The organism is Caldicellulosiruptor hydrothermalis 108 (assembly GCF_000166355.1).
GTDB classification, from domain to species: domain Bacteria; phylum Bacillota; class Thermoanaerobacteria; order Caldicellulosiruptorales; family Caldicellulosiruptoraceae; genus Caldicellulosiruptor; species Caldicellulosiruptor hydrothermalis.
On record NC_014652.1, the window covers coordinates 1411028 to 1872400 of the forward strand.

Genomic DNA, 461373 nt, shown 5'->3' on the forward strand with positions numbered 1-461373 from the left:
GGGTAGCTCAGACTATGAGTTGATAGTTGAAAAATTGCTAGTGTCTTTTGTGGAATTCGATATTTCAGAAAAGCTTTTACCTGATGAAAGATTGATGCTAAAAATTAACAGTAGAGATAATATAATATAAAAATTTCCCATTTTATTTCTTATTTTCATGAGAAAACACTCCTTTTTCTATTTTTTTAATTCAAATTTTTAAACTCAAAATAGAATCTTTTGGTGTTTTCTTTTATGATGTTCAAGAAGTATCAAAGCTACAACAAAACATAACTATCATCCCTGTTTTATACATATATCTTCAAAACATAGTTATTTATGCTAAACATATTTACCACTCTTATTAATTTTAATTTCTTTTACTTATTAAAAACAATTTTTATTGATAAAACCTTTCTTCACTCCCATTTGATGTCTTTTTTTAACCTCCCCTCTAACTCAGCTTCTGATGGCTTTAATAAATCCTTGTTCATTTGCTTCACTCTCCTTTTACAATTGTGATTACACATATATTTTACAATAGTAAAAACCAATTTGTAAAGAAGTTTTTGAAAAGTTTTTTAAGACTTTTGATGCAGAGTCATAAGAGAATATGATTAATATTTGACAATCTATAACGATGCAGAAATTAGAATTAACACATAAAAAAGCTCCCTTTTCTTGGCATTTATTTTTATAATTCGTGAGCTATATAGCCAAGACAAGGGAGCTTCTTCTTGACTTTGTCAGACTGAGGCATTTTAAGATAAAACAATTTTTTCGAACTTATCAAGTGCCTCATATAAAATATCTTCATTAATTTCGTAACCTAAAACATAATCACATACATCCTTCAATAAAACAATTCTTATAGAAGAACTTATATTTTTCTTGTCATACTTCATAATTGAGATAATTTGGCTCTTCTCAAATCTTTGAGGAAGTTTTACACTATTCTTCTCCAAAATTCTTATTAAAAAATCTAAGTTTGACAAATCAAAATTAAATAGAATGTTTGAAAGTATCATTTCAGCAACCATTCCCAAAGTAACGAATATACCATGAGAAAAATAGTAATTGTAATACGTCTCTAATGCATGACCTACAGTATGGCCAAAATTCAGAACTTCTCTCAAAAGTGATTCTTTTTCATCCTTTTCAACAACTTTAACTTTACAGTTAATAGATTTCTTTATCAACTGCATAGCAAGTATTTCATCTTGAAAAATCCCAAAAACATCATTTTCAAATCTATCTTTCATATTCAATATACTTTTATCTAATGTAAATCCATATTTTATTATCTCACCAAAACCAGATAAAATCTCGCTTTTTGGTAATGTTTCTAAAAACTTAGGACAAATTATTATCATTTCTGGCTGATAAAATGTCCCAATCTGGTTCTTGTAGGATTTACAATTAATTCCAGTTTTGCCGCCAATGCTACTGTCAACCATTGAAAGAAGAGTTGTTGGAATGTGAATGAGTCTCACACCACGCTTATATGTAGATGCTATAAATCCGACTACATCACCAACAACTCCACCACCAATTGCAACAAACAATGCTCTTCTGTCCACATTTCTATCTAAAAGATAATCAATTGCCTTTAGGTAAGATTCTATTGACTTTGACTCCTCACCTTCATCAAAAAGGTAGAGGTAAGAGTAGGAAAGACTATCAATAAAATCTTTGTAGAGCCTGTAGACCATCTTGTCGGTAAATATTACAAGATTTGAGCAGTTAAAAGATGCAAGATATTCTCCGATTTTTTCTATTCTCTCAATAAAGACAATTGGAATGTTTTTTTCTTCTCTTTTTAAACTTAAGTAAATCCTATTTTCCATCCTACCCATCCTTTTTCACAGATTTTGTTAAATAAAAGACAAGCCGGTATTCCATACACCGGCTCATCTTTCTTTACGTTATTTACCTTTTACAACCTCATAGCACCTTGGACATACATTTAAACTTTCTTCATTCTTTCCAACCATTGTATCGAATTTCCAACATCGTTCACACTTTGAACCATCAGCCTTATAAACTTCTACTTTTATCTGGTCGCTATCGCCTTCTTCAACCTCAAGCTGAGAAACAATTAGCACTTCCTGAATAATGTCTTTGTTTTCTTCTATAAATCTTTTTATATCACCTTTTGCAAAAATCTTTACTTTGCTGTCTAAGGAACTTCCAATAAGCTTTTCATTTCTTGCAATCTCAAGCTGTTTTGCAACAGTGTCTTTTATTTCAATTATTTTATCCCACTTTTCTCTTAATGCTTCATCTCTTAATATACCTTCATTGATACTTGGCCAGCTTGTCAAAAACACTGATTCAGCGTCTTCTTCTTTGAAAGCAATATTCTGCCAAATTTCTTCTGCTGTAAAAGACAAAATTGGTGCGATAAGTTTTGTGAGTGCAATTAATATTTCGTACATGACTGTCTGTGCAGATCTTCTGTCAAGGCTTTCACTTTTTGATGCATAAAGTCTATCTTTGTTTATGTCAAGATACAAATTACTCATGTCAATTACACAGAAGTTATGAACAAGATGATATACCTGATTATAATCATACTCTTCGTAAGCTTTTGTGACCTTTTCAATCAACTTATACAGCCTTTGTAATGCCCACTTGTCAATTTCTTTAAGGTTTTCATATCCTACCTTATCTGTTTTCGGATCGAAGTCATAAAGATTGCCAAGCAAGAATCTTGCTGTATTTCTTATTTTTCTATAAATTTCTGTTAGCTGTTTTATAATATCCTTTGAAATTCTCATATCGGTTGTGTAGTCAGCTGAAACGCACCAAAGCCTTAAAATGTCTGCTCCGAACTCATTAATGATATCAAACGGTGATATCACATTGCCTTCTGACTTTGACATTTTCTTCCCTTCGCCGTCAACAACAAATCCATGTGTCAGAACAATTCTATACGGTGCTCTTCCTTTTGTTGCAACAGCTGTCAAAAGCGATGACTGGAACCATCCTCTGTACTGATCGTTTCCTTCTAAGTACATATCACATGGCCACTCTAAATCTTCTCTGCTTTCTAAAACATAAGCATGAGAAGAACCTGAGTCAAACCACACATCCATGATGTCGGTTTCTTTTTCGAACTCGCTACAGCCACAAATAGGACACTTTGCACCTTCTGGCAAAAGTTCTTTTACATCCTTAGAAAACCAAGCATCAGAACCTTCTTTTTCAAATATTTTTGCTATATGTTCAATTGTCTCATCTGTTATTAGCTCTTTCCTGCAATTTTTGCAATAGAAGATTGGAATTGGCACACCCCAGATTCTCTGTCTTGAGATACACCAGTCTTGCCTGTCTGCAATCATATTGTAAATTCTATCTCTTCCCCACTCAGGTACCCATTTGACATCATCTACAGCCTTCAGTGCCTCTTCTCTAAATCCTTTGACTGAAGCAAACCACTGCTCGGTCGCTCTGAATATAACAGGATTTTTACATCTCCAGCAGTGAGGATACTGGTGAGTTATCTTTTCAACACCAAGAAGATGACCTGAGCTTTCCAACTCCTTTGCAATCTCCTTGTTTGAATCTTCATAAAAGAGACCTGCAAACTTGCCAGCTTCTTTTGTCAAATATCCTTTATTGTCAACTGGAACAATTACAGGAATATTATACCTCTGGCAAACCTCAAAGTCCTCTTCACCATGGCCGGGTGCTGTGTGAACACAACCTGTTCCTGCTTCCAAAGTTACATGTTCGCCTAAAATTACCAAAGAAGTTCTATCCAAAAAAGGATGTTTGCATTTTACGTATTCTAAATCCTTGCCTTTAAACCTTGCAATCTCATGATATTGCTCAATTTTATTTGTCTTCATTACTCTTTCTACAAGCTCAGATGCCACAATTAAGATTTCATTCCCAACGTCAACCAAGCTGTAATCAAAATCGGCGTTTAGTGCAATTGCTAAATTACCTGGAAGGGTCCATGTTGTGGTTGTCCAAATTACAATGTATACCTTTTTATCTCCTATGGGCAAATTTGAAAACAATCCTTTGTCATTTTCTACTTCAAACTTAACATAAATAGAGTATGTCCTGTCTTCCTGATATTCAATCTCTGCTTCTGCCAATGCAGTTTCACACGACGGACACCAGTAAACAGGTTTTAGACCTTTATAGATATAACCTTTTTTAGCCATTTCTCCAAATACGCGAATTTGTCTTGCCTCGAATTTTGGGTCTAAAGTCATATAAGGATTTTCCCATTCACCAAACACGCCAAGTCTTTTGAACTGCTGTCTTTGTATGTCAATATAGCTGAGGGCAAACTCTTTACACTTTTTCCTAAACTCTACTGGATCAACTTCGTGTCTGTTTACACCAAACTTTTTGATAACCTGTTGTTCAATTGGAAGACCATGTGTGTCCCATCCAGGAATATAAGGTGTGTAATAGCCCTGCAATGATTTGTACTTGTTTACAATGTCTTTTAAAACTTTGTTCAGGGCATGTCCTAAATGAATGTCGCCGTTTGCATAAGGTGGTCCGTCATGAAGAATAAACTTTTTATTATTTTTATTTTTTTCGAGCATCTTTTTGAAAATATCATTTTCTTGCCAGAACTTTAGAAATTGAGGTTCTCTTTGTGCTAAGTTTGCTCTCATTGGAAAATCGGTTTTTGGTAAGTTCAATGTTTGACTCCAGTCCATCTCGTGTTTCATCCCCCTGCCAAAAATATTAGTCGTTTTGTAGTTCTTTGTCTACCATTTCAAGTGCACTAAGTTCAGTTTGTAGTAAATTCCTGAACTTGTTAAGAAAAAGTTGATATCTCTTTTTAAGCTCCCCATATTCATATGTTATTTGCAAAACTTTGCTATTTGCTTCTTCTATCATCTTTGAAGCCTTCATCTCGGCTTCTTTGATTATTGTCTCAGCTTTTTGATATGCGACCTTTTTAATCTCCTCTGCAGTTGACTGTGCAACAATCAACGTGTTTTGAAGCGTCTCTTCAATTGTCTTATAGTTTTGAATGTTCTCATTCAAAAGTGCAATCTTGTCTTTGAGCTCTAAATTTTCCTTGTACAAAGCCTCATAATCTTTTAAAACTTGGTCCAAAAACTCTTCTACCTCTTCAACACTGTACCCGCCTATATACACCCTTTTAAAGGTCTTAAATTCAATATCTTGAGGGGTTAACATCAATATTTTACCTCCGCAAAAAATTATGAAAATCTCAAAACTTCTATACTAATTCTTCCATTTTTCGTAGTGGACAATACCTTTTCGATTTTGAGTCGCCCATGATGACGTACCGAAACCAAATCCCCTTCCTTAACAGCATACGAAGGTTTATCAATGTATACCCAGTTGACTGCTACTTTCATCTGTTTGATTAAATCTGCTGCTGCTTCTCTTGAAATTCCAAAACCGTGGCTTATTACACTGTCAACTCTGAGCGATGCAACTGTATAAACAACTCTTTTACTGTTGTCGCTGATAAACCATTTTATGTCGATTTGATTGTTTTCAACAAGACTACATTTCACTTTCTCTTTGCCAATTTTGTCTATATTTGTTACAATATATGTTGCAATTTCATCTTTTACAAACACAAGCGCGCTATTTTCTTTGACCAGAATGTCACCTATTTTGTCTCTTTTGAGTCCGTTTCCAATAAAACTACCCAAAATTTGTCTGTGAGAAAGGTTATTCTTAGCTTCAATTAAAATTGTTTGTATTGGATATGTGAGATTTTCTGCATATTCTTCAAAATCACTGCTAAAAAGAGCCAATATATTTCTTTCGCTGCCTTTATACCCGCCCCAACTTCTGTGTAGAATATGATTTTGATTTTTTAATAGGACCTCGACTGCATACTTTATTGCAAACGGGGAAAGAAAGTCAGAATATTCAATTCCCCAGCTTAGCTTTTCTATCAAGTTTTTGAGTTTCAGCACTTCATGTTTGTTCTCTTCGGGAATATAAGTCATAGCCTGCTGCCCCATTTTTTTATATCAATATTATGAGAAGTAGTCGCAAAAGCCATCTTAAAACTTCTAAAAGAATTATAGCAATCATAGGAGAAAAGTCAATAAAACCTATCCGAATGTATCGCGAAGCTACCCTCCTCACAGGGTCAAGGATAGGATTTACAATAGTACCTAATATCCTCCTGTATTTGTTGTATGGGTCAACTATCACCCACGATAAGATTGCATCAACTATTATACAAAATTCAACAATCGAAATTGCCTTGTCTGCAAGTCCAAATAAAAATCTTATCATAAAACTCCCCCAAAAATTTTGTCTTGATTACTTCAACCAGGCAAATACACCTTTCGACCTGAACTCTTCTTTGAGCTGTTCATCAACCTCTAAATCAATACTTCTTGGAACAACAACAAATATCTTTTTGCTCACCTTATGAATCTTGGCATCCAGAACATAAACAGCCCCGCTTACAAAATCGATTATTCTTTGTATATGCTCCTCTGCTACTTGTTCTAAATTGAAAACAACTATCTTGTTTTCTCTCAGAGCATCGCAAACTTTAACAACCTCATCAAAGAGTTTGAGATTGTACACTGTAACTTCTGTCTGGTTTGCTTTTCCTATTGTCACTACCTTTGGCGTTTCATGCTTTGGTTTTGCGTTTTCCTCTTTTGTTTTTGAAATGTCCTGAGGCTTGTCCTCCTCTTCAATCTCAATGCCAATAAGGTTTAAAAATTTTCTTTGAAGGTTATCAAACATGACCAAAAAACCTCCCTTATTATTTTTTTGGTCTTTCCCCAAAGATTTTAGTTCCTATTCTAACCAAGGTGGCACCTTCTTCTATTGCCACCTCAAAGTCACCACTCATACCCATCGACAGCACTTCAATGTTAACATTATTATAATTTAATTTCTTATATTTTTCAAAGATTTCTTTCATCTTTCTAAAGTACCCTCTTAATTTCATCTCATCATCTTCGATTGGAGGTATTGTCATAAAACCCTTGAGAATGATATGTGGACAATTTCTGATTTTTTCAATCAAATGGTCTACTTTTTCTGGATTTATTCCGCCCTTTGACTCTTCACCACCTATGTTTATTTCTATAAGTACACTGCACATTTTTCCTGCTTTTGCACATCTTTTTTCAAGTTCATCAATTTGCTGAGGGCTGTCAATTGAATGAATGAGACTTATTTTATCGTAAATGTATTTAATCTTGTTTGTTTGAAGCCTTCCTATAAAATGCCATTCAAGATAAGGAAGTTCTTGAAACTTTGGCAAAAATTCTTGTACCCTGTTCTCACCAAAAATCTTTAGACCAAACTGGTTTGCAAGCTTTATAGTCTCGACATCTACTCCTTTGGTTGCACCAAGCAGGCTTACCTCACCTGGTTTTCTACCAGCTTTAATGCAAGCTCTTTCAATTCTTTCCATTACATCCTCAATATTTTTTTTAAGCGTCTCTTTGTCAACCATAAGTCATCACCCAGTTTATTCAAATATAATTCTTCCAAAATGTCCGCCAGCACCAAATTTAACAGTGTAGTCTTGATTCATAAATCTTACAAGTTTTTGAGCTATATTTTCATCAATGTTATAATTCTTAAAAGTACCATTATTTAGAGATTTAATAAAATTTATTTCATTTTCAAAAACATCGATTATTTTTTGGATTGTTTTTTGTCCAAATCCCTGTACAAGTTCAAAAGGGAAAGTGTAAAAATAAGGCGGTTTTTCAACAGGATTTTCTGTCTTGTAAAGCCACGAAATCCTGTCCTCAACACCAATTACAATGTCATTACTTTTGCAAAATGGACATAATATTAAATCTTGGCTTTTTAAATTAAATGAACTGTTACATTCTTTACAATACGATTTATGATATTTCCCTAGTTTTGGGTTCACACCATAGTTTGCCACTATTCTATTTTCCTTTATACTTTTTATAACATCCTTTGCAGAAACATATTCAATCTCAACTTCATTAAACTCTCTTGCAATATTTTTTAGTGAATGTGCGTCTGAGTTAGAAAGCAGACTCCTTTTTTGGACATCGCAAAGATAACTTACCATTTTTGAGTCTGCAGAAAGACCAAGCTCTATTGAAAAAACCTCTATCTTCTTAAAAACCTCCTCAACTCTTTGTGCTGCTGAATAAAAACCTTTATATGGTGTAAATGCATGTGCAGGCACAGCTAAAAGTCCAAAAGATGATACAATCCTTTCAAAATCGCTAATTTGGCCTCTGAAAACCGGGCAGCTAAAATCAATTTGATTAAAGTAGGTTTTAATTATTTTTCTGAAGTCTTTTAACTTTTCATAATCTTCGAAAAAGATAAGACAGTGAAAATCATTTGAACAAAACCTCAATTCAATCTCGGCTGCAGGTATTATCAAAAGCCCTTCAGAATACAAGCTTCCATCTTTCAATTCAAGCTTTCCTTTATCTAATAGCTTATCAGTTTCATCAATTACATCCTTGCATAAAAAATCGACAATACTAATCACATTAAGTCCTTTTTCATCTTTTGCTGTTTTTATAATATTCTCCAGTGTAAGGGTTTTTGAAGAAGGTACCTTTATATACCTTCCATTAGAAAATCCAATGTGCACGTGCAAATCGGCATATACCCTCATTTCTTCAAGCCTTGCTCCTGCAAATACATATTTGCAAGAAGAAGTCCTATTATTGTCTTTGCATCCCTAATCTCACCTTTTTTGACCATCAAAATAGCATCAGTCATCTTAATTTTTAGTACTTCAACAAACTCGTCAGCATCTGTATGAGCCTCTCCTTTGTAAAGGCCTGTTGCAAGGTACACATGTATCACTTCGTTTGAAAATCCTGGCGTTGTATAAATCTCGGTAAGTTTTATTAATTCTCTTGCTTTATAACCTGTTTCTTCTTCAAGCTCTCTTTTGGCACATTCAAGTGGATTTTCATCTTTGTCAAGTTTGCCTGCAGGAAGTTCTATTATTACCTTTTCAATTGGTTTTCGAAACTGTTTTACAAAGATGACGTTGTTCTCATCATCGACAGGAACAACTACAGCTGCACCAGAGTGAAGTACAATAGCACGCTGAGAGATATTGCCGTTTGGAAGTAAAACCTTGTCCACTTTTAATGATATAAATGAACCGTCATATATCAATGTAGAGTCTATGGTCTTTTCATAAAAATCCATCTTTAATATTCATCTCCTTTTAAGTTTTGTCGAGACATATTCAGCTGTAGCAAAAAGTTCCAAAAAGTATTCACAATCTTGCTCATAACTTCTCCCCATTGTGCTCATGATTGATTTATATTTTTCAACTATCATTTTATCTATTTCGTTTACCACAGCTACAGTATGCTTTGCACGGTAATTGTTTAATGTCTTATATATTTTTGCAAAAAATATTTTATCCTCAAAATCAAAAATCGGAATTTCTACAGAACAATTGACATAATTTAATATTGTAAGAGAATGATGACTTATAAATCTGTGCCGCTGTCTTTTTTCATTTTTCGATACTCTCACAGGAAACACTACTCTACCGCCAAACCTAACTACATCCTCAATAACATGTACAGCCTTGTAACTTGTAAATCCAAACTTTGTCCCTGTTCCCACAATTCCGGGCAGGGGAGAAATTATAGCAACATCACATCCCAAGTTTTGGGAAAAAGTAAGAGAATTTATTTCGTTTATACATTCAAATTCACCATTGAACGCTTCCTGGCATGTTATTATGTAGTCCACAAATTTGTTTTTCTTTAAAAACTCTAAGTTGTGCGAAAGCTTTGCATTTAACATTCCCCAGTCATTTAATATAACAGAAATATTTATTCCTTTTACTTTTTCTTTAAGGTAAATACATAGAGGCAAAAGCATGCTGTGAAGCTCACATACAATAACAATTATATCATTAAAATTTGGGACTTTATCAAAAAGGTCAGGATTTTTTTCTTCTTCTGTTAGCACAGAAAATTGCAGTGGTGTGTATCTGAGCTTCATTATATGACCTTTTGACAAATTTTTAAAAGCCTTAAAAGGCAAAATATAATCATATCCGCCAGTCCCAAGCTGAAGCACTCTTGCTGTGGTGTTCACTAAAACCTCTTGTCCCTCTTTTACCTCGTGATTTATATCTAAAAAGTTTATAGCTATACCTACATCGCCGTCTTGATATTTTACTTCAACATACTGGCAAAACCCTGTGGTATTTATCTTTCTTGTCACAATCCCTTTTTTTATTTCAAACACTTTGTCTTATTGCTCCCCTTTTATCATACTTCTTGCAATTCTATCACAAAGATTGTTAAGTTCATTGTCAGCGTGACCCTTAACTTTCTCAAAAGTTACTTTGTGAATTTTCAGAAGTTCTATAAGTTCATTCCACAAATCAATGTTTTTGACCTCTTCCTTTTCAGATGTCTTCCATCCATTTTTCTGCCATTTTTCTATCCAATTTTGATTGACAGCATTTACAATATAAGCAGAGTCTGAATAGATTATTACTTTGCACGGTTCCTTCAACGCCTTTAGAGCTTCCACAACCGCTTTGAGCTCCATTCTGTTATTGGTTGTATACCTTTCAAAGCCTTTTAACACCTTCCTGATTCCTTTGTATATGAGTATAGCACACCATCCGCCTGGTCCAGGATTTCCGCTGCAAGCACCGTCGGTGTAAATTGTCACTTCTTTCATCACTTTAACACCTACAATATATTTTTGGCTCTTTCAAACGCCTTGAGTATTCCATCTATTATTGCCCCTTTTACCGCTCTTCTTTCAAACTCCACAAGCCCTTCAATTGTTGTACCTCCAGGAGATGTTACCATATCCTTTATCTGCTGTGTAGTTAACATATTATTTTTCATGTTAACAACAGTACCTTCAAACAATGCCAAGATCAGTTTTAAACTTTCTTGTCTTGAAAATCCGAGTTTGACTGCTGCATCTACGCAGCTTTCAATAAAGTGTGCAACAAATGCTGGACCACTTCCAAACAAAGCTGTTATTGCATCCATATGTTTTTCATCAGTAGCTATAACCTCACCCATACTTTTGAAAAGATTGAGTATCTTCTCTTTCTCATCAGCTGCTACTGTTTCAGAAAAACATATTCCCATAACGCCTTTCTGTACGCTTATATTTATATTCGGCATTACTCGCACTATCTTTTTGTCCCCTACAACCTCTTTAATTTTTGAAATCGAAATCCCCGCTGCAATAGAAACTATTATCTTTTCAGAGATGCCATCTTTTATTTTCTCAAGCACATCAAAGATGTCTTTTGGCTTTACAGCAATTATGATTATGCTGCTGCTTTCTACAGTCTCAATTTCACTATTCATCTTGGTGGCACCATAAACTTGGGAAAACCTATTAGCCTTGTCAATGTCTATGTCATAGCAAAAAAGTTGAGCTTCAATAGATTGTTTTATTGAATGTGCGATTGAACTTGCCATGTTTCCACAGCCAATTATTCCTATCTTCATTTCCTTTTCACCTCAATGATAAATTCTTTTATTGTTGAAACCTTCAATATACCGAACATAAAGGCACACATAAAATATACACATGCACAACAAGTTATCATAACTACACCTTCGATAAAGACAGAGGTTTTGAGAATGTTAAGTATTGCTCTGCCTACAATAACCATTATAGCACTTGAAAGGACAATATAAAACATCTTTAACATATTAAAATGGGCAAAATCAAAGGATTTTAACTTATCTAAGTTTATCACAAACACCACAAAGTAACACATGATATTAGCTAAGACAAGCCCTGATATGTTTAGATTGTATATCACGATAAACACAAACATGCATATAATCTTTATAATCACACCTGTTAGGATACTTTTTACAGGTGCTATAAAATGTCCAGTTGCTTGCAGCACCGACGTTGTAAACTGAACAAGAGAGATTAAGATGGTAAGAAAAGCAGAGATTTTTAGCACGCTATCTCCTGTAGTAGCGTTGAAAAATACAATTTTGAATATGGTATCAGAGAAAAAATAAAATGCTGCACAACAAGGCAATGTCACAAGAATGATGTACTCAAAAGCAGTGCAAATGAGCTCTCTTTTTTCTTTTTGCTGTTTAGCAGCCACAACATATGAAACTATGCTCACAGCCATTGACACACTGAATGTAAGTGGCACATGTATAAGAGTCATTGCCTTGCCTGAAAATATTCCAAAAAGCTGTGAGATTATTCTATCCTGATACCCTCTCATATGCATGAAATATGGAAAAAGCAAAGAGTCAACAATTGATATTACTGACATCAAAAGCGACGACAGTGAAAAATAAATAGTAAGCAAAAGAATATTTTTAGATTCTAAGATTATATCACGGTATACTTCTTTATTTTCGGCATTATTTTTGGTACTATTTATAATCTCATCTTTTTGCAAAGCAAAAACAAGATAGATTAAAGAAAATAAAGCGCCTAAATTGCTTCCTGCAAGTGCCCCTGCAACCGAAAAGTGAACCCCTTTTTTTAAGAGCAAAATGCATATCAAAAGTCCAAAACAAACTCGTCCCACCGACTCTATTATCTGGGAGATTGATGTAATGTACATCTTTTTAACACCGTTAAAATACCCTCTGTACGACGCTTGCACAGAGACAAGAAAAAGTGCAGGTGCTAACGACAAGTATGGAATATAAGCCTCTTGTGGCCACTTGAAGATTTCTATAATCTTTTTAGATAAAAGCACATATGCAAGCGAAAATATAAAAGAAATAGCTGTTATAACAATCAAACCTGTGTAAAATGTGAGTTTACAAGCCCTGTAATCTTTTTCTGCATGAGAGGAGGAAATCTGTTTTGAAACTGCGAGTGAAAAACCAGTCATTGTGAAAGTCAAAACGGTAGTATAAATGGGATAAGGCAGCTGATACAACCCTATCCCATAATCGCCAACGATATTTATAAGAGGAAGTTTTAAAAACACACCAACAAACTTTGCAAAAAGTGACCCCACTGTCAGGATGATTGCTGAATATATTAATCCTTTTTTCATAAACTTAAGCTTTCACATCAAATTGTTGCTCCATATTAAAAGTGTATGTAAATTATCCTGTTTTAAATCCTCGTTTATTTTGCTTGGGAAGACTTCTTTATCTTGAGTCTTAACTTGTCGCTTATCATGGCTATAAATTCAGCGTTAGTAGGCTTTCCTTTATCCTGTGACGTGGAATACCCGAAATATTTATAAAGTGTGTCTGCCTTGCCCCTTGTTGATGAAATCTCTATTGCATGTCTTATTGCTCTTTCCACTCTGGTTGGTGTTGTGTTGTACTTCTCTGCAATCATAGGATACAAAACCTTTGTGATACCATTTAAGAGGTCCGCATCCATAGTTGCTGCAACAATTGCATCTCTCAAAAACTGATACCCTCTTACATGCGCAGGGATTCCAACCTCTTTGAGAATTTCTGTGACCTCGGCTTCTAAGTCCACTTCGCTCACAGGTTTTTTCTCAACAGATTTTGAGAAATTTACATCTACAGTCTCTGACTTTGAAGATGTGCTGAATAAAAGCTGTCTCACCCTTTCTATCATAATATTCAAATCAAAGGGTTTAACAAAGTAGTAAAGAGCTCCCATATTAATTGCTTTTTGTGAAATATTTTCCTGGCCAACTGCAGAGATGACAATTATGTTTGGGCGTTTTTCTACACTTGAGAGATTTTCTATTACACCAATTCCATCAAGGTATGGCATTATGATATCCAGCATCAAAAGGTCTGGTTTCTTTTCTTCAACAACTTTCAAGGTTTCAACACCGTCATACGAATTGCCAACCACCAAAAAATCTGGCTGGGAATTGAAAACTTCTGTTAAAAGCATGTTAAATTGTCTGTTATCATCTGCAATTACTACCTTTAATTTTTCCATATATCTCCCTCTTTTTGATGTGTTATATACATAAAAATTCAACAGCTAACCGAAACTTCCTTTTAGTATTTTTTAATAAATTTATTTAATATATTTTGTGATGTTTAGCATATTATCAATAAAAACACCGTATCCTCTTTCTGGTTCCTTCAAAAATACATGAGTAACAGCTCCTACAAGTTTGTTATCCTGGATAATTGGAGAGCCGCTCATTCCTTGAACAATTCCAGATGTGAGCTGAAGAAGTCTTTTATCAGTAATCCTTATAACAAATGCTTTTGTCGAATTTCTGTAAAGAGGCAGAATTCTTTCTATTTTTATTTCAAACCTTTCAACATTCCCTGAAACCTCGCTTAAAATATATGCACTACCTACGTGAATATCCTGAAGTCGGGCAATCTCCATGCTTTGAAGGCTATTCCAAAAACTACTTTGAATTATTTTACCATAAATCCCGTATGGAGTATTAATAACCACATCTCCAACTGCGCAGTTTTCATTGATTTTGCCTACAACTTCGCCAATCTCACTTTTATCGTTTTTTCTTATATCAACTATTTCGGCTGAATAAATTTGTCCCTCTTTCACATCCAGGAGAATACCTGTGTCTATGTCTGATATGCCATGGCCAAGAGCACCAAATACCTTTCTTTTGGTATCTACAAATGTAACTGTTCCAATGCCGCTTGTGCCGTCCCTGACCCACAGTCCTATTTTGTACACACCTTCACTACTCAGAAGTGGTTTTACTTTGAACTGTTTATAGGTTTGCCCTCTTTTAATTACAAAAACTAAGAACTTGCCTCCTGATGAGTTTATGATTTTAAAAAGCTGACTGCAGTCTTTTACCTTCTGCCCATTTACATATACAATCTTATCACCTATTTGGATACCTGCTTCTTTTGCAGGAACTCGTGAAGTTGAATTACTACCATTATTTACGTAAGAATACCCTATAACAAGTATTCCGTCTGTCATAAACTTGATTCCTACAAATTTCCCAGAAACCCAGACCTTGTTTGATTCAAGAATAGAGATTTTTACCTTTTTGAGTGGTATTGAACCAATTTTTAGCTCGCATAAAACTGAAGAAACCTTCTTTGGGATATAAATCTTGTTTGTTCTGTAAAGAAATTTTATTTGCGTGCTGTTTTGAACATTCGAAGGACTTAGATTAACATTAACAAAAATAGGAGTTTTGATGGTAATAGCTTTGTCTGAGCTGTAACAAGTAAGACAATCAGGAGTAATGTAAAGATAGATGACAAAAAAGGTGGTAATTAGAATATAAAAAAGAAAAAGTCCACCTGCCAGTTTTTTCACCTGTTTAACACCTGTCAATTTAAAATTTCTAATAAGTTATCCTCTCCACCACCTTCTTAAAATATTCTTGAATACTTCAAACAAACTGAGATTTTAACTGCTTTGCATGAAGAAGAGAACTTTCTGTGACATTTTCTCCAGAAAACATCCTGGCAATCTCTCTTAGCTGCTCGTTTCCTTCAAGCTTTTTAATATTAGAAATTGTAGAGTTCTCCTTAACTTCTTTATATACATAATAGTGAGTATCTGCGGCAGCAGCAACCTGGGGCAGATGTGTAATACATATAATTTGGTGTTTCTTGGAAAGTTCTTTTAAAAGTTTTGCAAGTCTGTTGGCAACAACTCCACTCAGTCCGCTATCTATCTCATCAAAGATAATCAGCTCTATATCGTCTTTTTCTGCCACAATAGATTTTATTGCAAGCATTATTCTCGAAAGTTCCCCACCAGAAGCAATTGTATAAAGTGGCTTTAGCTGCTGACCAACATTTGTTGATATCAAAAATTCTACTTCGTCAATTCCCTCTTCGTAAAGCTCTCTTTCCAGAAAATTAACATAAAAACTTACATTCTTCATTTCAAGCTGGGAAAGTATCTCTAATACCTTTTTTTCAAACTCCTCAGATTTTCTCCGCCTGATATCCGACATCTTCTTAGAAATTTCCTCAAGTCTTTCTTTAGTTTTGCTCAAATACTCTTTTAGTTCAAGAGCTTGTTCGCTACTACTCTTAATTTGTTCCCTCTCTTCTAACAAATTTTTTCTGTACTCCAGTATCTTTTCAATTGTGCTGCCATATTTTTTCTTTAATCTGTTTATTTTATCAAGTCTGTCCACTATTTGTTCTATCTCATCTTTATTCACTTCGTAGCTCTGGCTTTTTTTGGATATAGAAAATGAGATGTCCTCGATTTCATAATACACGTTGTTCAGTCTTTCAGATATTGCCTCAAATTCCTTGTCAAACCTTGAATTTTCGTTAGCAAGTCTGATACACATCTCAAGAGAGTCTATAATTGTATTATTGATAGTATCAAGCATTTTTTCACTGTTGTGCTTGAGTTTCCAGCTGTTTTGAATAATCTCTTTTCTTTTTTCAAGTTCTGTATCTTCAGCTATTTGAGGGTTTACGCTTTCAATTTCATTTATTTGGTAGTTTAATAAATCAAGTTGTCTTTCCCGTTCCTCTTCTTTTGTTATTATCTGTTCATAAAGCCTTTTCTTCTCTTGATAGTCACGGTACAAATCCTTATACTCAGCTTTTAACTCTTCAAGTTCTTTCCCACAGAACCTATCTATGTACAAAAGTTGAATCCTTTTATCGTTTAGAAGATGAGTCTCATTCTGCCCATGAATTTCAAAGATGTGCTTGGTTATTTCTCTTAATGTTGAGAGCAATACAAACTGATTGTTAACCCTGCAGATGTTTTTACCACTGCTGTACACTTCACGGCTAACAAGCAAAAAATTATCTTCAAGAGAAATTCCCATTTGAATCAGTGCATCAAGAGTACTCTTTTTTTCAATTTCAAAAATTGCAGACACGCAGGCCTTTGAACATCCTGTTCTTATAATCTCTTTTTTAAATTTTGTTCCCAAAAGCAAGGATAAAGAGTCAATGATAATAGACTTGCCGGCACCAGTCTCACCCGTCAGTATAGTCAGACCTTTGTCAAACTCAATGTCAAGTCTATCAATTATAGCAATGTTTTCGATTAATAATCTTTTTAACATGATATCTACTCACCTTGGCTTATGATAGCTTTTATCCTCTCAACTATCTTATCAGCTGCTGCACTGCCTTTAGTTGCTATGAAAATGGTATCATCACCTGCAATTGTTCCCACAACCTCGGGCCAGCTCAGAGAATCAATGGCAGCAGCAGCACCCTGTGCAGCACCTGTAATTGTCTTTATAATAACCAGGTTATCAGCAGTGTCGTATTTGACTATTGACTCAGAAAAGACCTTGATAAGCTTTTCAGTAATATTTGCTTCTGGACCTGATAAAACTGCATATTTGTACTTCCCCGTTTCAGTCAAAACCTTGGTAAGTCTTAGCTCTTTTATATCTCTTGAGACTGTAGCCTGTGTCACATCATATCCAAGTGCCTTGAGTCTTTCAACAAGCTCTTCCTGTGTTTCTATATCTTCATTTTGAATTATTTCTAAAATCTTCTGTTGTCTTTCAGATTTCATAGCAAAATTTCACCTCTATCCTTTGCTATTACTCTTTTATTTTTTCTCTTAGAATTTCATAAAAGTTCCTTTGCTTAAGCCTTATAAGTTTTAACTTGTGTTGAGAAATCTTACATTCAACAAATTCTTCTGGCGCAAGCTCATCCACCAATCTGCCATCTACTACTACCTGAACATTTTCAGAAGATGAATTTTCCACTTTTATTGTTCTTGTGCTGCCTAGTACAAGACTTCTTGAACTCAAAGAATGAGGACAAATAGGGGTGACTAAAATCACCCCCAGCTGTGGCTCAACTATAGGTCCGCCTGCTGAAAGTGAATATGCAGTCGACCCAGTAGCTGTTGCTACTATGATACCGTCACTTCTATACTCCTGGGCAAACACACCGTCAATGTAAAGACACAGGTCCACTATGTTAAAAGTATTTCTGACAATACACACATCGTTCAGCGCAAAGAAAACCTTCTCTTTTACCTTTGCTTCAACAATGTGTCTCTCTTCAATAAAATACTCTTTCTTTAACAGATTGAAAATTGCCTTTTCAATATCATCTCCTACCTCTTCGGTAAGATACCCCAGCCTTCCACAGTTAATGGCAAGGACTGGTGTGGCTTCTATAGAAGCCTTTTCAACCACATTCAGAAGTGTACCATCTCCTCCTATTGTGATAAGGAGGTCAAAATTTTTTGCTTTTTTGTTCTCTTCATTTACCAGTAGCCAATTAACTCTGTTGTTGTTAAAAATTGATACAATATTTTCTAAGATTTCGCTACTGCGTTCTTTCTGAAAATTTACAAAAATTCCAACTACCATTTGCAAAACCATACTCCTTTATCATGGCCAAAGCAAATTGTTTATTTAACCAGCTGGCCAGGAAAATTTTCTGCCGCCAAGCAAGTGAAAGTGCAAGTGGTTAACAGTCTGGCCCCCATCAGCTCCACAGTTTACCACAATTCTGTATCCTTTCTCGTCAATTCCAAACTTTTTTGCCAATTCTTTTGCTACAACAAATACATGACCTATGAGTTCTTTGTGTTGCTGCTGGACAGCATTTAAATTTTCTATGTGTGTCTTAGGAACTATAAGGATGTGTACGGGTGCAGTGGGATTTATGTCTTTAAAAGCACAAACAAGCTCGTCCTCATACACAATCTCAGATTGAATCTCCTTATTTAAGATTTTGCAAAAGATACATTCACTCATTTTCAAGCACTCCCCTTTAATATATCTTTCAAAATATTCTCAGCTGTCTGCAATGCCATGTCTATCTTCAATACATCATTTCCACCGCCTTGGGCAAAATCTGGTCTTCCACCACCTTTTCCACCAAGTACTGAGCATACTTCTTTTACCACTTTTCCACAATCAACTCCCTTTTTAACTGCCTCTTTCGAACATGACATCAGTATTGTAACCTTGCTACCCTGCTGTATGATATTGAGCACAATTGCTTTTGAATCTCTTTCTTTAATCTTGTCAGTAAGAAGTTTTACATAGTCCATATCGTCTGTCTTTTTTCTGTTTACAATCAGCTTGAACTCACCATAATCAACCGCTTTGCTGTAAAGCGATGAAAGTTCATTTTCAACAACCAAAAGTTTATATTTTTCTACCTCGTTTTCAAGGTTTTTTATTTTGTTTTCAAGCTGTTCTATCTTCGATATTATCTCAGAATCAGTGCTGGCTTTCACTTTGCTTCTTAACTGTTTTAACGTCTGCTGGGTATTTAGAATAAACTCATAGACCTTGTTTCCAGTAATTGCCTCAATTCTTCTAACACCTGCAGCTACACTCGACTCAGATATTATCTTGAACATTCCTATCTGGCCTGTGTTATCGACATGTGTTCCACCGCACAGTTCCATACTAAAATCGCCTATTTTTATAACTCTTACCACATTTGAATACTTCTCGTCAAACAGAGCAGTTGCACCCATCCTCAAGGCACTGTCCAAATCTGTTACAATTTTTTCAACAGGGATAGCCTGTTGAATAACGTTATTGACCATCTTTTCAATTTCAATTATTTGCTCCTCGGATAACGGTTCATAATGAGCAAAGTCAAATCTGAGTCTGTCAGGGCTAACCTGCGAACCACTTTGTTGTGCGTGTTGCCCCAATATTTTCCTTAGTGCACTGTGTAAAAGATGTGTTGCTGTATGATTCTTCATTGTTGCAAGTCTCAGCTCTTCGTCTACTTTAGCAACTACACTTGACAAAACAGATATCTCACCTTTTAAAACCTTTACCTTATGAAGAATTGTTCCCCTTGGTCCTTTCTTGACATCTAAAACCTCTGCTAAAACTCCTTCACCTTCTAAAATGCCCTTATCTGCAACTTGTCCACCACTTTCTGCATAAAAAGGAGTTTTGTCTAAGATAACAAAACACACATCATCCTCTTTTGCATATGCTGTCTCTTCATTGTCCAGAAAAATCTTTAGTATCTTCGCCTCTTGTTTTAAAGTATCATAACCAACAAAAATTGTTTCAATGTCCTCATCAATGACAATGTTTATATCCTTCCACCCAGCATTTTCAAGTTCTTTTTGAGCAGCTCTTGCCCTTTCCTTTTGCTGCTGCATAAGCTCATCAAATCTCTCTTGGTCAACAATAATCCCCTTTTCTGCAGCTATCTCTTTTGTGAGGTCAAGAGGAAATCCGTAAGTGTCATACATCTTAAATACAATTTCACCATTTAAAATGGTTTCCTTGTTCTTCTTAAGCTTCTCAATCTCACTTTCAAGTATCTCAAGCCCAACATCAATTGTCTGATTGAACCTGCTTTCCTCGTTATAGAGCACTTTCTTTATATACTCAGCTTTTTGAACAAGTTCTGGATACGGATTTTTGTAAGACTCTACAACCGTGTCTACAATAAGGTGCAAGAACGCTTCTTTTTTACCAAGCATCCTACCATGTCGTGCAGCACGCCTTATAAGCCTTCTCAAAACATACCCTCTTCCTTCGTTTGAAGGCAAAATACCATCACCAATCATGAACACTGTGCCGCGAATATGGTCTGTGATGACACGAACCGATACATCTTTTTCTGCATCTTTTCCGTACTCATAGCTTGTGACTTCACATACCTTGTCACGAATAGCCTTCACTATATCAATGTCAAAAAGAGAATCAACCTCTTGCATAATTGCTGCAATTCTCTCAAGACCCATACCTGTGTCAATGTTTGGATTTTTCAACTTGTGGTATACACCATTTTCATCCTTGTCAAACTGAGTAAAAACAAGATTCCAGAACTCAACAAATCTGTCACAATCACATCCGATACCACAAGTGGGCTTGCCACAACCCTTTTCCTCGCCTCTATCAAAGTATATCTCAGAACATGGTCCGCAAGGTCCTGTTCCTATTTCCCAGAAGTTATCCTCTTTACCCATTCTTTTGATTCTATCTGGTTCTAAGCCTACCTCTTTGTGCCAAATTTCAAATGCCTCATCGTCTTCCTCATATATTGTAACCCATAACCTCTCTCTTGGAAGTTTCAAAACCTCTGTAACAAACTCCCACGCCCAGATAATAGCTTCTCTCTTGAAATAATCACCGAACGAAAAATTGCCCAGCATCTCAAAAAAGGTTGCATGTCTTGCTGTTTTACCCACTCTGTCGATATCTGGTGTTCTTATGCATTTTTGGCATGTGGTAATCCTTCGGCGAGGAGGTTCTTCAATTCCCAAAAAATATGGTTTTAGTGGTGCCATACCAGCGTTTATCAGAAGAAGACTTTTGTCATTTTTAGGAATAAGTGAAAAACTTGGCAGCCTCAAATGTCCTTTTGATTCAAAAAACTGGAGAAACTTTTCTCTTATCTCGTCTGTAGACATGTACATCTTTCAATCAGCCTTTCCTTTTGGTATTTTTTAGAAGGTAGTTTTTATAATTTTTCAATACAATCAAAATTTTATTAAAGCCAAATTACAAAGTCAACAATATTCACTCAATCTTCTCAGATTTTATCCTTTTCATGATGTTAATAAATATAATTTTTATTACTGCAGCAATAGGAATGGCAAAGAACATTGCAACAAACCCGAATATTTTGTTTGCTAAGATTATAACTATAATTATGGTAAGAGGATGAAGCCCGACTTTTGAACCAATAACTCGTGGGGATATGATAAAACTGTCAACTTGCTGAAGTAGGACTAAAAAAATTACAACCAATATAGCCTTTATGTAGGAGTCAGAAAGAGCTATTATCACTGCTGGAATACTGCTAAATATTGGTCCAAAATAGGGAATCAAATTGCCAATACCAGTTATTACACCCAAAAGAGCTGCGTATCTTACAGAAAGCAGGGAAAATCCTACAAAGCTGAGCAGTCCAACTATAAAGGCGTCAAGAAGCTGTCCTCGAATATACTGATGAAGAACCCTATTTATATCAGCAAAGATATAAAGCCCTTCTTTTCTGTATTTCTCGGGTAATAACCATTTTATCCACATGACTAACCTTTTCCAATCCCTCAGGATATAAAAAGATATAATAGGAATAAGAAGATAATACAAAATGTTAGAGGAAATACTCTTTACAATGTTTAAAAATATTGATAATGTTTGTTTGGAAATTCCTTCGATATTGATGGAATTAGCGTTTAGTATTTCTTTAATATCAATGTTTAGCTTATTCAAAAGTTTAGAATCAATCTCAAAAAACCACTTTTGAATGAGTGCTATATGTTCAGGAACGTTTTGGATAAGCTGCTTAGTTTCGCTAACAAATAAAGGAATAAAATATACAAAGACCATAATAGTGATACCAAAGATTATTGCAAAAGAAATCAGGATTGAAATATCTCTTGAGCGAACCTTTTTTTCTAAAAAATCTACCCAGGGTTTTAAGAGATATGATAAAAATAGTGCAATCAAAAACGGAATCAGAATCGGCCAGAATGCCTTCATATTAGCAAAAAAATAGATAACAATTGCAATTAGAGCTATGAACAATATGTCTGTAAAATATCTTTTCACCAAATTTATTATGTGCACTTTTAACACCTCAAATTAAAAATTATTTAAGACCTTGATAAGATATTAAAAAAGAGGGAAGAAAACCTTCCCTATCGCAAAAGCTTATTTACCATAGTCATCAGCTTTTTAGCAATCATTCTTTTTAAAAGTTTATTTTTCATGCTCCTTGGAGATGTCTGGGACAGCATGGCAGATATAATCCCGCCTACTATGCTTCCTATCAATACATGTTTTGCAGAAATTCTTTTCAAGATTTCACACCTCAGCTTAATATTTTATTTTCTCTTAATATTATTTCCTCAGGGCTCAATATTATTTTTTTATTTTTTATATAACTCCAAATACTCTCTGAAACCTGATATTCTGTTATTTTAAAGTTGTCAGAATCAAATACTATGTCAATTACAATCCCAATTAAAAACCCATTTTCATCTATCACTTCTTTCAAAAAAATTTCTTGTGCTCTTAAAAATGGAAAGCTGTCAATGGAAGTATGAATGCTGCGGACAATCAAAAGTTGATTGTTTATAGACTCAATGTCCTCTGTCGGCACATATGCGCACGATGGTATTTTAAATGAGTTTTTTACTCGTACCTTAAACCCAATCACCTTGTCATCTCTGAGTAACATGTCTTCTACTTTTCCTGTTATCTTATTATCTAAATTAAGGACGGGTTTGTTTTTCAAGATAGAAAATGAAATCTTCATAGGCTCTTAAAACATTAAATTTATTGTTCTAACTTTATATTCTTCACAAAATCAGCGAGTGTTATCACAAAGTCTTCGTTATGCTCAGTATCTATGTTTTCTTCTTCGTGCAAATCTTTTAAAGACAACGCAACCCTTCGCTTTTCTTCATCAATCTCTATAACCTTTGCTCTCAAGCTATCTCCAACTTTATATACGTTATGTGGTCTTTGGTTGTATCCAAGTGGAATATTTGAAATGTGAACAAAACCATCAACATCATGTTCTGTGATCCACACAACAAGTCCAAAAGGTAACACCTTTGTCACTTCACAGTCTACAAGCATTCCCAAATACAAGTTTTTAATCTTTTTTATCCACTCATCATCTTGAGTCTTTTTTATGCTAAGATAAATCTGTTTTTTATTCTTGTCTATATCAAGAATCTTCACCTTGACTTTCTCGCCAATTTCAAATAATTTTTTAAGGTCTGCACCTTTTTTCAAATATCCAACTTCACTTGCAGGTACAAAACCGCGCAGGTTCTCAAAATTTACCACAATGCCTTTTTGTTTTATCTCAGCAATAATGCCTTCATATTCTCTGGAAAAATCCAAAGATTCTATCTGTTTAATAAATCTCTCCTCTTCTTTTTGTTTTAGCAAAGATTTCCGACTACCAAAAGCTATCTTTTTTTCTTTGTTGACATCTGTAATTTCTATTTCAAATATCTTTCCTATATCCGAAGTTTGAAGGTCTTCACCCCACTGAGAAATTGGCACATACACATTTGTCCCTCTAAAGTCACAAACAATGCTTTTTTCTTTAATTGACTTTACAACCACTCTTACAGATTCTTTATTTTCATACTTCGAAAGCAGCTCTTCAAAACCATGAAGCACATCTGCCCGATATTTTGATAAAACCACATTTCCTTCTTCATCTGACTCTTTTATCACTACCGCTTCGATTGTCTCGCCTATCTTAAACAGGTCCTTCAAATTTACATTTCCATTCTTGATGACTTCATCCTTGTAAATTATACCCTCTGCTTTGTAACCAATATCAACAAGCACATAATCTTCCTCAACTTTTATTATCCTGCCTTTTACAACCTCACCTCTTTGCACTGTCAAAAAGTTTCTACCGATAAACCTCTCAAAATCTTTCAGACTCATTTCATTGAACTTCTCTTCCAGATGTTTTACCACCTCTTCAATCTGTTCAGGAGAAGTGGAAGCACCTGCTGTCACTCCAATGCTCTTTATATGGCTATCTAATTTTATTGAATCTAAATCTTCAACCTTGTCAATAAAAAATGTAGGTTTTATCTCCTTCAGAAGCTGATACAACTTGTTGGTATTAGAACTTTTCTTATCACCGACCACCAACATCATGTCCACATGCTTTGCAAGTTCTTGAGCTTCCTTTTGCCTGTTTATTGTTGCCTTGCATATTGTGTCAAATACTTTATAATTTGTATGAGTCTCCAAAAACTCTCTTATATCGCTCCATTTTTTACTGTCAAATGTGGTCTGACAGACAACTGCAGCTTTGCCTTCAATTTGATTAATTGCTTCTTTTACTTTTTCAATGCTATCTACAACAAAACATTTTCTATTATTGCTAACATGACCAACAATTCCTTTTACTTCTGGATGATTCATATCTCCAACAACAATTATGTCATACCCGTTTTCTGAATGTTCCTTTACTATTTCGTGAATCTTTTTAACATACGGGCATGTAAAATCATAAACTTTCTCTGCCCTTTTTTCAATCTCGGCATACTCCTCCATTGAAACACCGTGAGAACGTATAAAAACTATATCTTCCCTCCCAATTTGCTCAATATCCTCTATAACTTCTACACCTAAATCTTTCAATTTATCTATAACATAGCTATTATGTATTAACATTCCATACACCTTTATAGATTTTCCCTTATTTGCTTTTGCCCATGCCAAAACACCTTCTACTGCTCTTTGAACACCAAAGCAAAATCCAGCACTTTGTGCAACTTTAATAATCATTCTTTTTACTTCCCCTCTTTCATTATTTTAGGATAAGTTCTTTAATTTCATTCATAATTGTATCTACAATCTCTTGATTATCCATACAGTTATCTCTAAATTCCATTGGTCTTCCGATTCTCACTCTTATCCTACCAAATGGAACTATTTTCCCAGAAATACCAACTGGTAAAACTTTTACACCTGTTGCTTTAATTACAGTTGCAACTCCTTTTTCACCTTTTAAAATAATTTCTTTTGTCCTGTTTCTTTTTCCTTCCGGGAAAATACCCAGAATATTGCCAGATCTTATAACCTCTATAGCTTTTTTTATTGCTCCAATATCGCTTTTGCCTCGCTTGACAGGAAAAGCTCCAAACGCTTTGATGATTGGTGCAAGCCACCATATTCTAAAAAGTTCACTTTTGGCCATAAAATATACTCGCCTGTCGAATATAAGTATAATCAAAACTGGATCAAGATAACTTCTGTGATTTGCGCAGATAATAAAAGGACCTTCTGGTATATTTTCTTTCCCTTCAACTCTTATGAAAAAGATACACTTTAAAATGATAAAAGCAACTTTCCGAATAAGGTTGAGAAAAAAATTATACTTCATCTTTGACCACCTTGTAAAAAAGCTCTAAAACCTTTTGCAAGACCTCTTCAATTGAAAGAGAAGTCGAATCTATGACAATGGCATCCTCAGCTACTCTCAAAGGGGCAAACTCTCTTGTCATATCATTCTGGTCTCTTTTCTTTATCTCATCTAAAAGTTGATAATAGTCTACCTCATATCCTTTTTGCTTCAGTTCTAAAAACCTTCTCTTTGCTCTTTCCTCTGCCGTGGCCGTCAAAAAGATTTTTAACTCGGCATTTGGCAGAACATGAGTTCCTATATCTCTTCCGTCCATTATAACCCCTTTTTGTTTTGCTAACTCTTGCTGCATCTTTACAAGTCTTTCTCGTACTTCTCTTATTTTTGATACGTCAGATGCATACATTGAAACCTCGGGCTGGCGAATTTTTTCTGTGACATCTTCACCATCTAAAAAGACAAGCTGCCTGCCATCCACAAGTTTTATTTGTATATCAGTTGAGTTTAAAATCTCAACAATCTTTCTACTGTCATGCGGTGAGATATTGTTCTTAAGTACTTTGAGCCCAACAGCTCTGTACATTGCACCTGTATCGATATGAATATATCCAAGTTGGCTTGCTAAAAGCTTTGAAATTGTACTTTTTCCTGCCCCTGCAGGACCATCAATTGCAATGTTAATCTTCTTCATAAATCTTCACCTTTCTCATTAGTTAAGTCTTCTCTGAGTTTTGTTGCTTCTTTCAAATAAACATGTTTAGGAGTAAAGCTATTATCTCTTTGGATAAGCATAAGAAGCCTAATACACCTACTTAGCGCTCCTTCAATGTCAAGCTCTTGAGCACATATAAGAGGAATGTCCACAAATCCCATGAGTCTTGCTGCATATGCTGGAAAAGCCGATTTTAGGTCTTTGGTCATTGTAAACAAAATAAAAACAATCTCCTCTTTTTTAAGATTGTTTCTAAGCATAATTTCATTCAAAAGTTCTTGAGTACATCTGACAATCTCCTCTTTGCAATCATTCTCAACAGTTGTAGCACCTCTTATTGCAAAAACCAAGGTCATTCCCCCTACTAATCTTTTATCTTTTGCACAAAAACTTTTATATAACCCTGTGACCAAGTCCTATTGCCACCTCATTTAAATGTAAAAGTCCTATCCCAAAAAATATGGCAACTGCAACATGCTCTTCAAACCTTGCAATGCCAATCTTTCCACCCACATTAAGGCCAATTGCTTTTTGCATAATTTGAGATATCGCTTCTCTTGTTGCTCCTGCAACAGCGCCTTCCTCTTGATGTACCTCGTTTATAACACCTTCTCTTTTGGCAGCAACAACTGCTCTTTCAACAATTTTCATAACAGAGGTTATAAACTCTCCACCAAAATCTACTGCCGCACATCTTATTCCTACTTTAGAAAAATCTTCTTGAATCTTCTTTTCTTCTTGTCTGTTCTGGCTCAAGGCCATCAAAATAGCTGCTCTTGAAACGTCCTTGCTACCAAACTCCTTTTTTTCCACCACTTTATATACCCCACTTTTTATTTAAATTATTGGACGAACTTGTTCTGATGTTAAATGAGACATATCATTAAGAAGACTTAACATTGTCCTTTCTCCTTTTATATCAACAATACTCAAACTTGCATTCCCAATCCAGCACTTTTTGTAAAAATCAAGAGGAAGGTTCAAAAGATATATGATTGAAAGTTTTACTATCCCACCGTGAGTAACAACTACAATATTACTAAAATTCTTTTGCAAAATATCATCAAAAAAACTTTTAACTCTTCTCATAACAACATGCAAATTGCCTTCACCTGGGAATATGGCCTTATCGGGATTGTCTTTCCACATCAAGTATGTCTGAGAGTATTTCTTTTCAAGCTCATCAAAGCTCAACCCTTCCCACTCGCCAAAATTTATCTCATTGAGTTTTTCAGAAGTTTCAAATAAAGTCTGGGGATGATAAGATTTTATATAACTTGCCGTAGTATAAGCCCTTTTTAATGTACTTGAAAATATTATATCAATCTTTTTATTTTTAAGCCTCTCAGCAATCTTTTTTGCCTGTTCAATACCAGTTGAATTGAGTTCTGTATCGATTGAACCCTGAACAAGGTTGAGCTTATTCCAGTCGGTCTCACCATGTCTTACTAAATAAATTCTTTTCAAGCTGCATCACCTGTTTTCCTTTTCATAGACCTGAAACTCGTCCCATATTTCTTCAAGTTTTTCAAGTGTCTTTGCAACCTCTTCTTTTTTTCTAAGACCTGTCGCAACAATTAATGCGTTTATTACACTTAAAGGTGCTACAAGCGAATCAGCAAATGATACCATATCACTCCTGCAAATGAGAACATAGTCACTATACTTGCACAGAGGTGATATTTTGCTATCTGTAAGCGAAACTATCTTAGCACCCTGTTTTTTTGCGTACTGCAAAACCTTTAAAGTGCGCTTTGAATACCTCGGAAAACTAATACCAATTATTAAATCATCACTTGTAATTCTAAATACCTGTTCGAAAATATCACTGATGCCACTTGTTGTGATAACCTTGACATTATCCAAAATCATATTCAAATAAAAACCTAAAAAATCAGCCAGTGCTGCTGAACTTCTGATTCCAATAATGTATATCCTTTTTGCATTTACTATCTCATCCACAACCTGGTTAAAAATATTTTCGTCTATCTGCTCCAATGTCTGCTTTATCTTGTCCATGTCAGAAAGGAGAACACTTTTTAAAACCTCTTTTTCGTTTATTCTGCTTGCAGAAAGTTCTACCCTCTGCACTGATGTAAGCTTGCTTTTCATAAGCTCTTGCAAAGCTCGCTGGAACTCAGGGTAACCTTCAAAGCCAAGCCTCTCAGCAAATCTTACAACAGTAGATTCACTTACACCAACTGAATTGCCAAGCGCAAGTGCTGTCATATATGCTGCTTTTTCTCCATGTTCTAAAATAAACTGAGCAATTTTCTTCTGCCCTTTACTAAACTCTGGCATAAGCTCAATTATCCTGGCTTCTAAATCGTGGGTCATCTTACATTTCTCCTTATGTTTGGTATATGCTTATAACAATCTTATTGTGGCTTCTTGAAAGCCCCACAATAATATTTTTGTCTTTCAAGCTTTTGTTAAGAAAGTCTATTATCTTATAGATTGGAACATTTTCTTCAAATTCCATTGAAGAGATAAGTTCAAGTTTTTCATTTTCCATTTTTAAATCCCACATCCTGTTCTTTTTATTATTCTTTATTAATTATATCACAATGCTTATGTTCTTATAAGAGCATCTTTAAAAGAAAAAAAGGAAGAACACTATTTTTTGTCCTTCCTTTTTTACACAGGATACACTTTGTTACCCTGAACAAGATCAGCGTCAACCTTGTATTTTTTTGCGAACCTTAACTTGAAAAAATTTTCTGCAAGTTGAGGGAATAAACAGTAAGTTACCACATCAGTATCATTTTCAATATACTCCTTAATTTTTTCTTTTGCATTCTCAAGCTCTGGAGAAATTAAATCTGCAGGTCGGCAGGTTATCTCTTTTTCGTCTTTCAAGATTTTTCTTTTTACCTCTTCATTCACAGGAGCTGGAGGTTTTCCGTACTCACCTTTAAAATACGCTTTTGTTTCTTTTGTGACAAGCTTGTATCTCTCACCTGCTACAACATTCAAAACAGCTTGTGTTCCCACAATTTGACTCGTAGGAGTTACAAGTGGCGGATATCCAAAATCTTTTCGAACCTCAGGTACCTCTTTTAAAACCTCATCTAACTTGTCTTCCTGTCCTTGTTCTTTTAGCTGAGAAATAAGATTTGATAGCATTCCACCAGGTATTTGATAATGAAAAGCATTTATATCAACACTTAATACTTTCGGGTCAAGAAGCCCTTTTTTTATATACTCTTCTCTGAGTACTTTAAAATATTCGCTTGCCTCGTTTATCTTTTCTAAATCAAGTTTTGGAGAATATTCTGTGTCTTCAAGTGCATATACAATTGTTTCGGTTGGCGGCTGGGAAGTGCCCAGTGCAAGCGGAGATAAAGCCGTGTCAATACCATCCACACCTGCTTCGATAGCTTTCAAATATGTCATTGACCCAAATCCTGTGGTGTAGTGTGTGTGAAGATGAATAGGAAGTTTTACCTGCTCTTTTAACGCTTTTACAAGTTTATAAGCATCAAATGGAGAGAGAAGCCCAGCCATGTCTTTTATACAAATTGAGTCTGCCCCAAGTTCTTCTATTTGTTTTGCCAAATTTACATAGTTTTCAATAGTATGATAAGGAGAGACAGTGTATGATATGGCAACCTGGGCATGTCCTTTTTCTTTTTTTGTTACTTTTAGAGCCATTTCAATATTCCGAATGTCATTGAGCGCATCAAATATTCTTATAATATCAATGCCATAGTATATAGCCTTTTTTACAAACTCTTCAACAACATCATCAGAATAATGTCTATAACCAACAAGATTTTGTCCTCGAAGAAGCATCTGGAGCTTTGTCTTTTTAAAAGCAGTTCTCAGCTTTTTTAATCTTTCCCATGGGTCTTCATTGAAAAACCTCAGACACGCATCAAATGTAGCACCGCCCCAACACTCAACCGAATAATAACCAACTTGGTCAAGCACAGGAGCAATCTCAAGCATCTGTTCAGTTGTCATGCGCGTCGCAATGAGTGACTGATGAGCATCTCTCAGTATTGTTTCTGTTATTTTTACCCCCATTATTTTTAAAACCTCCAGAAAATTTTTCTTACTCTATTTCAAACAGCAAATCTCCTTTTGCTACCTTCTGCCCTTCCTTTACATGTATTCTTTTAATTTTTCCTTTGACAGGTGCAGTTATTTCATTTTCCATTTTCATGGCTTCAAGAATTAAAACAGGTTCATTTGCATCCACAACATCGCCTTCACTTTTCAGCAGCCTTACAATAGTACCCGGAAGCTGGGCAACAACCGAATTTTTATCAGAAGAAGGTACAGGGCTTTGTTTTGTTTTATCCTCATGTCTTTCCTGTTTTGGATCAAAATGGCCAATCTTAGGCCTTGGCACAACAGGAGTAGCATTTTCAACTCCTATTTCTTCCACTTCTACAACAAATTCTTGGTCATTAATCTTTACCTTGAACTTTCTCATCACAAGTTTTACCTCCATCTATAAAACATCTGTGACTGATTGAGTATCATCTCTCTCGCACCTTTGACCCACTTGTTTTGCTGTTTTGTAATATTGGTAATTTTATAATTCTCTTTACCCATCACAATGTGCAAGCAAGCACAAATACAAGCAAGTTCTTCTTTTGTAATGGTTGAAATAGTACTGACCTGAGCATACATTTTTAAAACACTCTCCTTTTTTTACAAAAATACATTTTATAATGGAATATTGCCATGCTTTTTGGGGGGCCTTTGCTCTCTTTTTGTAATGGAAATTTTGAGCGCCTCAATGATTTTGTTGCGGGTAAGCTGCGGTTCAATTACATCGTCAACATACCCACGGGCAGCTGCAATGTATGGATTTGCAAACTTTTGAGTATACTCTTCTATCCTTCTTTTTCTTTCTTCTTCGGGATTTTGAGCGCTTTGTATCTCTTTTCTAAATATAATATTTGCTGCGCCATCCGGTCCCATAACAGCTATCTCGGCAGTTGGCCATGCAAACACAAAGTCTGCACCAATGTGTTTGCTGCTCATTGCAATGTAAGCCCCACCATATGCTTTTCTCAAAATTACATTTATTTTAGGGACTGTTGCCTCTGAGTAAGCATATAAGACCTTAGCCCCATGGCGGATTATACCATTGTGTTCTTGGTTAACCCCTGGCAAAAATCCAGGCACGTCTGTAAATGTTATTATAGGAATATTGAATGCATCGCAAAATCTAACAAATCTTGCTATCTTGTCTGACGAATCATAATCAAGCACTCCAGCGTTCACTTTGGGCTGATTTGCTACAATTCCTACGCTAAAGCCCCCTATTCTACCAAATCCTACAACAGCATTTTGAGCAAAATAAGGTTGTACCTCTAAAAATTCTTGGTTGTCTACTACTTTGTAAATTATTTCTTTTACATCATAAGCTTTGTTTGGCTCTGATGGAATTATGCCTTCAAGCTCGGGAACAAGTCTTTTTTCTGAATCAGATGACATTATAAAAGGTGGGTCTTCCATGTTATTCGAGGGTATAAATGACAATAAATACTTTATCATGTCAAGCAGGTGATACTCATCCTCTGCAATAAAATGAGCAACTCCACTCTTTGAGCTGTGGGTGTAAGCGCCACCAAGCTCTTCAAATGATATCTCCTCTCCAGTGACAGCTTTTATAACCTGAGGTCCTGTAACAAACATTTGGCTGGTTTTGTCCACCATAAAAATAAAATCCATAATAGCAGGAGAGTATACAGCTCCACCTGCACAAGGTCCCATGATAGCTGCAATTTGTGGAATTACACCTGATGCCATGGTATTTCTATAGAAGATTTCACCATACCCTGCTAATGCATCAACACCTTCTTGAATTCTTGCACCACCAGAATCATTTATACCTATCACCGGGCAACCATATTTTAATGCTAAGTCCAAAACTTTACAAATCTTCTTTGCATGCATCTCTCCAAGTGAACCGCCTATGGAAGTAAAATCTTGGGCATAAACAAATACTTTTCTGCCGTTGATTGTTCCATAACCTGTTACAACACCATCACAAGGAACAAATGTATCTTTCATATCAAATTCTTGACATCTGTGCTCAACAAACATGTCTATTTCATTGAAGCTTCCAGGGTCAAGTAAATATTCTATCCTCTCTCTACAAGTAAGTTTTTTGCTATCATGCTGTTTTTTTATTTTATCTTCTCCACCAAGCTTTAGTATTCTTTCTCTCTTTTGCTTGAGCTCTTTGAGCTTGTCTGTCATTAAAAATCCTCCTCAAAGGTGATTTATCATGTAGTATTAATATCTGGTATTAATATATTATGCTAATTTCTATTTTATAACATCCAAACATTTTTAGCAAGAAAAAATTGAAAAAATAAAATGAGGGTGTGGACTTTGAAAAGGTACTATTTTGTAAGTGGTCCACACCCTGTTATTTTTAAATGCATAACTTTAAACTTTTTATTCAATCATCAATATCAGCTCTCTTACTATCTTTGCAGCAAGTAGTGCTGTTCTGTCAGAAATATCATAATATGGGGCAACTTCCACTATGTCTGCTCCTATTATATTGAGGTCTTTTAATTTAAGTAAAATGTCAAAAAAATCTGAAGATAGAATTCCACCTGGCTCAGGTGTTCCTGTACCAGGGGCAAAAGCCGGGTCAAAAACATCTATATCTATCGACAGATATACCTTCTTGCCTTTTAAATCTTTAATAACATTATTAATTTCACACTTGTCAACAAAATAAAGATTGCTATTCTTTTTTGCAAATTCAATTTCTTCTTTAGACCCCGACCTTATACCAAACTGGTATATATTCTTAAAACCTATTACCTCACCCACTCTTCTCATAACAGTGGCATGTGAAAACTTTTCACCAAGATACTCCTCTCTCATATCAGCATGAGCATCAAAGTGAAGTACATAAAACTCTTTACCGTTTGAATTTGCCGCCGCTTTTATTAGAGGAAAACTGATTAGATGTTCACCGCCCAAGAAAATAGGAACTTTTTTCTCTTCAAACAGCTTACAAGCAAATTGATATATTGTCTCAATACTTTTTTCAACATTTCCAAAAGGAAGCTCTAAATCTCCCATATCACAAAATGTCTTATCATAAAGGGTTTTGTCTTGATAGATAGAATACTCCTCCAGCTCTATTGAGACTTCTCTTATCTTTGCAGGAGCAAAACGTGAGCCTGGTTTAAAGCTCACTGTGAAATCCATAGGAATTCCTGCTAAAACTATGGTACTTGCTTGATAATTTTCTGTTGCACATAGAAAAAAAGGTTTGTAGAGATTAAAGCCCATTTATTTTTACTCCTTTTTTATTTTATAATTTCCTGGACAAAAGTTGGCAGTGCAAATAGAGCTTTGTGCAACTCTGGATTGTAATATTTTGTATCAATTCTTTTTATCTTTGAAATATCTACCTCAAGCGGGTCATATTTTTTAGAACCAAGAGTAAAACTCCAAAGCCCGCTTGGATATGTTGGAATAAATCCAAGATAAAGTCTTGTTATTGGGAAAATAGACTTCACTGCATGAAATACATTCTTTATCAAGTCCTGGTCATAAAAAGGCGACTCGGTCTGTGCAACAAAAAGTCCATCCTCTTTCAAGCATTCAAATACTGCCTTATAAAAACTATCTTGAAAAAGCCCCACTGCTGGTCCAACAGGATCTGTTGAATCCACAATTATAACATCAAACATGTTTTTGTTCTCGGATACAAATTTTATTCCGTCGGTTATAATGACCTCTGCCCTTTCATCATCCAGTGCACAGCTTATCTCAGGAAGGTATTTCTTGCTTGCTTCTATAACTTCTCTATCAATCTCGATTAAATATGCCTTTTCGACCTCGTCATGTTTGAGAATTTCTCTGATAACTCCTCCGTCTCCCCCACCTATGACAGCAACCTTTTTGGGATTTGGATGGGTGAATAAAGGAACATGAGAAATTAACTCATGGTAACAAAACTCATCTGCAATTGTTGTCTGAACAGCACCGTCCAGTACAAGCATCCTACCAAACTGTTTTGTTTCAAGTATTGCCAAGTCTTGATATTGAGTCTTTGCCGTATAAATGGTCTTTGTTATCTTGCATGTAAATCCCAAGTCAGGAGTCTGTTGCTCGGTAAACCAAAGTTCCATCTCAACCAATTTCTATTTACCTCCTTGCCGAAAACTTTAAACAACAGTGAATATATTACAATATCCGACAAATAAATTCAAGTTATTAATTTTTCCGACCTAACATATCTATAAAATTTAAAAAGTTATTTCTTTCAATAACTTTTGAAAATGAGATGTGTTCAGATAAAACATTCAGTACAGAAACCACAAAAAACACAGTCCATATCAAAAACGAATTGTAACTTGCAGAAAAGTTATTTGTCAAAATGAGAAAGAAGAGATACCCAATCGCGTTAGAACCAGCGTCTCCAAGCATATAAAATTCCCTCAAATCACCCACAAAAAACGGAATAGTTAGAGTCAAAAGCACAACTGCTGTACTGTCAAGATGCATAAAAAAACTAAGTACCACAACGAATATCCATAGCACCTTTATGCATCTTCCAGGTCGAAGGTCAAATAGGTTAAATAGGTTAACACACAGCGAACCCAAAACAGCATAAAAAAGTGACTGCACTACTATTTTGTGCAAAATCATACTTGAGATAAAAATCACAGCTGGCACTGACACCATCTTTAACAGTCCAGTTGAAAATTCACCATTTTTTATAAATCTTATAACATGTCCTTTAAAACCTTTGCTTTTATTGTCACCAAAAATGTCGTCCAACAAACCTATAAAGGATATACACCACATCGAAATAGCCACAACTAACCATTTTGCATTTGAAGTACGAAAAAATATCTGTAAAAAGTATATTACCCAGCTAAGCGACAAAACAATCCCCATACAACACGGAATTTTTTTACCTCTAAAATTCTCTTTCAACAAAAGATTGTATTTTTTTAGATAAAAAGTGGAAAAAATTAGCACTCCTATTTCGAATCCACAAAAAATTAAATAATCCTTTACCAGATTTTTCACGCCCTCCATTTGGTAATAAAGACCCAAAATATATCCTTCATCTGTCGAATTTTATGTAATAAATCTTTCAAACTCTTTCCTTTTTCGTCGTGCGAAAAATCAAACTCAACCTCTTTTATTTCACAACCCATCTTAATAAAATCAATTAACATTGAAATGTCTACTCCATATCTATCAGGAATGTGTTTAATATCTTTTAAAACAGAAAATGGAATTATCCTCTGACCACTGAGACAATGCTCAACCTCTTTTCTGGTATAAATTCTCACTACAAACTTAGCAAACTTTTTCACAACTCCAAAACCCTTTTTTCTCACTTTTATAGGATAACCAATTACCACTTGTTTATCGTTTAGAATAAAAACTTTCTCGCAAAATGCTTGCAGCTCTTCTTTTTTTGTCTTCAGATCACCATCTAAAAGTATTATTTTGTCAAATGTCTTGTCTTTGAGATATTCAAATGCTGTTTTTAGAGCCGTACCCTTGCCTCTGTTTTTATCATGTCTTAGTATGGTGCACTTATCACAATTAAGTAAAATCTTTTTCTTAGAACCATCATCAATAACAAGTATATTTTTTATAAACTCTATGTTAGATAAGTCCAGAAGAAGCTTTTCAAAAGATTGTGGAGGATTGTATACAGGAATTACCACAACAATATTCAATTGTTTTCTTCCTCTCATGAGAAGTTTGCAAAATCAAATTCTTTATGGCATAACATTTGCAGATTGTATATTTTGATATTGTTCAAGCAAACTTTCCCTTCTTTTTTTTAATAAATTTTCTGAAACCTCAATGCTTAAAAAGGTATTAGGCATTAAGAGGTTTGCCTCTTTTTTAGTTCCATAATTGCCATTTCCACCTCTTATAAGCTCCATAAGCGAAACTTTTCCTGTCAGTTCATCAACGTTATCAACTGTATCCAAGCCCATGCTTTTGTACTTTTCACAATAGTTTATCTCACTGTACGATTGCTCAACCCCAACAATGTTGAGATCATTTATATTTCTCAACTTTTCAATAAATCTTCTATCAACTGCGTTAAAAGTATCGTTCTGAAGGGTATTTCCACCTGCTATTAAAATTGTATCGGCAATTTCTCCTGATAGTCTATTTATTTCTATATATCTTTTTTCTGTAAGTTTTGATAAAAGTTCATCCTTCATGTCAAATACCGCATACAACATTAGAGTATTTATCGCATCTTCCGGAAGTTTGTATTCTGGAAAATCGTTTGTCTTGTTATTCAAAACGTCCACAAACGTCCGTTTTATTTTAACAATTCTTGCTAACTTTATTTGGTTTTTTCTCAAAAAATCTATTAGGTCGTTGTATGAATAATCTGTTGAGGTTACAATGAGACTTACAACTGCATTACTTTTGCATGTTTTGAGGTATGCATTTACAAGAGTGTCATTTATTTTTCCCAGTTGATTTATCTGTGATTTGTACTCATCAATCTCTTTTAAAAGCCTGTCATTTTCTTTTTTTAACTCAACCAAGTTCTTATCTATGAGACTCAGCTGCTGCTGAAACTGTTTTTGAAGAAATTTTTCACTATTTACAGAAAATCCAATGAGAATGCCAACTCCAAGAGCAACAAAGATAGAAGCAATAGTAATAATAAAATATTTTATACTAACTCCATTCATTTTTTCCTACCTCAAGATTACTCTCAGTTTTAGTTGAATTAAATAGAAAAAGTATTGAAAAGGCGGCGTTATCATTAGAATTGCAAGTATAGGAATAAGTGCAGAAAACAACAAAACCCCGATATATTTGAAACTTACCTTTTCAGTATAAAGCTTAGACACACCTCGTGCATCCACAAGCTTTGAACCTATTTTTAGCCTGACCAGAAAAGTGCTGGACATTCCTTTTCGACCTTTCTCTAAAAAATCAAGCATACTGCTGTGAGAACCAACCGAAACTATCAGTTCTGCTCCCTTTTCATAAGCCAAAAGCAAAGCCACATCTTCACTTGTGCCAGGACATGCTATTGTTTTTGCAGTAAGTCCTAAAGCTTCTACTTTTTTAAGACCTGGTGCATATCCGTTAGGATACGAATGAACAATTATCTCGTCACATTTGTAAAGACTTTCTTCAGACACACTATCCATATCCCCAATTATAATGTTTGGTCTTATCTTTTCCTCAAGCAATGCATCAGCAGCACCATCAACTGCAATCACTACTGGTTTTACCTCTGTAATATAACCTTTTATTGCTTTTATATCCTTTTTAAAACTGCTTCCTCTTGTCACAACAAGCACATGTCTTCCGGCTATTTTGGTTGAAATGTCAGGGATTTCAAATTGTCCTAAGATAAATCCCTTTTCCTTTTTCGCATACTCTAAGGTATTTTCTATAAAATTCTCTAAAAGATTTTCCATTTCTTTGAAACTCTTTTGATAAAAAGATTCAAACTCTTCTTTAGAAAGATATTTTGCATCACACAGATAATTGCCGTTTAAAAATATCTTATCATCTTTGATTTCTATAATGTCCCCTTCTCTTATTCGATTAAATACATCTTCCCCTAAATTATCAATTATAATCACATCGTGTGAAAGAAGAATCTTCGCACCAACTGCTGGAAACTTCCCGGTAAAAGACTTAGCACAGTTGATTACCACCTTTACTTTCTTTTCTAAGAGAGAATATGCAGCTACCTCATCAATATCCTCGTGCAATATGACAGGTATCTCCCCTGGTCTTAGTCTTTTAACTAAGTTCTTGGTCCTTCTATCAATCCTTACCTTGCCTTTTATCATCACTTATCACTCTTGTTTTTTTGCAGTTTTGGATTTACAATTTCACGCCATGATAAGTCTCCTCTATCAAGAGCTTTTATCAAGAGTTCCGCTGTTGCAATGTTTGTTGCAAGAGGAATATTATGGACATCACAAAGACGCAAAAGTGCATTCACATCTGGTTCATGAGGCTGAGCTGTAAGCGGGTCTCTCAAAAATATCACCATGTCAATCTGATTGTATGCAATCAAAGACCCTATCTGTTGGTCCCCTCCGAGCGGACCTGGAAGGAATCTATGAACTTCAAGTCCTGTTGCTTCCTGTATTAACCTTCCGGTAGTCCCTGTTGCATATAATGTGTGCTTTGACAATATAAACTTATAAGCTATTGCAAATTGAACCATAAGTTCTTTTTTCTTGTCGTGGGCAATAAGTGCTATATTCATTCTCTTCACCTCAAAACATAGTTTTTATATTTTCCCTATAAATGCTTTGCACAATTCCAAGTGATGCCATGGAAGTAAGCATCGAACTTCCACCATAGCTTACAAACGGCAGAGGAATTCCAGTCACAGGCATTATCCCAAGAGTCATTGCAATATTGACAAACATCTGAAAACTAAACATTCCTGCAACTCCAGCAACAATGTAAGATGCAAGCTTTTCTTTGCATGTGGAAGCTATTCTAATAAGGTTCAGTATAAGCAGCGCATATACTGTTATTATAATTATACATCCTACAAACCCAAGTTCTTCACCTGCTACACCAAATATAAAGTCAGATTCTTTCACAGGAAGATAATCAAGTCTGTTGATTGTTCCCATAAATAAGCCTTTGCCAAATACTCTTCCTGACCCTATAGCTATCTGAGAGTATATTACCTGCCATCCTTTTCCCATCGGGTCAAGCTGAGGATTTAAAAATATTCTTATTCTATCTTTTTGATATTCATGAAGAACAAATTCCCATGCAATAGGAATAAAAACCAAAAGTGCACCAATTGCTGCATAGAAATATCTCAAGTCCAGCCCTGCAACAAATAAAATTGTAGCAATTATGGCGATGAACACAGAAGCTGTTCCCAAGTCAGGTTGTTTTAAAACAAGAACTATAGGAATTGCAGTGAAAATTAATACTTTGGCCAATGTTTTGAATTTATTAATATTTTCCTGCATCGTAACAACTTTTGCAAAAAACACTACCATGAGCAATTTAGAAATCTCAGACGGTTGAAACGAAAATGGTCCAATTTTTATCCATCTCTGACCGCCAAGCACATTTATGCCTTTTATGTCTACATACAAAAGCAGAATAACCATTATCATATAAATAATAACATAAAAGTTTGCAAATATTCTATAGTCAATTAATGAAAAAATGAAGTACAAGCTCAGTCCCAAACAAAACCAGATGACTTGCGAAATGACCAGTTTATATTTTCCTGTCTCCAGAACATTAGTTGCACTTGCAATTAGAATAAATCCAGTAAGACAAAGAATTATCATTAAAATGGTTATGACAACATTGAACCTTTTTTTTATTGTTTGCTCGTTTTGGACCATCATTTTAGTCATCAGCCTCGTTGTTTAAAATCTCAGTTTTCTTTACAGATTTTATAGGAATATTGGCAATAAGTGCAGGAACAAATTCACCTTTCTGCTCAGACGGTGTTCTGGTTATTTGAATTTCCAAGAGCTTGTCGTCAATCACTATGTATTTTTGTATAGCTTTTAAAATTTCATTCTTTATCAGCTCTAAAAGTTCTGGAGACACGTTTGCCCTGTCGTGAATAATAACAAGTTTCAACCTTTCCTTTGCAATATCCTTTGAAGATTGTTTGTTAAAGAACTTGTTAAAAAATTCAAACATTCTTATTCCTCCTAAGAATTATTTAACCCCAAAAACCTTTTAAGCCTACCCAAAAATCCTAAATTTTCTTCCTCGCTCACAATAGGGATATTCTCCCCCAAGATTCTTCTTGCTATGTTCCTGTACTCTTGTCCTGCTCTTGATTTTTCGTCCATTACAACAGGTTCTCCTTTGTTAGTAGAGATTATAATCTTTTCATCGTCAGGTATTATTCCAAGAAGTTCTATCGAAAGAATTTCGAGAATATCGTCAATATCCATCATATCTCCACGTTTTACCATATCAAACCTTATTCTGTTTATGATAAGCTTAGGATTGTGCAGCTCATATGCTTCTAAAAGACCAATAATCCTGTCGGCATCACGTACAGCAGAGACTTCAGGGGTTGTTACCACAATTGCTTTTTGTGCACCTGCAATTGCATTTTTAAAGCCTTGCTCAATCCCCGCAGGACAGTCAATCAAGATAAAATCAAAATCGTCCTTCAACTGTTCGCACAAAGCTTTCATCTGTTCAGGTGAAACAGCAGTTTTGTCTTTTGATTGAGCAGCAGGAAGCAAATAAAGCCCATCAAATCTTTTATCTTTAATTAGTGCCTGTTTGGGCTTGCATCTTCCCTCGACAACATCTACAATGTCAAACACAATTCTGTTCTCAAGTCCCATAACAACATCCAAATTTCTAAGACCTATATCAGCATCAATCAAAAGTACTCTTTTCCCTAAAATGCTCAAATATGTCCCTACATTTGCAGTGGTTGTTGTTTTCCCCACTCCACCCTTACCAGATGTAATTACATAAACCTCACCCATCTTCTAAAACTCTCCTTTTTTCGTTATTTTAAAATTGCGTAACAGGCTTAACAACTATCGCATCATTTTCTATATAAGCTATCTCAGCAACTGACTTTTCACGTTTATTTTCCTCATCAGGTGCCCTTGCAATTATATTGGCAATCCTGATTTGAACAGGGTCCATCTCAAGCGCAAAAACGACAGCATTTTTGTTCCCTGAAATGCCTGCATGTGCAATCCCTCTGAGCGCTCCCAGGACAATAATGTTATTTTTGGATATCACCTCTGCTCCGGGATTTACATCCCCTATAATTATCAGATCAGACTCTGAGGTTATAACTTGTCCTGAACGCAGAGTACCTTTGTGCACCTTTGCATTGAGCTTTTCTTCTTTTATATTTTCAACTCGTTCCTCTGAAGTTGAAATAAGATTATGAAAACTAATCTCGTCCCATGGAAATATTATATCATGCACTCCTCCAAATGTCTTCATTATCTCTATTAGCTTTTGAAGCTCATAACTGTTAAGCTTCCTTCCTATGAACTGGATAGGAATCTCATATCCTGAAAAAAAATTTTTGCCGTTTATAACTTTTTGCTTAAAGTGATCACAGATTGTCTCAAAATCACAACTGCTATCCAAAATGACAGCAATTCCTTTCCCAAACCCTTTTAACACAACAGGTTCATTCAAACCAAACCCTCCCCCTTTTATGGCCTCTCTTCTTGTTGCGAAGGCAAATTAAAATATGCATCTATTATATCCCTTGCAACATACGCGGCATATGAACCATGTCCACCATTTTCCAAAACTATAGCAAAGGCAATCTGGGGGTCATCATAAGGTGCAAAACCAACAAACCAGGCATGTGCAGCCGATGAGTTTGAATACTGGGATGTCCCTGTTTTCCCTGCCACTGTAAACGGCAAATCCTTGAACGCTTGTCTTGCTGTTCCTCCCTCTTCACTTGTAACACTTTTCATTCCTTCAAAAACTGCCTTTTTTGTTGATTCATACATCTTCACCTTGCTGAGTACTTTTGGTACAGACTTATAAATAACTTTGCCATTGGCATCCACAATCTTGTCTATGAGGTTCACCTGATATCTTGTCCCCCCATTTGCAACAGTTGCAATAAAACTTGCCATCTGGATAGGTGTAAATGCATTTATAGACTGACCAATAGCTGCTAAAACTGTATCACCAGGATACCAAGGTTGATTAAAGATCTTCTTTTTATTCTCTTCATTCGCAAGTATACCGTTTGATTCACCATCGAGTTGAACACCAGTTTTTCCACCAAGGCCAAATAGTGTTGCATACCTGTCAATCCTTTCTATTCCAAGTCTTCTTCCTGTTTCATAGAAAAATACGTTACAAGAAACTTTAAGAGCATCAACAACATTTACCCAGCCATGCGTGGTTCTATATCTATTCCACAGCCAACAAGCAGGAGTAAACCCTGACTTTGCGTAGTACAAATATCTACCTGTATCCAATATTTTTTCATCTGGCTTGATGACACCTTCCTGAAGACCTGCAATCGCTGTTAGTATCTTAAAAGTTGAACCAGGAGGATAAACCCCGGCAATTGCCCTGTTGAACATTGGTCTTGTGGGGTCATTAATCAGCTTATTCCATTCGCTGGTAGTGATGCCTTTTATAAATATGTTAGGATTGTATGAAGGATAACTTGTGAGAGCAAGAACATTGCCTGTTTTTACATCAATTACTACAGCAGCACCACTGTTTGCTTTTGGGAATCTCTCACCATAATCACCATTTCTTATCTTTTCTAAAACTTTTTTGAGCGACTCATAAGCAACTTTCTGAAGCTTAGAATCTATGGTCAGATAGACATTTGCACCCTTTGTTGGTTGTTTTTCTATCTTGACATCATTTATCCTTCCAAACTTGTCAACTTCGATGATCTGAAGTCCATCCTTGCCACGCAAATAATCTTCGCACCTTTTTTCTATTCCCTCAACACCAATTAAACTATCCTGAGAATATCCTTTGTCTTTTAGCATTTCGTATTGTTCTTGAGTTATTTTACCTATCCTTCCTACCACGAACGCATTGTATATTGCATCCTTGTAAACTCTTACTGCCTTTGCTTCTATGTTTACAAACGAAAAATCTCTGCGCCTTTCTTCAATCTCAGCAATAGTCTTCATGGAAATGTCAATTGCAATTGTAACAGGTTGATACATTTGATAATAGTTATAAAATAGCATATCTTCAATAGCCATTACCTGAAGAGTAGTTTGCAGGTCAAGATTTTCTGGAATATAAAATTTCTTTCTCAAAAATTCAAAAGCTTGCTGCGCAGAAAAATTCGAAGGAATGTCTCTATCTTTTTTCCATTGTATTTCTACTTTTTTTGCAAGTTTCTTGTCTGCAATACCAAAATTAAATCTGATAGGATTTATGTCAATTTTAAATTGATTTATAATTTTGTCTCCATTTTTATTTAGAATATTCACAATCTCTATTATCTTTTTTGTAAACTCTCTTTTCTGACTTTCAGTTCGAAGCTGCTGAGTTTTCATAATCTGGAGAACATAGGCAGGTCTGTTGTCAGCAAGTGGTCTACCATTTCTATCATAAATAATACCCCTTGGCGCTTCCAGGTTTGCTTTTTGCATCAACTTCTTTTCAGAAAGTTCATAGTAATAATCTCCCTTTACAAGCTGTAAATAGCTCAAGCGCACAGTTAGAATTAACACAAGGCATATAAAAAGTATGTACAAAAAAGTCCACCTATTAAATACGTTTTTTTCTCTTAACTTTTCTATAAACAATATCTTCATTCTTCTTTCAAATTTCTCCCCTTTTTGAGTTTCAGTAAGTATTTACTTTCTCTCAACACAGTAAAGTAAATGAATATTCCAAATACTGAGTCAAGAATAAATTGAATGATAGAATTACTCAAAAATACTGAAGGTAGAGGTATTCTATTAAAAGCAATACCTATTGTAACATATTGTAATAAATTCAAAGAAAAGATGTACATTAAAAGAAACAAGAGAAATATCTCAACCCTTTGCAGATAAATCTTTTCCTTTAGTCTATTTGAGGTAATTACAAGTAAAACCATTAAAAAGAGGTTTAAGAAAAAGCTATTTGTAAATAAAAAACAAAAAACAAAAATGATAAACAGATTAGCTATTATTGCATCTGAAAAATCAAAAAATATAGCGTTACTAACAATGAGTGGTAAAAAAAGTAATACAGTGTTTCCTTTTATTTGAATAACCTCTTGCAGTACTGTTTGAAAAAGAATTGCAATAACAATGTTTATCCCATGTAAAATCAGCTTATTTTTGAGCAATTTACTTAACACCTACCGACAAATTTATATCTTTTACCTGCTTTATTACCATTACATATTCCACATTTTCGATGTCAACTAAAGGTTCTATTAAAATGTTTTTGGTAAGCTCAAACCTGTCGTTTTTTATCTGCACAACCCTGCCAATGGCAATTCCTTTTGGAAATATCTCTCCCATCCCAGAGGTTATAACAATATCATTAACTTTAATCTTAGAATCTTTCGAGATATACCTCAGCTCACATAACCTCTTTGATAAAAGATTGACACTCCCTCTTACAACACCAATTTCTCTTGTTCGCACAACCATAGCAGATGCTGAAAAGTCAGGGTCAAGCAGCGTTATCACCTTTGCCCAGTTTGCTCCAGCATCTACAACATATCCTATCAGTCCCTGGTTGTTGATAACAACCATGTTTTTCTTTACGCCGTTTTTTTCTCCTTTGTCTATGACAAAAAAACTAAGCCATGCTTCTTGAGACCTCTGAACAACTCTGGCAATTTCAAAACTTGTGGCCAATCCGATTTGTTCTTTGAGTCCCAAAAGTTCTTTTAATTTTATATTTTCACTTTTTATCTCTTCAATGGTAATTTTATCAGTATTTAATTTGTTCAGCTCTTCTTTTAATCGCTTGTTCTCAGCAATGATTTGGTTGAGATGAAATATTCCGTTTATATATTCTCTTATATCTCTTATAATCTTAACTACTTGGGAATTTGCAGGAACATATCCCTCTTTCAATTTTCTCGAGACAATATTTGAATCGTAGTTTTTGAGGGATATTACAGTTGCAGCTATACTAAATAAAAATGCAAACAAAACAACAATGGTTAACAAAATGTTTCTTTTCAAAATATTTCATCCTCCACTACCTTGAGCTCCTGTTAATCATCACCTTTTGCAAGGTTTCAATTTCTTCCAACGCTTTTCCAGCACCTAACGCAACACAATCAAGAGGTCTTTCAGCTATGTGAACAGGAAGACCAGTTTCTTTGCTTATAAGTTTGTCAAGCCCTTTTAAAAGCGCACCACCACCTGTCAGCATAATCCCTCTTTCCATAATGTCTGCTGCAAGCTCTGGTGGAGTTTTTTCAAGAGTTTGTTTTATCGCATCAACTATTGCCATAACAGGTTCTTTTAAAGCATCTCTTATTTCTGTGGATGAGACCTTTATAGTCTTTGGAAGACCTGTTATAAGGTCTCTTCCTTTTATTTCGTACCATTCTTCCTTTTCAAGAGGATATGCAGAGCCAATGTTTATTTTTATCTCCTCTGCGGTTCTGTCACCTATCATTAAGTTGTATTCCTTCTTTATATAGTTTGAAATTGCCTCGTCAAACTCATCACCAGCAATTCTGAGGGATTTACTGGTGACAATTCCACCTAAGGATATCACAGCAACCTCTGATGTACCACCACCAATATCTACCACCATGCTGCCAGACGGCTCATCAACAGGAAGTCCTGCACCAATAGCTGCTGCCATGGGTTCTTCCATTATATAAACCTCTTTTGCTCCTGCCTTGTAAGCCGATTCTTCCACAGCCCTTCTCTCAACTTCTGTCACACCTGATGGAACACATATCACAACTCTCGGTCTTAAACCAAGAAATGATTTTTTGTATGCTTTTTCCATAAAATACTTTAACATAACCTGAGTTGTATAAAAATCAGCAATAACTCCATCTTTCAATGGTCTTATTGCCACAATGTTGCCAGGTGTTCGGCCGATCATCTCTTTTGCTTCATTCCCGACTGCCAAAATCTTTCCAGTGTCTTTTTGAACAGCCACAACAGATGGTTCATTTACAACAATGCCTTTTCCACGTAAATGTACAAGAGTGTTTGCAGTGCCTAAGTCAATTCCCAAATCTCTGTAGAGTGATTTTAAAAGTCCCATCACAACTCTCCTTTCATTAAGTCATATCCAAGTTTTCGTAGCATGATGTTTAGTCTGTACAAGGGAAGACCAACTACATTGTAAAAACAGCCCTCTATCCTTTCAACAATTAAGCTTCCAAAACCTTGGATTGCATACGCCCCTGCTTTATCAAAAGGCTCTTTTGTTGAGATATATCTTAATATCTCCTCATCGGACATATGCTTTATATAAACGTTACTTTTTTCGTATTCCACCAAAATTCTCTCCCTTGGTCCATCAATTATACATACACCGGTGTAAACACTATGCCACTTACCGCTTATTTTTCTGAGCATCCAGAAAGCTTCATCTTCATTTGAGGGCTTCCCCAGGATAACTCCTTCAACAAACACCACAGTGTCAGCTGCAATAACCAAACTTTGTTTATTATCTTCCCCAAGTTTATTAAAAACCTCTTGAGCTTTCTTTTTAGCAAGCTGCATTACATTTTCTTCAACCGACAGACTTTGATCTATACTTTCATCAAGGTTTGATGGAATTACTTCAAACTCAATGCCAAACTGCTTTAAAAGCTCTATTCTTCTGGGTGATGAGGATGCAAGAATTACTCTTTTCAATTTTGTCAAGCATAACCCCTTTCATACACTGTGTTTTGAATGTGAATTTTGTGTAGTCTTTCTTGGCTCTCTGATATTCTATTATATCATTAATATGTTACAAAAAAAATAACTTTTGATAAAAAAAGAAGCTGGCAAATCAATATTACCAGCTTCTTTTTCCTAAGATTTAAATTAAGCTCAGTACAGTGGTCTTTTCTTATAGTGTGTATGCAGAATATGATGAGCTTTTTCGCTATTTGGATGGCCTAAGAACTCTTCATATAATCTTTTTACAGCAGGGTTTTCATGAGACTTTCTTATTGGCAGGGACCTATCCTCATCGTATATTGCGCTTGCTCTGAGCTTTGCAACATCTACTTTCTCCTTGACCTTTGCAGGAACAATTGGCTGTCCACCACCCATTATGCATCCGCCAGGGCATGCCATGATTTCTATAAAGTGATACTCTTTTTCACCGTTTTTGACCATCTCAAGAAGTTTTTTAGCGTTTGCAAGACCATGTGCAACAGCTGCTTTAATCTTCATACTGCCAACGTCAATCTCAGCCTCTCTTATTCCTTCAAGACCACGAACTTGAGTAATTTCGACATTTTCAAGTGTTTTTCCTGTTAGCACTTCATATACAGTTCGCAGTGCTGCTTCCATTACACCACCTGTTGTTCCAAAGATGACACCTGCACCTGTTGCATCTCCCATTGGGTCATCAAAATGGCTATCCGGCAGGTTCACAAAGTCAATTCCCGCTTCTTTTATCATTCTTGCGAGCTCTCTTGTTGTCAATACTGCATCAACATCTGGATATCCACTTGCAGCAAGTTCTTCTCTTTGAGCTTCGAATTTCTTAGCGGTACATGGCATGACAGACACAACAAACATGTTCGCAGGGTCAATTCCCATTTTCTGTGCAAAGTATGTCTTTAAAATAGCACCAAACATCTCATGTGGTGATTTGCAGGTAGATAAATTATCTAAAAATTCTGGGAAGTAGTGTTCACAGAACTTAATCCAGCCCGGAGAACAAGAAGTAATAAGAGGAAGTTTACCGCCATTTTTGATTCTATTTATTAGCTCTGTACCTTCTTCCATAATGGTAAGGTCTGCGCCTGTGTCTGTATCAAATACCTTGTCAAATCCAAGCATCTTGAGAGCAGTTACCATCTTGCCTGTAACTCTTGTGCCTATTGGAAGTCCAAACTCTTCACCAAGCGCAACTCTGACAGCTGGGGCTGTTTGAACAACCACATATTTGTTCTTGTCTGCAAGTGCCTTCCACACAATGTCTGTTGAATCTTTTTCTCTTAAAGCTCCAACTGGGCAAGCCTGAATACATTGACCACACATTGTACATGCAACATCATTTAGACTTCTGTCAAATGCAGTGGATATAACTGTTCTGAAACCTCTGTAATTTGCGTTTATAACTCCAACCTCTTGAACATTCCTGCAGACATTTATACATCTTTTACAAAGTATACACTTATTTGGGTCTCTTACAACAGAAGGTGAAAAATCATCAAGAGGTCTTCTTATATTTTCGCCTTCATATCTAATTTGCTTAACATTTAAATCTTCTGCAAGTTTTTGAAGTTCACAGTTTCTGCTTCTGACACATGTCAAGCAGCTCCTGTCATGATTCGAAAGAATAAGCTCAAGATTGACCTTTCTTGCTTTTCTTACCCTTTCACTGTTTGTGATGACCTCCATGCCTTCTGACACAGGGTAGACACAAGCAGCTTGCAAGCTTCTTGCCCCTTTTACTTCAACAACGCACATTCTGCAAGCACCAATTTCATTTATACCTTTGAGATAACAAAGGGTTGGAATCTCAACTCCTGCTTTGCGTGCTGCCTGAAGCACTGTATAATCCTTTGGCACCTGAATCTTCTTGCCATCTATTGTTATATTCACCATTTCCATTTGTCATACCCTCCCTTGATTATGCCTTCTTGGAGATTGCTTTAAACGGACACTTCTCTATGCAAACGCCGCATTTGATACATTTGCTCTGATCAATCTCAAAAGGCTTTTTAATCTGGCCTGTGATAGCATTTGCAGGACAGTTCTTAGCACATATGCCACAGCCTTTGCAAAGTTCTTTGTCTATCACAATTCTGAGCAGTGCCTTGCAAGCACCTGCTGGACATCTCTTTTCTTTTACATGTGCCTCATATTCATCTCTAAAGTATCTTAGTGTACTCAAAACAGGGTTTGGTGCAGTCTGACCAAGTCCACAAAGAGCACTGTCTTTTATTGAGTATGCAAGCTCTTCTAACTTTTCTAAATCCTCTTCTGTGCCATTTCCGCTTGTTATCTTCTGCAAAATTTCAAGCATTCTTCTTGTCCCTATTCTACATGGTGGACATTTTCCGCATGACTCATCAACTGTAAATTCTAAGAAGAACTTTGCTATGTCAACCATACAGGTGTCTTCATCCATTACAATCATTCCGCCAGATCCCATCATTGTACCAAGTGCAGTCAAAGAATCAAAGTCAATTGGTGTGTCCATAAGCGATGCTGGAATACATCCACCTGATGGTCCACCTGTTTGAACTGCCTTAAATTTCTTGCCGCCAGGAATTCCGCCACCAATATCCTCAACTATCTCTCTTACAGTTGTTCCCATTGGAACTTCAATAAGTCCTGTATTATTAACCTTTCCAACAAGTGCAAAAACTTTTGTCCCTTTGCTTTTTTCTGTTCCAATTGATGCAAACCACTCTGGTCCCTTTAGAATTATTACTGGAATGTTTGCGTACGTCTCAACGTTATTAAGTAAAGTAGGTTTTCCCCACAAACCTTTTACAGCTGGGAATGGTGGTCTTGGTCGTGGTTCTCCTCTGTGTCCTTCAATTGATGTCATCAGCGCTGTTTCCTCACCACAAACAAATGCACCAGCACCAAGCCTTATTTCGATATCAAATTCAAAGTTTGTACCCAAGATATTCTTGCCCAAAAGCCCGTACTGCCTTGCCTGCTCTATGGCAATTTCAAGTCTTTTTACTGCCAATGGATACTCTGCTCTGACATACACATAACCTTGCTTTGAACCAATTGCATACCCAGCGATAGCCATCGCTTCAATTACAGAATGCGGATCGCCTTCCAAGATACTTCTGTCCATGTACGCTCCGGGATCACCCTCGTCAGCGTTGCAAACAACATACTTAACATCACCTGGAGCTTTTGCTGCAAATTCCCATTTGAGTCCTGTTGGAAAGCCACCGCCACCTCTTCCTCTAAGACCTGACCTTTTTACCCAGTCAACCACCTGTTCAGGTGTCATCTCTGTAAGTACCTTTGCTAAAGCCTTGTAACCATCATACGCGATATATTCTTCGATATTTTCTGGATTTATAACACCGCAGTTTCTGAGAGCAATTCGCATCTGTTTTTTATAGAATTTGACCTCATTTAACGATTTAATCTGACCTTCTTCTATCGACTCTTTATATAAAAGTCTTTTTACTATTCTTCCTTTTAAAAGATGCTCTTCAACAATCTCTTTTACATCAGAGTCTGCAACCTTGCTATAAAATGCTCCTTCTGGATAAACAATGACAATTGGACCTTCTGCACAAAGACCAAAACAACCTGTACGAATTACCTGAACCTCATCTTTTAAATTCTGAGCTTCAATCTCTTTTAAAAATGCATCATATATTCTATCTGACCCACCTGATGTACAACCTGTCCCACCGCATACAAGAACGTGCGATCTGTACAATGGCATGTTAGCCTTCCCTCCTTTTAGTTATTTGCCTCTTTATTTTCTTCATAGCCAATTGTGTATTCATATACTGGTTTTCCATTGACCAAATGCTCTGCAACAACCTTTAAAACTTTTTCAGGAGTCATTTTAACATATGTGACCTTTTCTTTATTTGGTTCATAAACCTCCACAATTGGTTCATACTTGCAAAGCCCAATACAACCCGTCTGAACAACTGTGACGTTTTTTAAATTCCTTTTTTGAATCTCTTCAACAAACTTTAGCATGACAGGTCTTGCACCTGCTGCTATTCCACATGTTGCCATTCCAACAACAACTCTTATACCTTCGCCTTGCTGTTTTCTGAACTCAAGCTCTTCTAACGCCTTTTTCCTTATTTCTTCAAGCTCTTGAATAGACTTAATCATTTATTTTACACCTCCGGTTAAATTTGATAAACCACTTTCTAACTGACCACGAATAAAGTCAAGAACGCTCAGAGTATTTAAAGGAATATCATCACCCAGAACGTCTCGGATGCTTCTTGTGTCAAAAGTAAACTCGTTTCGGTCTTTTTTGTAACAAAACTTAAAATCCAAATCAGGTGCTCCGGTTATAAGTGCAAGTAAGGTCTCGGTTATATTTCCAAGAGGAGGTCTATCTATATGAGAATGTTTCATCTTAAGCACTATTTTAGTGCCTTTTTCAAGCCTTTCAATAGTGAAGCTTCCTTCACAGTCCATTGCAAGTTGTTTTGCTAAAGAAAGACCAAGTCCTACCTTTCGCGTTTTTCTTGTGGTGTAAAAAGGGTCTGTCACTTTATCAATAACATCCTGTGGAATTCCTCTGCCGTTATCCTCTATTGTAATGGTAAAAAGATCCTCTTTCAAATCTTCGGCAATCTCAATCTTAACCAAACTTGCATCTGCTTCTATCGAATTTTGCACAAGGTCAAGGATATAAAGCGAAAGCTCGTTCAATTAAATCACCTTATATTTTCACCGTTGTCAATTTGTTAAGTTAATATCTTAACAAGATATCTTCAACATCATCCACACTCAATTTCCCGTAAACAGTATTGTCAATCACAACAACCGGTGCCAATCCACAAGCTCCCAAACATCTTGTCGCTTCAATTGAAAATTTACCATCTTCTGTTGTTTCACCTACATCAATCTTTAAAAGTTCTTTTAACTTATCCAAAATCTTGTCTGCACCCTTAACATAACAAGCTGTACCCATGCATACACTTATCTTATGGTCCCCTGTCGGCTTTAACGTAAAGCGTGTATAAAATGTTGCAACACCGTAAACCTCTGCCATGGGTATATTGAGTCCTTCTGCTATTCTTTTCTGAACTTCATATGGCAAGTATCCAAAAAGTTCCTGTGCCTCATGCAAAACTGGGATCAAAGCCCCTCTTCTTGATTTATTTTTTTCAATAATCTCATCAAGCTTTTTGAAATTTTCTTCTGTCAAATTTTTCCCTTGACAACAAGACATGAATCTGCATCCCCCTTCTATTGTTAGAAATTTAACATACTGAGTTAAAACTACTGTTAATATTGTAACATACAACGGGTTATAAATGAAGTATAAATTTTGAAGAATTTAATCGAAAAATATTGTATACAGTATATCACTTTCAATAAAAAATTCTCTTTCGTTTATTTCCCATAGATGATGAGCATCTGAGGAGTGGAGAAAAATATAATCTCTGTTTTGAGGAAGAAACTTGGTAAATTCTATTTCAGTGGTCTTATATACCTCTAAAAAGGTCAAATCAGTTAGCTCTTCAGGCAAAAAACCAAGCCTTCCAATTACACCAAAAGATTGTCTGTTTATGTGGGCAGGGACAAAAATCATATTGTAGAATTTGGAAACCTCATAAACCTGTTTTAAGTTTAGAGTAAGTGGTTGAAGAAGAAGTTTTTCATAGCTTCCGATTATATTGTCCTGTGTATCAACAATGTATTGATTACCATAAATGTCTTCTCTGAGCTTTACAAAAGGCAGATGTTTGTCAATAATGCTCTGAAATTCTCTTATAATTGAAACATCTTTGTGCTTAAAATACAGCAGAACATGAATCTCCTCTTCTGTTTCAATCTCAACTCCAGGTATAAACAGAATGTCAAGTAAACTTGCCACTTCTAAAAAACTTTCAAGGTTTAATGAGCAGTTATGGTCTGTCACAGATATAACATCTAATCCCTTTAACTTAGCCATATTTATTATATTATGTGGCGTCATATCATTGTCTGCACACGGAGAAAGCAACGAATGAATATGAAGATCATAATAAAGCTTCATTTTTATCTTCCTTTTTTTTGAGAATCAACAGCCTTGCTGTTTCAAAATGTGAAAGTTCTGTTGTAAAAATTGGAATTTGCTGCTCTATTGATTTTTGAAGCATATCAGAGTCGGGTTTTACTCCTTCTGTCAAGATTATTGCTTTTACTTCTCTGAGAGTTGCTATGGCAACCACATTCACATTGTTTTGAATGGTAATCCATATACTGTTGTCCTTAATATGCGATATTGCGAAACTCAAAACATCACCAATGTACACATTTTCATACTGCTCATCCTTTACAATCCCATTTGCCAATTCAAAATACCTGCCTAAATTCAAAATGCTTGGCACTACTCATCATTCCTTTCAAGTGATGGTGGCAGTTTATTCGAAAGCTCAACCATCTTGTTTGCAAGCTCTTTTATGTTTTCCCTAAGAATAAAGATACAATCTGTGTCATTGGCAAAACCACGCACTATATCCTCGGCAAGAGTTTTGCATGTAGGTGAACCACAAGCACCACAGTCCAAACCCGGCAACATATTGAGTATATTATTTACCTTTTCAAACTTTTCCATAGCTCTTTCAATGTCAGAGTCAAGTTCAAGCACAGGATTTGTTTCTAATTCTTTTTCAAAAAGAACATCCTCAAGCTTGAGAGAAAAACTATTAATAATCTCCTCTGTCCACGCTGAAAGACTCTCTTCTTTGTCTTTTAATTTGGAAGACAATCTTTTAATACGATTTTTGGCAACATACGGATTTTCTACTGCAAGAGGTCCTCCAACACACCCACCACTGCAAGCAAGACCTTCAAAATATGTAATGTCTTTGAGTTTGCCATTTTCAATCTCCTCTAAAACTTTGGCCACGTTGTGAATACCATCTACATTTACATACTCTTCAATTTCCAACGCCAAGCTTTCACCGCCTGAGGCTGCCCATCCAATACCTTTGCCTGAGGCAATCGAAAGAGGCTTTACATCTTTTATCTCTCTGAGCTTGCTTCTTACAAGTCCATAAACATCTTTTATCGCTATTACTCCATCAACATATGAACGCTCAAAACCAAGAGGACTATTTACATATGTCATCTTTGCCGCACATGGAGATATAAAAAAAGCTCCTATTTTGTCTTCTTCAATCCCCTTTTCCTTATGTATCTTTTTCTTAGCAATATATGCAGCAACTTCCATAGGCGAGGCAAGTGGCAGGATATTCTCTATTAGGTCTGGAAATTTTGTCTGGATGAGCCTGACAACTGCCGGACATGCAGAGGAAATTATTGGTTTTTTGTTTTTCTCAGATAGAATAAACTGTTTTGTAAAGTGGGTTACTATTTCTGCTGCTTTTGCTACCTCAAATACATCATCAAATCCAAGTTCAAGCAAAGCATACAGTAGCTTATTTACATCATCAACCTCAAATTGAGCGTAAAATGAAGGTGCAGGCAGTGCAACCTTATATTGAAATTTATTGATTTCTTCTAAACTGTCAGTAATGGCATATTTTGCGTGGTATGGACATGTCCTTATACATTCCCCACAATCTATGCACCTTTGGTCAATAATCCTTGCTTTTGAGTTTCGAACTCTAATGGCTTCAGTTGGACATCTTTTAATACAGTTTGTACATCCTTTACATTTCTCTTTGTCAAGCATTATAGAATGCAAATTTTTCATTTATAATTCACTTCCCTACATTTCAAAGATGGTCATTTATTGTAAATAATCATATATACCCTCGTACCTTTGCCTTTTTTTGAATCAATCTCAAAATAATCTGAGTACTTCTTCATGTTTGGAAGACCCATACCCGCTCCAAATCCCAAGTTTCTTATCTCTTCGGGAGCGGTGGAATACCCTTCTCTCATTGCAAGCTCAATATCTTCAATGCCAGGTCCATTATCTTGAGCTATTACTTCAATCTTGTCCTTTGAAATTATGGCTTTTAAAATCCCACCAACAGAATGTATAACAATATTCATCTCTGCTTCATAAGAGACAATAGCAACTTTTTTGAGTATCTCTGGTTTTACACCAAGTTTCTTTAAAGTCTCTTTAATCTTAGAAGAAGCTTCACCTGCCAATATAAAATTGCCCGGCTCAATCTCAAATTCCAGCTCAAGCAGCATCTTTCTCAGCAGCACCTTTCTTTCCCAAGTCCGCTTTCATAAAGTATTCCGCATGCTTGAAACATTGGATAATCAGTCCCAAGAAGAGCTATACACTTTTCTTTTGCAAGTTTTAACATCTCTTCCGACGGTTGTTTGCCTCGAACAATTATCACAGCTTTTATATCCATCATCTCTGCAGTCCTTATTACTTGAGGATTTACAAGACCTGTCAATAAAATCACCTTTTCTTTCACAAATGCCAAAACGTCGCTCATAAGGTCAGAACCACATGCATTTAAAAACTCCTCGCTGCTTACCTCTTCCGGCTCGAAATAAACCTTGCAATTTAAAAGTTCTTTGATTTTTATTAATTTCATTACAAATAACCTCCAAATTATTACTTTTTCTCACCCAATGTTTCAAAGGCTTGGTTGACAATTTCTTCTATTGAAATGTCAACCATGTTATTTTTGGTCTCATCCTCCATTTTAATATAGAGGAGATATTCTATATTTCCCTCTGGCCCTGTGATTGGCGAATATGTCAGACCCTTGATTGAGATTCCGAGCGAAAAATAGTGATCAATTACCTTTTTGATCACATTTTTATGAGTTTCCTTAGACTTTACAACTCCTCTTTTTCCAACCTCCTTTCTTCCTGCTTCAAACTGGGGTTTTATCAGCAAAACGCCTTCTGTACCATTCTCCATGAACTCTTTTACCTTCTCTGCAATTAGGTTCAAAGAAATAAAGGAGACATCGCATACTATAATATCAATTTTATCCTGAATACTTTTTCTATCAAAGTACCTAAAATTAGTCTTTTCAAAATTTACTACTCTCGGGTCCTCTCTTAACTTCCATGCAAGCTGACCATATCCAACATCTACACAGTAGACCTTTTTAGCACCATGTTGAAGCAAACAGTCTGTAAAACCACCTGTTGAAGCTCCGATGTCAAGGGCAATTTTGCTTTCAACAGAAATTCTAAAAAACTCTAAAGCCTTTTCAAGTTTAAGACCGCCTCTGCTGACATATTTTAGTGGCTCTTTTATTATTATCTGGCTCCTTTCATCTATCATTTCCCCTGCTTTTTCTATTTTTTGATTATTCACATATACGTTGCCACTCAAAATTAATGCTTTTGCCTTTTCACGTGATTCTGCCAGTCCCTTTTCAACAAGAAGTATATCAGCCCTCTTTTTCAACTCTCTATCAACTCCATAATTACTTTTGTTAAGCTTCCTTTATCCATTCCAAGCATTGAATAAAGCTGAGAAATTGAACCATGAGGAATAAATTTATCAGGTATAGCTATGTGCTTAATCTTCGGTAACCTTTCTTCAGCTGCAATACTTTTTATTTTTTCACCAAGCCCCCCGATAACACTGTTATCTTCCACAATCAGAACTTTCTCGTGTATCCTCACTATTCTTTTTATAATCTCAGTATTTAGGGGTTTTATAAATCTTACATTTACCAGTGTTACATCCAACTTGTTTTTGCTAATAATATCATATAACATTGAAACATGTCTTCCAATAGAAAATATGGCCAGATTCTTTCCTTCTTTTAATATCTCTGGTTCAGAAAGTTTAATTTCATCATAAAAACCTACCTGTTTGCAGCTCCCACGCGGATATCTTATTGCAATAGGTCCGTCCTGATAAAAAGCTGCAAATTCCAGCATCATTTCAAATTCTTTTGTATCCTTTGGCACCATCAATGTCAAGTTTGGAATTAGGCTCAAATACGATATATCAAAACTTCCATGGTGTGTCTCTCCATCCTCACCAACAAGACCTGCTCTGTCTACACAGAAGACCACATTCAAATTTTGAAGACACACATCATGAATAATCTGGTCAAAAGCTCTTTGTAGGAAGGTTGAATATATGGCAACAAACGGTTTAAATCCCTCTTTAGCAAGAGCACCTGCAAAAGTGACCGCATGTTCCTCTGCTATTCCAACATCAAAAAACCTTTGAGGATACATCTTTGCAAACTTGCTAAGACCAGTACCATCAGGCATTGCAGCGGTGATTGCTAATATCTTTGGATTGCGCTTGGCAAGCTCGCAAAGTTTATCACCCAAAACCTCAGAAAATGTCTTTGAAGTATTGTCAGATAAATGATTCCCAGTTTCTATGTCAAATGGCGGAACACCATGGAATTTTTCTGGAAACCTTTCAGCATGTTCATATCCTTTACCCTTTTGTGTAACCACATGAACCAAAACAGGTCTTTCAAAATCTTTAACACTTTTAAATACTTCACAAAGCCTTTCTATGTCATGACCGTCAATAGGTCCATAATATTCAAATCCAAGCGCTTCAAACAAAGTCCCAGGAAAGAAAAAATATTTTAAACTTCCTTTTACTTTTCTCACAAACTTGCTCAAGTTTTTTCCAACAACCGGAATTCCTTCTACCAAGCTATCAGCAGCCTTTTTCAATTTAAAATAACGTGGTTTTGTTCGTACCTTTGATAGATATTTTGCAATCGCACCAACATTTTTGGAGATTGACATGTCATTGTCATTCAAAATGACAAGAAGTTTACCATTATATCTGCCGGCATTATTGAGTCCTTCATATGCGAGTCCTCCAGTTAAAGCTCCGTCTCCTATAACCGCAATCACATCGTAGTCTTCATTTTTAAGGTCACGTGCAACTGCAAATCCCAGAGCAACAGAAATAGATGTAGAGCTGTGGCCAGTATCAAACGAATCATAAATGCTCTCTTTTGACTTCGGAAAACCGCTCAAACCACTAAATTTCCTCAAGGTATTGAACTTTTGCTTTCGTCCTGTCAAAATCTTATAAACATAACATTGATGTCCTACATCCCACACAATTTTATCTTTTGGTGGGTCAAAAACCTTTAGCAGAGCAAGGGTAAGCTCAACAACCCCTAAGTTTGCCGCCAAGTGTCCACCTGTATTGGCGATGTTATACAACAGAAATTCTCTTATCTCTTCAGCAAGTTCATAGAGTTCGGATATACTCAATCTTTTTACATCTTCAGGATAGTTCACCTTTTCTAATATACCCAATACCTCTCACTTCCCAAGTTACATTTTTAAAAATATTCCAAGGACTTTTCCACTTATTTTTACAATCTCATTACTCTTTTGGATTGCAAAATATTTTCCGATTGACTTGCCAGATATTGTTATAGCAGCAACCATTGCAGTCAGAAGTATGGAAAGAAGAATGGGATTGGCTTTGCTATTTTTTGCTATATAAAATACAATACTTGCAGAAAGTGCTCCACTCAATATTCCGCATATATCTCCTATAACATCGTTGCAAATAGAAGATACTTTGCTTGCATTTTTTATGAGCCATACACTCACCTTTGCACCTTTTACTTTTTTTGCAGCCATTGCGTGAAAAGGGACCTCATCAGCTGCAGTTGTAGCGATACCAATTATGTCAAAGATTATTCCCAATAAAATTATACAAAATAAAAGTATGAATGAAATTGTCACAGGTAATCTTTCTGATACATAGCTTGAAATGTAGTTTAGAGTAGCTGACAGTAAAAACGATAAAATAAACAATATTAGTGTCCATTTGAAATATTCTCTCTTTTTATTCTGCATTTTTTTCTTGTTTTTCATTTTCATCTCCCGAAAGTTACTTTTTGAAAAATATATTGAAAAATATATAAATTTATTGGGATAGGGTGATTTTACGAAGGGTAAATTTTGCGGCTTAAGGTCTGGTAGGATTTCCCCCAAACTTACCTCCCGTCGCCAGGAGGCGGTTTCCCTTTAAAAGTTTGGGTGTGCGGTTGCCCAACACACAACCAGATCGCCACTTAGTCCGCACTTTAATCCCCTTCGTAAAGCCAATACATGGCACAGCCTAGGAGCTTTCCTCGACAGAGGGCATGCTTTCTAGCCTCTTTTGCGAAATAGATTTCAGGCCTCAAGACCTTCCTAAAAACGGGCCCTATTTCTAGGAAGGCCAGAAATTCGGCCATCCGTCTATTCCGCTCAAGGCAGGCTACACTACCCCAAGCACATCCTTTCTCAAAAAGGACGCACCTGGCGGTAGGTTTTACTAACGCACAAAAAGCTTCTTTCTTTTTGTGCGTTAGCCTCCACGGGAAAAGGGGTGCATCCTGCATGCCATTGCAGGACTCCCTTAACCCTTACTCCCAGCTTCAACCCCTGACTGGGCGTCAGAAGCCGAAACCAGGAACTTCATCGGTGTGCCCTTTGGCGGATTTTTAGGCCCGCCTTCGAAAGCAGCCACTCTGACTAGGATACTGCATCACCCTATCCCATCTTCACATTCTTGATTATTCAGTTTTCAGAATAATATTATATCACAGCTTTTGTTTTGCTTCAAATCATTATTGTGGCAATTAATATTCCAACTATGGCTCCTGCAAAGACTTCTGTAGGTTTGTGACCTATGAGCTCTTTTAGTTTATATTGAGGCTTGTAATGTGGTGAAAGATACATCTCAATTATCTCGTTCAAAGTCTGTGCCTGTTTCCCAGCCTCTCTTCTTACTCCTGCCGCATCGTACATCACAATTAAAGTAAATGTTAATGAAATAGCAAAATTGGTTGAGCTAAAGCCATCTATAAGCCCCACAGCAGTTGAAAGCCCACTTGCAAACGCTGAATGAGAACTCGGCATCCCTCCGGAGCTTATGAACCATTTGAGGTCAACTTTTCGTGTTATGATAAATGCTATCACAATCTTTAAAAACTGTGCAGCAAACCAGCTGACAACACCAACCTCAAGCGCCTTATTCCTTAAAATCTCTAACACAACCTCTTTCATCTTTCCCTCAACCAATCCTTTTAAGATTTGCATAGGACAGAAGTAGCCTTTTCTGACCAATCTTTTCAAAATCTACTACTACCTCTTTCATATCATCTGAAAGCCAGATAACTTTTCCAACTCCAAACTTTCCATGCTGGACCTTGTTTCCAACTTGCAGATTGCTAATAGAAGCATCTTCAGTTTGATTAATCTTGGCAGAAAATGTTTGGTGAGTTTTAGTAATAGGACTATAAACAACTTGAATGTATTTTTGAGGAATCTCCTCAATGAAACATGACTTTTGTCGTGAAGAAAACCTGCCAAATACTCTTCGATTGTTAGCATATGTCAGAACAAGAAGCTTTTTTGCTCTTGTAATTGCTACATAACACAGTCTTCTTTCTTCTTCAAGTTCCTTTTCAGCCTCAACAGGTTCTTCTGCCCTAACAAGCGGAAACAGTCCTTCTTCCAACCCTGTAAGGAAGACAACTTCAAATTCCAATCCTTTTGCAGCATGAACTGTCATAAGCGAAACTTTTTCTTCTTTTTGAGTATCTTCCTCTTCAGAGCTCAAAGTAATAGAATTTAAAAAGTTTTGCACAGTAGGCTCCTCATTTTCTTCTTCAAAAATAGCTGCAGCGCTTATAAGCTGCTCAATATTCTTAGCTCTCTGAAACTCCTCTTCACTTTTGCTACTGAGCAAACTTTCTAAATACCCCGTCTTGTCAAGCACAAGTTTAATGGTCTGACTTACAGACAAATTTTCTGCCTCAGCTTTTAAATCTTCTATCAGAGATATAAAGCTATTCAGCTTTTCATATGTCTTCTTGTCAAAATCAATCTTTGCTCGCTCAAGTAAAACTGTATACGCTGAAACGCCATACTCTTTACTCAAAACTTTTATTTTCTCTAAAGTACTGTTCCCAATTCCTCTTCTGGGAACATTAATAATCCTAAATAGACTCAAATCGTCATGCGGATTTGTAATGAGTCTCAAATAAGCAATAATATCTTTTATTTCTTTTCTTTCATAAAATCGCAAAGCACCTACAACTTTATATGGTACAGAATAAGCCGAAAGTGCATTCTCAAAGTTTACAGACTGAGCATTTGTTCGGTAGAGCACTCCTATTTCTGATGGTGAAAGTCCGCTTTCAATAAGATTTTTCACACTCGATGCAACAAACTCTGCTTCATTTACTTCATCAAAAGCTGAGTATAGAAAAATCTTTTCACCCTCAAGGTTGTCTGTCCACAACCTTTTAGATTTTCTATAATAGTTGTGTTTTATAACCTCATTTGCAGCTGAGAGTATTGTCTTTGTAGACCTATAGTTTTTTTCTAATTTTATTACCTTGGCATCGCTAAAAACCTTTTCAAATTCCAAAATATTTTTTATATTTGCTCCTCTGAAACTGTATATACTCTGGTCGTCATCACCGACAACACAGACATTTCTGTGTTTCTGTGAAAGTAAATAAATAAAATAAAACTGAGCATGATTTGTGTCCTGATACTCATCTACCAAGATGTATTTAAACTTATTCTGATACTTTTCCAGAATGTCAGGGTTTGTTTCAAAAAGAACTACAGTGTAATACAGAAGGTCATCAAAGTCAAACGCATTGTATTCTTTTAAAAGTTTATTGTAAAGTTTATACACCTCAACAACACGACCATCAACATCACCATATCTGTATACCTCAGAGGGTCCAATTAGCTGATTTTTGAAATTGCTAATCTGCCTTGATACATGTCTGATATCAAGCCTCTCTGAGTCGATATTCAGCCGATCAAAGCACTCCTTTAAAAGCTGCTGTCTATCCTGTGTATCAAATATTACAAAGTTGTTTGAAAATCCTATATTATGAGCTTCCATTCTCAAAATCCTTGCACACGCAGCATGAAAAGTAGACACCCACATCTCTGAAAATGACTGGGTGCTAACAAGCCTTTTTATCCTTTCTTTCATCTCATCAGCAGCTTTGTTTGTAAAAGTAATTGCAAGGATATTGCCCGGATTTGCTAACCCCATATTCAATATATATGCTATTCTATATGTTATGACACGAGTTTTCCCTGAACCTGCACCAGCCAATACTAAAAGCGGCCCTTCTGTTGAAAGAACCGCCTCTTTTTGCTGCTCATTTAGTTCTTTTAACCATTCCATCTCTTTCTACTCCCGCAAACTTATATTGTAGTTTTTAAGCTCATCCAAGACTTTCTCTTGAATCTGGTTAATATCACTATCTGAAAGTGTTTTTGATTTTGACCTGAAAACTGCTTTATAGGCATAGCTTTTGAAACCTGGCTTTATTTGTTGTCCTTTGTACACGTCAAACAGACGAAACTCTTCTAAAATGTCAGAGCTATATTTCTTGAAGATTTCTTCAATTACCCTGCTTTCTACATCATCTGGCACAACAAATGCATAGTCTCTCTCAACAGCTGGATATTTTGGAAGTTGAACATACCTCTTTTCTTTCTTCTCAGCCTCAAGCAGCTCATCTATAAAAAGTTCTGCATATACAACTCTTGTGGGTATGTCAAACCTTTCTAATATATCCGGATGGACTTCTCCAATGTAGCCTATGAGAAAACTTTCCTCGGTATAAATCTTTGCTGAACGTGTAGGATGCAAATTTGGATTTTGATGTTGCGATGAAAACTTAACATCTTTTATTCTCAGCATGTCAAAAAGATTTTCAAGTACACCCTTTAAAGAATAAAAATCCTGAGCCGAACTTCCTATTGCCAAAACAAGTTTTTCTTGCGGAAGTTTTTCGTTAGACTTTTTAAATACTGTAGATAGCTCAAATATTTTCACATCTTTTATATTTCGCGATATATTGAGATAAACTGTTTTTAATACGGAAGACAAAAGCTGCATTCGCATGATAGAAAAATCTTCACCGAGTGGATTTGAAATCTTGACAGCATCATCCAAGTTATACCCTTTTAAAACCTCATAAACCTTTGGCGATTCAAATGAATATGAATAAATTTCATAATAACCACTGTTGGCAAGAAAATTTTTTATATTATTTACCATTCTTTGCTTTTGGGTAAGACCAGAAGATATAGCATTTCCCATGAAAACCCTTGAAGGTAGTTTATCATACCCATATATTCTTATCACTTCTTCAGAGATGTCGGCCATATCTTCAATGTCAGTCCTAAAAGGTGGTATTATAAATACTTCTTTTTCTTTATCATACTCTATTTCAAGCCTGCTAAGAATATTCAAGACCTCACCTTTTTCAATCCTAAGACCAAGAAGCTTCTCTATATATGAAAAATCAGCTTTCACTTCTACTTGCTGCCATGGGTCAACATAGGTATCTACAGCTCCTTTTACAACCTCGCCTGCTCCTATTTGTTCAATCAAAGCGCACGCTCTTTGAATTGCGAGTTCTGCAAAGTATGGGCTCAAACCTTTTTCAAACCTGTTTGAAGCCTCTGTTCTAAGCCCTAAATATCGTGCTGTCCTTCTTACCATTGCAGGATTAAAAGTTGCAGACTCTAAAAGTACAAGTGTTGTACTCTCATCAACCTCAGTATCTAATCCCCCCATCACTCCTGCAACTGCTATAGCCCTTTTCTCATCTGCAATAACAATGTCAGATGGCCGCAAAACCCTCTCCACACCATCAAGAGTTACAATCTTTTCGCCATCGCTTGCAAGTCTTACAAAAACATTTCTGCCACAAATCTTGTTGAGGTCAAACGCGTGAAGAGGCTGACCCATCTCGAGCATTACATAATTTGTCACATCAACAATATTATTTATTGGCCTTACACCGCAAGCCACAAGTCTTCTTCTCAGCCACAGAGGCGACTCCTCAATTTTTACGTTTTTTATCACCCTTCCCATATATCTTCTACAAATCTTTTTGTTCTGAATTTCAATACTATCTATATAATTTTTTACCGGTTCATCTGTCTCTTTGAAACTTAAATTTGGAAATTTAAGGGGTTTGTTTAAAATAGCAGCTATCTCTCTTGCAATACCCACAACGCTCAAACAGTCGGGCCTGTTTGAGGTTATTTCAAAATCAATTATCACATCATCTATTCCAAGTGCAATCTTTATGTCAGTCCCTATCATGCTGTCATCCATACCTTCAAGAATAAATATGCCATTCTCATCAGCATATGAAAACTCGCCGCGGGTAAGCCCAAGCTCCTCCAACGAACACAACATTCCTTCTGATACTATCCCCTTGAACTCAAGAACATCAATTGTTTTGCCATTTGCCAAGACAGCACCTGGCTTTGCTAAAGGGACATACAAGCCTGGCTTTACATTCTTTGCTGCAGTTATTATTGTAAGTATTTTATCTCTTGTATCTACTTTGCAAACAAAAAGATTTTGGTTATGAGGGTGCAAAGAGATTTCTAAAATTTTACCTACTACTACATTTTTAATATTCTCAAGTCTCTTTTCATATCCCTCTACCTTTGTTCCGCTCATAGTAAGTTTATCAACAAGCTCATCTACCGAACAATCTATGTCAACAAAACTTTTTAACCATTCCAACGAAACCTTCAATACCTTTCACTCCTTTTGTATCAAGTTTTTTATCTGAATTGTTTCAAAAATCTCAAATCATTTTCGTAAAAAAGTCTGATATCTTCAATCTCATATCTCAAAAGCGCTATTCTCTCAACTCCCATACCAAATGCAAAACCAGTATATACATCTGGGTCAATTCCACAGTTCAAAAGAACCTTTCTGTGAACCATTCCTGCACCAAGTATTTCTATCCAGCCTTCACCCTTACACGTTCTGCATCCTTTCCCACCACAGAAGATACATGAAATATCAACCTCAGCCGACGGTTCAGTAAACGGAAAATGGTGCGGTCTGAACCTGACCTTCGTCTGTTCACCAAAAAATCTCTTTGCAAACACTTCAAGTGTCCCTTTCAAATCAGCCATTGTAACCCCTTTGTCAACAAATAGTCCTTCTATTTGATGAAAAATGGGAGAGTGTGTACTATCCACCTCGTCCGACCTGTACACCCTTCCCGGCGAAATTATCTTAATCGGGGGTTTTTGGCTCTTCATGACCCTGATTTGAACAGGGGAGGTATGCGTTCTCAAAAGCACGTCATCCGAGATATAAAAAGTATCTTGAGTATCTCTTGCAGGATGGTCAGCTGGGATATTCAGTGCTTCAAAGTTGTAATAATCAAGTTCCACCTCTGGTCCTTCTGCAATTTCATATCCCATGTTCAGAAAGATTTCAGCTATTTCATTTTGAACCTGGGAGAGGATGTGAATGGCTCCTATTTCTACTCTTTTGCCAGGTATAGTAACATCAATGCGTTCACTTTGTATCCTTTTTTGTTTTTCTTCCTCTAAAAACCTTTTTCGCAGGGTAGCAATGTTTTCCTCAAGGTACTCTCTTAGACTATTTAATTCTTTTCCCATTTGAGCGCGGATTTCTGGTTCAAGCTTTGATAGCTCTTTCAGTTTACTTTTCAAAATGCCTTTTTTGCCCAAATACTTGACCTGAAAATCTTCAAGTTCCTGCAAACTTTTGATTTTTGATAGTTCTTCCACACATTGGCTTTTTAAATTTGCTATGTCAGTGTTCAATATTACACACCACCTTTTTGTATTTTTATTGAATTATTTCTCCTTTGACATATTGTTCATAAGCCTGTGTAATCTTAACCTTGTAAATTTCACCAGATACTATCATATTACTTTTCCTTATTAACGTACGGATATAATTTCCTGAATACCCTTCATAATATCCGTCAAAATCAGAATCCTGTTCAATTAAAACCTCTAACCAATTGCCAACAAACTTCCTGTGAAATTGATATGAAAGTCTCGCTGCCACTTCTTTCATTACTTTACTTCGTCGTTCTTTTTCTTTGCTATCTACTTGGTTTGGCATCTCATAGGCTTTAGTACCCTTTTTTGGCGAAAATCTAAACACATGAATTCGTGAAAAACCTATTTTCTGAACAAACTCTAAAGTAGCATTGAAATCTTCTTCTGTTTCGCCTGGAAAACCCACTATAATATCAGTGGTGAATGCTACATCCTCCCATTTTTCTCTTATTCTATCTACTATACCTTGGTACTTTGCTGTAGTGTAATGTCTGTTCATAAGTTTCAATATTTTATCACTGCCACTTTGAAGGGAAAGATGCAAATGATGGCACAGTTTGTCAAAACCAAGTAACCTCTCTATAAATTCATCATTCATTATAACCGGCTCTAAAGAACTTAGTCTAATTCTTTTAACACCTTCAATCTTATTTACCCTCTCAATAACATCTATAAGTGTTACCTTCCCATCCAAATCCTTCCCATAAGATGAGATGTTAATTCCTGTTATAACAAACTCTTTGTATCCCTTCTGAACAAGCCTTATAACCTCTTCTTCTATACTTTTTAAACTTCTGCTTCTAACTGCCCCCCTTGCATATGGGATTATACAATAAGAACAAAACTGGTCACAACCTTCTTCTATCTTTATAAAAGCACGGCTACGCTCATTAAATTCTGATATCTTAAGCTCTTCAAATGCTTCTCTTTTATATTCTCCATCTATTGCTACAATTTTCTTTTTGTCTTCCAAATATTGTCTAACATAATCAACAATTCTTTGTCTATCTTTGGTGCCAATTATAATATCTACATCTTCTATCTTTTCAACCTCTTGGGGATACACTTGCGGATAGCATCCCATCACAACCACAATACTTTGCGGAGAAAGTTTTTTAGCCTTTTTTATTGCCTGTCTTGACTTTCTATCGCTTATGTTGGTAACTGTACAGGTATTTATCACGTACACGTCTGCCTTGCTGTCAAAGTCGACAATCTCAAACCCGCTTTCTTTAAAAAGTTCAGCCACTGCCTGGGTTTCATACTGGTTGACCTTACATCCAAGTGTATAAAAGGCAATCTTCAATTTAATTTGTTCACCTCCACATTTAAGTTATATTATAATATTTAGCAGCCAATTAGTGAAGAGCTAAAAATATATCTTTAATTGTTATTTTTCTATGAAAAAAGGGTATAGAAAATGTGTAAGGAGTTAATTGATTTAAAGCTCATAAACATGATATGATAAATAATGAGTATTATTTTTGTTGTGAAGGGAGGAATTTAAAATGAAAACAGTAACAGTAAAGCTGAACACAATTGATGCTGTCAAGAACTTTGTCAACATTGTTAGCAAGTACCCATTTGATATTGACCTTACATCAGGAAGGTATGTTGTTGACGCAAAATCTATCATGGGAATATTCAGTTTAGACCTCAGCAAACCTATCAAGGTAGAGATTCATTCAGATAACTGCGATGAACTGCTCAAAGAGCTCGAACCGTTTATGGAAAAATAAGAAAAAATAAATTTAGCGTGGATTTTACGTCCACGCTAAATTTATTTTTGTCTCATTCTCTTTTCAAACAATTTTTCTTTTATTCTGTCCCATAAAGATTTTCTTGGGCATTCTTGTAATGCTACAAGTGGAAGGCTCTGTTTTTCATTTTTAAGATACACATTCAACCTACCAACCACCTTGTTTTTTTCGATAGGTGCCTCTGCTGCCTGCAAAAGTACCTCTAATTTTGGCAGACAACTTGATTCCACTACCCAATAACACTGATATGTTGTTCCAACTTTTACCCAATCACTTTTTCCGTTTTTAACTTTTGCATAACCTATTTCGCCAGGTAGAAGTTTTACCACTTTAAAATTGTTATAACAATAGTCGAGAATCTTTTGTGTATCATTCCACATATCCGGAGCATTTAAAACCACACATATGACTCTAAAATCATCTCTGCAAACAGAAGTGACAAGACACCTACCAGCCTTTTTTGTAAATCCAGTCTTTACACCTTCAGCCCCCGGATACAATCTTAACATCTTGTTTTTGTTCTTCAAGATTCGATTGTAAGGTCTTGTAGTCCATGGTACTTCTCTTTCTGTGGTTTTTACTATCTGTCGAAATATTGGATTTCTCATAGCGTATGCGGCAAGTTTTGCCAGGTCGTGAGCTGTTGTATAGTGCTGACCTTGTTCCAAGCCATGTGGAGATGAAAATACAGTATTCGAAAGTCCAAGCTCTTTTGCTTTCTTGTTCATAAGTTTAACAAATCTTTTTACATCACCAGCTGTTGCTATTGCCAAGGCAACAGCAGCATCATTCCCAGAAGAAAGCATAAGTCCATACAAAAGGTCTATTATTTTCAATTTTTCTCCTTTTTCAAGGTACATCGATGACCCTGGAACTCCCACAGCCTGTAGCGGAATTTCAATTTCTTTATTTACATCACAGTTTTCTAACACCAGGATTGCTGTCATTATTTTGGTTGTGCTTGCCATTGGAAGTTTTAAATCCTTGTTTTTTTCAAAGAGAATCTTTCCTGTTACCCATTCAATAGCTATGGCAGATTTAGAGCTTACCTGTGGTAAATTCTTTTTTTCATTTGCATAGCATATCTTACCAAATGTTGTAGTTATTATTAACGCAAATACAAGAACAAATGCCCTTGCTTTCATTACAAAAAAACACCCCCACATCTACTTAGTATACCCATGGATGTGAGGGCATATGTATTTTTACCCTTTATTATAAATTCTTTTGAAAGTCTCTAACATAGTCTTAGCAGAATCTCCTCCTAATCTTTCTATTAAAGCATTTGCCAGAACATATGCAATTGCCGCTCTCATAACAATACTTCCTGCCGGCACAGCACATGTGTCAGATCTTTCCACTGCTGCCTCAGCAGGTTGAAAAGTTCTTATATCTACACTTTTGAGAGGCTTATAGAGCGTTGGAATTGGCTTGAAAGCAGCCCGAACAACAATATCCATGCCGTTTGAAATTCCGCCTTCTATACCACCTGCATTGTTTGTCTTTCGATAAAAACCTCTCTTATCATCATAATAAATTTCATCATGAACTTCAGAACCAAACCGCCTTGCCGCTTCAAACCCCATACCAATTTCAACACCTTTGACAGACTGAATACTCATCACAGACTGAGCAATCTGTGCGTCAAGTTTTCTGTCCCAGTGAACATGGCTGCCAAGACCATATGGAACATTTTTGCAGATTACCTCGGCAACCCCACCTACGCTGTCACCCATTTGTCTTGCTATATCAATCTCCTGTTTCATCTGCATTTCAGCTTCTTTGTCAATACAAAACAGCTCTGAAGAAGATAAAGCCTGTTCAAAAAGCTCTGTGTCATCAAATGAATACGATTTTGTAAGCCGTACCCTACCAATCTCAACAACGTGGTTGTAAAGTTTAATGCCAAACATTTTTAAAAGTTCTTCACAAACAGCTCCAACTGCTACCCTTATAGCAGTTTCTCTTGCACTGGCTCTTTCCAATACATTTCTTGCATCATCAAACTCATATTTTAAACAGCCAGCCAAATCTGCATGACCAGGCCGTGGAACTGTCACTTTTTTGGTATCTACATCACACTGCATTGCATCCATAAAACTTTTCCAGTTTTCGTAGTCTCTGTTTTCAATCATCAATGTAATAGGGGCTCCTGTGGTAAAAGAGTTTCTGACTCCTGATAAAATTGTTACTCTGTCCTTTTCTATTTCCATTCGTTTTCCTCTGCCATAACCTCTCTGGCGTAGTTGTAAAAGATGGTTTATATTTTCTATGTCTATTTTTACATGTGCAGGAAATCCTTCTACTATGGCTATCAAAGCTTTTCCATGTGTCTCACCAGCGTCTAAAAATCTCATTGTTTCACCTCAGTTTCTTTTGTTTTTTGTATCAAACAAATTACTCTTCTCAAATATAATGATAATATACTAAACATTATCGTTTTTTAGTAGAAAGAAAAGATGAAAAGAAGACTTGTTCGCATACTCTTCACATTATTAGCGGTTTATATAATCTTGAGCATATTTATCATTAAAAATTCGGATAAACATATATACGTATACCATGAACCTTCTAATTTATCCATCCGCTATGGAGAATCACAATACTCAGTGATAGTACAGAATATAAAAGTAAGTCTTGAAAAAGTGACAAAAGAAAAATTTTATATCACATACTCACAGGTTACTGGAAATCAGAGTTATTTTGGTTTAACTCTTATTATAGAGAACTTAGAAAAAAAGAAGATTAATAAGGCTGCCTTTGAATATATTTACATTGAAGATACAACCACAAAACAAAAATACTATCCAATTCCTTATTTTGAGATAGAAAATTTTCCTCAAGACCAACCTCTGTTGTATAAAGCAAAATTCTACGCTAAATTCCAGCCATTGCCACATGATATTTTTACAATAAATATCTACTTTAAATTTGCAGGTAAACTGTTTACTCTTAAAAACGTTGATATAAGATAAACTTTCTTTTTAGTAATCATTCAACGCAAGGCTGAGAAGGTATCTCAGTTCTTCTAAATTCGAATTGAGAGCAAATAGCCTTTCTGGAGAAATAGCAGAGTTTTTTATACCTTCTTTTAGCCTATCAAGTTCATATTCAATCTCCTCAATCTGAGCAAGTACTGAAAGATTGATAAATGAAGGAAGTTCTGAGAATAACCTTTCACTTGGCGCAACATACTCAGGTGCAATTTCGTACATCTCGCCACGTGCAGGGACAATGACATCTGTGTTAAACCGGTTTTGCAGTTCTTTTGCAAATTCGAGCTGGATTTCCTTTTCGCCATGGACCACAAAAATCTTCTTTGGTTTTTCGCTCATCTGTTCAATCCACGAAAAAAGCCCACTTTTATCTGCATGACCAGAATATGCCTCGATATACTCTATCTTTGCTCTTACTTCCACCTCTTCACCAAATATCTTTACCTTCTTCTGTCCATCCAAAAGCCTTCTTCCAAGCGTGTTTGGTGCCTGATATCCGACAAAAAGCACAGTGTTTTTCTCATTCCACAAATTATGCTTAAGATGATGTTTTATCCTTCCTGCCTCACACATCCCGCTCGAAGAAATTATTATACAACTCTTGTCATACTCATTTAACCATTTGGACTCATCAACAGATTTTATAAACCTCAAATTAGGTGGCTCAAGGGGATATATACCATTTTTTATGAACATAGCTGCTTCACTATCAAAATAGTCTATATGTTTTTTGTAGATGGCAGTTGCAGAAGTTGCAAGCGGGCTGTCAACAAAAATCTCTACATTTCTTATAATTTTAGCTTCTTCAGAATCAGTACTAATTTCTTTTGCAATCTCATATAATATTTCCTGTGTTCTTCCAACTGCAAAAGATGGAATTATAACCTTTCCGCCATTTGAAATAGTTGTACAAATGATATCTATAAGTTTTTTAAATTTGTTTTCAACGTCTACATGAAGCCTATTGCCGTAAGTACTTTCAATGAACAGATAATCGCAACCATCTATTATGGTAGGGTCTTTCAAAATAGGAACATTTCTGTTCCCTAAATCACCAGAAAAAACAAGTTTGTACTCCTTACCATTTTCTTTTATATAGAGCTCAACTATAGCTGAACCAAGCATGTGTCCTGCATCTTTAAAAACAAAACTCAAATTTTTGTCTATTTGAATTTTCTGACCATATTTTACGCCTCTGAAATGTTTCAAGACATTTTCGGCATCTTCTAAGGTATAAAGCGGCAGCAGCTGCTCTTTCCCTTCTCTTTTCCTTTTTCTATTCTTCCACTCAATCTCACTTTCCTGAATATGAGCGCTATCTGGCAACATAATACTACACAGGTCCATTGTCGCATCTGTTGTGTAAATTACTCCTCTAAAGCCATCCTTATAGAGTTTGGGGATTCTTCCACTGTGGTCAATATGGGCGTGAGAAAGAATGACAAATTCAATTTCTGACGGATTAAAAGGAAATGATTCATAGTTGAGCAGTTCTTCAGTCAAACCACCTTGAAACATACCACAATCTACCAGAAATTTTTTGCCTTCAAGCTCAAAAAGGTAGCATGAACCTGTCACACTCTGAGCTCCACCTATAAAAGTTATCTTCAAATTTTTCCTCTCCTCTCATTCAATCTTAACCTTACCATACTGCGGTACAATCTCAAACCATGTGTTCCCTTTTAAAAGCTTAATCTCTTGCCCATTTTCATCTTTTAATATAAATGAATTCTCCATATTAAATTCATAAGTGATTGGAATAGTTTTTCCCATTTGCAGAACATACCCTTTTCCTTTTGAAAAATCCACTTCCTGTCTACCTTTGTCATCGTTTTTTATTGTGTCATAGTGAGCAAATATTATTACCAAGTTTTTTGCAGTCAGCTGAACACCTGTCTCTTTGTCAAGATGAGGTTTTTCTTTGATAAACCTTTTGTAAACTTTTTTCTGAGCATCATATTCATACCTAACATAATACCATCCTGAAAAAGTAATTTTTATCCTGGTGTTTTCTGAATTCCATTTATTCACAACATCATCTGTTAAAGGATATGTTTTGTAAGTTTTCTGCGTTGTGTAACCCTTTTTATCAAAAAAAGCTGTAAGCTTCTCCATAGAAGAATAAAGATTATGCGGTGCTTTTCTATCTGAGGTCCTGAAAAAAATTCCGCCACCTGTGTATATGGCATCAATATGGGGTATAAAATTCTGTTTGAAAAGCCTGTAAGCTTGTGGACTGCCACCACAATGTACAAAGTAAGCATTAAGCGATTTTGCTATCTGCATAAAATACGGTCTTGCACTTCTTATAGGACCTACTTTTTTAGGATATGTATGGTGATATATTGCCATAATTCGTGTTGCTCCACCCTCAATCAAAGCTTCATAAAGGTACTCAGCCTGATTTAACGAAGATTGAGGGATTGCACCGGGTTCATTATTAATCATAACTGCTATTATTTGATGTTCATCTTTTTGGTAAATGGCATCTCCAGTGAATCTGCAAAGATAGTCAAACTGCTGAGCTTGACTATTGTCTTTTCCTTCTTTTTTATCTGTTTGTAATGTTTTACTTGTTTTTGAGATTTCATTCTTGGTCTCTTTTTTGCCACATGCTGACAAAGAAAAAATTATCATTCCTATTATTATAAGCGATAAAATCTTTTTTAAATAAACTCCTTTTTTGTCTTTCATAAAGGTCCCTCTTTCATTTTATCTTGAATATCAAAAGGGTTACAAGAACTCCAATAATGGCACCTACAAGTGTCTCCCAAACTGTATGAATCTTTGCTTCTATCCTGCTCTCAAGTACCAATAGAGCCAAAAAAAGAGCAAGTGATACTATTATGAGGTTGTTAGTGAGCATTAAAATAGCAGTTGCCGCAGCAAAAGCCAAAGCAGAATGACCGCTTGGCATTCCGCCCTGCATAAACTTTGTTCTATTTGTAATAGCCTTAACAACTATTATGACCATTGCAACAATTATAAGGGATAAAAACACTACATGAAAAGAAATACCTCTTATATGTTTAAGTGTTAACTCTATCGGCAGCTTTATTTTATCATAAAAAAGAAAATACCCTATAGTCAATGACATCAAGGCAGATACCAAAACAGCTCCCGCTGCTACGTCTTTTGCAATTTTTGCTTTCGGTTCAAACTCTTTTGCTATAAGGTCTATGGCATTTTCTATTGCGGTATTTATAAGTTCTGTTGTGATAACTAAACCAACGCAAATTAGCACTAATATGGTTTCAATTTTGTTAAGTTTAAAGACAATAGTTAAAAAGAGAATTGCAAAAGCTATTATAAAGTGAATCTTCATATTTCTCTGAGTCTTAAAAGCAATTATTATTCCGTTTATTGCATTGTCAAAGCTCTCCAGCAATGTTCTTCTTTTGTTCATCTTGTCAACCCCATGCTATCTAAAATCTGCTCTTCATATTTTCTCATTACTTTTCTATCATCTTCTTCTATGTGGTCAAAACCCAAAAGATGCAAAACAGAATGCACAGTTAAATATGCAACTTCTCTTTCCAATGAGTGACCAAATTCTTTCGCCTGCTGTGCTGCCTTTTCGATTGAAATTACAATGTCACCAAGCGGAATTTCATCCTCCATAATTACTATATCTTCTAAAAGCTTCCCATTTTTAAATTCAAATATAGGAAAAGATAGTACATCTGTTTCTTTATTGACATTTCTATAATTTCTATTGAGTTCCTTTATGAAGTTGTTGTCAACTATGAGTACGCTTATTTCAAAGTTCTCTTCTTCCAAGAAAACCTTAATGGTATTTACAATCGACTCTTCAATTATCTTTGAAATGTGCTGGTCAACATCAACCTTATCCTGCTGATTTTGAATGAATATTTTCACTTCTTACTATCACCTCATCTGGTTTGTTTGAAGAATCTTCAAATATATTATAACTGACCCTCTTGTGAAAAACACCAGTCAAAACCTTGATAAAACTTTCTGATATAATCTCAAGTTCTTTAAATGTCAAATCGCTGTTATTTAGCTGCCCATCCAGAAGCTTTTCTTGGATAACATTTCTTATAGTAGCTTCAATCAGCTGAGGCGTCGGAGAAGAAAGAGCCCTGACAGCTGCTTCAACAGAGTCAGCCAGCATAACAATTGCAGCTTCTTTACTCTGTGGAATTGGTCCATCATACCTAAACTTTTCTTCGCTCACTTGCTGATTTTGACTTAGCGCTTTTCCATAAAAAAATGCCACCTTAGTAGTACCATGATGCTGTTTTATAATGTCAAGAACCTGCCTCGGTAGCCTATATTCCTTCCCAATCTCCACACCATCTTTTGTATGTGAGATTATTATAAGAGCTGATAAGGTAGGAGTTATTCGATTGTGAGGGTCTTCTTCAATAATCTGATTTTCTTTAAAATAAAAAGGTCTTTTTAGCTTTCCTATGTCGTGATAATAAGCACCTATGCGGGCAAGAAGGTAATTGCCACCAACCGCCTCACATGCAATCTCAGCTAAATTTCCAACTATTAAACTGTGATGATAAGTACCTGGAGCTTCAAGTAAAAGTCTCTTCAGCAACGGATGGTTGGGATTAGAAAGCTCCATAAGTCTAATCGGGGTGGTAAAATCAAACAAGTACTCCCACACAGGTAAAGTTCCATATGCAATAATAAACGAAAGAGCCGTACCAATAAAAGAGTTTGCTGAAGTGGTCAACACCTCAGCTCCATTTATTTTAAATACCAGTTCAGCTGATAAAACAAAAAGCGAGGATATTAAACTGGCCAAAAATCCGTGAGATATAAATTGTAGTCTATTATGAATACTGTGTGATACAATTGCGCATAAACTTCCTGTCACAAAAAGATGAAGAGCAAAACTGAGGTTATCCATCCCCACAATTAGCAGGGTTACAATTGAGAGTACCATATTAAAAATAATTGAAACTCTAACGTCAACCAAAAGAGAAATCAAAATAACCCCTACAAAAGCCGGCACAGCATATGTTGGTATGGGAAGAAGAAACTTTATTAACAGAAGATTTAAAACTATAATAGCGCTTGTTGCTGCCATATCCCTGCAGCTGTCTATAAATTTTCTTTCAAAAAGATAAAAATACACTCCCATTATGAGAGAAAGTATCAAAATTAATAAAATGGCAGCTGACAAATCACCGGCTATTCTAAATTTAGAATATTTTATATCAGGATTAAAAAATCGAAAAATTTTATTCCAAATTATAGGTGTTCCTTTTCTTTTAGACAGTGCTATCAATAGCAACGAGGTCCCAAAAAAAGAGCAAAAAAGAATAAATCGATAAAAATAAATCTTTTTTCTCTCATGCCATCGTCCAAAAATTTTTAACATGGTCTATGCTTTTTGTTTCTCCTTTCGTTTTTCTTCATACCTGTTGTAAGCGTTAATAATCTTTTGAACAAGTTGATGACGAACAACATCCTGATATGTTAAAAAAACAAATTCTATTCCCTCGATATCCCTAAGTATCTTCGTTACCTGAACAAGACCAGACTCAACACCACTTGGCAAGTCAATCTGAGTAATATCACCAGTTACCACTGCCTTTGAACCAAAACCAAGCCTTGTCAAAAACATCTTCATCTGCTCTGAAGTTGTGTTTTGTGCCTCATCTAAGATTATAAAAGCATCATCTAACGTCCTTCCGCGCATGTATGCAAGCGGTGCAACCTCAATTACTCCTCTTTCCATATACCGTTGGTAGGTTTCTGTGCCAATTAAGTCATGAAGTGCATCATAAATTGGTCGCAAGTATGGGTCTACCTTTGTTTGCAAATCTCCAGGTAAAAACCCTAATTTTTCACCTGCTTCAACAGCCGGTCTTGTGAGAATAATCTTGCTTACCTCTTTCTTTTTGAGGTAATGAACAGCCATTGCCATAGCCAAGTAAGTCTTACCTGTACCTGCAGGTCCAATGCCAAATACAATTGTATTGTTCATAATTGCATTTATATATCGTTTTTGGCCAAGGGTTTTAGGTTTTACCTGTTTGCCTCTATGAGTTATAAAGATAACATCATTTTCTAAGCTTCTTATTTCTTCATCTTCTAAAGTCTCTACTATATAGCGGATGGTATGTTCGTCAATATCTAATTTTTTCTTCTCCATGTCATGTAATATTTTTATCGTTTTTTCAGCCTTATTTATATTTTCTGGACTGTTGCCTATGATTTTTATGCTGTTGTCTCTAAAGACAATATTTACATTCAAAAGCTCTTCTAACGTCCTTACTTTGGAATCAAACTCACCAAATATATTCCAAAGCTCTTGGGTGTCTTCAATGCTTAAAGTTGAAATAAGTCTTTCTTCCAAATATTTCTAACCTCCTATGATTTTATTTTTTTATGCCAATCTCTTCTAAGCATTCATAATTTCTTTGGCATTCAATTTTCCTTATCTCACCTTTTTGCTTTATCATTTTTATATATGTGCGAACTGACAAAATGTTTAATATCTTTTTATTTTTCGTAAGTGCTATAAACTTTTGGTCACATTCTTTTCTAACCTTTTCTTTTATTTGAGCAAACGTAGGTACAAATCTTTTCAGCTTGTATCTTTTGACTTCATACACTCCCACCCAAATAGCCAAAGGTGAAAGTTTATACTCTTTTATTTTAATTTTATCACAATTCTCGTTTTTAGTAACTATATTTTTAAGTTTGATTTCATAATTACCAACTTTTATGTATGGAACTGTTGCTTTTGAAATGTATTCTTTTTGATATAAAGGAATAGTAAAATCTGCAGGAATGGTATAAAATGTGATTGCTTCAATTTGAGCATTTGCATCTTCGTAATATTCAATTCCATCCTTGGAGGTCACTTTATTATCTACAAGAAGCTGTCCACACACTACAGTATCACCTTCTTTGACAAGTAAATTTCCTGATTTTAAGATTATTCTTTTAATAACTCCGCTACTTGCTGCAAATATCCGTCCTTTCTTGTTCTCTATTTCTGCCGTTTCTCTTTTTACATACTCTACAAACAGACGAGCACCTTCTCTTTTCACCTTTACCCACATCAAATCATCCAAATCAGCAAGAAGTTTGCTTTCAAGTATTTTTTCATCAATTTTATTTTTCAGCATAAAAGGCTTTATATTGTACTGGTAAAGTTTTTCTTTTATTTTTTCATTCAACAACATGTCTGCAGAACCATGGTTTAAAATAGCTATGTCAAAAATAAACTGATTAAAAACTATTAAAATAAAAATACATACTCCAACTGTAATTACTTTCCATAACGTTAGCTCCTTTAAATAAAAATACATTCCATTTTTCTCTAAAATGCTTATTTTGCACTTTGTTCTTTTTGCTATCTTTATTACTTTTTTAAAAATTTTGGTTGAAATTCCTATAATAATGGTATTGTCCTGTTTAGAATACAGTTTAAGTAAAATCTTATTGAAAATAAGCATATTTAAAAATTTGTTTAGATTCTCTCCTTCTACTTTTAAAACAAGTCTTCCACTGCACATCTTTCAATCACTTCTCCCTTGTTCGGGATCAAAAAAATATTTTACAGACTTTATTCTTCCCCTTATAATAATTGTTTCGCTGTCCATTCTTTCAATTACAAGTTTATCTCCTTCAATTGCAAGAGGAGAGATATTTGTGTTTATTTTAACAAAAGTGTCTTCATAACTAATGAGTCCTTTATGGTTCTCAACAACAATTTCTTGGTCACCTATTAAAGTAATTCTTGGCTGGTCTGTTATAACTTCCTGGGGAAGCTGAGATAACAAAGCAAACTGTCTTAAATCTTTCTTTGACATCTTTGGCATAAACGCCTTATTTAAAAATTAAGGTTCACCTCTATTTTATTTTTCCTCAAATTTTTTTATAACTTATCCAAAATAAAAAAGTGACCTTCTGCTTTTGCATCAAGAAGGCCACTTTTTATCTTTCAATTATTTTATTTACTGTTGTAAATATTTTTTAACAATCTCACTTACAACTTTTCCTTCTGCTCTGCCACTTACCTTTTTCATAACCTCTTGCATTACTTTCCCCATATCTTTCATTCCATTAGGTTTTATAATTTCTATAGTTTCCTTTACAAGCTGCTCTATTTCTTCTTCGCTGAGCATGGGTGGAAGGTAAGAAGTCAAAATTTCAATCTCTCTATTTAACTCATCAATCAAATCCTGTCTGCCACTTTTTATATATTCAGGTAAACTGTCTTTTCTCTTCTTAATCTCCTTCGCAATGACACTCAACACACCATTGTCGTCAAGAACCACCTTGTTGTCCTTTTCAAACTGCAATATAGCAGCTCTCACCATACCAACAACATTTTTTCTGACAACATCCTTTTCTTTCATAGCAGTTTTATAATCTTCAAGGAGCTTATCTTTGAGACTCAACAAAAACGCCTCCTACTCCTTATCTGCGCTTTCTCCTACGTGCAGCTTCTGATTTTTTCTTTCTTCTAACGCTTGGGCTTTCATAGTGCTCTCTTTTTCTGAGCTCAGCTAAAACCCCAGCTTCTGCACATTTCTTTTTAAATCTTCTGAGGGCACTATCGAGTGATTCGTTCTCACCCACTCTTACCTCTGACATCAATTTCCCTCCCCTCAAACCAGGCTCAAAAACACTACCTCAGGATTATGGTATTATTATAACTCACTTATTTAAGATATGTCAAACAGTTTTAAATATTACAATTTGTCTTCCACCCACAGCTTTTCAAAATTCAAAAACAAATCCCTGTTTTTTTTCTGCAGATTTATTGGTTTAAAATTTTTATCTACAAAGGCATGTTCTGTAAAACCTGTTGCACACAAAACTCCATCTCTTTTAACTTCATAGTAAAATTTTATTCTCGTAGGTGTTAAATTATTAACCTTTGCACTCACCGTTATCTTATCCTCGTAAAAGCAAGCTCTCTTAAAATCGCAAGAGCAGCTTATAAGTGGCAGATACACTCCAAGCTCATTTTCAATCTGCGAATAACAGATACCCACCTTTTTTATAAGCTCTGTACGAGCTGCTTCAAACCACACAAAATAATTTGAGTGATGTGCAATACCCATTCTATCTGTTTCAGCATACCTAACTATTAATTCTATTTCTATCATTATTTGTTACCCCTAAAACTTTTATTCTTCTGTCTTCTGCTCTCCACTAAATACTATTCCTTTTTGAGTATCAATTGTAACCACAATCCCTGTTTTTAATATCTCCAATGCATTTTTAGCATCTGTGATTACAGGGATATCAAGTGCAGCACCTACAATTACTGCATGAGAGTTCTGTCCACCCTCTTCTGTGATAATTCCCAAAGCCCTTTTCATGTAAGGTATAAACTCATTATTTGTCTGGCTTGTAACTATTATATCTCCATCTTCAAAATTCTGCTTAAGCTCATTAATGTTTTTCACAACGCATACCCTGCTTGTCACCTTTCCACTTCCCCAGCCTCGCCCTTCAACCAGAACATGTCCTACAACATGAACTTTAAGTATATTTGTTGTTCCACTCACGCCAACAGGAACTCCAGCAGTAATGACAACCAAATCTCCATTTTTTACAATTTTGGATTTCACAGCTATCTCAACAGCATTGTCAAATATATCATCGGTTGAACTCTTGTACTCTGCCAAAAATGGATACACACCCCATGACAGATTCAACTGTCTCCTTACCTTCTCACAAGGTGTGGTTGCAATAATCGGACAAGCAGGTCTGAATTTTGACACCATTCTTGCAGTGTTGCCTGACTTTGTCACGGTTATAATAGCCTTTGCGCCAAGGTCATGTGCGGTTGTACAAGTTGCGTGCGAAATAGCATTTGTCACATTAACAGGCATATCAAATACCTGAGACTGAAATCTCTTGATATAATCAATCTGATTTTCCACTCTCTCGGCAATCTTTGCCATTGTAGCAACACTTTCAACGGGGTATTTGCCCATTGCTGTCTCGCCAGAGAGCATTATTGCAGAAGTGCCATCAAATATGGCATTGGCAATATCGCTAACCTCTGCCCTGGTAGGTCTTGGATTTCGTATCATAGATTCAAGCATCTGTGTTGCTGTTATGACAGGCTTTCCTGCTTTGTAGCATTTTTCAATGAGCATTTTTTGAACAAGGGGGACTTCCTCAAAAGGAAGTTCTACCCCTAAATCTCCTCTTGCAACCATAATTCCGTCTGCAACCCTTATTATTTCGTCGCAGTTGGCAACACCTTCTTGAGTTTCTATTTTGGCAATTATTAAAATGTCCTTTCCACCATTTTTGTTCAGAAACTCTCTGATTTCAACAACGTCACTTGCCTTTCTTATAAATGAGGCTGCAATAAAATCTACATCGTTTTCTATCCCAAACAGAATATCCTCTTTATCCTTCTGGGTAAGTGCAGGAAGTCTTATGGGTATGCCCGGTACGTTTACCCCTTTCTGGTTGGTCAAAACTCCTCCATTTTTTACCTTGCAGATTATGTCCTTTTCTGTCTTGTCCTCAACAATAAGCTCAATAAGTCCATCATCTATCAGAATTTTATCACCTGGTTTTACATCCTCAACAAGTTCTTTATAAGTTATACTCACAATCTCTTCATTTCCTAAGATTTCTTCCACAGTCAGCACAAATTTCTGACCCTCTTTTAGTTCTACTTTGCCGTCCTTAAAAAAACCTATTCTTATCTCTGGCCCTTTAGTATCAAGCAAAATGGGAATAGGCTTGTCAAGTTCTTCTCTTATTTTTTTTACCATGTCAATCTTTTTCTTATGCTCTTCATGAGTACCATGAGAAAAATTTAATCTCACAACATCCATTCCATTTTCAACAAGTTTTCTTATTATCTCCTCTGAGTCGGTCGCTGGACCCAATGTACAAATTATTTTTGTTTTTCTCAAACTCAAACCCTCCACAAAAAGTTATAAAGAAAGGATAGTAGCTAAATTGTACATGTATTCATCAATTGTCTTTTGCATAGAAAGTGCTTCGTCAATATCATAATCAACAATCTTGCCATCCTTCATTGCAATTATCCTGTTCTGCTTACCTTCTTTGATAACCTCAACAGCTTTTGCCCCCATCAAACTTGCAACAACTCTGTCATACGCAGTAGGCGAGCCGCCTCTCTGAATATACCCAAGGATGGTTGCTCTTGTCTCTATTCCAGTTGCTTCTTCAATCTCCTTTGCAAGCTCTGTTGCTCCACCAATTCCCTCAGCCAATATAATCAAGTTGTGAAGCTTTCCTTTGTTTTTCCCATCAATTATTCTTCTTATTATCTCATCCTTGTCAAGACCTTTTTCAGGAATCACAATCGACTCAGCACCGCCTGCAATACCACTATAAAGAGCAATATACCCGGCATGACGTCCCATTACCTCAAGAATACTAACTCTTTCATGAGAGGTTGCTGTATCTCTTATCTTGTTAATTGCATCCTGAACAGTATTCAATGCTGTATCAAAACCAATAGTGTAGTCTGTACATGCGATGTCATTGTCAATGGTTCCGGGAATTCCAACAACATTTATACCAAATTTACTCAAGTCTCTTGCCCCTCTGAAAGACCCATCTCCACCAATTACAACAAGAGCATCTATCTTGAATATCTTGCACATTGAAGCAGCTTTTTTGAGTCCATTTTCTGTCATGAACTCAGGAGACCTTGCAGTCAAAAGTATGGTTCCACCACGTTGGATTATATCTGAAACAGACCTTAAGTTCATCTCAAAAATATCGCCCTCAATAAGACCATTATAACCCCGTCTTATACCCATTACTCTAAATCCATAGTATATACCAGTTCTCACAACAGCACGAATAGCAGCGTTCATTCCTGGTGCGTCGCCACCACTTGTCAAAACACCAATAGTTCTCACTTCTGGCATGTATTCTATACCCCTTTCTTTTTAGTTTAAAATCCTTTTTCGATTATTATGTTGTGGGCTTCATTGACCTCTGTTTCTGGCACTATTATTTCAAAATAACCTTCTTTGCCTTCTTGAGAAATAGATTTGACCTTTGCAAGAATCCCGACCTTCTCAAGCTCCTCTCTGATTTTGTTGGCAATCTCACTATTTGAGGTTATATAAACAACTTCCCACATAAAAACACCTTCTACACCATCATTTATTCTGGGACTCTGAAACAATAAGCCCAAACTTTGTATAGATCTCTGCCCTACCTCTTACCTTAATTGCCGACGTAACTTCAGTAAATTGAGCAAGTAAAACTTCACCACTGTCAAGTTTTTCTGTGTGATGAAGTTTTGTGTCCTTGCCTCTTGTAAGCCCTATGACATTTACTCCGTTTTCAAGTGCCTTGACTACTATATAGTCACCATTTTTGTATTCGTATACATTTTCATTTTCCATGTCTCAATCTCACCTCTTTTCAAATATTATAACAAAACGGTCTAAAAATCAAGAATCTATATCTTCTATCCAAACATTTTCCTCGCCAAACCACTCTTTGAGCTGTTCAATCACAGTAGGATTTATTTCTATGCACAAGTTTGACTTGGAAATTAGCCTTTTTTGGTTATAATAAAGAACTATCTTAGACTTTCCTGCAAAGAACTTTACAAATGCTAAGAACTTTTTTGACTTTAATATTGTATCATCACTTACCCTTATTGCAATGGCTTTTTCGCCACTTCCTTGACCTTCCTGATGCTTGTCATTGCCCAGCCTGTCTACTTTTTGAGCAATAACTTTTACCCCTTCGTCCTCTCTGAATGTTGCCTTTGCCTCCATTATCACAATCATATCTTCCTTTATCAAATGAGAATACTTCTCATAAACGGTCGGGAAAAACAACACCTCAACAGAGTCTGTCAAATCCTCTAACTTTGCAAATGCCATTGTCTGGTTGTTCTTTGTAAGTTTTACTTTTACCTCTTTTAATATTCCACACACAAGTATTTGTTCAAACTTGTATTCATCTTCTTCAGACATAGCAGATATCTCAGAGAGAGGAGTTACATTGTATTTTGAAATTTCCTCTGTATACCTTTCAAGTGGATGACTGCTTATATATATTCCAATCGTATCCTTTTCCATTTTCATGAGTTCCTGAGCAGTTGGTTGAGGCATATTTTTGTATTCAAAACTTTCATTTTCGTTACCGGATATCTCAAAAAAACTAAACTGATTTGCATTCTTCTTTTTAGCTTGTTTTATCACAAGAATATCTTCTACTGAAGCTAAAAGCGAATTTCTGTTGATACCTGTAAAGTCAAATGCACCCGAGCGTATCAAATTTTCAATAATCCTTTTGTTTACAGTATTTGTGTCAACCCTCATTATAAAATCATACAAATCCTTAAATTCCCCTTTTTCCTCTCTCTCTTTTAAGATGTGGGCAATGACGTTCTCTCCCAAGCTTTTTATAGCTCTCAGTCCAAATCTTATACTATTTCCTTCAATTGTAAAGTCATAACTACTTTTGTTTATATCAGGCGGCAAAATAGATATTCCAAATTTTCTGCACTCTTCAATATACATTCCAACCTTCTCATTCGAGTTCATAACACTTGTAATTAAGCTTGTCATAAACTCGATGGTATAATACTTTTTCAAATATGCTGTCTGATATGCTAATATAGCATATGCAGCAGCATGTGATTTGTTAAATGCATAACTTGCAAAATCTTCTATAATGGCAAAAATCTTTTCAGCTGTTTCTTTATCTATTCCATTTGCCATAGCTCCTTCAATGAATCTGTCCTTTTCTTCCATCAGTATATCGGCTTTTTTCTTTGCCATTGCTCTTCTCACAAGGTCAGCTCTCCCAAGCGAGTACCCAGCTAGTGTTCTGAAAATTTGCATAACTTGTTCTTGATACACAATACATCCATAGGTGACATTCAAAATTGGTTCAAGGCTGGGATGGAGGTATTCAATTTTCTCTCTGTTATTCTTGTTCTGGATATAAACTGGAATCTGGTCCATTGGTCCAGGTCTAAATAGGGATATTCCTGCAATAATATCCTCCAAGTTTTCAGGTTTTAGCTCTCTCATAAACTGTTTCATGCCACTGCTTTCAAGCTGGAACACACCGTTTGTGTTTCCTTCTGATATAAACTCATAAACATTTTTGTCATTATAGTCTATCCTATCTAAATCAATCTCTATGCCTCTATTTTTCTTCACAAGCTCCAACGTATTTTGAATGACAGTGAGTGTTCTCAAACCAAGAAAATCCATCTTCAAAAGTCCAAGTTCTTCTAAAGTTGTCATTGGAAACTGAGTAACAATAGCATCATCAGTCCTTGCCAACGGCACCAAATCTGTAATTGGACAACTTGAAATCACAACACCGGCAGCATGAACAGATGCATGTCTTGGCATACCTTCAAGATTTCTTGCTGTATCAATTATTCTTCTTACCGTATCATTTTGTTCATAAATCTTTTTAAGGTCATGGTTTATCTCAAGTGCCTTGTCAATGGTCATCCCGGGAGAAAACGGAACCATCTTTGCAATCTCATCCACCTGAGAATATGGAACTCCCAGAACCCTTCCAACATCTCTGATTGAAGCCCTTGCTGCCATTGTTCCAAATGTTATTATCTGACTTACTCTGTCCTCGCCATATTTGCGAGTGACATAGTCAATCACTTCCTGTCTTCTTTGATAACAAAAGTCGATGTCTATGTCGGGCATAGAAACTCTTTCTGGATTTAGAAATCTCTCAAAAAGAAGGTCATACTTTATTGGGTCAACATTTGTAATACCCAGACAATATGCCACAATACTTCCCGCTGCAGAACCTCTACCAGGACCTACCATTATGTTGTTTTGTTTAGCATAGTTTATAAAGTCCTGAACTATTAAAAAATATTCAACAAATCCCATATCTTTTATCACTTGAAGCTCCATCATAAGCCTGTCATATGCAGCTTTGTCATCATTTTTATATCTTTTTTTGAATCCTTCTAAAGCCAACTCTTTAAGGTATTCAAATGCGTCATTTTTGCCTTCTGGCAGTTGAAATTTCGGAAGGTTAATCTTACCAAACTCAAACTCAACATTACATTTTTCAGCAATCTCCAATGTATTTTTCAGTGCTTCTGGAATGTAACCAAAAAGCTGTTGCATCTCTTCGGGTGACTTGAGATAAAATTCATCAGTTGGAAACTCCATGCGGTTAGAGTCACTTATAGTTTTTCCTGTTTGAATGCAAAGTAATATATCATGAAGGTTTCTATCTTCTCTCCTCAAATAATGAACATCATTTGTTGCCACAAGCGGGATTTGATATTTTTTTGATAGCCTCATAAGTTCATTATTTACAAATCTTTGCTCATCAATGTAATGATATTGAAGTTCAAAGTAAAAGTTCTCTCCAAACACCTCTTTATAAAAACTAATTGCATCATACAGTTTTTCCTTTTGCTCTCTCAAAATTAGCTTGGGAATCTCCCCCGCAAGACAACTTGTAAGTGCCACAAGCCCTTTTGAATACTTGCTCAAAACTTCTCTGTCAACCCTTGGTTTATAGTAAAATCCTTCAACAAATCCAATTGAAACTATCTTGGAAAGATTTCTGTAGCCATCATTGTCCATAGCAAGAAGGACAAGGTGGTGGATATCATTATCGATATTTGGTTCTTTATCAAAGCGAGTCCGTGGAGCTAAATATACCTCACATCCAATTATAGGTTTGATGCCATTTTCCTTGGCAGCTTTATAAAAATCTATAACACCATACATTGCTCCATGGTCAGTTATTGCCACAGCATTCATATTTAGCTCTTTTACCCTTTCAAAAAGCCTATCAATCCTACAAGCTCCGTCCAACAAACTATACTCAGTATGAAGGTGAAGATGAACAAAACTCATTTCTCTTTTGCACCTTTCTTCTTTCCTGGTTTTATATCTCTAAATCATCTAACACATCAACAATATAATAGTGGAAATTCAAAGCCAAATCTATATCCTTGCGAAATGCAAGCCTTTTACCTTCGCTATCATAAAAAATTCTAACAATTGGTCTGGATGGAAACTTGGGATTGTTGTGCACAACTATTCCTTTTTCTCGAGTATTTAGTACAACCGGTGTTCCAATTTGAAAAAGAGAAATAAATGTGACAAACTTGGAAACGATATAACTATCAAAATGTGTTGAACATGAATTTAGCAGATATTCAATTGCCATGTGAGGTTTTAATCGCTTTCTAAATTCTCTGTCACTAACTAAAGCGTCAAACACATCTGCCACAGCTACAATTTTAGCCATTTGCGGAATTTCATCTCTGGTTTTGCCAAACGGATAACCACTGCCATCTAATCTTTCGTGATGGAAAAGTGCAATCTCTGCAACATTCTGTTCAAATTTGTACTCAGAGCTCAAGATATCATATCCAACAATTGTGTGCATCTTTATCATCTCATATTCCTTTTCCTGAAGAGGTCCTCTCTTGCTCAAAATATTTTTGGGAATTTTTATCTTACCAATATCATGAAGTAAAGTGCCCATACCAAGTACCATGAGTTTATCAAAATCATATCCCAGCTTTATCCCAATCAGAATTGAGAGCACTGTTGTGTTGAGTGAATGAAAAAGTGTGTAGTTCCCAACTGTGCGTATATCACATAGGTTTAAAATAATCTCTTTTTGGTTTAAGAGAGAAGAAATTATTTTGCTAACAAGCTCCTTAATTTCCGGAGTAATCTCTTGAGTATTTATATATTTTGATGAAAAAACATCATTTACAATCTCAAATGCTTCTTCTTTTATCTCTTTGGTTATAACATCCTCTATGTAAATCTCGGTATTGTCATCTACAATGTAAATGTCATAAACTCCAAATTCTTTTAACCTTTTTATAACACTATTTGTGAGTTTCTGACCACTTGCAATCAAAACCTTTCCATCTTCACTGTATATGTCCCGTGCAAGCACCATACCCTCTTTTGCATTTTTAAGTAGTATCCTTCTCATCATATTCTCCCCTATATGCATTTTTTTTCAACAAGACAAGCCTGTCAGTCACAATTACATCAAGCTTTACGTCATGCTCCTCTGCTTTGATTCTTTTTACCTTTTGAAAATGGTAAGCAACCCCAACTTTTATACAATGCGGGCCTACATCTTTCAAAAACCTATCATAGTAACCTTTGCCAAACCCCACCCTGTTTAAATCCTTGTCAAACGCAACAATGGGTACAATACAGACATCTATTTGTGATGGAGGTATCTGCTGTGTGCTTGACGGCTCTAAGATACCAAGCTTATTTCTGTGAAGTTTATTCTCTCTTTTATACTCACATGCCACCATTTCTGCACTATTTACAACTCTGGGTACATACACCTTTTTATTTTTTTTGATAAGATATTCCATAATTTTTTTGGTATCAACTTCATATGGAAGGCTCATGTAAATGAAGATGGTTTGAAACTCAAAGGTTGAAAGAAGTTTTTTTAGGTTTCTGTATACCAATATATCAAGATATAACTTTCTCCTTGGTTCAACTAATTTTCGCCTGATTCCTATAACCTTTCTTATTTTTCGTTTGACCAGTTTTTATCACCCTTTTCTATTAATTTATCACTTTTTTATTACAATTGAAATACCTTTTATGGACTCAAAGTAAAATAGCCCTGAAAATAAATCAGGGCTATTTTGTTAGTCTTGGTTTACAACTTTTCTATTTCTATAATACCCGCAATTTGGACATACCCTGTGAGGAAGTTTCATCTCATGACACTGTGGACACTCTGTAAGATTTGGAATTTCCAATTTCCAATTTGCTCTATGTTTATGTGTTCTTTGTTTTGACCATCTTCTTTTTGGTTGTGCCATTTCCTTTCACACCTCCTTTTTCTCATCTGTGTCCAGTTGATTGATAAGGGTTTTTAAAATGCTCAGTCTCGGGTCAATATCATCTTTTTCACATGAACATGAGCTCACATTTAGGTTTGTTCCACACACAGGACAAAGCCCCTTGCAGTCTTCCCTGCACAGGTACTTCATCGGCAGATACAGAACAATTGTTGCAACTATGCTATCATCAAATTCAATGACATCATCTTCAAACCTAATTACTTCATCATCTGTAGTATTTTCTCTATTGGAGTACTCTTCATAAAAAGGAACATCAACTTCAACATAAGCATCATCTGTACATCTGTAACATATAGTTTTTAGTTTTGTTTTGACATTGCCACTGACCTCAATTAAATTTCCCTTCTTTGTAGCTACTCCATAAAAATAGACAGGTTCAACAAAAAATAAAATATCACCTCTAAATTCGAGCTTTTCCCAAGATTCACAAAATTCAAACTCTTCAGAGTCACCATTTGTTTTTAATTTTGACACATCTAATCTCATCTTTACAGTCACCTCGTATCATAACGGTTGTATTATAAACTTTTATTTGAGTTTTGTCAATTGATTTATTTCACTGTGATGGAATCCTTAATACTCTCGAATATCTTCTCCCCGATACCGTTCACGTTTTTTATCTCCTCAATACTTTTAAATGGACCATGCTTTTGTCTATATTCTATTATCCTTTCAGCAAGTTTATCACCAATTCTATCAAGAGTTTTCAACTCCTCCTTTGTGGCAGTATTGATGTTTATTTTTCCTTCACCTGCAGACACAGTCTCTTGTGCTGTCCCACCTGTAGAAGAAGACAAACTACTTTGCGACTGCACTTCGCCCATCTTTGGAATATAAATCTTTTGCCCATCAGAAATTTTCTCGGCAAGATTAATTGAATTCAGGTCACTTCCAGGCAAAGCTCCACCCGCCAAAATCAAGGCATCGTTTATTCTGCTGCCTGGCAAAAGCTCATAAACTCCTGGATTTTTTACGTTTCCGCACACATAGACAACATATTTTTGCTGAGAATCTTGGATATTTGTCTCAGCTGTTTTTCTACCTTCATTGTTCGTAATGTCATTGTCGCCTTCTTGTGACTCAAGGGTAACCACTTCTCCGGTGCTTTTGTCCGAAAAACTATTGTGTGTAAAATACTGGTATATATTGAGCATAAGAAGTACAGCAATAATCACAATCATAACCTTTTCTCTTTTTGTAAATGCAGGCATTTTATTTCACCTTCTTTTTTTGATTGTAGTACTTGACAGGAGAATAAAAAGTTTTGCCAGAAGTCCAGCAATTGACATAAAAGCTGGTCATAATATATACTTATTTTATCACATGCAAACAAAACTTTTAAAGGCGGTGACAGTATTTAATGTCTCAGTTTCTAAAAAAGGTAGTCTTATATCTAATTATCTCAGCACTTTTTTTTGCAATACTTTTTACATACCCCTTGTATACATACTCACAGCAAGAGTCCACAGACAAACTTGGCTTGAGCGCAAAGTCAGCCATTTTAGTTGAAGCACATACGGGGCAGATTTTATTTGAAAAAAATCCGAATTTAATATGCTTTCCTGCAAGCACTACGAAGGTTCTCACAGCACTTGTTGCTATATCATATGAACATGATCTTAACAAGATATTTAAAGTTTCTTCAAAAGCCACAATGATTGAACCAGGAAGTAGCAGTTATTATTTGAATCCAGGTGAGACTATATCTTTCCAGGACCTCCTTTATGCAATGCTTTTGATATCTGCAAATGACGCAGCTAACGTGATTGCTGAAAATATAGCAGGTAGTATCCCCGAATTTGTTGAGAAAATGAACGAATACGCAAAAAGTATTGGTGCCGAGAATTCTCATTTTGTAAATCCAAATGGACTTCATTCGCCACAGCACTATACAACTGCTTATGATTTGAGCCTTATTGCAAGACAGGCTTATCAAAATGAAATATTAAGAAAGATATTTTCTACAGTTGAATATAGAATAACAACTGCTTCAATGCATAAAAAACCTGAGTGGCAGATAATTTATAATATAAACAAGCTTTTGCGAAAAAACTCTAAATATTATTACCCATATGCAACAGGAATAAAAACAGGGTATACAGCCCAGGCAAAAAGATGCTTAATTGCCTCTGCTAAAAAAGACGACATAGAACTTATTGCTGTTATTCTCTCTTCTGAAGATGCTTTTTCAGACGCAATTAAGCTGTTTAATTACGGCTTTAACAACTTTAAAAGAGAGAAACTTTTTTCAGAGAATCAAATTGTCGGAAAGGTATTAATAGACAAAACAAACCATAAATGGCTGGATGGGTATCTCAAAACCCCTGTTTATGTCCTTCAAAATGTTTATTCTCCAGCAGAATCTGATTTAACATACACTGTAGACTTTTTAAAGGACCTGAAAATCCCAATATACAAGGACACAGTAATCGGGAATGTGTATGTGTACAGCAAGGGATATCTCATCAGTTCCATTCCTGTTCTTTCATATGAAAGCTATGAAATGCAAACTTCAAAGAAAATTTTACAGAATGTAAAAAAGGGATTGATAAAGGGTACTAAAGTAGTGATAGAAATCTTGGCAGGAGTTATTTTGTGTGTGTTACTATTTACAATAATAACTATAATTAGGTTTAAGCGTAAAAAAATGAGACTAAAACTCAGGTCGACAAAAACAATAGATTTTTCAACACTACAAAACAGAAGATTAAAATAAAGAGGGCACAACTTAAATGCCCTCTTTATTATCTCACTACAATGTTAACAAGTCTATTTTTCACATACACAAACTTAACTATTTCCTTCCCATTCAAAAGCGCTTTAAGTTTCTGGTCATTGATAACTGCCTGTTTCACTTCTTCTTCTGTCATATCCACAGAGATGTTCATCCTTGACCTTACCTTGCCATTTATCTGAATAGCAATCTCTACGTTCTTTCGAACAAGAGCAGCTTCATCGTACTGCGGCCAACTTACCTCTTCAATGTCCTCACCAAACCCCATAATCTCCCATAGCTCACATGCAATGTGAGGTGTAAATGGATAAATCAATATTAATAAATTCCTGAGTGTATCTATAATTAAATCTTTATTTAATTTTCCATTCTCCTTATACTCATACAAGAAATTTAAAAGTTCCATGATAGTACTGATAGCAGTGTTAAAGTTGAACCTCTCTCCTATATCCTCTGTGACCTTTTTAATTGTATAATTTAATCTATATCTTAGTTCATCGTCAAGTTCAGACTCACCAATAAGATTATCATCTGCAAGTTTGTTTTTAAGTTCTATATAAAGTCTCCACAGCCTATTTAAAAACCTAAAACATCCCTCAACCCCTTGGTCTGACCACTCTAAATCTCTCTCTGGCGGTGCAGCAAAGAGTATAAACAGCCTTGCTGTGTCAGCTCCATACTTTTCTACTATGTCTTCAGGACTGACTATATTTCCAAGCGATTTTGACATCTTTGCTCCATCTTTTAACACCATGCCTTGCGTCAAGAGGTTCTTGAAAGGCTCTTCAAAAGGTACATAGCCAAGGTCATATAGCACCTTTGTAAAGAACCTCGAATACAGAAGATGCAATATAGCGTGTTCAACCCCGCCAATATACTGGTCAACAGGAAGCCAGTAAGAAACAAGCGATTTTTCGAAAGGTTTTTGATCATTTTTGGGGTCTGTGTATCTAAAATAATACCACGAGGAACATATAAATGTGTCCATTGTATCAGTTTCTCTCTTTGCAGGCTTCCCGCACTTTGGACATGTAGTGTTGACAAACTCTTCACAGTAAGAAAGTGGTGACTGGCCTGTTGGTTTGAACTCAACATTGTAAGGTAGCAAAACAGGCAAATCTTCCTCAGGTACAGGAACAACCCCACATTCATCACAATATACAATAGGAATTGGAGCTCCCCAATAACGCTGCCTGGATATTAACCAGTCTCTGAGTTTATACGTTACACATGCCCTGCCAACACCTTTTTGTTCCAGGTACTGTGTTATCTTTTTCATGGCCTCTGTGTTTTTAAGCCCATCAAAAATTCCAGAATTAATCAAAACACCTTCGTCTTCATAAGCATTTTGAAAATTTTCGATGTCAACACCCTCACCTTTTATTACAACTTTAATAGGAAGATTATATTTTTTTGCAAACTCAAAGTCCCTCTGGTCATGGGCTGGAACACCCATCACAGCCCCTGTTCCATAATCAACCAGCACATAATTTGCAATGTATATTGGCACTCTTTCACCTGTTAGAGGATGAATAGCATATCCACCCGTAAACCTTCCTTCTTTTTCTGTTTCTGTAGAAGTTCTTTCAATCTCATTTAGATATTGCATCTTTTCGATAAACTCAAGACACTCTCTCTCTTGAGGTTTTCCTGCTATTATCTCCTTTGTTAAAGGATGTTCTGGAGCCAAAACAAGGTATGTGACACCAAAAAGGGTATCAGGTCTTGTTGTGAATACTTTTATCTTTTTATTCAGTCCTTCAATTTCAAACTCAATCTCTGCACCTTCACTTCTTCCTATCCAGTTTTTCTGCATTATCTTTACCTTTTCTGGCCAGCCATCAAGCTTTTCTATATCACGAAGAAGTCTTTCTGCATAGTTGGTAATTCTGAAAAACCACTGCTCTAAATCTTTTTTACCAACAAGTGATTTACATCTTTCACATCTACCATTTACAACCTGTTCATTTGCAAGCACTGTCTCACATGATGGACACCAGTTCACATATGACCTCTTTCTATAAGCAAGTCCAGCTTTATAAAACTGCAAGAACATCCACTGAGTCCATTTATAATAATCTGGATGACATGTGGCTACTTCTCTATCCCAATCATAGCTAATTCCAAGTTCCATAAGCTGCCTTTTCATATTCTCAATGTTTGACCATGTCCAGTCAGAAGGATGAATTCCATGCTTTATAGCAGCATTTTCAGCGGGAAGACCAAACGCATCCCAACCCATCGGATGCAAAACGTTGTAGCCCTTTAACCTCATAAAACGTGCAAATACATCACCAATCGAATAGTTCCTAACATGTCCCATATGAAGTTTTCCTGAAGGATATGGAAACATCTCAAGGACATAATATTTTGGTTTTGGACTGTCCTCTGATACTTTGTATTTGTTCTGTGAAAACCATTTTTGCTGCCATTTCTTTTCAATTTCTTTAAAATTATATTCCATTTCTCATACCCCCATTGATTTTTTCATTTGAATCAGTTAGTTATTACTACAATGCTGCAATCTCAACCTTTTGAGCATCTATCCACAATCGTTCAAGGTTATAAAATTCTCTCTCTTTTTCGTGGAAGATATGAAGAATTATATCACCAAAATCTATAACAACCCACCTGAAACTTTCTTTTCCTTCAACTCTCAATATATGCACTGGTTCTTTTTCCTCTATTTCATCTACAATTGCTTTCACGTGCTGAACATTTGATGCACTGCATATAATAAAATAGTCAGCTATTATGGTTAGCTTTGAAATGTCCAAAACCACTATATCCTGAGCTTTTTTGTCAGATAGGAGTTTTACAATCTCATATATTTTTTGTTCCAATTTGCTTTTTTCACCCCTTTTTTTATTTTACTTTAATATAAATATCATACTTTTCCTCATAGTCTGGTGAATAAACCACCTGAAAAGTTGAAAGGTCAATGTCATTTCTTAATTGCTCAAGATATTTTCTGTTAATTCTCTTTAGCTCAATTGTAGAATTTTGAATACTCTTTTGACTTCCCAACCCCACATTTACATATCCTCTTGACTCAAGCTCACTTTTAAGCAAAGCTGCCTTTTCGCTACCACTTTCTCCTATCACTTTTATTCTGATATTCTCCTTTATTATCTCTGGCTCATTTAAATCTTCAACAAGCTGTTTGCATTTCTCTTCATCCAATATATAGTAAGAAACATTATCAATATACTTAGGATAGCCCGGTAGTACAGCTGTCATTATATTTTGGCTACTGAATTTACCTGCATTTTGGACAAACCAAATCATCTCATTTCTTGTAAAATTGTGGTCCACGTACTTTGTAGCTGTTTGGATAATACTTGGAAGTTTTATAAGGTTTTGTGGTTTTAATACCTTTTCAATCAAAGCAAACACAAATTTTTTCTGCATCTCAATTCTACCCAAATCTCCGCCTCTGCCATACTCTTTGCCGTTTGAATTGTGTCGCCAGCGCAAAAACTCAACTGCCTTTTCCCCATCCAAATGTTGAAGACCTGCAGGGATATCTATAAAAAGCTCTTTGCCCGGTGTTGTATCTTTGTAATATAAATGAAAAGGAACTTCAACATCCACTCCACCAACTGCGTCAACAATTTTTTTGACCGCTTCATAATTTAGGGCAACATATCTGTCAATTTTTACGCCCAGAAGATCTTCTACAGTTTTTATGGCCAGCTTTGACTTGCCATAGGCATATGCAGCATTGATTTTTGAATATCCTCTTATACCCTCTATCTTTACTCTTGTATCCCTTGGAATAGAAATAATAACTGGTTGGAAATCTTTCTGGATACGGACAAGCATTATGGTGTCTGACCTTCCACCTTCTTTTTCATCTCCTCCAAGAACCAAAATGTTCATTGGCAAATTATTCTCAAGCCCGTTTGTCTCAGTATTTGTAACCTTTTCAATGAGACTATTTATTATTGGCGGAAGTGCCTTTGTATTTTTATAATACAAAGCTGTTGCAACAATGAGCAAAAATATAACTGCTACAGTAGCCAAAAAAGATGCCAAAAACATTTTTGCTTCTTTCTTGATTCGTATCTTCTTCACCTTACTTCCCCGCTTTCTCGTAATATAAGCCAATTTCTTGCATAAATAGTATTGGGATGTATTAATCCACCACGGTCAATTACATACTTTAAAGTATTATCCATAGCCATCACAACTGCTTTTTCTAAATCTTCAAACGATTTTTCCCTCAGTTTTTCTACCTGTTCAAATTGTCTTGAAGGCTCAATCAAATCTGCTACATATATTATCTTTTCTAACTTTGACATATTTTCTCTTCCAGTTGTATGATATGCAATAGCATTTAAGATGTCAACATCTTCTATTCCAAAGAGCTTTCTTGCCAAATAACTTCCAGCAGGACCGTGTAAAAGCTCTATTTGACTTCGCATAATGTTATCTATAACTATACCAGATTTCAAGGCACAATTCAACAACTGCTGCTTATCAAGGCACTTTGCAACATCATGAACAAGACCTGCAATCATTGCTTTTTGTACATCTTCGCCAAACCTTTCAGCAAGCTTTACTGCACACTCCATTGTTCCAATCGAATGCACGTACCTTTTCTCATCCAAAAGTTCTTTTAATTTATCTTTAATCTGTTCAATTTTCACCTTTTGTAAAGCCCCTTTCTCTTAATATATTCTTCCACCTTTGGATGAACCATATATCTTATACTTTTGTTCTGGCGAATTAGTTTTCTTATCTCTGTTGAAGATATATCAACAATAGGCATCTGAATCAAAGTAATCTCTTGAGCATATTTAGAAGAAAGCTTTTCTATTTCCTTTTTTATCGCACACAAATCTCTTTCTCGTGGAAGAACAATAAGAGGGTATCTTCTTAAAATCTCTTCTGCCTTGTACCACTTCACTATCTCTGAAAGATTGTCGCTTCCAATAATAAAATATACTCTTTCATAAATAGATGAAAAATACTCAAGCGTATCTATCGTCCAGCTTGGTCCACTTTTTTTGATTTCAAAGTCGCTTATATCAAAATATGGATTATCTTCTATTGAAAGCTTAACCATTTCAAACCTGTCGCTCGCATCTGCTACATCTTCAATCTTGTGCGGAGGATGTCCATTGGGGACAAATATAACCTTTTGCACTTGCGAAAAATTCAAAACATACTGAGCCATAATTAGATGTCCAATGTGAATGGGATTAAAAGTACCACCAAACAAAGCTACCTTCATTCACAGACTCCTTGAAAAATTCTTCATATCTAAGATATTATAATAAAATAAATCCCTTTAAATCTCAAGAAAATTTAAGTTAGCTCATTGCATAATTATTCATTTAGGTGTATAATTTTATAAAACCAATTAAATCATGTGAGGGGAGATAAAGAAAATGAAACTGAACAAAGTGGTCTTGGCATATTCAGGTGGACTTGATACCTCAGTCATTATTCCCTGGCTTAAAGAAAACTTTGACTGTGAAGTAATTGCCGTGGTTGTTGATGTAGGACAGGAAGATGACTTTGAAGCCATAAAAGAAAAAGCTTACAAGACGGGTGCTTCAAAAGTTTACATCGAAGATGCCAAAGAAGAGTTTGTGAATGAATATATATTCCCCACTTTGAAAGCTGGAGCTATATATGAAGGAAAATATCTGCTTGGAACATCAATGGCAAGACCTTTAATTGCCAAGAAACTGGTCAATATCGCGAAAAAAGAAAACGCTGATGCAATAGCGCACGGTGCAACAGGAAAAGGAAACGACCAGGTAAGATTTGAAGTGACAATTAAAGCGCTTATGCCACAAATAAAGATAATAGCTCCTTGGCGAATTTGGAATTTAAAATCGCGCGAGGATGAGCTCAATTATCTTGCCCAAAAAGGAATTGATATTCCTTTTAAAAAAGAAGAAAGTTACAGCATGGACGGGAACATATGGCATCTTTCTCATGAAGGGCTTGACTTAGAAGACCCATGGAACATGCCTGACTTTGATAAGGTATTAAAGATTACAAAAAATCCTCTTAAACTTGCTGACTCTCCAGAGACTGTGGAGATTGAATTTGAAAAAGGAATTCCTGTGAAGGTAAACGGTCAGCAAATGAATGGAGTTGAACTTTTGAAAACTTTGAACAAAATAGGGGCAAATCATGGAATTGGCATTGCGGACATAGTTGAAAACAGGCTTGTTGGAATGAAATCGCGCGGCGTGTATGAAACCCCTGGCGGAACAATTCTTTATTATGCTCACAGGGAATTGGAATACCTCTGCCTTGACAGAGCTACTTTGCATTTTAAAGACATGGTTGCAATTAGATTTGCTGAACTTGTTTATGATGGGCTTTGGTTTTCACCGTTAAGAGAAGCACTTTCAGCATTTGTTGACAAAACCCAAGAGGTTGTAAATGGCACAGTAAAACTCGTGCTGTACAGAGGTAATATTTACTCTGCTGGTTCAAAATCACCAAATTCGCTATATATCAAAGACCTTGCAACCTTTGAAGAAGACCAGATGTACAATCAAAAGGATGCGGAAGGATTTATAAACCTGTTTGGCTTGCCTTTGAAGGTATTTGGAATGGTGAACAGAAAGGAGGATGAGGAGAATTAAGCTCTGGGAAGGCAGGTTCTCAAAGTCTACAGCGCAGATTTTTGACCTTTTTAATGCTTCTATCATGACTGATATAAAACTCTTTGAATACGACATTCTTGGGTCTGTTGCCCACGTTAAAATGCTTGCAAAGTGCAATATTATCCTTGAGGATGAGGCAAAACTTATCATAGATAGTCTCTATCAAATATTAGAAGACTTTAAATCAGGTAAAATCGAATTTGAAATTTCTGATGAAGATGTCCACATGCTGATTGAAAAAGAGCTCATAAAGAGAATAGGAGAAGTTGGCAAAAAGGTTCACACAGCCAGAAGCAGAAATGACCAAGTTGCTCTTGATGAGAGATTATTTTGTCGTGAAAAGAATTTGTATCTTCAAGAACTGATAAAAACGCTAATAAACACCATTGTAAACTTAGCCGAAGAAAATATTGATGTAATTATGCCAGGGTTTACTCATCTGCAAAAGGCTCAGCCCATACTTTTTTCTCATTATATTCTTGCATATGCTCAAATGCTAAAAAGAGATTTGTTAAGACTAAGACAAAACTACAGCATGACAAATTACAGCCCGCTTGGCAGTGCTGCTTTGGCAGGAACCACATTTGAAATAGACAGATTTTTTGTGGCAAGTGAACTTGGTTTTGAAAGCGTGACAGAAAACAGTATCGACACTGTCTCTGACAGGGATTTCATCCTTGAAATGTTATTTTTACTTGCCATGATTCAGATGCATTTGTCACGACTTGCAGAAGATTTTATCATTTTCAATACTGATGAATTTAAATTTATTGAACTTGACGATAGTTTCTGTTCAGGCAGTAGCATCATGCCTCAAAAGAAAAATCCTGACGCTTTAGAGCTAATACGTGGCAAAACAGGAAGAGTATATGCAAACTTGATTGGACTTTTAACAGTACTAAAGGGTCTGCCTCTTTCATACAACAAGGATTTGCAGGAGGACAAAGAATTTTTATTTGATTCAATTGAAACAGTAGAAATGAGTTTAGTAATAATAAATGAAATACTCAAAACTCTCAAAATTAACAAAGAAAACATGGAGCGTTCTTGCAAATCTGGATTTATCAATGCAACAGACCTTGCAGATTACTTGGTGACAAAAGGAATAGCTTTTAGAGATGCCCACTTTATTGTGGGAAACATTGTAAAGTACTGTATTGAAAGCGGCAAAACATTAGAAGACTTATCGTTAGAGGAATATAAAAGATTCAGTGAGAAGATTCAAGAGGATGTATGTCAATTTATAAAGATTGAAACCTGCGTAAACCGGAGAAAAAGCTATGGCGGAACTTCGCTGGAGAGTGTAAGAAAACAAATTGATAATCTAAAGGAATTTTTGAATAAATTAAAGTAATATATTTAATTTGACATTGAAACAAATTACAATAAAAAAGAAAGGTGGTACATTTTGTTTGTTGTTGCCACCTTTCTCTTTTTGTAATTTCATATAGGTCACATTTTTTAATCTTTTCTGGGTGACTATGCATTTGAAGAAGTCTCTTCTTTTTTCTCCTCTACCTCTGGCTCTTCTGTAATCTCGCTTACATCAATTACTGCAACAACTTCATCTAAATCTTCTGTTATTTTGATTCCCTCTGGAAGTTTTATATCTCTCAACTTTATAGCTGTAGGCTTTTCATAGCCCATCAAGTCAATTACCAAATGCTCTGGAATATCCTTAGGAAGCCCTTCTATCTCTACTGTGTCCATCTGTCTTTGCAGCACAAGTCCTCTTGACTTCAAAATCTCTGCGTTTTCAAATATAATTGGCACCTCAACATAGATAGGCTTGTTTTCGGAAAGTATCTGAAAATCCACATGAATTATATTCCCTTTTGTATAATGGGTCTGAACCTCTTTTATAAGAGCAGTTCTCTCTTTCCCATCAATTGAAATCTTTATTTTACCAGCCAAACCTTTTTGATGATATAATTTTTCAAACTCCTTTTTAGAAACATATCCAGGAAGGCTCTTTATGTCATCACCATACGCAACAGCAGGGATATATCCTTCTTTTCTGAGTCTATTTAAATTGCTCTTTGTAAATACGTCCCTTCTGTTGTAGACAAGTACTGGTTCCATAAAGAAGCAACCTCCCTTCGCATATTAAATTTTCGCGCAGTATTATATATTATACACTATCTTTGCTGTTGCTGTCATCATCTTTGCCGGAAGAAAGTTCAGTATTTTCTTGACTTTCAAGCTGTTCTTCAGATTCCTTTTGAGGATTGAGATATATCCCGAAGATGTAGTTTGTGTAGAAATTCTGGGCAAGCCCAATTATGCTCACCCATATTAAAGGATAAAGAAGCAGCACTGGTATAAATCGTGTCACAAATAAAAGTAGGAAAGGAATTAGCCATACTGTTACTAATAACAAAAACATTCCAATAGTATGAGGAAGTTTTAAAATGGTGAAGATAAAAGCATTTTTATAAATGTGTCTCACTTTCAGGTTGTATGTTACCATCATAGGGTAGATATATATATGCATCATGAAATAGATAAAAAGTGTAAATATCAAAAAGTACTTTATAATTCCTACACTGGGATATTTAAGACTTTGAACTGAATAAAATCGTATAGCTACAGAAAATATCCACAACACCAACAAATCTGTTATAAAACTTGTTATTCCTTCTTTGAGGTTCTTTTTTGTATGTTCAAAAAAATCACTTGTAACCCACGCATGTTCTTCCCTTGCAAAGTTCCTCACAATATACGTAAAACCTGCAGTTGTTGGTCCTATACCAAACACCATAAACCCACTTAAAAGTGTCAAGCCAAAAGCTGTCATCAAAAAACCTTGCAGCGATTGAATATCTTTTATGTTTCCAGCTCCCTTTGTTGCAGATTGGATAATAGGATAAATATAATCACCAATAACAAAATAAAGTAATATTAGTATCGGCAACGAAACAAGAAAATACAAGATATTTAGCCAAGACAGTTTCCAAAACTTTCTCGCAAGTACTTCAAAAAACACTATAAACTTTGATTTTGGAGGCTCGTTTTCCGGCACACCCGGCCCAGGCTTTGTATAATCAAAGAATCCAAAAAATCCTGCCACCAAAAACTTCCCCCTTACTCTGCCGTCTCAAGCTCAAATAAAATACTATCAACCATCCTCTCAACTTCTTCAATGGCAAGACCTTTCGCAAGTCCAAGCTCACTTACTAAAATCTGTTTTGCCGTGTTGAACATCATCTTTTCGTTTGTCGAAAGTCCTTTTACCTTTTCTCTCATTGCAAGCATCTTTAAAACTTCTACAACGCAGTAAATATTTCCGCTCTTTAGCTTTTGCTGATTTTCTCTTATTCGCTTGTTATAATTTCCGCAGCCATTTATGTCAACCTTAAAACTGTTGTCTTTCAAAAGTTCAAATACCCTGTTTGCTTCCTCTTCTGAAATAACATTCCGGATGCCAATCTCTGATGCGCTTTTGACAGGCACCAGTACCTTCATTCCATTGTACAATATCTTTACCACATAATATTTCTGAACACTATCGAAAACCTTCTCCTCAACTATCTCAACTATCCTACCTGCTCCATGCAAAGGGTGTATTATAGTATCTCCCACCTTATACATTCTTTGCCACCCCATGCTATCTTACAATAACTTTACATAAATAAAGTATATCCAATTTAAAAACTTTTGTCAAAAATTCTTCCTACCTGACCTCACTATAAACATTTGTATTTACATCTGAGTCTGTAGAGGGTGAAGAATCACTTTGGACTGATGAAGTCTGACCTTGATTTTTGTACAAGCTATCTTGAGTATTTTCGGGTGGCAAAGTTTGCTGACTTTCCAGTGCTTGCGAAGATTGCTGAGCCTTAGCAGTAGTATCCCCAGTTGAAGGATTATCTGAATTTTGTGCAGGCAAGGAAGTATCAATTGAACTACTTTGCTGAACTTGTCCTTCTGTTGTTTTCTGGTGTTCTTGGTCTGCAACCTGTGAATTTTTCTTCACAGTTTTTTGGGAAGAATTACTGGTTTTATGTTTTACAATCCGCGGTACATATTTAAATCTTTCAGGAAGCTGAAGGTCTATTTCAATGTCATAGCCAAGTAGGTCCTTTACAAGCTTTTTTATCCCTTCATAATCTGGTTTCCAGTAGCTCACTCCCGCATAGTTAAAATAAGTGCCAGGAATACTCTCAAATACCATGTCTTCTTTATTCATGCTCTGGGCAAAATAAGCAAGCGATGTTATCTGCTGAAGAGAAAGATTGGTAAAAAAGTGTTTTCTTATCTTCCAATATATTTCTGGCAGTTTTATTATCTTATTACTTTCTTTAAGCTGCTGAAAAACCGAAAGAATTAGCTCTTTATCTCTTTTTATCCTGTCTATGTCACCACCAGGAGTTTTTCTCCAAAGAGCGTAATAAAGAGTTTCTATGCCATTCAGTTTCTGATACCCCGGTTTTAAATCAATGTCCACCCACTTTGTCTTTACCCTCACTGGCACCTCAACATTGACATAAACACCACCCAATATGTTTACAACCTTTCTTATAGCATCAAGGTCAAATCCAACGTAATAATCCACCGGCATCCCGCCCAAGAGCTTACTCACAGTTTCCATTGTATATATAAAACCTTCTTTTTTCTCTCCTCCTCCATAACCAAATGCACTGTTAATCTTATCCCATTTTTCAACTTTGTATATTTGTGTAAGTGTGTCTCTTGGAATAGAAATTCCTCTAACCTTTTTATCTTTGAAGTTAATGTTTATAAACAAAATTGTGTCTGTTCGGTGCATATCGTACACTGTTCTATTGCTTGCCTTGTCAAGTCCAACAATCAAGATGTTCACACTACTGTCATCAAAAGGATACTTTAAAGAGGAGATTTTTGATGTTTGCGTTTTTTTTGTGAAAACCTTCTCAATATGTTTTGCATCAATAACAAAAACCTTGTAAATGTACCCACCCACAGCTACACTTATAAGCAAAATCGAAGCTATAATTGAAAGCACAATTTTTTTATTTCTTGCCCTGTTCATACCAGTCTTGTTTCTCCTTCCCCCGCACTTTTTCAATACTCTTCTATCCTTTTGTAAAATTGAAAAAGCTTTTTCTCCTCTTCAGACCAGTTGTACTTTTCTATAAACGCCCTGTAACCATTTAAGCCTTTCTTTACTATTTGGTCTCTGTTGTTGTAAAAAAACAATATAGCATTTTTGATATCCTGAAGATTTGTAGGATCAACTAAAATACCACAGTCACTTTCCTCAACTATTCTTCCCCAAAGTTCAAAGTTTGAAGCAACGACAGCTACCTTTGCAGCCATATATTCAAAAAGTTTTAAAGGAAGCGAAGTTTTATACCGCGAAAGTGGTAGCAGCGTCACAAATCCAACATGAGCACTTTTTAAAATTCTAGGAATATCTTTTTTAGGCACTCTTCCCCATATCCTTATTTTTTCATCTTCGTATTTCTTTATCTCTTCAAAGTATTTTTGATTTTCAGCAGGACCAACAATGTCTAATCTTATGTCAAGTTCGTGCAAACTTTTCACTGCTAAAATCAAGTTTGTTATTCCTCTGCTCTGCGAAACGCTTCCTATATATATAAGGTTTAAGGTTCCATCAACAGTGCCATCTTTTTCTTCCAAAAATGTCTCAGCAACAGGATAATTTTTGATAACCTCCTTGTTCTTGCAATTAAATTTTAAATATATGTCTTCTGTAACAGTCACAACACCGTCTAAAAGTCTGCTTATAGTTTTTTCGGCCAGATTAAAAAGTATTGAAAACAACATGGTAAACGGCTCTGGAAAATACTTCCTGTCTTTAAAAGCTAAAGGATAGTCCTCATGCACGTCGTATATCACTTTTTTCTTTAAGAAAAACTTAAAGTACAAGGATAAAACCAAAAGGTCAGGGTCATGAAAGTGAATGATGTCAGGTTTAAATTCCTTAATTATCTTTATGATTTTTAAATAATTTTTATATCTCTTTGAGCGTGGCAATTTTAGAAGCCCAAAAATCTTTATCCCGTCAACTTCAAAAAATTGCTTGTCTGCAACAGCACATAGGGCTGTTTCATACTTTTTCGAAAGACTCTTTGTTATCTTGTTGAACACTCTTTCATCATCCCATGGATGGGCAGAAGACAAAACCAGCACCTTTTTCAAACTCAATACTCTCCTTTTTCTTCTTTTGACTTTGCTAAAACAAACAGCGAAAGTGCAAATACAAACCACATTATCCTCATCTCAATCATCTTTGATGAACTTATGCTTGATATAAAAAAGGCAGAAATAGAGCTTATTAAAGGGATTGTTGGTGGGTTTAAAGTATTACTGCTCTTTTTTATTTTAAAAAGATTGTAAAGTATATAGACTATCCAAATAAGATACAAGATGAATATTACCAAGCCGTAACACACAAGAACATCCAAAAACCAATTATGAAGTTCAACATTTACAGTATACTGTTTTACCTTTTCCATCAAAACCCTGCTGTTGCCTGAACCAACTCCAAAAAAGAGATAGTCATACAAAAACGAAAGACCATACACAATCAAAAGTTCTCGCCGCACATTAGATGAAAGATAAGTCTGGGAAAAATCAACAAGCGAAGAAATCTGAATTTTTATCATTTCAACTGCCTTATTAAACGCTCCAAAATCCAGTCTAAAACCTATTATAAGCATTAAAAAAACTAAAAATATAGCTCCATACTGTAGAAGACTCTTTTTCTGGTCTTTACCAGCCAAAAGAAAATAAACAAACAAAGCTATTAAAAATCCTATGTAATTTGCTCTGCTTGTGGTAAGAATCAAAAGTGGGATAGCCAAAACTGCGCCTAAAAAGGCTGCCCACTTTTTGAAAAAATTATTTCTACTTTTGTTTATCGCAACAGCTAAAATAAAAGGCAAATATAAAACCAAATAAGTTGCAAAATCGTTTGGATTTGCAAAAAAGGTTGAAGGAGTTCTATGAAGATTGTATAAAGGTACCTTAGATGTCCACAAATGTTTGTCAGTCACTACTTCTAAATAGCCTACAGCAAGATGGATGATAAATGAAATCAATATTATGTTTTCAAAAACATCCCATCTAAGATATTTTGAGTAATACATAAATATCAGTATCACAAATATATTGATGGTTAAAAAAACCTGGTCCCTCACTGCACTTTTTATATCCTGAGCCCATAAAAAACTTAAAAGTGAGTAGGCACACCACCCTATTAGAAAAAAAGTCGAAAAGTTAAGAAAACTCTTCAGCTCAATCCCATTTAACATCAAGTCGATAAAAATGAGAAAAAACAAAAATGCCAAAAATATTCTATATGCAAAAAGGTAACTTAGCTTTGGATACGCAAGAGTACTCCCAAAAAAACCACTCAAAAAGGTCAAGTACAAAATAGCTGGAATAACCTGCTGCTTCAATCTAACTCTAAATGCATTCTCCATCTATAGCTCTCCACCTTTTAAATCTGTAAATAGGCAAGAAAAGATAAAATGTATATAGCATGTTAATTAATAGCATCCTACTATTTGTAATTTCAGCCATATCAAACATCTGAAAAATGGTTATAAGAATAAATCCAATAAGAATATTTCTATCATATTCTTCTTTGTGTTTAAAAAAATTATATGCAGAAAGAAAAACCGAAAAATAAACTATAAAAACTAAAATCATATATCCTATTATACCATATTCAATAAGGGCATTTAAAAACAAATTATGTGCCGAGTGAAGGGCAACTATACCAGGCGCTTTTAACTTTCTAAAAAATAGCTCAAATTGACCTGCGCCAATTCCTTCAAACAGGCTTCTGTGTGAAAAATATCTCAAAACAAATTCAATCACAAAAACTCTCTGCCCAACAGCCGTTTTAGGATTTGTTACATCACTTAAGCTTGGAATTCTATAGAGAATCTTAGGAAGGAAAATAGTCAATATACCAGCTACTGCTAAGAAAACCTTTAAGATATTTTTTCTGATAAGGTAAATATTTATAAGAAAAAACTCGAATATATATACTACAAACCCTGTCCTTGAACCAGAAAGTAAGATTTCTATAAATATTAAGAACGATACCAAAAGTTTTGACTTTTCATCTTTCAACTTGTTTATCACAAGTGGGTAAACCATAACTAAAAAAAACGCAAATGTGTTTGGATTAAAAAAGATTGAAATAGTTCTCTCTCTAAAAGTTTTGAAAGCTATATAATACAAAAATTCAAAACTACACACAACTGAAGCAATTGCTAATAAAAACAACCATATTTTTTCTATTTTCAAAATGCAATCTTCGTTACATGAAATGAGGAAGATATAAAATATTGCTGGGAATATGAAAGCATTTATTACACCTATAATAGCCTTGTCCTTGTCTAAACTGACATTTAGTAACAAGAGAGAAATCAATGCAAGGCTCACATAAAAAAACATAGGAACAAAATTCAAAATGTCAAATCTCATTTTTGGTTTATAGACATAAAAGGATATAAAAAATAGCGCCAATAAAAACAAATATACAGGAATATACGAATACCTAACAAACTGCAGGCAAACAGCAGTGCTTGCCCCAAGCAAAAGCTCATATTTATTGGTTTTCAAGTAACTGATCAGCCGGTACATCTTTTATCTCCCTTGCAGGATTTCCCACAACAATCTTTCTTGGCATGACATCTTTTGTAACAACACTACCGGCACCTACAAACCCTTCTTCTCCAATCACTTTTCCGGGAAGCACAGTTGCATTTGCACCTATCCTGCCACCTCGTTTCACTGTAACACCTTTGAAATACTTTGCCCTGTCCTTCCCTCTTCCCGCAAAATTGTCATTTGAGGTCACAACACACGGTGCAATAAATGCCCAATCCTCAATCTCTGAAAGAGCAGTGATATATGCATTTGTCTCTATTTTACAACGGCTTCCAATAATTGTTTTGTTTTCTATGCTAACACCACGACCTATAATGGTATACTCACCAATTGTCACATTTTCTCTTATTGTCACAAGATCAGCTATAAAGACATTGTCTGAGATTACAGCACCCCTGTAGATTATGCTATTTGCTCCAATCTTGACGTTGTTACCTATTTTAGCGGGTGGAAGAACAATTTCTTCTGTGGTCTTGCTCGCAATAGCCTTTTGAGGAGATTTTCCTATAATTGTCCCATCAGAAATTTCGACATTGTCTCCTATAATGCTTCCTTTTTTTATAATTACGTTGTGACCAATCTTGCATCCGCTACCTATCTTAACATCATCTTCTATCACAACAAAATAGCCTATTTCAACGTCTTCAGCTATCTTTGCTTTCTCACTTATAAATCTCATCTTACCAACCTCTGCCTTTCATAAACCTTTTTCATATCCATTGTTGAAAAGTTAGTAAGTGGCAGTTTTATTGGCCTTTTTTCAATTGCAGATTTATAAATACCCAGGATTATCTCAAGCGACTTTTTACCTTCCTCTCCAGTTACCAGTGGATTCCGTCCGCTTTTGATGGCTTCAATAACATCCCTGAAAAGAGGAGTGTGACCAAACCCGTATACATTGTCTGGATTTTCGGCAAACTTTTCTAAAGCCTCTTTTTCATCCTCATCAGGCACACGCCACACAACAATTCTGTTAACCGATGTACCACCAAGCACTGCTGTGCCTGTTTGACCAAATACACTGAGCGTCTCTTCCAAATTTGAAGGCCAAACACATGTAGTCCCTTCAACAATTCCTCTTGCCCCACTTTTGAATTTCAAGATAGCAAATCCTGTATCTTCTGCTTCAATCGGTCTTAAAAATGTTTCTATATCACCATAAATCTCGTCAACCTCAGAACTTATTATCCATTGTAAAAGGTCAATGTTGTGGGTACATTGGTTCATAAGCGCACCACCATCTTGTTCCCATGTGCCTCTCCAGCTACCTTGTCTGTAGTATTCATTGTTTCTATTCCATCTAATACTTGCGACAGCGTACAGTATCTTGCCGAATTTGCCACTGTCGATGGTACTTTTAAGTTTTTGCACACTTTTATTAAACCTGTTTTGCAGACATACACCAAGTACTTTTTTCTTTTCTCTTGCTTTTTTAATCATCAAATCTGCATCTTCTATTGAAAGTGCCATGGGCTTTTCTACAATCACATGCTTGTTAAAATCCAAAGCAACAAGTGTCTGCTCAGCATGGCACCCACTGTATGTTGCTATGTCAACTATGTCACATTCTTGTTCTTTTAACATCTTTATATAATCTGTGTATATGGGTATATCCTTTTTTATTTCAATTCCTTTGGTTGCAAGCAGTTCATAATACTTTTGTCTTGTCCTCAAAGCTTTCTGGCTATCTAAGTCACAAAATCCCACAACCTCAAGCTGGTCATAGTTGTTGGCATAAGCCTCAGCATGTTTGAATGATATTCTCCCACATCCAACAAGACAGATCTTTAACTTGTCCATCAACAAATCCTCCATTACATTGAATTTTTTTATAGTTTATAAACTTTGTCTGATTTTATGCTTTTTGTTGCGTTTCTTGTATCAAAAATGAGGTTAGCATTCTCTACGATAAACTTATAATCATATTTTGAGTGGTCTGTTGTGATAACAATTATATCATACTTTTTGAGCGACTCTGCTGTAAAATCTACCGAGAAATATTGTTTGCCATTATAAGTAAAACTCGGTACATATGGGTCATTGTATTCTACCTCTGCATTCTCTTTTTCAAAAATCTCGATAATTTTCAATGCAGGTGACTCTCTTATATCATCAATATCTTTTTTGTATGCCACGCCTAAAATTAAAATTTTTGAGCCGTTCAAAGGTTTTTTGAATTTGTTGAGGATTTTCATAACTCTTTCAACCACGTACTCTGGCATATAGTTGTTTATTTCACCAGCTATCTCAATGAGCCTTGTATGATAATCATATTCACGCGCTTTCCAAGTAAGATAAAACGGGTCAATCGGTATGCAATGACCACCAAGCCCAGGTCCGGGATAAAATGCCATAAATCCATATGGTTTTGTCTTTGCTGCTTCAATGACCTCCCAAATATCAATGTTCATCCTTTCGCACAAAATAGCCATTTCGTTTACAAGGGCAATGTTTATATTTCTGAAGGTGTTTTCCAAAATCTTTTCCATTTCTGCAACTCGTGGAGAGCTAACCTTGAATACCTCTCCTTCTAACACATTCTCGTAAAGCCTTGCAGCTATCTCAGTACATGTTTTTGTCACACCGCCTACAACCTTTGGTGTGTTCTTTGTGTTATACACCTTGTTGCCCGGGTCAACTCTTTCAGGTGAAAAAGCTAAAAAGAAATCCTCACCGCATTTTAGCCCACTTTCTTCCAAGATAGGTTTTACCACTTCTTCAGTTGTCCCTGGATATGTAGTACTCTCTAAAACAACCAACATCCCCCTGTGAAGGAATTTTGCAATCTCCCTTGTAGAATTTACAACGTACGAAATGTCTGGCTGTTTGTATTTATCAAGTGGAGTGGGAACACATATAGCAACAGCATCAACATCACTAATTTTGCTGTAGTCAGTTGTGGCAAAGATTCTACCTTCCTTTACAAGATCAGCAAGTTCTTTGTCCACAACATCGCCTATATAATTTTGGCCTCTGTTTACCATGTCAACTCTCTTTTGCTGTATATCAAATCCAATAACCTTGTACCCTGCTTTTGCCTTTTCGACAGCAAGCGGAAGCCCTACATACCCAAGCCCCACAACTCCAATCACTGCTGTTTTGTTCTCAATCTTCTCAAGAAGTTTTTGTGCAATTTCATTCATTATAAACTCCCTCCAAATTGATTTATTGAAGTTGTTATATACTCTATCTCTTCATCTGTCAGTTCAGGAAACATTGGAATTGCAAATAACTTTTTGCAAAGCCTTTCAGCAACCTCAAAATCACCTTCTTTATATCCCAAAAAACTCAAAGCTTTAGTAAGATGTAATGGCACAGGATAATATATGCCTGTTGCAATTCCTTTCTGGGCTAAATATTCCATTATAAGCTCTCTTTTTTCATGTTGTAGAACATACAGATGATATATGTGTCCAAACTCAAAACTATTGCACTTTTTGGGGGTGACAAGTCCATCAAGCTTAAGCTCTGTAGAAAACTTTTGAGCTATTTCTATTCTTCTTCTATTCCAACTGTCAATATATTTGAGTTTAACAAGAAGTATTGCTGCCTGCACTTCGTCAAGCCTGCTGTTAAATCCTATCATTTCGTTGTAATACTTCTTTTTAGAACCATGCTGTCTGAGCATCCTTGCTTTTGAGGCAATCTCGTCAGAATCTGTTACAATCAGACCACCGTCGCCAAACCCGCCTAAGTTCTTTGTAGGAAAGAACGAAAAACATCCCACATCTCCAATTGTGCCTGCTTTTTTCCCTTCAAATTCAGCACCAAATGCTTGGCAGGCATCTTCGATAATATACAAGTTATACTTTTTGGCAATTTGTACTATTTTCTTCATGTCACACACTTGACCAAATATATGGACAGGAATAATAGCTTTTGTGCGCTCAGAAATCTTCTCTTCTATCTTTTCAGGGTCTATGTTGTACGACAGAGGGTCAATGTCAACAAAAACTGGTTTTGCACCCACTCTCACTATTGCCTCAGCTGTTGCAAAAAAGGTAAAAGGAGTGGTTATAACCTCATCACCTTTTCCTATACCAAGGCTTTCAAGTGCTATGACAAGGGCGTCTGTACCATTTCCAACACCTATTGCGTGTTTTACATTCAGATATTCAGCACACTTTTTCTCAAACTCTGCAACTTTTGGTCCTAAAATATACTGTCCGCTTTCAAAGACTTCTTTCACACGTTCTATTATTTCCTGTGAAATGCTTTTGTACTGTCTTTTCAAATCAATAAGCGAAATCATTTTTAGTCCTCATCTCCATTCTAATTTTGATATTTTGAAAAAATTATAAATTCTGGATAATATATTTTCTCTCTCTATATATTACATACAAAATTGCCACAATCACACCTGCCAGCATTCCAGCAACAACTCTCAATGCCTTTTCGAACTTGCTTCCAGCAGACTCATATACCTTCACCTTTCCATATTGATAAATGGCACTCTTTAAATCAATCACTTTGTTGTAATGTCCATTCACCCACTTGATAAGACTTATAGCAGCTGAAATCTGGCTTAGTTGTTCTTGTTCACTTCCAGTTAACCTTGTCTTTTCATATTTGCTTCTTTCAAGCAAAAGCTCATCCAAAAGTTTTTGAGCAGCTTCTGACTTACTTTTCAAATCTGAGATTACCTGGTTATCCAAACTTTTGAGATATTCATTTAGCATATTCTGAGCAGCAGTCTGTGAATCTGCAACAGCTTTTACAACAACATAGTTTATACCACTCTTTGAAGCTTTAGGTTCAATAAAAACCCCAAATCTCTCATCTTCACCATATCTGCTTGTGACATAGTCAATAAAAGGAGGGTTTAGCGCCACCATCTCTAAGTATTCTTTGTTCAAATCCAATGCAGTCACGTTAGAATACAGACCTTGCACCATATTGGAAACGTCGGGTGATGAAGTATTGAAGTTGAATGGATTCAAAAGATTATTATCAAGCCTTAGGTTTGTCTCAGCCGTCCACAAAGTTTTTGTAAAAAATTGTACAATCACAGCTGATAGTATCAAAAATAAGATAATTATTGCTGTCATTTCCTTAATCCTCTTTTTAAATATATAAATCATTTTTCAGCTTTTCTCCTTTCTATCTCTGGGTGATGAGTTTCAATGTGCCATCTGGGAATATCAGTGCAGCAATGTTGCCATTTTGTTCTGTTGTAAATATTTTAACTTTAAATTTCTCCAATCTCCTTATTGTGGATGAGTGCGGATGACCGTACGGATTGTCTTTTCCCACACTTATGATAGCCACTTTGGGATTTACCTTTTCTAAAAATAAACTTGAAGTTGCAGCATAGCTTCCATGATGAGAAACCTTCAAAACATCTGCCTTTATATCATGAACATTCCTTACTACGTCATATTCCACATTCTTTGAAATATCGCCAGTAAATAACACCCTTTTTCCCGCAAATTCAAGCATGACAACCACACTTGAATCATTCAAATCATCATAATCTTTAAGAGGTGACAAAAAAGTCAATGTAACACCATTTAATTTCAGTCTATCAAATGGTCTTGCAATTGAAATCTTTAGGTTCTTTTTCTTCAGTGCGTTTAGCATATCCTCAAATGTCTGAGTATTTGTTGTTTTATTGTTTGTATAAAATCTTTCTATGTCATATTTAGAAATAATCTTGTCCATATTGCCAATATGGTCCTCATGCGGATGAGTTGCAATCACCACATCCAATTTTTTGACATTTAATCTATCTAAGGTTTGTAAAACATCCTGTTCAGCAGAATTCGGTCCTGAGTCAATCAATACAAACTTATTTTCGGGTGTTTTTATCAGTATACTATCTCCCTGACCTACATCCAAAAAAAATACACTACATACTTGCTTATCTAAAAACTGGGCTGAATTTGTTCCCCAAAAGTCAGAAGTTTGAAATAGATACGAACATCCACTTAAAAAAAGAAAGAAAGCAATTGTTATTAAAAGAACATATACTGAAAATTTTCTTTGCATTACTTAAACTTCCTCCAGTGCACCTCAAAAAATCAGCAGCCTTTGAGCCTACTTTTAAAAGCTTTTATAAAACTTTTCATAATAGAGGTAGCATCTGCTACAATCCCGTAATGAGCAATTTTAAAAATCTGCGCATCTTTGTTTTTGTTAACTGCTATTATGAGTTTTGGATTGCCAATCCCACAAATATGATGGGCTGCACCCGAAACACCAAAAGCAAAATATATCTGTGGTGATACAATCTTGCCACTTTGACCAATTTGATATTCTTTGTCAATCCAGCCCATGTCAACAAGCGGCCGCGTGACACCCACCGCACCGTTTAAGATATTTGCAAGTTCAAAAGCATATTTTAAATTTTCCTTGTCTTTGATTCCCCTTCCTACACCAATAACTATTTTAGCACTTTCAAGTTTGTTATCAATACTCTGAGCTAAATTTTTTTCAATAATCTTAATTCTGCCAGAAAAAGGCTCAAAGTTCTCAAAGAGACTTTCAACAATCTCTACTTTACTATCAATGGTCTCAAAAGAACATTCAGCTACATTTTTTATCTTTAACGTAGCAAAGACAATAGAAGAATTTTTGACTAAAATCTCAGCGTTTATATTTCCTGCATATGCAGGCTTTAAAAAACTGTAGTTATGAGTACTCTCATCAAAAATAAGGTCTGTACAATCAACAGCAAACCCACATGAAAAGCGTGCAGCAACTCTTGCTAAAATTGACTTTATAAAATCGCTTGATATTGAAATGACAGCATGAGGTTTTATTGTATTTATATGCTGGGTTATAGCTTCGATGTAAGGCTGTTCCCAGTCTGAAAAAAGTTCATTTTCATAGATGACAATTTGACTTACTGGAAGTGTTTTCAGGTAATTTATATCTTTATCTTCCACTTGCCTATTCGAATATAGGTATAAAATAATCTTTTTATCTTTAACTGTAATTCTGCTCTCAATGAAAGAAAGAAGAGAAGCAAGTTGTGAGATTTCATCAACATGATAAATTGCCGGCACAAATATCACATGTTCCATTTCTCTTTTTAGTCCCCCTTATGAAATTGAAATTTAACGTTTATAAAAACCTCATAACAAGGTCGGCTATACATTCTATTTGAGCAGCTTCAAGGCCTTCATAAATCTCACATTTAACATCTTCAAAGCTTTGTTCAACAAATCTATCGACCGAGGTCTTTGAACCTTCTGCTCCTACTTTGCTAAAATCAAAGTTTTCTAAATCATCTAAACTCAAGACTTGAGGAGTATAAGAAAGAGCTTTTATCATAAGGCTCAGTTTTGGAAGCCTAAGAAATGCACTATCTTTCTTAACAGAAACCAGTGCTGGTAGTTTAACCTCAAACCTAAATAGTTGATTTTTAAATTTTCTTTCAATTTCAATGCGTTGCAAATCAAAAACTTTTATATTAGTTGCAAATGATATGTGAGGAATATTAAGATATTCCGCTATCTGAGGTGGGACAATAGATGTCTCACCATCTAAGGAAGACTCACCACACAGTACCAAGTCAAAATTGCCAAGCTTTTCAATAGCCTTTGCCAGCGCATACGCAGTAGAATACGCATCAGAACCAGCAAGTCTTTTGTCGCTCAAAAGTACACAGCTGTCACAACCAACCTCTATAAGTTCTTTTATTTTGCTTTCACACTCAGCAGGACCCATTGAAAGGGTTGTGATATGAACATCTTTATAAACATCTTTTATTCTAAGAGCAAATTCTAAAGCGCTAAGGTCTGCAGGATTGTTCATCAAATGCTGAGCATTTCTTTTTATTGTCCTGGTTTCAGGATTATACTCCACCTTTTCCGGATCAACGACTTGTTTTATACACACAAGAATTTTCATCTTTCAAAAACTCCCCCTCAAGTCTTAAAGATTTAATACTCTTTTATGATTTCAGACGCGATAATATTTCTCTGAATTTGATTTGCGCCTTCAAATATCTGAGTTACTTTAGCATCCCTCATCATCTTTTCAACCGGATAGTCTTTAACATATCCATTTCCACCCATAATCTGAACGGCATCAGTGGTGACCTTCATAGCAACATCAGATGCAAAAACCTTGCACGCTGAAGATTCCTTTGAAAAATCCTTTGCACCACTATCAATCATTCGGCATGTTGAATAAAGCATAGCTCTTGCAGCTTCGATATTTATGTACATGTCAGCCAGCATATGCTGGATTGCCTGAAAGGATGAAAGAGGTTGTCCGAACTGGACCCTTTCTTTTGCATACCTGATTGCATACTCATAGGCACCTTGAGCAATTCCAACAGCCATTGCAGCCACTCCAGGACGTGTCCTGTCAAACGTCTTCATTGCAACAATAAACCCTGTCCCTTCACGACCTAAAAGATTTTCCTTGGGAACTTTACAATCTTCAAATATAAGCTCTGTGGTAGAAGATGCTCTTATGCCCATCTTGTCCTCTTTTTTACCACAATAAAACCCTTCATATCCCTTTTCTACAATGAAAGCTGAAATTCCGCGCGGTCCTTTTGATTTGTCGGTTACTGCAAATACCACATACACGTCAGCTTCACCGCCGTTTGTAATCCAATGCTTGCTACCATTTAAAATATAATAATCTCCTTTTTTCTCTGCAGTTGTCTTTATACTGCTCACATCACTTCCAGCATCAGATTCTGTCAATGCAAACGCGGCTATCAACTCTCCTTTTGCTATTTTAGGTAAATACTTTTTCTTTTGTTCTTCTTTACCGTAAAGAATTATAGGATATGCACCCAGAGCTGTTGCAGCGTATGATACCGCAACACCTGCACAATTTCTTGAAAGCTCTTCTACAACAAGGCACATTTCCATAACACCGCCACCAAACCCACCGTACTCTTTAGGAATGTATACACCAGTGAGCTCTGTGTATGCTAAAAGGTCCAATATATCTCTTGGGAATATACCTTCTTTGTCATATTTTATTGCAACCTTTGACACGTATTCATCTGAAATCCTTTTTGCAAGTTTCTTTATAATCTTTTGTTCTTCACTTAAAAAATATTCCACCTTAAAAATTCGCCCCCTACTTTTGCAGTATCCTTCTTCATTAGTTTATCAGATGAAATTCTCTATTGTCAAACAATCATAAATTTTTTACATTGATGGGTTTATTTTGTAACAATAATTGTTGTATTGCGTGATTATTTTTTGATATCATACTTCATATAAAAAAACTGTCCTGGGGAAGGATTACAAAATGAAGGTTGCTGGAATAGTAGTAGAATACAACCCTTTTCACAATGGACACCTGTACCATCTGCAAAAGACAAGAGAAATAACAAATGCAGACATAGTTGTGGGCGTAATGAGCGGTAACTTTATTCAAAGAGGAGAACCTGCAATTGTAAACAAATGGGCAAGGACAAAGATGGCTATTTTAAACGGAGTAGATGTCATCTTTGAGCTTCCATTTGCATATGCCTGTAACAGCGCTGAAATATTTGCATACGGTGCAATATCCATTTTAAACCAGCTTGGCGTTGACTTTATTGTTTTTGGCTCAGAATGCGGTGATATAGATAAGCTTAAAGAAACTGCTAAACACTTGGCATTTGAAGAAGATGATTTCAAGTCAAGTTTGAAAAGTTATTTGAAAGAAGGGTATTCCTTCCCAAAAGCTCGTGAACTTGCTCTTATCAAAACATGTAAAACCAATATTGAATTTTCTTCTAACAACATACTTGGAATTGAATATATCAAATGGATTTACAGGTTAAGTTCAAAGATTGAACCATTTACTATAAGAAGGATAGGTACCTCTTATAATGACCCCAACCTCACACAAGACACATACGCTTCAGCTACTGCTATAAGAAGAAACATAAATAACCTGCAGGCAATCAAAAACAAAATGCCATCTGCTTCTTATGAAATACTGATAGAAGAATTTGAAAGCGGAAGAGGACCTGTGTTTCTTGAGGATTACTTTAAGCTCTTTATCTACAACGCTATCGTTGTACCAGATTTTTTGAAAGACAAAATTGATGTCAAAGAAGGGCTTGAAAATAGATTTGAAAAGTACATTTTCAATTCTCCATCAGTGCAACATCTTCTTGAGAATGTAAAAACTAAAAGATATACCCTTACAAGACTTCAGAGAATATTCATACACGCTATTGTGAGAAACAATTTTGACCAAAAAACTCTTCTTTCCATTACACCTTATGTGAGAGTTTTGGGATTCAACCATAAAGGAAAAGAATATTTAAATAAGATAAAAGACAAAATTGAGTATATCACAAAACTAAATCAGCAGTGGTTAAAAAACCCTCAATACAAAGAGCTTCTTGAACTTGAAATAAGGTCTTCAATGCTGCATGCCCTGCAATATAAAGATTTTCACAAATATCTGCAGACAGAATTTAAATCATCTCCTATCTATATCAGTTCAAGAAGCTAAATTCTTTAAGTTTTCTAACTCCTCTTCTGCCCTTTTCTTTCCTCTTTGATACGCCTTTTCTACATCGGCAAGGGTATATGGATTTATATCCTCAAGATCAATCTTTATAAGATAGTCAAGATAACCTTGTTTGAGTCTGAATATCTCCTCTCCCATGATATCAATTGTTGTCATTATCATTTCTAAAATATTCTTGGGTTCTTTGAGCAAGCCTTTGCCTGAAACATCAACACCAATTACAAATTCACAACCGTTTTCTCTCAAGACCTTTCCCGGCACTTTGTCTACTACCGCTCCATCAACCAGCACAGTATCCCCTATTTTATATGGTGGAAGAACACCAGGAACAGATATGCTGCTTCTTACAGCATCATATAAACTTCCCTCGCTGAAGACCACCTGCTCACCTCTTAAAAGGTCTGTTGCAACAACATAAAACGGATATTTCAAATCAGAAAACCTTTTATCTCTCAAAAAAAGCTTTAAAATCTCTTCTATATTTTTACCTGAAATGAGAGCATTTTTTCTTACTTTAAAATCTATAAGTATGTCATTTCTTATTTGCTTTGCCACCTTATATATAAGGCCAAGGTCATATCCAAGACAGTAAAATGCGCCTATAACAGCACCAATGCTTGAACCTGAAAAAGCTTCAAATTTAAACTCCTTTTCCAGAACTTCTATAACCCCTATGTGTGCAAATCCTCTCATTGCACCAGAACCAAGTGCAAGCGAAACTTTTTTCATTTTACCCTCCATACAGCAATAATATTTTAAGTAGAATACCATTTAAATATGTATTGGAGCAGAGCACTTGAGAGAGATATTTAACTTTACCGTAATAATATTATGTATACTCTATTTTTTATCTATACTTTTAAATCCTCAGCTTATCATTCAATCAACAACTAAATCAGTAATCATATGGTGGGAAAAAGTTTTGCCTTCTCTATTTCCGTATTTTTTAGTTATAAATATATTAATTGAATCAAAGCTAATAAACTATCTTTCAAGTATCTTTTATTTGCCTTCTAAAAAATTTTTTAAACTTTCACCAAATGGCTTTTTAGCAATGATAATAGGAATGCTAACCGGATATCCAGTCGGTAGCAAGATGGTATGTAACTTATATAACCAAAAATTAATCAGTAAAAACGAAGCTGTAAGGCTCCTTTATTTTGTAAATAATTCTGGTCCTCTTTTTATCATTGGAACGGTTGGAATTAATCTGCTTAGCTCTAAAAAGTACGGATATATGCTATTTTTTGCTCATATACTCGCAAGCCTGATAATAGCTTTGTGTACTTCTCGGCTTGCACAAAGTGAAATACTGTCAGCTTCCGCACCTTACAAACTTTTAAATTTTGACATTGGAAAGGTTCTATCAAAATCAGTCAAAGACTCAGTTGAGTCCATACTCATTATAGGCGGTTTTATAACTCTCTTTTTCAACTTGAATAACGTTCTCGAATATTTCAAAATTTATCACACAATATGTAGTCTCTTCAGATTTACAGGTGCAGATGCTACTCTTATAAAAGGACTTTTATATGGCTTGTTTGAAATAACAAACGGTAGTATGCAAATTAATACAAACTCTCTTCCTGTCTGGCAAAAATTGATAGCATCTGAGCTTATTATTTCCTGGGGCGGACTTAGTGTACACTTTCAAACCATATCCTTTTTGAGCGCAGCAGGTTTACAATCTTTTCACTATATCATTGGAAAATTGATTCATTGTACCTTATCTACAGCTATCATTTGTGTGGTTCTAATAATTATACCACTATGAATTTTTCTGTCTTATTTGGTCAATATTATCGTTTAATTCTTTTACAATATTTTCAATAGTTTTCTTTGTCTGTTCCAAAAGCTCAATGGTATAACTTTGGGCCATGAGTCTATATTCTTTTGCATGTTCTTTTGCTTTTTGGATAATCTCCTCTGCCCTCTTCTCTGCCAATTTGACAATCTCTGTCTCATCCACAAGACCTTTTACCTTGCTCTCCGCATCATTTATGATTGCTTCTGCTTCCTTTTGAGCTCTCTCTAAAATCTTCTTCCTCTCTTCTTTTGCCCACTTGACTTGAGAAAGTTCCTGCGGCAGTAAAAGCCTTATTTCTTTTATTATCTCTAAAAGCTCATCCTTTTCCACCATAACCTTTGATGTAAACGGTATTGATTTGCTATTTTCTATTATTTCCTCCATTCTCTCTAAAAGCTCTAATATGCTCAGCTCACCCATCACTTATTTTCCTCCGTTTCTGCATATTTCTTATTCAATTTTTTCATTACCTTTTTAGCAATCTTTTCAGGGACTAAGTCCTCTATGCACCCGCCAAATCTTGCAACTTCTTTGACCATGCTTGAACTGAGGTATGAATACTTGCTATTTGTCATCATAAAGATTGTTTCAATCGAAGGTTCAAGTTTTTTGTTCAAAAGTGCCATCTGAAATTCATATTCAAAGTCGGACACTGCCCTCAATCCCTTTACTATAACCTTGGCATTTTCTTGTTTCATGAAATCAATTAAAAGACCTTTAAAAGCTTTTACCTCAACATTCGGCAGATGCTCTGTTGTCTCTTTTAAAAGTTCAACCCTCTCTTCAATGTCAAACACAGGAGTTTTATTTGGATTGACCAGAACAGCCACAATTAATTTATCAAAAATTTTCGAAGCCCTTTCAATTATATCAAGATGACCATTTGTAACAGGGTCAAAACTTCCCGGATATACTCCTATCTTCAACTTCTCTTACCCCCAAAACAGAATATTGTGATTTTAGTATCACCATATTCTCTCTCTCTCAAAATAGAAAGGTTTTCATCTTCATACTGAAACTCTAAATTAGATTCAACAATTATAAGACCATTTTCATTGATTCTGTTATTTTCTATTATTTCAGAAATACACTCTTTTGCATAATCAGACTTGTACGGTGGGTCTAAAAAGATAATATCAAATACTGGACAGTTTTTAGACTTCAAAAATCTTATTACATCACCTTTTATTATCCTCGCCCTTTTCAACAAATCCAAATTTTTAAGGTTTTCCTTTATTAGATTAATGCACCTCACATCTTTTTCAACAAATGTAACTTCTCTGACACCTCTTGACAAAAACTCAATCCCCACATTTCCCGTCCCTGCAAAAAAATCAGCTACAATAAGCTTTTCATTCAAAAAAGGTGCTATCATATTAAAAATAGCTTCTTTTACTCTATCTGATGTGGGTCTTAACCCTTCAATATTTGCACTTTTTAATTTTCTACCTTTTTGCTGACCGCTTATAACCCTCATCTTTTAAGCAACTTCTTACAATTTGTTTATATATTGATTATATAAAAATCCCTCTAAAAAAACAACAACGAAGAGACTCAAAAAGTCCCTTCGTTGTTGGTAAATTTTTAAACACCTCGCGGGGTTATTTTCCAGCTGCTCTATTTTCATAATCCTGAATCATTCTCTTTACCATATAACCACCAATTGAACCTGCCTGTTTTGCTGTCAAATCACCGTTGTAACCTGGCTTGAGTGGTACTCCAATTGAACTTGCTACCTCTGCTTTTAACTGGTCAAGAGCCTTTGTTGCTTCCGGAACAAGCTTTCTATTTCTTGCCATGGCCTTCAACCCCCTTTTTTTGTTTGAGACTTTTCTTTTTTCACTATTTAATATGCTCTCTTTTTAAAAACATTATAACAAGAAATTTTTGAAAAGGGTTAAAGGCCAATATTTTCTATATTATTGTAAAATTGTTTGTTGATTTTCTCTAAAAGTTTGTTATCAACAAGATTGAGTCTAATCGTCTCTTCTGCAGCAATTCTCGCTTGCTTTAAAATATCCATATCATTTATGATATCGGCTACTTTAAAGTTCATGACACCATGCTGTTTTGTTCCAAATAAATCACCAGGTCCTCGAAGTTTTAGGTCCATTTCAGCAATTTCAAATCCGTTCTGACTTCTTGTTATAGCTATCATCCTTTTTTTGGTAATCTCTGAATCGCTTTGATTAAACAAAATACAGTACGACTGGTGCTCGCCTCTGCCAACTCGCCCCCTTAGCTGATGCAGCTGGGCAAGTCCAAATCTTTCAGCATTCTCAATCACCATAACTGTGGCATTTGGAACGTTTATTCCAACCTCAACAACTGTGGTTGAAACTAATATATGGATGTGTCCATCTTTAAAATCATTTAAGATTTTGTCTCTCTCTTTTGCAGAAAGTTTTCCGTGTAAGCAACCAATATTGTAGTCTTTAAAAAATCCTTCTTTCAAAGATTTTGCAAATTCAACTGCCGATTTTGCATTCAAAGTTTCTGACTCTTCAATCAGAGGACATATCCAGTAAACCTGCCTTCCTTCATCTAACTGTTTCTTTATGAAATTGTACACCCGCTGGCGAAAACTCTCATCAACAGCGTATGTTAAAATCTTTTTTCTGCCGGGAGGTAGCTGGTCAATAATAGAAATATCAAGGTCTCCATACAAAACCAAACTCAAAGTTCTGGGTATTGGAGTTGCTGTCATAACAAGAATGTTCGGTGAACTTCCTTTTTTTGTGAGTTCTACCCTTTGGATAACTCCAAATCTGTGCTGTTCATCAGTGATTGCCAAGCCAAGGTTTTTAAATTTTACCTCATCTTGGATAAGTGCGTGAGTCCCAATGACCATTTTGCAAAGTCCATGTTCAAGCTCTTTTAAGATTATTTCCTTTTCTTTTTTTGGAGTTGACCCAATTAGAAGTCTTACATTGAATTTATTACCAAAGTATTTCTTACATTCGTTATAATGCTGCAAAGCTAAAACCTCTGTTGGTGCCATCAGTGCAACCTGATATCCCGCTTTTATTGTTGCATATGCGCTTGCCAAAGCTACAACCGTCTTTCCGCAACCAACATCGCCTTGGATAAGCCTGTTCATCTGTTTTGTACTCTCTAAATCCTGTGCAATCTCTGCCAGCACTCTTTTTTGTGCCTCGGTCAACTCAAACGGAAGAAGCTTTTCAAACTCTTTTAAGCTACTTTGCACATTTTCAATTTTTATTCCTTCGTTTTTTTCTATGTTTTCTTTTAGAAGCAAAAGGGAAAGCTGAAGAAGATAAAATTCTTCAAACACAAGCCTTTTCCTTGCAAGTTCTAAGCTCAATTTGTTTTCTGGAAAATGAATATTTTTTATTGCAAAATTGATTTCACTCAAATTATATTTTTGCCTTATATAAGGCGGAATTATATCTATAAGCATTCCATCAACTTGCTTCAGAAGATTGTTCACAATATTTCTAATCACCTTTTGAGAAAGACCTTCTGTAGAATTGTATACAGGAACAATCCTGCCTGTATGAAGAAGATGTTGGTCATATTTCTCAAATTCAGGATTTTTGACCTCAATATAAAAGCCTTTTCTCTCTATCTTCCCAGAAAAGCAGAATATCTCTCCTTCTTTCAAAACGTTTTTTATATAGTCCTGGTTAAACCATACTGTTGTAACAACGCCTGTACTATCTTCAACAGGAATTTTTATTATCTTTACTGACTTTGTTTCTATCTCCACAGGCTTGCCAGCAACCTTTGCAACAAATGACTCTATCTCACCATCACAAAGCTCTCTTATTTTCTTTAGCCTACTATAATCAAGATATTTTCGTGGTATGTGCCAGAGCAAATCCTCGGCTTTTTTTATACCCAGCTTTTTAAATAGCTTTTCTCTGTTTTCTCCAACACCTTTTAAGAATCTTATGTCTTTTTCAAGAACATTCATTTTACCATCACATCTCAGCCACAATAATTAATTGATAAATTTCATTTCCACTTTCATAGCTCTCAATGTCAATTTTCGGGTATCTTTCTTGTATGTTTTTAACAAGCACCTCTATATCTTCTAAGGCCACATCTTTGCCATAGTAGATACTCAAAATCTGGGTTGTAGAATCAACAATTTTTTTCACACAAGCCAGAGCTACTTTTTGCATATCTTTGTCGCATGCCACAATTTCTTTTTTTGAAATCCCTATAAAATCGCCTTCTTCAATCTCAAACCCGTTTATTTTTGTATTTCTCACTGCTTGAGTTATTTCTACAACCTTTACTGAGTCTATAGCTTCTTGCATGAGCTTTATATTTTCTTCAATACTCTTGTTCAAATCAAACTTTATCATTGCAGCAATGCACTCGGGAATGTTGGTTGTCTTCATAATCACTACATTTTTATTTGTATTTACCAGCTGTAAAGAAAGCTCTGCAGACATAATCACGTTTTTATTGTTCGGGAAAATAAATACATTTTTGGCTGGTACATTCTTTATAGCATTTACAAAGTCCTCAGCGCTTGGATTCATAGTCTGTCCGCCTTCAATTATAAAATCAACACCCAAGCCTTTTAATATTTCATTGAATCCTTCTCCCTGTGATACAGCTACAAAACCATATTCTTTTGTAATAACTTCAGCCTGTGTTTGAGCTTCTGTCTCAAGGTTTTCTCTTTTACTTATAAACTCCTGGTGCTGATATTTCATATTATCAATCTTTATATTTATAAGCTCACCATACTTCAAAGCCTTTTCTATTACCTTGCCAGGCGAATTTGTGTGAACGTGAGTTTTGAGAATGTCACCATCCTGGATTACAATAATTGAATCACCAATTGTCTCAAGATATTCCTTAAATTCTTTTTCAATATTCTTTTTCAAACCGGTAATAAAAAACTCTGTACAGTAAGTAAACTTAATATCTTTAGGTTTAAAAGTGAGGGCTGTATAAACTTCCTGCTGTGATGGCTCTTCAAATACCATCCCTTCTTTTAAGAATTTATACATCCCTTCAAAAATTATGACAAGACCCATACCGCCACTGTCAACTACATTTGCTTCTTTTAAAATAGGAAGCATCTCTGGTGTCTTTGCAAGCCACTTCTTTCCGCTTGAAACGCACACTTCCAGCAAATCCTCTATTTCGCTCACAATGCCTTCTGCCACTTCTTTTTCAACATCCTCTGCAATCCCGCGTGCAACTGTAAGCATAGTCCCTTCTGTAGGTTTCATCACTGCTTTGTAAGCACTTGCAGACGCAGATTTTAAACAAGCAACAAATGTTGGTATATCTATAACATCTTTGCCTTTTAGCTCTTTGGCAAATCCGCGCAAAAGCTGAGAAAGAATAACTCCAGAATTGCCGCGTGCACCTTTTAAGCTGCCAAAAGCAACTGCATTCATAAGTTTGTCCACATCTTCAAAAGTCTTCCCGTTTATCTCTTTTATGCTGCTGTCAAGAGTCGCAGACATATTGGTGCCTGTGTCACCATCTGGTACTGGGAAGACGTTTAAAGAATTTATTTTATCTATGTGCAATTTTAAGTAGTTATTTGCAGCTTTTAACATATCTTTCAATACATCTGCAGTTAAAAGTTTCATAGTCCAATCCTCCTCAGCAAGTTACAAACGAATACCATCTACAAAGATATTTATAGCCCCCGGTTTTAGACCTGTGTATTTTTCAATAGCATATGAAACTCTTTCTCTGATATTTTCAGCAATAACAGGAATTCTGGTACCGTACTCCACAATTATGTGGATATCAACATTAACAACACCATTTTCTGCCAAAACCTTTATGCCTTTTTGCAAGTTTTCCCTGCCAAGAAGTGTAACTATCCCGTCTGCTACACTCTTTGATGCCATACCAACAACACCATAGCTTTCCATACACGAAAGCCCAATTATTGTAGCAATGCAATCATTGGTAATCTCTATCTTTCCAAATTCATTTTCAAAATGAACGCCCATAATCTTCATCTCCTATCTTTTTACTATCTTCGACAACCTTTTATAAAGGACAAAAGTAACCACCGAAATAATTGTACCTTTTACCAAATTAAATGGAATTATTGAAAACAAAATTAATGTAAACTTATCTGTCACAAGACCATTTACCTTCGCAGCAATTTTTACTATATCTGAGATTGGAAATTTCAAAGCCTTTTCGTAAAGAGGAAGAAGTATAAAATAGTTTAGCAAGCCTGCCCAGATAGAAAATGCAATGGTAGAAATAATAAGAGCTACTGCAGCACCTTTTTTAGTTCTATTCTTGGCATATATGTATCCCGCAATGTACACAAAAAAGCCGCCAATCATAAAGTTAGCAAACTCGCCTATCCCAGCCGTTTTGGTAACAAACAGATGAAGTACATTTTTCAAAAATTCAACACCCATACCCCAAGCAGGTCCAAGAGCAAACGAAATTATCAATGCTACACAGTCACTAAAATCAAGCTTTAAAAAGTCCGGAAATATCCCTAAAGGAAACTCTATAAGCATTACAACAAATGCCAAAGCACCAAAGATTGAAACCTTAACAAGATTTTTTAACTCAACCTGTTTCATCTTTCAATTACCTCTCCTCTCTTTTTACTTACCAAACACCAAATAAGCCTCTTCTTCTTTCATCACCCTGTATTCACCCGGTTTTAAACTTTCGTCTAAATTAAGACCTCCTATTCTCAGGCGTTTTAAGTCCACCACCTTATTTCCAATTGCTTCGAACATCCTTTTAACCTGATGATATTTACCTTCATATATACACAATTTGACTGTGGTACTATCAATAATAGTATATTTTGCAGGAAGTGTCTTATAACCATCATCTAAAATAATACCATTTTCAAACTCTTTTAATCTTTCCTCATCCACCTCTTTTTCAAGCCTTACTAAATACTCTTTTTCAATTCTTTTTCTGGGTGAGATAACTCTGTGCGTATATTCACCATCATCTGTAATTATCAAAAGACCTTCTGCATCTTTGTCAAGCCTTCCAACTGTATGCAAATCTCGATACTTTAAATTATCAGAAATAAGTGAGAACACTGTAAGTGATGCCGGGTCGTCATTTGAGCACACATAACCTTTCGGTTTGTTCATCATGATATAAATCCGTCTACTGAACTTTACAATCCTGCCATCGACTTCTACTACATCTTCTTCGGGATTAATCTTAAAATCAACTTCTACTATTCGTTTCCCATTTACAGTCACAATTCCTCCTCTTATTAGTTTTTTAACCTGACTTCGTGAACCAAATCCACAGTGAGTCAGAAACTTGTCAAGTCTCATTTTTATTCCAATCTCCATCCTTTTGGAAAATAATTTTTTATTATATGTCCCTCTGCTTTACCCCATCCAAGGGTAAAGCCGTCTACACATATTCCTACAAATCCATTTAGATTTTCTTTATTCTCTATTGTCTCACCTTTTAAATACCTCAACAGCCTTTCATCATCTTGAGAAAAGTTAATAGCAACCTTGAGATTTTCGCACTTTAAACTCGCAATCAAATGAGCAGAAGGATAAAATCTTCCTTTGTAAACTTCTCCCAGCAAAAGACCATTTCGAAGCGGTGTTATTTTATCAAAAGGTCCGTCAAAACCCAAATACAGTTTGCTTGCTTTTTTATAAAACACCCTATCCTTGAAGTGACTTAAGTCTATGTTTAAGTATTTATTGTAAAATTTTTCAAAAATTTTCAATTCCTCGCTGTCCACCTCAAATCTTTGTGGCTGAAAAGTCCACTCAGCTCCACTTTCTCTCACCTTTTTTAGCTTGCAAATAAAATGTCCCTCGCCTCTGACCCTGTGTGGGTAAATTCTCACCGCTTTTTTCAAATTTTTATTGCCATTTATCTCAATCCCATCCGAAAAACCCTCATATTTTTTTATCTCAATAACTTCATAGTTTTTATGTTTTTTCAAGAACCAGTCAATAATTCCTTCATTCTCTTCTACTTCAAACGTACAGGTAGAATATACTATCTCGCCACCCACTTTTAAAAGTTCATCTACCTCTGTCATGATACTTCTCTGCAGATTAACATACTTTTCAGGGTGATTGGAAGTCCATTTTTTAGCTGCCGTCGGGTCTTTGCGAAACATTCCCTCACCAGAACAAGGTGCGTCCACTAATATCTTGTCAAAATATGCGCCATAGCTTTCAGCTATCTCTTTCGGCTTGTTATTCAGAATTACAACATTTGTAAGCCCGAGATTTTCAACATTCTTTACAAGCGCCTTGATTCTTGATGGTTTTACATCATTGGATACAAGCAAGCCATTTTGACCAAGTCTTGCTGCTATCTGAATGCTCTTTCCCCCAGGTGCTGCACACAAATCCAAGACTTTTTCGCCTTCCTTTACATCCAAAGCCTCAACCGGAAACATGGCAGATGGTTCCTGAATATACACAAGCCCAGCAAAATAGTATGGGTGTTTGCTCAGTCTTATCTCTTCAGTGTAGTAAAAACCATCTTTACACCATGGGACCTTTTCAAATTCAATTCCCATTTTCTCTATAAACTCTTCGACTGAAACTTTGGCAGTATTGACCCTAAAACCTTTATAACTGTCAAAGTCGTATACTTTTATAAACTGGTCAAACTCATCATTTAAAATCTCTTTCATCTTTGACAAAAATTCTTCTGGCAAGTTCAATTTAAAGTTAGACCTCCTTGTAAATCTTATAAAACCTGAAAAATAAAACATTTGAGGTACAAAGACTCTTCATAGTTGATAAGATATGGATGGTCTTTTGCCTGTGTTCTGTACTCAATAAGTCTTAATGTCTTTTTTGCATCTTTTGCAGCATCTTTAATAACCTCAAAAAACAGGTCTGGCTTCATATAATGTGAACATGAACAGGTCACAAGAATTCCACCTTTTTTGAGTATCTTCATAGCTCGCAAGTTTATCTCTTTATAACCTCTTTTCGCATTTTCCAAAGTGTGTATGCTTTTTGCAAATGCAGGAGGGTCAAGTATTATCATATCGTATTTTTCTTTCTTGTCGTCAAGTTCATTCAGATAATCAAAAACATTTGCAACCACAAATTCACATTTTGATTCAACCCCGTTTAACTTAGCATTTTTTACTGCCTGTTCAATAGCTGTATCTGAGATATCAACACCTATGACCTTTGACGCACCGAACTTAGCAGCGTTTATTGTAAATCCTCCTGTGTGACAGAAACAGTCCAAAACCACTTTATCCTTTACAAAGTTCCTTATTGCAACCCTGTTCTCTTTCTGGTCCAAAAAATATCCTGTTTTTTGTCCATTTTCTATATCCACTATCATCTTAATACCATTTTCCTCTATCTCAACTTCCACAGGCGAGCTGCCATATAAAAATCCTTTTCTCAAATCAAGTCCTTCAATTTCTCTTACCCTTGCATCATTTCTCTCATATATAGCTTTTGGATTGACAATCCCAACTAATATTTCTACCAGCTTATCTTTAAACTTGTCAACACCTTTTGACAATGTCTGCATCACAAGAACATCGCCAAATTTGTCAACAATAAGTCCAGGCAGGAAATCAGCCTCAGCAAATATGAGCCGGCAATTTTGTGTATAGCCTATACTTTTTCTGTAATCCCAGGCATCTTGAACTCTTTTTCTAAAAAAGTCAATATTAATCTCCTCATTTTTGCGTGTAAGAAGTCTTACAAGTATTTGAGACTTGGAATTTATAAATCCCTTTCCCACAAACTTTCCTTTAAAGTTCAACACATCAACAATCTGACCATCCTCGAACTCCCCATCTATCTTCTGTACTTCATGCCTGAAAACCCATGGATGACCGCTTTCTACTCTCAGTCCTTTCCCTTTTGCCAAAAACACTTTCGCCATACTCTAAACAACACCTCTTTTTTAGTTTATTTTCTTTCGTACAAGGTACTCATATACAAGATAAGTAGAATAGAACCTAAACTTGCCCCAATCACCCCAAAAACCTTTTTGTTCTTTCAAGATATCACAAAGATTTTTTAATCCATCCAAAGATATTTTTATTGTCTCTGAAATCTCACCATCAGTTTTTGCAAGATTATCATTTTCATACTTTTCAATTAAAAATACAAACGAATAAAAATCGAAATGTTCTTGCAACCAGACAAGATTATACTTTATCGCTCCAATCAGCAAAAAAGCTTTAATATTCAGTGCAAGCTCTTCTTTTACTTCTCTTTTCAAAGCCTCATCCACATCCTCGTTAAGACCGATACCACCAGAAGGTATCCTGTAAACCTTATCAGGATACTCTTTTTGCCTCACAACAAGCACTTCTTCACCATCTTTTATTGCAAACACCACTTCACCTATTCTATCAACATTTATTTTGCTTTTAACATATTCAAAGAACTCTCTATCTTCTATTGTTACAGTAACCTCTCTTACAATCAAATCTGAAGCAATTGGTATTCTTCCTAAATCAAACCTGGTTTGAAAGATTCCTTCTAAGCCTTTCATTTGCCTCCTCCAAATCAGATTGAGTATTTATGTTTTTAAAACTTTCTAGACAAGGGTCGAATCTCAAAATTTCGTTAAGCTCAATCTTTTTTATATTTGAGCTTTGTAAGATAGCAGAAAGAGAAAATATACCTTTGTCTATAAAATCCAACGCTTTTTCCAAAAATGCTTTGCTATATACACAAAAAAGAGGCTCAAAATAGCCATTGTAATAAGGAACAACTGCATCGTACCCATCAAACCCAAGCATGTACTCTACAAGTTCTTTTTTGGTAAACGGCATATCGCATGCTATTATAAAATTCTTGTTTGTTCTGCTTACCATTAAACTTGTTAAGACACCTGCAACAGGTGCATCTATTTCAATTCTATCTTTTACTACTTCAAACCCTTCAAACTCTATATACCCGTTTTTTACCACAATAAACTTTTTGTCAAAAAGGCCCCCTATACTCTTGTCTATTAATTGTATAACACTTTGATTACCAATCTTAAGATATAATTTGTCAAATCCAAGCCTTTTTGACTTTCCACCCGCCAAAATAAATAAATTTTTCATGTTGTCACCTTTTCCACAAATACAAAATTTGAATTAAATGCTGCTTGACTTTCCATCTCTGCTGTCTTGGAAAAAATGCAAGAGTTTATTGTCTCAATATTTTGGTCTTGATAACCTTCTTCAACTATTATATACCCTCTTTTTACATCCTGCCTCAGAATTGCTTCAACAACAAAACCTCCACAGCCATTGTAAAGAAGCACTTTATCGCCATTTCCAATTCCAAGTCTCTTTGCATCCTCAATATTAAAAATAGCAACTGGTCTTCTTTCAAAAAACTCCTGGGAATGCAATGTTTTTTGAGAATGAACGGTCACAAGTCTGAGCTGATTTTTTAATACCTTATTTTCATCTATAGATGGCACAGCTACATCTATCTTTTCATCTTCAAATTCAAATTTTTTGCTCTTTGTTGCAAATATTTTATCTTCCCACGGAACATCTATTTTGGTTGCACGCACAAAATGCTTGTCAAATTTAATGTTCAAAGCTTTCTCAAAATGAGCTTTTACATATTCTACCCATTCTTTTTCTGATTTTATAGGAAAATCTAAATCAAGCCTTTTTGCAAGCTGGTTTATTATTTCAACCTCTGACTTTGACTCACCGATGTTTTCAATAACCTTCTCAGAAACCCCAATATAATCATGCCACATATTTGGTACAAACACATCCTCTTTCTCAAGAAAACTTGCAGCAGGAAGTATAATGGTTGCTGCCTGGGCTGTTGCTGTCAAAAACATGTCAACAACAACCACAAATCTTTTTTGAAGTTCTCTAAATACCAAATCTGAGTCAGGACACTGTGAAACAGGATTTCCGGCAGATATATAAACCATCTCAACCGGCGGATTTTGCTGGTCTTTTAGATATTCGCCAAGTTTTGCTTTGTTATAAAAACGCTTATTCACAGCCCTGGTATCGTCTTTGAAAACGGAAGCTATATTTTGAGTGAACCTGTGAGCAAAGTTTGAACCTCCGCCTTTTATTCCCACATTACCTGAGATTGCAACAAGATAGTCAATTGTTCTTATTGTATTTACTCCATTTGTATATCTTTGCGGCCCGTACCCAATAAAAGTTGACACAGGTTTTTGAATATAAATATTTGCAATGTTCTCTATATCTTTTTTATTTACACCACACCTTTTCTCTATCTCTTCATATGTTAATCTACTTGCAATCTCCTTTACCTTTTCAAATCCAACAGTATACTTTTCGATAAATTCTCTGTCTTCCTTTCCATTTTCCAATATATACTTTATTGCTCCATAGGCAAGGTAAGAATCAGACCCAGGATTTATAATCAGACCAATATCAGCTATCTTGAATGTTTCGGTAGGGTAAATGTCAATCACTGCTACTTTTTTACCTTGTTTTTTTGCCATATGGACAAAATAAAAAAGGTGAAGATTTGTCCACAGAGCGTTTCTTCCCCAAAGAACAATCCAGTTAGAATTAAAAATATCAAACGGTGAATGACAAAGCGAATTTCCAAAATCCATTTTCTGTGCAAGAAGACCTGCTCCCCAGCACAAACTCCCTTCAGAGTATGTCGCACCACCCAAATAATCAAAAAACAATCTTTCAATATTTCTCAAATACCCTTCATACCCATCTCCACTATAGTATAAAATGGCACTTGAGTTGTACTTCTTTAAAATCTCTTTTATTTGCTCCGCAATCATGTCAAGAGCTTGATTCCAGGAAATTTGGTGAAATTCATTCTTGACCCTCAAAAGAGGAGTGGTTACCCTCTCTTTTGAATAAACCTTCTCAAGCAATCTATAACCTTTTGGGCACAAAAAACCATTGGTGATAGGGTGGTTCTTATCACCATAAAGCTTTACTGCTTTCCCATCTTCAACCTGAGCAACAATCGCACAGCTGTCAAAACAGTCAAGTGGACAAAATGTCTTTTTTTTCATAAGAGTTTTCCTCCAAAAAACTTTAGTCTACAAAGTCAAGGCTAATATCAAGGCTTTTTACTGAATGGGTAATAGAACCAACAGAAATAATATCAACACCTGTTTTTGCAATCTCCTCAATGTTATCAATATTTATATTTCCCGATGCTTCTATTAAAACTCTTCCTTCAGCTTTCTCAACAGCCTTTTTCATCTCATCAACTGTGAAATGGTCAAGCATAATTATATCTGCACCAGACGCCAATGCCTCTTCAAACTCTTGCATATTACGCACTTCTACTTCAACCTTCATTGTATGTGGGACATTCTCTTTTGCCCTTTTTACAGCCTCTGTTATACTCCCAACAGCCTTTATGTGATTATCCTTAATTAGCACCGCATCAGACAAAGAATATCTGTGATTTTTCCCACCGCCAACAAAAACAGCGTATTTATCAAGCATTCTCAAGAGAGGAATGGTCTTTCGAGTATCAGTCACAGTCGCCCTATACCCTTTTATCTTTTGTGCAAGCATATTTGTAAATGTTGCAATGCCGCTCATCCTTTGAAGAAGGTTTAAAGCAAGCCTTTCACCCATCAAGATTGCTCGTGTTTTTCCTTGTATTTTGGCCAAAACATCACCTTTTTGAATATTGTCTCCATCAGTTTTTAACTTTTCAAATTTTATGCTGCCATCTAATATCTCAAATACCCTCTTTGCCACATCTATTCCACATAAAATTCCATTCTCTTTAGCCAATAAAACAGCACTCGACGTGCTCTCTTGCGGAATTAATAAGTCTGTTGTAATATCTCCATATGGCATATCCTCTACAAGTGCATCCTTAATAATTTTATCAATCACCAAAAAATTCAGCATTTAAAAGATTTCCTCCCATCCATAAATGTTTGAGTATACCAAATGCTTCTTCCAGTTAACATCGTCCTGGTACGGGAAATCTTTTCTGTAATGAGAACCCCTGCTTTCTTTTCTCATCAGTGCAGCATTTGCCAAGATGTACCCTATCATAAGCATGTTATAATATTCTATCTCTTTTTGCGTGCTGAGTCTCATTGTATTCAATATTTCTAACCTTGAGACAATGTAATCTATCAATTTTTCAAGTCCTTCTTTTGTTCGCACAATCCCTGCATACTCACTCATTTTACTTCTCAAACCTTCAATCTCGGTAGCTACGTTCAAATCAAACTCCTTTTTACTCAAGCTTCTATGGCAGATTGCTATATGTTTCACATTTTTTTGTAACCTGCCATTGATATATTGAGCTATTCTTCTTCCAAAAACAAGACCTTCTAAAAGTGAATTTGATGCAAGCCTGTTTGCTCCATGAACACGTGTCCCTGCTGCCTCACCACATACAAAAAGGTTTTCCACAGTGGTTCTGCCAAACTCGTCAGAAAGCACCCCACCCATACTATAATGCTGCGCAGGTGCAACAGGAATTCTCTGTTTTGTAATATCGATACCAAGTTCCAAACATTTTTGATATATATTAGGAAATCTCTTTCTTATAAAGTTAGCATCAAGATGAGTAATGTCGAGAAATACGTTTTCAGAACCTGTCCTTTGCAGCTCAAAGTATATACTACGAGAAACAATATCTCTTGGTGCAAGCTCTGCAAGAGGATGGTACTTGGGCATAAATCTTTCACCGAAACTGTTGTAAAGAAGACCGCCTTCCCCTCTTACTGCCTCTGATATTAAAAAGCTCTTGTTTTTTTCATGATAAAGCACAGTGGGATGAAACTGTACAAGTTCCATATCCACAACCTTTGCTCCACACCTTACAGCTGCAGCACAGCCATCGCCTGTTGTCACCTCAGGGTTTGTTGTGTATTTGTACAAATATCCATAGCCACCAGATGCCAGAACAATGTTTTTTGCAAATAAAATGACATTCTTATTCTTTATCTTTAGCAAAACTCCTATGGCAGTGTTCTGCTCATCGGTGAGTATATCAACCAGAAAAGCATTTTCAAATATTGTAACGTTTTTATATGACTTAACTACATGTCCTAAATGCTCAGACACAATTCTTCCTGTCGCATCTCCACTTGCATGAATTATTCTTCTTCGGCTGTGTGCTCCTTCCTGACCTAAAATAATCTCCCCTTCGTCATCTAAATCAAATGGAATATTCATCTTAAGCAAAATGTTTATATTTTCAATAGCCTCGTCAACCAAAATTCTTACCATGTGCGAATCACAAAGACCGCTGCCTGCTCTTATTGTATCCATATAGTGTATGTCAGGACTGTCATCATGGCTAAGTGGCGCTGCAATCCCGCCTTGGGCCAAATTCGTATTGCTAACCTGCATGGTTTCTTTTGTTACAAGTGCCACTTTGAGCTTTTTATCCAAATTAACTGCCGTATATAGCCCTGCAACACCTGTTCCAATAATCACTACATCAAAATTTAAAACTTCATCGCTACCAGAGTCAAATTCAACACAAAACCTTTTAAACTCTGCCAAACTAACCATCCCCAATTTACAAATTAACCCATCTCAAGCATCTTAGCAAGTGCTCTTTTCGCACCTTGCATAATTTCTTCTTCAACTTCTATCTGGTATCTCTCATACAACAGAGCATCTCTTACCGATTGCAAGGTATTCTTCTTCATATTAGGACAAATCATCCCTGGATGAAGAATATAAAACTTCTTGTCGGGATTCAGCTTCTTTAAACTGTACAGCACTCCCATCTCTGTTCCGATAATAAACTCTTTTTCTTTTGAAGCAGTAGCAAAATCTATTATCTGTTTTGTACTTCCGACAAAGTCAGCAAGCTCAACCACTTCTGGTCTACACTCAGGATGGACCAAAACCAAAGCATTTGGATGTAAAGATTTGGCCTTTTCAACATCTTCTTTTTTTATCTTGTAGTGTGTAATGCAAAATCCTTCCCATAAAATGATGTCTTTTTCAGGCACCTGTTTTCTAACAAAACTTCCTAAGTTTTTGTCTGGCAAAAAAATTATTTTGTCATTGGGAAATTCCCTTACAATTTTCACAGCATTTGATGAAGTACAGATAACATCTGATTTTGCTTTGACAGAAGCAGGAGAGTTAATATAACACACAATTGAATAATCAGGATATTTCTTTTTTAAATTTTCAACATCTTCTGCAGTCACCATATCAGCAAGAGGACATCCAGCATCTATCTCTGGCAACAACACCTTTTTATGGGGTGAAAGTATCTTTGCACTCTCAGCCATAAAATGAACTCCACAAAACACTATAACTTCTTCAGGACGCTCAGCACATACTTTGCTCAGATAAAAAGAGTCGCCCACAAAATCTGCAATCTCCTGCACTTCATCAATTTGGTAATTGTGAGCAACTATTAAAGCGTTCTTTTCTTCTTTTAGCTTGTAAATTTCATTTTTAAGCACTTCTATATTCAATAATATCACTCGCTTTTCTTGGTAAGATTTTTATCATTAATATACCATTTAAGAAGACCAAAATCAACATACACAAAAGATTCTTAACTTCCGTTATAAAAATCAAGATACCCCTGGAGAATATAAACTGCTGCAACCTTGTCAATTACCTTTTTCTTTCTTTTCCAGTTCAATTCTCCATTTATCACCTTTTCAACAGCTTTTGTTGAAAATCTCTCATCCCATTTTACAATCTCTACATTGTATCTGCTTTTAATCTTTTCAGAAATCTCATCAATTTTTTTGAGCTTTTCATCTTTCTGGTCAGGATGCAGCTTAGAAAGAGGATAGCCTATCACAACCTTTTCTATACTGTATCTTTGAAATATCTTGTCAAGCTCCTCAAACAAATCTTTATTTCGTAGCTCAATTGTCATAACTGGCTGGGCAGTAATTTTGAGTGGATCTGAAATTGCAACACCAACTCTACTGTTTCCCATGTCAAGACACAGAATTCTCAATTTGCAACCACCCTTCTATTTTTCCAATTTGCTTCATATTACTTTTAAAGCAAAAAACTTGCAATAGCTACTGCAGTATCCACAACAAAGACATTTGGAGTAGTCAACAAACACCTTTCCATCTTTCACAGACAATGCATTTTGGTGGCAATGCAAGACACATTCTCCACAGCCTTCACACCAGCTTTCAACATGAAGCTTTTTTGTTTTTATATTTTCTAATAATTCCTTTTCCAAGTAAACCTTCTTTTCCTCAAAGCATCTAATATTATAATCAACCTCAAATATACTTTGCATACCTATTGCAACAGAATGAAGATAAGGAAACTCAAATATAAATTCAAGTGCTCGCTTAAAATTGGAAAGGAGATTACCACCACCAAATATTTTCATAGCAAAAATTCCTTTGCCATGTATGTAGGCTTGTTTTATCGCCTCTGCCATCTCATCAACTGTACCATCTACAATTCCGATTCCTTTGTAGTTAAATATTGGATGGATAACTTCAATTTCTGGATATTTGAGGGCATCTTTTACCGCCTTTACATAGTGGGTAGAAATGCCAAAATGTTTTATATACCCTTTTTCTTTTGCTTTTAAAAAATATTCAACTGCTTCATAATGTCCTTTGAAAGTATGCTCACCTTCCTGTTCATGGAGCATAAATAGGTCTATGTAGTCAACATCCAGCTCTTTCAAAGCCTTATTTAAAGAAAACTCTGCTGTTTTTTTATCATAAGCATATGATTTTGTAGATATTACCGGTCGTATTCCGCTTATCAGGATTGACTTTCTTATATACTCATATGTCTCATACAGCTCAGCAGTATCAACAAAATTTATACCTTTTTGATACGCGTACGCCAAAAGCCTTGCTCCATCTTCAATAGATAATCTCTTTTGAAGCGGTCCTAAAGTCAAGGTACCAAAACATATTCTGCTCACATAAAGTGATGTACTTCCAAGTTTAATTGTTTCCATACTCTTTCACCAGCTTTGCAAGGTATATACTCAAGTTTAAAAGTCCCAATAAAAGACCTACAATTATCGTACCTGAATCGTTCAAAAGCCATGCAAACATAGTGATTATAATAAACAATTTTATCTTTTCTCTTTCAAGTGATCTCAAAACCAAAATTTTATTTTTGGTCAAAGCTAAGATACTTAAAATCACAAAGCAACTAACAAGCAAAATTGTTAATGGATAGGATACAAAATAAGAAAGGTTCATGAGCATTTTTCTTTTTATTGTATCAAGCAAAACCTCAGTGTTTGAAAAAACATTAAATAGATAGCTATTCTTGAAGATAGCAAAAACTATCAAGATTGCAACTGGTAACAACAAAAAAATCATCTTTTTTTTATTTCGTGAATTTATAACTGAAAACAAAATAAAACCTAAAAGTATGGAAACAAGCCCGCCAAAATTTATACCATAATATGGAATAGATAAAAATACAGCCAAGGCCCCAAGTATTATATAAAGATTTTTCAAAGGAATCTTAGTTACAATTGAAAATACAAATGTAAAGCCCAATAAATAAGCAAAAAATTCATTGCCTATGCCATAAAACCTATTTGCAAATGAAGGATGATATCCTGCAGTAGAAATAAGTTGCAAATAGTTGTCATAAAAAATAGCCTGAATCAAAATAGAGAGGATTCCAGCCAAAGCAACTCCAGTTTGAGTTTTTTCAAAACTGAAGTATGATAATATTAACGAGGTTGCAAAAAACAGTAATAAAAATACAAAAATATGGTTAATATACTGAACTATTATCGGTGAGTAGATAATAAAAAGGTACGAAAGCAACACAGTGGTAGGAAATAATTTTATAATATACATGTGCATACCATTTGATAAATCTATCTTAAAACCACCAAAATAAATTATTGCTTCTAATATTGAGAAAATAATGATAGCAGCAAAAAGCAATATTAAATATCTATTAAGATACATAAGCTGATAATTCAATATCCAAAAAAATTTCCACAAGTATTGTAAAAAGTCATTTGCTACTAATATTTTAGCATCTTTATTAAACTTGCCTTCTAATATATCCATAAACTCGCTGTCCAGCACAAGCCCTGTTCTTTTAGTGTGAACTGATTTGAAAGTAAAAAAGCCTTCATCAGAAAGGTTATTGAGCACAAAGATTAACCTGCCATCACCACTGTATAAAAAAAATAAGCCCTTTTGTTTCTTTTTTACTTGTGATAGATTATCAATGTTTACACCTTTTTTGCTAAGATACTCTTTAACCATTTGACTTTTTTCTTTATCTTTTAAAACTACAATCACTGCCCAACCTTTTTTGCTGCTTGAGATAACTTTTTTTACAGAGGTAAAAAAATGTCTATCAAGAAACTCTTTCCCATTAAACTTGTAGAAACTGAATGCAAAAGCTGAGCTGAAAATTAAACTACTCAATGTTATTATCAATATAAAACTTAACAATTTCTTCCAATATTTCATCTCTTTCAATTCTCCTTATTATAGAGCGGGCATTCTTATGATTAGTAATATAAGTTGGGTCGCCCGATATTAAGTATCCTACAAGCTGAGCAATTGGATTGTAACCCTTTTCTTTCAGTGCACTGTAAACTTCACTCAATATCTCTTTAACCTTTTTTTCCATACTCTCTTCAAATGAGAAATGTTGAGTTTTATCGTTCATTTCTTATACCACCTTTTAATTAATTTTTAAGCCCTCATCCACAATTTTAACTCTGGATGAAGGCTTAAATTCTATCTTTTTCTCAATTCATACAACACAATTGAAGCTGCCACCGCTGCATTTAAAGACTCTGCTTTGCCAGCCATAGGGATTTTTATCTTTCTTGTTGCCACCTTTGCAAAAGAATCGCTAACTCCTTCAGACTCATTACCAATAACAACACAAAATCTTTTGTCAGGAACAATTTTTGAAATTTCAATATCACCATACGGCGTTGCCACATAAACTGCAAAGCTATTATCTTTTAGGATTTTGATTAATTTTCCCTCTTCAGCCTCTCTCATAATCTGCAGATGAAAAAGTGAACCCATTGTGGCACGTATTGTCTTGGGATTGTAGATATCAACTGTTCCCTTTGTTGTTACAACAGCATCAAATCCAAATGCATCAGCACATCTAATTAATGTTCCCAAATTGCCAGGGTCCTGTAGCTTGTTAGCTACAACTACTCTTCTCAGATTTTTTATAAAATTTATGCCTTTGTCAACAAAGTTGCACTCAGCTAAAATACCTTGTGGTGTAGAAGTTGTAGTAATGTATTCAAACAGCTTATCAGGAACCTCAATAACTCTTTCTATTTTCCCATCTTCTAAAAGACGCTTGCACTCCCAGTAAAATTCTTGATACCTATCTTTCGCATGTTGAGAAAATATCACCAAGTTTATACATTCAATCTGATAGTCAATAGCTTCTCTTACCAGCTTTAAACCTTCAGTTATGAAAGACCTAAACTCTTCTCTGTACTTTTTATCATGCAGCTTTTTTAGTCTCTTTATACATTCGTTCTCTCGACTGCTAATAAACTCAACTTTTTTTGTGGACATCTTACCAATAGCCCTTGTTCAAAAAAATCAAAATTTAAATACTTTACTGAGCATTTATTTGCTTTTTGGCAATTTCAACCAGCTCAGCAAATGCTTTTTGATCATTTACAGCCATATCTGCTAAGACTTTCCTATTAAGATTAATTCCTGCTTTTTTAAGACCATTCATAAACTTGCTGTACGAAAGACCATTTTGTCTTGCTGCTGCATTAATTCTTGTTATCCACAGCCTTCTAAAATCTCTCTTTTTAAGCCTTCTACCTACATATGCATATCTTAAAGACCTCATTACAGCTACATGCGCTTGTTTAAAAATCTTGCTCTTTGCACCAAAATAACCCTTTGCAAGTTTTAGCCATTTTTTATGTCTCTTTCTTGCCCAAACACCATTTTTTATTCTCATTTATAACTCTACCTCCTGCTCAAAATTGTTGTTTATAGGTACGGCAAAAGCTTTTTGACTGCTTTAACGTTAGTAGCATCAACAACCACCGTCTTTTTCAAATTTCTCTTTCTCTTTCTTGACTTACCGCTCAAAAGGTGACTTTTACCTGCTTTCTTTCTCAAATATTTCCCACTTCCGCTAATCTTAATTCTTTTTGCAAGACCTCTATGTGTTTTTAGTTTCGGCATCAAAAAACTCCTCCCCATCAAAAATTTTTATTGCTGTTTTGGCGCAATGACCGCTGTAAGGTTCTTACCATCCAATTTTGGCTTTTTCTCAACAACTCCGTACTCTTTTATCTTTTCTATAAACTTGTTTATAATCTCTTCACCTATTTCAGGATGCAAGACTTCACGACCCCTAAAGCGAATAGATACCTTTACTTTGTCTCCATCCTGTAAAAACCTAATTGCATTTTTTATTTTTACGTTAAAGTCATGTTCTTCAATTGTGGTTGTAAGCCTGATTTCTTTTACGTTAATAACCTTTTGATTTTTCTTTGCCTCTTTCTCTTTTTTGGCAAGTTCAAACTTATACTTGCCATAATCCATTATCTTGCACACAGGCGGATTAGCATGAGGAGCAATCTTAACTAAATCAAGCTTTTTTTCCTCAGCAATCCTCAGTGCCTCTTTTATGCTCATAATTCCAAGTTGAACACCGTTCTCATCAATAACTCTTACCTCTTTGTCTCTTATCTGCTCATTAATGAGCAAATCTTTATTATTTATATTAAAACACCTCCTGGAAATAAATAACCCTAATTCCTAATTTAAACAAAAAGTGGATAGAAGCATAGTCTATCCACTCCCTTAACTCTTTTTGAGCCATATTAAATGGCTCAAAAAGCACTATTGACCCTCCGAGTCATTTCTCGGAAAGGTGAGAAGCGATAGACTTCTACTTCTTTTTCACCTCTATAAGGATACCATATATACTTTGAAAATGTCAATATCAAAAAAGAAAAATTTGAAGTTTATGGCTTTAGCATAAAGTTAAGTCCCCACGTTACTCCAAACTTATCGGTTATAACTGCATGTAGCGCACCCCAAAATGTCTTTTGTAAAGGAAATCTTACTGTCCCTTCCTTTGAAAGATTATTATAAATCATTTTAATCTCCTCTTCTGAGTCACATTCAATCACAAGTGTAATGTTGCTTCCTTCATTAGTGTTATTAAATTGGTCTGCTAAATATATTACGCATTCATCAGATAAAAAAAGTTCTGCATGGAGTACCTTACCTTTGGAATTCTCAAAACCTGGAACGTTATCAGCCATCTGAACATTTTTTACTTCTGCTCCAAACACATCTTTATAGTATTCTATTGCCTGTGCACAATCATTGAGATGAAGTTCAGGAATTACTTTTTTCATTTTTTTATTTCCTCCTTTCAAATCAAAAAAAATATAATAGCCTTTTGCAAAAACGCTCAAGATGAGCGTTATCAAGCTTTACATAGAATCAAAAAAGACTGGTCACCCTCCTCATAATTGTAGTAAAATATGATTATATAAAACAAATTTTCTACTATGAGGAGGGTTCCAAAATGTTCAACACCAAACCTAAACAACTTTCTTTCATAGACCTATTCTCCCACCTAAAGGCTTCGGCTCTCTACAAGCCTGAAAGCCTCTTGGGCTTGTTCAATAAATTCATTGACTTGTCACATTATATACCTTCTTCTTTCTACAATGCCTACTACAAATATTTCGGTAAGCATAGATACTTCTCTTTAGAATCTATGCTTTGTTGCTTCCTCGTCCAAAAATTGCTCAAACTCAATACTTTAACTCAGCTTCGTGCTGTCTTACTCAACTCATTCGAACTTCGCTCATTTTGTAATCTTCATGGCAATGTCCCTTCTATCTCTACTCTCTCTCGCTTTAGAAAAATATTTGCAAGTGAAATCCATAAACTTTTTCAAAATATCTCTATCCATGCACATAATATTTCCATCCAACAATGCCCTCAAGATTCTTCAATCTTAATCTTCGACACAACAGGTATTGTCCCAAAAGGTTCGTGAAAACAATCCTAAATTCATTCATCTACTGCTGAAAAATACCTCAAAAGCTAACCCTGAACTTCCCTCTGAAAAAGTCTACTCTCTCGTTTATTCTTCTTTGCCTAAAACTGCTAACGCTAATTCTAACATCCGTCTTATGTTTGTAAATGGCCATTTCTGCTGGGCTTTAAAATTTGCAGTCATTACCAACGCTCTCGGTATCCCTTTAGCTTTAGTACCTCTGTTTAACTATGATTCCCCTTCCTCTGACCCACAAGAAGCAAAAGCTATCTCCGACTCTAAAGGTTTAATTCCTTCGCTCGAAACTTTATTCTCTTATATCCCCAAAAATTTCTCCACTTTCATCGCCGACAGTGCTTTGGATTCCCACAACATATACTCCACTTTAAAAAATACCTTTAACTTCTCCAAAATCGTTATTCCACTAAATACAAGAGCTTCTAAAAATACTACACCTACATCAGACCCCAATATCGTTATTTCTGAAGATGGTATCCCTATCTGCAAAAAGTTCAACAAACCTTTTAAACCCGAAGGCAAATGTCAGGGTAAAAATCGCTCTTTGCGCCTTAAATGGACTTGCCCTATGTCACAATACAAAGATGGCAAACGCATCTGCTCTTGCCCTCAGCCTTGTACTACCTCTAAATCGGGTAGAATGTTCTATACATACCCAGATAACTTTCGCTCTTTCCCAGGTATCAACAGAAATTCACAAGAGTTTTTTGACCTCTACAAAAAACGTGTCGCTGTAGAGCAGACTATTTACCACCTGAAATCCTACATGGGCTCTGATACTATCTCTACTTATGACCATATTTCTATTTTCTCTGATTTCTTGCTATCTGCCATTACTTTCTCGCTCTTGTTTATCCTCGCTCACAATATCAAACTCTATTGCTCTAAATTGACTATCAAAAAACTTAACAAGCTCAAAAAACTTATCGCTTAATACTACTATTTTTTAAATCTATTTCTTACAAAAAATTTCTGGTTTTGTTTTTACTTAACCTTCTAAAACAAGGAGTTAAGAAGGCTTAGGATATTATTGTCTTTTTTGAAGTTGTTAATTTTTGTCATATGTTTGTTGCTGATTATTTTTGTTGGTATTGATAATATTTGGTTTTCACTTCTCTTTTCTTTTTGTATCTTGATTGTATTTCATGTTAGTATTGGTGCCTTTTACCTTCAATCACCACCTATTTTGCAAACGCCTAAATCAAAAAAAATATAATTTTTATACACACTTCATTTTAATACAAAGTTCACAAATTCAAATTCAAACTCAAATTCATACTCCCTGTTCTGTACCCCTCTAAATCTAAAGTAATATACAAAAAACCTAACTCTTTAAACTTATTCCTAACACTCTCTATTAACTTAATATCTAAAAACTTCTCCATCTCATCCTTACCTATTTCTATTCGTGCAAGTTTATCTTGATGATACCTTACCCTCACCTGCTTAAACCCAAGTCCAAGTAAATATTCCTCAGCTTTTTCTATCATGCTTAATTTTTCTTTTGTTATTCTTTCTCCGTAAGGTATGCGTGAAGAAAGGCATGCAAAGGCAGGTTTGTCCCATGTTGGAAGTCCCAACTCTTTTGACAATTTCCTAATATCCTCTTTTGTAAGCCCAGCAACTTTAAGTGGACTTACAACGTTAAGCTCACATGCCGCCTTCATGCCAGGTCTAAAATCGTTCAAATCATCAAAGTTTGAACCATCCGCAACATACTCAATTCCATGTGCCTTTGCTACTTTCCATATCTTTTCAAAAAGCTCCTTCTTGCAGTAATAGCATCTATCAACAGGGTTTTTATTGAATCCCTCAATTTCAAGCTCTTCTGATTCTATGACTATGTGTTTTGCTCCTATTTGTTTTATGAATGTTATTGCATCATTGAGTTCTCTTTTTGGATAGGTTGAGGATGTTGCAGTCACGGCAATAACTCTATCTCCTAAAACATCATAAGCAACTTTGACTAAAAAGGTACTATCAACTCCACCTGAATAAGCAATTGCAAGGCTTCCTAAGCTTTTGATATAGTTTTTTAATTTTTCATATTTTTCTTGTAATGTTTCATCTATTATGATATCCATAAAATTACCCTCCTGTATGTTATTGTACTAAATTATTTAGATAGATTTAGTATAAATTTATTTTACACGTCTCCTTTTATTCTATCAACATCTTTTTAAACACTCTAAGTTAACTACAAGACGTTGTTCTTATCATTTCCTTTTTGAAGAGCAAAATTCCTCAGCAATTTCAACGAATTTTTCTACATCATTTTCGCTATGTGCTACAGATAAGAACATCGCTTCAAATTGAGAGGAAGGAACATAAATATGGTTTTTTATCATATATTCTGCAAAACTTCTGAACAAGTCTAAATCGCTCATCTTTGCCATCTCGAAATTTTCTACCTTTTCAACTCCAAAGAAGATTGTTAGCATTGAACCTACCCTGTTTATGCAAAAAGTTAAATTGGAATTAGAAAAGACTTGTGTCAACTCTTTTTCGAGTTTTCCTGCTAACATCTCCAAATTACCATAAAAATGAGGATTTTCTTTAAGCTTTTTGATAGTAGCGTACCCTGCACTCATCACAATTGGATTGCCCGACATAGTACCTGCCTGAAAGACATTTCCTTGTGGTGCTAAGCACTGCATAATCTCTTTTTTGCCACCAACTGCGCCGCAAGGAAGCCCCCCGCCAATTATCTTTCCAAAAGTTATAAGGTCCGGCTCAACATCATATAAAGCTCTTGCACCTTTCAGTGAAAGTCTAAAACCGGTTATTACTTCATCAAAAATCAGAAGACTGCCGTGGAGGTTGCAAATTTCTCTTAGGGCTTGCAAAAACTCTTTTTTGGCAGGTACAACACCCATATTCCCTGCCACAGGCTCGATTATAACAGCTGCTATCTCATCTTTGTTTTCTTTAAAAGCTTTTTCTACTGAATCTAAATTGTTGTATTCAACCACAATTGTATTTTGTACAATATCTTCATCAATTCCCTTTAATCTTAGCTCGGCTACTGCTGACCCTGCTTCTTTCAGAAAGATGTCATGATGACCATGATAACAGCCTGCAAACTTTACTATTTTTTTCTTCCCAGTATAACCTTTTGCAAGCCTTACAGCAGTCATTGTAGCTTCTGTCCCTGAATTAACAAATCGAACCATATCAATTTGGGCTGTCTCACACACAAGCTTTGCCATCTTATATTCAATTTCTGTTGGTGCTCCAAATGCTATTTGATCTTCCACCACTTCTTTTATGCTATTTACAACATCAGGGTCACAATGTCCTAATATCATCGCACCCCAGGACAGAACAAAATCAATATATTCATTGCCATCAATATCAAATATACGGCAGCCTTTTCCTTTTGAGATGACTGGCGGGGTAATACTCAAATTTTTAAAGGCACGAATTGGACTGTTAACCCCGCCTGGTATATATCTTTTGGTCTTGTCAAATACTTCTTTACTTTTGTCAAGTCTCATTTTTAAAGCTCCTTTCCATTCAATATCCTTGCAGCTTCTAAAGCATGGTATGTTATAATCGCATCAGCACCTGCCCTCTTTATTGCAGTCAATATCTCAATTACAACCTCTTCTTCATTCAAAAAACCCAATTTGCCTGCACTTTTTACCATGGCATACTCGCCGCTAACATTATAAGCTATAATAGGAATATTGAATTTCTCTTTTGCCACAGAAATTACATCAAGTGATGTCAAGGCAGGTTTTATAATTACAGCATCGGCGCCTTCTAAAATGTCAGCTTCTATCTCTCGCAGAGCTTCTCTTTTGTTTTGATATGGCATTTGATAACTTTTTCTGTCGCCAAAAGCAGGCCGTGAGTTTGCTACATCTCTAAATGGTGCATAAAGTGAGGAGGCAAACTTTGCACTGTATGGTATGATGGGAGTATAAACAAATCCGTGACTGTCAAGCTTTTTTCGGATAGCGGCAACCCTTCCGTCCATCATATCAGATGGACAAATTATGTCTGCCCCTGCTTTTGCATAAGATAATGCTATCTCGCCTAAAACCTCTATTGTCTTATCATTATCTATTTTATCACCTTTCAAAATACCACAATGTCCATGTGATGTGTACTCACAAAGGCACACATCTGCAAACACCAATATATCTTCGGAATATTCTTTTATTTTCCTTATTGCCTGCTGGACTGCCCCATCATCCTTGGTAGCATAACTGCCCATCTCATCTTTCTGTGAAGTCACACCAAATAAAATTACACCGCCAATGTCAGCTTTCTTGATCTCATCCAAAATTTCATGTAGTCTGTCAACAGATACCTTCACAATGCCATCTAATTGCGGCATTCTTTCAAACACGTTTTTACCATCATCAACAAACAGGGGAAAAATAAACCCTTTGCTGTAAAGTCTTGTTTCATAAAAAAGTTCTCTTAAAGCCTTAGTCTGTCTTAACCTTCTCAATCTTTTAAACTCCATTTTTGACCACCTCTAAAATCTTATTTACTATTCCCTCATCGGTTGCCTCATTACTAATGATACTTTTAATACCGAAACTTTCCAATGTCTTTTGGGTATGCTCACCAATTGAAATAACTATTTTATTAGAAAGCACTTCAACCCCATAGCATTCTATAAAGTGTCTAAACATTCCTGAGCTTGTGAATACAAATATGTCTGAATCGTAAACTGCATCATTTGGGTTTTTAGTAAATTCCATTGAATATGCAAAGATGGTATCAACCTCAAATCCCAAGCTTTCAAGGGAATTTTTGAGGTAATCTCCTGCATTTTTTGACTGCACAGTCAATATCTTTTTGCTTTTATCAACTTCATTCTCGAAAATCTTGATCAAACCATCTGATGAATGTTCATCTGGAATATATTTTACCCTAAATCCTCTCTTTTGGAGTGAAAGTGCAGTTTTTTTACCTATTGCAGCAAAGTCACCTTTAATATTTCTCACATCTATATTTTTTTCAATCAAGTAGTCAAAAAAACTATCAACACCATTTACACTCGTAAATACCAATATATTGTATTCAGGCAAAGAGTTTAAAATTTTATCAATCTCCTCCCTATGGAGAACCAGTTTTGAGCAGCAACCATCAACAACGTCCGCACCAAGACTGAATAGCAAACTTTTTATATTCCTTGAGACATTTTTGGGACGTGTGATACAAACTCTTTTACCAAATAAAGGCAAATTCTCATAAAAAGAAAGCTTATTTCTAAATTTTATAACCTCACCTATCACAAATACCATTGGCGATGCAATTTGATTTTTAGACTTTCCACTTGCAAAGTCTTCTAAATACCCGCTAATTACTTTCTGCCGACCAGTTGTTGCATTAATTACTGCTGCAGCAAGAGTTTGAGGCTGTTTGCCGTGTAAAATCAGTTTTTGTGAGATACTTTCAATATTTTCGGCAGACATGAGAAATATTAAAGTTCCATCAAGTTTAGAAATTATGTTCCAATTCAGTTCTTTATCATCGCACGTGTGCCCAGTAAACACATGAAATTCACGTGCAAGCTTTCTATACGTGATAGGAATACCCGCAAAGGTTAAAGCAGAGTAAAATGAACTAACACCAGGAATAATCTCAAAAGGTATGTTATTTTCAAATAGTTTTTCTGCCTCTTCTGCTCCCCTTCCAAATATATATGGGTCTCCACCTTTTAGCCGAACAACATTAAAACCTTTTTTTGCATACTCTATCATCAAGTTTATAATTCTGTCCTGAGAAAGTACATGTTTTTTTGGTTCTTTACCACAGTAGATATAAATTGCATCATCTTTTGCAAGCTTCAACAAATTTTTGTTTATTAACCTATCGTAAATTATTACATCAGCAGTTTTTATAGCATTCAGACACTTTACTGTTATCAAGTCCTCCATGTATGGACCAGCCCCAACAATATATACCTTTCCAACTTTCAATATACTAATCCTCCTTTGGAAAATTAACTTCACACAAGTCTTACCATAAACTAACTTTCAAGCATCTTACTTAGCTTATTTGCAAGAGACAAAAAGTCAGCTTTGTCACCCTCAATACTTGCTTTTACTAATTTATCACCTCTTAAAAGGGAAGCAAATGCATAAATTTTGTCCTGGTCTGTTTTACAAAAAACACCAATCGACGAATGACACCCTCCTCCCAAAAACTTCAAAACAAGCCTTTCAAACTGGGTTTGGATATATGCATTAACATCGTTTATTTTACTTAAGATGCTTTTATAGGGACTATCTTTAAGGCACTCAATGCATATTGCCCCCTGACCAGGGCAAGGTGTAATTTCATTTATATCAAAAATATAACTTACATAAGAATCTAAGTTTAACCGCTTTAGTGCAGCATAGGCAACTATAACTCCATCAAGCCCTTCTGACTCAATCTTTGAAAGTCGTGTTTCTATATTGCCTCTTATATTAACAACTTGTATATCTTCTCTTAAATTTTTTAAATGTACCTCTCTTCTTAAACTACTTGTTCCAATTTTTGCGTTTGGCTTTAGCTGGTAGAATCCCACACCATCTTTTGATACAAGCACATCTCTGGGATCCTCTCTTTCAACAACTGCCACAATCTCAAAATTACTGTCTATTTCACAAGGCAAGTCCTTTAGACTGTGCACAGCTAAATCTATTTCCCTCGTTAAAAGTGCACGTTCAATCTCTTTTACAAATACACCTGGACTTTTAAAGTCTTTTAGGCTTTTTGTTTTGTCAATATCTCCTTTTGTTTTTATAGGAACAAATTCACATTCAATACCTAAGGTTTGCTTGATTTTTCTTGCCACAATATCAACTTGAATTCTGCTGAGTCTGCTGTCCCTTGCGCCAATTCTTAACTTTTTCATCTTGTCACCTCAAAATTTAAAACATCTTCGTAAAACAATTCTATAATCTTATTAGCATATCCTTTTTTGAAAAAATAATAAAAGTCATCTGAACAAACGAATTCCAATATTTGGTCCTTTTGTGGATGATGCTTTAATTTTTCTCTCAAATCAGTTGCCCATTTGCAGAACATGGCAAAACTCTGAAGAAAATTGAGAACTTTCTGTGTAAGATATTTCGAAAGTTTCGGATTTCCCCTATTTATTGACAAGCTAAAAACAAATTCATCAGTTCTTTTTTGAGCACCAAGTCTTAAGTTTCCGAGCTTATAATCTGAGCACACCAGATATAGTTTATTTAGTCTTTTGCAGTGCCAGATAATTCTTTTTTCAAGCTTTCTGTTTGACACCCCAATTACAACTATGTGCTTATCCTTTAAAAAACTTTTGCGAAATTTCCCTCTTTTGAGTTTTAGATATCCACTTTTCAACTCTCTGAAGCCTATATCAAACCTTGTCGATAAAACTTCAACCTTGCAACCAGCTCCTAAAAAGGTTTTGGTTTTTATCAAAGAAGCTTTTCCTGCTCCTATAACCCCCACCTTAATGTTATTTGCTACAAGTCCAATATGCATAAGATTTTCAAAGCCTGAATCTATTTCAAGAATATCCTCTTTATCAGGTTTGAGCAAATTTCACCACTTCCCTCTTTGTGTGCCTCTCTTAAAACCTCAATTGCCCTATCAATATATAGATTTGCCATCCTTATCAAGACGCTTTCAATTTTTTCTATTTCTTCGCTATCAACATTCTTTAGATACTTCACCTGCATTCTGCCCAATTCCTCTGCGTGCTTTTTCATATCCATAATTAAGCCTTTATATTTCCTAAACTCAAGCCAATCAATAAACTCATCAACATATTTCTCAATTATATGGTAATTCTCTTGCATCTTGGAAATCCTAAATTCCCTGTTAATGGTATCTATCTTATGAACTTGGTCTATATCAATCACTTTAACGTTCGGAAGTTTATACACCTCAACATCCACATCTCTTGGTACAGCAAGGTCAAATATGAGCAGATTTTTTCCCTCTGGTATATCATCTTTGTGGACAACTGCATGTGGCGCAGATGTTGAGCATATCAGGCATTGTGCTTCTGAGATTGCATCTTTTTTGTCGCTATACTCAAATTTTTCAGGATATAGCTTGACAAATTGGTCAATTCTCTCGTTTTTGCGCCCAATTAAAAATACTTTGTCCACATCTGAGTTTTTAAAGTAGTTGCAAAATGAAAATCCAATATTTCCAAGTCCAATTATAGCAATTTTTCTGATATTTGATTCTTTCAAAACCTTTCCAACAACTGATGCGATGGTGATGGGATGCTCGTTTAACCTTGACTTTGTTCGAAATTCCTTTGAACATTTTAAGGCAACCTCAAAAAGCCTTTCAAGGACTGGATTTTTACCGCCCACCTGCTTCGCAATCTCTTTTGCTTCTTTTACCTGAGCAACAATTTGTTCTTCGCCAATTAAAAGTGAATCAAAGCCGCATACAACTTCAAATAGGTGTTTTATACAATCTTTGTCTTTGTAAATATAAAATAAATGCATATATCTCTTATCCCAGTCAAGTTCAGTGAATATTTTTTCTATGTCCACATACTCTTCTGAAAAGAAGTAGATTTCTGTTCTGTTGCAGGTACTGAGAATTATGACTTCATTTGCTAATTTTTTTAAACTAATCAACTTTTCTTGTAACTTGGTCTTTGTCAGAGAAAATTTTTGTCTGGTATCAACTTCTACTTTGTGATTGATTCCAATGATCCATAGCACAAAACATCATCTCCGAAGGTTTTTGGATTATTAAGTGTTCTTATTAAAAAAGCCCTATGTGATTCTTGTTATAAGTTATTTTACTTTTTTCAATCTATCAGTTTGATTAACCTCTGGTATTTTTTTTGCGCTCTGTAATATGATTGCTATTAATTTCTTTTGTATCCAAATGCATCAGCCCCACCATCGGTTAAAACCTTAATTCTTTTGGATATTAAATTACCCTCAAGAGAAATTCTATCATGTTGCACATCTTAGTGCAATTCTCTTGAGGGACCAGCAAGCTTGAGTAAACACAGTTGCTGTAGACTATATAAAGATGTTGAAGTTACTCCCTGATGGCTTAAGCTTCTTTCAAATCTACCGTGTTTTTAATTTTCTGAGGAGAATCTTTAGAGGAGTTACTTTACCTTTTAGGATACTCGATGTCCAAATTAATATCAATTTTCTTCTTAGCCTCTCTTAAAAAAAGTTCTCCTTCTCTGGTAAGCTCATAATATGTGTGATTTCGATGCTTAACACTTTTTCGTCGACGATGGTAATATTTAACTATTCTTCTTTCCACTCGCTTGATAAGTCCTCTCTCCTCCAGACTTTGTAGTCGCTTTCTGGTTTCTTCCAAGGATAAACCCAGACGTATCGCCAGAAGTTTTGCGTATTCCGGTCCAAGCTTTTTGAGGTAGGCAAGGATTGTTAAATCAAGAAGTTCATCTTGGTCATTCTTGACCGGCATGCTTTCATCTCCTTCATTATGGATTTACTCCTTGCCGAGCGTTCAAATACCAAAAACTTCCTCAGCATTGTATCGTGAAATTCGACCAATGAGTTCTGAATAAGCTTGGTTTAATTCTAAGTATCGTACTGTCCTGGGCACGCTGAGAGGATCATTAGGTCTTAAATTGCTGTAATCGCTATTTAGTACACCTCGTTGGAAACGTTCCAGATAATTCAGCAACAGTTGAGGAGTAAGACCATCCTGGCGAATTGTAAGACCGGGCACAGCACCAAAGTCTTCGATTAAGTCAATAATATCTAAATTAGCATGGTCTATTATCACTTTTCGGGGTTCTATTCCTACCTTAGCAGCAATTTCAATTGTTTTATTGGTAATTTCGACCCTGTTCTCTGGAGGAGTATGAAGGATTACTGCAGCCCCATATTCCTTGGCAATCTTCAATTGCTCATGGAGGACCTCCTGCTCCCGCTTGTTTCCCTCATGTAGCCCAATCTCACCAAGACCAATTACACCACTCATTTTAAGGTAGTCTGGAAGAGCGTCGATCACTCTGGTCCAATCATCCGGTATTCCCATGGGATGAATTCCAATGGTAACGTAAAGCTTAATACCATTTTTGGCAGCAATACTCATAGAAAGAGTTAACATCTGATGGAAATGATCAAAGAGTGTTTCGGCATGTTTTGCTCCAAAAAATAGTGAGCAGCTAATAACTTTCTTTACTCCTGCCAGGGCCATATTTTCCCATCCCTCAAATGGAAGCAATGAAACATGTACATGAGAATCTACAAATTCTTTCATCATTCTTATTCACCTGCCTTATTTTAAATTTAAGACATATAAATCAAGGCTTGATATAAGCATACCCTTCTGCCTGTTTTCTTACAATTTCTGTTATGCCAGCTGGCACAACCCTTACAAAATCGGGAATGCTCTCTTCATCGATAAGCTGCGCTTTGAGAGCATTCCGGCATGCTGTAAATTTCACTCCTACCTCTGATAATTTCTCCATCTGTTCCAAAAGCGACAAATTAGTTGATACATTGCACAAACTACCACTTTCAGCTTGCTGGCATTTATTTTTAAAAATAGAAACTGCTTCGCCATTAATCACTACTTCAACGTTAGCATTGTTTTGCCCAACATCATTTAAAAAATTAGTGATATTAATGAGCACCATCTGCCACCTACTAGATTCGTTGATATGGAAGAGCACCTTTAATTCGTTCATCCACTCCCTCCTTTCTGTCATCTTTTCAGTTACCCATGCGAAATGTTAAAAATATCTTTCCAAATCTTTACTTTTTCGCTTTATTTTAAAATACCATTTTTTCTAAGATACTCTGGTAACTGGTCCCCATCAATAACAACCATTTCGCCATTTTTATTATATACCCATACTCTATCTTTTAAAACGACAACATTGTAATCTGCTTCCTTATCCATAGCACATGCATTACCACAACCACTGATAGTTATATTTCCTTGTAAATTGCCAGAGGATACTATGCGCTCAGCCATAGCATGGACATCACCAACGCCATTTTTGCAATAGCGCGCACCTATGCATGTCTTGATTCCTTCACTATTCCATGCTAATGCTATTCTGAGGAATGGTAAAAACCCCATGCGGTTAATAACTTCAGCCAATCGTTCGTTTTGTGCAACCTTAATATAGCCATTAACAATCCTTTTAACAGTGTCGATTAGATGTTCTTCTTTTATAACCACATCTAAGCGAGTACCTAATTGTGGCTGACGACCTCCTTTGCCTCCAAGGTAAATCCAATAGCCGTCTTTGACTGCAATGATGCCCAAATCATTTAGTTGTGCCTCAACGCATGAATTAGGACAACCATTTACAGCAATCTTAAATTTTTTCGGCGTTGCAAGCCCTGCAAGGCACTGATTGATTTGCGCCGCCAGAGGTGTAACGTCGCGAATTACACGTTTGCAATGCTCACAAGAACATACTTTAACATTTCGCACTACTGGCCCAATATCAGCCAAAGGCAAGCGAACTTTCTCTAACTCTTCAGCTATTTTGTCAAAATCCTCTGGCTTTATGCCAAAAATCATTACAGCCTGAGTAACTGTAAGCTTCGCACCTCCATATTGCTTAGCCAGCCTCCAGATAGTCTCTAACTGTTCTGGTTCAAGATACCCATTGACAGGATGAATTACAACAGCGTAACTGCCATCTAACTGCTGTATAAACCCTTTATTGACGTATTTTTTCTCCATGACTACTCCCCTCCTTGAAAAATTTTGGTAAAATATTTAAAACAAAGGGCAGAAGATGATAAAAAAGAGTGGACTACTATTATAGTAGCCCATAGGTTTTAGATTATTCAGAAGATGAATGTTAACGCTGGTTTACAGGTTTTAAGTTAAAGTTAGATCTATATTCGGTTTCTGTCCACAAAACTCTTTGAGCTACCATAGCTTCTGGGTTTAGTTGGACATCTTTTAATATCATTTCTTTAAATTTCTCATATCCCACTCTATCAATAAGGTGTCCGCCGTGGAGATATTGAGGCTTATTATTCAAAACATAAGCAGAAAATGCCTCCCAGTTTTTAAGTACCCCCAAAACCACATCTTCTGTAACCCAGTTTAAAAAGATTTTTCCCATACGAGGTGTTTGCTTTCCTGTTCTGCCGCCGATCAATACCCTGTAGAATTTTTTAGGGTTCCTGGTCCAAGCCCCGGTCGGGCACACAAGTACACATTCGCCACAACCGACGCAACAGCAATTGTCTTTGACAATTTTACCTTTCTCAACAGATAAAACCCCTGTTGCATGGCGTGCACATGCTTCCACACATTTTTTACACCCTATACAACGCTCATAATCGTATTCTGTTTTTGTGATACCAATTATACCGAAATCATTAAAGTGAGCTTTGCCACAGTCGTTAGGGCATCCTGATATACTTAACTTTATGTGATAATCGCTGGGGAATATAATCTTTTCTATCTTCCTGGCCAGATCTGTTGTGTCAATGTTAGCATATATGCAATGACGATTGCCTATGCAAGCCATTATATTACGAGCACCTATGGTCGGATATCCATTGTCATTAACTTCCATCTCAACTCCGCACAACTTTACTTCTATATCCTCAATATAAGACCTTATATATCTGTTAACTGCCGCTATATTTTCATATTTAATACCAGGAATTGAAATTGTCTGCCTCATTCCTAAGTGAATTTCACCATTTCCCCACGTTTCTGCTATATATTTAAACATTGGAAAATATTTAGCACTTACTACACCACCAGGAACACGCATTTGAAGCATAAATTCGCCTCGTACTTTTGACTGACGATAGCAGTTTCTACGAAGTTTTTCTACATCAATATCGTAACCCATTTTAATTCCTCCTCCTCATCAGTCCAGTAAATTTTTCGCCTTGGTATAATTAAAAACAGGGCCTTCTAAACAAACATATACTTCATTTATTTTACAATGACCGCACTTGCCAACACCACAGGACATTCTTCTTTCAAACGATACCCAAATTTTTTCTTCAGCTACTCCGTTTTTTAAACATTCTAAAGCAGCAAAGTGCATCATAACATGAGGTCCTACGATTACTACATTATAATCCTCAAATGTATTGAATGGTATTTTCTTAATGTGTTCGGTAACAAGGCCAACTTCAAAACCTTCTATTTTATCTCTATCAAGAGTATAAATTGTGTTAAATTTTGTTTTGAATTTTTTTAGATCCTCTCTAAACAGAATATTCTTTTCATCCCTAAATCCAGCAATAAAGTGCAGTGATTTTATTTCATCTGGATTTTCGTAAAAATACTTTAAAAAACTTCTCACAGGAGCAACTCCAGTACCACCGGCAATTACAACCAAATGTTTGCCCTTAAATTCCTCTATCGGAAATGAATTGCCGTAAGGTCCGCGCATAAATATCTTATCACCTGGCTTTAAATTGAATATCTCATTGGTAAGCTTACCTACTTTCCTTATAGTAAGCTCCACCCAATTTTCACCCATACAACTTACTGATATAGGAGCTTCTCCAATTTTAGGTATAGATACCTGAAAAAATTGTCCATGTTTAACTTTTGCGCTGGTTTCTACTCTAAAGGTATATACGTCTTCTGTTTCGGGAATAATGTCTATTATTTTATGTGGATGGGGAAGCATTATATTTTCGCTCATTTTATTTTCCCTCCTCAGTTGATTGTGCTTGTTCTCTTGTCCGGCTTACTTCTCCTTTTTTAAGTTTTTCCACCTCATCATATAAACGATTAATAGTAGAAGAAAAAGATATTAGTTTAGGACATCTTTCCTCACAACGTCCACAGCCAACACACATATGCTCCTCTTTAAAGCGAAGTTTATAGTCGTAGATCTTGTGCAGAGTTCTAAACCTCATCCGCTCTCCAGTAGTTTTTCTAAAGCTCCAACCCCCCGCCATTGTTGTGAAATCTTCGTGCATACAGCTTGTTTGGACCCTTCTTCTCTCTCCTACCCTTCCATTTTCGCTGTATATGATATCTAATGTGTTAAAACAGCTGCAAGTTATGCACACTGCGCTGCATGCTCCACAGCTTATACATCTTGAATTATAATTCTCCCACATGTCAAGGTTGTAAATTTTTTCTAACAACTCTTGGCTATCAATTTCAGGGATGTTAACTTTTGTTGGGTTAGAAGTAACAAATTCAGGGATAAATTCTATTTCTCTTTCATTGGAAAATAAATTGACAAATTCATCGTCTTTTACTTCTACCAGTATGTTATCCCCGTCAAATCTAACTGCTAAACTGTAGTCGTCTGTTTTATTGGAACCCATTGAGACACAGAAACAACTATTCCATCCTTCTTTGCATTCCATCAAAATAAACTTTATTTTTTCTCGTAAACGCTTGTAGTAGATATCTTCTGTACCACCGTTTTTGAGAAAAATAGTGTCAAGTCGCCTAAAACCGTTTATATCACAGGAACGGGCAAATATTAGAATCTTCTTGTCATCCACTTTGCTTTCTCTGTATTCATCTTCGGTAAAGTAGAATAGTGCTTGGGTAATCGGATAGATTACTTCTTTTGGTGAAAAATGTGATTTCTCGTCATAGACTACATCTTCAATCGAGTTAATTTCTGCATATCGAATTAAATCTGTGTCTGAATAACGACCTCGCTTTTCAAAACGCACAGGGGCATATATCTTGTAGTCTTTTTGTAATGCTTTTAAAATTTCATTCATTCTTTTAGTGCTTACACAGTAACTCATACTCTCTCTCCCTTCAATGTGTGTTAACCTAAGACTACTTACAATCACTTTGTCAAATAATTAACTTTATCATAAGTATAACACCTGTAAAAATCCCAGTCCAATAAGAAATGGTTATAACATTAATAATGATTTCTTATATATCTACAACTACCAATCTTTACATGTCCATTATAAAAGTCTAAAATAGAACTTACATCCGTTAAGAAGATAATAAAAATATTCATTTTGCCTTTGTTATTAGTAAAACAATATGGTACTATTATTCTTGATAACATTGTTGTTATATGAGGTGACAGGTATGACCCTTAGAGATATAGAGATTTTTGTCACCGTTTGCGAGCTAAAAAGTATGTCTGCTGCCGCAAAAAAACTCTATATGTCACAACCTGCTGTAAGCCAGGCTATATCACAAATAGAAGGAGAATTTCAGATCAAACTCTTTGACAGAATAGGCAAAAAGCTTAGCCTCACATACACTGGTGAGATACTTTACAGCTACGGAAGGCGTATACTCAATCTTGTTAAAGAAGCAGAAAATATCCTTTATGATGTGAGAAACATGAGGATGGGAAGACTAAATGTAGGAGCAAGTACCACAGTAGGAATTTATCTGCTTCCGAAAATAATTGGTGATTTCAGAGAAAAATATAGCGTAGATGTTTATTTTACAATTGACAACACAGCAGGAATAGAAAAGCTAATACTTGACAATGCTATAGATCTTGGTATTGTGGAAGGACCAGTGCATTCAAGGGACATTGTTGTAATACCTTATATAGATGACGAATTGTATCTTGTATCCTCAAAAAACCACAGGTGGGCAGAGAAAAGAAGTATCTCCCCTGAAGAGATTGAAAATGAGGATATAATCATGCGAGAAAAGGGAAGCGGAACAAGGGAAGTCTTTGAACAAACAATGGCAAAAAATAATGTGAGATACAGAATAAAATATGTGCTTAACAGTACCGAAGCCATAAAAAAGGCCATCGAAGCTAATATAGGCGTTTCAGTCATTTCTAAGCTGGCTGTGGAAAAGGAAATAAGAGATGGCAGGCTTGCGAAAGTTAATATCGAAAATATTAGATTTGAAAGAAAATTTAGTATCATTTATCATAAAGACAAGTTCAAATCAAACTTATTTGAAGAGTTTATAAAACACCTTTATAATTACACCGCAAATAAACAAAATTGAAAAAAGTATCCACCACCCCCTTCTATTAAGAGATAAAATAATGTCTATATCCCGAATCTGAAAGTTCTATTTTTAGATATATCAAACCACTTATTGGCAAACGTGGTTAAAAGGAAGTTATCTTTTTCATTTAATTGAACTAATTCGGCCTTAAAATTTTTAAATTCTTCGATTGAGTTTACTTTCACGTAAAAGCCCTCTGCTGTTATAATTGGCAGTTCACTATAGGTGTACCCATCCAAGTTTATTAAGTCACTCAAGCAACCTTTTCTAATTTTGGCAATGAGCTTACTGTTCAAATCAATAATATCAAAGCTGTCAGGATAAGAATAAGTCTCACTTTCAATAGGAACAGCATCTCCTACTTTGAATGTTCTGTGGTGTTTAGAATATCTTCTGATAATACCTTCGGGTAGCAAATAGTAATACTCATCAAAGCAGCTAACAATCATTTCCAAATCTTCTTTTACAAGCTTAGTTACCTCTTCTTTCAAATCTGCTAAGCCTGATACAATCCCACCACCAGAAACATCATAACCATCTACCAAAACAAATCTTCCTGTTGAAGAATTTGCTTTAAATTCATCAAAGCAAATCTTTTCCTTTGTTTTGATAGTTACTTCTGCAACATCGTTTGTTCGAACTTCATTAGCATTCTCAATAGTCTCAAGAGTTGTAGCGTCAATAACTTTGTCTATTGAAATAATTTCGCATTCTGTCTCTTGTGTTACAAGCTTTAGCTTATATGTTTTGTTTCTTACAAGATTCTTTTTCCCAAGCCAAAACAGATTTGCCCTGAATGTATCTGAAACATATAAAGTGTTATCATCTTTATGAACAATAATCTCTCCTCTTTTGTTAAAAAACTCATCTTCAATAGTAATCCCTACAGACATTCCTGCTATAACTTCATCCTTCTTATTGTTTTCTGGCCAAAATTCAATAGATTTGACTTTGCTAACCTTTCCTTCAGGCAGGATTTTTATCTCATCTCCCACTTTTAATCTTCCAGACTCAATTTTGCCAGCGATGATTCTCCTCTGATCAAACTTGTACACATCCTGTATAGGAAATCTCAAAGCTTTGTCTTCCAATTCTTTGTCTTTTTCAAAAAGATCCAAAGCCTCAAGCAAAGGCTCTCCTTTGTACCATGGCATTTTATCAGACTTTCTTGTTATGTTCTCTCCTAAAAAGCCTGATACTGGAATATACTTTTGAGGATATACGTTGAGCTTGTCCAAAAAGGTTGAGATTTCATATTTGATTTCTTTGAACTTTTCCTCTGAAAAACCTATCATATCCATTTTATTAACTATAACATATACCTTTTGGATACCCAAAAGTGATAGAATATATGCATGTCTTTTAGATTGTTCTTGTACACCTTCAGTAGCGTCAATAACAAGAAGTGCTGCTTCTGCATTTGCAGCACCTGAAACCATGTTTTTGAGAAATTCCTTGTGCCCGGGAGCATCTATAATTAAATAGTCTCTCTTTGGGGTTGAAAATTTTATCTGGGTTGTATCAATTGTAATTCCTTGTTTTTGTTCTTCTTCTAACGCATCTAAAAGATAAGCATATTCAAAAGGTCTGCCCTTTTCTTTACTTATTCTCTTTACTTTTTCTATTGCAGTCTCTGGGACAGATTTAGTATCATACAAAAGTCTTCCAATTATTGTTGATTTACCATGGTCAACATGACCTACTACTACAATCTTGAGCAGTTCTCTTGCTGTCATAACTTCAAATACCTCCTCATGCATAGTCTTACATGTACCCTTCTTTTCTCAGTTTTTGCATTGCATATGCATCTTCTTGGTCTTGAGCTCTTCCTGCTCTTTCGTTAATTTTGGTATTTTTTAACTCTTCGATTATCTCATCAATTGTTGTTGCGTTTGATTCAACAGGGAATGTGCAAGGTGCACATCCAAGAGATCTATACCTCTTACCATTTTTAGCAAAATACAAATCAATGACTGGGATGTTTTCACGTTTGATGTACATCCAAATATCAATTTCTGTCCAGTTAAGCAAAGGATGAACTCTTACATGGCTTCCTTTTGGAAAATCTGTATTGAACTGATTCCAAAACTCAGGTGGCTGATTTGTATAGTCCCATTCAGAATCCTCATTTCTCAGGCTAAAGAACCTCTCTTTAGACCTTGAACCCTCTTCATCCCTTCTGATGCCAAGGATCAAAGCTTCAAATTTGTATTTATTAATCACCTGCTGAAGTGCGTCAGTCTTTAGTGCTTTGCAGCAAACAAGTCTTCCCTTCTCAGGCCCCATCCCTTGCTTTAGTGCTTCTTCATTTATGTGGACAATTAAATCAAGGTTGTATTCTTTTGCTAATTTATCCCTGTACTTTATCATTTCTGGAATTTTATATGTGGTATCTATATGAATCAGCGGGAATGGGCAATGTCCAAAAAATGCTTTTTTGACCAACCACAAAAGGACTGTCGAATCTTTTCCTATTGACCATAGCATTGCTATCTTGCTAAATTTGCTATAAGCCTCTCTCAAAATGTATATGCTTTCTGCTTCTAATCTATCTAAGTGATCCATTTTATTCTTCCCTCCTAATATGTGGTGTTATCTTTGAGATTCTGTACAATCATTTCTTTTTCGCCGCTGGGTTTTTCAAAGTACCAGTACATAATCTCATCATTTTCTTTTTCTACATACATAGTTGTTCCATTTCCCCCAATGTCTGCACCTAAAAAATATCTGATTGCAGAAAATTTACACTCCTTTACACATGCAGCACAGCCCCAGCAATCACGTGGGTCTCTGATAAATGCTTTCTTATCTTCATCTATCACAATTAAATTGCCTGGACAAATTTCAGCGCATTTTCCACATCCAATACATCTTTGTCTGTCAATCCTTATGCTCATATACCTCATCCTTTTTTACTAAGCTTCTAAAAATTATCTTGACTTGGCCGTCTTCAAATCGGGAATTCACATACTTCAAAAAGTTTTCATCGTCCTTATAAGGATAATCAACAAATTCTTGGAATGCTCTCCATCTTGTTTCTTTCCTTGCTTCTAAATGATGTAGCAAAACTTTGCAAACATAGAGTCTATCAATAAGCTCATAAATTTTCATAAGCTGGTAAGTATCTTCGGCTCTTAATCTCTGAGCAAGTGTAAAAAGTTCTTCTATTCTTTCTTTAGCAATTTGTAGCCCTTTTAGATTGTACGCATAACCTGTCGAAATCCCACCAGCATAAACATCCATTACTTTTTGCATAGCTTCTTCTAATTCTTCTGTGGTGTACAAAGGAGAAGTATTGGTGAAAAATCTCTGCACCTCATTGATTTTTTGTTCTATGGAGGATATATCTAAGGTTTCAAACTCTTTATCTTTTATATACTCCAATGCAGAATTTGCAGCTATTTCAGCCTCTGCAAAGCAGCCTGTTACATATTTGTGAGGGCAACCACCAACAACATCTCCTGCTGCAAATAGGCCTTTTAAGGTTGTTTGCCTTTTTGTGTCTACCCAATAACCACTTGCTGAATGCCCACCAACAATATATGGCTCTGAGCCTTCAATTTCGACATTCTCAACCGACGGCCCTTTGCCACTGTCAATCCACTTAAGTGTCTGCAATGGTGCCATGTGAAGATATGCTTTTATTAGCCTCTGCTCGTCCTCTTTAGAAATCCCTACTGTTTTTAAATAACACGGACCTCGGCCTGCTTTCATTTCCTCAACTGTTGAAAATACTCTGTTGTATGTGGTAGGTCTTCCATATCTTTTTTCATAGTACTCACCTTTTGAATTGATAAACTCAGCTTTTACCTCTTGAGCTATTGTTCCTGTTGGCGCTAAAGTATCCTTGCAGCGAAGAGCTATAAATCTAACTTCATAACTTGTCATCTCGCAACCTGCTCTGATTCCCATTGCATATCCTGAACCTACATTAAAAGGTGGATACCACATCTTGTGTCTTGAAAATCCAAGGTTGTTAGGCCTGTAGAGCCCTGCAGCACCACCTGTTGCACAAATCACTGCTTTGGCGATGATAATGTAGAAAACATTACTATTTATAGAGAATCCATATGCCCCTATTACTTTACTGTCTTTGACGATGTAATCAATGATATTCACATGATTTAGCACTTTAACATTTTCTTTACTCTCAACTGCTTTTGCTAAAATTGGTTTTATATTTTCGCCGTTTATTTTTATGTTTCTTTTACCTCTTGCTAAATATTTTCCATTTGAATCTTTTAAGATGACAAGACCTATATATTCAATCTTCTTTGTAACCTCATTTAATCTTAAGGCCATAGTGTATACCAAATCTTCTCTTACGATATTTTCGTAATCCTCCTTGACATACTGCAGGTACGTCTCGGGAGTTTCTCCTTCTGTGATATAGGCATTGAGAGCATTGACACCTGCAGCAAGGCATCCGCTTCGCTTAATGTTTGCCTTTTCTGCAATTAAAACACTCACGTTTGGCGCTTTTTCAGCAATTGCTATGGCAGCAAAACACCCAGCTGTTCCACCACCAATTATGAGTATGTCAGTTTTTAGCATCTTCACTTCAAAGTTCATCTTACTTTATCACCCTTCTTTAGTTTTGGGAAACATGCCATTTTAAATCTTTTCAAGTGCCTGGTAAAAATCTTCTATTATGTCTTCTACATCCTCAAGGCCAACACATATTCTTATCATATCTTCATAAACACCCATAGCTTCTTTTTCTTCAGCGGAAAAACCTACATATATAGTTGATGCGGGATGTACAACAAGTGTCCTTACATCTCCTATATTGGTTGAGTTTATGGCATACCTTAGTGAATCTATCACTTTAAATGCATTTTCCTTGGTTCCAACCCGTATTGTTAAAATTGCTCCATATTTACCTCCAAACTGTTCTGTTGCAAGCTGATAATATATACTTTCCTCAAGCCCAGGATAATTTACTGAAACTACCTTTTTATTTTCCTTTAGGGCCTTGGCAAGACTAAGAGCATTTTCGCAAATCTTTTGCATACGCACACCAAGGGTTTCAAGCCCTATTGTGTTTAGAAATGCATTAAAAGGCGATATACAGGCACCAAAATCCTTCAGAAGATTATTTCGAAGTCTTGCGATATATGCAAATTCACCATACTTTTTGTAATCTTTTAGCAACGGATACTTATCGTAATCAATTTTCATGTTACCGCTTGCAACTACAATTCCGCCAATACAGCTGCCGCTTCCATTAATAAACTTTGACGTTGAATGAACCACTACATCAGCACCAAGTTTTAAGGGTTTTATAAGATACGGTGTTGTGACAGTGCTATCAACAATAAGTGCAATACCATGCTTATGCGCAAGCTCAGCTATTTGTCTGATATTTGGCACATCAAGTCTCGGATTTCCTATCGTTTCGATAAAAATTACTTTAGTTTTCTCTGTTAGATGCTTTTCAAAGCTCTCAAGGCTACTATCTTTTGCAAATCTGGTCTTAATACTAAGGTTTTCAAATGATCTGAACAATGAATATGTGCCACCAAAAATGCCACTTGCTGATACAATTTCATCTCCACTTCTTACTAAATTCAATATTGCTAAGGCAATTGCTGCCATGCCAGACGATGTGGCAACAGCAGCAATGCCTTCTTCTAAGAATGCTATCCTTCTTTCAAATGCCTCAACTGTGGGATTGTTAATCCTTGTATATATAAAGCCTGGCTTTTTGCTAGAAAAAACCTCTTCCAACTCACGTGCAGTTTCATATTGGAAAGAATTACATTGGTATATCGGAACGTTAATTGCCCCCTTATCTTCTTTGGGGCCAATATTTCCGTGAATTAAAGAAGTATTAAACCTCATTACAGCCCACCCTTTTTTACAAATATTGTATATGTCCCATCATTGTTATTTATCACCTTCAAAATCTCATGCCCTTCCTCTTTTAAGCTTCTTGGGACATTTTGAATGGGCTCACCCTCGTTCATTCTTATCTCTATGATTTGCCCTACCTCCATATCTTCCATTGTGGCTTTTGCTTTTACAAACGTCATTGGACATACAAGATTAGTAATGTCCAGAAAAACATCAGCCTTGATATCACTCATCAAAATCACTCCCTTTATTTTCTATTGCTTTTTCCAACTCTTTTTTAAATATATCCCATCCTACTCTCTCTAAGGTATTTCTGAACCTTTCGCCTTGCTTACCATATTTTTTGTAAAACTTGAGTGTAGCTTGAATGACCTTGTGAACATCCTCTTTTGAAAATAGTATTGGCAAAATTTGTTTTCCAAGCGCTATGTTGTTTCCAAACATACCACCAAAATAGAGAAGATAACCAGGCTTGCCTTTCCATGAATTAGTCGGGCACGACTTTACACACCTTCCACAATAGGTGCACTTGTCTCTATCTATGGTAATCTTCTTGTTTTTCTCATCTATTTGTATTGCTTTAGCCGGACATACAGCCTGGCAAAGTCCACAAAACGTGCAGCTACTCTCTTCCCACTCAGGTTCTATCGCTCCTTTTATACCTAAATCATTTTCCTCAGCTTTAAGGCAATTATTACCACAACCTGTTATGCCGATTTTAAACTTGTGCGGAAGTTCTCGAGCATAATATCTTTTGTCGCACTCATTGGCAAGCTCTGTTGTGTCTATAATTCCATTGGGACAAATGCTACTGCCTTGGCAAGCAGTAATTGTTCTTACTCTGGGTCCGCATGCACCAGGCTCAAGTCCTGCCTCTGATAATTCTTTTTTAACCGCTTCTATATCCTGTAACTTAATAAACGGAATCTCTACACCCTGGCGTGCTGTCAAGTGAACATATCCTTTGCCATATTTTTTTGCAACTTCGTATATTTTTTTTAGCTGCTCAGAAGTTAACCTTCCACCAACTACTCTTAATCTTAGTGAAAAATGGTCTTTTTGGACCTGTCGCATAAACCCCCCTTTTTTTAGTTCATTATAATTTACCTCTTTCACTTGAAATACCCCCTGCTTTTTCAAATGATTTGTATCTCTTCTTCTTCCACATAGCTTTCATATATCCTAAATGACTTCAAAACAGGATTTTTTTCGTCCATGAGTGATAATATAAGATAGCTCAAATCCCTGTCAAAAGCGAGTCTCTTGTCCTCTTCAGATGGCCTTGAAGGTGATGTTGGATGGCTATGAAAATTGCCAAGTAATACCCACCCATTTTTTCTCATATCTTTCACTGCTGCAAACTGTTCAAGTGGGTCCATTGAAAAATGTTCTGGACTTTGGTCTACATTGGTAAGCAAGTAAACTTTTTTGACAATTCTTTTTTCATCTTCAATAACTCCACCCAGAAGTCCGCACGCCTCTATAGGCAAGCTATTTAAACAATGAGTTAAAATTTCTTCATATAATGTTTTTGGTAATATTATCAATTTTTTTCGTCCCTCCTGTTTTTCAACGTCTGCTTTAACAACTTTTTCTTTAGCTTTTTAAATCACACTGAGGCTGTTCATAGTCAATTAACTCTTTTATTGTTGGATTTGGCCCGCATACCTCACAGCTTTCTCTCTTGTTTATCTTTACTTTTCTAAATTCCATCTTCAAAGCGTTGTAAATTAAGATATATCCTGTTAGCAGGTCACCAATTCCAAGCAAATATTTAATTGCTTCTGTTGCCTGGATTGTGCCAATTATACCACCCATCACACCTAAAACTCCTGCCTGTCTGCAAGTTGGAACTGCATCAGGTGGTGGTGGGTTTTGAAAGATACATCTAAAGCACGGCCCTTTCTCTGGCACATAAGTCATGGTTTGCCCATCAAATCTTATGATACCTGCATGGGAAAATGGCTTTTTTAGCATTACACAGGCATCGTTTATCAAAAATTTAGCTGGAAAGTTGTCTGTGCCGTCGATTATAAAATCATAATCTCTATCCTTAATGATGTCTATTATGTTCCTTGAATTTACCATTTCACGATAAGTTACTACTTCCACATCAGGATTCATTTGGTTTATCTTTTCCTTTGCAGAAAACACCTTTGGCTTGCCTACATCAGGTGTAAAGTGTATTATTTGTCTTTGAAGATTGGAAAGCTCAACTGCGTCAAAATCGACAAGCCCGATTGTTCCAACACCGGCAGCTGCCAAAAACATTGCAGCAGGGGAACCAAGTCCCCCAGTCCCAATGATCAAAACCTTAGATTCCAAAAGTTTTTGCTGTCCTTTTGCACCAACCTCGTTCAGGATGATATGTCTTGAGTATCTTTCAAGTTGGGTATCTGTTAACTTCATAATAGTCCCCCTCCCATGAAATATAAAAACTCAACCTCATCGCCATCTTTTACTGTAACCTTATCATATTCACTTCTGGGGATAATTTGACCGTTGAGCTGCACTGTTACGTATTCTTTCATTGAGACATTTAAAGCATCTAACATCTCAAAGATTGTCATCTCTCTTTCAATTTGTACTTCATTACCATTTGCCTTAATTTTCATTCTTTTCTACCTCCCTCATGAATTTTTCATATATTTTTAAGGCCCCATCTAATTCTTATCTGATTTTCTAAAGGGCCAAATATTGCCTTTTCTACCACAAGCCCGAAAATAATTGTTACTATCATCACGCTAATGACCTGACTCATATCTGCAAGGTCTCTCCCAACCATGAGCACTTGTCCCAAACCTTTCGTAGCAAAAAGCATCTCACCTGCCATCAATGCTCTGAATGCAAATGACCAGCCTTGCTTCATGCCTGAAATAACGTATGGAAGGCTTGCAGGGATTATTACATTTAAGTAAAGTCTTAATCCTGTTGCACCCATAGTCTTTGCTGCTTTTATATAAAGTGGATTGACATTTTTAATACCTGACTCAACTGCAAGTGTAATAGAAAAAATAGAACCTATTGCAGTTACAAATATAATGGCTTTTTCTGAAAGACCATACCATAATATAGCAAACGGTAACCAGCATACACTTGGCAGTGTTTGAAAACCAAGAATAAGAGGTCTTAAATTCTTATCTAAAAATTCAGACTTTACAATTGCAAGTCCGACAACAACTCCTATAACAACAGCAATCAAATACCCTATAAGCATTCTCCTGACTGTTGCTATCATTGCCACAGTTAAAGTATTGTCGCTTAAAAGTCTCACAAATGTCTCTATCACTGAGATAGGAGATGGAAAAACATAAGGTTTCCATATCTTAAAAAGCTCAACAAAAATCCTATAGACCAATTCCCAAGCTACTATCAGAGCTATATAAAACAGTGTCCTTTTCAAAACTCCAATCGCTATCGTATTCTGCTTTTGCAATCTTTTCCACCTCATCTTTTAACTCTTTCATAATAGCAGATATCATATAGACTATGTCAGGATTATCAATAAGTCGCGGCCTTGCAAGTCTTATTTCAAAAACCTTTTTGATTTTTCCCGGGTTTGAAGACATAACCACAACTTTATCTGCTAAAAGCACTGCTTCTTCTATGTTATGTGTTACAAATATAATTGTCTTTTTAGTCTCCCACCAAATTCGTTGAAGTTCAAGCAATAAGATATTTTTTGTCTGACTATCCAGTGCTGCAAAAGGCTCATCCATCAGCATTACTTCAGAATCAAGCGTCAATGCTCTTGCTAAGGCAACCCTCTGTTTCATTCCGCCTGATAATTGGTGAACATAAGCGTCTTTAAACTTTGTTAAGTGAACCATCTTTAGGTATTTGAGTGCTTTTTCATATCTTTCTTTTTTGGGGACACCGCGTAATTTCATACCAAACTCAACATTGTCAATGACTTTTAGCCATGGAAATAAAGCAGACTCTTGGAACATTACAATCCTATCTGGTCCGGGTGACAAAATCTCTTTACCGTTTAAAAAAACCTTCCCCTCAGAGGGTTTTTCAAGACCTGCTATTATATTCAAAAGTGTAGATTTGCCACACCCAGAGGGACCAAGAATGCATATAAATTCCCCTTTTTGTATTTCTAAATTTATTTTTTCTAACACAGTTATTTCTTTGTTTTTTGATAAAAATTTTTTGCTTACATTTTCAACCGCTAACGCCAATTTTTAATACACCTCTTTGTTCTTAATTCTATCTAAAATTTCTGTGTTTACTAACTCTTCTATATTTGGCTTTTCTCTTAAATATCCCAACTCAAAATATGACTCAATTGCTTTTTCTAAGGATTCTCTTTGTATTTCGCTTGAAAGTTTGATATTTTTGAAGGAGTCTTTTAGGATGTCTGCCGGCAGCGGCTTAGAAGTTATCTCAGAAATTTGGTTATTTATTATTTCATATGATTTTTCAGGATTTTTTTCAATAAAGTCTGTTACCTCAAGATGCGCTATGAGAAATTTTTCTACAATATCAGAATGCTCTTTTAAAAACTTTGTGGTAGTAATAATTACTGTTGTAGGAATATCTATGTATCGCCTTATTTGACTACTGTCAAGTACAACATTGCTATTTACTTCTTTTTTCAACCTTGTTCCCCAAGGCTCAGGAACCAGTGCAGCATCTATCTGATTTCTATCAAGCAAAGTTTTAATATCTGGATTTTCAGCCTGAATAATTTCAACATTTCCACCTTTAGTAGTATCTTTAAGTCCAGCTTTACTTAGTAATAACCTTAACACAATATCCTGAGTATTCCCATATTGAGGAACTGCAATTTTCTTACCTTTTAAGTCATCTAAACTCTTTATATTCAAATTGCGTCTTGAAACCAGCATCATTCCTCCATTTGTAGCTCCTGCAATAATCTTTATTTCTCCATTTGTCTTTGCAAATCCGTTAATAGCAGGTATAGGTCCAATATAACCTATGTCAACCTCATCTGCTAAAAACGCTTCTATCTCAGCCGGACCTGCATTGAAAACCTTATATTCAACTTTTACATCCTTGCCTATTCTCTTTTGGAAAATACCAAGCTCTTTCCCTACCAATGCTTGGGCATGAGTTATGTTAGGGAAAAATGCAATTCTTACCTTCATTTTTTTATCTTCTTTTCTTGCATAGCATCCTGAAAGGAGAAATAACAACACAACTGGCAATATTAATAAAGCAACCATTTTATAATATCTTTTTATTTTCATTAATGTTCCTCCCTAACATTAACTATTTATATCGAAATACTTCACATTAGGGTTATTTTTTACCTCTGCTCAAAAAGCTAAGAGCAGAGGCGAATTTTTAACTTTAAACTTATAAATTTCTATCTGTATACTTGGTTATTAAAATTATAATACATGGTAATTTTTATGTCAATAGTTTTTTTAATGTTTTTGAAGACCTCAAACTGCAATATCAATTTTTCTATTGTTCTTCTTTAAACTTCACTTCGTGTTCACATCTCTTCTTCTTTGTGGTATTGTATTATTTAAAATAGGTTTTAAATTTTTGAACTATGACAGCAATAAAGGAGAGAGCCTTCAATGATATACCTCATCACTGCCTTTTATTCTGAAGCCAAGGCTTTGATAGATCACTTCGGACTCAAGAAATTATACGAACCATCAAAATTTCAAATTTTTTCTGGCGATGAAATTCTTCTTATAGTGAGCGGAGAGGGAATTTTACAAGCTGCAATAGCAACCACATTTGCTTTGACAAAGTTTGGAGCAAGTGATAGATGTATAGCCTTGAATATTGGTATTTGTGGTGCAAAGGAAAAAAAACTTTCAAAAGGTGATGTGCTTTTGTGTAACAAGATAATAAACCATCACTCAAAAAAGACATTTTACCCCGATATTCTGATAACTCACCAAATGAAAGAAGCCTCACTTGAGAGTTTTTTGCATCCTGTAAAAAAAGATACCTTCTTTGGTGAGATTGAAGGGGATATAGTTGATATGGAAGGAGCAGGATTTTTTGAAGCAGCCTCAAGCTTTTTAGCCCCTCACAATGTTCAATGCATTAAAATTGTTTATGATTTTTTGGCATATGAGAAGATAGAACCGCAAGAAGTTACAATTCTTGTAAAACAATGTATGCCTTTTATAGAAAATTTTATAAATACTCTTGTTGATTTAAATCTTAAATTTTGTACCAATATTTTCGAAGAAGAAAAGCTAAGACAAATTATCGAAAAGCTTAAAAGCAGTCTGCGTCTTACTGCTTCTATAACATTTCAACTTGAGAAATTGTTAAAGAGCTATATAATAAGGCATGAAAATCTGCCAGAGGAAATCTCAGAATTTTTCAATGTAAATGTAAACTCAAAAAAGGAGGGCAAGCAATACTTTGAAAAACTCAAAAAACTCCTTATTAGCTAAACATTTTTCTCATATATACATTGAGAAAGAGATTATTTCCCATCCGATTACAAAAATAATTTTAGATAAATTCCCTAACTCTGTTCTAGTAGAAATAGATAACTACAAAGAAGTTTTCTCAAGACCAAGACAAAATTATAAACTTCAAGAGATTAGTAAAAAACTAATACTTGCTAAAAAGAAGGGTGAATTTCTATACCCTGGTCCTCCCCTGTGCCATGATTTTGGATACAATCATTTTTATTATACCAGTCTCATTTTTAATTGCATCTTCAGCTGTGACTATTGTTTCTTGAAAGGAATGTACCCTTCTGCTAATATAGTAATATTTGTTAATATAGAAGACTATTTTGAAGAGATTGACTCGGTTTTAAAAAGACATCCCCTGTACCTATCAGTGTCTTATGACACTGACATTATGGCATTAGAAAAAATTGTACCCTTTTTCAGCATGTTTATTGAATATGCAACTTCAAGAAAAGATTTAACAATTGAAATCAGGACAAAGACTGCAGACTATGAAGTTCTGCAAAGTCTAAAACCATCTGAGAACGTAATTTTAGCATGGACCTTATCACCCCAAGAAATTATAGAAAAGTTTGAGCATAAAACCCCAAGTTTGTCTGCAAGGCTTGATGCAATCAAAAAGGCTATAGAAAACGAGTGGAAAGTAAGACTTTGTTTTGACCCTCTTCTGTTTACTAAAAATTGGGATGAGATATATTTAAAATTTCTGAATCAGGTCTTTGAAGAAGTAGAGCCTTCTAAAATTGTAGATATTTCTGTTGGTGTATTCAGAATTCCAAAGGATTATCTCAAGAGAATGAAAAGGGTCTTTATCAATGAAATTACTCTTTTTCCTTATGAAGAAGACCAAAATGTGTGCACTTATCCTTATGATTTAAAAAAAGAAATGATGGATGTTTTTCTCTCAAACCTTAGAAAATTTGTCCACCAGTCAAAAATTTTTGTGATATAAAAAAAGGCACTATAATAGGTGCCTTTATTGCAAAAGTTTCTTTATCCATTTTGCTTCCTCCCAAGATACTCTTCATACCCAATATTTTCTAAGTTCTTGGCTTTTTCTTCTACCTCTTTTTTCATTTTCTCTTTATACTCAATTATCTTTTGCCTAATCTGAGGATATTTTATACTCAGGATTTGAGCTGCTAAAATTCCGGCATTTTTAGCATTATTAATTGCAACAGTGGCAACAGGCACTCCTGCTGGCATCTGCACAATTGACATAAGAGAATCCAGACCATTTAAAGAAGATGTTTTTACTGGAACACCAATGACCGGTAAAGATGAAATTGAAGCAACCATGCCAGGAAGGTGCGCAGCACCGCCAGCCCCAGCAATAATTACTTCTATACCTCGTAATTCTGCCTCTTTTGCATATTTGAACATCCTCTCAGGAGTTCTGTGAGCAGAAACAATTGTAATCTCATACTCTATTCCAAAATTTTCTAGAACTTTTGCTGCCTCTTTCATAACAGGAAGGTCAGAATCGCTCCCCATAATAATTCCAACAAGTGGTTTTTTCATTAAATTTACACCTCCGCTTTAATTTTGAGCACTTCTTTAACTCTCTTTGCTTTTTCAATTGCTACTTCTAAATTTTCATCAAGTATTGTCACATGCCCCATTTTTCTAAAAGGTGCTGTCATCTTCTTACCGTAGAAATGAAACGAAACTCCTTCTATAGACAAACTTTCTGCCAAGCCCTCTATCTTTGGTCTTCCTTTATAATCTTTTTCGCCCAAGAGGTTTATCATGACAGCCGGTGAAAGTTGCTTTGTGGAGCCGAGTGGCAAGTCACAGATTGCTCTTATATGCTGTTCGAACTGACTTGTCACGCATGCTTCTATTGTATAATGTCCAGAGTTATGTGGTCTTGGAGCAACTTCATTTATCAAAATTTCGTCATCCTTTGTCAAAAACAACTCAACTCCAAACACACCAACACCATCCAGCGCTTCAACCACTTTGATTGCTACTTCTCTTGCTCTTTGTGCTATCTTTTCGTCAATCCTTGCCGGTGCAACTAAAAAATCAAGAATGTTTGCTGACTGCTCAAAAACCATCTCAACAACAGGATAGCTTTTCACATCTCCTCTTTTGTTCCTGGCAACCATCACTGCCAATTCCTTTTTTATGTCAACTAACTCTTCTACAAAAGATTCTGTCTCAAGTACTTTATTTAAATCCTCTTTGTCATTTATTACAACAACTCCTCTTCCATCATAGCCGCCTTTTGAAGCCTTTTGGACACACGGGAAACCAAACTTCTCAAAAAAAGATACATCCAAATGAGTTACCTTTTCAAACCTTGGTACGGGAAGGTTTGCACTTTTGAACATTTGCTTTTGTTTGTATTTGTCTTGAATGACTTCCAAACAATAAGGCGATGGGTAAATGTGGTATCCCTTATCATAAAGATCTTTTAACACTGCTGTGTTGATATGTTCTATCTCATAAGTGGTGATATCGCTTTTTTCAACAAGTTCTTTTAACTTTTCAGGGTTGTAAAAATCACTTACAATCAGCTCATCAGAAACCGAAGCTGCAGGACACTCAGGGCTGGGATCTAAAGAGATGACATAAAAGCCCATCTGTTTTGCCTTTTGCGCAAGCATCTTACCCAGCTGTCCGCCACCAATAATTCCAATTTTCTTTATGGGAAAACTAAAAGTGCTGCGATGCATTTTGCTTTTCATCTCTCCTTTCCAAATATAGTTTACCACAAACTCTTCAAAAAACAATAAATGACCTCCCCACAAAATATTCTTTGCAGGGAGGCATTGTTTTGTCTATTTTATCAAAGATACATAGTCATCCAGGCTTCCATCATCCAAGCAGCATTCTATAATTTTTCTTCCAAGGGGATGTAAATCCAATGTTTTGAATTTTATAATCTCTTTCTTGAAAAATTCTGTCAAAATCTTTGCACCCTCCATATAGCCTTCTTCTCCAACCTCTTGCTGAAGGTCAACCTGGAGTAAAAACTTTGGTATATAAGTTCCTTCAACTTTCATGTATTCAAGTGCCCATCCCAAAAGCGGCAGCTTTGCAGGCTTTAGCTGGTCAGGTCTTAATTTTACATTTCCTCTTTTTGCTAAATACTCTCTTGTTATCCATTGCGGCATAAAACCAACCTTGTATGCACCTATGTGCTGGTTTGGAATGAGAATATACTGAGTTTTTGTAAACTGCAAAATCTGTTCAAGCAAAAGATTTGCTTGCTTTACCATAAGTCCTGTTGCAAATGGCCAGTAAGAACCAACTCCTTCAGAACTCAATGCTTCTGCCTGTGTTATGCTTGGATTTGCATGGCCGCGGGGGCTAACAAGCCTCCACAGCCATGCCAATGCAGGTGGTAAAAGGTGAAACATCCCTATAATACCGTAAGTCGGCTTTTGTTTAGTGCAAGGTGGTGTTCTCACTCCAAAGCTTCGTATGTCAACCTCAACAGGTTCATCCACAATGTTCGGAATAAACCTGCGAGGCAAAATAACCCTTGGATTAGGGCAAGGTTTTCCTGGCTCATCCATTGTGTGTTCCCATATAAGACAGGTTGAACCAGGCACACCTTCTAAGTTCAAGAATATTAACGGCTCCGGTGGATGAATGCAAAGCCTTTCAAGCTGTGGGTCTGTACCGTAATGTGGAATATTATCAAGTCTTACAAACCAACCTTGTTCTGCGTCTTTTACAACCATTTTTGAACCCTTTTGAAGGCTGGGATGAACAAGTGCTATATCGTCTGTCACGGGATGTATCTCGCAAGATTCTTTTATCTCAAGGTAAATTCTTTCTTTGGTTATAATATTTTCTCCAAGCAAAACTCTATTGTCTTTTTCTCTATGCATCTGCTGGCACATTTCACTCTTTCCGCCACCACTTGCTCCCTCGTGCATGATTGTTATCACGTTGTCATATGGTGTAACAATCCTGACTGTTGAAGCATGAGCTGCAACCCAGCCTTCCATTTCACCGATGTTCAAAAGCACACCATATACTCCCTTTTTAGCACTTGGTCCTGGGTACAAGTTATATGAAAATATTTCATGGACGCCATTTAACCTATTGTGCACAACCACTTGTTTTCCGTTAAAATGTGTATGTCTAAAAGGTGGAGCTACATATATCACTGCTTTTGGTTCAAAAACATCAATCTTTTCAAATTCGGTTTTTGGAATAAACCCCTGGATATCAGCAAGCGCAAATCCAAAAAATGCAGCATTGAGCGGAGCTATGACCAAAGCAGGATATCCATGTTCCTTTCCTCCAGCATAGAAACCGTATACTACCAATTCTTGTTTTTTCAGCCATTCAAATGTTTCTTTCCTCACTGTTTCAAAATTGTCTCCATAAATGTCTTTATATCGTTGTTTGTCAGTTTCACCATCATCACCAATAATTAAGCTATCTGGGTCTCTTCTTCTCATGTACACATCCGGATAATTTACAACAATACCATTTTTACATCTTGTAACTATCGCCTCAACTACTTCACCCTTACCTTCTACCTCATATTTCACCTCAAACACCATATTATCTTTTCCACCAAGGGATAAATCTATAAAATCAAGTCTCTTTTCTGGCATAATTATTCCCTTGCAGCTGCTTAAAATTTCATACACTTCATCTTTTACCTTTAAGTTTAGAAGCTTGATCATCGCAATATATACCTCCTATCAAGAAGAATTTTTCAATTACTCTCAATAAACTCAATCTTCTCAATCAAAAGTTTTAGAAGATATCTGTAGTTTTCAATTACTTCTTTGGTTTGCCTGAAATACTCTCCATTTTCTTTGAAAAATTCCACAACATAATACTCCAAACATTGCACAACAATTTTAAAGTCTTTGAGAAAATTTCTATCTTTCCTCATATAAAAGTTAAGGGTTTTGGTGTTGAGTCGAAATACATCCAACAAAACAAGTGGCAAGGCCCACAGGTCAATGTAACTTCCATCCCAAAAATATTTATAAAAGAAGCCTGTTAAAAAAGGATTTGTCTCACAGTATTCTTTAAAAAATTTCTCTATGAGTATAAAAAATGTTTTTCTTGTAAACAACTTTGACGCTAAGTCCTGAGTCTTGTGGAGGTTTGCTTCATAAATTTCAGCAAACAATACAAATACCTCCTTAATTTGTATTTATCACCTTTGCAGGGCATCAAAAAAGGCCAATATTTGCAAAGCCTTTTTTGCCCTGCAAATATTGGCCTACCTTGCAACTGGCCAATTTATTGGCCCTTTGCTTGGTCTGCCAAATTTTACTGACTTAATTTTTTTTCTAAGTTTTCATTTAGGGTTATTACAATTACTTTTTCACCATTTACTGTGTTCACATCTGAGTAAATGCCCGCAATATCAACATCAATTACCTGTTTTATTAAGTTTGCCAAATCATCTTTTGCATTCTCAAACAAAGTTGCTCTCACCTTTTTGATAAGTTCAATGCCTTCCTTAGTTTGTGCAAGCTTTTTTTCTGTAGGACTTAAAAAACCAATTAGTCTTACCACAATAATATCCTCTGTAATTATAGTTTTGATCTGCTTTGGCCCTCTGCCCATGTATTCTATTTCGAACTTGCTTACTGCCTCACTAATCTTTGCTTCAATCTGCCCTTTTGTCATTTTGTCAGTCAATAACCTTCCCTGTTTAACTTAAGTCTTGTTTTTAGTATAACAAAATGAAATTTAGATGTCAATATATTTCAATTAATTTTTCCTGTATGCTGCTAACCCCTTGATTATTCTTAATTTTAAAATTTCAGCTTTGTATAAATTGCAAGTTTAATTTTCCCATTATGCACCTTCAAATAATAAAAAGGCAGGGCTGTGTTTTTTTCTCACACAGCCCTGCCTTTTATTCTATTTCGCTTATTTTTTTGACAAAATTTCGTTCAAATCATTCTCTGGGTTTGAAATAGGTTTTATATTGAATCTCTCAACAAGTACCTGCAGAATATTTGGTGAAACAAACGCTGGGAGCGATGGCCCTAAGTAGATGTTTTTAATACCAAGGGACAACAGTGTCAAAAGTATCGCTACTGCTTTTTGTTCAAACCACGAAAGGACAAGTGTAAGCGGCAATTCATTTACATCAACTCCAAAAGCCTTTGCAAGTTCAATTGCAATGATGATTGCAGAATATGCATCGTTGCACTGGCCAACATCTAAAAGTCTTGGAAATTCAGCAACCATCCCAAAGTCTTTCTTATTGAATCTGTACTTTCCACATGCAAGCGTCAAAATAAGCGTGTCTTTTGGAGTTTTTTCAGCAAACTCTGTATAGTAGTTTCTACCTGGCTTTGCACCATCGCATCCACCAATTAAGAAGAAATGCTTGATCTGACCACTTTTTACAGCCTCAATTATCTTGTTTGCAACACCAAGCACAGTATTGTGAGCAAATCCAACAAGGATTTTCTTTTCTTCTTCGTCTTCCTGCCAACCACCAAGTTCTAATGCCTTTTGAATAATTGGTGTGAAATCCTTTTTGCCATTTACTTCTTCAATGTGTGCAACACTATCAAACCCAACAACACCCGTTGTAAATATTCTGTCTTTGTAACTGTCGCGTGGTTTTTGCAGACAGTTTGTGGTCATCAAGATACAACCTGGAATACCGTCAAATTCCTTCTGCTGGTCTTGCCATGCACCACCATAATTACCAACAAGATGTTTGTACTTCTTTAGCTCTGGATAACCATGCGCAGGAAGCATCTCACCGTGTGTATAAATATTTATTCCTTTTCCTTCTGTTTGCTCTAAAAGCTCTTTTAAGTCTTTCAAATCATGCCCAGAGACAATTATAAATGGTCCTTTTTTCTTGGAAATCAAAACTTCTGTTGGCCGTGGATGACCAAAAGTCTCAGTGTGAGCTTTGTCCAAAATTTCCATACATCTAAAATTCTTCTTTCCAAGTTCCATACAAAGGTTGTAAAGCTCATCTGTTGACAAGTTGCTGTCCAGCGTTTTTGCAAGCGCCGTAAAGAAGAAATTGTTCACATCATCATCCTTGTAGCCAAGCCTATATGCATGATGAGCATATGCAGCCATTCCTTTTAACCCATAAATAAGAAGCTCTCTTAAAGACCTGATATCCTCATCAATGTCATCTGCCAGAATTCCAACCTTTTTCCCATCTGCTATCATCTTTTCAACATCTTCTGGTGGTCGATAGTAAACAGCAGCCGGTAGATTATCTAAGTTTGAAACTTGATTTTTTAGATTTTCTTTCACGCTGTCTGCTTCAAGAATATACCTTACGAATCTTTTCTCATCAAAATTTACATTTGTAAGGGTAGAAAATAGAGCATCCATCATGAATTTGGTTGTACCTTCGTCAATCTTTTTCCCTTCAGCTAAAATTTTGCTACCCAAGTACGCAATACCTTTTAACTGATATAAGAGAAGATCCTGAAGTGTAGCAACTCTGCTGTCTTTCCCACAAACACCTACCTTTGTGCAGCCTTTCCCACCTGCTGTCTGCTCGCATTGGAAACAAAACATATCAGTTTGAATCATCACAAAATAGCACCTCCTAAAATATTATCAATTTCTATTTACCCCAAAATTATTCTTTTATACCACCATCGGTGGTAATTGTTACCTCTTGATACGGCAAAATCTTCTGTGCCTGAAGCATGGCCTTTTTAACTATGCTTGCAATACCATTGCAACAAGGAACTTCCATCTTGACAACTGTGATGCTCTTTATGTTATGACTTTGAATAATTTCTAAGATTTTTTCATAGTAGTATTCAATATTGTCAAGCTTTGGACATCCTATTATTGTCACTTTTCCTTTCATAAAATCTCTGTGGAAAGACGCATATGCATAGGCAACACAGTCAGCAGCAATGAGTATATGCGCGTTATCAAAAAACTTTGCATAAGGATTAACAAGATTTAGCTGCACCGGCCAGTTAACAAGTTCAGATAACTCTTCTTTGCTCTCTTGTACTCTTTGATTCTTCTCTTCTTGAGCTTCGAGCTTGCTACTTCTTTCAATTACTCTCTCCTGAGAACCAGGACACATACATGAAAACTGCTCACGCTGTTTTTTCTGATTGAGTCTTTCTTCCACAGCCTTTTCATTGAATGGTTTTGCTTCTGCTTCAATTATCTCAATTGCCCCTGTTGGACAAACAGGTAAGCAATTCCCAAGTCCGTCACAGTATTCTTCACTGACAAGTTTTGCCTTGCCATTTACAAGCTCAATTGCTCCTTCAACACAAGCATTCACACACAGTCCGCACCCATTGCACTTTTCCTCGTTGATCTTCACAATCTTTCTTATCATTTTCAACCATCCCTCTCTGTTTACTTGCAATTATATTTTATATGGTTTAGAATATATTTGCGGTAACATATGTTACAGCTTTATATCCATTTTAAAGAAGGTGAAAACCGATGCATCTTGAAAGGGTACGTCAAAGTAAGCTGTTTAAGATGATGGATCAAAGCGAAATAAAAGAGATATTGGATACCTTTCATATTCTTAAAAAGGATTTTGAAAAAGACCAGGTGATTGTACTTGAAGGTGACGAATGCAGCTTTATAGGACTTATACTCAGCGGAATGGTTGAAGTGAAGAAAAGCTCTGTCTCAGGCAAAGAATATACTATAACTACATTGTCACAAGGCGATACGTTTGGTGAAGCTGTCATATTTTCTTCGGCAAACACTTTTCCTGCGACAATTGTTTCAAAAACCAAAACAGAAGTTATATTCATTCCAAAGCATGCTATAATTGAGATGTGCAAAAAGAACGAAAAGTTTTTATATAACTTTTTAAATCTTCTTTCAGATAGAATCCTTCTTTTGAATGCAAAACTTAAAGAAAATACTCTTTCTACTTTGAGGCAAAAAATTTGTAATTTTTTAATTGAAGAGTACAAAAAACAGAAAACTACAAAATTAAAACTCAATTTTACAAAGCAAGAGCTTGCTAAAATTTTTAATGTGCAAAGGCCTTCACTTTCAAGAGAGCTTATAAAAATGAAAGAAGAAGGACTAATTGATTTTTGGGGAAAAGAAATTTGGGTCAAAGATCTGGAAAAAATAGAGGAGTGTATGTACGAAGATGCATAAAAGGCTGGAGCTATTCCTCCCCAGCCTTGTTGACTTTTATTAGCTTTCAAAAAGAGCATCCACAAATTCTTTTGCATTAAATTGCTGAAGATCATCTATCTTTTCTCCCACACCTACAAACTTTACCGGAATCTTGAGTTCATCACAGATGGAAATTACGATACCACCTTTTGCCGTACCATCAAGCTTTGTAAGTACAATTCCAGAAATATTGACTGCCTGGTTAAACTCTTTTGCTTGTACTAAAGCATTTTGACCGGTTGTTGCATCAATTACAAGCAAAGTCTCTTTTGCAGCTTCTGGCATTTGCTGATTTATCACCCGGTCAATCTTTTTGAGCTCCTCAATCAAATTTTTCTTAGTATGAAGTCTTCCAGCCGTGTCTACTATCAAAACATCAGCCTTTCTTGCCCTCATCGCCTGGATACCATCGAACACAACTGCTGCCGGGTCAGCACCTTCCACATGTTTTATAATGTCACACCCAACCCTTTTTGCCCAAATCTCAAGCTGTTCTGCAGCTGCTGCTCTAAATGTGTCTGCTGCCGCAATTAAAACCTTTTTACCATTTGATTTCAAAAGTTTTGCAATTTTACCTATGGATGTTGTCTTACCCACACCGTTTACGCCAACCATCAGGATTATAAGGGGATACCTTTCACTTAATTTGTTTTCAAGATTAATAATGTTCAGCATCTCCTCTTTTAAAAGTTCTTTTACAACTTGAGGATCAAGAATTCTTTCTTTTTTAACCCTCTCTTTGAGATTTTCTATTATTTTTTGAGATGTTTTAACACCAACGTCTGAGAGTACCAAAATCTCTTCAAGTTCTTCAAAGAGATCATCATCTACCTGCTTGAATGATTTTAATAAACTCTCCACCTTCTCAGTAAAATTCTTTTTAGTCTTTGAAAGACCTTCTTTAAGTCTATCAAAAAATCCCATCTTCTATCATCCTTTCTGTATTTTTTCAATGTTTAGCGATAAAACTTTTGAAACACCGCGTTCTTCCATTGTAACACCATAGAGAACGTCTGCAATCTCCATTGTGGGTTTCCTATGGGTAACGATAATGATTTGGCTCTGGTTATTTAAATTCTTTATATACTGGGCAAACCTTTGAACATTTGCCTCATCCAAGCTGGAATCTATCTCGTCTAATATGCACAAAAGAGAACCTTTAAACGTCAAAAAGGCAAACAAAAGTGCAATTGCTACTAAAGCCTTTTCTCCACCCGAAAGAAGATTTATATTCTGAAGCTTTTTGCCTGGAGGCTTAACATCAATATCTACACCAAGCTCTCCATCCTGACCTATGAGCTTCAAATCACAACTTCCTCCGCCAAAAAGTTCAATGAATATCTCTGAAAACAAACTCTTTATTTTTTCAAAGTTTTCTAAAAATATCTCTTTCATATTTTTTCCAAGATGACTAATAAGTCTTTTTAACTCATCTGTTGTCTTTTGCAAATCTTCAATCTGTTTTTGCAAAAATTGCATTCTTTCCTGTAGCCTCTTCTCCTGATCGATTGAATATAACTTTACTTCCCCCAGTTCAGAAAGCGCCGCTGTGCACCTTTCAAGCTCATCTTCCTTCTCTTTTGACCAAAAAACTTCTCTATTTGAAGTATTGATTTCTTCATTAAATGTTTCAAAATATTTTTCTTTTATATTCTTCATATAGTTTTCAAGATCATGCTTTTCAAGAGCAATTTGCCCAAGTTTTTTTTCTATCTCCTGAATTTTATTTGAAGCTTCATTTAACCTTTTTTGCTCAGAATTGTATCGGTCAGAAAGTTCAGAGTAATCTTTCTCAAGCTGCTGCAAATTATTTTTAAACTCTTCTGCTTTCTGTTTTTTCTCCTCTATCTCTTTAGAAGTTTGAAGAATTTGACCCTCAAGCTCTCTTATATTCTCTTCACATTTTACCTTCTCATTGGACCTGTACATTTTTTGATTCTCTATCTCAACCATGTTATAACTTTTACTTTCAAGCTTGTGTTTTAATATAGAAATCTCTGCTTCAATCTTATTCTTTTCTTCTATCGCTTTTGTGAACTTACCATCCAAAAAATTATAATCTTCTTTTAGTTTACTCAAAGCAGTTTTAAGATTTGAAATCTCTTTCTCCAATCCCTCTTTTGATTTTTTGAGATTTTCTAGGTTTTCCTGTGAAGACTTTATGTCGCATTCAAGTGTTATGAGTTGCTGACCTATCAAATTCTTTTCGTTTTCTAAAGCATCTTTGTTTTGGGCAAGCTGTTTTATTTTGTAGTCATACATCTCAATTTCTCTTTCAAGCTCACTCATTTTCGACAATAAATCATTTAAGTTTTCTTCCGCTTCTTGCTTCGCAGTTTTCAGATCATACAATACTTTACTACTTTCTATAATCAATTTATCCATTTCCTCAAGCTTGGATGAAAGGTTTTTAACATCAAGTTCCAGCTCTTCTTTCTCCACTTTCCTTTCCAGAAGAGAAAAATCAGCTTTCTTCTCACCACCAACAAAAACCCCACCGGGAGAAATTAGCTCTCCCGAAAGTGTAACACACCTTGCCTTATATCCTACCTTTCTTTGATACTCTATAGCTCTGTCGATAGTATCAAAAACTAAGGTCCGACCAAGCAAAAATTCTGCTACCTTTCTCAATTCATCATTTATATCAACAAACTCATCTGCAAATCCTAAAAAACCATCTGCGTTAATATCTTCTTTTTGACTTAAAACCGAAACGGTATCAACAGGAATAATTGTGACCTTGCCAATTTTCTCATTCTTTGCTATCTCTATTATCCTTTTTGCATCATCTTCATTTTTCACAACAAGGTGTTGCAAAGAACTGCTCAGTGCTGTTTCAATAGCCTTTAGATATTCTCTTTTGACAGATATCAAACTTCCCACCGTTCCATACAGGCAAATGGGAAGATTTTTTACTCGTTTGAAAATTTCCTTGATTGTTTTGCTGTATCCTTCATAGCTCTCTTCCATCATTTTCAAAACACTTAATTTTTCCTGCTTTTTTATCAGCTGTTTTGAAAGATCTTCCACTAAATTTCTGATGTTGGCAAGATGACCCTCTTTTTCTGATACCTGCTGGTTTAAATCTTCAAGTAAAATAACAAGCTTTTTCTTTTCATTATCTAATTCCACAAGTTTTGATTTTTTTGTATCTTGTGCAACGGTCAGTTTTTCAAGTTCACTTAAAATAGCATTTGTCTGCTCAATTACTTTTTCTTTTCTATTTTCTAAAGTACCTGATAAATGCAAAATTCCATTTAATTTTTGGTTAAACTTTTCTATCTGGGATATGCATTCAATTAACTCTGCTTCTTTCTTTTGGATTTCTGCTTCTACTTTTGTAATGCTCTCTTTTGAATCTGTAATCTGTTTTTGTAACTTCGCATGAGCCTCTAAAATGCTTCTATGCTCTTCTTCTTTTTCAGAAAGACTCTTTTGTAATTCTTCTATGCTCTTTTTTAAATCCTCTTTTTGCTCCTCAAGCTGTAAAATTTGCTTTGACAAATCGTCCTTAAGTTGCTGTTCGCTTTCAAGCTGCTTTTTTAAAAACTTTAGGCGAGTAGTAGCCTCTGTAAGTTCACTTTTTATTTCATCATAAGATAGTCTTGTTTTCTCTACCTCCTGGGTCAGCAGGTCCATTTGCAATTTGTTCTGATTTATACTTTCTTTAAGTTCTCTTCTCAAGTGTATTAACTTTTCAAGTTCCTCATTTAATTGCTTCTCCTTTATGAGAAAATCATGATATCTTCTGCCTGTCAAGTTATACTCATAAACATACTTTTCTTTTTTCAAACTTTGGAGTTTTTGATTTATTTGAAGATATGTCTTTGCCTTTTGCACATCAGGCTTAATTTCCTCCAGCTGTGTTCTCAGTTCAAACATTACATCCTGAAGTCTTTGAATGTTCTCCTCTGTTGCTTTAAGTTTTCTCTCTGTCTCTTCTTTTCTGTACTTATACTTTGTAATCCCACACGCTTCTTCAAAAATCCTATACCTTTCTACAGGCCTTGCATTTATTATCTCATCAACTCTACCTTGGGATATAATAGAATATCCGTCTTTTCCAAGGCCAGAGTCAAGAAAAAGCTCATATACATCTTTCAATCTGCAAGGAATTTTGTTTATAAAAAACTCACTCTCACCGCTTCTAAAAAGCCTTCTTGTTATCACCACTTCTTGATAATCGATGGGAAGAACCCCACTTGAGTTATCAAAACATATAGAAACCTCAGCAAAACCCTGAGATTTTCTCTTCTCTGTGCCGGCAAAAATAAGGTCTTCTTGTTTTGCTGCACGCAAAATTTTTAAACTCTGCTCTCCCAAAGCCCACCTTATTGCATCTGTAATATTACTTTTTCCACATCCATTAGGTCCCACAATAGCTGTAATTCCTTTTTGAAATTCAATCCTTGTTTTTTCACAAAAAGATTTAAAACCATAGATTTCAAGCCATTTTATGTACATCTTTAGCTCTTCCCCCATAAAGATTAAAACAACAATTATTTTAGCAAAAATATTGGGACAATTCTATATTACTGTTCAAAAGACAAGTATTTTAGAGATAAAGTAAAAAGGCAGGATTTAAAATCCTGCCCATATAACTTGTAATTTTTTGCATTTGTAATAACACTTACTAAATTATCTTTCTAAAAAGCAGGTATAACTGCACCTTTATACTTCTTATTAATGAATTTCTTTACTTCTGGAGAGTTCAGCGCTTTGGCCAACTCTTTTAGTTCAGGTCTGAATTCATCACCTTTGCGAACTGCTAATACATTAACATATGGAGAATTAGCATTTTCAATAAACAACGCGTCTTTTGTTGGAACAAGTTTTGCCTCTAAAGCATAATTAGTGTTTATAACTGCTGCATCAACATCCGGTAACACTCTTGGTAAAGTTGCAGCTTCAAGTTCAATGATTTTTATTTTTTTAGGATTTTTGATAATGTCACTTACCTTAGCTTTAATGCCAACATTCGGTTTTAGCTTTATTAACCCAGCTGATTGTAAAAGCAGCAAAGCTCTACCACCATTTGTAGCATCGTTTGGTATAGCAATTGTAGCCCCTTGTTTTAATTGGTTAAGTTTTTTAACTTTTTGGGAATATATTCCCATTGGCTCAATATGCACCTTAGCAATATACGTCAAATTAAGACGATGTTCTTTTGAAAAATCCTCGAGATAAGGAATGTGTTGAAAGAAATTTGCGTCCAGCTCTTTTTCCGCTAATTTAAGGTTGGGTTGAACGTAATCTGTAAATTCTACAATATTCAAGTTAATTCCTTTTTTCTCAAGAATAGGTTTTACAACATTTAAAATCTCTGCGTGAGGCACGGGTGTTGCACCAACTTTTATGGTTATTTTTTTCTTTACAGTAGTTTGTGTCTGTTTAGCAGAGGTATTTGCCTTCTTTGCGCCGTATCCAACAAGTGAAACTATTAAAAGTCCAAATATTAATAATGTAATCAAAATTCTTTTCCTAATAAATCTTTTCATAATTAAACCCCTCCTTCTACAATAAATTTTAATAGCCTTTTGCAAAAACGCTCAAGATGAGCGTTATCAAGCTTTACATAGAATCAAAAAAGACTGGTCACCCTCCTCATAATTGTAGTAAAATATGATTATATAAAACAAATTTTCTACTATGAGGAGGGTTCCAAAATGTTCAACACCAAACCTAAACAACTTTCTTTCATAGACCTATTCTCCCACCTAAAGGCTTCGGCTCTCTACAAGCCTGAAAGCCTCTTGGGCTTGTTCAATAAATTCATTGACTTGTCACATTATATACCTTCTTCTTTCTACAATGCCTACTACAAATATTTCGGTAAGCATAGATACTTCTCTTTAGAATCTATGCTTTGTTGCTTCCTCGTCCAAAAATTGCTCAAACTCAATACTTTAACTCAGCTTCGTGCTGTCTTACTCAACTCATTCGAACTTCGCTCATTTTGTAATCTTCATGGCAATGTCCCTTCTATCTCTACTCTCTCTCGCTTTAGAAAAATATTTGCAAGTGAAATCCATAAACTTTTTCAAAATATCTCTATCCATGCACATAATATTTCCATCCAACAATGCCCTCAAGATTCTTCAATCTTAATCTTCGACACAACAGGTATTGTCCCAAAGGTTCGTGAAAACAATCCTAAATTCATTCATCTACTGCTGAAAAATACCTCAAAAGCTAACCCTGAACTTCCCTCTGAAAAAGTCTACTCTCTCGTTTATTCTTCTTTGCCTAAAACTGCTAACGCTAATTCTAACATCCGTCTTATGTTTGTAAATGGCCATTTCTGCTGGGCTTTAAAATTTGCAGTCATTACCAACGCTCTCGGTATCCCTTTAGCTTTAGTACCTCTGTTTAACTATGATTCCCCTTCCTCTGACCCACAAGAAGCAAAAGCTATCTCCGACTCTAAAGGTTTAATTCCTTCGCTCGAAACTTTATTCTCTTATATCCCCAAAAATTTCTCCACTTTCATCGCCGACAGTGCTTTGGATTCCCACAACATATACTCCACTTTAAAAAATACCTTTAACTTCTCCAAAATCGTTATTCCACTAAATACAAGAGCTTCTAAAAATACTACACCTACATCAGACCCCAATATCGTTATTTCTGAAGATGGTATCCCTATCTGCAAAAAGTTCAACAAACCTTTTAAACCCGAAGGCAAATGTCAGGGTAAAAATCGCTCTTTGCGCCTTAAATGGACTTGCCCTATGTCACAATACAAAGATGGCAAACGCATCTGCTCTTGCCCTCAGCCTTGTACTACCTCTAAATCGGGTAGAATGTTCTATACATACCCAGATAACTTTCGCTCTTTCCCAGGTATCAACAGAAATTCACAAGAGTTTTTTGACCTCTACAAAAAACGTGTCGCTGTAGAGCAGACTATTTACCACCTGAAATCCTACATGGGCTCTGATACTATCTCTACTTATGACCATATTTCTATTTTCTCTGATTTCTTGCTATCTGCCATTACTTTCTCGCTCTTGTTTATTCTCGCTCACAATATCAAACTCTATTGCTCTAAATTGACTATCAAAAAACTTAACAAGCTCAAAAAACTTATCGCTTAATACTACTATTTTTTAAATCTATTTCTTACAAAAAATTTCTGGTTTTGTTTTTACTTAACCTTCTAAAACAAGGAGTTAAGAAGGCTTAAGATATTATTGTCTTTTTTGAAGTTGTTAATTTTTGTCATATGTTTGTTGCTGATTATTTTTGTTGGTATTGATAATATTTGGTTTTCACTTCTCTTTTCTTTTTGTATCTTGATTGTATTTCATGTTAGTATTGGTGCCTTTTACCTTCAATCACCACCTATTTTGCAAACGCCTACAATAAATTTTAATGTTACCTATTTTTTGATAGCCGTCGAACAAAAAAATCTCCTATAAGCTGCGTCAACTGCACCATAGCAATCAAAATTGCTACAGTCCAAAGCATTATGTCAATCATAAACCGCTGATACCCATACCTGACAGCCAAATCTCCTAATCCACCTCCACCTATAACACCTGCCATAGCAGAATATCCAACCAGATTTATGGCAGTTATGGTGATTCCTGAGACAATTGATGGCAGTGCCTCAGGAATCAGTACTTTAGTTATAATTTGAAAGGGTGAAGCTCCCATAGCCTGAGCCGCTTCTATAACGCCATGGTCTACCTCTCTCAAAGCTGTTTCTGTAATTCTACCCATAAAAGGAATAGCTGCAATTGACAAAGGCACAATTGCTGCAGTAGTTCCAATTGATGTTCCAACTATTAGTCGGGTAAAAGGCATAAGTACTATCAAAAGAATCACAAATGGTATTGAACGAAAGATATTGACAATGGTACTCAATATCTTATTTAAAATATCATTTTGAAGTATTTGCCCCTTGTCAGTCACCATAAGGAACACACCAAGTGGTATTCCCAGCACTGTTGCTATAAGTGTTGAAATAACCACCATGTATATAGTTTGCCATGTAGAAACTAATAACAGCTGCAAAGTTTCAGACATTATCTATCACCTCCACCTCAAGCCCCAACTCTTGCAGATATCTTAACACTCCTTCTATTTTATTGTTACCTCTCAATTCAACTATAAGAGTACCATAAGGTATGCCCTGGATATGATCAATATTTCCATAGAGTACATTAATATCCACGTCAAATTTTTTTATAACACTTGTCAAAATTGGCTCAGCTGTAACTTCGCCGAAAAAGTTAATCTTGACAATTTTCCATTCTAAATGACCACGGTGGAGGTTTCTTATCTTATCCTTTAACTCCTCTGGAAGTTCAGAAAAAGTCAGAGACCTCAAGAAATTTTGAGCAATTTTTGTCTTTGGATTTGCAAATATTTCTGTAAGCAATCCTTGTTCAACAATTTGACCCTTTTCCATCACTGCCACTTTGTTGCAAATTTGTTTGACAACATTCATCTCGTGCGTTACTACTACAATGGTAATTCCAAACTCTCTGTTAATTTCTTTAAGAAGATTCAAAATAGACAAAGTGGTCTCTGGATCTAACGCTGAGGTTGCCTCATCACACAAGAGTACTTTAGGATTATTAGCCAGTGCCCTGGCTATGCCTACCCGCTGTTTTTGTCCACCGGATAGCTGCGAAGGATAGCTATCTGTTTTATTAGTAAGCCCAACCAGTTCTAAGAGTTCTTTCACTCTATTGTCTATTGTCTTTTTATCCAAACCAGCAATTTCCAAGGGAAATGCTACATTTCCCTTAACGGTCCGGGATGACAGAAGGTTAAAATGCTGAAATATTATACCCACCTTTTTTCGCATTTCTTTCAACTCGGTAGGAGAAAGCTTTGTCATTTCAACCCCATCTATTTCTATTGATCCATGGGTAGGTTTTTCTAACATATTTATACATCGTATAAGTGTACTTTTACCGGCACCACTGGGACCTATAATCCCAAAAATATCTCCTTTTTCTATGTTTAAATTAACATTATCTAATGCCTTGATGTCTATCCCATTTGAATGGTAAATTTTTGTAAGATTTTTGATTCGGATCAACAAAACTCCTCCTCTGAAAACATTTGTCACAGTTTTACTTTAATTTTACAAAACATCTTGCTCTCCCTACAAGTTTCCCTTAAGATCTATTTCTTCAGCAACGCTTTGCATCTCTACAATGGTTTGTTCAATCTCACTTTTTGTGTATCTTTTTAAAAGCTCAAATGCTGACTCTCTGGTTCTTTGAGTTTCACTCATTCTGTTGCACCTCTTTCATTACTAATCCTGCAATTACATCGCTATGCGCCAATAAATTTCGAAGCGCTGTGAATTACTTTATCGATTCCAAGGTTATTAGACTTTTGAAGATTTTGTATTAATATCGACAAATTTGATACATCACTACAACAGTTTGCCACATTCCTATCTATATCTTTTATAAATAGTTTAACTAATATCAAGCATCCTCAAAAAGAGGGGTTGACAGATATCTTTCGCCTGTATCCGGGAGAATAACAACAATATTTTTTCCTTTGTTTTCTGGCCTTTTTGCAATTTGTGTTGCTGCATAAACAGCAGCACCAGATGATATTCCAACAACTAACCCTTCTGTCCTTGCAAGTTTCCTTACTGTCTCAAATGCTTCCTCATTCTTTACCTTATATATCTCATCTATAATAGACATATTTAATACATCAGGTATAAACCCTGCTCCAATACCTTGAATCTTATGCGGACCAGGATTGCCTCCGGATAACACCGGTGAATCATATGGCTCAACTGCAACAACCTTAACATCCGGTTTCCTTGACTTTAAAACTTCTCCTACACCCGTTATTGTTCCACCAGTTCCAACACCTGCAACAAATATATCTACCTGCCCATCCGTGTCTCTCCATATCTCCTCTGCTGTTGTCCTTCTATGAATTTCAGGATTGGCTGGATTTTTGAATTGTTGTGGTATAAATGAATTTGGTATCTGTGCTGCTAATTCCTCTGCTTTTTTTACAGCTCCCTTCATTCCTTCAGCACCCGGAGTTAATACAAGCTCGGCTCCCAAAGCCTTTAAAAGTTTCCTTCTTTCAATACTCATTGTATCTGGCATTGTGAGTATTAACCTGTACCCTTTTGCAGCTGCCACAAAAGCTAATGCAATCCCAGTATTCCCACTCGTTGGTTCAATAATAACAGTGTCTTTATTTATCAACCCCTTTTCCTCAGCATCCTTGATCATTGCGTATCCAATTCTATCCTTTACACTTGATGCTGGATTAAAATATTCTAATTTTGCTATAATTCTTGCTTCTAAATTATTTAACCTGTTATAGTTTGATAGCTCTAATAAAGGTGTATTACCAATGAGATCAGTAAGATTTTTTGCAATCCTTGACATAGTATTACCTCCTATTTTTTACTCCGAGTATTTTTATATAATTACTTGGTTATCTTTATTTTAATACCTTTAAAAATGTTTGTCAATAGATTTTAGAATAAAAATTTCAGTAGTTTATATCTAAATAATCCGAATTCATTTTGAAATATCTTTCTTCAACATAAGAATAGCTCAATAATAATGAAATGTTACTTTTTCAAAAGAGTATAAAACAAATAAAAAAGCAGGTAGTTTTTTCTACCTGCCCTAACTTGTAAAACATTGATTTTCCTTACCTTGCCTGAACAATAAACTTTATTGCAGTTCTTTCTTCACCGTCAATATCGATTTCGGAAAATGCTGGAATTACAATTAAATCAATACCATTTGGCGCTACTTTCCCTCTTGCAATTGCAATAGCCTTGACAGCTTGGTTTACAGCACCTGCTCCAACTGCTTGAAGCTCAGCAACTCTTTTTTCCTTTATAACTGCAGTCAGAGCTCCTGCCACTTTTTGTGGTTTTGATGTTGCAGCAACTTTTAGAACTTCCATCCCTTTTTATACCTCCTGAATATGATGTCGTGACTTTATTTAAACATAAAACCAGTTTTCTACTATATATAATTCTACACCATTTTAAAAATTCCTTCTTTAATTTATCCTCTTCCCAAAATCCTGTTATACCTTCGAATTATCATGTTTGCAAATGTATTTATTACAAACACAATTACAATAAGCAATGTCGCAGTAGCATATGAATTTAATTTTGAAAGCCCTTCTGAAGAAAGAATGTAAAGGTGCACAGACATAGTTCGCGTTGGACTGAATATGCTTGTGGGGAAATTTAGCGAACTTCCAGCTGTTAAAAGCACTGCAGCAGTCTCACCTATTGCCCTTCCAACTCCCAAGATAACTCCTGTCAATATCCCGGGCATTGCAGGTGGGATCACAACCTTAGCTATTGTCTGCCACTTTGTTGCACCAAGTGCAAGGCTCCCTTCCCTAAAAGACATCGGAACAGTTTTTATAGCCTCTTCTGAAGTTCGTATAATGGTAGGCAGAATCATTATCGAAAGCGTAAGTGCACCTGATAAAATGGACCATCTAAATCCAAGTGCAATTACAAAAAATGCAAATCCGAAAAGCCCATAAATTATAGAAGGTATTCCTGCCAATGTTTCTGTGCCAAATCTTATAAGCTCAACAACTTTTCCTTTCTTCGCATATTCAGTCAAATAGATTGCCGCTAATACCCCTACTGGTGCCGCAATTATGACTGCAAGCAAGGTTACATACAAAGTTCCTACAATAACAGGAAATATTCCTCCGCTTTTGCCCATCTCCTCAGGATACTGAAGAATAAAGCTTAAACTTATACCTTTTAGTCCATTAGAAATAATGTGAAATACTATAACAATTAATATTATCATAGTGATTAACGTAAAAAGTCCAATTATAGAAAATACAATACCCTGTACAACTTTATTCTTTCTTATCATTTCTCTTCACCAACTTTTCTTGCAATTACATTTGCAATGGTGTTTAAAATCATAATAATTACAAAAAGAACAATTCCGGTTGCAAAAAGCGCCTGAGCATGTTTACCAGATGCATACCCCATCTCAATTGCTATATTCCCTGTCAAGGTTCTCACCTGATCCAAAATGCTATTTGGTATTTTTGGACTGTTGCCTGCTACCATAATAACAGCCATGGTCTCGCCAATTGCCCTTCCCATGCCAAGAATTATCGAAGCAATGATTCCAGACTTTGCAGCCGGCAAAATAACCCCCTTAATTGTTTGCCAGTGAGTTGCACCAAGGGCCAAAGACCCTTCTTTATATTCTCTTGGTACAGACCTTATTGAAACTTCTGAGATATTTATAATTGTTGGCAAAATCATAATTCCTAAAATTATAGAAGATGCCAAAATAGAAAAGCCAGAGCCTCCTAAATATTTCCTTATTAGAGGAACCACAACAACAAGACCATAAAAACCGTATATCACAGATGGAATTCCTGCCAACAGCTCAACAAAAGGCCTTATAAGCCTTGATATTTTTTCATTTACAAGTTCACCCAAAAATATTGCTGTTGCAATTCCAATTGGTACACCTATAATAATTGCTCCCAAAGTAACATAAATCGAACCCAAAATCATTGGAAAAATCCCAAATTTGCCACTCAAAGGTGCCCACTTTTTACCTAAGATAAAGTTCCAAAGTCCATATTCTTTTATGATTGCAAAACCTTCTTTGAAGATGAAAACTGTTATTAGCAAAACAGATACTACTGAGAGTGCTGCTGCTACAAACAAAATAATTTCTATAGCACTTTTCTTCTTAGGCATAATAAATCTTACACCCCATTACAATAAAATACTATTTTACTTTGATATAATGATACTTTTCTACAATGGTCTGTCCTTCATTGCTCAATGCAAAATCAATAAACTCTTTCACAAGTCCTTGGGGCTCATCCTTTGTCAAAAATAAAAATGGTCTTTGAAGTTTATACTTGCCGTTTTTTACATTGTCCTCTGTAGCTTCCACTCCTTCTATTTTTACAGCTTTTACACTTGAATCCAACACACCCATTGAGATATATCCTATTGCATTAGGGTCTTGCGAAACAGATTGCTTTACTGCACCTGTCGATGGCTGAACAACTGCAGAATCAGAAATTGAACTACCACCCATCACAAGTTCTTCAAATGCACCACGTGTTCCAGACCCCTCTTCTCGTGTTACAACAACAATCTGCGCATCTTTGCCACCAACATCTTTCCAATTCTTTATCTTGCCTGTATATATATCCTTTATTTGATCTGCTGAAAGGTTATCAATAGGATTTGAAGGATGCACAACAATTGCAATTCCATCAATTGCTATCTTGTATTCATGAAGACCTTTTTCTTCTGGCTTTAGTTCTCTCGAAGATGTGCCAATATCAGCAACACCGTCTTTGGCCGATTTTATCCCAACACCAGAACCTCCGCCTTGGACCTCAATTTTGGTGTCTGGGTGTTTTTCCATAAACGCCTTTGCCAAATCGTCTGCCAATGGCTGAACAGAGGTTGAACCCGCAACTGTAATCGAATTTTTAGATTTCTGAGCTTCATTTCCCACATTTTTGCATCCAAAAAGAAGTAAACTCAAAAGAGATAATACAACTACAAGAGCAAAAGATTTTTTGAACATTCTTCCACTCCCCACTATAATTTTTTACATATTATTTTTACCCTTATTCTTTCTTCATATTATGATTTTACACAACTAATGTTAAATCAAATTAAAATGAATGTTAAATCTATGTTAAATACCCTCAAAGTCGGCTAATATCAACTACTGTCTCATTAGATTCTGTAATTATCTTTATCCTGTCAACCTGCTCACTGCTACATAACACTTCAATTTCAGCATGGGAAAAAAGTTGTTTAAACCTTTTGATATTACTTTTTTTCTGTCCTACAAATTTCGAGTAGTTCTTAGGATGTATCATAAACAAAATTTTAGAAAACTTTTGGTTTTGTAATCTTTCTACAACCCTTCTGAATATTATCTCTGAGTCTACAAGTTCGCCAAATGAAGGATGAAAAGGTCCTGCTAAAACTTTTGCATCGTAATTTATCTCTTCTGTTGGCTGAAGTCCAACTCTAATAACATTAATGCCCTTTTCTATAAATATGGATTTTATCTGGCTACATCTTTCTACTGCCTCATTTAAAGAAAGAGGCTCATATTCTCCTCTTCGGTACATCTTTGCAAGATAAGTACCCTCTATGACAAGAGTTGGATAAATCCTTGCAATGTCTGGCGAAAAACTGGTCAATATCTTTGCCGTTTCAATATCTTTTTCAGGTGTTGATTTTGGAAGCCCTACCATAACCTGAACCCCAAGTAAAAACCCAAACTTTTTTATCATTTCCATTGCATTTTTGCTATGCTGGGCGGTGTGTCCTCTTGCGCACGCATTTAAAACATCGTCAAACATGCTTTGTATTCCAAGTTCTATTGTTCTCACATTGTAAAGTTTTAATAATCTTAATCTCTCCTCATCAATACAGTCCGGCCTTGTGGAAATCCGAATACTTTTTATTCTCTCGAAACTATTGGCAAGTTCAAGCAATTTTTTTTGAAAATCTATATCGATAGCAGTAAAATTTCCACCGTAATATGCAAGCTCAACATCCTCATTTGGGTTAATCTTAAGTCCCTGTTCTATCTGCCTTTTTATCCTGTCCAAACTAACCTCTTCTTTTTCTCCAGATATTGTCTTTTGATTGCAAAATATACAGTTAAAAGGACAGGCATACTGGGGAATAAATATGGGTAAAATATTATGTTTCACTCCTCTTGTTCCCCCATTTCAAGCAAGAATTTATACGCTGCATCCTGCTGAGCTTCTTTTTTTGAGGTTCCGTATCCTTCAGAGACCTTTTTTCCTTCAACGAAAAGCTCTGACTTGAAATATTTCTTTTCAATTATTTCACAATCTTTGTACACAATCTTTTTTTTCCCTTCTCTTTGCACAATCTCTTGAAGCTTTGTCTTGTAATCGTAAAAAAGCTTGCCTGCTACAGCTTTTTGAATGTAAGGTTTAAGCAGATTAACAATAATCTTCTCAAGCTTATCGAAGCCAGATTCAATAAAAATTGCTCCAAAAATAGCTTCAAGTACATCTGCTAAAATTGATTTATTCTCATGAAATTTTTCCATTTTTTCTCGTTTCCCAAAGATTATATGATTTTTAAGATTCAGCTTTTCTGCAACCTCAGATAACGTCTGACTACACACAACTGCAGCTCTTATATTTGTAAGTTCACCTTCAGAAAGGTCAGGAAAATTGACAAACAAATATTTGCTCACAACAAGTTCCAAAGCTGCATCACCAAGAAATTCAAGCCTTTCATAGCAGTTTTTGTTGCTGTGTGTTGCCGACTTGTGAGTAAGCGCAAGTCTCAACAGATTTTTATCCTTGAATTTGTATCCTAAAGCTTTCTCTATTTCTTCCATCTTAATATCTGTTTTCTCCTTTCTCCAAAAATCTTTATGTTAACAAATACAAAATGCCCCAATTTCTTTCCTAAAATTGGGGCATATTACTTTTCTATTCTTGGTATTTTTTTAAAACAAGAACTGCGTTATGACCTCCAAAACCGAAAGAGTTTGTCATAGCATACTCTATAGTTCTTTCTTTGCCCTGATTAACAGTGTAATCCAAATCGCACTCTTCGTCTTTAGTTGCATAGTTGATTGTGGGTGGAACAAACTGGTTGTATATTGCCAATGCAGTTATCAATGTTTCCACTGCTCCTGCAGCGCCAAGCCAGTGACCTGTCATGGACTTTGTGGAGCTTATTGAAAGCTTATATGCATGTTCTCCGAACACCTTTTTAATTGCAAGGGTTTCAAATTTATCGTTGTAAGGTGTAGATGTACCGTGAGCGTTTATATAGTCTATTTTTTCAGGAGGAATTCCTGCATCTTTTATTGCCTTTTGCATTGCAAGCATAGGCCCTTCTCCTTCTGGGTCAGGCGCTGTAATGTGATATGCATCATCTGATGCACCATATCCCACGACCTCTGCATATATTTTAGCTCCTCGCTTTTTGGCATGTTCAAGCTCTTCTAAGATAAGTATCGCTCCACCTTCGCCCATTACAAAACCGTCTCTGTCTTTATCAAATGGTCTGCAGGCTGAATTTGGGTCAGGGTTTGTTGACATTGCCTTCATAGCACAAAAACCTGCAAACGAAAGTGGTGTGATTGCTGCCTCAGACCCGCCAGTCACTATCACATCAGCATAGTCTTGCTGAATCATTCTAAATGCTTCTCCAATTGCATGTGCGGAAGAGGCACATGCTGTGACAATTGTTTCATTTATACCTTTGAACCCATATGTTATTGCAATGTGTCCTGCTGCAATATTTGCTATCATCATTGGAACAAAGAACGGACTTACTCTCGATGGTCCTTTTTCTCTCAAGATATTTGCCTGCTCTTCTAATGTCTCAATTCCCCCAATACCACTTCCTATTACCACTCCAACTTTTGTCTTGTCAATGTTTTCTAAATTAAGTTTGCTATCTTCAAGTGCAAGTTTTGTTGCCGCCAAAGCAAAGTGTGTGAACCTATCCATTCTTCGTGCTTCTTTTTTGTCTATGTAATTTGTAGGGTCAAAGTTTACAATCTCTGCAGCAACCTTTGTAGGAAAGTTTGAAATGTCAAATTTCTCTACAACTTTGATACCATTTTTCCCATTTTTAATAGAATTCCAAAATGTATCTATATCAAATCCCAAAGAGGATATAACTCCCAGCCCAGTTATCACAACTCTTCTTTTCATTCAAGTTTACCTCCTAAACACTTAAAAGTTGAATACTTTACCCCTGCTTTTGGACTTTAAAAGCAGGGGCAAGTATTTTTTATTGATGCTCTTCAATATATTTTACCGCATCTGCAACTGTTCTAATCTTTTCTGCATCCTCATCCGGAATTTCAATGCCAAACTCTTCCTCAAGCTCCATGATAAGCTCAACAATGTCCAGTGAGTCTGCACCAAGGTCGTCCAAGAAAGAAGATTCAGGTGTTATCTTGTCTTCTTCAATGTCAAGTTTGTCTGCTATAATCTTTTTTACCTTTTCAAAAATTTCGCTGTTCACAAAAAACACCTCCAAAAATTTTGTATTTTTAATAATCGCTCTACTTAAGAATATTATTACATAATCATCCCACCGTCAACAACAATAACTTGCCCAGTAATATAGGATGAAAGGCTTGAGGCAAGAAAAAGTGCCACGTTTGCGACCTCATCAGCCTCGCCAAACCGACCAAGTGGGATGGAAGAAAGCATGGCCTCTTTTACCTTGTCACTTAAAACCTCTGTCATGTCAGTTTTAATAAAGCCCGGTGCTATTGCATTTACCCTGATATTTCGGGACGCAAGTTCTTTTGCAAGAGACTTTGTAAGACCTATTATTCCTGCTTTGGACGCTGCATAATTTGCCTGTCCAACATTGCCCGCAATTCCTACAACAGAGGATATATTAATTATGTTGCCAAACCGTTGTTTTACCATCATTCTGGCAGCTGCTCTTGCGCACAAAAACGCTCCTTTTAAATTTATTGCAATAACCTTATCAAAGTCTTCCTCATTCATTCTAAGAATTAGTCCATCTTTTGTAATTCCGGCATTGTTAACAAGTATATCAAGCCTTCCAAACTCCTTTTCCACTTGTGAGAACATCTGATTTACCTCATCTGCACTTGAAACATCACATTTTATTATCATCGTTTTTGTTCCTATTTTCTCTATCTCTTCTTTCAAATTTTCTGCTTGGGACTGACTTGACGAATAGTTAATAATTACATTTGCTCCGTTTTGAGCAAACTTTAAAGCAATTGCTCTTCCAATTCCACGTGATGCGCCTGTGATGAGCGCCACTTTATCTTTTAATAGTTCCATAATTTAAAATCCTCCTACAACAGAATCTTATGAACGCAAAGTTAAAGATTATTCATGTCTTCAACCTTGTTAATGTTTATAATTTTAACATCCTTTTTTATCTTCTTTACAAGACCACTTAAAGTGGTTCCAGGTCCTATCTCTACAAATGTATCAAATCCATCTTCCAAAAGCCTGTTTACACATCCAAGAAAGTTTACAGTAGTATAAACCTGTTTTTCTAAAAGGTCTACTATATCCTCTTTTTTCATATAATCTGCTGTAACATTCGATACAACAGGGATTTGAGGTTCTTTTATGTCAATTTCTAATAAGTGTTTCTTCAGCTTCTCTCCTGCACCTTTTATAAGGCTGCAGTGAAATGGCGCAGAAACGTTAAGTTCCACACATCTTTTTGCTCCCTTTTGCTTTGCAATCTCCATTGCAAAATACACAGCTTGTTTTTCTCCTGAAATCACTGTCTGTTCAGGAGAATTGATGTTTGAAATTTCAACAACTCCCTTCTCTTTTGCTATTTTGCAAACTTCTTTTACATCTTCTGCTGACAGACCCAAAACCGCTGCCATTGCTCCTACACCTTCAGGCACCTCATTTTGCATATACTCTCCTCTTTTTGAAACAAGCCACACAGCAGTTTTAAAATCAATACAACCAGATACAACAAGAGCAGAGTACTCCCCTAAGCTCTGACCAAATACAGCTTTAGGTTCAAGTTTTTCTTTCACAGTTTCATATATTGCAACTGAGGTTGTAAGAATTGCAGGTTGAGTAATTTTTGTAAGTTTTAGTTCCTCTTCTGGACCATTGAAAATAATGTTTTTTAAATCAAAATCTAAAGCTTCATTTGCTAAATCAAAAATCTTTCTTGCAGATTCAAAATTTTGATAAAAATCATAACCCATGCCAACAAATTGCGCACCTTGACCAGGGAACATCACTGCTAACTTTCCCACTGTATAACCTCTCCTTTCTATATCCATTTAACAGCACAAGATGCCCATGTAAGGCCTCCCCCGAATCCAACAAGTACAATCTTGTCACCTTTTTTTATCTTTCCTTCTTCTATTGCCTCATCAAGTGCAATTGGGATTGATGCAGCAGATGTATTACCATATTTGTGCAGGTTAACAAACACCTTTTCCATTGGAATTTTGAGCCTCTTTGCAGCACTCTCAATTATCCTTATATTTGCTTGATGGGGTATGAAAACATCTATATCTGAAGAAGAAAGCCCAACCTTTTCTAAAACTTTTTCAACTGCGTATGGCATTATTTTAACAGCAAACTTATAAACCTCATTGCCGTCCATATAGATTTTTCTAAAGTTTGGCATGTCTTTAAATTGAGAATAGCTCAAATCACTGAGCCCAAACGCATGACAGTAAAGCAAAAGCCCATTTTCACCATCACTTCCAAGCTCAAACCCTAAAATACCTTCTTCGCTTGAAGCTGTTAAAATAGCAGCACCTGCCCCATCACCAAAAAGCACACAGGTTGACCTGTCAGACCAGTTAGTTATCTTAGAGAGTGCTTCGGCACCTATGACAAGAGCAGTTTTGCAAAAGCCGTTTTGAATAAATTGAGTAGCAATTGCCATGCCGTATATAAAACCTGAACATGCTGCGGATATGTCAAAAGCAAATGCATTTTTAAGTTTTAACTCTTTTTGAACAAGGCATGCTGTTGAAGGAAAAAACATCTCGGGGGTTACTGTTGCCACAATCACAACGTCAATCTCATCCGGTAAAATCCCTGCCTTTTGCATAGCATTTCTTGCTGCTTGTACTGCTAAATCGGTGGTAGAAGTTCTTCCGTCAACTATTCTTCTTTCTTTTATACCTGTTCGCTGGGTTATCCATTCATCAGATGTTTCAACCATCTTTTCTAAATCATGGTTGGAAAGAATTCTCTCGGGCACAAATCTTCCTGTTGAAAGAATCTTGACATTCTGTCTCATTTTTTAGACCTCGCTTTCGGCTGTGATTTCTTCTTTAAGTAATGCTAATATATTATTCTTATAAAAAGACTTTGCTTGATGTATCCCGCTGAAAATTGCCTGGCTATCTGATGCACCATGACATTTCACTATTATTCCATCTATTCCCAAAAGAGGAGCTCCTCCTACTTCCTTGTAATCGTATTTACCTTTTAACCTTTTGAGGTATGGTTTTAACAAAAGTCCACCAATTTTTGCTCTAAAACTTGATTTTGCAATATCTTTTAGGATATCAAAAAACAAAAGTCCCATTCCCTCTGTAAGCTTCAAAACTATATTGCCAACAAATCCATCACACACAACTATATCAGGTGGTGAAAATGGCAAGCTTCTTGCCTCAACATTCCCCACAAAGTTTATGTTTTTTGCACTTTTTAAAAGATCATATGACTGTTTTGAAAGGTCATTGCCTTTATTTTCTTCTGTGCCTATATTCAAAAGCCCGACTGTCGGGTTTTTCTTGCCAAGTACCCTGCTAACATACACTGTTGCCATCTGAGCAAACTGCAAAATATTTATTGGTCTGCAATCTGTGTTTGAACCAACATCAATTAAAAGGTACTGCCCGTCTTTGTAGGGGAGCCGGGTGGTTAGTGCAGGCCTATCTATCCCTTTGATTCTTCCAACAATCAAAAGCCCACCTGCCATCAAAGCACCAGTGCTTCCTGCTGATACAAAAGCATCAATCTTGCCTTCTTTCAAGTACTGCAAACCCACTACAATAGAAGAACTTTTCTTTTGCCTTATTGCTTTTACTGGCTCATCTTCAAATTCTATCTTTTCTTTGCAATCTACTATTTCCACTTTATTGAGAGGTTGCACCTTTTGAGCACACTCTTTTTCAATAATACTTCTGTCGCCAAAAATTACCACTTCGTCATCCTGATTTTGATTTAAATAGAGTGCAACGCCCTCTATAACTGCATGTGGTGCGTTGTCACCGCCCATTGCATCAATACCAATCCTCATATTTTACTACACTCCCGTTTCCTATTGCGCTGAATTATTTCCTTCATTTAAAGCAACAAGAATAAATTTGCCCCTGAAAACCTCTTCATTATTTCTCTTGATAAATACCCACACTATATATTTATTGTTCCTTTTCTTTTTCAGCTCAGCTCTTGCGACAAGCCTATCATTTGCAAAAACTGGTGTTTTATACTTTATATTTGCCACCCCAATCAACGCTGCTTTTGCATCAATAACAGACATAGCAACCGATTCAGCAAAAGCATAGATGTACTGGCCCTTGACCATATTACTGTTGCTAAAGGTCATCCAAAGCTGTGGTTCAAACATTGCAATGGCAAAATTCTCAAGCTCTATGTCAATAATTTCCCCCACAACATCTCGCGGTGAGATAGTTTTGAGTTTAGATATGCTCTCTTTTGCCATTTCCTTTATTCTTTCTCGAACTTCTTTGATATCCAAAATCGCTCTGTCAAGCCTTATTGTCTGGACAGAACATCCAAATTCACTTGCTAACTCCTCATCTGTTATAAAAGGATTTTCTTTTATTCTTTGAAGCAAAAGTCTGTGTCTTTCTTTCCTTGATAGCTTTGCCATAATTTTATCACCATGATTTAATATTTGATATTAATATCAGGTATTAAATTCTTATGCCAATATTATATATAAATATGACTTAATTTTCAATAACAAAAAAGCCACTTTTTTGAAAGTGGCCAAAAAACTAATCTTAAATTTTTTCTAACTCGTTTAATTTCTCTTTATAATTCTTGGCATTTACAAGAGTAACAAGATAATTGTAAAAATCTTTGCCAATGTCTTCTCTTGAAAGAGCAATCTCGACTGTTGCCTGCAAAAAACCAAGTTTGTTGCCCACATCATACCTTTTTCCTTCAAACTCATAAGCATACATAGCTTCTTTTTTTGATAACTCTCTTAAAGCATCAGTCAATTGAATCTCGCCACCAACGCCTTCTTTTGTATGTTGTAGAATATTTAATATCTCAGGAGTGATGATATATCTTCCAAGCACAGCAATATTCGAAGGTGCTTCTTCCTTTTTTGGTTTTTCAACAAGGTCTTTTACCTTATAGATTCTATCTTCTATCTGTTTCCCTGCAATAATTCCATACTTGCTAACATCATCCTCTGGTACTTTTTGCACACCCAAGATGGTTGTCCTGTACTCTTCATACACCTCTATCAGCTGTTTCAAACATGGCTTTTCAGAAATGATGATATCATCACCAAGCAAAACTGCAAAAGGTTCGTTGTCGATAAAAAGTCTTGCACAGTATACTGCATCACCAAGTCCTCTTGGTTCTTTTTGGCGTATGTAATGGACATTGTAATCTGCTATTTTTCTTATCAATTGAAGATTGTCATAATCCTTTTTATTTTCGAGTGCAACCTCAAGCTCAAAAGACTTGTCAAAATGGTCTTCAATTGCTCTTTTGCCACGCCCTGTGACAATTAAAATGCTCTCTATCCCTGATTCTAACGCCTCTTCTACTATGTATTGAATTGTTGGCTTGTCCACAATGGGAAGCATCTCTTTTGGCTGTGCTTTTGTTGCCGGCAAAAACCTTGTTCCAAGTCCTGCCGCAGGAATGATTGCTTTTTTGATAAGTCTTCTCACTTATTTGTCACCTTCTTTTTATGATTTTATTTAATTAATTCCATTATATCACAAATTGAGAGAAAAAAATAAAGCACGACCTCAAAAATTGGCCGTGCTTTATTTTTCACTTACTCTTCATCCTCGTCATACATATCAAAGTCTTCCTCATCAAATCTGGACTGAAAGATTTCAAATACATTTTCAAGTTCTTCCTCGTCCTCTACACCCACGTATACCTCTTCACCGTCTCTGTCTTCGATTCTGAGAATTACAACCTCAGCCTCTTCGTCTTCTTTCTCCATCTCTTCTAAAGGAAGAAGTACTATATAGTCATTACCATTGTAATTGACTTTATCAAGCATCTCAAAAGATATCTCTCTTCCTTCCTCATCTACCAATGTTACTACATTGTCTGCAAACATATCCATAATAAATTCACCTCTTTTCTAAATATAGACTATTGTAATACAAAAATTGGCACATGTCAACACTCAAATTCATCTACAATATATTATCCCCACCAGATTTCATCATAACCATCTTCTTGGTCTTTTGGTCCTTCGTAAAAGTCCAAATAACAAATCTTGCCTGTCGATTTCTCAACCATTTTCAATCTGAACATAAAATCCGGATGCTCTATTTTATCAACTGCATCATAGTCATAGGCATTATCAGTGGCAACTTCAAACCCATAACTGCTAAGGTCGCTAATGACTTCCTGAATCTCATATTCAAAGTCAATATCAATCTCAGGGATATTCCCTTCTTTTAAAAGCTTTGCAACCTCATCAATTTCGCCTGTTTGATATCTAAAACCTCTCTTAATCATATTCCAAACAACCCCTTTTCAATGGCATTATGAAATATATGCTTTTTTATTATGATATAATGATACCCTCTATAAAAAGGGTTTAAACAGACCTATCAATAAAATATTCGACTGTTTTTTTCAACCCTTCCAAAAGTGAAAATTGTGGTGAAAATCCTAATACACTCTTTAAAAGATTATTTGAAAGACAGCTGTGTGCAATATCGCCGGGCCGTTTTGACTGATAAACAGGACTTCTTTTGTATCCTGTCAAGCCAGAAAGAATCTCAAACAGTTCATTTACCGATACATTTTTACCAGTGCTCAGATTAAATGTTCCTGACACAGAACTTTCCAGTGCAATACAGTTTGCTTCAGCAACATCTTCAACATATATAAAGTCTCTTGTCTGAGTCCCATCTCCAAATATAATTACATCTTTGCTACCCTGCATACGTTCACAAAAAATTGATACAACTCCGCCCTCCCCAAACGGGTCCTGCCGTGGTCCATAGACATTTGAATATCTGAAAATGATATACTCAAAATTAAAATTATGCGCAAACATCTTGATATACTCTTCTGAAGTAAGCTTAGACAGACCATAAAAAGATTCTGGTCTTAATGGGTGATTTTCGTCAATTGGAATATACTTTGGTTCTCCATAAACTGCTGCTGAGGATGCAAGAATAAATTTTTTTACTTTGTATTTTACACAATAATCAAGAAGATTAACCGTGCCCAAGACATTTATACTGCAATCAAGATAAGCATCTTTCATAGACTTTGCAACACTCACCTGAGCTGCCTGGTGTATGCAATATTCAATTTTGTTTTCTTCGAATACTTTTTCTAAATTATCACGAATATCAAGTTGATAGAATTTAGCCTTTGGATTAATATTACAAACGTTGCCGGAAAGAAGATTGTCCACAATGCATACATCATATCCTTTTTCAATGAGCTTGTCGACAATATGTGACCCAATAAAGCCAGCACCGCCTGTCACAAGAACTGCCAACAGACTTTGCACTCCTTTTTTATTTTGTATATAGAAAAAGTATATATCTAATTTATTTCAATTGCAAACTTTGATATAATTAGAGGATGAAATAAATTTAAACTTCAGGGGGTTTTTGAAATACAAAATGAAAACCAAAAAGATATTTCTATATAGTCTGCACATTTTGAAAAATCACTTTCTAACAACAGTCATATTTATAGCGTTTATGTACCTATATTTCTCCCTCTTCAGAGGAGTAACCTCACAGCTTATAAGTGGCATAGTTATCTGTCTACTTTATTTGTACGGCAATTTTTCGAGTGGCAGGTTTCACGCAAAAAAAAGAGATGCACTGTCTCTTTTAGAAGGTGCTGTAGCTATAGCTATAGCTTCACTTCCCACAATTATTTTAGCTATAATGGCAGCAAATTATGTATCTTTGAACGATAAGGGTTTTTTAAACTCTCACTGGGCAAATGTGGCGTTCAGACTTTGGAACTCCCCTTTTATTGGAGTGTATTCATACGCAGATGAGATTGCAAAAGCTAAGCATTCAGTCAACGTTATAATAACAACTTACTGGATAACTGCTTTGTTTTTACCAATTTCTTCCTGGACAGGTTATTTAATTGGAGTGCTGGAAAAGAAAGAATTAATAAAGCTTCCTGAATATACTTTTTTACCTAAAAAGAAGAGCCAAAATAAAAAGCAGGGCAAAACCGGTAAATCCTATTAAAGTTCCAATTGCAAGGTTTGCTATGTTAAATCCAATATGAAGACCATACGGTCCACACAAGAGATTAAAAAGGATAATAAAAGATGCAGTAAGAATAAATCTTATAATTAAATCAAAAAGTCTCATATATGGATTACCTCAGATTTGGCTTTTCTAAATATAAATTTATGTCAAATCAAAAATAAAAAGAACCCTCTTTTTTAGTGAGGGTTCTGCTTTAGGATTTTATACAGGTAGTTTAACCATTTTTCAGCAAGAATTTGTTGATAGATGGCTATTTCTATAAGGTCTTGGTCAGAAGCGAAATTAAAAATGGTGTTTGCCGAGGCAAGCAAGCCTTTTACATAATTAAGTAAAGATTCATAGTCATTTCTTTTTTGATCATCCATTTCTTTGCTAAGTTTATCTGCAAATTGGTCTGCGACAACATTTAAAATATCCACTTTCATCTTAAATTTACATTCAACCTCATTTATAAAGCTTCTTTTATATATTATGCACCAATATTTTATTTAATATACTACTAAATTTCTCTTCTTCCTTCTATTGCTTTGAGAATTGTAACCTCATCAGCATACTCAATGTCACCACCAACTGGAATTCCTCTGGCAATTCTTGTAACCCTGATACCCATTGGTTTTATAAGCCTCGCTAAGTAGGAGGCAGTTGCCTCACCGTCAACGTCAGGATTTGTGGCAATTATAACCTCTTTGATTTGTGGGTCAGAGAGTCTCTTCATCAGAACATCAATTGTAAGCTGTTCAGGGTATTTACCTTTGAGCGGGGATATTGCACCGTGGAGTACATGATAAAGTCCTTTATATTCCTTTACTCTTTCAAGTGCTGCAACATCCTGTGGCTCTTCCACAACACAGATAATGCTTTTGTCTCTTTTCTCGTCTTTACATATAGGACATACTTCATCTTCTGTAAAGTTACAGCACACCTTGCACAGTTTTGTGCTGGTTTTAGCACTCAAGATAGCATCAGCAAGTGCTTTGACATCTTCAGTTTTCATATTTATGATGTAAAACGCAAGTCTCTGGGCGGTCTTCTGGCCAATACCTGGAAGCTTTTCAAGCTGCTGAATGAGTTTTGATATAGAATTTTCTTTCTGCTGCATCTTCCTCTCAACCTCGTTTTAAAAAAGACCTGGAATACCAAACCCTGTAACTTTTTGCATCTCTTCTTCTACCATCTTATCAACCTTTCTTATAGCTTCATTTACACATGCAACTATCAAATCCTGCAAAGTTTCCACATCTTCCGGGTCAACAACCTCCGGTAATATTTGGATACTTTTTATCTCTTTTTTGCCATTAATAACAACTTTAACAGCACCACCGCCGCTACTTACCTCAATCTCCCTTTGATTTAACTCCTCATGCAACTTTTCTATTTCCTCTTGCATCTTTTTTGCCTGTTTCTGGAGCTGATTTATATTAAAGCCACCACCAAGCCCAGGAAACCTATTTTTTGCCATTAAAGTTTTACCTCCTTGTTCATCATTTATTTCTTCAAGAAATACTTTAATATTATACAACAAAAATTTTAGACCCTTCCATATCTTTTTTAACAACAATTCGCTGGTCAAATGCATCCATTAAATCCTCAATGTGGGTTATAACAAGTATAGTGTCAAACTGGTCTTTGATTCTATTCAAACATTCAACAATGTGGTCTTTTCCTTCTTCATCTTGAGATCCAAAACCTTCGTCTAAAATTAGCATCCTTATAGAAGCACCTGCTCTTTTGAGAAGTACCTTTGAAAGAGCAATTCTGATAGCAAAATTTATCCTGAAAAGCTCTCCTCCTGAAAAAAGCTCATAGTTTCTTGTACCGTTTGCATCAGAAATTTCTATCTGGAGAGTTTCTATTGTTTTTCCAGATGCCGTTTCTCTTTGGGTTTTAAAATCTATTGAAAATGCGCCGTTTGTCAGAATTTTTAAAAGTCCATTTGCTTCATCTTTTATCTGTGGCAAAGTATTTGCAATTATTTCGTTCTTTATTCCATCTGGTCCGGTGATATCAATTATTATGTCATATATTTCAATCTTTTTTTTCATCTCCTCTATTTCATTTTCAAGGCTTGAGAGCTTCTTTTTAGCCTCTCCAATTTGATTTAGTTTCTGCTCAATTATTCCCAATTCTTTCAAAACAGAATTGAGATTTTCTTGAAGATTTTTTATCTTATTTTCACAGCTCAGAATATCTGACTTTACTTTTTCAAGCATCATATCGTGTGCAACAGAAGATAAATTTGCTATCTCCTGCCTCAAATTCCCAAGCTTTTCAAAAAACTCTTTTTCTTGTTCTTGATACTCAAGTATCTCCTTTTTTAAATTCTCAGCTTTGACCTTGTTTATAGTAAGCTCATTAAAAAGGCTTTGATATATTTCAAGTTCTTTTTCTCTTTGTAAAAGCTGGGTGTAGTAATTCTCATCAAAATTTAAAACAGAAATCTCTCTTTTTATGCTTGCCATCTTTTCTTTCAGTCTCTCTACTTCATCTTCACAAAGCTTTACACTTTGGGTTATCTGGGCTATTGAATTTTGTAGATTAACAATGTTTTGTGTTTTCTGATCCACCTTGGCTTTCAGGTTTTCAAACATCCCGTGAAGCTTTTTTTCTCTTGCCCGAAGAAGTTCTTCAAGTTTTATTTTCTCTTCAAGCTCAGAAAACTCCTTTCTTAGAATTTCAAGTTTTTTGGTCAAACTATCTCTTCTTTGTTTAAATTCTTTTCCTTGGGCCGCAATTTCATTTTTTATATGTTCTTTTTCTTCTTGACCATTAATCTGGCGTAAGCATACTGGGCACCTTCCCTGATTTGCCTCTATAAGTCTGTAACTTGAAGCAAGCTCTTTTAATTTGTTTTCCACTACCTCTAACAATTTTTCATGTTTTACAATTTCCTCTCTTTTCTTCTCTTGTTCCTGTTTATACTGCTTTACTTTTTCCAGCTCATTTTCGACCTTCGAAATTTCTACCTCCACTTTTTTCATCTCTTCCTCATACTTTGAAATCTCAGAAGTTTCTTTATTCAGTTGTAAATTACTCTCTTCAATACTCTTTTCAAATATCTTTTTCTGATCCAGTTTGTTTTTTATATCCCTTTCATACAAAACCATCTTGTTTTTAAGCTCAATATACATTTCATAATCCTTTCTCTTAATCTCAACCTTTTCTTTTATCATCTCATACTCTTTAACCATTGCAGTTATCTTATCTTCTTCATTTAACTTTTCCTCAATTTTTAAAAGCTCTTTTCTGGCAGTTTCAATCTTATACCTTATCTCCTCAGCTTTTCTCTGATGTTCTGTCATTTCATTCTTTTTCTGACTCAATAAATGAAGTTTTTGTTCTATTTCAGACCTCTGCGAAATAAGGGCATTTAGTCTATTTCTCAAACCGTTTAATTCAGCTTCTATTGCGGTTCTCTTCTTTTCCAAATCAGCCATCAAAGATTTTATTGACTCTTCTTCTGACAAAATCTTATTTTCCTCCTCTATTTCTTTGTTCTTTATATCCAGCAAAACTTTTATCTCTTTTCGTTTTTCTTTTGCAAGTTCATTTATCCTGTCATATATACTCAGGTTCAGTATCTTTGCAAGAATTTCTCGCCTGTTTTCTGGCGAAGAAAGTAAAAAATCTTCTGTTCGTTTTTGAGAAAGATAGGCAGAATGCAAAAAGACATTAAAATCTATCCCTAAAATATTCTGAAGCTTTATTTGGGTTTGGGTGTAAGTTGCTTCATTGATAGGTATGAGACTGTCTGCTTTTCTAACAAAAAGCGAAAGGTACTTTTTCCCTCTTCTATCAAGTCTTCTCACAACTTTATATATGGTCTTATTCAATTCAAATTCAAATTCAACCTGCATATAATCCTTATGTGAGTTTATATACTCTGTTTCTGCAACTTTTCCACGCTTGCCTGTTTGAAGTCTTTCAAACTCACCAAAAAGCGCCCAGGCAATTGCCTCAGCAATAGAAGATTTCCCATTGCCATTTTTCCCTATGATACAGGCAACTTTTATATTACTAAAATCAATCTCGTTTTGAGTCTCTTGATATGATTTGAAATTTTCAATCCTCAAAAAAAGAGGTCTCAAATTTCATCCCCACCTCTTTATTCGCTTTCATTTTCCTGCACTTCATACAAAAGCTTTTTGAATTCTGATACAACTTTATCTTTATTCTCTATACCCGTGTATTTTTTGCTTGCTGATAAAAATTTTTCAAAGGCATAAACAGGGTCTGACTTCTCGTCAACCTCAGTTATTCTAAAATCTTTCTTTGAATCAACTACTTCAATTTCAATAGGCGCTAAAACAAAACATCTGTCTCTCAAAAACTTTTCAATAAGCCCAACGTCAATCTTTTCTTTTATCAAACTTTGAGTTTTTATTATGAGCTTTACAACCGAAACCTGAATACTACTTGAAGTATTTTGCTCAAACATTTGTATTTTCTCTTCTATTTTGTCAAGAAGCTTTTTATTGAGATTTTCTACTTCGTCTTCAAACACATCAATTTCTAACTGGCAAAAAGGTCTTACCTTAACAGGTTGAAACTCAAACCTAAAGCTATCTTTGCCTATCTCAAACACAACAAACCCCTTGCTGTCGCTTGCTTCAGAAAAATCTATCCTGTCAGGTGATCCACAATACAACACAGTAGGGTTTGCTGCATGTAAAATCTGAGGTTTGTGGATGTGACCAAGGGCCACAAATTTCAACTTTGCATTTAAAAGGCATGAAAGAGGCACTTTTACATCTTTGCCAAGCATAATTGATCTTTCACTGCCAATCTGCGCCTCTACCACAGTAAAATGCCCTGCAAGGATTGTTGGAATATTGTCTTCTAAAGAGTCTAAAATCTGGCCAAGCTTTCTCTCAAAAAAGTTAGCTGCTACCAGATCAAACTCTTCTGTATTTTGAGGAAATGTCTCATCCACAAACCTTTCAAGGTAAAGGTATGGCACAGCCACAATGCGAAGCTTTTCACTTCTTATTTCAAATTCTTTGACTTCAAACGGTTTGTCCATTACAACAATATTTGGCTGGTCGAATATCTCAAAGACCTTTATAGAATGGTCTTTTGTCTCAAATGGATGCATATCATGATTGCCTGGAATTATAATGACCAAAACACCTTCTTTCGAAATATCCACAATCCTCTTGTAAAACATATTCCTCAGCGTAGAGTTCGGTTCCCTGTCTTTAAAAATATCGCCTGTTATAAGCAAGAGGTCAATGCTGTTTTCTCTTATAAACTGCAATATTCTGTCAAATGTTTTGAAAAAGTCATGTACACGTGAGCCAAGTCCGTCTGGAGTCTCTTTGCTGTAAGTTGTCACACCAAAATGAAGATCTGCTGTATGAACACCTCTTATTGCCATTTTATTCTCCCTCTTGAAAAATTTTTAATAGTCCATCTCATCAAGCCACTTCTTAGATGCCTCTATCGTTTTTTCGTACTTTTCGTCCACCTCATGTTTTGGAGCATAAATTGAAACAAAATCATAAAAGCTGTTATCATACCCCCTTGTTTTGATTGCAATTGGCATTGGAACTGCATGACCTATCAGTAAAGCCTGCTGTTTTGAATCAAGTGACTCTATAATTGATCTTAGCTGTTTGCTATTTTTCATACCAGCAAGTGCACTTGTAATGTCAGCTTCATCAGAAAGTGCTAGAACCACCCTTGTTCCAATTTGTGATGCAATCTCGCTGTCTATCTGAGAAGGTCTCTGGTCTATACACATAAGGCTTACCTTTGCTTTTCTCATCTCTCTTGCTATTGTTCCAAATATTGTCTGCTTTGCAACATCGGGCGATAAAAATCTGTGTGCTTCTTCAATTGCAATCACAAGTGGCCTTGGAGGAGAATATTTTTGTCTGTTTGAGATATACCTTTCGTACATCTCCATATATCTTTGGTAAATACGTCTTGATAAGACGTTTGTAACAAAGAGGTAATTAAGTAATTTGTCACTCTTGCCAAATGTTATATCAACACTTATACCTTTTTGAAGATAGTTTAAAATAATATCAATTGAGTTTGTACCAGGTCGTCTATCATATCTAAGGTAGGGTAATTCTTTTAACACAGAAAGCTTTCTGATAAGTGCCAAAAGCGAACTTCTGTTGACTACTGCTTCGCTGTCTTTAAACCTCTCTGCTAAGTCCTCACCATTTGTAAGTATTTCTTCAAGCCAGTGTTTACCCTCTGTCTCCAACTTATTTTTCAGTGCAATCATAACCTGCTGTGCTGTCTCATTGAGGTTTAGTTCTTCTGCAATTGATAAAATATCCTCGATCTCAACATCTCTAACATCAATCTCAATCGGCAAAACACCTGCCATTGACGATAAATTTTCAATTGTCATTATCTGGACTTTGCTTCCAAAAAGACTTTTAAGCCCTTTAACAGGCCGGTTTTCCTCATCAACGCTGTCAGGTCCATGGTCTGAGTGAGCATCAAAAATGAGAAGCGATGCCTTATCACAAAGGATAATCCCTGCCATCAATAATCTTGCAATAAATGATTTTCCTGTACCAGTCCTGCCGTAAATGCCACTGCTTCGTTCAATAAATCTTTCCATGTCTATGCATACTGTAGAGCTTTCGTCCATGTCAAGAACACTTCCAACTGGAAAATAACGTTTTGGATTTTTTTCAAAACTCCCAAACACATCTGAAATATCATCATAGGTAGCTCTTCTAACACTTGAAGCATGAACGGGTATGTTTCTTATAGGCTGATTTTTCTTTTCCTCAAGGTCGTAAGAAAGAACTGGCTGTGCCTTAAACACGGTGTAAATAGAAGTCCCCCTTGTAATCCTGTTCAAAAGCAGGCTTGAGTTTCCTCGCGGAAGTTCTGACAAAGCTTGCTTGTTCATGCCCTCTATTACCATGTCGGTAAGCATACAGTAGTACTTTCTCTTTTCTGTTTGGCTAACAAGAATTGCTCCAATCCTTGTACTTTCCACCACAGAATCATCCTCGACCTTTATTGCAAGACCTTCTGAATACGAACCACCTATGATTTTGCCAATTCTGTTCTCTTCATACATACTACTTGCCATATCTCAATCACCCTTCTTGTACAGTCATTATCAGATTCTCTAACCTTTCAATTATAGGCTCAAGAAGATTGAGGTCATATTTAAGATAAGCGTTCAAGCTTTTTCCCATCTGTTCTATATAGTAATAGTCTTTTCCTCTTGCAAGATATGCAAAAAAGAGCATCCATGGAACAACCTCGATTATATCAATATCTTTTGCCTTTAGTACAGAATTTAGAAAAAGACCATTTTGAGTGGCAAGAAGAATTTCTTTTTGGTTTGCCAGTTCAACCAAACTGTGAAGTCTTATACTTTTGTCAGGAAGACATCCAACAAACTTCTCATCTACTATGTAACCAAGAACAACGCATTTAAAATAACCTTTCAAAATCTGGCTAATTTGTGGATACTGCTTTTTAATCTCTTCTGGTGATTTCCATAAAGCTCTCGGGTATCCTCCCTCAGATATGCTGCCGATATCATATCTTGTAACACACCCGACCACTGTGTAATCATCCAAATTAAATTTTATAAACCTTCCAGGTGTAGGTATGTTGTTCAAATCCTTTGCCTCACAAGTAAGCTGTGTAAAAGAGATATCTATTATCTCACCCACTATCATCACTAAAACTACTCCTTTTTATATTATTCTTTTTATCTTGTTGTTCTTTTTAGCAGAGTAGTGCACAAGATTATCTTCAAAACTTTGCAGCATGCTTTCTATCGAATCCTTGTCGTCTTTAGATATTACAGAAAATTCATGAGCATGTGTCAAAGATATGGGATAACCAAACCCCAGCTGACACTGATGGTAAATAGCACCAATAACATTTTCAAACCAAACCTTATCGTTCGCTATATAAAGCGGAAACTCTATTCGAGCTATTTCATAACCTGTATTCAAATAAACAAAGCCTATATCGGTCTTTTCAAACTCATCAAAAGCTCTACCTAATGTGTAAAAGATGTTTGAATACTCTCCTTCCCTAAGGCCGGAAAATAAAACGACATCCTTTATTCTGCCTATCTTTTCACACTCTCTTTTTTGCTCCTTTGGACACTCTCTACAGTTTATCCTTGGTTTTTCACACATATGTATTCTGTAAATATTAGAAATAATCGAATTTTTAGGGACAGAAATAAAACCGCACACGGCTATTTTCTTTTGCTCTGCCAGGATGAATATCCTTTCAAGAATAGCATTTGCTTTTCTGCCAAAACGCATACCTTGCCTGTCTTGCGACCAGTCAACAAGATTGCCGTCGTAAAGCACTATTTTGAGCTTATCTGTTTGAGTACTCTTTTCTATATACTCTAAAATTGCCTCAAACTCTTTTTGTTGGCGCTCTTGTGATATCTCAGAAGAATTTTTAAAAGTAACATCGTCTTTGTCAGAATATAATTCCTGGTCGAGGTAAATGTAGGGAAAAGTTCTGTACCAAAATCTACTTTCTTTTTCTCCATAGGCAATAAAGACACACGCTATGTTCAGCACATAGTAAGGTGTTAGATTATGTCTATCTATTTCTGTATTACTGCCATCTACTGCAAAGACCTCATACTCAAGATTCAAATGACATCTGTGAGATTTCAAAAATTCATCGTAATTGCTATAGTAGGGAAGGCAGAATAAAATCTCATTTTTCTCGTCCTTGCTGGGAATTTTTGCAAGAACACTTTGAATTTTCTTCTCATCTGCCGATTTTAAAAATGCGAACACATTTTCCATATTTGATTTTAGCTCTTTTTTGTGTTTTGCTAAAATCTCTTTCTTCTCATTTATCTGTTCAGATAAACTATAAAGGTCTAACATCTTATCACATCCAAAAAGTCATTCTTTACTTTAATTAAATTATATCTCTTTCTTATCATTATATCAAACATTTATTCGTAAATCAAAACAACTGCATATGCTGAAATCCCTTCTTCTCTTCCTTCAAATCCCAATCCTTCAGTTGTTTTTCCTTTTATATTTACCTGCGTACTTTCAATCTTGAGACAATCTGCAATTTTATTTTTCATCTCATTAGTATATGGAGAAATCTTGGGCCTTTGGCTAACCACCGTAGAATCTATATTCACTATTTTCAAGTTTTTCTCTTCTAAAAGCTTTGCAACTTCTTTTAAAAGAAGCAGGCTGGAAATGTCTTTATACTTTGGGTTGCTGTCAGGGAAAAGTTTCCCAATATCATTTTCACCCATAGCACCAAGAATAGCATCAATTATGGCGTGAATTAAAACATCCGCATCTGAATGTCCCAGAAGTCCCTTTTCGAATGGTATTTCAACTCCGCCCAATACAAGTTTTCTTCCCTCGACAAATCTGTGAACATCATACCCAATTCCCACTTTAAACATTTGATTTAAACTCTCCTTTCAAATATTACATCTTCAATCCCAAATCTCATTTAATCAGCCCTTCAACTTTTCCTCAAGCTCTATCAATAATGGCAAGTAATCACTTTTTATTCTATCAAATATTATTTTAGCAATACACTCATCATAGGTGCTGACCACCAAGCTCCTGTCTTCAATCATCTTTAGCCATTTTTCTTGATTTTCAATCAAGCCCACTGAAAATGCTTCTTTGAAAACTGCTCTGGGTGAAGAAATACTTACTATGCCTTGATATTCCAAATACGCCTTCAATAATTTCCAGGCAAGCTCATAGGTAAATTCAAATCTTTGAATAGTACCATCATACAAAAGAGGATTATCGCTTCTTTCTTCTACTACTTCTTTCAATCTTAAAAGTGCTTCTGAAAGTTAGCAAACCTTTCTTTAATTTTTTCCAAATTATTCATCCTCCATTTTCTTTTTGTCCTTTTAACATCTCGATATTTAAATTATATCACACATGAAAAAGAGCTCTTAGTCTTTCAAAAAAATTTGACATACAAAGAATCTTAATGGTATTATTAAATAAACACCACAAGTGAATAGCTCATAATATATTAATAGATAGAGGCGCGTCTTTTAAGAGTAGGCAGGTGGATGTGAAAGAAGACACAGATGAAACCTGCTGAAAGGAAAAGACGCCGAAGGGAGTTTCTTTCTTCTTGGAAACTACCCTGGGTGCATGGAGAATATCCATGCAACTGTCACCAATTGAAAAATTGGTGGAGCGCTATCTGTTAATATATTGTATGGCTAATGTACAATATATTAACAGAAGCTGGCTCAAAAACCAGCTTTTTTTAGTTTTACACAAACACATTGAAACACAACTTTAATTTTTGAAGAGGAGGTTTACAGTAAAGTGGCAAAGAAAATCAGAATGGCAATAGTTGGCGCAACAGGCATGGTTGGAAGAACATTTTTAAAGGTTTTGGAAGAGAGAAATCTGCCGGTTGAAGAATATTTCCTCTTTGCATCAAGCAGGTCAGCAGGGACAAAAGTTGAGTTTATGGAAAGAGAATACACAGTTGAAGAGTTAAAAGAAGACTCATTTGACAGGGGCATTGACATTGCTTTGTTCTCTGCCGGTGCTTCAACATCTCTTCACTTTGCTCCAATTGCAGCATCAAAAGGCTGTATTGTAATTGACAACTCAAGTGCATGGCGTATGGAAAAGGATGTTCCTCTTGTTGTACCGGAGGTCAACCCTGAAGATATTAAATGGCACAAGGGAATTATTGCAAACCCTAACTGTTCAACCATCCAGGCAGTTGTTGTTTTAAAACCTTTGCATGACAGGTACAAAATAAAAAGGATTGTGTACTCAACATACCAGGCAGTTTCAGGTGCAGGATATCAAGGATATTTGGATTTAGAAGAAGGATTAAAAGGTGCTCCGCCAAAGAAGTTCCCATACCCAATTGCAGGAAATGTTATTCCTCATATTGACGTATTTTTAGAAAATGGATATACAAAAGAAGAGATGAAGATGATAAACGAGACAAGAAAGATTTTACATGATGACTCTATAAAGATTACTGCAACAACTGTGAGAGTGCCTGTTTTCAACGGTCACAGCGAATCAATAAATGTGGAGTTCGAAAAGCAGTTTGATTTAGAAGAGTTAAAAGAAATTCTCAAGAGTGCTCCAGGCGTGGTTGTTCAGGACGACCCTGCAAATCTTTTATATCCGATGCCAATTTATGTTTCTGGAAAAGATGAAGTATATGTTGGAAGAATCAGAAGAGATGAGTCTGTTGAAAGTGGGGTCAATCTATGGGTTGTTGCAGACAATATAAGAAAAGGAGCAGCAACAAATGCTGTTCAGATAGCTGAAAAGGTAATAGAATATTTCTTTAGCTAACTGAAAAGTGGCTATAATTAAAAAGTTTGAATAAATTGGGAGGTTTTATAGGCTATGGCACTCTTTAAAGGTTCAGGTGTTGCCTTAATAACACCTTTTAAGGATGAAGAGAGTGTAGACTTTGAAACGCTTGGAAGACTTGTTGACTTTCATCTTGAACACAAGACAGATGCAATCATTGTATGTGGCACAACTGGAGAACCCTCAACAATGCCAGATGATGAGCATTTAGAAGTAATCAGATTTGTAATTGACAGGGTAGCTGGTAGAAAACCTGTTATTGCTGGTGTTGGTAGCAATCACACAAAACATGCCGTTTATCTTTCCAAAAAAGCACAGGAGCTTGGTGCAGATGGTCTTTTGCATGTAACACCATACTACAACAAGACAACTCAAAAAGGATTGATTGAACACTTTCAAAGAATAAATGAAGCTGTGTCAATTCCTATTATTGTTTACAACGTACCATCAAGAACAGGGCTAAATGTCTTACCAGAAACTATGAAAGAGCTTGCAAAACTGCCAAATATAAAAGCAATAAAAGAAGCAAGTGGCAACATCACACAGGTTGCTGAGATTGCTATGCTCTGTCCTGAAATTGATATCTATTCTGGAAACGACGACCAAATAGTACCCATTCTCTCTGTTGGTGGAATTGGCGTTATTTCAGTGCTGGCGAATATTCTACCTGATGAGACACATGACATTGTTGAATATTTCTTAAACGGTGAAATTGAAAAAGCAAGACAGCTTCAGCTAAAGCTTCTTCCAATAATCAAAGCACTCTTTATTGAGGTAAACCCAATCCCTGTTAAAGAAGCTATGAACATGATGGGATTTAATGTCGGAAAACCAAGGCTGCCGCTTACTACTATGACAGAAAAGAATAGAGAAATTCTCAAAAAAGCACTTGTTGACTATGGTATTTCGGTAAAGGAATGAGAATAAAATAATAACAAGGATTGGATGTGAGACACAAATGATTAGCATTTTACTTAACGGTTGCAATGGTAAAATGGGTCAGGTTGTTAGCAGAGTTGCTAAGAACTATGATAATATCAAAATTGTTGCAGGGGTTGATTTAAATACAGCAAAAATCTTTGATTATCCGGTTTATAAAAGTCCTGAAGAAGTGGTTGAAAACTTTGATGTCATAATTGACTTTTCTCTTTCTGAAGCAACAATGAAAATACTTGAGTTTGCAAAGCAGAAAAACAAACCAGTTGTAATAGCAACAACAGGCTTTACATCTGAACAGAAATCCAAAATTTTTGAATGTTCAAAACAAATTCCTATTTTCTGGTCTGCCAATATGTCTTTGGGAGTAAATCTTGTTGCAGAGCTCATTCAAAAGGCTTACAAAGCTCTTGGTCCTTCATTTGATATTGAAATCATTGAAAAGCACCACAATCAGAAAATAGATTCACCTTCTGGCACAGCCCTTATGCTTGCTGATGCAATAAACGAGATTGCAAATAATTCTTATGAGTATATCTATGACAGGCATACAAGGAGAAAGAAAAGACAGCAAAACGAAATTGGAATTGCATCAATACGCGGTGGAACAATTGTGGGTGAGCACAGTGTTATTTTTGCCGGCCCTGATGAGATTATCGAGATAAAGCACACAGCACTTTCAAAAGAAATCTTTGCAAACGGGGCAATCAAGGCTGCAATGTTTATGATAGGCAAAGGCGCGGGTATATATAATATGAAAGATTTGATTAATTCAATGTGAGGTGTTTTAAATTTGAAGCCTGTGACAAATTTAAATGTCACCCAGAACGTTGCAATGATAACCCTTGACAATGTCCCCAATAAAATTGATTTAATAGCCTCCATCTTTAATGAAGTGGCAAACCATGGAATAAATATTGATATGATAAGCCAAACAGCACCCTATAAAGGAAGTATAAATTTATCATTTAGCCTTGACGAAGAAAACGTACCAAAGGCAATATCAGCACTCAGCAAGTTCAAAAAAGAGATCCCTCACCTGAGAATTGATATCGTGTCGGGCTTGAGCAAGCTTTCTATCTTTGGTGAGGCAATGAAAGACATTCCGGGCGTTGCAGCATCACTTTTCACCACTTTGGCTGAAGCAGGTGTTGAGCTTAAGATGGTAACAACAAGTGAGGTTGACATATCATATTTGATTGACCAGAAAGATGAGGAAAAAGCTGTTCAGATTATAAAAGAAAGATTTGATTTAAAGTAGGTTGTGTGCATGCTGCCCAAAACTGCCTTTGAAGTTGGGGCAGCTTATTTTTTTTGACAGTATTGAATTTTGGTCTTCCACTTAGTATTATTGAAAAATAGAAGTGTTTAAAACTTAAACATCAGGAGGAATGCTGATTGGCAACAGGAGCAAAATACTATCACTCTTGCATAAATTGTGGTGGGATAAATACAGATACAAGAAACGAAAAAGGACTCCCATGCGAGGAGTGTCTGGCACAAGAGCAGCTTAATGAAAATATATTTGAGTCATTAAAAAAGAAAGGGTCCTTGAAACATTACCAACTATACTGGAATTTTCAGCAAATCTATAGTATGTTTGAAAAGTTTTTTGAGCTTATTTTCCACAAACCCATGACGGGATACCAAAGAACATGGGCAAGACGGTTTTTGCTTTCAAAAAGCTTCACGCTTGTTGCCCCAACAGGAGTTGGTAAAACCACTTTTGGACTTGTAGCAAGCCTTTTTTCAGCGCTACATGGTAAAAAATCAGCGCTTGTATTCCCCACAATCTCACTTGCCCAGCAGTCTTTTGAAAGACTCAACCAATTTAAATCAAAAATCCAAAACGCAGATGCCATTCGTATCTTGTTATTTAACTCTTCCATGACAAAGAGCGAAAAGGAAGAGTTTGAGCAAAGGTTTTTATCTCAAGATTTTGAAATACTCATTGTATCTTCTCAGTTTATTTCAAAAAGAAAAGATGTTCTCTCAAAAATGTTTTTTGACCTTGTATTTGTAGATGATGTAGACGCTATTTTGAAATCTTCAAAGAACATCGATACACTACTTCAGATGATAGGCTTTTCAGAAGATGAGATTGAAAAAGCAACCGAAAGATTGAGAAGCAAAAATAAAGAAAATGGGCAAGATACAGTTTCAAATGGTTCTAAAAATAAGGGAATGCTCATAGTATCCTCAGCAACAGCAAAGCCGCAGGGATTAAAGCCTCTTCTCTTCAGAGAACTCTTGGGTTTTGAAATTGGCAGATTTACATTTAATATAAGAAATATAACCAATATAAGAATCAAAAATAAGTCAAATGAAAAATTGCTTGAAATAATCAATATCTTAAAAGATGGTATACTTCTGTTTGTCAACACTGAGGAAGAAGGAAAAGAAATTGTTAAATTTCTTTTAGAAAATGGTATTAAAATTGGAGCTACATGGAATGATTTTGAGAAGGAGTTTGAATTTTTCAAAGAAGGAAAGTTGAATGTCATCTGTGGCGTTTCTTCTTACTATGGAAAGCTAATAAGAGGAATTGACTTACCTTCACGCATAAAATACTGTATCTTTTGGGAAACACCTTGTTTTAGATTTTTGATTGACATGGATAAAGCTCCTCGATTTGTACTTGAAAGGGTCTTTGTTGAATACCTTGATAATCATCCTAAGCTTAAGGAATATTTTAAAAACGTTGAGTACTTACAAACAGAAAAGCTTAGACAGCTTGTTTCAAAATATATATCTTATGAAGATTACAGCAAAATTGTAAACAAAATATTCTCGCACCTGAAATTAACCGACGATGGTAAATTAATTATTCCAGACGTTCCAACATACATCCAGGGTTCTGGAAGAACCTCGAGAATGTTTGGAATGAACCTGACAAAAGGAGTTTCAATTCTTTTTGAAGAAGATGATACTATTTTTGAGAGTTTAAAGTCACGACTTATGTTTTTGCTTGATGAGGAATGGATTGACGAAAGCGAAGTAAATCTTGAAAGTCTAATAATGGAGGTAGAAGAAAGCCGAAAAAGCCGAAATGAAGATTTTAACGTAAACGACACAAAATCAAGACTTATGATAGTTGAATCCCCAACAAAAGCTGATACAATATCAAAATTCTTGGAGAAAGCCTCAACAAGAAGATATGGTAAACTTTCTGTATATGAATCGATAACACCGGAAGGAATTTTGCTTATCACTGCATCAAAAGGGCATGTGTACGACCTTGAGACAAAAAAAGGGCTGCACGGTGTTGAGTACCATGATGGAAAATTCATTCCCTATTACAACTCTATTAAACGCTGCATGAAATGCAATACACAATTTACAGATGAGCTTGATAGCTGTCCCAAATGCGCATCCAATACAATTGATGATAAAAAAGAAATCTTAAAAACATTGCGTGAGCTTGCGCTTGAGGTTGACGAAGTATTGATTGCAACAGACCCTGATGTTGAAGGAGAAAAGATATCATGGGACATTTCACAGTATATAAAGCCTGCAAATAGTAATATCAAAAGAATTGAAATGCATGAAATTACACGCTATGGTCTTGACAGTGCCTTGAAAAACCCACGACAGTTCAACACAAACCTTGTAAAATCTCAAATTGTGCGAAGAATAGAAGATAGATGGATAGGATTTGAGCTTTCTTCAAAGCTTCAAGAAAACTTTAAAAGTTACAATCTTTCTGCTGGGCGCGTGCAGTCAACCATCCTTGGCTGGATTGTTGAAAGAGAAAAGGAATATGCAAAAAGTGAAAGAACATTTACCCTTTTAAAACTTGAAAATGGATATAGTCTTGAAATTGAAGGAGAAGAAGAGTGCGAAAGAGTAAAAGCAGAAGTTGTTGATCAGAAAATAGAAGAAATACCTGCACCTGCCCCATTTTCGACTTCTTCTTTGTTATCCTTAGCTTCACAGAAATTAAATTTGGGTGTGCAGCAAATAATGGAGATTTTGCAGTTTTTGTTTGAGCACGGCTTTATCACTTATCACAGAACAGACTCAACAAGGATTTCAGCAACAGGCCAGAACATTGCAAGAATGTTTTTGGAAAAGGTGGGTAAAAAAGAATTGTTTTTACCAAGAAGTGTTGGAGATGAAGGTGCTCATGAAGCAATAAGACCTGTAAAACCTATATCACCTGAGGAACTAAAAGAGCTTGCCTATGAAAAATATGCACAGGGTATATCACAAAATCACATAAAAGTTTATCAGCTCATTTTCAACAGGTTTATGAGCAGCCAAATGAAAAATCCTAAGGTTTTGGTTCAAAAAGTACATTTTAGAATCAATGATATTGAAATTGTCAAGGACATCCCTGTAAAAATAGAAGAAGAGGGCTGGCTGGAATTTCTTCCTATGCAGATTTACCCTTTGTTTGAAAATAAGGACTACAGCATCACTGACAAGCGAAGTTATAAAAAACATACTATTCAGCTTTATACCCAGGCAAGCCTTATTGACGAAATGAAACAGAAAAACATAGGAAGGCCTTCAACATATGCAAAGATGGTAGAAACACTTTTCAAAAGAGGGTATGTTTTTGAAGATAGCTTTAGAAGAATAAGGTCAACATCGCTTGGTAAGAAGGTATATTCTTATCTTTCACAAAAATATGGTGAATACGTAAATGAGCAAACCACACGCGAGCTTGAAAAGCTCATGGACATAGTAGAAGAGGGAAAAAGAGATTACCAGGAGATTTTACAAGAACTTTACAATGATATAAGTGTACTTTTAAACAAGTAAAAAAGATTGTGTTTTTTGCCTGTTTAATATTGGGTAAAAATATATTAGAAACACAAAAGCAATCTTAGTTTACTTAAAAGAGGAGGTATTGGTTTTGTTTAAGAATGTTAAAATAAGAACCAAGCTTGTTTTTCTCTTTTCTTTTATCTTTTTAGCTTTTATCATCACCTTAGAAGCTTATATCATCCCCTCTGTCATGACAACCATTGAAAATCAGGTAAAAAATAAACTGAAAAATATTGTTCAAGTAGCAGTTTCTATTTGCGAAAATGAGCATAAATTACAACAATCTGGTAAAAAATCGCAGCAGCAAGCTCAAGATACTGCAAAAGAGATAATTAGAAACCTAAGGTACAACACTACAGACTATATATGGATAAATGACTTGCAACCAAAAATGGTTATGCATCCTTTCAACAAAGAATTAGAAGGACAAGATTTGAGCAATTACAAAGACCCAACAGGATTTAAACTTTTTGTCGCAATGGTTGATATTGTTAAGAAAAAAGGAGAAGGATTTGTAAAGTATCAATGGGAAAAACCCAATACAAAAAAGCTCTACCCGAAAATGTCATATGTAGCATTGTTCAAACCATGGGGCTGGGTACTTGGTACAGGTATTTACATAGACGACTTGGTTGAATATCAAAACAAGATTAAAATGACCATTAGGTTAATCGCAGGTTTAATACTTTTGATAGCCATGCTTCTCATCTTCACAATAACATTATCACTTGGTCGAAGGCTTTCACAGGTTGAAAAGATGGCAGATCTACTTTCGCATTTTGACCTGTCTAAGACAGATGAACTTAAAACTATCAGCTCAGATGAAATTGGAAAGGTAACGAGTGCCTTTATTATGATGAGTAAAAATCTAAAGGATATGATAAAACAAATAAAAGATGTTGCAAGTTCAGTTTTAGATGCTGCAAAGGAGCTTACATCTGCATCAAGTGAGATTGCAAATGTGTCAGAGCAAATAGCACTTGCAATTTCGGATGTTGCAAAGGGAAGCTCTGAACAGGCAAGCTCAATTGAAAAGTCAAGTGAGAAGCTATCTTTCCTCTCAAATTCTGTACAGGACATTTATGAAAAAATGAAAGAGGCTTACTCTTCAGTCCAAGCTGTACATCAGACAATCAACTATGGGCAGGAGTTAATCTTATCCCAGGAACAAAACATGAACAGCGTAAAAGAAATATGGCAAGATGTGCAAAATATTATGACAAGATTTTCTGAGATGAGCAATGAAATTGTTAAGATAACCTCTTTCATAACAAACCTTTCAAAAGAGATAAACCTTCTTGCTTTGAATGCATCAATTGAGGCGTCAAGAGCTGGTGAGGCTGGCAAAGGTTTTATGGTGGTTGCAAATGAGATAAGAAAACTTTCCGAGCAGACATCAACCTCTGCAAAACAAATAGGAACGCTCTTAAAGGATATTTACGAAAATATCCAAACAATTTCTAATCAATTTGAAGTGTTTAACAAGACATTAGAAACCCAAGATAACATAACAAAACAGACCAAAGAGGTTTACTTACAAATTTTGCAGTTCTCAAAAGACTTAATTGAAATGATAAATAACGTGACAAAAAGTGCAGAAATAGCAAGCAGTAGCATCTCTGCAATATCTCAAGAAATTGCTAACATTGCAAGTATCGCTCAAGAAACTGCCGCTGCAACCCAGCAAACTGCCGCATCAACAGAAGAACAAACTGCAACAGCTCAGACAATTGCATCAACAATGAAAAACTTAGAAAACTTGGCTCAGCAAATGGCCAAAAAAGTTGAAATATTTAAGATATAGAAATTTAAAAAATTGGGGACTTTTACCTTCAAAGGTAAAAGTCCCTCTTTTATATATTAACATGCGATTCAAAATTAAGCTCATTTTTATATTTTTCAAGTATTGGTTTGACATATTCATCGTAATACTCTTGCACCTGCGAAGGTGCCCTTCCCACAAACTTCTTGGGGTCTAAAATAACCTCAATCTCCTCTTTTGAAAGTTTAAAACTTGGGTCATTTGAAATAAGCTCTATAAGATTATTTTCTTTCCCAAACTCTTTGACATTTCTTCCAGCTTCCATGGAATACTTTCTTATTCTCTCATGCAAATCCTGCCTGTCACCGCCACGCTTTACAGCTTCCATCAATATATTCTCTGTTGCCATAAACGGAAGCTCTTGCTGTATATGCCTTTCTATCATCTTTTCATACACAACAAGTCCACTTGCTACATTGTGGTAAAGATTCAATATGCTATCTACCGCCAAAAAGGCTTCTGGGATTGATATTCTTCTGTTTGCCGAATCATCCAATGTTCTTTCAAGCCACTGAACAGATGCTGTAAACAGCGGATTTTGAATATTCACCATGACATATCTTGCCAAGGCACAGATTCTTTCACTTCTCATAGGATTTCTCTTGTACGCCATTGCAGATGAACCAACTTGAGTTTTCTCAAAGGGCTCTTCAACTTCCTTTAAGTGTTGCAAAAGTCTTATATCGTTTGCAAACTTGTAACTGCTTTGCGCAATTGAAGCTAAAACTGATAAGACCTGAAAATCATATTTTCGAGGATATGTTTGGGATGTCAGCGGAAAACTTTTTTCAAACCCCATCTTTTTGCATACAAGCTTGTCAAGCATCTTGACCTTTTCTTCATCACCATCAAAAAGTGCCATAAAACTTGCTTGAGTGCCAGTTGTCCCTTTTACTCCTCTCAGATAAGTATGTTCCATAACATACTCCAAAAACTCTAAATCCATAACCAAATCTTGAACCCAGAGCATTGCTCTTTTACCTACAGTTGTCAGCTGTGCAGGCTGAAAATGCGTAAATCCAAGGGTAGGCATATCTTTATACTTTAGAGCAAAGTCGGACAAAACCTTTATGCAGTTTACAAGTTTCTTTCTGATAAGTTTTAACGCTTCGTACATAATGATAATATCTGCGTTGTCTGTGACAAAACAGCTTGTTGCACCAAGATGAATTATTGGTCTTGCCTTTTTGGCCTGCTCGCCAAACGCATGGATATGCGCCATCACATCGTGCCTGAGCTCTTTTTCTTTTTGCCTTGCTACTTCATAGTTTATATCTTCCGCATATCTTTTCATTTCTTCAATCTGCTCATCTGTAATATCAAGACCGAGCTCTTTTTGTGCCTCTGCCAGTGCAATCCAAAGTTTGCGCCAAAGCTTAAAACGTGTATCGTTTGAAAAAAGCCTTTTCATCTCATCACTTGCATATCTTGAATTTAGTGGTGTCTCATAAATATCGTTCACCTTACTTCACATCCCCATTACTTATCAATTCTTTAGCATTTGATACCATATATTATACTACTAACTTAGCTTTTCAACAAACCTCTTGATTCTCTCAAGCCCTTCTCTTATATTCTTCTCAGATGTTGCATATGAAAGTCTGATATGATTTTCCATTCCAAATCCTTCACTTGGAACTACAGCCACTTTTTCTACTTCCAACAGAAGTTTTGCAAACGTATTTGCCGAATCTATTAATTTACCCTCAAAACTCTTTCCAACAGCAGCAGATATGTCAACCCAGATATAAAATGCACCTTCGGGCTTTAGAGCAGATAAAAATTTTGTATCATTTACAAGACTGTAAATTAAGTCTCTTCTCTTTTCAAATTCGCATATCATCTTTTTTACGCTATCCTGTGGCCCTACCAGAGCTTCATACGCAGCATACTGAGCAATTGAATTCGGGTTTGAGGTTGTGTGGCTCTGAAGGTTTGACATAATCTTTGTAAATTCCTTGTTTGAAAGGGTATAACCAATTCTCCATCCTGTCATCGCATACGATTTTGAAACACCGTTTACAACAATTACAAACTCTTTCGCCTTTTCATTTATTGATGCCGCTGATATGTGTTTTTTGCCATCATAAATCAACTTGTCATATATTTCATCAGAAACAATAAATATTTCTCTTTCAATACAAAACTCAACAATTTGTTTAAGCTCCTCATATGTATATACCATACCGGTGGGATTAGAAGGTGAATTTAACACAATTGCTTTTGTTTTTGACGTTGTATATTTTTCAAGGTCAGATAAAGTTATCTTATAATTCTTTTCTTTTGTTGTTGGAACAACTACTACCTTCCCACCTGCAAGCTTTATAAGTTCTGGATATGTAACCCAATATGGTGATGGCAAAAGTACCTCATCACCATCGTTTAAAAGTGCAAAAAACACATTCATAAGAGAATGCTTTGCACCATTTGAAACAACCACTTCATCTGGAGAGTAATCTACCTCATAATTTTCTTTGTAATACTTTGCAATAGCTTCTTTTAAACAGCTAATCCCCGCAACTGGTGTGTATTTTGTATACCCTTTTACAATAGCTGAAATTGCAGCATACTTAATATTATCCGGAGTATCAAAATCAGGCTCACCCGCACCAAATCCAATTACGTTTTCGCCAGCTTCTTTTAATTTTTTTGCAAGGCTATCGATTGCAAGTGTTGGTGATGCTGAAATGTTAAGTGCTCTTTGAGAATATTTCATTTTTTATCGCTTCTCTCCTTCAAATCATTTTTGCAATACTATATCATATTTATATGCATTTTTCAATAGTATTGGTACAGAAAACTAAGACTTTTTCAACTAAAAACGCAAGATGCGGCTATAAAAATTTCATTTTAAAAATCTTTCAGTAAACCTTGTAAGATTAAAATAGCAAATGTCCATAATCTCTTTTTCAGAAAATCCCCATTTTTTAAGCTCTTCTTGTATGTTTGGCAAATCTTCAACTCCTCTCAAGCCATCTGTAAAATCATCTGCTCCATCAAAATCAGACCCAAACGAAATGTACTGTGCACCAATTAGCTCTGCAATATATGCTATGTGTCTGGCAACATCATTCAAATTAGCTTTACCTTCATCTTTTACAAATGGAGAATAAAAATTGATTCCTATTATGCCATCAAAATCTCTCACAATTTTTATCTGCTCATCTGTAAGGTTTCGTGGGTGCGGGCATAAGCTAAAACAATTAGAATGGCTAACTATAAAAGGTTTATTTAGATGCTTTACAACATCAAAAAAAGTCTTCTTTGATGCGTGTGCAAGGTCTATGATAAAGTTTTCTTCAAGTAATTTTTTTAAAACCTCCCGTCCTGTACTTGTCAAACCTTTATCTGAATATGCACCGCCGCAAAGTTTATTTTCATAATTCCATGAAAGTGTTGCACTTTTTACTCCTCTTTGTTTTAAAAGCTCTATCTCATATGTGTCATTTATAAAAGATATATCCTCGATTGAAAGTAAAACATTTATCATACCATCTTCGATTTTTTGGCTTAAACCTACATTGTTTATTTCATACTCATTTATTCTGTCCAAAAAATAAAAGGCATTTTTCAAAAAATCAATGCCTTCCTGACGAGTGTCTTGCCATATTGCCATGTATTGAAGTTTTAAATCAACTTTATTTGCTCTTTTAAAATCAAATTGACATGAATTTTTATAAAGATTTTCACCTTTTGAAAAAGCGGTGGTTACCGTATCATTGTGGGCATCTGCAAACATTTTTAAAACTCTCATATTTTTCTCTGTATATTAAAATTCTATTGTATCTTTATCTGCCGCAAGAACAACATTTTCAAAAACCTCTTTTGCAGACAGAAGATGTTCTTTTTCGTTGCATTCAGGCTTTAAATGGGTCAAAACAAGAAGCTTTGCATTTGCTTTTTTTGTAATTTCAGCTGCCTGTTTTGGACTCAAATGGAATCTCTTTTCAGGTTCAATTTTCTCCACTTCCTTGTCTGTGTATGCTGCGTTTAGCAAAAGCAGATCTGCATTCCTGAAAAATTCTATCAGTTCTTCTTTAAATCCTGTATCACCTGAGAATCCAAAAATCTTCCCATCCTCTTCAATTCTCACAGCAAAGCTTTTGTAAGGATGCTGACCTTCTAAAAACTTGATTGTAAGATTTCCTATTTTTGCTTCCATATTATTTTCAATATCCCTAACTCTGTACACTCCTTTTCTTATCAACTCATACTCTTCTTTTGGTTCAGATGGAATATAAAGGTCTATCTCTTTTCCTCTTGATGCAAAATAGTACCTCAAAACTCCCAAATCGCTTGTGTGGTCAGCATGAAGGTGGCTGCAGATGATAAATGAAATCTCGTCAAAAGAAATAAAGTTTAAAAGCCTTGTCAAAACTCCACTTCCACACTCAAGCAGAATATTTGCCTCTTTTGTCTTCAAAAGATACCCTGATGTAGGCTCACCCTTTGCTGGATAAGGTCCTCTTGCTCCTAAGATATTTAATATCATTTTATCATCTCCTCATTATAGAGTAATTTTAAAAATTCAGATATAATATCCCTGTATTTTTCCTCTTCCACCAAAAAAGAGTCGTGACCATAATCAGACTCAATCTCTTTGTAAACAAGGTCAACCCCAGCTTCTAAAAGCTTGTCTCTCATATATCTCATCTGAGATAGCGGAAAGAGTATATCAGAGGTTATGGCAATAAGTAAAAATTTAGCCTTTATTCGTCTTAAAGCCTCCTCTTCACTGCCATATGTCCTTCCCAAATCATAAAGGTCCATTGCGCGTGTGAGATAAAGATACGTGTTTGCATCAAACCTCTGAACAAGTTTCATACCCTGATAGTGTAAATAACTTTCTACTTCAAACTCAGTGTTAAACGACTCAAAAAAGCTCTCAACAGGGTCTTTCATTCGGCGGTTAAACTTTCTGTCCATGAGCTTGTCAGACTGGTATGTTATCATGCCAAGCATTCTGGCAATTGAAAGTCCCTGAGAAGGTCCTGTCTTGTCATAGTAATCTCCACCGTGCCAGTTTGGGTCTGCCATAATAGCCCTTCTCATAACTTCATTAAATGCAATTGACTGCGCGTTAAGTTTAAGTGGCGATGCAATGTTTATAACCCCATCCATAAAATCCGGATAGCTCACAGCCCACTCCAAAGCCTGCATTCCGCCCATGGAACCGCCAACAACACATAGTATATGGTCTATTTTTAACGCTTCTAAAAGCTTTTTCTGAACATTTACCATGTCTTTTATGGTTATTATAGGAAACCTTGCACCGTAAGGTTTTCCTGTCTCAGGGTCAACAGAAGATGGACCTGTTGTCCCCTGACAGCCTCCAAATACATTTGAACATATTACAAAATATTTATTTGTGTCAATCATCTTGCCAGGTCCAACAAACTTGTCCCACCACCCGGGCTTGGGGTCATCTTCTGAATGTTTTGCAACGTGAGAATCGCCTGTCAGTGCATGGGTTATAAGGACGATATTATTCTTTTCTTTATTTATTTCCCCATAGGTTTCATACGCAACAGTGATTGGTCCAAATGTTTTTCCACTTTCTAATACAAAATCCTTGTTGTGAGCAAATCGTACAAATTTTTTATAACCCTCTTCCCAGAACTCAAATTTTTCCAACTTTCCTTTACCCCCACTAAGAATATTAATTAAAATGAAAGATTGCCCCGTTTTCATTCTTAAGCATTGGTTTTTGGAGCAATCTTTCATTGCTACTTGAAATGTCAGCTTAAAAACTATTTTACACTTTATTCAGTGCACTCTCAATATCATATATTAAATCTTCAATATCTTCAATACCTACAGAGAGTCTAATCATCTCTGGCAAAACTCCAGCTGCCCTTTGCTCTTCTTCTGTCAGCTGCTGATGGGTTGTTGATGCAGGATGAATGATGAGCGACTTTGCATCGCCAACATTTGCAAGGTGTGAAAAGAGCTTTACATTGTTGATAATCTTCTTTGCAGCATCGTACCCGCCTTTTGGGCCAAATGTGAAGATTGCACCCGGTCCTTTTGGAAGATACTTCTTGTAAAGCTCATAATACTTGTTACCTTCTAAAGCTGGGTAGTTCACCCACTCAACCTTTGGATGGTCATTTAGAAACTTGGCAAGTTTCATTGCATTGTCAACATGTTTTTGCATTCTCAAAGAGAGCGTCTCAACACCAAGCAGTACTAAGAACGAATTAAACGGTGAGAGGCAAGCACCAATGTCGCGCAAGAGCGTAAGTCTTAGTTTTGCAATGTATGCAGCATTTCCAAACTCTTTTGTGTAAATAAGTCCATGGTAGCTTGGGTCTGGCTGAATTAAATCTGGGAACTTTTCATTCCACTCAAATTTACCAGAATCAACAACAATCCCTGCAATTGACGTTCCATGCCCGCCCAAAAACTTTGTCATTGAATACACAACAATATCTGCACCGTGTTCAATGGGTCGAAATAGATACGGTGTTGCAAATGTATTGTCTACAATAAATGGAATTCCATGCTTGTGGGCAATCTCAGCTATTGCCTCAAAATCAGGTATGTTTATATTGGGATTTCCAAGAGTTTCTACAAATATAGCCTTTGTTTTGTCTGTGATTGCCTTTTCGAATTCTTCTAGATAGTCAGGATTTACAAATTTTACTGTGATACCAAGTTTTCTTAATGTATGAGCAAAAAGGGTGTATGTTCCGCCGTATAAAGTGGATGCCGCAACAACCTCATCACCGCTTCTTGCGATATTTAAAATCGCATAAGTGATAGCAGCCTGCCCTGAAGATGTTGCAACAGCTCCAACCCCACCGTCAAGTGCTGCAATTCTTTTTTCCAATACATCTGTTGTGGGATTTCCTATTCTTGTATAGATATTTCCCGCTTTTTTGAGCGCAAACAGGTCTGCTGCCTCTTCAGGTGTCTCGAAGATGTAAGAGGTTGTCTGGTATATTGGAACAGCTCTTGATTTTGTCTCTCTGTCAACGAACTGCCCTGCATGAAGTTGAAGAGTATCAAAACCATATTTTCTTTCTTCCATCTTCTCTTTTCCCCTTTCGTTAATTTTTATAATATCCTGGTTTTCAAAAAGGATAAAAAAATAGTCTTCCTGCAGATAAGCTACAAGAAGACTTTTTTCAAAATCTTCTTACTTCTTATCTGCCAGGTATTTTAAAAATACCTGCTGGAATTGGCACCAAGAAAAAGGGCACCCCTACCTTTTTCCGGTTGCCGGGCTTCATTGGGCCAGTCCCTCCGCCACTCTTGATAAGAAGTAATTTTCTGATATTCAATTTTGTTGTTTTGATTATACCATTAATAATTCTATTGGTCAATACCCTACTTTTTAAATCTGAATTCTTGGATTTTCTTCAGACATTCTGTAAATAACAATTTTTCTACCAATCACCTGTACAGGCTCTGCGTTTAGTTTTTCGCATATATAAGCTATCGCTTCTTTCGGCTCTATCTCACAGTTCTTCTCAAGGGCAATTTTTATAAGCTCTCTTGCAGTGAGTGCTTCATCTATTTGTTTGAGCACCCCTTCTGTAATCCCTTCCTTGCCAATTCGAATAATTGCATCCATTGTATTTGCCATGCCCCTGAGTTTTGCTCTTTGCTTAGATGTTAGCAAGATATTTTTCACCTCTTTTTGAATTTAATTTTTGATAAAATATTTCTTTTTCGCTATTTATAAACTAAAACGGCAGAAAGGAACTTGCCTTTCTGCCGGCGTTTTTTTATTGTCTTTAGACCTCTACTTCTTTTCGAGACCTGCGCCGCTGCTTCTCGTACTCTGGATCCCCCTTTTTCCAACCGCTTCTTACCTTCTCAATCACCTTTTGTTTTGATACATCCACAACAAACCCGTTTTCCTTAAAACAAAAGTATGTGGTATTACCTACCTTGCAGTTCCCACAATTGATGCACTCCATTTAGAAAAGATAACCTCCAAACCTTTTAAGAATTTCTTTTTGCTTGTCAATTATTTTAACCCATTTTCACTGTTTTGTCTATATCCATTTTTATGATAAATCTAAAACTTATTCATAATATTCAAACTCAACATCAAGTATCCTCACAATGTCGCCATCCTGGATTCCCATCTCTCTTAACTTGTCAAAGACACCAAGCTTGTTTAAGAAATTTTGAAAATACCTGAATGAGTCATGGTCATTTAAAACTATGTTTCTTGCAACCTTCTCTACAACTGTTCCTTCTACAATATATATACCATTTTCTTTTCTGATAGTCAGTGGCTTTACATCCTTTTTCTTATAGTACACAAACGTCCGCGGCTTTGCATCCTCTTCGACATTTTCAGCTGCCTTTTGCTGCTTCAAAAGTTCATAAGCCTTTTTTAAAACCTCTCTTACACCCATGCCAGTTGCAGCAGAGATGGGATACACTTCATAGCCCATCTTTTCAATCTCTTCTTTGAAAAGTTCAAAATACGCCTGGGCATCAGGAAGGTCCATCTTGTTTGCTGCAACAATTTGAGGTTTTTGTGCAAGCTCTGGACTGTATTTTTTAAGCTCCTCATTGATTTTTATAAAATCCTCAACAGGCTCTCTTCCTTCACTTCCCGACACATCAACAATATGAATCAAAACCTTTGTCCTTTCAACATGTCGCAAAAACTGATGGCCCAAACCTGCTCCTTCGCTTGCTCCTTCAATAAGCCCCGGTATATCTGCAAGAACAAAGCTCTCACCCTCGCTAATATAAACAATTCCAAGGTTTGGATACTTTGTTGTAAATGGATAGTTTGCTATCTCAGGTCTTGCGTTTGTTGCAACGGACAAGAAGGTTGACTTACCAACGTTTGGATAGCCAATCAGTCCAACATCTGCTAAGACTTTTAGCTCCAAAATTACCCAAAGCTCGTCCCCTTTCTCCCCAACCTCAGCAAACCTTGGAACTTGCCTTGTGGCTGTTGCAAAATGGGCATTTCCTCTGCCACCTCTACCACCGTGCGCAACAATTGCCCTGTCGCCTTCTCGTGACAGGTCAGCAATTATCTCACCAGTTTCAGCATCTTTTATTACAGTTCCAACAGGAACCTTTATTATCAAATCCTCACCGTCTTTGCCGTGCATATTGTTAGGTCCGCCACGCTCACCGTTTTGTGCCTTGTAATGTCTTTTGTATTTAAAATCAAGCAGGGTGTTCAGCTCCCTGTCAGCAACAAATATAACATCTCCGCCTTTTCCGCCATCGCCACCTGCAGGACCTCCTGCTGGAACGTACTTTTCACGTCTGAACGCAACTATGCCGTCTCCCCCATCCCCTGCTTTGACATAAATCTTTGCTATGTCCACAAACATGAAAATCTCACCTCTTTTAAGAACAACTAAAAGATACAAAAAAAGAGACAAACCTCTTTTGTCAGTTTGCCTCTTTTTGAAAAGCGTTAAACCATAATAGATTTTTATTGAACAGCAACCATCTCTTCAGCTGGAATAACAGACACAACTTTTCTTCCTCTCTTGTTTTCAAACTTTACATACCCTGTTACTAAAGCAAAAAGTGTGTCATCTCCACCACGACCGACATTTTTGCCTGGGTGGAATTTAGTCCCTCTCTGTCTTACCAAAATATTTCCTGCCAAAACAAACTGACCGTCTGACCTTTTAACACCAAGTCTTTTTGATTCGCTGTCTCTTCCGTTTCTTGTTGAACCACCAGCTTTCTTGTGTGCAAAAAGCTGAATGTCAAATATTAACTTCATCCTCTTTCACCTCCACTTTAACATATTTTGGATATTGAGACTCTATCTCTTTTAACGCTAAATATGCTGTTTCAAGAAGAAGTGAACAGCCTTTTGTTACTTCTTCATTGTTATTTAACACTTCAAATTCCAAATAGCCTTCTTTTTGTTTCAACGAATGCTCAGCTTTCAATATCTCAATGCAGCCATTTACATTTGCAAGTACTATTGAAGAGACTGCACTGCAAACTATGTCTTTACCCTTTGGGGCAAAATGGCTGTGCCCTTTGACAACTATTTTATAATACCCTTTCTTTCGTGATTTTAAAAAAGTAGCTTCAATCATCTTTGGCAGATTAATTTACTTTGCTATTTTTGTTATCTGAATCTTTGTATACCACTGGCGATGTCCAAGCTTTCTGTGATAACCTGTTTTTGATTTGTAAGTAAATACTATGATTTTTTTGTCTTTTGCATGTTCCAAAACCTTTGCTTCAACATATGCGCCCTCTACGTACGGCTTTCCAACAACAAATCCATCATCGGACGAAATTGCCAACACCTTGTCAATCTTTACCACAGAATCAACATCAGCTTTTAATTTTTCAACCTTTAAAACATCGCCTTCCTGCACCTTATATTGCTTTCCACCTGTTTCAATTATTGCATACATCCTCTTCTTCAAACCTCCTGCTTTTAAGAAATTTTTCAAATCCACATGCACGCCGCTACGGGAGCAATTTGCCCTTTGCGAGCGCTCATAAAACAACATTCAATATTATAGCATTGAATATTGCCCATTACAATAGCAAATTTTCCTCAAAAGCCTTTAGGTCTTTATCGTTTTTTCTTTTGTAAAATCGCTCTTTTTCGCTGTAAATACAGCCGCAATATTTCTGCATATAAAGTCCTATTTCTCTTGCCTTCTGTCTTCCTTCCTTAAATCCTTCTCTGAAGTCTCTGTAGTAAAATTCAATTTCATATTTTTTAGAAATTGCTTCTCCAAGCTCTTTTATAAGTTCATGTTTCTGATAAGGACTCACCAGAAGAGTAGTTGTAAATGCATCAAATCCACTTTTCTTTGCAATTAGCGCTGTTCTTTCTAATCTTACAGAATAACAATAAATACACCTTGCATTTTCTCTAAAAGCACAGTTTCGCAAAAACTCTTCCAAAGGGTACTCATCTATTACAATGAGTTTTTTACCGCGCAGGTCATAAAAAAGCTTTGCTGAATCTAATCTGTTTTTAAACTCTGTATAAGGATGAATGTTTGGATTGAAAAAAAGCCCAAAAACTTCGTGCCCCTCTTCACTTAGCTTCTCCAAAGGATACACACTGCAAGGTCCACAGCATGTGTGCATAAGTAACCTCATCTTTTATCACCACTCTCTTTGAGCTTAAACTTTATCTTTGCTATATGATTTATAGCTTTTTGAGTTGCAACTCTTCCACGCGCAGTCTTTACTAAAAAACCTTCTTGAATCAAATAAGGTTCATAGATATCTTCAATTGTCCCTTCATCTTCGCCAATGGCAGCTGCAATTGTAGAAAGTCCAACAGGCCCTCCACCAAACTTGTAAACTATTGCTTCCAAAATGTTTCTGTCAACAAGGTCAAGTCCATATTCGTCTACCTCAAACATCTCAAGACCACTTTTTGCAACCTCATATGTTATACTTCCTGTATGCTTTACCATAGCATAATCTCTAAGTCTTCTAAGTAGCCTGTTTGCAACCCTCGGAGTTCCTCTTGAGCGCTTTGCAATCTCTATGCATGCTTCTTTTTCTATATCGCACTTTAAAATGCTGGCAGACCTCATAACAATCTGGCTTAGCTCTTCAACTGTGTAATAGTCAAGCCTTTCTATTATTCCAAACCTGTCTCTCAGCGGTGATGATAAAAGACCTGCCCTTGTTGTTGCTCCAATGAGTGTAAAAGGTGGCAAAGTCAATCTTATGGTCTTCGCGGACGGACCTTTACCAATCACAATATCAACCTTTTTGTCTTCCATTGCAGGATATAAAACCTCTTCGATTGTCCTGTTTAGTCTATGAATTTCATCAATAAACAGAATATTATTTTCGCCAATATTTGTAAGAATAGCAACAAGGTCGCCTGCTCTTTCTATTGCAGGGCCAGATGTTACTTTTATATCAACTCCCATTTCATTTGCAATGATGTTTGCCAAGGTGGTTTTCCCAAGACCAGGCGGACCATATAAGAGTACATGGTCAAGAGGTTCTTTTCTTTTTTTGGCAGCTTCAATAAAGATTTTTATCTTTTCTTTCACCTTTTGCTGGCCTATATAATCTTCAAGTGTCTTTGGTCGCAGTGACTCCTCATGAACATCCTCAATAGAAAATTTATTATCCAGTAATCTCTCCATTTTATTTCATTCCTCTTTGAATTGGTTTTTTCTCAAATCTTTGATAACTTTTTCAAAGCAAGTTTTATTCCATCTTCCAAAGAAAGTTCAGAAAAATCTTCGGATGAAAGAACCTGGTTCACTTCATCAATGTCATACCCCAAGGATAAAAGTGCCAAAGATATTTCTTCAAGTTTTTCGTAAGTTTTTTCTTCTTTACCTGAAGTAGAACCCACTTTGAACTCTTTTTTGAGTGTCTCTTTGAGCTCAAGAATTATCCTGCTCGCAGTTTTTTTCCCAATTCCTTTTACCTTCTCAAGTCTTGCCACATTTCCCTTTGCAATCTCAACAATAAGCTCTTGAAAGTCTATTGAGGAAAGAATCTGAAGAGCTAATTTGCTGCCAACACCGGTTACCTTCTGAAGCTTTAAAAAAAGTTCCCTTTCTTCCCTTGTCAAAAAGCCATAACATTCAATCTCTGATAAATTTTCGTTAAACTTTAGGCTAACATACACTCTCTTTTCTTTGCCTAAAAATTCAGAAAATTTTGTACCATTGCAAAATATTTTTATGTATATGTTATTGTAATTGAGGATAACATAATTATTAAATACCTCTTGGATGGTTCCCACAATAGAATCTATCATACTTCATCCTCCTGATAAAGTACCGAAGAGCTTGACAGTATATGACACATCGCAACAGCCAAAGCATCTGCAACATCATCTGGCTTAGGAATTTCAGAAAGACCAAGTAGACTTTTTACCATTTTTTGTATTTGAGTTTTATCTGCTCTACCATATCCAGTTATGGATTGTTTAACTTGCAAGGGGGTATATTCGTAAATGCTCAGGTTATTCTGAATACATGTGAGAATAATCACACCTCTTGCCTCACCAATTGTGATAGCAGTTTTGGAGTTTTTACTGAAAAAAAGTTCTTCAATTGCAACAACGTCAGGCTGATACAGCGAAATTATGCTACAAAGCTCAGTATAAAGATGTAAAAGTCTCATCGACTTTTTGAGACTGCTCGAAGTTTCTATTCTGCCATAGTCGATTACTTTAAACTCTGAGCCATTTTTAGACTCTATAATTCCATAACCAGTCAGCGCAATCCCGGGGTCAATACCAAGCACTCGCAACTTTTCTCAAATCCTTTCTCTATATTTCGAATTTTTAAACTCCACAAACATTGATTCTTTATTCATTTTAGCACAATTTAATTTTTTTATCCACAAAATATATGCTTGCATTTTTATTCTTTTTAACTTATAATTATGCATTGAAGGAGGAAAGAATAATGGAATTTGTGGTTCGAAGAGCAACTTATGATGATGTAAAGGCTATAAAAGAGATAACAAAAGAGGCATTTACAAAGTATTGTGAACTTGCAGGTATTGACCCTGCCAAAAATGCAGCTGTAAACGAAACAGAAGAGGATATAAAAAGGGATATTGACACAAAAGAGGTTTATGTTGCTTTTATGGATGGAATAATTGTAGGCACTATTAGAGTAGAGATATTTCCTGACAAAACAGCATATATAAGCAGGTTTGGAGTAAGACTCAACTATCAAAATAACGGTGTTGGAAAAGCTCTTATGAAGGTGGTAGATGAAAGACTAAAAGAACTTGGGGTCAAAAAGGTTTATCTTCACACAGCTTCAAAGGTTCGCGACCTTGTTCGATTTTATTATGCAAGAGGCTTTTACATTGTATCAACATCAAATGAAAATGGGTATATTAGAGCACTTTTGTGTAAAGAATATGATGAAGAAAACTAAAGGGCTTTGCAGGGCTCATTGTAAAAAGGGAATTTTGAGCTTCTTGTGCATGCAAAGCCCTTTTTGACTTTAATTTCTATATTAATCAATATTACCTATAAAACTTTTCTGGCAGCCATTCTTTTTCTGCTTCAAACATCTCATCAACCATCTGGCGTATTTGGTCTAAATCCAAAACAGCGCTTGTGAGAGGGTCCATCATAATTGCATGATAAACTGCTTCCCTATCACCCATCAAAGCAGCAAGAACAGTTAGCTCTTGAACATTTATATTTGTTCTGTTCAAAGCTGCAAGCTGTGGAGGAAGATCTCCAACATAAGTTGGCTGAATACCATTTTTGTCAACCAAACATGGTACTTCAACGCAGCATCCTTCAGGTAGATTTGTTATTAAACCTTTGTTTTCAACATTACCATTTATCACAGCTGGAGTATTTGTCTCTATGGAATGGATGATAGTTGCACAGTATTCGTTACTTCTTTTTGGGTCGATGTAGTCTGCCTCTGCCATTTTCTTCAGGTCATCAAGTAAAGTCTTCGCAGCATCTAAGCAACAGTGTAGATACATACCATTGTAATGTTCTTTGTGCCATGAATGTGTTTTATGTATTCTATTTATCCAATCGTCGCTCTTTCTAAAATAGGGAACATATTCAGACATGTGAAAACTTGACTCTGTTACATAATATCCAAAATGTTTTAGTATCTCAAATTTAGTCACATCTTGTGTGTAAATTTCCGGGTCGTTTGCCTTTTCTCTTATAAGAGGATATGCATCTTTCCCATTCCACTCAAATTTTAAAAACCATGCCATGTGGTTTATACCTGCACATAAGTATGAAACCTCTTCCATTTTTGCCCCAATAATCTTTGCTAAAAATTCAGCAGTTCCTTGAACACTGTGACAAAGCCCTACATTTTTTTTGTTCGTAGCTTTATTTAACGCCCAGCAGTTCATTGCCATTGGATTTACATAATTGAGCAAAAGTGCGTCAGGACACAGCTCTTCCATGTCCTTTGCAATGTCAAGTAAAACCGGTATTGTTCGCAGAGCCCTGAAAACTCCACCTGGACCTATTGTATCGCCAACTGCCTGTTTTACACCGTATTTTAGAGGAATGTAAATGTCATATTCGTAAGGTTTTAAACCTCCAACTTGTATTGTGACAACCACATATTTTGCACCTTTTAAAGCCTCTTTTCTATCGGTTGTGGCTTCAAGCCGGGTAGAATACTTCTCCTGGTCAATGAGTTTTTGCAGAGCTTTTCTCATAAATTCAAGCCTTATACTGTCAATGTCCATAAGCGCTATTGTAGAGTTTCTTAGCTCTGGATATGACAAAATGTCTCTTACCAAGTTTCTTGTGAAAACTCCACTTCCTGCACCTATGATAGCTATTTTGAGCATACTCTCATCTCCTTCCATGAATATATCTTTTATTTTAACCTTTCGGCCGCTGTATTTAAATCTAATAATTTTGAAACTTCTATTAGATTTTATAAAACAAACAAGACAGCTTCTTAAATTTTATACTCTTTAAGAAGCTGTCTTGCTTAGCTTTGCAATGTAATTAATTTTCTTTCTTCTTTAACCTGATAACATTCCATGAGAATTTGGGCAATATGGATGTTAAAACATTGCCTTCTATCTTTGAAATTCCACCTTTGTGGGGCACAACATTGTCAGGCTTATCTTGAGTGTTTCCTTTGTAAATATCATCACTTTCATATACAATATGCTCCACAACCTCAAAGCCTTCAAAACCATCAAGCTTAAATTCTACCTGCATCTCCTCTTCTAAATCTCTGTTAACTGCAAAGACTGTTATTTCATTCTTCTCCTCATTGTATGTTGCAACTGTTTCAATGTATGGAACATCAGTAAAGTCTTTTGAATCATATTTAGGAGAATTTACCTTAGGAAGCAGTGCAACTCCATGTCCAAAGTTTGCAGCATGCATGAAAGGATAATAGATTACCTGTCTGTAAGCAATTCCACCCTTTACAGTGGTAATTGGGGCAATTACATTTACAAGCTGTGCCATGCACGCCATCTTGACTCTATCACAGTGTTTCAAAAGCGCAATCAGCATGCATCCCACCAAAATTGCATCTTCGAACACATAATCTTCTTCAGCAATAGCACGGACTTGTGCCCAGGGTTCTGCTTTCTGGTCTTTCCCCTCAAGATGAGCATGGTACCACACATTCCATTCGTCAAATGAGATATTGACAACCTTTTTACTTCTCTTTTTAGCCTTTACATAGTCAATTGTTGATATAACTGTTTTGATAAACTCTTCCATTTCAAGTGATTTTGCAACAAAGTTCTTTGTGTCCTTTTCAGGATTTCCATAGTACACATGTAGAGAAACATAATCTACAAGGTCATATGTGTGGTCCAAAACAATTGCTTCCCACTCAGGAAATGTTGGCATTTTGGGACCTGAGCTTCCCGCTGCAACAAGCTCAATACTTGGATCTATCCACTTCATAACCTTTGCTGTCTCTCTTGCAATTCTGCCATACTCATGGGCTGTTTTATGACCTATCTGCCAGTCACCATCCATCTCGTTCCCAAGACACCATACTTTTATGTTGTGCGGCTGTTCATAACCATGCTGACGTCTCAAATCACTGTAGTATGTGCCGCCTGGGAAGTTGCAATATTCAACTAAGTTTCTTGCTGCATCAATTCCACGTGTACCAAGATTTACTGTCATCATAACAGAGGTATTAGCTCTCTTTGCCCATTCAACAAATTCGTTTACACCAACCTCATTTGTCTCGATGGCTCTCCACGCAAGCTCAAGTCTTCTCGGTCTTTTTTCTTTTGGACCAATACCGTCTTCCCAGTTATACCCCGACACAAAATTGCCGCCCGGATATCTTACAATAGGAACATTCAGCTGCCGAACAAGTTCTAAAACATCCTTTCTAAACCCCATTTCATCAGCCTGCGGATGGTCTGGTTCATAGATTCCTGTGTATATTGCTCTTCCCATGTGTTCCAAAAATGAACCGTAGATTCTCTTGTCTACTTGCCCGATTACGAACTCCTTATCGTAGATGACTTTTGCTTTTTTCATGTTTCTTTTCATCCTCCCTCAAAGTTAGTAATGATTTTAAAAATATTTATTTTCAAAGAGTCATACCCCGCAAACTTTTTTAAACTCGTATGACTCTTTACAAGCTCTTTATTTTACTTTCTTCCCCCAAACCGCAATTCCTTTGTTGCTAAGACCAGTGAAGACTAAGGTGGGCTTCCAGTTCTCCCAATCCCATGCTGGTATGATCTTGACAGTTTCAACTTCATAAATCTTTTTGGTTTTATCTTTGCACCAGTTTAGTTTTATCGTATTTGGAGAAACAAATGTCCAAAAGTCGCTACTATTTTCAGAATTTATCTTTCCACTCTTAAGAAGAGTAATTTTTACGGGCTCTGATTGGAGATAATCATACGGGTCAAGCACTATCCTTTCCCAAATACCAACAACCAAGTCTTTAGACAGAACCTGTTCTTTTTCACCCGCATATCTCTCAGGTGATACAACAGGCCATCCATCATCTGTCCAAAGGATTTTCCGTACATGTAGATAAGGCCAATTTTTATCTAAAGCTCCTCTTGCATGATGGATTATATAATAATCATTCCCATCTATCAGTACAGAGTTGTGTCCTGGTGCAATCCAACCATCATCATTTTCGAAATGGTAACCGCCCAAAATCTTAGTTCCAACTTCAGAAGGGGGAGATTCAATATCAGTCATAAGTTTGCCATTGTAATCTCTATACGGTCCAGTAATTTTGTCTGACCTTCCAACACGAACATTGTAATCGTTAAACAGCGAATCATATGAGACAAAAAGATAATATTTTTTAAATTTTGGATTGTAAATGATATACGGTCCTTCGATTGCATCTTGAACACTCATATCTCTTCTTGCAATAAGCTTTCCAAACCCTTTTTCAGCGGGCTTGCCTGTTTTTTTATCAATTTTGATTATATATATTCCCCCAAAGAAAGAACCATACACAAGCCAGGGCTGACCATTTGCATCAAATGTAAGGCATGGGTCAATTGCGTTGACAACATCACCCTGTTTTGTTTTTATAACCTCACCTTCGTCTTTCCATGGCCCTTCTGGGTTTGTAGCTGTGGCTAAACCAATATACGATTGATTCTTTCCAAATTGAGATGCAGCATAATAAAGGTAGTATTTTCCATTCATCTTTTTTATATCTGGAGCCCAAAGATTTGTTGCCTGGGTCCATTCATAAGCACCTTTTGGAATACCACCATAAACATAATCTTTTCCATTGAATACATATCCAACAAACTGCCAGTTAATCAAATCTTTTGATTTTCGAATTTGTATTCCTGGTTTTGGCACACCTCCAACTTTTACATCAGTAGAGTATATATAGTACCATCCGTTATCAGCTTTGATAATTGCAGGGTCATGAACATTGTTGACCGTCCACTTCTTTTCATCGTTTATAATTGACAGATCATATAAGGTTATTTTTGGAGGTGCTTTAGGGTAAGTTACTTTAATATTCTTAGCTGATGAAACACTAATATCTTTTTTGCCTACTGATGCAAATACCAATACATTTACTAAAACAACTATTACACAAAGAAGAATTAAAAGTCCACCTTTTAAAATCAAATTTTTATTTCCCACACTCATTTTAATCCTCTCCATCACTTTTTCGTCTTAATTCTTAAAACTGTAACCGAATATTTATCAAAAGTATAGTCAAAACTATTACTTATTCCCTTTATTTTCTTTGTCTTGGGAGTTATTAAATTTGGTTGCTCAAAGCTATTCTCATCTTCCAAATTAGAGGATGTTAGTACTATTGCTGTACCTTCTGGGTTAATCTTGTCTTTAGCAATCCCATTTAGATTGATTCTAACTTTTCTATTTGAGGAAGATATATTGACTACTTTTATTATAATGTCATTGTTTGAATCTATTGAGGCATTTGCATAAATGTCTTTGATAATCATGTTGTCAACTACATCATGAATCAATTTTCCATCAAGATAGCATTTAATTCTATTACCATCCAATTCAATTTTGATATCATACCATTTGTTGGGCATAACTGTAACATTTGCTGATTTTCCAACAATATACTTTGTACCATTTACACATCTTTCAATGGCTGTTGTTGTATTTCCCCATCCTCCAATGTTCCACCAATAATAATTGTTTGAATCCTTTAATCCGAATATAATCAAGAATCCTTCATTACCACTTACTTTTCTTGCCTTAACTTGAATGGTATAATTGCTCCAATTTGAATCTCCAGCAACAGCGTAGCAGTTTTCAGCATTGCTTGTCTGTGAAAATATCCCATTTTCTATATTCCACATTCCTCTTACAATTTGCCATTTGCCATATGAGTCTTTAAAATTATCAGCAAAAAGCGTTCTTCTACTTTTGTTGTCTATAACCTTAAAGTCTTTAAACTCGGCTTCTGTAATCCATGTACCAAGCCCGACCATGCCAGTAATATCTGCTGATTTATTAGATGATGTGGTTTTGAGAGTAATTGGTAATATATACTTTCCCTTATTTTCATTGAAAATTTTTTGAACATAATAATTTGGTGTTGCATAAGCCATTTCATTATTAAACTTAATAAGAGTTGGTTCCCATTGTGTGGCATATTGTTTTGCTAAAAGTGGTGCGTAAGATGCCATCAATACAACATCTGAATTTTTCTCTAAACCCAATAAATAAGCAGCTTCTGCAAGTGCAGCTTCTAAATTATTTCTCCTCCCAAGTCCATGCGCAGCATATTCCCCTACAAATACCTTCGGCCCTTTTCTGTCATATGTTGAGTATCTATCCGTATTCATCAAAAACCATTCGGGTGCCATATAATAATGCTCATCAATTATATCTGCCTTCTTCGTCGTTTTAGCCCATGTCCATGCATCATCAAATATCTTTCCACTTGGAGCAGGTCCAGCTGCAAAAATCACCTTTATGTTAGGATATTTCTTTTTGATTGCCTCATAGAACTTTTCATATCTGATATAATAATCTGTCCCCCATTGTTCATTTCCTATGGCTATGAATTTCAAGTTAAATGGTTTCGGATGTCCTAACTTAGCTCTCACAGATCCCCATTTTGTGTTTACATCCCCATTTGCAAACTCAATTAAATCTAAAGCATCCTGAATGTACTCATCTAGTCTATTTAAATCTATCATATCACCATTTCTTGCTTGACAAGCCATACCGCAGTTTATAACTGGCACAGGTTCTGCACCTATGTCCTCACAAAACTGAAAATACTCATAAAATCCTAAACCAAACGACTGATAGTATCCCCATAAGTTTTCTATTGTTGGACGCTCTGAAATATCACCTATGGTATTCTTCCACCTATATGCGGTTGCCATTGTTCTTCCTTCTACTATGCAACCACCGGGGAATCTTAAAAAAGCTGGCTTCAAATCTGCAATAAGCTTTGCGATATCATATCTTAATCCATTTTTTCTATTCTTCCATGTTTTCTGAGGAAATAGAGATACCATGTCCAAATCTAATATTCCTTCTTTAGCTACTTTTATTACAAGTTGACCATCTGAAATTGTATTAGCTGCTTTAAAGGTCAGCTCATATTGTTTCCAAGCATTTGTTATTCCCTTTACTTCAACCTTTGCCCCTATCTTTCCATTGTCATCTTCAATGGTTGCTATAATGGTATTGATTTTGTTATTTGGAGATCTTGCATATAAAGATAACCTATAGGATTCTCCTGATTTAATAGTTATACCATTGTAACCATAGTTAACTATCTTTACGCCTTTGTCAATTTTATTTACCTGCACTCGAAGGTAATGTGGATTTTTACTGCTAATACTACCTTTGTCCTCTACAGAAAACTCAACTTTATCATTTCCTATTGCGCTTATATCCCAACTTTGAAGACCGTCTGGAAATTCAAATGACCTATTTTGAACAAGCTCTGCATAAAGCCCTCCATCAGCACCTGAGTTTATATCTTCGAAAAAGGCACCATAGAGCATTGGACTAATAGCAATACCTTTTTTGTTTACATCTATTGATATCGATTCCTGGAAAATATTACTACTTGATGATCTTTCAGATGCTACGCTCTCTTGTTGCATCCAATATCCTCCTACTAAAATAGAAACTAAAAAAATTATCAAAACAAAAAAAATTAAATTTCTTCTTAATTTCATTGCTCATCTTGCACCTCACATGAGAATTTTTACCATATCCCATGACCCAACGTTTTCTTAGATATTATATTTGCACTTATTAACAACACAAAATTGATAACAGAATTGAATAAACCCACAGCAGTTGAAAAACTCCATTGAGCTCCTATTAGACCAAGTTTATAAACATATGTAGCAATAATTTCAGAAGATTCAATGTTTAAATTGTTCTGCATTAAATACGCCTTTTCAAAGCCAACAGACATAATATTTCCTATTCCAAGTAGTAGCAAAGTAATTACCGTTGGCATTATTGCTGGTAAATCAATATATTTGATTCTTTGTAATTTTGTTGCTCCATCAATTATTGCAGCTTCATGAAGTTCAGGGTCCACGTTTGTCAAGGCAGCCAAATAGATGATCGCATTCCAGCCTATATGCTGCCAAATATCTGACCATACATAAACATGTTTAAAAAGCGCAGCACTACCCAAAAAATTAATAGATTCAAGTCCTATCTTTTTTAAAAGCAAATTCACTATTCCTGTTTGATCTGTTAAAAAAACTTGCAAAATTCCTACCATTACAACTGTCGAAATAAAGTGAGGAGCAAATGTAACATTTTGCACCACTTTCTGAAGTGGTTTATTAGGTAAATAATGCAAAAGTAGTGCAAATGCTATGGTAAGAGGAAACCCTACAATAAAACCATAAACACTGAGAGTCAATGTATTGAATAACAACTGACCAAAGTTATATGCAGTAATAAAATCATAAAAATATTTCAAACCTACCCATTTACTTTTAATTATTCCTATTAAAGGATTGTAGTCTTTAAAAGCAATAATTACACCATACATAGGAATATACAGAAAGACAATTACATAAATTAAAGTGGGCAACAGCAAAATATATAATCCCAAACTATTTTTAAATTCTTTCAATGCAATTCTTTTTTTCTTTTGCTTTATTTCAAAAGCGCCTTTTGTTGGAATGGTTGTATCAGACATTTAGTATTCCCCTCTCTTCATCAACTGACTAAGCAAAAAATGTACATATTTGCTTAAGAGAGGCTGTCTCAAAAATGGATAAGACAGCCTCTCTCTATTATTATCAAACCACTGTAAATTGTTACTTTATTAATTACCAGAAGAGAATGCTTTAAGATTCTTCATAAATCTTTCATATGCGGCTTGATTTATTTTCAACCATTCTTGCAATTTCATCTTATTTAGTTCTTTAATGTATGCATTCCATTCTTTATCGATTGTACCTTTCATTATCCATTCAGCAGCTTTTCTATTTGCGTAATTTATCAAGTTGGTTTGAATCTGATTCATTTTATCAGCTTCATCTGCTGAATAGAATACTGGTGGCCATGGATCAGGATCTGCATATGGTGCTACATATTTTTTCATAAAGTTAACTTTCTGATCAGTATAGGTAAGTCTCAAGATCTTTGTATAACCCGGATCTTCAAAAACTGCCCAAGGAACGCTGTGTGCAGGGGATACTTTACAACGCCACTGTTGCTGATTCATACCAGCTGGTGGATCAGGAATATAGTACCACCCTTCTGGACTTTTCTTAAGTCTTACTCCAAATTCACCCTCAATAAGTTCAACTGACATCTTCTCATCATACATCGTGTCAATGTATCTAATCGCAACTTCAGGCATCTTACAAGCTCTTGTTATTACCGCACCCCATCTATCATATCCAGGATACGCCGCTCTGTACATAACAGGTTTCCTACCATTTGGTCCTTTGAGCGGAGGCATGTAATCATAGTAATCATGAGCTTTTTTGGACGAAAAATCATCATTTATATCCCATAAATCTGCATAACCAACAATGTAAGGCTGAGCGTTTAATTTTGAAGCTTTCTTAGCATAATCTTGGGTAAACCATTCTTTATCAATAAGTCCCTCTTTCCATAGTTTGCTCAACCATTTAATAGCCTCTTTGTATTCTGGCAATGTTCCTAAAAATACAACTTTTCCATTTCTAACATCAGCAAAATACCATCTCGCACTAACTCCAAACGAATCCATTAAATATCCCAATCCATGCATCTCCATCGGATTACCAATAGCTGTGATTGGTATCTCGTCAGCTTTTCCGTTCTTATTAGGATCTTTTGTCTTAAATGCTATCATCACCTTCTCAAATTCATCAATATTAGTAGGCATTTTAAGCCCCAAATCTTTAATCCATTTTACATTTATTACTCCAACTCCCATACCTTCTCTATACATCCATGGTCCTTCATTAACACGAGGAGTTGTATATATGTGTCCGTCAGGTGCAGTTACTAATGCTTTTGTTGCCGGATGTTTTTTGAATATATTTTTTAGGTTAGTAGTATATTGATCAATCAATTTTTCTAACGGTTTAAAAACACCCATTCCACCATACTTCGCTAACTCAAAATCTGTGCAACCAAATATAATATCTGGTAAATCTCCGCTTGCTAACATTAAGCTCTTTTTCTCAGCAAATTGGCTACCTGGCATAATCCATTTAATATGCACATTTGTTAGTTTCTCTAATCTTTTGAATTGATTGTACTCATTATAATCCTTGGGCATATCTGCGCTGTAATTATTTACTAAAATTGTAATTGTTACTTTATTTTTAACTATTGGAAAGCCAGTTTTGTTGAAATTGGATGATGCACTAACAAGCATCATTGTGGAGACAGCAATTATAGAAACAACAAAGCAAACAATTACACACCATGATAATCTCTTTAAAAACTTTTTCCTTCTCATTTCCTAAACCTCCTCCTCTTTTTAACCTTTAATAGCTCCCAACATAATACCCTTTACAAAATACTTTTGAACAAAAGGATAAAACACCAAAATTGGTAAACTTGAAATAATCATTATAGAATATTTAACAAGTTGTGCAGTTTTGAGACGCTGTGTTATATCACTTACATCTTGCATAGCACCTCCCATCGTTACCTGATTAGAAATTAAAATGTCTCTCAGAACAAGCTGCAGTGGATACTTTTCTGGAGATTTTAAATAAATTAGAGCGTCAAAGAAAGAATTCCATTTGCCAACAGCATAAAATAAAGTCATAACTGCTATAAGAGGAACTGATAGCGGAAGAGCAATCATGAAGAAAAACCTTAAGTCGCCACATCCGTCAATCCGAGCTGCTTCAATTAGTTCATCAATCCAACTGCCTTCATAAAATGACTTTGCAATAATTACGTTAAAAACTGATACGGCAGTTGGAATTATCATCACCCAGAATGTATCTAACAAACCAAGGCTTTTGACTAAAAGATATGTAGGAATTAAACCTCCGTTGAAGAAAAGAGTGAAAGTAAACATTAAAATTATAAACCTTCTACCGAACAAGTCTCGACGTGAAATTGCATACCCAGCTGATAATGTTAAAAAAACACCAACAACTGTGCCCACAATAGTATAAAGAATTGTATTTTTATATCCTGTCACAATTTGTGGATAGTGGAATAATCTTTGATATCCCAGAAGAGTAAACCCCTTGGGCCAAAACAACACTTCTCCTCTGTTCACTAAGTCAGGATCACTAAATGAAGCTATTATAACAAAATACATTGGATATCCAACTATTATTAACGTCATAATCATTATCATGTAATTAAAAAAGTCAAATAGTTTATCACTTGTTGTTTCTTTCACTGTCCCTTGCATTTTGAAACCCTCCAATTTACCTTTACTATCTTGCTCTCTCTTTGTCCTCTTATAGGGTTTTTAGATTTTCTTAAAATAATTTATTCGTAATTAAACTATCTATATTTTATTATAGTTCTATCATCTAATTTTGTCAAGTACATTTTTAAAATTTTTGTGAATAACTAATAGTAAATATCCTCTTAACTATAGAAACAAAAAAATCAATCGTTAGGTAGGCACTTCTAAAAAAGAGTACCTACCTACCATCAACCACATACATAATTAAATTTTCATTTTGTTTGAAACAATTTTTTAATTTCATCTTGTGACAAGGAAATATCATAAATTTTTAATTCATCTATCATACCTTTAAATGGAGCATCCCACCAATTTACCCCTAAGGTGAAGATTCCATCATAAGAATTAAATATGTTAGGTACGCCAGTTCCTTCAAATTTCTTTTCTCCATCAACATAAACTGTCAAATTTCCTCTCTTTACTGTAAAAGCTATATGGGTCCATGTATTAGGATTTATTTTTACACCAGTCCCACCATCTATCCATCTTTCACTTCCAGACCATACCATTATACTGTTATCTACACCGTTGTGACCATAAGGGACAACACTAATCCATTTCGTTTGGCTCATTGCCCCAAAAAATGTTGGTGTAAACATTGTGAGTTTTTCAGCGTATACCCATAGAGATACTGTATACTCATAACTTGAAATAAGCCCATTCGGCAATCGAACACCTGAATTTCCATCCAAATATACAGCTTTACCCACAACTCCTTCACCATAAGAAATCTGACCACCCGGTACATCAATTTTATTGCCTATTACAACTCCTTCATTGAAATTACCCGTAGAATCCTGAAGATTATCTTCAAATTTAAACCATGCAATTAAACCGCCTTCCTTTACTTTATCTCCTGCCAAAACTTTAATTTCATCTTGCAAGAGTGCTCTATCATATATTCTTAATTCATCGATTTTCCCTTTAAATGGCGGATCCCACCAGTTTACACCTAACGCAAAGATACCGCCAGGTTTTTTGCTAAATCTATCAGGGAAATTACTACCTTCAAAAACAAGTCTTCCATTCATGTAAACTTTCACTATACCATTATCTACTGTAATTGCTACATGAGTCCACTCGCCAATCTTTACGTTATTACTGCATATCCCATCATACCATGGGTCAGAACCTGACCAGAGGATACTGCTAGCGCCATCCCAACCACGTGGTGTAAAACTAATCCATGAGTTCTCATTATATGCTCCAAAAAAGGTAGTTGTAAACTGGGTTAATTGTTCAGCATAAACCCAGAAAGAAACAGTATAAGTCCAATCTTTAATCAAATCATCTGGTAATCTAATTCCTGATTCACCATCAAAAACTGCTGAATTACCTTTTATTCCTTCACTAAAGGTAATATTCCCACCTTCATTGTTTATCCTATTTCCTGTAACAATACCTGGACCAACCTTACCGGTTGCCTCATTTAGATTCCCGTCAAATGGATAATAAGCAATAAGACTTAAATCATTATCGGGGTCAAATTTACTGCCTGTAACAAGTACTTCAAATTGTTTTGTTCTTGTCACACCACCATAAGTTACAGTAGCTGTGAGAACAACTTTTGTTGAATTTTCAGGCCTTGATATAATTATTCCGGAATCTGATAAAATATCTGGATTATCACTATGCCATTGGATAGGAACATTCAAGTAACCAATTGTTGGTAGTGATATACCTTCGTTTCCAACAGTTGTTGGTATACTAATGCTATTAATTACAACATCAGCAAGAGCGCTTTTGTTGATTTGTTTTAACCAAATAGAAACTCCTTTTTGTGATAGTCCGCTAAATGTCATAACATAACTTTTGGTTGTTGGGTCCCAACATTTAACAAACACACCCTTATATATCTCTTGCGTTTTTACCCCATTTTCATTTGATTCGAGGACAATTTCACCATAATAATCCCCCTTCAAGTTCCATGTTCCATAAACATCGCCACTTACTGTTCCATCATTGTTGAGATTGATAATAGAAGCTCCTTTGATTTTTGGACTTATATCTTTCCCATGATTGATATACAAGTATTCTCCCACAATATCTTGAGTTTTTACTTTTACTGCTTTTTCTCCAACATAAGGAGAAGGAGCAACAACTGGCCACCCATCTTCATTGAAAAATAATTGATGAACTCTTACTTCATGTTGTTCTCCTTTTCCTGGAAATCTTGTATGGAATATTAAATAATATTTGCCTGTTTGTGGATCATAATATGCTGAATTATGTCCTGGTGAAACATATCCATAACCTGGTCCATTCACATTTTGTGGATTTGTATCAAATAGGAAATTACCAATAAGTTTAACTCCATAGGGCTCAATGGAAGCATCGTCAAAAAATGAACCTTCTTTTCCTTTACATTCTATCATGTCGTGTCCTTCTGAATCATAGTAAGGCCCATCAGGATTTTTTGAACGTGCAACTCTAATATTATACCCCCCATCAGAAGCAAGACCACCAAAGCTCAAGAATAAGTAGTAATAATCTGTTTGAGGATTGTAAAGTATAAACGGTCCTTCGATTCTGCTATGATTACCCCCTACTAACTTCTTACCGTAACCCTGACCAGGTAACGGCAACCCTGTTTCTGGATCCAGTTGTAAAATGAAAATACCACCCGAATACGATCCATATACCATCCACAACTTACCCTCTTTGTCATAGAATACATGTGGATCAACTACATTTGGATGCTTTGTCGCATCATAAGGAGTTCCGTCTTCACTGGTTCCTTTCATACCTGATTTCAAAATAATTCCAAGATTCCTGTATGGACCTTCTACATTATCTGCCACTGCTATGCCCAATGCAGAAAGTGGAGAATCTCCTTTGCATGCACAATAGTACATATAGAATTTGCCATTTTTAAGTTGAACAACATGAGGAGCCCATAATGTGTTTGTTTGAGCCCATTCAAATGTTTCTGCAAGCTCAGTAAATACATTGGGTATTATTTTATTATCGTTACGAACCCCAGAATCAATCAATTCCCATTGCATTAAATCTTTGCTTTTTGCTGCTGCTAAGTGAGAACCAAAAATATAGTAGGTATCATTTACTTTAATTACAGAAGGATCATGAACTGAGACATTTTTAAATGCAGGACTTTCAGGCAAATAAACACTTTCCTCGGTTGTTTGGTTCTCATTGTTTTGTTGAGAAGTCCCTGAGCTACCACTTGTCTGTTGATTACTACCTTGCTGAGTCTGATTAGTAGAAGAGGTTTGATTAGAACTTGTTTGTATATAAGTCACTATTGGATTTGTAGATAATTTTTCATCGGTTTGCTTTTCAGAGGCTTTTTTACCCTCTTCTTCTTTAAATTCATTTTTCTCTTTCTGAACTACCTTTACATTTACAACAACTTTACTCTTGTCTATTAAAGGTTCATTTTCCAAAATGCCATTTCCCGTAATTCTTACATTAGATGTAGCTTTTAAATTTACAACTTTTGTATTTGACTCAAGCTTTACCTCTTGTCGGTCCCCATTAATTTCAACATTCTCAAATTGTCCATTTAAAATAACTATCGAATTTGGTAGATTATTGTCTATCTTAATATTCAAAAATCCTTTACTTGATATTTTTTCTTCCTCTAAGATAGCTCCACTTTTAACAATTACGTTGGGAATATTAGTTTCTCCTATTGTAATAACTCTCACTGTCCCGTTTTTCTTATCTATAATTAATTGTCCTTCTAAGTTAACATTTTCAAGTTTAATACTGTTAATTCCTCCACCTTTTATAAGTATTCTACCTTTAACGTCAACATTTTTAAGATAGACTTCACCCTCACCAATACCCTCTGTTAAATACAAATCACCTTCCAGCCTCATATTATTGAGTTGAACATCACTTGTATTGACTACAATATTCCCTTTTACTTGACCTGAATATATTCCTGGTTTGTTCTTCAAATCAAACACTAAATTGTCTAACAATTTAACTGCTTCTCCTCTCGTTAAATATCCAAGAGGATCAATTTTCCTGCCTGGTTTTCCTCTCATGTATCCCAGCTGAACTAGTGAGGCAATACTGTCTTTGTATTCCTCAGCTATCTGTTGAGAATCACTAAATGCCTCTAATACTTTCTTGTCCCCTGCAGGCAAATCAAAAGCCTTTGCTAAAATATACGCTACTTCTTGTCTTGTTATATATCCATTTAGCATATAAACATCAACTATCTCTTGATCAATTAACCCTGCCCCAACTGCCTTTAAAATAAATTCTTTTTGCCAATTTTCTTCTTTAATTGCTTGGTTTAATTCTGGAGGAATATACTCGTAATTAAAAATTCTACATAGTAATGCTAAAAATTCTCCAATTGTTATATTCTTGCTGAGTTTTAAAGATCCGTCGGGATATCCTTTTAACACTTCTCTTTCTACCCACTTTTTAGCACTCAAATTTGCCCAATGACTTTCATTATCTACATACGCTAAGGCAGGAATGAAAAACAAAAAAATTATGCAGAATATTACTGTTATGGCACAAACCTTTACTAAAAATTTTCTTTTTGATAAAATCATATTTTTCCTCCTTTCTACTTATTTCTTTAAATGTAGCCTTTTGCAAAAACGCTCAAGATGAGCGTTATCAAGCTTTACATAGAATCAAAAAAGACTGGTCACCCTCCTCATAATTGTAGTAAAATATGATTATATAAAACAAATTTTCTACTATGAGGAGGGTTCCAAAATGTTCAACACCAAACCTAAACAACTTTCTTTCATAGACCTATTCTCCCACCTAAAGGCTTTGGCTCTCTACAAGCCTGAAAGCCTCTTGGGCTTGTTCAATAAATTCATTGACTTGTCACATTATATACCTTCTTCTTTCTACAATGCCTACTACAAATATTTCGGTAAGCATAGATACTTCTCTTTAGAATCTATGCTTTGTTGCTTCCTCGTCCAAAAATTGCTCAAACTCAATACTTTAACTCAGCTTCGTGCTGTCTTACTCAACTCATTCGAACTTCGCTCATTTTGTAATCTTCATGGCAATGTCCCTTCTATCTCTACTCTCTCTCGCTTTAGAAAAATATTTGCAAGTGAAATCCATAAACTTTTTCAAAATATCTCTATCCATGCACATAATATTTCCATCCAACAATGCCCTCAAGATTCTTCAATCTTAATCTTCGACACAACAGGTATTGTCCCAAAGGTTCGTGAAAACAATCCTAAATTCATTCATCTACTGCTGAAAAATACCTCAAAAGCTAACCCTGAACTTCCCTCTGAAAAAGTCTACTCTCTCGTTTATTCTTCTTTGCCTAAAACTGCTAACGCTAATTCTAACATCCGTCTTATGTTTGTAAATGGCCATTTCTGCTGGGCTTTAAAATTTGCAGTCATTACCAACGCTCTCGGTATCCCTTTAGCTTTAGTACCTCTGTTTAACTATGATTCCCCTTCCTCTGACCCACAAGAAGCAAAAGCTATCTCCGACTCTAAAGGTTTAATTCCTTCGCTCGAAACTTTATTCTCTTATATCCCCAAAAATTTCTCCACTTTCATCGCCGACAGTGCTTTGGATTCCCACAACATATACTCCACTTTAAAAAATACCTTTAACTTCTCCAAAATCGTTATTCCACTAAATACAAGAGCTTCTAAAAATACTACACCTACATCAGACCCCAATATCGTTATTTCTGAAGATGGTATCCCTATCTGCAAAAAGTTCAACAAACCTTTTAAACCCGAAGGCAAATGTCAGGGTAAAAATCGCTCTTTGCGCCTTAAATGGACTTGCCCTATGTCACAATACAAAGATGGCAAACGCATCTGCTCTTGCCCTCAGCCTTGTACTACCTCTAAATCGGGTAGAATGTTCTATACATACCCAGATAACTTTCGCTCTTTCCCAGGTATCAACAGAAATTCACAAGAGTTTTTTGACCTCTACAAAAAACGTGTCGCTGTAGAGCAGACTATTTACCACCTGAAATCCTACATGGGCTCTGATACTATCTCTACTTATGACCATATTTCTATTTTCTCTGATTTCTTGCTATCTGCCATTACTTTCTCGCTCTTGTTTATTCTCGCTCACAATATCAAACTCTATTGCTCTAAATTGACTATCAAAAAACTTAACAAGCTCAAAAAACTTATCGCTTAATACTACTATTTTTTAAATCTATTTCTTACAAAAAATTTCTGGTTTTGTTTTTACTTAACCTTCTAAAACAAGGAGTTAAGAAGGCTTAGGATATTATTGTCTTTTTTGAAGTTGTTAATTTTTGTCATATGTTTGTTGCTGATTATTTTTGTTGGTATTGATAATATTTGGTTTTCACTTCTCTTTTCTTTTTGTATCTTGATTGTATTTCATGTTAGTATTGGTGCCTTTTACCTTCAATCACCACCTATTTTGCAAACGCCTAACTTATTTCTTTAAATGTGCAAACTGCTCATTACGAGCAGTTGAAAGCTGTTATGAATACAAAAGCGTCACTCTCCATCCAAATGGCTTTAGTGTTAATTTTAAAAGACCAATACAAGAATACCCTACACCTAGCAGTAAAGATAATAATTTAAACTTCCATCTTAAATACAACTCTTTTCAAAAGAAAAACTGGAGACTTAATATTGTTTGAAACAATAATGGTGTATAAGATTTGGTGCTAATGTATTTTGGCTCCTTTTTGCAGCTGGTAACTAGTAATTTTAGGTATGTACGTTCCTTTATTTGTCGAAAATGTTAAATCCCCCTCAAGATGTATTCGATAAATTACTAATTTATGGGATCACTTGACATCATTATCCAAATACCTGAATTTGTAACCCCGTCATCTTAGATATCTCTTTGAGTATATATCATACTCAGCTGTTATGAACATTAATTACAGTTAGGTTATGATAAATCATATAATGTGAATTTAGGTAATGCCTTGGAATAAATAATTTTATTCATCTTCGAATCGCGATTTTCCCATAAGATTATCATTCACAGTGGTTATTTATATATCCAAATTAATATAGAAATCAAAACTAAATAGTTGCGGTTTCCAAAACTAATACTTTCTTCTCTAAAAATTCTATTATTATAAATTCTATTCTTTAATTCCACTAATCATTATTGATTCAATTATTTGTTTTTGGAAAATCATAAATACCACAATTATTGGCAACATCGAAATTAATGAAGCTGCCATAATTAACGGATAATCATTTTGAATAGCATAAAAGGAATTAAATGAAGCAATAACAACCTGTATTGTCATTTTTTCAGGGGAATTTAAATATATCAAAGGAGCTAAATAATCGTTCCAAATACCCACAAACCATAAAATTATTTGAGTAGCTACAGCATGTTTAACTAATGGTAAGATAATCTTGTAATACATCTTAAAATATCCACATCCATCAATTTTAGCTGCATCAATCAGTGAGTCAGAAATAGAAGTTATATTTTGTTTTAAGAAAAATATCATCATAACATTACCGAACATACCAGGAACAATTAAAGGCAACAAAGTATCTGTCCAATGAATTTTTGAAAACATAACAAATTGTGGTATCATTACTACAGGGTACGGAATCATTATTGTTCCTAATAACATCAAAAATATTTTATCTTTGCCCGGAAATTTTAATTTTGCAAACGAAAAGGCTGCAAGAGAAGAAGTAAATGTTCCTACACTTATTACTGTTGTAGCAACAATTAAACTATTTTTAAATCCTGATAAAATTGGCCCTTTTTTAAATACATTAATAAAATTATTCCATTTTATAGGATTTGGAATCCAACGAGGAGGAAGTAAAAAAGCGGCCTCCTTCTCTTTTAAAGCAGTAGATAACATCCATAATAATGGTAAGATCATTATTATCGCACCAGCAGTAAGTATTAAGTAAGTTAATAAAGCCGTTATCACTCTCACATTCTTTTTTGTTAAACCAACATTCATTGTATCTCTACTCCTTTTGAGCTTTTAAATTTAATCCATACCATACACCCATTTATTAGCATATTTAAATTGGATAAGTGTTACAACAAATATTATCGCCCCCAGAATCCAAGCAACTGCACAAGCATACCCCATATCATAGTTAATAAAAGCTTTCTGCCATAAATAAAATACCACTGTTGCCGCACTATATTCCGGTCCCCCATTGTTAGCTAAAATCTGAGGTTCAACAAACATTTGCAATCCACCTATGCATGTTGTTACAACTATGTAAAAACTTGTTGGCGTTAATAAAGGCAATGTTATATAAATGAACTTCTTTAACGAGCTGGCACCATCAATTTCTGCTGCCTCATAATAAACATGTGGTATATTCTGAAGTCCAGCTAAATAGAGAAGAGTTGAATATCCTAAGCCTCGCCAAACAGTTACAATAATAATTGCTGGTTTTACCCATGTTGTATTATATAACCAATTGGGCCCTTGTATATGAAACAACTTATATAGCATGTTATTTAAAATACCATAATCCGGATTATATATCCATTGCCACAAGATTGCTATTGCTACTAATGAGGAAATATTGGGAATGTAATAAATTACTCTATAGATGCTTATACCTCTTAATTTCTGATTCATAAGTATTGCTAATATAATTGACAAAAACATTCCTATAGGTATACCTATCATGTAGAAGATTGTATTATAAAGAGCTTTCCAAAATCGATCATCAAGTACAATTTCTTTATAGTTCTCTAATCCTATAAAACTTGGCTGGGTAAGACCATCCCAATCGGTAAAGCTGGCATAAAAGGAGTAAATTAATGGTCCCAACGCAAAGATAAAGAATTGGAGAATTGGCGCTAAAATAAATAAATATCCTACCACTTTCTCTTTGTTATAAATTGAAAATTTCATCTTTAAGACACCTGACCTTTTGAAATATATTCAAAAATAGTTGTTAGTATAATTCACTAACAATTCAAAATGTGCCACTCCAGAGGCAATATGTTAACCTCTGGAGTGGAAAAATCGTTAAATAATTTACTTCTTTGCTTTCTGATTTGCTTTATCAAGCAATTTCTGAATCTTAGATTTTACTTGTTTGCAATATTGTTCTGCTGTCATTTTTCCGTCCAGGACTGGTTGTAATCCACTATAGAAGGTATCATACCACTCTCTATCATAAGTGTATTCAAACGGGAACCTTCTTCCATAATCTTCAACTACACGTATAAATTCCATTTTATTATTTGGTTTTTCCTTCCATTTTGCATATTCATTTTTTGCCATATCAATTAAGTTTGGTATTTGTAATCCCATCTGGTAAGCCATTCTTTGTCCTTCTCTATCTGTTGAAAGAAAAGCAGCCAAATCCACAGCTTGTTGTGGATATTTAGTTGTTGATGCTACTCCAAAACCAAGCGAACCTAACCATGTTGCAGGCTTTTTAGTTCTTGGACTAACTGGAGGTGGTATCAAATCATACTCAAATTTAAGCTTATTATAAACTGGTACATCCCATGGTCCAACAGGGAAGAATGCTAATTGTCCATTTAACCATCTTTGGTATCCGCTTATAGATTGTCCTTGCACTGCAGTTGGAGTTACTTTATATTTGTTACGTAGATCTGCAAAAAACTGTAATGCTTCAATGAATTTTGGATCGTCAATTGTAACCTTAGTTTTTGTGTTATCTAACCAATCTGATCCATTGGACCATACAAACATATGAAGTGTCCAGTTAACATCCAAATCTGTTCCCCATTGATCTAATTTACCATCACCATTTGTATCTTTTGTAACTTTCTTACATATCTTGACAAATTCTTCCCACGTATATGGTTTCTTGGGATCTGGAAGTGGAATACCTTCCCTTTTAAACATAGTTTTGTTGTAACCAAATGCAAACGGACCTACATCCTTTGGTAAAGCGTAAATATCACCTTTACCTATAGTTTTACCATCATACATATAGCGTGAAATAGCTTGCGGCCATATATTATTTAGGTTAATTTCTTTTGATGCCTTAACGTATTTAGTTATTTTTAAGAGTTTTCCCGCATCAACCCATGCTCTTAAATTTTCGGGTGGAACATAAAATACATCCGGTAATTTTCCAGAAGCCATTGCAGCCTGAATTTTCATCCCATACTCTTGTCCGGGGGCAGTACAGATATAATCAACGGTGATATTTTTGTACCTTTCCATAAATTTTTTTACCAATTTAGTGTACAATTCTTTTTCATGAGGTTGCCCAAATCCCATCCATGTTATTTTTATTTTTGAGGATGCCTCTACTGACGAGTTGTTAATGTTGATGACAGTGAATAATGAAAGAAAAATGATAAGACACACAACTAAACTTAACGCTTTTTTAAATTTTTTTAACATGATGCTAACCTCCTTTGTTTTAATTTTTTCTAAAATAATTTTTATATAGCTAAACTTTGTAGTTTTATTATATAGATTTTTTATAAACTTGTCAATATATTTTTTAATTTTTTTATTTATTATCTACCTTCATTTTAGCTTTTTTTAAAAAACATTTAAAATTTTATATTGTACTTTAAGTTGCTTTTTGTTTTAAAATGATGTAAAATAAAAAAGGTTTCTCCCTAAATAAATTCAAGGGTGGTAAGACATATGAAACAAATAGACAATCTCAAAGAAGCAAAAATACTTTTTGAAGCCTTAGCGTCTGATGCAAGATTAGAGATTATAAACCTTCTGAGTAAGCATCGCGAAATGAATATGAATGAAATTGCGCAAAAACTTGGACTTACAAATGGCGCAGTTACTCAGCACATGAAAAAGCTAATTGCTGCTGGGATTGTTACAATCAGTGCGGCTGCAGGAAAACATGGCAATCAAAAGATTTGCCGACTTGTTGAAGACAAGATAATTATTAACATTGTCACAAAGCATCCTCAAAAATTATATGAGTGCGAAATCAAAGTGGGGAATTATTCTATCTTTGAGGTTTATCCAACCTGCGGACTTGCTACAAAAGACAAGTTAATTGGAGAGGTGGATGACCCCAAATACTTTGCTCATCCTGAACATGTTAACTGTGATATTATCTGGTTTACAAAGGGTTATGTAGAATATATAATCCCCAATTTTCTGCGCCAAAATCAAAAAGCTGTTGAAATTCAGATTTCATTTGAAATTTCCTCAGAAGCCCCAGGTGTTAGTGAAAACTGGCCTTCAGACATATACTTTTACTTAAATGGAGTTGAACTTGGTTACTGGACAAGCCCAGGGGATTTTGGAGGAGAGACCAAAGGAATCTTTACACCTGACTGGTGGTTTCCAAATTGGAATCAGTATGGACTTTTAAAACTTCTTTCAGTTTCAGAAGATGGGACATATATAGACGGATTTAAAATTTCTAATGTCACTATAAAAGATATCGACATAGAGTCCAAAAATGAAATAAGGTTCAGAGTTGCTGTGCCTGATCACGCAAAGAACATTGGAGGAGTTACTCTTTTTGGAAGAAATTTTGGAAACTATGACCAGGATATAAAGTTTCGAATATTTTATGAGGAAGTATAAAACAAAAGAGGGGAATGTTCCCCTCTTTCGAGCTCTCAAGCTTTTAATTACTTTCTATGTAAACTATGAAGCTCTCACAACTCTTTTTAAAAATCGAATATCAATTTCATGCTCAACTGTCATGTCACGTAAATATTCAAACCCTTCTTTTAATCTTCCTGTCTGCTGCTCTAAATTGTCAAATCTCTTGTACACCTCATCTCTGAACATAATCATCTCTGTTCGAAATTCAGTCAAGAATGCAACCTGGTCATATACAGCGTTCATTCTTCTTGTTAGCTCTTTGTCATTTTCTTTTAATATAACAATGTCCTGTTTGATAACCTGAACATCTTCTTCTAATTTTGCAACCCTCTCTTCAAGCTTATCCAATCTCATCTCCACAATATCAAGTCTTTTTTCTACTTTATCGAGTCTTTCTTCTACCTTGTCAAGCCTCTGCTCAACCTTGTCAAGCCTCTGCTCGACTTTGTCAAGTCTCTGTTCAACTTTGTCAATTCTCTGTTCAATCCTTTCAAGCCTCTGCTCAATCTTATCTAATCTTTTCTCAATAGTATCAAGTCGCCCATTAATCTTTTCAAGATTTGCAACTATAGCTTGCAAAACATCATTTTCTGGCATTTTTTGCCTCCTGAGTTTTCAAATTTTATAGTAAGATTATATCATATTTCTTCTACCAATTTTTCTTGTATTTTATTCCATATCTCTCATAACCTGAATCTGGTCTCTTGCAAGTTCAAGAATGTGAGGATTGTTTCGTGCTTCTTTGCTTGATATAAGCCTTGAAAACCATTTTCTTGCCTCGTCAAGGTCACCTACTCGTCTTGAAAGCTCACCTATCAAATACATGACCGTTGCCAAATCTATTTCATCAGCTGACCCTTCTTCATGTTCAAATGCATCCTTATATGTTTGAAGAGCAAGTTTTTGAAATTCAAGCTCTTTTTCTTTATCTTGACTTAGCCTGTAGAGCCATGAAATTCTCAGCAAAATTCCTGCAACTTCATATTTGTTGACTTTTTTCTTAGATGTCGCTGTAATCAAAGCAAGCTTATACAACGTAATAGCATCATCTACTGTTCTTTCAAATGGAATCTCTCTTTTTACCCACTTTGAGGCAACCTTTTCTTTTAATGATTCTACATCCCATTTTGTAAGTTTCCCAAAATTTTTGCTAAGCGCTGCATAACCACATTCCCCGCAGACAATAACATCATACAAAAGAGGATTGACGCCCTTGTAGTAAACACAAAGGTCAGTATCCCGGCTCTCTACATAAATTGCTGAACTTTTTACAAATGGTGCTTTGATTGTGCTACCGCATACAGGGCACTCTAATGTCTTTTCATAAATGTCCATTTTTCTTATCCTCTCCCTTTTACTCATAAACAGATGAAGAGACGGTCTCTTTTGCTTTTGTTCCAACCAGTATCACAGCATTTACAGGTTTATAATAGTCATAGGACAGAAGCTTTCTTTCTATTAACCTGCCATCTTTATAAACAAGCATATAAGTTTTTACCTTTAAGCCATTCTGGGGTTTATTGGAAAGCTTTTCTACTCCTTGAGGAAGTGTTGGATCATTTTTGTAGACTTTTTTATAAGGTACCCTTTCAATTATTTCCGATTCGAATTTGACAATTTCAGCCTTATGATTGTTTTTGCCATAGAGGTTGACTGTCACAGTATTTTTGGAAGTATAACTTTCAACATAGATAGGCGCATTTGTTGTATTTTTGAATTTAAAATCTATTGAACCTGAAGCAATTGTTGCATCCCTGCCAGGTGGCACGTACGAAATTAGAGCTGAATGTGGTGCTCTTTCCACAACCTTCAGCTGAGCCATCAAAACTGCATTGTACATAGTGGTTGCTATTTGACAAAGCCCTCCACCAACACCGTCTACAAACTCATTATTGACAATAACTTTTGCAATCTTAAAACCATTCTCAACTGTTACAGGTCCAATTACCTTTGACAGCGAAAATATTTCGCCCGGTATCACTAAGCTGCCATTTATCTTTTGGGCAGCCACCCTTATATTTTCGCTTCTTGCAACATTTGAACTATCAAACTTTGTGGTAAACGAACCTATTATTTCTTTTACTTTTGATAGTTCACTCGCTGTGATTCGCGGAGTTATTCTTAAAAATCTTGCATAAACCTTACCTTCTTGCTTGTTTTTAATCATGTCTTTCAATTTATTCATAAGATAGCCATAATCAAGTTTTTTCCCTATTCTCTCTGGAGTTATAACAAACTGGTCTCCTACTTTTTTGATACTTGCATTAACAGGCGATTGATAGTATGTGTTAAAAAGTTCATCTACAAACTTTTTAAGTTTGTTTTCATCATATTCGAAATTAAGTCTTATGACCACCGGATTTTCATAAACCTTTTTTATTTCTTTGAACCGTGTTGCAAAATTGCCCTTTCTGCCAATTGAATATGCCTTTTCTACTGCCTTGTCTATATCCATCTTTATTCCAAGAGAAGAATACTCAAGAAAATAGCTTTTGTCTTCAACTATAACTTCAATTTTTTTGTTCTGCAGTGGCTCAAAATAAGTCTTTTTTAAAAGCTCAAGAGCCTCTTCTGTGGTAAGTCCACCCAAATGAACACCCTCAACATAAACACCTTTATAAATCCTATCTGTATCAAGAACTTTCGTAACATTGCTATAAAGAGTATATCCCAGAACTGTGCTTGCTATCAAAAGCACCACTACAATCCCAATTAATATAAACCTTTTCACCTCAAATTTTACCCCCGTCCAGCAATTGCTTCAAAGCCCTTTTCAAGAGCCAAACAGTTTAAATTATAAATTTCTTCTGTTTTTGAAAACTCTCTTAAAACACCTTTTGCCTCGTCAACTGAAAAGTTTTGTTTTATTGCCAAATATGCACCAAACATTACGATGTTTGCAACTCGAACATTCCCTACACTTGAAGCAATCTCAGTTGCCGGAATATAATGAACATTTATATCATCTCTATTTGCACAGATATCCACAAGAGAACTGTTTACAAGTAAAAGCCCACTTCTCTTTATTGCAGGTTCAAATTTTTCAAGCGATGGTTTATTTAAAACAAATAATGTATCGGGATTAAACACAACAGGAGAACCAATCATATCACTTGAGATTATAACACTGCAGTTCGCTGTCCCACCCCTCATTTCAGGTCCGTACGACGGAAGCCATGACACATTAAATCCCTTTTTCATTCCAAGATGGGCAAATACCTGTCCTAAAAAAAGAACACCCTGTCCACCAAATCCTGCAATTAATATCTCCTCTGTCATCTTCAAATTCCCCTGCCTTTATCCTTGAAAATTCCTAAACTGTAGTATTTTAGTACTTCATTTTCTATTCTCTTCATGCTCTCACTTGGCGAAAGTCCCCAGTTTGTAGGGCAGTTTGAGAGCACTTCTATAATAGAAAAGCCTTCATTGTTCATCTGAACTTCAAAAGCTCTTTTTATAGCTTTTTTGGTAAACTCAATATTTTTTAAGTTATGTATTGAAGTTCTTGCAACAAAGGCAACACCATCAAGTGGCACAAGCATTTCACAAAGTTTTATATGATAACCTTGTACTTTTGGGTCACGTCCATATGGAGATGAAACTGTTACCTGTCCAGGAATTGTTGTCGGAGCCATCTGGCCACCTGTCATAGCATAAACTCCGTTGTTGACAAATATAGCTGTAAAGTTTTCTCCTCGGGTTGCTGCATGTATGACCTCAGATGTTCCGATGGCTGCAATATCCCCGTCGCCTTGATATGAAAACACAAGAGCGTCTGGAATACTCCTTTTTACACCAGTTGCAGCGGCTGTGGCTCTCCCATGAGCTGCTGCCACAAAGTCAAAATTAAAATAGTCATATATAAAAACTGCACATCCAACAGGTGCAACACCTATTATTTTACTCTCTTTGTAATCCTCGTCAATAACCTCAGCAATCAATCTGTGAATGATTCCATGACCGCACCCTGGACAATAATGCATACTCTCTTTTGTCAAACACTCTGGTCTTTTGAACCCCATCCTAATCATCTTCCTCTCAAATTTGGTGTACCTGACTTGCTACTTTTTAAGAGAATAATAAAAATCCATTATTTCCTGAATTGTTGGAACCATGCCACCTGTTCTTCCATAAAAGTGTACTGTTTTTTTCCCTTCCACAGAAAGCTTAACATCCTCAAGCATCTGTCCCAAATTCATCTCAATGTCAATAAAAAATTCTACTTCCTCTTTTGATGCATATCTTTTTAGCTCATTTTCTGGAAATGGCCAAAGCGTAATTGGTCTTACAAGCCCAACCTTCTCGCCTGCTTGTCTTAACCTGTTTACGGCACTTTTTACAATCCTTGCACACATTCCAAATGAGACAAAAATAACCCTTGCATCGTCTGCCAAGTACTCTTCAACCATTACCTCGTTTTCTTTTATTTTTTTGTATTTCTCCCTTAGCTTAAAATTATGCTTTTCAAGTTCCTCTGGAACAATATAAAGCGAATTTGTCACCCTTTTTTCTCTATTCCTGTCACCCGTCACCGCCCATGGTTTTTCTACCTTTTGTGGTTGATAGTTATCGTCGAACTCAACAACCTCCATCATCTGTCCGAGCATTCCATCACCTAAAATCATAACAGGGTTTCGGTACTTGTCTGCAAGTTCAAACGCCTTCATTGTAAGCTCTACAGCTTCTTGCACAGAAGATGGCGCAAGTACAATCACCTTATAATCTCCATGTCCGCCACCTTTTGTAGCCTGAAGATAATCAGACTGGGCAGCATTTATATTACCAAGCCCAGGTCCACCTCTCATAATGTTTACAATCACGCATGGAAGTTCTGCACCTGCTAAATATGATATACCCTCTTGTTTCAAGCTTATTCCTGGACCAGATGATGATGTCATAACCCGCTTGCCACAGCTTGATGCGCCATATGCCATGTTAATTGCTCCAACTTCGCTCTCTGCCTGGATAAAAACACCGCCACTTTTTAAAAGCTTTTTAGCCATATACTGCAAAAGTTCTGTCTGAGGTGTGATTGGATACCCAAAAAAACATTCACAGCCAGCTCTCAGTGCTGCCTCAGCAATAGCCTCATTCCCTTTCATAAGAAGTTTCAAAGCCTACTCACCTACCTCAAACACTATATCAGGGCAAACCTTATAACAGCTTCCACAGCCAATACATGAGTTTTGGTCTTTTACTTCAACAGGGTTATACCCTTTTTTGTTTATTCTGCTCCTGTCTATATACAAGATTTTCTTGGGACAGATTTCCACACAAAGTCCACAACTTTTGCACTTATCATATTCGATTTTGAGTTTCAACTTTTCAACCTCCATAATGGCTTCTTATCTTATTATATACCTTCTAATGGCATATACAAGAGAATATTTTTTTATCTCTTCTAAAAGCTCCTCTTCAAATAGATTTTCTTCTACCACAGTAAGAATATAGGGAATATCTTTCTTTTCAGCTACATTCTGGATGACATGAAGACTTCTCATAATATCTTCTGGCTTTGTTTCTGAAAGAAGATGAGAATTATTTATAATAGCTGTAATGTTCATCCCCAGAATGCTCTCAATTTCATGCATGTTCTGCAAGATTTCTTCCTCATTTGAATTAAACGGCCTGTATATGTTGGCAACATAAAAAACACTGTACCCTTTTTTGTCAAGCAACTCTTTGAACTGGCCAACAACTCTACTGCCAAGCTCATCTCCACCTACATCTATTATGTTGACTCCGTTTGAACTGCTCAGCGCTTCAAAAACCCTGCCAGAAAGAACCGGAAGATCTATGCTTTTGTCCTCAAAGTGTGTGGAAATAAAATTTATATTTTTATTCTCAATAATATGCTTAATACTTCTCAGGTTATAATAAAAATTTATTACATCTGCATCGATTAAATTCACGTTGAAAAACTCCCCAAGCTCTAAAGAAACATTCAGAGCTATCTCACTTTTGCCGCTTCCCGCCGTCCCAACAAAGATGTTTGTTTTCCTGTTGACAAAGCTCAAAGGTACCGTCATGCACATTCCTTTCACCCTCATCTCAGTCACAAATTTTTCTTAGCAAATCCTTGGTAACATTTCATAATAAAGCATGTCCAAAATTCTCGTGCCGCCAAAGGTAGTTGACAGATATACTCTCTTTTCCCTACTTTCCTCCACTGTTCCAATCTCACATGCAAACCCATTGTATTTTCTCAAAATCTCAATAGCTTTCTCTTTTTCATCACCATTTACTATGGCAACAAACCTACCTTCACAAGCAAGATAATAGCTATCCAGCCCCAGAATATCGCACAGAGCTTTTACCTCATCTGCCACAGGTATCTTTTCTTCCTCAACTTTTATATCAAAGCCAGACTTTTGGACAATCTCATTTAAAGCTGTGGCAAGCCCACCTCTTGTAAGGTCTTTCATATACGCAACATCTACCTCTTGCATCAGCTCTGAAATTACATCTAACAAAAGCCCACAATCGGATTCTATCCTGTCTTTAAACCCAAGGTCTTCATTGTGAGAATATATGCATGCTCCGTGTCTTCCTATATCCCCACTGACAATCACAACTTGATTACCTTTTATCCTTGAAATCGAAGGCATTTTTTGGGTATCTCTTGCAACACCCAATCCAGTCGTATTTATAAATATCCCATCTGCCGCACCTTTTTCTACAACCTTTGTATCCCCTGCAACAACCTCAACCTTTGCTAAATCTGCATATTTCCTTATTGATCTTGTAATTTTCTCTAAATCATCCATTGAAAATCCTTCTTCAATTATAAAAGAAATGGTAATATACTTTGGTTCAAGTCCTGCAACAGCTAAGTCATTTACCGTACCACATACCGAAAGCTTTCCAATATCTCCTCCTTTAAAAAAATATGGCTTTACTACAAATGAATCTGTTGATATTCCCACTTTCATACCGTTTAAAGAAAATACTGTTGAATCATCACCGCTTTTCAATATTTCAGAACCAAATATTGGCTTGAAAAGGTCGTCAATCAGCTCATATGTCTGTTTCCCGCCATTGCCATGTTCCTTGCGAATAGTCCTCATCATTTCCACTTCCCATATCTAAAGTATGCATTGCAAGAACCTTCTTGTGATACCATACACGCACCTTTTGGTGTCTGAGGTGTGCATACCTTTTCAAAAAGAGGACATTCAAAAGGCTTTAATTTGCCTGTTAGTACATCTGCACATCTGCACGCAGAATTAGAAAGACTTTCATAGTCATATTTAAGCTGGACTGAAAAGGCAGAATACTCACTTTTAAGTCTCAACCCACCCCCCTTAATCAAGCCAAGTCCTCTAAAATACGCATCAGTTCTTTCAAAAAATCTCTCTATATACCTTTTTGCAACTGTGTTACCCTCTTTTTTTACAACTCTTTTGTACTCATTTTTTACAGTAAAATCATTATCTAAGATACTTTGTGTTAAACTCAGCAAAGAAAGCAGAATATCATACTTTTCAAATCCAGATATAACAGAAGGAATCTCAAACTCCTCAACAAACTTAAATCCATCAACACCCAAGATTGTTGCAACATGTCCTGGCAGGATAAGTCCATCCACTTTTATGTGATCTTTTAAGAGAACTTTCAGCGGCTGGTCAATGGTTTTAAGCTCACATGCAAACTTGACATTTTTCAAATCCTTTTCCAATACCTTTTCCAGGCTCAGAGCAAAGGCTGGAACTGTGGTCTCAAACCCTACTGCAGCAATTATTGCTTCTTCATTTTCGGGCATATTCTCAACAGTATCAACCGGTGAGTACATAATTTTAATTTTGGCGCCTTTTGCTTTTGCCTCAGCTAAAGACATACTCTTTCCTGGAACTTTCAGTAGGTCTCCAAAAGTGTAGATAGTATAGTTCATTTTTGCAAGCTCAATGAGATTATCTATATACCCTTCATGAGTTACGCAAACTGGGCAGCCAGGACCTGAAATAAAATCTATATATTCTTTAAAAAGAGTATGAAAACCGTTTCGGTAAATTGAAACAGTATGGGTGCCACACACCTCAATTATTCTTAGCTGCCTGCCAATCTTTTCTATGTTGTTTTTTATTGTGTTAACAATATTATTTACAGCATCATGAGTTTGCATCTCTTACCTCACCAAAAAGTTTTTCTATTTCCTCGGCTTCTTTTTCATCTATTTTTTCAATTGCAACCCCTGAGTGAATAAGTAAATAATCACCCACAGCAAGCTCTTTTATGAGAGACACATTTATAGTTTTCTTCAAACCTAAATAGTCAACAATAGCTTTTTTGCCATCTTCTAAAATTTCGACTACCTTTGCAGGATACCCTAAACACATATTTTTAAAACTCCCTTAACAGTTTTTTAATAATTGGATTGTATAATATACTTGTCCAGCTGAAATTCCCCCATCGTTTATGGGAAATAAGGAATTAAAATAAACTTTAAACCCTTCTTTCTCAAGCATAGACACTGCCTTTTCAAGCAAAAGCCTGTTTTGGAATACTCCACCAGATAGTACTACAACCTCTTTATTATAATTTTCTCTCAACCTCTTTGCCACTTCAACAACTATTTTTGCAACGGTGTTGTGAAATTTCGCAGAAATCAAGCTTCTGTCAGTCTTTCTTTTAATATCATTAATGATTTGTTGTAGTATATACACAATATCTATTTCAATTTCATGTTCAAAATTCATAACAAAATCATAAAACCCTTCTTCTGTCTTATCAGCAATACTTTCTAAAATCATTGGAATCTGTGCTTCAAAATTGTTTTTCTCTCCACATCTTAAAAGTACACCCACAACATCAAATATCCTCCCAAAACTTGAGCAAAGAGGGTAATTCAGTAACCTTGCTGCCTTTACAATTTTTGAAAGAAAATTAGAATTTGCAAAATACTCTTCTGCAAAGCTTTTATCAATTTCATATGCAAAATAGTATGCCAGTCTCACAGGCTCTTTTATAGATTTTTCTCCGCCCACTAAAGGATAGTACTTTAGATGAAATGCTCTTTTCACATTGCTTTTATCAATTATAAATCCTTCACTTCCCCATACGTTCCCATCCAATCCCAAGCCTGTTCCGTCAAATGCAAACCCTACACAGCTATCTAAATTATTTTCAAGCATGCATGAAAATACATGAGCTATATGATGCTGAACATATACAATTCTTTTGTCATCTTTTGTAGCAATATCTTCGGCAAGGGAAGTTGTAAAATAGTTTTTGTGCAGATCACAGGCAATATAATCATATTCTAAGTTGTAAAGAAAAAGAAGGTCACTTAGCGCAGACTTATAAAAGTCTATATACTCTTTTGTGTCAAGGTCACCCAGGTATTGACTTACAATAACCTCATCATCTTTTTTCAAGGCAACTGTAGTTTTTTCATGGCCTCCTAATGCTAAAATATTTTTCTCTACAAATTTTGTTGAAGAAATCTTTAATCTTAGAGGAACAAAACCTCTTCCTGGTCTTGTCAGTACAAACTTATCTTTTACAACAAAACCTACACTGTCATCGCATCTTCGAACTATTTTTCTGTTGTGATAGAGCACATAGTCACAGATACCCTCAAGTTTTTGAATAGCCTCGCCTTCGTCAATAATCATTGGGATTCCTGAAAGGTTGGCAGAGGTTGCAATTAAAAAGTCCCTGCCAGTTTTTTTCAGGATATAGTCCAAAATAGGGGTGTACGCCCTCATTATACCGAGGGTGTGAAGATTGCCATTTACGTGCGAAAAATGCTCAGTCTTTTTTTCAAAAAGAATTATAGGACATCGTGGAGAAGAAAAAATATCTTCTTCCATCTTATTGACATGGCAATATTTTTTTACTACTTCAATGTCCTGGGCAACAAGTGCTAAAGGCTTGCCTTCTCGTCTTTTGCTTTCAAATAGTCTTTTGACTACAGTTTCATTGTACGGATCACACACCAAGTGAAAGCCGCCTATTCCTTTTATTGCGACTATATATCCCTCTAAAATTTTTTGAGAAACAAAATCTAAAAGTTCAATTCCCTCTCCATGGATATGTTTTTTTTCAGCAAATGAAAAAAGAAAAAGTCTTGGTCCACATACTGGGCAGGTTGTTGACTGTGCATTGAATCTTCTGTTGTCTGGAGTAGAGTACTCCCTTTCGCACTCATTGCAAAACTTAAATTGCTTCATAGATGTATTTTCTCTATCATACGGTAAAGTTTCAATAATTGTGTATCTTGGTCCGCAGTTTGTGCAGCTAATAAATACGTTGTGATAGTGTCTGTGAGATTTGTCATAAAATTCTCTTCTACAATCCTCACACATCCCTAAGTCATAAGGAAGGACTGTTGAAATCCTATTTTTTTCACTTTCAACAATACAAAACTCTTTTTCATCTACAACCGGTTCAATCTCATAAAACTCTATTTTCTCCAAATAAGCATTTTTAGGAAGGCTGGTTATAATATACCGTGTTATTTGCTCTGAAGTTGTATCCCCTTGAAACTCTGCCAAAACGCCTTCACCAGTATTTTTTACAAACCCGGTAAGTCCAAGTTTTCTTGCAATACTATAAATAAAGGGTCGGAAACCGACCCCTTGCACAAGCCCTTTAAATATAAATCTGTACCTTTTCATAAGCATTTTCCCCTACTTTTTGAAATATGAATCTAAAAGAGTATAAAAGTAATTAATGAGGCTTCCCACACCTTCTTTTGTCCTGAACGATACCTCAAACAGTTTTAAATCTTTTTCTTTTATAGCTTCTAAACCCTTTTTGTATCTTTGCATATCAAAACCAATGGCATCCACTATATCAATCTTTGACAGAACAACAACGTCAGCTTTTTCAAACATCATAGGATATTTATATGGCTTGTCATCACCCTCTGCAGCAGAAGAGACAACAACTCTCAAGTTTTCTCCCAAATCAAACGAAGATGGACAGATAAGATTGCCAATGTTTTCAACAAAGATTACTGTTTTGGGCATAGGCTTGAGAGTATCTATTGCTTCTGCAACACTATCTGCAACTAAATGGCAAGCACCACCTGTGTTTATCTGCAAAACTTTAACTCCATAGCTTGCAATAGCTTGAGCATCAATTGTTGATGCAACATCACCTTCAATTACTGCAATGTTAAATACATCTTTAAGATTTTCTATCATGCACTTAATGAAAGATGTCTTACCTGCACCAGGTGATCCCATCACATTTACAATATACCATTTATTTTCATCTGCTAAGCTTCTTATATTGTCGGCTGCGTTTTGATTCCGCTCTAAAATATTTTTTATTACCTTTATCTCCATCTCAATCATCTACCTCTATAGACTCAATATAAAATTCCTTACCATGTTCAGTAAGTTTGCCTAACGACAAACATTTTGGACAGGTAAAATCTTTTGTCCTCTCAAAATATTCACTGCATTTTTGACAGTACAAAAGAGCCTTTTTAGGAATTATTTTGAGCTGAGCACCTTCTAAGATTGTTCCTTTTGTTAGGATGTCAAAATAAAATTTTAGTGACTCGTCAATAATTCCACTAAGCTCTCCAACTACAACTTTAATTCTTGTAACCCTTTTAAAGCTGACATCTTTCAATTCATCTTCTGCAATCTTTACAAGCTGCTGTGTAACAAAATACTCATGCATTTTATCATTTTCCTTCCAATTGTGCTTTGAGCTTTAGCCAAAGTCTCCTATTTAACCATTAGTTGCAGCAGCCTGTGCCTTTGGCTGCACCTCATCTTTTACTTCCTGCTTTTTGATGTAAAACTCTTTATAAGTGGTTGGAACGTTAAATTGCTCTTTTGAAATAAGACACTTTTTAGGACAGGACTCAACACATACATTGCAGAGCACGCACTTGTACTGGTTCAGCTGCCATGTTCTTGAGTTTCTATCCACCACTATCGCATTTGAAGGACATTTTCTCTGGCAGATACCACAGAAGATACACTTTTCTATCTCTATCTCAAGGCTTCCTCTTGTATCTTTAAAAAATGGCCTCTTTTCCTTCGGATAAAGCCTTGTTGCAGGCTTTGAAAACAGGTTATCAAGAACATTTTTAAGCATTCCAAACATTTTACCATCCCTCTTTACAAAAACTTTTTTACCTTTCGGTACATGAGATACATGGGTCGATTGTCAAAACAAGCATTGGAACATCTGCAAAATCCACACCCTGAAGCATCTTCACAAGCGCAGGAATATTTGCAAAAGTTGGTGTTCTGATTCTGAGCCTTTCTAAATTCTTTGTCCCGTTTGCCTTTATATAATATACATCTTCTCCTCGTGGCTGTTCAACCCTTGAAATAACCTCACCGTTTGGAAATCCTTTGACTGGCGTTGAGATCTCACCTTCTGGCATTTTAAATATAGCCTGACGAATAAGGTCAATTGATTGATAGCACTCGCGAAGTCTTACTTTAAGTCTTGCATAGCAGTCCCCGTCATTTTCCACAACAGGTTCAAAATCAAGCTCACCATATGCTGCATACCCAAGGGTTCGCAGGTCCATACTGATTCCGCTTGCCCTTGCCATTGGTCCTACACAGCCAAGTTCGTAAGCCTCTTGCTTGCTCAGAACACCTACTCCTACAAGTCTTTTCTTGACTGTATAATCGTTCAAAAATGAACCCTCTATCTTCTTTAGCTCCTCTTCCAACTTTGCAAGATTGTCTAAAATGAACTTTTGTTTATCAGCATCTATATCTCTTCTAACTCCACCAATTATATTTGTGGAAATTATAACTCTTGAACCTGCTGTTGCTTCCATAAGGTCCATCACAAGCTCTCTATTTCTCCAGCACTGCATAAAAAGACTTTCAAAACCAAAAGCATCAGCTAATAGCCCAAGCCACAAATGGTGGCTGTGAAGCCTGTGAAGCTCTGCCCAAATTACTCTCAAGTATTTTGCTCTGTCGGGCACTTCAATGCCCATTAGCTCTTCAATTCCCTGGCAATAAGCCAAAGCCTGCTGAAAACTGCATATACCACAAACTCTCTCAACCACATATATGTTTTGATTTATATCCTTTTCCTCAGCAAGCTTTTCAAGTCCTCTATGAACATAACCTATTGCAGGTATCGCTTCAACAACTTTTTCGTCCTCTAAAACAAGCCGTAGCTGCAAAGGTTCAGGCAAAACAGGATGCTGTGGACCAAACGGAACAATCGTTCTTTTCCCCAAAGTCTTCTTACTCTCCTTTCTTTACTTTTACCACTGGCTTTTTGCGCATAGGAGATTCTAAGTCTTCAGTTATCATGAACTTTCCTTCGTAATCAATCAAAAGATTTTCAAATTCTATGCCAAACAAATCTTTTATCTCATTTTCAACAAACACAGCTGCAAAATATATATCTGAAATAGAAGGAACTCTTTCCTCAGCCTGTACAGTAATTCTTATATTTGTCAGTTGGTAATCCTTATCAAAGTGATAGATTATATCAAACCTTCCATCGCCCAAATCAACACATGTTGCTGTGACAAATCTATACCCATCTGCTTTTAAGGCTAAAACTTCTTTCCTCAAATCCTCTTTCTGAAGTTCTTTAAGATTTTGCAACATTCAAAATCTCACCCTTTTTCATATTCTTTTTCTTCTCTTCTAAAAGCTGTGCAGCTTTTAAGATTCCTTCCATGATAGCCTCAGGCCGTGGCGCGCATCCAGGAACATACACATCAACAGGAACAACTGTATCAGCACCGCCAAGAGTATTGTAACATTCTTTGAATATCCCGCCAGAACATGCACATGCTCCAATTGCTACAACAGCTTTTGGATGTGGCATCTGATCATATATTGTCTTTAAAACTCTTGCATTTCTGTGGTTAACAGAACCTGACACAACCAATATATCAGCATGTTTGGGATTACCTACATTTATAATTCCAAATCTCTCAACGTCATATACAGGTGTTAACGTTGCCAGTATTTCTATATCACAACCGTTGCAGCTGTTACAATCATAGTGAACAATCCATGGAGACTTTTTCAATGCCTTTCTGAATAACACTTTTTATTTTCACCCCTGTTTTTTATAATAACCTATACTTTATATATACCCAAATGAGATTGACAAGCGCAAAACCAAATGCTACTGACCAAGTAAGCCGTAGCATTATCTTCCATGTAAGCCTTGCTGAGATATTGTCAATTACAATCTCAATAAAGTAGCAAATCAAAATTGCTGCTATTGCTACAAAGATATTTTTTGCAAAAAACAGCCATACAAAAAGAAGCAAAAGCACAAGCTCGTACCAGTGACCAAGCTCAATCAAGCCAAGAACAGGTCCTGCAAACTCTGTTGTTATCCCCTTTACAAGTTCTTGATGACCATGGTGTGAAGTCGACAAATCAAATGGAGATTTTCGAAGCTTAATAGTTAAAACATAGCTGAATGCTATGAAGATAAATGGTAAATCTAATATCAAAAAGCTGTTGTGTTTCAAAATGTCTTCTATATTGAAACTCCCAGTTACAAAGTAAATTGCTACTATCATAGCAATTAAAACGGGTTCATATGCAAGCACAGATATCAATTCCCTGTGAGCACCTATCCTTGAATATGGCGAATTTGTTGCCATTGCTCCAAGAATGAGCGCTGTTGTAGCAAATGCAAGAATAAATAAAATCAAAAGAAGGTCCATCTTAAGCACAAACATCACAACTGCAACAATGTTAAATACCAAGAACAAAAATGCATACAAAATCTGAGTGTTCGAAACAACAATGGTCTCTTTTGAAAATAGTTTAAAAAGATCATAAAAAGGCTGCAAGATGGGCGGTCCAAACCTGTTTTGCATTCGCGCAGTTATTTTTCTATCAATTCCTGTTATAACTCCACCAACTAAAGGTGCAATTATGACAGTTGCCAGTGTAATCCATATTTCTTTCACTTTAAAATCACCCCAAACATTATTGCGATTAATGCAATTGAAAGAATATTTACAATAAGTGTTACTGTCTTCTCATTTGTGAGTGTTTCAAAATAATAATTTTTGAATTCAAACGGCACAACTCTATCTTTTTCGCCTCTGAAACCAAAATTGTCCGAATTTTCACATGACATATACACAGGTACATATCTTTTCGGCTTAAACCACCTATATATTAGAGTTCCCAGAACAACTGCTGCTACCAGCACACCAAAAAATACAAGCGGATTAAATCCAAAGAAATCTTTCACATATAATTCTTTTATATTGCTGCTGCTAACACCTGAATACCTTGCAAAAGAAGACTTGAAAAATGGCACAACAAAAGTATTTGTAAACTGGATCAAAAAGATGCTTACAAAAACTACCAATATTGAAATAGCCATCAACGGGATATGCTTTACAAATTCAAATTTTTCTATCTTATTTTTATCCTTTCCATCAGAAAGAATCTTGCCTATAAACTTTGTCCAGAAAACAACTGTAAAAGCACTTCCCAAGATTATTTCAAGCATTGCTACAATGTTTTGAGTTGACACCTCAATAGCAATCCATTTTGTAATTAAAACGCCAAACGGAGGAAGTAGCATTGACACACTTCCTAAAAGAGTCAGAAAAGCAACAATTGGCATTTTATACTTGATTCCGTCCATATCCTCTATGTTTCGCGAACCTATACCCTGTTCTATTGAACCAACGCACAAGAACAAAAGCGCTTTAGACACACCATGCAAAACTATCAAAAGTGCAGCTGCATATATAGCATACACATTTGCTATGGATGACAATGCAATTATAAGACCCAAGTTAGAAATTGTTGAGTATGCCAACACCCTTTTTGCATTTGACTGAAAGATGGCTAAAAGTGCTGCTGACACAAAAGTAAAAGAACCTGCTACCGCAACTATTTTTGACAGCCATGTATCAATAAATACCGGTGACAGCCTCAAAACTAGATATACTCCTGCTTTTACCATTGTGCTTGAGTGAAGCAGGGCAGACACAGGTGTTGGTGCCACCATAGCACCAAGTAGCCAACTCTGGAATGGCATCTGGGCAGACTTTGTAAATGCTGCAAGGACTAAAAAGGCAATTGGTATCATCAAAATACTGCTGTCTTGTGAAGATATAATCTCATTCAAAGCAACTGTGCCAGATTTATAGTACATAAATATTATACCTATAACAAAGCTAAGCCCACCTATCGAATTTAAAAGAAGAGCTCTTGTTGCATTTTTAATGCTCTCTTCATTCTGGTCATGAGAAATTAGCAGGAACGAACAGAGTGTGGTAATCTCCCAGAAAAAGTATACCCACAATATGTTGTTTGAAATCACAAGACCGTTCATTGCACCTAAAAATAGCATAATTATTGCAAAAAATATATTTTGTCTGCTCTTTTCAAGATGAAGGTGTTTCTCATGCTCTTCCATATAAGAAAGTGCAAATATTGCAATAAGCGGTCCTATTATGTTTATCAAAAGAAGCATAATAAAGCTCAAATGATCAACAAAAAATATATTTTCAACTTCTAATTTCCCTACTTTAAATTCAAACACGAACATAAAAACAAACTGCAAAATGGCAAGAAGGCTAATGAGCTTGTTTTTAAGTTTTGTACCAATCAAAAAAATGATTGCTAACAAAAAATAGTCGGCAAATGTTATGAGATATTCAAGTGCAAAATTTAAAGAATGCGAAAGTCTCAGTAACCTGTCACCCTGTGAAATAGAATAGATACTTGCGCTAATTAACACTGCAGACATCAAAAAAACAATAGCTTTTCTAAAATTGCTATTGTTAATAAGGTAGATAAAAAGTGCTGCTATCATGGGTAAAAATATTAGGAGTAAATAGATGTTCACCATCAGTTTCTTCCTTGCCCCTTTCTATTTGTGATGATAAACTATTGCTATTAAAGATTATAACATATAATCTTTGTCTTGTATACAGTATGCAAAAGTTAATTTGTTAACAAACTCCAGAATACTTGAAAAATAGCTGCTATTTTTTGTTCAACATTTTAAAAGAAGGTGATCAGTCTTGATAAAATTAATTGCGCTGGATATTGATGGAACCCTTTTAAATGATGCAGGTTGTATTCCTCAAATAAACAAGGAGTTTTTAAAAATTGCTGTAGAAAAGTATAAAATTGAAATAGTACTTTGTACAGGAAGAGGTGCTTCGGCCTTTAAAATTACAAAAGACCTGAATTTGCCATGTTCACTAATCTCGGCAAATGGCGTTTATGTTTTTGAAAATCCTGATTTTCCTCCCATCATAAAAAATTATCTTACAGAACGTCAGAAGAAAGTATTAATTGAGTTTCTTGATAATAATCATTTTGACATAGACTATTACATCGTACTGGGATATGACCAAGATTTTCACATGATTTATAAAGAAAGAACAAATCACGACAATTATTTTTTAAACTTTGTAAACGGCCGCAAACAATTTAAACCTACATACCCGGCAGAGAGGCTTTTAAAGTTTTTAGAATATCCTATTAGCCACATTGGAATTGTAGGCAAATACGAAAAACTTAAAGAGATAAAAGAAATCCTTAAAACACTTGAGTTGGATTGTAATATTATTCTCTACTATGCATCAGACAACAAAGAATATGGTTTCTTAGAAGTCTTGAGCAATGATGCATCAAAAGAGAAAGCTCTTTTGCAATTTATGAATTTTAAAAATATCTCATCTGAAGAATTGATATCAATTGGCGATAACTTCAACGACGTTGGAATGTTTAAAATCTCTGGTATAAGTGTAGCAGTTGCAAATGCACCAGAGGAAGTAAAAAAAGCTGCAAAGTTTGTAACCTGCAAAACTAACAACGAAGGTGCTGTTGCTGAAGCTATTGAAAGGTTCATAATGAAAAGGGATGGGTAAACCATGAACTGCCCATCCCTTTTTATTGCTACGCCTCTATCTATTGTAATTTTCATTTATATACTCCACGGCATCGGCTATAGCCTTTGCAACTGCATCTTTAAAACTATCGCTCAAAAGAAGGTCCAAATCTTGAGGGTTTGTCCCAAATGCAACTTCAACCAGCACAGCTGGCATAGAGGAAGTTCTCAGCACAGCCAAGTTAGGTCTTTCCACAATGCCCTTGTTCTGTGTACCAACCTGCTTGACTATGCTCTCAAGCACAATCTGGGCAAACTGCTTATCAGAAATAAGCCCATTTTGCTGTTTCTCTTTATACAAAACCATTGTTCCGCGCACAGATGAATTATCAATTGCATTGTTGTGAATGGAAATGAACAAGTCCGCATTTAAACTATTTGCCATCCTTGTTCTATCGTAAAGGTCTACATACACATCTTTATCACGCGACATATAAACTTCATAACCAAGGCTTTTGAGCTTTTCTCTCAGTCTTAAAGAGATATCTAAATTAAAATCTTTCTCATTATAAGTTACCTTTTTGCCATTTACCACTTTGGTGTATATAGCACCTGGATCAGAACCCCCATGACCTGGGTCAATGAATATCTTCAATTTCTTCTGAGGTTTTTGTAATTTTTGTGAAAAACTTATTGTAATATTAGTTCCACTTTTGCTTATGTTTGCTATGTAGTTAGGATTAATTTGAATGTAAACAATGCACTTGTCCTGCTGATAAACAGAATATACAGTGGTCACAACTGAGCCTTGTAAAGAATACACATCGTCTGCAATGGTTATAGGATACTGGCTTTCAAGTCTTATGGTGTTGCTGCTCTGGTCGTAAAAATAGTTTATCTGAGAGACAAAAGGCGAACTCAAAACAAGGCTTGAGGGCGGATTTACTCTTAAGCTTGAATACTGGTCAGCAAACACCACTTCTAACTTTCCATCAATTCTGTTTAAAACAAAAACCTTTGCCTTCGACGAAAAGATAATCTGACTACTATCCTGATCAATGTTTGAAAGAACATAAAAATCTACTCTACCATCATTTACTTGGTAAAGATTATTATTTTGAACTAAAAATTGGGCTCCCTTCAAATTCAAAACCACAAAAGACTCATCAGCTCTGTAAATATCACTTACAACTGTTGGACTAATTTCAATTTGGGCAAGAGTAAAGCCATCAGAAGGTATAACATCTATTTTTTGAATCATATATATTTGAGAAGGATAAGCTATTGAATTTTGAGAGCCTGGAGTTTGATAATCCTCGCTACTGTCAATATTTGTCTTTGACTCTATAACTTTTGGCAAATCTATTTCAATTTTGATTTGGTTGCCCTGGTTTATTACCTTGTAATTTTTTATCAAACTTGAATCATAATCTATTACAATGCGCGAAAATTTGTTGCCACTTGAATCAATGTTTTGTGCATGTCTTATTCTAAATATGCCATTTTTATTTATTTCTATTCTGTTATTTTGTAAATTATCAATACTATTTAAAACATCCAAAACTATTCTATCAGGATTAAAAAGTTTGTAGTCCTTATAAGACAAAGTTTGAGTTGCCGAAACAATCAGTATAAACTTATTATTTTCTATGGTATACTTTATGTCAGTAATATAATTTGTCTCCTGCACTGTTCTTGACAAATTGCTTCTTGAGGTTAAAGTATTTGAAATTTGATTTTTCGAAGAACTTGACTGTACAACTTGTGATTTTTTAGTATTTAAGCTTATCATCTTTTTTGTTTTATCAGTTTGATACGAGTAACCAAAAATTGATGCCAGATCTTTTGCCAGAATATAAGACTTTCCACTTTTTACAAAAACTTTGGCTGAAAGAGTTTTCTTTGTCTTATTGTAATAGTAAAATTCTTTATCAATATAAAATTCATATGTATCACTTAACCTTTTAGCCAAAACCTTCTTTGTTTTCGAATCATAAGACACATTAAACCCTACTAATTTCAAAAATTGAGCAAGAGCAAGATAAACATTGTCTTTACCTTCTAAAGCTTTTACCGATGATATAAATTTACTCTCAATATAAAGATTATAAGTTGTATCTTGAAAAGCATTGACTAAAGACGTCGTAATTCGGTTAGTATTAAAAACAACTATCATTCTGTTTTTATCGAACTGGCATAAATAATTAAAAATAGATGCTAAATCCTTTGCCATAATATAGGACTTACCCTTATTTATAATAATCTTAGCCAAAAGTTCTTTTTTTGTCTTATTGTAGTAGTAAAATGTCTTATCAACATAGAACTGATATGTATCCTTGGATTTTTTTGCTAAGATAGCTTTAGATTTTGAATCATAAGTAACACTAAATCCTTTTAGTTTGAAAAAGTCACCAAGTGCAAGGTAAACATTACCTTTACTTTCTAAAATCTTTACTGAGGATATTAGCTTCCCATCAATATAGAGTTTGTAAGAGGTGGCTGCAAAAACCGACATGAAAAGCAAAAAAAACACTATCACTATAGTCACTACATTCCTTATCTTATTCATGCCAGACCTACCCCGCAAAAAATGTAATTTATAGGTATATAATACCCCATTTTGTCGAACAAATCAATTTAAATATTTGCCAACGTATTGTATTTTTATACACTGTGGTGTATAATTATTTGCATAGTTGAAAACAAAACTTCATTAATACAAAGAGGAGATGACCAAGTTGATAAAAGCAAGCATTATAGGAGCATCAGGATATGTAGGATTAGAGCTTATTCGGCTTTTGTTAAGACACCCTGAAGTGGAAATTATATCTGTGATATCTTCAAGTAGCAATCAGCTTTCAATTGAGAAAACAAATCCTCAGTTTAAAAAGGTTTCAAATCTTGTATTTGAGGAATTTAATAGAGAAGCTATAGAAGAGGCAGATGTAATATTTTGTGCCTTGCCGCACGGTATTTCACAGGAATATGTCAAAATAGGATATGACCTTGGCAAGGTTGTGATTGATTTAAGTGCTGATTTTAGATACAAAGATTTGCAAAGATATGCAAAAGATTATACTGAGCATAAATACCCTGAACTTTTGCAAAAAAGCGCATATGGACTTTGTGAAATAAACAGAGGAGAGATTAAAAATGCTCAGATCATTGGAAATCCTGGATGTTATCCAACAAGTGCAATACTTGGCCTTGCTCCACTTTTGAAAAATAAACTCATAGACAAAAATAGTATAATAATAGACTCAAAGTCAGGCGTTTCTGGAGCTGGTAAAAAATCTGATTTTGCATATAGTTTTTGCGAACTTGATGAAAATTTCAAAGCGTATGGAGTTGCAAAACACAGACATACAAGCGAAATTGAAGAGAAATGTAGTTTGCTATTTGGTGAAGATTTGAATTTATCATTTACACCACATCTTCTGCCTGTAAAAAGAGGAATACTGTCAACTATATATGCTACTCTTGTTAAGAACATTGACAAGGGCGATCTTGTTGAAATCTATAATGAATTTTACAAAGATGAATACTTTGTTCGTATTTTTGAAGATGAACTGCCTGAACTAAAGTACGTAAGAGGCACAAACTTTGTTGATATCGGATTTGAAATTGACAAGAAAACAAATAGAGTTATTATAATCTCATGCATTGACAATCTCATAAAAGGTGCTGCCGGCCAGGCAATTCAAAATATGAATATAAGATTCTCTTTTGATGAAAAAATGGGACTTGTTATGGTGGGAGAATATTTTTAAAAACAACTAAGAATGAAGGGATGATGGTTTATGTACGAAGAAATGGACACTCTGATTGAAAAAGCAAGTATATTAATAGAAGCTCTTCCCTACATACAAAAGCTCTATGGAAAGACTGTTGTGATAAAATATGGCGGGAATGCCATGATAAATGAAAAGCTTAAAAACTGGGTTATGGAAGATATAACTTTGCTCAAATACATTGGTGTAAATCCAATAGTTGTTCATGGCGGTGGACCTGACATAAATTCAGTCCTTAAGAAGCTCAATGTTGAAAGTCAGTTTGTCAATGGGCTCAGAGTAACAGATATGCAAACCATGGAAGTTGCTCAAATGGTTCTGGTAGGAAAGACAAACAAAGAACTTGTATCAATGCTAAACCAAAAAGGGGGAAAGGCAATAGGTATTTGCGGAATTGATGGAAATTTAATTCAAGCACGAAAACATTATGAGTATGTAAATGGTGAAAAAGTTGACTTAGGTTACGTTGGAGAGGTTGTGTCAATAAACGCAAAGGTTTTAGAAATGCTTGCCAAGGATGAATACATACCTGTTGTTGCACCAATTGGTGTTGGAGAAGATGGCACAAGCTACAACATTAATGCAGATACTGTTGCTGCTGAGATTGCAAAGGCAATAAAGGCTGAAAAGCTCATGTTCATGACAGATGTTGAAGGATTAAAATACGATAAAAATAGCAAAGAAATAATCTCAGCAATAAGTGCCGATGAAGTTTTAAAGATGATTGATGAAGGAAAGATTGATGGTGGAATGATTCCAAAGGTTTTAGGATGCATTGATGCACTAAAGCACGGTGTCAATCGTACACACATACTTGATGGAAGAATTCCCCACTGTATTTTGCTTGAGATATTCACAGACAAAGGCATTGGAACAATGATTCATCTGTGAAAATTTTGTATGTCAGTTATAAATAAACGGGGCTTTATCCTTCTTTGACCATAGCCCCGTTTATTTATGGTACTTTCTCCCATAAATAATTGACAATCCTCTGTAAATTTGTTCATAAAGTAAGACTCTAAAAAGCTGATGAGGAAAAGTGAGTTTTGAAAATGAGAGAAGCAAATCAGCTCTTCTTTTCACTTCATTTGAAAGACCGTTGGAACTGCCAATGATAAAAGTAATATCCTTACTGCTATTCATGTTTTTCCTTAGAATCTCAGAAAATTCTTCTGATGAAAACTCAATTCCATTAACATCACACACTATTATAAATTCGTCTTTCTTTATAAGCTTTAAAATCTTATCAGCTTCTTTTTCTAAAAGCGTTTCGATATTAGAATATTTATTTTCATCTTCTTCTTTTATCTCTATTTCTTCGACTTTTACCCACCGCGAAAGTCTTTTTTTGTACTCTTCACATGCCTGTAGAAAATACTTCTCTTTTATTGTTCCAACACTGATTATTCTTATCATATATCATCCACTTTCGACAAAAGTTTGTCAAGAAGATAACTCAGTTCATCTCTGCACCTTCTGTACTCTTCGATATCCCCACCATACGGGTCAACAACATCCAATTCTTTTTTGTCATCCAAGACATACTCTTTTAGAGTAAACACCTTGTCCATAACACCAGGGTACATCTTTGTAATTACCTCTTTATGATACCTTTCCATTGTTAAGACAAGAGTGCTTTCTTTTATCATCTCCTCATTTATAAGTCTTGACACATGCGACGAGATATCAATACCAATTTCATTCATCACTAATATAGCATTCTTCGAAGCCTTCTGTGGGAAAAATGCAGAAAGCCCAGCTGATTCAACTTCAATGTCATCAATATTCATCTTTTTTAGCTTTTCCTTTAAAAGATGTTCTGCCATTGGACTTCTGCAGGTATTGCCTGTACACACAAAAAGTATCTTTTTCTTCAATATCACAACACCTCAACAATATGGTTTGCTGCTGCTTTGTAAAGTCTATTTTCCAGAGCAAGAAATTCTAAGTTAAATTCTCCCCACTCACAAAGTATATAATCAACACCAAGTTGGTTGAATTTTCTCAATATCGAAAACAGATTTCTCTCACACTCTTTTGCATCAAACATGCTCCCTAAAATGAGCTTGTACTGCGAATCAAAATTGTGGACTGTCTCATAAAAGCACAATATCCCAACCCTGTGTCCTTTAAACTCCAACTTCTTTTTCATCTCATTTATCTTGTCAATCCTTTTATCAATTCTTCCTTTTACTATTATGAGCTTGGCATCAGGTGCATAGTGCTTGTACTTCATGCCAGGTGACCTTGGCACAGTTCCAGTTAGTCCTTCCACCACCGCTTTGCTGTACTCTATATTGCCAAGCACCTCTTTCAAAGCAAAATACGAAATTGCACCAGGTCTCAAAATCACAGCTTTTTCGCCGCTCAAATCTACTACAGTTGATTCAAGTCCAAAAGAACATTTGCCACCGTCAATTATGATATCCACCTTACCCATCAGGTCCTCTATCACATGCTTGGCTTCTGTAGGACTTGGTTTTCCAGAGACGTTTGCTGATGGTGCTGCCACTGGTACACCGGAAAGTCGTATAAGTTCAAGCGCAATTTTATTTGCAGGCATTCTAACACCAACCGTCGAAAGACCTGCTGTGACGTTGTCAGCAATAACATTTTTCTTAGGTAGAACAATTGTAAGCGGTCCTGGCCAAAATCTTTCGATAAGCATATAAACTCTTTCATCTGTAATTTCAGCACACATCTCAAGCATCTCTTTTGAAGATACATGAACAATCAACGGATTGTCCTGAGGTCTTCCTTTAGCTAAAAAAATCTTATCCACTGCATCTTTTAAAAGTGCGTTTGCTCCAAGACCATATACAGTTTCTGTTGGAAATGCAACAAGCCCACCTTCCCTCAATATCAAAGCTGCTTTTTCAAGCTTTTTATAATCTATACCTTCCTTTGCGTCAATGATAATTGTCATAATTCCAACCACTCCAAAAGTAATAGTGCTATAATAATGCCTATCATGTTTGAGATTGTTGCCATTTTAATATTTTCTTTTCGACTATACTCTGGAATAAGCTCATTCATCACAACATACAACATTGCACCTGCTGCACAAGCAAGACAGCCTGCTACTACATATTTGTTAATATAGCTTATCATACTTCCAACTAAACACCCAATACCTGTTGGAACTCCTGACAATATTGCATATCTTAATATTTTTATTTTACTCTGCTTAGCCATCTTCAAAGGTAGCGAAAGAGCAAATCCTTCTGGAATATCATGAATTATTATCATAATTCCTACTAAAATTCCAAAACTCTTTTCTACAGCAAAACTGCTTCCTATTGCCAACCCTTCAGGAAAGTTGTGAAGAGAAAGAGCAACTAAAATAAGTATTCCACTCTTGAGATATCTGTTCTGTGAAAGTGAATATTTCATTGTCAATGCTCTTTCCAATATCCCAATCAAAAAATATGAAGCAATCAATGTTAAAATACATAAGAGCAAGTTTGAAATACTCACAGCTTCAGGGATAAGCCCAAAGCAAATTAAACCAAGCATAAGTCCTGATGTAAAACCAATTAAGGAGTCTTTCATATTCTCATCATTTAAAGGCAAGACCAAACCCGCCAGAGCCCCGACAAATGCTCCAGCTATCCCACAAAAAAAAGCAAAGAGGTTGAAAAATAAAAAATCTACTTTCAACAAAGCAACTTCAAAATTAACAAATTTCATTTAAATATTATGAGAATTTCATCCCTTTTATAAACACTTCAAGCACATGTTTTAGCAAATTCTCTTATCTTACAGGTTCAGCTTTGCTGTATACTGTTCTCAGTATCACAATTGTAACTCTTCTGTTGAGCGCTCTTCCTTCTGGTGTCTTATTAGAAGCAATTGGTCTGTACTCACCATAGCCAACAACAGAAAATCTTTCGGGCCTTACCTTTGAAACTCTTAAAATTTCCTGCAAAACAGATGTAGCTCTTGCTGTTGAAAGTTCCCAGTTAGAATAAAAGTATTTGTTGTGTATAGGGACATTATCCGTGTGTCCTTCAATTCTGATATTGTTATTCGGAACCTTCTCTAAAATCTTTGCAATTTCATGAACAACTCCCTTTGCCTGTGGTGTAAGCTTTGCAGAACCTGTGTCGAATAACACATCTTTAAGTAAAATTGATAATCCTCTCTCTTCCTGTATCACAAGCACCTTGCCTTCAATACCATGTTCTTTTATAAGCCCTAAAACCTGTTTCTGTATGTCATTTATGAGTTCTTCCTCAGTCATCTGCTTATTTTTTGTTGTCCCGCCAACATCAGTGTTTGTCCCCTTGACATTCTTTCCAGATAATCCTTCCAATATAGAGGGACCAGAGTTTTCAAAAATATAGGCTGTACCTTTCAAAACAGATGTTAGAGATTCTGTAAAGTTCTTAAATTTGTCCATGTCAAGCTTGCTCATGGAATACATGACAATAAAATATATGAGCAAAAGAGTAATCAAATCTGCATAGGTAATAAGCCATCGTTCATGATTTTCTTTTTCTGGCTCTGCCACTCTTTTTCTCCCCATCTATATCAACCCCCAATCGGAGCTGAAGCAGCCTCACCAGCTTGGGCTTGTTGTTGCTTCGCTTCTTTTAATATTCCGCCAATCTTTTCTCTGAGTATTCTTGGGTTTTCACCAGCTTGGATTGACAAAAGCCCTTCCACGATTATCTCATTTAACATTCTCTCCTGCTTTGCTTTTGTCTTTATCTTTTTACCAAAGTTGAGCCAGATAAGGTTGGCAGATGAAACACCATACAAAGTTGCAACAAATGCAACAGCTATAGCTGGGCCAAGCTCATCTGGATTTGTTAAGTTTGAAAGCACAGAAATAAGACCCATAACAGTACCGATGATACCCATTGTAGGAGCATATCCACCTGCTGCCTCAAATACCTCAGCTGCCTCTTTCAGCTCATCTTCAGCAAGGTAAACTTCCCTGTCCAAAATATCTCTAATCACTTCTCCTTCAATACCATCAACAACAAGTCCCAAACCCTTTTTCAAAAGCGGATTTTGAATGTTGGGAATCTCCTGTTCTAAAGCCAAAAGTCCTTCTTTTCGTGCCCTGTCAGAAAGCTGGACAAGCTGCTCAACAACACTTGCAAAATCAATTTTCTTATCCATAAAAACCAATTTAAAATGTTTCACAGCAGTTTTTATCTGTGACATTGGAAATGATACAAGCACTGCTGCAATTGTCCCGCCAAAAACAATCATGGCAGCTGAAATCTGTAATAGTTTTGCAGGATTACCCTTCTCAATTATAAACGCAGTTAAAAGAGAACCAAAACCCAATATCAACCCGCCAATTGAAAGAATATCCATCTTTTATCATCATCCCTTTTCTGGTTATAATTTTGCGCGCTCAATCATAAAGTTTATCGGCATTTTAACTTACTTCTTTTAATCTCTCTGTCTGAAAATGAGTAATCAGTGCATCAATAATCTCATCAAGCTCACCGTCTAAAACTTGCTCAAGCTTGTACAAAGTAAGACCAATCCTGTGGTCTGTCACACGTCCCTGAGGAAAGTTATATGTTCTTATTCTTTCGCTTCTGTCACCAGTTCCAACCTGGCTTCTTCTTTGACTTTCTATTTCTTTTTGCTGAATGCTCTGATAATAATCATAAAGCCTTGCTCTTAGTATCTTCATTGCCCTGTCCCTGTTTGCATGCTGCGACCTTTCGTCCTGGCAGGTCACAACAATTCCTGTTGGTTTGTGAACAATCCTGACAGCCGACTCTGTCTTGTTTACATGCTGACCCCCTGCACCACCTGCCCTGAATGTGTCTATCTCAAGGTCCTCTTCTCTTATCTCCACTTCAACATCCTCAACTTCTGGCAAAACCGCAACAGTTGCTGTTGATGTATGAATTCTTCCGCCTGATTCTGTCACAGGTACTCTCTGAACTCTGTGAACACCACTTTCATATTTGAGCCTACTATATGCACCTTTTCCGCTTATCATGAAAATTACCTCTTTAAACCCATCCAAATCACTCTCACTTGTCGACATCACTTCAACTTTCCAGTTTTTCCTCTCTGCATATCTTGAATACATCCTGAAAAGCTCGGCTGCAAAAAGTGCTGCTTCCTCGCCACCTGCACCTGCTCTTATCTCCATTATAACATTCTTTTCGTCGTTGGGGTCCTTGGGCAAAAGTAAAATCTTGAGCTGTGTTTCAACAATCTCTTTCTGTTCTTTTGCCCGATTTAGCTCTTCTTTTACAAGTTTTTCAAAGTCCTCGTCAAGGTCTGTATCTAAAAGCTCTTCAGCCTCTTTGATAGTATTTAAAATCCTTTTGTATTCTCTGAACTTTTCCACAATTGGCTGAAGATTGCTGTGTTCTTTCATGAGTTTTTGCCATTCCTGAGTCTGGCTTATTATCTCAGGGTCTGCAATCTTTTTCTCAAGTTCTAAATATTTTTCCTCAATTACTTGAAGCTTCTCTATCATTCAATCACCCCATCCAATATATTTTTACCCATTTATTGCAAAGATACATCTTTCAATATTATTCAAATCCTTTCTTGACTTTATATTCTCATAACCGTTTTGCTCTAAAATTCTCTTGACTTCTTCAGCTTGAGAAAATCCTACTTCAAAAATAATATAACCACCATCTTTGAGATATAGCTTTGCTTTGTTTGCAATCTCTTTGAAAAACCAAAGCCCATCCTCTTTTGAAAACAGAGCTATATGCGGCTCTTTTAAAACTTGCTTCTCAAGCTTGAACCTTTCACTTTCAGAGATATAAGGTGGATTGCTAAGTATGGCATCAAGTCTAAGATTTTTGGGAATATCTTCAAATAAGTTGCTTCTTACAAATGAAATCCTATTTTCTACACCATTCAATTTTGCATTCTTCCTTGCAACCTCAAGCGCTCTTTCTGAAATATCAACAGCTAAAACCTTGCAATCTAAAAATTTGCAAAGAGCCACTGCAATGCAGCCACTACCCGTGCCAATATCTAAAAAGTATAGATTCTTCCTACCTTTAAATATTTCTATAGCAACCTCTACCAAAACCTCTGTGTCAAATCGTGGAATCAAAACATTCTCATCAACATAAAACTCAAGACCCATAAAGAAAGCTTTATTCGTACAATATTGAAGAGGATAGTCTTGTAAATATTTGGAAATAGCATTTACAATCTTTTCATATTTGTCTTGTCCTACAGGTAAACCTTTATTTAGAATAACCTCTGTTTTATCAATATCAAGTATCTGCGAAACCATCATAAGAGCAATCTTCTTATAGTCTTCTTCCTTATTTTCACAATAATCTCTTAACATCAAAGCAGCTTCATTCAAAACCTCGCCAATGGTCTTTAACCTACCACTCATCAAGCTTTCTGTCCTCCGGCACTACCTCTTTTAATGCCTCAATTGCAACTTCTATCTGCTTTTCATCAGGCTCTTTTGTTGTAATGTTCTGAAGCCAAAGCCCAGGATATGAGATTATTCTTGCTAAAGCACTTTCACTTTTCCCAGCCCATCTTATTATCTCATATGATATACCAACAATTACAGGAAGAAGTAAAAGCCGTATTAGAGTCCTCATAACAACAGATTGCCAACCGGAGATAGTAAAAATGATTATACTGATAATTATCACAATGAACAAAAAGCTTGTTCCGCATCGCGGATGGTGTGTAGAATATTTTTTTATGCTTTGAATGCTTAACTCTTCACCATTCTCATAGGCAAAGATTGTTTTGTGTTCTGCCCCGTGATACTCAAAGACCCTTTTTATCTCCTTCATCTGGGATGCAAATAAAAGATAAAGAATAAAAATTATTACTCTCACTATTCCTTCTATCATGTTTTTCCAAAAGCTACTAAGACTAAAACCTTTCAGTGCCTCAACAGACCAAGTAGGAATATAAAAAAATAGAAGTGTTCCGAGAACTATGGATACAACTACAGAAAAATAAATAGCTATATCGGTAATACCAAGCTTTTGGAAAAACTTTTTTTCAAATAGTCTGTCCACAAAATCTTTCTGTTTTTCTTTTTCTTCATCTGGCAACTCTTCTAATGCAATGTCAGCAGATTTCATCAAAGCTTTTGTCCCAAGAATCATCTGCTCAAATAAGATAAATATTCCTCTTACAAAAGGAATCTTTTTAAGTTTGTTTGTATCATCAATGGTTAAATCTTTTACCTCTTTGTAAAGCTCTCCATTCGGTTTTCTTATAACAATTGAAATTTTTTTAGGTCCTTTCATCATTATACCTTCTATGAGAGCCATTCCGCCGATAGTAGTTTTTTTCATACTCATCTTCCTATCTTTGCTAATTTATAAAATAAAAAGGATTAGCACAGGCTAATCCTCTCCGGAAGTAGCACTCTTATCTATTTCTGGTCAAGTCCGTATTTTTTCATGAACCTTTCTACTCTACCAGTTGTATCAACAAATTTTTGTTTACCTGTAAAGAATGGATGGCATTTTGAGCAAATTTCTACATGGATTTCTCTTTTTGTAGAACCAGTTATAAATGTCTCACCGCATGCACATCTGACAACTGCATCATGGTAATATGTTGGATGGATTCCTTCTTTCATTGCTTTCACCTCCTACAAGATTTATACAAATTTTTGTTGTCTTCTTAAATCAACAACTTGCTCATATTCATAAAGGTGCAAAAATATTTTACAACAGTTATTCCCCTTTTACAAGAGTTTTTTCAAAACCGGCATTGAAAGATTAATCCTCTCTAACTAAAAAACACAGAATAAAAAATCCGAGTACCATGCAGATGAACGAAATTAAAAAGAGAATGTTTTTACCAAGAGTATCAATTATACCTCCAGCTATTATAGAATTAAAAGCAAAAAATGGTCCCATCATAAAGTTTCTAAGACCTATATAAGATGGCTGTTTTAATGGGTCCTTGCAAAGTTTTGCAGCCATATTACTTTCGTTTACGTTCCTTGCACTTTGAGCAACTCCGAATAAGGCAACAGAAAGATAATAAATGCTTACAGAACTCATAAGGTATGTAAAATATATTGCAGGCAAAAATATCAACGCAGAAATCAAAAGGGTACTTTTAAAGCCATACTTTGAACCGATTAATCCCCATAGCATATATCCTACTGTTTGAGAAAAAAGCAATATTGTGGTTGCTACTGCAACATGTTGTGTTGAAATACTCAGGCTATTTTTTGCAAATATAGTTTGAAAACCAAATGGCATTTTACCCAGTGCGCCAATAAATAAAACTGAAAGAAGATAATATGTAAAATTTCTATCTTCTTTCAGTATCAAAAACATGCTCCTAAAATAATGCTTATTGTCAATCTCCTTTTTGGGTTTCTTGATAGGAATCTCTTTTATCATAGAAGCTATGTACAATGAGAGCATCATTATCAAAAACGAAATTAAAAATAAAAGACCATAGTTATAAGGAAAGTGTAAAAGCCTTAATATCCTTCCCATCAAAAAGGCTCCAAATGTCTCACACAGTCCCCCTATCGATGACCTTATACCAAAAAACTTGCTCCTTTGTCTTTCAGGAACAAGCTTTAGTATAAGATTGAACCACGTTATATTGGCAAATGAAGCAAAAAAACCTTGAAGACTAAAAATTATGTAAAAAAGAATTATAAATAAGAGCTCATTCTTAGCAGCAAATACAAACACATCAATAGCAAGCAAAAACCACATAAGCCTCATAAGCAAAGCAACTTTTATAAAATATTCTTTATATGTTTCAAGCATCTCAAGTTTTTTAGCAACAAGTATCTGCGGAGAGTTTGACAAAAGTACATTCAAAGTTGTCAAAAGTCCAATCAATGTATTTGAGTGGACATAGTTTGAAATAAAATAAACTATCACAGTAGAGACTGGAAGCATACCGCTTCCTATTGCAAATACTGCTCCATCTGCAATCGAAATGATAGAATTTCTCTTTAAATTTTTATAGGCAAAAACCTCAAGTCTTTTAAGTTCCCGTTCTTGGTCTTCAGATGTCACTTTTAGGCTCATCTCCTTAAATAAAATCCTACAAGTTTTAAAAGTATAACCTTGAAATTTCTTGACTTCTTTTAATTAACTTTAGGCAATAAGCAAACAATATAATCTCATAAATGCCAACAATGGCAAGCGCTCCATAGACATTTAACATGAGCACAAAATCATAAAATCCATGCAAAAGCATAGGGATAATTAAAGAAGCCTTGAAATACCAATAACTTCTGCTCTCAGGTGCAAACTTTGCAAAGCCCAAATAGTATCCCATTACAATTCCAAACATAGCATGTGCAGGTACTGCCATCACACCTCTTAGAACAAGAACTGAAACTGCAGCATCATATGAGGCTTGAAAAGCTTGATACACATACCCTACATTCTCTATTGCAGCAAATCCAACTGCAGAGAATACACTATAAACTATTCCGTCAAATGGCTGGTTAAAATGAGGAGTGTCAAAAGCCACTCTTAGCACAACAAGCCTTTTGAAATACTCTTCTGTAAGGCCTGCAACAATAAATGCTTCAAATGCAATAAATGAGAGTCTGCTTGAGGCAGAAATACTCCCATATGCCATTAAAAAATATTCAATTGGCACAACAATAGAGCTAATAAGTATCCCCCATACAAACGTTTTCAAAAGAAGATGAAGAGGTTCTTTTTCGAATTTGTCCCTAAAATAGATATAAAGAGCTATGAACAAAGAAGGAGCTATGCTCAAAATAATCAGTTTATAAAGCGTCACAGCAATTTACCTCCATTTGTCACCTTGAGTTTATTTATCGCTATTTCTAATGTAGTGAAATAAAAAAAGCTGCGCATACCCAGCAAGTTCTCCAAACGACTTTATAAACTGCCTCAGCTGTTTTATATTTTCAATTCCATAATATTCTCTCAAGGCACGCTTCACCCACACATCCACAGGGAACACATCATACTTTTGCAATGAGTAAAGCAATATACAATTAGCAACCTTGTCTCCTATTCCTTTTACCGTTTTTAAAATCTTCCTTGCTTCATCAGAACTCAAAGACTCAAGACTTTCAAAGTCTATTTTACCTTCATCTAATTTAGCAATTGCATCTTTGATATACTCCGCTCTATAACCTAACCCTAAGCGTTTTAATTCTTCTGTTGAGATCTTTTTTAAATCCTCAATTTCTGGAAATGTCCAAGAAGAAAATCCTCTGTATTCTATTTTTTCCCCATAAGCCTGGCAAAGTCTTTCCACCAGAATTTGAATTCTTTTTATGTTGTTATTCTGAGATATAATAAAAGAAATCATACATTCAAAAGGTTCTTGATTTAAAAGTCTCATCCCTCTGTACTTCTCAACTGCTTTTTTCAAAATCTCATCATGCTCAGAAAGCTCTTTCAAAATCAAATCATAGTCTTTGTCCAAGTCAAAATACCAGTAAAAAAATTTTTTAAACTCGTCAGGTGAACAGTTGTATATATCAAAAGTATTGTTATCCTGCGGATATACTAAAACTATTTTTCTATTTACAACTCCTATGTATCCACATTCTGCCTTTTTCCATCTAAAACATTGCCCGCTAAAAAATGTTGCGTCAAAATTAATCTCTACTCCACTTATGCGAAGAAAATCAGTATACTCTTTTATGTTCAAAAAAATTCATTCCTTTCCAACTATTTATGTTGTAAAACAAAAAGAGCCAACTTATTCTTGGCTCTATTTTTAATTATAAGAATACAGCATTTTTTATGCTTTATCAATATTTTTTTGATAATTCACAATTCCCTTTGCAATTGCTAACGCAATTTGAGTCTGGTAATTTTGATTATTTAGCATCTTTTCTTCTTCAGGATTGCTCAAAAAACCGCACTCTATTAAGATTGCAGGCATTTTGGTAGCTCTCAGCACAAAAAAGTCTGCAAATTTAACTCCGCGATTTATGGTTTTAATTGACTCAACTATGCTTTTTTGTACCTCAATGGCCAGCAAAAATCCTCTCTGGCTGGTTTTGTAATAAAAAGTCTCTACACCTCTTGCAGATTCATTTTTACTGCTGTTGCAATGAATGCTGACAAAAATGTCCACTAAATTCTTGTTTGCTATATCACACCTTGCTTTTAAGTCCTCTTTAACACCTTTTTCTCCCCACGGCAAAATATCAGAGTCTCTTGTCAAAATCACTTTGGCACTTGTTCCATCTTCCAAGATGAATTTTAACTTCTTAGCAATTGCAAGTGTTATATCTTTTTCTCTGGTGTTGTTTTTCCCTATTGCTCCGGGGTCTTTCGCGCCATGACCTGGGTCTACACATACTTTCATCCTTTTCACCTCCTCAAAATCAGTGTATTCCAAATTCCGCATATTTGTGAAATTCAAAAAAAACGCTCAGAAATAAAAAAGTAGCTGCTATTTTGAGCAAAATAGCAGCTACTTTCTCCAAAATATCAATTGGATTTGTTCAAATCTCAATTTTTTTTAAAATTACTTTCTATTTTTATCTTAAATTTTGTAATATTTTTCTTATAAATTCTTCATTTGACTTTGTTTGGGAAAGCATACTTATAATTCTCTCTGTGGTTTCTGCTGTTCCAAAGTTAGAAAGTGCTCTTCTGATAGCATCAACAGCTGCTTTTTCTTCTTCAGACAGCAAAAGTTCTTCTCTTCGCGTCCCTGACTTGTTTATATCAATAGCTGGGAATATTCGTTTTTCAGAAAGTTTTCTGTCAAGGTGCAACTCCATGTTGCCAGTACCCTTGAACTCTTCAAATATAACATCATCCATTCGTGACCCTGTTTCAATCAATGCTGTTGCAAGGATAGTAAGACTACCACCTTCTTTAAGGTTTCTTGCAGCACCAAAAAACTTTTTAGGTTTGTGAAGAGCGTTCGGGTCAAGACCGCCAGAAAGTGTTCTGCCAGAAGGTGGTTCAACCAAGTTATAAGCACGTGCAAGCCTTGTCAAACTATCCAGCAATATGACAACATCTCTTTTACACTCAACAAGTCTCATAGCCCTTTCTAAAACCATTTCAGCAACTTTTATGTGGTGTTCCGGAGTTTCATCAAATGTTGAGTAATGTATCTCTGCTTTTATTGAGTCTTGCATATCAGTGACCTCTTCAGGTCTTTCATCGATGAGCAGTACAATCAAATGCAAATCATCATAGTTTGTCAGAATACTATTTGCTATCTTCTTTAATAGTGTAGTTTTACCTGCTTTTGGTGGTGCTACAATTAATCCTCTCTGGCCTCTTCCAATTGGCGCAATAAGGTCTATGAGTCTTACCGCTAAATCCTTAGGCTCATTTTTATTTTCCAAAATTATTCTTTTGTTTGGGAAAATAGGGGTAAGGTCTTCAAAAGGAGTGCGTTTTGCAACTTCTTCTGGTTTCATATCGTTGACGCTCTGAACATACAAAAGTCCTGCAAACTTCTCATTTTCTTTTGGAAGTCTAATGGGACCTCTAATTTTATCTCCGGTTTTGAGATTGAATTTTCTGATTTGAGATGGCGAAACATATATGTCGTTGGGGCCAGGAACAAACGAATCATCGCGCAAAAATCCGTAACCGCCACCGCCACCAGGCTCATAAATTATCTCCAAAACTCCTTCTCCTATACCGCCTATCTCCACTTTACCTTCAAGTTCTTTCAATTCTGGTGGAATTTCTATCTGCATCTTATCCTCTCTTTTTTCTTCTTTTTTAGGTTTTAACTCTATTACTTTACTCTCTTCTTTTTTCTCCTCATTCAAACTAACATCTGTTGGCATTTCAGTTTTTTCTTCTTCTTTTTGTATGTGCTCCGACAAAGACTGCTCTTTTATGTTATCTTCTTCTTTATTTTCCATTTCACTTGGTTTTGCCTCTTCCTTCTCTTCAGTCTCTTCAAGCTTTGATTCTTGCTCCTCGCTCTTTAATTCAAAAGTCTGCTGAACTTCTGCAGTTTCTGATTTCTTCTTTCTTCCTCTTCTACCTTTTTCTTTTTTACCTATGCCCTCAAGAACTGTCGCATCTTCTTCCGAACTTCCCAGAAAATTTTTAATAGCTTCCATCAATTCACCTTTTTTGAGCAGAGAATATTTTTGAATACCCAGACTTTTTGCTATTTCTCTAAGTTCAATAATAGACTTTCCCTTTAAAAACTCATCAAGTGACCCAGGCACTCTTTTCCCTCCTTGTCTACTGACTTCTCATTTCTTGTACTTATATTCTATTAACTTCTGTCTGGGGAAGTTAATTGCAAGAGATGACGTTTAACCTGACACCTTTTATTTTAAAAGTCCAACACTACTTTGTCAATAGTGACATTGTTGATTAAAGACAATGTTTCTATTTACAATGATCAGAATGAGAAAATAAAAAATCAGAGTTAGGCAGTAAAATTTTACCTAACTCTGTTCTTGACTCTTTATATACTTAACATAGACAAAATCCTTGATGTAAGCTCATCATCATTCAGATACATCCGAGCAACCTTTTGTTCCATTGCCTTTTTTGCAACTGCTAAAGCCACCTCAAAGGCTACTTTCTTGTCAAAAGGCTTTGGAATTACATAATCTTCTGAAAGTTCTTCCTCTGCAACCTTAGCTATAGCCTCTGCAGCTGCTATCTTCATCTCATCTGTTATCCTTGTTGCCATGACATCAAGCGCTCCTCTAAAAATACCTGGAAATGCCAGCACGTTATTGACTTGGTTATTAAAATCAGACCTTCCTGTGCAAACAATCCTTGCTCCTGCCCTTTTTGCAATATCTGGCATAATCTCTGGTATCGGATTTGCCATTGCCATCACAATTGCATCATTTGACATCTTTTTGATATCATCTTCATCCAGAACATTTGCAACAGAAAGACCAATAAATACATCAGCACCTTCAATTGCTCTGTGTAGCGAACCTTTTATTCCTTCTTTGTTAGTAATTTTTGCTATTTCTTCTTTGTACTTATTCATATCTTCTTCTCTTCCTTCATATATGGTCCCGTGCTTATCACAAACAACAATATTTTTTGCTCCATACTTTAATAAAAGCTTTGCAGTTGCAATTCCGGCAGCACCAGCACCGTTTATGACTATTTTTACATCTGATATTCTTTTCCCTACAATTTTGAAAGAATTTATCAAAGCAGCCAGTGCTACCACAGCAGTTCCATGCTGGTCGTCATGAAACACAGGAATATCAAGACTTTCTATTAGCTTTTGTTCAATCTCAAAGCATGCTGGTGCACCTATATCCTCTAAGTTTATCCCTCCAAAAGATGTTTCAATAAGCTTTACTGTCTTTACAATCTCATCAACATCCTTTGAAGCTATGCATATGGGGAATGCATCAACTCCGCCAAACTGTTTAAACAAAATTGCCTTGCCTTCCATAACAGGCAAAGAGGCATCCACACCAATGTCTCCCAAACCCAAAACAGCTGTACCATTTGTTACCACTGCAACCCAGTTGGATTTAGATGTATACTCATACACAAGAGATTTATTCTTTGCGATCTCTCTGCAAGGTTCTGCAACACCGGGTGTATAATATATGCTAAGGTCATACTGATTATTTACACAAACTTTGCTTTTGAGGGCAATCTTTCCTTTGTGTTGTCTGTGAAGCTGTAAAGCAAGCGTTTTTATATCCATTTTTTATTTTCTCCTCTCACGCTCTTTTTGTGCGTGCAAATTTTGATTTTTTAGCTATCAAACTGTTCTTTCAACTTCTTAATAAATTCAGCTATAAACTTTTCTTTTCCCATCTCAGTTGGAAAATAGTATCTTCTGCCAACAAGCTCATCAGGTAGATACTGTTGAGAAACCCAGTGATTTTTATAGTCATGAGGATACAAGTACCCAATGCCATGTCCGAGCTTTTCTTCTCCCTGTGTTGCCATTCTAAGGTGCATAGGAATACTTTTTATACTCACATTTTTAGCATCTTCTAACGCCCTTTCAATTGCCAAATATGCAGAGTTGCTTTTTGGAGCACATGCAAGATAGATCGTCGCCTCAGACAAAATAATTCTTGCTTCAGGCATTCCCACAAATTCACATGCCATTGCTGCAGAAACTGCGATTGTGAGCGCCATCGGGTCTGCCAAACCAATGTCTTCTGCTGCCAATATTATAAGTCTTCTTGCGATAAACTTTATATCCTCTCCACTGTCAAGCATCTTTGCCAAGTAAAACAGTGCTGCATCCGGGTCAGACCCTCTTACACTTTTTATAAACGCAGAAATGGTGTCGTAGTGCATATCTCCTGTAGCATCGTACAATGCTGTTTTCCTATTTGAAAGATTTATGACAGATTCCTGGGAAATATAAATCTTGCCGTCGTCTTGAGCTTGAGAAGAATACACTACAGCTTCTAAGATGTTTAAAGCAACCCTTGCATCTCCACCTGAGAGCTTTGCTATTAGCTTTTTAGCATCATCTTCTATTTGGATATTCAGCTCACCAAGTCCATTTTCTTTATCCGAAATTGCTCTTTCAATAATCTTTAATATATCTTCCTCTTTAAGTGGAAAAAGCTCAAATACCAAAGACCTTGACACAAGCGCTTTATTGACTTCATAAAAAGGATTTTCGGTTGTTGCCCCAATCAAGATTATTATTCCTTCTTCTACAGAAGGCAAAAGTGCATCCTGCTGAAGTTTGTTAAACCTGTGTATCTCGTCAATAAAGAGAATTGTCTTTCTACCTGTTTGAGAAAACTCAATCTTGGCTTCTTCTATAATCTTCTTTATATCGTTTACACCTGCAATTGTAGCATTTATGGTTTTGAAAGTCTTGCCTGTAGCGTTAGCAATCACATGTGCAATTGTAGTTTTCCCAGTCCCAGGCGGCCCATAGAGAATTATTGAAGTAAGTCTATCATTCTTAATCAGGTTATAAAGAGGTTTGCCCGGGCTTAAAATATGCTCCTGTCCTATAATTTCCTCAAGGCGTTTGGGTCTGAGCTTGTAAGCAAGAGGTGATTCTTTTTTCAACCTCTTTTCACCAAGATATTGGAAAAAGTCCATTTTAATTCACCTTAAGCTTATTCATCAAATTCTTTATACAAAGGATGTTTTTCGCAAAGAGCTTTCACCCTGCTCAAAATATTCTCTTTGGTATCAGAATTTGTCAAAGCATCATGGATGATATCTGCAACCTCAATCATATCCTCTTCTTTAAACCCTCGGGTTGTAACAGCCGGCGTCCCAAGTCTTATCCCGCTTGTTATCATTGGACTTTGGGTATCAAAAGGAATTGCGTTTTTGTTACATGTTATATTGTGCTCATCCAATATCTTTTCAGCATCTTTCCCTGTAATGCCTTTATTTCTCAAATCTACCAACATTAAATGATTATCAGTTCCACCACTCACAAGTCTGAATCCTCTTTCAATAAGTCTTGTACTCAGAGCCTTTGCATTTTTCAATATTTGAACCTGGTAGTTTTTGAACTCTTCTGTCATAGCTTCTTTGAGAGCAACAGCTTTTGCAGCTATTACATGTTCAAGCGGTCCACCTTGAATGCCAGGGAAAATGGTCTTATCAATTAATTTTGCATACTTCTCTTTGCAAAGAATAAGGCCACCACGTGGACCTCTGAGCGTTTTGTGTGTTGTGGTTGTAACAAAATCAGCATATTCAACAGGTGATGGATGAAGCCCTGCAGCAACAAGCCCAGCAATGTGAGCCATATCTACCATCAAATAAGCTCCCACTTCATCAGCTATCTCTCTGAACTTTTTAAAATCGATTACTCTCGGATACGCCGATGCGCCTGCCAAGATAAGTTTTGGTCTGTGCTCCTTTGCAAGTTTTAAAACTTCATCATAGTTAATTGTTTCTGTCTCAGGGTCAACTCCATATGAAACAATATTGTAAAGTTTTCCTGAAAAGTTCACAGGGCTGCCATGAGTCAGATGTCCACCATGCGAAAGATTCATTCCAAGGATAGTATCGCCCGGATTTAATACCGCAAAATACACAGCCATGTTTGCCTGTGCACCTGAGTGCGGCTGAACATTAGCATGTTCAGCTCCAAACAGCTTTTTAGCTCTCTCAATTGCTATAGATTCAACAACATCGATATATTCGCATCCACCATAATATCTTCTTCCTGGATATCCTTCTGCATATTTATTTGTCAAAGGTGAACCCATTGCTGCCATTACTGCGCTTGAAACAAAGTTCTCAGATGCAATAAGCTCAATTTTATTCTGCTGTCTTTTAAGCTCGCTCTTTATTGCCTCAGCTATTTCTGGGTCAGTGCCTTTCACTAAATCGTAAAAGTACATTTTCATCTCCCTTTCCGAATGTTTTGTTGCAAAGATATTCGAACGTTCATACTTTATGATTATACATCAATTTTTTCTTTGTGTATATTATATTTTAGCCCAATTTTAAAAGTCAACCATTTGAACATATTTGTGCACAAAGTTTAATGTTCACACACAACAACAAATACTATATAATCTTACTGTGAAAAATCAAGAAGATGGAGGCTATCTACTAAAAATGATGAGCTCGAAACAACTTATAGAGATTGCGCTCTTAGCAGGTGAGATAATGCTTACAAACGGTGCTGAAACGCACAGAGTGGAAGATACAATGGTTAGAATATGCTCAAAAGGAAAATTAAAGTTTGCCGAAAGTTTTGTAATACCAACTGTAATTGTAGCAACAGTTGCAGATGAAAATAATAATCTCGTTACTGTCTCAAAAAGAATTAAAAGTAGAACAATTGATCTTAATAAAATCTCACTTGTAAATCAGTTTTCCCGCGATTTTCAAATCCATGATTACACTTACGATCAAGCAATTGAAATCTTGAATAAGATTAAAAATAAAAAAGGATATGCTTCCTATTTGCTACCATTTGCAGCAGCACTTGTGTGTTGTTTTTCCACAATTTTGTTTGGAGGGAAACTTAGAGATGCAATTTCAGCTTTTTTTGTAGGTTTTGTCACTCAAACCATTTTGAATTTTATGAATTCCAAAAACTTTTCTTATTTTATCTCTTACATCATTGGAGGAGCTATAACTGCTTTGATAGCTATCATTACAGTAAATCTCAATATAGGTATTCATTTAGATAAAATAATCATTGGTTCTGTAATGATAATGACACCAGGTGTTGCAATTACTAACGCAATAAGAGACACTATTGCAGGTGATCTTTTATCCGGGGTTGCAAGAGGAGTTGAAGCTTTTTTAATAGCTGTGTTCATTGCAACAGGAGCCGGTATTGCGCTCAGTCTTTTTAGATAAATCTCAAAAGGAGGAAAAAATGTTGGAAAGAAGTTTGGTGTTTCAGCTAACTTCAGCGTTTATTGTAAGTTTTTCTTTTGCCATTCTTACAAACTCACCACGCAAAAGTCTGCTGTACTGTGGAATAAATGGAATGTGCGGCTGGCTTGTCAATTTATTGCTGCTGCGATTTGGATTTTCTCAAATTTTATCCGTTTTCTTCGCAGCGCTTGTCATAAATGTGCTGTCAGAAATATTTGCAAGATTTCTCAAAAATCCTGTGCCAATTTTTCTTATCCCGGGATTGATACCACTTGTGCCAGGAGCTGGCATGTATAATACAATGACAGCACTTCTCAAAAGCCAGTTTGAACTTGCTATCAAAACAGGTATGCAAACTCTGCTGATTGCAGGTTCAATTGCAGTGGCAATAATGCTTGTCACATCATTTAACTGGGTGTTCTCAGCTCTCAATAAAAAGTAAAGTAAAAACAAAAGAAAGCATAAGCCACTTGCAAATGGTTTATGCTTTCTTTTATTTTGCTTTTCTTGAGTATGTTACGTTCAGTGCTTCTTTTCGTGAAAGTGAAAGTCTGCCAAGCTTGTCAATCCCTATTACCTTTACAAGCACCAAATCTCCAACTTTTACAACTTCGTCTACAGATTTTAATCTTCTCTCATCTAACTGAGATATATGCACAAGTCCTTCTTTGCCAGGATATATTTCAACAAATGCTCCATAAGATGCAGTTCTTGTCACCTTGCCAAGGAAAAATTGCCCAACCTCAATCTCGCGACCGATTCCCTCAATCATGCTTATTGCCCTGTTACCAGAGATATCATCAGGTGCTGCAACAAATATTCTTCCATCGGGTTCTATATCAATCTTTACGTTTGTCTCTGCGATGATTTTATTTATCATCTTTCCACCTGGTCCAATTATGTCTCGAATCTTTTCAGGGTCAACTGTAGTTTTGAATATCTTTGGAGCATAAGGTGAAAGCTCGCTTCTTGGCTTGTCAATTACAGTTTGCATAAAATCTAAAATCTTCAGTCGTGCTTCTCTTGCCTGATAGAGTGCCTTTTCGATAATTTCTCTTGTAAGTCCATGGATTTTTATGTCAAGCTGAATGGCAGTAATACCTTCTCTGGTTCCTGCTACCTTAAAGTCCATATCTCCAAAGAAGTCTTCTATACCTTGAATGTCAGTAAGTAAAATAAAACTGCCGTCGTCTTTTGTAATAAGGCCGATAGAAATTCCTGCAACAGGCGCTTTGATTGGCACACCGGCATCCATAAGCGCAAGAGTACTGCCGCATACACTTGCCTGTGACGTTGAACCGTTAGATGTCAAAACTTCAGATACAAGTCGAATGGTGTAAGGGAATTCATCTTCCGAAGGAATGACAGGTTCAAGTGCCCTTTCAGCTAATGCCCCATGTCCTATCTCTCTTCTTCCCGGACCTCTTACAGGTTTTGATTCACCTGTAGAAAATGGTGGGAAGTTATAATGATGCATATACCTTTTTGCCTCTTCTTCTTCAAGACCGTCTAAAAACTGCATCTCACCTTTTGTACCAAGAGTTGCAACTGTCAAAACCTGAGTGTAACCTCTTTTGAACAGCGCAGAACCATGTGTTCTTGGCAAAATACCAACCTCAGCATAAAGAGGTCTTATCTCGTCAAATTTTCTGCCATCAGGGCGTTTTCCTTCCTCTGCAACCATCTTTCTGACAATCTCTTTTTCAAGGTTATAAAGCGCATCATCCACAAGTAAAAGAGTTTCTTCTGTCTCACCTTCGAAAGCCTTGAACACTTCTTCTTTGAGCTCATCAAGCTTCTTATCCCTCTCAATCTTGTCGGGTATCTGCACATACTGATAAACCTTGTCATATGCAATCTCACGTACCTTTTGTTTTATCTCTTCAGGCACAATCCTCTTTTGATATTCCATCTTAGGTTTTCCAACTTCTCTTACTATTCCTTCTATGAACTCAACAATCTTCTTTATCTCTTCCTGTGCTGTCATGATAGCCTCAAGCATTATATCTTCAGGAACTTCTTTCGCACCAGCTTCTATCATCATCACCCTGTCTTTTGTCCCCGACACAACAAGATGAAGTTTGCTCACTTCTCTTTCCTTAGCCGTAGGGTTTATGACAATTTTACCATCCACATACCCGACAAGCACAGAACCAGTCGGTCCTTCAAATGGTATATCAGAGATTGACAGTGCAACAGATGAACCAAGCATTGCGAGAACATCCGGTGGATTGTCAGGGTCAACTGACAGTACTGTAGCTATAACAGAGACATCATGATAAAAATCCTTTGGGAAAAGCGGTCTTATAGGTCTGTCTATTAGCCTTGCAGAAAGAATTGCTTTCTCGGACGGTTTACCTTCTCTTTTTATAAATCCACCTGGAATTTTACCAACAGAGTACAGCCTCTCTTCATAGTCAACTGTAAGAGGGAAAAAGTTTATACCTTTTCTGGGCTTTTCAGAAGCACATGCAGTGACAAGCACAGCTGTGTCACCATATCTTGCAAGCACAGCCCCGTTTGCCAAAAGAGCGTATTTTCCAATCTCAAAGCTGAGCTCTCTTCCAGCAAGTTCCATTTTATAAATTTTACTCTCCAATCCCTACCACCTCTTTCTAAAATAATGGAGCGGAATAATACCGCTCCACTTATTCTGCCAATTATTTTCTCAGTCCTAACTTTTCTATAAGCTCACGATACCTGTTGATGTCATACTCTTTGAGGTAATTGAGAAGTTTCCTTCTCTGACCTACCATCTTCAAAAGGCCTCTTCTTGAATGGAAATCCTTTTTGTGAACCTGAAGGTGTTCGTTGAGCCTGTTAATTCTTTCTGTCAAAAGCGCAATCTGTACCTCTGGCGAACCCGTATCAGATTCATGAAGCTGATACTTTTTGATGATTTCTTCCTTCTGCTGTTTTGTGAGCATCTTTTTACACCTCCCTTTCCTCCAAAAATGCCTGAATCTTTGTCAAAGGCTGGGAGCATCCTCTGACAATGACTCAGGTTAGCACATAGCATATTGTAGCAAAAATCTTCGCTTATGTCTATATACTTGCTTTTCAAAATAAAGCTTTTACGTACTCAACATCTTGCGCTATTTGGTTTTTAAGTTCATCTATATTTGAAAATTTTTTCTCTTCACGCACAAAATCGATAAATTCTATTTTAACTCGCTTGCCATACATGTCCTTATCAACACCCAATACGTGTGTCTCTATCTTTATATTTTCTGAGGCTGAAACAGTGGGGTTTGTGCCCACATTGGTTATGGAAAGATACCTCTTATCATCAATAATTGTATTTGTGACATATACACCTTTCCTTGGTACTACCTTTTCTTTATCAAATTTTATGTTAATGGTTGGAAAACCCATCTTTTTCCCCAACCTGTTACCTCTTTTTACAGTACCACTAATGAAAAAGTGAAAGCCAAGCATGCAATTTGCAAGTTTTATGTTCCCCTCAAGTATTAACCTTCGGATAAGCGTGCTGCTCACAACATGCTCTTGGTACATCACCGGGTCAATCACTATACACTTTCGACCAAACTGGTGAAGTTTTTCACACAGATACTTGCTATCTCCCTCTGCCATGTATCCGAACGTAAAGTCATACCCTACAACTACCACTGATACATTTAACTTATCAATTAGAATTTCCTCAATAAACCTATCTTTATCCATCTGCATTATCTTTTTATTAAATTCTATAAAATACACATCATCTATGCCATAATTTCTGAAAAATTCTAATCTTTCCTCGTTTGTAAGTATATACTTTGTATCAAAACCAAGAAGGTTGTCAGGATGATTTTTAAAAGTAAAAACAACTTTCTTTCTACCCCTGGAATTTGCATCTAAAACCTCAAACAGCCTTTTATGACCTATATGAAAGCCGTCAAAAAATCCAAGGGCAACAGCTGGGCTATCGTGTCTTTTTTCTACAATCTCATAAACATTCATCTGCAGTTTCCACCTTTAAAATATATTTGAATACATCCTTTTCTCTTTTGTATATAAAGACAACCTTATCAACCCAAATTTTATAAAAGTCTGCAAATACAGTGTCAATATCTATAATATCTTCTATATCCTGGTTTACAAGTGGATTCCCATTTAAAATCTTCTTATATGTTTTTCTGCCTACTTTTATCTCATTTTTAAATAGTCTGCACACAGGAATTATACTTTCTGTCCTAATATCACTAAGTAACACTGCATCTTTTAAATCAAAAAATCCACTTCTTATCCTTCTTAGCTCAGAAAGCAAACCTACAGTAGAAAGACTTTCTGCAATCTTTTCAGCTAAACTTCTTATATACGTTCCATGGCTACACTGAACTTTAAATTCAAGATACGGATATGAAAAGTTGATTATCTCTATATTATATATGATACTCTTCACCTTTGGAATTTCAATATTTATTCCTTTTCGTGCATACTCATAGAGTTTTTTACCCCTCAGCTTCTTTGCAGAAAAAATTGGAACATCAAGCTCAATTTCTCCTTTTAAATTTTTAAAACATTCTTCTATCTCTTTTTCTTCAACAATCAAATTATTTTTTTCTTTGATTTTACCAGTTATATCAAGTGTATCTGTCCTTATACCAAACTGCATTGTTGCTATATATGTTTTTTTTTGGCTTGTAAAGAAAGAAGAAAGCTTTGTAGCCTCCCCCAGCAAAATGACCAAAAGGCCAGTTGCAAACGGGTCGAGTGTTCCTGCATGCCCAGCTTTCACATTGAAGACTTTCCTGACAAATTCAACAACATCATGTGAGGTAATACCTACTGGTTTGTCAACAAGCAAAACTCCATTCATCTCAGATCACTTTTTAATCTTTTTAGTAGGTTTTCCTTTACAGCATCTAAAGAAGCATTTCTACTTGAAAACCCAGCTGCCCTGACATGTCCGCCTCCGCCAAATTCCTTGGCAACCTGGGCACAGTCAATATAGTATTTCGACCTCAAACTCACCTTTATTTTGTCTTCTTCCTCAATAAATATTGCAGCTACTTCAACATCTTCAATGTTTCTTGCAAAATTTATAATGTTTTCTGTCTCATCTCGTGACGCACCATTTTTCTTTAGCATCTCTCTTGTCACTGTCAAAAAAGCAATCTTGTTTCCCTCAAAAAGCTCTAACGTCTGCAAAACATCTTTCAAAAGATTGAACTTTGAAAGGCTCATCTCATCAAATACCTTGTTGATGATATACACAAAGTCAATCCCAGTATTTATTAAATCACCTGCAATCTGATGGGTTATTGAAGTAGTGTTTGAATATTTAAATCCTCCTGTGTCGGTAAAAATACTTGTGTAAAGACAGGTTGCAATTTCTTTGTCATTGTCAATACCCATAAGTTTGACAATCTGGTATATAATTTCACCTGTTGCAGCAGAGGAAGAATTTATATAAAACAGATCTCCTATCCCTTCGCTTGTCACATGGTGGTCTATATTTATTAGCTTTGAATAACAATTTTCAATGTTTTCAATTCCTGTCCTCTCAAGCTCACCTGTATCAAGTAGGATAAGAATATCAAATTTTTCGTCAATTTTGTCTACCACCTCTATTTTTTCTGCCGCAGGTAAAAACCTCAAATTCTTTGGAACATTATTCTTTAGAAACATTCTTGCATCTTTACCTTTTCTTTTAAGTGCCATATAAAGTGCAAGCATTGAACCGATGCAATCCCCATCAGGATTCTCGTGCGAGACAATAGCAATCGAATTTGATTCTAAAAGCTGCTGAATAATCTTGCTCTCTATCAATTTTCTTCTTCACCTTCACTTTCCTCAATGTTTTCATCTTCTTTTGAAATATTTAGTTGATTCAAAATCTGGGAAATTCGTGCACCATACTCAATTGAGTCGTCCAGCTCAAATGTTATCTCTGGAGTAAATCTCAAGCTTATCCTTCTTGATATTTCTCTTCGAATATAAGGTTTTGCATTTTCTAACGCTTTCATTGTAGTTTCAACCTTTTCTTTATCCTTGTCAAATATGCTAACATAAACCTTTGCATGTCTCAAATCCTTGCTCATGTTCACCTTTACAATGCTTATAAGCTCTGCACAAAGGCGAGGATCTTTGAGATCATGTTGAATTATATCGCTCAGTTCCTTTTTTATCTCTTCAGAAACTCTGTCTGACCTTTCAAATTGCATATTCTGATCCCCTCACCTTTTTATAATTTAGTTTTCCACTTTCTGCATTTCATATGCTTCCACAATATCCCCTTCTTTTATATCGTTAAACTTCTCAAAGGTCATACCACATTCATACCCAGCTGCAACTTCTCTGACATCATCTTTAAATCGCTTGAGAGACGCAAGTTTTCCTTCATATACAACAACACCGTCACGAATAATTCGCGCGTTTGCTGTCCTTGTTATCTTGCCGTCCAGAACATAACATCCTGCAATTGTGCCAACTGCAGATGATTTGAATATCTGCCTTACTTCTGCATGTCCTATTACTACTTCTTTATAGACAGGCTCAAGTAGTCCTTTCATAGCAGCTTCAATGTCATTTATTACATCATAGATTATCCTATACATCCTCACATCAACCTTTTCTTTTTCAGCAAGTGACATTGCACCAACCTCTGGTCTGACATTAAATCCTATTATAATAGCATCAGATGCGGAAGCCAAGGTGACATCTGACTCAGTAATTGCACCAACAGCGGCATGTATGACCTTGACAGTAACCTTGTCGTTTGAAAGTCTTTCAACAGCAGATTTTAAGGCTTCCACCGACCCTTGAACATCAGCTTTTATAATAACCCTTAACTCTTTCAACTGGCCTTTTTGAATTCTTTCAAAAAGCTCATCAAGGGATATCTTTGTGCTTTGCATCTTTTCTTCTTTGAGCTTTTCCTGCCTTATCTGTGCAACCGTCTTTGCTGTCTTTTCATCTTTCACACATACAAGCTCGTCACCTGCAATGGGCACGTCTTCAAGTCCCAAAATCTCAACAGGCATGGAAGGCCCTGCTTCCTTTATTCTCTGACCTTTGTCGTCCATCATTGCCCGAATTCTTCCCCAAGTGTTTCCAACAACAACATAATCCCCTACTTTTAATGTCCCTTTCTGAATCAATACTGTTGCAACAGGTCCTCTACCTTTGTCAAGTTTTGCTTCAATTACTCTGCCGCGTGCAGGTCTGTTTGGATTTGCTTTGAGCTCCATAAGGTCTGCAACAAGCAAAATCATTTCAAGCAGATGGTCAATACCTATCTTTTTCTTTGCAGAGACATTTACAAAGACTGTGTCTCCACCCCACTCCTCTGGAATAAGTCCATATTCTGATAGCTGCTGCTTTACTCTTTCAGGGTTTGCCTCTGGTTTATCAATCTTGTTTATTGCAACTATGATAGTAACATTTGCTGCTTTCGCATGATTGATAGCTTCTATTGTCTGTGGCATAACACCATCATCAGCTGCAACTACAAGCACTGCTATATCAGTAACTTGTGCACCTCTTGCTCTCATCGCAGTAAACGCTTCATGTCCAGGCGTGTCTAAAAATGTTATCTTCCTGCCGTTTACCTCAACAACAGATGCACCAATGTGCTGTGTAATTCCACCCGCTTCTTTTTCTGTCACATTAGTTTTTCTTATAGCATCAAGTAAAGATGTCTTTCCATGGTCAACGTGACCCATTACAACCACAACAGGCGGTCGTGGAACAAGGCTTTCTGGCGGGTCTTCCTGATCTTCCAAAAGAATCTCTTCTTCAGTCTTTACAATCTCCTTTTCCACTTTAAACCCATAATCTTCGGCTATTAAAGATGCAACATCAAAATCTATCTCCTGGTTGATATTTGCCATCACACCAAGCATTATAAGCTTTTTGATAATCTCTGGCGCAGGTTTTCCTATCAAGTTTGCAAACTCGCCAACCACAATCTTTTCTGGTATCTTTATTACCTCTTCTTTTTTCTCCTCTTGAGCTGGCTTTGTCTGTAGTTTCAAAACCTCTTTTTGCTCTTTTGACTTCTTCTTTAGTTTTTCTTTTCTACCGCGTCTGACATGCTTTTCCTGCAAGTATTCTTCTTCCAAAAGAGCATCTTCGACTTCTCTGTCAACCTTTTCAAGTTCTTCTCTATCCAATATCACTTCTTCATGATGTTCTTCTTCAATTGCAAAAGCCTGTTTTCTGTGTTTTGGAGCCTTTTCCTGCTTCTGTTTTGCTTGAGCCTTATCCTGAAACTTCTTCTCTATTTTCTGCTCCTTTGCAACCTCGTACTTTGGCTTGGAAACCTGTTTCTTCTCAACTTCCTGCTTGAGTTCAATCTCTACAGTTTTTCTACTTTCTTGCACTGCTGTTTTGTCTCTTGCCTCAGACTTTGCTGCTTTATCTTCTTTTTTATATCTCTCATCTTTCTGTCTTTCATCTCGCAGCTGTCTGCTTCTTTCTTTTTCTTCTACCTTTCTTTCATGACGAGGCCTTTCATCAAACTTTCGTGGTTTTCTGTCTTCTGGTTTTTGCCTCTTTTCTTGCATCTGTTGTTCCTTTGAAACAGTTTTTCTTTCTGCTCTTCTTTCAGCTTGTTGTTTGTCCTTCTCTTGCAAAATATATTCAAGTACAAGATTTATATCATTTTCTTCAAGAGCACTCATATGATTTTTGTGCTCAATGTTCAACTTGTTAAGTACATCCATTAAATCTTTATTTTGCATGTCAAGAAGCTTTGCAAATTCATATATCCTAAGCTTATTAGTCATTCCCACACCTCCGCATCAAAGCTTTTTACTGCTAATCTTTTAAAAATTCTTCAAGCTTTTCGTAAAAATCTTTTGGAATATTCACTTTTAGCGATTTTTCTAATCCTTTTTTCTTCATAGCAAGTTTTAAACACTCTAAATTTTTGCAAATATATGCTCCTCTTCCTGGCATTTTCTGTTTTGAGTCAATAAAAACTCCTTTATCTGTTTTGGCAATTCTCAAAAGCTCTTTTTTTGGTTTTATGCACATACAACCGACACATTTTCTATAAGGAATATACTCTTGCACATTTTCACCCCAATCAATCTTTACCCTTTATGTCTATTTTCCAACCAGTCAGTTTTGCTGCAAGCCGAGCGTTTTGTCCACCCTTGCCAATCGCAAGAGACAATTGGCTGTTTGGAACAAGGACAAACGCCTTTTTCTCAATTAAATTTAAATCAATATGGACAACCTCCGCAGGGCTGAGAGCATTCTTTATAAATTCACCAATGTCACTGCTCCACTTTACAATGTCAATCTTCTCACCATTCAAGTGCTTTAGTACATTCTGAATTCGTATCCCCTTTTCACCTATACAAGCTCCAACAGGGTCAACCTTCAAGCTGTTAGAATAAACTGCTACCTTTGACCTTGAACCTGCCTCTCTTGCAATTGCTTTTATTTCAATTATACCCTCTTGTATTTCAGGCACCTCATTCTCCATAAGTCTTTTTATCAAATTTGGATGAGTCCTTGAAAGATAAACAATAGGCTCTTTTTCTTTGGGCGGAATTCTAACCTCAGTAATATAAAACTTCATCATTACTCCTGGTTTGTATTCCTCCCCGGGTATCTGTTCCTCCATAGGAAGGATTGCTTCAACTTTTCCACCCTCAATCTCTACAATAACGTTTTTCTTATCAATTCTTTGTACAACACCCGTCACTATATTGTCAACTTTTGAAGAATAATCTTCGAAGATTATGCTTCTTCTTTTTTCTCGTATCTTTCCTATAACTGTCTGCCTGACTGTCATTGCTGCCTTTCTGCTAAACTGGGAAATGGGAACTTCTATCGCTACAATATCCCCAACTTTATACCGCTTATCAATTTTTTGTGCATCCTCGAGTGAAATTTCGCTTTTTCTATCTTTTACATTCTCGACAACTTTTCTGTACTCATAAATTTTTACACTTCCCTTTTCTGGGTCAATGGAAACTTTAACGTTAGAAAGATTTTTGTCTTTTATTCCTTTTACCTGCTTATAAGCTGTCAAAAGAGCTGATTCTAAAACTGAGTATACGTAATCTTTTTCTATCTTATATTCTCTTTCAAGCTCATCAATTGCCGAAAATAGCTCCTGAAAATCAAGAGTTTGCTCTTTTTTTGGCATTTTTTTAAATCCCCCTTTTCATTCTTTAGTTAAAATCTTATTGCAAGCTTTACCTTCTTTATATTTTCAACAGGTATATCTATCTTCTCTTTATCCACAATCAAAACTAAGGATTTTTCATTCTTCTCCACAAGCTCTCCTGTAATCTTTGTACGGTTTAAAAAAGGCTGATTCAAAAACACATCAACAACTCTTCCTCTGTTTCTCACAAAATCCCTGTCAGTGACAAGGGGTCTGTCAACACCCGGTGATGAGACTTCTAAATAATAGCTAAATGGAATAGGGTCAACAATGTCAAGCTTTTCAGAAAGTTCTTCACTGACAAGCTGGCAATCATCTATTGTAATCCCACCGGGTTTGTCTATATATACCCTCAAAAAATAACTTTTACCTTCTTTTTTAAATTCTATATCCACCAAGTCAAAGCCATACCTTTCTAAAATAGGTTTTACAAGCTCTTCCACTTTCTTTGTTATCTTTGACATGAGAAATACCCTTCTCCCTTCGATTAAAGCTTTTTACTACCTAAAACTCCATAAACAATATTAAAGAGTGGGGGATACCCACTCTCATGCTAATTCACTTTATGTCAGCACCTCTGATTATAAATATTATACCACCTTAATTTTATTTTAACAAGAAGCGCAAAAATTATTACCTCAAACTCTGGACCTTACTTCTCAAAATTTCAATAGATTTTGAAACATCACCACTGTCAAATACATATGAACCTGCAACTATCACGTTTGCACCTGCGTTTACACAATCAACAATTGTCTCTTCATTAATACCACCGTCAACTTCTATCTCAAACGAAAGTCCTTCCTTTTCTCTAAGGTTTGCCAACATTTCAATCTTTTTTAGAGTATATGGTATAAACTTTTGCCCTCCATATCCGGGATTTACGGTCATAACTAAAACCATATCAACAATGCCAAGAACATTTTCTATCATGTATACAGGCGTTGCAGGATTTAGCGCAACACTTGCTTTTTTGCCAAAACTTTTTATTTTGCTGATGAGGGCATCTAAGTGGTATGTTGCCTCTGCGTGGACTGTAATATTGTCAGCTCCGCTTTGGACAAATTTTTCAATATGCTTTTCAGGATGTAAAACCATTAGATGTACATCAAAAAAAAGTGTTGAGTTCTTTCTGAGACTGCTCACCACGGGAGCACCAATTGTGATATTGTCCACAAAGTTTCCGTCCATAACATCTATATGGACTAAATCAGCTTTAGCCAACTCAAGTTTTTTAAGTTCATTTTTCAAATCTGCAAAATCAGAAGATAAAATAGATGGTGCAATCTTTATCTGCAACTTTTAATCCTCTCCTTTAATCATACTCTTTTTGCGCAGGAAGTTGCATAAATATCTGTTTGTACCTCTCATACCTTTCAAAATTTATTTTTCTCTCAGTCACTGCAGCTTTCACCATACAGTCAGGTTCAAATATGTGGTTGCACCCTGGAAATCTGCACCCTTCAAAATCATAAAATTCTGGGTAATAATATTTGAGCTCATGTCTTAAAAGTCCCATTATCTCAATTGAACTAAAACCTGGCGTGTCTGCAATATAGGTATCCTCCCCCGCACGTAAAAGTTCTACAACCCTTGTTGTGTGTCTTCCTCTTTCAATCTTTTTTGAAATTTCACCCACTTTCAAATTAGCTCCCGGAATTAGACAGTTAAGTATAGAACTTTTTCCAACACCAGATTGACCAGCAAAAACTGAAATCCTTCCTTGAATATAATCTTTGAGTTTATCAATACCTTCTCCAGTCTTTGCAGACACACCTATCACGTCAAACACACTGTACTGTTGTTTTATCATCTCAAATGTCTTTTCATCATCCAAATCAATTTTATTTACACAAATCACAGGCTTTACTTTTTCTTTTAACACATTCACTAAAAGTTTATCCAGTGCGATTAAAGATACCTCTGGCGAAACTGACGCAACCACTACAATGGCAATATCCACATTTGCAATTGGTGGTCGGATAAGCTGATTTTTTCTTGGCAGAATCTTATCGATAACATATGAACCTTTGCTTTTCTCCACAATAACAACATTGTCGCCTACAAGCGGAGTGATATCATCCTTTCTAAAAACTCCTCGTGCTCTGCATTCATATACATTTCCATCATGATCATATACATAATAAAATCCAGCAATTAGTTTGCCAATCACTCCATTTATCTGCATAGCTATTCCACCGTCTCCTCTGTTGATAATTGGTCGTTTATATACATCCTAATTGTAGATGGTCCAGTGATAGGAATTTTAACTTGCAAAGGAGTTTCTTCTTTTTTTACTATTCTATCAAATACAATGCTCTCATTTCCATTTGAGCTAACTACTATTTTTACATTCGCTTCTTCTAAATCAGAAGGTAAAATTACCGTCTTTATAATTATCTTAGTGGTACTTTTTGGCTCAACCTTTTTAGTCACAATTAAATCAACAGTACTTCCTTTTACAACCTGCTGCCCGTAAGATGGTGATTGACTGATAACAATATCAGACTCTCTGTCTGCGACCTCTTTATAAGTAACGTTCCCGACGTTAAGTCCGTTTTTTTGTAAAACATCCTTAGCATCAACTATATTCATTCCTGTAACGTCTGGAACTACTACTTTTTCTATTTTTGGACCTAAGCTTACAGTCAAAATTACAGTACCATTTTTTTCTATGAGCTGGTTTGCAGAAGGCTGCTGCTCAATAACTGTGTCCACTGGCTTGTCAGAATAATCTTTCTTTATCTCAACACTCAAACCACTGTTATCAAGCTCTATCTGAGCATCTTTGATATTGAGCCCAACCACATCAGGTACTTTGACCATTTCTGGTCCTTTGCTAACTATTAGCTTGACAGTAGTATCTTTTTTTACTTTGATACCTGCAGCAGGGTCTTGATTGATGACTGTTCCTTTTTCAGCCGGGTCGTTTTGCTCTTCAATGGTATATGTTAGCCCCAGCTCATCAAGTTTTGCCTTTGCATCATCAATTGAAAAGCCTACAAGGTCTGGCATTGTTATATTATCTTCTTGATAAGTCAAGCTTTTCCCAATAGCATTATAAAATATTAGCCACCCTATTGCAACAATAATAAGGGCAGTTAAAATTCCTGCTACCACATAAATCCAATCTTTTCTTTTTTCTTTTGACTCTTTTTTGGGGTCTACTGAGGTATTATCCGATTTTATCTTTTCAAGCTGAAACTGTTTGGTAGCAGCATTTTCATGCGACTCTATCTTGACAAAATCACCCTCTGGTTCAATGAGCGAATTTTTCAAATCTTGAATCATCTCACTGGCTGATTGATACCTCAGCAAAATATCTTTTTGCATTGCCTTTAAGATTATTGCTTCTAAGCTTTTTGGTATATTGGGATTATAAAGTGTAGGTTTTATTGGCTGTTCTTGCAGGTGTTTTAGCGCAATAGAAATCGGAGTATCTCCATCAAATGGCAAAACTCCCGTCACCATTTCATAAAGTACAACTCCAAGAGAGTACAGGTCAGACCTGTTATCTACATATCCTCCTCTTGCCTGTTCTGGCGAAAAATAATGGACAGAACCAATGGTGAGATTTGTGTTTATAATGGTGCCTGTTGAAACTGCTCGTGCAATGCCAAAATCTGTTACTTTGACAATTCCATTTTCATCAATCAAGATATTTTGAGGTTTTATATCCCTGTGCACAATGCCTTTTTTGTGGGCATGGTCCAAAGCTCTCAAAACCTGTATAGCAATGGTTGTTGCATCTTTTGGGCTGAGCCTGCCCGTTTCTTTCATAAACTCTTTTAGAGTTTTGCCATTTACATATTCCATAACTATGTAGTACATCCCGTCCTGCTCACCAACATCATAGATTGATACAATGTTGGGATGCGAAAGAGATGCTGCTGCCAGCGCTTCTGTTCTGAACCGTTGCAAAAATTCCTCGTCTGTTGCAAATTCCGACCTTAAAACTTTTATGGCAACATATCTATTCAAAACTGCATCTTTGGCTTTGTATACAACCGACATTCCACCGCTTCCTAACTTCTCTTCAACTTTATATCTGTTGCCTATTACAAAATCATCCATGCGGCATCATCACCCTCACCACGTCTTTTATTCTTTATACCAAAAGATAGATAACAGTTATATTGTCAATTCCGCCTGCTTCAAGAGCTTTTTCTATTAATCTTTTCCCTATTTCATCAAAATTATTTTCCTTGAATATCTTGTGTATGTAGGTCTCAAAAACCATGTTGGTAAGTCCATCTGTACACAGCAAAAAGCAGTAATCCTTGCCTTCCTCTCGTGCAAGCTCGTAAATATCAACTTCCAGCTCTTCTTCAATGCCCACCGCTCTTGTTATAACGTTTTTCTTGGGATGGGTATAAATTTCCTCTTTTGTAATTTTTCCATCTTTGAACATTTCATAAACCAGAGAATGGTCCTCTGTAATTTGTCTAATTTCATTGCTATCTACAATGTAGACTCTTGAGTCTCCGATGTTGCTCACAAGTATCTTATCTTTATAGCAAAATAGTCCTGCTAAGGTAGTGCCCATTCCATAAAAAAGGGGATTTTTTATCTGATGGTTTATAATTTTTTGGTTTGCATACCTGTAAGCTTCTTTTATGGTCTCTTTCAGAGAATATTCTAACATTTTCTGATTCAATAAAATATAGTCAAGTACATACTGGCAGGCAAGGCTGCTTGCCACCTCACCTGCACTGTGTCCACCCATCCCGTCAGCAATTAAGAAAACATTCAATCCATCTTCCCCTTTGTAAACAATATAATAATCCTCATTGTTTGCCCTTACATTTCCTTTTTCTGTGAGAGCAACGTATCTCACGCATTTCATCTCCTACTTTTCAGTAATGTTAAAATACCGTCTTCTCAGCTGTCCACATGCTGCAGATATACTACTGCCAAGCTCTCTTCTGATTGTAACTTGAATCTGATATGATCTTAAGGTTTCAAAAAATGTTTTTATTTTTTCCTTGGAAGGTCTTTTAAATCCCTTCTCTTCAACAGGGTTTACAGGAATCAAGTTTACATGTACAAGCTTACCTTTTAACATCTTGCCAAGCTCTTGAGCACATTCAATAGAATCATTTACCCCATCTATCAGAGCGTACTCAAAGGTGACTCTTCTGTTGGTCCTTTGAATATAGTAATCAACTGCTTTCATGATATCTTCAATAGGATATTTCTTGTTTATCGGAACAAGCTTGTCTCTCAGACTATTATTTGGGGCATGCAGAGATATTGCAAGGTTTACTTGTTTTGGAAAATCACAGAGCCTATAAATCCCTTCAACTATGCCAACTGTGGAAATGGTGATATGCCTTGCCCCTATGTTCTTCCCCTCTTTTGAGTTTATTATCTCAATAAACTTAAACACATTTTCAATGTTGTCAAATGGCTCGCCACTTCCCATCAGAACAACATTTGTTATTCTTTTGCCTGTAAAGTTTTCTGCATTGATTATCTGGTCAACCATCTCACCTGGCGTAAGGTTTCTGACAAATCCGCCTATGGCAGAAGCACAAAACCTACAGTTCATTCTGCATCCAACTTGTGTTGAGACGCATATTGCATTCCCATACCGATAAGGCAAAAACACGCTTTCAACTCCATTTTTATCGCAAAGTTCAAACAGAAATTTTATACTCTCTCCATCACTTTGATGCTGTAAAATCTGTAAAGAGTTTATCAAAAACTCATCATCAATCTTTTTTCGAAGTTCAAGGGGAAGATTTGTAAATTGCATTACATCAGTAGCATTTTTCTTGTAAAGCCACTCAAAAACCTGGGTCGCTCTAAAAGGCTTTTCACCAACACTTTCAAGCCATTTTCTGAGCTCATCTATTGTTAAGTCCTTTATAAGCCTTTTCATATTCCTTATCTTTCGCCCTCTTTTCTCAGTTTTGAAATAAAAAATCCATCACAATTAAACTCATCAGGGAAAATGGTTATTTGGGATACCAATGAAAAATCTCTGTGCTTGTCTAAAAACTTTAAAACTGTCTCTTCATTTTCTTTTCTTGACAGAGTGCATGTAGAATAAAAAAGAAGTCCTCCTTTTTTTAAATAGCCTGCGGCATTGTCAAGTATTCTTACCTGCAGCTCATGAAGATTCTCAACATCCTGATAACTTTTATTCCATTTTATATCAGGCTTTTTTCTGATTGCGCCAAAACCAGTACATGGAAGGTCGGCAATCACAATATCAAATTTTTCGGCAAAATCAGGGTTAAAAACCTCAGCGTCACTTTTTGCAACAATGATATTATCAAAACCAAGACGCAAAATGTTTTCTCGCAAAATATCAAGCTTATGTTCGTTTATATCACATGCAACAACAAACCCATCTATAACCTCTGCGCAGTTAAAAGTCTTTCCACCTGGTGCGGCACACAGGTCTATCACTTTCTTTGCTCTTTTAAAATCTTCTTGGTTAAACTTTACAACAAGAGAGGATGCTAAATCCTGAAAATAGAAATAGCCTTCCTTATAAAGTTCTGTTTCCTTTATGTTACCCTTCAAAACATGGATTATTTCATTGTTATGAGAATTAATCTCATACTTAAATCCGTTTTTTTCAAGCTCCTGTGTTAATGTACTTACATCGGTTTTTTTAGTATTTATCTTTATACTCTGAGGAGGTTTCGTATTTAAAAACTCCAAAATTTTTAAAGTTTTTTCAAGTCCATAACTTTCTTCTAAATAATCTATTAAAAATCTGGGATAAGAAAGCTTTATTGAGATATAACTTTTATAGTCCACATCCTTAATTCTTTCCAATGACTCTTCTATTTGGTTTTTGTTTCTGATTATATTTCTCAAAATTGCATTTACAAAAGCCTTTAAATGTGGACTTATTTTGCTTGCAATCTCACATGCCTCGTTCACTGTTGCATACTCTGGAATCTTTTCAAGAAAAAGAAGTTCGTATGTGGCAACTCTTAAAATGTTTAATATCCTTTTATCCTTTACTCCTTTTTTAGCAACAAAATTAATATAGTACTCAATAAGGCTTTTGTATCTCAAAACACCATGAACAAGCTCAACAAACAAAGCCCTGTCCTTTTCATTTTTTAACTTTTGATGGAATTTCTCCATCAAAGAGTCCATGCCAGAAAACTTTTTCTTTTCAACCTCAAACAGTAGAAGAAAAGCAGCTTCTCTCGTATTAATCTTTAATCATCCCTTCTTCGTTGGACTAAACTAAGATAGTACAAAAGCTGGAGTATAGCAACAGATACCGCGGCAACATATGTCATAGCAGCCGCTCCAAGCACTTTCTTTATTGCTATTTCCTCATCAGGAAGGATAACCCCTGCTACTTTTAACGCATCCACAGCTCTTTTGCTTGCATTTAATTCAACAGGCAGTGTAATTAAGGTAAACATAACTGCCAAGCTGAAAAGCAAGATTCCAAGGTTTATGAATATATCTCCATTTTTTAGCAAAAGGCCTATCAAAATGAGCGGAAAAGCCAAATTTGATCCTATATTCACAACAGGTACCATGGCAGTTCTAAGAGCAAGCCACGGATATTTTTGGTAGTGCTGAATGGCATGCCCTGCCTCATGTGCAGCAACTCCAACTGCAGCAACAGAATTGGAATCAAAAACACCTTGTGATAGTCTGAGCACTCTAAATCGCGGGTCGTAATGGTCTGTCAAAAGTCCCGGTACATATTCTACTCTGACATCATAAATACCGTTGGACCACAGTATATTTTTGGCAACCTCGGCACCTGTCAGCCCTGAAAATGTTCTGACTCTGGAATACTTTGAAAAAACCATCTGGACCCTCATTTGAGCTATAAGAGATATCAAAAATGCAGGAATAGCAAACACAAGATACAAAGGGTCAAAATAGTAAAACACTTTTCATCCTCTCCTCTGAAATTAGGCTAAAACATCTCCTCTTTTTATTTTATACCCATTGACAAAGTCTCTTGCACCAATCTTTTTCCCACCCTCAAGCTGAAGAAGTTTAAGTCTTATCAGTCCATCTCTAACTTTTATTATAATGCTGCTGTCATCTATCTCAACTACAGTACCATTTGGTCTACTATCAAAAATATTGTCCTGAACAATTTCCATGTCGTGAATCTTCAAAAGTTTTTCTTTAAAAGTTGTAAAAATCCCTGGCCACATCTTAAGAGCTCTGAATCTGTTATAAATTTCCTTTGCACACATATCCCAGTCAATCTTTCCTTCTTCCTTTTTGATAGGTGGTGCATATGTTGCTCTGCTGTGATCCTGTTTTACAGGAGTTATACTCTCAATATTCTTCAGAACCTCAATTAAAAGCTGGCTACCCGCTTCTGAAAGTTTTTTTGAAAGTGTTAAAATGTCATCATCATTTTCAATTTTAACTTCTTTCTGAAGAAGAATATCTCCTGTGTCTAATCCCTCGTCCATTTTCATAATGGTAATACCTGTATATTCCTTGCCATCCATAAGTACTCTTTGAATTGGTGCAGCTCCTCTGTACTCTGGTAAAAGGGAAGCATGAACATTTATGCAGCCATACTTGGGTATCTCAAGCACTTCTTTGGGAAGAATTTTCCCATATGCAACAACTACGATTGTATCAGGATTTATCTCTTTTAGAAGTTCAAAAAACTCCTCGTTATTCTTTAGCTTTTCTGGTTGAACAACTTCTATTCCAACCTTTTGAGCAAACTCCTTGACAGCTGGTGCTGTCAATATTCTTTTTCTCCCAACAGGTTTGTCAGGTTGGGTCACAACAAGTTTTAAATTGACAAAAGGCTCTTGAATCAGTTTTTGCAAAATATCAACTGCAAAATCTGGTGTTCCCATAAACACAATGTCCAATTCACTTTCCCCTTTCTAAAACCCAAGCAATTTATTCTAAATCCATCTTATCGCCTCTTGAGCGCCTTTGCTCGATCTCCTCTTCAGATACAAATCGTATAACCTTGTCAACAAACAAAATACCATCAAGATGATCTATCTCATGACACACAGCCCTTGCTAAAAGCCCCTCTGCTTCAAGTCTAAACTCATTTCCAAACCTATCCTGAGCTTTTACTACCACTTTCTGTGGTCTTTCCACCTCACCCCACACATTTGGAACAGAAAGACAGCCCTCTACATCCACAGCACTTCCTTCTACTTGTTCTATTTCGGGATTGACAAGTTCAATTGCTCCTTCTCCTATATCAATCACAACCGCCCTTTTGAGTACTCCCACCTGGGGCGCTGCAAGACCAATGCCGTTTGCTTCATACATGGTGTCTTTCATATCGTCAAGAAGCTGATGAAGTCGCTGGTCAAATTTCTCAACAACCTTAGATTTTTTGCGTAGTATCTCATCTTCATATGTTCTTATCTTTCTCAGTGCCATTTGTCTAAATTTAAACCCTCCTGTTTTTTAAAGTGTATCCAAAGGATTTACGTCGATGATAAGCGACGCGTTACTATAATTATATCTTTCTTTGATTAGATTTGCTATACTAATCATCTGCCCAGCTCTTTTGAACTTTACCAATATGTGATACCTGTACTGGTTTTCTATTTTAAAGATAGGATTTTCACTTGGACCATAAATCTTCATGTCATTTTCCATTTCATACTCCCTGAGCAAAGCATATACATGCTCTATTCCTCTCTTTGCCATATTCTGTTCCCTTGCTACTGTAACAAAGTTGACTACATAAGAATACGGTGGATATTCCATCATTTTTCTCAGTTTCATTTCCTGGGCATAAAAGCTTTCATAGTCGTGCTTTGAAGCAAACACAATGCTGTAATCTTCAGGGTTAAAAGTCTGAATTATAACTTTTCCTGGCTTTTCCCTGCCAGACCTTCCTGCAACCTGTGTAAGCAGTTGAAAGGTTCTTTCTCTACTCCTGAAATCTGGCATGTTCAAAAGAATATCTGCATCTATCACACCCACCAAGGTCAAGTCAGGAAAGTGCAAACCTTTTGCAATCATCTGTGTACCAACAAGAATATCTGCCTCTTTTTCCCTGAACTTTTTCACAATCTGTTCTGTCGCATCTTTTCTTGAAGTTGTATCACTGTCCATACGCAAAACCCTCGCATCTTTAAAGTACGCTTTTATCTCTTCCTCTATCTTCTGGGTGCCACTACCATATTGTCTGACATACCTGCTGTTACATTTTGCACACACACCTCTATATTCCTCTTTATACCCGCAATAGTGACATCTCAAATACCCTTCTTTGTGGTATGTAAGTGAAATACTGCAATTTTTGCACATATAAACATAACCGCACTCACGGCATATAACAATTGGAGAATAACCTCTCCTGTTTAAAAAAAGGAGAACCTGCTCCCCTTTTTTCAAGTTGTTCTCTATTTCACTAAGTAAAAGCCTGCTAAAAATGGACTTGTTACCTTCTAAGATTTCTTTTTTCATATCAACAATCAAAACTTCTGGCAGATTCTTATTTATTCTATTTTTCAACGTACAAAGAAAATATCTTCCTTTTTGTGCATAAAAATAATGCTCAATAGATGGAGTTGCAGAGCCAAGTATAATGGGTATATTATTTATTTTAGCCCTCATCTGGGCAACCTCAACAGCATTTATCCGCGGCGATTTTTCAGATTTATAGCTTGGTTCATGCTCTTCATCGACAATTATAAGACCAAGGTTCTTGACAGGGGCAAAAACTGCTGATCGCGGACCAATCACCACAACCGCCTCTTTGTTTCTGGCAGCAAGCCAACTATTTAGCCTGTCTAGACTTTTCATTTTGCTGTGATATACTAAAACCTTGTTGCCTATTCTACTTTGAACATTTTCTATCATCTGTGGTGTGAGTGAGATTTCTGGGACCATGAAAATTACACTTTTGCCTTTTTCAATTGCATATTGTATCGCTCTTATATAAACCTCTGTTTTCCCACTCCCTGTGACTCCAAATAAAAGAATATTATTGTATCCTCCTTCATCAAAAGCAGAGATTATACTATTTAGGGCTTTGTGCTGTTCTTCAGTTAAATTATAATTAGGTTCTACCAGCGGCAGATTTTTCTCAGCATTTTCTCTTGTATCAAAATTCTTTAAATCAAACTCCAAAAGCCCTTCCAAAAAGAGCTTCATTATTTTTTCTTTGTTCTCTTTCACAAGCTTTGAATTTACGCTCACCGGTTTTTTCAAAATACTTTCATACAACTTTTTTAAATCATCATCCAAGTTCCTATTTTCTTCATGCTTTTTTGCACAGATATTATATATCTGTTTGCTGCTCACAAAAGGAGGTATAACAAGCGACAAAGCCTCACCCAAATTCAACGCATAGTAATTTTTCATTGAAAAAGCAAGTTCTATCTGTTCCTTTGAAACAATTGAAAACTTATCAATTACAGCAAGCACGCTCTTTAACTTATTTTCCTCTATATCAGTAGTTTGCTTTATCCCAACAACAAGCCCTTCCACAATTCTATTTGAAACTCCAAAGCTTACATACACTCTTTTCCCTATCTCAATGCTATTTTCAAGATGTGTTGGTACCAAATAATCAAACACCTTATCAACATTGGCGTCCTGGTAGTTGATACAAACCTGAGCTATCATCTTAAAACTCAAACTCCATCCATTAAAAATTATTACCTCTGCTACATTTTGCAGAGGTAAGTCACTACATGGTCGAAAATCCTTTTAGCAACTTCACTTTTGCTCATTTTTGGAAGATTTTCTACCTTTTCTTTTGATATGAGTGTTACAATGTTTGTATCAACATCAAAACCTGCTCCCTCTTCAAGCACATTGTTTGCAACAATCAAATCAGCATTTTTTTCTTCTAATTTCTTTTGAGAGTTCTCTAAAACATTCTCTGTCTCTGCTGAAAACCCCACAATTATTTGACCCGGTTTTTTATTCTCTCCCACAAACTTTAAAATATCTGGATTTTTAATAAGCTCAATAACCAGTTCATCCGTGTTTTCTTTTTTAATCTTGGTTTCGTTTGTAGTTTTAGGTCTATAATCAGCCACAGCTGCAGAAAAGATTAGTATATCGTACTGCTCGTAAATCTCTTTTACCTTCTGATACATCTGAGAAGCTGTTTGCACGTGTATAATTTCTATGTCAGCATAGGTGTTGATACTCACTGGACCGGAGACGACTGTAACTTGAGCTCCTCTTTTGTATGCCTCTTCAGCTATGGCATAACCCATTTTGCCAGATGATCTGTTTGAAATAAACCTGATGGGGTCTAAATATTCCCTTGTAGGTCCTGCAGTAATGAGAACTTTCTTTCCTGCCAAGTCTTGACTGCAAAGAAGCTTTTCTATCTCAATCAATATCTTTTGATTTTCTGGATATCTTCCCTTGCCATACACACCGCAAGCCAAAAACCCTGATTCGGGTTCCACAAAGTTTATCCCAACCGATTTTAGCTTGTGAATATTTTGCTTCACAATGGCATTTTCGAACATGTTTGAATTCATTGCAGGCACAATCAGCACAGATTTGTCAAATGCTAAAAAGGTTGTGGAAAGCAAATCATCTGCAATACCATTTGCAAACTTTCCAATTATGTTTGCAGTAGCAGGAGCCACCACAAGAATATCTGCCCATGTTGTAAGAGAGATATGTTCTATATCGTAGAAATATTCGCTTTCAAAAGTATCTGTATAAACCTTGTTCTGAGAAAGAGTTTGCAGTGTCAAAGGAGTTATAAACTTTTGGGCATTTTTGGTCATTATTATCTTTACATTTGCTTCATTTTTCTTTAAAAGTCTTATAAGCTCGCATACCTTGTATGCTGCTATCCCACCGCATACTCCTATTAATATGTTTTTATTTTTTAATCTCATTCTTTTTCACCGGCTTTACGTACTTGTAAGAAATCTTCCCAGAAGCAACTTCATTTACTGCCATTGTAACATACTTGTCAGAGTTAAAATTGGTAATGTCAACCTTTTTTTGTGCCTGCTGAAGAAGTTGTCTTGCTCTTTTTGCAACAAGTACAGAAAGTGTGTATTTATTGTCCACATACTTTAAAAGCTCGTCAAGCCCTGGTCGCAAAAGCATTCTTCATTCACTCCTTCAAAAAACTTTGTATATCAAATCTCCTACTCTTTAGTTTTTCAACTTCAATAATCTTTTGTATCTTTTCAGCAGCATCATCCACATTGTCATTTATAACACAATAGTCATATTCTGGCACAAGTTTTATCTCGTTCTTGGCAATCTCAAGCCTTGCTCTTATCTCATCTTCCGACTCAGTGCCTCTTTTTACAAGTCTTTTGTAAAGCTCTTCTATGGATGGTGGCAGTAAAAATATCAGTACTGCATCCGAAAATACTTTTTTAATCTGAAGTGCCCCTTTTGTCTCAATCTCCAAAATTACATCATAGCCTTTTTCCAATGCTTCAAAGACAAAGTCTTTGGGCGTACCATAATAGTTATTGTTATATTCAGCATATTCTAAAAATCTTTCATTTTTAATCTCTTCTTCAAATTGCTCGCGCGATACAAAAAAATAATTCACACCCTCTTTTTCTCCCGGTCGTGGCTTTCTTGTGGTCTTGGAGATAGAAAGCTTAATATTTGTATTTTTCTCAAGAAGCCTTCCAACAACTGTACCCTTTCCAGTTCCTGCAGGCCCTGAAATGACAATCAAAAGACCTTCTCTCATTTTTTGTCATCCTCATCCTCAACTTCAATGTCTTCTTCTTCAAACTCTTCTTCAGGTTCTATAATTCTGTGTGCTACCGTCTCTGGCTGAACAGAAGAAAGTATTACATAGTCAGCGTCAGTTATTATTACCGCTCTTGTTCTTCTGCCATATGTGGCATCAATCAGCATACCTCTTTCTCTTGCTTCCTGGATTATTCTTTTTATAGGTGCTGAATCAGGACTGACTATTGCTATCAGCCTGTTTGCTGAAACTATGTTACCAAATCCTATATTAATCAGTTTTATATTACCGCTATTGCTCAAAACAAACTCACCTCTATTCAATATTTTGAACTTGTTCACGGATTTTTTCAAGCTCATCTTTAAGACTTACAACACATTGGGAGATTTCAAAAATAGTAGACTTAGCGCCAATTGTATTTGTCTCTCTGTTCATCTCTTGAACTATAAAGTCAAGTTTTTTGCCTATACTTCCTCCAGCTTCTAAACACTCAGTAAACTGACTTATATGACTTTTTAGCCTCACAAGCTCTTCTGTTATATCGCTTTTGTCAGCAAACAGAGTTATCTCCAGCATAAGTCTGTTTTCGTCAATGTTTTTTAATTCCAAGTACTCACTTACCCGTTTGTAAAGTTTTTCTCTATAATTTTCAACCAAATCCTTTGAATACTCTTCTATTCTACTCGCCAAAGCTTTAATGGTTTCTAATCTCATCAGAATATCCTTTTTAAGATTTTCACCTTCTGTTTTTCTCATTTTATCTAAATTTCGAAGTGCCTCTTCAATACAATCCAAAAGCTCAGATTTAACAGTACTGATGTCAAGTTCTTCAGTCTCAATCACAAGGGCATCTGGAAGTTTTATAAAAGTCGAAAGGCTAAAATCGTCCTGAATTTCTGAAAAGTTTTCCCTAACCCTATTTATTGCTTCCAAGTATTGCTTCATTATCCCTATGTTGGGAATAATCCTGTAGTCTTTTTCGCTGAAGCTTTTAAAGTTAATGTATATATCAACCTTCCCGCGGCAAATATATTGCGAAACCACATTTTTTATCTCATTTTCAAATTTGATAAATTCTTTAGGCATCTTCAAGTTTATTTCCAAATATCTGTGGTTTACACTTCTTATGTCCACGCTGTACTCTCTCTCATTTATTATTCTTTTACATCCACCGTAGCCTGTCATACTTTTAATCATGATAATGCAACCAATCCTTTCAATGTTATTGTAAAAAAATCTTTATTCGAAGAAAAATAAAAACTCCTACTTGACTACTATCTATTTTAAAGTATTTTTACCCATAAAATCAAGAAAGGGTTATAATATTAGTTGAAGTAAAATATACTTTTGAAAAGCAAGGTGAAGTTAAAAATGATAATAGGCCTTGATGTTGGTGGTACAACCATCGACACAGTGGCAATAGAAAATGGAAAAGTTGTTGCATTTAAAAAATTCGAACGTGGTAGAAGTTTAATAGACTCTGCATTAGAAAGTTTAAACCAGTTTATATCTAAAGAGATGATTTCGAACCTTGAAAGAATAACACTCAGCACAACCGTCACCACTAACGCAATAGTTCAAAATAATTTAGATAAGGTTGGAATGATAATAGAAAACGGTATTGGAGCAAACCCTGAATTTTTAATGTGCGGCGATATGAATTTTTTTGCAGATGGATATATAAATAACAGAGGTATAGAGATAAACCCAGTAAATATCGAAAGCGTAAAGAGCGCTTTGCAAAGCTTTAAACAAGAAGGTATAGAAAACTTGGGCATTGTTGGCAAGTTCTCTGTTCGAAATCCACAGCATGAACTTAGTGTATTTAAGGCAGCTAAAGAATACAACTTTAAATTTGTGTCAGTTGGCTATAAACTTTCTGGCAAACTCAATTTTCCAAGAAGAGTTTTTTCCACATACCTCAATTGTGCAGTCTATAGTACATTTAATATGTTCTACAAGAGTATTTTAACATTTTCACAGGAAAGAAAAATTCCTCTTGAAAAGATATTTATTCAAAAGCCAGATGGTGGAATTGTAAACTTACAAAATATCGAAAGCTTTCCGATATTCTCTATTCTTTCAGGTCCAGCTGCATCTGCTCAAGGCGGATTTGTCTTATCTAATTTTGCAAAAAATGCAATCATAATTGACATTGGTGGAACAACAACTGACATTGCGTTCTTGTCAAACGGCAATCTTGTTCTTGAACCATATGGAGCAAAAATCGGAAAGTATCCTACATTGGTAAGAGCAATATATTCACGATCTGTGGGGCTGGGGGCAGAAAGTATTGTTAAAATAGTAGATGATACAGTTAAAATAGGACCAGAAACAAAAAGATGGTATGAAAAAGGCAAAAATGAGTTTATTACTTTTTACGATGTTCTTCAATTTTCAAATTCTTGTCATGAAAGTCCTATAAATGCTGGTTTAAAATCTTTATCTTCTCAGCTGAATATGAGCCAAGAAAACTTTTGTAAATTGGTGATAAGTAGGGCAGTCTCGATGATAGAAGAAAAAATCAAAGAGGGAATTGAGTACATCAATAATCTTCCAGTTTATACCATAAATAAGCTATTGTACGGAGAGAAATTCGCACCTCAGAAGATAATTCTAATTGGTGGACCGGCAGAACTTTTAAAACCTCATTTAGAGAACGAGCTTAAAATAAAAGTTGAAGTCCCGAAACATTACATGGTTGCAAACGCAATTGGTTGTGCGATTGGCTCAATCTCAAAAGAGTACAACTTAGTTGCAGACACTATCCAGGGCAAGATGGTAATCCCAGAGCTAAATATATATCAAAGTATTCCTGCAGATTTTACTATTGACCAGGCAAAGAAGGTTTTAATTGAAAAGGTCTTAGAGTGCAGAGAAGCTAAAAATCAAGACGATGTAGAGATTGTGGATGAAAGTTCTTTTAACATGATAAGAAGTTTTAAATTCTGCGGGAGAATGATTAGAATTAAAGCTCAGTTAAAACCCAAGCTTTTAAATTTGAGAGATTGATTTTTTGGGGAGTGAAACAAGATGTTAAAAGCAAAAAATAGTTTAGGGCTCATACTCTTTCCTGCCTTTGACTGGAGAATTTCTCCAACGCATCCTGAAAGAGAAGAAAGACTTTTGTATACAATTGACCAGATAGAAGAAGAGGGGCTTTTTGACTATGAAAATATAAAAATTTACAATCCCGAAATGATTGAGTCAAAATATATAGAGATGACCCATTTTTGCATCCCCGCTATTTCTTCAATTGTTACCGTATCTCACAAGATAGCTGCAGGCTCAGCAATAACTATTGCTAAAAAGGTTCTGTCAAAAGAAGTGGAAAAAGGATTTGCTCTCATCCGACCACCCGGCCATCATGCACACAGAATAACATATGGCGACAGAGGATTTTGTATTATAAACAATGAGGCGATAATGGTGGAATATCTAAGAAAAGAATATAAAATTAAAAAGATAGCAATAATAGACACTGACTGTCATCACGGTGATGGAACGCAGGATATCTTTTGGAACGACAAAGATGTCTTGTTTATTTCTCTGCACCAAGATGGCACAACCCTATATCCCGGCACGGGTTTTACTGACGAAATGGGGGGACCATCAGCAATTGGTTATACTTTGAATCTGCCTTTGCCACCCTATACTTCTGATGAAGGATTTTTGTACTGCTTAGACAATCTTATCATTCCTGTTTTAGAAGAATTCAAGCCTGATATCATAATAAACTCAGCAGGGCAGGACAACCATTATTCTGACCCACTGACAAACATGAACTTTTCTGCTCAAGGGTATGCAAAACTTACAGAAAAGCTAAGTCCAAATATTTCTGTTTTAGAAGGCGGGTATTCTATTGAAAGTGCTCTTCCTTACGTCAATTTGGGTATAATATTTGCATTTGCGGGTATTGATTATTCGAACATAAAAGAACCTGACTACAATCCTGAAAGACTTAAACAGTCTCAAAGAACAACTGATTACATCAAACGGCTTTGTGAACATGTATACAGTATATGGAAATCAAAGGAAGAAAGAGAATACAACATCAAAATGGCAAATCAAGATTATTATGTCAGAAAAAAATCTATTTATTATGACACAATGGGATTCAGAGAAAATCAGCTTGAAAAAATAAAGATCTGCAAAAAATGCTCAGGTCTAATATTAATAGACTCCCTTTGTTTGGGATATAGGGTTTTAGCCATAGTAATTCCACACGACGCATGTAATGACTGCGAAAATGAAGGTCACAAGCTCTTTGAAAATACTGAGGTTGGAGACTATTCTCATATACTTTTGCAGGATAAAAAGAGTTTTGAGTTTTTTAGAAAGCCATTATAAAAATTTTTATGTTTTTTGTTTTACATTAAAAGATACTTTTGCTTTCTCTCTTTTAATTTTTCACCATTTATGAGCACCAAGCTGCCCTGCTTGAATTTTAGTTTTTTGGCTAAATATTCGCACTTAATCTTCAAAAGATAAAAAACATTGGCTTGAACATCTTCAAAGTCATCCACAGTCTCAAAGTTTGCCTGCCCTTTTGAAATAATCACATCAGCAGTAGATATAAGATTTTTGACTTGCTCAGAAACAAAGTCTTTTGGGACTCCCAAAAGCCCTGCTCCGCTCTCAACAACATTTGCTATTCTGCTCATAGAAACTTCCTCTGCATCTTCTTTTGTGGCATCGTTGAGAACAGGTCCAGACTTTACAATGTAATAAACATTTTTCCCCATTTCTCTCAAGATTTCTACCAATACCTTATCAAACACAATCTCACCTGCATTGTCACCGACAATCACTACATCTTTTGCCTTCTCAATCTTTTCCTTTAAAAGAGGATAGTCATCAATCCAAAATCCAAAATCAAACGCGTGTTCCAATTCCTTATCAATATCAAAATCTCTCTGAATCCCCAAGTCAATAACATTGCCTGCAACAGAAACTTTCAACGCTTCATAAAGAGGATCATCAGCTGTTTCGACTTTTTCTTTCACTCTTGGATACAGTTCAAGTGCCAATTTGTTCGAGGATTTTTTCGCTTCATAATATGGGTCTGGATTATTTATAAACTCATATGTCTTTAGCAATACAAGTGAAGAGTTATACGCTGGTGAGGCAGAAGGCTCCAAAGTTTTTACGAAATCCATAAGATTATAGAGCACTTCTATCTTTTTTTCATCGGGAACTTTTATCATCTCCATACATGAAACTGCCTGTTTTAGGTAGCAGTGAATGCAATCAACAAGGCTCTTCAATTTAAAGCTCACTCCTTTGGAAGTTAAATTCTTTAGCCAAGCTACAAAATAAAGTATTAATAACTCTTGATTTGTTGTCAAGAAGAATATTATAATTGTATATGTCACACACGCTCCATTAGCTCAGTGGCAGAGCAGTCGATTCGTAATCGACCGGTCGGGGGTTCGAATCCCCCATGGAGCTCCAAAAATATTAGAAAATCAAGATATTTCGTCTTATAACGTATCATAAAATTTTATAGAATTTTGCATTATGGATTAGCAAGAAATTTGCAAAGCTGAAAAACAAGCGAGGCGGAGGGTATGTTGGACGAATAAAAAATAAAAACGATTTTTGGACATGATCAAGGCAATCTTTATACACTATTAAGTAAGCTCTATCTGTATGTGGGTTATAGTTAAAATCTTTTAAAGTTTGTTTGTAATCTTTAATATCCATATCAACACTCTCCTCAAAATTAATTAAATATAGTATTCTCCATTTTTTAATTTTCTTTCAAAAACAATACAATTCCATAATAAATACAAAAAGAGTAAATATCGCCCAAAAAACCTTCTACAACTTTTTGACACTACCCTTTTATATGTTTATCATCTTTGGTCCCCCTGGTTCCACCAACATATTGTCAATATATATCCACCTAACGAAGTGATTAAAAGACACACATAGCTTAAAATATTCAATTCTCTCCTAAGTTCTTCACCTGCCATTCCAGAATAAATTGCTGGAATGGTCCACGGGAAATATTGACCAAATCCAAGGTAGGGTGCAAAATTTGCCAATAATAATACCATTATTAGAAAACCAAGTGGTGCCAAATATCCTCGTGCTCGTAAAGCAAAAAACGAAATTGGTGTTCCGAGACTTATCACCATGCTTACTACCACAAAATATTTCTTAACAATTGATAATATGATATCATAATCCCATCTGGGTAATTTTAAAATTAAGCCAACAACAAAGCTTAAAATTAAATCTGAAATTGCCAGCATAACACACAACAAAAGATAGACAATATATTTAGAGTTTAAGATAACAGAGCGGGAAATAGGTAAAGAGAGCAAATCTCTATAAGTATTATCTGAGTATTCTCTACCAAAAACAAAACTTGCAACAAACCCAAATGCAATTATTCCAACCAACCCAGTTCCTTGAGTAAGAAAGGTACCAAGATACGAAACCCAATCTACGGGTATGGAAAGCGTTGAAGTTTTTATTCTTAAAATACTTGATTCTGGAATCAAATTGGGATTTTCTATGAAGTACATTATAACACCACCCATTATGGGTACTAAAGCGTAGACCATAAAAACTATCCACACAATTATCGATCTCTTAAGTTTTTTTAATTCAACAATAGTTGCTATTAAAATATCTGCCATTATTCATTCCTCCTTGTATAATTATTTTTAGCCTTTTGCAAAAACGCTCAAGATGAGCGTTATCAAGCTTTACATAGAATCAAAAAAGACTGGTCACCCTCCTCATAATTGTAGTAAAATATGATTATATAAAACAAATTTTCTACTATGAGGAGGGTTCCAAAATGTTCAACACCAAACCTAAACAACTTTCTTTCATAGACCTATTCTCCCACCTAAAGGCTTCGGCTCTCTACAAGCCTGAAAGCCTCTTGGGCTTGTTCAATAAATTCATTGACTTGTCACATTATATACCTTCTTCTTTCTACAATGCCTACTACAAATATTTCGGTAAGCATAGATACTTTTCTTTAGAATCTATGCTTTGTTGCTTCCTCGTCCAAAAATTGCTCAAACTCAATACTTTAACTCAGCTTCGTGCTGTCTTACTCAACTCATTCGAACTTCGCTCATTTTGTAATCTTCATGGCAATGTCCCTTCTATCTCTACTCTCTCTCGCTTTAGAAAAATATTTGCAAGTGAAATCCATAAACTTTTTCAAAATATCTCTATCCATGCACATAATATTTCCATCCAACAATGCCCTCAAGATTCTTCAATCTTAATCTTCGACACAACAGGTATTGTCCCAAAGGTTCGTGAAAACAATCCTAAATTCATTCATCTACTGCTGAAAAATACCTCAAAAGCTAACCCTGAACTTCCCTCTGAAAAAGTCTACTCTCTCGTTTATTCTTCTTTGCCTAAAACTGCTAACGCTAATTCTAACATCCGTCTTATGTTTGTAAATGGCCATTTCTGCTGGGCTTTAAAATTTGCAGTCATTGCCAACGCTCTCGGTATCCCTTTAGCTTTAGTACCTCTGTTTAACTATGATTCCCCTTCCTCTGACCCACAAGAAGCAAAAGCTATCTCCGACTCTAAAGGTTTAATTCCTTCGCTCGAAACTTTATTCTCTTATATCCCCAAAAATTTCTCCACTTTCATCGCCGACAGTGCTTTGGATTCCCACAACATATACTCCACTTTAAAAAATACCTTTAACTTCTCCAAAATCGTTATTCCACTAAATACAAGAGCTTCTAAAAATACTACACCTACATCAGACCCCAATATCGTTATTTCTGAAGATGGTATCCCTATCTGCAAAAAGTTCAACAAACCTTTTAAACCCGAAGGCAAATGTCAGGGTAAAAATCGCTCTTTGCGCCTTAAATGGACTTGCCCTATGTCACAATACAAAGATGGCAAACGCATCTGCTCTTGCCCTCAGCCTTGTACTACCTCTAAATCGGGTAGAATGTTCTATACATACCCAGATAACTTTCGCTCTTTCCCAGGTATCAACAGAAATTCACAAGAGTTTTTTGACCTCTACAAAAAACGTGTCGCTGTAGAGCAGACTATTTACCACCTGAAATCCTACATGGGCTCTGATACTATCTCTACTTATGACCATATTTCTATTTTCTCTGATTTCTTGCTATCTGCCATTACTTTCTCGCTCTTGTTTATTCTCGCTCACAATATCAAACTCTATTGCTCTAAATTGACTATCAAAAAACTTAACAAGCTCAAAAAACTTATCGCTTAATACTACTATTTTTTAAATCTATTTCTTACAAAAAATTTCTGGTTTTGTTTTTACTTAACCTTCTAAAACAAGGAGTTAAGAAGGCTTAGGATATTATTGTCTTTTTTGAAGTTGTTAATTTTTGTCATATGTTTGTTGCTGATTATTTTTGTTGGTATTGATAATATTTGGTTTTCACTTCTCTTTTCTTTTTGTATCTTGATTGTATTTCATGTTAGTATTGGTGCCTTTTACCTTCAATCACCACCTATTTTGCAAACGCCTATAATTATTTTCGTAAGACACATCAAAAAAATTCCAATAAAATAACAACCAAAGTTTCGGTTAACATAAGATTTTAAGACGCATCGACTAAAATAACATTTCTAATCCATCCTCTTTGAGAGGAAAGCAGCGCAAAATCACTTCTCGCTGCTTGTGGCTTCTAATCTTTAGCCACTTTTTAAACACTATCTTTAACGCTGGCCTCTTGCCAGCCTTGCTAACTTTGATATAATTCTTTCTATCTGGGCATGGAATTTAATGTCCTTACCCCCCTGGGTGCGGATTTTTAAATCCCGCTTACCCGCAAACGAGACTATTATTCCATTCCAGGTAAGTCTAAACTATTTGGCTGGTTGAGGCCAGCTTAAAACCTAATTAAAGCTGGTTCCTCGTATCACTTGCAAGGTTGTATACTTACCTTCGCTCGGAATGGAAAACTCATGCCCTAATTCAATTTTAAAACTACTTACGAGGAGGTCTTACGCCATGAACTTAAAACCTATTGCCGGGATTGATGTCTCTAAATATTTCAGCGAAATGGTGGTTATCTCTCCTACAAATGAAATAATCGCTCGCTTGACTATCCATCACAACAATCCCTCTGACTTTGATAGGGCTATCGAAATCCTTAAAAAAGTTGAAGAGGATTTCGCGGCTCGCCCTACCATCGTCATGGAAGCCACAGGGCATTACCACAAAATCCTCTCCCGCTTCTTTACTTCTAATGGCTGGGATGTTGCAATTATCAACCCCATCCAATCTAATTCTATCAAAAATGCGGGAGTTAGAAAAGTAAAAAATGATAAAATTGATGCCCTGTGGATTGCCTTAACTTTCAGACTTACTAACTCTACTACAGCACAACCTTCATCTGAAATCCTTGACTGCTTGAAAAACCTATGCCGTCAGTATTACAACCTCAGCGATGAGTTAACCTCTTACAAATATAGACTTACTTCTGTCGTCGACCAAATTATGCTCAATTTCAAAGAGGTCTTCCCTGACATTTGCTCTAAAACATCTTTGGCTATACTTGAAAACTACCCCACTCCAAACGATATCTTGGGCGCTGACACCGAAAAACTTATTTCCATCATTCAGCAAACTTCTAAAAAAAGCTACCAATGGGCTAAAGAAAAATACGAACTACTCATTGCAAAAGCTAAAGAATTTAAGTCTTTTTCTATCTCCAACTTGGCAAATGTTACTATGCTTAAAGTCTATATTAACATGGTCTTAACTTTACAGCAAAACATCGACAAAATTTTTGAATCCATAAATCAACTTGTTCAGCAGTCTTCACAGACTCAGCCTTCTATATCCGAAAATATTAACCTTCTTCAATCTATCCCCGGCATAGGTTTTCTATCCGCTGCAACTATCCTTGCTGAAATAGGTGATTTCGAAAAATTTTCAAAACCCAATAAACTTGTTGCCTTCTTTGGCATTGATCCTTCCGTAAATCAATCCGGGCAATTTGTCGGCACAAAAAACAAAATGTCTAAACGTGGCTCTAAAATCTTGCGAAGAATCTTATTTACAATTGCTCTTGCTAATATCAGAACCAAAAGAGATTCTAAGCCTTGTAATCCTGTGCTATTCGAATACTATCAGAAAAAATGCCAACAAAAGCCTAAAAAAGTTGCATTAGGCGCTGTTATGAGAAAAATTATTTGTATCATCTTTGCTGTTATGCGTGATAAAAAACCTTTTGAACTTAGAACTCCTGAGGAACATATTCGAAGATGCTTTAATAACACTGCTGTTTATTGCGTATAAATAGTTGTTTTATTAATGAAACATTAGTTAACCATAATATGTGCTCAGCCTCCATATGTTATGTCAACTTCTAATGGATGGCTTACCTTCTTATACCCTTTTAAAAGAATTTTCTACCATAAAATGTTATCAAAAATTTTTTAAAAAACTCTTGACTTTAATTAGCTGGTCTCGTTTCTTATGTTTCTGATAAAGAAAGATTCTAAATCCTCTTCAAAAGGATAGAGTTTATACGGAGGCAAGCCATTATTTGTTAGGAACTTACATATTTCGTCAGATCTACTTAATGCTCTCTCATCTAAAATTTCAATTTCATTTTTGGTGTTTATAGACGGTACCCATCCTTTTTGCTTTAATAGTTCTATAGCTTTATAATTATCTTTTGTAGAAATCACTAATCTCTTTTTGAGTTGCTTTTCTAATTGCACAGATGTTAGTTCTTTTACAAGTTTTCCCCTATGAATAATTCCTATTTTTGTTGCTATCTTTGCAAGCTCGGCAAGAATATGACTTGAAACAAAAATTGTAGTTCCATTTTGAGAAAGCTCTCTCAGCATTTCTCTTACTTCAATTATCCCAATAGGATCTAATCCATTTAGCGGTTCGTCCAAAATTAGCAATTTAGGTTTATGGATTAACGCCTTTGCAAGTCCTAACCTTTGTAAGTTACCAAGTGATAAATTTTTTGCAAGTATATTCTGATACTCATTAAGTTTCAATTTTTCTATAATGTTATCTATAAGTGTCTTTTCTTTAAGTTTCCTTAACATAAAAAATAATTCCAGATTTTCTCTAACAGTAAGATTAGGGTAAGCATATGTGGATTCTACTATGTATCCTATATCATTCCACTGCTCAAAACCTTTAGCTATATCCTTTCCAAACAAAAATACTTTTCCATCAGTTGGTTTCATCATTCTAAGCAACATTCGTATTGTTGTAGTTTTTCCAGCACCATTCAAGCCTACAAATCCGTAAATTTCTCCCTCTTCTATCTCAATATTAATTTTATTAACAGCTATAAAACTTTTGAATTTTTTACTTAAATCTTCTGTGATTATTACTTTCATTTCTATCTCCTCCAAAAACATATTGCCTAATGAGTTGTGTGTATTTATCATACTTCCTCTTTTATTTGATTTTCTCAAAACTCATAAGATTTGAGATAGTTTCTCAATAAAAAAGATATTCAAAAATCTTTAACATCAATACTTTGTATCCCTTGTGTTTTTGTGTTCTCGTATTTTTGAAATTTTATCACAAGGAAATATCTCTCTATCTCTCCCATAGATATTTTTTCTTATAATAGTTACATTCTTCTATGCAACAACTTCATCGAAAAAAAAAGACATATTTAGCTCACTCACCTATTCAATTTCTTTTAAATAAAGCCATAAACATACGGGACAACATGGCATAAATATCCTCTTAACCACGGTATATTTTCTACCGTTAAATAATTCAATAATTTGTTATGTCTGATAAAGGTATATTTTAGCCCAATCCTCTTTTTAGATCCAAATCTTTAAAACCATCATCTACGGTTTTAGAAAAACCATCTTTTCTTTCATACTTAATTGGTTCACCATTTTCATCAAACAGAAAAATTCTTATATACTTTTTTATACTTTCTTGTGGAGTAATATTATCATTTGTATTTTTATAATCAATCATAATAAAAACCTCCCCTAATAAAATGTAATACTACTTATATATTCTCCAAAAATGTAAGCTGTCCCTTTTAATTCCCATTAAAAATTTTTTCTTTACCCTTCTTTTTATGATTTAGATACATTATTTTTATTTTCTTACATAATTTCAACATAGCACATTAATACTTATGGCATTATAAAAGTTAAAAAAAACTATTCTTAAAATTTCTGATATAAAGTTTTTACACCTGTAATTAACACATGTTATAATACAGCTATAGAAGGAGAAGGTGAACTTGAAACCAAAGGAATTAATAAAAAATACTCAAAAAAGATGGATGGTATGAAGTTAGACAGAAAGGAAGTTAGATAATGGCAGATAAATACATTTTCCCAGCTATTTTTGAACCGAGTGAAAACGGTGGATATCGTGTTACTTTCCCCGATTTACCTGGATGCATAACAGAAGGCAAAACACTTGAAGAAGCTTTATATATGGCTAAAGATGCTTTGGAATTACATTTATATGGCTTAGAAGAAGACAACGAGGAAATCCCTGAACCTACTCCACCTGAAAAGTTAGATATTCCAAAAGGTGCTTTTGTTGTTCCAATTGTTGTTTATATGCCACCAGTGAGAGAAGAAATGGCAAACAAAAGTGTAAATAAGACTGTAACCTTACCAAGGTGGTTAAATAAAGCTGCCGAAGAAGCTCATATTAATTTTTCTCAAGTTTTACAGCAAGCCTTAAAAGAAAAGCTCGGTATAAAAGACCGTAATTAGAAGGACTGACTTCTCATTTTTTTTTAAAAGCCATTAATTCTTGGCTTCTCAAACAGATAACTGAGTTTCATTACTTTAGCTTTGTTTATTCCTCGGCAAAAAGGAAAAGAAAGTAAATTTGTTAGTTTTTACAACACCTCTTTGATTAGGGCAAAATCTATTTCAAGGTCTTCAAAGATACAAACCTTGACCTTGTCACTGAAGGTGTAAACTTCTGGCGGCAGATAATCTTCATTGTCTTTGAGTCTGTATACCAAAATTGTTTGGTTGTTTGGATTTACAATCCAATATTCTTTGACTTTAAACTGTGTGTAAAGATTGAGTTTTCGGATATAATCATGTGAAAAATTGCTCTCTGATACAACCTCAATTATCATCTCAGGAGCTCCAACACAGCCTCTTTCAGTAGTAAGTTTTTTCTTATCACATATGATTGATATATCAGGCTGGACAACATTTGTTGCTTTGCTCTCATCCTGCCCTTCCTCTACAAGGACAACATCAAACGGAGCTGTGTATAACTTGCAGGACTTATTAGAAGATTTGAGATAATTTTTTATCAATGTTGCAAGCTCTATTACAATTTCCTGGTGTACCCTTGACGGTACAGGGCCCATATCATAAATAACACCATCAATAAGCTCTACCCTTGCGTCTTCAGGCAGCTCAAGGTAATCTGCATAGGTATAAACCTTAGGTATCCTTGCTTCCATTTAAATCACCTTTTTCTTAGATTTTGTTCATAAGATTTAAATCATTTATCAGCTCTACTTTCCATAATGGAATTACATATCTTAAAATATTCTATCACATTGTAAAAAGTTTGTCTTCATCTTCACCTACTCAAAATACTCTAAAAACAAAAACCGCCATCTTATTTGAATTTACAACACAGATGGCGGTAAATCTTTTAAAAGTTATTTTTTGTGGTTTAACGCAACCAGAACACATGCGTTATAAATTGGAACTATACTATTCTTCTCACATAGCTCAACAAGCTCACTGCTTTCGGCTCCTGGCTGAAACCAAACATACTTTACTCCTATTTTGGCTGCCTGTTCAATATATGATTTTCCTCTTTTTGGTGCAACAACCATACTCACACAATCTATTCTCTGATTTAAATCCAACAACGTCTTGTATACCTTGTCATCCTCAATCTCATCATACAAAGGATTTATAGCAAACACATTGTAGCCTTTCTCTTTGAGCTTTTTGTAGACCATGTATCCATATTTTTGCTTGTTTGGTGTTGCACCAACCACAGCCCAGTTTTTAAAACTCAACGCTGACGCAATAGCTTCTGAATTCATATCTTTCCACCTCATTTTCTGCTCATAATAAAGTTATAAACCACATCCAGCCTGCTATCGTCAAATTCAAACGTGTCTTTCCCAATTGAAATCAAAAGTTTATTACCCACAACATTCATCCTCAGGTCCTCACCGTACTTGTCTTTATACATTTTCTTAAGGCTGAGCATAAACTGCTTCACATTTTCTTTTCTGTACTCAAACAAGAACTCATCAACAGCATCAACAATATCGTATTCTTTCACAACCACCGGGTCACGCAAAACACCTTCTCCTCTTATTTCAACAAAGTTTGACTTCCTGTCAAATATAATCTTGAACTCGTTCGCCTTTGTCTCATACATAAGCTCTTTAAACCCTTCTGAAACATTATAGGTAATAACAGAGAAGAATCTATCCGACGGATATATTATCCGGGAAATATCGACGCAGGCTTCAATAATATTATCTATCAAATAAGTATCCAACTTTTCTGCTAAAGCTGCCTCTTTAAATTTTATTGCAAACTCATTATAATCTTTGTAGGGAATATTAGTGAATTTGTCTTTTTCAAGCTCTTTCAAGTCTTCTACGAAAAAGTAAGCAAAACCTGCGTTGCCGTTTTCAATGTCGTATTCCTCAAAGGAGTAGCCCATAACTAAAGCGTACCTTTTCATGGCTCTCCCCTCCATTCAAAAAACATTTCTTATATATTATATACCACTCAAACGCACATTTGTATTAAAAAATTTTTAAAAAATATTTTCAATCTTGAGTAAAATCATCTCCCTGACATGACGAATATAAAACTTGAGAAGACTTATCTCGCTGAGCAAAAGAGTTCTGTCTTGTTCCAAAAGATATTCTTTTATTTTTGTGAGCTCTTCGTCTATCTTATCTATTTCTTGGTGCTCAATTAGCATCGCCCAGCTTTTTTTGTATTCACCCCACTTTTTTACTATATCAAGGTAATTTGAATTTGCAAACTTGTAGTCGTTTTTAATAACATTTTCATACAATCCAGACAGGTCACTTTCAATCTTGTCAGCAGCACCTAATATTATATGCGTTGAAATTAGCATAAGTACAATTACTAAAATGAGAAAACCTGCAACTGTAGCCCATACCTTCACTTGTTTTTTCCCTCCTTTTTTTGAACAAACCAGTTGCCCTCAGGATCAATGCAGGCAAAAAAAACATCCTGTACGCTATCTATTCCTCTTTTTTTAATCTCTGTGAGCACCTGCTCCAATGTTAAATTGGCATATTTCAAAGACTCTTCTTTTATCTTGCCATCGACAATTACACTTATAGGAATTCCTTCATACTTTGTTGGTATCCCTAAATCAGCAGGAGTAACATATCTTTTTTGAGACTTCGGAATCACAGAGATATCTCCATCAGTCTCCAGTATAGCGTATTCTATATCATGAATATTGAAAAATCCTTTTATTCTCAGCTGTTCCATAAGGTCATTCAAGCTATACTGCGTTTTCCTTAGTGCATCTTCTAAGATTTTTCCTTTTGCTATCAAAATGGTAGGGCTTCCACACACAAGTCTTTTTATAAAATCAGATTTCAAGCTTCCAAATGTGATTAACGTTTGCAAAAATAAAAGGGTTAAAATAGGAATGATACCGTTTATGAGAGGTACACCTGTGTTTTGCATTGGAACAGCCGCAAGCTCAGAAATCATTATTGTAATGACAAGTTCAAACGGCTGAAGTTCGCCCATCTGTCTTTTCCCCATAAGTCTCATAACCAACACAACCAATACATACAAGATTAACGTTCTAATAAAAATGGTTATAACCATAAAAATACCCCTTTCTTTGGAATTTCTATTTGCTATCTTTTCCAAAGAGAAGGGGTTTTATTCTCAATTTTATTTTTTGCGTTTTCTGTACATTGCTTTCCTGTTCCATTTCTTGCTGGGTCTGCAAAATCCAATTGTAATCAGATATTTCTTAAAAAGTTGGGGTTTTGAAGCAAAATAATCTTCGCTTTTACTTCTTTCAATCCACTTTATCAGATAGAAGATTTTTCTTTTTTCTACTCCTTCATAGATTAAAAACCTCATCCTTCTTTTTAAATGTATGTTATTACTATATTCCAGGATTATTCCAAATATCTTGTAAGCACTTTTTAACTCATGAGAATTTAAAAGGTGAAAAAATAGAGAAACAATAAGCTCAAAAATCCCTGTTAAATACTTATCTTCATTTTTTATTTGTGATAAAATCCTGAGGGCTTCATCATTTGCGAATATAGGTTCTAAAAGATTATAGTTAAACTGAAAAGGGTAACTCTTAAGAAACTCCTTCAAAATTAAAAGTTTTTCACCGACTTTTTCTTTATTGTTCTCCTGTAAATCTCTTTTCAAACCTTTTAATAGTGCATTGAGAAAATTGATGGGATAGCTGTTTTTATACAACTTCAAAAAACAGACAATGACTATGACTATGTCTGCGACAGAAAGCACAATAGAAAAGTTTATTCCTTTTATTATCCACTTGTATGAAACTCCTATTGTATTTACTACCGACAGCATGAACATAATATGCAAAGTTGTAAGCAGCATAGTCAAAACAAGCATATCGTTTAAACAGAGATAAAATATAAAAGAGCAAACCTTTTGAGAATATTTTGCTCTGAGAACTCTCAGCACAAATGAAACGGTAATTGCCACTCCAAAATAAACAAATATCTGCAGAGCAAAAAGCCATGTAAGTAATCTATTTGCACTGAGTTTGTCGTACGAAACTGTGGTTGGAGACAACAAATAAATAACTCCAACAAGCAAAATAGAGGAAAGCAGCTGCTTCCCCCTACCTGTCTTAATCTTCTTTATCATTTTACTTTCAGCCTCTCAAATCAAATATGCGTTTTGTCTTCTTTTCGCTTCGAGGAAGTTCACCTATCCTGCACAAAATGACCTCAGGCGATACTCCTATCTTATTTTTAAACTCATGAGAGATTAACTCTTTCATCTCAGAAGTAAAATATTCATCTTTAACCTCAACCTTTAATGTAAGTTTATCCCTGTAATCAATCCTCTCTATAATCACTTGATATTCACTTCCAACACCATCTACATCCTTCAAAAATGTGTCTATCTGAGCAGGGAAGATATTAACACCTTTGACCTTTATCATATCATCAGTTCTACCAACAATCCTGTCAATACGTGGATACTTAGAACCACAGCTGCACTCACCCGGAATTTTTCGTGTGATGTCTCTTGTTCTGTATCTTATAAGAGGAGCACCTTCTTTTTTCAAGGTGGTAATGACAAGTTCACCAAACTCTCCATCAGGAACATTTTCTCCTGTTTGAGGGTCAATTATTTCAAAATACAGAAAATCGTCAAAATAATGAAGACCTGTATGTTTTTTGCAATCTATCGCAATTCCCGGTCCGTAAATCTCTGTTAGCCCATAAATATCAAAACTCTCTATACCCAGATACTCCTCAATAGTTTTTCGCTGTTTTTCTCCCCATCTCTCAGATCCAAATATTCCAACTCTCAAATGTACCTTGTCTTTTAACCCTCTTTTAACTACCTCTTCAGCAAGCAAAAGCCCATAAGATGAAGTTGCAACAATGACTGTTGATTTTAAATCCACCATCATCTGAAGCTGTTTTTCTGTATTTCCTGGCCCCATAGGAATTGTCATTGCACCCAGAAACTCAGCACCAAGCTGAAACCCAATACCTGCTGTCCACAGCCCGTAGCCAGGAGTTATCTGGACTCTGTCCAGCTCTGTGACACCTGCCAACTGATAACATCTTTTCATCATTTCTTTCCAGTCATCAACATCTTTTCGAGTGTAAGGAATGATTACTGGCATTCCGGTTGTACCTGATGAAGAGTGGATTCTCACAACCTTTTTCTCATCTACAGACATAAGCCCTAAGGGATAGGCATCTCTTAATTCTTCCTTTGTTGTAAATGGAAGTTTTTTGATATCATCTAAATCCTGTATCTCACTAAGTTTTACCCCTGTTTCTTTGAATTTTTTTTGATAAAAGGGGCTGTTTTTAAAGACATTTTCAAGCTGGCTCAAGAAAAGTTCATTGACATTTTCTCTCATCTCAACACTTTCCATAATCTCTTCTCCTCTCTTCTTTTCTCTTCTTAATTTGATTGCTAATATATAAGATTTTAATATCTTTCATAAATCTTTTCAACCAGAATTTTATTCATTTCGTACATCTTAGGGCTCAAAACCTGCTTTAAAGCTATCAAAATCTCTTCTTTTGAAAAAGGCAAAATTTCTTCTTTACATATCAAAGTAAGCATTGTAATATTTTCTGCCTTTGGCATATTCAATTTAAAAGCAATGTCATGGGCATTTATTATATTCAATTTTGGAAAGTTTTCCTCAAAAAATCTGAGTATTTGTTGCTTTTTTAAATCTGAATTTTTGGGTCTTACAAACCTGTCATTTAAAACAATTAAAGAATCTTTATTAACTTTGTTAACATTTCTTGCAGCTTCACTCATCTCAAGTCCAATTAAAATGTCAGCTTTACCATCTGGTACGATTGGTCCTACATCATCTCCTGCCCTGATATAACTCACAACAGAACCGCCTCTTTGGCTCATTCCAATGTTTTCAGCTGATTTTACATCAAAACCCTTGTTCATGAAAAGTTGACAGACCACCCTTGAAAGCAGGATATTCCCCTGTCCACCTATTCCCGCTATTATAATATCATTCATTTTACCATCACCTTTTCAATTGCAGAATACCGACAAAAATTCTTGCAAAGTCCGCAGCTATTACACAAAGCTGAATCTATAAAGATATTACCATTTTCATCCTCATCTATTGCTGGACAACCTGTTACTTTCAAACACACTCTACACTTCAAACAGTTCTGATTTATTTTAAAGTAACTTTCTCTTGATTTTAGGTTGGCACATTCTCTTCGAAAGACTATAACACCAAGTTGGTCGTTATTTAAAAATTCTCTTACTTTGTCTACATTTTCTGTGAAATCTGAGTAAGGGTCAATCACCAAAATTTTTTCAATACCTATTCCTTTTACAAGACTTTCAATGCTTACTTTTCTCCCTTCTTCCCCATAAATCTTCTTTCCAGTCCCAGGATGAGGCTGAAACCCTGTCATGCCAGTTGTCAGATTGTCCAAAATGCATACGGTTATATTGTGCCTATTGTAGTAGCTATTTACAAGGCCTGTAATACCGCTGTGAAAAAAGGTTGAATCTCCTATAAAGGCAATGACCTTTTTTGAACCATCTGCAATTTTAAAACCTTGCGCCATTGTAATGCTTGCTCCCATGCAAAGGCAAGTGTCTGTTGTTGAAATGGGTTTAGCAAACCCAAGTGTGTAGCAGCCAATATCCCCTGTGAAGATTACATCTTGGCCCTTAGCTGCATATTTTACAATCAAAAAAGAGCTTCTGTGAGGACAGCCAGCACAAAGTTGTGCCTGCCTTTTTGGAATTTGCAAAACATCCCCAAATGTATTTTTCTTTAAAAATCGCTTGTCAGAAAGTACCTTGTAAAAAATGTCCCTTACCTTGTCAACATCAAGTTCACCTGCAAACTGAACATAACTATTTCGTTTTCCGTATATAGGAATAAATTTTCCATTTTCAAAAAGTATAAGTTTAACTTCTTCTTCCAAAACAGGGTCAAGCTCTTCGATGAATATTAGCATTTCTTTATCCTTTGCAAATTCCAATATAAATCCTTCATCTAAGGGATGTGCAACTGTAATCTTTAAGATTGAAAACAAATCTTCAAAACCTTTTATGGCTTCTTTGACATAAAAATATGAAACCCCACCTGTTACAATTCCTATTTTTCCTCTACCTTCAATTCTGTTGTAAGCAGAAAGCTCTTTTTTCATGTCCTGAAGTTTTTGTTCAAGTTCCATATGTTTTATGTACGAAAGTGCCGGTAAAATAACCCAGTCTGGCTTTTTCTCGAACCCTTTTATCTTCCTTTTTTCTCTTTTTAACTCAAACTCAATTGACTGGTTGGAATGACAAACTCTTGTTGTCATCCGAAAAAGCACAGGTATCTTGTACTTTTCTGAAATCTCAAAAGCAGGTTTTATGAGCTCAAATGCTTCTTCTGGAGAAGAAGGATCAAAAACTGGCAAGTTGCAAAATCTTGCAAAGTTTCGTGTGTCCTGTTCTGTCTGAGAGGAATGAGGTCCAGGGTCATCTGCCACAAACACTATAAGTCCGCCTTCTACACCTACAACCGAAAGCGATAAAAGAGGGTCTGCCGCAACGTTCAAACCAACTTGTTTCATTGTAGCCACAGTTCTTGCGCCTGCAAGGCTCGCACCTGCTGCTATCTCAAGTGCTACTTTTTCGTTTGTCGACCATTCCACATAAAAGTCATCATCATGAAAGTTTTTCAACGTTTCTATGACCTCTGTTGAAGGCGTACCTGGATATCCAACGGCAACATTTACACCATTTATAAAAAGAGAATATGCTACAGCTTCGTTGCCCATCAAGACTTTTTTCATAATTTTATTTATCACCCTCTCTAATATATAAAGTTGACTTGTACTTTATTATACAGTAATTTTTGTTCAATTTAAAATTATTTTTAAGATTAAAACTATATTCATTTGTAAAAAATACTAAGTAGAATATTTTACTCAAAGGTGAAAACGATGAAAGATGACCTTCATATAAACAAACGCAGATTTGCTCATTTTAAAAACCTTGTTGAAAATTATACCAGAACCAAACGTCATCTTGAAGAGTATGGTGAGATTTTGCCATACGAAAAGATTCAACAGGTCATTCAAAAGCAAAGACGAAGAGAAGAGCAAATAGAAAATATTCAGAAAGCAATACTAAACGAACATGACAGGGAAGATGAAGTCAGAAATTTAGTTAAAAACTATCTCTATACAGAAGGGTATTTAAAATATTACAGAGATAAGTTGCCAAAACATATCTTGAATAACATGTTAAAAAAACAGGCATTTAGAAAAATCCAGCTGGAAAATTTAATAAAAAAGGTTGACGAAGAAAAGTAAAGAATAAGCCTGCAAAGAATTATCAAAACTAATTATAGAAATATTTAAAAAAGGAGCTGAAACAAGATGAAGGCAACGGGAATAGTTAGAAGAATTGACGATTTGGGAAGAGTTGTAATCCCGAAAGAAATAAGAAGAACTCTTAAAATCAGAGAAGGTGACCCGCTTGAAATATATACCGATAACGAAGGTGAGGTTATCTTAAAGAAATATTCACCAATTGGTGAAATGGGGGCATTTGCTAAAGAATATGCTGAAACTCTTCATCAGGTGAGTGGTCATATCATAATTATCACTGATAGAGATAGAGTAATAGCTGTTGCAGGTGCTTCTAAAAAGGATTATATGGATAAGCCTTTGAGTCAAGAATTGGAAAGAGTCATGGATGAAAATTCTATCATTGTTGTGAAATCTGAAAACGATATGAGCAGCATACCAATTGTAGAAGGTGATACCACAAGATATACAGCTCAGATTGTAAGTCCTATACTTTCTGAAGGCAGCGTAATCGGCAGTGTGATTATGTGTTCAACTCAGCCGAATGTTGTAATGGGTGATTCAGAGTACAAGCTTGTTCAAGCTGCAACATCTTTTTTCGGAAAACAGCTTGAACAGTAGTTGTTTTTGACAAAATTTTAAGGTTAAACTGTAGGTTTTTAAACCTACAGTTTTTTTTAATAAAATATTGGAGTATAATAAACTGTGTAAAAAAAAATTAATTTACTACAACGTAAACAATGCAACATGTTGGGGGTCATTAGATGTTCAAATTAAACGCAGACTTGACATCAGACAATTCACTGCGCAAAAGTCTCAATTTTGTAATACTTGGCATCACATTTGGCATAGTTTTTTTCAATGTAACAACAGGGTCACCAGTTGCCGGATTTGCAAAGGCAATAGGATTTGGCGATCTGATGTATGGTGTGATGCTTGCACTGCCAGTGCTTGGTGGTGTGGCACAAGTTTTTGCCTCTTATTTTCTTGAAAAATCAAAAAAAAGAAAGCTCATATTTTTAATAAGCGGATTTCTTCACAGACTACCATGGGCATTGATTGCCATTTTGCCACTGATTTTAGGAAAAGGCTCGTATATTCTGCTATTTTTCTTGATATTATTGATGACAATATCTTCGATTTCTAACTCGTTCACAAACGTTTCTTTCTGGTCGTGGATAAATGACTTGGTTCCAATGCACATAAGAGGCAGGTTCTTTTCAAGAAGAGCAACAATTTCCACCATGGTTGGAATGCTCAGCGGACTTGCCATTGGTAAATTTCTGGATATGTACAATAGTCTTTTAGGATTTTCTATAGTTTTTGTGTTTGCAGCCTTAATGGGAATGCTTGATATAGCTTGTTTCTTCTTTGTAAAAGATATTCCTATGAAGGTTCAAGAACAACAAACCGATTTGAAAAAGATGTTTGTTTCTACTCTTAAAAACCATCACTTTAAAAAATTTATGGTCTTTTTTGTAATCTGGAACTTTGGTCTTAGCATTGCAGGTCCATATTTTAATATGTACATGATAAAAGACCTCCAGATGAGTTATTTTGACATTATTCTTCTGACACAGATTGTAAGCAACATTGTAACCATACTCACATTACCATACATAGGAAGAGTGGTAGACAAAATAGGTAATAGACCTATGCTCCTTTTTGCAGCAAGTCTTTTGTCGTTGTTGCCTATTGTGTGGTGTTTCACTAATGAAAACAATTACAAGTATTTAGTAGCCATAATAAGCATATTTGCGGGTCTGTTATGGCCTATAATTGATATGAGCAACAACAACTTAATCTTGAAGTTATCCGACCAGACTCAAACATCTATGTACGTTGGTGTTATAAACATGTTCAATGCAATATTTGGAACAGCTATTCCAATTGTACTTGGAGGCTATCTTATAGAAGATATCGCACCGTACATTGTTACCTTTTTCAAAAATTACATGCATTTTGACATAGCCACATACCATGTCGCATTTTTTGTATCAGGCTTTTTGAGATTTTTAGCTGTGATTTATCTTAAAAAGAACGTAAAGGAACCTGGTGCAAAGAGCCTCAAGAATGTTATCAAAAGTAAAATAAAAAGAGCGTAAAAAACATACAAAATGCAAAAATGCCCAAAGCTTCATTTTGCTTTGGGCATTTTTTGAATTATCTTTTTTTGATTGTGCGACCAGGTCTGTAAGCCGAGTTCTGTCGAGAACGGCTATTTCTCTGTGGGTCTGATGTTGCCATCAGACCTCTTGCGACCAACCCGGGAACGCAGCGGGCCACTGCATTGTTCCCCTATTTGGTCTTGCTCCGGGTGGGGTTTGCACAGCCAGTCAGTCGCCTGACTGCTGGTGAGCTCTTACCTCACCTTTTCACCCTTACCATCCATGCAAAAATGGACGGCGGTTCTTTTCTGTTGCACTTTCCTTGGAGTCGCCTCCACTGGGTGTTACCCAGCACCCTGCCCTGTGGAGCTCGGACTTTCCTCACAAGGGAAACTACCCTTGCGCAGCCGTTCGACCTGCTCGCATATTCTATTATAAATCTTATTTAAATTATGTCAACTGCTACTTTTCTCTGTTTATCAAATAATTGGTAAGTTCTATAAGAAGTTCTGAATTGTCATACTTTTTTATCACATCTATGGCTTTCTGAGAATAATGTTCAACAAGCTGCTGTGCTTTTTCCAAACCATAAAAGGTTACAAAGGTATTCTTCTTTTCCTTTATATCCTTTCCTATGCTCTTGCCCACTTTTTTACTGTCACCGATAACATCCAAAACATCATCTCTTATTTGAAAGGCAAGACCAAGATTTTTCCCGTATTCCTCCAAGTCAGATACAACATCATCTTCTGCGCCTGCTACAAGAGCTCCGCATACACACGATGCCTGAATCAATCTTGAGGTTTTCTTCAAGTGCATCTCAAACAAAAGCTCTTCACTTTTAATATCCTGTCCAGAGTTTGTTATATCAATAACCTGACCGCCTATCATACCTTCGACGCCAGATGCCCAGAAAAGGTATTTAGCTGCTTTTATCAAGTTTTCTCTGCAACCATAGCGCAATATCCAGTCCATGCAAACTTCTGCTGCTAAATTTAAAAGCGCATCCCCTGCAAGAATGGCTATCGCTTCGCCAAACACAACATGATTTGTAGGTTTCCCCCTGCGCAAAACATCATTGTCCATTGCTGGCAGATCATCATGAATGAGAGAATAAGTGTGAATAAGCTCTATTGCAGATGCTATATCCAAAATCTTTTCGTCTACTATTTGGTCTTTTGAAACCATCTGATATGAAAGCAAACACAGCAAAGGTCTCAACCTTTTTCCTCCTGCAAAAACGCTGTATCGCATAGCCTGATATATTATTTCTGGAGACCTTTCTTTTAAAATTTTTTCTAAATGCTCTTCTACTTTTTTCTGTGAAAGGTTTATATATTCCTCTAATTCCCTGCTTATCATTCTTTCTGCCCTAAGCCTCCATAAATATCATTGGTAATGTCATCTTGAATGTATTCTCCATTTAGTTTTTCAATTAACACTACTCTCTTTTCCACGCTGCGGAGTATATCATTGCAAACCTTTGTAAGCCTAATTCCCTCTTCGTAAAGCTTTATAGCCTCCTCAAGAGAAAGATTACCATCTTCCAAGCTCTTTACAATCTCCTCTAATCTTTTCATCGCATCTTCAAATTTTATATCTTTTTGCAGTTCACACATCACTTTCAGCTCCTTCTTGCTTGAAAAACACCTTAGATTTTATTATACCATCTGAAAGCTGAGTAACTATCTCATCTCCATTACTTACCTGCGAAATGGTAGTCAAAATCTTAGAATTATGTAATGTTATAGAATACCCCCTCTTTAAAACATTCAGGGGATTTAGGGCAATTAACTTTTCCAGATTGACCTTATATGCAAACTCTTTTTGCTGAAAAATCTTCTTGAAAGCTTCCCCAAGCCTTCTGCTACAGTTATCAAAATTTGTTCTCGCAACCAAAAGCCTTGATTCAGGATTCAAATCAGCCAATCTTTTTTCAAAATTCTTCAAATTTCTATGAGCTTCATGGAGCTTTCTACTAATTGCAAAAGAAAGCTTGTGGCAATACAAATCAATATCCTGTGCACGTTTTGCAACGGTATTTGCTGGCGAATTTTGGTATAATTTATATTGAAGTATTCCTACTTTCTCTTTGACCGTATTAAATGTCTTCTCCATTGCACTTTTCATTCTCTTTTGATATTCACTTAGTTTCTCCAGTGCCTGTTTCTGGAAACTCACCACCATTTCGCCGGCATTGGTGGGAGTTATAGCCCTCATGTCCGCAACAAAATCACTTAAAACATAGTCCCTCTCATGCCCTACCGCTGATATAACAGGAATTTTAGATTCAAATATCTTTCTTACTACCATCTCACTGTTGAACGCCATTAAATCTTCAAATGCGCCGCCACCACGTCCAACAATAATAACCTCAACAGGCTCTGCCGTGTTGAAATATTCTATTCCCTCGCAAATCTCATATGGAGCGTTTTGTCCCTGAACTGAGCAGCTGTAAATATATACCTGAATGTTTTCAAATCGGGTATAAATTGTATTAAGAATGTCCCTGATTGCTGCGCCATTTTTTGAAGTGACTATTCCCACTTTTTTAGGATAACGTGGAATTTCTTTTTTGTACTTTGAATCAAAAAGTCCTTCCTGTCTTAGCTTTTCTTCAAGTTGTTTTAATTTTACAAACAGCTCTCCAAGTCCTATATCAGTGATTTCGCTTACCTTTAGCTCAATTATCCCTTCTTTTTCATAAAAAATGACATTGCCCTTTACAAGCACTTTTGAGCCATGCTTTATCTCTACACTTTTATCAAACCAAAAAAATACGCATTTTATCTTTGCATCATATTCTAAATCCTTCAGCTCAAAATAAAGATGCTCGCCTGAAACTGAAGGTTTTATAACTTCACCTTTTAGGTATATGTTTTTCAAAAGCACATCCATTTCAACTTTCTTTTTTAAATAGCTTGTAAGTTCATAAACACTCCATTCTTTCTTAGAAACTATATTGCTTATCATCATGATTTCTGGCCTCTTTTCACCTCATTTGCAGCAATCCTGCCAAGTATACCGTTCACAAAGCTTGGCGCCTTTTCTATCCCAAATATACTTGCCATATCAACAGCCTCGTCAATTGCAACAGAAACAGGCACTTCCTCTTCAAACAAAAGCTCATACACAGCCATCCTCATAAGTTCAAGCTCAACCATTGGAAGTCTGCTAAGTGGCCAATCTTTTGAGTACTTTTCAATAAGGTTATCTATTCTCTGCTGGTTTTGAATAACTCCTTTTAATAATCTTTCAAGATACTTCTCATCTATGTCCTTGAAATCTTCATCTTGATTTAATTCTCTAAACTTTTTGTAAAATTCTATTATGTCTTGCGTATCATCTTCAAATCTGTAAGCATACAAAATCTTCATACAGAGTTCTCTTGTCTTCCTTCTTCTGTGCATTTTTCTTCATTTTCAACCCCTTTTTTACCATGGTAAGTGTTTGTCTAAAAACTCAATTAGTTTTTTCTTTTCAAAATATCGTCCGCCTATAAATATTCCAACCGCTATGCAAATGAATATAAACAGTGTTTTAAAAAAACCAAAAATAAGCACAAATATTGCAAATACAAGACCAATCAGCCCGCCTATTACTTCTCCTAAATGTTTTACTAAAAATTCCTTCAACAAATCCATTTTAACACCCCTACCTCAAATGAGTAATAGGTACTTGCGGGGCAACCATATCCTTCACGTGAAAGTTAATAGCTTTAACAGGGATTCCTATTGCCACTTCCACATGACTCTTTATAGCATTTTGAACCTCTTTTGTCAACTCAGGCACATTGACATCATTTGTGACAATTGCGTCAATGTAATATATAACACCACTTTCGTCAAACTCTATCTCAATCGAAGCATCTTTTATTCCTTTTATATCCTTTACTGCATTGTACCCTGCAGACTCAAATGTCTTTGGTGAGATTAAGAGATTTCCAAACTCGTTTGTGTGAATTATCCCAAGCCTTGCTTTTTTCTTCTTAACACCAATAAACATTACTGAAAACCCCATTACTATCAGAAGTAGCGGTATGATGGCATATATGGGTGTGTTCATATAATTATATACCGCAGCCTGAACTGTATCTACGTCAAAGATGTTGAGTGGAAGCAAAATAGCAATTACCGAAAAAAATATTACAATTAACGTAAATATGGTCAAAAGTATTCTCTCGCCGATTTTCATTTGCATCTTTCCTCCTCACAAAAATGAGAGTAAATCTCTGCTGTTCAGAGATTTACTCTGCCACCTCTTCTTTTTGCTCTTCTTTCTCAAACTTTATTCCCTGAACATGTATGTTGACTTCAACAACTTTCAAGCCTGTCATGCTCTCAACAGCATTCTTTACTCTCTCCTGAATCTCCCATGCGACCTCTGGAATTCTGACACCATACTCTACTGTTATGTAGATATCAATTGCTGCTTCTTTTTCTCCAACTTGAACTTTTACACCTTTTGCCAAGTTCTTTTTACCCAGAGCTTCTGTAATATTGCCTGTCCAAGAGCCAACCATTGATGCAACGCCTTTTACTTCGGAGGCTGCAACAGCTGCAATTATAGCCACAACTTCTTCTGCAATCTTTACAACCCCACCCATTGTTTCGCCAATAGTGTTTTCTGACATTTTAAAATACCTCCTCAATCTTTAATAAGAATTTTCATTCTATGTTATATATTATACCCTATACTTTTTTGTTTTAACAACATCAGTTAATTTAATTTGAGTTTTTACTTTGAGATACTCTTATCTTGTTAAAATCTACCTTGAACACGTTCATTATCACATTTTGAACCTGAATTAGCTCTCTCTTTTCAAGCTTCTTTTGTACCACAACATATATTGTATCATCTGTATAAAACACTGCACTCTCTCCCAAACCCTTGGAACTTAGAACATTTTCGCATGTCATTTCCTTGTTGCTGATATCAATAATTTTAGCTATCTTCTCATCAACCTTTTTCTGAACATTTGCATCAGCTTGGTCATTTAAAAGAGACTTTAAAAGGTTGATTTCTTTAGAGCGTTCTATTTCTCTTTTTAGCTTCATTTCATCAATTGTACCTTCTTCAGCATCGCTTTCACTTTTGTGTACAGTCGGATTACTTACTTCAATTACAGAAGGGTTTATCTTCTTTTTATTTCCAAGCTCCACTCTTGAATTTATAATTCCTGCTACTATAAGTAAGATGACAAGCGAGATTGTCATCAGCTGTCTTTTGCTGTATACTTTTACAAATATCTTCTTGTTCACTTAACAAACACCTCCACTTTATCAGGAGTTATACCAAGCACAGTTGATGCAGCCTTAACAAGTCCTATATATATCCTCTTATCCCTTGCTCCTTTGGAGACTATAGCCACTCCTCTGACTTTTGGGTATATCTTTTTCACCACAAAAGGTTTTGATTCACCTTGCTGCTGCAGAACCACCACTTTGCTATCTATCTCTTCTTCAGAAATGGTTGTATTTTGGTTTTGTTTTTCACTTCGCCTGTTCTCTCTTGTTTCAGTAGCAAGCACGTATTCATAGCAGTCGTCAAAAGTTATCATCACTGAAACATCTCCTGTTGGGTCTATTTCCTTTAATATATCCTCAAGTTTTTTCTCAATTAGCTGTTCATACTGCTGCCCATCCTCTTGAATTTCTTGTTGTTTTATAGTAGCACTTGTCTGTTTTGAAGATGTAGAAAAGTTTGCAGAAACTACAAGAAGAAATATTCCACATACGCCCAAAAAAATAATCAAATCTTTGTTTTTCATAACATTTTCAAGTAAATCTTTTATCTTTCTCAAATCGGCCATTTTTCTTCACCTCAGCTTTTGGAAATAGATTTTATCTTTGCGCACATGATACTTGTTTGAAATTATCTCAACCACCTTACCATCATACTCACCTTCAATTTTTATCTCATCAACCTTACCAAAATCAGGTGAATCCATATTTTCATAGATGTGCATTTCAACAATCTGTATCTCTTTCCCACATATATCTCTTACATTATCCTCAATATCATCTTTCAATTTGCTTTTATACTCTTGTACAAGAGCTTCTCTGTAGATGTCTTGAGAGTAAATTCCCTGCTGGTTAAATTCACTCTCTATCCTCTGTAGACTTTTATGAAACTCAAACTTTAAAAAATCAGAGTTTTCGACAATGGGCGCTATTAATACCATGCTTACTGTCAGTCCCAGAAAAATATTTATGTATTTTCTGTAGCTTTCATTTACTAAGTTTTCAATTAAAATTGCAATTATTACTATATAAAATAGAGAGAGGGCAATCTCGTTGAGAATCTCCTGCATACTCTCACCTTCCAACCTGAAGCAAAAAGAGGGATGAGGAAAACGCAACAACAAACATACACAAAGCTGCAAATGCTATTGCAAAAATCAAAATGAGTACATCGGCATAGTCATCCAAAAACTGAGCAAGCTTTGCATCCCCAACCAAACCCACAAAAATAGCTGCTATTCTTAAAACAACAAATACAGCTAAAATCTTTAAAAGCGAAATTCCAATCCCTACAAGCAAAACTATTAAACCCACCACACCCAGAGAATTTTTTACTATAGCAAGGCTTGTAGCAAGAGTGTCCGCAGCATCGGATAATATCTTCCCTACAAACGGCACAAAATTGCCAACGCTGTATTTTATTGATTTTGTAATTAAGCTGTCCACTGTAACATTCGCAACACTTTCGACAGACACAATAGCAACAAACACAACAATCCCAATCACTATACACCACATCAACGCAGTTTTACAGAAACCCAGAACCCTTCTCAATCCCAATCTTCCACTATCAATATTCGATAAAATACTGAGAAGTATGTAAGTGTACGCAAAGGGCGAGATGATGTTTTTCAAAAATTCAGACGAAAAGACAATAGCAAACATTATCTTTGGGCTCATTGCAGCCGCATATGTTGGATATCCCATAGAAGCTATCAGAGAAACAAAAAGAGGAAAAAATACTTCAGCAAAATTGCACGCATTTTGAACTGTCTGCTGGGCATCTAAAAGAACATCTTTTAAATTTTGAAGTACAATCAAAACCTCTGTAAAGAAAAAAGCCAAAAACGTTACATTTGCAACCGACTGATTCTTAAGACCTGTTTGAACGCTTGCAATGAGTATATATAATAGGGCTATAATAAGTATCAAACTTATTTGACGAAAAGTAGAAAAAACCTGTCCCAATATTTTTTCCTTCAAAACATTTACCATATCCAGCTTTGCTTTTTTTTGTTCTACAATGCTTTCCAGATAACTACTTATATCTTTTTCAGTGTAGTCATTTAAAATTTGTTTCGTTTTTTTGATGTATTCTTGCGAAATCTGGGATGCTTGGCAACATTCAAGTGCTACTATGAAAAATACAAGTATACACACTGAAACTAAAGTCTTTTGTCTCATCATTCATTCCTCTTATCTTAAAAATTTGGTAATCAAATCAAATAGGCTCATTATTAAAGGAAGTGATAAAAATAAGATTATAACTTTTGCTGCAAATTCCACCTTTTCAGCAATTGCACTCTCACCGCTGTCTTTACACACGCTTGCTGTATACTCTGAGATTAGTGCAATACCAGTCATTTTTATTAACGTCTTTACATAACCGTTTGCAAATGAAACTCTGTTGCTCATTTCAAAAATCTTCTCAACAACATACACAAGCTTATCAATCAGCATCAAAAAAATGAGTATTCCAACAATGACCGCCACAGCAAGTCCAATCTCTTTTTGAGTTCTTTTTAATATACTCGCAACAAAAATTGAGACCAAGCAAAGCACAATTATATTTAATATTTCCATTTTTTGTGGACCCTCAGCAACTCAGTAAAGATTGAAAACTGATTTAACAGTATCAAAAAACCTTCTTATGAGGTCAATTATAAGAAAAAGTACAATTATAACTCCTACAAGGGTTGTCATCATGGCAAGTTCTTCCTTTTCAGCTTTTATAAGCACCTGATTTACAAGGTACAGGATTATACCTATTACTGCTATCTTGAAAATCAAATCTATTCCATTCATCAATTCTTACACCTCAACCCACTTATAGAAGTAATATGCAGATAGACACTCCACAAAAAATCCCAAGTACAGCAAACATTTTGCTATTTTTTTTGTACTTAAGCTTGTAAATATCGTAGTATTCTCTAAGTTCTCTAATTCCTTCATCCAAAACCTTTTCTATCTCGCTTATAGAATAAAAAGCTATGACATTAAAAAGACTTATAAGAAGGCTATGAAGATTCTCATTAAGTTGATAAATATTTTTAACATCACTTTGGTTTTTCCCTATGGATAAAAAGTAGTATTCAATTACTTGATTAAATTTACTTTCCTCTTTGAGCTTGAAATTTTCCAAAATCTCGGCAAACGTCAGACGTGCTGCAATTACATTTGCTTTTGCATATGTAAAAAACACTATCATATGGTTTACAATCTTTACCTGCTGCCACAACTTCAAGGTTTGATAGTACCCAATCATGCAAGATGAAAAAATAATCAAAACCGAACCAATTACCTTAATCACCATTTCTCTCTTCACCCAATGACAGTATTTTTTCAATGGTCCCGGGACCGTTTCGAAAACTTAAGACAATCACCTTTTCAAAAACACCCTGATTGATTATCTTTCTTGAAAACTCTCTCATATAGATGTCTTTTACCGATTCTGCGTGCATTGTAGCAATTATTTTCACACCCATCTTTGATGCTTCACAAACTGCCAAATAATCAGAAGGCGACCCAAGCTCATCCATCGCAATTATCTGAGGATTTAAACTTCTCACAGCCATTAAAATCCCTCTTAGCTTATCCACTCCGTCCAATACAAAGGTTCTGATACCAATCTCCCTTCTGTCATTATCTACCGCGCAAATCTCAGACCTTTCATCAATTACCACCACTCTAAATCCTCTTCCTGCCAAAATTCCTTCACCAGAGCTTAAGATTCTTATAATGTTCCTGAGAAGTGTAGTTTTCCCACAGCCAGGGGGGGAGATTATGAGAGTGTTATAGATACTATTAAGATTTTCTTTTACTATATTTTTTAAGATTTTTTCGGGTTCTATTCTAACTGCTTTAGACACTCTTATATTAAGCCCACTGATTGAGCTGACAAAACCCTGTTTGCTTCCATTTTCAAAGGTGAATTTTCCGGCAACTCCAATTCTGTGCCCACCGTCAACTGTAAAATATCCCTGGAGTATGTTTTTTTCGTATGTAAACAGAGAGTTGTTTGTCAGCCTGCTTATACATTTGTTTAAAATCTCTTTTGTAATTATCAAACTGTCAAAGACATATTCCCTTTTACCAATGACAATTAGTGGACAGTTCAAGTTTATTTTTATCTCACAAATTTCATGAAGGCTTTTTTCAAATGCCATTTTGATTGTATAAACAATCTCAGCAGGAAGTTTGCCAAGGAGTTTTTCAACTTCTGTATTTACACTTAAAGCTGCCATTAAGACCTCACATTCCTTTTTTCATTTGTTCTATATTAAATTATTATTATGTTACCTTGAAGATTATGAGAAAAAAATAAGAGCTGCAAATTTTGATTACTTGCAGCTCTTAAAAAGTGTGTACAAATCTTTATTTACTCTTCCAGCGTAAAGTTTATCCTCTCAATAGAAACTGCTTTTCCGCTGTTGTTGTCCACTTCAAACACAATTCCGTTGAACTGAGCTTTACCTTTGGCAACCTCAAATCTGACAGGAAGAAGGGTTGTGAATTTTTGAATTACAATATCCTTGTCGACACCCAAAACAGAGTCATACGGCCCTGTCATACCAATATCTGTTATATAAGCTGTACCGTTTGGAAGTATTTTTTCATCTGCTGTTTGCACATGTGTGTGAGTCCCATATACGCAAGAAACACGACCATCAACATAAAATCCAAGGGCTATTTTTTCTGATGTGGCCTCTGCATGAAAATCAACAATGATTATTGGACATTCTATTTTTTTCAAAATCTCATCAATTTTCCTAAAAGGACAGTCCAAATTTTCCATAAATACTCTGCCACACAAGTTAATAACTGTAAATTTTACATTATTTTTTTCAAACACATTATATCCTCTGCCCGGAGTAGTACCCTCGGGATAATTTGCAGGTCTTATTATCCTGGTCTCATTTTCTATGAAAGAAAAAATCTCTTTATTTGCCCACACATGGTTTCCCATTGTCATAACATCAATTCCTATAGAAAAAAGCTCATCAGCAACCTTTTTGGTAAGTCCATTACCGCCCGCAGCATTCTCACAGTTAGCAATCACAACGTCTATCTTGTAGTTTTCCTTGAGTTTAGAGAGGGTGCTCTTTAGAATGTTTCTCCCCGGTCTTCCAACAACGTCTCCTATAGCTAAAAATCTCATTCCATACCTCCAGATATTTTCCAGAATAAATTTATAAAAAGCGTGTCTTGTTCAAAGCTTTTAAAAGCCATGAACAAAACACGCTTTTTTTCTCATTTTGCATATTCAACTGCTCGAACTTCTCTGATTACGTTTACCTTTATCTGACCTGGATAATCAAGTTCACTTTCAATTCTCTTTACTATCTCTCTTGCCATTATAACAATATCATCGTCACTCACATGGTCAGGCTTTACCATTATTCTTATCTCTCTTCCTGCCTGAATTGCATAAGCCTTTTCAACACCATCAAAAGAATTCGCAATCTCTTCAAGTTTCTGAAGTCTTTTGATATAAGACTCAAGAGATTCTCTTCGAGCTCCTGGTCGTGCCGCTGAAACAGAGTCAGCAGCCTGAATTAACACATTGTAAATTGACCTTGTTTCCATCTCACCGTGATGCCCACCAATCGCTTCAAGGACATCCGGGTTTGTCTCCTTGTATTTTTTAGCAAGCTCATAACCAATCAGGGCATGTGACCCTTCCATTTCATGGTCAACTGCTTTGCCAATGTCATGAAGCAGACCTGCACGCTTTGCAACACTCTGGTCAAGACCGAGCTCTGCTGCCATGATACCTGCTATATTTGCTACCTCAATAGAATGTGCAAGAACATTTTGACCATAGCTTGTTCTGTACTTAAGTTTTCCTATGAGCTTAATGAGTTCTGGATGCAAGTTGTGAATCCCAAGCTCAAATACAACCCTTTCTCCTTCTTCTCGAATCTTATTCTCAACCTCTCGTTTTGCTTTTTCGTACATTTCTTCAATTCGCGCAGGATGTATTCGCCCATCTAAAATGAGCTTTTCTAACGTGAGTTTTGCTATCTCACGCCTTATCGGGTCAAACCCTGATAATATTACTGCCTCGGGTGTGTCGTCAATTATAAGGTCAATTCCTGTAACAGTCTCAAATGTCTTTATGTTTCTTCCTTCTCTACCTATGATTCTACCTTTCATTTCGTCATTTGGCAGTGTAACAACAGATACAGTGTTTTCTGCAACATAGTCTGACGAATAGCGCTGGATAGCAGTAGCAATAATTTCTCTGGCTTTTTTGTCAGCCTCTTCTTTTGCTTGCTGTTCAAGCTCTTTTATCATGAGTGCAACATCATGTTTGACATCCTGCTCAACACTCTTGAGTATAATTTGTTTTGCTTCTTCCTGAGTGAGCCCAGAAATTCTTTGCAGCTCTTCCTGCTCTTTTTGTTTTAAAAGTTCAATCTCCTCTTGAAGTTTTTGAATATCTTTCAGCTTCTGATTGAGCTGCTCTTCTTTTTCTTCTACAGAAGCCATCTTTTTGTCAAGCATCTCTTCTTTTTGGATAAGTCTTCTTTCGAACCTCTGGAGCTCTGCTCTTCGTTCTCTTACCTCTCTGTCAAATTCGCTCCTTGCTCTGTGTATCTCTTCTTTTGCAAGGAGTGTTGCCTCCTTTTTGTATGCCTCGGCCTGTTTTTTGGCCTCCTCAACAATTCTTTGGGCTTCTTGTTCAGCACTTTTTATGGTCTTTTCTGCAATCTTCTTTCTATATAAATAGCCCAAGAAAAAGGCAACCATTGATGCTACCAAAACAATTGCTCCAATAATTACAAACTTCAATGTCTCACTAATCTTTTGCACCTCCTTTGTGTTGAATAAGTTAAAATTAAATTATAAAAAAACTGCTTCAATTAAATTTTATTACTTTTTGCATACAGTGTCAACAATGGCGTCTTCTCAATAATCTAAGAATTCTCTAATTTTTTCAACCACTGTATTGTAGTCATATCCTCTTGCCACAAACCACTTAATAACCTTTAAAATCTCTTTGCTATCCTCTTTACTTACTCTCCTTAACTTCTTTTGCAAAAGCTTTACAAGAATTTCTTTATCATTTTCAGACTTTAAATTTAGCTTTGAAATTGTGGATGATTTGAACCCATTTTTCCGCAAAAGCTGTAATATCTCAAAGCTTGACTTTTTCTTTTGATACTTATTTACAAGCCTTTTTGCAGCTTCCAGCTCATCAATGTATCCGCTATTAACAAAATAAGCTACCGCTTTCAAAGCAGTAGCCGAATCATACCCGCGGGAAAGCAAATACTTGTAATACCCATATTCAGATTTGAGAGGATATTTTTGAATGTACCCTACAAGCATCTTTTTAGCACTTTTGAGACTGCTCTCAAATAAAACCTCTTCCAATTCTTTTTGATCTATCTCATCTTTTGCATACAATCTTTTTTCAAGATAGACCTCTCTGTCAATCTCAACTTCTTTGCCATCGTCAAAAACAAGCAAAGCTCTGTTCCCAACTATCTTTTTATCCAATATCCTCATTAATTTCACCACTCAACAGCAAATCCTCATCAGAAATCTCTGCTGTTGTCTTTATTTTCTCAAATGCAAGGTTTGCATTCTGCCTTATCTTTTCAATTATCTCCTGCATTATATCAGGATTTTCTTTCAAAAACTGTTTTGCGTTTTCTCTGCCCTGCCCAATCTTCTGACCGTTGTAGGTATACCACGCCCCACTCTTTTGAATAACATCGATGTTAACTGCAACATCTAAAACATTTCCTTCTTTTGAGATTCCTTCTCCATAAATCAAATCAAACTCAGCCTCTTTAAACGGTGGCGCAACTTTATTCTTCACAACCTTAACCTTTACCTTGCTGCCTATCGGTTGGCCTTGAGACTTGATAATCTCACCTTTTCTAACTTCTAATCTGACAGATGCATAGAACTTAAGCGCTCTACCACCTGGTGTTGTCTCAGGATTGCCAAACATTACCCCAACCTTTTCACGAAGCTGGTTTATAAATATGACTGTGGTCTTTGTCTTGCTTGTAATACCGGCAAGCTTTCTGAGCGCCTGTGACATGAGCCTTGCCTGAAGCCCAACATGCGCTTCTCCCATCTCACCATCAATCTCTGCCTGAGGCACAAGCGCTGCAACAGAGTCAATTACAATAACATCTATTGCATTACTTCTAACAAGCGCCTCCACAATCTCCAAAGCCTGCTCTCCGCTGTCTGGCTGAGACACAATAAGATTGTTTATGTCAACACCAAGTTTTTTAGCATAAAATGGGTCAAGCGCATGCTCAGCGTCAATAAATGCTGCCTCACCACCCATTTTCTGTGCCTCTGCAATTATATGAAGCGCAATAGTGGTCTTACCAGATGACTCTGCACCATAAATCTCTACAATCCTGCCTCGCGGAACTCCTCCAACGCCAAGCGCAATGTCCAACGAGAGCGCACCTGTAGGTATAACATCAATATTTTCTTTTGCCATCTCGCCAAGCTTCATTATAGCGCCTTTCCCGTAAGCCTTCTCAATTTCCATAATAACCTTGTCTAAAGCTTTTTTCTTATCTAAGTTTTCCATTTTTAACCCCCATCTTTTCGAACATATGTTTAGAATTATTATATACTTTTGCTTCTAATTTTTCAATAATCAATTATCTTTTTTCTCAAAATGTTGAGGGCAGCCTTTGAAGTCATCTCTTTTATCCTTAATCTGTCACCTGAAAACCTGAATTCAAAACTCTCAACATTATCTTTTGTTGCAATACCAATATATACAAGCCCTACAGGTTTTGTTTCACTTCCACCGCCTGGCCCTGCAATTCCTGTCACAGACAAAGCAATGTGGGCAAGCGAATTTGAAAGTGCTCCCTGTGCCATATACCTTGCTGTCTGATGGCTAACTGCCCCGTGCTCTTTCAACACTTGCTCTGGAACACCAAGCAGTTTCATCTTGGCCTCATTTGAATATACTATAAACCCTCTGTCAAATACTTCGGATGCGCCTGGCACATTGGTAAGCTTGTTACAGATAAGCCCTCCCGTGCACGACTCGGCAACGCTAACCTTTAACTTCTTTTCTGTAAGCAAGCCTATCACAACTTCTTCCAGCAGCTGTCTGTCAACACCATAAATATACTCTCCTAAACGCTCTCTTATCTTGTCTTCCATTGATTGAAGAAGTGATTTTGCACTGTCTTCACTCTCTTTTTTTGTTGTAATTCTCAGCTCAACTTCAAACGGCTTTGCATAAAGAGCCATCGTTGGGTCTGTCTGAGAGAGGATTAAATCCTTCAGAGCCTCTTCAATAGAAGACTCACCTATTCCAATAAACTTTAACACTCTTGAGTAAATCTTTTGTTTTGAAAACTTCTCTAAATAAGGCAAGACTTCTTCTTCAAACATCGGCTGCATCTCAAAAGGAGGTCCAGGAAGCAAAATTGCAATCTTGCCGTCTTTTTCAATGATAAGTCCAGGTGCTGTACCATTTTTGTTGTGAAGAACTTTTGCACCTTCGGGAACATATGCCTGTTTTTTGTTAATCTGAGGCATCTTTACCTGCCTGCGTTCAAAAAAACTTTCAATTCTTCTTAATATATCTTCATCCAGCACAAGGGTCAAACCAAAATAATCTGCTACTGCTTCTTTTGTAATGTCATCAGATGTTGGACCAAGCCCTCCTGTAAAAATCAATATGTCAGACCTTTTTGTGGCTATATCAATTGCCATTTTGAGCCTTTCCATATTATCCCCAACAGTTGTCTGAAAATAAAGGTCAATACCAAGCTCGGCCAATTTTTGAGCAAGATATTGACTATTTGTGTTCAAAATCTGACCAAGCAACAGTTCTGTACCCACACAGATTATTTCAGCCACCATAAATTTTCGCCTCACTTTTTTGTAAAATCTATCACTTTCCAGTTTGCTTTTATATAATCAAAACCTGAATAAATTGTAAGTATTACTGCCACGTACAACATTATCTTATCAAGAGGAAACCCCAGAAGAACAAAAGGATAGTTGTCAAGCAAAAGAAGCACAACTGCCACAATCTGGCTTATTGTTTTCAGTTTTCCCCACACATTTGCAGAAATAACTACACCTTCAGCCGCTGCAACCATCCTAAGGCCAGTTACCACAAATTCTCTTCCAATTATAATCATGGCAACCCAAGACGAAATTTTTCGCAGCTCCACTAAACACACAAGTGCTGCGGTTATCAACAACTTGTCTGCAAGAGGGTCCAAGAATTTACCAAAATTTGTTACAATTTTTCTTGACCTTGCAATATATCCATCTAAGCTATCAGTAATTGCAGCAACTATAAATACAGCCGCTGCTACCACCTTTGAATATGGAATACTACTGTAAAGCAAGAAGAACATAAATGCAGGTATCAACAATATTCTCACAGTTGTTAAAATATTGGCGATATTCATCAAATTATCTCTCCTACCAAATCATACTCAAACGCATCAAGTATCTTTACCTTGACAAACTTGCCAGCTGTCAGTTTCTTTTGAGAAAACACCAAAACTTTTCCGTCAACTTCTGGTGCTTCAAACTGGCTCCTTCCAATATAAAAGTTGTTTTTATCTTTTGCCTCTATAACAACTTCGTATTCTCTGCCAACTCGCTTTTTGTTCTGCCTTTTAGAAATTTTTCTCTGAATATTCAAAACCTTTTCATATCTTCTTTGTTTCACCTCATCGTCAACCTGAGGAAGCTGCGAAGCAAGCGTCCCTTCCTCTTGAGAATACATAAAAGCACCAAGCCTGTCAAACTCAGCCCACTTTAAAAAGCTGCAGAGCTCTTCAAACTCCTCATCAGTTTCTGTAGGGAACCCAACCAAAACTGTTGTTCTTATAATAACCTCATCAAAGCTTCTTCTTATCTTCTCTATCAGCCTTTTTATACCTTCTTTTGTTGTTTTTCTGTTCATGAGTTTTAATATTCTATCATTTATATGCTGAATTGGAATGTCAAAATAGTTAACTATTTTAGAAGAAGATTTTACCACCTCAATAAGATTTTCATCCACATCCTCAGGGTAAGAGTACAAAAATCTTATCCACTTGATTTTTTCAATCTTTTCAAGCTCTTCAAGCAAAGCATGTAACATCTTTTTGCCATATAGGTCTGTGCCATACTTTGTAGTATCCTGAGCTGTGAGGACAATTTCCTGGTATCCTTTTTCTGCTAATTCTTTTGCTTCCTTTACTATATCTTCAATGGGTCTGCTTGTATACTTGCCTCTAATAAGTGGTATGGAGCAATAAGAGCATCTGTTGTTGCACCCTTCTGCTATCTTTATGTAGGCATAGTAACTGGGTGTAGCAATCACTCTTGGCATTGAACTGTAGTATACAAACGAAGAAGTATCATCGAACACTTTTATCTTCTGCTTACCTTCATACAAATCTTTTATTACCTCAGGCAGTTTTAACATTTCTTTCACGCCAAGTATTGCATCAACCTCTGGCATCTGCTCTAATATCTCATCTTTATACCTCTGTGTCAAACACCCTGTCACTATCAAAAATTTGCATTTTTTGTTCTTATATTCAGCCATATCTAATATGGTATCTATGGATTCCTGTTTTGCATCGTTTATAAAACCACATGTGTTTACAACAATTACATCAGCATCCTCTGCATGTGAGGTTATCTCAAACCCTGCTTTGACACATGCGCCCATCATTATTTCACTGTCAACAAGGTTTTTGTTGCACCCCAGTGAGACAAATCCAACCTTTATCAATTCTTGGCACTCCTTTTTTACACCAGATTGTTTTGAAGCATGGTAGCAAAAAGTGTATTTTTCATAAGCATAGCAACTGTCATTGGCCCAACACCACCGGGAACAGGTGTAATAAACGATGCCACTTTTTCTACAGTTTCAAAGTCAACATCACCAACAAGTTTCTGGGTAGCGCCGTCCCTATTTATTCCAACGTCAATAACAACTGCTCCTTCTTTTACCATATCAGATGTGACAAACCTTGGCTTTCCAACTGCAGCAACAAGGATATCTGCCTGTTTGCAAATCTCTTTTAAATCTTTTGTATATGAATGACAAATGGTAACTGTTGCGTTTTCTCTCAAAAGAAGCAAAGCCAAGGGCTTCCCAACAATATTGCTTCTTCCTATCACAACAGCATGTTTTCCTTTTATCTCTATATTTTCTCTTTTCAAAAGCTCAATAATCCCAAATGGCGTGCACGGTTTGATTGCTCTTTCAAACTCTATGCCAGTTGCAACCATTCCAACATTGAGCGGATGAAATCCGTCAACATCCTTGTGTGGAAGGATTTTTGTGCAAATCCTTTTCTCATCAAGTCCATTTGGCAGCGGAAGCTGAACCAATATGCCGTTTATTTTCTCATCCCTGTTCAGTCTGTCAATCAAGCTCTCAAGCTCTTCTTGAGTTGTGTCTTTGCTCAGGGCAAACTCCACAGAATTTATTCCAACCTCGCCACATGCTTTTTTCTTGGAATTCACATAACTTCTGGATGCCGGGTCATCTCCCACAATCACAACAGCCAACGTTGGCTCTATTCCTCTTTGTTTTAGTTTTTCAACCTCAATCTTTACTTCATTTTTTATTTCTTGCGCTATCTTTTTTCCGTCTATTATCTTTGCTGACACTTTTATTACCTCCATCTTTTGGTTTTGGTGGAATTAAGCAGTCTTTGCCATATCCTATCAAATCTTCTCTTTTTGCTATCTTCAAAGCCTCATAAACCAAATCATAATTTTTTGGATTGTTAAAGTGCAAAAGGGCTCTTTGCATCATCTTTTCTTTTAACGTCTTTGGAACATAGACCTTTTCTAAGGTAAACGGGTCCAATTCGGTGTAATACATTGTAGTTGATACAGTTCCGGGTGTTGGATAAAAGTCCTGAACTTGCTCTGGTACAAACCCATTTCTTTTTAGAAACACTGCAAGCTCAATTGCATCTTCAAGCTTTGTCCCAGGATGCCCTGACATAAGATAAGGAATGATAAACTGTTTTTTATTCAGTTTTTTATTTGTATCAAAATATTCTTTTACAAATTTCTCATACACCTCTTTCGGAGGCTTACCCATATATTTTAACACATTATTGGAGATATGTTCAGGTGCTATTTTTAACTGGCCAGAAATATGGTGCATGCAGAGTTTTTCCAAAAACTTTCTGTAGTTTTTGTCAAGTAAAAGGTAGTCATATCTTATTCCCGACCTTATAAATACCTTCTTCACACCTTTTATCTTTCTTATCTTCTCTAAAAGTTCAAAATATTCGCCGTGGTCAACCTCCAAATTTTTGCACGGCTGAGGAAAAAGACACTGCCTATTTTTGCAAGCACCTCTTTCAAGCTGAAGACTACACGCAGGATTTCTGAAATTTGCAGTAGGTCCACCAACATCGTGAATATATCCCTTAAAATCGGGAAGTTTCGTTAGTTTTTTTACTTCCTCTAAGATTGACTTCGGGCTCCTTTTTTGAATGATCCTTCCCTGATGAAAGTGAAGAGCACAGAAATTACAGCCTCCAAAGCACCCTCTGTGAGATACAATGCTGAACTTGACCTCTTCCAGTGCTTTTATACCGCCTTCTTTTTCATAAATGGGATGATAGTTTCGCTCATACGGCAGAGAATAAACATAGTCCATCTCTTCCACTGTCAAAGGCTTTGCTGGCGGATTTTGAACCACATATAAATTTTTATGTGGCTGGACAATTATCTTTCCTGTGTACGGGTTTTGTTCCCTGTACTGAATAGCAAAAGCACGGGCGTACGCCACCTTGTCTTCTTTCACTTTTTCATAGCTGTCAATGATGATGAAGTCTTTTCCCTCAAGATGCTGAATATCCTTTGCAACATAACACGTCCCTTGAACATTTCTTATCTCTTTTATGTTCTCTCCTTTTTTGAGCCTCGGTAGAATCTCAAACAATGGCTTTTCGCCCATTCCGTATATCAAAAGGTCAGCACTGCTGTCTATCAATATCGAGGCTCTCACCTTATCAGACCAATAATCATAATGAGCAAACCTTCGCAAAGAAGCCTCTATACCGCCAATTATGATGGGAATATCACCATACTCTTTTCTTATTAAATTACAATACACAATTGTTGCTCTGTTTGGTCTTTTTCCCCTTTTCATACCAGGCGAATAATAATCCTGGCTTCGTGGCTTTTTAAATGAAGTGTAATGTGCAACCATAGAGTCAAGATTACCACTTGATACCAAAAAAGCAATTCTCGGTCTTCCCAGCACTGTGATGCTTTTTGAATCTCTCCAATCGGGTTGAGGAATTATTCCAATTCTAAAACCATAATCTTCTATTATTCGTGATATTATTGCATGGCCAAAAGATGGATGGTCAACATACGCATCTCCACACACAAATACAAAGTCAAGCTCGTCCCATCCACGCTTTTTCATATCTTCCTTGCAAATAGGTAAAAAAGCCATTCTACTTTCTCACTCCATATTCATAAGCATTTCGTCAAACTGTTCTTTAGTTATTAAAACCTGGCGTTTGCCGGTAGAATCCATCTTGCTAATTATTCCTCTTTCCTCCATCTGGTCAATTAGCCTTGCCGCCCTTGAATAACCAATTCTGAGTTTTCTTTGTAAAAATGAGGTTGAAACATTCTGCGCTTCCACCACAAGCTGAATAGCCTTGATCAAAAGCTCATCAGCCTTATCATCTTTAACATCTAAAACCTTGCTGTTTATCTCTTCAATCACTTCCTGATTGTACTCATTGTTAAAGTTCTGTTTTAAAAACTCCACAATCTTCTCAACTTCACTTTCAGAAACGTACGCACCTTGAACTCTCAGAGGTTTCGCCAAACCTATTGGAAGATATAGCATATCACCTCTTCCCAAAAGCTTTTCAGCACCCGCCTGGTCTAAAATTGTACGTGAGTCAACTTGGGATGATACAGCAAAGGCTATTCGCGACGGAATATTTGCTTTTATAAGACCAGTGATGACATCTACAGAAGGTCTTTGCGTTGCAACAACAAGATGCATACCCGCTGCTCGTGCCATCTGTGCAAGCCTGCAGATACTATCTTCAACCTCGGCAGGTGATACCATCATAAGATCGGCAAGTTCATCTATAATAATTACAATATATGGAAGTTTTTCTTGTCCATTTTCCTCACACCACTTATTATAGCCAACAACATCTCTTACTCCCGCTTGAGCAAAAAGCTTGTATCTATTTGTCATCTCCCCTACTGCCCAGGCAAGTGCGTTTGCAGCTTTTTTGGCATCTGTCACAACAGGTATCAAAAGATGAGGTATACCATTGTAAAGACTCAGCTCAACAACCTTTGGGTCAATTAAAATCAGTTTTACCTCATCAGGCATGCACCTGTAAAGAATGCTAATTATAAGTGAATTTATACACACACTCTTACCTGATCCTGTTGCACCTGCAATCAAAAGGTGAGGCATTTTTGTTATATCTGCTATCACAGGACTTCCTGCAACGTCTTTTCCTATGGCAAATGGTATCTTGTACTGCAGTGTATAAAAATCTGGACTTTCAATCAGCTCTCTTATATAAACAGGTTTTGGTTCTTTGTTTGGAATTTCTATCCCTATTGCAGACTTGTTTGGAATTGGTGCCTCAATTCTAACAGATGGTGCTGCCAGTGCAAGCGCAATGTCATCAGAAAGATTGACAATTCTGCTGACCTTTACCCCCTGTCCCGGCTGCAGCTCATATCTTGTAATTGTGGGTCCCACACTCACTTCCGTCACCTGAGCTTCAATACCAAAGTTTTTTAACGTCTCTTCCAGCTTTCTTATGTTTTCATTTATATCTTTTCTTGAAACCTGCAAGTTATCATTTTGTTCTTTAAGATAGTCAATGGGAGGATACAAGTATTGACTGCTTGATTGTAATGTTTGCTTTTTGGCTACAACCTTATTACTTTCCTTAGATTTTTTGGGTATATTTACAATGACCTCTTCACTTTTTTTTTCTTCTTCTATATCAGCATCAAGATTGAAGTTGTAAAACCCATTGCTTTTTATCTTTATATCCTCTTCAGTCTCTTCTACCCTTTTTTCATTTTGCTGGTTATTTTTAAGCTTTCTCTGTTTTAAAAAATCCCTTATCGAAAAGCTGAAAACAATCATACTCATGATTATAAGCGTGGAAAAACAAATAATGAGCGTGCCTGTAAAACCAAACAACGATACAAAAGGGTATGTAATGGCAGAACCAAAAACACCAAATCCCTTGAAATTCAAACCATCAAAGTATGCATCTTTTAAAACCTTTATAAATGAACCAGAAGTTTTTATATTTGCTTGAATAAAGGTGGTAAAAATCATGAATATAAGAAGTATATAGGTAAATACAATTATATCCCTTTTGTCAAACACCCTTGGCCTTCTTAAAATTGAATCAAGCGATACATAGAGCATGAAAGCAAGGATTAAGAAAACACCTACTCCAAAACATCCTAGCAAGGTTTTCTTGACAAAATCGCCAACTATTCCTACTTTATCTGTTGAGACTGAAAAAACAAGAAATAGAAAGACAAAAAATAAAAAAGTCCCGTACACCTCGGCGTTTAATCTGTCAAAAACCTCTTTTTTTATTTTATATCTCTTCTTTTTCGAAACCGCCTTTGCTCTCATAAATCCCTTCACTTCTTCTGTGCTTATTTTTCTAAGAATATTATAGCCTTTTTCCAAAAAAATAAAACCCCCAAAATATCTATTTGCGGGGGTCTTCATCATTTTTTGTCCCGGGGCAAAGCAAAAGTGGCTGAATTTGCTTGCCAGATACTGCTTCAATTATTGTAGGAATGAGAAGAGTGTATTCTGCAACAAGTGAATTTGGCTTTGCCAAAGGGTCATCCTGTCTAAAAGGAACAAAGTAGATATTTTTTGTGTTAAGAAGAATGGCAATATTTTTGCAGTTAAGACCAAGTGCATCGTTTGTAGATATCGCAACAACCACCGGTCTTTGATTTCTAAGGTGCGCTTTTGCGCACATAACAGGAGTTTCATCAACAATTCCATTTGCAAGCTTGGCGATAAAGTTCCCTGTTGCAGGTGCAACAACCAGTACATCAAACAGTTTTTTAGGACCGACAGGTTCTGCTTCTACAATATTTGTTATTGGCGGGTTTCCACAAATAGAAACTATTCTCTTCACAACTTCGTCCGCTTTTCCATAGCGTGTATCGGTTGTCTGTACTTTTTCACTGAATATTGGTGTTATGATTGCACCTTGTTTTTTGAGTTCTTCAATCACAGGTATTATTTGGTCAAATGTACAGAACGACCCTGTAATAGCAAACCCTATTTTTAGATTCTCAAAGCTCACTCTATCACCCCCCAGATTTCTTCCAGCAAACTCAACAGCACTTCAGATATATATTTGGCAGCTGTAACTGGTGCCACCTTGCCAGGAAGAGAAAGCGCATGTACCACTTCAATACCCTTTTCCCTTGCATATTCAAAGTCTACTCCACCCGGTTTTGAGGCAAGGTCAATTACAAGAGTATCGGCTCTTATCCTATCTATCACTCCTTTTGTAACAACCACAGCAGGAATGGTATTAATAATCAAATCCATTTTATTTACATACTCTGCTATATCACAGAGGCGGACCGGTAGAAAACCAAATGCTTTGCACCATGTAAGATCTGAGCTTTTCCTTGAAGCCACATATATGTTTGCTTCAAATCCTCTCAAGACCTTCGTAAGGACTTTGCCTATTCTTCCATATCCAAGAATTAAGATGTTCGAAGAGTGAAGGGTAATTGGCATCTTCTCAATTGCAATCATCAAACACCCTTCAACAGTAGGAATTGCGTTTAGTATTGCAAGCTCTTCTTTTTCGTATAGGTCAAAAATTTTTATATTTTTCTCTCTGCAAAGAGTTTTTATATTTTCAGAAATTACACTTGCAATAAGGACAATCTCTTTGCCAGATAACCTTTCTATTAAACTTTGTATCTCTATTGACTGCTGTGAAAGAGGTGCAAATATATACTTTCCATCCTGTGTGAAGGGAATTGGTCCTATTACTACCTTAGACTTTTCAATAACTTCATCCAAACTTTTTGCAAAGTTTATATTTGGACTATTGAACACTTTGCCTTTATCTGTTGCCCAGAGCAAAACATCAAATCCTTTATCAGCTAAGCTTTCCGCCAAAATCAAAATCCTCTGATCCCCACCAATAACACCTATATGTTTTTCCATCATTACCCCTCTTTTTTCGTTCTTGCTGCAAAGCTAATATAATCTATGTTTTAAGTTCAAAAAAGGTGCTTGGACAAAAAAATAAAAGCCACATTTAGTGGCTTTCTATCTCTTTCAACCTTTTTTAAAATGCATCTTTGATAAGATTTATTTTGGTCACATCATTTTTGCCATCTATAAATATCTCCACAACATCAAATCTGTACAAATACTTATCTTGCGAAAGATGGTATGCAATGAAATACTCAGCAACCCTTTTTATGTGAAGCTGTTTTTTGAAGTTGACAGATTCTGAAGGCAAACCAAATTTCAAACTTTTCCTTGTTTTTACCTCAACAAATACAATCGTATTCCCTTCTTTTGCTATTATGTCAATTTCACCAAGCCTGCATCGAAAGTTGGTTCTCAAAATCTCGTAGCCCTGTTTTTTTAAAAAATCAACCGCCAAATCCTCACCAAATCTTCCCACCTGTTTTAAATTCATCTTTTACTTTTCCCCGTTCCTATTAATTTTATCAAGATATCCAATAAAAACTAATATCTGCGCAACAACCTCGTACAAGTCCTCCGGAATATACTCCTGAAGCTCTAAATTAAACAGCTTTTCTGCCACGTTTTGGTCTTCATATACAGGAATGTCTTCCTGTTTTGCCTTTTCAACAATCTTTTCTGCAACATAACCTTTTCCTTTCGCAACAACTTTCGGTGCTATGTCTTCAAGATCATACTTTATAGCCACAGCTTTTTTTACCTTTTTCTTATTCATTATCTCACACCTTCAAATCAAGCCTGCTTAAAGTATTATCAAATATTAAATAGTCAACTGCAAGAGAAGAATTAGAAGTGTTATCAATTCTGTACTCAATATCAAGTTTATACCCATTTTCTTTTAAAAACTCTAAGAGCTTCTGCTGGTTTTCTCTTATCAAATTCAAAGTTGACAGCCTTTCACAAACTATGATTGATTTGAAACTACCGTGGAAAACCTTTTTAACATAAATACCTATTGTCCCAATGTTCTGGGTTGCCAATTTTAGCATAATGGAATTTGCTTTGAAGTTTGAAACTCCCTTCTTTTTGTTAACAAAAACTGAAATTTCATATTGGTGATTATCAAGCTCATACTTGAGATTAAAAATATTCATGTAAAAGGTATCAAAATCAAGTGTGGTTTGCTGACTTTGATTTGAGTTTATCTTCTCCAGAAACTGAAACACCTTTTGTTCAGAAAACTCTTTGTGAAAGTCAGCTATCTTGAAAAGCAAAAATTCCTCTTTTTTATTCAAAGTAATATCTTGAATTTTAACTGCTTCTTTATTTTGAAATCTTTCAAAAATCTCTTTAATCTTCTCCACAAACCTTATAAATTCACTTTTTTCTTTTATAAATTCCTCTTTTGATAAAGGCTTTTTAGAAAAAATCAAGCCCAAAAAAGCAAATAAGTCATTTTCATTATCTATTTTAATATCAAAGTTTCCTATATGATCATTTAACATACTTTTAAAAAAATCCTTCATGAAATTCTTCTGAGGAACAAAAATCAATCCTTTCCCTTTTTCGAATACCACTATAAAACTCTCACTTTTGTAGTCAGAAAATTTCAGCTTTTCCAATATCCCATTTTCATTTTGACTTCCCAAAAAAACCTCTTTTTTAAATTCAAAGGTTTTATCAGACAACTTCAAAAAGACATTTTCATCCTTTTCAATTTCCAAAGAAGCAACAAACATTTTTTCTTTCTCTGCAAACTCCAAAAACTCAGCTGATAACTTTTCTTCGGGAATAGTAAAAATCTCTTCTTTTGCATTTTGTGCAAGGTCAAACACGTTATTTAACTTCACAGCATCGAGGGTTTTAAATAAAGTCTCTTCTTGTAGTTTATCTTCAAAGTAAGATATACTATTAAAATTTTCTTGTTTAGAAACAACGTCCATTATCTTGAATGTAAGCTTGCCATCTTTCCAAACAGGATTTGCAAGACGCATCTTGTCACCTGGATTGAAAGAAAATGAGGAGCTATTTTGAGCTAAAATTGTCTTTGAACCTACATTCAGAATAAGCCTATCTCCTTCAACCCCGACAACCTGAGCATCAAATTCTTTTTCTTGATTGTCAAAAAGGTTAAGTATCTCTTTTATGTTATTTTGTTTTAAGAAGGTTATGAGATTATTTATATAATTCATACTTTTTCACCTTAAAAAGAAAGAATATTTTTTAAAAACGAAATCCTGTGAATTTCGCATGGACCATATTTTTGCAAAATCTCTATGTGCTCTTTTGTGCCATATCCTTTGTGTTTTTCAAATTTATAGAGTGGGTACTTTGAAGAAATCTCTACTATATATCTATCCCTTGAAACCTTTGCTAAGATGGACGCACAGGCAATTGAGTAGGATTTTCTGTCACCTTTTATGATAGCCCTTTGATTAAAGCCCAGGTTCGGAATTTCATAGCCATCCACTAACACTATGTCGGGCTCAATTTTTAAGTTTTCAATAGCATTTTTCATGGCCAAAAAAGTTGCATTGTTTATGTTTATCTCATCTATGATTTTGCTATCCACCATCGCAACAGAATACGCTATACTCTCTTTTATTATCTCTTCAAAGAGTTTTTCTCTCTTTTTAGGAGTCAGCTTTTTTGAGTCTCTCACACCTTCAATTATCCTTTTTCTGTCCATTACAACTGCTGCAGCAAAAACAGGTCCTGCCAAAGGTCCTCTTCCTGCCTCATCAACCCCGCAAATAAATCTGTAACCTTCATTCAAAAGCTTTTCTTCTATTTCAAAATAGTTTTCATCTTCCGACAACCTCATCAAGTGTTATCCTCCCAATCTTTCCTTTTCTTAAATCGTCTAAAAACATTGTTGCTGCTTTAAGAGTATCAATCCTGCCCTCTTTGAGTATACATCCTCTTTTTTTGCCAATTTCTATTAAGTACTCTTCCTCCGAAAGGGTGGAAAAATCAATTGAATACTTTTGGTTAAGCAGCTGGCAATATTTTTTCTTTATCATCCCAATTGTTTTCTTTGCAACAAGTTCTTTGTTAAAGAGCTCCTCTTTAATACTGCCTATCGCACAAAGCTTTAAAGCAACAGTGTCATCTTCAAGCTTTGGTACAAGTATTCCGGGGGTGTCGAGCATCTCAAAATAGTCGTTGATTTTTATCCACTGTTTTGCCCTTGTAACACCAGGCTTATCACCTGTTCTGGCCTTGGCTGAGTTTGTTATCTTGTTTATAAGCGTCGACTTTCCGACATTTGGTATGCCAAGCACACCAAATCTTATAATCTTCTTTCTTCCTTTTTGTTTTGCCTCTTCAATCTTGTCTTTTAATAAATTTTCGGCTATTTTCAATATATTCTTTACGTTTGTACCTTTCAAAGAATCAATACACACAGCAACCTGGTTATTTTCCTGAAAATACTTTACAAATTCTTGGTTTTTTGTTTCGTCGGCTAAATCTGATTTGTTCAGAACATAGATTTTAGGCTTATCTTTTATCAAAGCTTCGAGCTGTTCGTTTCTGGAACTCAAAGGTGCTCTTGCATCAAGCAAAATTAGATACAAATCAATATACTTGTTTAGCTCTAAAATTTCTCTTTTCGCCTTTTGCATATGGCCAGGATACCACTGAACGATCAAAGCAAAAATCCTCCTCTTTTTGTTGTAAATATAAAAAAGAGACTAAGCTTTTTTAAGCATTAGTCTCTTCGGTATTGTTATTCTCTTTATTGTTTGGCTGCTGAACAAGCTCTTTAATCTTTGCAGCCTTACCTATCTTTTCTCTGATATAATAGAGTTTTGCTCTTCTTACTTTACCTCTTCTTATAACTTCAATCTTCTCAAGCCTTGGTGAGTGAAGAGGGAATACTCTTTCAACACCAATACCATATGAAATTCTTCTGACTGTGAAAGTTTCCGAAAGCCCTTTTCCTCTTCTTTTTATGACAAGCCCTTCGAAAGCTTGCACTCTTTCTCTTCCACCTTCAATAACCTTAAAGTAAACTCTTACTGTGTCACCAGGTTTGAAATCAGGAATATCTTTTCTTAGCATTTCGCTTTCAATCTCTCTGATTATATCCATCTTCCACTTTCCCTCCTTCCAGCAATAAGGATGTTCTTGCAAACCGTGTTTGCAGAGGACCATGTACTTTATTTACAAGAAAAAAGCCCAAAAATGAACATGTGTAATTATAACACAATTTTTTGCATCTCACAATATTTTATTAAAAATTCTCTGTCTTCGTCGGTCAGCTCAAAACCTTTGAGCAAATCAGGTCTGTTTTTTATTGTTTTCAGTAAGCTCTGATACCTTCTCCACTTTCTTATTTTTTTATGGTCTCCGCACAAAAGTATCTCAGGAACTTTTTTGCCTCTGAACTCAAGCGGTCTTGTATACTGCGGATATTCCAAAAGCCCTGTTGAAAAACTCTCTTCTTGAGCTGACTTTTCTTCAATGACACCCTTTACAAGCCGCGAAACTGAGTCAATCACCACAAGTGCAGCATACTCTCCTCCAGTTAAAACATAGTCTCCTATAGAAATCTCATCTGTCACAATCATGTCAATTACTCTCTGGTCAATTCCTTCATAGTGCCCACATATTATTACAATCTCTTTTTCTTTTGACAGCTGCTCTGCATACCGCTGAGTGTATGTTTTGCCTTGAGGTGTAAGATAAATAACTCTGTGAGGTTTGGCTGGTTTTATACTCTCATATGCATCAATTATTGGCTGGGCAGTCATAACCATTCCAAATCCGCCGCCGTATGGATAGTCATCTGTCCTCTTGTGCTTATCAAGTGTAAAATCTCGTATATTAATTGCCTCTATCTTTATCAGCCCTTTTTGCTGAGCTCTTTTTAAGATGCTGTAGTTTGTTGCAGACAAAATCACTTCTGGAAATAAAGTTAGAACTTTGAATACCATCTTTAATCCAACAACCCTTCAACAACCTTTATTTTCATATATCCCTCTTCGATATTAACCTCCTTTACAATCTCTTTCAAGGCAGGAATCAGTATGTCTTTCTTTCCTATATAGCTGTCGCAAATGTAAACATCGTTGCTGCCAGTTTTTAAAACATCCTTTATTCTACCCAGTTTTCTGCCGTCTAAATCATACACTTCAAGCCCAATAATATCGCATATAAAATAAGTGTCCTTTGGCAGTTTTTTGGCTCTTTCTCTTTCTATCACTATATACCTGTTTTTCAGCTTTTGTGCTTCATCTATGCTGGAAATTTCTTTGAACTTGATTATCACAATATTATCTTTTACTCTATATCTTTCAATTGTGAGCTTTGTTGAAAGGTTGTCTTCCAAAAGAACATATTCAAGCTCAGAAAACCTGTCAACCTCATCTGTAAGAGGTATTACCTTAACTTCACCTTTGAGTCCAAAAGTATTTACAATCTTGCCTACCTGGAGGTACTTATACATAGTCTACCTCCTTTTTAAAAAAGAGTTAGGCAAGATACGCCTAACTCTTTTATTGTAAAATCTCAACTATAACTCTCTTGTTGTCTTTGTTTGCTGCAGCTCTGACAACTGTTCTTATAGCTCTTGCTATTCTTCCCTGCTTGCCAATGACCTTTCCCATATCTTCAGGAGCAACTTTGAGCTCAATAATTACTGACTGCTCACCGTGGATTTCGCTAACCTTTACTTGGTCTGGATTGTCAACAAGAGATTTTGCTATGACTTCAACTAAATCTTTTAGCATGACAAGCTACCCCTCCTTCTACATATGTTTTATTCAATTACGCCAGCTTTTTTAAGTAGAATTTTAACTGTATCTGTTGGCTGAGCACCGTATGATAACCATTTTTTTGCCTTTTCAACATCAACTTTGATGTCAGCAGGATTCTTCAAAGGATTGTAATAGCCAATTTCGTCAATTGTTTTTCCATCTCTCGGTGTGCGTGAATCTGCAACAACAATTCTATAAAAAGGATTGTTCTTTGCACCCATTCTTTTGAGTCTTATTCTTACTGCCACTCACAATCACCTCCTCTTTTAAATTTTTTGATGTATTACATGAAAGGAAATTTAAATTTTCCTTTCTTAGCAAAGTTAGGATTTGAAAATTGCTTCATCATCCTTTTCATGTCTTCAAACTGTTTCAAAAGCCTGTTTACATCTTGAACAGTGGTGCCTGACCCCATCGCAATTCGTCTTTTTCTGCTGGAATTAATAATGCTTGGATCTTGGCGTTCTTCTTTTGTCATGGAATTTATGATTGCTTCTATTTTTTTAAGTTCCTTCTCGCCAGCATCAAAATCCACATCACCCTTTAATTTAATGCCGGGTATCATGGAAATAATCTGAGATAAAGGTCCCATCTTCTTTATTTGCTTTAGCTGGTCTAAAAAGTCTTCAAGAGTAAACTGCATGCTTCTGAGCTTTTTTTCAAGCTCCTCAGCCTTTTTCTGGTCAATAGCTTCCTGAGCTTTCTCTATTAAAGTCAAAATATCTCCCATTCCAAGTATCCTTGATGCCATCCTGTCGGGATGAAAAGCCTCTAAATCTTCCATCTTCTCACCAACACCGGCAAACTTTATTGGTTTGCCAGTTATAGCTTTGACAGAAAGAGCAGCTCCTCCTCGCGTATCACCGTCAAGTTTTGTCATAATAATTCCATCTATGCCAAGCTGCTCATTGAAAGCTGTAGCAACATTCACAGCATCTTGTCCTGTCATGGCATCTAATACCAGCAAAATTTCTGTCGGCTTTATTGCATTTTTGATACTAACCAGCTCGTCCATAAGTTCTTGATTTATATGAAGTCTTCCTGCAGTGTCAACAATGGCAACATCGCACCTGCTTGCCTTTGCAAACTCAATGCCTTCCTTTGCTATCTTAACAGCATCTTTGCTGTTGTAGTCTGCAAAACATTTTACCCCTACTTTTTGTGCTACAACTTCTAATTGCTTTATTGCAGCAGGTCTGTATATATCACAGGCAACAAGCAAAGGGTTTTTGCCCTGCTTTTTTAAAAGCCCGGCAAGCTTTCCAGCTGTGGTGGTCTTACCAGAACCTTGAAGACCAACCATCATATAGATGGAAAATCCGCTTGGTGAAAATGTAAGTTTTGTGTCACTTCCGCCCAAAAGCCTTACCATCTCGTCGTACACAATTTTTATCACCTGCTGAGCAGGCGTGAGGCTCTCTAAAACTTCTTCTCCCACAGCCTTTTGTGTCACAGTGTTGATAAAATCTTTTACCACTTTGTAGTTTACATCAGCCTCTAAAAGGGCAAGTTTCACTTCTTTCATAGCGTCTTTGATATCCTTTTCTGTGAGCTTGCCCTTACCTCTCAGTCTTTTGAAAACATCCTGTAACTTTTCAGAAAGACTACTAAACATCTTCTTGCCACTCCTGAATACTATTTATTATACTCATAATCTCTTCATCTTTATATCTCTCGTATATTCTCCTTAGTTTCTGTAGGACCTCTTCAATTATGCTCCTGTTCTTATAGTACTTGTCTGCCAGTTTCAGCTTTGCCTCGTACCTTTTCAAGGCTATTTCTGCTTTTCTAAATGCATCAAAAACACCCTGCCGTGATATGCCAAGTTCTTTTGATATCTCTCCCAAGGTTAAATCTTCATTTACATACAGCTCTATAATCTTTTTTTGTCTTTCGGTCAAAAAGTCCTTATAAAAATCGTAAAGAAGGCTCAAATATACCTTATTTTCTTGCTGCATTTTTAATTTCATCTCTCTGTAAAGTTTAAAAACTTGACACTATTATATGATAATAAATCTGAAGTGTTTTGTCAAAAATTTTTGAGGACTATGTTAAAATCCAAACTCCCCTAACAGCATTTTTGTGTTATAATACAATCTGTTATAAACTAATAAAATAAACAACTTATAATGCTAAACCAAAACGCAACTTAGCATGAAAGGAGTAAAAAGATGGTAAGAGTCAGATTTGCACCAAGTCCGACCGGTCAGCTTCACATAGGCGGTGCAAGGACAGCACTTTTTAACTATCTATTTGCCAAAAAACACAATGGAAAATTTATCTTACGTATAGAAGACACTGATCTTGAGAGGTCAAGAAAAGAGTGGGCAGAAGGTATTATGAAAAGCTTAAAGTGGCTTGGAATTGAATGGGATGAAGGTCCTGATGTTGGCGGTGAATTTGGACCGTACTTTCAATCTCAGAGAAAGGAAATTTATCTTGAGTACATTCAAAAACTTTTAGAAGAAGGAAAGGCTTATTACTGTTTTTGTACACAGGAAGAGATAGAAAGAGAAAGAGAAATTGCAAGGCAGCAAAAGATACCGTACAAGTACAGCAAAAAGTGCAGGAACATCAGTTTAGAAGAAGCAAAAAAGAGAATCGAAAACGGTGAAAAGGCAGTTGTTAGAATAAAAGCACCGGTAGAAGGAACAACAGTTGTGCATGATATCATTCGTGGAGATGTTGAATTTTCAAATGACCAGTTAGATGACTTTATAATCTTAAAGTCTGATGGAAATCCAACATACAACTTTGTTTGTGTAATTGATGATTATCTTATGAAAATATCGCATGTTATAAGGGCTGAAGAGCATCTTTCGAACACCCCAAAACAGCTAATAATATATGAAGCCTTAAATATTCAGCCGCCGCAGTTTGCACATGTTCCCATGATTCTGGCACCTGACAGAAGCAAGCTGAGCAAAAGACACGGTGCAACTTCAGTTGAAGAGTTTTTCGAAAATGGATACTTAAAAGAAGCAATTGTCAATTACCTTTTGCTCCTTGGCTGGTCACCTGGCGAAGACAGAACCATTATCTCCCTTGAGGAAGCTATACAGAAGTTTGAACTTGAAAAGGTTTCAAAAAATGCAGCTATTTATGATATAAACAAGCTTACTTGGATAAACGGGTACTACCTTAAAGAAATAGATCTTGATGATTTGTATGAGAGAATGAAATATTTTTATTCCAAAAAAGGAATTGATATATCAAGCTTTGATAAAGAATATGTAAAATCTGTTTTAAAGCTTGTGCGCGAAAAAGTCAAAACACTTGTTGAAGTAGTTAGTGCAAGCACTTACTTTTTTGATTCCAATTATGAATATGAACAAAAGGGTGTGGAAAAATATTTTACGGCTGATAACCTAAAATGCCTTCAACTTCTTCTTGATGATTTAAAAAATGTACAACCTTTTTCAGCAGAAGAAATTGAAAAACTTGTGAGGTCAAAAGCTGAAGAATTTAATACAAAAGCTGCAAATCTTATTCATACAATAAGGATGTGCATAAGCGGAAGAACTGTAACACCTGGTCTTTTCGAGATGATGGAAGTACTTGGAAAAGATGAGGTTATCCGCAGGATAGAAAAAACTTTGAAGATATTTGCATAAAAAACAAAAAGGGTTGGAAAGAAGGATAAAGCCGTCTTCCAACCCTTTTTATTTTTCAGTTTCTCTTTAGTCCTCTTCATAGCCATGAGGGTGCTTTGAGTGCCACTTCCAAGCAGTAGAGATTATAATATCGAGACTGTTGTACTTTTGCTGCCATCCAAGAAGCTTTTGAGCCTTCTGAGATGATGCAACCAAGATTGAAGGATCGCCTGCTCGTCTTGGTCCAATTTCATATGGGATTTTCTTGCCAACAACTTCGCTTGCCTTTTCGATTACTTCCATTACAGAAAATCCCATCCCATTTCCCAGATTAAATATCCCACTTTTATCGTACTTCTCCAAATACTCCATAGCCTTTAGATGCGCATCGCAAAGGTCAACAACATGGATGTAGTCCCTTATACAAGTGCCATCTTTTGTATTGTAATCATTGCCATATACAATAACCTTTTCACGAATACCAAGCGCTGTTTGAAGCACTATTGGAATAAGGTGTGTCTCAGGATTGTGGTCTTCTCCAATAATCCCGTCGGGGTGGCTACCCGCAACGTTGAAATACCTCAGTGACACAAATTTTAGCCCATAGGCAATATCCATCCATTTTAGCATCTTTTCAATTGCAAGTTTTGTCTCACCATAAGGATTTGTAGGCTGGGTTTTGTCCTCTTCAAGTATAGGGATGTTTTCTGGTTCTCCATAGACGGCAGCTGTTGAAGAAAACACAAGTTTTTTTACATTGTGTTTTATCATTGTGTCAACAAGGTTGAGAGTACCATAAACGTTGTTGTAGTAATACTTTATAGGATTCTGAACGCTCTCTCCCACCAAAGAAGACGCAGCAAAATGGATAACTGCCGAGATGTCATTTTCAGCAAATACTTTTTCCAAAAATTCTTTGTCTTTGAGGTCACCACAATAAAACTTTCCGCCCAAAACGGCTTTCTTGTGACCTTTTTCAAGGTTGTCAATAACGACAACATCATATCCCTTTTCAAGCAAAAGCCAAACCATATGGCTTCCAATATACCCTGCTCCACCTGTAACCAAAATCATCTTTGTATCAATCCTCTCTTTATAAAAGAATTTTTAAATTTCTATCTCCCTTGCGCCATCGTCAATCTCAAATGTGTAAAAATCTGCTTTGAGACCTGTCTTTGCACAATAGTTTTCCCCTACTTTTCTTACAAACTCTTCTATAGCATCCTTATGAACAATTGAAACTGTGCAACCACCAAAACCAGCACCTGTCATTCGTGTACCAATTACACCTTCTATTTTTAGAGCTTCATCAAAAAGTGTATCAAGCTCAAGTCCTGTTACCTCATAGTCGCCTCTTAGCGATATATGAGATTGTATCATAAGCTTGCCAAAACCTTCAAGCTCTCCCTTCTGCAAAACATCAATGGATTTTAAAACTCTGTCGTTTTCGTACACAACATGTCTCACTCTTTTTAGGATTATTTCGTCATCAATTAAATCTTTGTACTTTTCAAACGTCTCAACGTCAAGCTCGCCAAGGCACGAAATGTTAAGTTCCTTTTTCAAAAGTTCAAGCCCTTTTTCGCACTGAGACCTTCTTTCATTGTATTTTGATTCTGCAAGACTTCTTTTCTTGTTAGTGTTGCTGATGACAATCTTGTAATCACCAAGTTTTAAAGGTACATACCTGTACTCCATAGTGCGTGTGTTGAGAAAAATGGCATGGTCTTTTTTCCCAAGACTTGAAGCAAACTGATCCATAATACCACAGTTTACCCCAACAAACCTGTTCTCAGCCCTCTGACATATAAAGCTAAGTTCAACCTTGTCAATTGGCTTGTTATTGAATAGGGAGTAAACTGCAATTCCAGTTGCACACTCAATTGCAGCAGATGATGAAAGCCCTGCTCCGTGCGGTACAGTGTCGTGAAAGAGCATGTCAAGACCTCCAACTTCATATCCTGCCTCTTTCAGCTCTTTTACCACACCAAGTTGATAGTTCCCCCACCTGATATTTTTATACTCATCAATCTTATCGATGTCTGCTTCAACAAGCTCTTTTAGGTCTGTTGCATACAAGCAAATTTTTTTGTCGTTTCTTTTTCGAGCAAGAACGGTGGTACCAACATTGAGTGCCGCAGGGAAAACATACCCACCGTTGTAGTCTGTGTGCTCACCGATTAGGTTTACTCTCCCACTTGAGAAAAAACATCTGATAGGCTCTTTATTTTCGCCATACACATCTTTGAACATCTTCAAAAGTTCTTCAATCTTCATTTACTGCTTCCTCCTTGCATCTTTTGCATAAATCTTTTATAAGCCTGTCTCAGCTCTTCTGCCTTTTCCTCGGGTGAGGTGGTGTTACACGGTGCCCATGCCCCTGTTTCACTCGACGCATTGAACTTTTGCTTATCTTTTGACCGCATAGGCGGGTAAAACTCTACATGAAAATGATAAAATCTAGAATAATCCTCATCGACATTGACAGGAAGCTGATGCATACACATCATGTACGGGAACTGATAGTCAAAAAGACTGTCCAAAGTTCCTGTTGTTTCTTTTAATATCTTTGCAAAGCTGTCTTTTTCTTCTTCTGTAAGGTCAGCAATCGTCCCCACATGTCGTTTTGGAGATATAAACACACCATAAGGATATTCAGTAAAGAAAGGCAGGTATGTTACAAAATGGTCATTTTCTATGATTATTCTCTTTTTAAACTCCATCTCTTCTCTGTCAATCCTGCAGATTAAACACTCACCATGCTGCTCATAGTGCATCTTAGCACTTTCAAGTTCACGTAAGATTTTTAGTGGTATCCATGAATATCCATATATCTGACCATGTGGATGCGGCATTGTGACACCCACTACCTCGCCTCTGTTTTCAAAGATGAATATAAACTTTATGTTTTTATCTTTCTTTAGAGTTTCAAATCTCTCAACCCACAGGTCCACAAGCTTTCTTATATGAGAGACCTCAAGCTCGGGCAGTGTTATCGTGTGATTTGGAGAGTATAAAATCACCTCACATTTTCCATATGCGGGTGCAACCTTATAAAAAGACGTAGCAACATCATCTGGTTGTGGTGGATTTTGCATTAAAGCTGGAAAATCGTTATCATACTCCAAAACATCATAACTTTCTGGAACTTTGCCAGAGCCAGGACAAAACGGGCACCAGTCTTTGGGCATCTGAGGTCTTTCCTGTCTGTGCGATGCAATCATTACCCAGTCACGCAAAAGAGGATTCCATCTGAGTTCTGCCATTTTTTCTCCCCCACATCAAATAAAATTTTTTCTCCTTTCTTCCTAATTTTCATTCTAAAAAAAAAGAAGTGCAATTTGAATGCACTTCTTTTCTATGTATTAGCATTTTTTTTAGATGTATCGTAAATATATTTATCTTTCTTGTAATTCATTGGAGACACTCCATACTTTCTTTTAAACAATCTGCTAAAATAGTTCTGGTCTTCTATTCCTACCATCTTTGAGATTTCTCCAATCGGAAGGTCTGTTGTTTCTATGAGCTCTTTTGATTTTTTGAGCCTTATATTAATGAGGTATTCCTTGAATGTCACACCAAGCTGCTTTTTAAAAAGATAACTCAAGTAAGTTGGTGACAAGTACACCATTTTAGCCAAATCGTCAAGTGTTATCTCTTCCATATAATGATTTTTGATATATTCAATTATCCTTTCAATTGACGAAAGAGAAGAAATTCTTATCATCTCTGAGTCTATAATGTATTTTGCCACTATGTGCATCATATCAAGTACACTTTTTAGTTTTTCCTGGTCAATGAAGGTAAGCTTGAAAAAGCTCTCTCTTGCTCTTTGTATATCAACTGGCTGACCGTCTAATTTTTTTGCAATTTGTTCCCACATCTTTTCTGATGGCGGCTCTAAAAGAATCTGACCAATAAAAAGTGAACCTATATAGCTTGTGTTGAAAAACAGGGGAATAACAGCCTCAATAAGCCCCATGTGACATCTGTAAACATGTATACCCTTTTTCTTTTGAGCAGTCTGTGCACCGTTCAAATCAGATTCCCTGCACGCTTCACCATTTTTGTAATAGTTTTTCATGATGGTGCAGAACTCGCACGTGCCTTTCTTTTTATTCTCAACCCATTTGTTGTCAGCTGTCAAAAAGTTTGCTGAGATTCCTGTGATGTAAGAAAAGTTGTCTAAAACCGAAATCAAATCGTCATACTTGATAATCTCTTTAAAATCCATATCCTTTTTACACCCTCTATAATCTTAATCAATACAGACCACTTTGATACCATTTTGCATGAAAATATCTGCTGTGATGCCACTTCCTTCAGCCAGTTTTCCTGAAAAGCTTCCATCATAGATTTTGCCACAGCCACAAGAAGGACTTTTAGACTTTAAAAATGCAATTTGTGCACCGAAAAACCTTGCAAGCTTTAAAGCTTCATACGCACCTTTATAAAAATTATCGGTAAAATCCCTACCTGTTATATCTATAACCCTGCCATCTTTTATCTCACAGGGATTTCGTGGTGTTGGAAGTCCACCAAGCTGTTCAGGACAAATGGGAATAAGAATGTACTCATTTTTCAATCTTTCAACAACTTCTTCTCTCAAATTGTTTGTCCCATCATATTTTGTGTTAAGACCTATAAGGCAGCTGCTAATAAGTGCATACCTCATTTTTTACCCTTCTCCTGCAATATTGCCTCTTCCATAAACTTAATTATGGCATACTGGACCTGCTTTACTCCCATGCCAGACTTGGCAGAAAATTGGTAAAACAGTTCCTTTTCAATCCCCAGTTCTTTTGAAATAAGCTCTGTATTTTTTGCAAGTTCATTATTCGAAAGTTTATCACACTTTGTTAGTACAATCATAATGGGAATTTCTTTTTTGTCAAAAAAGCCAAGCATAATTTTATCATCTTCTGTGGGAAGATGTCTTGAATCTAAAAGCAAAACAGAAAGTTTTAGCTCCTGCCTTTCAAGCAGGTACTCCTCAATCATTGTTCTCCATCTTCGTTTTTCCTCTTTTGAAACCTCAGCATAACCATAACCTGGAAGATCCACAACCCTGAACTTGTTGTCTATATTGAAAAAATTGATTGTTCGGGTTTTACCCGGGGTTGACCCAACCTTTGCAAGCTTGTCTTTGAACACGGCATTTATAAAAGAAGATTTCCCCACGTTTGACCTTCCGCATATGCACATCTCTGGCATTTTAATCGGCGGATAGTCTTCTTTTTTCACAGCAACCTTTTCAAGCCTTGCATTGGAAAGATTGATTTTCAAATTAGCTTTCACCCCCTTTACTTTACAATTGCAATATCAAATACCTCATCAATTGTCTTTACAAATATAAAGTTCATATCTTTCTTCACATAGTCTTCAAGTTCATCCACATCCTTTTTGTTTTCAAAAGGCAGGATTACATTTTTAATACCCATTCTTTTTGCTGCTAAAACCTTCTCTTTTACCCCGCCAATTGGAAGTACCCTGCCGCTTAAAGTAATCTCACCTGTCATGGCAATATCGTATCTAACCTTTCTCTGTGACAGTGCCGAAACCATTGCAGTTGCCATTGTCACTCCGGCAGACGGCCCATCTTTTGGAATAGCACCTTCTGGAACATGAATGTGAATATCACACTCTTTATAAAAGTTTTCGTCAATCCCAAGATCCTTTGCCCTTGACCTTATAATGCTCACTGCAGCCTTTGCTGACTCTTTCATGACATCTCCAAGCTGGCCTGTGAGCTCCAATTTGCCACTCCCTGGCATCACAAGCGCTTCGACATAGAGTGTCTCACCGCCAAAAGGTGTCCATGCAAGGCCTGTTACAATTCCAACCCTGTCTTGTTCAATCAGCTCATCTCTTCTGTACTTTCGCACACCTAAATACTTTTCCAAATTTTTTTGAGTGACTCTTACCATTTTCTTGTTTTCTTCTAAAATCTCTTTGGCAACTCGTCGGCAAAGCCTTGCAATTTCTCTTTCTAAGTTTCTAACACCAGATTCACGCGTGTAGAATGTTATTATATCCCTAATAGCTTCTGTTTCACATCTTAGCTGAGATTTTTTGAGCCCGTTTTGTTCCATCTGCTTGGGCAAAAGATACCTTCTTGCAATCTCAAGCTTTTCTTCTTCAGTATAACCTGTAATCTCAATCACTTCAAGCCTGTCAAGTAAAGGTCTTGGGATTGTCTCAAGTGTGTTTGCTGTTGCAATAAACATTACCTCAGATAAATCAAACGGAATTTCAATATAATGGTCTCGGAACGCAAAGTTCTGTTCACTGTCCAAGACCTCTAAAAGCGCAGATGCAGGGTCACCTCTAAAATCGTGCGACATCTTGTCAATCTCATCCAAAAGTATAAGAGGGTTTTTTGTTTTTGCCTGACGAAGAGCATAAATAATTCTTCCTGGCATTGCTCCAACGTAGGTTTTCCTGTGTCCTCGTATCTCTGCTTCATCACGAAGACCACCAAGTGAAATTCTTACATAATTTCTGTTAAGTGCACGTGCTATCGACTTTGCAATTGATGTCTTCCCAACACCAGGTGGCCCCACCAGACACAAAATAGGTCCTTTCATGTCGTTTTTTAGTTTCCTTACAGCAATATACTCAAGTATCCTTTCTTTTACTTTTGTAAGCCCATAGTGGTCTTCATCAAGCACCTTTTTGACCACATTTATATCAATTTTCTCATCACTTCTTACATTCCATGGAAGGTCAACAATCCAGTCGAGGTACGTTCTTATAACCCCAACCTCGGGCGAGTTTGGCGGCAATTTCTCAAGCCTGTCTATTTCTTTGAACACCTTTTGAAGACTTTCTTCACTCAATCCTATCTTCTTTATCTGTTCTCTATATTCCTGGGCTTCAGAAAAAAGACTGTCTTTTTCCCCAAGTTCGCTCTGGATTGCCTTTAGTTGTTCTCTCAGATAATACTCTTTTTGTGTTTTATCAATCTGTTTTTTCACCTTGATAGCAATTTTTCTTTCAATTTCAATTATCTCTTTTTCCTTTAGTATCATCTCATATAGCTTTGCAAGTCTTTCTTTCAAGTCAACCTTCTCAAGTAAAAGCTGTTTATCTTCAAGCTTGACAACAACATTTGCGGCTATAACATCTGCAAGCTGGTCAGGGCTTTGAATTGTAGTGACAGACAAAATAGCATCAGGGGGAATTTTGTTTGTAAGTCTTGCAAACTCTTCAAATGCTCCAACCACATTTCTTATTAGTGCCTCTAATTCAGGGTCATCTTCTAACTTAATTTCATTTTCTTTATACTCTTCGACCTCAACCAAAAAATATGGGTCTGTTGATAAATATCTTATTACCCGTGCTCTGTAAAGACCTTCAACAAGTATCCTTGAAGTCTCGCTTGGCAGTTTTAACATCTGCTTTACCTTTGCAACTGTGCCAAATTGATACATATCATCCGGTGTTGGTTCTTCTTGTTTTGGATCTTTTTGAGAAAGAAGCAAAACAAGCTGGTCGTTTTCCATAGCTTGTTCTAATGCCTTAAGGGAAATCTGTCTTCCAACATCAAAGTGAAGCATCATGTATGGAAAAACCACAAGCCCACGCAGAGGAATCACTGGTATTGTTCTTGTAGATACTGTGCTGCTCAAATTTTATCTGCCTCCGTTTTTATAATTTTACTTCTGGGTGTATAATTATATTAAAAACTCTTCAAAGGAGCTAATTGCTAAGATGGAAAACTTGATAGACAAACTCATTCAAAATCCTATTATACCAGCTATAAGAGACAAAGCAATACTTGAATATGCAATAAATTCTGAGTGCAAAATCATTTTTCTTCTTCACTCTTCTATTTTAACCATAAAAGATGAAATTAATATGATAAAACAGAAAAACAAAATAGTTTTCGTCCACATAGACCTAATTGAAGGTGTGGGAAAAGACGAAAAAGGGATTGAGTTTGTGATAAACTGCGGTGCTGATGGTATTATATCAACAAGGCAAAACTTAATCAACCATGCTGCTTCTCTTTCTATACCTTGCGTTCAAAGAATATTTTTGATAGACTCACAGTCCATAACATCCGGTCTTAAGATAATTGAAAACTCTAAGCCAACACTAATTGAGGTATTGCCAGGTGTAATACCAAAAGCAATACAAAGGCTGGCTGTCTCAACCTCAGTCCCGATCATTGCAGGCGGGATGATTGAGACAAAAGAAGAGGTAATCCAGGCTCTGTCATCAGGAGCTGTAGCAATCTCAACAAGCAAACCTACCCTCTTTTCAATCATATGATGAGTCTTTTTTGCCAACCCTTCTTGTTGCAATAACATCAGCACCAGTATCAAGAATATTTTTCACAATCACACTTCCTATCTCAACTGGTGCTAATACTTCTATGCCTTTTAAGATTGAGATAGCTTCAAAAATCTTCTCCTTAGGAATAGGTAGGTTAGTTCGAACAGGCACAAAATCTATCTCACCATTTTTAACATGGACTGTGGTTGTAAGAATTCTTTTAGGGTTTATAAACTCTTCTTTTGCCCACTCAAGCCCTCTTTTGCACCCAAATCCGGCAAACTCAAAAGTATCACCTTGTGCCTTTTTTTTAATCGTGCAGCCTCTCGGACAAAGAATGCATGTGACTTTACTTTTCTGCATCTTGGCTTCTTCTCTCCTTTTTAGTCTTTAAATGTTTTGCAATCTTATCACAATATCATTAGAAAAATCCAGCTGAGAGAGAATCTTTTGTGAAATTTCTATACTCTCCATCTCACCAGGTGTTAGAATGCTTTTTTTGATCTCAATAAGAATTTTGCCTGCATTGGAAATAGTCACAATAGCATCTTTATAGAAATTATCTACCCTAAATCTGAGAACAAAGGGCTGGACAAAGTTCTTGTTTAGCTTTTGCGGCACAACATATCTTATACCCTCTTTTGCCATTATATTTATATGAATGTTATTTTCAAAAAGCTCAGGGTGCTGAGAATATATTGCAGCATACCTTCCTGCTGTCTGTGCCTCTAATGTAACATTGTCAACAAGGTCATGAACATGAAGAACATTTCCACAGGCAAATATACCTTTTTGCGAGGTTGAAAATGTATTGTCAACAACTGGACCTCCTGTTCTCATATCAAGAACAACTCCAGCTTTTTTACTCAGTTCATTTTCAGGTATCAGCCCCACAGAAAATAGCACAGTGTCGCATTCGATAAACCTTTCTGTTGACGGAATTTCTTGCAGCTGAGAGTCCACCTTTGCAATTGTAACACCTTCAACTCTATACTTTCCGTGAATTTTGACAAGTTTGTGAGATAAAAGAAGAGGTATCCCAAAATCATCTAAGCATTGAACAATGTTTCTTCTTAGCCCTGTAGAGTAGGGCATTATCTCCACCACTGCCTTTACCTCTATCCCTTCTAAAGTAAGACGTCTTGCCATGATAAGACCTATATCCCCAGACCCAACAATTACCGCTTTTTTGCCAATCCTGTACCCTTCAATGTTTATAAACCTCTGAGCCTGACCTGCTGTGAAAATCCCCGCAGGTCTTGTTCCAGGTGTTATTATAGCACCTCTTGTTCTTTCTCTACATCCCATTGCAAGCACAATTGAATCTGCTTTTATCCTCTTAAGCCCTTTTTTATTGACAGCTACTATTTCCTTTTCTGGAGTTATGTCTATCACATGAGTTTCGGTAAGATACTCTATCCGATTTTCTACTACCTGCTCAACAAATCTGTGGGCATACTCAGGCCCTGTTAGTTCTTCCTTGAAATAGTGAAGTCCAAAGCCAGGATGAATACACTGGTTTAAAATCCCTCCTAAAAACTTGTCTCTCTCTATGATCAGCACTTTTTTATCATCCAAGCTCTTAAAACTTTCTAAAGCAGCCGCAAGCCCGGCTGGCCCACCACCTATGACAACTACTTTATATTTTTCCATCTCAGTCTTCCCACCTTTTCTCGGTCAGAATATAAGAGTTTTTCCCAAACTTTGTTATTTGAGTTTTGTCAATTTTTAGCTCCCTTGAAAGTATATCCATCACACGAGGTAGACAAAAACCGCCCTGGCACCTTCCCATCCCAGCTCTTATTCTTCTTTTGATGCTATCTAACGTCTTTGCCCCTCTTTTTATTGCCTCAACTATCTCATATTCAGACACAAGCTCACACCTGCACACAATGTTTCCAAAGCTCGGATGAAGTTTTATCATCTCCTCTCTTTCTTCATCAGAAAGTTCTGAAAACCTTTTTATATCTTTTCTATAAGGATTAAAATTAAGATTTCTTTTCGCGTTTAGCTTATCGCTAACCAGTTCAGCGATATACTTTCCTATTGCCAACGATGCGGTAAGACCTGGTGATTCAATTCCCGCAACGTTTATAAAGTTTTTGACATCTTCGTCTTCTTCAATGATAAAGTCATGAGTATCCGGTGTTGCTCTGATTCCCGAAAAGATTGTTATTACATCTCTCTTGCTCAGGCTTGGCAATACTTTCCTTGCCTTTTCAAATACCTCATCAAGCCCTTCTTGGGTTGTAGCTGTGTCATCCTTGCTATCTATATACTCAGAGTTTGGTCCAACAAGTACATTTCCATCTACAGTCGGGGTTACTAAGATTCCTTTTCCTTTTTCTGTGGGCACCTGAAAAATGACTCTGGCAACCGGCATTTTCTGTGGTTTGTCTAAGATGTAGTACTGTCCCCGTCTCGGATATATTTTGAAAAGCCTTGCTCCTGCCATTTTACTTATTTCATCTGCATGCACTCCTGCACAGTTTATTAAAACCTTGGTTTTTACAAAGCGGCTGTCCGCTGAATGAACCACAAAATAGTCTCCATCTTTTTCTATTTTGCAGACTTCAAAGCTGAATATCACATCTGCTCCATTTTGAATAGCATTTTCAAAAAGGGCGACTGTTAATTTATACGGATTTGTAATTCCAGAGTATGGAGCAAAAAGTGCTGCTTTTATGTTTCTGCTCAAATTCGGCTCATTTTCAAAAACCCACTCTTGACTTTTTATCTCAAGTCCTTTAACACCATTTCTTTTCCCTCTTTGCAAAAGTTCTTCCAATACATTTATCTCATAATCATCAAACGCAACCACAAGCGAACCAATCATCTTATACTCAACATCAAGTTCATTGCAAATATCTGCAAATATATTGTTCCCCTCAACATTGAATCTTGCCTTTTTGGTTCCCTCAATTGGGTCATAACCTGCGTGCACTATTCCAGAGTTTGCTTTGGACGCACCTTCTGCAACATCTTCCATCTTCTCAAGGCTACATACCTTTAATCTGTAACGTGTTAGCTCTCTTAAAATTGACATGCCAACAACTCCTGCTCCTATTACAGCAACATCATAAATTCTGCTCATATTATCACCCTTTTCAAAATATGGTAAATAAAAAGCCTGCAAATAGCCCCTTTTTGAAAGAAGCTATTTGCAGGCTCTCCACATCTCTTGCCAAGCTTTATTTTAAGACAATTCAATCAAAAAATCAATAAAAATTTTCAAAGACCCATTACAAACTCTATGTCTGGTCCATGCTGGTCAGAACATTATCAAAATAGTTTATATTGCACCTTTTCCCGTCCCAGTGAATACAGACTTCACAGCTTATATCACCTTTGTGAGAGTAACCACCATCGTTAAACTCTGGGCAGAGTTTGGCAACTGCTCTTTGCTGTTCCTTGCTTGCCATGTTTTTTATCACCCCTGGCTTGGTCTTAAAATACTTTCTATAATAAATAACTTTTCCTGTGAAGATGGTCTTTTATACGTCTTTAACACAAAATATGTGCTATAATTTATCTTAAAGCACAAATAGTATAGTACTGTGAAGGAGGCCTTGAAAATGAGCAAATTTTTCATGCCAACAAAGGTCATATTTGAAAAAGATGGTGTTTTGAAGAATAAAGACCTTTTCAAGCTTGGCAAAAGAGCCTTCATTGTGACATCTCCATCTTCTCTGATGAACGGCTCCTTAGAAGATGTAACAACTGTATTAAAGGAACTTTCAATTGAATATTCAATATACAGCAAAATCGCTCAAAATCCAAGCGTAGAACAGATAGATGAAGTTTCAAAATTGGCAAGAGAGTTTTCCCCAGACTTTATAATTGGAATTGGTGGAGGTTCTCCTCTTGACTCATCAAAGGCAGTGGCAGTGCTGTGTGCTGAAAAAAATCTAAAAGCTCAGGACCTTTTTGACTCAAAATTTGAAAAGTGCTTACCTATAGTTGCAATTCCAACAACATGTGGTACAGGAAGTGAAGTTACGCCATACTCAATCTTGACTTTGAAAACCATTGAAAACAAGAAAAGTTTTGCTTCAGAATTGATTTTCCCTAAACTGGCAATTGTTGATTATAAATATCTTCTAACATTGCCCTTTAATGTTATTGTAAATACCCTTTTTGACGCTCTTTCGCATGTTATTGAAGGATACCTTTCAAAAGCATCTGACAACATAATTGAAGCTTATACAAAAAAAGCTTTGAGTCTGTTTGCAAGTTCAAAAGATAATATAAAAGAAAACGCTCTAAAAGAAACTGACCTTGAAAAGTTTGCATGGATATCATTGATTGGGGGAATAATTATTGCACAAACAGGTACTTTAATTGTTCATCCTTTAGGGTACAACCTTACTTATTACCATGACATCCCACACGGAAGAGCCAATGCAATCTTACTTTCAAGCTTTTTGAGGCTTGAGAGCAAATATTTAAAAGAAGAAGTAAACTTTGCTTTAAACAACATGGGCTTTGAAAGCATAGATGAGTTTTCTGAGTTTGTAAGATTTTTTGTTAAAGACTCTATTCCAAAATTGCCAAGTGACAGGATAGAATATTATGCAAAAAGAGCACTTGAGTCTAAAAATGTAGCAAACTTAAGACATGCAATCTCGCTTGATGAAATGATAGATGTTTTGAAATCTTCGGTTGAGTAGTCAAAAATAAATTCATAGTTATACAATCGACTTACAGGGGTATAATATAATCAAGGAAATTGTTCTTGTAAAGGAGATGTTCGAATGGCAAAGCTACTGTATATAAAGGCTAATCCAAAGAGCGACCAAAGTTCAAGAACATTTATAATCTCGGAACATTTTATAAAGGTATACAAAGAATTTCATCCAAATGACCAGATTATTACTTTAGACCTTTACAAAGAAGGAATTCATTTTCTTTCTCAAGAGGACATCAACGATATCTTCGCTCCAAAGACTGAGGCATCAAAGCATCATCCTATTTTGAAGTATGCCTATCAGTTTGCTGATGCTGACAAGTATGTGTTTGCAGCACCTATGTGGAATTTGGGCATTCCTGCAATTCTCAAGGCATATATAGACTATATCACAGTCTCTGGAATAACCTTTAAATACACAGAACAAGGGGCTGTGGGACTTCTTCGTGGTAAAAAAGCAGTTCATATCATGGCAACAGGCGGTGAATACAAAACACCACCATTTTCGGACTTTGAGATGGCAAACAGGTACCTGAAAACAATTTTGGGTTTTATGGGAGTTGAGGATTTTCAGACAATAACAGCTCAGCGGCTTGACATCGTAGGTGAGGATGTAGAAAAGATTATCTCAAATGCGTTGAAAGAGGCTGAGGAGATAGCAAAAAGATTTTAAAAAGAAAATTTTGGGGACAGATTAAAACAGGGGCTGTCAAAAAAAGATAATTTGATAGCCCCTTTCTTGCAATACAAAGTGTTTGTTTATTTAATACTTTGATACAGTAATTAGATTTAACATTATTTTTATTTCCCATATGAAACTGTCATCCTTGTTATAAAAGTATTCTTTTTTTCAAATATCTTTCGCACCTTTTTCTCTCTTAAATCATATTCAAAAACAGCGCTTGGATAAGCTTCAATCCCTTCACCAAACATCATTCTCTTTACATTTTTAGGAATACCGATAAACCAGAGTTTTTTCCCATCATTGCTTAAATAACCCTCTATCGGAGAGGCAAACTCCTCAACAGGTGTATCTTTTATTTTTTTTAGCATACTTTCAGTTAGTATTGGCACTATTACTTTTGACTTTAGATCTAACTTGTATATGCCCGTTTCTCCCTTTTTTCTGGTAGAGTTTAGATAAATATTGGTTGCACTAAAAGTAATAATATTACTCTTTGGTACAAAACCTAAAGCTCCAATTGATCCTGCTTTGAGTTCAGTAATTTTCGTATATTTTTGATTTTTTAAATCAATGATGTAAAAAGTATGTTTTATTGAATCAACAGAGGAATTATCCTCATACATCTTTTTCTCATCCATAGATGAATAAGAGACAGTCAAAATATGATTACTATCAACCACTTCAATGCTATCAAATACCATATCAGAATTTATAGGTTTTACCATTTGAGCTTTTTTCTTTTCAACATCAAAAATCCATATTCTTGGTATTGGAGAACTCAATCCAACTCTTGATACACATATTTTCAAAGGTTTTTCACTGAGAATTTCAATATCTATTTCTCCAGCTTGATCATTAGTAACTTGGAATACTTTCTGATTTTTTAAATTCTTCACAAACAACTCCCAAGGCCCAGTTCCAATTGCATCATCGTACGCAAGCCATTCCTCATTTGTAGAAATATCTCCAAAGGTCATGACTTCCCTGTTTTTAAGAATTAGTTCTTCCTTTTTCTTTTTAGGTATAACCTTCCACATATGAGTCTTTCCATTTTTATCATATACTGAGACAAGTAACTTTTCCACTACCTCTTCTTTGCTGGCTATCCCTGTATTGTAAATTCCTAAAGATAAGGATAGTAGCAACAAAATTGCTACTATCCTTATTACTTCTATTTTTAACTTTGAATAGGCCATTCTATTTTCCCCCTAAAAATTCCTTTGCTTGGATTATGAATTTTTGAAAATGCTGTTTTTACCATATCCAATATTCTAGCTTGCACATATGGACCTCTATCTAATATTTTTACTATTGTGCTTTTGCCATTTTCAAGACTGGTTACCTTTACCCTTGTCCAAAATTCAATTGTCTTATGTGCAGCACTTTCGCTATCCAATATAGCTCCTGCTGCTCCTTTTTTCCTTCACCATTATACCATGAAATATAACCTGTTTCTGTATTCAACTTTGTAACATCTTGTTGTAAAATGTTATTACTATTTTCACCATTGCTTGCTTTATTTTCTATTTTTTCTGATTTACTATCATTAGTTTTGATTTCATCTGAATTTACTTCCTTTAAGTCAATCTTCAAAGGCTCTTCTTGACCTCCCATTTTATTTCGCATCCCTTCATGAGCGCCCATTAAAAAAGTTGATGCCGCTGTAAACTAAAATCTTCTAAGTTATATAAACAGCTTACAATATAAACAGGTCACTATATTTTTCTATATCCTCTGGTTTACTTCTCTATTTGCATAAAAACCGTCTTATTTATAAAAGTTTATCTGCATATTGCTATGTTTGCTAAAATTTCCTTTAGCAAATTCACCTTAATTTTACATTATTAATTTTCAACCTGTCAAACTCGTTTTTTAAAGCCAATTTTAAGCAATTTTTAGTTATTAGCTCTCTCTTTCATTAAATTTCATAAATTTATTGCATTTTTCTATAATATAAAGATGTTTCACTTAATTATTCTATCATAACTGTTATAAAAAAATGATCAGGCCATTAATTAACATAAAAACTCTATTTTGAAATCACATCATAACTTACAATGCCGCCTTTTATCTGAAATAGTAGTTCAAATTTTTTATTTTTTAGTCTATAAATATTGGTGTCAAAAATCTTATTCGGAACAAATGAATAGTATTTTCTGTCGATAAAATAAATTGTTTTATCATTTTTATATATAGGCCAGTAAATATTTATGTCTTTTGGTACATTATTAACAATTTCCAATTTCCCAGTATTCAGGTCAACAATTACTGGTTTAGACCTAAAAGGTTCTATAATGGGAGAATAATCACCAAATTCTCTGTATTCTGGTTCACCCTGTGTAAACATATATTTATCACTTGAAACAAAACATCCTGGAGAGTTGCACAACCCTGTATTTGAACCAAATTCTTTTACTAATCCGCTTTTTAAATTTATAGCCGTTAGATATCTATAAGGTGGAGTTCCCGATGAAGAAGTGCTAATTACAACCCACTTATTTTCTTTGCTTATAGCAGTAGAATATATCAATCTACGATCTACTGTTAATGGTAAATTACCCATTTTTTTAGAGAGAATCTTTTTCTTTTGATTATTTTGTAAATCAATTAAAACAAGCAAGGTTGCTATGAAGCGTCTGCTACATACTTCTCCACATACTACGTATCTGCTATCGTCTGAAAGAACTGGCCACCAGAAATTACCTTCTGCTATACGTTCTAACACAAATGATAATTTATTTTTTTTCTCCTGTTCACCATTAACTCTTAATATATAAAGTGCTTTTTTAGTAGATATCACAAATTCCTCTTTTTCCTTGTTTACATTAATAAACTCAATCCCCTCATTTAGTTTTTGCTTATACACTTCTTTCCCAGTTTTATAATCAACCAGTATCAATTCTTTGAGATTTTGTGTATAAGCTACAAAATTTTTCCCCCATGCAAAAAATCGACGTGGTTCAAATGTAAATTCGCTATTAGTCTCAATATCTAACGGTTTAAATTTAAATAACAATTTATCATTTCCTCTGCTGTCAACTACTCTCCCCTCAAATTCACTCTCATACACACTATGCGGTTTTTTGTTAATTGACACTTTTACATATCCTATTTTATCGATATCTGCTTGAATAAAGTATGTATACAAGAATCCAAATAAAACTATCACAAATAATAGCAGCCCAATTAAAAGAACTTTTTTGAAATTAACTTTAGTATTTGACTTCACGGTTGACATCCCTTCTTTTATAAATCTTTTTTCAATAAATTGTTGAATAAATGTCATATTTTTATCTTCAAATTGATAATCCTTTTAATTTACTACAAAAATATCTGTTTTTGTGTTTTAATAAAACTAATACTTGCCATCCTCCTTGGCGCTTGATGTTTTTCTACAATCTTTAAACCCTACCTCAAGGAGGATGGCTTTTTATATAACAACCTTTATTATCCTTCTATTAACTTTGTTTTATTTAATTACCCACTGATTTAATTAAAATACCTTTAATTTGCTACAAAAGGACATTTGTATGCTCCATAAATACCTTCTACCTCAGATTTACTTCTAGCACGATGGATAACTCTATCATAACCACCCTTTGTGCTCTCATATACTATATAGTTGTTATCAGCATCTTTTTTATAAAATAGCATAACATGATCACTATTACATAAAACATCTCCTTTTTGCAAAGCATTGTAATTGATTTGACTGCGATATTTCATTATATCATAAGTACTCCATCTATCATATATTCCCCAGCATTTACTAACAAAACCTGAACAGTCAACACCAGCTGTGCCTCCCACGTAATAATGGTCTTTAGTGTGCACATTTCCAGCTGCATAACCTTCATTAATTTTCTGATCAAACTCTGAAAGAGAGTGTGCTCCACCCCAACAGTATGGCACTTGATAGTAATAAGTATTATATGATGTTATAAAACTTGGTCTTTGCCACCAATTAGGATTTGCTGCTTTTGAACCATCATAATTCTGTTTTGAACAATACCATTTGTGATTATTGTATTGGTAAGCAACAGACATTATTTGATCTCTCGTTAGACTTGAAGTACTTATACTTGAATTAATTATATTAGAACCACTTAGACTATTTATACTGTCTTGAGTCTTTCCATCAAATTGTATAACATTGTTTTTGTTATCTATATAATTATCTTCTACCCCTAATGATTCTTTATATTTGATATATTGCTCACTTGTCATCCATGAATTAACTTTCAATACATATACATTCTTTTCACACGGCAACAATATAAAAATATCACCGCCTTAATCACTTACCGTGAAATTTTTGTTTTTTACTTCGAAGTTTTTCTATCAGCCTTTTTAAAGATTCTTTTCTAAAATCAAAAGAGTCTTTAAAAATGTCTAATCTGTGACCATTAATTATAACAACATCATTATTTATCCATTTAACATCAGCTTTATCTTCTGGGTAGTTCCAGTATATGTTTCTAATTTTTAAGCCATTTTTATAACATAGCTCTCCTCTAACTCCATATGCTGTTGTTGCACCACCATTGATTAAGTAAAATTTAATTTTATATTTCCCATCAGGGGATAAAGATTCCTTTAAAAATTCGCCATGCGGAAGCATGTTTATATCAAAAAATCGCCAGTAGACAAATAAAGAAAATAATAATATAAGCATTAATATTGTCTTCAGTAATTTGATTAATATTCTTTTAAAAGAACTATTGTTTACTTTAGCTGAATTATTAGATTTATAAACCTTGCTCATACCATGATATCCCTTTCCTAATTGCTTCTTGATCTTTCGGATCATCAAAATAGCTATTATAGTAAGAAATATCCCATGTTCCAGATAATATTTGAACAAGTCCAGCAGCTGCACATAAAATTTCTGGTGGAAGAGGTAATGATCTACCCGTATATCCATAATTAATATTACCAATATCTTCTCCATAGACATATTCTACTTTGCCATTAACAATTATTTTGTACAATTTATTCCAGCCATATATTAGTTTGTAATCCCAATCACCACCTTCTCTTACTTTAGATGTCCAATATGCAACTTTTGCAGAATATGCTAAGGCAGCATTTCCATTTGTATATATGAATATTGATAAATAAATATTGTTCAATTCATTTACATTGTTTCTGCATATGTTTAGCAAATTTACGTACGGTGGCTCATCTGGATCACGCTGAATAATAATTGAATTTTTATTACTTTTTACACTTTCGTTTTTTGGTTGGCTATTTGTAGAAAGATGTATACTAAAGTCATCCTTTAAATCTACAATTCTTCCTTGATAGCTAAGTTAAGGTATTTTATGCATTCTTTATATTTTAATATTAAATTATTGTCTTCAACTATCTCTTTTATTGATTCCTTGGCATTAATAGTTCCATCATCATTAATCTTTAAATAATTTTTGGGACTTTTTAGCACGAGACTATTAATGTTGAGCAAACTTTCTATCAATTTACTATCTTGTAATGTATAGTTGCCGATTAAGTTATATTCTTCATCTTCAGCATATGATAAAGAAAAGTTAAATACATTAAATATAAATACAAAAATCGTCATGATACCTAAAAAAACTAACTTCTTTTTACTGCTTTTCATATTCCCATTCCTTCTACCTATTTTATTTTGCTTCCCTTCATGGGCACTCATGAGAGGTTGATGTCGTTGTAAGTTAAAATCTTTTAAGTACGGAGAAATAAATAAACAAATAATGGTGACGAACATGAACATGTTGCAATATTTTCTCTTTTATATTTCCTGGTATACAATCCTATTTGCATATAAACTATCTTATTTACGAGAGGCAATATGCAAATTGCTATATTTATTAATATTCTCCTTGGCATTTTCACCTCAATTTTACTTTATTAATTTTCATTTTGTCAATCTCGTTTTTTTAAAGTTAATTTTATACAAATTTAAGCTATTATCTCTTTCTTTCTTTTAATATCTCTAAATTTCTTAAATTTTCTCTTGTTTTTGTAAACAAAAAGCAGCCCCTTTAATTTTTTAGTAAAAAACTTTGTTATTTTATATCATCAATTTTATACTCTTTTATTCCACTATCACTTCTAATCTGAATAGAATTATCAGTAAACGTAATTGCTCCCGTTTCTTTATCCCACTTTACCCTTTTATTAATTACAATCCTTTCATCTTTAACTTTGCCTATATTAAGCTTCACTTCATCTTCAGCATTTATATCTTTCGTGTAGAATGCAATATTATTATTTTCAGAAATATAAGGACCTTTTAGGATACTTTCACTATCAGACGTTTCAAAAATGACTTGGTCATTTTTATAAATCTTTTCTCTGCCTTTCAGATTTGAAAAGTGTGGCTGTGGCAAAGCATAATAAATATTTTCTTTCCGGCTATCCCAAACAAATCCTATCCCATAATACTCTTTTATTACTTGTAATTTGTTTGCATCAAGCAAGCAATAAACATCCAAGCTTGGGTTAACATGAGCGTAAAATCCAATCATACTATTGTTGAGCCATTCTAAATTATTTACAGATGAAAAAGTTATATTTTCTAAATGAATTTTCTTTATTTCTTTTGTTTTGAGTTCTAAAATACCTACACTTTCATTGTTTATGTCAGAAATATAATAGGCAACCCTTGTTTTATCTGGCGATAATACTGGAAAAGATTTTTTGTCACTGTCAGTTGTCATTTTCTCATCGTTAAAATAAATCTGATTATCTTGAATTGTTATACTTCCTTCCCGTGGAAACATACCTTTGACGTATTTTTCTCCTTCCTTAAATCCATTAAGAAAATCTCCCTTAACTAAAATACCAATTGCAGCCACAACCAAAAACCCTACTGATAAAACTAAAATAATTGCTTTACTTTTCATAAAATTCTCTCCTCGCATCTTATTTTGCATCCCTTCATGGACGCCCATGAAAGGTTGATGCCGATACAAGTTGAAATTTCTCGAAATTAAAATAAATATTTTCTTTTTTATATTTCCTGGTATACAATCCTATTTGCATATAAACTATCTCATTTACGAGAGGCAATATGCAGATTGCTATATTTACTAATATTCTCCTTGACATTTTCACCTCAATTTTACTTTATTAATTTTCATCCTGTCAAACTGTTTTTTTTAGTTAATTTTATGCAATTTTTATCTATTATCTCCCTCTTTCTTTTAATATCTCTAAATTTTAGCCTTTTGCAAAAACGCTCAAGATGAGCGTTATCAAGCTTTACATAGAATCAAAAAAGACTGGTCACCCTCCTCATAATTGTAGTAAAATATGATTATATAAAACAAATTTTCTACTATGAGGAGGGTTCCAAAATGTTCAACACCAAACCTAAACAACTTTCTTTCATAGACCTATTCTCCCACCTAAAGGCTTCGGCTCTCTACAAGCCTGAAAGCCTCTTGGGCTTGTTCAATAAATTCATTGACTTGTCACATTATATACCTTCTTCTTTCTACAATGCCTACTACAAATATTTCGGTAAGCATAGATACTTCTCTTTAGAATCTATGCTTTGTTGCTTCCTCGTCCAAAAATTGCTCAAACTCAATACTTTAACTCAGCTTCGTGCTGTCTTACTCAACTCATTCGAACTTCGCTCATTTTGTAATCTTCATGGCAATGTCCCTTCTATCTCTACTCTCTCTCGCTTTAGAAAAATATTTGCAAGTGAAATCCATAAACTTTTTCAAAATATCTCTATCCATGCACATAATATTTCCATCCAACAATGCCCTCAAGATTCTTCAATCTTAATCTTCGACACAACAGGTATTGTCCCAAAGGTTCGTGAAAACAATCCTAAATTCATTCATCTACTGCTGAAAAATACCTCAAAAGCTAACCCTGAACTTCCCTCTGAAAAAGTCTACTCTCTCGTTTATTCTTCTTTGCCTAAAACTGCTAACGCTAATTCTAACATCCGTCTTATGTTTGTAAATGGCCATTTCTGCTGGGCTTTAAAATTTGCAGTCATTACCAACGCTCTCGGTATCCCTTTAGCTTTAGTACCTCTGTTTAACTATGATTCCCCTTCCTCTGACCCACAAGAAGCAAAAGCTATCTCCGACTCTAAAGGTTTAATTCCTTCGCTCGAAACTTTATTCTCTTATATCCCCAAAAATTTCTCCACTTTCATCGCCGACAGTGCTTTGGATTCCCACAACATATACTCCACTTTAAAAAATACCTTTAACTTCTCCAAAATCGTTATTCCACTAAATACAAGAGCTTCTAAAAATACTACACCTACATCAGACCCCAATATCGTTATTTCTGAAGATGGTATCCCTATCTGCAAAAAGTTCAACAAACCTTTTAAACCCGAAGGCAAATGTCAGGGTAAAAATCGCTCTTTGCGCCTTAAATGGACTTGCCCTATGTCACAATACAAAGATGGCAAACGCATCTGCTCTTGCCCTCAGCCTTGTACTACCTCTAAATCGGGTAGAATGTTCTATACATACCCAGATAACTTTCGCTCTTTCCCAGGTATCAACAGAAATTCACAAGAGTTTTTTGACCTCTACAAAAAACGTGTCGCTGTAGAGCAGACTATTTACCACCTGAAATCCTACATGGGCTCTGATACTATCTCTACTTATGACCATATTTCTATTTTCTCTGATTTCTTGCTATCTGCCATTACTTTCTCGCTCTTGTTTATTCTCGCTCACAATATCAAACTCTATTGCTCTAAATTGACTATCAAAAAACTTAACAAGCTCAAAAAACTTATCGCTTAATACTACTATTTTTTAAATCTATTTCTTACAAAAAATTTCTGGTTTTGTTTTTACTTAACCTTCTAAAACAAGGAGTTAAGAAGGCTTAGGATATTATTGTCTTTTTTGAAGTTGTTAATTTTTGTCATATGTTTGTTGCTGATTATTTTTGTTGGTATTGATAATATTTGGTTTTCACTTCTCTTTTCTTTTTGTATCTTGATTGTATTTCATGTTAGTATTGGTGCCTTTTACCTTCAATCACCACCTATTTTGCAAACGCCTATTAATATCTCTAAATTTCTTAAATTTTCTCATGTTTTTTGCAAATAAAAAGCTGCCCCCTTCTCTGGAGGCAGCTTTCAAATTTTTTCGAAGTTCCTTTTATATTATATCCCTTTTTATTCTCATCAAAGTATTGTACAAAAATGGAAGCAGAAAAAATGCAAGCAGAACAAGACCTATCACAACACACACTGAAACCTGCATAAGCGTTAAAATCCCAGATGGTAGCATTGCCGCAAATGTGCCGGCTAAGATTATAGCAGCTGAGGTTACAACATGCCCTATATTTGCCGAGGTAAGCCTGAGCGCCTCGTTTATCTCTAAGTCTTTATATTCATAAAACCTTATCAGCAAAAATACACTGTACTCTATACCCAAAGCTAAGAACACAACAAAGTGAAAAATGGCACTGCCTAGTTGAGTGCTTCGTATTTGAAAATACCTTTGAAAATCATCTCTGTTATAGAGAGTGCAAGGTAGTAATATCATTGATAAATTTTTGAAATTTTATTTTTGCGGTTGTTTTATTTAAGACTTCGTCATCTATATTATATTTTGACAATAATACTTTATCTAGTTCGTAACTTTCAGCAAATTTATATAGAAGACTCTCATCTTTTATATAATTTATCAAGTAATTATATAAAACCTCACATACTTTCATTATATACCCTTCTCCTTCTAAAATAAAATTTAATTGAAATCAATTTGATAAATTTTATTAAAATATCTCAATAAGTTCCTTTCATGAGTAACCATAATAATAGTAGTGTTTGGATCTTCTAGCAGACTGGAAATAACTTTTTTCCCCTCTTCATCTAAATTTGCAGTTACTTCGTCAAACAAATAAAATTGCCTCCCTTTGAGCATTGCTCTTCCAAGAGAAATTCGTTGTTTTTGCCCACCTGATAAATAAATTCCATTATCACCCGCACGTTTGTCTTTTATTTCTTCCAACATTAGTTTTTTCATAACGCTCTCTAAAGTATTTATTTCTTTGTTGAATTTCACCATCTTGATATTATCTTCCACTGAAAAGTTAAATATAAATGGCTGTTGAGAACAATACCCAATACTTTCTCTTAAACTCTCTAAATTTATTTCCTTGAGTTCAATCCCATTAATGTAAATTTCACCTTCATAGTCCTCATAGAAACCTAAAAGAATTTTTAAAAAAGTAGTCTTTCCAGACCCATTTTCACCTATTATTGCTACTTTATCTCCTTTTTTTATGTCAAGAGAAATATTCTTGAAAATATAATCTTTATCAAACCTATATCCTATATTTTTTATCTCTACAATTTCTATATCCTTTGTTAGTACTTTTCCTCCATATCTTTCTGGAGAGTTTATTAAATCTAATATCCTCTTTGAGAATATTTTAAGTTTATAAAACTGGTTAATCGTATTAATGATGTAATTTATCATTCCCTTTATCAAAATTGAATATCCAGTTATTTTTATAAAATCTCCCAAGGAAATTTTATTTCTTAACATAAAATAACTGCCCAAAATATACATAAATAGCATTGAAATCTGAGAGAAAGTATCATCCATTGTCTTTAAAATAACTGAAGTTTTGATCTTCTCTTTTACATACTTTTCAATAAAGTCTTGGTAGCACTTTTTTATCATTTCCTCTATTTCCTTTTCTAATGAATGAACTTTAATATACAAAAAACTTTGAACAACTTGATTTTCTAATTCTCTTAATTCATCTTTCCTCTCCTGACCATATTTTGTAATTCTCTGGTTTTGTTTTTTTGTGATTAGAGGAACTATTATAGGAAGTAAAACTAATATAAAAGATAATATTGAATAAAAAATTTCTATTTTTATCATTACATATAGTACGTAAAGTATGAATATACAAGAAAACAAAATTTCAACAACATCCAAAATTGCAAATCTAAATAATCTTATATCATCATTAAATCTTGTCAGCACTTCACCAACTGTCAATTTATTTAATTTCAAAAGCTTTTGACACAAAAATTTTTTGTAGATATTAGTATCGTGTAGGACTACTACCTTCCCAAATAATAAAGCTCTATATATAGAAGATATGCACGGCAAAACAAAAATAACAATACACAGAATAAATAGAAGATTAATTATGTTGTTTTTCAATAAATAAAAATCTCTTTTTAATGCTGCATCCATATAAACTCCTAATTTTGATACCAAATATATGTCTACAATATTTTGTAGAGAAAAAATAATTATATCACACAACAATACATACCAATATTTAACCAAAAAATCCTTAACTAATCTATTTTTTTCTTTAATCACCATAAAAAACTACCTCGCTGTTAATAAATTTCAGCAATTTCGTTTACTGATTGGTTTTCGATTCTCCAAATTTTATTTACACAACTTGCCAATTCAATATTATGTGAAACAATTATTATTGTTTTTTCACTTTTACAAAGAATATCTTTCAAAATTTCTATACTTTTAGTATCAAGATAATTAGTCGGTTCATCAATTATTAAGATTGAAGACTTTTTCAACAACCCTCTTATTATTGATATTTTCTGTTTTTGCCCATCTGAAAGTTGATTAATTTTTTTTGATAAAATATCATCCAAACCAAACAAGTGCAGTAAACTTCTTTTTCTATCTTCCAAATTGTCTTGAATCATCATATTAAGGTTATTATCTATATCCTGTGTAAAGAAAGTAAAATTTTGAGGAATAAATGAAATGTGTTTACTGAAACTCTTAAAATCTACTTTTGAAAGTGGTACACCATTAATAAGAATATCACCTTTAAAAGATTCATAAAGTCCCATTATAAGCTTCAAAAGAGTAGTTTTTCCACTTCCATTAGAACCCATAATCAATATTTTATCTCCTTTGTTGATACGAAAATTTATTTTGTTGAAGATACTCTTAGAATTTTCATAGGAAAACGAAACATTTTTAAACACAATATTTTCAATTTCATTTATTTGTATCATATTCCCATATTGATCTTCTATATCAAAATTTAGTATTTCACTAATTCTTTCAAAAGAACTTTTTTCAACCCTCAAATTTTGAAAACCTTTTGCTGCTACTTTAAAATTATCAATTACAATAGGAAAAAGTGATATGAACACTACAACCAAATCAGGAGTTATTAATTTTTTATATAAAAATAAACCTAACATGATATATATTCCAAATTTTGCTATATTGTTGCATAAGTTGTAAAGTATATCTTCAATTGATCCTACTTTTTCCATTTCATTTGCACATTTTTTGCTGACTTCTTCCAAGGAAAGAAATCTTAAAGAGGCCCATTCATAAAGATTATATGCTTTTATTACTTCAATTCCTTCAAAAGACTGTTTAATAAAACCTGTTAACTCATCATCTGCACGATGACTTTTTTCAACTATTTTATTCATATATTTTATTGTAAAAAACAGCGGAAATATAGGTAAAATCCAAAGACCAAAAAAAATAACTGAAAGAGAAAAATTTTTTAGACCCAAAAAAATAAAATAACCTGCTAAACATATTAAGGCTGAAAAAACTGAAGAATAATGAACATAAAAACACTTTACTATATCATTAAAGTCCTGCTCTAATCTATTTAAAATCTCACCTTGTCCATATTTTTCTATTAATGAATATTTGTTATTCAAAAACAACATAAATAACTTTTTCTTTAGTTCAATAATTCTATTCTCTTTAAAAAATTCAATTAACAATGAAAAAAATAATTTGCCAGAAATAATAATAAGATAAATTAAAAGAAAGGTAACTACATTACATATAAAAACCTCCATATCTTTTTGGATAGCTAATGAAAATAATTTAGCAAAGGTATTAGAAATATATATGTTTATGATACCCTCAATTAAATTTATAAAAACAATGAAAATAGTAGGTAATAACAATACTATTCTTACATAGTATTTAAAATTCATCCTTTTGCACCCTTTCCCAATAAATATAAGCTTATTCAATAATTCTATTCTGTATTGTTATATAAATTATCTAACAACCAATTACATGTTACTTTTGAATTAATCACTTTTTCTTCTAAATTTCAATCTGGCAAAAGTAATCTGTAATAGGTACATTTATTGATTTACAATAAGTAATTGAAGTAGTACTGTTTTGATCTAAAAATACTTTTAAATACTGATTTTCATAATTATATACTAAGCAAGAAAGAATTAACTCCTTTCCTCTTTGCACTATTATTCTAAATTTATTGTTTTCGAAATGATATAGTTCCGGTATATATGCAACATTCAAAGTTTTATTGTAATTCTTTAATTTTGAAACGAATTCATTGTAATTATTTTGTATTTTAAAATTTGTTTTTATATCTATTAAGAAAGTTCTCACATTATTTTGCATTACATCTTTATAGTTTTGTAAATTTATCAAATCTATTAATTAAATTAACATCATCACACCTTACAATTAAATCTACTACTGGCAATTAATATCGTTTAATGACAATTTGATCATAATTTTCTCTCATAAGACAAGTAGCTATTGTCACATTTTTAAAGTTCAATTCTTTTAAGGGCTTTAAAGCATTTATTGCTTTTTCAAAAAATCCATCACCTCTAATCTTATTATGAATTTCTTTAGGAACATCAATACTAATTTGAAACACAGAAAAATTTATATTTTGTATTTCCTTTTAGTATATCCTTTGTGAGTAAAAAACCATTAGTACTGATTAATATTTCCATATTTTGTAGTATGCATATTGTAATATCTCTACTATATCTTCTCTTGCAAACGGTTCTCCACCTGTGAAAAAGATTTTCTTTACCAAAATTCATCACTATAAACATCTATTAGCTTTTTAATTTTCCCGAGTAGTCAACTCATTATAAAATGGTTCGCCTGAGTTGCCATAGCAGTGTTTGCATAATGCATTGCATCGTTTAGTCACCCTTATTGAAGCTGCAAGTATAGGTATATCACCTAATAACTCTTTAATTCCAATAGTCCCATATTTCAATAGTTGTTTTATTTAAAGCAATCCTATTACTAAATAAATATCCATTTTAAACACTCTGTAGTCCATATTTATTTGCTTATAAATAGGCATCTAAACATTCCCCATCTTAATCTACATTTCTATATATCCTTTCAAAAAATAACAAAACAAAAACTGCTAAACCCGAAATTAAAATAAATGCAGCACTTACAAACAAGCCATATGAAATACCTAAAACCTTTATAAAGTAACCAATTCCAATACCTGCTAAAATTTCGCCACTAGCCTCTGCAAATTGAAAAAATGATAATGCAGTAGCCCTTATTTCAGAATTTATATATCTATTTAGATAACTTTGAAGATAAGGCCTAAGAAGAACTTCTAGTATAAAAAAAAGTATTAAACATAAATATGAAATAATATTTAACTTTACAAAGACAGCAATAGTTACTATCATAAACATTGAAATTTTTAGACAACCAATTATTAACAACTCATTCTTTTTAGGACTATCCAATTTGTTTTGTAAAAGCATAAACATAAGACTAAAAATAGCACTGATTATATATATATTACTTATCAAGAAAATATTAAATTTTTTAAATTTAAGAAATGTTTGATAAAATCTTTCTATGCCATCTAATCCTATTGCGAATAAAAATACTGCTAATGACAATAAAAATAAACTTTTAGTTGAAATAATATAACAAATAGATAATTTAATCTTATTTATCATTGACTCGTTGCTATTTGAATTATAAGATTCTTGTAACGATTCAGGTACAAAAAAATAAGTTATCAAAGCTGCAATAATATATAATATTGCCGATACTATAAATGGTAGGATGGCATTTATTTTGTACATAAAGGTTATAAAAACTGCTCCAATAATACTTCCTGTAATAAAAACAATGTACATTTTTCTAATCTCAATCTCAAATTTATCGCTTTTCCCTTTCAGAATTAAATAATCAGCTAACCATGCTTCTAATGCTCCAGATTCAAAGGAATCTGCTAATCCCATTATTAATACAGAAAATAGGAACATATAAAATGTATTTCCTAATGAAAATAAGAAAAAAGCAATAAAATTTAAAAGAGCTGATAAAAACAATGAAACTTTTCTACCATATCTATCTGCAAATGCCCCAAAAGGAATTTCTGTAACAAACCTAATTGTTTCTAAGACACTACCCAATATTCCGATAGCAAATAATGAAACTTTTAAATTTGACATATGTAAAATCCAAATAGGAAAAAATAAACCTTTTGCAGTCCCTTTAATTAAAACAGTAATAAAATAAGCTAACATAAAAATCCCTCACCTTTTTTTGTAGTTGGCAAGTCACTAAATAGTGACTTGCCACTAAATATCTAAACTTTGTGACCACCCATTACTACTGAACCTCTAACGACTCCTTGATTTAGTTTCCTCAGTCACAATTCATCTAAAATCAACAAGTCCACATTGACGTATTTTTTTAGTTTCTGCTGATATGAATTACCTGCTCTTGAAATGTATAAATCTTTAAGCATCCTATTTACTGTTGTAACCAGTACCCTATAGACCAATGACACAGCTTTTAATTCTAACGCTATTGCAAGATGAGTCTTTCCTGTTTCCGGTAGCCCTATTGATACCCACATTCTCTTCTGTTCAATATCTTTGATTACTTTCCTCACAGTTTTTCTATCAATGCCCAGCATTCTGGCTATCTGGCTTTTGTTGCATTCCTGTTTGTATAATGTATGAATTGTAATATGCATTGCTATTGTCAGCATCCCTTCGTTTTCTTCTTCTGTAGTTTTTATATACCCTATTCTACACTACAGAAGGTATTTTTGGAATTGCCAGGTGGAGAATTTTTTGTATCATTTCTGATGATTTTATTTTATCATTAACACTTTTACTCCAAATATCTTCAAATTTCTTCAATTTTTTTCGCTTTCTCACAATAAAAAAGCTACCTCATTTTTGGAAGCAGATACTTGCTATTATCGGATTTATTAGCTTCTTCCAAACGTTTGAATTAACTTGTTATTATCTTTTCTACATTTATCCTTTTAAGTATCACTAAACCAACAATAAATACACCCCAACATAACAATATAAGTCCAGCTTTTAAAACTTGAATTGATATATTACTCGAAAATGCCAATTTAGGAATATATGAAAATAAGAAAACAAGTGAAAATTTTACTCCACTTATCAATACGCTGTTTTTCGTAGTGAGACTGACCGAATAAATTATGAATATACATCCTAATGAAAACACAAAAACAGTGAGAATAACAAAAAGAAATAAATAAATGTTATTCAAATGACTTTTTAATAAAATAAAGGTAACCCATATGAAAACAATTATTGAGCTTGTAATTAAAGCTGGAATAACTTTTGATAAAAATATCAATGTATTACTTAAAGGTGATGTAAAATATCTATGATAAACATAACTACTCTTGTCCTTATCGAAATTAATGGTTGTTATAAATACAATTGAATATGAAATAGTTATTACAACACACAATGTATAAAATAAGCTTATCGAAGGTTTATCTTTTAAATAATTTAAAAATTGTTCAAAATTCTTAAGCGCATACCACACCGCAATGTTTAAAATTAGTAATAATATAATTGCATTTTTAATGTAATTTTTGACTTCTAATTTTATTATTTTAAAAAACATTTTAACTAACCCTCCCTTCTATAAATTTTGCATATAAATCTTCTAATTTTTCTATCATCTGATAATTCTTTGGTTTAATCTTTAGAAACATTTTCTCATCAAAAACATATAATTTGCTGTTTTTCACTCTATAGGTTTGAAATTCAGGATAATCTCCTTCTACCAAATAAAACTTTTCTGAAACAGGTATTTCGAAAATTGTTTCACCGCTTTTTATAAATCCAATTCTATCACTAATTTCCTGTACCTCATATAAATTGTGAGAAACAAAAAGTACAGTTTTACCTCTCTTTTTTAAATCAAGCAACAGCTTTTTAAAAACTACTTGAATTTCCGGATCTAACCCAGATGTAGGTTCATCCAGAATAAGTATTTTAGGATCATGTATTAAAGCACCAATTAAAGAAATTTTTCTCTTTGTTCCTTTTGAAAGTTGCTTGAATTTTTTACGAAAATCTTCCCTTTTTAAGTCTAACATTTCAACATAATCATATATTCTATGTTCATCTACTCCAAACAAATAACACATATGCTTCAAATTATCTATAACAGACCACTCTAAATTATAAGTTTCTATTTCAAACATAAGCCCTATTTCTTTAAAATGTTTTTTCGAAAGTTCTTCACCAAAAATTTTTATCTCTCCATCATCCTTTTTAAGTAGCCCTAACAAAGTATAAATTGTAGTAGTTTTACCAGCTCCATTTGGCCCCAATAAACTATAAATTTCTCCTTCATAAATGTTTAGGTTTATTTCTTTGAGAATCAGCTTACCATTGATGCTCTTTTTTAATTTTTTAATCTCTATTGCTTTCATTTTAAATTTTGTTACCCCCCAATTTCTTATTTTTTCTTTATTTTTGCTATTATTTTGTTTATTGTTGCAATATATGTAAATTATATTATCTTCCATAAAACATAATAAGTTGCAAAATATAAACCTATTATTACTATTGTACCACCTTCTATCCCATTCATCTCGATCACAGCAGATAAAAGCCAGATAGAAAATATTATATAGGAATTTGCCACATAGTTAGAAAGCTTTCTCAAAATAAAATTATTAGGATTTCTTATGAAAAGAGATTTTAAACCTCTTATTATTAACACTAAACCATATAACATACCTATTGTTAACAGATATTTATTAAAATTTTTATGAGCTATATAAGTAAAAGATATTAACAGTGCTGAAACCCCTATTATTATATCAACAATCCATAACTTATCTCTGTTTGAATTTGTGTAATAAAAAGCTTTTTTTATGATGCTTTTTCCTCTCAAAATCATGTAAGCAAATCTTAAATAACCATAAAAACCTAAAATAAAGTATATGTATATATAATATTTCATCATTTTCATCTTCCCTTTCGATATACATTTTTGTATAATTTCTCAATCCATCTAAATCTTGCTATTGAAATAAACAATTTCGTTTCTGTTACTGTTATTATTGATTGTAATCATTCAAAAAAAATTAAAAAATGTTACTATCATTAGTACTATACCAGGCACATTTCACTTTATCTATAAAACCTTTCTCAAAAAGCTTTCTAACACGCAATGGACAAGGAATACAAAAATTTAGAAAGCTGCATTCATTGCAAATCTCTTTTTGAGCACTATTAAGATTTGCCCACTTGCTTAATTTTTCTTTCCAAAATTCAAAAAATAATAAGGGTGAATATGGTTCTATTTTACCATAATATCTTTTTAGGATCAGCCATTACACATGGACGCACGTAAAATTGAGGATCTATAACAATATATTTCCAACTTACTCCACAATTTCTATTAATATATTCTCTATTAAATTCCTTAAGTTGAATATATGGAATAATATGTCCATATTTTTCTTTAACATATTTATCTTCTTCAGAAAGTCTTACTATATCTTCATATTGCCAAATATAATCACATGCTTTTCCAAAAGGAAGTATTGGACTATATGAAAATGCGTTAACCCCAATTTTCGGACACAAAGAGGTTGATGCTGTATATTAGCATACATAATAGTTAATTGGCATATATTTTTATAAACTGATAATATATCCTAATTAGCTTGTTCAATTTGTTTTCTTTAATTGTAATTATTATTAATTCGTAAATAAATTGCTATATTGCTTATTTGTAATATTCTGCTTGAATTTTATTACAATATTTTCATTATGTCAAACCCGTTTTTTTTAGCTTATTATCAGCCATTTTTACCTATAAAACCATCTCTTTCTTCATATATCTTTAAATTTCTCTAATTTTCTTTCATTGCCTCACAATAAAAAAAGCTGCCCCCTTTCTTGGAAGCAGCTTCCTAATTTTTTCAAAGATGCTTCTTAGATTACATCCCTTTTTATCCTCATCAAACTATTATACAAAAACGGCAGAAGGAAAAACGCAAGCAAAACAAGGCCTATCACAACGCAGATTGAAACCTGCATAAGCGTTAAAATCCCTGATGGCAGCATTGCCGCAAATGTGCCGGCTAAAATTATCACCGCTGATGTTACAACATGCCCAATGTTTGCTGAGGTAAGCTTGAGCGCTTCTGAAAGCTCTAAATTTCTATATTCGTAAAACCTTATCAGTAAAAATACGCTGTAGTCTATACCCAGAGCTAAGAACACAACAAAGGTGAAAAATGGCACTGCCCAGTTGAGTGCTTCATACTTGAAAATACCTTTGAAAATCATCTCTGTTATAGAGAGTGCAAGGTAGTAGTCTACAAAAACTATTATTACCATTGCCGCAGCATTGAAAATTGACCTTGAGATAAGGAACATTAAAATCAAAATGCTTATTATCATTATAAGTCTCAAAGACTTGAAATCCTTAAAATAAATGCTTCTCAAATCATTGTTGCTTGATGATATTCCTCCAACGCCAACTGCGGTAAATTTTGTGTCTACAAACTCTAAAGTGTTTTTCAAAACTTTTTCTACACTGTCAACAATATCGATTGCTTTGTTTGTATATGGGTTTGTGTCAAGTATAAGAATAATCTTGGTAATCGTTCTGCTTTTATCCATGTAAGAATCCAAAGCCTTTTTAAAACTGCTGCTTTTGAGAGCCTCTGGTGGAACATAGAAGATGTTTGTTGTTTTGTACCCTTCAAAGTAGCTTTTAAAGCTTTGCAAAGAATTTGCCATTTTATTTAGAGCACTTGAGATTTGCAAAAGTCCAGATTTCAAACTTGAAAGTCCAGTTTGAAGCTCATCTACCTTTTTTAAAATTTGATCTTTTTGACTGCCAAACTCTTTTAGTTTTGAATACATTAGCTGTGTGCCTGAGATAAGCTGTTTTTGTCCGTTGTCAATTTGCACATACCCATCCACAATTTTGCCCTGGGCTGTGGCAAGCTTTTCTGAAGCAGCTGAAATAGCATCTATTGAAGATGAAATGAGCCTCAAAGCCTTATCGGCCTCAGACATTTTACCTGAAATCTTTTCATATTCAGAAGAAAACTCTTTTACTTTTGAGATTAGCATGTTGCTCTCATTTTCAATTCTTGAGACAATCTCTGCAGCCATAAGATAGTTAATATCCTTAGAAAGTTCTGGGTACTTGTTTGAAAGTGCTTTTAAATTTTGATTTACAGCCTTGATACTCGTTACAAGAAGTTCAACCTGGTTAAAATCAAACCCTTCTATCTTTTGCTTTACACCATTTATAGACTTTGTATACTGGCTGTAAAACTCTTTAAACCCTTTAGATAGCTGACTGCTACCTTTAGAAAGCTCAGCAAGTCCGCTGTAAACCTTTTTTGAACCATCCAAGCCCTTCTCAAAACCATCATTTAACTTCTCAAGAGCTGTCTTTACATTGTAAAGTCCATTTTCAAGCTGAGAAAGACCCGAAATTAGCTTTTGCACATCAAATTCTTCCGCAGATACGTTCAAGTTTTTATTTATTTTTTCAATTGCCGCATTTACCTTCAAAAGCCCATCCTTCAGACTGTCAACTCCTTTTATGACTGTATCAGCCTGCTTTGATAAAGTAAATTCTTCTATAACTTTTCCTTGCGGCCTTGTTACAGAGTAGACCTCTTTTATACCTTTTTGCCTACTCAAAATGTCAGATATCTTTTCAATGCTTGAAAGCGAATCTGATGTTGCTAAGTTACTATCAGACTTTAAATAAATTGTCACAGGAAATGTCTTTCCCACACTAAAGTTTTGAGAAATAAGGTTAAACCCTTTTACCGACTTATACTTTTCCGAAAGCTCATTTAAAGTGTTAAACGACAAATCACCACGGACTGAAAGAAGAAAAGGTATACAAAGTATCGCTACAGTTGTCAATACAACATACGGATATTTGGTTGAAAGATGAGCAGCACTCTCCCACAGCCTGCTATAAGTGTGTTTTATCTCTTTATTAAACGGCCAGAGAAGGTTTTTCCCAAATATTTTTAGCACTGCTGGAACCAAGGTCAAAAGCACAAGCAAGAGCACAAGTACGCTTATTGCAATTGCTGTCATTGCCTTGAAAAAGTTAAATGTCGCTGCCGCAAAAGCTGAAAATCCTGCAAATACTGTAAGACAGCTAAATATAACCGTTTTCCCTGCTGTTTTGTAAGTTGTCAAAATTGCATCGTCAACATTTTTGCCGTTTGCAAGCTCTTCTCTGAACCTTGAAATTATAAGCAAGTTGTAGTCTGTGCCAATTCCAAAAAGGGATACAACAATGAATGTCCTTGTAAATGTGCTTATTGGAAAATTAAATTTGTCTGCAAGATGTCCAACAATGCTAAGAGAGACCAAAAATGATACACCTACAGTTAAAATAGATACAATAGGAGTTACAGGTGAGCGGAAAACAAGCACCAGCACTATGATGATAAATAAAATAGTGATAGCATCTGTTTTTCTCACACCGTCTTGAGATGCCTTGATAAAATCCTGTGTTATCAAATCCCCACCTGTGAGGTAAACCTCAAGATTTCGAGGCTTTTCAAATGAATCTATGAGTTCATAAATCTCATCTCTTATTTCAATAATTTCCTTTTTTGACTTGTCGACATGGAGACTTGCAAGTATTACCTTGTTGTTTGAGGAAACATAATAGCTTTTAAGTTCAGGATTTTTAAAATGGGTTGAGATGTCAAGAATATGGTACTTTTCTTTTTGGCTGTCAAGAGCATCAATTATTCTTCTTACAGCAGCAATATCATCATTTGAAAAGCCATTTTTGCTATAGAACACAACTGCCACTGTCGAAAGTTTTTTGTCTTTAGAGTACCCTTGATACTCCTTTTCAATTGCTGCCGCAACCTGAGACGGGTAATTTTCACCAATCTTTGGTTCACCTTTTAAACGAACTATCTTGTTTATATCCGGCATTGTGATGATAAAAGCAAGTGTCACAACTGCCCATACAATCACGTTCAGCCAAGGACGCCTTATAACTGATTTCACACACCTCACCTCTTCTGAGTTTTTACACAGCCTATTTTATCATATATATTGACCAAGAGTCAATTTAATGCCTAAAAAAAATAGCCTTTGTGAAGGATTTGCCCTCACAAAAGCTTTATCTTTACAAATTTAAGTTTTCCTACCTGAAGCACATCTCCGTCTTTAAATTCTATGTCAAGCTCAGAAACCTTTTGCCCGTTCAGTTTTACTCCACCGCTTTTAATAAGTCTCATACCCTCGCTTGTAGAGGAGCAAAGTTTATTTTCTACCATAAACCTTGGAAGATAAACCTTCACATTTGCAAGCTCAACCTCTGGAATATCATCTGGAACATCTTTTTTCTGAAACACTCTTATGAACTCCTCTTCGGCCTTTAGAGCTGCCTCTTCGCCATGGTAAAGCTTTACAATCTCTCTTGCAAGTCTCATCTTTGCATCTCTTGGATGCAAAGTTCCTTCTTCAAGCTTTCTTTTTATCTCTTCAATCTCCTCAGGTTCTAAATCGGTTGTTAGTTCATAGTACGAAATCATAATCTCATCAGGGATTGACATCACTTTCCCATACATTACATTGGGCGGTTCATTTATTCCAATATAGTTTCCAAGGCTCTTGCTCATCTTGTTAACACCATCTGTACCAACTAATATTGGCATCAAAAGCGCAACTTGGATTGTTTTGCATCCATACTCCTTTTGCAGCGTCCTTCCCATCAATATATTGAATTTTTGCTCGGTTGCGCCAAGCTCAACATCGGCCTCTATAACAACAGAGTCATACCCCTGCATAAGCGGGTAGAAAAACTCATGTATTGAGAGTGGCAAGTTCTTTTCCATTCTCTGCCTAAATGTCTCTCTTTCAAGCATTCTTGCAACTGTGTATTTTGATGCAAGGTTTATTACATCCAAAAAGTTCATGGGTTCAAGCCATTCACTGTTATGTCTTATTGTGGTCTTTTGCGGGTCAAGAATCTTTAAAACCTGCTGTTTGAATGGCTCTGCATTTTTTTGGACCTCTTCTTTTGTAAGCTGTTTTCTTGTCTCAGATTTCCCTGTCGGGTCACCAATCATTGCCGTAAAATCACCAATTATCAATATTATGTTATGTCCTAAATCCTGAAGCTGTTTAAGTTTCCTTAAAACAACAGCATGCCCAAGATGAACGTCTGGCACGTTCGGGTCAAGGCCAAGTTTTATGTTTAAGGGTCTATCCTGCTTTAGTTTTTCAACAAGCTCCTCTTCTGTAATTATCTCAGCAGCACCTTTCTTAAAAACCTTTAATTGATGTTCGATATCCATTTTGACGCTTCTTCCCCTTTCCGTAGTTTTTCAAATTCCAAATTTTTCTCTTACCATTTTAACAATCAAACCTACTTCTTCTACCTTCAAAAGGTATATAAGCCCTGCATATATTCCCATTCCAAGCAAAATACTTGCCGAGGTATAAATGGCAAAGTATTTAAATGGCATTGTTAAATAAATAAATTTTTGTTTAAATGCATATACAAAGACACCCATTACCAAGCTTGCAACAAGCGCCTTTACAAACACACCTGCAATCCTTTTCCAGCCAATTGAACCAAGTTTTTTCCTAAGAGAAATAAACAACAAAACTGCTGCAATGTAGTTCGCCGAAGCAAATGCCATAGCAGCACCGGTGTGCTTGAACTTATGAATAAATATTATGTCAAGTATAATATTACAAACAATAGCAATAACACCGTTTTTTACAGCTGTTTTTGAATCCTTCAAAACATACAAAGTCCTGTTTAACATATCCCTAAGACCAAGGCCTACAAAACCCAAACAGTAAAACATAAGTGGTGAGGCTGTCAGCAAGGTAGACTCAATGGTAAAATTTCCTCGCTGGTAAATGAGTCTTGTTATCTCCTTTGATAGAATTATTCCACCTATGGCAAACGGCATCATTATCAGAATAATTGAGTTTACAGCAGAGACAAAGAACTTTCTAAAATTCTCTTTATCTCCTTTTGCCTGCAGATTAGAGAGGGTTGAAAAAGCTAAAACAGAAATTGAGGATGAAAAAACTCCAACCACCACATCGTTCAGCTTCCCTGCATATGCAACAGCCGCAACAGCACCGGTTGACGTCCCTGTCAGAAGGTATCTGTCAATGAATGTGTAAAGCTGAGCCATGCTACTGCTTATGAAAACCGGGAAAGAAAATTTTATCATCTTTTTTATGTTTTCATCCTTCAGCCCGACCACAGGATAAAATTTAAAGCCATATTTCTTTGAATTATTAAGCTGGTAAACCAAACTCCAAAAATACCCGACAACAAATCCTACCGCCACTATATATATATCAAATTTCTTGAACGGTTCAAAGTATGACAAAAATATTGCGATAAAAATTGAGAGATTAAAAGGAATGCTTGATAGTACCGGCTTTGTAAAGTTCCCGTTTGCCTGCAAAAAGCCCTGAAGTATGTTTGCTGAACTTGTAAATATTATCATAAAGATTGTGATTTTCAAAATTCTTGACGCATACATTATCTGGAGTTCTTTACTTTGGTGCACTTGAAGTTGAATTAGCTGTTTTGAGAAGATAAAGCCAAAGATTGCAACAATGCTTGATGCAAGAAGCAATGTATTTATCACACTGTTTGTAAATTTTATTCCCTCATCCTCGCCTTTTTTTTCACGTATATCTGTGTAAAACGGTATAAATGAGGTTGAAAAAGCAGCAAAAATAGAAGCAAAAAGGATGTTCGGAAGCTGCAGTGCAAGGGGGAAAGCATCTGCCTTTACGCTTGTACCAAACCTTGCACCAAATGCTACCTCTCTTATGAATCCTATCAGTTTTGTAAAGACTGTTACAACAAAAAGCTGCAATGCTATTTTTGTTGCCTTTTTATACTGCAATTCTTGTCCTTCCTTTCATGGCTTTAAAAAAATTTCTAAATACTCTCTTTCAAAAACTTCTCTATGCTCTTTATCTCTTTTACAAGAGCCTCTTCATCAATTGTAAAAAGCTTCCCATCCATGTAAAGGATCTGACCATCCACTATTGTAGCATACACATTCGAAGGATTGCTACTGTAAACAACATTAGAAATTGGATTATAACATGGCAGCATGTTAAAATCATTTGCTTTCAGCAGCACTATATCAGCGCAAAAACCTTCGTGAAGAACACCCGTGTTGTAGATACCTGCTGCCATGGCTGCATTTACTGTTGCCATCTTTAGAATCTGTTCTGCCTTCAAAATATCTGATAACCTGTACATTCCCTTTTCAAGCAAAGAGGCAATGTGCATCTCTTCAAGCATATTCAAGTTGTTGTTGCTTGCTGCCGAATCTGTACCAATGGCAACATTTACACCAGACTTTATCATATTTTGCACAGGTGCAAAGCCATTGCCAAGCTTGAGATTGCTTGTCGGGTTGTAAACACAAGATACATTTTTCTCTGCCATAATTTCGATATCCTCATCATCGACATACACGCAGTGTGCTGCTATACAAATTGTATCAAAAAGCCCTGCCCGACTACAAAGTTTTACAGGTGACATGTCATGTTTTTCGTAACACTCATTGACTTCATTTTCTGACTCACTAAGATGTATCATCACCCCTGTTTTAAACTCCTGTGCAAGCTGTGCAACCTTTTCTAAAAGCACATATGAACATGTATAAATGGAATGTGGGCCGAAAAATACTTTTATCTTGTCACTTGAATAATTATAAATCAGCTCTTTTGTCTCATCAAGCCTAATATCCTCTTTTTCATCTGTCTGAAGCCCTCGTGATAAAACTGCCTTTATACCTGCTTGCTGCACAGCCTTAGCAGTCATATCTTCATGAAAATACATGTCAAAAAACATTGTTGTGCCGTTTTTGAGCATCTCTGCAATACCAAGAAGAGAAGAAAAATAAATCATCTCTTTTGTGAGCTTTTCTTCTGCCGGGAAAATCTTTTCAAATAACCACTCATACAAAGGCAAATCGTCCGCAAAAGAACGCAAAATTGTCTGACCGCAGTGTGTATGTGCATTTATAAGTCCCGGTATGGCTATTAAATCTTTTCCTTCAATGACTTTAACAGAACTTTGCTCATAAATAGATAGCTCTATATTTTCTGCTATCCTTGCAATCCTGCCACTCTTGATAAGAATATCACCCTTTAGAACCTCATTTTGTGCATTACAAGTAATAATTGTAGCATTTTTAATTAATATATCCATTTTACTTACACTTCCCAACTTTTAAGGTATTTTTCCTGCTCAGGTGTGAGCTTGTCTATTTCAATCCCAAGGGACCTTAATTTAACTTCGGCAACAAATTTGTCAATCTCCTCTGGAACATTATATACTTTCTTTTCCAATTGTTTATGATTTTGGACAACGTATATACTTGACAGTGCTTGAATAGCAAATGACATATCCATAATCTCAATTGGGTGCCCATCTGCTGCGGCAAGGTTGACAAGCCTTCCCTCTGCTATTACAAAAACCTCTTTGCCATTTTCAAGAACATATCCCTGGATATTCTTTCTTGCTTCGTACTTTTTGACTGCCTTTTTCTCAAGCGTAGCTATATCAATCTCAACATTAAAATGCCCACTATTACACAAGATTGCTCCATCTTTCATTTGCAAAATATGTTCATACCTTATTACATCCTTGCACCCTGTTACAGTAACAAATATATCCCCAATCTTTGCAGCATCTTGCATCTTCATTACCTCAAATCCGTCCATGTATGCTTCTAAAGCCTTGATTGGGTCAACCTCGCTAACTATCACTTTTGCACCAAGCCCTTTAGCTCTTTTTGCAATTCCCTTGCCGCAAAAACCATATCCCGCAACAACCACATACTTGCCTGCAACTGTTATATTCGTGGTTCTCATTATCCCATCCCAAGTAGACTGACCAGTTCCAATACGATTGTCAAAAAGATGTTTGCAAAAAGCATTGTTGACTGCAATCATAGGGAATTTGAGTTTTCCTTCCCTTTCAAGCGCTCTGAGCCTTATTACACCTGTTGTTGTCTCTTCACAGCCACCAATTATTCTGCTCGCCAAATCTTGATGCTTTGTGTGAAGAAGATATGTCAAATCTCCTCCGTCGTCAATTATAAGGTCTATATCATTTTCAAGAGTTTTCTCAAGATGATTAAAATATTCGGATGTATCCACACCTCTTATCGCAAATACTTCAATGCCCTCATGAACAAGAGCGCTTGCAACATCATCCTGAGTAGATAAAGGATTCGATCCTGTGACAAAAACATTGCTACCTAAGTCTTTCAAAAGCAGAGCAAGGTTTGCTGTCTTTGCCTCAAGATGAACAGAAATTGCTATGTTCAAGCCTTTAAGCGGTTTTTTGTCTTCATATTCTTTTCTTATCTGATTTAAGATAGGCATAAACCTTCTTGCCCAGTTAATTTTTTTGAGCCCATCTTCCCACAAAGAATAATCTTTGATAATTGACAATAGCATCACACCCTTTTTCGATTCATAGTTATTTTACTTATCTATTTTTCTCCAAATCTTTGAACTTTGTATGTTTGTCCAAGAAAAGGAGCTCAATTGTGCCAGTAGGTCCATTTCTGTGCTTTGCAATTATAAGCTCTGCTATGTGTTTTTTATCGGTGTCAGGATTGTAATACTCATCCCTGTACAAAAACGCAACAATGTCAGCATCCTGCTCAATAGCCCCACTTTCACGAAGGTCAGAGAGAATTGGTCTGTGGTCAGCCCTTGTTTCAGGTGCACGGGACAGCTGTGAAAGAGCAAGCACTGGAACATTGAGCTCTCTTGCCAAGGCTTTTAATGACCTTGAAATCTCGGCAATCTCCTGTTGTTTGCTTTCAAACCTACCGCGAGCAGTCATAAGCTGCAAATAGTCAACCATCACAAGACCAAGACCTTTTTCTTTGAGCTTGAGCCTTCTACACTTTGCCCTCATCTCGCTAACTGTTATGGCAGGTGTATCGTCAATATAAATTGGAGCATTTGACAAAAGTGCCAAAGCCTTTGCAAACTTTTTCCACTCTTCATCCTCTAAGTTGCCAGTTCTAAGCTTATGGCTGTCTATCATTGCTTCTGAGCAAATCATACGGGTTACAAGCTGTTCTTTTGACATCTCAAGACTGAAAATAGCAACAGGCACACCTGCTCTCAAAGCTGCGTGCTGGACAATATTTAGCGCAAAACTTGTCTTGCCCATTGCAGGTCTTGCTGCAATAAGTATCAGGTCTGATGGCTGAAGACCTGCTGTCATTCTGTCAAACTCAGCAAATCCTGTGGGCACACCTATGATATGTGATTTTCTGAGATACAGTTCCTCTATCTTGTTGTATGTTTCAATTAATATCTCTTTTAAATGAGAAAAATCTTTTGAATTTTTGTGAGAAATCACATTGAAGATTGTCTTTTCAGCAAAATCAACAATGTCTTCAACTCTTTCTGTCTGGCTCTTGCACTTTTCAATAATCTTCATTGAAGAGTTTATGAGTTTTCGCAAAAGAGACTTTTCTTCAACAATCTTTGCATAATATGTAGCATTTGCAGTTGTCGGAGTATTTATCACAAGGTTTGTCAGATACTCACTTCCTCCAACTGCATCAAATGTTCCTCTCTCTCTCAGTCTTTCAGCCACAGTTATGACATCTACCGGCTTGCCCTCTTCAAAAAGGTCCATAATAGCAGCAAAAATCTCTTTAAGCTGTGGTGTTGCAAAATCCTCTTCTGTCAAAATCTCAGTAACATCAGAAATTACCTCGCGGCTCAAAAGCATTGCCCCCACAACCGCTTCTTCTGCTTCGCGGCTTTCGGGTATTCTTTCTTGATTTTGAACAATGTCGGGCTCCATCTTTCTCTCACTTCCTCATAACAATCAGCTTGCTGTCACATGAACTTTAAGCTTTGCCACAACTCCCTGATATAGTCTAATAACAACATCATAGCTCCCAATAAGCTTTATTGGGTCGTCAAGTTCTATTTTCTTCTTGTCAATGTCAAACCCAAGCTGCTTTTTTATCTCTTCGGCAATCTCTTTGTTTGTTATAGAACCAAAAAGTTTTCCATTTTCACCTGCTTTTGCTTTTATAATAATCTGACTCTTTTCAAGCTTACTTGCCAAATTCTTTGCAGCTTGCAGCTCTTTTTCCTTCTTTTTTTGTTCAGCCTCTTTCTTTTCTTTTATATGCTTTTCTAAACCTTCTGTTGCAGGCACTGCAAGTTTTCGTGGAATCAAATAGTTTCTGGCATACCCATCGTTTACTTCAACTACTGAATCTTTCTTTCCAAGTCCTTTTACATCCTGTAAAAGCACAACCTTCATGTTAGAATACCCACTCCTTTTTGCTTTAATTAGAAGTTTCTGTTTTCATTAATATACTCTTGGATGGCTTTTAAAAGAACCTCTTTTGCATCTTCAATGCTTCTATTTTCAAGTCTTGCTCCTGCTGTTTCTAAGTGACCTCCACCACCAATTTTTTCTAATATAACCTGAACATTTATCTTGCCATTTGACCGACCGCTTATTAGCACACTGTTTTCTATTTTGCACACAACAAATGAAGCGTCAATCCCTTTTATGTTCAAAAGCTCATCTGCCACCTTTGCTATTATAACATTATCCCGGCACACTTGTGAATAATCAACCACAAGGGCGATATTATCATATACAATTTGCAAATTGGAAATGAGCTGACTTTTTAAAATGTAGCTTTCCAAGTCTTCTTTCAAGTATTCTTTAATAGCTTCCGGCATTGCATCATTTTCTCTAAGATATGTTGCAACCTCAAAAGTCCTTACACCAACATTTTTTGTAAATCCTCTTGTGTCAATCATTATACCCGCTAAAAGTATCTCTGCCTCAAATTTTTTCAGCTTTATCCCTTCATAGCTCAAAAGCTCTGCAACAAGTTCAGATACAGATGAAGCGTATGTTTCTGAATAGCAAATGAGAGCCTGTTCTATCCAGTCGGCAGGTCTTCTATGATGGTCAATTACGATTATCTTTTCAAACTCCAAAATCATCTGCGGCATATCGATGTAACTTGCTCTTTGAGTGTCTACCACAAACAAAAGAGAGGTTTTTGTTTTCATCTTCAAAGCTTTCTGCTGGTCAATTATTATATTCTGGTATTGAGGGTCATCAAGTAGCATCTGAAGAAAGTTTTTAATTGTAGGATTGTAGGAATTAATTACAATGTACACTTCCTTGCCCAAATTTAGGCACAACTTGCTCAAACCCACAGCTGCACCCAAACAGTCAAGGTCAAAGTACTGATGACCAATAATAAATATCTTATCAGAATGTTTCACAATCTCTTTTATTGTCTGTGCCATAACACGTGAGCGCACTTTTGAGCGTTTTTCATGTTCTTTTGTTTTACCACCAAAAAATTCAAACTTGCCGCCGTAGAATATTACAAACTGGTCACCGCCACGGCTTAGCGCCATGTCAAGAGCCGTTTTTGCATCCTTTTGTGCCTGGAATATAGAATCTTGCCTTATACCTATACCGCAGCTTATGGTAGGAATTATCTTATTGTACAGATTCACTTCCTTTATCTGCTCTAAAATATTAAATCTTCTTTCCTGCATCTTGTAAAAGGCTTCTTTATTGCATATAAAAAAGTACTTGTCCCGTTCATACTTCATTAAAAACACATCTGACCTTATTTGATTGTAAAACCAATCAGTAATACGTTTCTCTATCTCAGAAACAATAGAAGATTTAGATACCTCCGGTGCTGAATTCAGAACATCTTCATAGTTGTCAATGGTCAAATAACCAAAAACAACATTTTGTATTTCATATTTCTTTTGAAGAAGAACAAAATCAGTAACATCAACAAAGTAAAACAGGTTCAAAAACCTCTTTTCGTTTTTGCCTTCCTCTACCTCAACAATGGTTATCAAAACATCAAAAAAATTACCTTCATACTCAAATTTCTCAACCTTGCTTTTCCCTTCTAAAACGGCTGAATAAAGATCAGGAAGCTCATCTTTGAGATTTTTGCCTATCAATTTCTTGTTCTTTACTGTATTTAGGAATTTGTGATTGTACCATATTATATCCCCATTGTACTCTGAAATAAGAATTGGAAATGGAAACTTCAAGAGTGTATCTTTTGATGCTGTGTCTATGTTAAGAGTGAGAGTTTCTATATATTCTAAAAGCTGTTTGTTCTTTTTTCTGTTGAGCCTCAAATTGTAAATGGCAAGCAGAACAATCAGTGAAAGACAAATCAAGCCAATCTTGATATCAAAATATAGAATTATAAAATCAAAAAGTAAAGAAAGTATAAAACCTGCTTGCGACACAGAAAAATCAAATCTAAAGTGAGACTTTTTATCTTTCACAATTCCACCCTCTTTGGTTTGCGTTTTTTAAAATCAAATATAAGGTCCAGAAAACCTATAAATATCATTAAAATTAAAAATTGCATACTGAATATGATCAAAACTGCAAAAAGCCAGCCTCTAATAAAAGGCGAAAAAATCTTCTCGGCTATCACTGCATATATCAAAGAAAGTGCTTGAATAAATAAAAGCCACGAAAGAATTATTGTCATGTTGCTCACAACAACATAAAGTGCATTTATGCTTGTCAAAAATAGAGAAAGAATAAAGAATACCACAACTCCAACCGTCACTTCTTTGGGCATAAATAGCTTTGAAAAAGGTAAAAATTCCTTTTGAATTCCAACTTTGTTTGCTACAAATTTAGTAATATAATATCCCACAAGTGCTAATGTGATTGCCTCAACAATTACAAATCCAGGCATCAAAAGTTTCAAAAATTCGACCAGCTTGTCTGAGAGCTTGTCATCACCAACCATTTTAAAATAACCTTCAAACATGTCTTTTAAAATAGAGAGAAGCTGAGCAATTATATCTATCTTATAAAGAATCTTTATAGCTTTTATAACAAGCACCTGGTAGAGCAAAAATCCAGCGGTGAACGTTGCAAAATCCATAACAATAGTTCTTGAAACGCGCAAAAGCAAAAATACGCATATGGGCAAGATAAATGTAATCAAGAGAAAAAGCAAATTAATTGGAGATTTACCAATAATCATAATAATCAGAGCAGAAATGGCATATGATATAGCCATCCTTTTTACAAAATTCTCTTTTACTGCTACAACATAAAGAGGAAAACCTACCAAAGCCAAAATGGGATTAAACTGAAGTAAAAACAAAACCATCTGAAAAACTCCAGTAACTATTGATATAAGCCCTTCTTTTAGCAATTTATTGTTCATACTCCATCCACATCCATCCACTAATTTTTATTATCCGAATCTGGACAAACAACAGAATAAGAGCCTAAAAGCTTAAAAAATGTAGATTTTCGTTGAACCACCTTTAGCGCATCACTCACATCTTCATCATCCACAAACCCTTCTATATCAACAAAAAACACATACTCACCAAGATTAGTCTTTGCCGGTCGTGATTCTATCTTTGTCAAATTCAAATCATAAAGATTAAAAATAGCTAAAATTTTATAAAGACTTCCTGGCTTGTCATAGGTTGAAAAGATAATTGAAGTCTTGTTTTTCTCTCCCTTTTCAAAGTTAGGATTCTTGCTTATAACAAAAAATCTGGTGTAATTATTGTCGTGGTTTATTGGTCCAGCCAAAACTTTGAGGTTATTCTGCTGTGCTGCAAATAAAGAACAGATTGCAGCGTCCACCTCACCGCCTGCGCACATCCTTGCAGCATATGAGGTACTGCTAACCTGTATCAATTTTGCTTCTTTGAAATTCTTTCTCAAATAGTCATGGCACTGAGAAAACGCCTGCGGGTGTGAGGCAATTGTTAAAATTTGTTTTGTCTCTTCTCTTGCGCAAAGATAATGTTCTACCTTCAAAACTATTTCTTTTACTATATAAACCTTAGATTTTAAAAGATAATCAAGGGTTGTTGAGACACTTCCTTCAATGGAGTTTTCAACAGGAACAACTCCAAAATCAGCCCTCTCTTCTTCAATGGTCTCAAACACATCATCTATTGTGTCGCATGCTACAAGATTTTTCTCTTGTTCTTCTGCGAAAAACCTATTTGCAGCTTCATATGAATATGAGCCAATGGGACCTAAATATGCAATCTTCACCTTTTCACCTCATAACCTGCTTTTTATATATTTTAACATTGATTGAGAAAGTATAAAAGACAAATATATCAAAAAGGCTCCCCGCCTAAAACCTATATAAACCTTTCAGGCAGAGAGCCTTTTGTTTTTGCTATATATTAATACCGCTTATTTTTCACCACAAAGCTCTAAAAGTCTTTCCCATCTTCTGTCAACTTCCTGCTGAATCTGCTCAATCAAATGTTCATTTCCTTTTTTGAACAGGTGTCTGAACCTTCCTTGAGTCTTTAAAAACTCAACAACAGGAAGCTTTTCTTTTGGCTTGTATGTGAGTCTGTACTGACCATTTACAACCTCATAAAGCGGCCAGAAACATGTATCAACCGCAAGCTTTGAAATTTCAATGAGCTTAGAAGTCTCATATCTCCAACCTCTTGGACACGGAGCCAAAACATTTAAAAATGCTGGTCCATCTGTGTAAAGAGCCTTTTCAGCCTTTTCAATTAAGTCTTTGAGGTTTGGTGTGATGAAAGCTGTCTGTGCAACATACGGAATTCCATGCGCAACCATGACTTCTGTTAAATCCTTTCTCCACTGCATCTTACCTGGAAGCACTTTTCCCTGTGGAGATGTTGTTGTATCAGCGTAAAGTGGTGTAGCAGAAGATCTCTGGATACCTGTGTTCATATAAGCACCGTTGTCATAGCAGACATATACCATGTTGTGTCCTCTTTCCATTGCACCAGAGAGAGACTGAAGACCAATATCGTATGTTCCACCGTCGCCGCCAAACGCGATAAACTTAAACTCACCCTGGATTTTTCCTTTTTTCTTTAAAACCCTGTATGCAGCCTCAGCACCAGCAACTGTTGCAGCAGCGTTCTCAAACGCACTGTGGATGAATGAGTCTTTCCATGCTGTGTATGGGTAAATACAGCTTGAAACCTCCAAACATCCTGTTGCAACACCAACAACAGCCCTATCTTCTGGTTTGAGTGCTCTGAGCACTGCTCTTACAGCAACAGGTGCACCGCACCCTGCACACATTCTGTGCCCGCCTGTAAACCTTTCAGGTCTTGCAGCAAGCTCTTTTATATTGTATGCCATCTTTATTTTGCACCTCCTTATTCTCTCACACCAATGTAGTTGTAAACTTCTCCAACATTTCCTGTCTTGACAATGTCAAGAAGTCTGTCATAAACCTTTGCGATGTCATCTGTCTTGACATCTCTTCCGCCAAGACCATAGATGTAGTTGATAGCCTTTATGCCCTCTGCTCTTCCATAAAGAGCACTTGTAATCTCAGTGAAAAGTGGACCGCCAGCTGCGTTAAATCCATCTGATTTGTCCATTATAGCAACTGCTTTTAAGTGCTTGAGTGCCCCTACAATCTCATCAACAGGGAATGGTCTGAAAAGTCTTGGCTTTAAAAGACCTACCTTGTACCCTTTGCTTCTGTACTCGTCAACAACAGCTTTAGCTGTTCCTGCTGTTGAGTTCATAACAACAATTGCAACCTCTGCATCGTCAAGCTTGTATGCCTCAAAAAGACCATACTTTCTGCCTGTCAAGGCAGCAAACTCTTCTGCAACCTCAAGTACTACCTTTTTAGCGTTTTTCATAGCTTCAGCCTGCTGCCTTTTGTGCTCAAAGTAGTATGGTGGCAAGTCTAACGGACCCATTGAAATTGGGTTTTGCTCGTTCAAAAGATAAAACTCTGGATTGTATTCACCTACAAACTTCTTTACAAGTTCATCTTCCAAAAGCTCTATATTTTCAACAGCATGGCTTGTAATAAATCCGTCATAGCAAACCATCACAGGAAGTCTTACATCCTTGTGTTCAGCAATCCTTATTGCCTGAATCAAAGAGTCGTAAGCTTCCTGGTTGTTTTCGCAGTAAATCTGAATCCAGCCACTATCTCTTGCACCCATTGAGTCTGAATGGTCGTTGTGAATATTAATAGGACCAGAAAGAGCTCTGTTTATAACTGCCATAACAATTGGAAGTCTCATTGACGCTGCAATGTAGAGCATCTCCCACATGAGTGCAAGACCTTGTGAGGATGTTGCTGTCATTGTTCGGGCTCCAGCAGCTGACGCACCAATACATGCGCTCATTGCGCTGTGCTCAGACTCAACAGCAACAAACTCAGTGTCTACCTCACCGTTTGCAACATATTGAGAAAAATATTGTGGTACCTCAGTTGAAGGTGTAATTGGAAAAGCGGCAACAACATCAGGGTTTATCTGTTTCATTGCAAAAGCTACCGCTTCGTTACCAGAAAGTCTATCACGAATAGCCATCTTGTGTATTCCCTCCTCAAATTCAAAATTCTTTCTTATTTCTTCTCCTCTACAAAATCAAAAGCTTTAAATGGACAAACCTCTGTGCAAACTCCGCAACCTTTGCAGTGGTCATAGTCAACTCCGACCATCTTCCCATTTTCAACCTTTATAGATGAATCTGGACATACATAGAAGCAGAACAGACACTGCTTGCACTTATCTTCATGCCATACAGGTCTCATTGTTCTCCAGTCGCCTGTTTTAAAGTCCTCTGCATTACCTGGGTCGATAATTACACCTGCCGGTGTTATTTCCTTCCATGTAACATCTTCTGTTATTTTCATCTTTCTCATTATCCTTGCACCTCCTGCATTCCTCTAACAAACGCTTTGAGGTTACCCTCAATCACATCTGGCTTTGTTGCAAACTTGTGCTTGAGCGACCCTTCCATGTCCTTTATTGCTTCTTCTTCGGGAATAATGCCTGTTACCTTTATAACCGCTCCAAGAACAGGGATGTTCGGGAAATACTTGCCCAAACACTCCATTGAAATCTTTCTTGCGTCAATTGTGTAAACCTTTCCATCAAAGTTCCCAAGCATCTTCTTTACTTCTTCAGGAGACTTTGAAGTGTTGACAATTATCGCACCATCTTTTTTGAGCCCTTTTGTTACATCAACACTTCCGATTAATGTCTCATCAACAACAACTACGTAGTCAGGTTCATAAATGTTGCTGTGAATTGTAATCTTCTCATCGCTTATTCTGTTGTAAGCTGTTATAGGAGCACCCATTCGCTCTGGACCATACTCAGGAAAACCTTGAACGAACTTACCTGTGTTGAAAGCAGCTTCAGCTAAAAGAAGAGAAGCTGTCTTTGCACCTTGTCCACCTCTTCCGTGCCATCTTATCTCAATCATCTTGCCCATGTTCGTACCTCCTTTTTCAAAAACGTTACAGTCTTTTATTTGAACTATTAAAGAGAATCAATATTTAACACTACCTTTTTATTATATATTTTGAATGTTAAAAAATCAACATATTTTTGAATACACCATAATTGCATATATTTGGATCAGGGATTGCAAAGAATTCATCAGTAGGTTATAGTAATATGATGAGAACTAAATTATAAAACATCTTAAAGTATGACATTGGAGGGCAAAAGTGAAGAGGAAAAATCTTTCAATTGTCTTAAATATCATTGCAATTGCAGGATTTATTTTACTGGCAACGGCAGTAGCCATACGATATTCTCATTTTCTTGTAAATATTGTCTCAAATCCGCAGAAATTTAAAAGCTGGGTTTTGTCTTTTGGTCAACTTGGTGTACTTGTCTTCATCCTCACTCAAATTCTTCAGGTTATTATTTCTGCTATTCCAGGTGAAGCTGTACAAATCTCTGGCGGATATCTTTATGGTACGCTGCTGGGCACAGTATATTCACTAATTGGAATCATGATAGGCTCTGTGTGTGTATTTTATATAACAAGGCTTTTGGGATATAGTCTTGTGAGGAAAATTGTCTCAGAGGAAAAGCTCAGAAAATTTTATTCACTTATCAATTCTCCAAAAGGAGAAATAGCCATATTCTTGCTCTTTTTGATACCAGGACTTCCAAAAGACATTCTGACATACATTGCTGGACTTTCGCCAATAAAACCGCTAAGATTTTTTGCGATTGTTGCCATTGCAAGACTGCCAGGAATATTTTTTTCATCATACATTGGAAGCAGCCTTGAAGAGAAAAACTACACAATGGCAATTGTAGTTTCTGCTGCAGCTGCTATTTTGTTTGTCTTGGGTGTTGTATACAGAGACAATATCATAAAAACCATTCATAATTGGGTGCACAAAAAAGGTAGCAGCAATCTTTAAATGATGTCCTGCTGCTACCTTTGTTCTTTCCTAATTTTTACTTTATCACATCTGTACCCATATACTTTCTCAAAACCTCTGGAACAACTACTGTTCCATCTTTCTGCTGGAAGTTTTCAAGTACTGCTGCTAAGGTTCTTCCCACAGCAAGGCCTGAGCCGTTGAGTGTATGAACATAGTCAAGTTTTCCGTCTTTCCTTCTGAATCTGATGTTTGCTCTTCGTGCCTGATAGCTTTCAAAGTTTGAACAAGAAGAAATCTCAACGTACCTTCCGTAACTTGGCATCCAAACTTCAATGTCGTACGTCTTTGCTGACGAAAAACCTAAATCACCTGAACAAAGAAGAACAACTCTGTAAGGAAGCCCTAATTCCTTTAAAACATCCTCTGCATCAGCTGTAAGCTTTTCAAGCTCATCATAAGAATCTTCTGGCTTCGCAAACTTCACAAGCTCAACCTTGTTAAACTGATGCTGACGAATAAGCCCTCTTGTGTCTTTGCCAGCAGCACCAGCTTCTGCCCTAAAACATGCTGAGTAGGCAACATATTTTATTGGCAAGTCTTCTTCTTTGAGTATCTCTTCTCTGTGGTAGTTTGTAACAGGCACCTCTGCTGTTGGTATCAAAAAATAATCATCTGTTGTCTTAAAAGCGTCTTCTTCAAACTTTGGAAGCTGCCCTGTGCCAATCATAGATTTTCTCGCAACTAAAAAAGGTGGGAATAGCTCAGTATAGCCATGCTTTTCAATGTGAAGGTCAAGCATGAAGTTGATTAAAGCTCTTTCTAACCTTGCACCAAGTCCTCTGTAAAATGTAAAACGGCTTCCTGACACTTTTGAGGCTCTTTCAAAATCCAAGATTCCAAGATTTACACCAATTTCCCAATGAGGCTTTATTTCGAAGTCAGGTTCTCTTACCTCACCCCAGCGCCTTACTTCAACATTTTCTGTATCATCTTTGCCAACCGGTACAGACTCATGAGGAATGTTTGGGATTGTGAGCAAAATCTTTTCTATCTCATCTTCAACCTCTTTGACTTTGCTATCTAATTCTTTAATTTTATCAGATAGCTCTTTTAGCTCATTCATAAGGTCTGTAACATCTTTCCCTTCCTTTTTGAGCTTTGGAACCTCTTTAGATTTTTGATTCTGTAGAGCTTTCAGGCTTTCAACCTCAGCCAAAAGCTTTCTTCTTCTTTCATCAAGCTCTAAAATGGGCGCAATTGAAATGTCTTTGTTTCTTTTAGAAAGTCCTTCTTGTACCTTTTCTGGATTTGACCTTATATATTTTAAATCAAGCATTACACTCGCCTCTCCCTTGTAATTGTAATTTTTTGGCGTAGAAATTAATAAACTGTATACATTTTATCTTATCAGTATTTTCAGAGGTTGTAAATATTTTTTGCGCCTTTTTCTCAAGCTGCTTTGATTTTTGTCTCAAGGCTCTTTACAATAGCCTCAAAATGTTGTATTATATTGTTTGCAAAAACGTTGTGCGCCCGTAGCTCAGCAGGATAGAGCAATGGTTTCCTAAACCATGTGCCGGAGGTTCGAGTCCTCTCGGGCGCACCAGTGAAAAGTAAATATCTTTAAGTAAGCAAAAAACCTGTGCTACGAAGAAAGCTAAGTCTAAAAAATGGTCAGCACAGGTTTTTGTTTTATGTAAAGTAGTGAGCTTAGTCCCTATAAAGTTAGCAAATACCCATTTTTCTTCAGCCAATCCTCATGTTTTTTATAATCAGGCATGAGAAGTTTTACCTTTGTCCAAAAACTTTTTCCATGATTTTTCTCTTCAAGATGGACAAGCTCATGAACAACCACATAGTCTATTACAGACAGCGGTGCCATAATAAGCCGCCAAGAAAAGTTCAAGTTACCCTTTGCAGAACAAGAACCCCATCTTCTCTGTGCATTTGTTATATTTACCTTGTTGTATTTAAAACCTCTTTTTTGAGCCCACCAGTCTACTCTCTCAAGAATCTTCTCATAGGCAGCTTTTTTATACCAATCTATGAATACATTCTTTGCTTCTGGCAAAGCACTTCTTGAGAGATAAAACCCATTTTCGAATTTGAGCGGGACATCTTGGTTTTCAACTATGTGCAGTTTATAATACCTGCCAAGGTATAAAAATCCCTCTCCGCTGACAAATTCTTTTGGCAAGGTTTTGGGATCTCTTGCTTCTATCTCTTTCTTTCTCTTGTCAATCCACTTTCTATGTTTTTGAATAACATCCCATATTGTTTTTTCATCCACATTGATCGGAGCTTTGACTATAAGTGTGCTATTTTCTGTCATTTGCAAAGCTATGTTTTTTCTATTTGAGCGTATGATTTTTTCAATTTTAATGTCTACCATAATATCACTTCCTAAAATGATGATAAGCAAGCTCTAAAAGTCTTTGAGCTATTTCATTTCTCTTGTTGAATATATTTTGACCGGAAGAATTAGAGATATATACTGCAGTTTCAGTTTTAACTCCATCATGGTTGTTTTCATACATAGCAGGTGATATTTTTTCAAGCAAATGTGAAATTATAAAGAATTTCAACTTTCTTTGTTTTGTTGCACTTTCCCAAAAATCAACAGCTTGAACCTCTCTGCTTATTAATTCTACCAAATCTCTTGTTGTGCTAACAAGAAAATCTATTTCGCTCTCAGAAAGTTCACTTACAGGTTTTTTCCCAAATATTCGGTCTTTTAGCAACCCAAAAAACGGCATTTCTTTCTTAGGGTCAAGCCCATAAGTCTGTTCTGCTTCTCTCCCTTTTTTCAACTCTTCTCTTAATTTTTCTAATTCAATACATTGAGCATCCCAATTTTCTTTGTATTCTTGAAGTAACCTCTTTAGTCTATCTGAAAACCTCTCATAAAGTTCTGGGTCTTCTTCCCAATGCTCATCAATATACTCAATTATCGCATGCTGAAGCTCTTGAGCTTTTGCCTTGCTTGATTTTTTGTGAAGTTTTTCAAGGAATTTGTCTTCAAAAAGTGGAGTAGGTGGTACTTTGGGATCTATTCCCTGAGAAATCAGGTATTCTTCCACAATTTCTCTTATTTTATTGCTTGCATCTTTTATACTCAGCTTATCATCTCTGTATCTATTTCGCGCGGATTCTTTTATGAAGGCAAGAATTTTCAAGTCAGTAAGGTATCTTAGTGCTGCAGGGTCAGGAAGAACCTCGTCCATACAACGGTTAAACCATCTCACAAGAGCTATAAATTCATTTCTGACCTGCTCATCAACAAGAATGTCAATACATTCATCTACATTCTGGCGCCAGTTTCTAATGCCATATTTTTCAAAAAACTCTTCAATAAGATTGTGAACATACTTTAGCTCATCAATGCTTTTTGCTTTGTTCTTTACAACCTGTGAAATTTCATCAATATCTTCATCTGCGTAAATAGCCAGCGCCTCTTTTAAATGTTTCAAAACTCCTACATAATCTACAACAAAACCACAAGACTTATTTTTATATACTCTATTCACCCTTGCAATAGCTTGCAGCAAGTTATGTCCTTTAATCACATTATCAAGATACATAACCTGCTCCACAGGTGCATCAAAACCAGTTATCAGCATATTTTGAACAACCAAAATACCAACATTGCCACTGATACCATTTTCATCCACTTTGTCAAATGGAAGTTTAAAACTTTTGATTATCCTTTCGTGCTCATTTGGATCAGTATAAGGACGATACTCAGGTGGGTCATTCTGAGCTCCTGAAATAACCACACCAACCTCTAACTTTTTCAATGTTTCTAAATCTATTTTTGAATTATTTTCTTTTTCCAATTCAGAAATCTTTTCTTTGAGAGCCTCTTCAAGTGCTTTTTTATATCTTATTGCAGCAAGACGTGACACTGTAACAACTTGAGCTTTAAATCCATTTGGGAATATATGAGTTATATAGTGCTCTATCATATCTCTGGCTTTGTCGCGGATTACCTCTTCAGCTTCAAGATATGCTCTCCATGTGAATCTTCCCATTATCATTCTTTTTGTATCTTTATCAGCGTCTTTGAAAACATCTTCAAACTTTGCATTTGCTGCCTCTTCATCGGTAAGCTCTGCGCTATGGACTCTTCCTTCATATACAATCTCAACAGTCACACCATCTTCAACTGCCTGCTTTATGCTGTACTTGTCTATGTAATCGCCAAATGTCATCTCGGTCTTTTCTATAGGTGTACCTGTAAATGCTATTTTTGTTGCATTTGGAAGAGCTTTTCTTAAATTTGCACCCAGCAGCTTGTATTGGGTTCTGTGTGCTTCATCTATCATTATTAGAATATTAGGTGATGTATTGAGGACAGGAAATTCTCCTTTTAATTCCCTCTCTTGAAATTTATGAACCATAGCCATGACAAGTTCGGGTGTGTCAGTTTTTAAAAGTTCTTTAAGCTCCTGAATGCTTCTTGCTAAATTAACAGTAAATCCAACACTTCTTGATGTTTCATTTAACTGCTTTTCAAGATCTCTTCTATCTGTGACAAAAACAACTTTGTAGTTTCCAAACTCAGGATTGTGATAAAGCTCTCGAACCATAAACATCATTGTCAAAGATTTACCGGAGCCTTGTGTATGCCAAACAATTCCTCCTCTTTCGGTTGGTGTTTTGCCCTCTTTTAACCTTTTTATCATCTTCTTTACTGCTCTAAATTGCTGATATCTTGCAACAACCTTTATCATTTTGCTCTTTGGATCTTCTTTAAAGATGGTGAATGTGTGAAGCAGATCAAGAAGGTTTTCTTTTGAAAGCATCCCATGAATTAAAACCTGCTGGCTTGTCACATTTCCATGTGGATTTACGCTTGACAGCGAAAAAGGATAAGGGTCTTTCCACTCAACAAAGTGCTCATACTCTGAGGTTATTGTGCCATACTTTGCAACCTGATTCGAGGTAGCAACCATAAAGAGGTTATACCAGAAAAGCTTTTCATTTCCCTCAATTGTGCCACGTCTGTTACAATAGCGCATAAGCTGAGTAATTGCTTCAGAAATTGGGTCAGCAACTGCTGGAGATTTGCACTCAACCACTACAAGAGGCAAACCATTTACAAAAAGAACTATATCGGGAACAATATGTTTTTCAGTCCCCGTTATATTCACTTTAAACTGTGATATAGCAATGAATGAATTATTGTCCGGATTTTTAAAATCAATAAACTTAACAGTTGGGCTTTTTTCTCCTGTTTTTCTATTTTCAGAAACTGAGGTGTTCTCTAAAAGCAAGTCGTGGATTTCTTTATTTGCCTCTAAAAGAGAGTTTGACTGTGGTGTTGTAATTCTTCGAACAACTTCACTTATTTGGTCATCTTCTATCCATGGGTTTATTCTCTTTAAAGACTCCCTTAAAACTCCCTCAAGGATTACTTCTTTAAAGCTTTCTCTAAATTTTTGGCTTTCACCATATTCAGCTTCTAATGAAGAAGTGAACGATATTATTTCTTTTGTATCCTCAGGGTTATCTTTGTTTTGTCTATAAATCTTCCATCCAAGCCTTTGAAGCTGAAAGAGGAATGGATTTTCAACATAATGTTCTTCATCCAATTTAGTTACCATCTTTATTTTCCTCCTCAATAAGATGGTTTACTCTAACTTTGCCTGTTAGCAAATCTTCCATTAAGCCTTTTTTGATTCTTTCAAGTTTTTCCTTATAGGCTCGCTCTTTTTCTATGGCTTCATCTATTTGAGATAAAATTGAAGCTATGCGTTGTTGTTCGGGGATGGGGGGAATAAAGATTACTAAACTTTTAATATCTTTTAATACAATTCTCTTTAATACACTTCCACCTATTAAGATATCAATTTGTTTTTTAATCTGTTCTGTCTCCAAAGAATATTTGAGATAATATGAATCTAAACAATTTGAAGGACGTATAATAGCAATAGAAGACAATAACACCACATTTCTTTCCCCACTGAAAACAAGAGTAATTCCAACTGTCCCATCTTTTGTAAATAATACATCTCCGTATTTTGGATTGCATTTATTAGAAACTAATTTCTTGTAATCTTTTGGTGAGATTTTTTTACATGTTTCAAACTCAATTTTCCCATTAATTATGTTCTCAATATTTACTATATAATATTCACTATTTTCAACCGGTTGTGGTGAATAGTGAGAACCATCTGTTATCATAATAGTTATCTCACGGTGATCTAATTTACAAATTTTCCACTCTTCAGGAATCCTACCAAGCGGTGAATCCTTGAATTTATCAATATTCTCATCTCTCAACCTCCACCTCTCACTTTCACCTTCACCCTCACTCACCACTCCTTTAGTAAGCAAATCTTGCATCAAACCTTGCTTTATGCGTTTGTACTTTTCTATAATAGCGTCAGTTTTTTCAATTGCATTATCAATTGTCTCAAGTATTTCAGCGATTTTGCGTTGTTCGGGGAGAGGGGGGAGAAGTAATAAGAGATTTTCAAACATGGGGAGTCTTAAAGATTTTACTGTCGTACCAACTGCCCAGTTAGCTAAAATTCTGTTGAACTTATGCATTGCATAAAACAGGTATTCCCCACTTAATACACTTGAAAAATCAAAAATGGCATAAGCTCTTTGATGCAGGTCAAACTTCCCACAATAATATTTAGGCAAAAATTCCGTCCCTTCTCCCGGAACAATTACGGCTTCTTTATCAAATAAATACCTGTTGCTTCTTTTTATCTCTCCAGACCGATCAAAAAATAAATAATCGCCTGTCTCTGCGGCATCCTGCACATTACTGTTTCCTGTCTTAATTTTTGCAATATCCCCCAATCTTACCACTTCCCACTCTTCTGGAATCCTTCCAAGCGGTGAGTCTTTGAATTTATAATTTTTTCTACTCATGCCATCCATTTCTCATCAATCCCCTTGTTGAATAATCTTTCCTACAAATATACTTATTGTAATCGCCCTAATCGCCAACTAAATTCCAACAAATCGCCAACTTATAAGCAATATGTTTGGTGTTTAGACTCTCTCATAGTATCCAAGTTCCTCCAAAAATTTATTTAACCTACTGACTTCCTGCTCTCGTTCCTTTAAAAGATGTTCAAGAGACACATGATATTTATCCCAAAGCTTTTCAAAAATCTTTATCAGTTCTTTCTTCTCTGCATTTAAATACTTGTCAAGTTGATTGCTAATTAATTCAAAGAACTTTTCGAGTAATAGCTCTTTTGCTTCTTCTTCAGTAATAGATTCAATCTTTTCATCTATCTTATTTTCAATTTCCTTTTGCTTTCTGCTTATCTCACTTCTCACCTTTTTAATTTCCTTTTCTTTTTGAACAATATTTTCTAACAAATCTTCCCATTTTTTTGCTTCTCTTCTTGCAGCCTCGCTGTCTTTTGATCTTAAATCTTTAACCAAGTCCTTCAAAAACTCTTTGACTTTGCTTGCAGTCTTATCTCCCTGCTGCTCTTCATCCCAATCTTCAACTTCTTCTAAAAGCTCACTTAAATCTGCTTCGAGTTCTGCAAGCGCACTTTCAAGTTCTTCCATTTCTTCTACATCTTCTTTAAAATACCTTTCCTTAATCCTTTCTCTTTCAACCAAATTCCTATTCCAACCAGCAGAAACTATACTTTTGAAATCATAAACAAGCTCTTCCCACCAATTTGCAAATATGCCCGCTATTTTGAACTCATCAAATGTTCCAATTGGCAATAAGCTATCTTTCAATTTTTCCAAAGCTTCATTTCTAAACTTCCAAAGATTGTTTTTGCCGTAAAACTGTTCAATTTCAGTCCTTACAAACTGCCACCACTCCAAAAGTTTTTCTTTGTGTTTTTCTATTGTAACTTTCACTTCAGTGCAATTATCAATCAGTTCCCTAATTTGATTTCTGTCAGTAATGTCCTTTTTAAACTCCAAATAATTTTCACTCTTCTCTGCCAGCAAAATATCATAGCTCAAGTTAAATTTCCTCAACTGTTTTTCATACAGCAATACTTCTTTCTTTGGTACACCACCAAAAAGATGTGCACGAACATCTTCGATTTCAGGATCTGGAGAATTGTCCACATAACGCCTAATATTCAGATTAAAATCGTTTTCTTCTATCTCCTTTATATCAACCAACCTGGAGTATTTAGGTATCTCTTTCTTTTCATCAAACACTGTGACTATTTTTTCTATGTCCTCTGGTCTCAAGAAATTCCGATTTCTACTTTCTCTATACTCTCTATCAGCGTTAATAAACAAGATCTTATTCATCATTAATGCCGTGCAAAATCATATTCATTTTGCATATAGACCATGTCAATCCATTAAGTTCTTGACCATAAAGTGCTAAGTTTCTTGGGTTTTGTCCTTGTTCCTCAACGTAGTGGAATGCCTCAATCAAGAAACCACCAGAGCCCACAGTTGGGTCATAAATCGACATACCCTCACGGGGCTTAACCAACCTTACCATCAATTTTTTAACATGTGATGGTGTATAAAATTCTCCTCCTTTTTTACCAGCTGAATCGGCAAATTCCTTTAGCAAATACTCATAAGCAGCACCAAGTAGATCAGGAAATTCAAAGTTTGAAGGTGTTAGTTTATACTTGTTGAAATGGTTAATAAGGTCAATAAGTTGCTGATCTTTGAGTCGGGTTTTTCCCTTTACTGCATTAAAATCTATATGTTTCAAAACACCATCAAGCTCTGGATTTGCTTCCTCTAAAGCGCTCAGAGCTTTATTTAGCTGATTTCCAACATCTTCTTTTAACTTTAAAATATTTTCCCATCTTGCCTTTTCAGGGACAAAAAAGGCATCACCATAAGAGCTTGGATCTTCTAATAGTTCATGTATTTGTTTTTCAGAAAATCCCATAGCTTTAAATCTATCTTTTAACTCCTGTCTTTTTTCTTCTAAAACATCCGAGGTATATTTTAGAAAAAACATACCAAAAATATATTCTTTATACTCAGAGGCATCCATCTTACCTCTGAGTATATCAGCTGCTTTGAAAAGATGTGTTTCTAACTGTCTTAAGGTTATTCTGTCGCCAGCTAAATCAACCCCTCCGATTAAACTTTATTGACACAACAAATTTTTCATTATAATCATTTTATTCTTTGTTATCCATTTTACCAATTACCAAATTATTTTTCAATCAATTCAATCTGTGAGAATTCCCAATTTATATAACTTTGAATTTGGTATACATAGAAATCACTTCACCCTCTTTAGCCTCTTATTTTCTATAACTCCAGGAATTCTTCCTCTTTTTGCAATAGGTTTGCCGTCAACCTCTTTTACATCCATCGTCATATCAATCGGTGATGCAGAAGAGATATAGCTTCCAACACCAAAAGCATCTGCTCCCGCTTCTGAAAGTATTTTTATTTTTTCAGGATCAAGTCCGCCGGACACAAAAATTTTGACATGCTCAAATCCTTCTAAATCAAGCCTTTTTCTTACCTCATAGACAAGCTCAGGTGTAACCCCGCCTCTTTCACTTGGCGTGTCAAGTCTTATGCCATACAACTTTTCTTTTAGCACTTTTGCAACATCTAAAGCTTCTTGAGCTTCGTCCTTAAAAGTATCAACAAGAATGATACGTGGTGAATCTTCAGGTATTACCTTATCGTACGCAATCGCAACCTCCTCTGTAGAACCTACAATCAATATTGCGGCATGAGGAATTGTGCCAGATGCTGAAATTCCCAATATCTTTGCTGCCAATATGCAGCTTACCCCATCAGCGCCGCCCACTTTCGCCGCCCTTTCCATTACAGGCGCAACAGATGGGTGTATATGCCTTGCACCAAAACATAAAATGGGCTTTTGTCCCGCTGCCTCTTTGCATCTTCTGGCTGCTGTTGCCCATGCTGATGAACTTGCAAGTATACCAAGAATAGGTGTTTCATAAATTCCAAAGTCTACATATCTTCCTTCAATTCTCATTACAACCTCTTTTGCAGAAAAGTTTTCCCCTTCTTCAAGAGAATACACCTTGCAATCAACATCTTTTAAAAGATTTAAAACTTCTGGAAGACCACAAAATATCCCTTCTCTTCTTGCAAAAATTTCAGCTTTAACATAGGCATCCTCTCTTTTAAGGTACCTCAAAACCTCAAGTGTTTTTATGAAGTATATATCTGTAGTCAAACCCATTTTAATCTCTTCATGTTGGGCAGAAAAAAATAATCTTTCATTTTCGATTTTGAATTTTTCCACATCATCAAGTCTACTAATCCTCATATGGTCTGCTCACTTCCTTTAAAAATTTTTGTTTTAGTAGCCCTAACATCTCAAACCTCAAATTCTTCATCTATGACCTCAGCTTCAATCAAAAGATTTTTATCCTCTAAAATCTCTTTTGTAGTGCCAATCTTCAGTATTCTGTGGTCTGGTGAAAGCAAAATTGTATAGTCAGCCAAGCGAAAAAGCAAGTCAAAGTGGTGCGTAGAAACAATTAGAGTTTTTCCAACATCTTTGAGCTGTTTTAAAATCCTTGCAAAAAACCTTATGCTTTTGGGGTCAAGGTCGTTTGTTGGCTCATCAAGTATTAAAACCTCCGGGTTATTTGCAAGTATTGAAGCAAGCGATACTCTTTTTTTCTCCCCACCGCTTAAAGTTAGTATATCACTTTCAAGTAAATTATCAATACCTATAAACTTTGCTACCTCCAAAACTCTTTTTTGGATTTTGCTTTCATCATTCATAAACTGCCTTGGGCCAAAAGCAATCTCATCAAACACAGTAAGATTAAAAAGCTGAAGTTCTGTCTCCTGAAACATATAACCTACCTTTTTGTAAAATCCGTTTTTGAAAAGCTCATCAAAAGAAGTTTTATCAACTTTTTTATCATAAAAGTAAAGCTCTCCTTCAAAATCAAGTATGATTCCAGAAAGTATTTTCATTAGCGTAGTTTTTCCACTTCCGTTGCAACCTACAAGCGCATAAGCCTTTCCTTTCTCAATCTCAAAGCTTGCACTATCAAGAATGGTTTTGTTGTTTACCCTGTATGTTATATCTTTTCCCCTGAACACTGCGCTCATCTTAAAATCCTCTCCAAAATACTCATAATAATTAATGAAAATACCACCAAAAGTTCTGAGATAGTGACATCAAATCTATACACAGATTTAATATTCTCAGATGAAAAGCCGCGCGTTTTCATGGAGATATAAGTAACCTCTGAAATATACATGGTCTTTTGAGCAAAGGCCTTTATCATAGATTTTACAAAATCTAATCTATTCCTTGATACACCCACCGTCCTTATCTTCTTTGCGAACAAAATATCTGTAATTGTGTGCAAAAGTACAAAGATATTCCTTATCGTGAGCTCAACAAGCCATATGAATTCTTTCAATCCCCCAAAAAAAGAAAAAGGCTTAAAAAGCCTGTCAATTCTTGAGTTATATATTACAACCTCACCTGTCATTATAATGATACCTGTCTTTAAAACCTGCAAAATAGCTGGCATAATATTCTTTGTTATTAGCATATAAGGAATGCTTATGATAAATGTAACAAGCGGCACAAACCCCCAAGATGAAACAATCAATGCCTTGATATCAGCTTTTGATATTGTTGCAGCTACCAATACAAAAGTAAAAGCAACTGCTAAAAACAAAATACTATCAGAGATACTCACCAGTAAACTAAACCATATTAAAAACAAAAGTTTTGCCCATTCGTCAATCCTTGTAAATAAACTTTTGTTTCTTTTGAAAAACCACTGAGAAACTTTCAAGTAACCAGAAAGACTCTTTTCCACATATCCTTCTTTTGCAACTTTGATTTCAACGTTATCTTCTTCTCTCAAAAAATCTGGCAGCACTTTATCTTACTTCCTTTCAGTCATCAAATGTTTTAATAAGAAAAATATGGCGAATATAACCCCTATTCCTATAAGTGCTGATAAAATATAGCCAATATACTGGTTGTGAATAAACTTAACTGAATAGCCATCAAAAAGGTCAAATTTATAAACCTCAGCATACTTTTTTAATCCCTCAGGCACAAACCCCAGCATCTTCTTTATTTCTTCCTGAGTCCACTCACCAAACGCCGGGTTTTGCGTCAAAAGCCCAAGCGGGGTCAAAATAGCAAGGGCAAACAGAATTATTAATATCGTTTTAAAGTTTTTACCAACGCCCTTTTTCATAACATAAACCACCCCTTTAAATTACTTTTTTATTTTAGCAAAATTTTTTAAAGGTGAATACAGCAAAACTGTCAAAACTGCTTCAACCACCCCAACAATCAAAAGGTATGGAACCATCATAGCAGGAATGGTTGTTTTTAAGTCGTACATAAAATATAACGGTTTTCCTGCTTTTGTAAATAAAATTGGTTGAAGTCCAAGCTCAACTGCCGTCAAAAGTGCAGCCACATTTGTTGAAATGTATGTGCTTATAAACATTCTCACCTTTTCATTCTTGAGGTTAGCTATTTTTAAAAGGCTGTCGACAAAAATGGTAACCAGCGGAATAGCAATGGCCATATTAAACACATTTGTTCCAAGTGCTAAAATTCCTCCATCTCTGAACAAAAGAGCTTGAATTATCAAGACCACTGTAGATGCTATGATTGAAGCAAACGGCCCGAACAGATAAGTTATAAGCGGTATTCCAGTAATATGAGCAGAACTGCCACCAACTACCGGAAAGTTGAACATCATAACAATAAATGTAAATGCTGATGCCACTGAAAGATGAACAAAGGTCTTTTCATCAACTGATTTTTTAAACTTTGCAAATGCAAAGCCAACTGCTGCTGTAGATGCAGCATAAAATGTAGCACAAGTTTGCGGACTTAAATAACCATCAGGAATGTGCATTTGTACCTTTCCTCCTTTTTTTAAAGTATTTGTGAAAAAATAAAAAAGCCCACGAAAAGCTGCTTACTTCAGCCCTTCGTGGGCTTTGATTCAGATATTTTGTTCTTTTAGTAATCCCTATTTACTCTGTCGTTTTTAATTTTATCATATAACTCGATTACTGAGCAATACTTTTTGTTGAAAGGCAATTATACCCAAAATATACATTTAACTAAATTAGAAAAAATTGATAATTAAATCTCCTTAGATGCACTTTACAAAAACTTGTGCACCATCCAATCCTTCTGCCCAAGCTTTCAATTTAAATTCTCCTTCTTTGCCAATGCTCTTTACTATTGCCAGTGCTCGTCCTTTATAAAGTTTTCTCTTTCGGCTAACAAATGGTTCTCCCGATAAAGGGTCAGCAGTTCCCAAAGCAACAAGTTCGCCAACACCTTCAACTTCTACAACTATTGTGTTATCTGCGAAAACAACCTCTCTTCCCTTTCTATCTACTGCCATTATTTTTATATAGCACAAATCGCCATAAGAAGAGGATATAACTTCTCTATCAGGCACCAATTTCAAGGCTATGGGCTCACCTGTTGTTTCTATTCTGTCCCTGCCAATCTCTCTACCATCTTTAAACGCTATTGCTTCTATCACTCCAGGTTCATAAATTGTGTCATAAACCGTTTTAAACTGAGTATTAATCCCGGCTTCTTTTCTTCCCAAACTTCTGCCATTTACAAACAGCTCAACCTCATCTGCATCTGCATAGACATGTATAGCCACCTTCATTCCTTCATATCCAGGAAAAGTGTAGTTTCTTTCGACCGGTTCCCATGCCCAGGGTTTAAAGTATAGTTTTTTGCCATAAACTTGCGGTGGAAGTATTACAATATAAGGGTCTTTTCTATTTCCCCAAACAACATCTCTATAATACGATTGAGGACGTTTTTCACCACAGATATCAATATCACCACAATTTGCTAAAAACCATGGATAAGACCCGCAAAAAGATTTGAGATCATCTACTTCAATACTTACCCTGCCAAGACCTGCTTCGCCCAAATAATCAATAGCCGTCCACACAAAATCACCTATAACATTTGAATTTTCTATTGTTTGTTTCCAGTTTTTAAAAAGAGTATATGGATAAGTTTCTGTGCCACAGATTACTCGGTCAGGATATTTATACCTATCGTATCCATATCTATCTACTTTATAGTTATAACCAACTACATCCAGAAATCTTGAAAACTTCTCTGAAAACTCGCCCCATTTATCTTCAATAACATCTGCTTCTTGTTTAAGCATTCTAATTACATAGTTACCTTCTTCAATTATAGCAAAAAGCCTTTTATAATCATCCGGAATTGCGCACAGTGCCGCTGTTACTAGCCTTGATGAATCCAAACTTTTTACCTTTTTAGCTAATCGCTCGCACCAGGTGTATATTGAGTAGCTGCTATCGTCATCAACATCAACTCCAACTCCCCATGTAATCTCGTTTCCTATTGACCACATTATTATCGAAGGATGATTATAGTCCCTCATTATGGTGGACTCCAAATCTTCTTCCCAGTACTTGTCAAAAAATAGATGGTAGTCAAAGCTAACCTTGCCAGCATGCCACACATCAAAAAATTCTTCTATCACAAGCATCCCTAATCTATCACATGCATCCAAAAAAGCTGGAGCAAAAGGATTATGTGCAAGTCTTACCGCATTGAATCCAGAAGCTTTTAAAAGTTCTACTTTTCTCTCTTCTGCTCTGTCATAACTCGCACTTCCAAGTGGTCCGTTGTCATGATGAATACAGCCACCTTTTAATTTTAATGGCTTACCATTTAATTTAAATCCTTCCTTTGGATCAACTGAAATTGTCCGAATACCAAACAATGTAGAAGCACTATCTTCAATACTCTCATCACAAATAATAGTTGCTTGAATTTTATAAAGATATGGGTCTTCTATATCCCAATATTTAAATGGTTTTAGTTCTAAGGTTTTGGCAATTACCTTTTCTTCATTTTTACCAATCAAAAACTTCTCTTCACTGCTGAGAATTAGTTTCTCATCTTTTGAAAATACATCAAATTTTATTACTCCTTGAACTTTTTCATTAACACTGTTGACAACAACAGCTCTTACTTCTAATTTTGCAGTTTCATTTTCAATTGCTCTGGTTTGAACATGCAAATGCCATGGTTTTATATACACCTTGCCACCAATGTGTAGCCACACGTGTCTGTATATGCCACAACCTGCGTACCATCTTGAGCTTGGCTTATGAGTATTTTCTACACGCACAATAATAATGTTCTTATCATCAAACTTGACATGCTTTGTTATATCAATTAGAAAACTTGTGTATCCATTGAAGTGTTTAGCAACTAACCTACCATTTACAAAAACCTCAGCTATACCCATGATTCCTTCAAACTCAAGTATTAAGTTTTTGCCTTGCCACTCTTCATCTAAAATCAATTCTTTTTTGTAATACAAACTGCATCCCGCAGTATACCCTTCACCGGCACCTGAGGGATTGGCCTCACTTCTTTCTTTTTCAATTACAGCATCATGTGGCAGATCCACCTTTTTCCACTCATATTCTGAACTTGTTAAGTTTAATACATTTGCAAAACCAAGCTCAAGATATTCCCATGACCTGTCCAAATTTATCTTCTGCATTTTTGAAACTCAAGAACATCTTGAGCCGCTTCAGAAAAGCAGAGGCTCAAGATGGCTGGGGTATTTATAGTCCGCCATATAAAAGCCTCCCAGCCCCAGCAGGCGGTTTTCGGGAGAAACCTTTCTCTTTTCTTCTTACTACTTCTTCTCGTTTCTTGATATCTTGTCAATTGCCTCCCACAACCCGTTCAAATACGCAATGCCAAGGGCTCTGTCATAAAGCCCATAACCAGGTCTTCCCTTTTCGCCCCAAATCATCCTCCCATGGTCAGGTCGCATATACCCGTCAAAACCTATGTCATATATAGCTTTCATAATCTCAAACATGTCAAATGAGCCATCTGTCGACAGGTGCGATGTTTCATAAAAAGACCTCTCACCTGTAAATTTTATATTTCTCACATGCAAAAAATGTATTCTTCCCATCTTACCAAAATACCTTATAAGCTCCGGAATATTGTTTTCCCTGTTTGCTCCAAGCGACCCTGTGCACAAAGTCAACCCATTGTACGGACTGTCAACCGCTTTTAAAAACTTTTCTATATTTTTCTTGTTCGTTACAACTCTTGGAAGACCAAAAAGTGACCAAGGTGGATCATCTGGATGTATTGCCATTTTAACATCGCACTGCTCACACACAGGAATTATATTCTCCAAAAAGTAGATAAGATTTTGCAAAAGTTTATTCTCATCAACATCCCTGTACATCTCAAATAAGCTTTGCAGCTGTTTTAGCCTGTAGCTCTCCCACCCAGGAAGAGAAAATCCTTGTGAGCCCTTTTCCATGCTTTTTACAAGTTCATCTGGTGTAAGGTTTTTGAGCATCTCATGGTTGTATTCCATTACCTCAGAACCATCTTCAAGCTTTTTTGCAAGGTCTGTCCTCAGCCAGTCAAATACAGGCATAAAGTTATAGCATATTACCTTTACTCCCGCTTTTGCTAAGTTCCTTATGGTCTGCTTATAGTTTTCTATATACCTATCTCGACTTGGAAGACCAAGTTTTATGTCTTCATGGACATTTACACTCTCTATTACCTCAAATTTAAGCCCTGCATCTTCTACCATTCTTTTTAGCTCAAAAATCCTATCTTCCGGCCATACCTCTCCAACTGGAATATCAAAAAGAGCTGTCACAACACCATATATACCTGGAATCTGCCGTATATACTCAAGTGGAATATTATCATCATTTGGGCCAAACCACCTAAATGTCATCTTAAAACCCATTTTTCAAGCCCCTTTCTTTTTTAAAATCTTTTAATTTACATACTTTTGCAAGGTCTTTTTAACAGCTCCAATGCCTTGTATCATCTCTTTGAAATACTCAACCACCCTCTGAGACAATCCCACTTCAAATAAGTCAACCCTGAAAATAACCTCATTAGTTAGAATTGGCCTTAGCTTTTCTTCTAAATTTTCATACTCTCTGCCAAGTTCTATGCCATCAAGATGTTTTTTAAGTTCAGGTAAAAGTGGGTCCGGGCTTGGGTCAAAAGTTTTCCCTTCATCGTCAATGCACATCAAATATCTCAGCCACCCTGCTATTACAAGAGGAATGTACTTAAGGCCTTTTACATCTAAATCCGGGCTTTCTGCATATGCTTTTATAGTCTCTCCAAATCTAATTGGCATCTTTTGTGACGTGTCTGTTGCAATCCTCTGTGGTGTATCAGGTATATAAGGATTGGGGAACCTTTCTTCTATCACTTCCCTTATATACTCCCTCGGATTTATTATCTTCGGGTCAACAACAACCTTCAATCCCTCATCATATCCTATCTTCTCGATAAGCCTTTTTAAATGCTCATCTTTTACCTCTTCATAAATTGTCTTGTACCCAAGCAAACAGCCAAATATAGCTAAAGCCGTGTGAAGAGGATTCAAACATGTCTGAACTTTCATCCGCTCAGAGTCCTCTACTGTCTTTCTATCTGTCATAAACACTCCTGCTTTCTCCAGTGGCGGTCTTCCATTTGGAAAACTATCTTCTATTACAAGGTACTGAGCTTTCTCTGTATTGACAAACGGCGCAATGTATGTATTTTTCGATGTGCAAATGATATTCATATTCTTCAGTCCATCTTTCTCTAAAAGTTCCTTTATTCTCTCCGACGGCCTTGGGACAATCTTGTCTATCATGCTCCATGGGAAACTAACCACAGATGAATCGTTCAAGTATTCAACAAAATCCTCTTCAACAAAACCTCTTTTTGCCCACTCTTTAGCTATTTGAAGTATTGAACTTTGCAGCTTTTCACCATTTTTAGAACAGTTGTCAAGGCTTACATACGCAACTGGTTTTCTGCCGCTTTTGTATCGAACATATGCCAAGGCTGCAACCTTGCCCATCGAACTTTTTGGACTTTGCGGCCCATTTTCTATATCTTCTTTTACTGCAGGCAGATAGTCTCCTTTGAGACCAAATAAATTGTATCCCTTTTCTGTTATTGTGAATGTCACCAGCTCAAGAGTGGAACTTTCAAAAATTTTACAAAGTCTTTGCCAGTCTGCTTCAAAGCTTTTATCACACTTTAGCTCTTCTGTAATGCTCGCAATTACTCTTTTCTCTAAATTGCCTTTTGCATCAGATGTCACAACCAAACAAAGATTGTCATAAGGTTTGTATATCCTGTCTATTATCTCATAGTCAAAAAGCTCTACTGCGATTACTCCCCTGTTAAGTTCTCCTCTTTCAATTAAATTCTGGGCTATTGCTGCAATGTATCCTCTAAAGATGTTGCCTGCTCCAAAATGCACCCATACAGGATTTTGGTAAGTAGCATTTTCTATTTTTTCAACGTCAAATTGAGGCAACACAATATTGGCTTTTTGCCATAAATCTTGTTTCGATATATCTTTTTTCTTCAGCTCAAACATCTCAACTTCTCAACCTCGCTTTCTTTCAAAAAATATTCTATTTTGTCTTATGGATATATTACTCTTCCCTTTTCATCAGGTATTCCTGTCTTTCTATAAAAATATGTGTTGATAACATCTCTCCATTCTATTGCATGCTCTTTTTGCATCTTTAATCTCTCATATACTCTGTTGAAAATTTCATCATCAATCTTTCCTCTCAGGTCCTCCCATTTTTTTATAAGTTCATCTACCATCTCAGCTCCTTCAAAGTGAGAGTCATACATAAACTGTATTAGTGTCTTTCCATTTTTCAGCCTAAAATCATACGGCACTCTGTGGAAAAATAGAAGAAGTTCTTCAGGACATTTATTTATATCATCGAATATTTCCTGCCAGGGCTTATGATACTGCAATGTATAACCTGTTCCTCTTGAAGTTCTGTCAACCCCAATTGCTTTTGTGTCTGCCCGGTGATACGTTCCCCACTTTGAATACTCATACCCTTCTGGGTTTGGACCATAGTGATGACCTGGATTTACCATCCAGCCAAGCCCAAGCGGCGTTGTATATTTTTCGTAGATTGCGTGAGAATTAAGAAGCATCCATAAAATGTTGTCAACCACTTTTTTGTCGTCTCCAAATGTTAAAATGGTCCACTCTCTTGCTATATCTTCAATCTTTCTGTCCGGGTCCCACGCAAGTTTTCCAAACGTCCACAGATTCGCCTGCGCAAGGTCATGACCTGTCCAGTTGATGCTATCCCCGATATTCGAAACACCTGCAAATCCTGCATATTTCATTCCAAATAGACTTCCATCCACTATTCTCTTTACGTACGAACCTTTTCCTTTGCAATATGTGTCAAACTCTAAAATCTCTTTCCATAGCGTTCCTAAGTAGCAAAGATGAATTTGCTGCCCCGTATATTCTTGTGTTATTTGAAACTCCATCATCTGGTTTGTCTTTTCCATAGCGCCAAAAAGAGGTGAGACAGGTTCCCTTACCTGAAAATCCATCGGACCATACTTTATTTGTAAAATGACATTTTCAGAAAACTTCCCATCAAGAGGCTTAAAGTTGTCATATGCGGCCTTTGCCCTGTCTGTCTTTGTATCTCTCCAATCCTGCAGGCAGTTGTAAACAAATGCACGCCAGATGACAATTCCACCATAAGGTAAAAGTTCTTCTGCAAGCATGTTTGCCCCATCTGCGTGCGTTCTACCGTATACATAAGGTCCTGGATTGAACTCAGAATCGGCTTTTACCAAAAATCCACCAAAGTCTGGTATGTAGCTGTAAATAGTTTTTACAGTGTCCTTCCACCACTTTTGAACGTTTTTGTCAAGTGGGTCTGCAGTGTCAAGACCTCCTATGTAGATAGGGCTTGCAAAGTTTATGCTAAGGTAAAGTTTTATTCCATAGAGTCTGAAAACTTCTGCTATTTTTGAAAGGTCATTTAGATATTTGGGCGTAATTAACCATATGGCCTTATCTCTTACATTCACATTATTTATTACAACACCGTTTATTCCAATTGAGGCAAGAAGCCTTGCATAATCCCATATACGTTTATAATTGCGTTTTATTCTACCATTTGTAAAAAATATTGATTTGCCCGCGTATCCTCTTTCAATACTTCCATCCATATTATCCCAATGGTTAATAATTCGTAACGAGGCCTTTGGATTTTCTATACAATTGAGTTCTTTTAATCCTGTTTTAAGTCTAAATTTGTTTATCAAATGAAATGTCCCATATATTATCCCTTTTTCACTTTTTGATGCAACAATAATGTATTTTCTCTTATTTTCATCTATAACTTTTATTAAAAATCCTTCCTCTCCCACTGCTTCCTTTTCAACCTCGGTTATAAAAATGTTAAGTTTTTCATTTGTCACTTTGCCTAAAATAATTCCACTGTCCATATAAAGATTCACAGAATTGCTGAGTCTCGGTTCAGTTCCAAACAGTGCACCTAAAGCTTTTTTTAGCTCATTTCCTGCATTTTGAAAATATATATTCTTCTCCAACAACACTATCTGTTCCAAAAATTTTTCGACTTCCTGGACATATTCTTTCTTCTCTATAGGTTTATAAGAGAGCCAACACATAGAGTATTTTGGGTTACTGCTACTTAATAAAATCATAGCAAATCACAACCTCCTGCAGATTTTTAGAAAACGATTTCTAAAAATAACATAGAAAATTAGTCTTCATTGACAGATACAGAATTCCTAAATTTGGAAGGGCTTTTCCCTACATACTCTTCAAATTTTAATGCAAAATAGTCAGGGTCACTATAACCCACTTCTTTTGCTATTTCATAAATCTTCTTATCAGTCATCAAGAGCAATCTTTTTGCATTTTCAATACGTACAAAATGTAAATATTTATTAAACGGCATATTAAAATGTTTTTTGAACATCCTTCCTAAATATATAGGATTAATATAAAACTGTTGGGCTATGCTTTTTATTGTTAAGTCTCTGTTGTAGTTTTCTTTTATAAACAACTCTATTTTCTTCATAAAGCTCGAGCCATTAAATTTTGAGTTCTGGTCAATGCAATTTATCACCTGGTCTAAAATTTCCATGACTTTGGAAATGAATTTGCTTTTCTGTATGTCTGTCCTAAATATAAACTTTATACTATCAGTTTCGAATAACTGGTATACTTCAAAGTAATCTATTATTTCAAGCACAGCAAAGAGAATATAACCTTTTATTACTTCTGGTGATACTTTATTGTTCTGGCACTCATCGAAAAACCTTGAAAGTTTTACATTTATATCTTTAAATCGCTTTTCTTCAATTAGTCTTATCAGCTCTTTTGAAAGTTTTTTATCCTCAAGGTAATGTTCAAATTCCCCTATCTCTGATGCCTCAATGACACCACTCTTTTCGTAAAATTGGGCAAAGTTGAATTTTCTAAGAAGTTGTTTATACAATGTATGTATCTTCTGGCTAGATACATACTCCTGCACAATTATTGCCTGCAAATTTAATAGACTTCTTATCTCGTCAAAAATCTGTTTAACTAAACTATTTTTCTTATCCCCTTGAATGGTGTTTACTACAAAAAGTAAGTTAAAGTAACTATCCCAATAACATTTAATCTCCATACCTTTGTCCGAATACTTAGTATTTACACTTTTTTCTGTTTCCATTAATTTTTCATAAATGGCCAAATCATCTTCATATTGAAAAGCTTCCTGTTTTGAAATTCCAAGATATTTTTTCACTCCATCTTCACTACTACTTACAAGATAATCATCATTTTGTATCTCAAGAGCTTTTATAAAAGCTGAGTTCCTTCTCACATATTCAAATAATTCTTTCTTTTTATAGTCTTCCTTTTCGCTTGATATCCTCGTTTTTATCCTCTCTAATGTTTGCATAAGCTCATTCTCATCTATAGGTTTTAATAGATAATCATTTACACCATACTTTATAGCTGCCTTTGCAAATTCAAACTCATTGTACCCACTGATAATTATTATTGCCGGTTTGTTTTCAAACTCCTCTGAAACTCTTTTTATCAGCTCAATTCCATCCATTACTGGCATTTTTATATCCGTTATTATCACATCTACTTTCTCACTTTTGAGGATATCAAGGGCTTCCTGACCATTTCCCGCTTCATATGCAATTTCAAATCCAAGCCTTTCCCAATCAATAAGTTTAATTATACCCTTTCTCATGAATATCTCATCTTCAACCAAAAGAATCTTTATCATAGTTACACACCCTCACTATATTTTATGAACAAATGCTGGCAATTCTAAAGGAAGTTTAATAACAACCTTTGTACCTTTCTTGATAGAACTTTCAATATAAAACTCAGCATTGTCGTTGTAGTACAGCATTAATCTTCTGTAAACATTTTTAAGTCCAATACTTTTATCATATAATGGATTGTTAAGATTAGCATAAAGCTCTTCAAGCTTTTTCTCGTCCATCCCTATCCCGTTGTCAGCAACTTCTATCATTAACTTTATACCCTCTTTTTTTACTCTAACCATTACTCTACCACTGTCTTCTTTTTCCTCTATACCATGTATACATGCATTTTCAACAAGCGGCTGAATTGTCATCTTAGGAATTAAACAGTTTTTAGCATCTTCTTCTACAAAAATTTCATATGTTAACTTTTCACCAAATCTGTATTGTTGTATTTTTAGAAAATCTTCTACAAAATTGATTTCTTCCTGAACTGTGGTTATATCATTTCCCCAATAAATAAGCCTCCTTAAGGTCCTTGTTAAATACTTTATTATCTCAGCCGTCTCCAGTTCGTTCTTTAAAACAGAACGCATTCTTATAGAATCCAGTGTGTTGAAAAGGAAATGTGGATTTATCTGACTCTGAAGCGCATTTATCTCTGCCTGCTTTTTTTCAACTTCAAGTGTCTTCTTTTGAATCTCAGAAAGCATTTCCTTCTCTATTAGTTCCTTAAGTCTTATCGTCATATTGTTAAACTCTCTTATCAGGCTACCAATCTCATCGTTCCCTTCCTTACATGTCAGAATCTCGAAGCGCTGCTTTTTAACCTTTCTTATATGTCTTTCCAAAAGCTCTAATCTATTTGATAAGGAAGAAGTTATAAGCCTTATCAAAAAGGTTGCAAATATCAAGCTCAAAAGCGAAATAAGTAATATAAACTCGATAGCCCTGTATATTTCTCCCATCATATACGAGCGCGAAAATACTCCTACCAGTTTCCATCCACTTAAAAGAGTTATATCCAGATTATTTACAAATACATACGACCCTTTTGTCACAAATTTACTCGCTTCAAACTTTACAAATGGCTTGGTAAAGATTAGATTATTGTATGTATGGGCTGCAATTATTCTGTTGCTGCTGTCCAGCAAGTAAATCTCTCCGCCAAACACCTCAAAATTTATGGAATTGAAAAAGCTTGAAAGATAAATGTCAATTTTGGCTATTTTGGTATATTTACTATTGTTCCCTGTTGACGTGCTTCTTTGCTCGTATTGATTGAGATTCCTTATCAATGATACATATCCTTCTTCTCCACTTACAGTGTTTTCGGTGGTAGGTATTACAATTATTCCCTGTTGATTATTAATTACTTTTTCATACCAATCCTTTACTTCCTGATAGTTTAATTTTCTATAACCATCACTATTCAAAATTGTGGGATTGTTTGTATATATTGTAACGCGAGCAATATTTGAATACACATTTCTCCCCTGATATATCCTATTTCTTAAGTACTGAACATAATTTGAGTAAAAATCTTCCATTCCCTGATAATCAATATCAAGCATATCATTAAGCAAATCATCTGTATACAATGTATTTGAATATAATATAGCCTCATCAATTACCTTTTTTACATTAGTATTTAAGATACTGAAGGCACTTTTTATCTGATTTATTTTCTGCTGTTGAAGATTCTTTACAATGAAAATGGTAAAAATAAAATGGCTCACTATTGTGGGGATTAAAACACAGAGGATATATACAAGTAGCAGCTTTTTTCTGACAGAAAGATTATCTAATTTATCAAGCAGCCTTTCTTTTGAGAATTCAAAAAATTTTTTTAGCACTTTGTTCCACCACAAGCTTTATATCTCCTAAGTTTAATTATATCATAATACACAAGAATATTAACTGTATTTATTTACCCATAAAAAATAAATCAAAGTGGGCGAATTTCACCCACTTTACGCAACCTCAATTATTCTCCTTTCACACTTCCAAGAGTAAGACCCTTTACAAAATATCTCTGCAAGAATGGATATACCATAATAATCGGAGCTGTTGCAACAATTGTCATACTTGCTCTTACTGAGTTTGGAGTAACCTGTTGAGTTTCAGCCATTGCTCCCATTTGATAGTCAGGATTTCTTCCAACCTGCATACTTACAGATGCCAGAATTTTTTGAAGCTCATACTGAAGGGTACTCAGGTCAGGTCTTTGTGAGTTAAAGATATATACATCAAACCACGAATTCCAATGTCCAACTCCAATAAAGAGTGCTATTGTCGCAACTGCTGGCAGAGTAAGTGGAAAGATTATCTGCCACAAAATTCTAAATTCACTTGCTCCATCAATCTTAGCAGATTCAATCAAACTTGAAGGAAGTGACTCTATATAGCTTCTGACTACAACAACATTGAACATTCCCAGAAGGGCCGGTACAATATAAACCCAAAATGTGTTTAAAAGTCCCAATGATCTATACAATAAGTAGGTTGGAATTAGACCAGCACCGAAATACATGGTTAGAACCATTATTGCAGAAAACGGACGTCTTAATACAAAATCTTTTCTTGAAAGAGGATAAGCAACAAACATTGTACAAATAATACCCAGCACTGTACCAAGAACTGTTCTTGCAACAGATACTAAAGCTGCATTATAAATCTGTGGATTACTAACAATAATTTCATAGTTCTTCAAAGTCCACTTTCTTGGCCAGATATAAATTCCTCCTCGAACTGTGTCAAGAGCATCGTTAAACGAAATTGCAAGAACGTTTAAAAAAGGATATAAAGTAACAATACCCACAAAAATCAGACTTATATAAACAACCAAGTCAACAATAATATCCTCGGCTGTTTTTTTCTTAAACATCTCAAACATTCCCTCCTGTTTATATTGTTGAAAAACCTTGCCAAGATTTTTCTATACCACAGTGGATGCATTCAATTTTGCAGCAACCTTATTTGCAAACAACACAAGCAAAATACTTACAACGCTCTTAAACATACCAGCAGCTGTAGCATATGAATATCTGTACATTGTAATACCATAGTCAAGAACGTATGTGTCAAGAATTTGAGAGTAATCCTGAACAAGCGGGTTTCTGAGCAAAAGAACCTGTTCAAAACCAGCATTCAAAAGCCAACCAACGTTGAGAATAAGAAGCATACTAATTGTTGGTGCAATCCCCGGCAGTGTTACATATCTTATCTTTTGCAGTCTTCCACAACCATCCACACTTGCAGCATCATAAAGTTCCGGGTCAATACTTGTCATTGCAGCCAAATACACTATAGCATTCCATCCTGTTTCCTTCCAAACATTCGAGAGAGCCAATATCCACCAGAAATAATGCCCTTCGCCCATCCAAACAATTGGTTGTTTTATTATCTTAAGTGACATTAAAATTTGATTGAGTATACCTGACTCAGGTGAAAGCACACTTATAACTATACTCGCCGCCACAACCCAAGAAACAAAGTGGGGAAGATATGAAATTGTTTGAATAGTCCTTTTAAATAACATATTCTTTACTTCGTTTAGCATCAACGCAAGTAAGATAGCTGCTGCAAAGGACGTAACAAGCTTTAAAAAGCTTATAACAATTGTATTTCTCATAGCAAGCCAAAAACCAGAGTCACTAAACAAATCTTTAAATTGTTGCAAGCCTACCCACTCTGAACCCCAAACACCCTGGAAAGGCCTGTATTCTTTAAATGCAATGACCCACCACCAAAGAGGTACGTAGTGAAACAGGATAACATACAGTACAAAAGGGAATATCATTAAAACTAATTCTTTTTGCTCCTTTACCTTCTGCCAAAAAGTTTTTTTCGACTCGGTGTAATATACTGCGTCCAAAGCAATTACCTCCTTTGAAAACTTTTATACCTCTATATTGTAAGTACCCAGGAAAGCAAATGCTAAACAATTAAAAATTTTATATAAGGGAAGAGGCAACTATCTACCTCTCCCCTTATCCATTTTTACACAATATTACTTAACCTTGATTCCGTACCAATCAGCCATTCTCTGCCTCATTTCCTGTGTGTAGAACTCTTCAATTGGTTTTGGATTTATCTTTGCTCTAACTTCTGCCTTGTACTTGTTCCATATCTCATCATATTTGCCTTTTGGAGCCATTATAAGCATTGGTATATACTTTCTTGCAAGATCGTTAGCAATATTGAGTGGAACCTGAATCTCTTTTTGCTTTTCTGGTGGAATGTTAATTTCCCAAGCATATCCCCAAGGTGGAGATTCAGGTTCATCTGCAAATGGCGGCTCAACAAAGGTCTTTGCTTTATAAGCATCAAGGACTTTCTTCTGTGCAGGTGCCCATTGCATATATGCAATATCCGGATCAAGCTCAGGTTTTACATAGTTTCCATCTGGAAGTTTCAGCTGCCATCTTGGCCAAATGTTCCAGTAGCCAAGCCCTTCCTGTTTCTGATAAACAGGGTCTCTTGCTTTGTCAATCATAGCCTGAGTTCTGTACATCTTGCCTTTCTTATCAACAAGATAGTCCCTTCCTTTAATACCCCAGAACATGAGCTTTTGCACTTCTGGGTTCAAAAGTTGGTCTAAGAACTGAAATGCTCTTACAGGGTCTTTGCATTTTTTAGTAATACTTACTCCATCTCGAGTCCCGATTGACTGAAGCATGACATATCTTGACTTTTTAACTCCTTTGAATACAATACCAAACGGAACAAGGATTCTGTCATCCTCCCCGTTCTTTCTTAAGGTGTTGAATGCTGTGTTGAAATGCCATGACCTTCCCCAGCTTGTTACAACTCTACCTTGAGCAACTTTCGCTGCCCATTGGTCATATGTTTGAACAAAAGCTTCTTTATCGAACAAACCTTCATTCCACAGAGCATTTAGCGCCTTGTATGCTTTATACATTCCTATTCCCGCAGGGTCATAGCTTGCTTTATATGTTTTTGGATCAACTTGTACAGTATCTGCAATCAAACCATTCAAACCTGTTGCCGGATCCTGAATTACATAAAATCTTGCACCTTCTGTAATTGCTGACATGCCTATTACAGGCATGCCTTTATACTTTGGATATTTCTTGACATAGTTTCTTATCATTGGCACCAAATCTTCCCAGTACTTTAACCTTGGCCAATTATTCTTTTGTAACATATCAATCATTACATATAAACCTTCGCCCATTGAGCTCGGTGAAACTTCTCCTCTTGTGTAGCTCAAGAAGTAAATGTGTCCGTCTGCCTGGCGCAATTTTTTCAAATCAGCAGATGAATAAGCCTTCTTTGTCCACTGACCATATTTCTGAATGTAATTTTCAAGCGGAACTAAAGCTTTGTTCTGAATAAATTGTTTGTGTTCACCGCTACCGTAAACAAGGTCTGGCAAGTCGCCAGATGCAAGCATAAGCGATATTTTTGTTGCCTGGTCCATTCCTACAAAGTGTTCGATTTTTAGTCTCACACCAGTCTTTTTAGTAATTTCCTGACCAATAGCAGTGCTAAAGATATCTGGGTGATATTGTACTGTTGCATCTGCACTAAACATTGTAAATGTTACAACCTTTTTTGATGCACCTTCAACCTTCTGGGAAGATACAGGTACAATCCCACCCAGCACCGCGGAAATAATGAAAACAAGCGCTACCACAATCGAGATTTTTCTTATAAATTTCAAATTTACACGCCTCCTCTCCTTGAATTTTTATTTAGGATGAACAATTATCATCCTCTACTGTTCATTTTACATAGTATTTAGATAAAAACAACCCTCAAAATCTAACATATTTCCCCCATAAAATTGATATGTCAAAAAACTATATTCTCCCAAATTCTTGAACAGCCCACATGTATATTTTGATATTCTCAAGAGGAGTACCTGAAGCAACAGAACCTGCAGGTGTCTCGATAAAGTTTCCATCCTCTTTTAAAACTTGCATATCCCTCTTTACATATTCAATAATTTCCTCTGCGCTTCCGTTTCTCAATACAAATGGTGGCATCTGTCCATAAATCAACGCATGTGGCATGAGCTTTCTTATCGTGGCAGGGTGAATTTCAGGTCCAAAATTAACGCTGTTTACTCCAAGTTCATTTAAAATAGGAATTAGGTGCTGCATATTGCTATCTGAATGTTGATAGCGCGTATCTTCTTTTCTTGGTGCGAAGTTTTTAAACAAACTCTCCAAAATAGGTGCACAGTATCTTTCATAAAGCTTGGGCGAAAACAAAAAGCAGTTATCATCATTAATTGCAATTCCGTTATATTCAACTTCACAATAACCTCTTAAATTTTTTATATATTCCACAAGTTTTTCTTTTAATATCTCAAAAAACTCATCCATTAGCTCTGGTTCATCCATCAGTAACGTACAAAGATTTGTTGTCCCTAATAAACTTGTTGCAATTGTAGCAGGTCCTCTTGTCATATGTCCCCATCTTAGTTTCTTGCCAGTTAGATTCTCGTAATCTTCTTTTGCTTTTAAAAGTTCAGGTGTAACCACTTTTTTTACATCAATCTTCTCCATCTTTTCTATAAAACTTTTTACCTCATCTAAACTTTCAATTGCTTGCTCAAGCCAAGGCGTTCCCCCTTCTGATATCACAACCTTTGAACCCATTACAACCTCAAATCTTGTTGGCTCTGGAGGGTCAAGCTCTTCTTCTGAATAAAATCTTCTCCCAAGCTCTTCTTCCAAAATATCATTAGCTTTTTTATGAATTTGAAGCCTGTATGATTTGTCAGAGTAATAATCAACTGTTGAAAAAGGACCAACCAGCTCAAATAAAAAATGGTCGTCAAGCCAAAAGTGTATAGGAATCCTTGTTTTTTTGTCAAAATTAAACCAACAAAAATCATTTTCTTCCCAGAATTTTTTTACATCAAATTTAGATAAGTCCACAAGAACCCTCCTCCTTTGTTGGTATTATTTTTTAGACTACAAAAATTTATAGGGAAGACCTCTAAAACTAAAACAGGAGGCCTTCCCTATAAAATATACCACAATTTACTCCAAGTTTAGTTCCAATTCTTTACTCTCCAGCGAATCATCTCTGTCTTGAACTGCTCGTATACTTTGTAATTTGTCTTTTCAAATGCTTGCAAATATTCTTTCCATATTCTCTCAAAGTCAGCATCTGTTTTAGCCATTACAAGCTGTGGCAGATATTTTCTTCTTACTTCACTCATCTTCTGTGTTGCAATAGTTACTTGTGTCTTGTCAGCAGGAATATTGATTTCCCATGCAAATCCATAAGGTGTTTCAAGCGGTGGGTCTGTAAATGGAGGTTGCATGAAATATTTAGCTTTATATGCATCGAGAACTTTCTTTTCAGCTGGTGAGAAGTTCTTGTATACATACTCTGGGTCAAATCCTGGCTCTCTGTAATTTCCATCCTGCAGCTTCAAATATGCATGCGGGAATACCCACCAGTATCCAAGCCCTTGTTTCTTCCTGTAAACAGGATCTTCTCTCTGTTTTTTCTGTTTGTCTGTTAGGTACATCTTTCCGTTTTTGTCTACACTGTAATCAACACCTTTTATTCCCCAGTACATAAGTTTTTGAGCTTCTAAAGAGCACAGAGTATCAAGGAACTTAAATGCTGTGACAGGGTCTTTACACTTCTTTGTTATGCTAATACCATCTCTTGCGCCAATTGGCTGAATCATAAGATATCTTGCTCTTTGAACACCTTTGTAGACAACCGGGAAGGATACATGCATTCTATTGTATTTCTTTGCATTTTTCAAAGAAGCTTCTGCATCATATCCAAATTGCCACCACTGGTCGTAGAATCCTACAACTCTACCCTGAGCAATCTTGGAAAGATATGTGTCATAGTTTTGAACGAACACTTCTTTGTCAATAAGCCCTTCTTTCCACATCTTATTCAAATCCTTGTAGTATCTCTTTGAACCTTCCATTGTTGCATAAACTTTTGCTTCATATGTCTTCGGGTCAACGATTACATCACCATCATTTTGATACCCCATAAGATATGAAGGTGGATTTTCTAAAGTGAAGAATCTCCAATTTTCCGTAATAAATGTAAATCCGATAGTTGGTTTTCCCTCAATAGTAGGATTTTTCTTTACATAATCTCTAATGAGCTGCTGATAGTCCTCCCAATACCTTACCTTTGGCCACTTTGCCTTTTCAAGAAGATCAATTGGTAGCCAGAACCCATCTGGCTTTAAGTCTGGTGTTATTTCGTTTCTGTATGGTGATAAGAAATAAATTTTGCCATCTTTTTGTCTTAGTCGCTTCAAATCTTTTGCACTATAAATTTGTTTGCAATATTTTCCGTATTTTTGGATATAGTTATCCAGCGGTACCAAAACACCTGCTTCAATCAATTTTCCATGCTCCTGATGTCCATGAATCAAATCTGGTAAATCACCAGATGCCAACATAAGACCAATCTTTGTCGCCTCATCTTGTCCTGCTAAGTATTCGATTTTGAGTTTTACACCTGTGAGCTTTGTAATTTCTTTACCAATAGGAGTGCTAAATAGGTCTGGATGAGGGTCTGCATTTGAATCTCCATAGAAAAATGTCAATGTCTTTACGGGTTGATTGCTTGAAGCCGCTTTCACAGAATTAGACTTTAAACTTGGCAGGGTAACAAGGCTTGAAAAAATGAACACAAAACAGACAAACCACGCAAATGATTTTAATTTTTTTGACATCTCAAACCCTCCTCACTGTATATTTTGACATTTCTACGAGCAAAAAGACTTTAAAAATTGTGAATCTGAAATAAATTATAACTATAAATTGTAGAAATGTAACCCTGAAAAATTTTATATTTTTCCCCCGCAAAATTGACTTTTTTAATCCCTGATGAATCTAAAAATTTATAACTAATCTACAAACATTTTTGCTAAGCTAACTCAATATTGTTTTTTATTCATCACTTTTTTCTTGACAAATCCTAAGAGTTGATAATAAAATTATTGAAAATCGCAAGTTAGGGGTGTGCTAATTTGTTCAGAGAAGTAATAAATACAATTTCACCCTATATCCCTGGCAAACCTATTTCTGAGGTGAAAAGAGAGCTTGGCCTTGAAAAGGTAATAAAACTTGCTTCAAATGAAAATCCTTTAGGACCATCACAAAATGTGAAAAAAGCTTTGATGCAAAACTTGGATGAACTTGGTATTTACCCGGATGGAAACTGTACAGAACTAAAACTCAAGCTTTCAAAAAAGTTGGGTGTAAAACCATCGCAGATACTTCTGGGAGCAGGTTCTGATGAAATCACTCAATTCATCGCTGCTGTATTTATCAATCCAGGGGACAACGCAATAATGGCAAAACCTTCTTTCCCACGATACGAAACAGTTACAAAAGTGATGGGCGG

General features: G+C 35.6%; 459 protein-coding genes, 2 tRNA genes, 1 other RNA gene, 2 pseudogenes and 2 riboswitches (1 of these 466 running past the window's edge). Of the genes and pseudogenes, 45 read left to right on the forward strand and 419 right to left on the reverse strand.

The window, feature by feature from the left end; genetic code table 11:
- Nucleotides 1-740: 740 nt before the first annotated feature.
- The 70 genes from aroB to mtaB form a co-directional block, all read right to left on the reverse strand.
- A complete protein-coding gene (gene aroB / locus CALHY_RS06995) occupies nt 741-1826 on the reverse strand; it encodes a 3-dehydroquinate synthase (protein ID WP_013403267.1) in 1086 nt (361 codons plus the stop codon).
- 78 nt (nt 1827-1904) lie between these two features.
- Complete coding sequence (gene ileS, locus CALHY_RS07000; RefSeq protein ID WP_013403268.1) at nt 1905-4667, reverse strand: isoleucine--tRNA ligase; 2763 nt, start codon at nt 4665-4667, stop codon at nt 1905-1907.
- 28 nt (nt 4668-4695) lie between these two features.
- On the reverse strand, nt 4696-5157 hold the full coding sequence (locus CALHY_RS07005; RefSeq protein WP_013403269.1) for a DivIVA domain-containing protein: 462 nt from the start codon (nt 5155-5157) through the stop codon (nt 4696-4698).
- Nucleotides 5158-5180: 23 nt separating this feature from the next.
- Nucleotides 5181-5963, reverse strand: coding sequence for a YlmH family RNA-binding protein (locus tag CALHY_RS07010; RefSeq protein WP_013403270.1), 783 nt, complete (start codon nt 5961-5963; stop codon nt 5181-5183).
- A gap of 4 nt (nt 5964-5967) precedes the next feature.
- Entirely contained in the window at nt 5968-6243 is a 276-nt protein-coding gene (locus CALHY_RS07015; protein WP_013403271.1) for a YggT family protein, read from the reverse strand.
- A gap of 27 nt (nt 6244-6270) precedes the next feature.
- Nucleotides 6271-6708 carry a cell division protein SepF gene (locus CALHY_RS07020; RefSeq protein ID WP_013403272.1) on the reverse strand — a complete coding sequence of 146 codons (438 nt, stop codon included), beginning with the start codon at nt 6706-6708 and terminating at the stop codon, nt 6271-6273.
- 19 nt (nt 6709-6727) lie between these two features.
- A complete protein-coding gene (locus tag CALHY_RS07025) occupies nt 6728-7429 on the reverse strand; it encodes a YggS family pyridoxal phosphate-dependent enzyme (RefSeq protein WP_013403273.1) in 702 nt (233 codons plus the stop codon).
- Nucleotides 7430-7444: 15 nt separating this feature from the next.
- Entirely contained in the window at nt 7445-8590 is a 1146-nt protein-coding gene (locus CALHY_RS07030) for an endonuclease Q family protein (RefSeq protein WP_013403274.1), read from the reverse strand.
- Entirely contained in the window at nt 8587-9138 is a 552-nt protein-coding gene (locus CALHY_RS07035; protein WP_013403275.1) for an NUDIX domain-containing protein, read from the reverse strand. Before CALHY_RS07035 ends, CALHY_RS07030 begins: the two co-directional genes overlap by 4 nt.
- 9 nt (nt 9139-9147) lie before the next feature.
- The gene (locus tag CALHY_RS07040; RefSeq protein WP_013403276.1) at nt 9148-10200 is read right to left on the reverse strand and encodes a DUF3866 family protein; all 1053 of its coding nucleotides are present in this window, start codon (nt 10198-10200) and stop codon (nt 9148-9150) included.
- A gap of 6 nt (nt 10201-10206) precedes the next feature.
- Nucleotides 10207-10644 carry a ribonuclease HI gene (gene rnhA, locus CALHY_RS07045; protein ID WP_013403277.1) on the reverse strand — a complete coding sequence of 146 codons (438 nt, stop codon included), beginning with the start codon at nt 10642-10644 and terminating at the stop codon, nt 10207-10209.
- Between the two features lie 11 nt (nt 10645-10655).
- Nucleotides 10656-11438: a pyrroline-5-carboxylate reductase gene (gene proC / locus CALHY_RS07050; RefSeq protein ID WP_013403278.1), complete on the reverse strand. Its 783-nt coding sequence runs from the start codon at nt 11436-11438 to the stop codon at nt 10656-10658.
- The gene (locus CALHY_RS07055; protein ID WP_013403279.1) at nt 11435-12979 is read right to left on the reverse strand and encodes a putative polysaccharide biosynthesis protein; all 1545 of its coding nucleotides are present in this window, start codon (nt 12977-12979) and stop codon (nt 11435-11437) included. The genes proC and CALHY_RS07055 overlap by 4 nt, the downstream gene beginning before the upstream one ends.
- 74 nt (nt 12980-13053) lie before the next feature.
- Entirely contained in the window at nt 13054-13857 is an 804-nt protein-coding gene (spo0A, locus tag CALHY_RS07060) for a sporulation transcription factor Spo0A (RefSeq protein WP_013403280.1), read from the reverse strand.
- 81 nt (nt 13858-13938) lie between these two features.
- Entirely contained in the window at nt 13939-15180 is a 1242-nt protein-coding gene (gene spoIVB / locus CALHY_RS07065; RefSeq protein WP_013403281.1) for a SpoIVB peptidase, read from the reverse strand.
- A 76-nt stretch (nt 15181-15256) separates the two neighbouring features.
- The gene (gene recN, locus CALHY_RS07070) at nt 15257-16912 is read right to left on the reverse strand and encodes a DNA repair protein RecN (RefSeq protein WP_013403282.1); all 1656 of its coding nucleotides are present in this window, start codon (nt 16910-16912) and stop codon (nt 15257-15259) included.
- Between the two features lie 5 nt (nt 16913-16917).
- Nucleotides 16918-17376 carry an arginine repressor gene (locus tag CALHY_RS07075; RefSeq protein WP_013403283.1) on the reverse strand — a complete coding sequence of 153 codons (459 nt, stop codon included), beginning with the start codon at nt 17374-17376 and terminating at the stop codon, nt 16918-16920.
- Between the two features lie 28 nt (nt 17377-17404).
- Entirely contained in the window at nt 17405-18190 is a 786-nt protein-coding gene (locus CALHY_RS07080) for an NAD(+)/NADH kinase (protein WP_013403284.1), read from the reverse strand.
- A gap of 45 nt (nt 18191-18235) precedes the next feature.
- Nucleotides 18236-18580 (reverse strand): histidine triad nucleotide-binding protein, encoded by a 345-nt coding sequence (locus CALHY_RS07085; protein ID WP_013403285.1) that lies wholly within the window; start codon nt 18578-18580, stop codon nt 18236-18238.
- Nucleotides 18581-18582: 2 nt separating this feature from the next.
- Complete coding sequence (alaS, locus tag CALHY_RS07090; protein WP_013403286.1) at nt 18583-21228, reverse strand: alanine--tRNA ligase; 2646 nt, start codon at nt 21226-21228, stop codon at nt 18583-18585.
- Between the two features lie 103 nt (nt 21229-21331).
- On the reverse strand, nt 21332-22387 hold the full coding sequence (locus CALHY_RS07095; RefSeq protein WP_013403287.1) for an AI-2E family transporter: 1056 nt from the start codon (nt 22385-22387) through the stop codon (nt 21332-21334).
- Between the two features lie 71 nt (nt 22388-22458).
- Entirely contained in the window at nt 22459-22620 is a 162-nt protein-coding gene (locus CALHY_RS13750; protein WP_013403288.1) for a hypothetical protein, read from the reverse strand.
- An 11-nt stretch (nt 22621-22631) separates the two neighbouring features.
- The gene (locus CALHY_RS07100) at nt 22632-23078 is read right to left on the reverse strand and encodes a PRC-barrel domain-containing protein (RefSeq protein ID WP_013403289.1); all 447 of its coding nucleotides are present in this window, start codon (nt 23076-23078) and stop codon (nt 22632-22634) included.
- Between the two features lie 20 nt (nt 23079-23098).
- Nucleotides 23099-25090 carry a 4-hydroxy-3-methylbut-2-enyl diphosphate reductase gene (gene ispH, locus CALHY_RS07105; RefSeq protein ID WP_013403290.1) on the reverse strand — a complete coding sequence of 664 codons (1992 nt, stop codon included), beginning with the start codon at nt 25088-25090 and terminating at the stop codon, nt 23099-23101.
- Nucleotides 25091-25112: 22 nt separating this feature from the next.
- Nucleotides 25113-25688, reverse strand: a complete 576-nt coding sequence (locus CALHY_RS07110) for a lysophospholipid acyltransferase family protein (RefSeq protein ID WP_013403291.1) — start codon at nt 25686-25688, stop codon at nt 25113-25115.
- The gene (gene cmk, locus CALHY_RS07115; protein WP_013403292.1) at nt 25678-26358 is read right to left on the reverse strand and encodes a (d)CMP kinase; all 681 of its coding nucleotides are present in this window, start codon (nt 26356-26358) and stop codon (nt 25678-25680) included. Before cmk ends, CALHY_RS07110 begins: the two co-directional genes overlap by 11 nt.
- Complete coding sequence (gene aroH, locus CALHY_RS07120; RefSeq protein WP_041723386.1) at nt 26355-26729, reverse strand: chorismate mutase; 375 nt, start codon at nt 26727-26729, stop codon at nt 26355-26357. The genes cmk and aroH overlap by 4 nt, the downstream gene beginning before the upstream one ends.
- Nucleotides 26730-26772: 43 nt before the next feature.
- Complete coding sequence (locus CALHY_RS07125; RefSeq protein ID WP_013403294.1) at nt 26773-27195, reverse strand: HutP family protein; 423 nt, start codon at nt 27193-27195, stop codon at nt 26773-26775.
- A gap of 21 nt (nt 27196-27216) precedes the next feature.
- Nucleotides 27217-27846: a histidine phosphatase family protein gene (locus CALHY_RS07130; RefSeq protein ID WP_013403295.1), complete on the reverse strand. Its 630-nt coding sequence runs from the start codon at nt 27844-27846 to the stop codon at nt 27217-27219.
- Between the two features lie 6 nt (nt 27847-27852).
- Entirely contained in the window at nt 27853-28716 is an 864-nt protein-coding gene (locus CALHY_RS07135; RefSeq protein ID WP_013403296.1) for a MurR/RpiR family transcriptional regulator, read from the reverse strand.
- A 13-nt stretch (nt 28717-28729) separates the two neighbouring features.
- Nucleotides 28730-28894, reverse strand: a complete 165-nt coding sequence (locus CALHY_RS13420; protein ID WP_013290529.1) for a YpmA family protein — start codon at nt 28892-28894, stop codon at nt 28730-28732.
- A gap of 122 nt (nt 28895-29016) precedes the next feature.
- Complete coding sequence (locus CALHY_RS07140; RefSeq protein WP_013403297.1) at nt 29017-30408, reverse strand: oxaloacetate decarboxylase subunit alpha; 1392 nt, start codon at nt 30406-30408, stop codon at nt 29017-29019.
- A 28-nt stretch (nt 30409-30436) separates the two neighbouring features.
- Entirely contained in the window at nt 30437-30820 is a 384-nt protein-coding gene (locus CALHY_RS07145) for an acetyl-CoA carboxylase biotin carboxyl carrier protein subunit (RefSeq protein WP_013403298.1), read from the reverse strand.
- Nucleotides 30821-30828: 8 nt separating this feature from the next.
- Entirely contained in the window at nt 30829-31020 is a 192-nt protein-coding gene (locus CALHY_RS07150; protein WP_013403299.1) for a hypothetical protein, read from the reverse strand.
- Between the two features lie 36 nt (nt 31021-31056).
- Nucleotides 31057-32601, reverse strand: coding sequence for an acyl-CoA carboxylase subunit beta (locus CALHY_RS07155; protein ID WP_013403300.1), 1545 nt, complete (start codon nt 32599-32601; stop codon nt 31057-31059).
- A gap of 201 nt (nt 32602-32802) precedes the next feature.
- The gene (gene speB / locus CALHY_RS07160; RefSeq protein WP_013403301.1) at nt 32803-33657 is read right to left on the reverse strand and encodes an agmatinase; all 855 of its coding nucleotides are present in this window, start codon (nt 33655-33657) and stop codon (nt 32803-32805) included.
- Nucleotides 33658-33674: 17 nt separating this feature from the next.
- A complete protein-coding gene (speE, locus tag CALHY_RS07165) occupies nt 33675-34502 on the reverse strand; it encodes a polyamine aminopropyltransferase (protein WP_041723389.1) in 828 nt (275 codons plus the stop codon).
- Nucleotides 34503-34587: 85 nt separating this feature from the next.
- Nucleotides 34588-35436 (reverse strand): hypothetical protein, encoded by an 849-nt coding sequence (locus CALHY_RS07170; RefSeq protein ID WP_013403303.1) that lies wholly within the window; start codon nt 35434-35436, stop codon nt 34588-34590.
- On the reverse strand, nt 35406-36074 hold the full coding sequence (locus tag CALHY_RS07175) for a glycosyltransferase family 2 protein (protein ID WP_013403304.1): 669 nt from the start codon (nt 36072-36074) through the stop codon (nt 35406-35408). Before CALHY_RS07175 ends, CALHY_RS07170 begins: the two co-directional genes overlap by 31 nt.
- Nucleotides 36075-36116: 42 nt before the next feature.
- A complete protein-coding gene (locus tag CALHY_RS07180; protein WP_013403305.1) occupies nt 36117-37061 on the reverse strand; it encodes a copper transporter in 945 nt (314 codons plus the stop codon).
- 6 nt (nt 37062-37067) lie between these two features.
- A complete protein-coding gene (gene steA, locus CALHY_RS07185) occupies nt 37068-38183 on the reverse strand; it encodes a putative cytokinetic ring protein SteA (RefSeq protein ID WP_013403306.1) in 1116 nt (371 codons plus the stop codon).
- Entirely contained in the window at nt 38183-38608 is a 426-nt protein-coding gene (gene mgsA / locus CALHY_RS07190) for a methylglyoxal synthase (protein WP_011917393.1), read from the reverse strand. Before mgsA ends, steA begins: the two co-directional genes overlap by 1 nt.
- A 10-nt stretch (nt 38609-38618) precedes the next feature.
- The gene (gene rodA / locus CALHY_RS07195) at nt 38619-39728 is read right to left on the reverse strand and encodes a rod shape-determining protein RodA (protein ID WP_013403307.1); all 1110 of its coding nucleotides are present in this window, start codon (nt 39726-39728) and stop codon (nt 38619-38621) included.
- A 1-nt stretch (nt 39729) separates the two neighbouring features.
- Nucleotides 39730-40032: a cell division topological specificity factor MinE gene (gene minE, locus CALHY_RS07200; protein WP_013403308.1), complete on the reverse strand. Its 303-nt coding sequence runs from the start codon at nt 40030-40032 to the stop codon at nt 39730-39732.
- A gap of 11 nt (nt 40033-40043) precedes the next feature.
- Nucleotides 40044-40844 carry a septum site-determining protein MinD gene (minD, locus tag CALHY_RS07205; RefSeq protein ID WP_013403309.1) on the reverse strand — a complete coding sequence of 267 codons (801 nt, stop codon included), beginning with the start codon at nt 40842-40844 and terminating at the stop codon, nt 40044-40046.
- A gap of 28 nt (nt 40845-40872) precedes the next feature.
- Nucleotides 40873-41520, reverse strand: a complete 648-nt coding sequence (gene minC, locus CALHY_RS07210; protein ID WP_013403310.1) for a septum site-determining protein MinC — start codon at nt 41518-41520, stop codon at nt 40873-40875.
- 17 nt (nt 41521-41537) lie between these two features.
- Entirely contained in the window at nt 41538-43640 is a 2103-nt protein-coding gene (gene mrdA / locus CALHY_RS07215; protein ID WP_013403311.1) for a penicillin-binding protein 2, read from the reverse strand.
- Entirely contained in the window at nt 43637-44161 is a 525-nt protein-coding gene (locus tag CALHY_RS07220) for a hypothetical protein (RefSeq protein WP_013403312.1), read from the reverse strand. Before CALHY_RS07220 ends, mrdA begins: the two co-directional genes overlap by 4 nt.
- A 1-nt stretch (nt 44162) precedes the next feature.
- Nucleotides 44163-45014 carry a rod shape-determining protein MreC gene (gene mreC / locus CALHY_RS07225; protein ID WP_013403313.1) on the reverse strand — a complete coding sequence of 284 codons (852 nt, stop codon included), beginning with the start codon at nt 45012-45014 and terminating at the stop codon, nt 44163-44165.
- Between the two features lie 16 nt (nt 45015-45030).
- Entirely contained in the window at nt 45031-46062 is a 1032-nt protein-coding gene (locus CALHY_RS07230) for a rod shape-determining protein (protein WP_013403314.1), read from the reverse strand.
- Nucleotides 46062-46670, reverse strand: coding sequence for a Maf family protein (locus tag CALHY_RS07235; protein ID WP_013403315.1), 609 nt, complete (start codon nt 46668-46670; stop codon nt 46062-46064). The genes CALHY_RS07230 and CALHY_RS07235 overlap by 1 nt, the downstream gene beginning before the upstream one ends.
- Nucleotides 46671-46841: 171 nt before the next feature.
- Nucleotides 46842-48581, reverse strand: coding sequence for an NADH-dependent [FeFe] hydrogenase, group A6 (locus CALHY_RS07240; RefSeq protein WP_013403316.1), 1740 nt, complete (start codon nt 48579-48581; stop codon nt 46842-46844).
- Nucleotides 48582-48600: 19 nt separating this feature from the next.
- Nucleotides 48601-50397, reverse strand: a complete 1797-nt coding sequence (gene nuoF / locus CALHY_RS07245) for an NADH-quinone oxidoreductase subunit NuoF (RefSeq protein ID WP_013403317.1) — start codon at nt 50395-50397, stop codon at nt 48601-48603.
- Nucleotides 50398-50414: 17 nt separating this feature from the next.
- Entirely contained in the window at nt 50415-50804 is a 390-nt protein-coding gene (locus CALHY_RS07250; protein ID WP_013403318.1) for a (2Fe-2S) ferredoxin domain-containing protein, read from the reverse strand.
- Nucleotides 50805-51356, reverse strand: coding sequence for an ATP-binding protein (locus CALHY_RS07255; RefSeq protein ID WP_013403319.1), 552 nt, complete (start codon nt 51354-51356; stop codon nt 50805-50807).
- A gap of 40 nt (nt 51357-51396) precedes the next feature.
- The gene (gene nuoE / locus CALHY_RS07260; protein WP_013403320.1) at nt 51397-51879 is read right to left on the reverse strand and encodes an NADH-quinone oxidoreductase subunit NuoE; all 483 of its coding nucleotides are present in this window, start codon (nt 51877-51879) and stop codon (nt 51397-51399) included.
- Nucleotides 51880-51987: 108 nt separating this feature from the next.
- Nucleotides 51988-52689, reverse strand: a complete 702-nt coding sequence (locus CALHY_RS07265; protein ID WP_013403321.1) for a PHP domain-containing protein — start codon at nt 52687-52689, stop codon at nt 51988-51990.
- The gene (locus tag CALHY_RS07270) at nt 52673-53023 is read right to left on the reverse strand and encodes a DRTGG domain-containing protein (protein ID WP_013403322.1); all 351 of its coding nucleotides are present in this window, start codon (nt 53021-53023) and stop codon (nt 52673-52675) included. Before CALHY_RS07270 ends, CALHY_RS07265 begins: the two co-directional genes overlap by 17 nt.
- Complete coding sequence (locus tag CALHY_RS07275; RefSeq protein ID WP_013403323.1) at nt 53023-54354, reverse strand: [Fe-Fe] hydrogenase large subunit C-terminal domain-containing protein; 1332 nt, start codon at nt 54352-54354, stop codon at nt 53023-53025. The genes CALHY_RS07270 and CALHY_RS07275 overlap by 1 nt, the downstream gene beginning before the upstream one ends.
- 32 nt (nt 54355-54386) lie before the next feature.
- Nucleotides 54387-54806: an ATP-binding protein gene (locus tag CALHY_RS07280; RefSeq protein WP_013403324.1), complete on the reverse strand. Its 420-nt coding sequence runs from the start codon at nt 54804-54806 to the stop codon at nt 54387-54389.
- 5 nt (nt 54807-54811) lie between these two features.
- Nucleotides 54812-55165: a hypothetical protein gene (locus CALHY_RS07285; RefSeq protein ID WP_013403325.1), complete on the reverse strand. Its 354-nt coding sequence runs from the start codon at nt 55163-55165 to the stop codon at nt 54812-54814.
- Between the two features lie 20 nt (nt 55166-55185).
- Nucleotides 55186-55995: a TlyA family RNA methyltransferase gene (locus CALHY_RS07290; protein WP_013403326.1), complete on the reverse strand. Its 810-nt coding sequence runs from the start codon at nt 55993-55995 to the stop codon at nt 55186-55188.
- Nucleotides 55992-57842, reverse strand: coding sequence for a 1-deoxy-D-xylulose-5-phosphate synthase (gene dxs, locus CALHY_RS07295; protein ID WP_013403327.1), 1851 nt, complete (start codon nt 57840-57842; stop codon nt 55992-55994). Before dxs ends, CALHY_RS07290 begins: the two co-directional genes overlap by 4 nt.
- Nucleotides 57843-57860: 18 nt before the next feature.
- Complete coding sequence (locus tag CALHY_RS07300; RefSeq protein ID WP_013403328.1) at nt 57861-58412, reverse strand: hypothetical protein; 552 nt, start codon at nt 58410-58412, stop codon at nt 57861-57863.
- Nucleotides 58413-58624: 212 nt separating this feature from the next.
- Nucleotides 58625-58924, reverse strand: coding sequence for a hypothetical protein (locus CALHY_RS07305; RefSeq protein ID WP_041723141.1), 300 nt, complete (start codon nt 58922-58924; stop codon nt 58625-58627).
- Nucleotides 58925-59144: 220 nt separating this feature from the next.
- Nucleotides 59145-59591, reverse strand: coding sequence for a divergent PAP2 family protein (locus tag CALHY_RS07310; RefSeq protein ID WP_013403329.1), 447 nt, complete (start codon nt 59589-59591; stop codon nt 59145-59147).
- A gap of 7 nt (nt 59592-59598) precedes the next feature.
- A complete protein-coding gene (locus tag CALHY_RS07315) occupies nt 59599-61743 on the reverse strand; it encodes an ATP-dependent helicase (RefSeq protein WP_013403330.1) in 2145 nt (714 codons plus the stop codon).
- Between the two features lie 6 nt (nt 61744-61749).
- Complete coding sequence (pheT, locus tag CALHY_RS07320) at nt 61750-64125, reverse strand: phenylalanine--tRNA ligase subunit beta (protein ID WP_013403331.1); 2376 nt, start codon at nt 64123-64125, stop codon at nt 61750-61752.
- Between the two features lie 29 nt (nt 64126-64154).
- Entirely contained in the window at nt 64155-65177 is a 1023-nt protein-coding gene (gene pheS / locus CALHY_RS07325; protein ID WP_013403332.1) for a phenylalanine--tRNA ligase subunit alpha, read from the reverse strand.
- A gap of 25 nt (nt 65178-65202) precedes the next feature.
- Nucleotides 65203-66507: a tRNA (N(6)-L-threonylcarbamoyladenosine(37)-C(2))-methylthiotransferase MtaB gene (gene mtaB, locus CALHY_RS07330; RefSeq protein WP_013403333.1), complete on the reverse strand. Its 1305-nt coding sequence runs from the start codon at nt 66505-66507 to the stop codon at nt 65203-65205.
- A 202-nt stretch (nt 66508-66709) separates the two neighbouring features.
- Between mtaB and CALHY_RS07335 the strand changes: the two genes are divergently transcribed.
- A complete protein-coding gene (locus CALHY_RS07335) occupies nt 66710-66940 on the forward strand; it encodes an HPr family phosphocarrier protein (protein ID WP_013403334.1) in 231 nt (76 codons plus the stop codon).
- A 41-nt stretch (nt 66941-66981) separates the two neighbouring features.
- Here CALHY_RS07335 and CALHY_RS07340 read toward each other — a convergent pair whose 3' ends face one another.
- Complete coding sequence (locus CALHY_RS07340) at nt 66982-68106, reverse strand: D-alanyl-D-alanine carboxypeptidase family protein (protein ID WP_013403335.1); 1125 nt, start codon at nt 68104-68106, stop codon at nt 66982-66984.
- Nucleotides 68107-68166: 60 nt separating this feature from the next.
- Nucleotides 68167-69318, reverse strand: a complete 1152-nt coding sequence (gene aroC, locus CALHY_RS07345) for a chorismate synthase (RefSeq protein WP_013403336.1) — start codon at nt 69316-69318, stop codon at nt 68167-68169.
- Between the two features lie 102 nt (nt 69319-69420).
- Between aroC and CALHY_RS07350 the strand changes: the two genes are divergently transcribed.
- Nucleotides 69421-69936, forward strand: coding sequence for a hypothetical protein (locus tag CALHY_RS07350; protein WP_013403337.1), 516 nt, complete (start codon nt 69421-69423; stop codon nt 69934-69936).
- Between the two features lie 9 nt (nt 69937-69945).
- Here the strand turns inward: CALHY_RS07350 and CALHY_RS07355 are convergent, their stop codons facing one another.
- From CALHY_RS07355 to CALHY_RS07455, 21 genes are all read right to left on the reverse strand, one after another.
- Nucleotides 69946-71568, reverse strand: coding sequence for an MBL fold metallo-hydrolase RNA specificity domain-containing protein (locus CALHY_RS07355; RefSeq protein ID WP_013403338.1), 1623 nt, complete (start codon nt 71566-71568; stop codon nt 69946-69948).
- Nucleotides 71569-71583: 15 nt separating this feature from the next.
- On the reverse strand, nt 71584-72651 hold the full coding sequence (locus tag CALHY_RS07360) for a DUF3048 domain-containing protein (protein WP_013403339.1): 1068 nt from the start codon (nt 72649-72651) through the stop codon (nt 71584-71586).
- 13 nt (nt 72652-72664) lie between these two features.
- On the reverse strand, nt 72665-73363 hold the full coding sequence (locus tag CALHY_RS07365) for a diacylglycerol kinase (RefSeq protein WP_013403340.1): 699 nt from the start codon (nt 73361-73363) through the stop codon (nt 72665-72667).
- Nucleotides 73360-73836: an rRNA maturation RNase YbeY gene (ybeY, locus tag CALHY_RS07370; protein ID WP_013403341.1), complete on the reverse strand. Its 477-nt coding sequence runs from the start codon at nt 73834-73836 to the stop codon at nt 73360-73362. Before ybeY ends, CALHY_RS07365 begins: the two co-directional genes overlap by 4 nt.
- The gene (locus CALHY_RS07375; protein WP_013403342.1) at nt 73805-75316 is read right to left on the reverse strand and encodes an HD family phosphohydrolase; all 1512 of its coding nucleotides are present in this window, start codon (nt 75314-75316) and stop codon (nt 73805-73807) included. The genes ybeY and CALHY_RS07375 overlap by 32 nt, the downstream gene beginning before the upstream one ends.
- A gap of 3 nt (nt 75317-75319) precedes the next feature.
- A complete protein-coding gene (locus CALHY_RS07380) occupies nt 75320-76297 on the reverse strand; it encodes a PhoH family protein (RefSeq protein ID WP_013403343.1) in 978 nt (325 codons plus the stop codon).
- Nucleotides 76298-76319: 22 nt separating this feature from the next.
- Nucleotides 76320-77465, reverse strand: coding sequence for a sporulation protein YqfD (locus tag CALHY_RS07385; protein WP_013403344.1), 1146 nt, complete (start codon nt 77463-77465; stop codon nt 76320-76322).
- A 3-nt stretch (nt 77466-77468) separates the two neighbouring features.
- Nucleotides 77469-77771: a sporulation protein YqfC gene (gene yqfC / locus CALHY_RS07390; protein ID WP_013403345.1), complete on the reverse strand. Its 303-nt coding sequence runs from the start codon at nt 77769-77771 to the stop codon at nt 77469-77471.
- Nucleotides 77772-77906: 135 nt separating this feature from the next.
- Nucleotides 77907-78353 (reverse strand): GatB/YqeY domain-containing protein, encoded by a 447-nt coding sequence (locus CALHY_RS07395; RefSeq protein WP_013403346.1) that lies wholly within the window; start codon nt 78351-78353, stop codon nt 77907-77909.
- A gap of 19 nt (nt 78354-78372) precedes the next feature.
- Entirely contained in the window at nt 78373-78549 is a 177-nt protein-coding gene (gene rpsU / locus CALHY_RS07400) for a 30S ribosomal protein S21 (RefSeq protein ID WP_011917352.1), read from the reverse strand.
- Between the two features lie 98 nt (nt 78550-78647).
- Nucleotides 78648-79067: an acyl-CoA thioesterase gene (locus CALHY_RS07405; protein ID WP_013403347.1), complete on the reverse strand. Its 420-nt coding sequence runs from the start codon at nt 79065-79067 to the stop codon at nt 78648-78650.
- A gap of 21 nt (nt 79068-79088) precedes the next feature.
- Nucleotides 79089-80846 carry a pyruvate kinase gene (gene pyk / locus CALHY_RS07410; protein WP_013403348.1) on the reverse strand — a complete coding sequence of 586 codons (1758 nt, stop codon included), beginning with the start codon at nt 80844-80846 and terminating at the stop codon, nt 79089-79091.
- A 21-nt stretch (nt 80847-80867) separates the two neighbouring features.
- Entirely contained in the window at nt 80868-81836 is a 969-nt protein-coding gene (gene pfkA / locus CALHY_RS07415) for a 6-phosphofructokinase (RefSeq protein WP_013403349.1), read from the reverse strand.
- 26 nt (nt 81837-81862) lie between these two features.
- The gene (locus tag CALHY_RS07420) at nt 81863-82054 is read right to left on the reverse strand and encodes a hypothetical protein (RefSeq protein WP_013403350.1); all 192 of its coding nucleotides are present in this window, start codon (nt 82052-82054) and stop codon (nt 81863-81865) included.
- A gap of 19 nt (nt 82055-82073) precedes the next feature.
- The gene (gene mtrB / locus CALHY_RS07425) at nt 82074-82322 is read right to left on the reverse strand and encodes a trp RNA-binding attenuation protein MtrB (protein WP_013403351.1); all 249 of its coding nucleotides are present in this window, start codon (nt 82320-82322) and stop codon (nt 82074-82076) included.
- A 48-nt stretch (nt 82323-82370) separates the two neighbouring features.
- On the reverse strand, nt 82371-85793 hold the full coding sequence (locus tag CALHY_RS07430; RefSeq protein WP_013403352.1) for a DNA polymerase III subunit alpha: 3423 nt from the start codon (nt 85791-85793) through the stop codon (nt 82371-82373).
- A gap of 31 nt (nt 85794-85824) precedes the next feature.
- A complete protein-coding gene (locus tag CALHY_RS07435) occupies nt 85825-86895 on the reverse strand; it encodes an HD-GYP domain-containing protein (protein WP_013403353.1) in 1071 nt (356 codons plus the stop codon).
- Entirely contained in the window at nt 86876-87475 is a 600-nt protein-coding gene (locus CALHY_RS07440; RefSeq protein WP_013403354.1) for a 5-formyltetrahydrofolate cyclo-ligase, read from the reverse strand. The genes CALHY_RS07435 and CALHY_RS07440 overlap by 20 nt, the downstream gene beginning before the upstream one ends.
- Before the next feature lie 105 nt (nt 87476-87580).
- Nucleotides 87581-87757, reverse strand: coding sequence for a 50S ribosomal protein L32 (gene rpmF / locus CALHY_RS07445; RefSeq protein WP_013403355.1), 177 nt, complete (start codon nt 87755-87757; stop codon nt 87581-87583).
- A 6-nt stretch (nt 87758-87763) separates the two neighbouring features.
- A complete protein-coding gene (locus CALHY_RS07450; protein WP_013403356.1) occupies nt 87764-88285 on the reverse strand; it encodes a YceD family protein in 522 nt (173 codons plus the stop codon).
- 65 nt (nt 88286-88350) lie between these two features.
- Nucleotides 88351-89010: a helix-hairpin-helix domain-containing protein gene (locus tag CALHY_RS07455; RefSeq protein WP_013403357.1), complete on the reverse strand. Its 660-nt coding sequence runs from the start codon at nt 89008-89010 to the stop codon at nt 88351-88353.
- Nucleotides 89011-89159: 149 nt separating this feature from the next.
- On the opposite strand from CALHY_RS07455, the gene CALHY_RS07460 reads away from it, so the two are divergent.
- Nucleotides 89160-90515, forward strand: a complete 1356-nt coding sequence (locus tag CALHY_RS07460; protein WP_013403358.1) for a D-alanyl-D-alanine carboxypeptidase family protein — start codon at nt 89160-89162, stop codon at nt 90513-90515.
- Between the two features lie 28 nt (nt 90516-90543).
- Here the strand turns inward: CALHY_RS07460 and leuS are convergent, their stop codons facing one another.
- From leuS to nadD, 5 genes are read right to left on the reverse strand one after another with little or no spacing between them, the layout of a single operon-like run.
- Nucleotides 90544-92997, reverse strand: coding sequence for a leucine--tRNA ligase (gene leuS, locus CALHY_RS07465; protein ID WP_013403359.1), 2454 nt, complete (start codon nt 92995-92997; stop codon nt 90544-90546).
- A 46-nt stretch (nt 92998-93043) separates the two neighbouring features.
- Nucleotides 93044-93376 (reverse strand): ribosome silencing factor, encoded by a 333-nt coding sequence (rsfS, locus tag CALHY_RS07470; RefSeq protein WP_013403360.1) that lies wholly within the window; start codon nt 93374-93376, stop codon nt 93044-93046.
- Nucleotides 93377-93398: 22 nt separating this feature from the next.
- Nucleotides 93399-94610: an LCP family protein gene (locus CALHY_RS07475; RefSeq protein WP_013403361.1), complete on the reverse strand. Its 1212-nt coding sequence runs from the start codon at nt 94608-94610 to the stop codon at nt 93399-93401.
- On the reverse strand, nt 94607-95185 hold the full coding sequence (gene yqeK / locus CALHY_RS07480; protein WP_013403362.1) for a bis(5'-nucleosyl)-tetraphosphatase (symmetrical) YqeK: 579 nt from the start codon (nt 95183-95185) through the stop codon (nt 94607-94609). The genes CALHY_RS07475 and yqeK overlap by 4 nt, the downstream gene beginning before the upstream one ends.
- Nucleotides 95182-95772 carry a nicotinate (nicotinamide) nucleotide adenylyltransferase gene (nadD, locus tag CALHY_RS07485; protein WP_013403363.1) on the reverse strand — a complete coding sequence of 197 codons (591 nt, stop codon included), beginning with the start codon at nt 95770-95772 and terminating at the stop codon, nt 95182-95184. The genes yqeK and nadD overlap by 4 nt, the downstream gene beginning before the upstream one ends.
- A gap of 157 nt (nt 95773-95929) precedes the next feature.
- On the opposite strand from nadD, the gene CALHY_RS07490 reads away from it, so the two are divergent.
- Nucleotides 95930-97147, forward strand: a complete 1218-nt coding sequence (locus CALHY_RS07490; RefSeq protein WP_013403364.1) for an argininosuccinate synthase — start codon at nt 95930-95932, stop codon at nt 97145-97147.
- Complete coding sequence (gene argH / locus CALHY_RS07495) at nt 97134-98522, forward strand: argininosuccinate lyase (protein ID WP_013403365.1); 1389 nt, start codon at nt 97134-97136, stop codon at nt 98520-98522. The genes CALHY_RS07490 and argH overlap by 14 nt, the downstream gene beginning before the upstream one ends.
- Nucleotides 98523-98647: 125 nt before the next feature.
- Here argH and CALHY_RS07500 read toward each other — a convergent pair whose 3' ends face one another.
- The 16 genes from CALHY_RS07500 to CALHY_RS07575 all read right to left on the reverse strand — a co-directional run bounded on the left by CALHY_RS07500 (nt 98648) and on the right by CALHY_RS07575 (nt 114831).
- On the reverse strand, nt 98648-99250 hold the full coding sequence (locus CALHY_RS07500) for a 50S ribosomal protein L25/general stress protein Ctc (RefSeq protein ID WP_013403366.1): 603 nt from the start codon (nt 99248-99250) through the stop codon (nt 98648-98650).
- A 49-nt stretch (nt 99251-99299) separates the two neighbouring features.
- Nucleotides 99300-100238 carry a YesL family protein gene (locus CALHY_RS07505; protein WP_013403367.1) on the reverse strand — a complete coding sequence of 313 codons (939 nt, stop codon included), beginning with the start codon at nt 100236-100238 and terminating at the stop codon, nt 99300-99302.
- A 14-nt stretch (nt 100239-100252) separates the two neighbouring features.
- Entirely contained in the window at nt 100253-100759 is a 507-nt protein-coding gene (locus CALHY_RS07510) for a CarD family transcriptional regulator (RefSeq protein ID WP_013403368.1), read from the reverse strand.
- Nucleotides 100760-100841: 82 nt separating this feature from the next.
- The gene (locus CALHY_RS07515) at nt 100842-102179 is read right to left on the reverse strand and encodes an LCP family protein (RefSeq protein WP_013403369.1); all 1338 of its coding nucleotides are present in this window, start codon (nt 102177-102179) and stop codon (nt 100842-100844) included.
- Nucleotides 102180-102211: 32 nt separating this feature from the next.
- A complete protein-coding gene (locus CALHY_RS07520; protein ID WP_013403370.1) occupies nt 102212-103312 on the reverse strand; it encodes a glycosyltransferase family 4 protein in 1101 nt (366 codons plus the stop codon).
- 2 nt (nt 103313-103314) lie between these two features.
- The gene (locus CALHY_RS07525; RefSeq protein ID WP_013403371.1) at nt 103315-104598 is read right to left on the reverse strand and encodes an O-antigen ligase family protein; all 1284 of its coding nucleotides are present in this window, start codon (nt 104596-104598) and stop codon (nt 103315-103317) included.
- Complete coding sequence (locus CALHY_RS07530; RefSeq protein WP_013403372.1) at nt 104582-105772, reverse strand: O-antigen ligase family protein; 1191 nt, start codon at nt 105770-105772, stop codon at nt 104582-104584. Before CALHY_RS07530 ends, CALHY_RS07525 begins: the two co-directional genes overlap by 17 nt.
- A complete protein-coding gene (locus CALHY_RS07535) occupies nt 105738-106478 on the reverse strand; it encodes an acyltransferase (protein ID WP_013403373.1) in 741 nt (246 codons plus the stop codon). Before CALHY_RS07535 ends, CALHY_RS07530 begins: the two co-directional genes overlap by 35 nt.
- A complete protein-coding gene (locus CALHY_RS07540) occupies nt 106475-107599 on the reverse strand; it encodes a Gfo/Idh/MocA family protein (RefSeq protein WP_013403374.1) in 1125 nt (374 codons plus the stop codon). The genes CALHY_RS07535 and CALHY_RS07540 overlap by 4 nt, the downstream gene beginning before the upstream one ends.
- A 29-nt stretch (nt 107600-107628) precedes the next feature.
- Nucleotides 107629-108942 carry a nucleotide sugar dehydrogenase gene (locus CALHY_RS07545; protein WP_013403375.1) on the reverse strand — a complete coding sequence of 438 codons (1314 nt, stop codon included), beginning with the start codon at nt 108940-108942 and terminating at the stop codon, nt 107629-107631.
- Nucleotides 108942-110051, reverse strand: a complete 1110-nt coding sequence (locus tag CALHY_RS07550) for a DegT/DnrJ/EryC1/StrS family aminotransferase (protein WP_013403376.1) — start codon at nt 110049-110051, stop codon at nt 108942-108944. Before CALHY_RS07550 ends, CALHY_RS07545 begins: the two co-directional genes overlap by 1 nt.
- Before the next feature lie 43 nt (nt 110052-110094).
- Nucleotides 110095-110880, reverse strand: a complete 786-nt coding sequence (locus CALHY_RS07555) for a hypothetical protein (protein ID WP_013403377.1) — start codon at nt 110878-110880, stop codon at nt 110095-110097.
- Between the two features lie 19 nt (nt 110881-110899).
- Nucleotides 110900-111787, reverse strand: coding sequence for a ComEC/Rec2 family competence protein (locus CALHY_RS07560; protein ID WP_013403378.1), 888 nt, complete (start codon nt 111785-111787; stop codon nt 110900-110902).
- A gap of 32 nt (nt 111788-111819) precedes the next feature.
- Nucleotides 111820-112824, reverse strand: coding sequence for an electron transfer flavoprotein subunit alpha/FixB family protein (locus CALHY_RS07565; RefSeq protein WP_013403379.1), 1005 nt, complete (start codon nt 112822-112824; stop codon nt 111820-111822).
- 40 nt (nt 112825-112864) lie between these two features.
- Nucleotides 112865-113653: an electron transfer flavoprotein subunit beta/FixA family protein gene (locus CALHY_RS07570; RefSeq protein WP_013403380.1), complete on the reverse strand. Its 789-nt coding sequence runs from the start codon at nt 113651-113653 to the stop codon at nt 112865-112867.
- Between the two features lie 32 nt (nt 113654-113685).
- Entirely contained in the window at nt 113686-114831 is a 1146-nt protein-coding gene (locus tag CALHY_RS07575; protein ID WP_013403381.1) for an acyl-CoA dehydrogenase family protein, read from the reverse strand.
- 190 nt (nt 114832-115021) lie between these two features.
- On the opposite strand from CALHY_RS07575, the gene CALHY_RS07580 reads away from it, so the two are divergent.
- A complete protein-coding gene (locus CALHY_RS07580) occupies nt 115022-116224 on the forward strand; it encodes a nucleotidyltransferase (RefSeq protein WP_013403382.1) in 1203 nt (400 codons plus the stop codon).
- On the opposite strand, the gene CALHY_RS07585 is transcribed toward CALHY_RS07580, so the two are convergent.
- Nucleotides 116213-116971 carry a patatin-like phospholipase family protein gene (locus CALHY_RS07585; RefSeq protein ID WP_013403383.1) on the reverse strand — a complete coding sequence of 253 codons (759 nt, stop codon included), beginning with the start codon at nt 116969-116971 and terminating at the stop codon, nt 116213-116215. The two genes, CALHY_RS07580 and CALHY_RS07585, sit on opposite strands and share 12 nt — an antisense overlap.
- Before the next feature lie 67 nt (nt 116972-117038).
- Here CALHY_RS07585 and CALHY_RS07590 point away from each other — a divergent pair, with 67 nt between their 5' ends.
- Nucleotides 117039-118016: a nucleoside recognition protein gene (locus CALHY_RS07590; protein ID WP_013403384.1), complete on the forward strand. Its 978-nt coding sequence runs from the start codon at nt 117039-117041 to the stop codon at nt 118014-118016.
- Here CALHY_RS07590 and CALHY_RS07595 read toward each other — a convergent pair.
- The 26 genes from CALHY_RS07595 to CALHY_RS07720 form a co-directional block, all read right to left on the reverse strand.
- On the reverse strand, nt 118011-118469 hold the full coding sequence (locus CALHY_RS07595; RefSeq protein ID WP_013290618.1) for an ATPase: 459 nt from the start codon (nt 118467-118469) through the stop codon (nt 118011-118013). The two genes, CALHY_RS07590 and CALHY_RS07595, sit on opposite strands and share 6 nt — an antisense overlap.
- Entirely contained in the window at nt 118469-118975 is a 507-nt protein-coding gene (gene coaD / locus CALHY_RS07600) for a pantetheine-phosphate adenylyltransferase (protein ID WP_013403385.1), read from the reverse strand. Before coaD ends, CALHY_RS07595 begins: the two co-directional genes overlap by 1 nt.
- Nucleotides 118972-119526 carry a 16S rRNA (guanine(966)-N(2))-methyltransferase RsmD gene (gene rsmD / locus CALHY_RS07605; RefSeq protein WP_013403386.1) on the reverse strand — a complete coding sequence of 185 codons (555 nt, stop codon included), beginning with the start codon at nt 119524-119526 and terminating at the stop codon, nt 118972-118974. The genes coaD and rsmD overlap by 4 nt, the downstream gene beginning before the upstream one ends.
- Before the next feature lie 124 nt (nt 119527-119650).
- The gene (locus CALHY_RS07610) at nt 119651-119848 is read right to left on the reverse strand and encodes an alpha/beta-type small acid-soluble spore protein (protein ID WP_013290621.1); all 198 of its coding nucleotides are present in this window, start codon (nt 119846-119848) and stop codon (nt 119651-119653) included.
- A gap of 98 nt (nt 119849-119946) precedes the next feature.
- Entirely contained in the window at nt 119947-121986 is a 2040-nt protein-coding gene (gene recG / locus CALHY_RS07615) for an ATP-dependent DNA helicase RecG (protein WP_013403387.1), read from the reverse strand.
- Between the two features lie 7 nt (nt 121987-121993).
- Nucleotides 121994-123634, reverse strand: a complete 1641-nt coding sequence (locus CALHY_RS07620) for a DAK2 domain-containing protein (protein WP_013403388.1) — start codon at nt 123632-123634, stop codon at nt 121994-121996.
- Between the two features lie 21 nt (nt 123635-123655).
- A complete protein-coding gene (locus tag CALHY_RS07625) occupies nt 123656-124006 on the reverse strand; it encodes an Asp23/Gls24 family envelope stress response protein (protein ID WP_013403389.1) in 351 nt (116 codons plus the stop codon).
- 12 nt (nt 124007-124018) lie between these two features.
- The gene (locus CALHY_RS07630; protein ID WP_013403390.1) at nt 124019-124603 is read right to left on the reverse strand and encodes an ECF transporter S component; all 585 of its coding nucleotides are present in this window, start codon (nt 124601-124603) and stop codon (nt 124019-124021) included.
- 24 nt (nt 124604-124627) lie between these two features.
- A complete protein-coding gene (locus tag CALHY_RS07635; RefSeq protein ID WP_013403391.1) occupies nt 124628-125329 on the reverse strand; it encodes a pseudouridine synthase in 702 nt (233 codons plus the stop codon).
- 2 nt (nt 125330-125331) lie between these two features.
- Complete coding sequence (locus tag CALHY_RS07640; RefSeq protein WP_013403392.1) at nt 125332-126699, reverse strand: RsmF rRNA methyltransferase first C-terminal domain-containing protein; 1368 nt, start codon at nt 126697-126699, stop codon at nt 125332-125334.
- Nucleotides 126700-126725: 26 nt separating this feature from the next.
- On the reverse strand, nt 126726-127895 hold the full coding sequence (locus tag CALHY_RS07645; RefSeq protein WP_013403393.1) for a class I SAM-dependent rRNA methyltransferase: 1170 nt from the start codon (nt 127893-127895) through the stop codon (nt 126726-126728).
- Nucleotides 127896-127916: 21 nt separating this feature from the next.
- Nucleotides 127917-128513, reverse strand: coding sequence for an NUDIX hydrolase (locus CALHY_RS07650; RefSeq protein ID WP_013403394.1), 597 nt, complete (start codon nt 128511-128513; stop codon nt 127917-127919).
- Nucleotides 128476-129072 carry a molybdenum cofactor guanylyltransferase gene (locus CALHY_RS07655; protein WP_013403395.1) on the reverse strand — a complete coding sequence of 199 codons (597 nt, stop codon included), beginning with the start codon at nt 129070-129072 and terminating at the stop codon, nt 128476-128478. The genes CALHY_RS07650 and CALHY_RS07655 overlap by 38 nt, the downstream gene beginning before the upstream one ends.
- On the reverse strand, nt 129069-131000 hold the full coding sequence (locus CALHY_RS07660; RefSeq protein WP_013403396.1) for a molybdopterin-dependent oxidoreductase: 1932 nt from the start codon (nt 130998-131000) through the stop codon (nt 129069-129071). The genes CALHY_RS07655 and CALHY_RS07660 overlap by 4 nt, the downstream gene beginning before the upstream one ends.
- Nucleotides 131001-131022: 22 nt before the next feature.
- Nucleotides 131023-131859 (reverse strand): carboxylating nicotinate-nucleotide diphosphorylase, encoded by an 837-nt coding sequence (nadC, locus tag CALHY_RS07665; protein ID WP_013403397.1) that lies wholly within the window; start codon nt 131857-131859, stop codon nt 131023-131025.
- The gene (nadB, locus tag CALHY_RS07670; RefSeq protein ID WP_013403398.1) at nt 131860-133476 is read right to left on the reverse strand and encodes an L-aspartate oxidase; all 1617 of its coding nucleotides are present in this window, start codon (nt 133474-133476) and stop codon (nt 131860-131862) included. It abuts the gene before it with no gap.
- Nucleotides 133477-133499: 23 nt separating this feature from the next.
- Entirely contained in the window at nt 133500-134411 is a 912-nt protein-coding gene (nadA, locus tag CALHY_RS07675) for a quinolinate synthase NadA (protein ID WP_013403399.1), read from the reverse strand.
- An 83-nt stretch (nt 134412-134494) separates the two neighbouring features.
- A complete protein-coding gene (gene ruvX / locus CALHY_RS07680) occupies nt 134495-134911 on the reverse strand; it encodes a Holliday junction resolvase RuvX (protein ID WP_013403400.1) in 417 nt (138 codons plus the stop codon).
- A gap of 33 nt (nt 134912-134944) precedes the next feature.
- Nucleotides 134945-135892, reverse strand: coding sequence for an aldo/keto reductase (locus CALHY_RS07685; RefSeq protein WP_013403401.1), 948 nt, complete (start codon nt 135890-135892; stop codon nt 134945-134947).
- Nucleotides 135879-137387, reverse strand: a complete 1509-nt coding sequence (locus CALHY_RS07690) for a hypothetical protein (RefSeq protein WP_013403402.1) — start codon at nt 137385-137387, stop codon at nt 135879-135881. Before CALHY_RS07690 ends, CALHY_RS07685 begins: the two co-directional genes overlap by 14 nt.
- A complete protein-coding gene (locus CALHY_RS07695) occupies nt 137335-137589 on the reverse strand; it encodes an IreB family regulatory phosphoprotein (protein WP_013403403.1) in 255 nt (84 codons plus the stop codon). The genes CALHY_RS07690 and CALHY_RS07695 overlap by 53 nt, the downstream gene beginning before the upstream one ends.
- Nucleotides 137590-137660: 71 nt before the next feature.
- Nucleotides 137661-138473 (reverse strand): TrmH family RNA methyltransferase, encoded by an 813-nt coding sequence (locus CALHY_RS07700; RefSeq protein WP_013403404.1) that lies wholly within the window; start codon nt 138471-138473, stop codon nt 137661-137663.
- A 43-nt stretch (nt 138474-138516) separates the two neighbouring features.
- Nucleotides 138517-138876 (reverse strand): 50S ribosomal protein L20, encoded by a 360-nt coding sequence (gene rplT, locus CALHY_RS07705; RefSeq protein ID WP_013403405.1) that lies wholly within the window; start codon nt 138874-138876, stop codon nt 138517-138519.
- A 32-nt stretch (nt 138877-138908) separates the two neighbouring features.
- The gene (gene rpmI / locus CALHY_RS07710) at nt 138909-139106 is read right to left on the reverse strand and encodes a 50S ribosomal protein L35 (protein ID WP_013403406.1); all 198 of its coding nucleotides are present in this window, start codon (nt 139104-139106) and stop codon (nt 138909-138911) included.
- Between the two features lie 27 nt (nt 139107-139133).
- On the reverse strand, nt 139134-139634 hold the full coding sequence (infC, locus tag CALHY_RS07715) for a translation initiation factor IF-3 (RefSeq protein ID WP_013403407.1): 501 nt from the start codon (nt 139632-139634) through the stop codon (nt 139134-139136).
- Between the two features lie 260 nt (nt 139635-139894).
- Nucleotides 139895-140293, reverse strand: a complete 399-nt coding sequence (locus tag CALHY_RS07720; protein WP_013403408.1) for a VOC family protein — start codon at nt 140291-140293, stop codon at nt 139895-139897.
- 173 nt (nt 140294-140466) lie between these two features.
- Between CALHY_RS07720 and CALHY_RS13425 the strand changes: the two are divergent.
- Nucleotides 140467-141898, forward strand: a pseudogene (locus CALHY_RS13425) (ISNCY-like element ISCahy1 family transposase).
- Nucleotides 141899-142211: 313 nt separating this feature from the next.
- Here the strand turns inward: CALHY_RS13425 and larE are convergent.
- From larE to asrA, 14 genes are all read right to left on the reverse strand, one after another.
- A complete protein-coding gene (gene larE, locus CALHY_RS07735) occupies nt 142212-143048 on the reverse strand; it encodes an ATP-dependent sacrificial sulfur transferase LarE (RefSeq protein WP_013403409.1) in 837 nt (278 codons plus the stop codon).
- A 132-nt stretch (nt 143049-143180) separates the two neighbouring features.
- Complete coding sequence (gene hemL / locus CALHY_RS07740; RefSeq protein ID WP_013403410.1) at nt 143181-144461, reverse strand: glutamate-1-semialdehyde 2,1-aminomutase; 1281 nt, start codon at nt 144459-144461, stop codon at nt 143181-143183.
- Nucleotides 144462-144463: 2 nt separating this feature from the next.
- Nucleotides 144464-145441: a porphobilinogen synthase gene (gene hemB / locus CALHY_RS07745; RefSeq protein WP_013403411.1), complete on the reverse strand. Its 978-nt coding sequence runs from the start codon at nt 145439-145441 to the stop codon at nt 144464-144466.
- A complete protein-coding gene (gene cobA, locus CALHY_RS07750) occupies nt 145431-146906 on the reverse strand; it encodes a uroporphyrinogen-III C-methyltransferase (protein WP_013403412.1) in 1476 nt (491 codons plus the stop codon). Before cobA ends, hemB begins: the two co-directional genes overlap by 11 nt.
- A 50-nt stretch (nt 146907-146956) precedes the next feature.
- On the reverse strand, nt 146957-147829 hold the full coding sequence (gene hemC, locus CALHY_RS07755; RefSeq protein WP_013403413.1) for a hydroxymethylbilane synthase: 873 nt from the start codon (nt 147827-147829) through the stop codon (nt 146957-146959).
- The gene (locus tag CALHY_RS07760; protein ID WP_013403414.1) at nt 147826-148500 is read right to left on the reverse strand and encodes an NAD(P)-dependent oxidoreductase; all 675 of its coding nucleotides are present in this window, start codon (nt 148498-148500) and stop codon (nt 147826-147828) included. Before CALHY_RS07760 ends, hemC begins: the two co-directional genes overlap by 4 nt.
- The gene (gene hemA, locus CALHY_RS07765; protein WP_013403415.1) at nt 148464-149648 is read right to left on the reverse strand and encodes a glutamyl-tRNA reductase; all 1185 of its coding nucleotides are present in this window, start codon (nt 149646-149648) and stop codon (nt 148464-148466) included. Before hemA ends, CALHY_RS07760 begins: the two co-directional genes overlap by 37 nt.
- 406 nt (nt 149649-150054) lie before the next feature.
- Entirely contained in the window at nt 150055-150381 is a 327-nt protein-coding gene (locus tag CALHY_RS07770; protein WP_013403416.1) for a DUF2250 domain-containing protein, read from the reverse strand.
- A gap of 42 nt (nt 150382-150423) precedes the next feature.
- Nucleotides 150424-151185, reverse strand: a complete 762-nt coding sequence (locus CALHY_RS07775) for a TatD family hydrolase (protein WP_041723146.1) — start codon at nt 151183-151185, stop codon at nt 150424-150426.
- A gap of 43 nt (nt 151186-151228) precedes the next feature.
- On the reverse strand, nt 151229-151615 hold the full coding sequence (locus tag CALHY_RS07780) for a DsrE family protein (RefSeq protein ID WP_013403418.1): 387 nt from the start codon (nt 151613-151615) through the stop codon (nt 151229-151231).
- A gap of 80 nt (nt 151616-151695) precedes the next feature.
- On the reverse strand, nt 151696-152628 hold the full coding sequence (locus CALHY_RS07785) for a nitrite/sulfite reductase domain-containing protein (RefSeq protein ID WP_013403419.1): 933 nt from the start codon (nt 152626-152628) through the stop codon (nt 151696-151698).
- Nucleotides 152629-152749: 121 nt separating this feature from the next.
- Entirely contained in the window at nt 152750-153763 is a 1014-nt protein-coding gene (gene asrC / locus CALHY_RS07790) for a sulfite reductase subunit C (RefSeq protein ID WP_013403420.1), read from the reverse strand.
- Nucleotides 153764-153781: 18 nt separating this feature from the next.
- On the reverse strand, nt 153782-154573 hold the full coding sequence (gene asrB / locus CALHY_RS07795; RefSeq protein WP_013403421.1) for an anaerobic sulfite reductase subunit AsrB: 792 nt from the start codon (nt 154571-154573) through the stop codon (nt 153782-153784).
- 1 nt (nt 154574) lies between these two features.
- Nucleotides 154575-155648, reverse strand: coding sequence for an anaerobic sulfite reductase subunit AsrA (gene asrA, locus CALHY_RS07800; protein WP_013403422.1), 1074 nt, complete (start codon nt 155646-155648; stop codon nt 154575-154577).
- Between the two features lie 301 nt (nt 155649-155949).
- Between asrA and CALHY_RS07805 the strand changes: the two genes are divergently transcribed.
- Nucleotides 155950-156843 carry a LysR family transcriptional regulator gene (locus CALHY_RS07805; protein WP_013403423.1) on the forward strand — a complete coding sequence of 298 codons (894 nt, stop codon included), beginning with the start codon at nt 155950-155952 and terminating at the stop codon, nt 156841-156843.
- A gap of 44 nt (nt 156844-156887) precedes the next feature.
- On the opposite strand, the gene CALHY_RS07810 is transcribed toward CALHY_RS07805, so the two are convergent.
- Genes CALHY_RS07810 through CALHY_RS07870 form a run of 13 tightly spaced genes read right to left on the reverse strand, consistent with a single transcriptional unit; the run spans nt 156888 to nt 167921 of the window.
- The gene (locus tag CALHY_RS07810; RefSeq protein ID WP_013403424.1) at nt 156888-158582 is read right to left on the reverse strand and encodes a sulfate adenylyltransferase subunit 1; all 1695 of its coding nucleotides are present in this window, start codon (nt 158580-158582) and stop codon (nt 156888-156890) included.
- Between the two features lie 28 nt (nt 158583-158610).
- Nucleotides 158611-159411, reverse strand: coding sequence for a sulfate adenylyltransferase subunit CysD (gene cysD / locus CALHY_RS07815; protein ID WP_013403425.1), 801 nt, complete (start codon nt 159409-159411; stop codon nt 158611-158613).
- A gap of 14 nt (nt 159412-159425) precedes the next feature.
- Nucleotides 159426-159743 carry a 4Fe-4S dicluster domain-containing protein gene (locus CALHY_RS07820; protein ID WP_013403426.1) on the reverse strand — a complete coding sequence of 106 codons (318 nt, stop codon included), beginning with the start codon at nt 159741-159743 and terminating at the stop codon, nt 159426-159428.
- Nucleotides 159727-161418, reverse strand: a complete 1692-nt coding sequence (locus CALHY_RS07825) for an adenylyl-sulfate reductase subunit alpha (protein ID WP_013403427.1) — start codon at nt 161416-161418, stop codon at nt 159727-159729. The genes CALHY_RS07820 and CALHY_RS07825 overlap by 17 nt, the downstream gene beginning before the upstream one ends.
- A gap of 42 nt (nt 161419-161460) precedes the next feature.
- Nucleotides 161461-162690 (reverse strand): O-acetylhomoserine aminocarboxypropyltransferase/cysteine synthase family protein, encoded by a 1230-nt coding sequence (locus CALHY_RS07830; protein ID WP_013403428.1) that lies wholly within the window; start codon nt 162688-162690, stop codon nt 161461-161463.
- A complete protein-coding gene (locus CALHY_RS07835; protein ID WP_013403429.1) occupies nt 162690-162935 on the reverse strand; it encodes a sulfurtransferase TusA family protein in 246 nt (81 codons plus the stop codon). Before CALHY_RS07835 ends, CALHY_RS07830 begins: the two co-directional genes overlap by 1 nt.
- Nucleotides 162928-163818 (reverse strand): 4Fe-4S binding protein, encoded by an 891-nt coding sequence (locus CALHY_RS07840; RefSeq protein ID WP_013403430.1) that lies wholly within the window; start codon nt 163816-163818, stop codon nt 162928-162930. Before CALHY_RS07840 ends, CALHY_RS07835 begins: the two co-directional genes overlap by 8 nt.
- Nucleotides 163819-163838: 20 nt before the next feature.
- Entirely contained in the window at nt 163839-164249 is a 411-nt protein-coding gene (locus tag CALHY_RS07845) for a M67 family metallopeptidase (RefSeq protein ID WP_013403431.1), read from the reverse strand.
- A 49-nt stretch (nt 164250-164298) separates the two neighbouring features.
- Complete coding sequence (locus tag CALHY_RS07850; protein WP_013403432.1) at nt 164299-165111, reverse strand: HesA/MoeB/ThiF family protein; 813 nt, start codon at nt 165109-165111, stop codon at nt 164299-164301.
- Nucleotides 165108-165317 carry a sulfur carrier protein ThiS gene (gene thiS, locus CALHY_RS07855; protein WP_011917159.1) on the reverse strand — a complete coding sequence of 70 codons (210 nt, stop codon included), beginning with the start codon at nt 165315-165317 and terminating at the stop codon, nt 165108-165110. Before thiS ends, CALHY_RS07850 begins: the two co-directional genes overlap by 4 nt.
- A 26-nt stretch (nt 165318-165343) precedes the next feature.
- Nucleotides 165344-166105, reverse strand: coding sequence for an ABC transporter permease (locus CALHY_RS07860; protein ID WP_013403433.1), 762 nt, complete (start codon nt 166103-166105; stop codon nt 165344-165346).
- Nucleotides 166050-166889: an ABC transporter ATP-binding protein gene (locus CALHY_RS07865; protein ID WP_013403434.1), complete on the reverse strand. Its 840-nt coding sequence runs from the start codon at nt 166887-166889 to the stop codon at nt 166050-166052. Before CALHY_RS07865 ends, CALHY_RS07860 begins: the two co-directional genes overlap by 56 nt.
- A 3-nt stretch (nt 166890-166892) precedes the next feature.
- On the reverse strand, nt 166893-167921 hold the full coding sequence (locus CALHY_RS07870; protein ID WP_013403435.1) for an aliphatic sulfonate ABC transporter substrate-binding protein: 1029 nt from the start codon (nt 167919-167921) through the stop codon (nt 166893-166895).
- A gap of 339 nt (nt 167922-168260) precedes the next feature.
- Between CALHY_RS07870 and CALHY_RS07875 the strand changes: the two genes are divergently transcribed.
- Both CALHY_RS07875 and CALHY_RS07880 read left to right on the forward strand, forming a co-directional pair.
- Nucleotides 168261-169100 (forward strand): 5'-methylthioadenosine/S-adenosylhomocysteine nucleosidase family protein, encoded by an 840-nt coding sequence (locus CALHY_RS07875; protein ID WP_013403436.1) that lies wholly within the window; start codon nt 168261-168263, stop codon nt 169098-169100.
- Nucleotides 169069-170079, forward strand: coding sequence for an SPL family radical SAM protein (locus tag CALHY_RS07880; protein WP_013403437.1), 1011 nt, complete (start codon nt 169069-169071; stop codon nt 170077-170079). Before CALHY_RS07875 ends, CALHY_RS07880 begins: the two co-directional genes overlap by 32 nt.
- A 41-nt stretch (nt 170080-170120) precedes the next feature.
- On the opposite strand, the gene purE is transcribed toward CALHY_RS07880, so the two are convergent.
- The 7 genes from purE to CALHY_RS07915 all read right to left on the reverse strand — a co-directional run bounded on the left by purE (nt 170121) and on the right by CALHY_RS07915 (nt 177420).
- Nucleotides 170121-170648, reverse strand: a complete 528-nt coding sequence (gene purE / locus CALHY_RS07885; RefSeq protein ID WP_013403438.1) for a 5-(carboxyamino)imidazole ribonucleotide mutase — start codon at nt 170646-170648, stop codon at nt 170121-170123.
- Between the two features lie 5 nt (nt 170649-170653).
- The gene (locus CALHY_RS07890) at nt 170654-171865 is read right to left on the reverse strand and encodes a 5-(carboxyamino)imidazole ribonucleotide synthase (protein ID WP_013403439.1); all 1212 of its coding nucleotides are present in this window, start codon (nt 171863-171865) and stop codon (nt 170654-170656) included.
- A gap of 48 nt (nt 171866-171913) precedes the next feature.
- Nucleotides 171914-173782 (reverse strand): DUF4914 family protein, encoded by a 1869-nt coding sequence (locus CALHY_RS07895; protein WP_013403440.1) that lies wholly within the window; start codon nt 173780-173782, stop codon nt 171914-171916.
- A gap of 32 nt (nt 173783-173814) precedes the next feature.
- A complete protein-coding gene (locus tag CALHY_RS07900; RefSeq protein ID WP_013403441.1) occupies nt 173815-174240 on the reverse strand; it encodes a hypothetical protein in 426 nt (141 codons plus the stop codon).
- Between the two features lie 143 nt (nt 174241-174383).
- Entirely contained in the window at nt 174384-174746 is a 363-nt protein-coding gene (locus tag CALHY_RS07905) for a DUF2294 domain-containing protein (RefSeq protein WP_013403442.1), read from the reverse strand.
- A gap of 246 nt (nt 174747-174992) precedes the next feature.
- A complete protein-coding gene (gene hcp, locus CALHY_RS07910; protein ID WP_013403443.1) occupies nt 174993-176642 on the reverse strand; it encodes a hydroxylamine reductase in 1650 nt (549 codons plus the stop codon).
- Nucleotides 176643-176691: 49 nt separating this feature from the next.
- A complete protein-coding gene (locus CALHY_RS07915; RefSeq protein ID WP_013403444.1) occupies nt 176692-177420 on the reverse strand; it encodes an ATP-binding protein in 729 nt (242 codons plus the stop codon).
- Between the two features lie 110 nt (nt 177421-177530).
- Here CALHY_RS07915 and CALHY_RS07920 point away from each other — a divergent pair, with 110 nt between their 5' ends.
- Nucleotides 177531-178211: a Crp/Fnr family transcriptional regulator gene (locus CALHY_RS07920; protein ID WP_013403445.1), complete on the forward strand. Its 681-nt coding sequence runs from the start codon at nt 177531-177533 to the stop codon at nt 178209-178211.
- Nucleotides 178212-178250: 39 nt separating this feature from the next.
- Here the strand turns inward: CALHY_RS07920 and ftsY are convergent, their stop codons facing one another.
- The 3 genes from ftsY to CALHY_RS07935 form a co-directional block, all read right to left on the reverse strand.
- Entirely contained in the window at nt 178251-179156 is a 906-nt protein-coding gene (ftsY, locus tag CALHY_RS07925; RefSeq protein ID WP_013403446.1) for a signal recognition particle-docking protein FtsY, read from the reverse strand.
- Nucleotides 179157-179162: 6 nt separating this feature from the next.
- Nucleotides 179163-182696: a chromosome segregation protein SMC gene (gene smc / locus CALHY_RS07930; RefSeq protein WP_013403447.1), complete on the reverse strand. Its 3534-nt coding sequence runs from the start codon at nt 182694-182696 to the stop codon at nt 179163-179165.
- 182 nt (nt 182697-182878) lie between these two features.
- Complete coding sequence (locus CALHY_RS07935; protein WP_013403448.1) at nt 182879-183730, reverse strand: MetQ/NlpA family ABC transporter substrate-binding protein; 852 nt, start codon at nt 183728-183730, stop codon at nt 182879-182881.
- A 168-nt stretch (nt 183731-183898) separates the two neighbouring features.
- Between CALHY_RS07935 and CALHY_RS07940 the strand changes: the two genes are divergently transcribed.
- Nucleotides 183899-185329 carry an ISNCY-like element ISCahy1 family transposase gene (locus CALHY_RS07940; protein ID WP_013402019.1) on the forward strand — a complete coding sequence of 477 codons (1431 nt, stop codon included), beginning with the start codon at nt 183899-183901 and terminating at the stop codon, nt 185327-185329.
- Nucleotides 185330-185609: 280 nt separating this feature from the next.
- Here CALHY_RS07940 and CALHY_RS07945 read toward each other — a convergent pair whose 3' ends face one another.
- From CALHY_RS07945 to CALHY_RS08040, 21 genes are all read right to left on the reverse strand, one after another.
- Nucleotides 185610-186263 (reverse strand): methionine ABC transporter permease, encoded by a 654-nt coding sequence (locus CALHY_RS07945; RefSeq protein WP_013403449.1) that lies wholly within the window; start codon nt 186261-186263, stop codon nt 185610-185612.
- A complete protein-coding gene (locus CALHY_RS07950; RefSeq protein WP_013403450.1) occupies nt 186256-187287 on the reverse strand; it encodes a methionine ABC transporter ATP-binding protein in 1032 nt (343 codons plus the stop codon). Before CALHY_RS07950 ends, CALHY_RS07945 begins: the two co-directional genes overlap by 8 nt.
- A gap of 66 nt (nt 187288-187353) precedes the next feature.
- Nucleotides 187354-187485: a hypothetical protein gene (locus tag CALHY_RS14035; RefSeq protein WP_013403451.1), complete on the reverse strand. Its 132-nt coding sequence runs from the start codon at nt 187483-187485 to the stop codon at nt 187354-187356.
- A 199-nt stretch (nt 187486-187684) separates the two neighbouring features.
- Nucleotides 187685-188620: a cysteine synthase A gene (cysK, locus tag CALHY_RS07955; RefSeq protein WP_013403452.1), complete on the reverse strand. Its 936-nt coding sequence runs from the start codon at nt 188618-188620 to the stop codon at nt 187685-187687.
- Nucleotides 188621-188891: 271 nt separating this feature from the next.
- The gene (locus CALHY_RS07960; RefSeq protein WP_013290656.1) at nt 188892-189152 is read right to left on the reverse strand and encodes a stage V sporulation protein S; all 261 of its coding nucleotides are present in this window, start codon (nt 189150-189152) and stop codon (nt 188892-188894) included.
- Between the two features lie 104 nt (nt 189153-189256).
- Entirely contained in the window at nt 189257-190099 is an 843-nt protein-coding gene (gene pstA / locus CALHY_RS07965; protein ID WP_013403453.1) for a phosphate ABC transporter permease PstA, read from the reverse strand.
- On the reverse strand, nt 190096-190950 hold the full coding sequence (pstC, locus tag CALHY_RS07970; protein ID WP_013403454.1) for a phosphate ABC transporter permease subunit PstC: 855 nt from the start codon (nt 190948-190950) through the stop codon (nt 190096-190098). The genes pstA and pstC overlap by 4 nt, the downstream gene beginning before the upstream one ends.
- A 31-nt stretch (nt 190951-190981) precedes the next feature.
- Nucleotides 190982-191800 carry a phosphate ABC transporter substrate-binding protein gene (locus CALHY_RS07975; RefSeq protein WP_013403455.1) on the reverse strand — a complete coding sequence of 273 codons (819 nt, stop codon included), beginning with the start codon at nt 191798-191800 and terminating at the stop codon, nt 190982-190984.
- Between the two features lie 124 nt (nt 191801-191924).
- Nucleotides 191925-192950 (reverse strand): elongator complex protein 3, encoded by a 1026-nt coding sequence (locus CALHY_RS07980; RefSeq protein WP_013403456.1) that lies wholly within the window; start codon nt 192948-192950, stop codon nt 191925-191927.
- The gene (gene rnc, locus CALHY_RS07985) at nt 192947-193615 is read right to left on the reverse strand and encodes a ribonuclease III (RefSeq protein ID WP_013403457.1); all 669 of its coding nucleotides are present in this window, start codon (nt 193613-193615) and stop codon (nt 192947-192949) included. The genes CALHY_RS07980 and rnc overlap by 4 nt, the downstream gene beginning before the upstream one ends.
- Before the next feature lie 94 nt (nt 193616-193709).
- Complete coding sequence (gene fabF / locus CALHY_RS07990) at nt 193710-194948, reverse strand: beta-ketoacyl-ACP synthase II (RefSeq protein ID WP_013403458.1); 1239 nt, start codon at nt 194946-194948, stop codon at nt 193710-193712.
- A gap of 79 nt (nt 194949-195027) precedes the next feature.
- Nucleotides 195028-195264: an acyl carrier protein gene (locus CALHY_RS07995; RefSeq protein ID WP_013290663.1), complete on the reverse strand. Its 237-nt coding sequence runs from the start codon at nt 195262-195264 to the stop codon at nt 195028-195030.
- Nucleotides 195265-195320: 56 nt separating this feature from the next.
- Complete coding sequence (fabG, locus tag CALHY_RS08000) at nt 195321-196067, reverse strand: 3-oxoacyl-[acyl-carrier-protein] reductase (protein WP_013403459.1); 747 nt, start codon at nt 196065-196067, stop codon at nt 195321-195323.
- A 41-nt stretch (nt 196068-196108) separates the two neighbouring features.
- Nucleotides 196109-197020: an ACP S-malonyltransferase gene (gene fabD, locus CALHY_RS08005; RefSeq protein WP_013403460.1), complete on the reverse strand. Its 912-nt coding sequence runs from the start codon at nt 197018-197020 to the stop codon at nt 196109-196111.
- A 17-nt stretch (nt 197021-197037) separates the two neighbouring features.
- Nucleotides 197038-198024 (reverse strand): beta-ketoacyl-ACP synthase III, encoded by a 987-nt coding sequence (locus CALHY_RS08010; RefSeq protein WP_013403461.1) that lies wholly within the window; start codon nt 198022-198024, stop codon nt 197038-197040.
- Nucleotides 198025-198027: 3 nt separating this feature from the next.
- Nucleotides 198028-199032 carry a phosphate acyltransferase PlsX gene (gene plsX, locus CALHY_RS08015; protein ID WP_013403462.1) on the reverse strand — a complete coding sequence of 335 codons (1005 nt, stop codon included), beginning with the start codon at nt 199030-199032 and terminating at the stop codon, nt 198028-198030.
- A 21-nt stretch (nt 199033-199053) separates the two neighbouring features.
- A complete protein-coding gene (fapR, locus tag CALHY_RS08020; protein ID WP_167317581.1) occupies nt 199054-199632 on the reverse strand; it encodes a transcription factor FapR in 579 nt (192 codons plus the stop codon).
- Between the two features lie 130 nt (nt 199633-199762).
- On the reverse strand, nt 199763-200671 hold the full coding sequence (gene galU / locus CALHY_RS08025; protein ID WP_013403464.1) for a UTP--glucose-1-phosphate uridylyltransferase GalU: 909 nt from the start codon (nt 200669-200671) through the stop codon (nt 199763-199765).
- 110 nt (nt 200672-200781) lie between these two features.
- Complete coding sequence (locus CALHY_RS08030) at nt 200782-201081, reverse strand: DUF1292 domain-containing protein (protein WP_013403465.1); 300 nt, start codon at nt 201079-201081, stop codon at nt 200782-200784.
- 83 nt (nt 201082-201164) lie between these two features.
- Complete coding sequence (locus tag CALHY_RS08035) at nt 201165-201482, reverse strand: hypothetical protein (protein ID WP_013403466.1); 318 nt, start codon at nt 201480-201482, stop codon at nt 201165-201167.
- 82 nt (nt 201483-201564) lie between these two features.
- A complete protein-coding gene (locus CALHY_RS08040) occupies nt 201565-202482 on the reverse strand; it encodes an NAD-dependent epimerase/dehydratase family protein (RefSeq protein WP_013403467.1) in 918 nt (305 codons plus the stop codon).
- A 127-nt stretch (nt 202483-202609) separates the two neighbouring features.
- On the opposite strand from CALHY_RS08040, the gene CALHY_RS08045 reads away from it, so the two are divergent.
- Complete coding sequence (locus CALHY_RS08045; RefSeq protein ID WP_041723151.1) at nt 202610-203200, forward strand: hypothetical protein; 591 nt, start codon at nt 202610-202612, stop codon at nt 203198-203200.
- Here the strand turns inward: CALHY_RS08045 and CALHY_RS13430 are convergent.
- From CALHY_RS13430 to CALHY_RS08095, 11 genes are all read right to left on the reverse strand, one after another.
- Nucleotides 203144-203326: a pro-sigmaK processing inhibitor BofA family protein gene (locus tag CALHY_RS13430; protein WP_013403469.1), complete on the reverse strand. Its 183-nt coding sequence runs from the start codon at nt 203324-203326 to the stop codon at nt 203144-203146. The genes CALHY_RS08045 and CALHY_RS13430 overlap by 57 nt on opposite strands.
- A gap of 74 nt (nt 203327-203400) precedes the next feature.
- Nucleotides 203401-203649 carry a hypothetical protein gene (locus CALHY_RS08050; protein WP_013403470.1) on the reverse strand — a complete coding sequence of 83 codons (249 nt, stop codon included), beginning with the start codon at nt 203647-203649 and terminating at the stop codon, nt 203401-203403.
- A gap of 74 nt (nt 203650-203723) precedes the next feature.
- Nucleotides 203724-204323, reverse strand: a complete 600-nt coding sequence (gene recR, locus CALHY_RS08055) for a recombination mediator RecR (protein WP_013403471.1) — start codon at nt 204321-204323, stop codon at nt 203724-203726.
- An 18-nt stretch (nt 204324-204341) separates the two neighbouring features.
- Nucleotides 204342-204683 carry a YbaB/EbfC family nucleoid-associated protein gene (locus CALHY_RS08060; protein ID WP_013403472.1) on the reverse strand — a complete coding sequence of 114 codons (342 nt, stop codon included), beginning with the start codon at nt 204681-204683 and terminating at the stop codon, nt 204342-204344.
- A gap of 52 nt (nt 204684-204735) precedes the next feature.
- Complete coding sequence (locus CALHY_RS08065; protein WP_013403473.1) at nt 204736-207309, reverse strand: AAA family ATPase; 2574 nt, start codon at nt 207307-207309, stop codon at nt 204736-204738.
- Between the two features lie 17 nt (nt 207310-207326).
- Complete coding sequence (locus CALHY_RS08070; protein WP_013403474.1) at nt 207327-208598, reverse strand: metallophosphoesterase family protein; 1272 nt, start codon at nt 208596-208598, stop codon at nt 207327-207329.
- 24 nt (nt 208599-208622) lie between these two features.
- Complete coding sequence (locus tag CALHY_RS08075) at nt 208623-210287, reverse strand: ATP-binding protein (protein WP_013403475.1); 1665 nt, start codon at nt 210285-210287, stop codon at nt 208623-208625.
- 7 nt (nt 210288-210294) lie between these two features.
- On the reverse strand, nt 210295-210888 hold the full coding sequence (locus CALHY_RS08080; protein ID WP_013403476.1) for a hypothetical protein: 594 nt from the start codon (nt 210886-210888) through the stop codon (nt 210295-210297).
- An 18-nt stretch (nt 210889-210906) separates the two neighbouring features.
- A complete protein-coding gene (locus tag CALHY_RS08085) occupies nt 210907-212079 on the reverse strand; it encodes a DNA double-strand break repair nuclease NurA (protein WP_013403477.1) in 1173 nt (390 codons plus the stop codon).
- Between the two features lie 71 nt (nt 212080-212150).
- Nucleotides 212151-212624, reverse strand: coding sequence for a 2-C-methyl-D-erythritol 2,4-cyclodiphosphate synthase (gene ispF / locus CALHY_RS08090; protein WP_013403478.1), 474 nt, complete (start codon nt 212622-212624; stop codon nt 212151-212153).
- 54 nt (nt 212625-212678) lie between these two features.
- The gene (locus CALHY_RS08095; protein WP_238524507.1) at nt 212679-213011 is read right to left on the reverse strand and encodes a nucleotidyltransferase substrate binding protein; all 333 of its coding nucleotides are present in this window, start codon (nt 213009-213011) and stop codon (nt 212679-212681) included.
- Between the two features lie 209 nt (nt 213012-213220).
- Nucleotides 213221-213404, forward strand: a riboswitch (Lysine riboswitch).
- Between the two features lie 139 nt (nt 213405-213543).
- Here CALHY_RS08095 and CALHY_RS08100 point away from each other — a divergent pair.
- The 6 genes from CALHY_RS08100 to CALHY_RS08125 all read left to right on the forward strand — a co-directional run bounded on the left by CALHY_RS08100 (nt 213544) and on the right by CALHY_RS08125 (nt 222061).
- Complete coding sequence (locus CALHY_RS08100; RefSeq protein WP_041723399.1) at nt 213544-214527, forward strand: aspartate-semialdehyde dehydrogenase; 984 nt, start codon at nt 213544-213546, stop codon at nt 214525-214527.
- A 54-nt stretch (nt 214528-214581) separates the two neighbouring features.
- The gene (gene dapA, locus CALHY_RS08105; RefSeq protein ID WP_013403480.1) at nt 214582-215469 is read left to right on the forward strand and encodes a 4-hydroxy-tetrahydrodipicolinate synthase; all 888 of its coding nucleotides are present in this window, start codon (nt 214582-214584) and stop codon (nt 215467-215469) included.
- A gap of 37 nt (nt 215470-215506) precedes the next feature.
- On the forward strand, nt 215507-216265 hold the full coding sequence (gene dapB / locus CALHY_RS08110; RefSeq protein ID WP_013403481.1) for a 4-hydroxy-tetrahydrodipicolinate reductase: 759 nt from the start codon (nt 215507-215509) through the stop codon (nt 216263-216265).
- 12 nt (nt 216266-216277) lie between these two features.
- Nucleotides 216278-216745 (forward strand): ACT domain-containing protein, encoded by a 468-nt coding sequence (locus tag CALHY_RS08115; protein ID WP_013403482.1) that lies wholly within the window; start codon nt 216278-216280, stop codon nt 216743-216745.
- Between the two features lie 137 nt (nt 216746-216882).
- The gene (gene rgy / locus CALHY_RS08120) at nt 216883-220251 is read left to right on the forward strand and encodes a reverse gyrase (protein WP_013403483.1); all 3369 of its coding nucleotides are present in this window, start codon (nt 216883-216885) and stop codon (nt 220249-220251) included.
- A 94-nt stretch (nt 220252-220345) separates the two neighbouring features.
- A complete protein-coding gene (locus CALHY_RS08125; protein ID WP_013403484.1) occupies nt 220346-222061 on the forward strand; it encodes a methyl-accepting chemotaxis protein in 1716 nt (571 codons plus the stop codon).
- 49 nt (nt 222062-222110) lie between these two features.
- Here the strand turns inward: CALHY_RS08125 and purB are convergent, their stop codons facing one another.
- From purB to ruvC, 16 genes are all read right to left on the reverse strand, one after another.
- On the reverse strand, nt 222111-223541 hold the full coding sequence (purB, locus tag CALHY_RS08130; protein WP_013403485.1) for an adenylosuccinate lyase: 1431 nt from the start codon (nt 223539-223541) through the stop codon (nt 222111-222113).
- Between the two features lie 60 nt (nt 223542-223601).
- The gene (locus CALHY_RS08135) at nt 223602-224795 is read right to left on the reverse strand and encodes a pyridoxal phosphate-dependent aminotransferase (RefSeq protein WP_013403486.1); all 1194 of its coding nucleotides are present in this window, start codon (nt 224793-224795) and stop codon (nt 223602-223604) included.
- 129 nt (nt 224796-224924) lie between these two features.
- On the reverse strand, nt 224925-225818 hold the full coding sequence (locus CALHY_RS08140; protein ID WP_041723153.1) for a dipeptidase: 894 nt from the start codon (nt 225816-225818) through the stop codon (nt 224925-224927).
- 30 nt (nt 225819-225848) lie between these two features.
- Nucleotides 225849-226571 carry an MBL fold metallo-hydrolase gene (locus CALHY_RS08145; RefSeq protein WP_013403488.1) on the reverse strand — a complete coding sequence of 241 codons (723 nt, stop codon included), beginning with the start codon at nt 226569-226571 and terminating at the stop codon, nt 225849-225851.
- A complete protein-coding gene (gene metX / locus CALHY_RS08150; protein ID WP_013403489.1) occupies nt 226568-227713 on the reverse strand; it encodes a homoserine O-acetyltransferase MetX in 1146 nt (381 codons plus the stop codon). The genes CALHY_RS08145 and metX overlap by 4 nt, the downstream gene beginning before the upstream one ends.
- A gap of 121 nt (nt 227714-227834) precedes the next feature.
- Complete coding sequence (locus tag CALHY_RS08155; RefSeq protein ID WP_013403490.1) at nt 227835-229112, reverse strand: O-acetylhomoserine aminocarboxypropyltransferase/cysteine synthase family protein; 1278 nt, start codon at nt 229110-229112, stop codon at nt 227835-227837.
- Between the two features lie 112 nt (nt 229113-229224).
- Nucleotides 229225-229346, reverse strand: a riboswitch (SAM riboswitch).
- 72 nt (nt 229347-229418) lie between these two features.
- The gene (gene yhbY, locus CALHY_RS08160) at nt 229419-229706 is read right to left on the reverse strand and encodes a ribosome assembly RNA-binding protein YhbY (protein WP_013403491.1); all 288 of its coding nucleotides are present in this window, start codon (nt 229704-229706) and stop codon (nt 229419-229421) included.
- A 115-nt stretch (nt 229707-229821) separates the two neighbouring features.
- A complete protein-coding gene (locus CALHY_RS08165; protein ID WP_013403492.1) occupies nt 229822-230007 on the reverse strand; it encodes a hypothetical protein in 186 nt (61 codons plus the stop codon).
- 108 nt (nt 230008-230115) lie between these two features.
- Complete coding sequence (gene obgE / locus CALHY_RS08170; protein WP_041723402.1) at nt 230116-231399, reverse strand: GTPase ObgE; 1284 nt, start codon at nt 231397-231399, stop codon at nt 230116-230118.
- A gap of 104 nt (nt 231400-231503) precedes the next feature.
- Nucleotides 231504-231803, reverse strand: coding sequence for a 50S ribosomal protein L27 (gene rpmA, locus CALHY_RS08175; RefSeq protein ID WP_013290701.1), 300 nt, complete (start codon nt 231801-231803; stop codon nt 231504-231506).
- Complete coding sequence (locus CALHY_RS08180) at nt 231787-232128, reverse strand: ribosomal-processing cysteine protease Prp (RefSeq protein WP_013403494.1); 342 nt, start codon at nt 232126-232128, stop codon at nt 231787-231789. Before CALHY_RS08180 ends, rpmA begins: the two co-directional genes overlap by 17 nt.
- Nucleotides 232129-232143: 15 nt before the next feature.
- A complete protein-coding gene (gene rplU, locus CALHY_RS08185) occupies nt 232144-232455 on the reverse strand; it encodes a 50S ribosomal protein L21 (RefSeq protein WP_013403495.1) in 312 nt (103 codons plus the stop codon).
- 127 nt (nt 232456-232582) lie between these two features.
- Nucleotides 232583-233158, reverse strand: coding sequence for an epoxyqueuosine reductase QueH (locus CALHY_RS08190; RefSeq protein ID WP_049772019.1), 576 nt, complete (start codon nt 233156-233158; stop codon nt 232583-232585).
- Complete coding sequence (gene ruvB, locus CALHY_RS08195; RefSeq protein WP_013403497.1) at nt 233155-234171, reverse strand: Holliday junction branch migration DNA helicase RuvB; 1017 nt, start codon at nt 234169-234171, stop codon at nt 233155-233157. Before ruvB ends, CALHY_RS08190 begins: the two co-directional genes overlap by 4 nt.
- A gap of 32 nt (nt 234172-234203) precedes the next feature.
- The gene (gene ruvA / locus CALHY_RS08200; protein ID WP_013403498.1) at nt 234204-234797 is read right to left on the reverse strand and encodes a Holliday junction branch migration protein RuvA; all 594 of its coding nucleotides are present in this window, start codon (nt 234795-234797) and stop codon (nt 234204-234206) included.
- On the reverse strand, nt 234794-235294 hold the full coding sequence (ruvC, locus tag CALHY_RS08205) for a crossover junction endodeoxyribonuclease RuvC (RefSeq protein ID WP_011917091.1): 501 nt from the start codon (nt 235292-235294) through the stop codon (nt 234794-234796). Before ruvC ends, ruvA begins: the two co-directional genes overlap by 4 nt.
- A 158-nt stretch (nt 235295-235452) precedes the next feature.
- On the opposite strand from ruvC, the gene CALHY_RS08210 reads away from it, so the two are divergent.
- Nucleotides 235453-235935 (forward strand): GNAT family N-acetyltransferase, encoded by a 483-nt coding sequence (locus CALHY_RS08210; RefSeq protein ID WP_011917090.1) that lies wholly within the window; start codon nt 235453-235455, stop codon nt 235933-235935.
- A 91-nt stretch (nt 235936-236026) separates the two neighbouring features.
- Here the strand turns inward: CALHY_RS08210 and melA are convergent, their stop codons facing one another.
- From melA to CALHY_RS14040, 8 genes are all read right to left on the reverse strand, one after another.
- Nucleotides 236027-237343, reverse strand: coding sequence for an alpha-glucosidase/alpha-galactosidase (melA, locus tag CALHY_RS08215; protein ID WP_013403500.1), 1317 nt, complete (start codon nt 237341-237343; stop codon nt 236027-236029).
- Nucleotides 237344-237506: 163 nt separating this feature from the next.
- A complete protein-coding gene (gene arfA, locus CALHY_RS08220) occupies nt 237507-239024 on the reverse strand; it encodes an arabinosylfuranosidase ArfA (RefSeq protein ID WP_013403501.1) in 1518 nt (505 codons plus the stop codon).
- A 108-nt stretch (nt 239025-239132) separates the two neighbouring features.
- A complete protein-coding gene (locus CALHY_RS08225) occupies nt 239133-240629 on the reverse strand; it encodes an arabinan endo-1,5-alpha-L-arabinosidase (protein WP_013403502.1) in 1497 nt (498 codons plus the stop codon).
- Between the two features lie 14 nt (nt 240630-240643).
- Nucleotides 240644-243091: an alpha-L-arabinofuranosidase C-terminal domain-containing protein gene (locus CALHY_RS08230; RefSeq protein ID WP_202944080.1), complete on the reverse strand. Its 2448-nt coding sequence runs from the start codon at nt 243089-243091 to the stop codon at nt 240644-240646.
- A gap of 104 nt (nt 243092-243195) precedes the next feature.
- Nucleotides 243196-244155: an ABC transporter permease gene (locus CALHY_RS08235; protein WP_013403504.1), complete on the reverse strand. Its 960-nt coding sequence runs from the start codon at nt 244153-244155 to the stop codon at nt 243196-243198.
- A gap of 129 nt (nt 244156-244284) precedes the next feature.
- On the reverse strand, nt 244285-245919 hold the full coding sequence (locus tag CALHY_RS08240; protein ID WP_013403505.1) for an ABC transporter substrate-binding protein: 1635 nt from the start codon (nt 245917-245919) through the stop codon (nt 244285-244287).
- 21 nt (nt 245920-245940) lie between these two features.
- Nucleotides 245941-246837: a carbohydrate ABC transporter permease gene (locus tag CALHY_RS08245; protein WP_013403506.1), complete on the reverse strand. Its 897-nt coding sequence runs from the start codon at nt 246835-246837 to the stop codon at nt 245941-245943.
- 272 nt (nt 246838-247109) lie between these two features.
- Complete coding sequence (locus tag CALHY_RS14040; protein ID WP_013403507.1) at nt 247110-251432, reverse strand: LamG-like jellyroll fold domain-containing protein; 4323 nt, start codon at nt 251430-251432, stop codon at nt 247110-247112.
- Between the two features lie 169 nt (nt 251433-251601).
- On the opposite strand from CALHY_RS14040, the gene CALHY_RS08255 reads away from it, so the two are divergent.
- On the forward strand, nt 251602-253032 hold the full coding sequence (locus CALHY_RS08255; RefSeq protein ID WP_013402620.1) for an ISNCY-like element ISCahy1 family transposase: 1431 nt from the start codon (nt 251602-251604) through the stop codon (nt 253030-253032).
- A gap of 934 nt (nt 253033-253966) precedes the next feature.
- On the opposite strand, the gene CALHY_RS08260 is transcribed toward CALHY_RS08255, so the two are convergent.
- The 3 genes from CALHY_RS08260 to CALHY_RS08270 all read right to left on the reverse strand — a co-directional run bounded on the left by CALHY_RS08260 (nt 253967) and on the right by CALHY_RS08270 (nt 257215).
- A complete protein-coding gene (locus CALHY_RS08260) occupies nt 253967-254821 on the reverse strand; it encodes a carbohydrate ABC transporter permease (protein WP_013403508.1) in 855 nt (284 codons plus the stop codon).
- 30 nt (nt 254822-254851) lie between these two features.
- Complete coding sequence (locus CALHY_RS08265) at nt 254852-255739, reverse strand: carbohydrate ABC transporter permease (RefSeq protein ID WP_013403509.1); 888 nt, start codon at nt 255737-255739, stop codon at nt 254852-254854.
- A 126-nt stretch (nt 255740-255865) separates the two neighbouring features.
- The gene (locus CALHY_RS08270; RefSeq protein ID WP_013403510.1) at nt 255866-257215 is read right to left on the reverse strand and encodes an ABC transporter substrate-binding protein; all 1350 of its coding nucleotides are present in this window, start codon (nt 257213-257215) and stop codon (nt 255866-255868) included.
- A gap of 252 nt (nt 257216-257467) precedes the next feature.
- Between CALHY_RS08270 and CALHY_RS08275 the strand changes: the two genes are divergently transcribed.
- Nucleotides 257468-258382 carry an ArsR/SmtB family transcription factor gene (locus CALHY_RS08275; protein WP_013403511.1) on the forward strand — a complete coding sequence of 305 codons (915 nt, stop codon included), beginning with the start codon at nt 257468-257470 and terminating at the stop codon, nt 258380-258382.
- A 63-nt stretch (nt 258383-258445) separates the two neighbouring features.
- On the opposite strand, the gene CALHY_RS08280 is transcribed toward CALHY_RS08275, so the two are convergent.
- From CALHY_RS08280 to CALHY_RS08375, 20 genes are all read right to left on the reverse strand, one after another.
- Nucleotides 258446-259003, reverse strand: coding sequence for a coiled-coil domain-containing protein (locus CALHY_RS08280; protein ID WP_013403512.1), 558 nt, complete (start codon nt 259001-259003; stop codon nt 258446-258448).
- A gap of 72 nt (nt 259004-259075) precedes the next feature.
- The gene (locus CALHY_RS08285; RefSeq protein ID WP_013403513.1) at nt 259076-259741 is read right to left on the reverse strand and encodes a DUF2225 domain-containing protein; all 666 of its coding nucleotides are present in this window, start codon (nt 259739-259741) and stop codon (nt 259076-259078) included.
- A gap of 19 nt (nt 259742-259760) precedes the next feature.
- The gene (locus CALHY_RS08290) at nt 259761-261137 is read right to left on the reverse strand and encodes a VanW family protein (RefSeq protein WP_013403514.1); all 1377 of its coding nucleotides are present in this window, start codon (nt 261135-261137) and stop codon (nt 259761-259763) included.
- A gap of 8 nt (nt 261138-261145) precedes the next feature.
- Nucleotides 261146-261685, reverse strand: coding sequence for a 2-oxoacid:acceptor oxidoreductase family protein (locus CALHY_RS08295; RefSeq protein WP_013403515.1), 540 nt, complete (start codon nt 261683-261685; stop codon nt 261146-261148).
- 2 nt (nt 261686-261687) lie between these two features.
- On the reverse strand, nt 261688-262428 hold the full coding sequence (locus CALHY_RS08300; protein WP_013403516.1) for a thiamine pyrophosphate-dependent enzyme: 741 nt from the start codon (nt 262426-262428) through the stop codon (nt 261688-261690).
- Nucleotides 262429-262467: 39 nt separating this feature from the next.
- Complete coding sequence (locus tag CALHY_RS08305; RefSeq protein WP_174299048.1) at nt 262468-263520, reverse strand: 3-methyl-2-oxobutanoate dehydrogenase subunit VorB; 1053 nt, start codon at nt 263518-263520, stop codon at nt 262468-262470.
- Between the two features lie 3 nt (nt 263521-263523).
- Complete coding sequence (locus tag CALHY_RS08310) at nt 263524-263727, reverse strand: 4Fe-4S dicluster domain-containing protein (RefSeq protein ID WP_013403518.1); 204 nt, start codon at nt 263725-263727, stop codon at nt 263524-263526.
- A gap of 24 nt (nt 263728-263751) precedes the next feature.
- Nucleotides 263752-264435, reverse strand: a complete 684-nt coding sequence (locus tag CALHY_RS08315; RefSeq protein ID WP_238524508.1) for a hypothetical protein — start codon at nt 264433-264435, stop codon at nt 263752-263754.
- Nucleotides 264436-264474: 39 nt separating this feature from the next.
- A complete protein-coding gene (hypE, locus tag CALHY_RS08320; RefSeq protein WP_013403520.1) occupies nt 264475-265476 on the reverse strand; it encodes a hydrogenase expression/formation protein HypE in 1002 nt (333 codons plus the stop codon).
- Nucleotides 265473-266528, reverse strand: coding sequence for a hydrogenase formation protein HypD (gene hypD / locus CALHY_RS08325; protein ID WP_013403521.1), 1056 nt, complete (start codon nt 266526-266528; stop codon nt 265473-265475). Before hypD ends, hypE begins: the two co-directional genes overlap by 4 nt.
- Nucleotides 266515-266742 (reverse strand): HypC/HybG/HupF family hydrogenase formation chaperone, encoded by a 228-nt coding sequence (locus tag CALHY_RS08330; protein WP_013403522.1) that lies wholly within the window; start codon nt 266740-266742, stop codon nt 266515-266517. The genes hypD and CALHY_RS08330 overlap by 14 nt, the downstream gene beginning before the upstream one ends.
- 15 nt (nt 266743-266757) lie before the next feature.
- Nucleotides 266758-269025 carry a carbamoyltransferase HypF gene (gene hypF / locus CALHY_RS08335; protein ID WP_013403523.1) on the reverse strand — a complete coding sequence of 756 codons (2268 nt, stop codon included), beginning with the start codon at nt 269023-269025 and terminating at the stop codon, nt 266758-266760.
- Nucleotides 269026-269037: 12 nt separating this feature from the next.
- Nucleotides 269038-269700, reverse strand: coding sequence for a hydrogenase nickel incorporation protein HypB (gene hypB / locus CALHY_RS08340; protein ID WP_013403524.1), 663 nt, complete (start codon nt 269698-269700; stop codon nt 269038-269040).
- A 1-nt stretch (nt 269701) separates the two neighbouring features.
- The gene (hypA, locus tag CALHY_RS08345; protein ID WP_013403525.1) at nt 269702-270043 is read right to left on the reverse strand and encodes a hydrogenase maturation nickel metallochaperone HypA; all 342 of its coding nucleotides are present in this window, start codon (nt 270041-270043) and stop codon (nt 269702-269704) included.
- 51 nt (nt 270044-270094) lie between these two features.
- The gene (locus CALHY_RS08350; RefSeq protein ID WP_013403526.1) at nt 270095-270475 is read right to left on the reverse strand and encodes a 4Fe-4S binding protein; all 381 of its coding nucleotides are present in this window, start codon (nt 270473-270475) and stop codon (nt 270095-270097) included.
- A 28-nt stretch (nt 270476-270503) separates the two neighbouring features.
- Nucleotides 270504-271583: a hydrogenase large subunit gene (locus tag CALHY_RS08355; protein WP_013403527.1), complete on the reverse strand. Its 1080-nt coding sequence runs from the start codon at nt 271581-271583 to the stop codon at nt 270504-270506.
- Between the two features lie 7 nt (nt 271584-271590).
- Nucleotides 271591-271962, reverse strand: a complete 372-nt coding sequence (locus CALHY_RS08360; RefSeq protein ID WP_013403528.1) for an NADH-quinone oxidoreductase subunit C — start codon at nt 271960-271962, stop codon at nt 271591-271593.
- A complete protein-coding gene (locus CALHY_RS08365; RefSeq protein WP_013290729.1) occupies nt 271946-272410 on the reverse strand; it encodes an NADH-quinone oxidoreductase subunit B family protein in 465 nt (154 codons plus the stop codon). Before CALHY_RS08365 ends, CALHY_RS08360 begins: the two co-directional genes overlap by 17 nt.
- Nucleotides 272411-272432: 22 nt before the next feature.
- Complete coding sequence (locus tag CALHY_RS08370; protein ID WP_013403529.1) at nt 272433-273293, reverse strand: respiratory chain complex I subunit 1 family protein; 861 nt, start codon at nt 273291-273293, stop codon at nt 272433-272435.
- Nucleotides 273290-275200: an NADH-quinone oxidoreductase subunit 5 family protein gene (locus CALHY_RS08375; protein WP_013403530.1), complete on the reverse strand. Its 1911-nt coding sequence runs from the start codon at nt 275198-275200 to the stop codon at nt 273290-273292. The genes CALHY_RS08370 and CALHY_RS08375 overlap by 4 nt, the downstream gene beginning before the upstream one ends.
- A 175-nt stretch (nt 275201-275375) precedes the next feature.
- Between CALHY_RS08375 and CALHY_RS08380 the strand changes: the two genes are divergently transcribed.
- Nucleotides 275376-276230: a Cof-type HAD-IIB family hydrolase gene (locus CALHY_RS08380; protein WP_013403531.1), complete on the forward strand. Its 855-nt coding sequence runs from the start codon at nt 275376-275378 to the stop codon at nt 276228-276230.
- A 36-nt stretch (nt 276231-276266) separates the two neighbouring features.
- Here the strand turns inward: CALHY_RS08380 and CALHY_RS08385 are convergent, their stop codons facing one another.
- Nucleotides 276267-278759, reverse strand: coding sequence for an N-acetylmuramoyl-L-alanine amidase (locus tag CALHY_RS08385; protein ID WP_013403532.1), 2493 nt, complete (start codon nt 278757-278759; stop codon nt 276267-276269).
- 169 nt (nt 278760-278928) lie between these two features.
- Between CALHY_RS08385 and argC the strand changes: the two genes are divergently transcribed.
- Together argC and argB are read left to right on the forward strand one after the other, a co-directional pair.
- Complete coding sequence (gene argC / locus CALHY_RS08390; protein WP_013403533.1) at nt 278929-279960, forward strand: N-acetyl-gamma-glutamyl-phosphate reductase; 1032 nt, start codon at nt 278929-278931, stop codon at nt 279958-279960.
- A gap of 30 nt (nt 279961-279990) precedes the next feature.
- A complete protein-coding gene (argB, locus tag CALHY_RS08395) occupies nt 279991-280872 on the forward strand; it encodes an acetylglutamate kinase (RefSeq protein WP_013403534.1) in 882 nt (293 codons plus the stop codon).
- 60 nt (nt 280873-280932) lie between these two features.
- Here argB and rlmH read toward each other — a convergent pair whose 3' ends face one another.
- The 18 genes from rlmH to CALHY_RS08485 form a co-directional block, all read right to left on the reverse strand.
- Nucleotides 280933-281397, reverse strand: coding sequence for a 23S rRNA (pseudouridine(1915)-N(3))-methyltransferase RlmH (gene rlmH / locus CALHY_RS08400; RefSeq protein ID WP_013403535.1), 465 nt, complete (start codon nt 281395-281397; stop codon nt 280933-280935).
- Entirely contained in the window at nt 281394-281858 is a 465-nt protein-coding gene (locus CALHY_RS08405) for a low molecular weight protein arginine phosphatase (protein ID WP_013403536.1), read from the reverse strand. The genes rlmH and CALHY_RS08405 overlap by 4 nt, the downstream gene beginning before the upstream one ends.
- A gap of 2 nt (nt 281859-281860) precedes the next feature.
- Nucleotides 281861-282907 (reverse strand): L-threonylcarbamoyladenylate synthase, encoded by a 1047-nt coding sequence (locus CALHY_RS08410; protein WP_013403537.1) that lies wholly within the window; start codon nt 282905-282907, stop codon nt 281861-281863.
- On the reverse strand, nt 282904-283671 hold the full coding sequence (locus CALHY_RS08415) for a ZIP family metal transporter (RefSeq protein ID WP_013403538.1): 768 nt from the start codon (nt 283669-283671) through the stop codon (nt 282904-282906). Before CALHY_RS08415 ends, CALHY_RS08410 begins: the two co-directional genes overlap by 4 nt.
- A gap of 64 nt (nt 283672-283735) precedes the next feature.
- Nucleotides 283736-284509 carry an OmpA family protein gene (locus CALHY_RS08420; protein ID WP_013403539.1) on the reverse strand — a complete coding sequence of 258 codons (774 nt, stop codon included), beginning with the start codon at nt 284507-284509 and terminating at the stop codon, nt 283736-283738.
- A 5-nt stretch (nt 284510-284514) separates the two neighbouring features.
- Nucleotides 284515-285312: a flagellar motor protein gene (locus CALHY_RS08425; protein WP_013403540.1), complete on the reverse strand. Its 798-nt coding sequence runs from the start codon at nt 285310-285312 to the stop codon at nt 284515-284517.
- A 64-nt stretch (nt 285313-285376) separates the two neighbouring features.
- Complete coding sequence (prfA, locus tag CALHY_RS08430) at nt 285377-286444, reverse strand: peptide chain release factor 1 (RefSeq protein ID WP_013403541.1); 1068 nt, start codon at nt 286442-286444, stop codon at nt 285377-285379.
- Nucleotides 286445-286468: 24 nt separating this feature from the next.
- A complete protein-coding gene (prmC, locus tag CALHY_RS08435) occupies nt 286469-287335 on the reverse strand; it encodes a peptide chain release factor N(5)-glutamine methyltransferase (protein WP_013403542.1) in 867 nt (288 codons plus the stop codon).
- Nucleotides 287325-288266 carry a DUF1385 domain-containing protein gene (locus tag CALHY_RS08440; RefSeq protein ID WP_013403543.1) on the reverse strand — a complete coding sequence of 314 codons (942 nt, stop codon included), beginning with the start codon at nt 288264-288266 and terminating at the stop codon, nt 287325-287327. The genes prmC and CALHY_RS08440 overlap by 11 nt, the downstream gene beginning before the upstream one ends.
- An 80-nt stretch (nt 288267-288346) precedes the next feature.
- Nucleotides 288347-288556, reverse strand: a complete 210-nt coding sequence (rpmE, locus tag CALHY_RS08445; protein WP_013403544.1) for a 50S ribosomal protein L31 — start codon at nt 288554-288556, stop codon at nt 288347-288349.
- Between the two features lie 142 nt (nt 288557-288698).
- Nucleotides 288699-289970, reverse strand: a complete 1272-nt coding sequence (locus CALHY_RS08450; protein ID WP_013403545.1) for an MFS transporter — start codon at nt 289968-289970, stop codon at nt 288699-288701.
- 37 nt (nt 289971-290007) lie between these two features.
- Nucleotides 290008-290712, reverse strand: coding sequence for a PrsW family intramembrane metalloprotease (locus tag CALHY_RS08455; RefSeq protein ID WP_013403546.1), 705 nt, complete (start codon nt 290710-290712; stop codon nt 290008-290010).
- A gap of 30 nt (nt 290713-290742) precedes the next feature.
- Nucleotides 290743-291597 carry a DNA-3-methyladenine glycosylase family protein gene (locus CALHY_RS08460; protein ID WP_013403547.1) on the reverse strand — a complete coding sequence of 285 codons (855 nt, stop codon included), beginning with the start codon at nt 291595-291597 and terminating at the stop codon, nt 290743-290745.
- A gap of 93 nt (nt 291598-291690) precedes the next feature.
- Nucleotides 291691-292263, reverse strand: a complete 573-nt coding sequence (locus tag CALHY_RS08465) for an N-acetylmuramoyl-L-alanine amidase family protein (RefSeq protein WP_013403548.1) — start codon at nt 292261-292263, stop codon at nt 291691-291693.
- A gap of 175 nt (nt 292264-292438) precedes the next feature.
- Nucleotides 292439-294109, reverse strand: a complete 1671-nt coding sequence (rho, locus tag CALHY_RS08470; protein WP_013403549.1) for a transcription termination factor Rho — start codon at nt 294107-294109, stop codon at nt 292439-292441.
- A 245-nt stretch (nt 294110-294354) separates the two neighbouring features.
- The gene (locus tag CALHY_RS08475; protein ID WP_013403550.1) at nt 294355-295578 is read right to left on the reverse strand and encodes an NAD(P)-dependent malic enzyme; all 1224 of its coding nucleotides are present in this window, start codon (nt 295576-295578) and stop codon (nt 294355-294357) included.
- A 50-nt stretch (nt 295579-295628) separates the two neighbouring features.
- Nucleotides 295629-296954 (reverse strand): replication-associated recombination protein A, encoded by a 1326-nt coding sequence (locus tag CALHY_RS08480; protein ID WP_013403551.1) that lies wholly within the window; start codon nt 296952-296954, stop codon nt 295629-295631.
- Between the two features lie 17 nt (nt 296955-296971).
- Entirely contained in the window at nt 296972-298219 is a 1248-nt protein-coding gene (locus CALHY_RS08485) for a serine hydroxymethyltransferase (protein WP_013403552.1), read from the reverse strand.
- 220 nt (nt 298220-298439) lie between these two features.
- Here CALHY_RS08485 and CALHY_RS08490 point away from each other — a divergent pair, with 220 nt between their 5' ends.
- Nucleotides 298440-299192 carry a threonine/serine exporter family protein gene (locus tag CALHY_RS08490; protein WP_013403553.1) on the forward strand — a complete coding sequence of 251 codons (753 nt, stop codon included), beginning with the start codon at nt 298440-298442 and terminating at the stop codon, nt 299190-299192.
- Between the two features lie 19 nt (nt 299193-299211).
- Nucleotides 299212-299655: a threonine/serine exporter family protein gene (locus CALHY_RS08495; protein ID WP_013403554.1), complete on the forward strand. Its 444-nt coding sequence runs from the start codon at nt 299212-299214 to the stop codon at nt 299653-299655.
- Nucleotides 299656-299706: 51 nt separating this feature from the next.
- On the opposite strand, the gene CALHY_RS08500 is transcribed toward CALHY_RS08495, so the two are convergent.
- From CALHY_RS08500 to CALHY_RS08620, 25 genes are all read right to left on the reverse strand, one after another.
- A complete protein-coding gene (locus CALHY_RS08500; protein ID WP_013403555.1) occupies nt 299707-301812 on the reverse strand; it encodes a polyribonucleotide nucleotidyltransferase in 2106 nt (701 codons plus the stop codon).
- 61 nt (nt 301813-301873) lie between these two features.
- On the reverse strand, nt 301874-302140 hold the full coding sequence (gene rpsO / locus CALHY_RS08505; protein ID WP_013403556.1) for a 30S ribosomal protein S15: 267 nt from the start codon (nt 302138-302140) through the stop codon (nt 301874-301876).
- A gap of 133 nt (nt 302141-302273) precedes the next feature.
- Nucleotides 302274-303176, reverse strand: coding sequence for a bifunctional riboflavin kinase/FAD synthetase (locus CALHY_RS08510; protein ID WP_013403557.1), 903 nt, complete (start codon nt 303174-303176; stop codon nt 302274-302276).
- Nucleotides 303163-304035, reverse strand: coding sequence for a tRNA pseudouridine(55) synthase TruB (gene truB / locus CALHY_RS08515; protein WP_013403558.1), 873 nt, complete (start codon nt 304033-304035; stop codon nt 303163-303165). Before truB ends, CALHY_RS08510 begins: the two co-directional genes overlap by 14 nt.
- Nucleotides 304032-304988, reverse strand: coding sequence for a DHH family phosphoesterase (locus CALHY_RS08520; RefSeq protein ID WP_013403559.1), 957 nt, complete (start codon nt 304986-304988; stop codon nt 304032-304034). The genes truB and CALHY_RS08520 overlap by 4 nt, the downstream gene beginning before the upstream one ends.
- Nucleotides 304985-305383 (reverse strand): 30S ribosome-binding factor RbfA, encoded by a 399-nt coding sequence (rbfA, locus tag CALHY_RS08525; RefSeq protein ID WP_013403560.1) that lies wholly within the window; start codon nt 305381-305383, stop codon nt 304985-304987. The genes CALHY_RS08520 and rbfA overlap by 4 nt, the downstream gene beginning before the upstream one ends.
- Nucleotides 305384-305410: 27 nt before the next feature.
- Entirely contained in the window at nt 305411-307948 is a 2538-nt protein-coding gene (gene infB / locus CALHY_RS08530; RefSeq protein WP_013403561.1) for a translation initiation factor IF-2, read from the reverse strand.
- A gap of 31 nt (nt 307949-307979) precedes the next feature.
- Nucleotides 307980-308198: an RNase P modulator RnpM gene (rnpM, locus tag CALHY_RS08535; RefSeq protein ID WP_013403562.1), complete on the reverse strand. Its 219-nt coding sequence runs from the start codon at nt 308196-308198 to the stop codon at nt 307980-307982.
- Between the two features lie 52 nt (nt 308199-308250).
- On the reverse strand, nt 308251-309324 hold the full coding sequence (gene nusA / locus CALHY_RS08540) for a transcription termination factor NusA (protein ID WP_013403563.1): 1074 nt from the start codon (nt 309322-309324) through the stop codon (nt 308251-308253).
- Between the two features lie 29 nt (nt 309325-309353).
- Entirely contained in the window at nt 309354-309809 is a 456-nt protein-coding gene (locus tag CALHY_RS08545; protein WP_013403564.1) for a ribosome maturation factor RimP, read from the reverse strand.
- Between the two features lie 169 nt (nt 309810-309978).
- Nucleotides 309979-310644: a ribulose-phosphate 3-epimerase gene (rpe, locus tag CALHY_RS08550; RefSeq protein WP_013403565.1), complete on the reverse strand. Its 666-nt coding sequence runs from the start codon at nt 310642-310644 to the stop codon at nt 309979-309981.
- A gap of 16 nt (nt 310645-310660) precedes the next feature.
- On the reverse strand, nt 310661-311533 hold the full coding sequence (gene rsgA, locus CALHY_RS08555; RefSeq protein WP_013403566.1) for a ribosome small subunit-dependent GTPase A: 873 nt from the start codon (nt 311531-311533) through the stop codon (nt 310661-310663).
- 2 nt (nt 311534-311535) lie between these two features.
- On the reverse strand, nt 311536-313419 hold the full coding sequence (gene pknB / locus CALHY_RS08560; protein WP_013403567.1) for a Stk1 family PASTA domain-containing Ser/Thr kinase: 1884 nt from the start codon (nt 313417-313419) through the stop codon (nt 311536-311538).
- A gap of 34 nt (nt 313420-313453) precedes the next feature.
- Nucleotides 313454-314191, reverse strand: coding sequence for a Stp1/IreP family PP2C-type Ser/Thr phosphatase (locus CALHY_RS08565; protein WP_041723158.1), 738 nt, complete (start codon nt 314189-314191; stop codon nt 313454-313456).
- A gap of 3 nt (nt 314192-314194) precedes the next feature.
- Nucleotides 314195-315229, reverse strand: coding sequence for a 23S rRNA (adenine(2503)-C(2))-methyltransferase RlmN (gene rlmN / locus CALHY_RS08570; protein ID WP_013403569.1), 1035 nt, complete (start codon nt 315227-315229; stop codon nt 314195-314197).
- A 5-nt stretch (nt 315230-315234) separates the two neighbouring features.
- Nucleotides 315235-316530, reverse strand: a complete 1296-nt coding sequence (gene rsmB, locus CALHY_RS08575; protein WP_083790238.1) for a 16S rRNA (cytosine(967)-C(5))-methyltransferase RsmB — start codon at nt 316528-316530, stop codon at nt 315235-315237.
- A 2-nt stretch (nt 316531-316532) separates the two neighbouring features.
- Nucleotides 316533-317228 (reverse strand): zinc metallopeptidase, encoded by a 696-nt coding sequence (locus CALHY_RS08580; RefSeq protein ID WP_013403571.1) that lies wholly within the window; start codon nt 317226-317228, stop codon nt 316533-316535.
- A 21-nt stretch (nt 317229-317249) separates the two neighbouring features.
- Nucleotides 317250-318170, reverse strand: coding sequence for a methionyl-tRNA formyltransferase (fmt, locus tag CALHY_RS08585; RefSeq protein WP_013403572.1), 921 nt, complete (start codon nt 318168-318170; stop codon nt 317250-317252).
- Between the two features lie 46 nt (nt 318171-318216).
- Nucleotides 318217-318717, reverse strand: coding sequence for a peptide deformylase (gene def / locus CALHY_RS08590; protein ID WP_013403573.1), 501 nt, complete (start codon nt 318715-318717; stop codon nt 318217-318219).
- A gap of 27 nt (nt 318718-318744) precedes the next feature.
- Nucleotides 318745-320919, reverse strand: a complete 2175-nt coding sequence (gene priA, locus CALHY_RS08595) for a replication restart helicase PriA (RefSeq protein WP_013403574.1) — start codon at nt 320917-320919, stop codon at nt 318745-318747.
- A 41-nt stretch (nt 320920-320960) separates the two neighbouring features.
- On the reverse strand, nt 320961-322163 hold the full coding sequence (gene coaBC, locus CALHY_RS08600) for a bifunctional phosphopantothenoylcysteine decarboxylase/phosphopantothenate--cysteine ligase CoaBC (RefSeq protein WP_013403575.1): 1203 nt from the start codon (nt 322161-322163) through the stop codon (nt 320961-320963).
- Nucleotides 322147-322380: a DNA-directed RNA polymerase subunit omega gene (gene rpoZ, locus CALHY_RS08605; protein ID WP_013403576.1), complete on the reverse strand. Its 234-nt coding sequence runs from the start codon at nt 322378-322380 to the stop codon at nt 322147-322149. The genes coaBC and rpoZ overlap by 17 nt, the downstream gene beginning before the upstream one ends.
- 7 nt (nt 322381-322387) lie before the next feature.
- Nucleotides 322388-322987 (reverse strand): guanylate kinase, encoded by a 600-nt coding sequence (gene gmk / locus CALHY_RS08610; protein WP_013403577.1) that lies wholly within the window; start codon nt 322985-322987, stop codon nt 322388-322390.
- Entirely contained in the window at nt 322984-323274 is a 291-nt protein-coding gene (remA, locus tag CALHY_RS08615) for an extracellular matrix/biofilm regulator RemA (protein WP_041723413.1), read from the reverse strand. The genes gmk and remA overlap by 4 nt, the downstream gene beginning before the upstream one ends.
- Nucleotides 323275-323305: 31 nt before the next feature.
- Nucleotides 323306-324187, reverse strand: a complete 882-nt coding sequence (locus tag CALHY_RS08620; RefSeq protein WP_013403579.1) for a YicC/YloC family endoribonuclease — start codon at nt 324185-324187, stop codon at nt 323306-323308.
- A 174-nt stretch (nt 324188-324361) separates the two neighbouring features.
- Here CALHY_RS08620 and CALHY_RS08625 point away from each other — a divergent pair, with 174 nt between their 5' ends.
- A complete protein-coding gene (locus CALHY_RS08625; RefSeq protein ID WP_013403580.1) occupies nt 324362-326002 on the forward strand; it encodes a hydantoinase/oxoprolinase family protein in 1641 nt (546 codons plus the stop codon).
- A 21-nt stretch (nt 326003-326023) separates the two neighbouring features.
- The gene (locus CALHY_RS08630) at nt 326024-327340 is read left to right on the forward strand and encodes a histone deacetylase family protein (protein ID WP_013403581.1); all 1317 of its coding nucleotides are present in this window, start codon (nt 326024-326026) and stop codon (nt 327338-327340) included.
- A gap of 20 nt (nt 327341-327360) precedes the next feature.
- Here the strand turns inward: CALHY_RS08630 and CALHY_RS08635 are convergent, their stop codons facing one another.
- Nucleotides 327361-328257 (reverse strand): damage-control phosphatase ARMT1 family protein, encoded by an 897-nt coding sequence (locus CALHY_RS08635; RefSeq protein ID WP_013403582.1) that lies wholly within the window; start codon nt 328255-328257, stop codon nt 327361-327363.
- Between the two features lie 112 nt (nt 328258-328369).
- Here CALHY_RS08635 and CALHY_RS08640 point away from each other — a divergent pair.
- A tRNA-Thr gene (locus tag CALHY_RS08640) sits at nt 328370-328444 on the forward strand.
- A 39-nt stretch (nt 328445-328483) separates the two neighbouring features.
- Here CALHY_RS08640 and CALHY_RS08645 read toward each other — a convergent pair.
- Together CALHY_RS08645 and CALHY_RS08650 are read right to left on the reverse strand one after the other, a co-directional pair.
- On the reverse strand, nt 328484-328696 hold the full coding sequence (locus CALHY_RS08645; RefSeq protein WP_013403583.1) for a hypothetical protein: 213 nt from the start codon (nt 328694-328696) through the stop codon (nt 328484-328486).
- Between the two features lie 152 nt (nt 328697-328848).
- Nucleotides 328849-329640, reverse strand: a complete 792-nt coding sequence (locus CALHY_RS08650) for an ABC transporter permease (RefSeq protein ID WP_013403584.1) — start codon at nt 329638-329640, stop codon at nt 328849-328851.
- A gap of 164 nt (nt 329641-329804) precedes the next feature.
- Between CALHY_RS08650 and CALHY_RS08655 the strand changes: the two genes are divergently transcribed.
- On the forward strand, nt 329805-331235 hold the full coding sequence (locus CALHY_RS08655) for an ISNCY-like element ISCahy1 family transposase (protein ID WP_013403585.1): 1431 nt from the start codon (nt 329805-329807) through the stop codon (nt 331233-331235).
- Between the two features lie 750 nt (nt 331236-331985).
- Nucleotides 331986-333278: an IS110 family RNA-guided transposase gene (locus CALHY_RS08665; RefSeq protein ID WP_013402778.1), complete on the forward strand. Its 1293-nt coding sequence runs from the start codon at nt 331986-331988 to the stop codon at nt 333276-333278.
- Between the two features lie 161 nt (nt 333279-333439).
- Here the strand turns inward: CALHY_RS08665 and CALHY_RS08670 are convergent, their stop codons facing one another.
- Both CALHY_RS08670 and CALHY_RS08675 read right to left on the reverse strand, forming a co-directional pair.
- Nucleotides 333440-334348: an ABC transporter ATP-binding protein gene (locus tag CALHY_RS08670; protein WP_041723415.1), complete on the reverse strand. Its 909-nt coding sequence runs from the start codon at nt 334346-334348 to the stop codon at nt 333440-333442.
- Nucleotides 334349-334772: 424 nt separating this feature from the next.
- The gene (locus tag CALHY_RS08675; protein ID WP_013403587.1) at nt 334773-334952 is read right to left on the reverse strand and encodes a hypothetical protein; all 180 of its coding nucleotides are present in this window, start codon (nt 334950-334952) and stop codon (nt 334773-334775) included.
- Nucleotides 334953-335302: 350 nt separating this feature from the next.
- Here CALHY_RS08675 and CALHY_RS08680 point away from each other — a divergent pair, with 350 nt between their 5' ends.
- Nucleotides 335303-335713 carry a type II toxin-antitoxin system HicB family antitoxin gene (locus tag CALHY_RS08680; protein ID WP_013403588.1) on the forward strand — a complete coding sequence of 137 codons (411 nt, stop codon included), beginning with the start codon at nt 335303-335305 and terminating at the stop codon, nt 335711-335713.
- A gap of 128 nt (nt 335714-335841) precedes the next feature.
- Here the strand turns inward: CALHY_RS08680 and CALHY_RS08685 are convergent, their stop codons facing one another.
- The 9 genes from CALHY_RS08685 to iorA form a co-directional block, all read right to left on the reverse strand.
- Nucleotides 335842-336426 (reverse strand): Uma2 family endonuclease, encoded by a 585-nt coding sequence (locus CALHY_RS08685; protein ID WP_013403589.1) that lies wholly within the window; start codon nt 336424-336426, stop codon nt 335842-335844.
- Between the two features lie 204 nt (nt 336427-336630).
- Complete coding sequence (locus tag CALHY_RS08690; RefSeq protein WP_013403590.1) at nt 336631-337026, reverse strand: CoA-binding protein; 396 nt, start codon at nt 337024-337026, stop codon at nt 336631-336633.
- Between the two features lie 11 nt (nt 337027-337037).
- A complete protein-coding gene (locus tag CALHY_RS08695) occupies nt 337038-337682 on the reverse strand; it encodes a hypothetical protein (RefSeq protein ID WP_013403591.1) in 645 nt (214 codons plus the stop codon).
- Nucleotides 337683-337757: 75 nt separating this feature from the next.
- The gene (locus tag CALHY_RS08700; RefSeq protein WP_013403592.1) at nt 337758-338138 is read right to left on the reverse strand and encodes a DUF4363 family protein; all 381 of its coding nucleotides are present in this window, start codon (nt 338136-338138) and stop codon (nt 337758-337760) included.
- A complete protein-coding gene (locus tag CALHY_RS08705; protein ID WP_013403593.1) occupies nt 338135-338821 on the reverse strand; it encodes a YetF domain-containing protein in 687 nt (228 codons plus the stop codon). The genes CALHY_RS08700 and CALHY_RS08705 overlap by 4 nt, the downstream gene beginning before the upstream one ends.
- A gap of 69 nt (nt 338822-338890) precedes the next feature.
- The gene (locus tag CALHY_RS08710; RefSeq protein ID WP_013403594.1) at nt 338891-339859 is read right to left on the reverse strand and encodes a hypothetical protein; all 969 of its coding nucleotides are present in this window, start codon (nt 339857-339859) and stop codon (nt 338891-338893) included.
- Between the two features lie 7 nt (nt 339860-339866).
- Nucleotides 339867-341114, reverse strand: coding sequence for a phenylacetate--CoA ligase family protein (locus tag CALHY_RS08715; protein WP_013403595.1), 1248 nt, complete (start codon nt 341112-341114; stop codon nt 339867-339869).
- A gap of 56 nt (nt 341115-341170) precedes the next feature.
- Nucleotides 341171-341731, reverse strand: a complete 561-nt coding sequence (locus tag CALHY_RS08720; RefSeq protein WP_013403596.1) for a 2-oxoacid:acceptor oxidoreductase family protein — start codon at nt 341729-341731, stop codon at nt 341171-341173.
- On the reverse strand, nt 341728-343521 hold the full coding sequence (gene iorA, locus CALHY_RS08725) for an indolepyruvate ferredoxin oxidoreductase subunit alpha (RefSeq protein ID WP_013403597.1): 1794 nt from the start codon (nt 343519-343521) through the stop codon (nt 341728-341730). The genes CALHY_RS08720 and iorA overlap by 4 nt, the downstream gene beginning before the upstream one ends.
- Before the next feature lie 150 nt (nt 343522-343671).
- Here iorA and CALHY_RS08730 point away from each other — a divergent pair, with 150 nt between their 5' ends.
- The 3 genes from CALHY_RS08730 to CALHY_RS08740 all read left to right on the forward strand — a co-directional run bounded on the left by CALHY_RS08730 (nt 343672) and on the right by CALHY_RS08740 (nt 346145).
- Complete coding sequence (locus tag CALHY_RS08730) at nt 343672-344043, forward strand: hypothetical protein (RefSeq protein WP_013403598.1); 372 nt, start codon at nt 343672-343674, stop codon at nt 344041-344043.
- A 66-nt stretch (nt 344044-344109) separates the two neighbouring features.
- Nucleotides 344110-344661: a stage V sporulation protein T gene (spoVT, locus tag CALHY_RS08735; protein WP_013403599.1), complete on the forward strand. Its 552-nt coding sequence runs from the start codon at nt 344110-344112 to the stop codon at nt 344659-344661.
- 143 nt (nt 344662-344804) lie between these two features.
- Entirely contained in the window at nt 344805-346145 is a 1341-nt protein-coding gene (locus tag CALHY_RS08740) for an MFS transporter (RefSeq protein ID WP_013403600.1), read from the forward strand.
- A 73-nt stretch (nt 346146-346218) separates the two neighbouring features.
- Here the strand turns inward: CALHY_RS08740 and rnpB are convergent.
- The 40 genes from rnpB to ylxM form a co-directional block, all read right to left on the reverse strand.
- Nucleotides 346219-346571, reverse strand: an RNA gene (rnpB, locus tag CALHY_RS13350) — RNase P RNA component class A.
- 39 nt (nt 346572-346610) lie between these two features.
- A complete protein-coding gene (locus CALHY_RS08745) occupies nt 346611-347510 on the reverse strand; it encodes a polyprenyl synthetase family protein (RefSeq protein ID WP_013403601.1) in 900 nt (299 codons plus the stop codon).
- Complete coding sequence (xseB, locus tag CALHY_RS08750) at nt 347507-347767, reverse strand: exodeoxyribonuclease VII small subunit (RefSeq protein WP_013403602.1); 261 nt, start codon at nt 347765-347767, stop codon at nt 347507-347509. The genes CALHY_RS08745 and xseB overlap by 4 nt, the downstream gene beginning before the upstream one ends.
- Nucleotides 347760-349124: an exodeoxyribonuclease VII large subunit gene (gene xseA, locus CALHY_RS08755; RefSeq protein ID WP_013403603.1), complete on the reverse strand. Its 1365-nt coding sequence runs from the start codon at nt 349122-349124 to the stop codon at nt 347760-347762. The genes xseB and xseA overlap by 8 nt, the downstream gene beginning before the upstream one ends.
- Nucleotides 349121-349558 carry a transcription antitermination factor NusB gene (gene nusB, locus CALHY_RS08760; RefSeq protein ID WP_083790239.1) on the reverse strand — a complete coding sequence of 146 codons (438 nt, stop codon included), beginning with the start codon at nt 349556-349558 and terminating at the stop codon, nt 349121-349123. Before nusB ends, xseA begins: the two co-directional genes overlap by 4 nt.
- Nucleotides 349559-349582: 24 nt before the next feature.
- A complete protein-coding gene (locus CALHY_RS08765) occupies nt 349583-349792 on the reverse strand; it encodes a DUF2273 domain-containing protein (RefSeq protein WP_013403605.1) in 210 nt (69 codons plus the stop codon).
- A 10-nt stretch (nt 349793-349802) separates the two neighbouring features.
- On the reverse strand, nt 349803-350342 hold the full coding sequence (amaP, locus tag CALHY_RS08770) for an alkaline shock response membrane anchor protein AmaP (RefSeq protein WP_013403606.1): 540 nt from the start codon (nt 350340-350342) through the stop codon (nt 349803-349805).
- A 52-nt stretch (nt 350343-350394) separates the two neighbouring features.
- Nucleotides 350395-350781, reverse strand: a complete 387-nt coding sequence (locus tag CALHY_RS08775; protein ID WP_013290801.1) for an Asp23/Gls24 family envelope stress response protein — start codon at nt 350779-350781, stop codon at nt 350395-350397.
- A 91-nt stretch (nt 350782-350872) separates the two neighbouring features.
- Complete coding sequence (locus CALHY_RS08780; RefSeq protein WP_013403607.1) at nt 350873-351409, reverse strand: SpoIIIAH-like family protein; 537 nt, start codon at nt 351407-351409, stop codon at nt 350873-350875.
- A complete protein-coding gene (locus tag CALHY_RS08785) occupies nt 351406-351960 on the reverse strand; it encodes a hypothetical protein (protein ID WP_013403608.1) in 555 nt (184 codons plus the stop codon). The genes CALHY_RS08780 and CALHY_RS08785 overlap by 4 nt, the downstream gene beginning before the upstream one ends.
- Before the next feature lie 6 nt (nt 351961-351966).
- Nucleotides 351967-352461 carry a stage III sporulation protein AF gene (locus CALHY_RS08790; RefSeq protein ID WP_013403609.1) on the reverse strand — a complete coding sequence of 165 codons (495 nt, stop codon included), beginning with the start codon at nt 352459-352461 and terminating at the stop codon, nt 351967-351969.
- A 4-nt stretch (nt 352462-352465) separates the two neighbouring features.
- Nucleotides 352466-353575 (reverse strand): stage III sporulation protein AE, encoded by a 1110-nt coding sequence (locus tag CALHY_RS08795; RefSeq protein ID WP_013403610.1) that lies wholly within the window; start codon nt 353573-353575, stop codon nt 352466-352468.
- Nucleotides 353576-353587: 12 nt separating this feature from the next.
- Nucleotides 353588-353974, reverse strand: a complete 387-nt coding sequence (locus CALHY_RS08800; RefSeq protein WP_013403611.1) for a SpoIIIAC/SpoIIIAD family protein — start codon at nt 353972-353974, stop codon at nt 353588-353590.
- Nucleotides 353975-353995: 21 nt separating this feature from the next.
- Nucleotides 353996-354196 carry a stage III sporulation protein AC gene (gene spoIIIAC, locus CALHY_RS08805; protein WP_013403612.1) on the reverse strand — a complete coding sequence of 67 codons (201 nt, stop codon included), beginning with the start codon at nt 354194-354196 and terminating at the stop codon, nt 353996-353998.
- 22 nt (nt 354197-354218) lie between these two features.
- Nucleotides 354219-354701: a stage III sporulation protein AB gene (locus CALHY_RS08810; protein ID WP_013403613.1), complete on the reverse strand. Its 483-nt coding sequence runs from the start codon at nt 354699-354701 to the stop codon at nt 354219-354221.
- Nucleotides 354694-355635: an AAA family ATPase gene (locus CALHY_RS08815; protein WP_013403614.1), complete on the reverse strand. Its 942-nt coding sequence runs from the start codon at nt 355633-355635 to the stop codon at nt 354694-354696. The genes CALHY_RS08810 and CALHY_RS08815 overlap by 8 nt, the downstream gene beginning before the upstream one ends.
- Nucleotides 355636-355769: 134 nt before the next feature.
- Nucleotides 355770-356549: a TIGR00282 family metallophosphoesterase gene (locus tag CALHY_RS08820; protein WP_013403615.1), complete on the reverse strand. Its 780-nt coding sequence runs from the start codon at nt 356547-356549 to the stop codon at nt 355770-355772.
- Between the two features lie 92 nt (nt 356550-356641).
- Entirely contained in the window at nt 356642-358207 is a 1566-nt protein-coding gene (gene rny / locus CALHY_RS08825; RefSeq protein ID WP_013403616.1) for a ribonuclease Y, read from the reverse strand.
- 96 nt (nt 358208-358303) lie between these two features.
- Nucleotides 358304-358906 carry a regulatory protein RecX gene (locus CALHY_RS08830; protein ID WP_013403617.1) on the reverse strand — a complete coding sequence of 201 codons (603 nt, stop codon included), beginning with the start codon at nt 358904-358906 and terminating at the stop codon, nt 358304-358306.
- Complete coding sequence (gene recA, locus CALHY_RS08835; RefSeq protein WP_013403618.1) at nt 358890-359960, reverse strand: recombinase RecA; 1071 nt, start codon at nt 359958-359960, stop codon at nt 358890-358892. The genes CALHY_RS08830 and recA overlap by 17 nt, the downstream gene beginning before the upstream one ends.
- Before the next feature lie 62 nt (nt 359961-360022).
- The gene (locus tag CALHY_RS08840; protein WP_013403619.1) at nt 360023-361258 is read right to left on the reverse strand and encodes a competence/damage-inducible protein A; all 1236 of its coding nucleotides are present in this window, start codon (nt 361256-361258) and stop codon (nt 360023-360025) included.
- 11 nt (nt 361259-361269) lie between these two features.
- Complete coding sequence (pgsA, locus tag CALHY_RS08845; protein ID WP_013403620.1) at nt 361270-361818, reverse strand: CDP-diacylglycerol--glycerol-3-phosphate 3-phosphatidyltransferase; 549 nt, start codon at nt 361816-361818, stop codon at nt 361270-361272.
- A complete protein-coding gene (gene rimO, locus CALHY_RS08850) occupies nt 361818-363140 on the reverse strand; it encodes a 30S ribosomal protein S12 methylthiotransferase RimO (RefSeq protein ID WP_013403621.1) in 1323 nt (440 codons plus the stop codon). The genes pgsA and rimO overlap by 1 nt, the downstream gene beginning before the upstream one ends.
- A gap of 17 nt (nt 363141-363157) precedes the next feature.
- Complete coding sequence (gene folD, locus CALHY_RS08855; RefSeq protein WP_013403622.1) at nt 363158-364027, reverse strand: bifunctional methylenetetrahydrofolate dehydrogenase/methenyltetrahydrofolate cyclohydrolase FolD; 870 nt, start codon at nt 364025-364027, stop codon at nt 363158-363160.
- On the reverse strand, nt 363975-365843 hold the full coding sequence (locus CALHY_RS08860; protein ID WP_013403623.1) for a YgiQ family radical SAM protein: 1869 nt from the start codon (nt 365841-365843) through the stop codon (nt 363975-363977). The genes folD and CALHY_RS08860 overlap by 53 nt, the downstream gene beginning before the upstream one ends.
- 9 nt (nt 365844-365852) lie before the next feature.
- Complete coding sequence (locus CALHY_RS08865) at nt 365853-368036, reverse strand: FtsK/SpoIIIE family DNA translocase (protein ID WP_049772039.1); 2184 nt, start codon at nt 368034-368036, stop codon at nt 365853-365855.
- Nucleotides 368037-368115: 79 nt separating this feature from the next.
- Nucleotides 368116-368730, reverse strand: coding sequence for a dipicolinate synthase subunit B (locus CALHY_RS08870; protein ID WP_013403625.1), 615 nt, complete (start codon nt 368728-368730; stop codon nt 368116-368118).
- The gene (gene dpsA / locus CALHY_RS08875; RefSeq protein WP_013403626.1) at nt 368727-369614 is read right to left on the reverse strand and encodes a dipicolinate synthase subunit DpsA; all 888 of its coding nucleotides are present in this window, start codon (nt 369612-369614) and stop codon (nt 368727-368729) included. Before dpsA ends, CALHY_RS08870 begins: the two co-directional genes overlap by 4 nt.
- Before the next feature lie 124 nt (nt 369615-369738).
- Nucleotides 369739-370098, reverse strand: a complete 360-nt coding sequence (locus CALHY_RS08880; RefSeq protein WP_013403627.1) for a YraN family protein — start codon at nt 370096-370098, stop codon at nt 369739-369741.
- A gap of 3 nt (nt 370099-370101) precedes the next feature.
- Nucleotides 370102-370380 carry an EscU/YscU/HrcU family type III secretion system export apparatus switch protein gene (locus tag CALHY_RS08885; protein ID WP_013403628.1) on the reverse strand — a complete coding sequence of 93 codons (279 nt, stop codon included), beginning with the start codon at nt 370378-370380 and terminating at the stop codon, nt 370102-370104.
- A gap of 4 nt (nt 370381-370384) precedes the next feature.
- Nucleotides 370385-371797, reverse strand: coding sequence for a hypothetical protein (locus CALHY_RS08890; protein ID WP_013403629.1), 1413 nt, complete (start codon nt 371795-371797; stop codon nt 370385-370387).
- 11 nt (nt 371798-371808) lie between these two features.
- On the reverse strand, nt 371809-372429 hold the full coding sequence (locus CALHY_RS08895; RefSeq protein ID WP_013403630.1) for a ribonuclease HII: 621 nt from the start codon (nt 372427-372429) through the stop codon (nt 371809-371811).
- Nucleotides 372410-373258: a ribosome biogenesis GTPase YlqF gene (gene ylqF, locus CALHY_RS08900; RefSeq protein ID WP_013403631.1), complete on the reverse strand. Its 849-nt coding sequence runs from the start codon at nt 373256-373258 to the stop codon at nt 372410-372412. The genes CALHY_RS08895 and ylqF overlap by 20 nt, the downstream gene beginning before the upstream one ends.
- Before the next feature lie 52 nt (nt 373259-373310).
- On the reverse strand, nt 373311-373700 hold the full coding sequence (rplS, locus tag CALHY_RS08905; protein ID WP_013290827.1) for a 50S ribosomal protein L19: 390 nt from the start codon (nt 373698-373700) through the stop codon (nt 373311-373313).
- 107 nt (nt 373701-373807) lie between these two features.
- Nucleotides 373808-374545, reverse strand: coding sequence for a tRNA (guanosine(37)-N1)-methyltransferase TrmD (gene trmD, locus CALHY_RS08910; RefSeq protein WP_013403632.1), 738 nt, complete (start codon nt 374543-374545; stop codon nt 373808-373810).
- Nucleotides 374546-374547: 2 nt separating this feature from the next.
- Nucleotides 374548-375057, reverse strand: a complete 510-nt coding sequence (gene rimM / locus CALHY_RS08915) for a ribosome maturation factor RimM (protein WP_013403633.1) — start codon at nt 375055-375057, stop codon at nt 374548-374550.
- A 49-nt stretch (nt 375058-375106) separates the two neighbouring features.
- Nucleotides 375107-375340 carry a KH domain-containing protein gene (locus tag CALHY_RS08920; RefSeq protein WP_013290831.1) on the reverse strand — a complete coding sequence of 78 codons (234 nt, stop codon included), beginning with the start codon at nt 375338-375340 and terminating at the stop codon, nt 375107-375109.
- A 29-nt stretch (nt 375341-375369) separates the two neighbouring features.
- Nucleotides 375370-375615 (reverse strand): 30S ribosomal protein S16, encoded by a 246-nt coding sequence (gene rpsP / locus CALHY_RS08925; protein ID WP_013290832.1) that lies wholly within the window; start codon nt 375613-375615, stop codon nt 375370-375372.
- A gap of 35 nt (nt 375616-375650) precedes the next feature.
- The gene (gene ffh / locus CALHY_RS08930) at nt 375651-376982 is read right to left on the reverse strand and encodes a signal recognition particle protein (protein ID WP_013403634.1); all 1332 of its coding nucleotides are present in this window, start codon (nt 376980-376982) and stop codon (nt 375651-375653) included.
- The gene (ylxM, locus tag CALHY_RS08935) at nt 376975-377325 is read right to left on the reverse strand and encodes a YlxM family DNA-binding protein (RefSeq protein ID WP_013403635.1); all 351 of its coding nucleotides are present in this window, start codon (nt 377323-377325) and stop codon (nt 376975-376977) included. Before ylxM ends, ffh begins: the two co-directional genes overlap by 8 nt.
- 213 nt (nt 377326-377538) lie before the next feature.
- On the opposite strand from ylxM, the gene gltX reads away from it, so the two are divergent.
- Nucleotides 377539-378981, forward strand: a complete 1443-nt coding sequence (gene gltX, locus CALHY_RS08940; protein ID WP_013403636.1) for a glutamate--tRNA ligase — start codon at nt 377539-377541, stop codon at nt 378979-378981.
- Nucleotides 378982-379047: 66 nt separating this feature from the next.
- On the opposite strand, the gene galE is transcribed toward gltX, so the two are convergent.
- From galE to lon, 7 genes are all read right to left on the reverse strand, one after another.
- Nucleotides 379048-380034, reverse strand: coding sequence for a UDP-glucose 4-epimerase GalE (gene galE, locus CALHY_RS08945; RefSeq protein WP_013403637.1), 987 nt, complete (start codon nt 380032-380034; stop codon nt 379048-379050).
- A gap of 33 nt (nt 380035-380067) precedes the next feature.
- The gene (locus tag CALHY_RS08950) at nt 380068-381237 is read right to left on the reverse strand and encodes a galactokinase (protein ID WP_013403638.1); all 1170 of its coding nucleotides are present in this window, start codon (nt 381235-381237) and stop codon (nt 380068-380070) included.
- Nucleotides 381234-382226 (reverse strand): galactose-1-phosphate uridylyltransferase, encoded by a 993-nt coding sequence (galT, locus tag CALHY_RS08955; protein WP_013403639.1) that lies wholly within the window; start codon nt 382224-382226, stop codon nt 381234-381236. The genes CALHY_RS08950 and galT overlap by 4 nt, the downstream gene beginning before the upstream one ends.
- Before the next feature lie 92 nt (nt 382227-382318).
- The gene (locus CALHY_RS08960) at nt 382319-383194 is read right to left on the reverse strand and encodes a PocR ligand-binding domain-containing protein (RefSeq protein WP_013403640.1); all 876 of its coding nucleotides are present in this window, start codon (nt 383192-383194) and stop codon (nt 382319-382321) included.
- Nucleotides 383195-383218: 24 nt separating this feature from the next.
- A complete protein-coding gene (locus CALHY_RS08965) occupies nt 383219-383635 on the reverse strand; it encodes a DUF523 domain-containing protein (RefSeq protein WP_013403641.1) in 417 nt (138 codons plus the stop codon).
- Nucleotides 383632-384246: a ribosome biogenesis GTP-binding protein YihA/YsxC gene (gene yihA, locus CALHY_RS08970; RefSeq protein WP_013403642.1), complete on the reverse strand. Its 615-nt coding sequence runs from the start codon at nt 384244-384246 to the stop codon at nt 383632-383634. Before yihA ends, CALHY_RS08965 begins: the two co-directional genes overlap by 4 nt.
- A gap of 17 nt (nt 384247-384263) precedes the next feature.
- The gene (lon, locus tag CALHY_RS08975) at nt 384264-386591 is read right to left on the reverse strand and encodes an endopeptidase La (RefSeq protein WP_013403643.1); all 2328 of its coding nucleotides are present in this window, start codon (nt 386589-386591) and stop codon (nt 384264-384266) included.
- A gap of 82 nt (nt 386592-386673) precedes the next feature.
- On the opposite strand from lon, the gene CALHY_RS08980 reads away from it, so the two are divergent.
- The gene (locus tag CALHY_RS08980) at nt 386674-387237 is read left to right on the forward strand and encodes a glycerol-3-phosphate responsive antiterminator (protein WP_013403644.1); all 564 of its coding nucleotides are present in this window, start codon (nt 386674-386676) and stop codon (nt 387235-387237) included.
- Here the strand turns inward: CALHY_RS08980 and CALHY_RS08985 are convergent.
- The 4 genes from CALHY_RS08985 to CALHY_RS13755 all read right to left on the reverse strand — a co-directional run bounded on the left by CALHY_RS08985 (nt 387226) and on the right by CALHY_RS13755 (nt 390662).
- Complete coding sequence (locus CALHY_RS08985; protein ID WP_013403645.1) at nt 387226-387603, reverse strand: DUF1667 domain-containing protein; 378 nt, start codon at nt 387601-387603, stop codon at nt 387226-387228. The genes CALHY_RS08980 and CALHY_RS08985 overlap by 12 nt on opposite strands.
- 27 nt (nt 387604-387630) lie before the next feature.
- Complete coding sequence (locus CALHY_RS08990; protein WP_013403646.1) at nt 387631-388893, reverse strand: NAD(P)/FAD-dependent oxidoreductase; 1263 nt, start codon at nt 388891-388893, stop codon at nt 387631-387633.
- A gap of 1 nt (nt 388894) precedes the next feature.
- Entirely contained in the window at nt 388895-390334 is a 1440-nt protein-coding gene (locus CALHY_RS08995; protein ID WP_013403647.1) for an NAD(P)/FAD-dependent oxidoreductase, read from the reverse strand.
- Between the two features lie 157 nt (nt 390335-390491).
- The gene (locus CALHY_RS13755) at nt 390492-390662 is read right to left on the reverse strand and encodes a hypothetical protein (RefSeq protein ID WP_013403648.1); all 171 of its coding nucleotides are present in this window, start codon (nt 390660-390662) and stop codon (nt 390492-390494) included.
- Nucleotides 390663-390815: 153 nt separating this feature from the next.
- On the opposite strand from CALHY_RS13755, the gene CALHY_RS09000 reads away from it, so the two are divergent.
- Together CALHY_RS09000 and CALHY_RS09005 are read left to right on the forward strand one after the other, a co-directional pair.
- Nucleotides 390816-391910 carry an iron-containing alcohol dehydrogenase family protein gene (locus tag CALHY_RS09000; protein WP_013403649.1) on the forward strand — a complete coding sequence of 365 codons (1095 nt, stop codon included), beginning with the start codon at nt 390816-390818 and terminating at the stop codon, nt 391908-391910.
- An 84-nt stretch (nt 391911-391994) separates the two neighbouring features.
- Nucleotides 391995-392600 (forward strand): FMN-dependent NADH-azoreductase, encoded by a 606-nt coding sequence (locus tag CALHY_RS09005; RefSeq protein WP_013403650.1) that lies wholly within the window; start codon nt 391995-391997, stop codon nt 392598-392600.
- A gap of 128 nt (nt 392601-392728) precedes the next feature.
- Here CALHY_RS09005 and CALHY_RS09010 read toward each other — a convergent pair whose 3' ends face one another.
- From CALHY_RS09010 to CALHY_RS09040, 9 genes are all read right to left on the reverse strand, one after another.
- A complete protein-coding gene (locus CALHY_RS09010; RefSeq protein WP_013403652.1) occupies nt 392729-393808 on the reverse strand; it encodes a hypothetical protein in 1080 nt (359 codons plus the stop codon).
- Nucleotides 393790-394008, reverse strand: coding sequence for a septal ring lytic transglycosylase RlpA family protein (locus tag CALHY_RS14115; protein ID WP_049772020.1), 219 nt, complete (start codon nt 394006-394008; stop codon nt 393790-393792). The genes CALHY_RS09010 and CALHY_RS14115 overlap by 19 nt, the downstream gene beginning before the upstream one ends.
- On the reverse strand, nt 393957-394226 hold the full coding sequence (locus tag CALHY_RS13325) for a hypothetical protein (RefSeq protein ID WP_049772021.1): 270 nt from the start codon (nt 394224-394226) through the stop codon (nt 393957-393959). Before CALHY_RS13325 ends, CALHY_RS14115 begins: the two co-directional genes overlap by 52 nt.
- 415 nt (nt 394227-394641) lie before the next feature.
- Nucleotides 394642-395841: a hypothetical protein gene (locus tag CALHY_RS09020; RefSeq protein ID WP_013403653.1), complete on the reverse strand. Its 1200-nt coding sequence runs from the start codon at nt 395839-395841 to the stop codon at nt 394642-394644.
- Between the two features lie 275 nt (nt 395842-396116).
- The gene (locus CALHY_RS09025) at nt 396117-396857 is read right to left on the reverse strand and encodes an NlpC/P60 family protein (protein ID WP_238524514.1); all 741 of its coding nucleotides are present in this window, start codon (nt 396855-396857) and stop codon (nt 396117-396119) included.
- A gap of 52 nt (nt 396858-396909) precedes the next feature.
- Nucleotides 396910-397377 carry a DUF5412 family protein gene (locus CALHY_RS09030; RefSeq protein ID WP_013403655.1) on the reverse strand — a complete coding sequence of 156 codons (468 nt, stop codon included), beginning with the start codon at nt 397375-397377 and terminating at the stop codon, nt 396910-396912.
- Nucleotides 397361-397744, reverse strand: coding sequence for a polymorphic toxin type 44 domain-containing protein (locus CALHY_RS13905; RefSeq protein WP_238524515.1), 384 nt, complete (start codon nt 397742-397744; stop codon nt 397361-397363). The genes CALHY_RS09030 and CALHY_RS13905 overlap by 17 nt, the downstream gene beginning before the upstream one ends.
- Before the next feature lie 155 nt (nt 397745-397899).
- On the reverse strand, nt 397900-398232 hold the full coding sequence (locus CALHY_RS13910) for a hypothetical protein (RefSeq protein ID WP_238524516.1): 333 nt from the start codon (nt 398230-398232) through the stop codon (nt 397900-397902).
- Nucleotides 398233-398659: 427 nt separating this feature from the next.
- A complete protein-coding gene (locus tag CALHY_RS09040) occupies nt 398660-399499 on the reverse strand; it encodes a hypothetical protein (protein WP_013403657.1) in 840 nt (279 codons plus the stop codon).
- A 453-nt stretch (nt 399500-399952) separates the two neighbouring features.
- Here CALHY_RS09040 and CALHY_RS09045 point away from each other — a divergent pair, with 453 nt between their 5' ends.
- Nucleotides 399953-401383, forward strand: coding sequence for an ISNCY-like element ISCahy1 family transposase (locus CALHY_RS09045; protein WP_013402019.1), 1431 nt, complete (start codon nt 399953-399955; stop codon nt 401381-401383).
- A 363-nt stretch (nt 401384-401746) separates the two neighbouring features.
- On the opposite strand, the gene CALHY_RS09050 is transcribed toward CALHY_RS09045, so the two are convergent.
- The 23 genes from CALHY_RS09050 to CALHY_RS09175 form a co-directional block, all read right to left on the reverse strand.
- Nucleotides 401747-402001 carry an MMPL family transporter gene (locus CALHY_RS09050; protein ID WP_408605139.1) on the reverse strand — a complete coding sequence of 85 codons (255 nt, stop codon included), beginning with the start codon at nt 401999-402001 and terminating at the stop codon, nt 401747-401749.
- A 339-nt stretch (nt 402002-402340) separates the two neighbouring features.
- Nucleotides 402341-403945: an ATP-binding cassette domain-containing protein gene (locus CALHY_RS09060; protein WP_013403660.1), complete on the reverse strand. Its 1605-nt coding sequence runs from the start codon at nt 403943-403945 to the stop codon at nt 402341-402343.
- Nucleotides 403946-403962: 17 nt separating this feature from the next.
- Nucleotides 403963-405570 carry an ATP-binding cassette domain-containing protein gene (locus CALHY_RS09065; protein ID WP_013403661.1) on the reverse strand — a complete coding sequence of 536 codons (1608 nt, stop codon included), beginning with the start codon at nt 405568-405570 and terminating at the stop codon, nt 403963-403965.
- Nucleotides 405571-406734: 1164 nt separating this feature from the next.
- Nucleotides 406735-407919, reverse strand: coding sequence for an MFS transporter (locus CALHY_RS09080; protein ID WP_013403663.1), 1185 nt, complete (start codon nt 407917-407919; stop codon nt 406735-406737).
- A 125-nt stretch (nt 407920-408044) separates the two neighbouring features.
- The gene (locus tag CALHY_RS13915) at nt 408045-408374 is read right to left on the reverse strand and encodes an ATP-binding protein (protein WP_013403664.1); all 330 of its coding nucleotides are present in this window, start codon (nt 408372-408374) and stop codon (nt 408045-408047) included.
- Between the two features lie 263 nt (nt 408375-408637).
- The gene (locus CALHY_RS09090; RefSeq protein WP_013403665.1) at nt 408638-409294 is read right to left on the reverse strand and encodes an ABC transporter permease; all 657 of its coding nucleotides are present in this window, start codon (nt 409292-409294) and stop codon (nt 408638-408640) included.
- A 1-nt stretch (nt 409295) separates the two neighbouring features.
- Nucleotides 409296-410111: an ABC transporter ATP-binding protein gene (locus CALHY_RS09095; RefSeq protein WP_041723172.1), complete on the reverse strand. Its 816-nt coding sequence runs from the start codon at nt 410109-410111 to the stop codon at nt 409296-409298.
- An 80-nt stretch (nt 410112-410191) separates the two neighbouring features.
- Nucleotides 410192-410647: a hypothetical protein gene (locus CALHY_RS09100; protein ID WP_148222346.1), complete on the reverse strand. Its 456-nt coding sequence runs from the start codon at nt 410645-410647 to the stop codon at nt 410192-410194.
- Nucleotides 410648-410991: 344 nt separating this feature from the next.
- Nucleotides 410992-411276, reverse strand: a complete 285-nt coding sequence (locus CALHY_RS09105; protein WP_013403668.1) for a hypothetical protein — start codon at nt 411274-411276, stop codon at nt 410992-410994.
- Between the two features lie 351 nt (nt 411277-411627).
- The gene (locus CALHY_RS09110) at nt 411628-414708 is read right to left on the reverse strand and encodes an MMPL family transporter (protein ID WP_013403669.1); all 3081 of its coding nucleotides are present in this window, start codon (nt 414706-414708) and stop codon (nt 411628-411630) included.
- Between the two features lie 104 nt (nt 414709-414812).
- Entirely contained in the window at nt 414813-416003 is a 1191-nt protein-coding gene (gene tyrS, locus CALHY_RS09115) for a tyrosine--tRNA ligase (RefSeq protein WP_013403670.1), read from the reverse strand.
- 30 nt (nt 416004-416033) lie between these two features.
- Nucleotides 416034-417590 carry a murein biosynthesis integral membrane protein MurJ gene (murJ, locus tag CALHY_RS09120; RefSeq protein ID WP_013403671.1) on the reverse strand — a complete coding sequence of 519 codons (1557 nt, stop codon included), beginning with the start codon at nt 417588-417590 and terminating at the stop codon, nt 416034-416036.
- Nucleotides 417591-417625: 35 nt separating this feature from the next.
- Complete coding sequence (locus CALHY_RS09125) at nt 417626-418912, reverse strand: amidohydrolase (RefSeq protein WP_013403672.1); 1287 nt, start codon at nt 418910-418912, stop codon at nt 417626-417628.
- A gap of 5 nt (nt 418913-418917) precedes the next feature.
- Nucleotides 418918-420168, reverse strand: a complete 1251-nt coding sequence (locus CALHY_RS09130; protein WP_013403673.1) for an adenosylhomocysteinase — start codon at nt 420166-420168, stop codon at nt 418918-418920.
- A gap of 31 nt (nt 420169-420199) precedes the next feature.
- Complete coding sequence (gene dnaB, locus CALHY_RS09135) at nt 420200-421543, reverse strand: replicative DNA helicase (RefSeq protein WP_013403674.1); 1344 nt, start codon at nt 421541-421543, stop codon at nt 420200-420202.
- A gap of 24 nt (nt 421544-421567) precedes the next feature.
- A complete protein-coding gene (rplI, locus tag CALHY_RS09140) occupies nt 421568-422014 on the reverse strand; it encodes a 50S ribosomal protein L9 (protein WP_013403675.1) in 447 nt (148 codons plus the stop codon).
- A 29-nt stretch (nt 422015-422043) separates the two neighbouring features.
- Nucleotides 422044-424047 (reverse strand): DHH family phosphoesterase, encoded by a 2004-nt coding sequence (locus CALHY_RS09145; RefSeq protein ID WP_013403676.1) that lies wholly within the window; start codon nt 424045-424047, stop codon nt 422044-422046.
- The gene (locus tag CALHY_RS09150; RefSeq protein WP_013403677.1) at nt 424044-424952 is read right to left on the reverse strand and encodes a DUF2232 domain-containing protein; all 909 of its coding nucleotides are present in this window, start codon (nt 424950-424952) and stop codon (nt 424044-424046) included. The genes CALHY_RS09145 and CALHY_RS09150 overlap by 4 nt, the downstream gene beginning before the upstream one ends.
- A gap of 20 nt (nt 424953-424972) precedes the next feature.
- Entirely contained in the window at nt 424973-425806 is an 834-nt protein-coding gene (gene pheA, locus CALHY_RS09155; protein ID WP_013403678.1) for a prephenate dehydratase, read from the reverse strand.
- A 147-nt stretch (nt 425807-425953) separates the two neighbouring features.
- Nucleotides 425954-426892, reverse strand: coding sequence for a thiamine pyrophosphate-dependent enzyme (locus CALHY_RS09160; protein WP_013403679.1), 939 nt, complete (start codon nt 426890-426892; stop codon nt 425954-425956).
- A gap of 17 nt (nt 426893-426909) precedes the next feature.
- A complete protein-coding gene (gene porA / locus CALHY_RS09165) occupies nt 426910-428091 on the reverse strand; it encodes a 2-ketoisovalerate ferredoxin oxidoreductase subunit alpha (RefSeq protein ID WP_013403680.1) in 1182 nt (393 codons plus the stop codon).
- A gap of 35 nt (nt 428092-428126) precedes the next feature.
- A complete protein-coding gene (locus CALHY_RS09170; RefSeq protein WP_013290123.1) occupies nt 428127-428426 on the reverse strand; it encodes a 4Fe-4S binding protein in 300 nt (99 codons plus the stop codon).
- Nucleotides 428426-429001: a 2-oxoacid:acceptor oxidoreductase family protein gene (locus CALHY_RS09175; protein ID WP_013403681.1), complete on the reverse strand. Its 576-nt coding sequence runs from the start codon at nt 428999-429001 to the stop codon at nt 428426-428428. Before CALHY_RS09175 ends, CALHY_RS09170 begins: the two co-directional genes overlap by 1 nt.
- Before the next feature lie 238 nt (nt 429002-429239).
- Here CALHY_RS09175 and CALHY_RS09180 point away from each other — a divergent pair, with 238 nt between their 5' ends.
- The gene (locus CALHY_RS09180) at nt 429240-429950 is read left to right on the forward strand and encodes a TVP38/TMEM64 family protein (protein ID WP_013403682.1); all 711 of its coding nucleotides are present in this window, start codon (nt 429240-429242) and stop codon (nt 429948-429950) included.
- Nucleotides 429951-429987: 37 nt separating this feature from the next.
- Here CALHY_RS09180 and serS read toward each other — a convergent pair whose 3' ends face one another.
- Nucleotides 429988-431250: a serine--tRNA ligase gene (gene serS / locus CALHY_RS09185; protein ID WP_013403683.1), complete on the reverse strand. Its 1263-nt coding sequence runs from the start codon at nt 431248-431250 to the stop codon at nt 429988-429990.
- Nucleotides 431251-431443: 193 nt separating this feature from the next.
- On the opposite strand from serS, the gene CALHY_RS09190 reads away from it, so the two are divergent.
- Nucleotides 431444-431520 (forward strand) — tRNA-Arg (locus tag CALHY_RS09190).
- 111 nt (nt 431521-431631) lie between these two features.
- Here the strand turns inward: CALHY_RS09190 and CALHY_RS09195 are convergent.
- The 20 genes and pseudogenes from CALHY_RS09195 to CALHY_RS09290 all read right to left on the reverse strand — a co-directional run bounded on the left by CALHY_RS09195 (nt 431632) and on the right by CALHY_RS09290 (nt 460699).
- Nucleotides 431632-432306, reverse strand: a complete 675-nt coding sequence (locus tag CALHY_RS09195) for a M48 family metallopeptidase (RefSeq protein ID WP_013403684.1) — start codon at nt 432304-432306, stop codon at nt 431632-431634.
- Between the two features lie 4 nt (nt 432307-432310).
- The gene (locus CALHY_RS09200) at nt 432311-435520 is read right to left on the reverse strand and encodes a type I restriction endonuclease subunit R (RefSeq protein WP_013403685.1); all 3210 of its coding nucleotides are present in this window, start codon (nt 435518-435520) and stop codon (nt 432311-432313) included.
- Complete coding sequence (locus tag CALHY_RS09205) at nt 435510-436811, reverse strand: restriction endonuclease subunit S (RefSeq protein WP_013403686.1); 1302 nt, start codon at nt 436809-436811, stop codon at nt 435510-435512. The genes CALHY_RS09200 and CALHY_RS09205 overlap by 11 nt, the downstream gene beginning before the upstream one ends.
- 114 nt (nt 436812-436925) lie before the next feature.
- A pseudogene (locus CALHY_RS14120) lies at nt 436926-438975 on the reverse strand (N-6 DNA methylase).
- Between the two features lie 144 nt (nt 438976-439119).
- The gene (locus CALHY_RS09215; RefSeq protein ID WP_013403687.1) at nt 439120-440151 is read right to left on the reverse strand and encodes a nicotinate phosphoribosyltransferase; all 1032 of its coding nucleotides are present in this window, start codon (nt 440149-440151) and stop codon (nt 439120-439122) included.
- A gap of 50 nt (nt 440152-440201) precedes the next feature.
- Nucleotides 440202-440951, reverse strand: coding sequence for an energy-coupling factor ABC transporter ATP-binding protein (locus CALHY_RS09220; protein ID WP_013403688.1), 750 nt, complete (start codon nt 440949-440951; stop codon nt 440202-440204).
- A complete protein-coding gene (locus CALHY_RS09225) occupies nt 440948-441739 on the reverse strand; it encodes an energy-coupling factor transporter transmembrane component T family protein (RefSeq protein WP_013403689.1) in 792 nt (263 codons plus the stop codon). The genes CALHY_RS09220 and CALHY_RS09225 overlap by 4 nt, the downstream gene beginning before the upstream one ends.
- A 6-nt stretch (nt 441740-441745) precedes the next feature.
- Nucleotides 441746-442066 carry a PDGLE domain-containing protein gene (locus CALHY_RS09230; RefSeq protein ID WP_013403690.1) on the reverse strand — a complete coding sequence of 107 codons (321 nt, stop codon included), beginning with the start codon at nt 442064-442066 and terminating at the stop codon, nt 441746-441748.
- Nucleotides 442067-442087: 21 nt separating this feature from the next.
- The gene (locus CALHY_RS09235; RefSeq protein ID WP_013403691.1) at nt 442088-442741 is read right to left on the reverse strand and encodes an energy-coupling factor ABC transporter permease; all 654 of its coding nucleotides are present in this window, start codon (nt 442739-442741) and stop codon (nt 442088-442090) included.
- 243 nt (nt 442742-442984) lie between these two features.
- Entirely contained in the window at nt 442985-445417 is a 2433-nt protein-coding gene (locus tag CALHY_RS09240; RefSeq protein ID WP_013403692.1) for a glycoside hydrolase family 2 TIM barrel-domain containing protein, read from the reverse strand.
- 138 nt (nt 445418-445555) lie between these two features.
- Nucleotides 445556-446647: a mannonate dehydratase gene (gene uxuA, locus CALHY_RS09245; RefSeq protein ID WP_013403693.1), complete on the reverse strand. Its 1092-nt coding sequence runs from the start codon at nt 446645-446647 to the stop codon at nt 445556-445558.
- Nucleotides 446648-446677: 30 nt separating this feature from the next.
- Nucleotides 446678-448297 carry a mannitol dehydrogenase family protein gene (locus tag CALHY_RS09250; RefSeq protein ID WP_013403694.1) on the reverse strand — a complete coding sequence of 540 codons (1620 nt, stop codon included), beginning with the start codon at nt 448295-448297 and terminating at the stop codon, nt 446678-446680.
- A gap of 47 nt (nt 448298-448344) precedes the next feature.
- Complete coding sequence (locus CALHY_RS09255) at nt 448345-450426, reverse strand: alpha-glucuronidase family glycosyl hydrolase (RefSeq protein ID WP_013403695.1); 2082 nt, start codon at nt 450424-450426, stop codon at nt 448345-448347.
- 59 nt (nt 450427-450485) lie between these two features.
- The gene (locus tag CALHY_RS09260; protein ID WP_013403696.1) at nt 450486-452015 is read right to left on the reverse strand and encodes a response regulator transcription factor; all 1530 of its coding nucleotides are present in this window, start codon (nt 452013-452015) and stop codon (nt 450486-450488) included.
- A gap of 15 nt (nt 452016-452030) precedes the next feature.
- The gene (locus CALHY_RS09265; RefSeq protein WP_013403697.1) at nt 452031-453869 is read right to left on the reverse strand and encodes a cache domain-containing sensor histidine kinase; all 1839 of its coding nucleotides are present in this window, start codon (nt 453867-453869) and stop codon (nt 452031-452033) included.
- Between the two features lie 116 nt (nt 453870-453985).
- A complete protein-coding gene (locus CALHY_RS09270; protein ID WP_013403698.1) occupies nt 453986-454885 on the reverse strand; it encodes a carbohydrate ABC transporter permease in 900 nt (299 codons plus the stop codon).
- 51 nt (nt 454886-454936) lie between these two features.
- Complete coding sequence (locus CALHY_RS09275; protein ID WP_013403699.1) at nt 454937-455875, reverse strand: ABC transporter permease; 939 nt, start codon at nt 455873-455875, stop codon at nt 454937-454939.
- 135 nt (nt 455876-456010) lie between these two features.
- Nucleotides 456011-457687 (reverse strand): ABC transporter substrate-binding protein, encoded by a 1677-nt coding sequence (locus CALHY_RS09280; RefSeq protein WP_013403700.1) that lies wholly within the window; start codon nt 457685-457687, stop codon nt 456011-456013.
- A gap of 139 nt (nt 457688-457826) precedes the next feature.
- Nucleotides 457827-458912: a uroporphyrinogen decarboxylase family protein gene (locus tag CALHY_RS09285; RefSeq protein WP_013403701.1), complete on the reverse strand. Its 1086-nt coding sequence runs from the start codon at nt 458910-458912 to the stop codon at nt 457827-457829.
- 116 nt (nt 458913-459028) lie between these two features.
- On the reverse strand, nt 459029-460699 hold the full coding sequence (locus tag CALHY_RS09290) for an ABC transporter substrate-binding protein (protein WP_013403702.1): 1671 nt from the start codon (nt 460697-460699) through the stop codon (nt 459029-459031).
- 297 nt (nt 460700-460996) lie between these two features.
- Between CALHY_RS09290 and hisC the strand changes: the two genes are divergently transcribed.
- Nucleotides 460997-461373 carry the start of a histidinol-phosphate transaminase gene (hisC, locus tag CALHY_RS09295; protein ID WP_013403703.1) on the forward strand. It continues 700 nt past the right edge of the window, so only the first 377 of its 1077 coding nucleotides appear in the window; the start codon lies at nt 460997-460999; the stop codon falls past the right edge of the window.

What these genes read in the sequence shown, in the direction of transcription:
- aroB (WP_013403267.1), bottom strand. Translation starts at nt 1,826, where the DNA reads ATGGAAAATAGGATTTACTTAAGTTTAAAAAGAGAAGAAAAAAACATT.
- ileS (WP_013403268.1), bottom strand. Translation starts at nt 4,667, where the DNA reads ATGGACTGGAGTCAAACATTGAACTTACCAAAAACCGATTTTCCAATG.
- CALHY_RS07005 (WP_013403269.1), bottom strand. Translation starts at nt 5,157, where the DNA reads ATGTTAACCCCTCAAGATATTGAATTTAAGACCTTTAAAAGGGTGTAT.
- CALHY_RS07010 (WP_013403270.1), bottom strand. Translation starts at nt 5,963, where the DNA reads ATGGGGCAGCAGGCTATGACTTATATTCCCGAAGAGAACAAACATGAA.
- CALHY_RS07015 (WP_013403271.1), bottom strand. Translation starts at nt 6,243, where the DNA reads ATGATAAGATTTTTATTTGGACTTGCAGACAAGGCAATTTCGATTGTT.
- CALHY_RS07020 (WP_013403272.1), bottom strand. Translation starts at nt 6,708, where the DNA reads ATGTTTGATAACCTTCAAAGAAAATTTTTAAACCTTATTGGCATTGAG.
- CALHY_RS07025 (WP_013403273.1), bottom strand. Translation starts at nt 7,429, where the DNA reads ATGGTTGACAAAGAGACGCTTAAAAAAAATATTGAGGATGTAATGGAA.
- CALHY_RS07030 (WP_013403274.1), bottom strand. Translation starts at nt 8,590, where the DNA reads ATGAGGGTATATGCCGATTTGCACGTGCACATTGGATTTTCTAATGGA.
- CALHY_RS07035 (WP_013403275.1), bottom strand. Translation starts at nt 9,138, where the DNA reads ATGGATTTTTATGAAAAGACCATAGACTCTACATTGATATATGACGGT.
- rnhA (WP_013403277.1), bottom strand. Translation starts at nt 10,644, where the DNA reads ATGAAAGAAGTGACAATTTACACCGACGGTGCTTGCAGCGGAAATCCT.
- proC (WP_013403278.1), bottom strand. Translation starts at nt 11,438, where the DNA reads ATGAAGATAGGAATAATTGGCTGTGGAAACATGGCAAGTTCAATCGCA.
- CALHY_RS07055 (WP_013403279.1), bottom strand. Translation starts at nt 12,979, where the DNA reads ATGAAAAAAGGATTAATATATTCAGCAATCATCCTGACAGTGGGGTCA.
- spo0A (WP_013403280.1), bottom strand. Translation starts at nt 13,857, where the DNA reads ATGGAAAAATTAAAGGTAGTAATTGCAGATGATAACAGACAATTTAAC.
- recN (WP_013403282.1), bottom strand. Translation starts at nt 16,912, where the DNA reads ATGTTAAAAAGATTATTAATCGAAAACATTGCTATAATTGATAGACTT.
- CALHY_RS07075 (WP_013403283.1), bottom strand. Translation starts at nt 17,376, where the DNA reads ATGAAATCTGAAAGACAACAGAAGATTTTAGAAATAATTCAAAATGAA.
- CALHY_RS07080 (WP_013403284.1), bottom strand. Translation starts at nt 18,190, where the DNA reads ATGGTAGTTGGAATTTTTGTAAATTTTCAGAAAGAACGCAGTAGCGAA.
- CALHY_RS07085 (WP_013403285.1), bottom strand. Translation starts at nt 18,580, where the DNA reads ATGAGTGAATGTATCTTTTGCAAAATCTTAAATAAGGAGATTCAATCT.
- alaS (WP_013403286.1), bottom strand. Translation starts at nt 21,228, where the DNA reads ATGTACATGTCTACAGACGAGATAAGAGAAAAGTTTCTCCAGTTTTTT.
- CALHY_RS07100 (WP_013403289.1), bottom strand. Translation starts at nt 23,078, where the DNA reads ATGAAGATTTCATTTTCTATCTTGAAAAACAAACCCGTCCTTAATTTA.
- ispH (WP_013403290.1), bottom strand. Translation starts at nt 25,090, where the DNA reads ATGATTATTAAAGTTGCACAAAGTGCTGGATTTTGCTTTGGTGTTCAA.
- CALHY_RS07110 (WP_013403291.1), bottom strand. Translation starts at nt 25,688, where the DNA reads ATGAAGTATAATTTTTTTCTCAACCTTATTCGGAAAGTTGCTTTTATC.
- cmk (WP_013403292.1), bottom strand. Translation starts at nt 26,358, where the DNA reads ATGAAGAAGATTAACATTGCAATTGATGGTCCTGCAGGGGCAGGAAAA.
- CALHY_RS07135 (WP_013403296.1), bottom strand. Translation starts at nt 28,716, where the DNA reads ATGACCCACGATTTAGAAGCCAGGATAATTGAGCTTATGCCAGAGTTT.
- CALHY_RS13420 (WP_013290529.1), bottom strand. Translation starts at nt 28,894, where the DNA reads ATGGAAAATGAAAAACTTGAACTTATCTCTTCAATGGAATTTGAAGAA.
- CALHY_RS07140 (WP_013403297.1), bottom strand. Translation starts at nt 30,408, where the DNA reads ATGGGGGTAAAAATAACAGAAACAATACTGAGAGATGCTCATCAGTCA.
- CALHY_RS07145 (WP_013403298.1), bottom strand. Translation starts at nt 30,820, where the DNA reads ATGAGAAAGTTCAAGGTAAAGATTAATGACCAAGAATTTGTTGTAGAA.
- CALHY_RS07150 (WP_013403299.1), bottom strand. Translation starts at nt 31,020, where the DNA reads ATGTATGCTCAGGTCAGTACTATTTCAACCATTACAAAAGAAGAACTT.
- CALHY_RS07155 (WP_013403300.1), bottom strand. Translation starts at nt 32,601, where the DNA reads ATGACAGACAAGCTCAAAGAGCTCAAGCAAAAGAGAGAAAGAATACTA.
- speB (WP_013403301.1), bottom strand. Translation starts at nt 33,657, where the DNA reads ATGGGCTTTAATCTCTACAAACCTTTTTTTCTATGTGCAACAGAAAAT.
- speE (WP_041723389.1), bottom strand. Translation starts at nt 34,502, where the DNA reads ATGGAACTTTGGTTTACCGAGCAACAGACTCCTGACTTGGGATTTACA.
- CALHY_RS07180 (WP_013403305.1), bottom strand. Translation starts at nt 37,061, where the DNA reads ATGAATGGAGTTAGTATAAAATATTTTATTATTACTATTGCTTCTATC.
- steA (WP_013403306.1), bottom strand. Translation starts at nt 38,183, where the DNA reads ATGATAAAAGGCAAGGTAAGGATTGATAGAAGGACCAAGAACTTAGTT.
- mgsA (WP_011917393.1), bottom strand. Translation starts at nt 38,608, where the DNA reads ATGAATATAGCACTTATTGCCCACGACAAGAAAAAAGAACTTATGGTT.
- rodA (WP_013403307.1), bottom strand. Translation starts at nt 39,728, where the DNA reads ATGATGGTCCAAAACGAGCAAACAATAAAAAAAAGGTTCAATGTTGTC.
- minE (WP_013403308.1), bottom strand. Translation starts at nt 40,032, where the DNA reads ATGTTTGAATTTTTTAACAAGTTCTTTAACAAACAATCTTCAAAGGAT.
- minD (WP_013403309.1), bottom strand. Translation starts at nt 40,844, where the DNA reads ATGGGTGAGGTTTATGTAATTACATCTGGTAAGGGTGGAGTGGGGAAA.
- mrdA (WP_013403311.1), bottom strand. Translation starts at nt 43,640, where the DNA reads ATGAAGATATTGTTTATAGAAAAGTTAAGAGAAAAAAACGTATTTAAT.
- CALHY_RS07230 (WP_013403314.1), bottom strand. Translation starts at nt 46,062, where the DNA reads ATGGGACTTTTAAAATCACTCTACAGAGATTTGGGAATTGACTTAGGC.
- CALHY_RS07240 (WP_013403316.1), bottom strand. Translation starts at nt 48,581, where the DNA reads ATGGAAATGGTGAATATAACAATAGATGGCAAGAAGATTCAGGTGCCA.
- nuoF (WP_013403317.1), bottom strand. Translation starts at nt 50,397, where the DNA reads ATGCCATTGTACAGATCGCACGTTCTTGTATGCGGTGGGACAGGTTGT.
- CALHY_RS07250 (WP_013403318.1), bottom strand. Translation starts at nt 50,804, where the DNA reads ATGATTAAGTCTATTCAAGAGCTTGAAGAAATAAGGAAAAAGGCGTTA.
- nuoE (WP_013403320.1), bottom strand. Translation starts at nt 51,879, where the DNA reads ATGTCTTGTTGTCAAGGGAAAAATTTGACAGAAGAAAATTTCAAAAAG.
- CALHY_RS07265 (WP_013403321.1), bottom strand. Translation starts at nt 52,689, where the DNA reads ATGAAGCTTTATTATGATCTTCATATTCATTCGTTGCTTTCTCCGTGT.
- CALHY_RS07275 (WP_013403323.1), bottom strand. Translation starts at nt 54,354, where the DNA reads ATGAAAAATTTGCATTCTATAATGCTTGACAAAGAGAAATGTAAAGGA.
- CALHY_RS07280 (WP_013403324.1), bottom strand. Translation starts at nt 54,806, where the DNA reads ATGCTGCTTGAGCTGGAATTTGAGATTGAGCCGGGCAATTTTATATTG.
- CALHY_RS07285 (WP_013403325.1), bottom strand. Translation starts at nt 55,165, where the DNA reads ATGAAATTAATAAAAATCAAAGAACTTTTAAATTGCAAGGTTTATTTC.
- CALHY_RS07300 (WP_013403328.1), bottom strand. Translation starts at nt 58,412, where the DNA reads ATGAAAAACAAGAAAAAAATGCAGAATAAAAAGAGAGAATATTTCAAA.
- CALHY_RS07305 (WP_041723141.1), bottom strand. Translation starts at nt 58,924, where the DNA reads ATGCAGGATGCACCCCTTTTCCCGTGGAGGCTAACGCACAAAAAGAAA.
- CALHY_RS07310 (WP_013403329.1), bottom strand. Translation starts at nt 59,591, where the DNA reads ATGAAAGAGGTTGTGTTAGAGATTTTAAGGAATAAGGCGCTTGAGGTT.
- CALHY_RS07315 (WP_013403330.1), bottom strand. Translation starts at nt 61,743, where the DNA reads ATGGAATGGTTAAAAGAACTAAATGAGCAGCAAAAAGAGGCGGTTCTT.
- CALHY_RS07335 (WP_013403334.1), top strand. Translation starts at nt 66,710, where the DNA reads ATGAAAACAGTAACAGTAAAGCTGAACACAATTGATGCTGTCAAGAAC.
- CALHY_RS07340 (WP_013403335.1), bottom strand. Translation starts at nt 68,106, where the DNA reads ATGAAAGCAAGGGCATTTGTTCTTGTATTTGCGTTAATAATAACTACA.
- aroC (WP_013403336.1), bottom strand. Translation starts at nt 69,318, where the DNA reads ATGAGATTTTTAGACGCTGGTGAGACACATGGAAAAGCTTTGATAGCC.
- CALHY_RS07350 (WP_013403337.1), top strand. Translation starts at nt 69,421, where the DNA reads ATGAAAAGAAGACTTGTTCGCATACTCTTCACATTATTAGCGGTTTAT.
- CALHY_RS07360 (WP_013403339.1), bottom strand. Translation starts at nt 72,651, where the DNA reads ATGAAAGACAAAAAAGGAGTTTATTTAAAAAAGATTTTATCGCTTATA.
- CALHY_RS07365 (WP_013403340.1), bottom strand. Translation starts at nt 73,363, where the DNA reads ATGAACAAAAGAAGAACATTGCTGGAGAGCTTTGACAATGCAATAAAC.
- CALHY_RS07375 (WP_013403342.1), bottom strand. Translation starts at nt 75,316, where the DNA reads ATGTTAAAAATTTTTGGACGATGGCATGAGAGAAAAAAGATTTATTTT.
- CALHY_RS07385 (WP_013403344.1), bottom strand. Translation starts at nt 77,465, where the DNA reads ATGTGCAGTGGAAGACTTGTTTTAAAAGTAGAAGGAGAGAATCTAAAC.
- yqfC (WP_013403345.1), bottom strand. Translation starts at nt 77,771, where the DNA reads ATGCCAAAGATGTCAAAGAAAGATTTAAGACAGTTTGCTTTGTTATCT.
- rpsU (WP_011917352.1), bottom strand. Translation starts at nt 78,549, where the DNA reads ATGTCAGAGGTAAGAGTGGGTGAGAACGAATCACTCGATAGTGCCCTC.
- CALHY_RS07405 (WP_013403347.1), bottom strand. Translation starts at nt 79,067, where the DNA reads ATGATAGAAATAGAATTAATAGTTAGGTATGCTGAAACAGATAGAATG.
- pfkA (WP_013403349.1), bottom strand. Translation starts at nt 81,836, where the DNA reads ATGCCAGAAGTGAGAACTATTGGTGTTTTGACAAGTGGTGGCGACGCA.
- CALHY_RS07420 (WP_013403350.1), bottom strand. Translation starts at nt 82,054, where the DNA reads ATGTGGGAAGTTGTTTATATAACCTCAAATAGTGAGATTGCCAACAAA.
- mtrB (WP_013403351.1), bottom strand. Translation starts at nt 82,322, where the DNA reads ATGGAAAATGAAAATGTATACGAATACAAAAATGGTGACTATATAGTA.
- CALHY_RS07430 (WP_013403352.1), bottom strand. Translation starts at nt 85,793, where the DNA reads ATGAGTTTTGTTCATCTTCACCTTCATACTGAGTATAGTTTGTTGGAC.
- CALHY_RS07435 (WP_013403353.1), bottom strand. Translation starts at nt 86,895, where the DNA reads ATGAGAAGGATACTACTTAAAAATGCAAAAGAGGGTATGGTGCTTGCA.
- rpmF (WP_013403355.1), bottom strand. Translation starts at nt 87,757, where the DNA reads ATGGCACAACCAAAAAGAAGATGGTCAAAACAAAGAACACATAAACAT.
- CALHY_RS07450 (WP_013403356.1), bottom strand. Translation starts at nt 88,285, where the DNA reads ATGAGATTAGATGTGTCAAAATTAAAAACAAATGGTGACTCTGAAGAG.
- CALHY_RS07455 (WP_013403357.1), bottom strand. Translation starts at nt 89,010, where the DNA reads ATGCCTGCATTTACAAAAAGAGAAAAGGTTATGATTGTGATTATTGCT.
- CALHY_RS07460 (WP_013403358.1), top strand. Translation starts at nt 89,160, where the DNA reads ATGTCTCAGTTTCTAAAAAAGGTAGTCTTATATCTAATTATCTCAGCA.
- leuS (WP_013403359.1), bottom strand. Translation starts at nt 92,997, where the DNA reads ATGGAATATAATTTTAAAGAAATTGAAAAGAAATGGCAGCAAAAATGG.
- nadD (WP_013403363.1), bottom strand. Translation starts at nt 95,772, where the DNA reads ATGAAGGTAGCTTTGTTTGGTGGTACTTTTAATCCCATTCACATTGGA.
- CALHY_RS07490 (WP_013403364.1), top strand. Translation starts at nt 95,930, where the DNA reads ATGAAACTGAACAAAGTGGTCTTGGCATATTCAGGTGGACTTGATACC.
- argH (WP_013403365.1), top strand. Translation starts at nt 97,134, where the DNA reads ATGAGGAGAATTAAGCTCTGGGAAGGCAGGTTCTCAAAGTCTACAGCG.
- CALHY_RS07500 (WP_013403366.1), bottom strand. Translation starts at nt 99,250, where the DNA reads ATGGAACCAGTACTTGTCTACAACAGAAGGGACGTATTTACAAAGAGC.
- CALHY_RS07510 (WP_013403368.1), bottom strand. Translation starts at nt 100,759, where the DNA reads ATGTATAAGGTGGGAGATACTATAATACACCCTTTGCATGGAGCAGGT.
- CALHY_RS07515 (WP_013403369.1), bottom strand. Translation starts at nt 102,179, where the DNA reads ATGAACAGGGCAAGAAATAAAAAAATTGTGCTTTCAATTATAGCTTCG.
- CALHY_RS07525 (WP_013403371.1), bottom strand. Translation starts at nt 104,598, where the DNA reads ATGGAGAATGCATTTAGAGTTAGATTGAAGCAGCAGGTTATTCCAGCT.
- CALHY_RS07530 (WP_013403372.1), bottom strand. Translation starts at nt 105,772, where the DNA reads ATGTACCGGCTGATCAGTTACTTGAAAACCAATAAATATGAGCTTTTG.
- CALHY_RS07535 (WP_013403373.1), bottom strand. Translation starts at nt 106,478, where the DNA reads ATGAGATTTATAAGTGAGAAAGCAAAGATAGCTGAAGACGTTGAAATA.
- CALHY_RS07540 (WP_013403374.1), bottom strand. Translation starts at nt 107,599, where the DNA reads ATGGACAAGTTAAAGATCTGTCTTGTTGGATGTGGGAGAATATCATTC.
- CALHY_RS07545 (WP_013403375.1), bottom strand. Translation starts at nt 108,942, where the DNA reads ATGAATGAAATTGCACAAAAACTTCTTGAGAAGATTGAGAACAAAACA.
- CALHY_RS07550 (WP_013403376.1), bottom strand. Translation starts at nt 110,051, where the DNA reads ATGATTTCGCTTATTGATTTGAAAAGACAGTACAAAAGCATTTCACAG.
- CALHY_RS07555 (WP_013403377.1), bottom strand. Translation starts at nt 110,880, where the DNA reads ATGATTTATATATTTAAAAAGAGGATTAAGGAAATGACAGCAATAATT.
- CALHY_RS07560 (WP_013403378.1), bottom strand. Translation starts at nt 111,787, where the DNA reads ATGCAAAGAAAATTTTCAGTATATGTTCTTTTAATAACAATTGCTTTC.
- CALHY_RS07565 (WP_013403379.1), bottom strand. Translation starts at nt 112,824, where the DNA reads ATGGAACATGTGATATTTGTGCCGGCAATTTATCATGTTGATGAAATC.
- CALHY_RS07570 (WP_013403380.1), bottom strand. Translation starts at nt 113,653, where the DNA reads ATGAAAATTCTTGTGTGTATAAAACAAGTCGTTGATCCGGAAAAGGTG.
- CALHY_RS07580 (WP_013403382.1), top strand. Translation starts at nt 115,022, where the DNA reads ATGAAGGTTGCTGGAATAGTAGTAGAATACAACCCTTTTCACAATGGA.
- CALHY_RS07585 (WP_013403383.1), bottom strand. Translation starts at nt 116,971, where the DNA reads ATGAAAAAAGTTTCGCTTGCACTTGGTTCTGGTGCAATGAGAGGATTT.
- CALHY_RS07595 (WP_013290618.1), bottom strand. Translation starts at nt 118,469, where the DNA reads ATGGGTGAGCTGAGCATATTAGAGCTTTTAGAGAGAATGGAGGAAATA.
- rsmD (WP_013403386.1), bottom strand. Translation starts at nt 119,526, where the DNA reads ATGAGGGTTATAAGCGGTCAGCAAAAAGGTAGAAAATTAAAAAGTGCA.
- CALHY_RS07610 (WP_013290621.1), bottom strand. Translation starts at nt 119,848, where the DNA reads ATGGCAAGAAATAGAAAGCTTGTTCCGGAAGCAACAAAGGCTCTTGAC.
- recG (WP_013403387.1), bottom strand. Translation starts at nt 121,986, where the DNA reads ATGAATGTTCTTGAAAAAGACATAAGATTCTTAAAAGGTGTTGGAGAA.
- CALHY_RS07620 (WP_013403388.1), bottom strand. Translation starts at nt 123,634, where the DNA reads ATGAAACTTTTAACTGCAGATGTATTGAAAGATATGTTAAAAGCTGCA.
- CALHY_RS07625 (WP_013403389.1), bottom strand. Translation starts at nt 124,006, where the DNA reads ATGGGCGTTCATTTTGAAAATGAATTTGGAAAGATAGAGATTACCAAT.
- CALHY_RS07630 (WP_013403390.1), bottom strand. Translation starts at nt 124,603, where the DNA reads ATGAAACAGGTTGAGTTAAAAAATCTTGTTAAGGTTTCAATCTTTGGT.
- CALHY_RS07635 (WP_013403391.1), bottom strand. Translation starts at nt 125,329, where the DNA reads ATGAGACTTGACAAGTTTCTGACTCACTGTGGATTTGGTTCACGAAGT.
- CALHY_RS07645 (WP_013403393.1), bottom strand. Translation starts at nt 127,895, where the DNA reads ATGGCGAAAGTGTTTTTGGCAAAAGGGAAAGGACTGAGAGTAGAAAGC.
- CALHY_RS07650 (WP_013403394.1), bottom strand. Translation starts at nt 128,513, where the DNA reads ATGAAAGGCTTAGAAGGAATCTTTCAAACCAGGTTTGATTTAGGAAGA.
- CALHY_RS07655 (WP_013403395.1), bottom strand. Translation starts at nt 129,072, where the DNA reads ATGAAAAATTTATTTATTTTGGCGGGTGGAAAGTCAAAAAGGCTTGGA.
- CALHY_RS07660 (WP_013403396.1), bottom strand. Translation starts at nt 131,000, where the DNA reads ATGAAAAAAAAGACATTTTGTCCACTTGACTGTTTTGACAGCTGTGCG.
- nadC (WP_013403397.1), bottom strand. Translation starts at nt 131,859, where the DNA reads ATGCTGAATTTTTTGGTGATTGATAAAATTATTAAGGATGCACTTGTA.
- CALHY_RS07685 (WP_013403401.1), bottom strand. Translation starts at nt 135,892, where the DNA reads ATGGAAACAATTAAACTTGGAAGTACATCACTTTATGTGAGCAGAATA.
- CALHY_RS07690 (WP_013403402.1), bottom strand. Translation starts at nt 137,387, where the DNA reads ATGAAATATTGGAAGAAATTGTTAAGTTTTATATTGATAATAACATTG.
- CALHY_RS07695 (WP_013403403.1), bottom strand. Translation starts at nt 137,589, where the DNA reads ATGAACGATAAAACTCAACATTTCTCATTTGAAGAGAGTATGGAAAAA.
- CALHY_RS07700 (WP_013403404.1), bottom strand. Translation starts at nt 138,473, where the DNA reads ATGTCCACAAAAAAAGTTGAGTTTATTAGCAGTCGAGAGAACGAATGT.
- rplT (WP_013403405.1), bottom strand. Translation starts at nt 138,876, where the DNA reads ATGAGAATAAAAAATGGTGTTTGGGCAAGAAAGAGACATAAAAAATGG.
- rpmI (WP_013403406.1), bottom strand. Translation starts at nt 139,106, where the DNA reads ATGCCGAAACTAAAAACACATAGAGGTCTTGCAAAAAGAATTAAGATT.
- CALHY_RS07720 (WP_013403408.1), bottom strand. Translation starts at nt 140,293, where the DNA reads ATGAAAAAAGTAATTCCTGAACTTCATCTCAATGATTGTGCACAGGCA.
- larE (WP_013403409.1), bottom strand. Translation starts at nt 143,048, where the DNA reads ATGGATATCATAATAGATGAAACATTACAAGAAAAATATGAAAAATTA.
- hemL (WP_013403410.1), bottom strand. Translation starts at nt 144,461, where the DNA reads ATGAGACTTGACAAAAGTAAAGAAGTATTTGACAAGACCAAAAGATAT.
- hemB (WP_013403411.1), bottom strand. Translation starts at nt 145,441, where the DNA reads ATGGAGTTTAAAAGATTGAGAAGGTTAAGACAGACTAAGGCTTTAAGA.
- hemC (WP_013403413.1), bottom strand. Translation starts at nt 147,829, where the DNA reads ATGAAAAAGTTAAGAATTGGCGCAAGGGACAGCAGACTCAGCAGAATT.
- CALHY_RS07770 (WP_013403416.1), bottom strand. Translation starts at nt 150,381, where the DNA reads ATGCCGGTCAAGAATGACCAAGATGAACTTCTTGATTTAACAATCCTT.
- CALHY_RS07775 (WP_041723146.1), bottom strand. Translation starts at nt 151,185, where the DNA reads ATGAAAGAATTTGTAGATTCTCATGTACATGTTTCATTGCTTCCATTT.
- CALHY_RS07780 (WP_013403418.1), bottom strand. Translation starts at nt 151,615, where the DNA reads ATGAACGAATTAAAGGTGCTCTTCCATATCAACGAATCTAGTAGGTGG.
- CALHY_RS07785 (WP_013403419.1), bottom strand. Translation starts at nt 152,628, where the DNA reads ATGGAGAAAAAATACGTCAATAAAGGGTTTATACAGCAGTTAGATGGC.
- asrC (WP_013403420.1), bottom strand. Translation starts at nt 153,763, where the DNA reads ATGGGTTACGATATTGATGTAGAAAAACTTCGTAGAAACTGCTATCGT.
- asrB (WP_013403421.1), bottom strand. Translation starts at nt 154,573, where the DNA reads ATGAGCGAAAATATAATGCTTCCCCATCCACATAAAATAATAGACATT.
- asrA (WP_013403422.1), bottom strand. Translation starts at nt 155,648, where the DNA reads ATGAGTTACTGTGTAAGCACTAAAAGAATGAATGAAATTTTAAAAGCA.
- CALHY_RS07805 (WP_013403423.1), top strand. Translation starts at nt 155,950, where the DNA reads ATGACCCTTAGAGATATAGAGATTTTTGTCACCGTTTGCGAGCTAAAA.
- CALHY_RS07810 (WP_013403424.1), bottom strand. Translation starts at nt 158,582, where the DNA reads ATGACAGCAAGAGAACTGCTCAAGATTGTAGTAGTAGGTCATGTTGAC.
- cysD (WP_013403425.1), bottom strand. Translation starts at nt 159,411, where the DNA reads ATGGATCACTTAGATAGATTAGAAGCAGAAAGCATATACATTTTGAGA.
- CALHY_RS07820 (WP_013403426.1), bottom strand. Translation starts at nt 159,743, where the DNA reads ATGAGCATAAGGATTGACAGACAAAGATGTATTGGATGTGGAAAATGC.
- CALHY_RS07825 (WP_013403427.1), bottom strand. Translation starts at nt 161,418, where the DNA reads ATGAACTTTGAAGTGAAGATGCTAAAAACTGACATACTCATAATTGGT.
- CALHY_RS07830 (WP_013403428.1), bottom strand. Translation starts at nt 162,690, where the DNA reads ATGAGGTTTAATACTTCTTTAATTCACGGAAATATTGGCCCCAAAGAA.
- CALHY_RS07835 (WP_013403429.1), bottom strand. Translation starts at nt 162,935, where the DNA reads ATGAGTGATATCAAGGCTGATGTTTTTCTGGACATTACTAATCTTGTA.
- CALHY_RS07850 (WP_013403432.1), bottom strand. Translation starts at nt 165,111, where the DNA reads ATGAAGTTAACAGATACCCAACTTGAAAGATACTCAAGACATATCATC.
- thiS (WP_011917159.1), bottom strand. Translation starts at nt 165,317, where the DNA reads ATGAAAATTAAGGCAAATGGTAATGAAGTACAAATTGAAAGAGAGATG.
- CALHY_RS07870 (WP_013403435.1), bottom strand. Translation starts at nt 167,921, where the DNA reads ATGAAAATAAAAAGATATTATAAAATGGTTGCTTTATTAATATTGCCA.
- CALHY_RS07875 (WP_013403436.1), top strand. Translation starts at nt 168,261, where the DNA reads ATGATATACCTCATCACTGCCTTTTATTCTGAAGCCAAGGCTTTGATA.
- purE (WP_013403438.1), bottom strand. Translation starts at nt 170,648, where the DNA reads ATGAAAAAACCACTTGTTGGAATTATTATGGGGAGCGATTCTGACCTT.
- CALHY_RS07895 (WP_013403440.1), bottom strand. Translation starts at nt 173,782, where the DNA reads ATGATCAAGCTTCTAAACTTAAAGGTAAAAGATGAAGTGTATGAAATT.
- CALHY_RS07905 (WP_013403442.1), bottom strand. Translation starts at nt 174,746, where the DNA reads ATGACAAAAGGGCAGATTGAAGCAAAGATTAGTGAGGCAGTAAGCAAG.
- hcp (WP_013403443.1), bottom strand. Translation starts at nt 176,642, where the DNA reads ATGATTCAAACTGATATGTTTTGTTTCCAATGCGAGCAGACAGCAGGT.
- CALHY_RS07915 (WP_013403444.1), bottom strand. Translation starts at nt 177,420, where the DNA reads ATGATAAGAAAGATTGTGAAGATCAACGAGGAAAAGTGCAATGGGTGC.
- CALHY_RS07920 (WP_013403445.1), top strand. Translation starts at nt 177,531, where the DNA reads ATGCATCTTGAAAGGGTACGTCAAAGTAAGCTGTTTAAGATGATGGAT.
- ftsY (WP_013403446.1), bottom strand. Translation starts at nt 179,156, where the DNA reads ATGGGATTTTTTGATAGACTTAAAGAAGGTCTTTCAAAGACTAAAAAG.
- smc (WP_013403447.1), bottom strand. Translation starts at nt 182,696, where the DNA reads ATGTACATAAAATGGCTTGAAATCTATGGTTTTAAATCTTTTTGTGAA.
- CALHY_RS07935 (WP_013403448.1), bottom strand. Translation starts at nt 183,730, where the DNA reads ATGAAAAGATTTATTAGGAAAAGAATTTTGATTACATTATTAATATTT.
- CALHY_RS07940 (WP_013402019.1), top strand. Translation starts at nt 183,899, where the DNA reads ATGTTCAACACCAAACCTAAACAACTTTCTTTCATAGACCTATTCTCC.
- CALHY_RS07945 (WP_013403449.1), bottom strand. Translation starts at nt 186,263, where the DNA reads ATGTCTGAAACTTTGCAGCTGTTATTAGTTTCTACATGGCAAACTATA.
- CALHY_RS14035 (WP_013403451.1), bottom strand. Translation starts at nt 187,485, where the DNA reads ATGAGTGAAACTCAAAGAACCAGAGAGTCAGCATTTGAGCTTTTAAAA.
- cysK (WP_013403452.1), bottom strand. Translation starts at nt 188,620, where the DNA reads ATGTCAAGGATTGCAAAAAATCTTACTGATCTCATTGGTAATACACCT.
- CALHY_RS07960 (WP_013290656.1), bottom strand. Translation starts at nt 189,152, where the DNA reads ATGGAAGTTCTAAAAGTTGCTGCAACATCAAAACCACAAAAAGTGGCA.
- pstA (WP_013403453.1), bottom strand. Translation starts at nt 190,099, where the DNA reads ATGATAAGAAAGAATAAAGTTGTACAGGGTATTGTATTTTCTATAATT.
- pstC (WP_013403454.1), bottom strand. Translation starts at nt 190,950, where the DNA reads ATGCCTAAGAAGAAAAGTGCTATAGAAATTATTTTGTTTGTAGCAGCA.
- CALHY_RS07975 (WP_013403455.1), bottom strand. Translation starts at nt 191,800, where the DNA reads ATGTTCAAAAAATCTTTTGCTCTTGTAGTTGTATTATCTCTTTTGAGT.
- rnc (WP_013403457.1), bottom strand. Translation starts at nt 193,615, where the DNA reads ATGGAAGAAATAGAGAAAGCTTTAGGATACAAATTCAAGGATAAAAAT.
- fabF (WP_013403458.1), bottom strand. Translation starts at nt 194,948, where the DNA reads ATGAAAAGAAGAGTTGTGATAACTGGGCTGGGAGTTATATCCTCTTTG.
- fabG (WP_013403459.1), bottom strand. Translation starts at nt 196,067, where the DNA reads ATGGAACTATTAAAAGATAAAGTGGCGCTCATCACAGGCGCATCACGT.
- CALHY_RS08010 (WP_013403461.1), bottom strand. Translation starts at nt 198,024, where the DNA reads ATGAGACAGAATGTCAAGATTCTTTCAACAGGAAGATTTGTGCCCGAG.
- plsX (WP_013403462.1), bottom strand. Translation starts at nt 199,032, where the DNA reads ATGAGGATTGGTATTGATGCAATGGGCGGTGACAACGCACCACATGCA.
- CALHY_RS08030 (WP_013403465.1), bottom strand. Translation starts at nt 201,081, where the DNA reads ATGGATATGTTTGCAGACAATGTAGTAACATTGGTAGATGAGGAAGGA.
- CALHY_RS08035 (WP_013403466.1), bottom strand. Translation starts at nt 201,482, where the DNA reads ATGATTAAGAGAGGTTTTAGATATCAAACAGGCGAAATTGATGAGGTT.
- CALHY_RS08045 (WP_041723151.1), top strand. Translation starts at nt 202,610, where the DNA reads ATGAAAACCAAAAAGATATTTCTATATAGTCTGCACATTTTGAAAAAT.
- CALHY_RS13430 (WP_013403469.1), bottom strand. Translation starts at nt 203,326, where the DNA reads ATGAGACTTTTTGATTTAATTATAAGATTTATTCTTACTGCATCTTTT.
- CALHY_RS08050 (WP_013403470.1), bottom strand. Translation starts at nt 203,649, where the DNA reads ATGAAAGTGGATATTTTAAATGTTGTCGCAGACCAATTTGCAGATAAA.
- recR (WP_013403471.1), bottom strand. Translation starts at nt 204,323, where the DNA reads ATGCAGCAGAAAGAAAATTCTATATCAAAACTCATTCAGCAGCTTGAA.
- CALHY_RS08060 (WP_013403472.1), bottom strand. Translation starts at nt 204,683, where the DNA reads ATGGCAAAAAATAGGTTTCCTGGGCTTGGTGGTGGCTTTAATATAAAT.
- CALHY_RS08070 (WP_013403474.1), bottom strand. Translation starts at nt 208,598, where the DNA reads ATGGCAATAAGAGGTGTTCATACAGCAGATCTTCATTTTGGTGTGACA.
- CALHY_RS08075 (WP_013403475.1), bottom strand. Translation starts at nt 210,287, where the DNA reads ATGGCAAGTAGTATGTATGAAGAGAACAGAATTGGCAAAATCATAGGT.
- CALHY_RS08080 (WP_013403476.1), bottom strand. Translation starts at nt 210,888, where the DNA reads ATGATAGTGGGTGAGATAATAGATATCTCTTTTACACAGCTTACTTGT.
- CALHY_RS08085 (WP_013403477.1), bottom strand. Translation starts at nt 212,079, where the DNA reads ATGTTAGACCTTTATAGTTTATCTGAACAGATAAATGAGAAGAAAGAG.
- ispF (WP_013403478.1), bottom strand. Translation starts at nt 212,624, where the DNA reads ATGTTTAAAGTGGGAATTGGGTATGATGTTCACAGATTTGTCGAGGGA.
- CALHY_RS08100 (WP_041723399.1), top strand. Translation starts at nt 213,544, where the DNA reads ATGGCAATAGTTGGCGCAACAGGCATGGTTGGAAGAACATTTTTAAAG.
- dapA (WP_013403480.1), top strand. Translation starts at nt 214,582, where the DNA reads ATGGCACTCTTTAAAGGTTCAGGTGTTGCCTTAATAACACCTTTTAAG.
- dapB (WP_013403481.1), top strand. Translation starts at nt 215,507, where the DNA reads ATGATTAGCATTTTACTTAACGGTTGCAATGGTAAAATGGGTCAGGTT.
- CALHY_RS08135 (WP_013403486.1), bottom strand. Translation starts at nt 224,795, where the DNA reads ATGAAATATTCTCAAAGAGCACTTAACATTTCAGCATCACCAACACTT.
- CALHY_RS08140 (WP_041723153.1), bottom strand. Translation starts at nt 225,818, where the DNA reads ATGTTTGCAGATGCCCACAATGATACGGTAACCACCGCTTTTTCAAAA.
- CALHY_RS08145 (WP_013403488.1), bottom strand. Translation starts at nt 226,571, where the DNA reads ATGATATTAAATATCTTAGGAGCAAGAGGACCTTATCCAGCAAAGGGT.
- CALHY_RS08155 (WP_013403490.1), bottom strand. Translation starts at nt 229,112, where the DNA reads ATGGAAGAAAGAAAATATGGTTTTGATACTCTTCAACTTCATGCAGGG.
- CALHY_RS08165 (WP_013403492.1), bottom strand. Translation starts at nt 230,007, where the DNA reads ATGGAGTGCATCAATTGTGGGAACTGCAAGGTAGGTAATACCACATAC.
- obgE (WP_041723402.1), bottom strand. Translation starts at nt 231,399, where the DNA reads ATGTTTGTGGACATAGCAAAGATTTATGTCAAAGCAGGGGATGGGGGA.
- rpmA (WP_013290701.1), bottom strand. Translation starts at nt 231,803, where the DNA reads ATGAAGTTAATATTTGACATTCAGCTTTTTGCACACAAGAAAGCTGGT.
- CALHY_RS08180 (WP_013403494.1), bottom strand. Translation starts at nt 232,128, where the DNA reads ATGATTGAAGCTACTTTTTTAAAATCACGAAAGAAAGGGTATTATAAA.
- rplU (WP_013403495.1), bottom strand. Translation starts at nt 232,455, where the DNA reads ATGTATGCAATAATTGAAACAGGTGGAAAGCAATATAAGGTGCAGGAA.
- CALHY_RS08190 (WP_049772019.1), bottom strand. Translation starts at nt 233,158, where the DNA reads ATGAGGTTACTTATGCACACATGCTGTGGACCTTGCAGTGTGTATCCT.
- ruvB (WP_013403497.1), bottom strand. Translation starts at nt 234,171, where the DNA reads ATGGAGAGATTACTGGATAATAAATTTTCTATTGAGGATGTTCATGAG.
- ruvA (WP_013403498.1), bottom strand. Translation starts at nt 234,797, where the DNA reads ATGATAGATTCTATTGTGGGAACCATCCAAGAGGTATTTAATAATTAT.
- CALHY_RS08210 (WP_011917090.1), top strand. Translation starts at nt 235,453, where the DNA reads ATGGAATTTGTGGTTCGAAGAGCAACTTATGATGATGTAAAGGCTATA.
- melA (WP_013403500.1), bottom strand. Translation starts at nt 237,343, where the DNA reads ATGCTCAAAATAGCTATCATAGGTGCAGGAAGTGGAGTTTTCACAAGA.
- arfA (WP_013403501.1), bottom strand. Translation starts at nt 239,024, where the DNA reads ATGAAAAAAGCAAAAGTCATCTACGATAAGGAGTTCGTAATCGGGCAA.
- CALHY_RS08225 (WP_013403502.1), bottom strand. Translation starts at nt 240,629, where the DNA reads ATGAGTGTGGGAAATAAAAATTTGATTTTAAAAGGTGGACTTTTAATT.
- CALHY_RS08230 (WP_202944080.1), bottom strand. Translation starts at nt 243,091, where the DNA reads ATGCAACAAGAGAGCGTAGCATCTGAAAGATCATCAAGTAGTAATATT.
- CALHY_RS08235 (WP_013403504.1), bottom strand. Translation starts at nt 244,155, where the DNA reads ATGTCTGATACAACCATTCCAACAAAAGGCGCTTTTGAAATAAAGCAA.
- CALHY_RS08240 (WP_013403505.1), bottom strand. Translation starts at nt 245,919, where the DNA reads ATGAGAAGGAAAAAGTTTTTAAAGAGATTATCATGGTGTGTAATTGTT.
- CALHY_RS08245 (WP_013403506.1), bottom strand. Translation starts at nt 246,837, where the DNA reads ATGCAAGGGACAGTGAAAGAAACAACAAGTGATAAACTATTTGACTTT.
- CALHY_RS14040 (WP_013403507.1), bottom strand. Translation starts at nt 251,432, where the DNA reads ATGATTTTATCAAAAAGAAAATTTTTAGTAAAGGTTTGTGCCATAACA.
- CALHY_RS08255 (WP_013402620.1), top strand. Translation starts at nt 251,602, where the DNA reads ATGTTCAACACCAAACCTAAACAACTTTCTTTCATAGACCTATTCTCC.
- CALHY_RS08260 (WP_013403508.1), bottom strand. Translation starts at nt 254,821, where the DNA reads ATGAATGTTGGTTTAACAAAAAAGAATGTGAGAGTGATAACGGCTTTA.
- CALHY_RS08265 (WP_013403509.1), bottom strand. Translation starts at nt 255,739, where the DNA reads ATGAAATTTTCAATTTATAACAAAGAGAAAGTGGTAGGATATTTATTT.
- CALHY_RS08270 (WP_013403510.1), bottom strand. Translation starts at nt 257,215, where the DNA reads ATGTTAAAAAAATTTAAAAAAGCGTTAAGTTTAGTTGTGTGTCTTATC.
- CALHY_RS08275 (WP_013403511.1), top strand. Translation starts at nt 257,468, where the DNA reads ATGAAACAAATAGACAATCTCAAAGAAGCAAAAATACTTTTTGAAGCC.
- CALHY_RS08280 (WP_013403512.1), bottom strand. Translation starts at nt 259,003, where the DNA reads ATGCCAGAAAATGATGTTTTGCAAGCTATAGTTGCAAATCTTGAAAAG.
- CALHY_RS08285 (WP_013403513.1), bottom strand. Translation starts at nt 259,741, where the DNA reads ATGGACATTTATGAAAAGACATTAGAGTGCCCTGTATGCGGTAGCACA.
- CALHY_RS08295 (WP_013403515.1), bottom strand. Translation starts at nt 261,685, where the DNA reads ATGACAGAGGAGATATTAATTGCAGGATTTGGTGGACAGGGTGTTCTT.
- CALHY_RS08300 (WP_013403516.1), bottom strand. Translation starts at nt 262,428, where the DNA reads ATGGGGTTCAAAAGACCAGAGTGTTTGACAAAAGAGAGTATGCATTAT.
- CALHY_RS08315 (WP_238524508.1), bottom strand. Translation starts at nt 264,435, where the DNA reads ATGACGGTACCTTTGAGCTTTGTCAACAGGAAAACAAACATCTTTGTT.
- hypE (WP_013403520.1), bottom strand. Translation starts at nt 265,476, where the DNA reads ATGATGAGGACTATTCGCAAGGAACATGGCAATGGCGGGAAACAGACA.
- hypD (WP_013403521.1), bottom strand. Translation starts at nt 266,528, where the DNA reads ATGCAAACTCATGATGCTGTAAATAATATTGTTAACACAATAAAAAAC.
- CALHY_RS08330 (WP_013403522.1), bottom strand. Translation starts at nt 266,742, where the DNA reads ATGTGTTTAGGGTATCCTGCAAAGGTAGTCGAAATTTTAGAAGATGGC.
- hypF (WP_013403523.1), bottom strand. Translation starts at nt 269,025, where the DNA reads ATGAAAAGGTACAGATTTATATTTAAAGGGCTTGTGCAAGGGGTCGGT.
- hypB (WP_013403524.1), bottom strand. Translation starts at nt 269,700, where the DNA reads ATGGAGATAAAGGTAATAAAAAATATTTTAGAGCGGAATCAAAACGCA.
- hypA (WP_013403525.1), bottom strand. Translation starts at nt 270,043, where the DNA reads ATGCATGAGTATTTTGTTACACAGCAGCTTGTAAAGATTGCAGAAGAT.
- CALHY_RS08350 (WP_013403526.1), bottom strand. Translation starts at nt 270,475, where the DNA reads ATGTTTGGAATGCTTAAAAATGTTCTTGATAACCTGTTTTCAAAGCCT.
- CALHY_RS08360 (WP_013403528.1), bottom strand. Translation starts at nt 271,962, where the DNA reads ATGTTGCAAAATCTTAAAGAACTTCAGAAAGAGGATTTGAGGAAAGAA.
- CALHY_RS08375 (WP_013403530.1), bottom strand. Translation starts at nt 275,200, where the DNA reads ATGGTGAACATCTATTTACTCCTAATATTTTTACCCATGATAGCAGCA.
- CALHY_RS08385 (WP_013403532.1), bottom strand. Translation starts at nt 278,759, where the DNA reads ATGAATAAGATAAGGAATGTAGTGACTATAGTGATAGTGTTTTTTTTG.
- argB (WP_013403534.1), top strand. Translation starts at nt 279,991, where the DNA reads ATGTACGAAGAAATGGACACTCTGATTGAAAAAGCAAGTATATTAATA.
- rlmH (WP_013403535.1), bottom strand. Translation starts at nt 281,397, where the DNA reads ATGATAAGAATAATCAGTGTTGGAACAATAAAAGAGAAGTATTTTCTA.
- CALHY_RS08410 (WP_013403537.1), bottom strand. Translation starts at nt 282,907, where the DNA reads ATGACAATTATCATTGACGCAAAGGAAGGTATAGATTATAAAAAGCTT.
- CALHY_RS08415 (WP_013403538.1), bottom strand. Translation starts at nt 283,671, where the DNA reads ATGAAATTTGTTAATTTTGAAGTTGCTTTGTTGAAAGTAGATTTTTTA.
- CALHY_RS08420 (WP_013403539.1), bottom strand. Translation starts at nt 284,509, where the DNA reads ATGGGGAGAAAAAGAGTGGCAGAGCCAGAAAAAGAAAATCATGAACGA.
- CALHY_RS08425 (WP_013403540.1), bottom strand. Translation starts at nt 285,312, where the DNA reads ATGGATATTCTTTCAATTGGCGGGTTGATATTGGGTTTTGGTTCTCTT.
- prfA (WP_013403541.1), bottom strand. Translation starts at nt 286,444, where the DNA reads ATGATAGAGAAGCTTCAAGTAATTGAGGAAAAATATTTAGAACTTGAG.
- prmC (WP_013403542.1), bottom strand. Translation starts at nt 287,335, where the DNA reads ATGAGTGGTAGGTTAAAGACCATTGGCGAGGTTTTGAATGAAGCTGCT.
- CALHY_RS08440 (WP_013403543.1), bottom strand. Translation starts at nt 288,266, where the DNA reads ATGAAAAAAACTACTATCGGCGGAATGGCTCTCATAGAAGGTATAATG.
- rpmE (WP_013403544.1), bottom strand. Translation starts at nt 288,556, where the DNA reads ATGAAAGAAGGAATCCATCCAACATATTACCATGATGCAGTTGTCAGA.
- CALHY_RS08465 (WP_013403548.1), bottom strand. Translation starts at nt 292,263, where the DNA reads ATGAAAGTATGTGTAGACCCAGGTCATGGCGCGAAAGACCCCGGAGCA.
- CALHY_RS08475 (WP_013403550.1), bottom strand. Translation starts at nt 295,578, where the DNA reads ATGGATATAAAAACGCTTGCTTTACAGCTTCACAGACAACACAAAGGA.
- CALHY_RS08480 (WP_013403551.1), bottom strand. Translation starts at nt 296,954, where the DNA reads ATGGACTTTTTCCAATATCTTGGTGAAAAGAGGTTGAAAAAAGAATCA.
- CALHY_RS08485 (WP_013403552.1), bottom strand. Translation starts at nt 298,219, where the DNA reads ATGTACTTTTACGATTTAGTGAAAGGCACTGACCCAGAAATAGCTGAG.
- CALHY_RS08490 (WP_013403553.1), top strand. Translation starts at nt 298,440, where the DNA reads ATGATGAGCTCGAAACAACTTATAGAGATTGCGCTCTTAGCAGGTGAG.
- CALHY_RS08495 (WP_013403554.1), top strand. Translation starts at nt 299,212, where the DNA reads ATGTTGGAAAGAAGTTTGGTGTTTCAGCTAACTTCAGCGTTTATTGTA.
- rpsO (WP_013403556.1), bottom strand. Translation starts at nt 302,140, where the DNA reads ATGCTCACAAAACAGCAGAAGGAAGAAATCATCAAAAAGTATCAGCTT.
- CALHY_RS08510 (WP_013403557.1), bottom strand. Translation starts at nt 303,176, where the DNA reads ATGAATGTTTATGAGATTGTAGAAAAAAGACACGATAGCCCAGCTGTT.
- truB (WP_013403558.1), bottom strand. Translation starts at nt 304,035, where the DNA reads ATGAATGGAGTTTTGCTTGTTGACAAACCAGTAGGTATTACCTCACAT.
- rbfA (WP_013403560.1), bottom strand. Translation starts at nt 305,383, where the DNA reads ATGCAATTTGAAAGGTCAGACAGAGTTTCTGAAGAGATAAAAAAGGAA.
- infB (WP_013403561.1), bottom strand. Translation starts at nt 307,948, where the DNA reads ATGACTAATAAGCTTAGGATATATGAATTTGCAAAGCTTCTTGACATG.
- rnpM (WP_013403562.1), bottom strand. Translation starts at nt 308,198, where the DNA reads ATGTGCATAAAACCAAAAAAAGAGCTTTTGAGAATTGCCAAAACAGAT.
- nusA (WP_013403563.1), bottom strand. Translation starts at nt 309,324, where the DNA reads ATGCCAAAAAAAGAGCAAACTCTTGATTTTCAGGAGCTATTTTCGGCA.
- CALHY_RS08545 (WP_013403564.1), bottom strand. Translation starts at nt 309,809, where the DNA reads ATGTCAAAGATAACAAAGAAAGTGGAAGAGCTTGTAAAACCTATTTTA.
- rsgA (WP_013403566.1), bottom strand. Translation starts at nt 311,533, where the DNA reads ATGCAGATAAATGGAGTGATTGGCAAACTAATTGCTGGATTTTATTAT.
- pknB (WP_013403567.1), bottom strand. Translation starts at nt 313,419, where the DNA reads ATGGATGATTTTGTAATAGGCAACAGATATAAAGTTGAAGAGAAGTTA.
- CALHY_RS08565 (WP_041723158.1), bottom strand. Translation starts at nt 314,191, where the DNA reads ATGAAATGCGTGAGATACGTTGCTCTCACAGAAAAAGGAAATGTAAGG.
- rlmN (WP_013403569.1), bottom strand. Translation starts at nt 315,229, where the DNA reads ATGAAAAGGCTTATAAAGGACTTAACAATAGATGAGCTCAGAAAATGG.
- fmt (WP_013403572.1), bottom strand. Translation starts at nt 318,170, where the DNA reads ATGGGAACACCAGATTTTGCAGTTGATATTTTGCAAAAACTGATTCAA.
- def (WP_013403573.1), bottom strand. Translation starts at nt 318,717, where the DNA reads ATGGCACTGAGAAAGATAAGAACATATGAAGATGAGATACTACGCAAA.
- priA (WP_013403574.1), bottom strand. Translation starts at nt 320,919, where the DNA reads ATGATAGCTCAGGTTTGTATCAACTACCAGGACGCCAATGTTGATAAG.
- coaBC (WP_013403575.1), bottom strand. Translation starts at nt 322,163, where the DNA reads ATGAGATTAAAAAATAAAAACATATTAATAGGAGTATGCGGTGGGATA.
- rpoZ (WP_013403576.1), bottom strand. Translation starts at nt 322,380, where the DNA reads ATGCTTTTGCGACCAGGGCTTGACGAGCTTTTAAAGTATGTGGACAAT.
- gmk (WP_013403577.1), bottom strand. Translation starts at nt 322,987, where the DNA reads ATGAGAGAAGGTCTTTTGATTGTCATTTCAGGGCCTGCAGGAACTGGA.
- CALHY_RS08620 (WP_013403579.1), bottom strand. Translation starts at nt 324,187, where the DNA reads ATGATTAAAAGTATGACAGGCTACGGTGGATGTAAAAGAATAATAAAT.
- CALHY_RS08625 (WP_013403580.1), top strand. Translation starts at nt 324,362, where the DNA reads ATGATAATAGGCCTTGATGTTGGTGGTACAACCATCGACACAGTGGCA.
- CALHY_RS08630 (WP_013403581.1), top strand. Translation starts at nt 326,024, where the DNA reads ATGTTAAAAGCAAAAAATAGTTTAGGGCTCATACTCTTTCCTGCCTTT.
- CALHY_RS08645 (WP_013403583.1), bottom strand. Translation starts at nt 328,696, where the DNA reads ATGGATATTAAAGATTACAAACAAACTTTAAAAGATTTTAACTATAAC.
- CALHY_RS08650 (WP_013403584.1), bottom strand. Translation starts at nt 329,640, where the DNA reads ATGGCAGATATTTTAATAGCAACTATTGTTGAATTAAAAAAACTTAAG.
- CALHY_RS08655 (WP_013403585.1), top strand. Translation starts at nt 329,805, where the DNA reads ATGTTCAACACCAAACCTAAACAACTTTCTTTCATAGACCTATTCTCC.
- CALHY_RS08665 (WP_013402778.1), top strand. Translation starts at nt 331,986, where the DNA reads ATGAACTTAAAACCTATTGCCGGGATTGATGTCTCTAAATATTTCAGC.
- CALHY_RS08670 (WP_041723415.1), bottom strand. Translation starts at nt 334,348, where the DNA reads ATGAAAGTAATAATCACAGAAGATTTAAGTAAAAAATTCAAAAGTTTT.
- CALHY_RS08675 (WP_013403587.1), bottom strand. Translation starts at nt 334,952, where the DNA reads ATGATTGATTATAAAAATACAAATGATAATATTACTCCACAAGAAAGT.
- CALHY_RS08680 (WP_013403588.1), top strand. Translation starts at nt 335,303, where the DNA reads ATGGCAGATAAATACATTTTCCCAGCTATTTTTGAACCGAGTGAAAAC.
- CALHY_RS08685 (WP_013403589.1), bottom strand. Translation starts at nt 336,426, where the DNA reads ATGGAAGCAAGGATACCTAAGGTTTATACCTATGCAGATTACCTTGAG.
- CALHY_RS08690 (WP_013403590.1), bottom strand. Translation starts at nt 337,026, where the DNA reads ATGAATTCAGAAGCTATTGCGTCAGCGTTGAGTTTTAAAAACTGGGCT.
- CALHY_RS08695 (WP_013403591.1), bottom strand. Translation starts at nt 337,682, where the DNA reads ATGAAAAGGTACGCTTTAGTTATGGGCTACTCCTTTGAGGAATACGAC.
- CALHY_RS08705 (WP_013403593.1), bottom strand. Translation starts at nt 338,821, where the DNA reads ATGGTTATAACCATTTTTATTAGAACGTTAATCTTGTATGTATTGGTT.
- CALHY_RS08710 (WP_013403594.1), bottom strand. Translation starts at nt 339,859, where the DNA reads ATGATAAAGAAGATTAAGACAGGTAGGGGGAAGCAGCTGCTTTCCTCT.
- CALHY_RS08715 (WP_013403595.1), bottom strand. Translation starts at nt 341,114, where the DNA reads ATGGAAAGTGTTGAGATGAGAGAAAATGTCAATGAACTTTTCTTGAGC.
- CALHY_RS08720 (WP_013403596.1), bottom strand. Translation starts at nt 341,731, where the DNA reads ATGAATGATATTATAATAGCGGGAATAGGTGGACAGGGGAATATCCTG.
- iorA (WP_013403597.1), bottom strand. Translation starts at nt 343,521, where the DNA reads ATGAAAAAAGTCTTGATGGGCAACGAAGCTGTAGCATATTCTCTTTTT.
- CALHY_RS08730 (WP_013403598.1), top strand. Translation starts at nt 343,672, where the DNA reads ATGAAAGATGACCTTCATATAAACAAACGCAGATTTGCTCATTTTAAA.
- spoVT (WP_013403599.1), top strand. Translation starts at nt 344,110, where the DNA reads ATGAAGGCAACGGGAATAGTTAGAAGAATTGACGATTTGGGAAGAGTT.
- CALHY_RS08740 (WP_013403600.1), top strand. Translation starts at nt 344,805, where the DNA reads ATGTTCAAATTAAACGCAGACTTGACATCAGACAATTCACTGCGCAAA.
- CALHY_RS08745 (WP_013403601.1), bottom strand. Translation starts at nt 347,510, where the DNA reads ATGATAAGCAGGGAATTAGAGGAATATATAAACCTTTCACAGAAAAAA.
- xseB (WP_013403602.1), bottom strand. Translation starts at nt 347,767, where the DNA reads ATGTGTGAACTGCAAAAAGATATAAAATTTGAAGATGCGATGAAAAGA.
- xseA (WP_013403603.1), bottom strand. Translation starts at nt 349,124, where the DNA reads ATGATGATAAGCAATATAGTTTCTAAGAAAGAATGGAGTGTTTATGAA.
- nusB (WP_083790239.1), bottom strand. Translation starts at nt 349,558, where the DNA reads ATGCACAGAAGAAGGAAGACAAGAGAACTCTGTATGAAGATTTTGTAT.
- CALHY_RS08765 (WP_013403605.1), bottom strand. Translation starts at nt 349,792, where the DNA reads ATGGATTTGTTGAAGGAATTTTTAGTAAAACATTTAGGAGAAGTAATA.
- amaP (WP_013403606.1), bottom strand. Translation starts at nt 350,342, where the DNA reads ATGAAAATCGGCGAGAGAATACTTTTGACCATATTTACGTTAATTGTA.
- CALHY_RS08775 (WP_013290801.1), bottom strand. Translation starts at nt 350,781, where the DNA reads ATGTCAGAAAACACTATTGGCGAAACAATGGGTGGGGTTGTAAAGATT.
- CALHY_RS08785 (WP_013403608.1), bottom strand. Translation starts at nt 351,960, where the DNA reads ATGGCCGATTTGAGAAAGATAAAAGATTTACTTGAAAATGTTATGAAA.
- CALHY_RS08790 (WP_013403609.1), bottom strand. Translation starts at nt 352,461, where the DNA reads ATGCAGGAGATTCTCAACGAGATTGCCCTCTCTCTATTTTATATAGTA.
- CALHY_RS08795 (WP_013403610.1), bottom strand. Translation starts at nt 353,575, where the DNA reads ATGAGACAAAAGACTTTAGTTTCAGTGTGTATACTTGTATTTTTCATA.
- CALHY_RS08800 (WP_013403611.1), bottom strand. Translation starts at nt 353,974, where the DNA reads ATGGAAATATTAAATATAATTGTGCTTTGCTTGGTCTCAATTTTTGTT.
- spoIIIAC (WP_013403612.1), bottom strand. Translation starts at nt 354,196, where the DNA reads ATGAATGGAATAGATTTGATTTTCAAGATAGCAGTAATAGGTATAATC.
- CALHY_RS08815 (WP_013403614.1), bottom strand. Translation starts at nt 355,635, where the DNA reads ATGGCAGCTTTAAGTGTAAATACAGAAGTTGAAAAACTCCTTGGCAAA.
- CALHY_RS08820 (WP_013403615.1), bottom strand. Translation starts at nt 356,549, where the DNA reads ATGAGATTTTTAGCTATAGGAGACGTTGTTGGAAGACCGGGGAGAAAC.
- CALHY_RS08830 (WP_013403617.1), bottom strand. Translation starts at nt 358,906, where the DNA reads ATGAGGATATTGGATAAAAAGATAGTTGGGAACAGAGCTTTGCTTGTT.
- recA (WP_013403618.1), bottom strand. Translation starts at nt 359,960, where the DNA reads ATGGAAAACTTAGATAAGAAAAAAGCTTTAGACAAGGTTATTATGGAA.
- CALHY_RS08840 (WP_013403619.1), bottom strand. Translation starts at nt 361,258, where the DNA reads ATGGTGGCTGAAATAATCTGTGTGGGTACAGAACTGTTGCTTGGTCAG.
- pgsA (WP_013403620.1), bottom strand. Translation starts at nt 361,818, where the DNA reads ATGAATATCGCCAATATTTTAACAACTGTGAGAATATTGTTGATACCT.
- CALHY_RS08860 (WP_013403623.1), bottom strand. Translation starts at nt 365,843, where the DNA reads ATGGCTTTTTTACCTATTTGCAAGGAAGATATGAAAAAGCGTGGATGG.
- CALHY_RS08865 (WP_049772039.1), bottom strand. Translation starts at nt 368,036, where the DNA reads ATGAGAGCAAAGGCGGTTTCGAAAAAGAAGAGATATAAAATAAAAAAA.
- dpsA (WP_013403626.1), bottom strand. Translation starts at nt 369,614, where the DNA reads ATGGAAAAACATATAGGTGTTATTGGTGGGGATCAGAGGATTTTGATT.
- CALHY_RS08880 (WP_013403627.1), bottom strand. Translation starts at nt 370,098, where the DNA reads ATGAATTTAAAACAGGTGGGAAGATTTGGTGAGGATTTGGCGGTTGAT.
- CALHY_RS08885 (WP_013403628.1), bottom strand. Translation starts at nt 370,380, where the DNA reads ATGAATAAGAAAAAGGTAAAAAAAGCTGTGGCTATAAAGTATGATCTT.
- CALHY_RS08890 (WP_013403629.1), bottom strand. Translation starts at nt 371,797, where the DNA reads ATGAATTATATAAATAATCTCATAACCTTCTTAAAACAAAATAACATA.
- CALHY_RS08895 (WP_013403630.1), bottom strand. Translation starts at nt 372,429, where the DNA reads ATGAGGTTGTCGGAAGATGAAAACTATTTTGAAATAGAAGAAAAGCTT.
- rplS (WP_013290827.1), bottom strand. Translation starts at nt 373,700, where the DNA reads ATGGATATAATCAGAGAGATTGAAAGCGAAATGCTAAGAAAAGATATT.
- trmD (WP_013403632.1), bottom strand. Translation starts at nt 374,545, where the DNA reads ATGGTATTCAAAGTTCTAACTTTATTTCCAGAAGTGATTTTGTCTGCA.
- rimM (WP_013403633.1), bottom strand. Translation starts at nt 375,057, where the DNA reads ATGTATAAGTACCTCCAGGTAGGCAAGATTGTAAATACTTTTGGACTC.
- CALHY_RS08920 (WP_013290831.1), bottom strand. Translation starts at nt 375,340, where the DNA reads ATGCTAAAAGATTTAGTTGAAGTCATAGCAAAATCTCTTGTTGACAAT.
- ffh (WP_013403634.1), bottom strand. Translation starts at nt 376,982, where the DNA reads ATGTTTAGTAGTCTTTCTGAAAAGTTACAGGATGTTTTCAAAAGACTG.
- ylxM (WP_013403635.1), bottom strand. Translation starts at nt 377,325, where the DNA reads ATGCAGCAAGAAAATAAGGTATATTTGAGCCTTCTTTACGATTTTTAT.
- gltX (WP_013403636.1), top strand. Translation starts at nt 377,539, where the DNA reads ATGGTAAGAGTCAGATTTGCACCAAGTCCGACCGGTCAGCTTCACATA.
- galE (WP_013403637.1), bottom strand. Translation starts at nt 380,034, where the DNA reads ATGATTTTGGTTACAGGTGGAGCAGGGTATATTGGAAGCCATATGGTT.
- CALHY_RS08950 (WP_013403638.1), bottom strand. Translation starts at nt 381,237, where the DNA reads ATGAAGATTGAAGAACTTTTGAAGATGTTCAAAGATGTGTATGGCGAA.
- galT (WP_013403639.1), bottom strand. Translation starts at nt 382,226, where the DNA reads ATGGCAGAACTCAGATGGAATCCTCTTTTGCGTGACTGGGTAATGATT.
- CALHY_RS08960 (WP_013403640.1), bottom strand. Translation starts at nt 383,194, where the DNA reads ATGGATTTTAAAGAGATTATCAAGTATGACGATTTGATTTCGGTTTTA.
- CALHY_RS08965 (WP_013403641.1), bottom strand. Translation starts at nt 383,635, where the DNA reads ATGAGGTATGCACTTATTAGCAGCTGCCTTATAGGTCTTAACACAAAA.
- CALHY_RS08980 (WP_013403644.1), top strand. Translation starts at nt 386,674, where the DNA reads ATGGAAAACTTGATAGACAAACTCATTCAAAATCCTATTATACCAGCT.
- CALHY_RS08985 (WP_013403645.1), bottom strand. Translation starts at nt 387,603, where the DNA reads ATGCAGAAAAGTAAAGTCACATGCATTCTTTGTCCGAGAGGCTGCACG.
- CALHY_RS08990 (WP_013403646.1), bottom strand. Translation starts at nt 388,893, where the DNA reads ATGGAAAAATATAAAGTAGTTGTCATAGGTGGTGGGCCAGCCGGGCTT.
- CALHY_RS08995 (WP_013403647.1), bottom strand. Translation starts at nt 390,334, where the DNA reads ATGAGCAGAATTTATGATGTTGCTGTAATAGGAGCAGGAGTTGTTGGC.
- CALHY_RS13755 (WP_013403648.1), bottom strand. Translation starts at nt 390,662, where the DNA reads ATGGCAAGCAAGGAACAGCAAAGAGCAGTTGCCAAACTCTGCCCAGAG.
- CALHY_RS09000 (WP_013403649.1), top strand. Translation starts at nt 390,816, where the DNA reads ATGAGCAAATTTTTCATGCCAACAAAGGTCATATTTGAAAAAGATGGT.
- CALHY_RS09005 (WP_013403650.1), top strand. Translation starts at nt 391,995, where the DNA reads ATGGCAAAGCTACTGTATATAAAGGCTAATCCAAAGAGCGACCAAAGT.
- CALHY_RS09010 (WP_013403652.1), bottom strand. Translation starts at nt 393,808, where the DNA reads ATGGCCTATTCAAAGTTAAAAATAGAAGTAATAAGGATAGTAGCAATT.
- CALHY_RS13325 (WP_049772021.1), bottom strand. Translation starts at nt 394,226, where the DNA reads ATGGGAGGTCAAGAAGAGCCTTTGAAGATTGACTTAAAGGAAGTAAAT.
- CALHY_RS09030 (WP_013403655.1), bottom strand. Translation starts at nt 397,377, where the DNA reads ATGAGCAAGGTTTATAAATCTAATAATTCAGCTAAAGTAAACAATAGT.
- CALHY_RS13910 (WP_238524516.1), bottom strand. Translation starts at nt 398,232, where the DNA reads ATGAAAAGCAGTAAAAAGAAGTTAGTTTTTTTAGGTATCATGACGATT.
- CALHY_RS09040 (WP_013403657.1), bottom strand. Translation starts at nt 399,499, where the DNA reads ATGAAAAGTAAAGCAATTATTTTAGTTTTATCAGTAGGGTTTTTGGTT.
- CALHY_RS09045 (WP_013402019.1), top strand. Translation starts at nt 399,953, where the DNA reads ATGTTCAACACCAAACCTAAACAACTTTCTTTCATAGACCTATTCTCC.
- CALHY_RS09060 (WP_013403660.1), bottom strand. Translation starts at nt 403,945, where the DNA reads ATGGTGATTAAAGAAAAAAATAGATTAGTTAAGGATTTTTTGGTTAAA.
- CALHY_RS09065 (WP_013403661.1), bottom strand. Translation starts at nt 405,570, where the DNA reads ATGAATTTTAAATACTATGTAAGAATAGTATTGTTATTACCTACTATT.
- CALHY_RS09080 (WP_013403663.1), bottom strand. Translation starts at nt 407,919, where the DNA reads ATGTTAGCTTATTTTATTACTGTTTTAATTAAAGGGACTGCAAAAGGT.
- CALHY_RS13915 (WP_013403664.1), bottom strand. Translation starts at nt 408,374, where the DNA reads ATGCATATTACAATTCATACATTATACAAACAGGAATGCAACAAAAGC.
- CALHY_RS09090 (WP_013403665.1), bottom strand. Translation starts at nt 409,294, where the DNA reads ATGTTTTTTAAAATAATAAAATTAGAAGTCAAAAATTACATTAAAAAT.
- CALHY_RS09095 (WP_041723172.1), bottom strand. Translation starts at nt 410,111, where the DNA reads ATGAAAGCAATAGAGATTAAAAAATTAAAAAAGAGCATCAATGGTAAG.
- CALHY_RS09100 (WP_148222346.1), bottom strand. Translation starts at nt 410,647, where the DNA reads ATGAAATATTATATATACATATACTTTATTTTAGGTTTTTATGGTTAT.
- tyrS (WP_013403670.1), bottom strand. Translation starts at nt 416,003, where the DNA reads ATGGATATCGAACATCAATTAAAGGTTTTTAAGAAAGGTGCTGCTGAG.
- CALHY_RS09125 (WP_013403672.1), bottom strand. Translation starts at nt 418,912, where the DNA reads ATGGATATATTAATTAAAAATGCTACAATTATTACTTGTAATGCACAA.
- CALHY_RS09130 (WP_013403673.1), bottom strand. Translation starts at nt 420,168, where the DNA reads ATGCTATTGTCAATTATCAAAGATTATTCTTTGTGGGAAGATGGGCTC.
- dnaB (WP_013403674.1), bottom strand. Translation starts at nt 421,543, where the DNA reads ATGGAGCCCGACATTGTTCAAAATCAAGAAAGAATACCCGAAAGCCGC.
- rplI (WP_013403675.1), bottom strand. Translation starts at nt 422,014, where the DNA reads ATGAAGGTTGTGCTTTTACAGGATGTAAAAGGACTTGGAAAGAAAGAT.
- CALHY_RS09150 (WP_013403677.1), bottom strand. Translation starts at nt 424,952, where the DNA reads ATGAACAATAAATTGCTAAAAGAAGGGCTTATATCAATAGTTACTGGA.
- CALHY_RS09160 (WP_013403679.1), bottom strand. Translation starts at nt 426,892, where the DNA reads ATGGCATACAATATAAAAGAGCTTGCTGCAAGACCTGAAAGGTTTACA.
- porA (WP_013403680.1), bottom strand. Translation starts at nt 428,091, where the DNA reads ATGGCTATTCGTGATAGACTTTCTGGTAACGAAGCGGTAGCTTTTGCA.
- CALHY_RS09170 (WP_013290123.1), bottom strand. Translation starts at nt 428,426, where the DNA reads ATGAGAAAGATGAAAATAACAGAAGATGTTACATGGAAGGAAATAACA.
- CALHY_RS09175 (WP_013403681.1), bottom strand. Translation starts at nt 429,001, where the DNA reads ATGGGCAAGATGATTGAGATAAGATGGCACGGAAGAGGTGGACAAGGT.
- serS (WP_013403683.1), bottom strand. Translation starts at nt 431,250, where the DNA reads ATGCTTGATTTAAAATATATAAGGTCAAATCCAGAAAAGGTACAAGAA.
- CALHY_RS09195 (WP_013403684.1), bottom strand. Translation starts at nt 432,306, where the DNA reads ATGGTAGACATTAAAATTGAAAAAATCATACGCTCAAATAGAAAAAAC.
- CALHY_RS09200 (WP_013403685.1), bottom strand. Translation starts at nt 435,520, where the DNA reads ATGGTAACTAAATTGGATGAAGAACATTATGTTGAAAATCCATTCCTC.
- CALHY_RS09205 (WP_013403686.1), bottom strand. Translation starts at nt 436,811, where the DNA reads ATGGATGGCATGAGTAGAAAAAATTATAAATTCAAAGACTCACCGCTT.
- CALHY_RS09215 (WP_013403687.1), bottom strand. Translation starts at nt 440,151, where the DNA reads ATGAGGATTAGTAGACTTGATGATGTGGAAAAATTCAAAATCGAAAAT.
- CALHY_RS09220 (WP_013403688.1), bottom strand. Translation starts at nt 440,951, where the DNA reads ATGAGCGCAGTGTTCAGGGGAAAAGATATAACATACAGGGTAAACAAC.
- CALHY_RS09230 (WP_013403690.1), bottom strand. Translation starts at nt 442,066, where the DNA reads ATGAAAAAGGGCGTTGGTAAAAACTTTAAAACGATATTAATAATTCTG.
- CALHY_RS09235 (WP_013403691.1), bottom strand. Translation starts at nt 442,741, where the DNA reads ATGCACATTCCTGATGGTTATTTAAGTCCGCAAACTTGTGCTACATTT.
- CALHY_RS09240 (WP_013403692.1), bottom strand. Translation starts at nt 445,417, where the DNA reads ATGCAGAAGATAAATTTGGACAGGTCATGGGAATATCTTGAGCTTGGT.
- uxuA (WP_013403693.1), bottom strand. Translation starts at nt 446,647, where the DNA reads ATGGGTTTTAAGATGACATTTAGGTGGTTTGGCCCAAATGATGATAAT.
- CALHY_RS09250 (WP_013403694.1), bottom strand. Translation starts at nt 448,297, where the DNA reads ATGTTTGAGCTGAAGAAAAAAGATATATCGAAACAAGATTTATGGCAA.
- CALHY_RS09255 (WP_013403695.1), bottom strand. Translation starts at nt 450,426, where the DNA reads ATGATTTTATTAAGTAGCAGTAACCCAAAATACTCTATGTGTTGGCTC.
- CALHY_RS09260 (WP_013403696.1), bottom strand. Translation starts at nt 452,015, where the DNA reads ATGATAAAGATTCTTTTGGTTGAAGATGAGATATTCATGAGAAAGGGT.
- CALHY_RS09270 (WP_013403698.1), bottom strand. Translation starts at nt 454,885, where the DNA reads ATGTTTAAGAAAAAAACAGCCGAGGATATTATTGTTGACTTGGTTGTT.
- CALHY_RS09290 (WP_013403702.1), bottom strand. Translation starts at nt 460,699, where the DNA reads ATGTCAAAAAAATTAAAATCATTTGCGTGGTTTGTCTGTTTTGTGTTC.